Annotated in this window: 303 protein-coding genes, 8 tRNA genes, 1 other RNA gene, 3 pseudogenes and 1 riboswitch (1 of these 316 only partly in view); of the genes and pseudogenes, 173 read left to right on the top strand and 142 right to left on the bottom strand. The window is 52.3% G+C overall.

What is annotated here, in order from left to right; all coding sequences use genetic code 11:
- Positions 1–262: 262 nt before the first annotated feature.
- The 4 genes from ACZRKO_RS17600 to acs form a co-directional block, all read right to left on the bottom strand.
- Positions 263–1,246 (bottom strand): alcohol dehydrogenase catalytic domain-containing protein, encoded by a 984-nt coding sequence (locus ACZRKO_RS17600; RefSeq protein WP_463738511.1) that lies wholly within the window; start codon positions 1,244–1,246, stop codon positions 263–265.
- A 158-nt stretch (positions 1,247–1,404) separates the two neighbouring features.
- A complete protein-coding gene (gene actP, locus ACZRKO_RS17595; RefSeq protein ID WP_463738510.1) occupies positions 1,405–3,072 on the bottom strand; it encodes a cation/acetate symporter ActP in 1,668 nt (555 codons plus the stop codon).
- Positions 3,069–3,380, bottom strand: a complete 312-nt coding sequence (locus ACZRKO_RS17590; RefSeq protein WP_463738509.1) for a DUF485 domain-containing protein — start codon at positions 3,378–3,380, stop codon at positions 3,069–3,071. Before ACZRKO_RS17590 ends, actP begins: the two co-directional genes overlap by 4 nt.
- Positions 3,381–3,434: 54 nt before the next feature.
- Positions 3,435–5,396: an acetate--CoA ligase gene (acs, locus tag ACZRKO_RS17585; protein ID WP_463738508.1), complete on the bottom strand. Its 1,962-nt coding sequence runs from the start codon at positions 5,394–5,396 to the stop codon at positions 3,435–3,437.
- Between the two features lie 536 nt (positions 5,397–5,932).
- Here acs and ACZRKO_RS17580 point away from each other — a divergent pair.
- From ACZRKO_RS17580 to ACZRKO_RS17560, 5 genes are all read left to right on the top strand, one after another.
- A complete protein-coding gene (locus ACZRKO_RS17580; RefSeq protein ID WP_463738507.1) occupies positions 5,933–6,517 on the top strand; it encodes a fimbrial protein in 585 nt (194 codons plus the stop codon).
- A gap of 218 nt (positions 6,518–6,735) precedes the next feature.
- Positions 6,736–9,165 carry a fimbria/pilus outer membrane usher protein gene (locus ACZRKO_RS17575; protein WP_463738506.1) on the top strand — a complete coding sequence of 810 codons (2,430 nt, stop codon included), beginning with the start codon at positions 6,736–6,738 and terminating at the stop codon, positions 9,163–9,165.
- Between the two features lie 41 nt (positions 9,166–9,206).
- The gene (locus tag ACZRKO_RS17570) at positions 9,207–9,944 is read left to right on the top strand and encodes a fimbria/pilus periplasmic chaperone (RefSeq protein ID WP_463738505.1); all 738 of its coding nucleotides are present in this window, start codon (positions 9,207–9,209) and stop codon (positions 9,942–9,944) included.
- 79 nt (positions 9,945–10,023) lie between these two features.
- Positions 10,024–11,001 (top strand): fimbrial protein, encoded by a 978-nt coding sequence (locus ACZRKO_RS17565; RefSeq protein ID WP_463738504.1) that lies wholly within the window; start codon positions 10,024–10,026, stop codon positions 10,999–11,001.
- A gap of 98 nt (positions 11,002–11,099) precedes the next feature.
- Positions 11,100–11,303, top strand: coding sequence for a helix-turn-helix domain-containing protein (locus tag ACZRKO_RS17560; protein ID WP_463738503.1), 204 nt, complete (start codon positions 11,100–11,102; stop codon positions 11,301–11,303).
- Between the two features lie 21 nt (positions 11,304–11,324).
- On the opposite strand, the gene ACZRKO_RS17555 is transcribed toward ACZRKO_RS17560, so the two are convergent.
- From ACZRKO_RS17555 to aspA, 8 genes are all read right to left on the bottom strand, one after another.
- Positions 11,325–11,888: a hypothetical protein gene (locus ACZRKO_RS17555; RefSeq protein WP_463738502.1), complete on the bottom strand. Its 564-nt coding sequence runs from the start codon at positions 11,886–11,888 to the stop codon at positions 11,325–11,327.
- On the bottom strand, positions 11,875–12,762 hold the full coding sequence (locus ACZRKO_RS17550) for a winged helix-turn-helix domain-containing protein (protein WP_463738501.1): 888 nt from the start codon (positions 12,760–12,762) through the stop codon (positions 11,875–11,877). Before ACZRKO_RS17550 ends, ACZRKO_RS17555 begins: the two co-directional genes overlap by 14 nt.
- A gap of 353 nt (positions 12,763–13,115) precedes the next feature.
- Complete coding sequence (locus ACZRKO_RS17545; RefSeq protein WP_463738500.1) at positions 13,116–14,153, bottom strand: S66 family peptidase; 1,038 nt, start codon at positions 14,151–14,153, stop codon at positions 13,116–13,118.
- A 310-nt stretch (positions 14,154–14,463) separates the two neighbouring features.
- A tRNA-Phe gene (locus ACZRKO_RS17540) sits at positions 14,464–14,539 on the bottom strand.
- Between the two features lie 127 nt (positions 14,540–14,666).
- Positions 14,667–15,242 carry a division control transcriptional repressor DicD gene (gene dicD / locus ACZRKO_RS17535; protein ID WP_463738499.1) on the bottom strand — a complete coding sequence of 192 codons (576 nt, stop codon included), beginning with the start codon at positions 15,240–15,242 and terminating at the stop codon, positions 14,667–14,669.
- Between the two features lie 43 nt (positions 15,243–15,285).
- Positions 15,286–17,028, bottom strand: coding sequence for a protein-disulfide reductase DsbD (locus ACZRKO_RS17530; protein ID WP_463738538.1), 1,743 nt, complete (start codon positions 17,026–17,028; stop codon positions 15,286–15,288).
- Positions 17,029–17,232: 204 nt separating this feature from the next.
- Positions 17,233–18,534, bottom strand: coding sequence for an anaerobic C4-dicarboxylate transporter (locus tag ACZRKO_RS17525; protein WP_463738498.1), 1,302 nt, complete (start codon positions 18,532–18,534; stop codon positions 17,233–17,235).
- 139 nt (positions 18,535–18,673) lie between these two features.
- Positions 18,674–20,110 (bottom strand): aspartate ammonia-lyase, encoded by a 1,437-nt coding sequence (aspA, locus tag ACZRKO_RS17520; RefSeq protein WP_463738497.1) that lies wholly within the window; start codon positions 20,108–20,110, stop codon positions 18,674–18,676.
- A 373-nt stretch (positions 20,111–20,483) separates the two neighbouring features.
- On the opposite strand from aspA, the gene ACZRKO_RS17515 reads away from it, so the two are divergent.
- From ACZRKO_RS17515 to ACZRKO_RS17500, 4 genes are all read left to right on the top strand, one after another.
- Entirely contained in the window at positions 20,484–20,975 is a 492-nt protein-coding gene (locus tag ACZRKO_RS17515) for an FxsA family protein (RefSeq protein ID WP_463738496.1), read from the top strand.
- Positions 20,976–21,192: 217 nt separating this feature from the next.
- Complete coding sequence (locus tag ACZRKO_RS17510; protein ID WP_009636718.1) at positions 21,193–21,486, top strand: co-chaperone GroES; 294 nt, start codon at positions 21,193–21,195, stop codon at positions 21,484–21,486.
- Between the two features lie 50 nt (positions 21,487–21,536).
- Entirely contained in the window at positions 21,537–23,183 is a 1,647-nt protein-coding gene (gene groL, locus ACZRKO_RS17505; RefSeq protein WP_463738495.1) for a chaperonin GroEL, read from the top strand.
- A gap of 291 nt (positions 23,184–23,474) precedes the next feature.
- Complete coding sequence (locus tag ACZRKO_RS17500; RefSeq protein WP_463738494.1) at positions 23,475–23,819, top strand: DUF4156 domain-containing protein; 345 nt, start codon at positions 23,475–23,477, stop codon at positions 23,817–23,819.
- An 86-nt stretch (positions 23,820–23,905) separates the two neighbouring features.
- Here the strand turns inward: ACZRKO_RS17500 and epmB are convergent, their stop codons facing one another.
- Positions 23,906–24,934: an EF-P beta-lysylation protein EpmB gene (gene epmB / locus ACZRKO_RS17495; RefSeq protein ID WP_463738493.1), complete on the bottom strand. Its 1,029-nt coding sequence runs from the start codon at positions 24,932–24,934 to the stop codon at positions 23,906–23,908.
- Positions 24,935–24,971: 37 nt separating this feature from the next.
- Between epmB and efp the strand changes: the two genes are divergently transcribed.
- From efp to ACZRKO_RS17480, 3 genes are all read left to right on the top strand, one after another.
- A complete protein-coding gene (gene efp, locus ACZRKO_RS17490) occupies positions 24,972–25,538 on the top strand; it encodes an elongation factor P (protein WP_463738492.1) in 567 nt (188 codons plus the stop codon).
- Positions 25,539–25,656: 118 nt separating this feature from the next.
- A complete protein-coding gene (locus ACZRKO_RS17485; protein WP_431306771.1) occupies positions 25,657–25,752 on the top strand; it encodes an entericidin A/B family lipoprotein in 96 nt (31 codons plus the stop codon).
- Positions 25,753–25,869: 117 nt separating this feature from the next.
- Positions 25,870–26,004, top strand: a complete 135-nt coding sequence (locus ACZRKO_RS17480) for an entericidin A/B family lipoprotein (protein ID WP_014333643.1) — start codon at positions 25,870–25,872, stop codon at positions 26,002–26,004.
- A gap of 80 nt (positions 26,005–26,084) precedes the next feature.
- Here ACZRKO_RS17480 and blc read toward each other — a convergent pair whose 3' ends face one another.
- The 5 genes from blc to frdA form a co-directional block, all read right to left on the bottom strand.
- Positions 26,085–26,612, bottom strand: coding sequence for an outer membrane lipoprotein Blc (blc, locus tag ACZRKO_RS17475; RefSeq protein ID WP_463738491.1), 528 nt, complete (start codon positions 26,610–26,612; stop codon positions 26,085–26,087).
- Between the two features lie 103 nt (positions 26,613–26,715).
- Positions 26,716–27,075 (bottom strand): fumarate reductase subunit FrdD, encoded by a 360-nt coding sequence (gene frdD, locus ACZRKO_RS17470; protein ID WP_463738537.1) that lies wholly within the window; start codon positions 27,073–27,075, stop codon positions 26,716–26,718.
- Between the two features lie 12 nt (positions 27,076–27,087).
- Positions 27,088–27,489 carry a fumarate reductase subunit FrdC gene (gene frdC, locus ACZRKO_RS17465; protein ID WP_463738536.1) on the bottom strand — a complete coding sequence of 134 codons (402 nt, stop codon included), beginning with the start codon at positions 27,487–27,489 and terminating at the stop codon, positions 27,088–27,090.
- A gap of 14 nt (positions 27,490–27,503) precedes the next feature.
- Entirely contained in the window at positions 27,504–28,238 is a 735-nt protein-coding gene (locus tag ACZRKO_RS17460) for a succinate dehydrogenase/fumarate reductase iron-sulfur subunit (protein WP_463738490.1), read from the bottom strand.
- Complete coding sequence (gene frdA / locus ACZRKO_RS17455; RefSeq protein WP_463738489.1) at positions 28,231–30,030, bottom strand: fumarate reductase (quinol) flavoprotein subunit; 1,800 nt, start codon at positions 30,028–30,030, stop codon at positions 28,231–28,233. The genes ACZRKO_RS17460 and frdA overlap by 8 nt, the downstream gene beginning before the upstream one ends.
- A gap of 291 nt (positions 30,031–30,321) precedes the next feature.
- On the opposite strand from frdA, the gene epmA reads away from it, so the two are divergent.
- Complete coding sequence (epmA, locus tag ACZRKO_RS17450) at positions 30,322–31,299, top strand: elongation factor P--(R)-beta-lysine ligase (protein ID WP_463738488.1); 978 nt, start codon at positions 30,322–30,324, stop codon at positions 31,297–31,299.
- Positions 31,300–31,407: 108 nt separating this feature from the next.
- Here the strand turns inward: epmA and mscM are convergent, their stop codons facing one another.
- The 3 genes from mscM to rsgA form a co-directional block, all read right to left on the bottom strand.
- Positions 31,408–34,773, bottom strand: a complete 3,366-nt coding sequence (gene mscM / locus ACZRKO_RS17445) for a miniconductance mechanosensitive channel MscM (RefSeq protein ID WP_463738487.1) — start codon at positions 34,771–34,773, stop codon at positions 31,408–31,410.
- Positions 34,774–34,811: 38 nt separating this feature from the next.
- Positions 34,812–35,837 carry an archaetidylserine decarboxylase gene (gene asd / locus ACZRKO_RS17440; RefSeq protein ID WP_463738486.1) on the bottom strand — a complete coding sequence of 342 codons (1,026 nt, stop codon included), beginning with the start codon at positions 35,835–35,837 and terminating at the stop codon, positions 34,812–34,814.
- 234 nt (positions 35,838–36,071) lie between these two features.
- Positions 36,072–37,109 (bottom strand): small ribosomal subunit biogenesis GTPase RsgA, encoded by a 1,038-nt coding sequence (gene rsgA / locus ACZRKO_RS17435; protein ID WP_463738485.1) that lies wholly within the window; start codon positions 37,107–37,109, stop codon positions 36,072–36,074.
- A gap of 169 nt (positions 37,110–37,278) precedes the next feature.
- Here rsgA and orn point away from each other — a divergent pair, with 169 nt between their 5' ends.
- The 4 genes from orn (at position 37,279) to ACZRKO_RS17415 (ending at position 38,377) form a co-directional block, all read left to right on the top strand.
- Entirely contained in the window at positions 37,279–37,824 is a 546-nt protein-coding gene (gene orn, locus ACZRKO_RS17430) for an oligoribonuclease (protein WP_463738484.1), read from the top strand.
- Positions 37,825–38,029: 205 nt separating this feature from the next.
- Positions 38,030–38,105: transfer RNA gene (locus tag ACZRKO_RS17425), tRNA-Gly, on the top strand.
- Between the two features lie 45 nt (positions 38,106–38,150).
- Positions 38,151–38,226, top strand: a tRNA-Gly gene (locus tag ACZRKO_RS17420).
- A gap of 75 nt (positions 38,227–38,301) precedes the next feature.
- A tRNA-Gly gene (locus ACZRKO_RS17415) sits at positions 38,302–38,377 on the top strand.
- Between the two features lie 302 nt (positions 38,378–38,679).
- Here the strand turns inward: ACZRKO_RS17415 and queG are convergent.
- The gene (gene queG, locus ACZRKO_RS17410; protein ID WP_463738483.1) at positions 38,680–39,867 is read right to left on the bottom strand and encodes a tRNA epoxyqueuosine(34) reductase QueG; all 1,188 of its coding nucleotides are present in this window, start codon (positions 39,865–39,867) and stop codon (positions 38,680–38,682) included.
- Here queG and nnr point away from each other — a divergent pair.
- From nnr to ACZRKO_RS17335, 15 genes are all read left to right on the top strand, one after another.
- Complete coding sequence (gene nnr / locus ACZRKO_RS17405; protein WP_463738482.1) at positions 39,866–41,437, top strand: bifunctional ADP-dependent NAD(P)H-hydrate dehydratase/NAD(P)H-hydrate epimerase; 1,572 nt, start codon at positions 39,866–39,868, stop codon at positions 41,435–41,437. The two genes, queG and nnr, sit on opposite strands and share 2 nt — an antisense overlap.
- Positions 41,391–41,858 (top strand): tRNA (adenosine(37)-N6)-threonylcarbamoyltransferase complex ATPase subunit type 1 TsaE, encoded by a 468-nt coding sequence (tsaE, locus tag ACZRKO_RS17400; protein ID WP_463738481.1) that lies wholly within the window; start codon positions 41,391–41,393, stop codon positions 41,856–41,858. The genes nnr and tsaE overlap by 47 nt, the downstream gene beginning before the upstream one ends.
- Before the next feature lie 7 nt (positions 41,859–41,865).
- Positions 41,866–43,641, top strand: a complete 1,776-nt coding sequence (amiB, locus tag ACZRKO_RS17395) for an N-acetylmuramoyl-L-alanine amidase AmiB (protein ID WP_463738480.1) — start codon at positions 41,866–41,868, stop codon at positions 43,639–43,641.
- 47 nt (positions 43,642–43,688) lie between these two features.
- Positions 43,689–45,602: a DNA mismatch repair endonuclease MutL gene (gene mutL, locus ACZRKO_RS17390; protein WP_463738479.1), complete on the top strand. Its 1,914-nt coding sequence runs from the start codon at positions 43,689–43,691 to the stop codon at positions 45,600–45,602.
- A 37-nt stretch (positions 45,603–45,639) separates the two neighbouring features.
- Positions 45,640–46,536, top strand: a complete 897-nt coding sequence (gene miaA / locus ACZRKO_RS17385; RefSeq protein WP_463738535.1) for a tRNA (adenosine(37)-N6)-dimethylallyltransferase MiaA — start codon at positions 45,640–45,642, stop codon at positions 46,534–46,536.
- A 114-nt stretch (positions 46,537–46,650) separates the two neighbouring features.
- On the top strand, positions 46,651–46,956 hold the full coding sequence (hfq, locus tag ACZRKO_RS17380) for an RNA chaperone Hfq (RefSeq protein WP_140473324.1): 306 nt from the start codon (positions 46,651–46,653) through the stop codon (positions 46,954–46,956).
- Positions 46,957–47,054: 98 nt separating this feature from the next.
- Complete coding sequence (hflX, locus tag ACZRKO_RS17375) at positions 47,055–48,359, top strand: ribosome rescue GTPase HflX (RefSeq protein WP_463738478.1); 1,305 nt, start codon at positions 47,055–47,057, stop codon at positions 48,357–48,359.
- Positions 48,360–48,392: 33 nt separating this feature from the next.
- Positions 48,393–49,673, top strand: a complete 1,281-nt coding sequence (hflK, locus tag ACZRKO_RS17370) for an FtsH protease activity modulator HflK (protein ID WP_463738477.1) — start codon at positions 48,393–48,395, stop codon at positions 49,671–49,673.
- 2 nt (positions 49,674–49,675) lie between these two features.
- Entirely contained in the window at positions 49,676–50,674 is a 999-nt protein-coding gene (gene hflC, locus ACZRKO_RS17365; protein WP_463738476.1) for a protease modulator HflC, read from the top strand.
- Positions 50,675–50,755: 81 nt separating this feature from the next.
- Positions 50,756–50,956, top strand: a complete 201-nt coding sequence (locus ACZRKO_RS17360) for a DUF2065 domain-containing protein (protein WP_463738475.1) — start codon at positions 50,756–50,758, stop codon at positions 50,954–50,956.
- A 143-nt stretch (positions 50,957–51,099) separates the two neighbouring features.
- Positions 51,100–52,398: an adenylosuccinate synthase gene (locus ACZRKO_RS17355; RefSeq protein ID WP_463738534.1), complete on the top strand. Its 1,299-nt coding sequence runs from the start codon at positions 51,100–51,102 to the stop codon at positions 52,396–52,398.
- A 251-nt stretch (positions 52,399–52,649) separates the two neighbouring features.
- Positions 52,650–53,075: a nitric oxide-sensing transcriptional repressor NsrR gene (gene nsrR, locus ACZRKO_RS17350; protein ID WP_463738474.1), complete on the top strand. Its 426-nt coding sequence runs from the start codon at positions 52,650–52,652 to the stop codon at positions 53,073–53,075.
- A 41-nt stretch (positions 53,076–53,116) separates the two neighbouring features.
- Positions 53,117–55,633, top strand: coding sequence for a ribonuclease R (rnr, locus tag ACZRKO_RS17345; RefSeq protein ID WP_463738473.1), 2,517 nt, complete (start codon positions 53,117–53,119; stop codon positions 55,631–55,633).
- A 131-nt stretch (positions 55,634–55,764) separates the two neighbouring features.
- Entirely contained in the window at positions 55,765–56,505 is a 741-nt protein-coding gene (gene rlmB / locus ACZRKO_RS17340; protein WP_463738472.1) for a 23S rRNA (guanosine(2251)-2'-O)-methyltransferase RlmB, read from the top strand.
- Positions 56,506–56,659: 154 nt separating this feature from the next.
- Positions 56,660–58,291 (top strand): isovaleryl-CoA dehydrogenase, encoded by a 1,632-nt coding sequence (locus tag ACZRKO_RS17335; protein WP_463738471.1) that lies wholly within the window; start codon positions 56,660–56,662, stop codon positions 58,289–58,291.
- Positions 58,292–58,294: 3 nt separating this feature from the next.
- Here the strand turns inward: ACZRKO_RS17335 and bsmA are convergent, their stop codons facing one another.
- Positions 58,295–58,606, bottom strand: coding sequence for a biofilm peroxide resistance protein BsmA (bsmA, locus tag ACZRKO_RS17330; protein ID WP_463738470.1), 312 nt, complete (start codon positions 58,604–58,606; stop codon positions 58,295–58,297).
- Positions 58,607–58,802: 196 nt separating this feature from the next.
- Between bsmA and yjfP the strand changes: the two genes are divergently transcribed.
- The 5 genes from yjfP (at position 58,803) to rplI (ending at position 61,164) form a co-directional block, all read left to right on the top strand.
- Positions 58,803–59,552: an esterase gene (gene yjfP / locus ACZRKO_RS17325; protein ID WP_463738469.1), complete on the top strand. Its 750-nt coding sequence runs from the start codon at positions 58,803–58,805 to the stop codon at positions 59,550–59,552.
- Between the two features lie 172 nt (positions 59,553–59,724).
- On the top strand, positions 59,725–60,117 hold the full coding sequence (rpsF, locus tag ACZRKO_RS17320; RefSeq protein WP_013573776.1) for a 30S ribosomal protein S6: 393 nt from the start codon (positions 59,725–59,727) through the stop codon (positions 60,115–60,117).
- A gap of 5 nt (positions 60,118–60,122) precedes the next feature.
- Complete coding sequence (priB, locus tag ACZRKO_RS17315; protein WP_463738468.1) at positions 60,123–60,440, top strand: primosomal replication protein N; 318 nt, start codon at positions 60,123–60,125, stop codon at positions 60,438–60,440.
- Positions 60,441–60,444: 4 nt separating this feature from the next.
- A complete protein-coding gene (rpsR, locus tag ACZRKO_RS17310) occupies positions 60,445–60,672 on the top strand; it encodes a 30S ribosomal protein S18 (protein ID WP_004392491.1) in 228 nt (75 codons plus the stop codon).
- 39 nt (positions 60,673–60,711) lie between these two features.
- Positions 60,712–61,164 (top strand): 50S ribosomal protein L9, encoded by a 453-nt coding sequence (gene rplI / locus ACZRKO_RS17305; RefSeq protein ID WP_463738467.1) that lies wholly within the window; start codon positions 60,712–60,714, stop codon positions 61,162–61,164.
- A gap of 102 nt (positions 61,165–61,266) precedes the next feature.
- Here rplI and ACZRKO_RS17300 read toward each other — a convergent pair whose 3' ends face one another.
- The gene (locus tag ACZRKO_RS17300; RefSeq protein ID WP_463738466.1) at positions 61,267–61,995 is read right to left on the bottom strand and encodes a LysM-like peptidoglycan-binding domain-containing protein; all 729 of its coding nucleotides are present in this window, start codon (positions 61,993–61,995) and stop codon (positions 61,267–61,269) included.
- A 289-nt stretch (positions 61,996–62,284) separates the two neighbouring features.
- Here ACZRKO_RS17300 and fklB point away from each other — a divergent pair, with 289 nt between their 5' ends.
- Positions 62,285–62,905 carry an FKBP-type peptidyl-prolyl cis-trans isomerase gene (fklB, locus tag ACZRKO_RS17295; RefSeq protein ID WP_463738465.1) on the top strand — a complete coding sequence of 207 codons (621 nt, stop codon included), beginning with the start codon at positions 62,285–62,287 and terminating at the stop codon, positions 62,903–62,905.
- A gap of 69 nt (positions 62,906–62,974) precedes the next feature.
- Here fklB and ACZRKO_RS17290 read toward each other — a convergent pair whose 3' ends face one another.
- On the bottom strand, positions 62,975–64,939 hold the full coding sequence (locus ACZRKO_RS17290) for a bifunctional 2',3'-cyclic-nucleotide 2'-phosphodiesterase/3'-nucleotidase (RefSeq protein ID WP_463738464.1): 1,965 nt from the start codon (positions 64,937–64,939) through the stop codon (positions 62,975–62,977).
- Positions 64,940–65,158: 219 nt separating this feature from the next.
- Here ACZRKO_RS17290 and cysQ point away from each other — a divergent pair, with 219 nt between their 5' ends.
- Entirely contained in the window at positions 65,159–65,905 is a 747-nt protein-coding gene (cysQ, locus tag ACZRKO_RS17285) for a 3'(2'),5'-bisphosphate nucleotidase CysQ (protein WP_463738463.1), read from the top strand.
- Positions 65,906–65,961: 56 nt separating this feature from the next.
- Here cysQ and ACZRKO_RS17280 read toward each other — a convergent pair whose 3' ends face one another.
- A complete protein-coding gene (locus tag ACZRKO_RS17280) occupies positions 65,962–66,519 on the bottom strand; it encodes a YtfJ family protein (RefSeq protein WP_463738462.1) in 558 nt (185 codons plus the stop codon).
- 318 nt (positions 66,520–66,837) lie between these two features.
- Here ACZRKO_RS17280 and ACZRKO_RS17275 point away from each other — a divergent pair, with 318 nt between their 5' ends.
- Positions 66,838–67,044, top strand: coding sequence for a DUF1107 domain-containing protein (locus tag ACZRKO_RS17275; protein ID WP_459177164.1), 207 nt, complete (start codon positions 66,838–66,840; stop codon positions 67,042–67,044).
- Between the two features lie 106 nt (positions 67,045–67,150).
- Here the strand turns inward: ACZRKO_RS17275 and paeA are convergent, their stop codons facing one another.
- Entirely contained in the window at positions 67,151–68,524 is a 1,374-nt protein-coding gene (gene paeA, locus ACZRKO_RS17270) for a polyamine export protein PaeA (protein WP_463738461.1), read from the bottom strand.
- A 314-nt stretch (positions 68,525–68,838) separates the two neighbouring features.
- Entirely contained in the window at positions 68,839–69,492 is a 654-nt protein-coding gene (gene msrA, locus ACZRKO_RS17265) for a peptide-methionine (S)-S-oxide reductase MsrA (RefSeq protein WP_463738460.1), read from the bottom strand.
- 300 nt (positions 69,493–69,792) lie between these two features.
- Between msrA and tamA the strand changes: the two genes are divergently transcribed.
- Genes tamA through ACZRKO_RS17250 form a run of 3 tightly spaced genes read left to right on the top strand, consistent with a single transcriptional unit; the run spans position 69,793 to position 75,678 of the window.
- On the top strand, positions 69,793–71,472 hold the full coding sequence (gene tamA, locus ACZRKO_RS17260; RefSeq protein WP_463738533.1) for an autotransporter assembly complex protein TamA: 1,680 nt from the start codon (positions 69,793–69,795) through the stop codon (positions 71,470–71,472).
- Positions 71,469–75,296 carry an autotransporter assembly complex protein TamB gene (gene tamB, locus ACZRKO_RS17255; protein WP_463738459.1) on the top strand — a complete coding sequence of 1,276 codons (3,828 nt, stop codon included), beginning with the start codon at positions 71,469–71,471 and terminating at the stop codon, positions 75,294–75,296. Before tamA ends, tamB begins: the two co-directional genes overlap by 4 nt.
- Positions 75,297–75,327: 31 nt before the next feature.
- Complete coding sequence (locus tag ACZRKO_RS17250; RefSeq protein WP_463738458.1) at positions 75,328–75,678, top strand: gamma-glutamylcyclotransferase family protein; 351 nt, start codon at positions 75,328–75,330, stop codon at positions 75,676–75,678.
- A 118-nt stretch (positions 75,679–75,796) separates the two neighbouring features.
- Here ACZRKO_RS17250 and ppa read toward each other — a convergent pair whose 3' ends face one another.
- The gene (gene ppa / locus ACZRKO_RS17245; protein WP_463738457.1) at positions 75,797–76,327 is read right to left on the bottom strand and encodes an inorganic diphosphatase; all 531 of its coding nucleotides are present in this window, start codon (positions 76,325–76,327) and stop codon (positions 75,797–75,799) included.
- A 302-nt stretch (positions 76,328–76,629) separates the two neighbouring features.
- On the opposite strand from ppa, the gene ACZRKO_RS17240 reads away from it, so the two are divergent.
- Positions 76,630–78,201 carry a methyl-accepting chemotaxis protein gene (locus tag ACZRKO_RS17240; protein ID WP_463738456.1) on the top strand — a complete coding sequence of 524 codons (1,572 nt, stop codon included), beginning with the start codon at positions 76,630–76,632 and terminating at the stop codon, positions 78,199–78,201.
- A 73-nt stretch (positions 78,202–78,274) separates the two neighbouring features.
- Here the strand turns inward: ACZRKO_RS17240 and fbp are convergent, their stop codons facing one another.
- A complete protein-coding gene (fbp, locus tag ACZRKO_RS17235) occupies positions 78,275–79,291 on the bottom strand; it encodes a class 1 fructose-bisphosphatase (RefSeq protein WP_463738455.1) in 1,017 nt (338 codons plus the stop codon).
- Between the two features lie 167 nt (positions 79,292–79,458).
- Here fbp and mpl point away from each other — a divergent pair, with 167 nt between their 5' ends.
- Positions 79,459–80,844, top strand: a complete 1,386-nt coding sequence (gene mpl, locus ACZRKO_RS17230; protein ID WP_463738454.1) for a UDP-N-acetylmuramate:L-alanyl-gamma-D-glutamyl-meso-diaminopimelate ligase — start codon at positions 79,459–79,461, stop codon at positions 80,842–80,844.
- A gap of 292 nt (positions 80,845–81,136) precedes the next feature.
- Here mpl and yhcN (ACZRKO_RS17225) read toward each other — a convergent pair whose 3' ends face one another.
- The 3 genes from yhcN (ACZRKO_RS17225) to argR all read right to left on the bottom strand — a co-directional run bounded on the left by yhcN (ACZRKO_RS17225) (position 81,137) and on the right by argR (position 82,840).
- On the bottom strand, positions 81,137–81,400 hold the full coding sequence (yhcN, locus tag ACZRKO_RS17225; RefSeq protein ID WP_463738453.1) for a peroxide/acid stress response protein YhcN: 264 nt from the start codon (positions 81,398–81,400) through the stop codon (positions 81,137–81,139).
- Between the two features lie 213 nt (positions 81,401–81,613).
- Entirely contained in the window at positions 81,614–81,877 is a 264-nt protein-coding gene (yhcN, locus tag ACZRKO_RS17220) for a peroxide/acid stress response protein YhcN (RefSeq protein ID WP_463738452.1), read from the bottom strand.
- 492 nt (positions 81,878–82,369) lie between these two features.
- The gene (argR, locus tag ACZRKO_RS17215) at positions 82,370–82,840 is read right to left on the bottom strand and encodes a transcriptional regulator ArgR (protein ID WP_140473293.1); all 471 of its coding nucleotides are present in this window, start codon (positions 82,838–82,840) and stop codon (positions 82,370–82,372) included.
- Positions 82,841–83,301: 461 nt separating this feature from the next.
- On the opposite strand from argR, the gene mdh reads away from it, so the two are divergent.
- Positions 83,302–84,240: a malate dehydrogenase gene (gene mdh, locus ACZRKO_RS17210; protein ID WP_463738451.1), complete on the top strand. Its 939-nt coding sequence runs from the start codon at positions 83,302–83,304 to the stop codon at positions 84,238–84,240.
- 66 nt (positions 84,241–84,306) lie between these two features.
- On the opposite strand, the gene ACZRKO_RS17205 is transcribed toward mdh, so the two are convergent.
- Positions 84,307–84,573, bottom strand: coding sequence for a helix-turn-helix domain-containing protein (locus ACZRKO_RS17205; protein WP_463738450.1), 267 nt, complete (start codon positions 84,571–84,573; stop codon positions 84,307–84,309).
- 677 nt (positions 84,574–85,250) lie between these two features.
- Between ACZRKO_RS17205 and ACZRKO_RS17200 the strand changes: the two genes are divergently transcribed.
- The gene (locus tag ACZRKO_RS17200; RefSeq protein WP_463738449.1) at positions 85,251–85,610 is read left to right on the top strand and encodes a DNA-binding protein; all 360 of its coding nucleotides are present in this window, start codon (positions 85,251–85,253) and stop codon (positions 85,608–85,610) included.
- 59 nt (positions 85,611–85,669) lie between these two features.
- Here ACZRKO_RS17200 and ispB read toward each other — a convergent pair whose 3' ends face one another.
- A complete protein-coding gene (ispB, locus tag ACZRKO_RS17195; RefSeq protein ID WP_463738448.1) occupies positions 85,670–86,641 on the bottom strand; it encodes an octaprenyl diphosphate synthase in 972 nt (323 codons plus the stop codon).
- A 259-nt stretch (positions 86,642–86,900) separates the two neighbouring features.
- On the opposite strand from ispB, the gene rplU reads away from it, so the two are divergent.
- The 4 genes from rplU to cgtA all read left to right on the top strand — a co-directional run bounded on the left by rplU (position 86,901) and on the right by cgtA (position 89,738).
- Positions 86,901–87,212: a 50S ribosomal protein L21 gene (gene rplU, locus ACZRKO_RS17190; protein ID WP_140473288.1), complete on the top strand. Its 312-nt coding sequence runs from the start codon at positions 86,901–86,903 to the stop codon at positions 87,210–87,212.
- 18 nt (positions 87,213–87,230) lie between these two features.
- Complete coding sequence (gene rpmA, locus ACZRKO_RS17185; RefSeq protein ID WP_463738447.1) at positions 87,231–87,488, top strand: 50S ribosomal protein L27; 258 nt, start codon at positions 87,231–87,233, stop codon at positions 87,486–87,488.
- 87 nt (positions 87,489–87,575) lie between these two features.
- Positions 87,576–88,547 (top strand): DMT family transporter, encoded by a 972-nt coding sequence (locus tag ACZRKO_RS17180; protein ID WP_463738446.1) that lies wholly within the window; start codon positions 87,576–87,578, stop codon positions 88,545–88,547.
- Positions 88,548–88,565: 18 nt separating this feature from the next.
- On the top strand, positions 88,566–89,738 hold the full coding sequence (cgtA, locus tag ACZRKO_RS17175; protein ID WP_463738445.1) for an Obg family GTPase CgtA: 1,173 nt from the start codon (positions 88,566–88,568) through the stop codon (positions 89,736–89,738).
- Positions 89,739–89,800: 62 nt separating this feature from the next.
- Here cgtA and pmrB read toward each other — a convergent pair whose 3' ends face one another.
- Genes pmrB through dacB form a run of 3 tightly spaced genes read right to left on the bottom strand, consistent with a single transcriptional unit; the run spans position 89,801 to position 92,970 of the window.
- A complete protein-coding gene (pmrB, locus tag ACZRKO_RS17170; protein WP_463738444.1) occupies positions 89,801–90,868 on the bottom strand; it encodes a two-component system sensor histidine kinase PmrB in 1,068 nt (355 codons plus the stop codon).
- Positions 90,865–91,527, bottom strand: a complete 663-nt coding sequence (gene pmrA, locus ACZRKO_RS17165) for a two-component system response regulator PmrA (RefSeq protein ID WP_463738443.1) — start codon at positions 91,525–91,527, stop codon at positions 90,865–90,867. Before pmrA ends, pmrB begins: the two co-directional genes overlap by 4 nt.
- A gap of 9 nt (positions 91,528–91,536) precedes the next feature.
- Positions 91,537–92,970 carry a serine-type D-Ala-D-Ala carboxypeptidase gene (gene dacB, locus ACZRKO_RS17160; protein WP_463738442.1) on the bottom strand — a complete coding sequence of 478 codons (1,434 nt, stop codon included), beginning with the start codon at positions 92,968–92,970 and terminating at the stop codon, positions 91,537–91,539.
- Positions 92,971–93,250: 280 nt separating this feature from the next.
- Here dacB and greA point away from each other — a divergent pair, with 280 nt between their 5' ends.
- Positions 93,251–93,727 (top strand): transcription elongation factor GreA, encoded by a 477-nt coding sequence (gene greA / locus ACZRKO_RS17155; RefSeq protein ID WP_463738532.1) that lies wholly within the window; start codon positions 93,251–93,253, stop codon positions 93,725–93,727.
- 193 nt (positions 93,728–93,920) lie between these two features.
- Here greA and yhbY read toward each other — a convergent pair whose 3' ends face one another.
- Positions 93,921–94,217, bottom strand: a complete 297-nt coding sequence (yhbY, locus tag ACZRKO_RS17150; protein ID WP_463738441.1) for a ribosome assembly RNA-binding protein YhbY — start codon at positions 94,215–94,217, stop codon at positions 93,921–93,923.
- A gap of 182 nt (positions 94,218–94,399) precedes the next feature.
- On the opposite strand from yhbY, the gene rlmE reads away from it, so the two are divergent.
- From rlmE to ACZRKO_RS17065, 17 genes are all read left to right on the top strand, one after another.
- On the top strand, positions 94,400–95,029 hold the full coding sequence (gene rlmE, locus ACZRKO_RS17145; RefSeq protein WP_463738440.1) for a 23S rRNA (uridine(2552)-2'-O)-methyltransferase RlmE: 630 nt from the start codon (positions 94,400–94,402) through the stop codon (positions 95,027–95,029).
- A 56-nt stretch (positions 95,030–95,085) separates the two neighbouring features.
- On the top strand, positions 95,086–97,029 hold the full coding sequence (gene ftsH / locus ACZRKO_RS17140) for an ATP-dependent zinc metalloprotease FtsH (RefSeq protein ID WP_463738439.1): 1,944 nt from the start codon (positions 95,086–95,088) through the stop codon (positions 97,027–97,029).
- A gap of 117 nt (positions 97,030–97,146) precedes the next feature.
- The gene (gene folP / locus ACZRKO_RS17135) at positions 97,147–97,992 is read left to right on the top strand and encodes a dihydropteroate synthase (protein WP_463738438.1); all 846 of its coding nucleotides are present in this window, start codon (positions 97,147–97,149) and stop codon (positions 97,990–97,992) included.
- Positions 97,989–99,329 (top strand): phosphoglucosamine mutase, encoded by a 1,341-nt coding sequence (glmM, locus tag ACZRKO_RS17130; protein ID WP_463738437.1) that lies wholly within the window; start codon positions 97,989–97,991, stop codon positions 99,327–99,329. Before folP ends, glmM begins: the two co-directional genes overlap by 4 nt.
- A 272-nt stretch (positions 99,330–99,601) precedes the next feature.
- On the top strand, positions 99,602–99,940 hold the full coding sequence (gene secG, locus ACZRKO_RS17125) for a preprotein translocase subunit SecG (protein WP_463738436.1): 339 nt from the start codon (positions 99,602–99,604) through the stop codon (positions 99,938–99,940).
- A 102-nt stretch (positions 99,941–100,042) separates the two neighbouring features.
- Positions 100,043–100,129 (top strand) — tRNA-Leu (locus ACZRKO_RS17120).
- Between the two features lie 59 nt (positions 100,130–100,188).
- Positions 100,189–100,265: transfer RNA gene (locus ACZRKO_RS17115), tRNA-Met, on the top strand.
- 229 nt (positions 100,266–100,494) lie between these two features.
- A complete protein-coding gene (gene rimP, locus ACZRKO_RS17110) occupies positions 100,495–100,947 on the top strand; it encodes a ribosome maturation factor RimP (RefSeq protein ID WP_463738435.1) in 453 nt (150 codons plus the stop codon).
- Positions 100,948–100,968: 21 nt separating this feature from the next.
- Positions 100,969–102,456 (top strand): transcription termination factor NusA, encoded by a 1,488-nt coding sequence (gene nusA / locus ACZRKO_RS17105; RefSeq protein ID WP_463738434.1) that lies wholly within the window; start codon positions 100,969–100,971, stop codon positions 102,454–102,456.
- Between the two features lie 24 nt (positions 102,457–102,480).
- A complete protein-coding gene (gene infB / locus ACZRKO_RS17100; protein WP_463738433.1) occupies positions 102,481–105,174 on the top strand; it encodes a translation initiation factor IF-2 in 2,694 nt (897 codons plus the stop codon).
- A 79-nt stretch (positions 105,175–105,253) separates the two neighbouring features.
- Complete coding sequence (rbfA, locus tag ACZRKO_RS17095; RefSeq protein ID WP_014333704.1) at positions 105,254–105,667, top strand: 30S ribosome-binding factor RbfA; 414 nt, start codon at positions 105,254–105,256, stop codon at positions 105,665–105,667.
- Complete coding sequence (gene truB / locus ACZRKO_RS17090; RefSeq protein ID WP_463738432.1) at positions 105,667–106,611, top strand: tRNA pseudouridine(55) synthase TruB; 945 nt, start codon at positions 105,667–105,669, stop codon at positions 106,609–106,611. Before rbfA ends, truB begins: the two co-directional genes overlap by 1 nt.
- Positions 106,612–106,734: 123 nt before the next feature.
- Positions 106,735–107,004, top strand: a complete 270-nt coding sequence (gene rpsO / locus ACZRKO_RS17085) for a 30S ribosomal protein S15 (RefSeq protein ID WP_443006947.1) — start codon at positions 106,735–106,737, stop codon at positions 107,002–107,004.
- 267 nt (positions 107,005–107,271) lie between these two features.
- Positions 107,272–109,392 (top strand): polyribonucleotide nucleotidyltransferase, encoded by a 2,121-nt coding sequence (gene pnp / locus ACZRKO_RS17080; RefSeq protein WP_463738431.1) that lies wholly within the window; start codon positions 107,272–107,274, stop codon positions 109,390–109,392.
- A 132-nt stretch (positions 109,393–109,524) separates the two neighbouring features.
- Positions 109,525–110,409: a lipoprotein NlpI gene (gene nlpI, locus ACZRKO_RS17075; RefSeq protein ID WP_140473268.1), complete on the top strand. Its 885-nt coding sequence runs from the start codon at positions 109,525–109,527 to the stop codon at positions 110,407–110,409.
- Between the two features lie 114 nt (positions 110,410–110,523).
- Positions 110,524–110,604, top strand: coding sequence for a protein YrbN (gene yrbN, locus ACZRKO_RS17070; protein ID WP_096335046.1), 81 nt, complete (start codon positions 110,524–110,526; stop codon positions 110,602–110,604).
- Positions 110,594–112,516 carry a DEAD/DEAH family ATP-dependent RNA helicase gene (locus ACZRKO_RS17065; protein ID WP_463738430.1) on the top strand — a complete coding sequence of 641 codons (1,923 nt, stop codon included), beginning with the start codon at positions 110,594–110,596 and terminating at the stop codon, positions 112,514–112,516. Before yrbN ends, ACZRKO_RS17065 begins: the two co-directional genes overlap by 11 nt.
- 96 nt (positions 112,517–112,612) lie before the next feature.
- Here ACZRKO_RS17065 and ACZRKO_RS17060 read toward each other — a convergent pair whose 3' ends face one another.
- Positions 112,613–113,638: a luciferase-like monooxygenase gene (locus ACZRKO_RS17060; RefSeq protein WP_463738429.1), complete on the bottom strand. Its 1,026-nt coding sequence runs from the start codon at positions 113,636–113,638 to the stop codon at positions 112,613–112,615.
- A 344-nt stretch (positions 113,639–113,982) separates the two neighbouring features.
- Between ACZRKO_RS17060 and ACZRKO_RS17055 the strand changes: the two genes are divergently transcribed.
- From ACZRKO_RS17055 to ACZRKO_RS17045, 3 genes are read left to right on the top strand one after another with little or no spacing between them, the layout of a single operon-like run.
- The gene (locus ACZRKO_RS17055) at positions 113,983–114,954 is read left to right on the top strand and encodes an HlyD family secretion protein (RefSeq protein ID WP_463738428.1); all 972 of its coding nucleotides are present in this window, start codon (positions 113,983–113,985) and stop codon (positions 114,952–114,954) included.
- A gap of 5 nt (positions 114,955–114,959) precedes the next feature.
- Positions 114,960–116,108, top strand: a complete 1,149-nt coding sequence (locus ACZRKO_RS17050) for an ABC transporter permease (protein ID WP_463738531.1) — start codon at positions 114,960–114,962, stop codon at positions 116,106–116,108.
- 14 nt (positions 116,109–116,122) lie between these two features.
- Positions 116,123–117,274, top strand: a complete 1,152-nt coding sequence (locus ACZRKO_RS17045) for an ABC transporter permease (protein WP_463738530.1) — start codon at positions 116,123–116,125, stop codon at positions 117,272–117,274.
- Between the two features lie 47 nt (positions 117,275–117,321).
- On the opposite strand, the gene ACZRKO_RS17040 is transcribed toward ACZRKO_RS17045, so the two are convergent.
- Both ACZRKO_RS17040 and ubiU read right to left on the bottom strand, forming a co-directional pair.
- A complete protein-coding gene (locus ACZRKO_RS17040; RefSeq protein ID WP_463738427.1) occupies positions 117,322–118,200 on the bottom strand; it encodes a U32 family peptidase in 879 nt (292 codons plus the stop codon).
- 14 nt (positions 118,201–118,214) lie between these two features.
- The gene (gene ubiU, locus ACZRKO_RS17035) at positions 118,215–119,210 is read right to left on the bottom strand and encodes a ubiquinone anaerobic biosynthesis protein UbiU (protein ID WP_463738426.1); all 996 of its coding nucleotides are present in this window, start codon (positions 119,208–119,210) and stop codon (positions 118,215–118,217) included.
- A gap of 314 nt (positions 119,211–119,524) precedes the next feature.
- Here ubiU and ubiT point away from each other — a divergent pair, with 314 nt between their 5' ends.
- Together ubiT and ACZRKO_RS17025 are read left to right on the top strand one after the other, a co-directional pair.
- Positions 119,525–120,046: a ubiquinone anaerobic biosynthesis accessory factor UbiT gene (gene ubiT / locus ACZRKO_RS17030; protein WP_463738425.1), complete on the top strand. Its 522-nt coding sequence runs from the start codon at positions 119,525–119,527 to the stop codon at positions 120,044–120,046.
- Positions 120,040–120,543, top strand: a complete 504-nt coding sequence (locus ACZRKO_RS17025; protein WP_463738424.1) for a GNAT family N-acetyltransferase — start codon at positions 120,040–120,042, stop codon at positions 120,541–120,543. Before ubiT ends, ACZRKO_RS17025 begins: the two co-directional genes overlap by 7 nt.
- A gap of 252 nt (positions 120,544–120,795) precedes the next feature.
- Here ACZRKO_RS17025 and potE read toward each other — a convergent pair whose 3' ends face one another.
- The 4 genes from potE to ACZRKO_RS17005 all read right to left on the bottom strand — a co-directional run bounded on the left by potE (position 120,796) and on the right by ACZRKO_RS17005 (position 125,394).
- The gene (gene potE / locus ACZRKO_RS17020) at positions 120,796–122,112 is read right to left on the bottom strand and encodes a putrescine-ornithine antiporter (RefSeq protein WP_463738423.1); all 1,317 of its coding nucleotides are present in this window, start codon (positions 122,110–122,112) and stop codon (positions 120,796–120,798) included.
- A gap of 65 nt (positions 122,113–122,177) precedes the next feature.
- The gene (speF, locus tag ACZRKO_RS17015) at positions 122,178–124,340 is read right to left on the bottom strand and encodes an ornithine decarboxylase SpeF (RefSeq protein ID WP_463738422.1); all 2,163 of its coding nucleotides are present in this window, start codon (positions 124,338–124,340) and stop codon (positions 122,178–122,180) included.
- A gap of 284 nt (positions 124,341–124,624) precedes the next feature.
- Positions 124,625–124,708, bottom strand: a complete 84-nt coding sequence (speFL, locus tag ACZRKO_RS17010; RefSeq protein ID WP_463738529.1) for a leader peptide SpeFL — start codon at positions 124,706–124,708, stop codon at positions 124,625–124,627.
- 389 nt (positions 124,709–125,097) lie between these two features.
- Positions 125,098–125,394, bottom strand: coding sequence for a GIY-YIG nuclease family protein (locus ACZRKO_RS17005; RefSeq protein ID WP_463738421.1), 297 nt, complete (start codon positions 125,392–125,394; stop codon positions 125,098–125,100).
- 92 nt (positions 125,395–125,486) lie between these two features.
- On the opposite strand from ACZRKO_RS17005, the gene ACZRKO_RS17000 reads away from it, so the two are divergent.
- Together ACZRKO_RS17000 and ACZRKO_RS16995 are read left to right on the top strand one after the other, a co-directional pair.
- Positions 125,487–125,927: a YhbP family protein gene (locus ACZRKO_RS17000; RefSeq protein WP_463738420.1), complete on the top strand. Its 441-nt coding sequence runs from the start codon at positions 125,487–125,489 to the stop codon at positions 125,925–125,927.
- A gap of 99 nt (positions 125,928–126,026) precedes the next feature.
- Positions 126,027–126,665, top strand: coding sequence for a Rossmann-fold NAD(P)-binding domain-containing protein (locus ACZRKO_RS16995; protein WP_463738419.1), 639 nt, complete (start codon positions 126,027–126,029; stop codon positions 126,663–126,665).
- A 9-nt stretch (positions 126,666–126,674) separates the two neighbouring features.
- On the opposite strand, the gene phnP is transcribed toward ACZRKO_RS16995, so the two are convergent.
- The 13 genes from phnP to nrdD all read right to left on the bottom strand — a co-directional run bounded on the left by phnP (position 126,675) and on the right by nrdD (position 138,240).
- Positions 126,675–127,427, bottom strand: coding sequence for a phosphonate metabolism protein PhnP (gene phnP / locus ACZRKO_RS16990; protein WP_463738418.1), 753 nt, complete (start codon positions 127,425–127,427; stop codon positions 126,675–126,677).
- A gap of 20 nt (positions 127,428–127,447) precedes the next feature.
- Complete coding sequence (locus tag ACZRKO_RS16985) at positions 127,448–128,089, bottom strand: DapH/DapD/GlmU-related protein (protein WP_463738417.1); 642 nt, start codon at positions 128,087–128,089, stop codon at positions 127,448–127,450.
- Complete coding sequence (gene phnN / locus ACZRKO_RS16980; RefSeq protein ID WP_463738528.1) at positions 128,082–128,672, bottom strand: ribose 1,5-bisphosphokinase; 591 nt, start codon at positions 128,670–128,672, stop codon at positions 128,082–128,084. Before phnN ends, ACZRKO_RS16985 begins: the two co-directional genes overlap by 8 nt.
- A 150-nt stretch (positions 128,673–128,822) precedes the next feature.
- Positions 128,823–129,959 carry an alpha-D-ribose 1-methylphosphonate 5-triphosphate diphosphatase gene (gene phnM / locus ACZRKO_RS16975; protein WP_463738416.1) on the bottom strand — a complete coding sequence of 379 codons (1,137 nt, stop codon included), beginning with the start codon at positions 129,957–129,959 and terminating at the stop codon, positions 128,823–128,825.
- The gene (gene phnL, locus ACZRKO_RS16970) at positions 129,956–130,666 is read right to left on the bottom strand and encodes a phosphonate C-P lyase system protein PhnL (RefSeq protein ID WP_463738415.1); all 711 of its coding nucleotides are present in this window, start codon (positions 130,664–130,666) and stop codon (positions 129,956–129,958) included. The genes phnM and phnL overlap by 4 nt, the downstream gene beginning before the upstream one ends.
- Positions 130,667–130,694: 28 nt before the next feature.
- The gene (phnK, locus tag ACZRKO_RS16965) at positions 130,695–131,486 is read right to left on the bottom strand and encodes a phosphonate C-P lyase system protein PhnK (protein ID WP_463738414.1); all 792 of its coding nucleotides are present in this window, start codon (positions 131,484–131,486) and stop codon (positions 130,695–130,697) included.
- Positions 131,483–132,361: an alpha-D-ribose 1-methylphosphonate 5-phosphate C-P-lyase PhnJ gene (locus tag ACZRKO_RS16960; RefSeq protein ID WP_463738413.1), complete on the bottom strand. Its 879-nt coding sequence runs from the start codon at positions 132,359–132,361 to the stop codon at positions 131,483–131,485. The genes phnK and ACZRKO_RS16960 overlap by 4 nt, the downstream gene beginning before the upstream one ends.
- Complete coding sequence (locus ACZRKO_RS16955) at positions 132,348–133,445, bottom strand: carbon-phosphorus lyase complex subunit (RefSeq protein ID WP_463738412.1); 1,098 nt, start codon at positions 133,443–133,445, stop codon at positions 132,348–132,350. Before ACZRKO_RS16955 ends, ACZRKO_RS16960 begins: the two co-directional genes overlap by 14 nt.
- Positions 133,445–134,026 (bottom strand): phosphonate C-P lyase system protein PhnH, encoded by a 582-nt coding sequence (gene phnH, locus ACZRKO_RS16950; protein ID WP_463738411.1) that lies wholly within the window; start codon positions 134,024–134,026, stop codon positions 133,445–133,447. The genes ACZRKO_RS16955 and phnH overlap by 1 nt, the downstream gene beginning before the upstream one ends.
- Before the next feature lie 3 nt (positions 134,027–134,029).
- The gene (gene phnG / locus ACZRKO_RS16945) at positions 134,030–134,473 is read right to left on the bottom strand and encodes a phosphonate C-P lyase system protein PhnG (protein ID WP_463738410.1); all 444 of its coding nucleotides are present in this window, start codon (positions 134,471–134,473) and stop codon (positions 134,030–134,032) included.
- Positions 134,474–135,199, bottom strand: a complete 726-nt coding sequence (gene phnF / locus ACZRKO_RS16940; RefSeq protein WP_463738527.1) for a phosphonate metabolism transcriptional regulator PhnF — start codon at positions 135,197–135,199, stop codon at positions 134,474–134,476.
- Between the two features lie 281 nt (positions 135,200–135,480).
- Entirely contained in the window at positions 135,481–135,945 is a 465-nt protein-coding gene (gene nrdG / locus ACZRKO_RS16935) for an anaerobic ribonucleoside-triphosphate reductase-activating protein (protein WP_463738409.1), read from the bottom strand.
- Between the two features lie 165 nt (positions 135,946–136,110).
- Positions 136,111–138,240, bottom strand: coding sequence for an anaerobic ribonucleoside-triphosphate reductase (gene nrdD, locus ACZRKO_RS16930; RefSeq protein ID WP_463738526.1), 2,130 nt, complete (start codon positions 138,238–138,240; stop codon positions 136,111–136,113).
- Between the two features lie 490 nt (positions 138,241–138,730).
- Here nrdD and ACZRKO_RS16925 point away from each other — a divergent pair, with 490 nt between their 5' ends.
- On the top strand, positions 138,731–139,267 hold the full coding sequence (locus ACZRKO_RS16925) for an NAD(P)H-dependent oxidoreductase (RefSeq protein ID WP_463738408.1): 537 nt from the start codon (positions 138,731–138,733) through the stop codon (positions 139,265–139,267).
- On the opposite strand, the gene treC is transcribed toward ACZRKO_RS16925, so the two are convergent.
- From treC to treR, 3 genes are all read right to left on the bottom strand, one after another.
- Positions 139,260–140,915, bottom strand: a complete 1,656-nt coding sequence (gene treC / locus ACZRKO_RS16920) for an alpha,alpha-phosphotrehalase (RefSeq protein WP_463738407.1) — start codon at positions 140,913–140,915, stop codon at positions 139,260–139,262. The genes ACZRKO_RS16925 and treC overlap by 8 nt on opposite strands.
- Positions 140,916–140,929: 14 nt before the next feature.
- A complete protein-coding gene (treB, locus tag ACZRKO_RS16915; RefSeq protein ID WP_463738406.1) occupies positions 140,930–142,348 on the bottom strand; it encodes a PTS trehalose transporter subunit IIBC in 1,419 nt (472 codons plus the stop codon).
- A 141-nt stretch (positions 142,349–142,489) separates the two neighbouring features.
- Positions 142,490–143,440 (bottom strand): trehalose operon repressor TreR, encoded by a 951-nt coding sequence (treR, locus tag ACZRKO_RS16910; protein WP_463738405.1) that lies wholly within the window; start codon positions 143,438–143,440, stop codon positions 142,490–142,492.
- A gap of 378 nt (positions 143,441–143,818) precedes the next feature.
- Between treR and mgtA the strand changes: the two genes are divergently transcribed.
- Together mgtA and ACZRKO_RS16900 are read left to right on the top strand one after the other, a co-directional pair.
- Positions 143,819–146,533, top strand: coding sequence for a magnesium-translocating P-type ATPase (mgtA, locus tag ACZRKO_RS16905; RefSeq protein WP_463738404.1), 2,715 nt, complete (start codon positions 143,819–143,821; stop codon positions 146,531–146,533).
- A 141-nt stretch (positions 146,534–146,674) separates the two neighbouring features.
- Positions 146,675–149,077, top strand: coding sequence for a beta-N-acetylhexosaminidase (locus ACZRKO_RS16900; RefSeq protein ID WP_463738403.1), 2,403 nt, complete (start codon positions 146,675–146,677; stop codon positions 149,075–149,077).
- Positions 149,078–149,187: 110 nt separating this feature from the next.
- On the opposite strand, the gene ACZRKO_RS16895 is transcribed toward ACZRKO_RS16900, so the two are convergent.
- The 4 genes from ACZRKO_RS16895 to ACZRKO_RS16880 all read right to left on the bottom strand — a co-directional run bounded on the left by ACZRKO_RS16895 (position 149,188) and on the right by ACZRKO_RS16880 (position 152,753).
- Positions 149,188–150,159, bottom strand: a complete 972-nt coding sequence (locus ACZRKO_RS16895; protein ID WP_459175846.1) for a TerC family protein — start codon at positions 150,157–150,159, stop codon at positions 149,188–149,190.
- A 299-nt stretch (positions 150,160–150,458) separates the two neighbouring features.
- A complete protein-coding gene (locus ACZRKO_RS16890; protein WP_463738402.1) occupies positions 150,459–151,205 on the bottom strand; it encodes a glutamine amidotransferase in 747 nt (248 codons plus the stop codon).
- A 36-nt stretch (positions 151,206–151,241) separates the two neighbouring features.
- On the bottom strand, positions 151,242–152,228 hold the full coding sequence (locus ACZRKO_RS16885; RefSeq protein ID WP_463738525.1) for a Gfo/Idh/MocA family protein: 987 nt from the start codon (positions 152,226–152,228) through the stop codon (positions 151,242–151,244).
- Positions 152,229–152,246: 18 nt separating this feature from the next.
- Positions 152,247–152,753 carry a M48 metallopeptidase family protein gene (locus ACZRKO_RS16880; RefSeq protein ID WP_463738401.1) on the bottom strand — a complete coding sequence of 169 codons (507 nt, stop codon included), beginning with the start codon at positions 152,751–152,753 and terminating at the stop codon, positions 152,247–152,249.
- Positions 152,754–152,936: 183 nt separating this feature from the next.
- Here ACZRKO_RS16880 and rlmG point away from each other — a divergent pair, with 183 nt between their 5' ends.
- Positions 152,937–154,088, top strand: coding sequence for a 23S rRNA (guanine(1835)-N(2))-methyltransferase RlmG (gene rlmG / locus ACZRKO_RS16875; protein ID WP_463738400.1), 1,152 nt, complete (start codon positions 152,937–152,939; stop codon positions 154,086–154,088).
- Between the two features lie 50 nt (positions 154,089–154,138).
- On the opposite strand, the gene ACZRKO_RS16870 is transcribed toward rlmG, so the two are convergent.
- Positions 154,139–156,175, bottom strand: a complete 2,037-nt coding sequence (locus ACZRKO_RS16870; protein ID WP_463738399.1) for an oxidoreductase — start codon at positions 156,173–156,175, stop codon at positions 154,139–154,141.
- Between the two features lie 378 nt (positions 156,176–156,553).
- Here ACZRKO_RS16870 and ACZRKO_RS16865 point away from each other — a divergent pair, with 378 nt between their 5' ends.
- Complete coding sequence (locus ACZRKO_RS16865; protein ID WP_463738398.1) at positions 156,554–157,420, top strand: crotonase/enoyl-CoA hydratase family protein; 867 nt, start codon at positions 156,554–156,556, stop codon at positions 157,418–157,420.
- 46 nt (positions 157,421–157,466) lie between these two features.
- On the opposite strand, the gene pdeR is transcribed toward ACZRKO_RS16865, so the two are convergent.
- The 4 genes from pdeR to malT form a co-directional block, all read right to left on the bottom strand.
- Positions 157,467–159,476, bottom strand: coding sequence for a cyclic di-GMP phosphodiesterase (pdeR, locus tag ACZRKO_RS16860; RefSeq protein ID WP_463738397.1), 2,010 nt, complete (start codon positions 159,474–159,476; stop codon positions 157,467–157,469).
- A gap of 126 nt (positions 159,477–159,602) precedes the next feature.
- Positions 159,603–161,900 (bottom strand): beta-glucosidase BglX, encoded by a 2,298-nt coding sequence (bglX, locus tag ACZRKO_RS16855; protein ID WP_463738396.1) that lies wholly within the window; start codon positions 161,898–161,900, stop codon positions 159,603–159,605.
- A 271-nt stretch (positions 161,901–162,171) separates the two neighbouring features.
- Positions 162,172–162,456, bottom strand: a complete 285-nt coding sequence (locus tag ACZRKO_RS16850) for a YjcB family protein (RefSeq protein ID WP_463738395.1) — start codon at positions 162,454–162,456, stop codon at positions 162,172–162,174.
- A 257-nt stretch (positions 162,457–162,713) separates the two neighbouring features.
- Positions 162,714–165,437 carry an HTH-type transcriptional regulator MalT gene (malT, locus tag ACZRKO_RS16845; RefSeq protein ID WP_463738394.1) on the bottom strand — a complete coding sequence of 908 codons (2,724 nt, stop codon included), beginning with the start codon at positions 165,435–165,437 and terminating at the stop codon, positions 162,714–162,716.
- 296 nt (positions 165,438–165,733) lie between these two features.
- On the opposite strand from malT, the gene malP reads away from it, so the two are divergent.
- Both malP and malQ read left to right on the top strand, forming a co-directional pair.
- On the top strand, positions 165,734–168,139 hold the full coding sequence (gene malP / locus ACZRKO_RS16840; protein ID WP_463738393.1) for a maltodextrin phosphorylase: 2,406 nt from the start codon (positions 165,734–165,736) through the stop codon (positions 168,137–168,139).
- A gap of 10 nt (positions 168,140–168,149) precedes the next feature.
- Positions 168,150–170,240, top strand: a complete 2,091-nt coding sequence (malQ, locus tag ACZRKO_RS16835; protein ID WP_463738392.1) for a 4-alpha-glucanotransferase — start codon at positions 168,150–168,152, stop codon at positions 170,238–170,240.
- A gap of 305 nt (positions 170,241–170,545) precedes the next feature.
- Here the strand turns inward: malQ and malG are convergent, their stop codons facing one another.
- The 3 genes from malG to malE all read right to left on the bottom strand — a co-directional run bounded on the left by malG (position 170,546) and on the right by malE (position 174,311).
- The gene (malG, locus tag ACZRKO_RS16830) at positions 170,546–171,436 is read right to left on the bottom strand and encodes a maltose ABC transporter permease MalG (RefSeq protein WP_463738391.1); all 891 of its coding nucleotides are present in this window, start codon (positions 171,434–171,436) and stop codon (positions 170,546–170,548) included.
- Between the two features lie 21 nt (positions 171,437–171,457).
- Complete coding sequence (gene malF, locus ACZRKO_RS16825) at positions 171,458–173,026, bottom strand: maltose ABC transporter permease MalF (RefSeq protein ID WP_463738390.1); 1,569 nt, start codon at positions 173,024–173,026, stop codon at positions 171,458–171,460.
- 70 nt (positions 173,027–173,096) lie between these two features.
- On the bottom strand, positions 173,097–174,311 hold the full coding sequence (gene malE / locus ACZRKO_RS16820) for a maltose/maltodextrin ABC transporter substrate-binding protein MalE (RefSeq protein ID WP_463738389.1): 1,215 nt from the start codon (positions 174,309–174,311) through the stop codon (positions 173,097–173,099).
- Between the two features lie 438 nt (positions 174,312–174,749).
- On the opposite strand from malE, the gene malK reads away from it, so the two are divergent.
- The 17 genes and pseudogenes from malK to ACZRKO_RS16735 all read left to right on the top strand — a co-directional run bounded on the left by malK (position 174,750) and on the right by ACZRKO_RS16735 (position 190,613).
- Positions 174,750–175,859: a maltose/maltodextrin ABC transporter ATP-binding protein MalK gene (malK, locus tag ACZRKO_RS16815; protein ID WP_459175859.1), complete on the top strand. Its 1,110-nt coding sequence runs from the start codon at positions 174,750–174,752 to the stop codon at positions 175,857–175,859.
- Positions 175,860–175,888: 29 nt separating this feature from the next.
- Complete coding sequence (locus ACZRKO_RS16810) at positions 175,889–177,184, top strand: maltoporin (RefSeq protein ID WP_463738524.1); 1,296 nt, start codon at positions 175,889–175,891, stop codon at positions 177,182–177,184.
- Between the two features lie 221 nt (positions 177,185–177,405).
- Positions 177,406–178,317: a maltose operon protein MalM gene (malM, locus tag ACZRKO_RS16805; protein WP_463738388.1), complete on the top strand. Its 912-nt coding sequence runs from the start codon at positions 177,406–177,408 to the stop codon at positions 178,315–178,317.
- Between the two features lie 90 nt (positions 178,318–178,407).
- Positions 178,408–178,647, top strand: a pseudogene (locus ACZRKO_RS16800) (AraC family ligand binding domain-containing protein); the annotation flags it as partial.
- A gap of 162 nt (positions 178,648–178,809) precedes the next feature.
- Positions 178,810–179,541 (top strand): FadR/GntR family transcriptional regulator, encoded by a 732-nt coding sequence (locus ACZRKO_RS16795; protein ID WP_463738387.1) that lies wholly within the window; start codon positions 178,810–178,812, stop codon positions 179,539–179,541.
- Between the two features lie 97 nt (positions 179,542–179,638).
- A complete protein-coding gene (locus ACZRKO_RS16790) occupies positions 179,639–180,532 on the top strand; it encodes a 2-dehydro-3-deoxygalactonokinase (protein WP_463738386.1) in 894 nt (297 codons plus the stop codon).
- Complete coding sequence (locus tag ACZRKO_RS16785) at positions 180,529–181,179, top strand: 2-dehydro-3-deoxy-6-phosphogalactonate aldolase (RefSeq protein ID WP_463738385.1); 651 nt, start codon at positions 180,529–180,531, stop codon at positions 181,177–181,179. Before ACZRKO_RS16790 ends, ACZRKO_RS16785 begins: the two co-directional genes overlap by 4 nt.
- A gap of 6 nt (positions 181,180–181,185) precedes the next feature.
- Positions 181,186–182,055 carry an SMP-30/gluconolactonase/LRE family protein gene (locus tag ACZRKO_RS16780; protein WP_463738384.1) on the top strand — a complete coding sequence of 290 codons (870 nt, stop codon included), beginning with the start codon at positions 181,186–181,188 and terminating at the stop codon, positions 182,053–182,055.
- 31 nt (positions 182,056–182,086) lie between these two features.
- Positions 182,087–183,472 carry a sugar porter family MFS transporter gene (locus ACZRKO_RS16775; protein WP_463738383.1) on the top strand — a complete coding sequence of 462 codons (1,386 nt, stop codon included), beginning with the start codon at positions 182,087–182,089 and terminating at the stop codon, positions 183,470–183,472.
- 47 nt (positions 183,473–183,519) lie between these two features.
- A complete protein-coding gene (locus ACZRKO_RS16770; RefSeq protein ID WP_463738382.1) occupies positions 183,520–184,902 on the top strand; it encodes an MFS transporter in 1,383 nt (460 codons plus the stop codon).
- Positions 184,899–186,620 carry a dihydroxy-acid dehydratase gene (ilvD, locus tag ACZRKO_RS16765; RefSeq protein WP_463738381.1) on the top strand — a complete coding sequence of 574 codons (1,722 nt, stop codon included), beginning with the start codon at positions 184,899–184,901 and terminating at the stop codon, positions 186,618–186,620. Before ACZRKO_RS16770 ends, ilvD begins: the two co-directional genes overlap by 4 nt.
- Positions 186,621–186,632: 12 nt before the next feature.
- Positions 186,633–187,517 (top strand): dihydrodipicolinate synthase family protein, encoded by an 885-nt coding sequence (locus ACZRKO_RS16760; RefSeq protein ID WP_463738380.1) that lies wholly within the window; start codon positions 186,633–186,635, stop codon positions 187,515–187,517.
- A 71-nt stretch (positions 187,518–187,588) separates the two neighbouring features.
- The gene (locus ACZRKO_RS16755; RefSeq protein ID WP_463738379.1) at positions 187,589–188,356 is read left to right on the top strand and encodes an SDR family NAD(P)-dependent oxidoreductase; all 768 of its coding nucleotides are present in this window, start codon (positions 187,589–187,591) and stop codon (positions 188,354–188,356) included.
- Positions 188,357–188,457: 101 nt separating this feature from the next.
- The gene (locus ACZRKO_RS16750) at positions 188,458–189,096 is read left to right on the top strand and encodes an RpiB/LacA/LacB family sugar-phosphate isomerase (RefSeq protein WP_463738378.1); all 639 of its coding nucleotides are present in this window, start codon (positions 188,458–188,460) and stop codon (positions 189,094–189,096) included.
- A gap of 98 nt (positions 189,097–189,194) precedes the next feature.
- Complete coding sequence (locus ACZRKO_RS16745) at positions 189,195–189,896, top strand: acid phosphatase (RefSeq protein ID WP_463738377.1); 702 nt, start codon at positions 189,195–189,197, stop codon at positions 189,894–189,896.
- Positions 189,897–190,151: 255 nt separating this feature from the next.
- A complete protein-coding gene (locus tag ACZRKO_RS16740) occupies positions 190,152–190,292 on the top strand; it encodes an ash family protein (RefSeq protein ID WP_463738376.1) in 141 nt (46 codons plus the stop codon).
- Between the two features lie 70 nt (positions 190,293–190,362).
- A pseudogene (locus tag ACZRKO_RS16735) lies at positions 190,363–190,613 on the top strand (helix-turn-helix domain-containing protein).
- A 92-nt stretch (positions 190,614–190,705) separates the two neighbouring features.
- On the opposite strand, the gene ACZRKO_RS16730 reads toward ACZRKO_RS16735, so the two are convergent.
- Positions 190,706–190,782 (bottom strand) — tRNA-Ile (locus ACZRKO_RS16730).
- Positions 190,783–190,924: 142 nt separating this feature from the next.
- Between ACZRKO_RS16730 and mug the strand changes: the two genes are divergently transcribed.
- Positions 190,925–191,425, top strand: coding sequence for a G/U mismatch-specific DNA glycosylase (gene mug / locus ACZRKO_RS16725; RefSeq protein WP_463738375.1), 501 nt, complete (start codon positions 190,925–190,927; stop codon positions 191,423–191,425).
- Between the two features lie 83 nt (positions 191,426–191,508).
- On the opposite strand, the gene rpoD is transcribed toward mug, so the two are convergent.
- The 3 genes from rpoD to rpsU form a co-directional block, all read right to left on the bottom strand.
- Positions 191,509–193,347 carry an RNA polymerase sigma factor RpoD gene (gene rpoD, locus ACZRKO_RS16720; RefSeq protein ID WP_463738374.1) on the bottom strand — a complete coding sequence of 613 codons (1,839 nt, stop codon included), beginning with the start codon at positions 193,345–193,347 and terminating at the stop codon, positions 191,509–191,511.
- Positions 193,348–193,537: 190 nt separating this feature from the next.
- On the bottom strand, positions 193,538–195,286 hold the full coding sequence (gene dnaG / locus ACZRKO_RS16715; RefSeq protein WP_463738373.1) for a DNA primase: 1,749 nt from the start codon (positions 195,284–195,286) through the stop codon (positions 193,538–193,540).
- 137 nt (positions 195,287–195,423) lie between these two features.
- Positions 195,424–195,639, bottom strand: coding sequence for a 30S ribosomal protein S21 (gene rpsU, locus ACZRKO_RS16710; protein ID WP_001144069.1), 216 nt, complete (start codon positions 195,637–195,639; stop codon positions 195,424–195,426).
- 311 nt (positions 195,640–195,950) lie between these two features.
- On the opposite strand from rpsU, the gene tsaD reads away from it, so the two are divergent.
- Positions 195,951–196,964, top strand: coding sequence for a tRNA (adenosine(37)-N6)-threonylcarbamoyltransferase complex transferase subunit TsaD (gene tsaD / locus ACZRKO_RS16705; protein ID WP_463738372.1), 1,014 nt, complete (start codon positions 195,951–195,953; stop codon positions 196,962–196,964).
- Positions 196,965–197,131: 167 nt separating this feature from the next.
- On the opposite strand, the gene plsY is transcribed toward tsaD, so the two are convergent.
- Positions 197,132–197,785 carry a glycerol-3-phosphate 1-O-acyltransferase PlsY gene (plsY, locus tag ACZRKO_RS16700; RefSeq protein WP_463738371.1) on the bottom strand — a complete coding sequence of 218 codons (654 nt, stop codon included), beginning with the start codon at positions 197,783–197,785 and terminating at the stop codon, positions 197,132–197,134.
- A gap of 107 nt (positions 197,786–197,892) precedes the next feature.
- Here plsY and folB point away from each other — a divergent pair, with 107 nt between their 5' ends.
- Both folB and bacA read left to right on the top strand, forming a co-directional pair.
- The gene (gene folB / locus ACZRKO_RS16695) at positions 197,893–198,249 is read left to right on the top strand and encodes a bifunctional dihydroneopterin aldolase/7,8-dihydroneopterin epimerase (RefSeq protein ID WP_463738370.1); all 357 of its coding nucleotides are present in this window, start codon (positions 197,893–197,895) and stop codon (positions 198,247–198,249) included.
- 209 nt (positions 198,250–198,458) lie between these two features.
- Positions 198,459–199,286 (top strand): undecaprenyl-diphosphate phosphatase, encoded by an 828-nt coding sequence (gene bacA / locus ACZRKO_RS16690; RefSeq protein ID WP_463738369.1) that lies wholly within the window; start codon positions 198,459–198,461, stop codon positions 199,284–199,286.
- Positions 199,287–199,377: 91 nt separating this feature from the next.
- On the opposite strand, the gene ACZRKO_RS16685 is transcribed toward bacA, so the two are convergent.
- Positions 199,378–200,613 carry a multifunctional CCA addition/repair protein gene (locus ACZRKO_RS16685; protein ID WP_463738368.1) on the bottom strand — a complete coding sequence of 412 codons (1,236 nt, stop codon included), beginning with the start codon at positions 200,611–200,613 and terminating at the stop codon, positions 199,378–199,380.
- Positions 200,614–200,790: 177 nt separating this feature from the next.
- Complete coding sequence (locus tag ACZRKO_RS16680; protein ID WP_463738367.1) at positions 200,791–201,411, bottom strand: TIGR04211 family SH3 domain-containing protein; 621 nt, start codon at positions 201,409–201,411, stop codon at positions 200,791–200,793.
- Between the two features lie 236 nt (positions 201,412–201,647).
- Here ACZRKO_RS16680 and ACZRKO_RS16675 point away from each other — a divergent pair, with 236 nt between their 5' ends.
- The 4 genes from ACZRKO_RS16675 (at position 201,648) to yjeH (ending at position 208,775) form a co-directional block, all read left to right on the top strand.
- Complete coding sequence (locus ACZRKO_RS16675) at positions 201,648–202,958, top strand: CYTH domain-containing protein (RefSeq protein ID WP_463738366.1); 1,311 nt, start codon at positions 201,648–201,650, stop codon at positions 202,956–202,958.
- 102 nt (positions 202,959–203,060) lie between these two features.
- Positions 203,061–205,898: a bifunctional [glutamate--ammonia ligase]-adenylyl-L-tyrosine phosphorylase/[glutamate--ammonia-ligase] adenylyltransferase gene (glnE, locus tag ACZRKO_RS16670; RefSeq protein WP_463738365.1), complete on the top strand. Its 2,838-nt coding sequence runs from the start codon at positions 203,061–203,063 to the stop codon at positions 205,896–205,898.
- A gap of 104 nt (positions 205,899–206,002) precedes the next feature.
- Entirely contained in the window at positions 206,003–207,430 is a 1,428-nt protein-coding gene (hldE, locus tag ACZRKO_RS16665; RefSeq protein ID WP_463738364.1) for a bifunctional D-glycero-beta-D-manno-heptose-7-phosphate kinase/D-glycero-beta-D-manno-heptose 1-phosphate adenylyltransferase HldE, read from the top strand.
- Positions 207,431–207,524: 94 nt separating this feature from the next.
- The gene (gene yjeH, locus ACZRKO_RS16660) at positions 207,525–208,775 is read left to right on the top strand and encodes an L-methionine/branched-chain amino acid transporter (protein ID WP_463738363.1); all 1,251 of its coding nucleotides are present in this window, start codon (positions 207,525–207,527) and stop codon (positions 208,773–208,775) included.
- Between the two features lie 68 nt (positions 208,776–208,843).
- Here the strand turns inward: yjeH and ubiK are convergent, their stop codons facing one another.
- On the bottom strand, positions 208,844–209,116 hold the full coding sequence (ubiK, locus tag ACZRKO_RS16655; RefSeq protein WP_463738362.1) for a ubiquinone biosynthesis accessory factor UbiK: 273 nt from the start codon (positions 209,114–209,116) through the stop codon (positions 208,844–208,846).
- Positions 209,117–209,250: 134 nt separating this feature from the next.
- A riboswitch (FMN riboswitch) is annotated at positions 209,251–209,428 on the top strand.
- Positions 209,429–209,565: 137 nt separating this feature from the next.
- Here ubiK and ribB point away from each other — a divergent pair.
- Positions 209,566–210,219: a 3,4-dihydroxy-2-butanone-4-phosphate synthase gene (ribB, locus tag ACZRKO_RS16650; protein ID WP_463738361.1), complete on the top strand. Its 654-nt coding sequence runs from the start codon at positions 209,566–209,568 to the stop codon at positions 210,217–210,219.
- 193 nt (positions 210,220–210,412) lie between these two features.
- The gene (gene ygiD / locus ACZRKO_RS16645; RefSeq protein ID WP_463738360.1) at positions 210,413–211,201 is read left to right on the top strand and encodes a 4,5-DOPA-extradiol-dioxygenase; all 789 of its coding nucleotides are present in this window, start codon (positions 210,413–210,415) and stop codon (positions 211,199–211,201) included.
- A gap of 83 nt (positions 211,202–211,284) precedes the next feature.
- On the opposite strand, the gene ACZRKO_RS16640 is transcribed toward ygiD, so the two are convergent.
- The 3 genes from ACZRKO_RS16640 to tolC form a co-directional block, all read right to left on the bottom strand.
- Positions 211,285–212,445 (bottom strand): glutathionylspermidine synthase family protein, encoded by a 1,161-nt coding sequence (locus tag ACZRKO_RS16640; RefSeq protein ID WP_463738359.1) that lies wholly within the window; start codon positions 212,443–212,445, stop codon positions 211,285–211,287.
- A 9-nt stretch (positions 212,446–212,454) separates the two neighbouring features.
- Entirely contained in the window at positions 212,455–213,123 is a 669-nt protein-coding gene (locus ACZRKO_RS16635; RefSeq protein WP_463738358.1) for a DUF1190 family protein, read from the bottom strand.
- A gap of 180 nt (positions 213,124–213,303) precedes the next feature.
- Positions 213,304–214,836 (bottom strand): outer membrane channel protein TolC, encoded by a 1,533-nt coding sequence (gene tolC, locus ACZRKO_RS16630; RefSeq protein ID WP_463738357.1) that lies wholly within the window; start codon positions 214,834–214,836, stop codon positions 213,304–213,306.
- 227 nt (positions 214,837–215,063) lie between these two features.
- On the opposite strand from tolC, the gene nudF reads away from it, so the two are divergent.
- From nudF to parE, 5 genes are all read left to right on the top strand, one after another.
- Positions 215,064–215,696, top strand: coding sequence for an ADP-ribose diphosphatase (gene nudF, locus ACZRKO_RS16625; RefSeq protein WP_463738356.1), 633 nt, complete (start codon positions 215,064–215,066; stop codon positions 215,694–215,696).
- 2 nt (positions 215,697–215,698) lie between these two features.
- Entirely contained in the window at positions 215,699–216,121 is a 423-nt protein-coding gene (locus tag ACZRKO_RS16620; protein ID WP_463738523.1) for a DUF1249 family protein, read from the top strand.
- Between the two features lie 27 nt (positions 216,122–216,148).
- Entirely contained in the window at positions 216,149–216,979 is an 831-nt protein-coding gene (gene cpdA, locus ACZRKO_RS16615; protein ID WP_463738355.1) for a 3',5'-cyclic-AMP phosphodiesterase, read from the top strand.
- Entirely contained in the window at positions 216,976–217,557 is a 582-nt protein-coding gene (gene yqiA, locus ACZRKO_RS16610) for an esterase YqiA (RefSeq protein WP_463738354.1), read from the top strand. The genes cpdA and yqiA overlap by 4 nt, the downstream gene beginning before the upstream one ends.
- Positions 217,558–217,657: 100 nt before the next feature.
- A complete protein-coding gene (parE, locus tag ACZRKO_RS16605; RefSeq protein ID WP_463738353.1) occupies positions 217,658–219,553 on the top strand; it encodes a DNA topoisomerase IV subunit B in 1,896 nt (631 codons plus the stop codon).
- Between the two features lie 90 nt (positions 219,554–219,643).
- Here parE and ACZRKO_RS16600 read toward each other — a convergent pair whose 3' ends face one another.
- Both ACZRKO_RS16600 and ACZRKO_RS16595 read right to left on the bottom strand, forming a co-directional pair.
- Positions 219,644–219,949 (bottom strand): putative quinol monooxygenase, encoded by a 306-nt coding sequence (locus ACZRKO_RS16600; RefSeq protein ID WP_463738352.1) that lies wholly within the window; start codon positions 219,947–219,949, stop codon positions 219,644–219,646.
- Between the two features lie 48 nt (positions 219,950–219,997).
- Positions 219,998–220,585 (bottom strand): NAD(P)H-dependent oxidoreductase, encoded by a 588-nt coding sequence (locus ACZRKO_RS16595; RefSeq protein ID WP_463738351.1) that lies wholly within the window; start codon positions 220,583–220,585, stop codon positions 219,998–220,000.
- Positions 220,586–220,906: 321 nt separating this feature from the next.
- Here ACZRKO_RS16595 and parC point away from each other — a divergent pair, with 321 nt between their 5' ends.
- The 3 genes from parC to ftsP all read left to right on the top strand — a co-directional run bounded on the left by parC (position 220,907) and on the right by ftsP (position 225,642).
- Entirely contained in the window at positions 220,907–223,180 is a 2,274-nt protein-coding gene (parC, locus tag ACZRKO_RS16590; RefSeq protein WP_463738350.1) for a DNA topoisomerase IV subunit A, read from the top strand.
- 226 nt (positions 223,181–223,406) lie between these two features.
- Positions 223,407–224,150, top strand: a complete 744-nt coding sequence (locus ACZRKO_RS16585) for a 1-acylglycerol-3-phosphate O-acyltransferase (protein ID WP_463738349.1) — start codon at positions 223,407–223,409, stop codon at positions 224,148–224,150.
- Positions 224,151–224,226: 76 nt separating this feature from the next.
- Positions 224,227–225,642, top strand: coding sequence for a cell division protein FtsP (ftsP, locus tag ACZRKO_RS16580; protein ID WP_463738348.1), 1,416 nt, complete (start codon positions 224,227–224,229; stop codon positions 225,640–225,642).
- A gap of 68 nt (positions 225,643–225,710) precedes the next feature.
- Here ftsP and dkgA read toward each other — a convergent pair whose 3' ends face one another.
- Both dkgA and ahr read right to left on the bottom strand, forming a co-directional pair.
- A complete protein-coding gene (dkgA, locus tag ACZRKO_RS16575) occupies positions 225,711–226,532 on the bottom strand; it encodes a 2,5-didehydrogluconate reductase DkgA (RefSeq protein WP_463738347.1) in 822 nt (273 codons plus the stop codon).
- Between the two features lie 94 nt (positions 226,533–226,626).
- Positions 226,627–227,667 carry an NADPH-dependent aldehyde reductase Ahr gene (gene ahr / locus ACZRKO_RS16570; protein WP_463738346.1) on the bottom strand — a complete coding sequence of 347 codons (1,041 nt, stop codon included), beginning with the start codon at positions 227,665–227,667 and terminating at the stop codon, positions 226,627–226,629.
- Positions 227,668–227,898: 231 nt separating this feature from the next.
- On the opposite strand from ahr, the gene ACZRKO_RS16565 reads away from it, so the two are divergent.
- Entirely contained in the window at positions 227,899–228,825 is a 927-nt protein-coding gene (locus tag ACZRKO_RS16565; RefSeq protein WP_463738345.1) for an AraC family transcriptional regulator, read from the top strand.
- Between the two features lie 17 nt (positions 228,826–228,842).
- Here the strand turns inward: ACZRKO_RS16565 and ACZRKO_RS16560 are convergent, their stop codons facing one another.
- The 5 genes from ACZRKO_RS16560 to ACZRKO_RS16540 all read right to left on the bottom strand — a co-directional run bounded on the left by ACZRKO_RS16560 (position 228,843) and on the right by ACZRKO_RS16540 (position 233,991).
- Positions 228,843–229,541 carry a DedA family protein gene (locus ACZRKO_RS16560; RefSeq protein WP_463738344.1) on the bottom strand — a complete coding sequence of 233 codons (699 nt, stop codon included), beginning with the start codon at positions 229,539–229,541 and terminating at the stop codon, positions 228,843–228,845.
- Between the two features lie 227 nt (positions 229,542–229,768).
- The gene (gene metC, locus ACZRKO_RS16555) at positions 229,769–230,986 is read right to left on the bottom strand and encodes a cystathionine beta-lyase (RefSeq protein ID WP_463738343.1); all 1,218 of its coding nucleotides are present in this window, start codon (positions 230,984–230,986) and stop codon (positions 229,769–229,771) included.
- Positions 230,987–231,125: 139 nt separating this feature from the next.
- Entirely contained in the window at positions 231,126–232,418 is a 1,293-nt protein-coding gene (locus ACZRKO_RS16550; RefSeq protein WP_463738342.1) for a TRAP transporter large permease, read from the bottom strand.
- Positions 232,419–232,443: 25 nt separating this feature from the next.
- Entirely contained in the window at positions 232,444–232,956 is a 513-nt protein-coding gene (locus ACZRKO_RS16545) for a TRAP transporter small permease (protein WP_463738341.1), read from the bottom strand.
- 57 nt (positions 232,957–233,013) lie between these two features.
- Positions 233,014–233,991 carry a TRAP transporter substrate-binding protein gene (locus ACZRKO_RS16540; protein ID WP_463738340.1) on the bottom strand — a complete coding sequence of 326 codons (978 nt, stop codon included), beginning with the start codon at positions 233,989–233,991 and terminating at the stop codon, positions 233,014–233,016.
- 477 nt (positions 233,992–234,468) lie between these two features.
- Between ACZRKO_RS16540 and exbB the strand changes: the two genes are divergently transcribed.
- Positions 234,469–235,395: a tol-pal system-associated acyl-CoA thioesterase gene (gene exbB, locus ACZRKO_RS16535; RefSeq protein WP_463738522.1), complete on the top strand. Its 927-nt coding sequence runs from the start codon at positions 234,469–234,471 to the stop codon at positions 235,393–235,395.
- A 6-nt stretch (positions 235,396–235,401) separates the two neighbouring features.
- Positions 235,402–235,833, top strand: coding sequence for a TonB system transport protein ExbD (gene exbD / locus ACZRKO_RS16530; protein ID WP_463738339.1), 432 nt, complete (start codon positions 235,402–235,404; stop codon positions 235,831–235,833).
- A 197-nt stretch (positions 235,834–236,030) separates the two neighbouring features.
- Here exbD and ACZRKO_RS16525 read toward each other — a convergent pair whose 3' ends face one another.
- The gene (locus ACZRKO_RS16525; RefSeq protein ID WP_463738338.1) at positions 236,031–236,849 is read right to left on the bottom strand and encodes a shikimate 5-dehydrogenase; all 819 of its coding nucleotides are present in this window, start codon (positions 236,847–236,849) and stop codon (positions 236,031–236,033) included.
- Positions 236,850–236,970: 121 nt separating this feature from the next.
- On the opposite strand from ACZRKO_RS16525, the gene alkB reads away from it, so the two are divergent.
- Together alkB and ACZRKO_RS16515 are read left to right on the top strand one after the other, a co-directional pair.
- Entirely contained in the window at positions 236,971–237,633 is a 663-nt protein-coding gene (alkB, locus tag ACZRKO_RS16520; protein ID WP_463738337.1) for a DNA oxidative demethylase AlkB, read from the top strand.
- Between the two features lie 88 nt (positions 237,634–237,721).
- On the top strand, positions 237,722–238,210 hold the full coding sequence (locus ACZRKO_RS16515) for a cold-shock protein (protein WP_463738521.1): 489 nt from the start codon (positions 237,722–237,724) through the stop codon (positions 238,208–238,210).
- An 80-nt stretch (positions 238,211–238,290) separates the two neighbouring features.
- Here ACZRKO_RS16515 and ACZRKO_RS16510 read toward each other — a convergent pair whose 3' ends face one another.
- From ACZRKO_RS16510 to ACZRKO_RS16485, 6 genes are all read right to left on the bottom strand, one after another.
- A complete protein-coding gene (locus tag ACZRKO_RS16510) occupies positions 238,291–239,256 on the bottom strand; it encodes a Csu type fimbrial protein (RefSeq protein WP_463738336.1) in 966 nt (321 codons plus the stop codon).
- On the bottom strand, positions 239,253–241,832 hold the full coding sequence (locus tag ACZRKO_RS16505) for a fimbria/pilus outer membrane usher protein (protein WP_463738335.1): 2,580 nt from the start codon (positions 241,830–241,832) through the stop codon (positions 239,253–239,255). Before ACZRKO_RS16505 ends, ACZRKO_RS16510 begins: the two co-directional genes overlap by 4 nt.
- Before the next feature lie 18 nt (positions 241,833–241,850).
- Positions 241,851–242,648: a fimbrial biogenesis chaperone gene (locus ACZRKO_RS16500; protein WP_463738334.1), complete on the bottom strand. Its 798-nt coding sequence runs from the start codon at positions 242,646–242,648 to the stop codon at positions 241,851–241,853.
- Positions 242,649–242,666: 18 nt separating this feature from the next.
- Positions 242,667–243,200, bottom strand: coding sequence for a Csu type fimbrial protein (locus ACZRKO_RS16495; RefSeq protein WP_463738520.1), 534 nt, complete (start codon positions 243,198–243,200; stop codon positions 242,667–242,669).
- Between the two features lie 14 nt (positions 243,201–243,214).
- Positions 243,215–243,733 carry a Csu type fimbrial protein gene (locus ACZRKO_RS16490; RefSeq protein WP_463738333.1) on the bottom strand — a complete coding sequence of 173 codons (519 nt, stop codon included), beginning with the start codon at positions 243,731–243,733 and terminating at the stop codon, positions 243,215–243,217.
- 61 nt (positions 243,734–243,794) lie between these two features.
- Entirely contained in the window at positions 243,795–244,340 is a 546-nt protein-coding gene (locus ACZRKO_RS16485; RefSeq protein ID WP_463738332.1) for a Csu type fimbrial protein, read from the bottom strand.
- Between the two features lie 434 nt (positions 244,341–244,774).
- Here ACZRKO_RS16485 and ACZRKO_RS16480 point away from each other — a divergent pair, with 434 nt between their 5' ends.
- Both ACZRKO_RS16480 and ACZRKO_RS16475 read left to right on the top strand, forming a co-directional pair.
- Entirely contained in the window at positions 244,775–245,254 is a 480-nt protein-coding gene (locus ACZRKO_RS16480; protein WP_463738331.1) for a tetratricopeptide repeat protein, read from the top strand.
- On the top strand, positions 245,248–246,042 hold the full coding sequence (locus tag ACZRKO_RS16475) for a YdcF family protein (RefSeq protein ID WP_463738330.1): 795 nt from the start codon (positions 245,248–245,250) through the stop codon (positions 246,040–246,042). Before ACZRKO_RS16480 ends, ACZRKO_RS16475 begins: the two co-directional genes overlap by 7 nt.
- On the opposite strand, the gene ACZRKO_RS16470 is transcribed toward ACZRKO_RS16475, so the two are convergent.
- A complete protein-coding gene (locus tag ACZRKO_RS16470) occupies positions 246,021–247,562 on the bottom strand; it encodes an MFS transporter (RefSeq protein WP_463738329.1) in 1,542 nt (513 codons plus the stop codon). The genes ACZRKO_RS16475 and ACZRKO_RS16470 overlap by 22 nt on opposite strands.
- A 130-nt stretch (positions 247,563–247,692) precedes the next feature.
- Between ACZRKO_RS16470 and ACZRKO_RS16465 the strand changes: the two genes are divergently transcribed.
- Positions 247,693–248,577 (top strand): LysR family transcriptional regulator, encoded by an 885-nt coding sequence (locus tag ACZRKO_RS16465; protein WP_463738328.1) that lies wholly within the window; start codon positions 247,693–247,695, stop codon positions 248,575–248,577.
- Positions 248,578–248,634: 57 nt separating this feature from the next.
- Here the strand turns inward: ACZRKO_RS16465 and ACZRKO_RS16460 are convergent, their stop codons facing one another.
- Together ACZRKO_RS16460 and ACZRKO_RS16455 are read right to left on the bottom strand one after the other, a co-directional pair.
- The gene (locus ACZRKO_RS16460; RefSeq protein ID WP_463738519.1) at positions 248,635–250,101 is read right to left on the bottom strand and encodes a sensor histidine kinase; all 1,467 of its coding nucleotides are present in this window, start codon (positions 250,099–250,101) and stop codon (positions 248,635–248,637) included.
- Between the two features lie 3 nt (positions 250,102–250,104).
- Positions 250,105–250,827 (bottom strand): response regulator transcription factor, encoded by a 723-nt coding sequence (locus ACZRKO_RS16455; protein ID WP_463738327.1) that lies wholly within the window; start codon positions 250,825–250,827, stop codon positions 250,105–250,107.
- Positions 250,828–250,998: 171 nt separating this feature from the next.
- Between ACZRKO_RS16455 and ACZRKO_RS16450 the strand changes: the two genes are divergently transcribed.
- The 3 genes from ACZRKO_RS16450 (at position 250,999) to ACZRKO_RS16440 (ending at position 252,819) form a co-directional block, all read left to right on the top strand.
- On the top strand, positions 250,999–251,640 hold the full coding sequence (locus ACZRKO_RS16450; RefSeq protein ID WP_463738326.1) for a cytochrome b/b6 domain-containing protein: 642 nt from the start codon (positions 250,999–251,001) through the stop codon (positions 251,638–251,640).
- A 9-nt stretch (positions 251,641–251,649) separates the two neighbouring features.
- Entirely contained in the window at positions 251,650–252,453 is an 804-nt protein-coding gene (locus ACZRKO_RS16445) for a molybdopterin-dependent oxidoreductase (protein ID WP_463738325.1), read from the top strand.
- 87 nt (positions 252,454–252,540) lie between these two features.
- A complete protein-coding gene (locus tag ACZRKO_RS16440; protein WP_463738324.1) occupies positions 252,541–252,819 on the top strand; it encodes a pentapeptide MXKDX repeat protein in 279 nt (92 codons plus the stop codon).
- A gap of 76 nt (positions 252,820–252,895) precedes the next feature.
- Here ACZRKO_RS16440 and ACZRKO_RS16435 read toward each other — a convergent pair whose 3' ends face one another.
- The 7 genes from ACZRKO_RS16435 to ACZRKO_RS16405 form a co-directional block, all read right to left on the bottom strand.
- Complete coding sequence (locus ACZRKO_RS16435; protein WP_463738323.1) at positions 252,896–254,035, bottom strand: aminotransferase class I/II-fold pyridoxal phosphate-dependent enzyme; 1,140 nt, start codon at positions 254,033–254,035, stop codon at positions 252,896–252,898.
- A 39-nt stretch (positions 254,036–254,074) separates the two neighbouring features.
- Positions 254,075–254,923 carry an amino acid ABC transporter permease gene (locus tag ACZRKO_RS16430; RefSeq protein ID WP_463738322.1) on the bottom strand — a complete coding sequence of 283 codons (849 nt, stop codon included), beginning with the start codon at positions 254,921–254,923 and terminating at the stop codon, positions 254,075–254,077.
- 3 nt (positions 254,924–254,926) lie between these two features.
- The gene (locus ACZRKO_RS16425; RefSeq protein ID WP_463738321.1) at positions 254,927–255,745 is read right to left on the bottom strand and encodes a transporter substrate-binding domain-containing protein; all 819 of its coding nucleotides are present in this window, start codon (positions 255,743–255,745) and stop codon (positions 254,927–254,929) included.
- Positions 255,746–255,954: 209 nt separating this feature from the next.
- Positions 255,955–256,140, bottom strand: a complete 186-nt coding sequence (locus tag ACZRKO_RS16420) for a hypothetical protein (protein ID WP_463738320.1) — start codon at positions 256,138–256,140, stop codon at positions 255,955–255,957.
- 92 nt (positions 256,141–256,232) lie between these two features.
- Complete coding sequence (locus ACZRKO_RS16415; protein WP_463738319.1) at positions 256,233–256,754, bottom strand: RrF2 family transcriptional regulator; 522 nt, start codon at positions 256,752–256,754, stop codon at positions 256,233–256,235.
- Positions 256,755–256,834: 80 nt separating this feature from the next.
- Positions 256,835–257,500: an FMN-dependent NADH-azoreductase gene (locus tag ACZRKO_RS16410; protein ID WP_463738318.1), complete on the bottom strand. Its 666-nt coding sequence runs from the start codon at positions 257,498–257,500 to the stop codon at positions 256,835–256,837.
- A gap of 199 nt (positions 257,501–257,699) precedes the next feature.
- Complete coding sequence (locus ACZRKO_RS16405) at positions 257,700–258,068, bottom strand: surface-adhesin E family protein (protein WP_463738317.1); 369 nt, start codon at positions 258,066–258,068, stop codon at positions 257,700–257,702.
- Positions 258,069–258,248: 180 nt separating this feature from the next.
- On the opposite strand from ACZRKO_RS16405, the gene hha reads away from it, so the two are divergent.
- The gene (hha, locus tag ACZRKO_RS16400; RefSeq protein ID WP_463738316.1) at positions 258,249–258,467 is read left to right on the top strand and encodes a hemolysin expression modulator Hha; all 219 of its coding nucleotides are present in this window, start codon (positions 258,249–258,251) and stop codon (positions 258,465–258,467) included.
- An 86-nt stretch (positions 258,468–258,553) separates the two neighbouring features.
- Here the strand turns inward: hha and ACZRKO_RS16395 are convergent, their stop codons facing one another.
- The 3 genes from ACZRKO_RS16395 to ACZRKO_RS16385 all read right to left on the bottom strand — a co-directional run bounded on the left by ACZRKO_RS16395 (position 258,554) and on the right by ACZRKO_RS16385 (position 266,317).
- The gene (locus ACZRKO_RS16395; RefSeq protein ID WP_463738315.1) at positions 258,554–261,670 is read right to left on the bottom strand and encodes an efflux RND transporter permease subunit; all 3,117 of its coding nucleotides are present in this window, start codon (positions 261,668–261,670) and stop codon (positions 258,554–258,556) included.
- A 40-nt stretch (positions 261,671–261,710) separates the two neighbouring features.
- Positions 261,711–262,877, bottom strand: coding sequence for an efflux RND transporter periplasmic adaptor subunit (locus tag ACZRKO_RS16390; protein WP_463738314.1), 1,167 nt, complete (start codon positions 262,875–262,877; stop codon positions 261,711–261,713).
- A 323-nt stretch (positions 262,878–263,200) separates the two neighbouring features.
- Positions 263,201–266,317, bottom strand: a complete 3,117-nt coding sequence (locus tag ACZRKO_RS16385; RefSeq protein ID WP_463738313.1) for an efflux RND transporter permease subunit — start codon at positions 266,315–266,317, stop codon at positions 263,201–263,203.
- A gap of 271 nt (positions 266,318–266,588) precedes the next feature.
- Between ACZRKO_RS16385 and ACZRKO_RS16380 the strand changes: the two genes are divergently transcribed.
- Positions 266,589–267,254 carry a TetR family transcriptional regulator gene (locus ACZRKO_RS16380; protein ID WP_463738312.1) on the top strand — a complete coding sequence of 222 codons (666 nt, stop codon included), beginning with the start codon at positions 266,589–266,591 and terminating at the stop codon, positions 267,252–267,254.
- Between the two features lie 42 nt (positions 267,255–267,296).
- Here the strand turns inward: ACZRKO_RS16380 and ACZRKO_RS16375 are convergent, their stop codons facing one another.
- Together ACZRKO_RS16375 and ompC are read right to left on the bottom strand one after the other, a co-directional pair.
- On the bottom strand, positions 267,297–267,710 hold the full coding sequence (locus ACZRKO_RS16375; RefSeq protein ID WP_463738311.1) for a Spy/CpxP family protein refolding chaperone: 414 nt from the start codon (positions 267,708–267,710) through the stop codon (positions 267,297–267,299).
- 98 nt (positions 267,711–267,808) lie between these two features.
- Complete coding sequence (ompC, locus tag ACZRKO_RS16370; RefSeq protein ID WP_463738310.1) at positions 267,809–268,972, bottom strand: porin OmpC; 1,164 nt, start codon at positions 268,970–268,972, stop codon at positions 267,809–267,811.
- Positions 268,973–269,663: 691 nt separating this feature from the next.
- Between ompC and ACZRKO_RS16365 the strand changes: the two genes are divergently transcribed.
- Both ACZRKO_RS16365 and ACZRKO_RS16360 read left to right on the top strand, forming a co-directional pair.
- The gene (locus ACZRKO_RS16365) at positions 269,664–270,278 is read left to right on the top strand and encodes a helix-turn-helix domain-containing protein (protein ID WP_463738309.1); all 615 of its coding nucleotides are present in this window, start codon (positions 269,664–269,666) and stop codon (positions 270,276–270,278) included.
- 9 nt (positions 270,279–270,287) lie between these two features.
- Positions 270,288–270,950, top strand: a complete 663-nt coding sequence (locus ACZRKO_RS16360; protein ID WP_463738308.1) for a helix-turn-helix domain-containing protein — start codon at positions 270,288–270,290, stop codon at positions 270,948–270,950.
- A 501-nt stretch (positions 270,951–271,451) separates the two neighbouring features.
- Here the strand turns inward: ACZRKO_RS16360 and ACZRKO_RS16355 are convergent.
- Positions 271,452–271,527 (bottom strand) — tRNA-Phe (locus ACZRKO_RS16355).
- A 678-nt stretch (positions 271,528–272,205) separates the two neighbouring features.
- Here ACZRKO_RS16355 and speF (ACZRKO_RS16350) point away from each other — a divergent pair.
- From speF (ACZRKO_RS16350) to ACZRKO_RS16275, 16 genes are all read left to right on the top strand, one after another.
- Positions 272,206–274,368 carry an ornithine decarboxylase SpeF gene (gene speF / locus ACZRKO_RS16350; RefSeq protein WP_463738307.1) on the top strand — a complete coding sequence of 721 codons (2,163 nt, stop codon included), beginning with the start codon at positions 272,206–272,208 and terminating at the stop codon, positions 274,366–274,368.
- A 1,024-nt stretch (positions 274,369–275,392) separates the two neighbouring features.
- Entirely contained in the window at positions 275,393–276,529 is a 1,137-nt protein-coding gene (locus tag ACZRKO_RS16345) for a polysaccharide export protein (RefSeq protein WP_463738306.1), read from the top strand.
- A gap of 2 nt (positions 276,530–276,531) precedes the next feature.
- Entirely contained in the window at positions 276,532–276,966 is a 435-nt protein-coding gene (locus ACZRKO_RS16340; protein ID WP_463738305.1) for an arsenate reductase/protein-tyrosine-phosphatase family protein, read from the top strand.
- Positions 276,967–276,982: 16 nt separating this feature from the next.
- Positions 276,983–279,145, top strand: a complete 2,163-nt coding sequence (gene wzc / locus ACZRKO_RS16335; protein WP_463738304.1) for a tyrosine-protein kinase Wzc — start codon at positions 276,983–276,985, stop codon at positions 279,143–279,145.
- A gap of 42 nt (positions 279,146–279,187) precedes the next feature.
- Positions 279,188–280,111, top strand: coding sequence for a glycosyltransferase family 2 protein (locus ACZRKO_RS16330; RefSeq protein ID WP_463738303.1), 924 nt, complete (start codon positions 279,188–279,190; stop codon positions 280,109–280,111).
- Between the two features lie 27 nt (positions 280,112–280,138).
- Positions 280,139–281,578, top strand: coding sequence for an undecaprenyl-phosphate galactose phosphotransferase WbaP (gene wbaP, locus ACZRKO_RS16325; protein WP_463738302.1), 1,440 nt, complete (start codon positions 280,139–280,141; stop codon positions 281,576–281,578).
- An 18-nt stretch (positions 281,579–281,596) separates the two neighbouring features.
- Positions 281,597–282,661: a dTDP-glucose 4,6-dehydratase gene (gene rfbB, locus ACZRKO_RS16320; RefSeq protein ID WP_463738301.1), complete on the top strand. Its 1,065-nt coding sequence runs from the start codon at positions 281,597–281,599 to the stop codon at positions 282,659–282,661.
- Positions 282,662–282,682: 21 nt separating this feature from the next.
- On the top strand, positions 282,683–283,552 hold the full coding sequence (gene rfbA / locus ACZRKO_RS16315) for a glucose-1-phosphate thymidylyltransferase RfbA (RefSeq protein ID WP_463738300.1): 870 nt from the start codon (positions 282,683–282,685) through the stop codon (positions 283,550–283,552).
- A 1-nt stretch (position 283,553) separates the two neighbouring features.
- Positions 283,554–284,087 carry a dTDP-4-dehydrorhamnose 3,5-epimerase gene (gene rfbC, locus ACZRKO_RS16310; protein ID WP_463738299.1) on the top strand — a complete coding sequence of 178 codons (534 nt, stop codon included), beginning with the start codon at positions 283,554–283,556 and terminating at the stop codon, positions 284,085–284,087.
- Entirely contained in the window at positions 284,087–284,941 is an 855-nt protein-coding gene (gene rfbD, locus ACZRKO_RS16305) for a dTDP-4-dehydrorhamnose reductase (RefSeq protein ID WP_463738298.1), read from the top strand. The genes rfbC and rfbD overlap by 1 nt, the downstream gene beginning before the upstream one ends.
- 86 nt (positions 284,942–285,027) lie before the next feature.
- Positions 285,028–286,332, top strand: coding sequence for an oligosaccharide flippase family protein (locus ACZRKO_RS16300; protein ID WP_463738297.1), 1,305 nt, complete (start codon positions 285,028–285,030; stop codon positions 286,330–286,332).
- Positions 286,329–287,528 (top strand): polysaccharide pyruvyl transferase family protein, encoded by a 1,200-nt coding sequence (locus tag ACZRKO_RS16295; RefSeq protein WP_463738296.1) that lies wholly within the window; start codon positions 286,329–286,331, stop codon positions 287,526–287,528. The genes ACZRKO_RS16300 and ACZRKO_RS16295 overlap by 4 nt, the downstream gene beginning before the upstream one ends.
- Positions 287,529–287,764: 236 nt before the next feature.
- Positions 287,765–288,682: a glycosyltransferase family 2 protein gene (locus ACZRKO_RS16290; RefSeq protein ID WP_463738295.1), complete on the top strand. Its 918-nt coding sequence runs from the start codon at positions 287,765–287,767 to the stop codon at positions 288,680–288,682.
- Between the two features lie 52 nt (positions 288,683–288,734).
- Positions 288,735–289,679, top strand: coding sequence for a glycosyltransferase family 2 protein (locus ACZRKO_RS16285; protein ID WP_463738294.1), 945 nt, complete (start codon positions 288,735–288,737; stop codon positions 289,677–289,679).
- Positions 289,680–289,682: 3 nt separating this feature from the next.
- Positions 289,683–290,795 carry a glycosyltransferase gene (locus tag ACZRKO_RS16280; protein ID WP_463738293.1) on the top strand — a complete coding sequence of 371 codons (1,113 nt, stop codon included), beginning with the start codon at positions 289,683–289,685 and terminating at the stop codon, positions 290,793–290,795.
- A gap of 162 nt (positions 290,796–290,957) precedes the next feature.
- Positions 290,958–292,172, top strand: a complete 1,215-nt coding sequence (locus tag ACZRKO_RS16275) for an O-antigen ligase family protein (protein ID WP_463738292.1) — start codon at positions 290,958–290,960, stop codon at positions 292,170–292,172.
- Positions 292,173–292,290: 118 nt separating this feature from the next.
- On the opposite strand, the gene ACZRKO_RS16270 is transcribed toward ACZRKO_RS16275, so the two are convergent.
- The 4 genes from ACZRKO_RS16270 to mutY all read right to left on the bottom strand — a co-directional run bounded on the left by ACZRKO_RS16270 (position 292,291) and on the right by mutY (position 295,941).
- Positions 292,291–293,232 carry a hypothetical protein gene (locus ACZRKO_RS16270; RefSeq protein ID WP_463738291.1) on the bottom strand — a complete coding sequence of 314 codons (942 nt, stop codon included), beginning with the start codon at positions 293,230–293,232 and terminating at the stop codon, positions 292,291–292,293.
- 203 nt (positions 293,233–293,435) lie between these two features.
- Positions 293,436–294,515 (bottom strand): membrane-bound lytic murein transglycosylase MltC, encoded by a 1,080-nt coding sequence (mltC, locus tag ACZRKO_RS16265; RefSeq protein ID WP_463738290.1) that lies wholly within the window; start codon positions 294,513–294,515, stop codon positions 293,436–293,438.
- An 82-nt stretch (positions 294,516–294,597) separates the two neighbouring features.
- Positions 294,598–294,870, bottom strand: a complete 273-nt coding sequence (locus tag ACZRKO_RS16260) for an oxidative damage protection protein (RefSeq protein ID WP_463738289.1) — start codon at positions 294,868–294,870, stop codon at positions 294,598–294,600.
- 9 nt (positions 294,871–294,879) lie between these two features.
- Positions 294,880–295,941, bottom strand: coding sequence for an A/G-specific adenine glycosylase (gene mutY, locus ACZRKO_RS16255; protein WP_463738288.1), 1,062 nt, complete (start codon positions 295,939–295,941; stop codon positions 294,880–294,882).
- A gap of 217 nt (positions 295,942–296,158) precedes the next feature.
- Between mutY and trmB the strand changes: the two genes are divergently transcribed.
- The 4 genes from trmB (at position 296,159) to ACZRKO_RS16235 (ending at position 299,006) form a co-directional block, all read left to right on the top strand.
- Positions 296,159–296,878: a tRNA (guanosine(46)-N7)-methyltransferase TrmB gene (gene trmB, locus ACZRKO_RS16250; protein WP_463738287.1), complete on the top strand. Its 720-nt coding sequence runs from the start codon at positions 296,159–296,161 to the stop codon at positions 296,876–296,878.
- Positions 296,878–297,204: a YggL family protein gene (locus ACZRKO_RS16245; protein WP_463738286.1), complete on the top strand. Its 327-nt coding sequence runs from the start codon at positions 296,878–296,880 to the stop codon at positions 297,202–297,204. The genes trmB and ACZRKO_RS16245 overlap by 1 nt, the downstream gene beginning before the upstream one ends.
- Positions 297,205–297,321: 117 nt before the next feature.
- Positions 297,322–298,251: a glutaminase B gene (gene glsB, locus ACZRKO_RS16240; RefSeq protein ID WP_463738285.1), complete on the top strand. Its 930-nt coding sequence runs from the start codon at positions 297,322–297,324 to the stop codon at positions 298,249–298,251.
- 26 nt (positions 298,252–298,277) lie between these two features.
- Entirely contained in the window at positions 298,278–299,006 is a 729-nt protein-coding gene (locus ACZRKO_RS16235) for a YggN family protein (protein ID WP_463738284.1), read from the top strand.
- Positions 299,007–299,075: 69 nt separating this feature from the next.
- On the opposite strand, the gene hemW is transcribed toward ACZRKO_RS16235, so the two are convergent.
- From hemW to ACZRKO_RS16205, 6 genes are read right to left on the bottom strand one after another with little or no spacing between them, the layout of a single operon-like run.
- Complete coding sequence (hemW, locus tag ACZRKO_RS16230) at positions 299,076–300,212, bottom strand: radical SAM family heme chaperone HemW (RefSeq protein WP_463738283.1); 1,137 nt, start codon at positions 300,210–300,212, stop codon at positions 299,076–299,078.
- Entirely contained in the window at positions 300,205–300,813 is a 609-nt protein-coding gene (gene rdgB, locus ACZRKO_RS16225; RefSeq protein WP_463738282.1) for an RdgB/HAM1 family non-canonical purine NTP pyrophosphatase, read from the bottom strand. The genes hemW and rdgB overlap by 8 nt, the downstream gene beginning before the upstream one ends.
- Positions 300,814–300,846: 33 nt before the next feature.
- A complete protein-coding gene (gene yggU, locus ACZRKO_RS16220; protein WP_463738281.1) occupies positions 300,847–301,152 on the bottom strand; it encodes a DUF167 family protein YggU in 306 nt (101 codons plus the stop codon).
- Positions 301,149–301,733 carry a YggT family protein gene (locus ACZRKO_RS16215; RefSeq protein ID WP_463738280.1) on the bottom strand — a complete coding sequence of 195 codons (585 nt, stop codon included), beginning with the start codon at positions 301,731–301,733 and terminating at the stop codon, positions 301,149–301,151. Before ACZRKO_RS16215 ends, yggU begins: the two co-directional genes overlap by 4 nt.
- 21 nt (positions 301,734–301,754) lie before the next feature.
- Positions 301,755–302,576, bottom strand: a complete 822-nt coding sequence (proC, locus tag ACZRKO_RS16210) for a pyrroline-5-carboxylate reductase (RefSeq protein ID WP_463738279.1) — start codon at positions 302,574–302,576, stop codon at positions 301,755–301,757.
- A 52-nt stretch (positions 302,577–302,628) separates the two neighbouring features.
- Entirely contained in the window at positions 302,629–303,339 is a 711-nt protein-coding gene (locus ACZRKO_RS16205) for a YggS family pyridoxal phosphate-dependent enzyme (protein ID WP_463738278.1), read from the bottom strand.
- Between the two features lie 21 nt (positions 303,340–303,360).
- On the opposite strand from ACZRKO_RS16205, the gene ACZRKO_RS16200 reads away from it, so the two are divergent.
- A complete protein-coding gene (locus ACZRKO_RS16200; protein ID WP_463738277.1) occupies positions 303,361–304,410 on the top strand; it encodes a type IV pilus twitching motility protein PilT in 1,050 nt (349 codons plus the stop codon).
- Here the strand turns inward: ACZRKO_RS16200 and ruvX are convergent.
- The 8 genes from ruvX to metK all read right to left on the bottom strand — a co-directional run bounded on the left by ruvX (position 304,358) and on the right by metK (position 311,701).
- Positions 304,358–304,795: a Holliday junction resolvase RuvX gene (ruvX, locus tag ACZRKO_RS16195; protein WP_463738276.1), complete on the bottom strand. Its 438-nt coding sequence runs from the start codon at positions 304,793–304,795 to the stop codon at positions 304,358–304,360. The two genes, ACZRKO_RS16200 and ruvX, sit on opposite strands and share 53 nt — an antisense overlap.
- Positions 304,795–305,358 carry a YqgE/AlgH family protein gene (locus ACZRKO_RS16190; protein ID WP_463738275.1) on the bottom strand — a complete coding sequence of 188 codons (564 nt, stop codon included), beginning with the start codon at positions 305,356–305,358 and terminating at the stop codon, positions 304,795–304,797. Before ACZRKO_RS16190 ends, ruvX begins: the two co-directional genes overlap by 1 nt.
- A gap of 73 nt (positions 305,359–305,431) precedes the next feature.
- Entirely contained in the window at positions 305,432–306,382 is a 951-nt protein-coding gene (gshB, locus tag ACZRKO_RS16185; RefSeq protein ID WP_463738274.1) for a glutathione synthase, read from the bottom strand.
- 11 nt (positions 306,383–306,393) lie between these two features.
- Positions 306,394–307,125 (bottom strand): 16S rRNA (uracil(1498)-N(3))-methyltransferase, encoded by a 732-nt coding sequence (gene rsmE / locus ACZRKO_RS16180; protein ID WP_463738273.1) that lies wholly within the window; start codon positions 307,123–307,125, stop codon positions 306,394–306,396.
- A gap of 211 nt (positions 307,126–307,336) precedes the next feature.
- Positions 307,337–308,071, bottom strand: coding sequence for a deoxyribonuclease I (endA, locus tag ACZRKO_RS16175; protein ID WP_463738272.1), 735 nt, complete (start codon positions 308,069–308,071; stop codon positions 307,337–307,339).
- A gap of 93 nt (positions 308,072–308,164) precedes the next feature.
- Positions 308,165–308,686 carry a SprT family zinc-dependent metalloprotease gene (locus tag ACZRKO_RS16170; RefSeq protein WP_463738271.1) on the bottom strand — a complete coding sequence of 174 codons (522 nt, stop codon included), beginning with the start codon at positions 308,684–308,686 and terminating at the stop codon, positions 308,165–308,167.
- 87 nt (positions 308,687–308,773) lie between these two features.
- On the bottom strand, positions 308,774–310,168 hold the full coding sequence (locus tag ACZRKO_RS16165) for a sugar porter family MFS transporter (protein WP_463738270.1): 1,395 nt from the start codon (positions 310,166–310,168) through the stop codon (positions 308,774–308,776).
- Between the two features lie 381 nt (positions 310,169–310,549).
- Positions 310,550–311,701, bottom strand: a complete 1,152-nt coding sequence (metK, locus tag ACZRKO_RS16160; protein ID WP_463738269.1) for a methionine adenosyltransferase — start codon at positions 311,699–311,701, stop codon at positions 310,550–310,552.
- Between the two features lie 876 nt (positions 311,702–312,577).
- On the opposite strand from metK, the gene speA reads away from it, so the two are divergent.
- The 3 genes and pseudogenes from speA to ACZRKO_RS16145 form a co-directional block, all read left to right on the top strand.
- Positions 312,578–314,560, top strand: a complete 1,983-nt coding sequence (speA, locus tag ACZRKO_RS16155; RefSeq protein WP_463738268.1) for a biosynthetic arginine decarboxylase — start codon at positions 312,578–312,580, stop codon at positions 314,558–314,560.
- 313 nt (positions 314,561–314,873) lie between these two features.
- A complete protein-coding gene (speB, locus tag ACZRKO_RS16150; protein ID WP_463738267.1) occupies positions 314,874–315,797 on the top strand; it encodes an agmatinase in 924 nt (307 codons plus the stop codon).
- A gap of 324 nt (positions 315,798–316,121) precedes the next feature.
- Positions 316,122–317,514, top strand: a pseudogene (locus ACZRKO_RS16145) (efflux transporter outer membrane subunit); the annotation flags it as partial.
- 80 nt (positions 317,515–317,594) lie between these two features.
- Here the strand turns inward: ACZRKO_RS16145 and loiP are convergent.
- Entirely contained in the window at positions 317,595–318,347 is a 753-nt protein-coding gene (gene loiP / locus ACZRKO_RS16140; RefSeq protein ID WP_463738266.1) for a metalloprotease LoiP, read from the bottom strand.
- Positions 318,348–318,596: 249 nt separating this feature from the next.
- Between loiP and tkt the strand changes: the two genes are divergently transcribed.
- From tkt to ACZRKO_RS16090, 10 genes are all read left to right on the top strand, one after another.
- Positions 318,597–320,591, top strand: coding sequence for a transketolase (gene tkt, locus ACZRKO_RS16135; protein ID WP_463738265.1), 1,995 nt, complete (start codon positions 318,597–318,599; stop codon positions 320,589–320,591).
- Positions 320,592–321,090: 499 nt separating this feature from the next.
- Positions 321,091–322,107 (top strand): erythrose-4-phosphate dehydrogenase, encoded by a 1,017-nt coding sequence (gene epd / locus ACZRKO_RS16130; protein WP_463738264.1) that lies wholly within the window; start codon positions 321,091–321,093, stop codon positions 322,105–322,107.
- Between the two features lie 71 nt (positions 322,108–322,178).
- Entirely contained in the window at positions 322,179–323,342 is a 1,164-nt protein-coding gene (gene pgk / locus ACZRKO_RS16125) for a phosphoglycerate kinase (RefSeq protein ID WP_463738263.1), read from the top strand.
- A 128-nt stretch (positions 323,343–323,470) separates the two neighbouring features.
- On the top strand, positions 323,471–324,550 hold the full coding sequence (gene fbaA, locus ACZRKO_RS16120; RefSeq protein ID WP_463738262.1) for a class II fructose-bisphosphate aldolase: 1,080 nt from the start codon (positions 323,471–323,473) through the stop codon (positions 324,548–324,550).
- A gap of 113 nt (positions 324,551–324,663) precedes the next feature.
- Positions 324,664–325,050, top strand: coding sequence for a lysozyme inhibitor LprI family protein (locus tag ACZRKO_RS16115; RefSeq protein ID WP_463738261.1), 387 nt, complete (start codon positions 324,664–324,666; stop codon positions 325,048–325,050).
- 27 nt (positions 325,051–325,077) lie between these two features.
- Positions 325,078–326,097 (top strand): LacI family DNA-binding transcriptional regulator, encoded by a 1,020-nt coding sequence (locus ACZRKO_RS16110; protein WP_463738260.1) that lies wholly within the window; start codon positions 325,078–325,080, stop codon positions 326,095–326,097.
- Between the two features lie 125 nt (positions 326,098–326,222).
- Complete coding sequence (locus ACZRKO_RS16105) at positions 326,223–329,336, top strand: beta-galactosidase (RefSeq protein WP_463738259.1); 3,114 nt, start codon at positions 326,223–326,225, stop codon at positions 329,334–329,336.
- Between the two features lie 165 nt (positions 329,337–329,501).
- Complete coding sequence (gene mscS / locus ACZRKO_RS16100) at positions 329,502–330,407, top strand: small-conductance mechanosensitive channel MscS (protein ID WP_463738258.1); 906 nt, start codon at positions 329,502–329,504, stop codon at positions 330,405–330,407.
- A gap of 172 nt (positions 330,408–330,579) precedes the next feature.
- Complete coding sequence (gene argO / locus ACZRKO_RS16095; protein WP_463738257.1) at positions 330,580–331,197, top strand: arginine exporter ArgO; 618 nt, start codon at positions 330,580–330,582, stop codon at positions 331,195–331,197.
- Positions 331,198–331,296: 99 nt separating this feature from the next.
- Complete coding sequence (locus tag ACZRKO_RS16090) at positions 331,297–332,016, top strand: oxidative stress defense protein (RefSeq protein WP_463738256.1); 720 nt, start codon at positions 331,297–331,299, stop codon at positions 332,014–332,016.
- A gap of 104 nt (positions 332,017–332,120) precedes the next feature.
- Here the strand turns inward: ACZRKO_RS16090 and ACZRKO_RS16085 are convergent, their stop codons facing one another.
- Positions 332,121–332,948, bottom strand: a complete 828-nt coding sequence (locus tag ACZRKO_RS16085) for an SDR family oxidoreductase (protein ID WP_463738255.1) — start codon at positions 332,946–332,948, stop codon at positions 332,121–332,123.
- 113 nt (positions 332,949–333,061) lie between these two features.
- Here ACZRKO_RS16085 and ACZRKO_RS16080 point away from each other — a divergent pair, with 113 nt between their 5' ends.
- Positions 333,062–333,955 (top strand): LysR family transcriptional regulator, encoded by an 894-nt coding sequence (locus ACZRKO_RS16080; protein ID WP_463738254.1) that lies wholly within the window; start codon positions 333,062–333,064, stop codon positions 333,953–333,955.
- 42 nt (positions 333,956–333,997) lie between these two features.
- Here ACZRKO_RS16080 and ACZRKO_RS16075 read toward each other — a convergent pair whose 3' ends face one another.
- The gene (locus ACZRKO_RS16075; protein ID WP_463738253.1) at positions 333,998–334,900 is read right to left on the bottom strand and encodes a LysR family transcriptional regulator ArgP; all 903 of its coding nucleotides are present in this window, start codon (positions 334,898–334,900) and stop codon (positions 333,998–334,000) included.
- A gap of 213 nt (positions 334,901–335,113) precedes the next feature.
- Between ACZRKO_RS16075 and rpiA the strand changes: the two genes are divergently transcribed.
- Together rpiA and serA are read left to right on the top strand one after the other, a co-directional pair.
- The gene (gene rpiA / locus ACZRKO_RS16070) at positions 335,114–335,776 is read left to right on the top strand and encodes a ribose-5-phosphate isomerase RpiA (protein ID WP_463738518.1); all 663 of its coding nucleotides are present in this window, start codon (positions 335,114–335,116) and stop codon (positions 335,774–335,776) included.
- Between the two features lie 395 nt (positions 335,777–336,171).
- Positions 336,172–337,410, top strand: a complete 1,239-nt coding sequence (serA, locus tag ACZRKO_RS16065; protein WP_463738252.1) for a phosphoglycerate dehydrogenase — start codon at positions 336,172–336,174, stop codon at positions 337,408–337,410.
- Between the two features lie 336 nt (positions 337,411–337,746).
- On the opposite strand, the gene asr is transcribed toward serA, so the two are convergent.
- Entirely contained in the window at positions 337,747–338,172 is a 426-nt protein-coding gene (gene asr, locus ACZRKO_RS16060) for an acid resistance repetitive basic protein Asr (protein WP_463738251.1), read from the bottom strand.
- A gap of 393 nt (positions 338,173–338,565) precedes the next feature.
- Between asr and ACZRKO_RS16055 the strand changes: the two genes are divergently transcribed.
- The gene (locus tag ACZRKO_RS16055; RefSeq protein WP_463738250.1) at positions 338,566–339,999 is read left to right on the top strand and encodes a hypothetical protein; all 1,434 of its coding nucleotides are present in this window, start codon (positions 338,566–338,568) and stop codon (positions 339,997–339,999) included.
- A gap of 5 nt (positions 340,000–340,004) precedes the next feature.
- Here the strand turns inward: ACZRKO_RS16055 and ACZRKO_RS16050 are convergent, their stop codons facing one another.
- The 3 genes from ACZRKO_RS16050 to zapA all read right to left on the bottom strand — a co-directional run bounded on the left by ACZRKO_RS16050 (position 340,005) and on the right by zapA (position 341,202).
- Positions 340,005–340,601: a 5-formyltetrahydrofolate cyclo-ligase gene (locus tag ACZRKO_RS16050; protein ID WP_463738249.1), complete on the bottom strand. Its 597-nt coding sequence runs from the start codon at positions 340,599–340,601 to the stop codon at positions 340,005–340,007.
- A 39-nt stretch (positions 340,602–340,640) separates the two neighbouring features.
- A non-coding RNA gene (ssrS, locus tag ACZRKO_RS16045) (6S RNA) lies at positions 340,641–340,824 on the bottom strand.
- A 48-nt stretch (positions 340,825–340,872) separates the two neighbouring features.
- A complete protein-coding gene (gene zapA, locus ACZRKO_RS16040; RefSeq protein ID WP_463738248.1) occupies positions 340,873–341,202 on the bottom strand; it encodes a cell division protein ZapA in 330 nt (109 codons plus the stop codon).
- Between the two features lie 261 nt (positions 341,203–341,463).
- On the opposite strand from zapA, the gene ACZRKO_RS16035 reads away from it, so the two are divergent.
- Together ACZRKO_RS16035 and pepP are read left to right on the top strand one after the other, a co-directional pair.
- Positions 341,464–342,036 carry a YecA/YgfB family protein gene (locus ACZRKO_RS16035; protein WP_463738247.1) on the top strand — a complete coding sequence of 191 codons (573 nt, stop codon included), beginning with the start codon at positions 341,464–341,466 and terminating at the stop codon, positions 342,034–342,036.
- A gap of 72 nt (positions 342,037–342,108) precedes the next feature.
- Positions 342,109–343,193: the 5' portion of a Xaa-Pro aminopeptidase gene (pepP, locus tag ACZRKO_RS16030; protein WP_463738246.1), read on the top strand. 232 nt of this gene lie beyond the right edge of the window; 1,085 of the gene's 1,317 nt are visible here — the first part of the coding sequence; its start codon is at positions 342,109–342,111; its stop codon lies beyond the right edge, outside the window.

The raw sequence follows: 343,193 nt of genomic DNA, 5'->3' as shown, positions 1-343,193 counted from the left end.
AACGGCCCGAAGGGTGAGGCACGAAGTGGGTCATCAACTGCCAGGCATCAAATTAGTGGAAAACCTCAGTCGAAAGACTGGGGTTTTTTGCTATGGGGAGTTTGAAGAGAAAAGGCATGTGCGGAGGCTGTTGGTTCATTATTTTAACGGCAATGGTTGATCACAGCCGGCCAACTGATGAGAATTGAATGATTGTTCATACGTCATCAACATAAAAGGCCATCCACAGGATGGCCTTTTAACATTTTAAAGCCTGAAAATTCTACAGTTCAGCAACGTATTTGACTCCGTTATTGTTCTGTTTCATTGCATTTAGCGCCTCAGGCAGGGCGGCAAAGGCAACGGTTTTAATAGTCGGCATAAGTAATTCGCCGCGTGAAATCTGGTTAAGCATTTCTACGGCGGCTGCGACCAACTGTTGCCACTGAGCGGGCGAACCATGGGCATGAATGGCGGCAAGTGCAATCTCATGCAATGAAATACTGGTACTGAATGGTTCTACAGGAGACGTTTCAACCCGATCTTGTACCGACACAAGGTGACCATAATACCCGAGCAGATACCCCAGAGATTCTGCACTTTGTTGGTTTACCATGTCGAAAGCAGCATGTAACGAATGCCCCTTAAGCGCAGATTTCAGCTGTTCCTGCCAGTCGGAATGATGGTAATCAAATGTCCCCATTGCACCTTTCTGAGCCAGAAGCGAGTGGTGATGCTCACTGGCTGTGGTGTATACACGGGTATTTGCGTGAGAAAGTAACTGAGTCAATATTCCCCCGACAGCCCCGCCTGCACCATTCACAAGGACAGAACTACCAGCCAATTCCGGAACCCGTTTCATCGCCTGCCATGCCGTCATTGCCGGACAAGGAAAAGCCGCAGCGACAATATCCGTTAATGTCTCAGGGATTGGAATCAGTGCGTGGGCAGCGACGACGGCATGACGTGCAAAGCTTCCCGCAAACCGTAAGTCCGTATGGTAAGCCACTCTGGTGCCGACCCTCAGGTGTTGTACCGCGGAGCCGAGGGCAATGATCTCTCCCATACCATCCACGCCGGGAGTGTGCCCGTTTTGCCATGTTGCAGGCGGGCTCGCTAAGATTTTCCAATCCACGGGATTCAAACCCACGGCTTTATTTTTAATTAATACTTCGTCGGCTTTGAGTGCGGGTAGCGAGGTTTCTCTGAATTCCAGCGCGTCGGGTTCTGAACTTTCTTGCCATATCCAGGCTTCGGTCGTGAACATACTTGCCTCCTTGTATTACATTACGACTTAATAGCATTCACGAGTCTGAGCAAATGAGCAATGTATCCGAGGGTATTACAGAATTGTCTTGTCGAAAGAAATCGCCTTTAAACCAGTGAAAAGCCAGAGCCCGTGCAGGCTCTGGCTGTATTGAGGACTCAGTGATTGGAACTTTGTGAAATACCAATACCGGTCTGAGAACGGACAAATTGAGGATAAAAGCGCTCTCTTTCGAGCTGGCCTTCACGGGAATGATCGGTAATTGAGAACAGCCAGATACCCACAAATGCCACGATCATCGAGAACAACGCCGGATACTCATACGGATAGATAGGTTTTGCATGTCCCAGTATCTGCACCCAAATCGTCGGGCCAAGCACCATCAGGATAATCGCCGTCAGCAAACCTAACCAGCCTCCAATCATCGCGCCCCGGGTAGTGAGTTTTCCCCAGTACATTGAGAGCAAGATGATAGGGAAGTTACAGCTCGCGGCGATAGAGAAGGCAAGGCCAACCATGAAGGCGATATTTTGTTTCTCGAACAATATTCCTAAAAGAATGGCAACAATACCGAGCAGTACGACAGTGATCTTCGATACCCGCAGCTCATCTTTCTCCGTTGCTTTCCCATCTTTAATCACACTTGCATAAAGGTCATGGGATACCGCAGACGCGCCCGCTAAAGTAAGCCCTGCCACTACGGCGAGGATCGTTGCGAAAGCCACGGCGGAGATGAAGCCCAGGAAGAAGCTGCCACCCACGGCATCTGCAAGATGGACGGCAGACATGTTGGTCCCGCCGAGCAGTGCACCACTGGCATCTTTAAACGCCGGGTTAGCGCTGACCAGCACGATGGCGCCGAAACCGATGATAAAGGTGAGAATATAGAAATAGCCGATAAAACCAGTGGCATAGAAGACACTTTTTCGCGCCTCTTTAGCGTCGTTTACCGTGAAGAAGCGCATCAGAATGTGAGGTAAACCTGCGGTCCCGAACATCAGCGCTAATCCGAGGGAGAGTGCAGATATCGGGTCAGAAACCAGTCCACCAGGGCTCATGATCGAGATACCTTTCGGGTGGACCGCCACCGCCTGTTGGAAGAGGGTATTAAAGTTGAAGTTAACCGATTTCATGACCATAACAGCCATAAAGGTCGCGCCGGCAAGCAGTAAAACCGCCTTGATGATTTGCACCCAGGTGGTTGCCAACATACCGCCAAACAGGACATAGAGCACCATCAGAATGCCTACCAGGATCACTGCAACGTGGTAATTCAAACCGAAAAGCAGCTGAATCAATTTCCCAGCCCCCACCATCTGCGCAATCAGATACAGTGCGACAACCACCAGTGAGCCGCAGGCTGACAGCGTTCTGATCGGCTTTTGCTTCAGCCGGTATGAAGCTACATCAGCGAAGGTGTATTTACCCAGATTACGCAGTCTTTCAGCGATCAAAAACAGAATGATCGGCCAGCCAATCAAAAATCCTATCGAGTAGATAAGGCCATCGTAGCCTGAGGTATAAACCAGCGCAGATATCCCAAGGAATGAGGCGGCAGACATAAAGTCACCGGCAATGGCCATACCGTTTTGCAAACCGGTGATACGCCCGCCCGCTGTATAATAATCCTGACGTGAGCGCGTACGTTTCGACGCCCAGTAGGTGATATATAAGGTTGCGCCAACAAACAAAACGAACATTACAATCGCTTCAATATTTAGTGGCTGTTTTTTTACCTCACCGGCAATACCTTCCGCCGCTAAAGCGCTCAGCGGAAAAGCCAGTAAACTGGCGAGCGCCATGAGCCCTAAACGACGGGCGTTCATAGGTTCACCTCTCGGATAATATCGGCAGTCAGACGGTCAAACTCGCTATTAGCACGGAAAACATAAATACCGGTCAGCACAAAGGAGATGACAATTAGCCCAACACCAACGGGAATGCCGCGGGTAATTGTCGCACCTTGATACAACGGCGTACCCAGCCACTGAGGTTCGAAGGCAATCAGGAAAATAAAGGCAACGTACATTACCAAGGTGATAGCCGAAAGCAGCCACGCAAAGCGGCTGCGTTTTTCAACTAACTCCCTGAAGCGCGGATTATTTACAACTCTCTGATAAATGAGATCATTCATCTCAGTGACTCCTGTGAGGCATTGATAGAGTTCACCGCGCCAGGGCGGTGAAAATTACGACGGCACTTTCATTGATTGTTTTTCTTCCAACAGCTTATCGACAACACCCGGATCGGCGAGTGTCGAGGTATCTCCCAGATTACTGATATCACCGGCGGCAATTTTGCGCAGTATGCGGCGCATAATTTTCCCGGAGCGGGTTTTTGGCAATGAATCAGTCCAGTGAAGAATGTCCGGTGTGGCAATCGACCCTATTTCCTTGCGTACCCAGTTACGCACTTCGGTATAGAGCTCGGGGGAAGGTTCCTCCCCATGATTTAGGGTGATGTATGCATAAATGGCCTGGCCTTTGATGCTGTGAGGGATCCCCACGACGGCGGCTTCAGCAATTTTGGGGTGAGAGACCAGTGCCGATTCGATCTCAGCGGTACCCAACCGGTGGCCGGAAATATTCAGTACGTCATCCACCCGGCCAGTTATCCAGTAATAACCGTCTTCGTCACGGCGCGCGCCGTCGCCGCTGAAATACATATTTTTGAAGGTGGAAAAATACGTTTGCTCGAAGCGGTCGTGATCGCCAAACAAGGTACGAGCCTGGCCCGGCCATGAATCGGTTATGACCAGATTGCCTTCGCAGGTGCCTTCCTGCGGCACGCCTTCGTTATCCACCAGTGCAGGTTGTACGCCAAAGAATGGGCGCGTCGCTGAACCGGCTTTCAGTTCGGTCGCTCCCGGCAGCGGGGTTATCATGAATCCGCCGGTTTCGGTCTGCCACCAGGTATCGACAATCGGGCATTTGCTGTTGCCGATCTTTTTGTAATACCACTCCCAGGCTTCCGGGTTTATTGGCTCACCCACCGACCCCATAATGCGCAGCGTTTCGCGGCTTGTTCCTTCGATTGCTTTATCACCTTCAGCCATGAGCGCACGGATCGCAGTCGGTGCGGTGTATAAAATATTCACTTTATGTTTGTCGATCACCTGCGCCATGCGGTTCGGAGCGGGATAATTCGGCACACCTTCAAACATCAGTGAAATGGCACCACAGGCCAGCGGCCCATAAAGCAGATAGCTGTGACCCGTCACCCAACCGACGTCAGCAGTACACCAGTAAATATCGCCTTCGTGATAATCGAAGGTGTACTTAAAAGTCAGGGCAGCGTAAACCAGATACCCGCCGGTTGTATGCAGTACGCCTTTAGGTTTACCGGTCGAGCCGGAGGTATAAAGGATGAATAACGGATCTTCAGCCTTCATCTCTTCAGGCGGGCAATCGGCTGAAGCGTCTTTTACCGTATCATGCCACCAGATATCCCGGCCTTCATGCCATTCACCTTGTTTGCCGGTACGTTTGAATACCACGACGTTGGTTACGCTGGTCACTGCAGGGTTTTTCAGCGCATCATCGACATTCTGTTTGAGGGGGATCGTGCGGCCGGCACGCAGGCCTTCATCAGCGGTGATCACAAGTTTCGAGTGGGAATCAACAATACGTCCGGCTACGGCTTCTGGTGAGAAACCGGCAAAGATCACCGAATGGACCGCCCCGATGCGTGCGCAGGCCAGCATCGCGACGGCGGCTTCCGGAACCATGGGCATATAGATCGCCACGACGTCGCCCTTTTTAATTCCAAGTCCCTTCAGAACGTTGGAGAATTTGCAGACATCGTGATGCAGTTGTTTGTAGGTTACTTTCTTGCTTTCCGCTTTCGGATCATCCCCTTCCCAAATCAGGGCGGTGCGGTCACCTTTTTTTTCGAGATGGCGATCCAGGCAGTTTGCCGCCAGATTCAAGGTGCCGTCTTCGAACCAACGAATATCAATGTTTCCTGGCGCGAATGACGTGTTTTTCACTTTTGTATAAGGCTTAATCCAGTCGAGAATTTTGCCTTGTTCGCCCCAAAATTGGTCAGGATTCTCTACAGACTGTTGATAATAATGCTGATATTTCTCAGGTGTGATCAAGGTATGTTCTGCAATGGAAGCAGGAATAGAGTGCTTATAAACGTGGCTCATGGTTTTTCTCCTTTGATTTGTTAATAATATGTCAATCAAAAGTTAAGTGTAGATTGCCATGCGGCTTTGTTTGGTTTTTGGGGGGCAGATCACGCAACCAGAGTAATTTCAGCAAGATGACATCAATTACCGTGATCGCAGATGCGGTGAAATTAATGGAGTGAACGTTATTATCAGCGACATGAATATTTCAGGGCGATATTGTTTCAAGGATATTTATGGTGATGTGTAACTCATAAATCATAAAAATGTGTCAAATTTGTTAATTAAAGCTTAATTCATTCGCTACACCTGTATATCACGATCGATATGTAATGAAATTTAATGTTAATTAATTTCACCTGTAGGTTAATAAGCGTTCATAAAAAGGGACTTTTGAATTAACTTTAGAGTCATGTTCTTAATTGTTGAACTTCTTGAATTATTATTCCGTTAAAAATCAAATAACAGTATATTGATCTGGAAAGAGAGGGGTGCTCTCTTCGGTACAGCAAAAAATCGCTATTTTGCTGCCGTACAATTCTCAAGGACTCAACATGTTTAACACTAAAAAAAAGACTCTTATTATTGCCCTTTCAGCGGTAATTTCTGCTGCCGCCTTTGCTGATGATCCGGCACCTACCGCTCCATCAGGCGCCGACCAGGGTTCTGGTCGTATTCATTTTACCGGTACTGTAATTAATGCACCTTGTTCAATTGCCCCAGGTGATGAAGACATCAATGTGAATATGGGGCAAGTTGCCAATAAGGTATTGGAAAGCGGCAACAAATATTCCCAGAACGTGAATTACACCATTCACCTGCAGGACTGTGACCTGACTGCTCAAACGGCTGGTACGGTGGCTTATCCAGCCATGTCTAAAGTCGCTGTATCCTTTGCTGGCACGCCGGACAGCAGCCTGGCTGAGCTTCTGGCTAACACCGGTAGCGCTAAAGGTGCCGGTATTCGTCTGATCGATGCCAATGGTGATTTGTTAAAAGTGGGTGATACCTCTAAAGAGATTAACCTGGTTACTGGTAACAACGAACTGGTGTTTGCTGCCCGTGTTGAAGCCAATTCGCAGCCTGTGTCCACCGGCACGATCGTTTCCCAAGCGACCTATGCGCTGAACTACAAATAAAACCGCGTAATTAAACAGGGGGATCTCTTCCCCCTTTAACTCTGTCCATCCTGGCAGGGTATTCTGCTGGCTATATTCTGTGGGCTATATAACTAAGCCTATAACGCTATTATAAAAATAAAAGTGATTTTTATATGTTGTTTATATTGAATAGAACATCAGCCATTAAAAAACGTGCCGCCATTATTATCAGCTTTTTGACCGTATGTTTTATTTCAATGAAGACACTGGCAGTTGAATTTAATACCAACTTTATTGATGCCGGGGACCGTAATAATATCGACCTCTCCCGGTTTGAGGTAGCCAACTACATTGCCCCGGGTGAGTACCTGCTGGACGTCGTACTCAACGGCCGCACACTGCCGGAACAAAGTCTGATTAGGTATGTTCCTACGCCAGACAACAAAAATAGCCGCATATGCCTGACCCCGGAGTTGGTGGCTAAATTCGACCTGATCGACAGTACGCGTAAAGCCCTGGATACATGGAACGACGGGCGTTGTACTTCGCTGGATACCTTAAAAGAGGTGACGGTTAGCTACGATCAGGAAAAACAGACGCTCAATATCAGTATTCCTCAGGCCTGGCTGACCTACCACGATGAAAATTGGGTACCGCCTTCGCAATGGGATGAAGGTGTGTCTGGCACCATTCTCGATTACAACTTGCTGGGCAGTAAATATATGCCTCAGCAGGGCACTAGTTCGACCAATCTGAGCAGCTACGGCACCGCCGGTTTTAACCTCGGTGCGTGGCGTGCACGCGCAGATTATCAATATAACAACTCCCGCTCTTCGGGTGGAAAACATAACGACCAGTTTACCTGGACGCAGAAATATCTGTTTCGCGCCATCCCGTCGATGGGGGCACGGTTCAATGCCGGTGAAACCTATTTCAATTCCGATATTTTTGACTCGTTCCGCTTTCTCGGTGTTTCGCTTAATAGCGATCAGCGTATGTTGCCGCCATCACTTCGCGGCTATGCGCCTCAGGTGACCGGGATTGCGAAAACGAATGCCAAAGTCAGCATCAGCCAGAATGGCCGTGTGATTTATCAGACCAACGTCTCGCCTGGGCCGTTTGTCATTCAGGACCTGAGCGAAGCGGTGCAGGGCGCGCTGGATGTGCGCATTGAAGAAGAAAATGGCAGTGTCACGACCTATCAAGTCAGCACGGCAACCATCCCGTTTTTGACCCGAAAAGGCGAAGTACGCTTTAAAACTGCCATGGGGAAGCCGACGACGGGTAGCGATAACACCGTCATGCAACCTGGGTTCTATAGCGGGGAGATGTCGTGGGGAGCGCTGAATAACTTCTCCCTGTACGGAGGGCTGATCACCACAACCGGCAATTACCAGTCGCAGGCGCTGGGTGTCGGGCAAAATTTGCAAGATTTCGGCGCGGTCTCCTTGGATGTCACCCGCTCATCGGCGACGGTGCCGGTCGAGGGCCGGCAGAGCGGTTACAGCTACCGTGTGAACTACTCCAAGCGTTTCGACGCAACGGGCAGCCAGATAACCTTTGCGGGTTACCGCTTCTCTGAAAAAAGCTTCATGTCGCTGAACCAGTACCTCGACAAAGTCAATGGCGATCACTACTCGCGTGATGACAAACAGACTTATACGGTTACCGCTAACCAGTTTTTACCCTGGCCAGCCATTACGCTCTATTTGTCTGCCACTCACAAAGTGTACTGGAACGATAGCCCGAGCAATAACTACAGCGTTTCGGTGAGCAAAATTTTTGATATCGGAAGGTTTACGGGAATTTCCGCCACCTTGTCGGCAAGCAAATTGAAATACCAGTACACCGATGAAAACCAGATGTTCCTGTCGTTTAGCGTACCGCTCTCTTCGGGGCAGCAAATCAGTTACGACGCACAGCAGGATTCACAAAGTGGATTTTCGCAAACGGCCTCTTATTACAACAGTCAGGATCCTAAAAACAGCTGGCGCGTCGGTGCAGGTGGAAGTAGCCCGGATCTACAAAAAGGCGACGGTGTTTTTCGCGCTAACTACCAGCATATGTCGCCTTACGGCCAGTTTGGTGCGAACGGCAGTGTGAAAAATAACGATTACCGCTCGGTCAGTGCCAATTGGTATGGATCGCTGACGGCGACCCGCTATGGCGCGGCATTACACCAGAGCAGCGCCGGTAATGAGCCGCGCATGATGGTAGCCGCGGGCGTCAAAGGCATTCCGATCAGTGATGGTGCGTCCGTGACTAACGATTATGGCGTTGCTGTGGTGAACGGTGTTTCCAGCTACCAAACCTCGGATGTGCGGGTTGACGTCAACCATCTGCCAGACGACGTCGAAGTTTACAGTTCGGTGGTCAGTAAAACCCTGACCGAAGGCGCGATTGGCTTTCGCAAAATACGCGCTGTGAAGGGGGAAAGACTGATGGCGACGATTCGTCTGGCAGACGGCAGTTTCCCACCGCTCGGCGCCTCCGTCACTGATGACAGCTCGGGTTTCGAAGCCGGGTTAATCGGCGACGGCGGCCTGGCCTATCTGGCTGGCGTGTCCGGCGAGAAGAGCCTGACCGTGCACTGGGGCGAAGATAACCAGTGCCACATTCAGGTTCCTAATGACTCTGCCAGCCTGAGTGGTCAGTTACTCCTGCCATGTCAGACGTCCGGGAAATGACGTGTGAAGATTTTGTTTCGATTCAACCAGAGGGACCATTTATGAATAATTCCATACTGCGCGCTGCCACTCTCTTATTACTGACGTTGGGCTGCCTGCAAGGGGCTAATGCAGCGGTGAACATTGACCGGACCCGTATTATTTTCAACTCTACGGACAAGTCAGTCAGCGTGATGCTGGACAACCAAAGCAAAGACTTGCCCTATTTGGCGCAGGTTTGGCTGGAAAATGCCAAAGGGGGAAAAGTGGCCTCTCCGCTGGTAGCACTCCCTCCGATGCAGCGAATTGATGCCGGGCAAAAGAGCCAGATACGGATCCTGCAACTGCCGGAAACCGCCGCTCTACCGAAAGATCGCGAATCGCTGTTCTATTTTAACGTACGTGAGGTGCCGCCGAAGAGCGAGTTGCCGAACGTTATGCAGGTTGCCATTCAAAGCCGTATCAAACTGTTTTTTCGCCCGGCGGCTATTGCCCCTCTGACCCGCGGTGCCTGGCAGGAGCAGTTAACCGTGAAACCTTCTGACAGCGGCCTGACGCTCACCAATCCCTCGCCGTTTTACATCACGCTGGGATACCTCGGGAAAGATAATAGCGGCAGTTTTCGCGGATTCGACAGCCTGATGCTGCCGCCTTTTGGCAGTGAAACCCTGACGGGGCGCGACTATGTCAGCCCGAAATACAGCATCGGATATATGGATGACTATGGCGGTTTACAGGTGAATCAATACCTGTGCAGTGTAGCGGGCTGCAAGCTGGAAAGTAAGCCGGAAAAAAAATAACACCATCACCCTTATCAAACCCGTAGCGGGAAAATGAAGCGGCTACGGCAATCATCCCCCCGATCGCTAAGGAAATGTTATGTCTGCAATATACCCGGCACTCTTAGGTTCTCGCTGGAAGTGGGTGATCGCTGCTTTATTGCTGTTTTCGCGCAACGTATGGGCACTGGACTGTGTGGAAAAAGGCACTGGCCTGGTGAACATGCCGCCGATTGCGATTGGCCAACTGGCTATCCCATCAAACGTGGCTGCCGGGACGAAAGTCTGGGAGTCCAATGAAATCAATATGACGGCTTATTGCGACAACGTGCTGGGCAGCATCGTTGACGTGGTGCACTTCTATTTTAACCCCAAATCGCAGTCATTAGGCCAGGGGTTGTTACTGGGAGTGAGTTACAACGGACAGGATCTGGAACAAAACCAGCAACGTCTGAGCACCAACAGTTCGCCGATCCGCAAAGGGCAGAATGTGACGGTTAACGTCAGCTTCCGTTTGTATATCAAAGTGACGGCCAATCCACCTTCCAGCGGGCATTATGAAGGAACCGATCAGTTCACTGTCTTTCAGCTTGATGGAAGTCGTGGGATCAACCAGACGCCGGGAGCGAAAAACGTTAAATACAGCCTGTCTGGCCTACAGGGCATTCGTTTTCTTGCCTGTGGTTCTGATTTAAAAGTCTACCCGGAGTCCCAACTGATCGATTTTGGGGCTATCCAGAGTACGACGCTTTCGCGCTCATCTGGCATCACCATGCCTTTCGCGATCAAAGCGATCAAACAGGGCTGTCTTGATAACTTCTCGCTACAGGCTGAGTTCTCAACGGCCAGCCCGCTGGTGGGCAACAATGCTATTGACCTAGTGAACGGCGCCAAACTGACACTTCTGAATGATAAAGACGAAGCCATAACGTTTAATCGTTATGACAATTTTGCCGAGCTGAACAACGTCAATGAAGTGACTAAAAACTTTACCGCCAAAGTCAGTGCCATTCCCGGCAAACCGCTGACCTTGGGAAAATTCGACGCATCCGTGGTAGTGAAAATTAATTACTACTGACCCCGGGTTTAACTGGAAGAAACATGGAAATGCTAAGAAGGGCGAAATTGAGGGCGCGGGCTCTGGAAGAGCCCGCATATCGAGACGAGGAGCATGGTTTGTCCATTGAGAGTGAGGTCCATGAGCTGCTGCAAAATATGCGCGAACAGTCAGGGTTAAGCAGAACAGAGCTGGCAAGACGTCTTGAGATCACGCCGCCCGCCATCACCCGCCTGGAGAAAAGGCCCGCGCAGGCCAGTATTACAACCTTAACCCGTTATGCCGAGGCCTGTGGTTTCACCCTTTTTCTGTTCTATAAATAGAACGAACCCTAGCGCTGGCAGTCAGTGAATCGGTTTGAAAACACACATGACCAGTGGCGACTGACTCGTTTCAATCAGCATGGTATTATCATCATATTTCTTCAGGACCAGCGTATCGGTATGGCCGGTAATATAAAAACTATTCATCAATACCAGGCTGGACAGTGTTTCATCCATTGTGTCGATGCTATCCGTATTTATCTGACGACTGGTTAATGTGTAAGTTTGTAGCGTTTTATTCTCCAGAACATAGTCATAGTAAATATTACGCAATAGAATTCGCTTTTCAATCAGTTTGTTTTGTGCATCATATAAAAATGCGTTGCCACTCAATGAGACCAGAATTTTATTTGAATTCAAAAAACTAAAGTAAACGGTGGAATTTATTTTGGCTGTTTTGTCATCATATTGTGCCTCGCTGACAAAACCTCCGCGGCATGCCAGAGAATAAGGGAATAAGGAACGATTTTTTTGTACCTGGCTATTAATGTATAAGGCCAGTGTCAGGATGAAAATCGCGACAACGGGTAACCAATGGATTGCTTTAATTTTTCTGATGAAACAGAGGAGCTTATCTGTTGTCATTATTTTTCCTGTTATTTACATATACAGTCAGGCACGCCTCTGCATTGTTATCTGAATTAACCCGACATTGTGCAAGGAAATCACGGGATGCACCGGTTTTTTTCAGTGAAAAAATGGCTTCACTTTGAAATACATAAATTTCCCCCGGACTACACGTGATCTTATGTTTATCGATAAACTGGTAGGCGAGGCGAATAAAATTCGGTTTTTGGCCCGGTGGTATGACCGCGGTCGAGTAGAGCGCACATTCCCCGAAGGTGGTAATTTTCAGGCGATCTTTTGGGTCATAAAATTGCTCGCGTAATACAATAGCGAACGCGAGCACCATAAGTACCAAAGAAGTAATGATAATCAATAAATTGGTTTTATTTTTCTTTTGTATATCAGGTGCTTGTGGCAGTGTGAAAAGCTGCTGCTGTGTGTCTTTTTCATCATGATGTTGCAAAACAGTCGCTTGTTCTTGAAGCAGTGTGTCGATCATGCTGCCGGGAGGTTCTGGTACCACAGGGTGAACCGTTGGACCGGAGGCCCCAAGAGTTTCCAATGTTGAGATAATAATATCTTTCTTCAATAAAAAACCGACTTTAGGCACAGTAGTTATCACTTCATCGTTATGACCAAGCGTATTAATCACTTTGCGTAATTTACTGATGCAATGATTAAGGTTATTATTACTGGAAACAAGGCCGAAATCATCCCATACCTTTTGGAACAAAGTATCACGCTGAACAACGCTTCCATGACGTTCAATAAGAAGAAGTAAAATACGTCTTGCCGGGTTTGATATAGTCACCTGAGAGTCTGTATTATCCTGTAAAAAAAGAGTATTGTCTTCCGGGTTGAATACTATCTTATCTTCAATCACATAAATCATGGTCGTCCCTCGTTAACCCGCTTTACATATCCTGTATTCACTCAAGCTGGAAAGTAATGTTTTTAATTCCTATGCTAAAAACTTTCCCCAACATTTCTCTGCTATGAAGTATGTCGGCTTAGTATAAACTGAATAATTTTTAAAATAGTGTCCTATACAAAACAATATTGTTTTAAGGTGTAAGAAAAATCCTACTTAGTGTATTTTACATAAGATTGAGGGTGTTGTTTGATTTATAATTGTGGTCGGAAGATTTAGTAAAATATCCTGAGCAGGATGTTTTTCTTATGAACGCCTTACCGGCAGACGATAAGGCGTTATTGAGATGGGTATGAACCGCTGAGCACCTGAAATTAATTCCGGATGTCATACAAATATCGGCTGATGATATCGACCTGCTCAAGATTGAAATTGATACGCAGTTTTGCGCCCAACGGCAGGGTCAGCATCGGGTGGGTATGGCAGCAGTCGAAACCGTCAACTATTGGCATCGGTTGTCCGGCGAGAACTTCACGCAACACATCGTAGGGGGGGCGGCCTGTGCCAGCATCATTAAATAGCTCGTGTTTACCCAGCAGGATAGCGCTGACTTTTTCAAAAACACCGTTAAGTTTAAGCATCGAGAACGAGCGCTCAACGGTGGCAATATCTTTCAGGCTATCCTCAATGAACAGAATGTCGCCGGACTTAATTTCTGGCATCCAGTCGCTGCCCCAGATCCCTGAAAGGGTATTCAGATTTCCACCCATCACCCGCCCTTCAATGCTGCCCTCACCCTCGAACCGGCAGGTGTTTTTATAAAGCGTTTTTGGACGTACGGCCTGAAGGTCGTCCCAGTTCAGTCGTTCATCGCTCCATTTCTCCGGCAGGGTATAACGGTAATGACCCGCCTGCGGCCCCATCAGCACATCAATAAACGACTGATACGTTTGATGGACAAGAGGCGGAAATTCGCCGAAAGAAGCGACCAGGGCGGGGCCATAAAAAGTAATCAGCCCGGTTTTGGCATAAATGCCTGCCAGCAATGCCGTGGTATCGGAATAACCAATGATAATCTTTGGATCCGCCCGCAGTGCGTCATAATCCAGCCAAGGCAGCAGCGAGTTGCTGTTGTTGCCACCGATGGTCGACATAATACAGCGTACCTGAGGGTCGCGAATGAGCTGATTGAGTTCCTCCGCCCGCTCGGCAATGGAGCCCGAACGGTAAAAGTCGGACTTGCCGGTTAATGCTCCGGCTTTGAGCGTGAACCCCTTTTCTTCAAGAAACGTTTTCCCCCGGGAAAAACGATTTGGCGCAGTGACAGTAGCCGGCGCCGATGCGGAGAAAAATCCGATGGTGTCGCCAGGTTTTAATGATTTGGCTAAGAGTTCAGGGCGAGGTTCTGTCATCGTAAGTCCTTAACTTTTCATCACATAGGAATAAAGTCCCGGAAACCAATGTAGCAACATCAGGATTGTTTGAACAAGCGGAAGGGGAGTTTGAGATTTTTAAATAGCAGAAAGCAAAAAACCAGCACTTAGGCTGGTTTCTTTAAAGATGGCCCGGACTCGGACAAAGACGCGAGGCGTCTTTGAACAGCGCTTGCGCTGGCCCCGAAGGGGTGAGTCTCAGGATGAGACGAATAATCGAACAGGGTTCGATGTAGAGTCCGTATCACAGAAAGCAAAAAACCAGCCCTTAGGCTGGTTTCTTTAAATATGGTGCCCGGACTCGGAATCGAACCAAGGACACAGGGATTTTCAATCCCTTGCTCTACCGACTGAGCTATCCGGGCAACGGGGCGCATTAAACCGTATTGGCAGTAGGCCGTCAACGGATTTATGTAATAAACACTCTAAAAACGGTTCGTTTGCTGGCTTTTCAGGCAAATAAGTCACGAAAAGCGTGTTTTGGCCTTTTTATCAGGCCAGGGCACCGTGTTCCCGACAGCGGGCCACGTTCAGCACATCCTCTGCCAGACGTCTGGCAACAGCAACATCGTGCAACTGACGTTTGACCAGCAGCTTGCTCAGACACCCTTCGAGGATCAGTTCCATCTGCTCGGCGACCATCTGTGCGTCATCTGAACCCATCTCCTGCAATAATTCCAGTGTGTACTGATAAGAAGCCTGTTTCTGCTTTTCAGCCAGTTGATGGATAGGCGCTTCGCTGTCCGGGTAGAAACTGCATGCCGCAATAAACAAGCAGCCAGGGTAGCGGTTTAGCCGCACCTGTTCGTCGAGCACCTTATAGCGGGCCAACAATTTTTGCGGTGCAGTCAGGGTTTCATCCAGCAGTAACTGGCGACGCCAGATATCAATTTGTTCGCCGTGATGACGCAGACTGTCATACAGCAGTGCCTCGGCATCGGGCCAGAAACGGCGCAAATCGCTTAGCGGAACGCTCACCAGTTCAGCGATAGCGTCGAGTGACAGTGTGGCCAAACCGCGCTGTTCCAAAAGATTAAGAGTCTGGTCAAGGACCTGTTCACGTAGCACGTTTGCCTCCTCACAATTCGCGTACTTCAGAAAGTAGTGTCGTTTAAGGCTGGGTTTTCTGCAAATGCCCGGTGAATTGGGTCGCATCCATAAAACCGGTTACACGGGACTGTGGCAACTCTTTTCCATCCGCACCAAAGAATAAGAGGGTGGGCAGCCCCAATACTTGGAGACGCTTAAGCAGGGCCACCTGCTGCGGGCTATTTTGAGTTACATCAGCCTGCAGCAGTACGGTATCCCGCAGTTCATTCTGCACCTCTGGCGCAGTAAAGGTATATTTTTCGAACTCTTTACAGGCGACACACCAGTCGGCATAGAGGTCCAGCATCACCCGTTTCCCACTGGCGGCCTGAAGGGCCGCATTCAGTTCTTCAATATTATTGATGTGCTGAAACTTCAGCGCGTGCTGCGCAGTGGTAACTGTGCCCGCAGGGCTAAATGCCCAGTCCTGCAACGGGCGGCTTACGATCAGTGCGGCGGCGAGGAACAGCAGTTGCAGCGCGCGCAATAGGCCGCGCTGGCTTCTGAGACTCAGCAAGAATGCCCAGCCGAAGAACGCGATACCCAAGGCACTCCAGAGGCGTAATCCCCACATATCACCAATGATGCGCTCCAGCAGGAAGACCGGCAGAGCCAGGATCACAAAACCGAATCCTTCTTTGACGTATTGCATCCACGGGCCGCTGCGTGGCAGCAGCCGGTTGCCGAACAGAGTGACAATAATCAGCGGGATCCCCATCCCCAGCGCGTACAGATAAAGCGTTCCTGCACCGGCCCACAGATTTCCACTCTGGGCGATGTAGAGCAGAATGGCGCTCAAAGGCGCGGTCGTGCAGGGGGAACAAATCAGTCCGGCGAGGGCACCCATAACAAACACGCCCGCCAGCGAACCGCCTTTCTGGTCATTACTCCAGAGCGTTAGACGGGTTTGCAGCGATGACGGCAACTGCAGGCTGAACATACCGAACATTGATAGCGCCAGCGCCACAAACGCGACCGACAGAGCAATCAGTACCCACGGGCTTTGCAGGGCGGCCTGAAACTGTAAACCGGCCGCTGCGACCACCATCCCAAGCAGCGTGTAAGTCAGTGCCATTCCCTGTACGTAGAACATCGCCAGCAGGAAAATCCGCTTCATGCTGTGCGGACGCTGGCGGCCCAGAATAATGCCGGAAATCAGCGGATACATCGGCAGCACGCAAGGGGTGAACGCGATGCCGATACCGATGAGCAGAGCCCATAGCGGTGAGAAGGGCAGTGGCGCAGACTGAGGCGCCGGTGTGACATCGATGCTGGCCGCTGGCGCAATATCAGTAGGTGCAGCCGTGTTAGCCCCTGCTTGCTCCGTCACTTCATTAAGCGGGATTTCCCTGGTCTCTGGCGGGTAGCAGAACCCGGCCACGGCACAGCCCTGATAGGTCACCTTAAGCGATGCATGAGCACTGGCCTGACGCAGCGGGACACTCAGGTTGAGCTGTTTCTCGTAGACTTCGGTATTCCCAAAGAACTCATCATGATGTTCCAGACCCTTTGGCAAAATAAAAGCTGCCAGCTGCGCCTGTTCACCGACCAGTTCGATTTTATCGCGATAGAGATAATACCCCTCACGGATCTTCCAGTTCAGTTTGAGATTAGGCCCCTGTTGCTGAAAGTCGAAGTCGAAAGCCTGATCAACCGGCACAAACTGCGGATTGGCAGGTTTATCAAACAAAGACGCCTGCACGTGAAGCGGCAGGAAAAACAGACTGAAAAACAGCAATAAAAGACGGGGAAGACGGAAATCCATGCGGGTCATTATTCTCTTGCTCGCGGCGCATACGGGCCGCTGGTTGAATCGAAAGAGGCTGCGAATGGCATCATGCCAAAGCACGTTAACAGAATGTGATTATAACCCCTCTATTCCATGAGCAGAAAGCGCCGGAGTGTCAGGGTTTGTCAGAGAAGAGGGGAAAGGCGCCAATACAGGGGCCGGAGCCCCTGTAGAAAAAGGTTAAAGAATGATGCTGCCCATACCAAAACCGAAAAGTACCGACAGGAACACACCGATGGTGCCCGGGATAAAGAACGGATGGTTAAAGACAAAGCGGCCAATACGTGTGGTGCCGGTGTCATCCATTTGTACGGCGGCGACCAGCGTCGGGTAGGTCGGTAAGATAAACAGGCCGGAGACTGCGGCAAAAGAGGCGACAGCGGTCAGCGGTGTCACATTTAGCGCCAGCGCCAGTGGCATCAGCGCTTTGGCTGTCGCGGCCTGAGAGTAAAGCAGCGCCGAGCAGAAGAAGAATATCAGCGCCAGTAACCAAGGGTGCGCCTGAATCAGACCGCCTGCGGTCTCCTTGATCCAGCCCAGATTGGCTTGCACGAACGTATCACCCAGCCAGGCAACGCCCAGAATACAGATACAGGCGCTCATCCCGGCTTTGAATGTCCCTGAAGAGAGGATTGCGTCGGTTTTGATGTGGCACAACAGGGTGATAAGCGTCGCGACGCTCAGCATGATGATCAAAATCGCACTGGTGGTATTCATGATAGGGGTGGCCACCCAGCCAAGGCTTGGGCTGTTAACCACGGCATAACCCACTACGCTAAATACGCCGAGCAGGAACAGCAGTACGGAGAGTTTTGCGCCGGGTTTAATCTCGACGATTTTGTCACCACGCAGCTCAACCAGACCTTCCTCATAACGCGCCAGGTAGACCGGGTCATCGGACAATTTGGAGTTAAAGCACCAGGATACGATCAGTGACATCACAATCACCGCCGCGAGTGTCGAAGGGATCATCACCATCAGCAGATGCAAATAACTGACGCCGTGGCCTTCCATCACGGAGGACATATACACAACGGCCGCCGAAATTGGCGACGCAGTAATAGCTATTTGCGCCGCTACGACGGCGGTAGATAGCGGGCGGCAAGGCTTGATGCCTTGTTCTTTTGCCACTTCAGAAATGACCGGCAGAGCAGACAGCGAGATATTGCCGGTACCGGCGAGAATGGTCAGGAAGTAAGTCACGATAGGGGCAAGCAGCGTGATGTGCTTAGGGTTCTTGCGCAGCAGTTTTTCGGTCTGCTGGACCAGATAATCCATACCCCCGGCAACCTGCATGGTCGAGATCGCGGCGATCACCGCCATGATGATCGAGATAACGTCAAAGGGGATGCTTCCCGGTTTTACGCCACAGAGCGTCAGGGCCAAAACCCCCAGCCCGCCAGCAAAACCGATGCCGATGCCACCCAGGCGCGCGCCAAGGAATATTGCCGCCAGTACAATAATGAGTTCGATGATTAACATAATTGGCCGTCCATTGTTCCGGTACTCCGAAAAGAAACAAAATGAAAATGGGATGTTGTGTAATTGTTGTTATGTACAAAGTAAAAAGGCTCGTTGTTCGTGAGAACAACGAGCCTTCGGAGGCTAAAAGTGAATCCTGTTACTGTTCATTTTCATCCGTATACCGTTTCGCTTTGTAAGCCGGGTGCATCAGGTTCTCGATAGAGAAGATGTCATCCAGCTCAGCTTCCGTGAGCAGCCCGCGTTCCAGTACGACTTCCCGCACACTCTTACCGGTTTCCGCGCAAATCTTACCGACGATATCGCCATTGTGGTGGCCGATGAACGGATTCAGATAGGTCACGATACCGATGGAGTTGAAGACGTAGAACTCGCAGACTTCTTTATTTGCTGTAATACCGTTGATGCATTTTTCCAGCAGATTGTAGCAGGCGTTGGTCAGAATATGGATAGATTCAAACATCGCCTGACCAATCACTGGTTCCATCACGTTGAGCTGCAACTGACCGGCTTCCGCAGCCATGGTGACGCAGATGTCGTTACCGATGACTTTAAAGCACACCTGGTTCACCACTTCGGGGATAACCGGGTTCACTTTGGCTGGCATGATGGAGGAACCGGCCTGGAGTTCTGGCAGGTTAATCTCGTTAAGGCCGGCGCGCGGGCCGGAAGAGAGCAGGCGCAAGTCGTTACAAATCTTAGAGAGTTTAACCGCAAGGCGCTTCAGCGAGCTGTGAACCATGACGTAGGCGCCACAGTCGGAGGTGGCTTCAATCAGGTCTTCTGCCGGTACGCAGGCCAGATTGCTGACTTCCGCCAGTTTTTCCACCGCCAGTTGCTGATAGCCGTCTGGCGTATTGAGGCGAGTCCCGATGGCCGTTGCCCCAAGATTCACTTCCAGCAGCAGTTCGCCGTTGCGCAGTAAATTACGGGTCTCTTCTTTGAGCAGCACATTGAATGCGTGGAACTCCTGACCGAGGGTCATCGGTACGGCGTCCTGCAACTGAGTGCGGCCCATCTTAATGATATTTTCGAACTCTTTGGCTTTGTGTTCAAAACCGTCGCCCAGTTGGGCAATCGCGTCGATCAGTTTCAGTAAAGAGGCGTAGACCGCGATACGGAAACCGGTCGGATAGGCATCGTTGGTGGACTGGCATTTATTCAGATGGTCGTTCGGGTTCAGATACTGATAATCGCCTTTCTGGTGGCCCATCAGTTCGAGGCCAATGTTTGCCAGCACTTCGTTGGTGTTCATGTTAACCGAGGTACCTGCGCCGCCCTGGAAGACGTCAATCGGGAACTGGTCCATGCATTTGCCTTTATCGAGGACTTCGTCGCAGGCCTGAATAATGATGTCTGCGATATGACGCGGAATTGTTTGCAGCTCTTTATTCGCTAACGCGGCCGCTTTCTTAACCATCACCATGCCCCGGACAAATTCCGGCACATCGCTGATTTTGGTGTTGCTGATGTAGAAGTTTTCAATAGCCCGCAGGGTGTGAATTCCATAATAAGCCTCGGCCGGAACTTCACGAGTGCCCAGCAGATCTTCCTCGATACGAATCGTATTTGACATGAGAACCTTCTTTTTGGTGCTGAAACGCGTTATGCGATGTTAATAATTATGTTACTAACAGCGGGAAATTAAAAACGATCAACCGTTGTTCTTACTACGAAGGCGATCATATGCTGCTGTTAGCGAATTGCACGCACTAAGATCACTCTCTTGCACTGTTACGGAGCACGTATTTCTGTATCTGTGAGAACTCTCACAAATCATTCGTTCAATGAATTAAATCTTCACCACAGGTTGAAAACAGCGGGCCTCGCTACCATTACATTGTAGACAGCCTGGGGCATTGTGATTGCGTTGATCCCCACGGCCCTATTTTATGGTTCTGGAAAGGTGCCTTTTGGCCGAACCGGGACTTCATCACAAGGAGATTGCGGTGCGCTGGTTACCGTTACTGTTGTTATTTCTGTTGGCCTACATCGAAATAACCTTATTTATTAAAGTGGCCGCCTTTATCGGTGTCGCCATGACGTTATTGCTGGTGGTTTTTACCTCCTGCGTGGGCGTCTCCTTGGTGAAAAATCAGGGCATGAAAACCTTTATGCAACTGCAGCAGAAGCTGGCCGCAGGCGAAAGCCCGGCTGCCGAGATGGTCAAAAGCGTCTCACTGGTGATCGCTGGCTTCCTGCTGCTTGTGCCGGGGTTCTTCACCGACTTCCTTGGCCTGCTCCTGTTGCTGCCGCCGGTGCAGAAATCCTTGACCCTCAAATTGATGCCGCACCTTAATATTGTCCGCTCCGGTGGCAATTGGGGTACCAGCCAACCCACCGGGAATACTTTCGACGGCGAGTTTAAACGCACCGACGAACATACCGAGCGTCTGGTTTCGCCTGAAAAAGATGACGACATCGACCGCCGCGATCGTTAAGATTCGCGCCGTCGATTGTTAAAGTATTGTTGAAAAAAGGCATTTCGCTGGATCCTTTACGGGACATCGAAATGGAAAAGAAAAAGCGATTTTTTTTGCTTTCTCCCCTTGAAGGGTGGCGTAACGCCCCCATTAAACAAACCACGAGGCCGGGCAGATGACTGTCAGGCATTCAACCCTAAAATAGTTATGGACCCCGCTCACAGGAGAGTTATCAATGAAAATTCGTCCATTGCATGACCGCGTTATCGTCAAGCGTAAAGAAGTTGAATCTAAATCCGCTGGCGGCATCGTTCTGACTGGCTCCGCTGCTGGTAAATCTACCCGTGGTGAAATCCTGGCCGTCGGTCATGGTCGCATCCTGGAAAATGGTGAAGTGAAAGCGCTGGACGTTAAAGTTGGCGACATCGTTATTTTCAATGACGGTTACGGCGTTAAAGCAGAGAAGATCGACAATGAAGAAGTGTTGATCATGTCCGAAAGCGACATTCTGGCTATCGTAGAAGCGTAATCCGCTCCCGATCACTTTTTCTGAACTGAACGAATTTAAGGTAAATAACAATGGCAGCTAAAGACGTAAAATTTGGCAATGACGCTCGTGTAAAAATGTTGCGTGGCGTAAATATCCTTGCTGATGCAGTTAAAGTTACCCTGGGCCCGAAAGGCCGTAACGTTGTTCTGGATAAATCCTTCGGCGCACCAACCATCACTAAAGATGGTGTCTCTGTTGCACGTGAAATCGAACTGGAAGACAAGTTCGAAAACATGGGCGCACAGATGGTTAAAGAAGTTGCCTCTAAAGCTAACGATGCTGCGGGTGACGGTACAACTACTGCAACCGTACTGGCTCAATCCATCATCACCGAAGGCCTCAAAGCTGTTGCTGCTGGTATGAACCCGATGGACCTGAAACGCGGTATCGATAAAGCCGTTATCGCCGCTGTTGAAGAACTCAAAAAACTGTCTGTGCCTTGCTCTGATTCTAAAGCTATCGCACAGGTAGGTACTATCTCTGCTAACTCCGATGAAACCGTCGGTAAACTCATCGCTGAAGCGATGGAAAAAGTGGGCAAAGAAGGCGTTATCACCGTTGAAGAAGGCACCGGCCTGCAAGACGAGCTGGATGTGGTTGAAGGTATGCAGTTTGACCGCGGCTACCTGTCCCCGTACTTCATCAACAAGCCTGAAACTGGTTCGATCGAGCTGGAAAGCCCGTTCATCCTGTTAGCTGACAAGAAAATTTCTAACATTCGCGAAATGCTGCCAGTGCTGGAAGCCGTTGCTAAAGCCGGTAAACCACTGCTGATCATTGCTGAAGACGTTGAAGGCGAAGCCCTGGCGACTCTGGTTGTGAACACTATGCGCGGCATCGTGAAAGTGGCTGCAGTTAAAGCTCCTGGCTTCGGCGACCGTCGTAAAGCTATGCTGCAAGATATCGCAACACTGACTGGCGGTACCGTTATCTCTGAAGAGATCGGTCTGGAACTGGAAAAAGCTACCCTGGAAGATATGGGTCAGGCGAAACGCGTTGTTATCAACAAAGACACCACCATCATCATCGATGGCGTTGGCGAAGAAGCAACTATCCAGGGCCGTGTTACTCAGATCCGTCAGCAGATCGAAGAAGCGACATCTGATTACGACCGTGAAAAACTGCAAGAGCGTGTGGCTAAACTGGCAGGCGGCGTAGCTGTTCTGAAAGTTGGCGCAGCGACTGAAGTTGAAATGAAAGAGAAGAAAGCTCGCGTTGAAGATGCGCTGCACGCAACCCGTGCTGCTGTTGAAGAAGGCGTGGTTGCCGGTGGTGGTGTTGCGCTGATCCGCGTTGCTCACACTCTGGCTGGCCTGAAAGGCGACAACGAAGACCAGAACGTCGGTATCCGTGTTGCACTGCGCGCAATGGAGTCTCCACTGCGTCAGATCGTCGTTAATGCCGGTGAAGAAGCCTCTGTTATCGCGAACAAAGTGAAAGCAGGCGAAGGCAGCTTCGGTTACAACGCTTACACCGAGCAGTACGGCGACATGATCGCGATGGGTATCCTTGACCCAACTAAAGTTACCCGTTCTGCACTGCAGTTCGCGTCTTCTGTTGCTGGTCTGATGATCACCACCGAGTGCATGATCACTGACCTGCCAAAAGGCGACGCCGGTGACATGGGCGGCGCTGGCGGTATGGGTGGAATGGGCGGCATGGGCGGCATGATGTAATCATCCCCCCTGGCGTTTATCCGCTGGATGTATGAAGGGCGTAAGTCTTTTGTATGTTGAAGAAACCCGGTCATTTATGGCCGGGTTTTTTTATTTGACCCTTTTTCGTCCGGTTCAGTAAGATAACTCTCATTGTCTCTGGAGTTTAACGTGTAAACTGTAGCCTATCGCCATTGCCTGTTTATCTCAGGTAACGCGTTGAACCCTAGGTAAACGTGGCAACGGATGCCTAAGAGAACTGAACGTTCTCTGATAGGCTTTATGAGATTTCAATATCAAATGGGGAAAGTGATGCGGATTAAAATGTTACTGGGCCTGTCAGCTGCCATGCTGCTTGCCGGGTGCAGTACCACTCATCAACTTGATGCAGCGGGCCAGCAGGTGAAATTCACCGATACCAAACCAGGCAAAGAATGCCAGCTCATTGGTGATGTCACCGGCGCGCAAAGCAATTGGTTCTCAGGCAGTGGCGGTGACGGCAGCTCAATGCGCGGCGCGGCAAACGACCTGCGTAACAAAGCGGCAGCAATGGGGGGGAATACCATTTACGGCGCAAACAGCCCAACGCAGAATTTACTGTCCAGCTTCGTGCCGGTAGACAGCAAAATGGTTGGCCAGGTTTATAAGTGTCCTTAACAGGGCAGACTTTCTCCTGAGCAAGACGCTAAATAGCAAAAGGGATGCCATCGTGCATCCCTTTTTGATCCCAGTTTCTGCTGTATTCAGGACTGTTTAAGCCGCAAATCCAGAATCGTTTTACTCGGCTCACCGCCAATTTCACGCGTCAGCTTGGGCACCATATAGCCCGATACCTTGCTCATCAACCCTTTCATAATCACCCGTGCTTCATCGTCATCGACCATGAAATGGGCCGCGCCCTGAACTTTATCCAGCACGTGGATATAATACGGCAGGATCCCTGCATTAAACAGCGCATTACTCAGCTCGGCCAGCGTGTCGGCGCAGTCATTCACCCCGCGCAGCAGCACGCTTTGGTTTAGCAGCGTTACGCCAGCACTTTTGAGGCGGCTCATGCTGTTGCACAGGTTTACATCAATCTCGTTAGCATGATTGATGTGCGTCACCATCAACACCTGTAAGCGTGAATCGCTGAGGCGCTGGCAGAGCGTGGTGGTAATGCGCGCTGGTATCACTACCGGCAAACGGGTGTGGATCCGCAGGCGTTTAAGGTGCGCGATCGCTTCTAGTTCTGTGATCAGCCAGTCAAGTTCACTATCTTTTGCCATCAGGGGATCACCCCCAGAGAAAATAATTTCATCGAGTTCAGGGTGTGAGCGGATATAATCCAGGGCCTGAACCCAGTTGGCTTTATTTCCCTGGTTTTCCTGATACGGAAAATGACGACGGAAGCAGTAGCGGCAGTTCACCGCACAGCCACCTTTGACCAGCAATAGCGCGCGATTACTGTACTTGTGCAACAGTCCCGGAACGACACTACGTTGTTCGTCCAGTGGATCGGTCGTAAAGCCCGGTGCGGCGATAAACTCCTCGCGCGCGGTCAGGACTTGCAACAGTAAAGGGTCGTGCGGATTGCCCGGTTGCATGCGCGCCACAAAGGCACGCGGAACGCGTAACGGGAACAAACGACGGGCGTCACGCCCTGTTTGCAGCTCTGCATTATCGTTAAGTGCCAGAAGAGTAAGCAGTTCATCCGGGTCTGTAATAACATCGCCGAGTTGATACAACCAATCTTCTCTAAATGGCGTATTTAGGGTTACAATGTTTGCCATTTTTTGGCTAATACCAGTTTAAAATTAGAGGGCCATCATGGCGACTTATTCTAGCAACGATTTCCGTCCGGGTCTTAAAATCATGTTCGAAGGCGAACCTTTCGCAATCGAAGACAGTGTGTTTGTAAAACCAGGCAAAGGTCAGGCTTTCGCACGTGTGAAAATGCGTCGTCTGCTGACCGGTTCACGCGTAGAAAAAACCTTCAAATCTACTGACTCCTGCGAAGGTGCGGACGTTGTAGATACCAACATGACCTACCTGTACAACGACGGTGAGTTCTACCACTTCATGCACCCTGAGACTTTCGAGCAGCACGGTGTTGAAGCTAAAACCGTCACTGAAGCGTCAAAATGGCTGCAAGACAATGCAGAATGTATCGTGACGCTGTGGGATGGCCGTCCTATCGCTGTTCAGCCACCAAACTTCATCGAAGCTGAAGTGGTTGAAACTGACCCAGGTCTTAAAGGTGATACTGCGGGTACCGGTGGCAAGCCTGCGACCTTGAGCACCGGCGCTGTGGTTAAGGTTCCATTGTTCGTGCAGATCGGTGAAATCGTCCGTTGTGACACCCGTTCTGGCGAATACGTTTCCCGCGTTAAGTAACTTTAAACGCTGGCGAAAGCTGCGGCAGGTCAAACACTTGCCGCGACTTTCCTCCATCACACTTTGGAAATGGATCACGTTTACCATGTTGAAGAAGGTGCTGTTTTTTCTGGTTTCAATGATGGTGCTGGCTTCGTTATCCGGCTGTAATACCGTTCACGGCTTTGGTGAAGACATCCAGCATCTGGGGGGCGCTATCTCCAGAGCGGGCTGATCCCTTCAGCCACTATTTTCCATATTTCCTAAAATCCTCTGAAAAACCTCGCGTTGCTGTTTTTTTACTACACTTAGGTGGTCGTACTTACCATTCTCTTATAGGAAGGAAATTTATATGCTGAAGAAAAGTATTCTGGCCATTTTGTCTGTTTTGGTACTGTCCAGTGCGTTGACGGCGTGTAACACCACGCGCGGCGTGGGTGAAGATGTCTCTGCTGGCGGACAGGCTATCCAAAAAAGCGCGCAATAACCTTTTTCGCGTCTGAAATTCCCGCTTAATGCAGATTCTGCCTGCAGTAGCATGCAGGCAGTGCCTCTTCCCTCCACATCCTATTTTGACTGTTTAACCCAAACTAACTGATTGATATCAAATCCGTATTGCTGAGCGGTATCCAGCAATTTGTGTTTCACGTCGTCGCTGAGCGTCGGCGTGCGGGACAAAATCCACAGATAGCTTTTATTCGGGCCACATACCAGGGCGTACTGGTAATCCTTATCCAGTTCAATGACGTTATAGCCGCCATAGAACGGGCCGAAGAAGGAAACCTTAAGCGCCGCGCGTGAAGTCGGTCCGGTGAAATAGGCTTTACCTTCGCTCTCCTGCCACTTCTGTTTTTTCGGATTAAAACCCCGGTTAATCACTTTGACGCCATCGTCGTTGCGCAGGCTGTAATTCGCTGTTACCTGCTCGAGCCCGCTTTCAAAACTGTGATCCAGCCGGGCGACCTCATACCAGGTACCGAGATAACGGTTCAATTCAAAGTTATTGACGACCTTCACGTCAGAGGGGGGCGTGACACTACAGGCAACGGACATCACAGCCGATACCAGAACGCCGAGTTTTGACCAGATTTGCATAGCAGTTCCTTCCTTAGGGTGTGCTCTAAGTGTAGGTAAAAATGGGAGAAGAGGTAATATGATAGCGGAAAAAGCGGCCCGCAGAAGGGGCCGCCTGAGAGCGTTAAATCCTGATCAGAACAATCACAGTGACGATGGTAAGAATGCTTGCCAGACCGTAGAATACCCATTTCCCTGCCGGGACATGGATCTTCAGATCATGCATGGCGTGGTGCATGCGGTGTAAACCGCACCACAGCGGTAAAACGATCATCAGCAATAAGAACAGGCGACCAATCCAGCTTTGTGCAAACGCCAGGATCCGCGGATAGCTCAGTGCATCAGCCGGGAAAAACCCGAGTGGCAACAGGAAGCAAACCAGCAGGATCATCACCGGCGCGAAGATCGCACTCCACATCCCACCTGCGCCGAACAGTCCCCAGAAGACCGGTTCGTCAGAGCGCTTTGGAAGCGTTTTATTCATCATGTCCCCCCGTTAATAAAATAAGGCGATGGCCAGAATAGCCAGCGTGGCAACCACGGTGATCACCCAGAACGCGCCAATTACCGGTTCTGGACCCATTTTCTGGTTTTTCACGATAATGATGGAAGCCTTCGGAGCCAGCTCAAACCAGGTTTTGGTATGCAGCAATGCGGCAAGAAGGGCGATCAGGTTAATGATCATCACGATCGGGTTTTGCAGAAAACCGACAAAACCTGCCCAGCTCTCTGCGCCATGCTTGAGCGAGAAAAGCCCGGCCAGCAGCAGCAAGCTGAACCAGACGGCCGGAACGGCGGTGCCTTCGCGCAGCATATAGAAACGATAAAACCCGGATTTTTGCCACCAGTTGGCCTTCATCTCACGCACGTAGGGTTTACGTTTGCTCGGCGTATTCATCATATTTTGTTCCCTCATTGCGGTCTGAGCCTCGCTATCATGAAGTCTTTTGCGCTTTCCACTTTGCCTTGTTGAATTGCCGCAGCCGGATCGACATGCTTCGGACACACCTCAGAGCAATAGCCGACGAAGGTGCAGCTCCAGACGCCGTTCTGGCCGTTGAGCTGGGCCATACGCTGCTGTTTGCCGTGATCCCGGTTGTCGAGGTTATAACGGTGCGCCAACGTGATGGCTGCCGGACCGATGAACTCCGGATTTAAACCGAATTGCGGACAGGCGGCATAACACAAGCCACAGTTAATGCAGCCGGAGAACTGATGGTATTTCTCCATCTGTGCTGGGGTTTGGTTACCTGGACCTTGTGAGGCATCGCGCGGATTACCGATGATATAAGGCTTGATGGCTTCGAGGCTTTCGATGAAGTGAGTCATATCGACCACCAGATCGCGCTCAATCGGGAAATTACCCAGCGGTGCAACCTGCATTCCATGCGGATACTCGCGCAGGAAGGTTTTGCACGCCAGTTTAGGCACGTTATCGACCATCATGCCGCATGAGCCGCAAATTGCCATGCGGCACGACCAGCGATAAGACAAATCAGGGGCCAGATTATCCTTGATGTACCCTAAGGCATCGAGCAGTGATGTTGTCTCATCGAAAGGCACGTCATAAACGACCGGATGCGGCGCACTGTCGGTTTCCGGATTGTAACGCATGATCTCAACCTTCCGGCTCTTCAACTCAGCCATGAGATTGCTCCTTGTTTTTCTTGTCCTGAGCTTCTGACTCAGCGCCGTAGACGCGTTTTGCTGGCGGCAGAGTGGTGATTTTCACATCGCCATATTCTAGGCGTGGTGCGGTGTCGGGCTGATAAAAGGCCAGCGTATGCTTGAGGAAATTCACGTCATCGCGCTCGGTACAGCCTTCGTCAAGACGCTGGTGAGCACCGCGTGACTCCTTACGGTTAAATGCCGAGTGCGCCATACATTCAGCGACATCCAGCCCGTAGCCCAGCTCCAGTGTGTACAGCAAGTCGGTATTGAATACGCTGGAGGTGTCTTTGATTTTCACCCGTTTGAAGCGCTCTTTCAGTTCAGCCAGCTTATCGATGGTTTTTTGCATCAGTTCCGGCGTACGGTAAATGCCGCAGCCTTCTTCCATCGACATGCCCATTTCGTCACGAATAGTCGCCCAGCTTTCATTGCCTTCCTGCGCCATCAGTGCGGCTAAACGGTTTTCCACGTCAGCAACCTGTGCGTCCAGTACTACCGAGTTGGCAGGTTTGACCGATTCAGTCGCGCGAATGGCTGCTTGTTCACCCGCCATACGTCCAAACACCACCAGTTCTGCCAGCGAGTTTGAACCAAGACGGTTGGCACCATGCAGGCCGACCGAAGAGCATTCGCCGACGGCAAACAGCCCTTTAATTCGGGTTTCACACTGTGCGTTGGTTTCGATACCGCCCATGGTGTAGTGCGCAGTAGGGCGCACCGGGATAGGGTCTTTTACCGGATCGACGCCGACATAAGCTTTTGAAAGTTCGCAGATAAATGGCAGACGTTCGAGGAGCTTTTTCTCGCCCAGATGCCGCAAATCGAGATACACGACATCCCCGCGCGGGGTGGACTCGGTACGTCCGGCGCGCCATTCATGCCAGAAGGCCTGTGAGACTTTGTCACGCGGGCCGAGTTCCATATATTTGTTCTTCGGCTCCCCGAGCGGCGTTTCCGGGCCCATGCCGTAGTCTTGCAAATAACGATAGCCGTCTTTGTTGATCAGAATACCGCCTTCGCCGCGACAACCTTCGGTCATCAGGATGCCGGAACCCGGCAGACCGGTCGGGTGATATTGCACAAATTCCATATCACGCAGCGGTACACCGTGACGGAAGGCCATGCCCATGCCGTCACCGGTAACAATCCCGCCGTTGGTGTTGTAGCGGTACACACGGCCTGCGCCGCCGGTGGCCATGACCACGGCGTTGGCGCGAATCTGTATGCGCGTGCCTTCCATCATATTGATAGCAACCAGCCCGTGAACGCGGCCATCATCTACCAAAATATCGAGAACAAAATGCTCGTCGAATCGCTTGATTTGCGGGTACTTCAGCGAGGTCTGGAACAGAGTATGCAGCATGTGGAAGCCGGTTTTATCGGCCGCAAACCACGTACGCTCGATCTTCATTCCGCCAAAACGCCGCACGTTGACGGACCCGTCTTCTTTGCGGCTCCACGGGCAGCCCCAAATTTCGAGTTGTGCCATCTCTTTCGGGCATTGGTGAACAAAATGATCCACCACGTCCTGTTCGCACAACCAGTCACCGCCGGACACTGTGTCCTGGAAGTGGTAGTCGAAGCTGTCGTGATCCTGCGTGACGGCGGCTGAGCCACCTTCGGCAGCCACGGTATGGCTGCGCATCGGGTACACTTTTGATATCAGCGCAATGTTAAGGCTGGGGTTGGCTTCCGCTGCTGCTATGGCTGCGCGTAAACCAGCTCCACCTGCACCTATAATTACAATGTCGGCGTTAAAGGTTTGCACTGCATTCCTCCACTATCATCATGATGTCGGGTCTGAAACCCATTGAGAAGCCAGCATTATTGATGGCTCAGTTTACTCTGATGGCACGCAGGTACTGTCTCAGAGGTGAGTATTCTTATTATTTGTAAGGGATTAATTATACCTAAGGGGTAGAACGGGAAATTTGATGTGAACGCTGATTTCGGCTTTCTGTAACATCCGTTGCCGTCTTAGGGCGCAGAATGAGATATTTGTTTGCCTGTGTGGTTGCAGGTAGACTGCATGCCCTTTCTCACTTCGGAGTTAAGCACCATGAGCGAAACAGCAAGCTGGCAACCCAGTGCTCCTATCGCCAATTTGTTGAAGCGCGCGGCAATCGTCGCCGAGATTCGACGTTTTTTTGCCGATCGTGGCGTATTAGAAGTAGAAACGCCGGCTATGAGCCAGGCGACGGTCACCGACGTTCATCTGGTGCCTTTTGAAACCCGTTTTGTCGGGCCTGGCGCGGCGGATGGCATGACGTTGTATCTGATGACCAGCCCTGAATACCATATGAAAAGGCTGCTGGCGGCCGGAAGTGGTCCGATTTATCAGATGGGAAAAAGTTTCCGCAATGAAGAAGCAGGGCAGCATCACAACCCCGAATTCAGCATGCTGGAGTGGTATCGTCCGCGTTATGACATGTACCGTCTGATGAATGAAGTCGATGATTTGCTGCAACAGATACTGGACTGCGAAACGGCGGAAACCCTCTCTTATCAGCAAGCATTTACTCGCCACCTCGACGTTGACCCGCTCTCAGCCGATAAAGCCCAACTGCGTGAAGTGGCTGCAAAACTCGATCTGTCGAATATTGCCGACACTGAAGAGGATCGCGATACGCTGTTGCAGCTGCTGTTCACAATGGGTGTTGAGCCGCATATCGGTCGTGATAAACCGACATTTGTATATCACTTCCCCGCGACACAGGCTTCCCTGGCTGAGATCAGCACGGAAGATCACCGTGTGGCAGAGCGTTTTGAGGTCTATTACAAAGGTGTCGAACTGGCCAATGGCTTCCGCGAACTGACCGATAGCAGAGAGCAACGTCAGCGCTTTGCGCAGGACAACCAGAAGCGTGCTGCACGGGGCTTACCGGTACAGCCTGTGGATAACAATTTGCTCGATGCGTTGGAACACGGTATGCCGGAATGCTCCGGCGTGGCGCTGGGCGTTGATCGTCTGATTATGATTGCGCTGGGGGCCAATAGCCTCAGCGAAGTTCTGGCATTCCCGGTGATGCGCGCCTGACAGGGCGGCATTGCGCAGTGCTGAGGAAGAACGAACAAAAAGGCCGGCAAGTGAACTTGTCGGCCTTTTTGTTTTTAACGGCGAATACAGCCTGCTGGATCCACTGTGTTACAGATCACCCGGCGAGCGTGCGCTGCTGCTCGGTATATTTGAGCCGCTCGAGCTGGTGAACGTCGCGTTATTGCCATTTTGCGCCCGGCGCAGGGTCTCCATGCGAACCTGGAACGGTGGGAATGGCAGGATAATGCCGTGTTCATGGAAGCCCGCCAGAATCAGCTGGTGGATCTCATGTCTCAGTGGCATACGGTGGGCCATTTCAGCGGCGTGCATACGCAGTTCGAAAATCTGGATCCCCTGCTGCAAATCAACCAGATAGACCTCCGGCGCCGGGTTATCCAGCACCAGAGAGCAGCGGTGCGCCGCATTGAGCAGGATCTCAGTCACTTCTTCGCTGTTGGCCTCAGAAGGTGCCGGTACGGTTAATACCACGCGCGTTACGGAGTCAGACAGCGACCAGTTGATGAACTGCTCGGTGATAAATGCCTTGTTCGGAACAATGATCTCTTTGCGATCCCAGTCCGCGATGGTAGTTGCACGGGTATTGATCTTGGTGACACTGCCCGTCAGGTTGCGGATCGTCACGGTATCGCCGATGCGGATCGGTTTTTCAAATAAAATGATCAGGCCGGAGATAAAATTGGCGAAGATCTCTTGCAGACCAAAACCGAGACCAACACCCAATGCGGCGATCAGCCACTGCAATTTCGCCCATTCGATCCCTAACAACGAGAAGGCACTCACACCGCCGACGATCATCAGTACGTACTTGGTGATGGTCAGAATGGCGTAGCCGGTGCCGGGCGTCAGATCCAGGTGCTGCAACAGCGCCAGCTCCAGCAGGGCAGGCAGATTTCGTACCAATTGCGTGGTGATGATCAACACTAAAATGGCGATCAACACCGCGCCGAGGGTGATCGGCTGCATGCTCTCCACCCCCTGATTGACCGAAGAAACCTGCCAAAGATGGATGTTTTCAAGGAAAGAGAAAGCAGAATGGATCTCAGACCACAGGAAGATCACCGAGACGAAAGCCACCATCGTCAAAATTGATCTGACCAGCCGCAGGGACTGCGCGCTGATCGCATCCAGATCCACTTCCGGCTCTTCGATCTCAATCGTCCCTTCGTTACTGTTAGCGTGCTGAGGCTCTTCTTCACCACGGGCGCGCTGGCTGAGCATTTCGGCCCGTCGCTGTTTTGCACGCTCAAAGGCAATGCGGCGGCGCTGAATCAGCATCCACCGGCGGATAATATGGTAAATCACCAGCAGGACAAACCAGATAGCCACTGACGTTTCTAGCCTTGCCAAGAGCGCCTGCGCCGTCGCCAGATAACCCAGTAACGATGCCAATGCGGCCACCATTGGCGCGCTTAACAGCAACCACCAGAGGGCGTTGTTGAGCAGGTTCTCGCCATTGCCTTTCTTATCCAGATAGAGCGGTATCCCCGCCCGTTTCAGGCTATGGGTGACCAGACTCAGTGCCAAACAGAGCAGGATGAAACACAGCCGGCCAAGGGTATTCGAAAATTCACGGTCATTGAGATTATCGAAGGTGATCAGCGCCATAATCAGTGGCACGATAAGCCAGATCGACATCATGTAATAACGCATCGCGCGGGAAACCGCCCGCTGCGGCCAGCCGAAATGCACTACGAACAGCCCTTTCGGGTTAGCCAGCGCGGCACTGATCATAAACGCCCAGAGGATGGGCAGGGTGGCGGTCACGCCATCACCGATCGCGACTGCAATCGGATAAGGCCACGCACTTCGCAGGCCAAAACCGAGCGCCGCCCACAGTACCGGCAGCGGCAGGGCCACCAGAATCGACCAGAAGACGGTGCGCAGGGTCAACGAGAAGTGGTCCTGCGTGACTTTGCCGACACGGCTGCTGGAACGTTCTAGAAACGCATAGTAGTGACGGCGTGAACTGATACTGATAATCACCAGAATCAGGGCACCAAACAGCGGGATTAAGGTCTCCTTGCTGGTGACCATCATCAGCGAGGCGCTGCTGAGCTGGGACAACGTATCCAGCGACAACAGGCGAGTCAGGTCATGCGCCACCTGCAACGGATAAGAGAAGCTGATAGGGCTGACGTCAGCGACCCAGAACAGGTAGCGGTGAGCCGCTTCATGAATTTCATTCAGTGCTTCAACCAGCTGGCTGTTGGCGACTTTCAGCTTGGTGAGCTCCAGGATTTGCGAATCACACCCGGACAGCAGGGAATTGAGTAAGTCACGTTGCATGCGCAGCTGGGCATCGAGGATTTTTTGCTGCGCCGCGGTCAGCGGGGTGCCGTCGTCCTGACGCGCCTGCCGGAAGAGTGCCTGCTTATCGAGCAGGTCTTCATAATGCAGACGCTGAACGCGCAACTGGCCCATATCCCGGTCCAGCTGTTGCGGTTTGGGCACTTCCGGTAGTTTTGAAACCTGCGCCCGCAGCGTTTCACCTAAAAGATTTGATGCCCCTAACCACTGCGCCTGCTCGCGGATGGTGCTCAGGGCCTGACGAACCTGCAGGGTTTGGGCGGCAGCCTGACGCTGCTGGGAGGAGATCAAATCCATGCGCTGCGCCTGCTGATTCAGCGCTAAAGAGAGCTCACGGTTAGCTTGCAGCTGTTTGTTGACAGAGGCGGGGAGTTCTCCACTCTGTTCTGCCAGCAACTCGGTTTTTTCAATGGCCTGTTCGGCTTCGCGCTGGCGCTGACTGTTGAGATTATTGCGCAGTGTCTGAAGTTGTTGATCAAGACGATCGTGGCGTTTTTTATACAGATCGGCGCGCATTCTCGACAACTCTTGGCGATTGTTCGCCGAAAGCTGCGCGAGTTCAAGTTCGTCTACTTTTGCTTTTCGTGCCGCGGACTCGGCCTGTAAAGCGCTCATCTGCGCCTGAACCAGCTGTGAGGCATTGCCAGAAGTAGCGCCGGATTGCAGACGTTGTTCTATATCGCTGAGTGCGTTGCGGGCTTCCGACTGCTGTTGGGGGATCTGACCGAGGGAGTCGCTGATGTCGCGGGAGCGGTCCTGCTCCTGACGTAACTGGCGGGCTTCCTCCAGCAACTGGCTGCTGACCTGCAAAATTTGCTGATCCAGCTGGGCGGCGGTCAGGTTGTTATCGACCGGCAGCGGTGTATCACCCTGCGCCTGAAGTTCCTGACGCAAACCCTGCGTCAGTTTCGGAAAATCATCGATCACTTTCTGGTACTGCTCGGCGCGTACCGATGAGGCACGCGCTTCGCTTAGCCAGTTGAGTGCGCTTTGCAGTGCTTCAACCACCTGTGCCTGATTCGCCATTTCCTTATTGGCTTCGGCCTGTTTCAGCTCTTGTTTGAGCTGATCTTCCGACGGCGCCGCAGTGGCGATCATCGGCAGGGCCAGCAATAAACTCATCAGTAACGCAGGGATCAGGCGCACTCGGTATTTCCTTTTATTCTGTTAGATCCGGGAAGGTGTCAGACATCTTCCGGGGGTGCTGCAGGCTTGGTGACACCAGCCTGTGCCATGCCTGCCGGAGCGGGCACGGTTTCTGTCGGCGCAACGATTTCATCAGTCACGACAGGCTCATTTTTGGTGATATCAACGGTAGCCGTTTGTGTCTTAACTGCCGCACTTTGACGTACGGCTTCGGCAAAAGGAGCACCCATGCGGGTGATTGTGCCGTTACTCAGTTGGGGCATAAAGTTCACCTGGCCCGCGGCAAACAGGTTGATGACGGTTGAGCCCAGTTTAAAGCGGCCCATCTCGGCACCTTTCTCCAGAGCGATCGCGCCTTCAGCGCCAGCGGCCGGGTAAGTCCAGCGTTTGATAATGCCTTCACGTGGCGGCGTTACGCAGCCAGCCCATACGGTTTCGATGCTGCCGACGATGGTTGCGCCTACCAGAATCTGCACCATAGGGCCAAATTCTGTATCAAACAGGCAGATGACGCGTTCGTTGCGGGCAAACAAGTTCGGGACATTGGCCGCCGTCAGTGGGTTGACGGAGAACAGATCGCCGGGGACATAAATCATTTCACGCAGCACGCCGTCACAAGGCATGTGCACGCGGTGATAATCGCGCGGGGCAAGATAAATGGTGGCGAACTGGCCGTCTTTGAACTGCTCAGCCAGCTGATAATTTCCCGCCAGCAAGGCTTCCAGCGAGTAAAAATGACCTTTGGCCTGGAACAATTTTCCGTCGGTAATGGCACCTAACTGACTGACTGCGCCATCGGCGGGTAGACACAGCATATCCAAACCACTGACGACAGGGCGTGCGCCATCGCGTAGCGGGCGTACGAAGAATTCGTTAAACGTCGGGTAGGACTTGAGATCCGGATCCTTTGCTTCTTTCATGTCGACGTTGTAATAGCGTGCAAAGCCTTTAATAACCCAGTGCGTCAGCATCGCGGCACGCTTATCTGCACCCCAGCCAGCCAGACGGGTCAGTCCTTGTTTAGGAAGTAAGTATTGAAGTTTGATTTTAAGACTGTCCAGCACGGGGAACCTCTTGGGTGATGTCATCGCGCCGGGATTCACGGCGCGCAATAGTGGAGGTTACTCTGAATCAGAGCACCATTGAGCGTGGTGGCTGGGCCGTTTTAGGGCAGCGGCTCAGCATAAGGCTGCGGATTGTAACGAGGGTAAATCATCGCGACAATATCCGCTAATCAATCCCGTTAACCGAGGTAGCGAAAATGCAGTACATCGGTTAACAATTCAAGCGCTTAACGGTCAGAGCGCATCAAAGTTTTTACGTGTCTTTACGTCCGCCATGCTTTCGAGAATACGGTGATAGTTATCGAAGCGCTCTTCGGCAATATCCCCACGGTCTACGGCGTCACGAATGGCACAGCCCGGATCGCTGCCATGTTTGCAGTCGCGGAATTTACAGTAGCCAATGAAGGGGCGGAATTCGATAAAGCCCTGCGTAATCTGCTCCGGGGCCAGATGCCACAGACCGAATTCACGTACTCCCGGGGAGTCGATGACGTCGCCGCCATGCTGGAAGTGGTAAAGACGGGCCGCCGTGGTGGTGTGCTGGCCCAGACCTGAGTTGTCTGAGACGACATTGACCACGATCTGCTTCTCTTCCGGCGGCAACAATGCGTTCAGCAGGCTGGATTTACCCACGCCAGACTGACCGGCAAAGATACTGATACGGTCAATCAGGGCGCTCTCAAAGGCGGGCATCCCTTCGCCAGTTTGGCTTGAGACTTCAAGCACGCGGTAATTAATCTTGCGGTAGATATCCATCATACTTTCGACGAACTTGCGGCCTTCGTCGTCGAGCAGGTCGATTTTGTTGAGTACAATCAGCGGCTCAACTTCGACAGTTTCACAGGCCACCAGATAGCGGTCGATAATGTTGAGCGACAGCTCAGGTAAAATGGCCGAAACAATGACAATTTGGTCAATGTTGGCGGCAATAGGTTTTACGCCGTCATAGAAATCCGGGCGTGTCAGGACGGAGGTACGTTCATGTACTGCCTCGACGATCCCTTTGACGCTGGCGTTTTCACCCGCGCGCCAAACGACGCGGTCACCGGTGACCAGGGAACGGATGGTTCGGCGGATATTGCAACGGTGCTGGCTGCCGTCGGCAGCTTCAACGTCCGCATGCATTCCGAAACGGCTAATCACTCTGCCGTCTTGCGGTTCACCATGCAGGGAGTCGTCCAGCTCTTTACGTTTGTCGGTCTGGTTCAGACGACGCTGGTGGTTAGTCTGTACGCGACGTTGTTGCCCTTTGGACAGTTTTGACTTAGTCACTGCGCCTCACTTGACTGGCTTTAATCGCTCGTTGCGACCAAAACGTCTATGATACCAGCTATTTCGTATTTATTAACCGTTGCTGGCCGGCGGTTACTCGAGACGTCTCTCATAAACTTCTGATTGTTGATGCAACAGCATCGGCGACGGACTGTTAACAGGAAATATCATGGCAGGAAATGACAGCAACTTAATCTGGATCGATCTGGAAATGACTGGGCTTGACCCTGAACGCGACCGCATCATTGAGATTGCCACCCTGGTGACAGATGCGAATTTGAATATTCTGGCTGAAGGCCCGGTTATGGCGGTTCATCAGTCCGATGCGCAGTTGGCGCTGATGGATGACTGGAACGTGCGTACGCATACCGGCAGCGGTCTGGTGGAACGTGTGAAAGCCAGTACGTTTGACGACAATGCGGCTCAGCTGAAAACCATCGAGTTCCTGCAACAATGGGTTCCTGAAGGAAAATCACCAATTTGCGGCAACAGTGTCGGGCAGGACCGCCGCTTCCTGTTCAAATATATGCCGCTGCTGGAAGCTTACTTCCACTACCGTTATCTTGATGTCAGCACGCTGAAAGAACTGGCGCGCCGCTGGAAGCCGGAAGTGCTGAGTGGTTTTAAAAAGCAGAATACCCATCAGGCACTGGATGATATCCGTGAGTCTGTTGCCGAACTGGCGTATTACCGCGAACATTTTATTCAGCTTTAAATTTTTTTCAAAATAGCCTGAAATTTTTTCTATTGCGCCGCTGAACACGGAATTCGTGCTTTTCGCTGATTAAATCGCCGGTTTGTTGTTTTAATCGGCACTTGAACGAAAAACACGTTTTTTTGCTTTCAGGGGCTTGCTAGGGAAAGGATTTCTCGTATAATGCGCACCCCGTACCGATGAAGAATTTCGTTGAGTGCGCAGAGCGGGAATAGCTCAGTTGGTAGAGCACGACCTTGCCAAGGTCGGGGTCGCGAGTTCGAGTCTCGTTTCCCGCTCCAAATTTTAAGCAGTTGATTAGGTGTAGAAAAACAGTGCCATGCGACGCGGGAATAGCTCAGTTGGTAGAGCACGACCTTGCCAAGGTCGGGGTCGCGAGTTCGAGTCTCGTTTCCCGCTCCAAAATTTGTATCTTCAGAAGTCATGCTGTGGTTTTCCAACAAACCAGTTAACAGCCGATGCATCAAGCATCTCAATGCGGGAATAGCTCAGTTGGTAGAGCACGACCTTGCCAAGGTCGGGGTCGCGAGTTCGAGTCTCGTTTCCCGCTCCAATATTATCCATTCAATCTTCAAGCCAGACAGCACGCTACTTACAGGCGCGTTACGTCATCACTTTACATTCTTTGTAGTAACTTTTTGAACAGACTTATCCACAGTTTTTGTTTGAATTTTACACTGTGTGTTTTCTGGCCGACTTATATTGTCAAAAAATAACTTACTGAATTTAATAATAATTTATTTATGGCAAAACGTTATCACGATCACTTGCTCTTTTTTTTGCACTTGATTGCCAAAGCATTTTTATTTTTATGCACAGATAACAAAGTGGCATTGTAACGTTTGAAATCTCTCTTTATGCATCTCGTGGCAAACCCTTTTCCACCGCTCTTATCAGCCGTTTCGTCTGCGAAGATTGTACTTCTACCCGATTTTCTTCACGTCTTTTCAACTGTTCCGCTATAGCCCACTCAATATGTTCGTCCAACAAGCTATTTTCCCCTTGTCGCGTTTGCAGGGCTAAAAGCACATTTTCTGCATGGGGTGCATTGCCCAGAGCGACCGAAATATTACGCAGCCAGCGCAGATGACCAATGCGCCGGATCGGCGAGCCTTCTGTTATCCGTAGAAACTTCTCCTCACTCCAGGCGAACAGTTCAATCAGTTCTGGCGCGTGCAAGGCGGCGCGCGGGCTGAAATCTGCTTCGTTGGTGAGCTGGGAATATCGGTTCCACGGGCAAATCAGCTGACAATCATCACAGCCATAGATGCGGTTACCCATCAGCGGGCGGAACTCTTCCGGGATAGCCCCTTCTAGTTCAATTGTCAGATAAGAGATACAGCGGCGGGCATCCACGGTGTAAGGCGCCACAATGGCACCGGTCGGGCAGGTCGTTATACAGGCAACGCATTTGCCGCATTTCTCTTCCTGTGGCTGATCGATCGGCAGAGGTAAATCAATCAGCAATTCTCCAAGGAAGAACCATGAACCCGCCTCGCGGTTAAGAATAAGTGAGTGTTTACCAACCCAGCCAATTCCCGCTTTCGCCGCCAGCGGACGTTCCATAATGGGTGCTGAATCGACAAAAGGCCGGAAACTGATTTCTGTGCCATGCTTTTCCTGTTCATCAATTGTTTGTGAATCAGCATGTTCAGTACAGTAAGCCTGTATTTTATCGCCGAGTTTCTTCAGGCGCTGTCGCAGCAATTTATGATAATCGCGCCCGAGGGCATAACGGCTGACATATCCCAGATCGGGGTTATTCAATGTTTTGGCAAATGCGGCTTTGGCGGGCAGGTAATTCATCCGCACACTGATAACCCGTAATGTGCCGGGCAGCAGTTCGTGTGGGCGGGCGCGAAGCAAGCCGTGACGGGCCATCCATTCCATTTCGCCATGGTATTGTTTATCAAGCCATGCCTGCAATTTTGGCTCTTCAGCGGAGAGATCGGTATCGCAAATACCGACCTGCTGAAAGCCATAGGATAGGCCCCATTGCTTGATAAGCTGGGCCAGTTGAATGAGATCAAGAGGGAGTGTCATGACTAACCAAAGTGAAAAACGTAACGCGCTAAGTTTACCACATTCTGTCTTTTCTGCGGACTGGCTGCGTCAGGTTGAAAGCCTCGCTGCGCAGGAGACGGGTATCTCTTTGTTTACGCTGATGCAGCGTGCGGCGGCGGCCGCTTTTTATCTGGCTCGTACGGCGTTCCCTGGTGCACGGCACTGGCTGGTATTGTGCGGGCATGGCAATAACGGCGGCGACGGTTATGAAGTGGCGCGGCTGGCGAAATCGGCGGGCATCAACGTGACGTTGCTGGCGGTGAAAAGCGACAGGTCCTTACCCGAAGAGGCTCAGACAGCCAGAGACGCGTGGCTGAACGCCGGTGGAACTGTCGGTGAAGCCCATACGCAATGGTCGCCGGACGTTGACTTGATCATTGATGGGCTGCTCGGAACCGGTTTGGCCGCAGCCCCGCGCGCGCCTTATGACTCGCTGATTGCGGCCATTAATGCCTTTGATGCGCCGGTACTGTCACTGGATATCCCCTCCGGGCTGGATGCACAAACCGGAGCTGTGCCGGGGAAGGCCGTACAGGCGAGCGAGACGATGACCTTTATCGCCCTGAAACCGGGCCTGCTTACTGGTAAAGCGCGTGACCACGTGGGTAAATTACACTGTGACCCGCTGGGATTACACAGTTGGCTGGGAGGGCACCCTGCGGTGTTACAAAGGCTGGATGCCAGCCAGCTTGGCGACTGGCTACACCCGCGCCGCCCATGCTCACATAAAGGCGATCACGGGAATCTGCTGGTGGTCGGTGGTGATACCGGTTTCGCAGGGGCAATCAGCATGGCCTCAGAGGCGGCACTTCGGGCGGGTGCTGGTATGGTGCGAGTACTCACTCACAAAGAACACGCCGGACCGCTTTTGACCGCCAGACCCGAGCTGATGGTGCAGGAACTGACGGACAACTCTTTGGCAGATGGTCTTGAGTGGGCCGATGTGGTGGTCGCTGGCCCCGGTATGGGGCAGAAGGCCTGGGGGAAAGCCGCGTTTAAACTCGTGTCGGAGAGCACGAAACCGGCCCTGTTCGATGCTGATGCGTTGAACTTGCTGGCAATCACACCGCAGAAACGGCAAAATCGCGTGTTAACGCCACATCCCGGCGAAGCGGCGCGCTTGCTGGGATGTACAGTGAAAGATATTGAAAGTGACCGCTTACTTGCAGTGCGCAAGTTAACGGAACGCTTCGGCGGTGTCGTGGTGCTCAAAGGGGCTGGCTCGCTGGTTGCACAGGACAGTGGCCCGATGGCGCTCGCTGATGTCGGTAACGCGGGTATGGCGACCGGCGGCATGGGCGACGTACTTTCTGGTATCATCGGCGGATTGTTGGCTCAGCATCTTTCTCTATTTGACGCTGCTTGTGCAGGCGCAGTGGTACACGGCGCGGCCGCTGACCAGATAGCCCTTTTGCAAGGCAAGCGCGGCATGTTGGCGACTGATCTTTTAGCGGTAATTGCCCCGTTAGTTAATCCTGACCTGAAAAAAAAGATATCACCCAATGAATCAACTACAACTCTCTCTGCCGGACGAAGCGGCAACGCTTAAACTGGGTGCCATGCTTGCAAAAGCGTGCACTGGTGCGACAGTTATTCATCTTTTCGGCGATTTAGGTGCCGGAAAAACCACCTTCAGCCGTGGTTTCCTTCAGGCGCTGGGGCATCAGGGCAATGTAAAAAGCCCGACCTATACGCTGGTGGAGCCTTATCAGTTACATCCGATGGCGGTCTACCATTTTGACCTGTACCGTCTTGCGGATCCGGAAGAGCTGGAATTTATGGGCATTCGTGATTATTTTGCCCAGGACGCTATTTGTCTGGTTGAGTGGCCACAGCAGGGCGCCGGTGTTCTGCCTGAGCCTGATATTGAATTAACACTGGAATATCAGCCTGATGGGCGCATAGCAACGCTGAAAGCGGTTTCTGCCTGCGGAACAAGCCTATTGCATCTGGTACAACAGCAAGGATGATCGCGCGATGAGTGACTGCTTCAAAAAGATTTTCCTTACCACGACGCTGTTTATATCGTCGATTTTGCTGTTCACCGTTGTTACGCCATTGCCTGCGTCAGCGGCAGGTATGAAAAACATCAATGTTTCCAACGGTTCCACCCAATCAATTATCACTATTACGTTTGATGGGAAGCCTGATTACGCCTTTTTCCCGCTGCATAATCCTGAACGGGTGGTGATTGACGTTAAACAAAGCGGGGTCATGAAAGGCCTGCCGCTGAACTTTAATGGTCAGAATTTGGTGAAACGCGTGCGTTCCAGTAATGCGCAGGATGCCCAGAGCCAGCGGCTGGTCTTTGAGCTGACGCAAAAGGTGAAAACCAATGCGGTGACTCAGGATAACAGCGTTGTTTTCACCATGAACGCGGCCGCCGTTGCCCCTGCGCAGCGCTCTGCCCCGGTGAACACCGTGACGTCAACACCGTCACCTAATGCGGCCCTGATGGCTAAAAGCAGCCAGCCCAATCCGTTTGGTGGCAGTAAGCTGACGGCAGTCACCAGCGGTCCCGCTTCAGATAACACGCCAACCCCACGGACCAGCGGAAGCAGCAATGACAATCAGGTGATTGTGGCTATCGATGCCGGTCATGGTGGTCAGGATCCGGGTGCTATCGGTGGCAATGGCCTGAAAGAGAAGAACGTTACGATTGCCATTGCCCGTAAACTGGAAGCCAAACTGAATGCCGATCCGATGTTTAAACCGGCGATGACGCGTGATGGTGACTATTTTATCTCGGTCATGGGCCGTTCTGACGTGGCGCGTAAAAAAGGCGCGAACGTACTGGTTTCTATTCACGCCGATGCTGCCCCAAACCGCAGTGCGACCGGTGCCTCGGTATGGGTGCTCTCCAATCGCCGTGCTAACAGTGAAATGGGTAACTGGCTGGAGCAGCATGAGAAACAGTCCGAATTGCTCGGCGGTGCCGGCGACATGTTGGCTAACACTGCTTCCGACCCCTATTTAAGCCAGGCTGTACTGGATTTACAGTTCGGTCATTCGCAGCGTGTGGGATATGACGTGGCGTCGAAAGTGCTGATTCAGCTGCGTCGCGTCGGTGCGTTGCATAAAGCAAAACCAGAACATGCCAGTCTGGGCGTGCTGCGCTCGCCAGATATTCCTTCTTTGCTGGTGGAAACGGGCTTTATCAGTAATGCCAATGAGGAGCGGCTGCTTGGAAGCAGCGCGTATCAGGAGAAAATTGCTCAGGCTATTTATTCAGGCCTGCGCAGTTATTTCCTGTCGCATCCGTTGCAATCCGGCCCAAAGGTCGAAAACCGACCGTTGCTGGCCTCAGCAACGGCGGTTGATGACAGCGCTGCCAGCACCAGTTCAATGAGTCAGCCTGGCCCGGTAGAAGCCACGGCGGCATCGGGCGGTGCAACGCAGATCCACCAGGTAAAACGCGGTGAAACACTGACCGGTATTGCCGTTAAATATGGCACCACGACGGGCGCGTTGAGTGACCTGAATAAGCTGAAAAAAGACGGTGTGTGGGTCGGGCAGCGGTTGAAAGTACCCGCAGGGACAAAAGCGGTATCGGCCAACAGCCAGAAAACCGCGGCAGTCAGCAAAACGGCGGCAGCTAAAAAGAAAGCGGCGAAGCATAAGGTCACCCGTGGCGATACACTGTCGGCGATTGCCTCGAAATACGGTGTCAGCATGAATGACATCAAAACGGCCAACCATATGAAGTCTGGCGAGGTACAACTCGGACAGACCTTAACCATTCCTCAGTCATAATCCGGGCCATCAATGCCGGGTGATGACCGTTTAGCGCTGGAGCCACTATGCCGATTCAGGTTCTGCCGCCGCAATTAGCCAATCAAATCGCGGCGGGTGAAGTTGTGGAAAGACCGGCTTCGGTGGTGAAGGAGCTGGTGGAAAACAGTCTGGATGCGGGCGCAACGCGTATCGACATTGATATCGATCGCGGCGGCGCCAAGCTTATCCGTATTCGCGATAACGGATGCGGCATTAGTAAGGACGAACTGGCGCTGGCCCTTGCGCGCCACGCCACCAGTAAAATCAGCTGCCTCGATGATCTTGAGGCGATTGTCAGCCTCGGTTTTCGTGGGGAAGCGCTGGCCAGTATCAGTTCGGTTTCACGTCTGATGCTGACGTCGCGCACGGCTACGCAGCCAGAAGCCTGGCAGGCTTATGCCGAAGGCCGTGACATGGCAGTCACGGTAAAACCGGCGGCGCATCCGCAGGGTTCTACCGTCGAAGTGCTTGATCTCTTCTTTAATACTCCTGCTCGCCGCAAGTTTATGCGCACCGAGAAAACCGAATTTACTCACATCGACGAAGTGGTCCGGCGCATTGCGCTGGCGCGTTTTGATGTGGCCATCAACCTTACGCACAACGGCAAACTGATGCGACAATACCGCGCCGTGACCGATCCCGCGCAATCCTCACGGCGGCTGGCGGCTATCTGCAGCCCGACGTTTGTGCAACATGCGCTTGAGGTGAAGTGGGAGCATGGTGATCTGGGGATCCGCGGCTGGGTGGCCGATCCGACCGGATCGCGCAGCCTGACCGACATGCAATATTGTTATGTGAATAACCGCATGATGAAAGACCGGTTGATCAACCATGCGATCCGCCAGGCTTATCAGGATCAACTGAAAGACGACCAGCAACCCGCTTATGTGCTTTATCTGGATGTCGATCCGCATCAGGTGGATGTCAACGTTCACCCGGCCAAGCATGAAGTCCGTTTCCATCAGTCACGGTTAGTGCATGATTTTATCTATCAGGCCGTAATGACGGTATTACAGCAGGCTGCGAAACCTGACCTGATCGCCGGGAACCCGGTTGATGAAGACGGGGTAGAAATCGAAGCACCACGCTGGCAACCCGAAAACCGCCAGGCTGCGGGAAGGAATCACTTCTCACAACCCGCCGCGAAATGGGAAGTCGCACCACGAGCATCGCGCGAAAATGTTTTTCCTGCCACGGCGCGTGTCAGCCAGCCGCGTGAGCCCGTGTTTAAAGATGAGAAACCGTCTTACAGCTCGCCGCAGGGTGATGTGTATCAGCGTTTGCTGCAGACAACGGCCGAAGCACTGAAAGTACAGGAACCCGTACCGACGTTGTCAGCCAAAATTTCGCATAATCAGCTGCCGGAATCGGCGCTGGATGCGCATAGCCAGAGTTTCGGACGCGTTCTGACAGTTTGCGCACCGGAGTTCGCTCTGCTCGAACGGGGAAAACAGCTGGTGCTGTTGTCGTTGCCGGTTGCAGAACGCTGGCTTAAACGCGCGCAATTAACACCGCCGGAAGAGGGGCTGCGTCCGCAGCCTTTGCTTATCCCTCTTAAACTTCAGATAAACAAAGAAGAAGGCGCAGCGTTTACCAGGCATCAGGCGGTGTTGCAAAAATTTGGGCTTGAGATGGTGGTTGATCACCAGCGTGTGACATTACGCGCGGTACCTTTACCTTTACGCCAACAAAATTTACAAAAGTTGATACCCGACCTGTTAGGCTACCTTGCTGTTCAGCAGGAGGTGACTTCTGATGCGGTAGCCATGTGGTTTGCCCGCCACATCGGTAGCGATCACGAAGTCTGGACCATTTCGCAAGCGATACAACTACTCACGGACGTTGAGCGTCTTTGCCCGCAACTGGTGAAATCACCTCCGTCCGGTCTTTTGCAACCTGTTGATCTACAACCCGCCCTGGCGGCTTTTAAGCGTGACTGACTTGAATACACATTCTGCACCTCCGGCTATTTTTATTATGGGGCCGACAGCCTCCGGCAAAACGGCGCTGGCGATGTCTTTGCTTGAGCATTTTCCTGTCGAAATTATCAGCGTGGATTCTGCCCTGATTTATCGCGGCATGGATGTGGGGACTGCCAAGCCGACCAAAGAGGAGCTGCGTAAGGCGCCGCACCGATTAATCGACATTCTCGATCCGGGCGAAGCTTACTCTGCGGCTGATTTTCGCGCTGATGCCTTGCGGGAAATGGCCGAGATCACCGCACGGAATAAAATCCCGCTGTTAGTGGGGGGCACCATGATGTATTTCAAAGCGTTACTGGAAGGTCTTTCGCCGTTGCCCCCGGCGGATCCAGCCATTCGTGAGCGCATAGAAACTGAAGCCGCAGAGCACGGATGGGACAGCCTTCACCACCAATTACATGAGATAGATCCTGTTGCGGCCATGCGAATACATCCGAATGATCCGCAGAGACTGTCCAGAGCACTGGAAGTTTTTTATATTTCAGGTAAAACTTTAACGGAACTGACTAAGATTTCGGGTGAGTCGCTGCCGTATCACGTGCATCAGTTTGCAATTGCACCGAACCGGCGCGAGTTGTTACATGAACGTATTGAACAGCGTTTTAGTCAGATGTTGTTGCAAGGTTTTGAAGATGAAGTTAGAACGTTAATAGCTCGGGGCGACTTGCATACGGACTTGCCTTCCATTCGTTGTGTGGGTTATCGCCAGATGTGGTCATATCTTTCTGGTGAAACCGACTACGATGAAATGGTTTATCGTGGTGTTTGCGCGACACGACAGCTGGCCAAACGTCAGATGACTTGGTTACGTGGCTGGGAGGGGGTTGAATGGCTGGATAGTGAAAAGCCAGACGAAGCCTTACGCCGTGTAATTCAGGTTGTTAGTGCATAGGTTGGGTGATTGTGTACAATTGATTAGTACTCAACGCGCAAATTTTTGATGTGTTTTATTTTCGAGCCGATAGGCTCAGAGTTACAAACAACAAACTAATAAGGAAAAGATAGAATGGCTAAGGGGCAATCTTTGCAAGATCCGTTCCTGAACGCATTGCGTCGCGAACGTGTTCCGGTTTCTATTTATTTGGTGAATGGTATTAAGCTGCAAGGCCAGATTGAGTCTTTCGATCAGTTTGTCATTCTGTTAAAGAACACGGTAAGCCAGATGGTGTATAAACACGCGATCTCCACCGTTGTGCCTTCCCGCCCGGTTTCTCACCATAGTAATAATCCAAGCAGTGGTGGTACCAGCAATTATCATCAAGGTAGTACGCCTTCTGCGCAACCGCAGCAGGACAGCGATGACGCTGAATAAAGCGCATTGCAGGTCAACCACGACGGGGCCCATAAGTAGTCCAATTATGCTTATGAGCCCCTGGCTGGCGGTTTTTTCCCAAATGAGAGGTCACCAGCTTGTTTGACCGTTATGAAGCCGGTGAGCAGGCCGTACTGGTTCATATCTATTTCTCGCGAGACAAAGACACGGAAGACCTGAGCGAATTCGAATCGCTGGTTTCTTCTGCAGGTGTTGAGACGTTGCAAGTCGTCACAGGTAGCCGCAAGGCGCCGCACCCTAAATACTTTGTCGGTGAAGGAAAGGCCCAAGAAATTGCAGATGCCGTCAAAGCAACTGGCGCGTCTGTTATCCTGTTTGATCACGCATTGACACCTGGCCAGGAAAGAAACCTGGAAGCGCTGTGCGAATGTCGCGTGGTCGATCGTACCGGATTAATTTTAGATATCTTTGCTCAGCGTGCGCGAACTCACGAAGGTAAGTTACAAGTAGAACTGGCGCAATTACGCCACATTGCTACCCGACTGGTTCGCGGCTGGACACACCTTGAGCGTCAGGGTGGCGGTATTGGTGCCAGAGGCCCAGGGGAAACCCAGCTCGAAACCGACCGTCGCTTATTGCGCGACAGGATCACCTTGATCCTCAGCCGGCTTGAAAAAGTCGCCAAACAGCGTGAACAGGGTCGTCGCTCGCGAATGCGCGCTGATATTCCTACTGTTTCACTGGTCGGCTATACCAACGCCGGTAAATCTACGCTGTTTAACCGTATTACTGAGGCTGACGTTTACGTGGCCGATCAGTTATTTGCCACCCTCGATCCTACGCTGCGCCGCATTATGGTTGCAGATGTCGGTGAAACGGTGCTGGCGGATACCGTAGGGTTTATTCGTCACCTGCCCCACGATTTGGTTGCTGCTTTTAAAGCAACATTGCAGGAAACCCGACAGGCAACTCTGCTACTGCACGTCATTGATGCAGCGGATATTCGCGTTGAGGAAAATATCGACGCGGTGAATACGGTGCTGGCAGAGATTGAAGCAGATGACATCCCTGTGCTGTTAGTGATGAATAAAATAGATATGTTGGATGATTTTGTCCCGCGTATCGACCGCAACGAGGAGAATTTACCGATCAGGGTCTGGCTTTCAGCCGTGACCGGTGAAGGTATTTCGTTGTTATTCCAGGCATTGACGGAGCGTCTCTCCGGTGAAATAGCGCAGCATGAATTGCGTTTGCCACCAGAAGCAGGCCGTCTTCGTAGCCGTTTTTACCAGCTTCAGGCGATTGAAAAAGAATGGATTGAAGAGGATGGAAGTATCGGTCTTATGGTGCGAATGCCCATTGTTGACTGGCACCGTCTCTGCAAACAAGAGCAGGAACTGAGTGGTTATATCCGCAAACAGAACCTGTCTGATTTGGCCTGAAGAACACCAATCATAGAATAATGGAGCTATAACATGGCGTGGAATCAGCCCGGTAATAACGGACAGGACCGCGACCCCTGGGGCAGCAGCAATAATAGCGGCAACTCTGGTGGAAATAATTCTGGTGGTAATAACAACAAAGGCGGCCGAGAACAGGGTCCGCCGGATCTTGATGATATCTTCCGTAAACTCAGCAAAAAGCTGAGCAGTTTCGGCGGTAAAGGATCAGGTAATGGTAACGGAACCGGTAATACATCGGGTCCGCAAAATGGCATGAGTGGACGCATTGTCGGCATCGCTGCCGTCGCCGTCGTTGTCATCTGGGCCGCCAGTGGTTTCTATACGATCAAAGAAGCCGAGCGCGGTGTTGTTACCCGTTTTGGCAAATTCAGCCATCTGGTACAACCCGGTCTGAACTGGAAGCCAACGTTTGTTGATCAGGTTCGTGCGGTTAACGTCGAATCCGTGCGCGAACTGGCGGCCTCTGGCGTCATGCTGACCTCCGACGAAAACGTCGTGCGCGTTGAAATGAACGTGCAGTACCGCGTCACCGATCCTGAAGCTTATCTGTATAGCGTTGCTAACGCGGATGACAGTCTGAGCCAGGCGACAGACAGTGCGCTGCGTGGTGTCATTGGCAAATACACCATGGATAAAATTCTGACCGAAGGCCGTACTACGGTCCGTAGCGATACCCAACGTGTACTGGAAGAGACCATTCGTCCGTACAAAATGGGCATCACGGTGCAGGACGTCAACTTCCAGACGGCACGTCCGCCTGAAGAAGTGAAAGCCGCATTCGATAACGCGATTGCCGCCCGTGAGAAAGAACAACAATCTATCCGTGAAGCAGAAGCTTATGCCAACCAGATTCAGCCGCAGGCAAATGGTGAAGCACAACGTAAGCTGGAAGATGCTAAAGCGTATAAAGATCGTACCGTTCTGGAAGCTCAGGGTGAAGTGGCGCGTTTCGCCAAATTGTTACCTGAATATAAAGCCGCACCGGAAATTACCCGTGAGCGTCTGTATATCGAAACAATGCAAAATGTTCTTAGCCATACCCGTAAAATTCTGGTCAGCGACAAGAGCAACAATCTGATGATGTTGCCTCTGGACCAGATGTTGCGTGGCGGTAACGCTGCCGCAGGTAAGGGCAACGATCAAGGCGGTCTTCTGCCACCAAGATCGCCAACTTCACTGGGTAATTTGAACAGCAGTGCCAATAACAGCGGTTCCCGTTCGTCTGGCAGTGTCATGGACCAACGCCGTGCTGACGCACAGCGTGACGATACACTTCGCGTAGGGAGAGAATAACAATGCGTAAGTCATTTTTACTTATCGTCGTTGTGGTGCTGGTGGCGCTTTATGCTTCACTGTTTGTTGTTCAGGAAGGCGAGCGTGGCATCGTTCTGCGTTTCGGCAAAGTCCTCCGTGACAACGAAAACAAACCGCTGGTTTATGCGCCAGGTTTACACTTCAAGGTGCCTTTTGTTGAGTCAGTGAAAACTCTGGATGCACGTATTCAGACCATGGACAACCAGGCTGACCGCTTCGTGACCAGCGAGAAGAAAGACCTGATCGTTGACTCCTATCTGAAGTGGCGCATCAGCGATTTCAGCCGCTACTATCTGGCAACCGGCGGCGGTGACGTCTCCCAGGCCGAAGTTCTGCTGAAACGTAAACTGAGTGACCGTCTGCGTTCTGAAATCGGTCGTCTGGATGTGAAAGACATCGTAACCGACTCACGTGGTCGTTTGACGCTGGATGTCCGTGATGCACTGAACAACGGTTCTGCTGAAGAGGTCGAAGCGACAACAGAAGCCGATGATGCAATTGCCTCTGTGGCTAAACGTGTTGAGCAGGAAACCAATGGCAAACAGCCAGCGGTGAACCCAAACAGCATGGCAGCACTGGGTATTCAGGTTATCGACGTTCGTCTTAAGCAAATCAACCTGCCGCAGGAAGTGTCCAGCGCAATCTACGACCGTATGCGTGCTGAACGTAATGCGGTTGCTTTGCGCCACATCTCTCAGGGTCTGGAAGAAGCTGAGAAACTGCGTGCAACTGCCGACTACGAAAGAACCCGTACCGTGGCAGAAGCTGAACGTACCGCCCGTATTACCCGCGGTGAAGGTGATGCCGAAGCGGCCAAACTGTTTGCGGATGCATTCAGCCAGGATCCTGACTTCTATGCCTTCATCCGTAGTTTGCGTGCGTATGAAGAGAGCTTCAGCAGCGGCAATGACGTTATGGTCATGAGCCCGGACAACGACTTCTTCCGCTTTATGAAGTCGCCGGATAAAACCAAACCTTAATGGTTTGCCGTTAGCCAAAAGGCCCTTAACCGGGCCTTTTGTTTTATGTAGATTCGATAAGCACACTGAGAATTACGCAAAATGAACTCAAGTATTTGGTTAGCGTTGGGGTTGGTTTTGGTTCTGGAAGGCCTGGGGCCGATGCTTTATCCGAAAGGGTGGAGAAAAATGATCCAATCTATGACTCAGCTTCCCGACAGCATTTTACGCCGATTTGGCGGGGCACTTGTGGTTGCAGGCTTCGTAATTTACTACATGTTGCGTAATCATGGCGGTGGTTGAAGATCTGTTACATATTCCCTGTCACTTCTCACTCTGACGCGTAGCACGTATTCCGAGTTTTTCACGCAACCGTATGCTAAAAGTGCTGGAAACCCAGGATTGAGATGTTAGAATCCTTTTTTAAGCAACCTGGTGATTCTGAGATGGGTAAGAACGTCGTCGTACTAGGCACTCAATGGGGTGACGAAGGGAAGGGCAAGGTCGTTGACCTGCTGACTGAACGGGCTAAATATGTTGTGCGCTATCAGGGCGGTCACAACGCCGGTCATACTCTGGTTATTAACGGTGAAAAAACCGTTCTTCATTTAATTCCTTCTGGCATTTTGCGTGATAACGTCAAAAGCATCATCGGTAACGGTGTTGTTCTGGCGCCTGACGCTTTAATGAAAGAAATGGGCCAACTTGAAGCTCGTGGCATCCCTGTACGCGAACGTCTGTTACTGTCTGAAGCTTGCCCGCTTATCTTGCCTTACCATGTCGCTCTGGACATGGCGCGCGAAAAAGCGCGTGGCGATAAAGCCATCGGCACCACCGGTCGCGGTATTGGTCCTGCTTATGAAGATAAAGTTGCCCGTCGCGGTCTGCGCGTTGGTGACCTCTTCAACAAAGAAACTTTCGCTATCAAGCTGAAAGAAATCATCGATTACCATAACTTCCAGTTAGTGAACTACTACAAAGTGGAAGCGGTTGATTACCAGAAAACGCTGGATGATGTCATGGCTATCGCTGACATCCTGACAGCCATGGTGGTTGACGTCTCTGAACTGCTCGACGGCGCGCGTAAGCGTGGCGATCTGATCATGTTCGAAGGCGCGCAAGGCACCCTGCTCGATATCGACCACGGTACCTATCCGTACGTGACCTCTTCCAACACCACTGCTGGCGGCGTTGCAACGGGTTCAGGTATTGGTCCTCGTTACGTTGATTATGTTCTGGGTATCGTTAAGGCCTACTCCACCCGCGTGGGTGCCGGTCCGTTCCCGACTGAACTGTTTGACGAAACCGGCGAATTCCTGCGCAAGCAAGGTAACGAATTTGGTGCGACCACCGGTCGTAGCCGTCGTTGCGGCTGGCTGGATATCGTTGCTGTGCGTCGCGCTGTGCAGATCAACTCCCTGTCTGGTTTCTGTCTGACCAAACTGGACGTGCTGGACGGTCTGAAAGAAGTGAAGCTGTGTATCGGTTACCGCATGCCTGATGGCCGCGAAATGACGACTACACCGCTGGCAGCAGAGGGCTGGGAAGGTATCGAGCCAATCTACGAAATCATGCCAGGCTGGAGCGACACGACCTTTGGCGTTAAAGAAGTCAGTAAATTGCCACAAGCGGCACTTAACTACATCAAACGCATCGAAGAGCTGACCGAAGTGCCGATTGATATCATTTCTACTGGCCCGGATCGTAACGAAACGATGATCCTGCGTGACCCATTTGACGCATAACAGACCCGTCTGTTAGTGGCAAATGCTGCCATAGAATCCTAACCGGGCATCGCGCCCGGTTTTTGTTTTATACAGAAAATTTTTCTTCCCGCCTGCGCTTGTTTACTTTCTATAAAGCATCCACTATCTAAATGATTAGTCGCAAACTTCGTGGCTGGTTTATCATCTAATAGCAAACTTAAACAATCTTCTTCACCCTGTTGTCATAGTTGACGTAGAAAGACCGGGTAAACTACGACCCAGAGGTATGTGTGCAGTTAACGAGTTTTACTGATTATGGTTTAAGGGCACTGATTTATATGGCGTCGTTGCCAAGCGATCAGATGACCAACATTTCGCAGGTCACTGACGTTTATGGTGTATCGCGAAATCATATGGTGAAAATCATCAATCAGTTAAGCCGGGCTGGACTGGTCACTGCGGTACGGGGTAAGAACGGTGGCATTAAGCTGGGTAAACCCGCTGAAACCATCCGTATTGGTGACGTGGTGCGTGAACTTGAACCTCTGACGCTGGTGAATTGCGCAGGAGATTTCTGTCATATCACGCCCGCATGCCGACTTAAGCAGGTATTACACACTGCTGTTGAACATTTTCTTGATGAGCTCAATGAATACACTCTGGCTGACATGGTCAGGGACAATTCACCGCTCTACAAATTATTGCTTGTTGAATGAAAGAGTTTCAACAAACTGCTGATGACAACGGAGGAACCGCTATGTCACAAGATCCATTCCTGGAACGAGAAGCAGAAAAATACGAATCACCTATTCCCAGCCGTGAATTTATTCTTGAGCATCTGGCCAAACGTGAAGCGCCAGCCAGCCGTGAAGAGCTGGGCAATGAACTGAATTTATCTGGCGAAGAATCGCTGGAAGCCCTGCGTCGTCGCCTGCGGGCGATGGAACGTGACGGGCAATTAGTCTTTACCCGCCGCCAGTGCTACGCGCTGCCGGAGCGTCTGGACCTGCTGAAAGGGACCGTCATTGGTCACCGTGATGGCTACGGTTTCCTGCGCCTTGAAGGCGTGAAAAAAGACGATGTTTATCTGTCCGCTGAACAGATGAAAATGTGTATCCATGGTGACGTGGTTCTCGCACAGCCGATTGGCACTGACCGTAAAGGCCGCCGCGAAGCCCGTATCGTTCGGGTTGTGGTGCCTAAGGTCAGCCAGATTGTTGGCCGCTACTTTACCGACGCCGGTGCAGGTTTTGTTGTGCCTGATGACAGTCGCCTGAGCTTTGACATCCTGATCCCGGCCGACGCCATTAATGGCGCGCGCATGGGTTATATGGTGGTGGTCGAACTGACTCAGCGCCCGACGCGCCGTACCAAAGCGGTCGGTAAAATCGTTGAAGTGCTCGGCGATAAAATGGGTACCAGCATGGCGGTGGACATCGCACTGCGCACTCATGAAATCCCGCATGTCTGGCCGCCGCAGGTGCTTAAGCAGGTTGAAGGCCTGAGCGAACAGGTGCCGGAAGAGGCTAAAAAGGGCCGCGTCGATTTACGCAGCTTGCCGCTGGTGACCATTGATGGCGAAGATGCTCGTGACTTCGATGACGCCGTATTCTGTGAGAAAAAACGCGGTGGCGGCTGGCGCTTGTGGGTAGCCATTGCCGACGTCAGCTACTACGTTCGTCACGGTACGGCGCTGGACGACGAAGCCCGCAGCCGCGCGACGTCTGTTTACTTCCCGTCGCAGGTGGTACCGATGCTGCCGGAAGTGCTGTCCAACGGTCTTTGCTCGCTCAACCCACAGGTTGACCGTTTGTGTATGGTCTGTGAGATGACCATTTCTGCGCAAGGCAAACTGACCGGCTCGAAATTCTACGAAGCGGTGATGAGCTCTCACGCCCGCCTGACCTATAACAAAGTCTGGCGCATCATTGAAGGCGACGAAGAGCTGCGTGAGCATTACAACCCGCTGGTGCCGCACCTGCTTGAACTGCACACCCTGTATAAAGCACTGGATCAGGCGCGTGCAGAACGTGGCGGTATTGCTTTCGAAACCGAAGAAGCCAAATTTATCTTCAACGCTGAACGCCGTATCGAACGTGTCGAACCGACCGTGCGTAACGACGCTCACAAATTGATTGAAGAGTGCATGATTCTGGCGAACATCGCGGCCGCGCGTTTTGTTGAAAAACATAACGAACCTGCACTGTTCCGCGTCCATGACCGTCCGAGTGATGACCATATTTCTGCGCTGAAAAGCGTCTTGGGTGAGTTGGGTTTGGTGATGGGCGGCGGTATGAAGCCTGAACCAAAGGATTACGCCAAAATCATGGATGAACTGGCTGATCGCCCTGATCGCGAAATGCTGCAAACGATGCTGCTGCGTTCGATGAAACAGGCGATTTATGATCCGGAAAACCGGGGACACTTCGGTCTGGCCTTGCAGTCATACGGTCACTTTACGTCGCCAATCCGTCGTTATCCTGATCTTGCGTTGCACCGCGCCATTAAGTATTTACTGGCGAAAGAGCATGGCAATCTGAAAGAGCGCTGGACGCCAACTGGCGGCTGGCACAGTGATTACAACGACATGTTGCAACTGGGCGAGCATTGTTCCATGGCCGAACGCCGTGCGGACGAAGCCACCCGCAACGTGGCGGACTGGCTCAAATGTGACTTCATGCAGGATCACGTCGGCGAAGTCTTCAACGGTATCATCGCCAGCGTCACCGGCTTTGGTTTCTTTGTGCGCCTCAATGACCTGTTCATCGACGGTCTGGTTCACGTCTCCACGCTGGATAATGACTACTACCGTTATGACAACATTGGTCAGCGTCTGATCGGTGAGTCTTCCGGGATGGTATATCGCCTCGGCGATACCGTTGAAATCCGCGTAGAAGCCGTGCACATGGATGAGCGTAAAATCGACTTTGCCCTGGTTTCCAGCAGCCGTAAACCACGCGGTGAAGGCAAAACCGCCCGCGATCGCGCTAAAAATCCGGGTGAGCGCGCTATGCGTCCGAACGGTCCTGCCAACGCCGGGCGTCGCCGTACTGGTAAGAAAGGGGCTAATTTCGAGCCGGACAGCGCATTCCGTAAAGACGACGCGAAAGCGGCAAAACCCGCCAAGACCGCCAAGCCGAAAAAAGAGAAAGCTGTGAGTGCCGTTGGCAAAGATGGCAAACCGAAGAAGGCCAAAAAGCCTTCTGACCAAACGCAAAAAATCGCGTCAGCCACCAAAGCCAAACGTGCAAAGAAAAAGCCAGAACAGAGTTAACGGCCTTTGCCTCGCGGCTCCGGGCGATAATTAATTCACTGATGCTTTAATCAGTCGATGATAGAATCGCCCGTAATCCTTCGTTAAATTGCGGACAGCATGATGTCCGCAATTCTATTTTTAAGAGCATCATGAGCGAAATTATCTTCGGTATTCATTCCGTTAAAGCCTTACTCGACAACGATCCACAGCGCTTTCTGGAAGTCTTCATTCTTAAAGGCCGTGATGACAAACGTCTGAAACCGCTGATCGATGAGCTGGAAGCCAGCGGCATTGTGATTCAGGTGGCGAACCGCCAGTGGCTGGACGAGAAGTCCGAAGGCGCTGTGCATCAGGGCATTATTGCCCGTGTCCGCGAAGGGCGTCAGTATCAGGAAAACGACCTGCCAGCGCTGCTGGAAAGCGTAGACTGCCCGTTCCTGCTGGTACTGGATGGCGTGACGGACCCGCATAACCTCGGTGCCTGCCTGCGTACCGCCGATGCAGCCGGTGTGCACGCTGTGATTGTTCCGCGCGACCGCTCTGCCAAGCTCAATGCGACCGCTAAGAAAGTTGCCAGCGGTGCTGCCGAAAACGTGCCGGTAATTAACGTGACCAATCTGGCCCGAACTCTGCGCGTTTTACAGGAGCACAATGTCTGGATCGTCGGCACTGCCGGTGAAGCTGACCATACCTTGTTCCAGAGTAAAATGACCGGCCCGATGGCGCTGGTGATGGGCGCAGAGGGCGAAGGTATGCGTCGTCTTACCCGTGAACACTGCGATGAGCTGATCAGCATTCCAATGTCTGGCTCGGTCTCTTCCCTGAACGTCTCGGTAGCGACCGGCGTCTGCCTGTTCGAAGCCGTACGTCAGCGGGCGCTGAAAGCCTGATATCAGGCACACTTTGTCCGATACCAAAACGGGAGCCTCAGGGTTCCCGTTTTACATTCCCGCCTTTGTGATCCACCCGCCTGTAAATCTCCCAGTTTTTACCATACTTGATCCCATCGTCACTTCGCCTTAACCACCCGGCAAGGAGAACACTATGGATTGGCAAACACATCGGGTTTTTAATCAGCCTAAAGCGTTAAGCAACAGCAACTTATTCCTCTCAGACTCGCCCCTGCGTGACGCCGTGAGCCACCAGCAGGCCGGATGGGACGCCGACGTTTTGGCTTCCCTTGGTCAGCAGCTTGGTTCGGCTGAATCTCTCGAACTTGGCCGTCTGGCTAACGTTAACCCGCCAGAATTGCTGCGTTTTGATGCCACAGGTGAGCGTCTGGACGACGTGCGCTTTCATCCGGCCTGGCATCTGCTGATGCAGGGGCTGATCGCCAACCGGGTGCATAATCTGCCCTGGGAAGAGGAAGCCAGAATAGGTTCTTCGGTGGCGCGCGCGGCCCGTTTTATATTGCACGCGCAGGTCGAGGCGGGGACGTTATGCCCCATAACCATGACCTTCGGCGCCATTCCATTACTTAAGAAAACCCTTCCGCCTGAATTCAGCCACTGGCTGACGCCGCTGCTTTCGGACCGGTACGACCCGCATCTGCAGCCCGGAGCACAGAAGAAAGGCGTGCTGATCGGCATGGGTATGACCGAAAAACAGGGCGGTTCGGACGTACTGAGCAACACCACGCGGGCCACGGCACTGGAAGGGCACGGCCCAGGCAATGCTTACCGGCTAACCGGCCACAAATGGTTTTTCTCCGTTCCGCAAAGTGATGCTCATTTGGTGCTGGCACAAACCAACGGCGGTTTGTCGTGCTTCTTCCTGCCGCGTGTTTTGCCGGATGGCGAGCGCAATGCCATTCATATCGAACGGCTGAAGGACAAGCTGGGGAACCGCTCTAACGCCAGTAGCGAAGTGGAGTTCCGTAATGCCACCGGCTGGCTGCTGGGCGACGAAGGTGAGGGCATACGTCACATTCTGCGCATGGGCGCTCATACGCGGTTTGACTGTGCGCTGGGCAGCCACGCGATGATGCGCCGCGCGCTGTCGGTCGCGCTCTATCACGTCTTCCAGCGGCAGGCTTTCGGCAAGGCGCTGGTGGAACAGCCTATAATGCGTCAGGTCATGAGCAAAATGGCGCTGCGCCTCGAAGGTCAGACACAAATATTGATGCGGCTGGCAGCCGCGACCGGTGCACCTCACAACCCCGGCGAACAGGTGCTGAGTCGCTTACTGACACCGGCGGCTAAATTTGAAGTCTGTCGTCAGGGGATGCGGTTTGTTGCCGAGGCCATGGAGGCGCTGGGGGGGATCGGCTATTGCGAAGAGAGCGAGCTGCCGCGTCTGTACCGCGAAATGCCGGTGAACAGTATCTGGGAGGGTTCGGGGAATATTATGTGTCTGGACGTGCTGCGGACGCTGAAAAAACTGCCTGCCGCCACAGAACTGATACAACACGTTTTGCATCAGGTGCGCGGCCAGAACCGTTTATTCGACCGCGCGGCCCGCCAGCTTTTGCAACGTTTACGTGCGCCAGATGAGGCTCAGGCGCGCTGGCTGACGTCGCAAATCTTCAACTTATTGACCGCCGCGCAGATGCTGGAATTTTCCGCGCCGCCGCTGGCCGATGCTTGGTGCCGGATGGCGCTGGACGATCGTGGCGAAAGCCTGCTGCCTGAAAGGCTCTGCCAGCAGTTGTTAAACCGGGCCATCGGCGCGGAATAATATTTAACGGTACAGGATGGCCGAAGAGTACCAGCGGCCGGGAATAATTGTTTCGCTGTTAAACATGATCACGTAATAACGCGCCCCTGCAGCGTCAGCTTTGTGCTGGATTTCGGCTTCGACATCCATCGGGCTGCCGATCGCTTCGGCGGTAATATTGCCCAGTTTGGTTAGCGTTGATGTCTGCGCACGGGTGATCTGCTGTGCTTTGGCCGTCGGGGTCGGGGGAGCGACCGGCGTCGTTTGGGTCAGCGTGCTGCAGCCGCTCAGCGCGGCAATCAAGAGCAGGGACAAGGTCAGGTGATGGATTTTCATCAGGTTATCCGGCATGAGGGCAATAGGAACAGTGTAGCGCTTAATGCCCGCTGCTGGCGAGAGGGGCGATCACAACTGTTGCTGTGCGATGTGGTTATAAATCATGCCAAAAAGGGAGTGGTAGCTTTGACTGAGGGGGATAAAATAGCGCTCTTGCTGGGATTTTATCCTCATTGATTGAAACGGGAGTGGTCTGATGATTGAGATGTATCAGGAAGAAGTACAGGGTATACAGCTAATCCACGCGGTACCTGCAGGCCATTATCACCATTCACTGCCAACCATTTTCTTCCATCACGGTTTTACCTCCTCGAAAGAGATTTACTCCTACTTTGGTTACCTGCTGGCACAGGTGGGGTATCGGGTCATTTTACCGGATGCACCGCTGCACGGTGCGCGGGCTGATGGCGACGAAAGTCGCTTACTGGCTAACTTCTGGTCGATTTTGCAAAGCAATGTTGATGAGCTAGGAATACTGAAAGAGTCCTTTGTCGGCCGTGGTCTGGCGGACCCTGCCCGCCTGGGCGTGGGTGGTGTGTCGATGGGCGGTATGGTCACTATGGCTTCCCTGGTACGTTTCCCCTGGATAAAAGTCGCCGCCTGTCTGATGGGGTCGGGTTACTTTAATGCGTTATCCGAACATCTTTTTCCTGCCTATGAGGCTGGCGCCGCGACTCAGCGAGAGATTTTCCAGCGTGGCCATGCACCGCTGATGAGCTGGGATATCAGTGGAAAAACGGCGCTGCTTGCTAAACGTCCGCTGTTTGTCTGGCATGGCGAAGAAGATGATGTGGTCCCTTTTGGTGAAAGCCAGCGGCTGCGCGATGAAATGAAAGCAAGTGGAAATGACACTAGCCTGACTTTCCTCACCGAGCCGGGCGCTAAGCACAGAGTCAGCGTACATGCGTCGGCACAAGCCACCACATTCTTCCGCCAGCACCTGTAAAAACCGGGCTGACGGTGGGCGAATAATTAATCTGTCTTATTCCTTGAGTTTCCCGCTGGCTGTACATATAATTGCGCGTCATTTTTTCGACCGCACACATAACACGTTCCTTGCTTCCATGGGCCGCGGTTGACCCTGACAGGAGGCTGAATAATCCGTAAGGAGCAATTCTATGCGTCATTACGAAATCGTATTTATGGTACACCCTGACCAAAGCGAACAGGTTCCGGGCATGATCGAGCGTTACAGTGCAGTAATCACTAACGCTGCTGGTCAGATTCACCGTCTGGAAGACTGGGGCCGCCGTCAACTGGCTTACCCGATCAACAAACTGCACAAAGCTCACTACGTTCTGCTGAACGTTGAAGCCCCGCAGGAAGCGATCGATGAGCTGGAAACAAACTTCCGCTTCAACGACGCCGTTATCCGTAGCATGGTTATGCGTACTAAACACGCGGTAACTGAAGCATCTCCAATGGTTAAAGCGAAAGACGAACGTCGTGATCGTCGTGAAGATTTCGCCGAAGCTAATGATGATGCTGAAGCTGGGGATTCTGAAGAGTAATTGCCGTGACGGCGAATCGTCTGGTGTTGTCCGGCACAGTGTGCAAGACCCCCATGCGTAAAGTTAGTCCTTCGGGCATTCCTCACTGCCAGTTCGTGCTTGAGCACCGCTCGCAGCAGCAGGAGGCCGGATTTAACCGACAAACATGGTGCAGAATGCCTGTGGTTGTCAGTGGACAAGCGTCACAAGCATTAACTCACAGTATAACGGTCGGCACGCAACTCACTGTTTCCGGATTCATTAGTTGCCATCAAGGGCGCAATGGACTGAACAAAGTGGTGTTACATGCCGAGCAGATTGAATTGATAGATTCTGGAGACTAGCCTAATGGCACGTTATTTCCGTCGTCGCAAGTTCTGCCGTTTCACCGCGGAAGGCGTTGTAGAGATTGATTACAAAGATATCGCTACGCTGAAAAACTACGTTACCGAAAGCGGTAAAATTGTCCCGAGCCGTATTACCGGTACTCGTGCAAAATACCAGCGTCAGCTCGCTCGTTGTATCAAGCGTGCACGCTACCTTTCTCTGTTGCCATACACTGATCGTCATCAGTAATCGGCAACTGTCCATAAACGACTTTGAGAGGGTAAGGTAATGCAAGTTATTCTGCTTGATAAAGTAGCAAACCTGGGTAGCCTGGGTGATCAAGTTAACGTTAAAGCGGGCTATGCTCGTAACTTCCTGGTACCACAGGGCAAAGCTGTTCCTGCTACCAAGAAAAACGTTGAGTTCTTCGAAGCACGTCGTGCAGAACTGGAAGCCAAACTGGCAGAAGTTCTGGGCGCTGCAGAAGCTCGTGCAACTAAAATCAATGAACTGGGTTCAGTCACCATCTCGTCTAAATCAGGCGACGAAGGCAAACTGTTCGGCTCTATCGGTACTCGCGATATTGCTGATGCAGTGACTGCAGCTGGCGTTGAAGTTGCAAAAAGCGAAGTTCGTTTGCCGAATGGCGTTCTGCGTACCACTGGTGAACACGAAGTTGAGTTCCAGGTACACAGCGACGTATTCGCTAAACTGAATGTCGTTGTGGTTGCTGAAGCGTAATAACGCTGAGGTTAACCTGTGAGACGCCGGCCTTGTGCCGGCGTTTTGCTTTTTAGCGCAAGCCGTTATTTAGGCTACTCTGCAAAACTTCAGAAGTGCTCATTAGCGGCTGCGCTGATAAGTGCCGTCGGCCTGACGGGTAAAAAGCACTGTCGAATTCTGTTCATTAGTGATTTGCAGTGACGTCACTGCACCCTGCGCATTACGCTGTATTTTTACTTCCTGCCCGGCTTTCAGATTACTCAGCGGTTTTTGATCCCCTTCGACCTGTGCCATCGCAAAGACATCCCCTACTGCCAGATTATTGTCACGGAACAGCTGTGCCAGCGTCTGACCGGACTGAACCCGATAACTCTTCCAGTTTTCCTGAGCAATAGGCTGAGGCGGCTCAGAGGCCGCCTGTTGCTGTTGTGGCTGGACCGGCTGAGGCTGGGCAAGCTGCGTGGTGCGCCCTTGCTCATTTCTCAGGTCAGCCTGCATGGGAATCGATGCCGGTTGCTGCGGTTGCGATGGCGAATAGCTGTTGGGCGGCGAATAAGGCCACAGCAGCGCCAGCAAAACCACCAGTACACTGACGATAATCCAGCGGCGATGGACGCAGGGCAGTGGTGACATCCAGTTGAAATCATCGCTCATGTGCCAGACTTTACAGGCCCACGCTTTTGCCTGACTCATCTTTAATGGCCGCAAGGTTGGCTGCTCCGGGGATTCGTCGCTTTCAGACAGCGGCGTAGTGTCACGCATCGGCCTTTTCATAATGGCAATCCAGGATCTCAACATGGGTTGATAAATGCGGATGGCTTTCCTTCTCCTGGGCGGGATTCTGCCCATGACAACCTCTCTTTCTTACACACAACTTGCAGAGTTAACAGAAAAAAATCATGCCCGATTATTCTGTCGGATTTTCCCGCTAAGTATAGCTGGTTAACTGCTTGATGCGAAAAGGAACAACGCACAAATAGCACGCAAACGGTCTGTTGATGCGCAATAAATACCAAAAATCCGATCTGTTTCGTGCAGATCTGCGGTCAGTGTCTCCCTGCTTAAGAGAGAATTTTACCCAAAAGCCGCGCGCTGTTATGCTGCGCGTTCGACTTATTTAAAGACTAAAGGAAACTCCATGACAACCCCTTCATTTGACAGTGTAGAAGCGCAGGCAAGCTACGGTATCGGCTTGCAGGTCGGTCAACAATTGCAGGAATCAGGTTTACAGGGTTTAGAGCCTGACGCATTGCTGGCAGGCTTACGCGATGCGCTGGAAGGGAATACGCCAGCGGTTCCTGTTGACGTTGTTCACCGTGCTCTGCGTGAAGTTCACGAGCGTGCTGATGCGGTGCGTCTGCAACGCCAAGAAGCTCTGGCAGTGGAAGGCCAGGAGTTCCTGACCACCAACGCACAGCGTGATGGCGTCACCAGCACTGAATCGGGTCTGCAATTCTCTGTGATCACTCAGGGCGAAGGCCCGATCCCAGGCCGTCAGGACCGTGTGCGCGTTCACTACACAGGTAAACTGATTGACGGTACCGTGTTCGACAGCTCCGTACAGCGTGGTGAACCGGCTGAATTCCCGGTCAGCGGTGTTATTGCTGGTTGGATCGAAGCCCTGACCCTGATGCCAGTCGGTTCTAAGTGGGAGCTGTATATCCCTCATAACCTGGCTTATGGCGAACGTGGTGCTGGTGCGTCCATCCCACCTTTCAGCGCACTGACTTTTGAAGTTGAGCTGCTGGAAATTCTGTAATTATTCCTCATTGCAGATACGAGAAAGGGCGCTGATGCGCCCTTTTTTACGTCTGTACTTCAATAAAGATTACTGTGATTTCAGCGGGGTTTGCAGATCTACCTGATAAATCTCAAAGCCAATATCATCGGTGCCTTTAGCGGTCATTGGATATTGCGCATGGGTTTTAATAAACGCTGCGGCTTTTTCCGTCGGTGACGTTTCAAAGCGAATATCCAGCGGCTGACTGGCGACAATCTGTGCCAGTTTCCAGTTGTTGTCCGCCGTTGGCGTTACAGCGCCAGATTTTTGCGTTTCGGCACTGATATAAGCGGCCACGACCGAACGGTTTTCATCCGGTGACGCAAACGCAATGTGTTTATCACCCGTACCGGCAAATTTGCCGCCGTAGGCGCGGTAGTTATTGGTGGCGACCAGGAACGTTGCTTTCAGATCGATAGGCTTACCGTTGAAGGTCAGATTTTTAATGCGCTCGGCATTTTTGTTGAGCAGCGTACATTCACCGTCAAAACGCGCAGGTTGGGTTACATCAATCTGATAGTTCACCCCGTCGATCACATCAAAATTATAGGAGCGGAAGCCGTCCCAGTTGATCAAAGACTGCGGTTTGCTGCTGTGCACATCGATCTGATTGAACTGGCCGGCGGAACATTCGAGCCAGTCTTTCACTTCCTGTCCGCTGACTTTCATCACTACCAGGGTATTCGGGTAGAGGTAAAGGTCTGAGGCATTACGGAAGGTGAGATCGCCTTTTTCCACTTCCACAAAACTGGCCGGGTCATTTTTACGCCCACCGACTTTAAACGGCGCGGCAGCGGAAAGCACCGGCAGGTTGGCCAGATCCGGGTCGCCCTGAATAAAGTGCTCGGTATAGGCCTTTTGCGCATTGTTGACGATCTGAACCGTCGGGTCGTCCTGCACCAGCGACAGGTAGCTGTACATATTGTCGTTGGATTTGCCGACCGGCTTACTGACGAAGTCGCGCGTGGCTTTATGATCGTCGGCCAGCACTTTCACCAGATCCTGATCTTCTGCCGCCAGAGACTTTTTGGCGGCTTTGTCATAAATCGGACGGGCTTCAGCGCGGGCGGTTTCGATCCGCCATTTACCGTCGTTATTATTGAGCACCATGTCTACCACGCCCAGATGGTCGCCCCACATACCTGGCATGACCGCAGGAACGCCGTTCAGCGTACCCTGTTTGATATCTGCCCCTTTGATACTGGCAAACTCTTCACTCGGGAAGACGGCGTGGGCGTGGCCGAACATGATAGCGTCGATGCCTTTAACCTGGCTTAAGTAGTACACCGAGTTTTCAGCCATGGTTTTATAAGGATCACCTGACAGCCCGGAGTGCGGGATGGCGACGATGATATCTGCGCCCTGCTTGCGCATCTCAGGCACCCACTTTTTCGCGGTTTCGGTGATGTCAGCCACGGTGACTTTGCCCTGCAAATTGGCCTTGTCCCAAACCATAATTTGCGGCGGCACGAAACCGATATAGCCAATGCGCAGGTTGTGGGTGTTGCCGTCGCGATCTTTCACCGGGTTATCGGTGATGAGGAATGGCGTAAACAGCGGCTTACCGGTTTTATCGTCGATAATGTTAGCGTTTACGTACGGGAATTTTGCCCCGGCCAGCGCTTTCTTCAAATAATCCAGCCCATAGTTGAATTCGTGGTTACCCAGATTCCCCACCGCATAGTCCAGCGTATTCATAGCTTTATATATCGGGTGAACGTCGCCTTTCTTCAGGCCTTTGGCGGCCATGTAATCCCCCAGCGGACTGCCCTGAATCACATCGCCGTTATCGACCAGCACCGAGTTGGTGACTTCATCACGTGCGGCGTGGATCAGGCTGGCGGTACGCACCAGGCCAAATTTGTCCGTCGGCTTATCTTTGTAGTAGTCGAAGTCCATCATGTTGCTGTGCAAGTCAGTCGTTTCCATGATCCGCAGATCAACCTGCGAAGCGTGGGCCGAAACGGCAACCAGCGTGGCTAACAGGGATAACGTCAGATGACGCGTATTCATTGCAGTGCCTCCAGAAGGGGAATATCCATAAGAGAAAACCCGATATATATCTCAAAATCCGATGAGAATGTAATCAGTTGTCATAAATAATTGTGAGATGTAACCGGTAATACGTAGTGGAATTGTTAACAGGCGCAGATTACGGGATGGCTATTCCGACTAAAAAAAACTAGGCTTCATCTATGACATTGCGTTTGTGCATGAATACCGAGGTGAAAAATGTTAGATAAAATTTGCCAGCTGGCGCGTGATGCCGGTGACGCCATCATGGCTGTGTATGACGGTGAACAGCCCCTTGATGCCCGCCAGAAAAAAGACGATTCACCGGTGACGGCTGCCGATATGGCTGCGCACAACGTGATTAAGAAAGGCTTAGCACAGCTTGATCCGCAGACGCCGATGCTGTCAGAAGAGGATCCACAAACCTGGAGCGAACGTCAGGACTGGACCCGTTACTGGCTGGTGGATCCGCTCGACGGCACCAAAGAGTTTTTGAAGCGAAATGGCGAGTTCACCGTCAATATTGCCCTGATAGAAAACGGTAAGCCGGTGCTGGGTGTGGTGTATGTGCCAGTAACCAAAGTGATGTACAGCGCGGCTGAAGGGAAAGCCTGGAAAGAGGAAAACGGCGAGCGTAAACAGATTCAGGTGAAAGAGGCCTATCCGCCGCTGGTCGTCGTCAGCCGGTCGCACTATGACAATGACCAGGAGCTGAAGGATTATCTTGCCCAACTGGGCGAGCACCAGACGGTTTCGGTGGGTTCTTCACTGAAATTCTGTCTGGTCGCCGAAGGCGAAGCGCAGCTCTATCCGCGCTTCGGGCCGACCAATATCTGGGATACCGGTGCAGGCCACGCGGTGGCAATTGCCGCAGGGGCGATTGTGCATGACTGGACAGGGCAGACATTGCTGTATACCCCGAAAGAGTCGTTCCTCAATCCGGGGTTCCGGGTATCGCTGTTCTGATGCACTAAAGATTGAGAAAGGCGCAGTTTTGCGCTTTTCTCACGCCCTAATCCCGCTTATTCCTTCACTAACTGATGCAGCATCGCGATCACCTTCTGCACTTCTTCCGGCGTCAGCGCCCCTTCTTTGACGAACTTAATCACGCCATTTTTATCGAGCACCATCACGGCGGAGCTTTTCGGCTCCAGCTGCCAGGCCTTTTTCACCAGGCCCTGACTGTCGACAATGATCTGTGACCAAGGGAACTCTTTCTTGCCGCTTTCAATGCTGCTGCTCACAAACATGCCAGTGCCGATGATGGCATCGTCTGTATTGATGATTGTCGTCGTTTGGTAACGATCACGCGGTAGATTGGCTGCGCCGATGGCATCGTCCAGCGGAGTATTCAGCGCTTTTGCGCTGGTACGCCCGGCCATATGTTGTACCACGCGCACTTTTCCGGGCAGTTTGGCGCTATTCCAGCGGCTATAGCTGAAGTCTTTATTGACGTAGTTCAGCTCGCCTCTGTCATCCACACCGACGGCAGGCAGGCGTTCACCAGGGGTAAGATTGTGTGCTGAAACAAATAACGGAAAAATAACCAGAGACATAATTAGCAGGCTTTTAAAAATCATACATACTCCCAATAACGAGGCCGCAAAAATGGGCTGACCCGACAATCATAGAATCAGACAAGTGGTCTGTCCTGTTGAAATGTTAACAGTGTGTTATGGGTTACAGAAATGGTACGAATTGAAGGGTTATACTGTCGGAATGTGACATTTCTTAAAAGCACACTGTCAAGACAAGTAAAAGCAGTTAAATAAACTGGCAGATCCTGAACTCCCTGCTATGTTATATGTCTACTCACTGCGAAGACGATCCCATTCAGGCTTTCATCGCAGCTTTACCCGGCCTGAATACGCAGTGATTTATCGGAGGAAAGTAGAAAAATGAGAATCTTCCAGCGCTACAATCCGTTGAAAGTAGCCAAGTACGTTAAGACGCTGTTCCGTGGCCGTCTTTATATTAAAGACGTCGGCGCATTTGAGTTCGACCAAGGCAAAATTTTACTGCCGAAAGTACGTGATAAGCGCCACTTCAGTGTAATGTCAGAAGTTAACCGCCAGGTGACTCATCTGCAGACTGAAATGGGCTAAAACCCCGGAGCATGATGGCAACCACGGTCATCAGCACCAAAGAAAACGGCCCTTTTCAGGGCCGTTCGTGTTTCAGGCATTCACGCTTTCACGCGTAAATGAGCGGTTAATGATCGCCGTTTTTCTCAGCCAGCTTCAGCGCATTCTTCTCATCTTTGATTTCCTGCGGCGTCTTAGGTAACAGCGGCGCGACAGGTTTATCGGTGATGCGGGTGACCAGCAGCTGATCAATTTTATAACTGTCGATATCCACGACTTCGAATTTATAGCCGGAGAACTTCACAAAGTCGGTACGTTTCGGGATTTTACGCAGCATGAACATCATGAAACCACCGATGGTTTCATAATTCCCAGCCTGCGGGAACGCTTCGATATGCAGTACGCGCATCACGTCTTCGATTGGCGTACCGCCTTCAATAAGCCATGAATTCTCATCACGCGCGACAATCTGCTCTTCCATACCCTGACCGACCAAATCCCCCATCAGCGTGGTCATCACGTCATTGAGCGTAATAATCCCCACCACCAAGGCATATTCGTTAAGGATCACCGCAAAGTCTTCGCCCGCGGCTTTAAAGCTTTCCAGCGCCTCGGAGAGTGTCAGGGTGTCTGGCACAATCAACGCGTTACGGATCTGGACGCCGCTGCTCAGCATCAAACTCTGATTGCCCAGCACGCGGTTCAGCAAGTCTTTGGAGTCGACGTAACCCACGACCTGATCGATATGGCCGTCGCAGACCAGGAACTTGGAATGTGGGTGGGTGGCGATTTTCTCTTTGATGCTTTCTTCGCTTTCGCGCAGATCAAAATAAATCACACTTTCACGCGAGGTCATGGAGGACGGCACGGTGCGCGATTCCAGCTCAAACACGTTTTCGATCAGCTCATGCTCTTGCTTACGCAGCACGCCAGCCAGCGCACCGGCTTCAAACACCGCATAAATATCATCGGAGGTGATGTCGTCGTTACGCACCATTGGCAGCTTAAAGAGACGGAAAATCATATTTGCCATGCCGTTAAAGAACCAGACCATCGGGCGGCAAATCATCAGACAGAAACGCATCGGGTTGACTATACGAACGGCAACCGACTCAGGTGAAATCATACCGATGCGCTTCGGCGTGAGGTCAGCAAACAGAATAAACAGGCTGGTGACCAGGACGAAGGAACAGATAAAGCTGACTTGGTCCGCGAGTTCTGGTGACATGAAACGAATAAAGAAAGCCTGAAAAGCAGGGGAGAAAGCGGCATCGCCGACAATACCACCGAGGATGGCGACGGCATTCAGGCCGATTTGTACCACGGTGAAGAACAGGCCAGGGGTTTCCTGTAATTTCATAACACGGGAGGCGTTGACGTTTCCTTCGTCTGCCAGCTGTTTAAGTTTTATTTTGCGCGAAGCGGCCAGCGATATCTCCGACAGGGAGAAAAAGGCGCTGATCGCGATAAGTAAGAGAATCAGTAAGATACTGTTTAACATAATCTATCCGTTTAACACCGATACAAAGACCGGCAGGGAAGGGCACTTAATTGGGTTGTTGTATAAAAGAAAACATCATTTAGGGCGAAAAAATCAAAGATAACAGCCAGAAATACGTTTATCGGGCCACATTTGCGGCCCGCATAGTATAGCAGTAGCACTGAGATTGCCGCCAGCGCTTAAAAAAACCCCTGCATCCTTCAAATTGCGGGGGGGTTGGCTGCCCTCCCTCACCCGAATCACTTACCTGAGTAAACTCATCGGGTGCTTTTGGTTACCGCCTACCTGCAAATTGAATGATTTTGGAGGTTATTTTACTGAGGGGGGAGACACACGCCGATGCCACCCAGGCCGCAATAACCTTCCGGATTCTTGTACAGGTATTGCTGATGATCGTCTTCGGCATAGTAGAACGGCAACGCTTCGGTGATGTCAGTGGTGATGTGACGCTTGTCACCGGCACTGTCCATCGCCTGCTGGAAACGTTGCAGGCTGGCCTGTGCGGCACTCTGCTGTTCCGCACTCAACAGATAAATCGCTGAGCGGTATTGTGTGCCCAAATCGCCGCCCTGACGCATACCCTGCGCCGGGTCATGATTTTCCCAGAAGATCTGCAGCAGTTGATCATAGCTTATCACCGCCGGGTCAAAGACCACGCGAACGGCTTCTGCATGGCCAGTCTGGCCGCTGCACACTTCACGGTAGGTGGGGTTTGGCGTGAAACCGCCGCTGTAACCGGCTGCTGTGCTGTAAATCCCTTCCTGCTGCCAGAACAGCCGTTCCACACCCCAGAAGCAGCCCATCGCGAAAATCGCCACGTCCATATTGTCCGGAACGTGGGTCATCGAATGACCATTGACCACGTGCGTGGTGGCGACCGGCATCGGCGTAATGCGGCCAGACAAAGCATCTTCCTGCTTCACAATCTGGGTTTTATCAAAACTGGTTTTATCGGAATGTTGTACCACAGGGGACTCCGGCTGTTTATTTAATAACCTGTTACGGCCAATAGGCCACGGTTAGTTGTATCTGATTGCGACTTTGCACACAATACGGGTAACGTTGCCTTGTCGTTGATTAATTTTCGAGGATTAGCAGTAAAATGTGTTAATCAGACTTTAAAAAGGGGAATCTGCCGTGCTTCGGTGCTAATCCCCTTGACAGGCATCTGATATTTTAACAGGACAGTAAAATTAGCAGGAGTGCGCGTGCCACGATACCACCGAGAATTTTTATTATTAGGTCTGTTGCTGGCTCCCTCGCTCTCCATGGCTGCAAAAGTGCGCTTGCAGCTGGAAGGCCTCGATGGCGAACTTGAAAAGAATGTGCGGGTCCGGCTCTCCTCTATCCAGAGTGATGAAGTGGGCGCTGACGGGCGGTTTCGCGCCCGTGTCAGTGCGGCCATTGAGCAGGGGCTGCGCCCTTTAGGTTACTACCAGCCGACCATTGATTTCGATTTTCGTCAGACGCCTCCGCCGGGCCGCCCGGTGTTGATTGCGAAAGTGACGCCAGGAACGCCAGTGAAGATCGCAGGCACTCAGGTGGTGATCGAAGGAGAGGCCAGCAAGGATAGTGAGTTCGAAGCACTGAAGAAGGAGAAGGTGCCTGCCGTTGGCACCATTTTGAATCATGGCACCTACGATGGCTTTAAAAGCGCCCTGACCGGCATGGCCGTGCGTAAAGGGTACTTTGATGCAGACATGGTGAAAAGTCAGCTCGGCGTGATTGAAGACGAGCATAAAGCCTTCTGGGACATTCAGTTCGACAGCGGCCAACGCTACCATTTTGGCGCGGTTAAATTTCAGGGCTCGCAGATCCGCGAAGAGTATCTGCAAAACCTGGTGCCTTTTCACAAAGGGGATGACTACAGCTCGTCCGATCTGGCGGAGCTGAACCGCCGTCTGGCGGCGACGGGCTGGTTTAACTCGGTGGTGGTTTCCCCCGAGTTCACCGATGCGAAAACCACCAAAACGCTGCCGCTGGATGCCGTAGTAACGCCACGCACGCGTAACACCTTAGAAACCGGGGTTGGTTATTCCACGGACGTCGGCCCGCGCCTGAAAGCCAACTGGAAAAAGCCCTGGATTAACGATCGCGGCCAGAGTCTTGAGAGTTCGGTCAACCTTTCGGCCCCGGAACAATCCCTAGACCTGACGTATAAGATCCCGCTGCTGAAAGACCCGCTCCAGCAATACTATCTGGTACAGGGCGGCTTTAAGCGCGAAGACCTCAATGACACCAAATCAGACTCCAGCACCGTCAATCTGGCGCGTTACTGGGATCTGGATAGCGGCTGGCAGCGTGCGGTGAACCTGCGCTGGAGCCTCGACCACTTTACACAAGGCAGCGTGACCAACACCACGATGCTTATCTATCCGGGCGTGAACGTTAACCGCACCCGCCAGCGCGGCGGGCTGATGCCTACCTGGGGCGACTCTCAGCGCTACTCTCTTGATGTCTCCGATACCACTTGGGGCTCTGATGTCGACTTCGCCGTGATCCAGGCGCAGAACGTCTGGATCCGCACGCTGGCCGATAAGCATCGCTTTGTGGTGCGTGGCAATCTGGGCTGGATTGAAACCAATGACTTTGAACGCGTTCCGCCGTCCCTGCGCTTCTTTGCCGGTGGTGACCGAAGTATTCGCGGTTATAAATACAAATCGATTTCACCCAAAGATGATGACGGAAAACTGACCGGTGCATCCAAGCTGGCGACCGGATCGCTGGAATATCAGTACAACGTCACCGGGAAGTGGTGGGGGGCGGTGTTTGTTGATTCCGGTGAAGCTGTGGATGATATCGCCAAAAGCAATATCAAAACCGGTGCGGGTGTCGGGGTGCGCTGGGCTTCACCAGTAGGCCCGGTGAAGTTTGATATCGCGGCGCCGGTCAGCGACCAGGATGAGCATGGATTGCAGTTTTACATCGGTTTGGGTCCGGAATTATGAGTCTGTTTAAGAAGATCTGCCTTGGTTTCCTTATTGTCCTGCTGTTGCTGGTGGGCACAGTGGCGTTTCTCATCGGTACACAAACCGGTTTGCATCTGGTCATCAACGGGGCACAACGGTTTGTTCCCGGCCTGAATATCGCCAGCGTTGAGGGGGGATGGCGTAACCTGACGCTCAAAGGGCTGCATTACGAAATGCCCGGCGTGGACGTTAAGGCCGGTGAGTTCCACCTTTCGGTCGATCTCTCTTGTTTCAAAAACAGTGCGTTGTGCATTAATGCGCTGCGTCTGAGTGACGTTAACGTCGCGGTGAATACCAAAGAGATGACGCCAGCGGAGCCTGCCGCAGAACCTGACAACAGCGAGCCGCTGACCAATCTCAGTACGCCTTATCCGATAACCCTGCGCGTACTGACGCTAAATAACGTTAACGTGACTATCGATGACCGTGCCATCTCCCTTGGGGAGTTCCGCACCGGTGCGCAGTGGCAGGACCGTTCGTTGCACCTTTTGCCGACCCACATTGGTGGCCTGCTGATTGCGCTGCCCAAAACGCCGGTCAGCCCGCTGCCTGACGTCGTGCAGGCAGTACAGGATAAAGCCGTCGAGAAAGCGAAGGAGAAAGTGACCGGGAAACCGGCGGAAAAACCGGTCGTCGTGCCAGAGAAACCACTGGGCGAAACCTTGCAGGAACTCTTTGCCAAGCCGCTGTTGCCAGAGTTGCCTGACTTCCGCCTGCCGCTGGATCTTAATGTCGATCAGATCACCGCAGACAATTTGCGTCTGACTGGCGATACCGACGTGCTGATCACCCGTTTCCTGTTAAAGGCCAGCACACTTGATCAGGTCGTGAAACTCGACGCACTTCAGGTGCGTTCGCCGCAGGGGTCGTTAGATGGTATCGGTCAGGCCACGCTCAACGGCAACTGGCCGGTCGATATGACGATCAACACCGCGCTGAATGTGGATCCGCTGAAGGGCGAGAAGATCAAACTGAAAGTCGGCGGCGCCCTGCGCGAGAAGCTGGATGTTGGCCTGAATCTTTCTGGCCCGGTGCGGGCGCAGTTATCGCTGGAAACCCAACTGGCCGAGGCCGGTCTGCCGCTGAATCTGGCGCTGGAGAGTAATGCGCTGCAATGGCCGCTGGCCGGTACGCCGCAGTTTCAGGCGAAGGGCTTCAAGCTGAAATTCAGCGGGAAAGCGACCGATTATGCGCTCTCCCTGCATTCTGATTTCAGCGGCGAGCAGATCCCTCCGGCGACGCTCACCGTTGACGGTAAAGGTAACGTCGAACAGTTCAAACTGACCCTGCTGCGGCTCGTGGCATTGCAGGGCAATACCGACCTGACCGGCGTAGTGGACTGGAGTAAAGCCATCAGCTGGAATACGTTGCTGACGCTTAATAACATCAATACCGCCAAACAATATCCGGACTGGCCGGCGAAGTTGCAGGGCAAAATTGCCACGCGTGGCAGTCTGTATGGCGGTACCTGGCAGATGCAGGTGCCGACGCTGGAACTTGACGGTAATGTGAAAAATAATCTGGTTAAAGCCCGCGGTAACCTGCGCGGTAACAGCTACGGCCAGTGGGATATCCCTCAGCTGCATCTGGAACTGGGGCGTAACAATATTGATGTGAAGGGCAAGCTCAGCGACCAGTGGGCGTTGGATGCCAAGATTGATGCGCCACATCTGGACGGCGCGTTACCAGGACTGGGCGGCGTGGCGAAGGGGATGCTGCAATTACGGGGCGATCTTAAAGCGCCAAAACTGCTGGCCGATCTCACCGCGACAGGGCTGAAATGGCAAGCGCTGACCATTAGCCGGGTCGGCATCAAGGGTGACGTCAGCTCTTCCGACCAGATTCAGGGCACTCTGGCTGTCCGTGTGCAGCAACTAAAACAGGACGCACTGCAAATCAGTGACCTGACGCTGGATGCCAAAGGCAACGAGAAGCAGCATGAGCTGAAACTGAATGTCGAAGGCAAGCCGGTCTCCGGCCGTCTGGCACTGAGCGGCAGTTTTGACCGCGTCACCGAGCACTGGAAAGGCAATATCAACAATACTTTGTTTGATACGCCGGTCGGAGAGTGGCGTCTAAACCGCGCGATTGCGTTGGACTATTTCAACAAAGAACAACGGGTGACCGTCGGGCCGCACTGCTGGCAAAACCCGGATGCCGATCTGTGCGTGCCGAAAACCATTGAGGCCGGGGCTAGCGGGCAGGCCAGCCTGCTGCTCAACCGTTTTGATCTGGCAATGCTTAAGCCTTTCCTCGGCGACGACACGAAACTCAGCGGTGTCTTCAGCGGTAAAGCGAATGTGAGCTGGAAGGCCGATGGCGGTTTGCCGCAGGCAAGCCTGTCACTGGTGGGCAAGGGCGTGAAAGTGCAGCAACTGATTCAGGGCAACCCGCTGCCGGTCGCTTTTGATACGCTCAACCTTAATGCCGGACTTAATAACGGACGCGCGAATCTCGACTGGCTGATTAAAATTACCAATAACGGCCAGCTCGACGGCAATATTCAGATTACGGATCCGCAAGGGCGCCGTAATCTGAGCGGCAACGTCAATATCACCAAAATCTCCATGGCGCTGCTGCAACCGGCGCTGATGGACGGTGAGAAAGCCTCCGGTATTCTCAATGCGAATCTGCGCCTCGGTGGTGATGCGCAGAAACCTCAGGTGTTCGGCCGGCTTGCGCTGACAGATGTCGATTTCGATGGTCAGTTCATGCCGTTCGATATCACGAATGCCAATATCAACATCAATTTCAACGGCATGTCATCGTTGATGGATGGTGTGATCCGCACGGCGCACGGGCAACTCGCGCTGAACGGTAACGCTGACTGGAGTGAACTCAATGCCTGGCGTGCACGGATTGCGGCGAAAGGTGACCGCGTGCGGGTTTCGGTTCCGCCAATGGTGCGTCTGGACGTTTCGCCGGATCTGGTGTTTGAAGCCACGCCGCAGCTCTTCTCGCTCACTGGCCGGGTGGATATCCCATGGGCGCGTATCACGGTGCAGGAACTGCCTGAAAGCGCCGTCGGCGTCTCATCTGACGAAGTGATGCTTAACGATCAGCGTCAGCCGATTGCACCAGCCTCGACGTCTGTTCCGATCAACAGCAATCTGATTGTAAATATCGGCGATGATGTACGCCTCGATGCCTTCGGATTGAAAGCCCGCCTTAAAGGTGCGCTTAAAGTGGTGCAGGATAAACACGGGCTGGGTCTGAACGGCCAGATTGATATTCCTTCCGGGCGTTTCCATGCCTACGGTCAGGATCTGCTGGTGCGCAAAGGCCAGCTGTTATTCTCAGGTCCGGCCGATCAGCCGCTGCTGAATCTGGAAGCGATTCGTAATCCGGATTCTACAGAAAATGGCGTAACGGCCGGTCTTCGCGTCACCGGCGAGGCCGATGCCCCGAAACTTGAAATATTCTCAGATCCGACCATGTCGCAGCAGGAAGCCTTGTCCTACCTGCTTCGCGGGCAAGGTTTGGACAGTTCCGGAGCCGACAGCGGAGCCATGACTTCCATGCTTATCGGAATGGGGGTTGCGCAAAGTGGTAAACTTGTGGGTAAAATCGGCGAGGCATTCGGTGTCAGCAATCTGGCACTGGATACGCAAGGCGTGGGAGACAGCTCTCAGGTGGTGGTTAGCGGCTATGTTTTACCCGGATTACAGGTGAAATATGGCGTCGGGATTTTCGACTCGCTGGCAACCTTAACCCTGCGCTATCGTCTGATGCCAAGATTGTATCTGGAAGCCGTTTCCGGTATCGATCAGGCGTTAGATGTGCTTTATCAGTTTCAGTTTTAACCCATGTGACTTTTACTATACGAAACCAAACATGCGAATAATTGTTTATGGCAGTTTACGACGCAAGCAAGGCAACAGTCATTGGATGACTAACGCTCAGTGGTTGGGTGACCACGAGTTGGACGGGTATGCGCTCTATAATCTGGGGCACTACCCGGCAGCAGTTCCAGGGGACGGGAAAGTCTATTGTGAAGTTTACCGCATCACGTCGTCTATCATGGCTGAACTGGACGAATTGAAAAGTAATACAAAAGATTATAAACGTGAACTGATTTCCACACCGTACGGCAGTGCTTGGATTTACCTCTACATACGTTCACTCGAGGGAGTGCCACGTATTGAAGGGGGAGATTGGGTAAAGCGTGCGGGCGATGTGAAGTGAGAACTCTGAGCAAGGTCATTTAATACATTGCTGAATCTTCTCTTCTACCAGGGAGAGAGACATACAAAAACACCGTCCAGTGGACGGTGTTTTTCTTTTTACTCAACCGCAAAAACAATTACTTGTTTTTAGCGCGCTCGAAAGAGGTCACGATCTCAGCTTTAGCGGCTTCTGCGTTATCCCAACCTTCGACTTTCACCCATTTGCCTTTTTCCAGCGCTTTGTATTGCTCGAAGAAATGAGTGATCTGCGCACGCAGCAGTTCTGGCAGGTCGTTCACATCGTTGATGTGATCGTACTCTTTGCTCAGTTTGGTGTGCGGAACCGCAACCACTTTGGCATCTTCGCCAGATTCATCGGTCATTTTCAACACGCCAACCGGACGGCAGCGAATCACTGAACCGGGTTGCAGCGGGTACGGCGTTGGCACCAGAACGTCAACCGGGTCGCCATCGAGGGACAGGGTGTGGTTGATGTAGCCGTAGTTGCACGGGTAGAACATCGCAGTAGACATGAAGCGGTCAACGAACAGTGCGCCGGTATCTTTATCTACTTCGTATTTGATCGGATCGGCATTGGCCGGAATTTCGATAACAACATAAATATCTTCTGGCAGGTCTTTACCGGCCGGTACATTGAGTAAGCTCATTTGGGGTTCCTTCATTGGACCAGGAATGGAGTGCCGCACATTATAGCCAAGTCCGTCACGAATTCCCGTCATTTTCGCGGTCAGGACTCTTGGTCGATCCCTCTTTTTTTTCCCGCTAAATCTTCTGTGTCTGGCAGGAAAGTTTCCCGCCAGCAGGCTTTACCCGCTAACTGCCTGTTTTACGGTTTTTTATCAAGAAATTCACGAGATTGCCGATAACAGTTTACATAAAAACTCTGCATGGCCTACGAACTACCTCTCTCGCATTTTCCTCTGTTTCATAAACAACCGGGTATTACAGCATGTTGAATAAATTGAGCGTAAAGGCGGGACTGATCGCCTTGTTAGTCGTAATGACACTGATTCTATTATTAGTCAGCTTTTTGGGTACCAATGCGATCCGCCAGAGTGCTACTTCGCTCAAGCAAATTGACCGCCTTCAGGGGGAAGAGCTTGGGGCTTTAGCCAATAGCTACAGTTTTTCTCTGCGTGCCCGTGTTGCCAGCAGCGTAGCGGTTCGTCAGATGGAAATTGGCATGATGGATGACTCGAAAGAAACGGCGGAGCGGGTTGCTGATTATATTAAACAGGCGGATCAGCAGGTGGCCGTGTTTATGGCAATTGATGATGAAACCCAGCGCGGTGAAGATTTATCCACTGCCGTAAAAGTGGCCTATGAAGCCTATAAGCTGCACGGGCTGCAACCTGCGCTGGCGGCTATTCAGGCGCAAAGCACGGACGGATATTATGACGTGCTGGAAAATAAAATGACGCCCTACAGCAACGCTTACGACAAAGCGCTGGGGGATTTTCGTGTGTACGCCAATGAAACGGCTGACCGGCACATCTCTACCGCGCAGAAGCAGGCGAATGTCCAGCTGATGGTCATTGTGATTGCCTGCCTGATCGCGATTTCTATTGCCCTGTTGTCGTGGTTTGCCCTGCAGAAAATCATTATGCATCCGCTGAGTGCCTCTATCGCCCAGCTTGAATTTATTGCAGCGGGGGATTTAACCCATGAGATTGACGATTCGCGCAGCAATGAGATGGGACGTTTGCTGCGGGCTATGAAAAAGATGCAGGATGCACTGGCGGCTTCTGTGGGCCGCGTTCGTGATGCTGGTAATCAGATTGATGTCGGCACGCGTGAACTGGCGGCAGGCAACGTGCATCTGGCCCAGCGCACCGAGGAGTCCGCTGCATCGCTCGAAGAGACCGCGGCCAGCATGGAGCAGTTGACTTCCACCGTGCGCATGAACGCCACGAATTCAGAGCAGGCAAACCAACTGGCAAAAAGCGTGTCGGGTATTGCAGATAAAGGCAGCAAAGTTGTACATCAGGTGATGGACAAAATGCATGCCATCACCGACAGCTCCAAACGCATTGCAGACATTATCGCCGTTATTGACGGTATCGCATTCCAGACCAATATTCTGGCGCTGAATGCCGCAGTAGAAGCCGCACGCGCCGGTGAACAGGGCCGAGGTTTTGCCGTTGTAGCCGGTGAGGTGCGCAGTCTGGCCCAGCGCAGCGCGCAGTCAGCCAAAGAGATCAAAGCGCTGATTGATGATTCGGAGAGCCGGGTTTCTGAAGGGGAGGCGATGGTGAAATCTGCTGCGGCCACCATGACCGAGATCGCCAGCGAAGTGCGCCGTGTCACCAGCCTGATGAATGAAATTTCCATTGCGACCAGCGAACAAACGCATGGTATCGAGCAGGTGAACATCGCTATTACGCAGATGGATCAGGTCGCTCAGCAGAACGCCGCACTGGTGGAAGAAGCCACTGCCGCCACGCGTTCACTTGAGGAGCAGGCACAATTACTGGCGCAGAGCGTCTCGGTGTTTAAGCTCAATCAGCAGGATTTTGTCTGATTCAGTGATGTCATAAAAAAAGGGTTCAGCCTGAGCCGAACCCTTACATGTAAGTTACAGAGATAAAGCGTTTTTATTGTGGGTAAGCATCGTCCGGGAACTGAGCGATAAAGCGTTCAGCATCTTCAACCATCGAACGGTTGCCGACGAAGAAAGGGGCACGCTCGTGCAGTTTCTGCGGAATGATGTCCAGAATACGGTTTTTACCATCGCTGGCTTTGCCGCCTGCCTGTTCAGCGAGGAAGGCCATCGGGTTGCACTCGTACAGCAGACGCAGTTTGCCGGTAGGGTGGCTTGCGGTGCTTGGGTAAATGTAAATGCCGCCTTTAAGCAGATTGCGGTGGAAGTCAGCAACCAGCGAGCCAATGTAGCGCGAGGTATATGGGCGTTGCGTGGCTTCGTCCTGCTCCTGACAATACTTAATGTACTTTTTGACGCCGAGCGGGAATTTGATGTAGTTGCCTTCGTTGATCGAGTACATGCTGCCCTTTTCAGGGAAACGGACTTTCTCATGTGAAAGGCAGAATACGCCAAGCGACGGGTCATAAGTGAAGGCGTGAACACCAACGCCAGTGGTGTAAACCAGCATGGTGGACGAACCATAAACCACATAACCGGCGGCGACCTGGCGGTTGCCCGGTTGCAGGAAGTCGGCTTCGGTGACTGACTGGCCCAGCGGAGTAGTACGGCGGTAAATGGAGAAAATCGTCCCGACAGAGACGTTTACATCAATGTTTGATGAGCCGTCCAGCGGATCCATCAGGATGACGTATTTTGCATTTTCAGCACGTTCCCCTTCAAAGATGACGATCTCATCTTCTTCTTCAGACGCGATACCGGCAATTTCACCGCGCGCCTTCATGGCGGCTTTTAACTTCTCATTCGCGTACAAGTCGAGTTTCATCTGAACTTCGCCCTGCACGTTCTCCACACCACTAACACCGAGGATATCGACCAGCCCGGCTTTGTTGATGTCCCGGTGAATGATTTTTGCGCCGAGCTTTATTGCTGAAAGGAGGGCGGTGAGTTCACCAGTCGCATGTGGAAAATCCTGCTGCTTTTCAACAATAAATTCGCCTAACGTTTTCATGACGCATTCCCTGAATCTAGGATGGATAACGGTTTGTTAATAAACCTTTTACATTAGCGTGGGCAGTTTAGCCCAAATATATGGATGAATCCTAGGCAAATCCATTTCTTCTGGACGATTCTGAGCGGTAGAATAGCGGCTGACTTAAAGGCATTAATGGAAAACATATGCGCATTCATATTCTTGGGATTTGCGGCACCTTTATGGGCGGGCTGGCGATGCTGGCACGTGCACAAGGGCATCAGGTGACCGGTTCGGACAACAACGTTTATCCACCAATGAGTACGCTGCTGGAAAATCAGGGTATAGAATTGATCCAGGGCTACGACCCGTCTCAGCTTGATCCACAGCCAGATCTGGTCATTATCGGCAATGCCATGACCCGTGGTAATCCGTGCGTCGAAGCCGTGCTGGAACAGGGCATTCCTTATGTGTCTGGCCCGCAGTGGCTTCATGACCACGTTCTGCCTGGTCGCTGGGTGATTGCTGTCGCCGGTACCCATGGCAAAACGACGACCGCCGGTATGGTGGCCTGGATCCTCGAAGCTTGTGGCTACGAACCGGGCTATGTTATCGGGGGCGTGCCGGGCAATTTCGACGTTTCAGCCCGTCTGGGCAACAGTCCGTTTATGGTGATTGAAGCCGATGAGTACGACTGTGCGTTCTTCGATAAGCGTTCGAAGTTTGTTCACTACACCCCGCGTACGCTGGTCCTCAATAACCTCGAGTTCGATCACGCGGATATTTTCGACGACTTGAAAGCCATTCAGAAACAGTTCCATCATCTGGTTCGTCTGGTACCCGGTCAGGGCAAAATCATCCTGCCTGAGCATGACACGCCGCTCAAACAAGTTATGGCAATGGGCTGCTGGAGTGAGCAAGAGTTTGTGGGGGAAACGGAAGCTTGCGCATGGGATGCGAAAAAACTGACGCCAGACTCCAGCTCGTTTGCCGTCTCCCTGCACGGTGAAAAAGTCGGTGAAGTGCACTGGTCTCTGGTTGGCGAACACAATATGCACAATGGTCTGATGGCTATTGCCGCTGCCCGCCACGTGGGCGTGAAGCCAGAAGATGCCTGCAAGGCTCTGGATGATTTCATCAATGCCCGCCGCCGTCTTGAGCTGCGCGGTGAAGCCTTTGGGGTCAGTGTCTATGATGATTTTGCTCATCATCCGACGGCGATCCTCGCCACGCTTGCTGCGTTGCGCAGTAAAGTGGGCGGCACGGCGCGCATTCTCGCTGTTCTCGAACCCCGCTCAAACACCATGAAAATGGGGCTGAGTAAAAATGAGTTGGCGCCAGCGCTTGGCCGCGCGGATGAAGTGTTCCTGCTACAACCCCAACATATCCCGTGGCAGGTTGCTGAAGTGGCCGAGCACTGTATCCAGCCTGCGCACTGGAGTGCTGATGTGGATTCGCTGGTAGATCTGGTGGTGAAGGCCGCCCTGCCTGGCGACCATATTCTGGTGATGAGTAACGGCGGTTTCGGCGGTATTCATAGTAAGCTGCTGGATGCGCTGGCCGTGAAGGCTCAGGTAGTCGAAGAGTTTTAACATCCTGAGTTCACCCTCTCTTTACTGAAAAACACAGCTTCGGCTGTGTTTTTTTATGGCTAATCTGCGGCGCCGGAAAAAACATAAAAAAAAGCTCCCGCAATTTACGGGAGCCAAAAGGTGTCGTCGGACAGGACGACGAGGGTCTCGGAAGCACGAGAGCACGGCAGTGGCAGTGTCAGCTCTCTTTCCAGCCTCAACAGCGCAGATTTTTATCGCTGGTTTGTGGCTGTTGAACCCGGTAATGCTAAATGTGAAGGACTTCTGTAATGATGACGCTGAGGCAGAGATCTTATTGGTAGATTTCTGCGGTTGCGTGATAAGCACCGTCGTTATGGGCTTCAATCACACGGTAAGATTTTGCACCCATGCTGTCGGCTTTATCGGACAGTTTCTGGCGGATATCCATAGAGACGCCGTTAACACCGCTGACGTTAATCACGCCCATAGGCTGTAAATTCTGTACCTGATCGTTGGTGACCAGCTGTGCCGCTGAAGCGCCGAATGAAACGGCAGTAAACAGGCTAAGGGCAGCAAGGGTAGTAATGATTTTCATGACAATTTCCTGATATTTATGACGTTGATATCAACTTTTCATCGCAACGTCGATTCATGTTTGGGATTCATCAGGTCTGTATTATCAAGATTGAAGGGCGTTCTCACGCTCTGGAAACTTGGTGTGTTGCAGTGATAAATCCATTGGGTATTTCGTTTTGATTCCGCAAACCTGGTTGTGCTCAGGCCTCTTCGCTTTATCTACCTGACACGTTTATTGGTAAATTTCTGCGGTAGCGTGGAAGTTGCCTTCTTCACGAACTTCGATCACGCGAAAGGATTTAGCACCTTTTTCGTCAGCTTTTGCGGACAGTGCCTGGCGGATATCTGAAGGAGCGCCGGCGATGCCGCTTACGCTAATCATTCCAACAGATTGCAATTTTTGCGCCTGATCCTGTGTAACGGGTTGTGCTGCAAAAGCACCAAATGACAGGGCAGATAGAATGCTTAATGTTGCGATAGCAGTAGTAACTTTCATGATTAACCTCGTCTATTTTATTATGCGTCCGAACAAACAGTGATTCACATCACGAAAATGAGTATACATGTGGTAACTGAGAATATTAATAGTTTGCTAATAGTTTTTTTGGTGGTTATAAGTGTGCTTGTCGTGTTTTTAATAACTAAAAGATATTAAAAGAGATGTAAAAATGAACGAATTGAATGATTGGTTATTAAAATCAGAAGGTTGAGCTGCTTTGACTATTTGTGCGTAATTTTACAGTTGTTCGCACTAATGAAACGATGATGTAACGATGATGTGACCTGTAATGAGCTATTTGCCCGTAAAAAACGCTGTCATGGAGTAACAGAGGGAAAAATGAGAGGCATTTATAAGGTAGTTAAAATAAAAAGGATAACTATTACCGGTATGGTGGGGAGCTTGCAGGATACCTTCAGAGGAAAATTGCGGGTAACCTGCACATAAAGTGTAATGCGGAGAGTCCATTAAGCTGAACAGAGAACCGTTTTACAGTTCCTGTTCGAAAAGGCTAAGAATCGCTTCGTACAGCTGTTTAACGCTGAAACCGCGGGCAGGTGTGGTGAAAATGGTGTCATCACCGGCAATGGTGCCCAGAATTCCTTCTGATTTCCCCAATGAGTCCAGCAGTCGGGCTATTAACTGCGCTGCCCCCGGGCTGGTGCGGATAACGACGACGGCTTCATTGTAATCGATATCTAATACCAGATTCTTTAATGGACTGGTGGTGGTTGGGACACCGATTTCCGCAGGCAGACAGTAGACCATTTCCATTTTTGCATTGCGGGTCCGTACCGCGCCGAATTTGGTCAGCATGCGCGAAACTTTCGATTGATTGATGTTCTCGAAGCCATCTTCTTGTAAGGCGAGGACAATTTCGCCCTGAGAGCTGAACTTCTCTTCCTTCAATAACGATTTGAAGGCTTTGATCAGATCTTCCTGTTTAGCAGGATTACGCATTTTGCACCCTGAGGTCATAACGATAGTGTTGCAGATTATGCATATATTTGAATTTTTATTCAATAAGCGTTCTGCAATGAATCTTGGATTATCCGGAATATCAGGTGTGAAGCCAAGGTTGCAGACGATTAAATGTGATGAATATGCCAATTTCGTGCATTCTCAATCGGACTTTTGGTGAACAAATTGTTATGAAAATGATATTGTCCTGATGTTGACTTCGGGTGTAATGTAACCGCCAGTTAACCTGTCGTGTTTCGTGAGGCTATTTCAGGTCTGATTGTTTTATGCCACTGAAGCATAAGCAAAATAATCTTAAATTAAGCCGACAAACTACCTTAATGCTGCGTAACTTCTCACTATCGGGGTTCCAGGATTGTGTTTGGTCATCCAGTAGATTAAGGTCATAACTAGATGAATTCACGGCGATTTTTAAGTTTTTGTTAAAAAAGGAGTACAGGATGAAAGTTGCAGTTCTCGGTGCAGCCGGTGGTATCGGCCAGGCCCTCGCTCTTCTACTCAAGACGCAATTACCTTCAGGTTCAGAACTCTCGCTGTATGACATTGCACCGGTAACGCCGGGCGTTGCTGTCGACCTAAGCCATATCCCTACTGCTGTAAAAATCAAAGGCTTCAGCGGCGTCGATGCTACTCCGGCATTAGTGGGTGCTGACGTCGTGCTGATTTCAGCCGGCGTGGCGCGTAAGCCGGGTATGGATCGTTCTGACCTGTTCAACGTCAATGCGGGCATCGTTCGTAATCTGATTGAACAAGTTGCAAAAACCTGTCCAAAAGCATGCATTGGTATTATCACTAACCCTGTGAATACCACGGTAGCTATCGCGGCGGAAGTATTGAAAAAAGCCGGCGTTTACGACAAAAACAAATTGTTTGGCGTAACGACCCTGGATGCTATTCGCTCGAACACGTTTGTGGCCGAACTGAAAGGTAAACAGCCGCAGGATATCGAAGTACCGGTAATTGGTGGCCACTCTGGCGTCACTATTTTACCTCTGCTTTCACAGATCTCTGGTGTCACTTTCAGCGAAAGCGAAGCGGCTGACTTAACCAAACGTATTCAGAATGCGGGTACGGAAGTGGTTGAAGCCAAGGCCGGTGGTGGATCAGCAACACTCTCTATGGGCCAGGCTGCGGCACGATTTGGTTTGTCCTTAGTGCGTGCACTGCAAGGCGAAAGCAACATTGTTGAGTGTGCCTATGTTGAAGGCAATGGCGAATATACACGCTTCTTCGCGCAGCCAATTCTGCTGGGTAAAAATGGTGTTGCTGAACTGAAAAGCATCGGTAAGCTGAGTGCGTTTGAGCAAAGCTCTCTTGACGCGATGCTTGATGTCTTGCGTAAAGATATTGAACTGGGTGAGCAATTCATCAATAACTGATCGCAGCCGATTGATGCTCAATAAGCCGCCGGCATTCAAACCGGCGGTTTTTTTATGTGTAAATGCCTAGCCCTTATTAGGTGCCCGAATTTTGCGCTCAATGCGTTGTGAAGTGGTTGCATCAAAGTAGCGGTTTGGCCAAATCATTGAAGGATGCAGGCCGATGGCATCGGCAATGATACGTTCCCCTTTAGGCCATGGTCGTGACAGTGCATTTGCCAGTGTGGATGAGCTTAACCCAGCGCCACGAGAAACTGCCGCAAGCGTTGTTCCCTTTTTTCGCAGCGCTGCGATGATGTCTGCCTGATGCCAATTTTCTTTATGTCCTTTCATGTCTATTCCCTTTCATTACCGGCCAGATATTTAATGTTTTTTAATGAAATTGTGATTTTTGGAATCAAGATCTGAAATATTGAATTTCATGATTTATGTTTCCGTTTCTGAAAAGTATGTTGATTGTTTTCTGGAAAATATCTCTTTCTGATTATTAACGCAAATGCGTAATATGAATTTTTTATGGTAAGGCAGAAGACTTGTTTTTAAATATTTATTTATTAATAAGATAAAAGAGGTAAAATATTTTTCGTGTTAGTGGTTCCCGTTAAATGTTTTGTTATAAAGTGAGTTTCTCAAGTCGGATGTAGCTATTATTTAACATTTTCAGTCATTAATTTAGGGTGGGTGATGTTAATAACTTGATGTATTTTATGGACTTGTGGTTTTTTTATTGTTTTTTATTAAATGTTGAAATAAATCATTTTTCCAAAAAATGTAATTTGTACATTACCTGTTTCATAAAAAACATTCATGAGTGTCAATTGTGCGCATTTTATTCATTGGAATGACATCAATTCATGTTTCTCCATTCTGATAAGTAGTGCTATAAGTTAGTTGCAGTTATTAAATATGCATTTAAATGGAAAGGTGAATGGCTTCTGTAATGCTCTTCGTCATCTCAAGGATTTCTAACATGTTCTTATGTGCCAGAGTGCCATTGGAAAGGGAGAGTTATGAAAAAAGAGTGGTTTGCCGCAAGTGAACTCATTGGCTTTGATGGATTACCCTCTTCTACTCAGGGTATACACGGTATGGCGCGGCGTAATGCATGGGTAAAACGCCGTCGACATGGTGTTCAGGGGAAGGCTGTTGAATACCATATTGACAGTTTACCCACTAAGGCAATGGATTGTCTGGAGATGAAAGAACAGTCTGCGGAATATGTTTATTCCTCACATCAGGATCCTCTGGCAATTTGGATTGAAAGTTATAAACAACTCAAAGAACAGGAGCGTGACGCGATCATAAAATTTATTGTCAGGGAAGGGCTCTCGGAAGTCCTGCATCGCTTACGTACTGAGGCTGATGTTTGACAATAGTATTCGCTAGCAACAGGTACCGCCTTAGCGTGGTACCTGTTGCAGAAGGATAGTTAGAAATCTCGTCTTACAGCGATATGCGCAAGCGCTTCCAGCGCAGTTCGATAAACCGATTCAGGCAAAACCTGTAAGGCGCTGATGGCCTTATCTGCTTCTTCCTCGGCACGTGCGCGCGTATGTTCGAGTGAACCCCACTGATGCATCGCTGTCAGTACAGGTTCAAGAAGATGCCTTCCATTACCTTCCTCAATAGCTTTGCGGATCATGGCTGACTGTTCTACCGTTCCATGTTTCATTGCGTGCAGCAGCGGAAGCGTGGGTTTGCCTTCATTCAGGTCGTCTCCGGTATTTTTACCCAGAGTTTCCCCATTTGCTTCATAATCAAGCAAGTCATCGATTAATTGAAAAGCCGTACCCAGATAGCGACCGTAATCCTGTAGGCCCTGAATTTGCTTTTCACTCCCACCGGCTAACATGGCGGAAGCCTGCGCTGCGGCTTCGAACAAACGCGCCGTTTTGCTGTAAATGACTTGCATGTAACTTTCTTCGGTAATGTCCGGGTCGTTGCAATTCATTAACTGTAATACTTCACCTTCAGCAATGACGTTAACGGCTTTTGCCATGAGTGCCAGAACCGGCAACGACTCCAGATCAGTCATCATTTGGAAAGCACGGGTATAGATAAAATCACCCACTAAAACGCTTGCCGCATTACCAAACGCTGCGTTGGCCGTGGCTTTACCCCGACGCATATCAGATTCATCGACCACGTCGTCATGTAACAGCGTAGCGGTGTGGATAAACTCAATAAGGGCAGCAACGGTAACGTGTTTGTTACCCTGATAAGATAAGGCACGTGCAGCAAGAACGGCGATCATTGGGCGAATGCGTTTGCCCCCGCCGCTGATGATGTAATATCCCAGCTGATTGATGAGGGATACATCTGAATTCAACTGCTCAAGTATGGTTGCGTTTACCGCATCCATGTCCTGCCCGGTGAGATCGATTATCTGTTCTAGGTTCATTGTGTTTTTTCGGCTGTGTTTCTCTTCACCGCAATGAGGTCTGGCTCACATTGGCACATGGCACTTACTGTAAAGGGGATTGTACTTGAAAAACAGTGCAGATAAATGCCATCGCAAGAACTGCGCTTTTTTTCTTCTTTTGTAGTGAAAGTGCTCTTGTCTTATGCGGATTTTTTGCGTAGAATTCGCGCCCTATTGTGAATATTTATAGCGCCCTCTGGACTATACAAAGTTGAGTGCGCGGAAAGCGGAGTTTTATATGTACGCGGTTTTCCAAAGTGGTGGTAAACAACACCGTGTCAGCGAAGGGCAGACTATTCGCCTTGAAAAGCTGGACATCGCAACTGGTGAAGCGATCGAGTTTGATCAGGTTCTGATGATTGCGAACGGTGAAGAAATCAATATCGGTCTGCCATTAGTTGCTGGCGGTTTGGTCAAAGCTGAAGTTGTAGCTCACGGTCGTGGCGATAAAATTAAGATCGTTAAATTTCGTCGCCGTAAGCACTACCGTAAGCAACAGGGCCACCGTCAGTGGTTCACTGACGTTAAAATCACCGGCATCAGCGCTTAAGTTTAGGAGAGCGGAACAATGGCACACAAAAAGGCTGGCGGCTCCACACGCAACGGTCGCGATTCAGAAGCTAAACGTCTTGGCGTAAAACGCTTTGGCGGCGAAGCAGTACTGGCAGGCAGCATCATCGTTCGTCAGCGCGGCACCAAATTCCACGCTGGTACCAACGTGGGTTGCGGCAAGGACCACACTCTGTTTGCTTTGGCTGACGGTAAAGTCAAGTTCGAAGTTAAAGGCCCGAAAAACCGTAAGTTTATCAGCATCGAAGCTGAATAAATTTTTCGAGTCTTAAGTAAATAGATGTAAGCCCCGCAATTCGTTGTGGGGCTTTTTACATTCTGGTTCGCCCACTCTGGCAAGAATATGGACACAAAGTCGCAGGCGCCGATAGGGATCATGTTAGCGGTAACCACGGCGATGTGCTGGGGTTCTCTGCCAATTGCCATGAAACAGGTTTTAGTGGTGATGGATCCGTTTACCGTGGTTTGGTTTCGGTTCTCCTTAGCCGCTATCGTGCTGGGATGTATTCTCGCGTCGCGGCGCAGATTGCCGTCGATGCAGATGTTCAAAAGTCCGCGCTGGTTAGTTTTACTCCTCATCGCTACCTGCGGATTATTGGGCAATTTCGTTTTATTCGGGTCATCTCTGCAATACCTCAGCCCAACGGCGTCGCAGGTTATTGGGCAGTTATCACCCGTCGGTATGATGTTTGCCAGTGTCGTTATCCTGAAAGAAAGGATGCGTATTACCCAGGTCATCGGCGCCGGTATGCTTATTTTAGGGCTGGTTCTGTTTTTCAATACCAGCCTGATTGAAATTTTTACTCGACTCACTGACTACACGTTAGGTGTATTGCTTGGGATCGGAGCAGCAGCGGTTTGGGTGACCTACGGCGTGGCACAAAAGGTCTTATTGCGCCGGCTGGCTTCACCGCAGATCTTATTTTTGCTGTACACTTTATGTTCTATCGCATTGCTCCCGCTGGCCAGTCCGGCGATGCTATCTCAGCTCAGCAGTTGGCAATTTGCCTGCCTGTTGTTTTGCGGCGCGAATACTTTAGTAGGGTACGGCGCTTTAGCGGAAGCGATGGCGAGATGGCAGGCGGCGCAAGTGAGTGCTTTTGTCACACTGACGCCGTTATTTACCCTGCTATTTTCAGATTTATTGGCACTCGCCTGGCCTGGCATGTTTGCGGCACCCGTACTTAACGCAATTGGTTATCTTGGTGCATTCGTGGTGGTGGCGGGGGCGATGTTTTCCGCAATAGGCCATCGTTGGTGGCCTGGTCGGACAGAACAAAACCTGGTGGCTAAACTAAAGCAGCCCGGTGAATGATTTACGGAGACAGTACAAATGAAGTTTGTTGATGAAGCCACCATATTGATCGTGGCAGGTGACGGCGGTAACGGTTGTGTCAGTTTCCGTCGCGAGAAGTACATTCCACGCGGTGGCCCTGATGGCGGCGACGGCGGCGACGGCGGCGATGTTTATCTGGTTGGCGATGAAAACCTCAACACGCTGATCGATTTCCGCTTTGTGAAATCTTACCGTGCTGAACGTGGTACCAATGGTCAAAGCAGCGACTGTACCGGTAAGCGTGGCAAAGATATTACGATCAAGGTTCCGGTCGGTACGCGCGTTATCGATCAGGCAACGGGTGAAGTGCTGGGCGATATGACCCGCCACGGTCAGGTCCAGATGGTCGCTAAAGGCGGCTTCCACGGTCTGGGCAATACCCGTTTTAAATCTTCCATCAACCGTTCACCGCGTCAGAAAACCATGGGCACCAAAGGGGAAGAGCGCGATATCGCACTTGAACTGATGTTGTTGGCTGACGTGGGTATGCTAGGTCTGCCAAACGCCGGGAAATCGACGTTCATTCGCGCTGTTTCCGCAGCGAAACCGAAAGTAGCTGACTATCCGTTTACCACGTTGGTTCCAAGCCTAGGCGTGGTCCGTATGGACAGCGAACAAAGCTTTGTGGTTGCAGACATCCCTGGGCTGATTGAAGGCGCCTCTGAAGGGGCTGGTTTAGGGATTCGCTTCCTTAAGCACCTTGAGCGTTGCCGCGTACTTTTGCATCTCATCGACATCGCGCCAATTGATGAGTCAGATCCGATTGAGAACGCCAAAGTCATCATTAATGAGTTACAGCAATACAACGCCAAACTGGCAGAAAAGCCGCGCTGGCTGGTCTTCAACAAAGTTGACCTGATCGAAAAAGAAGAAGCTGAAACGCGTGCGAAAGCCATCGCCGAGGCTTTGGGCTGGGAAGGTAACTATTACCTGATCTCTGCGGCCAACCGTGAAGGCGTCAATGCTTTGTGCTGGGATGTGATGAAATTCATCAATGAAAATCCTAAACACATGGCTGTTGAAGCCGCTGTGCCAGAGAAAGTCGAGTTCATGTGGGACGACTACCATCGTGAGCAGCTGGCAGAAGTGGAAGTAGAAGATGATGATGAAGATTGGGATGACTGGGATGATGAAGACGACGAAGGTGTCGAAATCATTTACGAACGTTAATCTCCGCTTCTGAAAGCATATGACGTGATAAAAGGTCGCCTTAGGCGACCTTTTTTAATGCGTCAGAACCGGCTGAGCGCGGTTTCGGGTAACCGACACTGTGCGCAAAGGCCGGCAGTGCCCTGACGGTTGTGCAATGCCAGTTGACCGCCGTGCAGTGCAGCGATGCGCACAATGATATTCAGCCCCAGCCCGCTGCCGCCATAACGCTGGTCCATGCGTTTGAAAGCCTGCGTGAGTTCACTGGCCTGCTGTTCATCAATACCTGGGCCCTGATCTTCAACCTGCACCAGCACAACATCGGTCTCACGCTGCAGGGTGACAATGATCCCGCTCTTTTCGGGGCTATAGCGGTGGGCGTTTTCAACCAGATTACGCACCATCAGTCTCAGTAAAACGGCGTCACCTTGAACCACAAGCTGTTTCGGCATGTTGAAGAAAAGCGTCTGATCCCGCTGAGCGATCATTTCCTCCAGCTCTTCCTGCAGCGGAAGAATGACATGCTCAACTAAATCGACCTGATCGTAATGACCTTTGGCGAAATTCTGGCCAGCGCGTGAGAGCATCAATAACTGCTCGATAGTATGCATCAGCTGATCGATACGGGTGATCAGTGTACGGCTGCCCTCTACCCCCTTCTGCTCCATTAATTCAAGGTGCAAACGCACGCCCGCCAGCGGCGTTCGCAATTCATGAGCGGCGTCAGCGGTAAACAGGCGTTCTTGTTGGATAGTATGCGAGAGGCGCGCAAACAGTTGATTCAGGGCGTTGGTGACAGAAACGATTTCGCGGATTTCACTATTGAGTGGCAGAGGCGCGAGGTTATCTGCCGAGCGCGTATCCAGCCGGTTCTGCAATTGGTTCAGGGGGCGAATGATCCAGCTTATTGCCCAGAAGCACAGGAGTAACGTCACTGCCATCATCAGTAATGACGGTGCAACCAGCGACGCAATAGCCTCAGCGATCTCTTTCTCAACATGGGTATTACGCACTTTGGCCGACAGCGTATCGTTGACTAGTAAGTTGATCTGTTCCTGACTTTCGTGCCACAGCCAGAACACACTGGTCAGTTGAGTGACGAAAAGGATTAATGCCAGCATCACCAATAAGCGACGGCGCATACTGGTCATGGCGTTGTTTCCAGGCGATAGCCATTGCCACGAACGGTACGGATGAGTTCTTTGCCCAGCTTACGGCGTAGATTATGGACGTGGACCTCCAGCGTGTTGGAACCCAGATCGTCGTTCCAGGTATAAAGATCCTGCTGGAGTAATTCCCGGTTCACCGTCTGACCTGCTCGCATCATCAGGCGGGATAAAATGGCGAATTCTTTCGGCGTGATCTCCACCGGGGATTCGTTCTGATAAACCTGTTGAGTCGACAGGTTAATTTTGAGCGGCCCAACGCTAATCTGATTATCACTTTGTCCCTGATACCTGCGTATCAGAGCCCGTACCCTGGCGTGTAATTCAACCAGGGCGAAAGGTTTCACCAGATAATCATCGGCACCTGCATCAAGACCGTCAACGCGATCTTCGAGTGCGTCACGGGCCGTCAGGATTAATACCGGGAGCGCGATGCCTTCACGTCGCCACTGGCGAAGCAGTGAGGCACCGTCCCTGTCCGGCAGACCTAAATCAAGAATGATTAAGCTGTACTGACTGGTTTTAATCAGGCTATGCGCTTGCGCCGCGGTAGATGCACAGTCGCAGGCATAATTTTCACCTGTCAGGGCCAGTGAAAGGCCCTGTCGCAAAAGCTCATCATCTTCAACAATCAGTAATTTCATCGTGAAAACTCAGTTATTTTGATACACGTCCCGGTAGAGGCGACTCTCAAAACGAACCAGCGGTGCACGGCGTGTACGTTGATCTTCCGGCGGAACAGCATACCCTGACAGGAATTGTACAAAGGCCATGCGTTGACCGCTTGCCGTAGTAATGAAGCCCGCCAGATTATAGACGCCCGCCAGTGACCCGGTTTTAGCTGACACTTTACCGTCAACGCCTGCTTCATGCAGGCCACCGCGATACTGCAATGTCCCGTCGTGCCCCGCGAGAGGTAGCATAGAGATGAAATTTAACTCCTGATCGTGTTGGGCGATATATTGCAGAACCTGCATCATCGTGGCCGGAGACAATAAGTCGTGTCGGGACAGGCCAGAGCCATCAACCTGAATCGAGTTCCCCAAATCAATGCCCGCTTTTTGCCGAAGTATCTGGCGCACCGCATCAGATCCTGCACGCCATGTCCCCGGCACGCCGAACCGCTGATGGCCGATGGTACGGAATACGGTATCGGCGATCATGTTGTCGGATTTCTTCAGCATGATGCGCAGTAAATCATGCAACGGCGCAGATTGTGTTTGCGCTAATACGGTGCCTGCGGGCGTAGGCTGAGTCTGACGCTTTAATGTGCCATCAATTTGAATCTCGGCTTGCTGTAACTCATCTTTTAAAATCGCACCGGCATAACTGGCTCCATCCTGAATGGCAAAGGCCAGCGGCAATGGCTCGCTTCGCTGAGTCAGACAGCCAGTCAGCGTGTAGCGGTTAAGCTCGCCCGGAACCACATCCAGTTCACAATATTGTGCATCAGGCGAGCCCTTTGCCAGCGTTCTGACTTCACTGAACATATGCACCGGGTAATAAGAGGCTACGCGGATAAAAGCGTTATCGTTTGGTTTTGGCGCACTGTAGAGCGAAACGGAGAAGCAATTTCTATCGACAATGGCTGCCGCCGGTGGCGCGCTGAAGCATTGTGTAATGTCATTCCATGGCCATCCTGGCGCTTTGTCATGACTGGCAAAGACAGAGCTGTCGATCACCACATCGCCGGTGATTTCCTTGATGCCTTGCTTGCGTAATGCTGCCACCATGTTACGAATATTTTGACGCTTAAAGGTGGGATCTCCGGCGAAACGGGCCACAAGATCGCCTTTCAGGACGCCATCCGAAACCGTGCCTTTCGTTTCAAAGGTAGTGGTAAAGCGGAAATCCGGCCCCAGCTGAAGTAACGCTGCCAGAGCAGTCAGAATTTTCATAGTACTGGCGGGCAGTGCCATTTGCTGCCCGTGATAGTCGATTGCGGGAGACGTGGCTCCAATTTTCTGCACCAGCAACGCCAGGTTCGTGCCGTCGGGCAGATACTCTGTGTAGTTTTCGACCTGAGCTGCGTTAGCGTTAAGAGCCAACGCGCAAGCTAATCCACTGACAATTCGTAAAAAACGCATTATTTTGAGTAAGGGCCCTGGTAACCGCAGAAGAACGTGTCGCCATACTACGATGCAACGAACTGGGGTGCAACGAGGGCGAAAGTAAACGATGACCCTTAAGGAACTCTACGTTAAAATACGGTTCATAATGCAAAACCAATCCTGGCCTGGGTCCTGGACTCCGGGTGAGGTTTTTTTGTTTTTAGCAAGAGAGAGTCGGTCAAGAGAACTGACTTATTTCTACCTGATTTAATCAGGACGGTGTTTGCCGAAAGGACAAGTTAGAGGTAGTGAAAATATGAAACCGATTCCGATGACATTGCGTGGTGCTGAAAGATTACGTGAAGAGCTTGATCATCTTAAGAGCGTTCGCCGCCCGAGGATCATTGCTGATATTGCCACGGCGCGTGAGCATGGCGATTTGAAAGAGAATGCTGAATACCACGCCGCTCGTGAGCAGCAGGGTTTTTGTGAGGGACGTATTCAGGAGATCGAAGCTAAGCTATCAAATGCGCAGGTTATCGATGTGACTAAAATGCCGGCCACAGGCCGTGTGATTTTTGGCTCGACCGTCTCTTTGATGAATCTCGATACCGAAGAAGAACAAAAGTATCGCATCGTGGGTGATGACGAAGCTGATTTTAAGCAAAATCTGATTTCTGTGAATTCACCGATTGCCCGCGGTTTAATTGGTAAAGAGCAGGACGATATCGTTGTTATCCGTACACCGGGCGGCGATGTTGAATACGAAGTACTGAAAGTACAATACCTTTAATTCATCGGGTAAATACTGAACAAACAGCGCAGTTCGTTAGGTCCAATCCACTCATATAGCTTCACTTCTCTCGTGAAATACCTCACAGGGAAGTGAAAACTAACGTAAAAAGGCCGCGAGCGGCCTTTTATTGAAACTGATTACGTGTCACCGTTCTGGGTATCTACAGCGTTTTTCGTTAAACCTTAAAGAATTAACGCGGTAAGATAATTTTGCGGTCATCAGTAGAAGGGCGATAAAGTACCAGCATATTGCCGATGACTTGCACATTGCTCGCCTTGGTTTCGCGCACGATAGCGTCAACAATCAAGGTCTTCGTTTCACGCTCTTCAGCGGCTACCTTCACCTTGATGAGTTCATGGTGTTTCAGTGCCTGTTCGATTTCGGCAAGTACACCTTCGGTAAGGCCGTTATTACCCAGCATGACAACCGGTTTGAGTGGATGTGCCAGACCTTTCAGGTACTGTTTTTGCTTATTGTTAAGATTCATCGTCTTTTTTGCTTAAGTTGGGATTGAAAACGGGTCATTCTACCGCCATCTCATGGTTATCACCAAATCGGACTGCTCCGGCAAGGCGAGATACCTGACTTAGCCATAGACGTAATGACGCTAACAGCTTGTTCCCATTGCTCTATCTTAGGGTTAATGGAAAACTATATGGTTAATAAATAATGTCTAATAAAAAGCGTTCTGCAAGTTCCACCCGCTGGTTGCAGGAACACTTTAGCGATAAATATGTGATTCAGGCACAGAAAAAAGGTCTGCGCTCCCGCGCCTGGTTTAAACTGGATGAGATACAGCAAGGCGACAAACTGTTCAAACCCGGTATGACCGTAGTGGATTTAGGCGCGGCTCCTGGTGGTTGGTCACAGTTTGTGGCAACCCAAATTGGTAACAAAGGCCGCATTATCGCGTGTGACCTTTTACCTATGGATCCCATCGTTGGAGTCGACTTCCTTCAAGGCGACTTTCGTGATGAACTAGTCCTCAAAGCTCTTTTGGAAAGAGTAGGAGACAACAAAGTTCAGGTGGTCATGTCCGATATGGCCCCGAATATGAGCGGTACTCCGGCAGTCGATATTCCAAAGTCGATGTATCTGGTTGAGTTAGCGCTGGATATGTGTCGTGATGTATTGGCGCCAGGCGGCAGTTTCCTGGTGAAGGTGTTCCAGGGAGATGGCTTTGATGAATACCTACGGGAAATTCGCTCCCTTTTTACGAAGGTGAAGGTTCGTAAGCCAGACGCTTCCCGTGCACGATCACGTGAAGTGTACATCGTAGCGACAGGGCGGAAACTTTAGTACCCTAACGCTGTTTGTTAACACAGTTGTAATATGAGGTTAATCCCTTGAGTGACATGGCGAAGAACCTGATTCTCTGGTTAGTCATCGCGGTTGTATTGATGTCTGTATTTCAGAGCTTTGGGCCCAGCGAGTCTAATGGCCGTAGGGTAGATTATTCTACCTTCATGTCCGAATTGACCCAAGACCAGATTCGTGAAGCACGTATCAATGGACGTGAGATTGACGTTGTTAAAAAAGACAGCAACAAATACACGACCTACATACCAGTTGATGATCCTAAATTGCTGGATACATTGCTGAGCAAAAATGTGAAAGTTGTTGGCGAACCGCCAGAACAACCTAGCTTGCTGGCCTCTATCTTTATTTCATGGTTCCCGATGCTGCTGTTGATTGGCGTCTGGATATTCTTTATGCGGCAGATGCAGGGCGGCGGCGGCAAAGGGGCTATGTCCTTTGGTAAAAGCAAAGCCCGCATGTTGACCGAAGACCAAATCAAAACGACGTTTGCTGACGTTGCTGGCTGTGATGAAGCCAAGGAAGAGGTGAGCGAGCTGGTTGATTACCTGCGCGAACCAAGCCGTTTCCAAAAACTCGGCGGTAAAATTCCTAAAGGCGTTCTGATGGTTGGCCCTCCGGGGACCGGTAAAACGTTGCTGGCGAAAGCTATCGCTGGTGAAGCTAAGGTTCCGTTCTTTACCATTTCCGGTTCTGATTTCGTTGAAATGTTTGTCGGTGTTGGTGCATCACGTGTACGTGACATGTTCGAGCAGGCGAAAAAAGCGGCACCATGTATCATCTTTATCGATGAGATTGATGCCGTTGGCCGTCAGCGTGGCGCCGGTTTAGGTGGTGGTCACGATGAACGTGAGCAGACACTGAACCAAATGCTGGTTGAAATGGATGGCTTCGAAGGTAATGAAGGCATCATCGTGATTGCAGCGACTAACCGTCCAGACGTACTTGACCCGGCATTGCTGCGTCCAGGTCGTTTCGACCGTCAGGTTGTGGTTGGCTTACCCGACGTGCGCGGACGTGAACAGATTCTGAAAGTTCACTCCCGTCGCGTTCCGCTGGCGCCAGACGTTGATGCATCTGTGATTGCCCGTGGTACCCCAGGTTTCTCTGGTGCGGACTTGGCGAACTTAGTCAACGAAGCAGCATTGTTCTCTGCACGTGGTAACAAACGTGTGGTTTCAATGGTTGAGTTCGAGAAAGCGAAAGACAAAATTATGATGGGTGCTGAACGCCGCTCCATGGTAATGACGGAAGCGCAGAAAGAGTCAACGGCATACCACGAAGCAGGCCACGCCATTATCGGTCGTCTGGTTCCTGAGCATGACCCTGTACATAAAGTGACGATCATTCCTCGTGGCCGTGCGTTAGGTGTGACCTTCTTCCTGCCTGTCGGTGATGCTATCAGCGCCAGCCGTCAGAAACTGGAGAGCCAGATTTCGACCCTTTACGGCGGTCGTCTTGCTGAAGAGATCATCTACGGTGTAGAAAAAGTCTCTACCGGCGCCTCGAACGACATCAAGGTTGCTACATCAATTGCACGTAACATGGTGACTCAGTGGGGCTTCTCAGAGAAGTTAGGCCCGTTACTTTACGCTGAGGAAGAAGGTGAAGTCTTCTTGGGCCGTTCAGTTGCGAAAGCCAAACATATGTCTGATGAAACCGCGCGTATCATCGATCAGGAAGTTAAAGCACTGGTTGAGCACAATTACCAACGTGCCCGCAAGCTGTTAATGGAAAACATGGACATCCTGCATTCGATGAAAGATGCGCTGATGAAATATGAAACCATTGATGCACCACAAATTGATGACCTGATGAACCGTAAAGACGTTCGCCCTCCTGCAGGTTGGGATGACGTCAGCGGTAAAAATGGCAGCGACAATTCCAACGACGGCGGTACTCCTACCGCACCAACGCCGGTTGATGAACCTCGTACCCCTAATCCGGGTAATACGATGTGTGAACAATTCAGCGGTAAGTAAGTCGCGGATTAGAGTTGAGTATGCTGACATGAAACCCCGGGCTTGCCCGGGGTTTTTTAATGCGTAATGCTAATGGGATAGACAATGTGGTCCAGAACCGACAGATAGGAAACTAACATGCAACTCACCTCTCGGGGCGTTTCACTCGACCTCACCTACCCTCAGATCATGGGGATCCTGAACGTTACGCCTGACTCCTTTTCCGATGGCGGTCGCCATAACCGTATCGATCTGGCACTGCAACATGCGCAAGCAATGATAGCGGCGGGTGCTACGATTCTCGATATTGGTGGTGAATCTACCCGACCCGGTGCGGCTGAAGTCAGTGAAGAGGAAGAACTGGCAAGGGTTGTTCCCGTCGTAGAAGCGATTAGCCAGCGAATGGAGGTTTGGATCTCAGTAGACACCTCCAAAGCCGCCGTGATCCATGAAACCGCAACCGCCGGTGCACATCTGATCAATGACATACGCTCCTTGCAGGAGCCAGGGGCGTTGTCTGCTGCTGCGGCAACCGGACTGCCTGTCTGCCTGATGCATATACAGGGGCAACCGAAAAATATGCAGCATGCCCCGCATTATGAGAACCTGATCGGCGAGGTGAATACCTACTTTAGTGAGCAAATTGCACGCTGTGTGAGCGCTGGCATCCCCAAAGATAAATTGTTGCTCGACCCGGGCTTCGGTTTCGGTAAGAATTTGGCGCATAACTATCAGCTGCTTGCCCGTCTGGCGGAATTTCACCATTTTGGTCTGCCATTACTGGTAGGCATGTCGAGAAAGTCGATGGTTGGGCAGCTGCTGCGCGTGCCGCCTGAACAGCGAGTGACGGGCAGCGTAGCCTGTGCCGTCATTGCTGCGATGCAAGGCGCACAGATAATCAGAGTGCATGATGTAAAAGAAACCGTCGAGGCGATGCGCGTTGTCGAGGCAACACTTTCAGCAAGGGATGAAGATAAATTATGAGCAACCGTAAATACTTTGGTACAGATGGCATTCGCGGCAAAGTTGGCGACAGCCCTATCACGCCAGATTTTGTATTAAAACTCGGTTGGGCAGCTGGCAAGGTACTGGCGCGCCACGGTTCCCGCAAAGTGATCATCGGTAAAGACACGCGTATTTCCGGTTATATGCTCGAATCGGCCCTTGAGGCGGGTCTGGCTGCTGCCGGGCTTTCAGCGTCATTCACCGGCCCGATGCCAACCCCTGCGGTGGCTTACCTGACGCGAACTTTCCGCGCAGAAGCTGGCATTGTGATCTCCGCATCGCACAATCCCTTCTACGACAACGGTATTAAATTCTTCACTATTGATGGCACCAAATTGCCAGATGAAGTTGAAGAGGCGATTGAAGCCGAAATGGAAAAACCACTGACTTGCGTTGAGTCTGCAGAATTAGGCAAAGCCAGCCGTATCGTCGATGCCGCCGGGCGTTATATTGAATTTTGTAAAGGTTCTTTCCCAAGCGAACTGAACCTGAACAGCCTGAAAATTGTAGTCGACTGCGCTAACGGTGCCACCTACCACATTGCGCCAAGCGTATTACGTGAACTGGGTGCTAAAGTGATTGCGATTGGCTGCGAGCCAGATGGCATGAACATTAACGAAAAGTGCGGTGCGACAGATGTTCGTCAGTTGCAGCAGCGCGTGCTGGCCGAAAAGGCAGATGTCGGCCTGGCATTTGATGGCGATGGTGACCGTATCATCATGGTCGACCATGAAGGCAACAAAGTCGACGGCGATCAGATCCTCTATATCATTGCCCGCGAAGGTTTGCGTCAGGGGCAACTGAAAGGTGGCGCTGTCGGCACATTGATGAGTAACATGGGCCTTGAAATTGCGCTGAAACAGCTGGGTATTCCTTTTGCTCGCGCTAAGGTCGGCGACCGCTATGTGCTGGAGAAAATGCAGGAAAAGGGTTGGAGCATCGGTGCTGAAAATTCCGGCCATGTGATTCTGCTGGACAAAACCACCACTGGCGACGGCATCGTTGCAGGCCTGCAAGTGTTGACTGCGATGGTACGTAACCACATGAGCCTGCATGATTTGTGTAGTGGTATGAAACTGCTGCCGCAAATTCTGGTGAACGTAAGGTTCAGTGGTGAACATGATCCGCTCGAAACCGACGAGGTGAAACAGATCACCGCAGAAGTTGAAAAACAGCTGGCCGGTCGCGGACGGGTCCTGTTGCGTAAATCAGGCACTGAACCGCTCATCAGGGTCATGGTTGAAGGCGAAGATGGCGCGCTTGTTGAGATGCTGGCTAACCGTATTGCTGATGCCGTCAAAGTATCAAAACCGTAATCTGTGAATATTTAACTGATTAAAAGCGCGCAGGATACAAAATAGTGTGGGCCGTTTTCAGTACAAAAAATGGCCCATTGTTGATCCTGATAGGGTAGTTAAGTAGCATTTGGCGTTTTTTTCCGCAAACGAACAATCCTCTTCAAATTGCCCTTGCGTCACCATACGCCTTTGGTTAGTATTCACACCCGCTTCAGTGGGTCGTTGAAAACCCACTAAATTGGTGAGAAGCAATTTGCACGCGGTGATACCGCAAGGATACAGGTACTACTATGTACGAAGCTCTTCTGGTGATTTTCCTTATCGTAGCTATCGGGCTTGTCGCTCTGGTTATGCTGCAACAAGGTAAAGGTGCTGATATGGGAGCCTCTTTCGGAGCAGGTGCTTCTGGCACATTGTTCGGTTCGAGTGGTTCCGGTAACTTCATGACCCGTACGACAGCTATTTTGGCGGCGCTTTTCTTCGTCATTAGTTTGATCCTTGGGAACATGAGTACGCATAAGGGCCAACAAGGTAGTGAGTGGGAAAATTTAGGTCAGCCAGCTAAAACTGAGCAGACTACAACAGCACCAGCGGCACCTCCGGCGCCAAACAGTGATGTTCCTCACTAATCTGTAGCTTTAGATGTGATTTTTCTTACTAAGAAGTGGAAGTAAAGGTTTTCAAACAATGGCTTATACTTGGACAGTATGTGCGATTGTGAAAAAAAGAGTGCCGAGGTGGTGGAATTGGTAGACACGCTACCTTGAGGTGGTAGTGCCCGAATGGGCTTACGGGTTCAAGTCCCGTCCTCGGTACCAATCTTTGTGATAACTTGCTTTTAAGCGGTTATCGGCGTAGTATTTGCCACGTTTTCGGACGCGGGGTGGAGCAGCCTGGTAGCTCGTCGGGCTCATAACCCGAAGGTCGTCGGTTCAAATCCGGCCCCCGCAACCACTTTCCCTAAGTGTTTATTTCAAATAGACTTTCAGTATCTTCCTGTGATGTTCTGCAGCTCCAATTTGAAAGCTTCAATTTGAAAATAACACTTTCGAAAGTTGCACCGAAGCCGCTATGCGGCAAACAGGGTCCAGTTTCATAAAGCCCCGATTTATCGGGGTTTTTTGTTATTTGGCAGCAGAATCACTGGGCTATTAGGCCCTTTTTTTATGTCTTGGGGGTGGGCTTGTCCACATTAGAACAAAAATTAACAGAGATGATTTCAGCACCGGTTGAAGCTTTGGGCTTTGAGCTGGTAGGCATCGAGTTCGTAAGAGCTCGCCAATCGACGCTACGCATCTATATTGATAGTGAAGACGGGATCACAGTTGATAATTGTGCTGATGTCAGCCACCAGGTCAGCGCAGTATTGGAGGTCGAAGACCCAATTACTGTTGCCTATAACCTGGAAGTTTCCTCTCCCGGCCTCGATCGCCCAATGTTTACCGCTGAACATTACCAACGTTTTGTCGGTGACGAAGTGAGCGTGGTATTGCGAATGGCTATGCAGAACCGTCGTAAATGGCAGGGAATAATCAAAGCTGTCGAAGGCGAAATGATTACGGTTACTGTGGAAGGCAAAGATGAAGTGTTCGCGCTGAGCAACATCCAGAAAGCGAACCTGGTACCCCACTTTTAAAGTTTGGATGAGGCAACTAGGATGAACAAAGAAATTCTGGCTGTTGTAGAAGCGGTTTCTAATGAAAAATCCCTCCCGCGCGAGAAGATTTTTGAAGCGCTGGAAACTGCGTTATCGACAGCGACAAAGAAAAAGTACGAACAAGAAATTGAAGTCCGCGTCACCATCGATCGTAAAACCGGTGATTTTGACACCTTCCGTCGTTGGGTTGCTGTTGACGAAGTCACGCAACCGACCCGTGAAATCACGATCGAAGCTGCTCAATACGAAGACCCGTCTATCGAATTAGGCGGATACATCGAAGATCAGATCGAATCCGTGACCTTCGACCGTATTACAACTCAAACCGCCAAGCAGGTTATCGTACAGAAAGTACGCGAAGCTGAGCGTGCAATGGTTGTTGAGCAGTTCCGTGAGCAGCAAGGTGAAATCGTTACGGGTGTCGTTAAGAAAGTTAACCGTGACAGTATCGCTCTCGACTTGGGCAGCAATGCTGAAGCCGTTATCCTGCGCGAAGATATGCTTCCGCGCGAAAACTTCCGCTCCGGTGACCGTATTCGTGGTGTTCTGTATGATGTTCGTCCAGAAGCCCGCGGTGCACAACTGTTCGTCAGCCGTTCACGTAACGAAATGCTGATCGAACTGTTCCGCATTGAAGTGCCGGAAATTGGCGAAGAGTTGATCGAAATTAAAGCTGCTGCCCGCGATCCGGGTTCACGCGCCAAAATTGCGGTCAAAACCAACGACAAACGTATCGACCCGGTCGGTGCTTGTGTCGGTATGCGCGGTGCCCGAGTTCAGGCTGTTTCCAGCGAATTAGGTGGCGAGCGCATTGATATCGTATTATGGGACGATAATCCTGCCCAGTTTGTCATCAACGCTATGGCACCTGCCGATGTGGCCTCTATCGTAGTTGATGAAGACAAGCACACCATGGATGTCGCCGTTGAAGCCAGCAATCTGGCACAGGCGATTGGCCGTAATGGTCAGAACGTACGTTTAGCCTCTCAGTTAAGCGGCTGGGAATTAAACGTCATGACTGCGGACGACCTGCAGGCCAAACATCAGGCCGAGGCGCATGCCGCTATCGAGACCTTCACCAAGTACCTGGCGATCGATGAAGATTTCGCTACCGTATTGGTAGAAGAAGGTTTCTCAACGCTTGAAGAGTTGGCCTACGTGCCAATGAAAGAATTGCTCGAAATCGATGGCCTGGACGAAGAGACTGTAGATGCGTTGCGCGAACGTGCAAAAGAAGCATTGACTACTATCGCTTTGGCTCAGGAAGAAAGTCTCGGCGACAATAAGCCTGCTGACGACTTGCTGAACCTGGCGGGTCTGGAACGTAGCATGGCATTTAAACTGGCTGCACAAGGGGTTTGTACGCTGGAAGATCTTGCCGAGCAGGGTGTTGACGATCTGGCGGATATTGAAGGTCTTAGCGACGAACAGGCTGGTGAACTTATCATGGCCGCACGCAATATCTGCTGGTTTGGCGACAATGCGTAATAAACTGTAGCAGGAAGGAACAGCATGACAGATGTAACCGTAAAATCGCTGGCAGCAGAGATTCAAACTCCGGTTGATCGCCTGGTACAGCAATTTGCTGATGCAGGGATCGACAAGTCTGAAGCTGACTCTGTCACCCAGCAAGAAAAAGAGACATTGCTGGCGCACTTAAACCGTGAAAACGGAAGTGCTCCAAACAAGCTAACGTTACAACGCAAAACGCGTAGTACACTGAACATTCCGAGCACCGGCGGGAAGAGTAAATCGGTGCAAATCGAAGTCCGCAAGAAACGCACTTATGTTAAACGTGATATGACCGAAGCAGAAGTTGCTCAGGCCGAAGCGGAAGAGCAGGCGAAGCGTGAAGCGGAAGAACAGGCACAGCGTGCAGTAGCAGAGCAAGCCCAGCGCGAAGCTCAGGAAAAAGCGAAACGCGCCGCCGAAGAGCAAGCCAAACGTGAGGCCGCTGAAAAAGCTAAGCGCGAAGAAGCGGAAAAAGACAAAGTGACAAATCAACATACAGACGAAGCAACCAAACCAGCTCAGGCAGATAAAGCACGCCGTGAAGCTGAAGCCGCAGAGCTGAAACGCAAAACGGAAGAAGAAGCCCAACGCAAGATTGAAGAAAATGCCAAACGTATTGCAGAAGAAGCCCGTAAAATGGCCGACTCTGGCGTTTGGACTGAAGTTGTGGCGCCAAGCGAATCCGAATCTGCTGACTATCATGTAACCACCTCCACGCACGCCCGTGCAGCTGAAGACGAAAACGACGCCAAAGTTGAAGGCGAACGTCGCAGCCGTACCCGCGGTGGCAAAGCGACCAAGCAGAAGAAAGGCAATAAACTGTCTGAATCTAAAGCGGATCGCGAAGAAGCGCGTGCCGTTGGCCGTAATGGTAAAGGCAAGCGTAAGCCAAGCACGCTGCAACAGAGCTTCAACAAGCCCGTTGCCGCAGTGAACCGTGACGTTGTAGTGGGTGAAACCATTACTGTTGCTGAGCTGGCGAACAAAATGGCAGTTAAAGGCTCTCAGGTCATCAAAACCATGATGAAACTGGGCGCAATGGCCACCATCAACCAGGTGATTGATCAGGAAACTGCTCAGCTGGTTGCTGAAGAGATGGGTCATAAAGTTATCCTGCGTCGTGAAAACGAGCTGGAAGAAGCGCTGATGAGTGACCGTGATACCGGTGCGTCAGCTGCCGCTGAGCCACGTGCTCCGGTAGTGACCATCATGGGCCACGTTGACCACGGTAAAACCTCTCTGCTTGACTACATTCGTTCAACGAAAGTTGCAGCGGGCGAAGCGGGTGGTATTACCCAGCACATCGGTGCTTATCACGTTGAAACCGAAAACGGCATGATCACCTTCCTGGATACTCCAGGACACGCCGCGTTTACCTCAATGCGTGCACGTGGCGCCAAGGCAACTGACATCGTGGTTCTGGTTGTTTCCGCAGATGATGGCGTGATGCCACAAACCATCGAAGCCGTACAGCATGCGAAAGCTGCTGGCGTGCCAATCGTGGTTGCGGTGAACAAAATCGATAAGCCGGATGCTGATCCCGATCGCGTTCGTACGGAGCTTTCTCAGTATGGCGTTATGCCAGAAGAGTGGGGCGGTGAGTCTCAGTTCATCCACGTGTCTGCGAAAGCAGGTACCGGCATTGACGAACTGTTGAACGCTATCCTGCTGCAAGCCGAAGTTCTCGAACTGAAAGCAGTTCGTAGCGGCATGGCAAACGGCGTCGTAATCGAATCCTTCCTTGATAAAGGTCGTGGTCCGGTTGCTACCGTACTGGTTCAGGAAGGTACGCTGAACAAAGGCGATATCATTCTCTGTGGCTTCGAATACGGCCGCGTTCGTGCAATGCGTGACGAAATGGGCCGCGATATTATGTCTGCGGGTCCTTCTATCCCTGTCGAAGTGTTGGGTCTGTCCAGCGTTCCGGCTGCGGGTGATGAAGTTACCGTTGTACGTGATGAGAAAAAAGCTCGTGAAGTTGCGCTGTATCGTCAGGGTAAATTCCGCGAAGTTAAACTGGCTCGCCAGCAGAAATCTAAACTGGAAAACATGTTTGCGAACATGACCGAAGGTGAAGTTTCTGAACTGAACATCGTGTTGAAATCTGACGTGCAGGGTTCTTGTGAAGCGATTTCTGATGCGCTGCAGGCACTGTCAACTGACGAAGTTAAAGTCAAGATTGTCGGTATGGGCGTAGGTGGTATTACCGAAACCGACGCCACGCTGGCAGCGGCTTCACGCGCTATCATCCTCGGCTTCAACGTTCGTGCTGATGCTTCAGCCCGTCGCGTTGTCGAAAATGAAAGTCTGGATCTGCGTTACTATTCAGTTATCTACAACCTGATTGACGAAGTCAAACAGGCGATGAGCGGTATGTTGGCCCCAGAATACAAACAGCAAATCATTGGTCTGGCTGAAGTTCGTGACGTGTTCAAGTCACCTAAATTCGGTGCAATTGCAGGCTGTATGGTTACTGAAGGTATGATTAAGCGTAACAACCCAATCCGTGTACTGCGTGACAACGTGGTGATCTACGAAGGTGAGCTGGAATCTCTGCGCCGCTTCAAAGATGACGTTGCAGAAGTTCGTAACGGCATGGAATGTGGTATCGGCGTGAAGAACTACAACGATGTGCGTACTGGCGATGTGATCGAAGTCTTCGAAATCATCGAGATCAAACGCACCATCGCGTAATCTTAGCGACGTCGCTTATATCCAGTTGGGGGCCTTGAGCCCCCTTCTTTGTCTGGAGATTGTCTGAAGGAGTCCTATCATGGCAAAAGAATTTAGTCGTACCCAACGTGTCTCTCAGGAGATGCAAAAAGAGATCGCCATTATTTTACAACGTGAAGTGAAAGATCCCCGCGTTGGTATGGCCACCGTTTCTGGCGTGGAAGTTTCCCGTGACCTGGCTTATGCCAAAGTATTCGTGACTTTCCTTGATGTGTTGACCACCGATAATCACGATCCCGATCGTGTGAAAAATGGCATCAAAGCCCTGCAGGACGCATCAGGATTTATCCGTACGCTGATTGGTAAAGCAATGCGTCTGCGCGTTGTGCCTGAATTGACCTTTGCTTACGACAACTCACTGGTTGAAGGTATGCGTATGTCTAACCTGGTGACCAATGTCGTGAAGAACGATGCTGAACGTCGTTCTGCTGCAGGCGATGACGAGGAAGCATAATGAGCCGCCCACGTCGCCGCGGCCGTGATATCCACGGCGTACTATTATTGGACAAATCCTTAGGGTTGTCCTCTAACGATGCACTGCAAAAAGTAAAACGTCTTTATAACGCCAACCGCGCAGGACATACTGGTGCGCTTGATCCTTTAGCCACCGGTATGTTGCCGCTGTGTCTGGGCGAAGCCACCAAGTTTTCGCGTTTCCTTTTAGATTCAGACAAACGTTATCTGGTCGTCGCCCGTATGGGGCAGCGCACGGACACGTCTGATGCCGAAGGCCAGATAATCTCTGAGCGTGATGTCACCTTTACGCAGCAGCAACTTGATGATGCGTTAGAGGGCTTTCGTGGTGAGACTCAGCAGATCCCTTCAATGTATTCAGCATTGAAGTACGAAGGGAAAAAACTGTACGAGTACGCCCGTCAGGGAATCGAAGTTCCGCGCGTCTCCCGCCCGATCACCGTGTATGAGCTGAAGTTCATTCGCTGGGAAGGGGATGATGTTGAGCTTGAGGTCCACTGCTCAAAAGGCACCTATATCCGCACTATTGTGGATGATCTGGGTGAAAAACTCGGTTGTGGGGCACATGTAACTTATCTTCGTCGTGTTCAGGTGGCAACCTATCCATCCGAGCGTATGGTCACGATGGAAAAGCTGCATGAGTTGATCGCACAGGCCGAAGCGGAAGGTATTGAGCCGCGTCTGTTGCTGGATCCTCTGTTGTTACCGATGGACAGTGCCTGTGAGGACTTCCCTGAGGTGAATCTTTTACCTGTCGTTGCAGGCTATGTGAAGCAGGGCCAACCGGTTCAGGCTTCCGGCGCTCCAACGTCAGGCATGGTGCGCATCACCGAGGGCGAAGAGCGTAAGTTCATCGGCGTCGGTGAGATTGATGATGATGGCCGCATCGCGCCGCGTCGTCTGGTGGTGGAATACACCGAATAAGCCCCATTCTGCTCATGTTGCGATCGCATTATGCAAAGAGTAGAATAGCGCAGCTTATGCATTGGGTAGCTGAATTAGAGATCGGCGCCCGTTTAATTATCTATAATATTTTGGAGTAAGATTATGTCTCTAAGCGTTGAAGCTAAAGCTCAAATCGTTGCAGACTTTGGTCGTGGCACTAACGACAGTGGTTCTTCTGAAGTTCAGGTTGCTTTACTGACTGCTCAGATCAACCATCTGCAAGGTCACTTCTCAGAGCACAAAAAAGATCACCACAGCCGTCGTGGTCTGCTGCGTATGGTTTCTCAGCGTCGTAAACTGCTGGATTACCTGAAGCGTAAAGATGTAGCACGTTACACCAGCCTGATCGAGCGTCTGGGTCTGCGTCGCTAATCTGGCGAGTTTCAGTGTAAAGGGGCCAATTGGCCCCTTTATTCTAGGAAGCGACCGCAAATCAGGTTACTGTAGCGTGGTTGTTTTTATAGAAATTATTATCACGTGATCTTCCGTTACAGAGGTTCGCGCGGCTAATGAGAGGCTTTATTTCCGCTGAGAGAAATAAGGATTGTCATTAGTCGCGAGGATGTAGTGAGAAGCTCGGATATTTACTGGCGTGAACTGCTGTCATAACAGCTGCGCGCCAAATTAAAGGACATTACATTGCTTAATCCGACTATTCGTAAATTCCAATACGGTCAACATACTGTCACGCTGGAAACCGGCATGATGGCTCGCCAAGCAACCGCAGCTGTTATGGTTAGCATGGACGACACCGCAGTCTTCGTTACTGTTGTTGGCCAGAAAAAAGCCAAACCAGGCCAAAGCTTCTTCCCTCTGACGGTTAACTATCAGGAGCGTACATACGCTGCTGGTCGTATCCCGGGCAGTTTCTTCCGTCGTGAAGGCCGTCCAAGTGAAGGCGAAACCCTGACCTCGCGTCTGATTGACCGTCCAATCCGTCCTCTGTTCCCGGAAGGATTCCTGAATGAAGTTCAGGTGATTGCGACCGTGGTTTCTCTGAACCCACAAGTTAACCCTGACATCGTTGCGATGATCGGTGCCTCTGCTGCCCTGAGCCTGTCTGGTATTCCTTTCAGCGGCCCAATCGGTTCAGCACGCGTGGGTTACATCAACGATCAGTACGTTCTGAACCCAACCGCAGATGAATTGAAAACCAGTAGTCTTGACCTGGTCGTTGCCGGTACTAAAGGCGCGGTTCTGATGGTTGAGTCTGAAGCTGACGTTCTGAGCGAAGACCAGATGCTGGGCGCTGTGGTGTTCGGCCACGAGCAACAACAAATCGTTATCGATAACATCAACTCTCTGGTTGCTGAAGTCGGTAAAGCGAAATGGGATTGGCAGCCAGAAGTGGTTAACGCAGAGCTGCACGCTCGCGTTGCAGCGCTGGCAGAATCTCGTTTAGGTGATGCTTACCTGATCACTGATAAACAAGACCGTTACGCTCAGATCAACGTCATCAAAGCGGAAGTGGTTCAGACCCTGCAAGCAGAAGATGAAGCGCTGGACGCTGGCGAAATTTCTGACCTGCTGGGCAGCATTGAGAAGAACGTGGTGCGTAGCCGTGTTCTGCGTGGCGAGCCACGTATCGATGGTCGTGAAAAAGACATGATCCGCGGTCTGGACGTTCGTACTGGCGTTCTGCCACGTACTCACGGTTCAGCGCTGTTTACGCGTGGCGAAACTCAGGCACTGGTTACTGCAACTCTGGGTACTGCCCGTGACGCGCAAAACCTGGATGAACTGATGGGCGAGAAGTCTGACAGCTTCCTGTTCCACTACAACTTCCCTCCGTACTCCGTTGGTGAGACTGGGATGGTGGGTTCACCAAAACGTCGTGAGATTGGTCACGGTCGTCTGGCGAAACGCGGTGTGTTGGCGATGATGCCAAAACCAGAAGACTTCCCGTACACCGTACGTGTGGTTTCTGAAATCACCGAATCTAACGGTTCATCTTCAATGGCTTCTGTTTGTGGCGCATCTCTGGCCCTGATGGATGCAGGCGTGCCAATTAAAGCCGCTGTTGCGGGTATCGCAATGGGTCTGGTTAAAGAAGGCGAAAGCTTTGTTGTTCTGTCTGACATTCTGGGTGACGAAGATCACCTAGGCGACATGGACTTCAAAGTTGCCGGTAGCCGCGACGGTATCACCGCGCTGCAGATGGACATTAAAATTGAAGGTATCACCCGCGAAATTATGCAGGTTGCACTGAATCAGGCTAAGGGTGCGCGTCTGCACATTCTGGGCGTGATGGAACAGGCTATCAGCACCCCGCGTGGCGATATATCTCAGTTTGCACCACGTATTCATACTATTAAGATCAGCCCTGATAAAATCAAGGACGTGATCGGTAAAGGTGGTTCTGTCATCCGTGCGCTGACTGAAGAAACCGGCACCACCATTGAAATTGAAGATGATGGTACAGTGAAGATTGCTGCGACCGACGGTGAGAAAGCGAAATTCGCTATCCGTCGTATCGAAGAAATCACTGCTGAAGTGGAAGTTGGCCGTATCTATCAAGGTAAAGTGACCCGTATCGTAGACTTTGGCGCATTTGTTGCCATCGGCGGCGGTAAAGAAGGTCTGGTTCATATTTCTCAAATCGCTGACAAGCGCGTTGATAAAGTGACCGATTACCTGCAGATGGGTCAAGAAGTTCCAGTTAAAGTTGTTGAGGTTGATCGTCAGGGTCGCGTACGCTTAAGCATGAAAGATGCTGTTGCGCCGAGCCAGGATGGAGCAGCTGAGCCTTCAGCAGAATAAATTTCTGTAACAGAAGTTTTACAGTTCCCTGCCTTGAGGTAGGGAACTGTTCGTATCATGAGCGCAGGAAGCGTTCGTGTTAAGCAGGCGGATGACAGGACGTTAATCCAATGTTTGTCTTCGGGAGTAGAAATGAAGCCTTTCTTGCGCTGGTGTTATGTTGCGACAGCACTTATGTTGGCAGGATGCAGCAACCATGATTGGCGTAAAAACGAAGTTCTGGCTATCCCGTTGCAGCCCACGTTGCAGCAGGAAGTTATCTTGGCGCGTATGGAACAAATCCTTGCCAGCCGGGCACTGACTGACGATGAACGGGCACAGCTATTATATGAGCGCGGTGTGCTGTATGATAGTCTCGGACTTAGAGCATTAGCGCGGAACGATTTCTCGCAAGCGCTGTCTATACGTCCTGATATGCCAGAAGTTTTTAACTACCTGGGGATTTACTTAACGCAGGCAGGCAACTTTGATGCTGCCTATGAAGCGTTTGATTCTGTACTAGAGCTTGATCCAACTTACAACTACGCGCGTTTGAACCGAGGTATCGCCCTGTATTACGGTGGCCGATTCTCGTTAGCGCAGGATGATCTGCAGGCGTTTTATCGAGACGATCCAAATGATCCCTTCCGTTCTTTATGGCTTTATCTTGCGGAGCGAGAAATCAATCCGAAGAATGCCGATGTAGCGCTGCAACAGCGTTATGACAAAGCGGACAGAGGACAATGGGGATGGAATATCGTCGAATTCTACCTAGGTAAGATCAGCGAAGCTACGCTGATGGAACGCCTAAAGGCGGAAGCTACGGATAACACTTCGCTCGCTGAGCATCTCAGTGAAACTGACTTCTATTTAGGTAAACATTACCTAAGTCTGGGGGACAAGAACAGCGCCTTGGCACTGTTCAAACTGACGGTAGCTAACAACGTTCATAATTTTGTTGAGCACCGCTATGCATTGTTGGAATTGGCGCTATTAGGCCAAGAGCAAGACGACCTATCAGAATCGGACCAGCAATAGCTGACGACACCAATCAGCCTTCTTAACCATGGTTTTACCATTTTTAAGCGCCTTAACGGGCGAGGGTTGCTTTGTTCGTTTTATAATCTAATTTGAGCCGGTTCACACTTTTCAATGAAAATGACTGAAAATTTTCTCGACGAGTTATGTAGACTGGCTGCCATTATTAATGAGGCACGTGTACATGACTACTGAGCTTGAAACCTCTTTTGCTGACCTGGGGCTGTCTGCTCCTATCATTGCCGCCCTGACTGACCTGGGCTACGAAAAACCATCACCAATCCAAGCCGAATGTATCCCACACCTGTTAAATGGTCGTGATGTATTGGGTATGGCGCAGACGGGTTCTGGTAAAACTGCGGCCTTCGCGCTGCCACTGCTGCACAACATTAAGCCTGACTTAAAGGCTCCACAGATTCTGGTACTGGCACCAACCCGTGAACTGGCTGTTCAGGTTGCTGAAGCTTGTACTGATTTCGCTAAACATTTGCATGGCGTGAATGTGGTTGCCCTTTACGGCGGCCAACGCTATGACGTCCAACTGCGCGCACTGCGTCAGGGTCCACAAATTGTTGTGGGTACCCCAGGCCGTCTGCTGGACCACCTGAAACGCGGCACCCTGAACCTCTCTAACCTGAGCGGTTTGGTGCTGGATGAAGCCGATGAAATGCTGCGTATGGGCTTCATCGAAGACGTTGAAACCATCATGGCGCAGATCCCGGCTGATCATCAGACCGCACTGTTCTCTGCAACCATGCCGGAAGCGATTCGTCGCATTACCCGTCGTTTCATGAAAGATCCACAGGAAGTTCGCATTCAATCTAGCGTGACTACCCGTCCGGACATCAGCCAGAGCTACTGGTCTGTGCACGGCCTGCGTAAAAACGAAGCACTGGTGCGTTTCCTTGAAGCTGAAGACTTTGATGCGGCGATCATCTTCGTACGTACCAAAAATGCAACGCTTGAAGTGGCTGAAGCCCTTGAACGTAGCGGCTACAGCAGCGCTGCACTGAACGGTGATATGAACCAGTCCCTGCGTGAGCAGACTCTGGAACGTCTGAAAGATGGCCGTCTGGATATTCTGATCGCAACCGACGTGGCAGCACGTGGTCTCGATGTAGAACGTATCAGCCTGGTTGTTAACTATGACATCCCGATGGACTCAGAATCTTACGTTCACCGTATCGGCCGTACCGGTCGTGCGGGTCGTGCTGGCCGTGCGTTGCTGTTCGTTGAGAACCGCGAACGTCGCCTGCTGCGTAACATTGAACGCACCATGAAGCTGACCATTCCAGAAGTTGAAATTCCAACTGCAGATGTACTGGGTGAGCGTCGTCTTGCTAAGTTCGCTGCAAAAGTTCAGCAACAACTGGAAAGCAGCGATCTGGATCAGTACCGCGCTCTGCTGGCAAAACTGCAACCTGCAGAAGAGCTGGATATCGAAACGCTGGCTGCTGCACTGCTGAAAATGGCACAGGGCGAACGTCCTCTGATCGTTCCTGCTGATCAGGCATTCAAAAGCCGTCCGCCACGTCGTGATTTCGACGAGCGTAGCGATCGCGGTGACCGTAATGACCGTCGTCCGTCCCGTGATGGTGATCGTCCTTCCCGTGATGCAGCTCCACGTGATGGCGCTCCGCGTCGTGAACGTCGTGACGCTGGCGAGATGGAACTGTATCGCATCGAAGTGGGTCGCGATGATGGTGTTGAAGTTCGTCACATCGTTGGCGCGATTGCTAACGAAGGCGACATCAGCAGCCGTTACATCGGTAACATCAAGCTGTTCTCTTCACATTCAACGATCGAGCTGCCGAAAGGCATGCCGGGCGAAATTCTGTCTCATTTCACCCGTACCCGTATCCTGAATAAGCCGATGAACATGCAGTTGCTGGGTGATGCACAGCCACAAGCTCCACGTCGTGAACGTCCTGCAGGCGCCCCTGGTGCTGGCGGTGAGCGTCGCGGTAATGGTGCTCCACCACGTTCTTTCAGCGGTGAGCGTCGTGAGGGTGGCCGTGGTCGTCCTTCTGGCGACCGTGGTGCAGCAGCACCTGCTGGCGAACGTCGTCCACCAAGCCGTGCGCCACGTCGTACTACTGACGCATAATCTGACGTCTGCTCCGGCAAACAACAGATAAATAAAAACCAGCCTTCGGGCTGGTTTTTTTATGCCTGCAGAATCTGCAATAAGACGCTGGTGGGGTCAGCTGATACGGGCTTCTTTCACCAAATCACCTTGTAGCTGAGAGACAATCTCGAACGAGTGCAGCCGCGCCTGATGATCAAAAATCTGGCCGTTGATCATCAGTTCATTTGCTTCAGTCTCACGCAGTATGGCTTGCAGACCGGCACGGACCGTCTCTTTATTGCCCACGACCGACAGCCGCAGCGCCTGATCAACGCCAAAGCGTTCAGAAGCAGACCACAGGCTCTCAATATTATCGACCGGCACGGGGAGCTTTCCCGGATTTCCCCGGCGCAGGTTGATGAACTGCTGCTGGTTGGAGGTAAACATGCGGCGCGCTTCTTCGTCAGTATCGGCGGCAATCGCATTAATACACACCATGGCGTACGGTTTTTGCAGCTGTTCTGAAGGCTTGAACTGGCTGCGGTAAATCGCCAGCGCCTGATACAACATGTCCGGCGCAAAGTGTGACGCGAAGGCAAACGGCAGTCCTAGAGCGGCCGCAAGCTGTGCGCTGTAAAGGCTCGAACCCAACAGCCAAATCGGCACATGCAAACCCTGACCCGGCACGGCCTGTACCGCCTGACCTGTCTGGACATCAGCAAAATAGTGCTGCAACTCCTGCACATCCTGCGGGAAATTATCCACTTCGCCGGAGAGATGACGGCGCAGGGCGATCATGGTGCGCTGATCGGTGCCAGGCGCGCGGCCAAGGCCCAAATCCACGCGGTCCGGATAAAGCGTCGCCAGCGTGCCGAACTGTTCAGCAATTACCAGCGGGGAGTGGTTCGGTAACATCACACCACCGGAACCCACGCGAATCGTTTTAGTGCCTCCGGCAATAAACCCGAGCAGCACCGATGTTGCCGCACTGGCGATACCGATCATATTGTGATGCTCTGCCATCCAGTAACGCAGATAACCCAGTTTTTCAGCATGTTGGGCCAATGCCAGCGAAGATGTAAAAGCATCTTTCGGCGTGGAACCCTGCGGGACCGGTGCGAGATCCAGCACGGAAAGGGGAACAGTTGTTTTCTCAGACATGATCATCACTCACTCGTTGATGGGTGAGGGGCGAAGCTATTCGCCCGCTAATTATACAGGTGAGTATCACTGATTAAGCTTTCGCTGAATACCTGATTTGTGCTCTGTGCCGTTCAAGTAGGGTTTACGGGAATGTGTAGGGTTTGATTTATAATTTTAATCAATATGTTGTTTCGTGTTAAAAATGCTTCTGCACATCTCGCTATCATGCATGCTCTTCATTGATCGCCAATGAAGCAGGCGGCAGGGACTCAGCACGATGGAAAAGGAAACGCCAACGCTCCGGTACCGATCCCTAATTGGACTGAATTCAACCGCTGGCAGTCACAAAGGAAGCTAAGCCCATGAGTAAAAGAATATTATTGACGCTGCTGCTGGTCGCGGTGGCCATTTCACTGGCGGTGCTCTTTCGCGCTAATAACCAGGATCTCTTATTGCAGGGCGAAGTGGATGCCCCTGAAGTTATCGTTGCTTCCAAAGCCAAAGGCCGGGTGATTGAGCGTCATGTCGAACGCGGCGATGACGTCAAAGCCGGGCAGCTTCTGATCACTCTCGACAGCCCTGAACTGATGGCGCAATTGCGCTCACTGGAAGCGGCGCGTGACCAGGCCAAAGCACAGCTCGATTTGTCCGTGAACGGCACCCGTGAAGAGAGTATCCGTAACCTGAAAGCCACGCTGGCACAGGCGCAGGCTGAATATATCAATGCGCGAGACCTCTACAATCGCAATGCCAAAGTGGCGGCCAAAGGTTTTATTTCCGCCTCAGATTTAGAAGACTCCCGCCGGGCGCGTGACAGCGCCTATCAGCAGGTTTTAGTGGCGAAAGCCAATCTGGATGAGGGCATAAACGGCGATCGGGTTGAACAACGTGAAAGCTATGCCGCCCAGCTCCGTGCTGCTGAAGAAGATCTGCTACAGGTCAAAGCCCAGACGGATGACCTGCAAGTGAAAGCGCCGGTCGATGGCGAAGTCGGCCCGATCCCGGTTGAAGTCGGGGAGCTGCAAAGTGCCGGCAGCCCGCTGCTGACCTTAATCCGCCTGCCGGACGCCTATTTTGTTTTCAACCTGCGGGAAAATATTCTGGCTGGCGTTCATAAGGGCGACAAAATTCAGATCCGCGTTCCAGCACTGAATAACCAGATGATTGAGGCCGAAGTGCGTTATATCGCGCCTCTGGGTGACTACGCCACCAAGCGCGCCACCCGTGCCACCGGCGACTTTGACCTGAAAACCTTCGAAGTAAGGCTCTATCCGGCTCATCCGGTCCCTAACTTGCGCCAGGGAATGAGCGCCCTGTGGAACTGGAAAGAGTAGTGGCAATGTACCGGGTAAAAGCCGGCTGGCGTTGCTTCTCACGATCATTCACGCGGGAAACCCGTGATGCTTTTCGCAAGCCGGTGATCCACTGGCTGGGGTGGATATTTCCACTGATGCTGTTCATTCTCATCAGCAGCAATTTCTCGGAAGGGACACTGCTGGATCTCCCGGTATCAGTCGTAGACAACGACCACAGTACGCTATCGAAAACGTTGATCCGTAAACTCGACGCCGGGTCGCACGCTCACGTGCAGGCTTTTGATGGCGGCTTGCAGGAAGCCGAACACCGGCTGCGCACCGCGCAGGATTACGCGCTACTCTATATTCCGCCTGACTTTGAAGCTGATGCCCTCTCAGGCAAACAACCGAGCGTAGTGCTCTATTACAACGCGCTGTTTTATGGCGCCGGGCTTTACTCTACGCAGGACTTCAGCGGGCTGATCACCGAACTTAACACCCAATACAGCTCAATTATTGCCGGTGAAATCGGTAAAACCGTCCCCCCTCTGGCCAGCGTCGAGCTCTCTTATGGCAGTCTGTTCAACGCCAGCGGCAGTTACATTTACTATCAGCAATTCGCCGCGACTATCCACCTCATTCAGCTGTTTACCGTCACCTGTATGATCTACGTGATGGCCCGTAGCCAGTCGCTGCTGGGTGCGCCTTCTTTCACCTTCTCACTTTTGGGCAAGCTGGCACCTTATACGCTGTGCTTCACCACGTTGCTCATGGTGGAGATCGCCATGCTGGTTGGCTTCTTCGATGCGCGGGTAAGCGGGAATCCGCTGTTTATGGTGCTGATCAGTTTCTTTTATGTGATCGCCGCCCAAAGTATCGGTTTGCTGCTGTTTACCTTCACCAGCACGACCATCACCGCGTACACGATGATGGGGATATTCGTCAGTATCGCGCTGACCTTCTCGGGAATGGCGGTGCCTGAGCTCTCCATGCCGTGGCCAGCGCGTATCATTTCCAATATCGAACCCCTGACGCACGCCCTGTACGCCATGTTCGACATCTTCCTGCGGCAGGTTCCGGCCAGCGCGATATTCAGCGTTTGTGCCATTTTGTTGATTTACCCACTACTGACCGGTCTGCTGGTACATAAGCGTTTATACCTGCGCCTGAAAAAACAGGAGCCGGGAAAATGACCCTACGTCAATGGTTGCAAACCTACTGGAAAACCTTCACCAAAGTCCTGACCGGTATGCTCGACAAGCCGATGTGGATGATGCTTTTGCTCTCGCTTTGCGTGATGAGCACCGTCTACGCCAACCGCACAGTGTGGGACCTCCCGGTGGCGGTAGTTGATCAGGACCACAGCAGCGCCAGCCGTCTGCTGACCCGCCAGCTGGATGCCACGTCAAAGATAAAAATCAACAGCTACGACAGCGTTGAAGAGGCACAGCGTGATCTGGCATGGCGAAAACTGTTTGCCGTGATCATCATGCCGGTGGATCTGGAGAAGAAGATCCTCTCGGGTCAGGACATTGTGATCCCGGTGTACGGCGATGCGACTAACCGGCTGGCAAACGGCCAGATTGAGCAGGACGTTGTCGCGGCTTATCAGTCGATCCTCACGCAGTACAACACGGAATTGCTGATGCGCAGCGGCTTTACCGCGAAACAGGCTAGCGTGTTGCTGACGCCGATCGTCGGCCAGACACTGGATCTGTTTAACCCCGGCATCAGTTTTGCAGCAATTATCTTCCCCGGTTTGCTGGTGATGCTCTTACAGCACTCCCTGCTGATCGCCAGTGTGCGCGTCAACATTACGCTCAACAGCGCGCCTGACGGCAAACCGGCCATTCCAGTATTTCTCGGCGGGCTGTCGGCCCTGATCCCCATCTGGCTGTTTTTGTCGATTGTGCTGTTCGTTTTGTGGCCTTGGGTGCTTGGCTACCGGCAAACGGCAAGCATTCCCGAGATCATTATGCTGACGTTCCCCTTCCTGCTGGCGGTCCTTGGTCTCGGCAAACTAGTGACGGAGTGCCTGCGCAGCGTGGAGATGATCTACCTGACACTCTCTTTTATTACCATGCCGGTGTTTTATATCTCTGGGACCATCTGGCCGTTACAGGCCATGCCAGCCTGGGTGCGTGCCGTCTCGTCGATGCTGCCTTCGACCTGGGCGACCAAAGCCATTGCGGGGGTGAATCAGATGGGATTGCCGTTTAGCGAAGTGGGCAGCGACATGCTGATGCTGCTCTTGCTCGGGGCAATTTATACGGTGCTGGGGATCGGACTGGGAATATTGCGTGACAGCGGACGCCTGCGCAGTTGGCTGCATCGTAAAAAGCCGCTGAAGAATGATTGAGATCGCGCGAAGGAAATGACAGGCACATTGACTGTGCCTGTTGATATTTATCTCACCAGTTCCAGCCCGGCCACCCGCTGCCAGTAACCGTTACAGTCAGTTTTGTCGGTCAGGCTGAGCGGCGTCAGACCGCGCTCATTTTGCCGAAATTGCTCCAGAATCTTTAAGGTGTCGGGTGTTTCCGGCGACAACCGCACAATATCGACCAGCCCCTGCATCGACGTCAGCTCATTGCCGAGGTTATAGCAATAACCGCTCTGGGTCTGAATGCCGTTGAGCACGAACACCTGCTGGTTCTCCTGCGACAAGACTTTGCGGCCCTGCGGATAGTTAATGCAGCAGGTTTCGCAATCGTCTTTCGCTTTATCTTCTGAACGCGCGGTAAAACAGCGGGCAGAGTAGGCCAGCGGCAGATGACCGTATGAGAGCACTTCGACTTCGAACTTATCGCGGATGCCCTGCTCCTCGCACTGCTTCAGAAGATTCACCAGCCAGTCACGGGACAGCTCCACCGGCATACACCAGCGCGTCATTCCCTGTTTTTGCAGAATTTTCAGCGTCACGGCGTTATAACAGTTAAGCGCATGGCCGACGACAAACGGCAGCTTGCGTTCAGCCGCCATATTCACGGCACCAAAATCATTGGCCTCGATAAGAAACTCGCCGTTCTCGACGTAGCGCTTCAGCTCGTTGAGTTCTGACGGCGCCTGCAACAACGCCAGCGTGGAAAGCACCACCTGTTTGCCGCTGGCTGCAAGCTGACGGGCGATCTCCATCCAGTCATTGACCTTCATCTCACGCCGCTTAGTGCAGACGTTTTCCCCGAGATAAATCACGTCGGCGCTGCTGCTGGCCGCGGCCTGATAAAAGGCGTCAACCTCTGCTTTTGGCCAGTAATAGAGAATGGCCCCTAAAGAATATTTCATCATTTTTCCTGCGATCACTGCCATTTACGATGGTACGCGCCGAGCGTAGTTTGCGTACCTTCCGACATGGAACCCAACTGTTTCATCCACTCTGCGTCCGTGATAAAGCCCTGTGGATCGGCCTTACAGCGGTCGATAGCCGCACGCCAGACGCGCGTCACCTGGCTGACATACGCCGGGCTGCGCTGACGCCCTTCGATTTTCACCGAGGCAATATTGGCGGCGAACAGCTCTGGTAACAGCTCAAGCGTGTTCAGGCTGGTCGGCTCTTCCAGCGCATGATATTTCGTACCATCGACCAGATAACGGCCCTTGCACAACGTCGGATAACCGGCGTTTTCACCTTCGTCATAGCGATCAATCAGCACGTCATTAAGACGTGACTCCATTCCCTGCGGCGTTTGCTGCCAGCGCACAAACTTTGCCGGAGAACAGGCGCCGACGGTATTTGGCGACTCACCGGTCAGATAAGAGGAGAGATAGCAGCGCCCTTCGGCCATGATGCACAGGCTGCCGAACGCAAAGACTTCCAGCGGAACCACGCTGCTGCGCGACAACTGGCGGACCTGATGCATCGACAGTACGCGCGGCAGCACTACGCGTGCGACGTCAAAATTGCGCTGGTAAAAACGGATGGCCTCATCATTGGTGGCGGACGCCTGTACCGAGACATGGCGCTCGACGTGCGGGTAACGGGTGGCGGCGTAATCCAGCATCGCGATGTCCGCGAGGATCAGCGCATCGGCCCCGAGCTGTGCCGCCATATCCACGGCGCGCTCCCAGCGCTGATAACCGTCCGGGTGAGCAAAAGTATTGATGGCAATGTGCAGTTTGCGACGGCGGCTGTGGACATAATTTACCGCCTCCTGCAATTTCTTCTCAGTAAAGTTCAGACCGGCAAAGTGGCGGGCGTTGGTATCATCTTTCAAACCGATATAAACCGCATCGGCACCGTTATCAATCGCCGCTTTTAACGCAGGCAAATTGCCCGCCGGGCAAAGTAGCTCCATCGTCTGTTCCTGGCTTTAACCGGCAAAATTCGCACCGGCAAGAATGAAAAGGGAAGTATCCGCTGACGTAAATCATTCATCAGGGAGCGTTTTACTGGCCGACCATTTTAGTGAAGCTATGAATGCAATATTTTGATTTGAGGCAGTTTATGCCGAGTTGACCGGGGTTTGCCTGCGCGGGAGGTTGTATGCGCTTTCTTTCTGTTGCAGTATTTATTGATGCAGGCCGCTGAACTAAACGGACGATGTGGCAAAATAGGGCGCATATCTTGACCGAATCCATTTTCGAAAAGTTACCGAAAGGAGTAGTGCCAGTGTTGCAAAAACTACGAGCACGTATGGTGCGCCAGGGGCCTTCCCTGCTGAGTGTGCCATTAAAATTCACGCCTTTTGCGCTACAGCGTCAGGTTTTGCAGCAAGTGCTGAGCTGGCAGTTTCGTCAGGCGCTGGCTGAAGGTGAACTCGATTTCCTCGAAGATCGCTGGTTAAAAATCGAGGTCAGCGATCTCAACCTGAGCTGGCTGATGAGCGTCGAAGAGGGCAAGCTGCACATTCGCGAACACGGCGAAGCCGACGTCAGCTTCAGCGGCAGCGCCAATGATTTGGTGCTGATCGCCGCCCGTAAACAAGACCCGGATACCTTATTCTTCCAGCGCCGTTTGCGTATTGAAGGCGACACGGAGCTGGGCCTGTACGTGAAAAATCTCATGGATGCCGTTGATCTCGACAGCATGCCGGTTCTGCTGAAAAGTGGATTAATGCGTCTGGCGGACTTTATCGAAGCCGGTTTACAAGAGGACCGCGAGCCTGGTGCTGCGGAAGTGCAGACATGTTAATTCGTACCGAAATACCCATTGATGCCACAGGGATTGACCGCCTGCTGCGCGACGCCTTTCCCGGCAGTGGTGAAGCGGACTTGGTTAAAGCGTTACGTGAAGACGGCTTACTGACGCTGGGCGTGGTCGCCACCGACGATGAAGGCAAAGTGGTCGGTTACGTGGCATTTTGCCCGGTGGATATCAAAGGCGAAGACCGCAACTGGGTGGGGCTGGCACCGCTCGCCGTAGACGAATCTCTGCGCCGTCAGGGGCTGGGTGAAAAACTGATTTACGAAGGGCTGGATTCACTCAATGAATTTGGTTACGCCGCCGTCGTCGTGCTCGGTGATCCGGCATACTACGGCCGCTTTGGCTTCAAACCCGCCGCCGCCCATGACCTCCACTGCCGCTGGCCGGGTACCGAAACCGCTTTCCAGCTCTATCCTTTAGCTGAAGATGCATTGCACGATGCCCACGGTGAAGTTACCTTCCCAGCGGCATTCAACCGGTTCTGATTTTACGCTTCCACCAAACGACTTAAGCGGAGATTTCTCCGCTTTTTTGTCCTCAACGCCTCCAACTGTGAACCCTCTTTGTATTGCTTCATATAACCCATTGATTTTTAATGCATTAAAAACCTGTCCACCATAAAGGGCTGCGCACTCAAATCACCGCAGTCCTTTAATAATGCAGAGAATATGCGTATTTTTTAACGGTTCACTACCTGCTTGGTCGGTAAGGCGGACATTGCGCCCGCCTGCTGCTTATCAGACTTTCTTTTCCAGCATTTCAAATCGTGGTGAAACAATGCCGTACAGCGTCCAGCCGAGGAAGGTGGCGAGTGCGCCCCACATCATGGCTTCTTCACCGGAACTGTAGAGTGCGTAGAAGCTGTACAGCGCGCCAATACCCGCAATGACATTCGCAATGCGCGCTTTGTTGACGGGCACTTTGGCCACTTTTTGGATAATCACCAGCGCCGCCATCGACAGAATATACGGGATAATATTCGTGACAACCGCCAGATTGACTAGCACGTTGAACTGTTTGTTAAGCGATGGGCTGATGGTCATCAGCGTCATCGCACTCTGAATAACCACGATGGTCAGCATACCTTTCACTGGCGCGTCGGCTTTGCTCAGTTTGGAGAAAATTTTCGGGAAGAAACCGCTGTCGGCAGACGATTTAAACACCTGAGCAATCGTGAACTGCCAGCCCAGCAGTGAACCAACGCAGGACATAATCATCAGTGCCATGATGACTTTACCCACTGTCGGATTAAACATATGCGAGAACGCCAAACCGAAAGGAGCCGTCGAGTTGGCCAAATCCATATTTGGCACAATCCCGGCGATGACGTTGGTCGAAATGATGTAAATCACGGCGGCGCCAAGCGTTCCACCCAGCACGGCAATAGGGACGTTGCGCTCCGGGTTTTCCACCACCTCGGTATTCGCGCAGGCAGATTCCAGCCCCAGGAAGGCCCATAACGTCATAGAAATTGAGGATCCGATAGCTTCAAAAGTCGGTACGGCATGAGGGTTCCAGGCCGCCATATAAGCTTCCCCGCTGAACCAGTACCAGCCGATGACAGAGATGCCCAACACAGGGATGATGACGCCCCAGACCGTGATCGTACTGATTTGCCCGGTGATGCGCGCGCCACCGAAGTTGGCAACCGTCGCCACCCATAGCACGGCGATGGTAGCAATGCCGATACCCAGAGGCGTTAGCGCTACACCAAATAGCTCCGTGCCGTAACCGACGGCGGAAATGGCGATGGCGATATTGGCGATCAGCAAGGACACGCCATAGGTGTAGTTGGCCATAAAGTTGCCGGATTTACCGAATGCATATTCAGCGTAGCCCCCCATGCCCCCCGTTTTTCTATTAAACATGCCACATTTGGCAAACGCATAGGCCAGCGCCATCGACCCTAATGCGGTGACCAGCCACGAAACAATAGAAATAGTACCGACTTCTGCCAGTTTAGTGGGAAGCATAATTATGCCTGAACCCATCATATTTACTGCGGTGAGGACCGTTAATTGCACGACCCCCATTTTATTATTTGCTTTACTCATGATCATTCTCACTTTTTATAATGTGATCTTACTGGTGGGTAAATATCCACCAGTAACATGTCTAATTAAGCTTTGATGACATAACCGTAAGCGCGATTCCAGCCGTCTTCATCTTTCTGGATATAAACCCCCTGCAATTCCGGTGCAAAGCCAGGCAGTAAATTAATCCCTTCTTCCAGTGCCAGGAAATATCGCTGAGCCGCACCTCCCCAAATTTCACCCGGAACAACGCATAACACGCCAGGAGGATAAGGCAACGCACCTTCAGCGGCGATCCGGCCTTCTGCTTTAGCGAGAGAAATTAACTCAACATTCCCGCGAATAAACTGCGTATTGGCATCCTGTGGATTCATGGCAACGCGTGGGAAATATTTCTTGCGGAACATCTCTTTTTGTAATTCTTTAACGTCATAGCTGACATATAAGTCATGCATTTCCTGACAAAGTTGACGCAAAGTGTAATTTTCATAACGCTGTTGATTACTTTTATAAACCGCAGGCAGAACCTCACTAAGCAGTGAATTCTGTTCGATATGCTGTTCGAACCGGGCTATTAACGCCACCAGGTGTTGCATCTTGGCAATGTCTTCCGCCGGTGTGAGAAGGAAAAGAATTGAATTAAGATCGCATTTTTCAGGAACAATACCGTTTTCCCGCAGATAATTGGCAAGAATAGTCGCCGGGATACCAAATGCAGTATATTCACCATTCTCTGTATTAATTCCCGGTGTGGTAAGCAGTAATTTACAAGGGTCGACAAAATACTGTGACTCAGCATAACCGTCAAAAGCGTGCCATTTTTCACCCGGAATGAAATTAAAGAAACGCAGATCTTGAGCCATCAGTTCGGTGTCATACGATTGCCACGGCTTGCCATCAACCTGATCAGGAACGAAAGGTTTGATCAGTGAACAGGTTGCCATCAGCATCTTACGGGCTTCGATACCCACGCGGACGCACTCTTTCCAGAGGCGCTGACCACTTTTACCTTCGTGCATTTTGGCATTGACATCCAGCGCGGCAAATAGCGGGTAGAACGGGCTGGTGGAGGCGTGCATCATAAACGCATTATTGAAGCGCTTATGATTGCAATAGCGGTCCTGTCCCTTGATATGTTTATCTTTTTTATGAATTTGTGATGTCTGCGAAAAACCTGCCTGCTGTTTGTGGACTGACTGGGTAACAATAATGCCCGGATCGTTCTCGTTCAGTTCCAGCAGCAGCGGCGAACACTCTTTCATCATGGGAATAAACTGCTCGTAGCCGACCCAAGCGGAATCAAACAGAATGTAATCACAGAGATGGCCGATTTTATCCACCACCTGACGGGCGTTATAAATCGTGCCGTCATAGGTGCCGAGCTGAATAATCGCCAGACGGAAAGGGCGTTTTTCCTGAGCACGTTGCGGTGCTACTTCGCTGATTTGCTGGCGCAAATACTTCTCTTCAAAACAGTGGGCATCAATGCCACCGATAAAGCCGAACGGGTTGCGCGCTGTCTCCAGATAGACTGGCGTAGCCCCGGCCTGGATCAGCGCGCCGTGGTGGTTGGACTTGTGGTTATTACGGTCGAACAGGACCAAATCATCACGGCTCAGCAGTGCATTGCAGACGACTTTATTTGAGGCGGAAGTCCCGTTGAGCACGAAATAGGTTTTGTCCGCGTTAAACACTTTGGCTGCATGTTTTTGTGCATCGCAGGGCGCACCTTCGTGGATCAGCAGGTCCCCAAGTTTGACGTCGGCATTACACATATCTGAGCGGAAAATGTTCTCCCCGAAGAAGTCGAAGAACTGACGGCCAGCTGGATGTTTACGGAAGAATTCACCGCCCTGATGTCCCGGACAGGCGAACGTCGCGTTGCCCATTTCGACATAGCGGGTCAGGGTTTTAAAGAAAGGGGGTAATAATTCACTTTCATATTTCACCGCAGCGGCTTCCAGCTGCTTACCGTAAAATTGAGTGTTTTTGCCACAAAGTTCAAATACGCCATGCAAAGCAGGAAGAGTATTATTGTCTAAAGTTTCTTCACAACAAACGGCGACGAATAACGGAATGTTCAGACCCATCTCTTCTATTCGTTTTACCATTCCCTGTTCAACATCTGCGACGGACATCACCACGGCAGCAATATCATTAAAATCTGTGTGCTGTATATCGACGACTTCGCGGGATGTTTCAAAACACTCATGGGTATTGGTGTTGGCGGCAATTTTTAATTTTTTCATTTCTCTCACTCTTTGGACAAAACGATCCCCCGGCAATAATGTTATTTGCCGTGAAATATTTTATTTAAAATAAACCCGTGCGAATACGTAGCAATGCCCGATGAGCATGACCCGATTCTTTATTAGGTTTTAACGTTGTTGCGTAGCGTTATCCGGGATATCAAATATTATTAACGCAATGATCATTTTACAGACGAGAGGAAACCGTCATTAAATGACAAAAGCGAATATTTGATTGAGGAGGTAACGTTCGTTATACGCAATAAGAACGTAAGAGGAGAGGGTTACTTGAAGTTAAAGAAAGCGAAGCTAAAGCAACTGCGATGAGCCATCATCATCAGATGCGTCGTGCGGCGTATATGCGCCATTTTTCGATTGTTGTTTTCCATTACTGGTCCACCTTCGTCTTAAAAGATGGCGGTATAGTAGTCTTTAAAATGAATAATAACGTGACAAATATCAAAAATATTCATTTTCAGGCCCCTTTTTATTCATGGGTTATGCAAGATGGTGAATAAATTCTGACTATAGAGAGCATTGTGGTGTGAATGAAATGCTACAGGAAATAGGTTGGGATTATTATTATTTAGCTTAAGTTCAAAGGGCCGGAGAAAGTTAAAATAAAACCGGATAACCAGCGTCCGATAAAACCGCCGAATGTTACGAATATGTTATTTGTCGACGATGTTAAGATGAATAAAAACGCATTTATAACAGGTAAATATCCATTTTAAAGAATTATGCCGGTCAGCACGGGTTACTCATCAAAATAGTTCACCAGACAGGCGGGCTGCTGACTAACCAGCTTCTCTTTCTGTGCCTTACTCAGCTTTTTCACTTTGATCTCCAGTTTTGACGCCAGTGACCGGTCGCCCGCGGCGCAGTGAAAGGCCAGCTTCAGTTCACCTTTTCCCCGCAGTGCTTTAGCCCCTTTTCCTGCCTGATGCTCGGCCTGGCGGCGTTCAACGTCGGTCGTGATACCGGTATACAACATGCCCGACGGCGTGCGCAGCATATATAAATACCAAGAGGAGGGTTCAGGTGTGGCGGACATATTCACTCGCAGCAGACAAGGGGCGTGCGTCAGTTTACCTTACCGGCCTGTTGCGCGCTAAACTGACGGCAGAGAATGTTGAGGAGCAGGGCATGAATGACGCAGGTGATGTAAAACATATCAGCAAGTTTCTGGCGAAAAATCACGTCTTAGCGCTGTGCGCCGCCGCTGAAGGCGACATGTGGAGCGCCAACTGCTTTTATGTGGCGGATACCGCCACCATGACGCTCTACTTTATGACCGAACTGAAGACGCTGCATGGCACGCTGATGCACAAAAATCCGCGAATTGTCGGCACGATTGCCCCACAGCCAAAAACCATTGCGTTGATCAAAGGCATTCAGTATCGCGGTGAGGCGTTCATTCTTACCGGTGAAGAAGAGACTGAGGCCAGACACCGGTACTGCCAATATTTCCCTGTCGCGGTGGCGATGAAAGCCCCGGTCTGGGCGCTGAAACTCACTGAAATCAAAATGACCGACAATGCACTGGGCTTTGGTAAGAAGCTGATGTGGGCGCGGGAAAAGGGTTGAGATGATGCGTGGCAAGACGGGCAGCAACAGGACATGTCTCATGGCGCGGGGGAGCGGATAAAGCAACACTGGTGGGCTGGATCAACATAAGGAAATAACATGGCAAAGGTTCTTTTATTGGGTGCCAGCGGGCTGGTTGGCAGGGAGTTGTTGCGGCTCTTGCAGCAAGACTCGCGGGTCAGCCGCATTATCGCGCCAACCCGTCAGGCGCTGCCGCCGCTGAGTAAGCTGTTCAACCCGCAGGGCCGGGATTTAACGGCGCTGATTGCTGAGCTGGATGAACCTGTCGACCTGTTTTTCAGCTGTCTTGGCACTACGCGCAAACAGGCTGGCAGCGCCAAAGCGTTCCGCGCGGTAGATTTTGATCTGGTCGTGAGCAGCGCCAAAGCGGCACGCCGCCACGGAGCGAAACACTGTCTGGCAATCAGCGCTAACGGCGCGGACCCTCACTCCCGTTTTCTGTATAACCGCACCAAAGGCGAAGTGGAACAGGCGCTGATTGAGCAGAAGTGGCCGTTGCTCACGCTGGCACGGCCGTCGTTACTGGTGGGTAAACGTCAGCCACCACGCCTGCTCGAACAACTCTGCGCGCCGGTGTTCAAACTGCTGCCCGGTAAATGGAAAGCCATTGACGCGGCAGATGTCGCCAAAGCCCTGCAACAGCAGGCATTCAACGCCGGTTTAGGCGGTATTACCGTGCTCGAATCCGATCAGCTGGCCGCCATTGCCCGCGAGTAAGGTGGCCCTTTAAGCCCATTCAAGCCGGAGCCCGTCATACGCGGCGATCACGCCGGTGTCTAACGCATTATCCATCAGCCACAGATCAAGCTGGTGGCTGATGTGCGTCAGATAGGTTTTCTGCGGTTTCAGCTGGCGGTGGATCGCCAGCGCCTGAGGGAGATCGTTATGATTCTTATCCGGGATATCGCGCGGCGGATGGCTACAGTCGAGGATCAACGCGTCGAGTTTTACCTCGTCTAAAAACCGCGCCGTCGCCATCGGCAAACCGGCCGTATCCGTCAGGTAGGCAAGGGTCGCGCATTGGGTTTTGATCAAATAGCCGAAGGTGATTTTTGAGTGATTAAGCGGCAGCGGCGTCAGCTCGAGTTCACCGAACGGGTACACTGTAAACGGCTGAAACGGCAGTTGAAAATCCAGAATACCGGGATGTTTGAACAGATCGTCACACCCGTTTTCATCTGGCGGACCATAGACCGGGATCGCATTTCCGACGCCCCAGCGCAACGGAAATAACCCCTGAACGTGATCCATATGGTAATGTGTAAGCCAAAAACGCTGAATTTCTCCGTCCGCAAACTGTTGGGCTAACTCCGGCAATCCCGCATCAATTAACGTCACTTCCCCCGCAAAATCGAGCTTTGCGCTGCATGGCTGACGCCGGAAAACCGGGTCTTTACGTGCCCGTGTACAAGCCGCACATTCACAGCCAAAAACCGGCACCTGTTGGGCGCCACCGGTGCCAAGGAAGGTCAGTTGCATGATTTTTCCCTCAGGAAAGGTCAGAGATATTTTTCGACAAAAACATCCAGATCGCGGAAATCCGCCATACGGGCTTTCAGCGTAGCGTGATCCCAGTTCCACCACTGGCTGCGTTCGATCTTCTCGATCAGCGCATCATCAAAACGCATACCGATCTTCTTCGCTGCCACGCCTGCCACGATGGAATAAGGCTCAACGTCTTTAGTCACGACCGCTGAAGTGCCGATCACCGCACCGTTGCCCACGCTCACGCCGGGCATGATCACGGCGTTGTGACCAATCCATACGTCGTTGCCCACGGTGACATGATGCGCCCGCCGCCAGTTGAAAAACTCATTATCATCTTCCCCCAGCCCATAGGCCGAGGCGCGATAGGTAAAGTGATGCTGGGCGATACGGTTGTAAGTCGGATGGTTACCGGGATTGATACGGACATAGGTAGCGATAGAAACGAATTTACCGATGCTGGCGTAGTAAATCTGGTTATGACCGGCGGTGTAGGAGTAGTCGCCTAACTCGCTCTCCTCGAGAATCGCATCATCTGAAATATGCACGTACTGGCCCAGACGCGACTTGCTCATGATGACGTTGGCACCAATTTTTGGCTCAGCGTACATCTCTTCCTCGTTAAACCGCTGTGCTGCTTCAACCCTGTCACTCATAGCTCACCTTTTGCGATGTAATGTCGTAAATTTTGGCCGATACCGGTTGCTCCAGCAGGCGCAGGAACACAGCCAGTGTTTCATGCAGAAGACCGTCATTGTCCAGCCGCTGACAATGTGCGGGCAGCCCGCTGGCGTACTGCGCCGCCCGCAATAAACGGTGGCGGATCTGCTCTTTGTTTTCACGCCCGCGCTGCTGTAAACGCTGTTCTAAAACATTTTCCGAAACCTGTAAACAGACCGGTAACAGGCGTTGTCCGTAACGTTGCATGGCCTGGTCGAGATGCGCCCGCGAGCCGTTCACCACTACGTTGCAGCCCTGAGCCATCCAGTGGTCAATCTCAATGCCGACGCCATAACGGCAGCCGTGCGCCTGCCAGTCGAGGGCGAATAACCCCTGTTCAGTACGCTGATTGAATTCGTCATCGTGCAGCGCAATATGGTTTTCCGCACCCGCATTGGCTGGCCGGGTGATATAACGGTGAGCCACTACCAGCCCGGCGGGCAGGGCGTGGCGCAGCGCATCCAGCAGGCTGTCCTTGCCCGCTCCCGACGCGCCCATCAAATAAAGTAAACGACTCATCATGTCTCCACACCCTTCATCCTTGACACTATAGCGGCGTTGGCTGTCCTCACGGACCCGAATCACTTACTGATGTAAGCTCATCGGGATCCCCTCGTTTGCCGCCTTGCTACAGCGCCAATGTCATTGGGTGGCTAGGGTTTACGTCAATCAAAACACCTGTACACCCTGACGCCATACGTTCTGCACGTAATGATGGTCGCCGTGCGCCCGTGCCAGCACCAGATCGGCGCGTTTGCCTTCGGCAATGACCCCACGATCTTCTAGGCGCAGCGCTTTTGCCGGATTACGCGTCACCAGCCCGACAGCCTGCGGCAGGGTGAAAGCATTACCCTCGTCCTGCGCGATGCGAAACACCGCGTCCAGCAGACTGGCCGGATAATAGTCCGACGACAGAATGTCGAGAATACCCAGTGAGGCCAGATGATGCGCGGCGACATTGCCGGAATGCGAGCCGCCTCGAACGATATTTGGCGCACCCATCAGCACTTGCAACCCAAGTGCGTGCGAGGCCCGCGCAGCTTCCTCGGTAGTCGGGAATTCGGCGATCACGCTGCCGAGTGCCAGTGACTCTTCGACGTGGGCGGTGGTGGCATCATCATGGCTGGCGAGAGCGATCCCCAGACGGCGGCAATGCGCGGCAATGGCTTCGCGGTTGGGCTGCGCCCAGCGGCGGGAATTCTCCACCTGCTCGGCCTGAAACACTTCCATCTGGTCATCGTTCAGGTTGTATTTACCCTGATAATATTCGCGGTATTTCTGCGGTGTGGCGAACTGGCGCTGGCCCGGCGAGTGGTCCATCAGGGAAACCAGCGACAGCACTTCGGTATCCATCAGTTTTTCAAACAGCGGCAGCGTGCTTTCGTGCGGCAGTTCGCAGCGCAGGTGCAGGCGGTGCTCGGCGCGGTTCAGCCCTGCTTTCTGGCTGTTGACCACGGCGTCGATCATCTTTTGCAGATTCTCTAAACGGTGCCCGCCGTCGCGCACATCGCCGACGGCTACGGCGTCGAGCACCGTCGTGATGCCGCTGGCGACCATCAGCGCATCGTGGCTGCTCATGGCGGAGTGCGCAGGCCAGTCTACTTTCGGGCGCGGCGTGAAGAATTTGTCGAGGTTATCGGTGTGCAGCTCAATCAGACCGGGCAGCAACCAGCCGCCCTCGGCATTCAGCGCCTGCGGCAGCTGACTGGCGGTGTCGGCGAAGGCCGTGATCATGCCGTCCTGAACTTCCAGTGAGCCTTTTACCACCTGATCTTCCAGTACCAGATTGACGTTATTGATGATCATAAAGGCATCTCCGCCGGCGCTGTGGCCGGGTTCATTGCATATAAACGGTTGGCGACGCGTTCGCGCACATCTTCGTCATGGAAAATCCCGACAATCGCGGCGCCGCGCGCTTTGGCTTGCTCAATCAGCGTCACCACGGCGGCGCGGTTGGTGGCGTCCAGCGAGGCGGTCGGTTCGTCGAGCAGTAAAATCGGGTAGTCGACAATAAAGCCGCGCGCAATATTCACGCGCTGCTGTTCGCCGCCGGAGAAGGTCGAGGGCGCGAGGTGCCACAGGCGTTCCGGCACGTTGAGATGCGTCAGCAGACGGCTGGCGCGGGCTTCGCATTCGGCTTTATCGGTACCGAGTTCGAGCAGTGGCTGCATCACCAGATTCAGTGCGCTGATGCGCGGAATGACCCGCAAAAACTGGCTGACCCAGCCGACGCTGTGGCGGCGCACGGCGAGAATAGCCCGCGCTTCGGCGCCCACCATATCCACCCACTGGCCCTGATGTTCCACCCAGATATGGCCGCTGTCCGGCAGATAATTGCCGTATAAAGATCGCAACAGCGTCGATTTTCCACTGCCGGAGTGGCCGTGCAGTACCACGCACTCTCCGGCGTCAACCTGCAGGTTGGCATCACTGAATACTGGCAGGCGGGCGCTGTTCTGGTTATGCAAGACAAAGGTTTTACTGAGATTTTCGACCCTGAGCTTCGTCGTCATTTTGGTCACTCTTTCTCTGGATAAGGGGTTAAGAAAGCACGGAAGACACTAAAAGCTGTGTGTATGGATGATGCGGGTCGTCGAGTACGCGGTCGGTTAAACCACTTTCCACCACCTGACCCTGTTTCATCACCAGCAGACGGTGAGCCAGCAGGCGGGCGACGCCCAAATCATGGGTGACAATCACCACCGCCAGTTGCATCTCCACCACCAGCGTGCGCAGCAGATCCAGCAGGCGCGCCTGGACGGAGACGTCGAGGCCGCCGGTAGGTTCGTCCATAAACACTAGACGCGGGTGAGTCACCAGATTGCGGGCGATTTGCAGGCGCTGCTGCATACCGCCCGAGAAGGTGGTCGGCAGATCGTCGAGGCGCGAAACCGGAATTTCGACATCTTCCAGCCACTGCTTAGCCTGTTGGCGGATATTGCCGTAGTGACGTTCACCGACCGCCATCAGGCGTTCGCCGATATTGCCGCCTGCCGAAACTGAACGGCGCAGGCCGTCCATCGGATGCTGATGCACCACGCCCCAGTCGGTACGCAGCAGGCGGCGGCGGTCGCTTTCTTGCATGTCATACAGCGACTGCGCGGGTTGCTGGCCGTTGTTATAGATGACCTGTCCTTGCTGTGGCGCAAGGCGGGCGGAAATCGACTGCAACAGTGTGGTTTTTCCCGAGCCGGATTCGCCCACAATACCCAGCACTTCACCCGGATAGAGATTGAATGACACGTCGCTGAAGCCTTTGCCAGGCGCATAGAGATGGGTCAGATTATTGACCGACAGCAGCGGTTCGCCGCTAAGTGTAAGTGGAGTATTCATGACGGTTTGACCTCGTTCTGTAGTTCGACTTGTTGTGCACAGAAGTCGGTGTCGGAGCAGACGAACATACGGTTGCCAAGGTCGTCTAGCACCACTTCGTCCAGATAGCTGTGGTGTGAACCGCAGATGGCGCAGGGCTCGTCCCATTGCTGGACGGTGAACGGATGATCGTCGAAATCCAGACTTTCCACTTTGGTGAACGGTGGCAGGGCGTAAATGCGTTTTTCACGGCCGGCACCGAACAGTTGCAAGGCGGGCATCATGTTCATTTTCGGGTTATCGAATTTTGGGATCGGCGACGGATCCATCACGTAGCGGTCATTCACTTTTACCGGATAGGCGTAGGTGGTGGCGATATGGCCGAAGCGCGCGATGTCCTCGTAAAGTTTCACCTGCATCACGCCGTACTCTTCCAGCGCGTGCATTTTGCGGGTTTCTGTTTCGCGCGGTTCGATAAAGCGCAGCGGTTCCGGGATAGGCACCTGGAAAATCAGGATCTGATCTTCCTGTAACGGTGTTTCAGGAATGCGGTGACGGGTCTGGATCAGCGTCGCATCAACGGTTTTCTCGGTGGTTCTTACCCCGGCCACGCTCTGGAAAAATTTGCGGATCGACACTGCGTTGGTGGTGTCATCGGCGCCCTGGTCGATCACTTTTAATACATCTTGCTGGCCGATCACGCTGGCCGTCAGTTGGATCCCGCCGGTACCCCAACCGTAAGGCATCGGCATTTCACGCCCGGCAAACGGCACCTGATAACCAGGGATCGCCACGGCTTTCAAAATGCCACGGCGGATCATGCGTTTGGTCTGCTCGTCGAGATAGCCGTGGTTATAACCTGCGATGACCGGCGCGTTGGCTTCACTGTTTTTCATGGTCGGGATCCTGTGATGATAGGGCGTCATGCTGCTGGCGCAGGCGTTTGAGCAGCTCCAGTTCAGCCTGGAAATCGACGTAATGCGGCAATTTGAGATGAGAAACAAAACCGGCGGCTTCGACGTTATCGGCGTGCGACAGCACAAACTCTTCGTCCTGCGCCGGGCTGCTGACCTGCTCGTTGTACTCTTTGGTTTGCAGCGCACGATCCACCAGCGACATCGACATGGCTTTGCGTTCGGCGCGGCCAAACACCAGGCCGTACCCACGGGTGAAGTGCGGCGGTTTGTCTTCTGGCGTCACGAAGCCGTTCACCATCTCGCATTCAGTCAGCAGGATTTCGCCGATATCAATCGCAAAACCTAGCTCTTCCGGCACGATCTCCACCGTCAGCCAGCCGGTACGAATTTCACCGGCGAACGGATGGGTACGACCATAACCGCGCTGTGTCGAGTAGCTGAGCGACAGCAAAAATCCTTCGTCGCCACGCACCAGTTGTTGCAGACGGGCAGCGCGGGAAGCCGGGTAAACCGGTGGCGTACGGGTGATATCTTCCGGATCCGAGCCGTCATCCTCTTCCTGCACCGCCAGTTGCTGGCGGGTCAGCAAATCGAAAACGTGGCTGCAATTTTCCGGCAGGGTTTCATCGGCAAGTGGCGCAAAAGGCGCTTCCCCTTCTGCCAGCAGTGCGAAATCCAGCAGACGGTGGGTGTAGTCGTAGGTCGGTCCGAGTACCTGCCCGCCGGGCAGATCTTTATAGACGGCAGAAATACGCCGCTCAAGACGCATATTTTTGGTATCCAGAGGCTGGCTGGTGGCCAGCCGCGGCAGCGTGGTGCGGTAGGCGCGCAGCAGGAAAATCGCTTCGACCAGATCCCCGCCGGACTGCTTAATCGCCAGCGCGGCGAGTTCGCGGTCATAAATCCCGCCTTCGCTCATTACGCGGTCCACGGCCAGCCCGAGCTGTTGTTCAATCTGCTCACAGCCAAGTTCCTGTACATCAGTATTGCCACGACGCTCATGCGCCAGCAGCTGATGGGCGGCAGCAATGGCTTTTTCGCCCCCTTTCACGGCTACGTACATCAGCAAGCCTCCACGCGGGTGGTGCGCGGTAGCGCAATCAGTTCGTCACCGCAGGTGAACATAAAGTCCAGCCCCAGCGGGAAACGGTGCGGGCGGTTCTGCAAATAATTGCGTACCGCGTCAGGCAGTGTCGGGGTGATCACCCGTTCGGACTCAATTCCGGGGCCGGTCAGGCGCAGCGGCGTTCCGCCGGATAAACCGTCCAGTTGCACGATGACGCTGGTGGACAGCTCCGGTGACATTTCATCGCCACAGGCAAACGCCATCAGCGTCGCGTTGTCGAGTGCCGGGTCTGCCAGCGCAAAGCTGACCGTGGACGGGTCATCCGTCAGCAGTGCACCGGTATGAAAACGCAGGTTTTTACGCAGAATATCGTCGTTAAGTGAGCGGCTGATCCACAGCGGCGTGTCCTGGTCGATCAGGGTCAGCAGGACGCAGGCGCTGGCCGAACCGAGCGCACCAAATCCCGCCACCGCAGGTAATTTAACGCAGGTACCCGGCTCACTCAGGGCTTTTAAAATACGGCGGAAGCTGAACTGGGCGTCAGCCACCGGGTGTTGAAAACTGGCAACAAGTGACATGGATTATTCTCCGCGAACCAGGGTGAAGAAATCGACGCGGCTGGCAGCGACTTCACGGGCGCGCTGTTCGCGGCGGGCCTGTTGGGTTGCCGCCAGCGGGGCGATAATCATTTTGTGCAAAAGTTCGTGCATGCCCTTGACCTGCAGCAGCGCGTCGATCACTGCGCAAAGTTCTGCATGTTTTTTGTCGCGACCGGCGACGTAGCTGTAGCCATAGGTGCCGCAGTCGAGCTGCACCACGGCGCGGGTGACGGTCATGTCACCCATCACAAAGCGTTTTCCGGTGCCACCCATGCGGCCCTGCAGCTGCGTCAGTCCGCTTTCGGCGGGGCGCAATCGTTCGAACTGCGGGGATAAATTCAGCGGCTGCCAGTGGGTAAGAAGTTCAGCAGGGCGGCAGTGGGCCAGCACCGACATCCAGTGCTGGCGGTTTTTCCGGGTGTCCATTCAGTGCTCCATCGTCAGTTCAATCATGTCGGCGCGGGTCAGGCTGACGGAGTATTCCGCCACGCGGTCACTGCCGTCACAGGTGTTGAGGGTGCGCACGCAGAGCAGCGGGGCCTGCGGTACGATTTCGAGTAATTTGCTCTCTTTCGCCAGCGCGCGGCGGGCGTTAATGCGCGTGGTGCGGCGGCTGAGATGCTGTTTGATCTCATCGCGGATGAAATCATGCAGCGAACCGCTGTGAAAATTCTGCAACGACGGCCACCAGTCGAGATCCGGCAAGTAATGGTCGATAACGCACACCGGCACCCCGTTGACCCGGCGCAGGGTGCGCAGATGGATCACGGTGTCACCTTCCTGTAATGAAAGCGCGGTAGCCACGTGTTCGGTGCAGGGGCGCAGTATCGCCAGCAGACGTTCGCTGGTCGGGTGGCTGCCCTGATCGAGCAGGTTCTGGCTGAAGCGGGCTTGAGAATGCAGCGGATAATCGTAAGGGCGCATCAGCACCAGCGTGCCCACGCCCTGACGGCGTTGCAGCCAGCCGCGATCGACCAGTTCATCAACGGCGCGGCGCAGCGTGTGGCGGTTGACCTGAAAACGCTCGGCCAGTTGCTGCTCCGGCGGTAAATAATCGCCGCAGCGGTAGCCGTTGCGCAGCTCTTGTTCCAGTTCGGCGGCGATCTGCTGATAGACCGTTGGGTGACTGGTCGGAGGTCTAGATAAGTGCATCATAACGAAAACCTCGCACGGTTAAGACGGGCTAAGGAAGGAAGCATAGTGAGGCGTTGATAGGCGAGCATGATGTCAACCTCAGTTCGGTGTTGGCATCAGAATGGCGCAGCTAAATGACAGTTCGGTGAAGGTCGGGTTGCAGTGAGATGAAGAGTTGGAATATGTCTCGCAGGAATGAGAAACGATTTTTTACTGAATGGATTTTGAAAGCCTTGAGGGGAAGCGCTTCCCCTCTGAATAGCACAGACCTTTACTTCAAACTTTATACTGCAAACTTTTCACTTCAGATAATGGATCACCTGATTGGCGCTGCCACGCCAGATCAGTGACGGGTCTTTCAACTCCTGCACGAATTTGCCGTCGACCAGCACGTTGATCAACGCGATCACGCCCTGCTGTTCTGACGTCAGTTCATCAAGTTTATAACCCGTCCACATCCACACATCTTTGGCGGGACATTCCTGCTGCACGCGCAATAAAAGCTGGCGGATAGCCGACAGATTTTGCGGATGCAGCGGATCGCCACCGGAGAGCGTTAATCCCTGACGTGGGATCACCGTGCTTTGCAGATCGGCGATGATCCGGTCTTCATCCTGCTGCGTAAACGGCAGGCCTGAATCCAGCCGCCAGGTGCTCTTGTTATAGCACCCGCGGCATTCATGGACGCAGCCGGAAACGAACAGCACACAGCGTGTTCCCGGCCCGTTGACCACGTCGATAGGATAATACTGATGAAATCTCATTCGTTTGCCCAGCAGGCTATTTTACTTGCCATTTTGAATTCGGGCAGTGCTCAAAATCCTCACGTACTTTGTGTACGCTCCGGTTTCTCCGCGCTGGCCGCCTCCAAACTGACTGCGACAATAACGCCTGCTGACCAAATGTATTAGGGTTAGCAGACAAAAACATCAGCCCAGTTGCCCGTTACCCAGATGTTTCACGCGACGCTTCACCTCTTCCTGCTTACCGGCGTTAAACGGACGGGCGTCGGGGCTGCCGAGATAACCGCAAACGCGGCGGGTGACCGACACGCGTGACGGTTCGTGGTTACCGCATTTCGGGCAGGTGAAGCCTTTGCTGGTACAGTCGAATTCGCCGGTGAAGCCGCACTCGTAGCACTCATCAATCGGCGTATTGGTGCCGTAGTAAGGCACGCGGGAGTAGCTGTAATCCCATACGTCCTCCAGCGCTTTCAGGTTGTGTTGCAGGTTCGGGTATTCACCGTAGCAGATGAAACCGCCGTTGCTCAGCGGTGGATACGGCGCTTCGAAATCGAGTTTTTCATACGGATTCACTTTCTTCTCGACGTCGAGGTGGAAGCTGTTGGTGTAATAGCTTTTATCGGTCACGCCGGGGATCAGCCCGAACTCGGCGGCATCCAGGCGGCAGAAGCGGTCGCACAGGTTTTCGCTCGGTGTGCTGTAGAGGCTGAAACCGTAGCCGGTCTCCTCTTTCCACTGCTCGGTGGCCTCTTTCAGACGGCCAACAATGGCTTCGGCCTTTTCACGCAGCTGGCTGGCGTCGAAGACGTGAGTCTGATGGCCAAACAGTGCGTTAATGGTTTCATGCACGCCGATATAGCCCAGTGAAATCGAGGCGCGGCCATTTTTGAAAATACCGGAAATATCGTCGTCGGCTTTCAGACGTACGCCACAGGCGCCTTCCATATAGAGGATCGGGGCGACGCGCGCTTTGATGCCTTCGAGGCGTGCGATACGGGTCATCAGGGCTTTTTTCGCCAGCAGCAGGCGTTCGTCGAGCAGCGTCCAGAATGCGGCTTCGTTTTGCCCTGACTCCAGCGCAATGCGTGGCAGGTTGAGGCTGATCACGCCAATGTTATTGCGGCCTTCGTGGATCATCTCGCCATTTTCTTCATAAACGCCGAGGAAACTGCGGCAGCCCATTGGCGTTTTAAACGAACCGGTGACTTTCACCACCTGATCGTAATTCAGAATGTCCGGATACATGCGTTTGCTGGCACATTCGAGCGCCAGCTGTTTGATGTCGTAGTTGGCATCCCCGGTTTTATGGTTCAGCCCGTCGCGGATAGCAAATACCAGTTTCGGGAACACGGCAGTTTTGCGGTTTTTACCCAGACCGGCGATGCGGTTACGCAGAATCGATTGCTGAATTAAACGTGATTCCCACGTGGTACCGAGGCCAAAACCGAAGGTGACGAACGGCGTCTGGCCGTTGGCGGTGTGCAGCGTGTTGACTTCATACTCCAGCGACTGGAAAGCGTCGTAGCACTCTTTCTCGGTGCGGCTGTGGGCAAAGGCGTCGGCGTCAGAAATGTTCCACTCCTGCGCCACGGCTTTGTGTTTGTTAAAGCTTTCGGTCACAAACGGGGCCAGCACTTCATCGATGCGGTTAATGGTGGTGCCACCGTAAATATGGCTGGCAACCTGCGCAATGATTTGTGCCGTAACGGCCGTGGCGGTGGAAATGGACTTCGGCGTGTCGATTTCTGCATTACCCATTTTAAAACCGCGCGTCAGCATGCCTTTCAGGTCGATCAGCATACAGTTGAACATCGGGAAAAATGGCGAGTAATCGAGGTCATGATAGTGAATTTCGCCGCGTTCATGCGCCAGCACGACGTCACGCGGTAAAATATGCTGTTTGGCGTAATGTTTGGCGACGATACCTGCCAGCAGATCGCGCTGAGTTGGAATGACTTTGCTGTCTTTGTTGGCGTTTTCATTGAGCAGCGCCATGTTGCTCTGCTCAACCAGCCCGCGGATCTCCTGATTCAGGCGTCCGCGCAGTTCACGTTTTACGTCACGGTCGTGGCGGTATTCGATATACGCGCGCGCCAGTTTTTTATGCGGTCCGGCCATCAGCTGATTTTCAACGGCGTCCTGAATCTCGTTAATGTCCACACGCGGCTTACCTTGTAGGCCGGTCGTCACCACGCTTGCCACCTGCGCACAATATTCGGCGCTGTCGATACCGGCAGCAATAGCCGCACGCTGCACTGCCTGCATAATCAGAACCTCATCGAAAGGGACCTGGCATCCGTCCCGCTTGATAACAATCGGCTGCTGGTTCTGGTTTTTTGCGAGTTCGGATTTCAAGACGTCTGCCTTCACAATGTTGCTCCTTTTTGGGGTCATGCCGCGCCCCGCGCGGCCTGAGGCCTCATTCGGAGCTATTTGGATGAAACGCTACATATTGCGTTTCGACCGCTACTATACACACCATATATAGTTCTCGTGCTGGTTTCGTTGATGTGTAATCCGAGATTTATTGACCTAAAACAAAGATTTTTTGCTAAAGAATAGGGAATGAGCAAAAGCCTAAGAAAGCGCTGAAAATGGCGCGTTAATTGCTTTTAACTGACTTTGCGGAGGGGATCACACTGCGATGAAACGTGGCTGAAAACCGCGTTGTTTTTTGCTGTTTTTGCCTGATACCTGAGGTTGAAACTAAATTGACCGGGAGGGCACTACAGTGTGACGACAGGACGTGAAAAGATGGGGTTAACAGAGAGTTTCGACCATCTTTTTATTTCTTGAGGAAGCCCGTATGTCATCGATTTTAGTTTTGAGCGCGCACCGTACACCGGATAACTCCCGCATCAATAAAGCTCAGGTCAGCGCACTGCGTGAACTGCCGGGAGTAACCGTGCAAGAACTGATGCGCGAATATCCTGATTACCAGATCGACGTCGCCCGTGAGCAGGCATTGCTGAATGCACATCAGCAAATCGTCATGATGTTTCCGTTTTACTGGTACAGCTCACCGGCGATCCTCAACGAGTGGCTGGACGCGGTATTAACCTATGGTTTTGCGTACGGAAGTCACGGAACGGCGTTGCAGGGCAAAAGCCTGCAACTGATTGTATCAACGGGCGGGGATGAAAAAGCCTATACGGCGCAGGGCTACAACCGGTATCCGGCGGTAGATTTATTGCTGCCATTCCACGCCGTCGCTAACCGCACCGGCATGGATTTCCTGCCGCCGTTGCTGATTCAGGGCGCAAACAACATGACCGACGATCAGGTTCCTGATCATGTTGCCCGCACCGTGGCGCTGCTGAAAAGCCAGCAGGGGATTAGCTGACGCTTTCCTCTTCCAGCCAGTAAACGCATTCATAAGGACGCAGACAGTTGGCAATTTGCGCATCGGAATAGTTGCTGAAAAGAGGTTCCGGCACGCTAAATTGCATGTTCAGGATCTGCGTCTGATTGCCGAGATTAGCCATCACTGTCAGTTGCTGGCCCTGCCAGGTGCGGCGGTAGCACCATACCTGCGGGTTGGCAGGCGCCAGATCCTGATAGTTCCCGTGGGTCAGCACCGGCAACGTTTTACGCAGACGAATCAAATGCTGATAGGTGTAGAACACGGAATTCGTGTCCGCCAGCGCCTGTTCCGTATTGATTTGCGGGAAGTTAGCGCAGGGCGCGATCCACGGCGTACCGGCAGTGAAACCGGTATTCGGGGTGGCGTCCCATTGCATCGGTGTGCGGCTGTTGTCGCGGGATTTTGACGCCAGAATGTCCAGCAGTTCCGCTTCGCTGCGCCCGGCAACTTTCAGCTCGGCAAACATATTCAGGCTTTCGACATCGCGGTACTGCTCAAGATGTTTGAAGCCCGGATTGGTCATTCCCAGCTCTTCGCCCTGATAAATGTACGGCGTGCCCTGCATTCCGTGCAGCACCATCGCCAGCATTTTCGCAGCCGGAACACGCAGTTCGCCGTCCTCGCCAAAGCGGGTGACAATGCGCGGCTGGTCGTGGTTACACCAGAAAAGCGCATTCCAGGCGTGGCCGTGCATTCCCTGCTGCCATTCGTTGAAAATCTGCTTGAGCTGCACGAAATCCGGCGCGGCTTTGGTCCACTTCTCACCGTTCGGATAATCCACTTTCAGGTGATGGAAGTTAAAGGTCATGGAGATTTCACTGCCGTCATTGGCAGCGTAGCGGCGGCAGTGTTCCAGCTTGGTCGAAGACATCTCCCCGACCGTCATCAGCCCGAGCGGTTTAAACACATCGCGGCTGAATTCTTGCAAAAATTCATGGATACGCGGGCCATCGGTATAGAAACGGCGGCCATCGCCGCTGTCGTCGGAGGGGAAATCCTGCTGCTTGGAGACCAGATTTACCACGTCCAGACGCAGGCCATCGACGCCTTTCTCTGCCCAGAAGCGGCAGATTTCTTTGAGTGCTTCCCGCACCGGCGGGTGTTCCCAGTTGAGATCCGCCTGCTCGGTAGCGAACAGATGCAGGTAGTACTGACCGCTCTCTTCGTGCCACTGCCAGGCGCCGCCGCCAAATTTTGAACGCCAGTTATTCGGCGGGCCACCCGCGTTGTCGCCATCGCGCCAGATGTAGAAATCACGGTACGGACTGGCCGGATCCCGCGACTGTGTAAACCAGTCGTGATAGGTGGATGAGTGGTTGAACACCATATCCATCACGATGCGGATACCGCGCTGATGCGCCTGCGCCGTCAGATTTTCGAAATCGGCCAAGGTCCCGTACGCCGGGTCGATGGCGCAGTAATCGGCCACGTCGTAGCCGTTATCAATCTGTGGGGAGACGTACATCGGCGTTATCCAGATGGCGTCTACACCGAGGGTTTTCAGGTAATCCAGACGGCGGGTAATGCCGTTGATATCACCAAGGCCGTTGCCGGTAGTGTCCTGAAAACTCTTCGGGTAAATCTGGTAAATCACGCCGTCTTTCCACCACGGCAATTCGCTGTTCATTGTCATATCCTTTTCTAAACCACCGCCAGCTCGCCTTTGCGTGCTTTGCGTTTATAAACCAGTACCGTCAGCACGATAGGGATGACCGTCGCGACCAGCATCGCCAGCGCGAATACGCCCCAGAACTGCGGTTTAATCGACAGAATGCCCGGCAACCCGCCGACGCCAATCCCGTTGGCGGTCACGCCGCTCAGGCCGCAAATCAGTGAAGCGACAGCGGAGCCGACCATCGCGCACAGCATCGGGAAGCGATATTTCAGGTTGATCCCGTACATGGCCGGTTCGGTCACGCCGAGGAAGGCGGAAATGGCCGCCGGTACCGACACTTCGCGTTCGTTATGTTTTTTCGAGGCAATAATGATGCCCACCACCGCCGCCGCCTGTGCGATGTTTGAGATGGCAATCAGTGGCCAGACCGGCGTGCCGCCGGTGCTTTGCACCATCTGCATATCAATCGCCAGTGTGGTCTGGTGTACGCCGGTGATAACCAAAGGTGCATAAAGGAAACCGAACAGGGCAGCGCCAATCGGCGCGAAGCTGCCGGTCATCACCGCTTTAACTGCGAAGGCCACGCCGTCACCAATCATGCGGCCAAAAGGACCAATCAGGGTGTGGGCGAGGAATACTGCCACAATCAGCGACACCACCGGCACAATCACCAGATAGAGATAATTAGGAATGATTTTTTTCATGCCGTTTTCAATCAGCGCCAGCGCCATACCGGCCAGCATCGACGGAATCACCTGTGCCTGATAACCGACTTTCTCGATGGTGAACCAGCCGAAGTTCCACACTTCCGGGATCTGCTGACCGAGGTTGTAGGAGTTCATGAGCTGCGGGGAAACCAGCGTGATACCGAGCACGATACCGAGAATTTCGGTGCCGCCCATTTTCTTCACCGTTGACCAGCACACCGCCACCGGCAGGAACATGAAGATCGCTTCGCCCAGCAGCCAGAGGAAGTCATACACCGTTTTCCACATCGGGTGCATTTGCGCCAGCGTCTGGCCGTCGCTCATCGGAATATCGCCGATGACGTTGCGGAAACCGAGGATCAAACCGCCGCTAATAAGCGCCGGTAACAGCGGGAAGAAGATCTCCGCAAAGTGTGAAATACCGCGTTCGAACCAGCTCATATTCTGGCGCGCCGCCACTTTGGCCGCTTCCTTGCCGGTGTCATCCTTGCCGCTGGTGGCGATCAGCACTTTGTAGTAATCATCCACTTCCGGCCCAATCACCACCTGGAACTGACCGGCGTTGGTGAAGCAACCTTTGACCATCGGCAGCGCTTCAATCGCTTTCGGATCGGCTTTAGCCGGATCATTTAGCACGAAGCGCAGACGGGTAATACAGTGCGTGACCGTCGCAATATTTCCGCTGTCGCCGACGAGGGCTATCAGGCGGTCGACGTCGTGTTGTTTTACTTTGCTCATGTTTTAGCCTTCATTAATTTTATTGCAAAGAGTGGGTATAGAACGTCACAAGCATAGACAAAGGGAGGGAAGATTGTCCGGGAACGTTCCCGGTTTTCAGCGGTTGATCACAAAGTTTTTACTTTAGGGGAGATTCGTGGCTCAGTCGGCCAGCTGACCGGGAATGATAATTTGCTCTAATGGGGCCTGCTGGCCGAGCTGTGCCAGCAACTGGCGCGCCGCCGCTGCGCCACCTTCGCCATAACCCAGTTCGACCGAGAAAGTCTGCGGGAAGAGAAACTTCAGCAGCGGGTTATTACCAATGCCACATACCTGAATACCGGTAATATTCTGCTGTTGCAGGTATTTTTCTGCGCCGAGGGCAATGGTATCGGAGGCGCAAATCACCGCATCCGTGCCGGGAAGGAGTACCTGCGCAATCAGGTCAAATCCGCTCTGGTAGCTGAGTTCGCCCAGCGCCATCTGCGGCGTCAGCTGATGTGCGGCGCAATAGGCCTGATAGGCTTCGAAACGCAATTGGCCGGTGGTGGTGTCGTGGGGTGAAACACCGATAAAACTGATGCGCCGGTGCCCCTGCTGCACTAATTTGTCCATCAGCAGCCTGACTGCACCCGCATCGTCATAACAGACTGATGAGAATTGGGGCATGGCCCGCGCCATCATCACCAGCTTATTTTGCCAGCCGCTGAGCATTTCGGGCTCCAGCCCGGTAAAGCCAAACAGAATCACGCCGTCGATATTGCGCTGTTTCAGCACCTGCAAATGCTCTTCCACCCGCGCGGCACTGAACTGACTCTCCATCACAATCGGGTCATAGCCTTGCTGGTAGAGCAGGGGCAGCATGGCGCGCACCGCCTGATTCTCTGACGGCGAGTCCAGACGCGAGACGATAATCGCGACAATCTTATCGCTGAAACCCCGCATCGCACGCGCCGACTTTGACGGGCTGAAATTGTGCTTTGAAATTATGGCCAGCACGCGCTCACGCGTGTACGGGCTGACGTTGCCCTCATTGTTCAGCACGCGCGAAACGGTGGATTTCCCCACGCCACAAAGGCGGGCGATGTCATTAATAGTCAGGCGATTTTGCATGGTTATTTTATAATGAATGATTGATCAGGTTTAAGTTTGGTTGCAGTTGATAAGCGTACACTGCGTGCGCCGAATATCTGTAGGATAGTCGAGTCTTACCCTTACGTTACCCGAAGGCATTGTAATGCCTGACTGGTACGATTTCCTAAACGTTCCTTACCGGAGGTGAAAACCTGATGGAACCCGACCCCAATTCTGTAGGTCCGTTGTGATCCGGTAAGCACCCGCCTTTTTGCTACTGCTTGCCGTGATATTAACGCTTTAAAAAAGCAATAAATGGTAAGCGGTGGCGCACGATCCTTGTCTTGTTTCCCGCTGTGTAACAATCTTTGCCATGTCTGTGGCTTTAAAACCGTGGACGCAACAAAGGGTCGAATCATGTTCAAAAATTTTACTCAACGGCTGCTTGATGCACTTAGCCGTAATTTGCCGCGCCGTCTGGTTCGTCGTGACCCGATGCTGGGTGACTCCATCCAGGAAAGCCTTAACGGCAGTAAAATGCCGGAAGTGCCTGCCAGCATTGCCGCACACAGCATGCAGTGCGCGCGTGCCACGGAAGAGAGTCTGTATCTGCAATTTGGCAGCCACCCTGAAGGGCTGACCGGTCAGGAAGCCGATGCTATCCGCGAACGCGTCGGGCCGAACCAGACTGACGATCAGCAGCCCGCGCCGTGGTGGTTGCATCTGTGGTACTGCTACCGTAACCCGTTCAACCTGCTACTGACCGTGCTCGGTCTGGTCTCGTATGCCACCGACGACCTGACCGCCGCGCTGGTAATTGGCGCGATGGTGCTGATCTCCACCCTGATGCACTTCATTCAGGAAGCGCGCTCCAATCGCGCCGCCGATGCCCTGAAAGCCATGGTTAGCAACACTGCCACCGTCCTGCGCAGCGATACGCTGACCGGGCGCAGTGAAACCATGGAGCTGCCGATCAGCCAGCTGGTGCCGGGTGATCTGATTAAACTCTCCGCCGGTGACATGATCCCGGCCGATTTGCGTATTCTCTCCGCCAAAGACCTGTTTATCAGTCAGGCCGCGCTGACCGGTGAATCTCTGCCGGTCGAGAAACAGGCCAACAGCCGGATGCCGGTAGATTGCGATCCGCTGGAGCAAGATACCCTGTGCTTTATGGGCACCAACGTGGTCAGCGGCACGGCGATGGCGATTGTGATCGCCACCGGTGGCGAAACCTGGTTTGGTCAACTGGCTGAGCGCGTTACGCAGGAAGAGACGCAGCCGAACGCGTTCCAGGCCGGTATCAGCAAAGTCAGCTGGTTGCTGATCCGCTTTATGATGGTGATGACGCCAATCGTTTTGCTGATCAACGGTTATACCAAAGGCGACTGGTGGGAAGCTGCGCTGTTTGCGCTCTCCGTGGCAGTCGGTCTGACGCCTGAAATGCTGCCGATGATCGTCACTTCCACGCTGGCCAAAGGCGCAGTAAAGCTGTCGAAACAGAAAGTGATCGTCAAACGTCTTGATGCGATTCAGAACTTCGGCGCGATGGACATCCTTTGTACCGACAAGACCGGCACCCTGACGCAGGATAAAATTGTCCTCGAACGTCATACCGACGTGCTCGGGGAAACCAGTGATGAAGTGCTGCATCTGGCGTGGCTCAACAGCCATTATCAGACCGGCCTGAAAAACCTGCTCGACGTGGCGGTGCTGGAATCTACCGAAATGACCAACGCCGGAAATTGGCTGAAAGTGGACGAGATCCCGTTCGATTTCGACCGCCGCCGTATGTCCGTAGTTGTTTCTGAAAGTGCTGATAACCATCGCCTGATTTGCAAAGGCGCGCTGGAAGAGATGCTGTCAATTTCCACGCTGGTGCAGCTCAACGGTGAGATTGTACCGCTGACCGATGTGCTGCTGACGCGTATCCGCCGCATCACCGATGATCTCAACCAGCAGGGGCTGCGTGTCGTGGCGGTAGCGCATAAAGTCATGCCATCGCGCACCCAGGGCTATGGTGTGAATGACGAGTCCAGCCTGATTCTGGCCGGGTATATCGCATTCCTTGACCCACCGAAAGAGAGCACCGCACCGGCGCTGAAAGCGCTGAAAAACAAAGGTGTGACGGTTAAAATCCTCACCGGTGATAACCCGCTGGTGGCCCGCAAAGTGTGTAAAGACGTGGGTTTGCAGGTCGACCATATCTTGCTCGGTAGCGATATCGAAGCGATGGATGACGCCCGGTTGCTGGCTGCCGCCGAAACCACCACGGTATTTGCCAAACTGACACCGATGCACAAAGAGCGCATTGTGCGCGTGCTGCGCGGTGAAGGGCATGTGGTGGGCTTTATGGGCGACGGCATCAATGATGCTCCGGCGCTGCGCGCGGCGGACATCGGGATTTCAGTCGATTCCGCGGTGGATATCGCCAAAGAAGCTGCCGACATTATTCTGCTGGAAAAAAGTCTGATGGTGCTCGAGCAAGGTGTGACCGAAGGGCGCAGAACCTTCGCCAACATGCTGAAATACATCAAGATGACCGCCAGCTCCAACTTCGGTAACGTCTTTAGCGTACTGGTCGCCAGCGCCTTCCTGCCGTTCCTGCCAATGTTGCCGCTGCACTTGTTAATTCAGAACCTGATTTACGATGTGTCCCAGGTGGCGATCCCGTTTGATAACGTTGATGAAGAGCAGCTTGCCAAACCGCAACGCTGGAACGCCGGTGATATCGGCCGCTTTATGGTGTTCTTCGGGCCGATCAGCTCCGTATTCGACATTCTGACCTTCAGCCTGATGTGGTGGGTGTTCAAGGCCAATACGGTTGAGGCGCAGACGCTGTTCCAGTCCGGCTGGTTTATCGAAGGGCTGCTGTCGCAGACGCTGATTGTGCACATGATCCGCACCCGTAAAGTGCCATTTATCCAGAGCCGCGCCTCGTGGCCGCTGTGCGTAATGACCCTGATGGTGATCATTACTGGCATCGGCCTTATCTACTCGCCGGTCGCCGGATTCCTGCAATTGCAGGCGCTGCCGCTTAGCTATTTCCCTTGGCTTATCGCCATTCTGGCCGGTTACATGGTGCTGACCCAGTGCGTAAAAGGCTGGTTCGTACGGCGCTACGGCTGGCAGTAACTGACAGAGTATGAACAGTAATTGTTAAAAAAAGACGGTGATTGTTAACTCAATCACCGTCTTTTTTTGCTCAGAGGCTATAGTTATTCCTTACGTTTCAGCGAACTACGATTGTTTGCTTTTCTCTGAGGGATCTCATCAATGCTTTTGCCATTCCGTCGTTCCTTGTTTGCCTCGTCGTTACTCCTTGCTATCACCTCTTCGGCGTTTGCCGCCCCCGCAGGAAATCTGCCGCTGATGCCCTGGCCGCAGCAGGTCGAGATCGCACCGGATGCCGGAAAATGGGTAGTGGATAATTCCCTCTCCGTTGCCGTCAGCGGGGATGATTTAGGCCCGGCGGTCAGCCGCTGGCGTGACAGGATTGAGCAGCAGACCGGCTGGACCTTGCAGCCGCAACCGGTGGATGCCCATCAGAGTAAAATCCAGATTGTGATTAAACAGAAAGTCGCTGCCCAGCCGAAGCCGGACAGCGATGAAAGCTACGAATTGCAGGTCACGGCGCAGGGCGCCACCCTGACCGCCAATACCCGCTTTGGCGCGCTGCACGGCATGGAAACGCTGTTGCAGTTATTGCAAAATGACGGCCAGAACACCTTCCTGCCGCTGGTGACCATCCACGATCAGCCGCGCTTCGCATGGCGCGGTGTGCTGCTCGACTCCGCCCGGCATTTCCTGCCCATCAGCACCATCAAACGCCAGCTTGACGGCATGGCTGCGGCCAAGCTGAACGTTTTGCACTGGCACCTGACCGATGACCAGGGCTGGCGTTTTGCCTCGCAGCACTATCCGAAGCTCCAACAGCTGGCCAGCGACGGTGAGTTTTATACCGTTGAGCAGATGAAGGATGTGGTGGCGTATGCCACGTCGCTTGGTATCCGCGTGGTGCCGGAGATCGATATGCCAGGCCACGCCTCGGCGATTGCCGTGGCCTATCCGGAGCTTATCAGTGCGCCGGGCCCGTACAAGATGGAGCGTGAGTGGGGCGTGCATGAGCCGACCCTCGATCCGTCGAATGACGAGGTTTACAAATTTGCTGACACTATCATCGGCGAGCTGACCGCCATCTTCCCGGATCCGTACCTGCATATCGGCGGCGATGAAGTGAAAGAGTCGCAGTGGGTGAATTCGAAGACCATTCAGGCCTACATGCAGAAGAATAAGATTGCCGACAGCCATGCGTTGCAGGCCGCGTTCAATAAGCGTTTGCAGGTTATTTTGCACCAGCACCAGCGCAAAATGGTCGGCTGGGACGAGATTTTCCATCCGGATCTACCGCACGATATAGTCATCCAGTCATGGCAGGGGCCGGACTCGCTCGGCGCCAGTGCCCAGCAGGGTTATCAGGGGATTTTATCCACCGGTTTCTATCTCGATCAGCCGCAAAGTTCGGCTTTTCACTACCGCAATGAAATTCTGCCCCAGCCGCTGGGCGTAGACCAAAACGTAGCCGACGGCGAGAAAGCCCAAAGCTGGCAGTTCAGTATGCCGCGTCTGAAAGGCAAACCGGTGGACGGCAGCTTTACGCTGATTGAAGGCAAAGAGGGCTGGCGCGGATTTATCGATTTCGGCGGTAAAAGCCGCCGGGCGGTGCGAGATATTGTTTGGCAGGATGACGGCAACGTCAGCTTCGCCGTGGATACCTGGATGGGCGATACGCGGCCGGTACTGACAATCAAAGAGGGCAAATTTGACGGCTACTTCCTGATTGGTAATGCGCGCTATCCGGCGAGCGGCAGCCAGCTCAGCGCCGTTCCGGCCGGAATGCCGCCGGTGGTGCCTGACGCGCAGGGGATGAAAAATATTCTCGGTGGCGAAGCGGCGCTGTGGCAGGAGAACATCACCTCGCAAATTCTGGATCTGCGGCTCTGGCCGCGCGGCTTTGTGGTCGCGGAACGACTGTGGTCCGCGCAGGACGTCAAAGATACCGGCAATATGTATCAGCGGCTGGCGAAAATCGACAGCTGGTCGGTGGTGTCCGTCGGCCTGCAACAGCACGCGCAAACCGCCAGAATGATGACCCGTCTGGCGAACAGCACGGACGTTACGCCGCTGCTGACTCTCTCCACGGCGCTGGAACCGGCGCAGTATTACACCCGTCAGCACATCAAATTCCAGGCGGGTCACTACACCCAGTTCGAACCGCTGAACCGCCTGGCGGATGCCTTACCGGCCGAGAGCAACGCGGTGCGTGAGCTGGATAACCACATCAGTGCGCTGCTCGCCAACCCGAAAGACGCCGGTGCGGCAGCGGCTGCCCGATCGCAGCTGGAAATCTGGCAGCGCAATACCCCGCGGGTACAACCGCAACTGATGCAAAATTATGTGCTGAAACCGGTGCAGCCGGTGGCGGAGCAGGTGGGAAAACTGTCTGAGCTGGGTCTGCAATGGCTGGATAAAATACAGAAAGGCGAAAGCATGACGGCGCAGGAACGCCAGCAGGCGCAGGCCCAACTGGATGCGTCGGCACAGATTCAGGATGAGCTGGTGATCGCGGCGGTCTATCCGCTGGAGAGATTGCTGCAGGGCGTGAAGAGTATGAAATAGCCTGGTAAACCGGGCGGCAGATACCGCCCGGTGATCGTTATCTAGCGCAAAAAAATAACGGACGCTTTTCAGCGCCCGTTTTGGTGTCAGATATTGCGAGCTGTGCCCGATTATTTTTCTAATTTTGCGCGGTCAGCACGGCGATTAACCCAGACGTTGATAAGCAGCGTGCCCACCAAAATCGTGGCGATCACGCCAAGCGATATGCCAACCGGAATGTGGAACACGTCGAGCAGCAGCATCTTGATACCGATGAAAATCAGGATCACTGCCAGACCGTACTTCAGCATAGAGAAACGTTCTGCCACGCCCGCCAGCAGGAAGTACATCGCACGCAGGCCAAGGATAGCGAACAGGTTCGACGTCAGTACGATAAACGGATCGGTGGTCACGGCAAAAATCGCCGGAATGCTGTCCACGGCAAAAATCACGTCACTCAGTTCCACCATAATCAGCACCAGCAGCAGCGGTGTCGCAAACAGCAAGCCGTTGCGGCGCACAAAGAACTTCTCCCCCTGCAGCTCATCGGTCATACGCAGTTTGCTGCGCAGCCAGCGGATCATCGGCTTTTCGCCAATCTCGCCGTCATCCTCTTTCGCCAGTGCCATTTTGATACCAGTGAAGAGCAGGAACGCGCCGAACACGTACAGGATCCAGCTGAACTGACCCACCAGCCAGCTGCCCGCGAAGATCATGCCGGTACGCAGGACGATAGCACCCAACACGCCGTAGACCAGCACGCGACGTTGCAAATTGGCCGGAACGGAGAAGTAGCTGAAGAGGATCAACCAGACGAAGACGTTATCAACGGCCAGCGCTTTCTCCAGCAGGTAGCCGGTGAGGAACATGGTCGCCTGAGCGTCAGCCACTTCGCGGCCAAACTCCCCGTTGAGATACCACCAGAAGCCAAAGTTAAACAGCAGCGATAGGCCAATCCACACCAGTGACCACATCGCGGCACTTTTCATGGTCATCACCTGCGCGCCTTTGCGGCCTTGTAACAGCAGGTCGACGGCCAGCATGATCACCACGACAACAGCAAAACTGCCCCACAGCATCGGGTTTCCGACGGAATTCATCATTACGCAATCCTCGATAAAACATCAAAAAAAAACGGCCAGCGTCGGAAGACGTTAGCCGCTCTCTCTGAGCTATAAGCAAACCTCGCCTTCCGGCAAGGTCTCACTTACAACTCTGATTGATTCATTGAATGAATCTTTATCAGGGTTGCCCGGTAACCGGGTGGCTGAGACAGCGCTGCGTAAGCGCGGGTCCAGACACCGTAATGACGATTATCCGACGAAGAAGTTACTCCCCTTTGCGAGGCAAAAAATAATGCAAAATGTGTTTTTTGTCAAACATTCAGAAACACTTTGATGCATTAACCCGCCAAGACCTGACGCTTGCCGAGTGCGGCAACGAAAGAGAGTAACAGCCCCTGACTCAGCGGAGTGTCGCTAAGCTGCTGTAATTTATCAGCGTAGTTCACCTTGTCGTCCTGCGCTTGTCCACTCAGCCATTCGAGATAGGTTTTCATCACCGCACCGGAGAATTCCGGGTGGAACTGGGTACTGATGGCATTCGGGCCATAACGCAGGATCTGATGCGGGTCATGCAATGTTTTCGCAAGAACCGTTGCGGTGGCGGGCGGGGTGATAACGCTTTGCAGGTGGATCAGATTGGCAGTGAACTGCGCCGGAAGCTGCGACACCAGCGGGTCAAGATGACCGGCGGGAGTGAGCGTTAACTCCTCGGTCCCCACTTCGATACCCTGCGGGTGATAATCCACCTCGCCGCCAAGTGCATACGCCATCAGCTGGTGGCCGTAGCAGGCACCAAACAGAGGCAGTTCCTGCAACATCGCCAGACGCACCCAGTCGGCGGCTTCTTCGCTCCAGTCCAGATGCTCCGTCACCATGCTGCGCGAGCCGGTAATAATGGCACCGCAGTAATGTTCCGGTGGCAGCGGACGTTCACCGGCCTGCAAATCGACGACGGTCACCTGCCGTACATCGATGTCGCCCTGACGGATAAACATCTGCGGGAAGTTATCGTGAACGCGACGGATAGGCTCCGGCGCATGACCGGTTTGCAAAATCAGCAAAGGTTTTGGACTGGCTGCACTCATTTTGAACTCCCGCTACAGGTGATTTTCTTTTTACACTTAAACCGCGTTATCCGCAGGGAACACTACGCCGGTCTGACGACGGATTTCTGTCAGTAACTTGGCCGTGATACGTGACACTTCGAGCCCCGGATGACCGACGAACTTGTTCTCGACCAGCAGCGCAAACGTCTCAGCTTCATACAGCATGGTGTTGATATGCTGAGGCTGGGTCAGATCGAGTTTCTGGCCGCCGCGTGGGGTCAGGCTCAGCGTCTGGCATTCGGAGATCTTCTCCATCTGCAACGTGCCTTCTTCGCCCTGAATTTCGCTTGGCAGCAGGGAGTCGGCGATTTTTGAGTGATTAATCACCACTTCAACATCATCGGCATAATGCAGCACGACCGTGCCCTGACCGTCCACGCCGCTCTTGAGTAACGTGGCGAAAGCGGTGACCGACAGCGGTTCACCAAACAGCGACACGGTGCTGGCCAGACAGTAATAGCCAATATCCATGATAGAGCCGTTCGAGAACGCCGGATCAAAGGTATTCGGATTTTCACCCGCCAGATAGCGCGGATAACGCGAGGAATACTGGCAGTAGTTGAAGACGGCTTTACGCAGTTTACCTATGCGGTTCAGCGCGCCTTTCATATGCAGGAAATTCGGCAGATAGGCAGTTTTGAAAGCTTCAAACAACACCACGTTATTTTCCGTGGCGCAGGCGATCATGCTTTCCGCTTCGCGCAGGTTCGACGACAGGGGTTTTTCACAAATCACATGCTTTTTATGATTGAGGAACAACAGGGCTTGCTGGCAATGCAGCGAGTTCGGGCTGGCGATATACACCGCATCAATCTCGTCAGAAGCGGCCATCGCCTCGAGCGAGTCAAAATAGTGTTCGACCGGATAGTCGTGACCGAAGGCTTTTGCGCCGTCCAGCGTGCGGGAAAAAATCGCCGCCAGTTTCATCTTGCCGCTCTCGTGCGCGGCGTCAATGAAACGCTGGGTGATCCAATTAGTTCCAATAATGCCAAAGCGAATCATAGTCATCCTAGTGGTTTATTATGAGTACAACTTACCAAATATTTCCAGATGCGTCAGGTACATACGGGTATCGAATTCTAACTGGTGGTAGTCGGGCGCCATATGGCAGCACAAGCTGTAAAAAGCTTTGTTGTGGTCTTTTTCTTTCAGGTGCGCCAGCTCATGCACCACGATCATTTTCAGGAAGGCTTCCGGCGCGCTTTTAAATACCGTCGCCACGCGGATCTCCGCTTTGGCCTTGAGCTTTCCGCCCTGAATCCGCGAAATGGCGGTGTGCAGTCCGAGGGCGTGCTTCATCACGTGAATTTTATTGTCGTAGGCGACTTTGCTCAGGGGTGAGGAGCTGCGCAAATACTGATTTTTTAGATCAAGCGTAAACTGGTACAGCGATTTGTCAGTGGTGACATCGTGCGGTTGCGGATAACGCGACAGCAGAACCTGACCCAGACGTTGCTGGTCGATCAACTGGTGTACCTGGGTCTGTAGCGACTCAGGATAGCCTTGCAGATAGGTCAATTCAGGCATAACTGTTTGCTTTAGCTCTCATTGATCCAAAAAGGAGGGCCGCAGGGTAGCAGGGGGTTTTCTTCGAAAACCAGCCACTAACACCTAATGACGGCAGATAAAGCCCTTTTTAACTGAAAAAACATTTTACTGATAGCCCAATTTAAGGGATAAACAGCGCAAATTGAATAAAGAGGAGGGCCAATGAGCCAATTCGAACTCGAACTGGGTGAGCAGCGACTGCAACTGGAGCTGGAACGTTATCCGCAAGAAGAGACGTCAACACAGCTACAGGCATGGGAAGCTGCGGATGAATATCTGCTGCATACCCTCACGACCGACGCGCTCGATGGCCGTCCTGTCCTGATTTTTAACGACACCTTCGGCACGCTGGCCTGCGCCTTGCAGCAATTCGAACCGACCAGCATCAGCGACTCTTTCATGAGCCAGCTGGCGACGCGCCATAACCTGCGTCTGAACGGTTTCGATGAAGAGAGCGTATCGCAGCAGAGCAGCCTGGTGCCGTTGCCAATCAATCCGGGTCTGGTGGTCATTAAGATCCCTAAAACGCTGGCCCTGCTGGAACAACAGCTGATTGCCCTGCGCGACGTGGTGACGCCGGACACGCAGATCATCGCCGGTGCCAAAGCCCGCGATGTGCATACGTCCACGCTGCAACTGTTCGAAAAAATTCTTGGCCCGACCAAAACCACGCTGGCGTGGAAGAAAGCCCGCCTGATCCACTGTGAAGTGACGTTGCCTGAGCAGAACGTTGGCCCGGTCACCACCGAATGGTCGCTGGATGACAGCGAATTCCGCATTACCAACCATGCCAACGTCTTCTCACGTACCGGCCTGGATATTGGCGCACGCTTCTTTATGCAGCACCTGCCGGAAGGCATTGAAGGGCGCATGGTGGATTTGGGCTGTGGTAACGGCGTGATCGGCATGACTGCGCTGGCGCTAAACCCGGACGCAGAAATGCTGTTTGTGGACGAGTCGTACATGGCGGTGGAATCGAGCAAGGTGAACGTCGAGAACAACCTGCCACAAGATCTCAGCCGTTCTCATTTTGAAGTGAACAACATGCTGGCCGGTGTTGAGCGCGAAACCCTGCATGCAGTACTGTGTAACCCGCCGTTCCATCAGGGTACAGTCATCAGCGATGATACCGCGTGGCGCATGTTCTGCGACGCCAAGCGTTGCCTGCAAACCGGCGGTGAACTGCGTATCGTAGGTAACCGCCATCTGGACTACTACCAGAAGTTGCGCCGCCTGTTCGGTAACTGCACCACCATCGCGACCAACCAGAAGTTTGTGATATTGCGCGCAGTAAAAACCGCTGCATATCATTGATTCTCTCTGTGGAATATGAAAAAGCCGCCTGCGCGGCTTTTTTTTCGCCTTCAGATCGCCATCGCCAGCCGTGTTCCCTGATCGATAGCGCGCCTGGCATCCAGCTCCAGCGCGACATCCGCGCCGCCAATCAGATGCACTGTTTTTCCGGCCGCCTGCAGCGGATCATACAGCGCCCGCTGCGGTTCCTGCCCGGCGCAGATAATCACGTTATCTACCTCCAGACATTCACTCACGCCATCGCGGGTGATGTGCAATCCGTCGTTATCAATACGTTCATAGGCCACGCCACTCCACATTTTTACGCCGCGCTGTAGCAGGCTGGCGCGGTGGATCCAGCCCGTCGTTTTTCCCAGGTGTGCGCCGACTTTGCTGGTTTTTCGCTGCAACAGAATAACCTGACGTGCGGCAGGTTCGGCCTGCGGGCCGTCAGGGCTCAGGCCGCCGCGCTGGGTCAGGGTCTGATCGATCCCCCATTCGTGGCTAAACGCCGCGCTGTCGAGGCTGGCCGACGGGCCGCTCTGCACCAGATACTCCGCCGTATCAAAGCCAATACCGCCTGCACCGATAATGGCCACGCGTTGACCGACCGGTTTTTTATCTCGCAGGACATCGAGATAGGTCAGAACGCTCGGGTGATCAATACCGATGATATCCGGCAGGCGCGGGGAGATGCCACAGGCGAGGATCACCTCGTCATAGCCGTCGAGCTGGCTGGCGCTGACTTTTTCACCCAGACGCAGGGTGACCTGCAAAATCGCCAGCTGGCGCGAGTAGTAACGCAGCGTCTGGTAAAACTCCTCTTTGCCGGGAATCTGCTTGGCAATATTAAATTGACCGCCGATCTCAGAGTTGGCATCGAATAAGGTGACCTGATGCCCGCGGCTGGCGGCCGTTGTGGCGAAGGCCAGACCGGCGGGACCGGCGCCGACCACCGCCAGCCGTTTGGCGTACTGCGCCGGGATCAGCGTCATTTCGGTTTCGCGGCAGGCACGCGGATTGACCAGGCAGGAGGTGAGCTCCCCGGCGAAAATCTGATCGAGGCAAGCCTGATTACAGCCGATGCAAGTGTTGATCTCATCGGCGCGGCCTTGTGCGGCTTTCTGCACAAAGGCCGGGTCGGCGAGGAACGGACGCGCCATCGATACCATATCGGCGCAGCCGCTGGACAGCAGATCTTCGGCCACCTGCGGGTCATTGATGCGGTTGGTTGTGATGAGCGGAATGTTGACCTTGCCCATCAGTTTGCGTGTCACCCAGCTGAATCCGGCGCGCGGTACCATCGTAGCAATGGTTGGCACGCGGGCTTCATGCCACCCGATACCGGTATTGATGATGCTGGCACCGGCCTGCTCGATGCGCTGCGCCAGCGTTTCAATTTCACTCCAGCTCGACCCTTCTTCCACCAGATCCAGCATCGATAAGCGATAGATAATGATAAAGTTCGGGCCGCAAGCGGCACGCACTGCACGTACTATTTCCAGCGCAAAGCGCATGCGGTTATCAGCGCTACCGCCCCATTGGTCAGTGCGCTGATTGGTCCGGGCGGCGAGAAATTGGTTGATCAGGTAGCCTTCAGATCCCATGATTTCCACGCCGTCATAACCGGCCTGTTGCGCTAATTCGGCACAGCGGGCGAAATCAGCAATGGTTGTTTCAACCTGTTCATCGGTCAGTGCCAGCGGGGAAAAGCGGTTAATGGGCGCTTGCAGGGCCGAGGGCGCGACAGGGTTAGGCTGATAGCTGTAACGACCGGCGTGCAGAATTTGCAGCGCGATTTTCCCACCAGCCAGATGCACGGCGTCGGTCACTATCTTGTGATGTGCCGTTTGGTGCATGTGATTGAGCACCGAGCCGCCGTGATACACCACGCCCTGCGGGTTAGGCGCGATGCCGCCGGTCACGATAAGCCCGACGCCAGCGGCGGCGCGTTCTGCATAAAAGGCCGCCATGCGCTCTGCGCCGTTCTCAAGCTCTTCCAGCCCGGTATGCATTGACCCCATCAGTACGCGATTTTTAAGCTGGGTGAATCCCAAATCCAGCGGTGCCAGCAGGTGCGGGTAAAACGGCGTGTCGCGTTCGATCATAGGATAGACTCTTAAGTGGTCGGATGAGATAAAGTTCAATTTAGCTGTCAGGCAGGAGAATGAAAAGGGAAGCAGTGATGAATGTGATAGTGCTCATAAAAATTTAAAAAGGGGCCGGAAAGCGTAAGACAGTAAAAGTTAATTATTAGCGCACTTCTCTTTATTGCGAAAACAAGTTTCGAAGAAGGATTTCTTTGCGGAATAAAATTTCGCAGCCTGGCAGGTTATTTATTTTGTTGGCCATTTTTATATAAAGACATTATTTAAATCCTTTAGGATTATTTTTACCACACAACTCGAATCGATTCAGTTCGGGTTAGAGCTGGACTAGGCTGGACCTGCTTCACCCAAAACTCCATTCTAACCTGGATATTAACTATGAATCTTATTGACCATACAGCGTGTCGTCCCTTTACCGAAGCCGGGCATTTATCCCAAATAGCTGCCTATTATGAAGAAGGTCGTAACGTCATGTGGATGATGCTGAAAGCCTTCCCCCGCCCTTGTTTTAATCAGCCATTAATTGAAGACATTATGAACCTGACCTATGCGGCGAAAGCCTCCGGGTTACGATTTGATTTTTGGGTTACGGGTTCTTTGGTGCCTAATATTTATAACGTAGGAGGTGACCTGAGCTTTTTCGTCGATTCCATTCTCAATAATAAGCGTGAGGCATTGCGCGCTTATGCCCGCGCCTGTATCGATTGTGTTCATGCTGCGGCACGCGGTTTTGATGTCGGTGCGGTCAGCTTATCGATGATCGAAGGAACGGCGCTGGGCGGTGGTTTCGAAGCAGCGCTGGCGCACCACTATGTTCTGGCGCAGAACACCGCGCGGATGGGCTTTCCGGAAATCGCGTTTAACCTGTTTCCCGGTATGGGCGGTTACTCGCTGGTCTCACGTAAATCGGGTATGCGGCTGGCAGAGGAGCTTATTTCCACCGGCGAGTCGCATACGGCGGAATGGTTCGAAAGCCGGGGGCTGGTGGATGTGTTGTTCCAGCCGGGCGACGCGTTCATCGCTACCCGTACGTTTATCGACACGTTGCGGCCAAAGCTCAACGGTATCAGGGCCATGATCCGGGCGCGGCAGCGTGTGTTGCAGCTTTCACGTTCAGAGCTGATGGATATTACGGAAGATTGGGTGGATGCAGCTTTTACGCTGGAGGAGAAGGACGTCGCGTATATGGAACGGCTGGTGATGTTGCAAAATCGCCATACGGCTTCCCTGCGTAAAACCGGTTAGTCTGCCCATGCCTGTTGTCCCGGGATGTAACCGTCAATCCTGACGGCTATCGCGAGACTATGTTCAAACTACCGGGTGAAGCAATTGCTCTCTGTACAAGCCAGTGCTCCAGTTCGTCTGCGGGCATTGGCTTGGCATACAGAAACCCCTGTTTGCTGTCCACGCCGATTTCATCAATCAGCTGCTCTTCTTCGCGTGTCTCCACACCTTCTGCTACGACGGTCAATTGCAGCGTTCTTGCGACAGCCACTATCGCCCGTACCAGCGCCTGAGAAATCGTATTGTTGTTAATGCCGCGCACAAAACTCTGGTCCAGCTTGATACAGTCAAGTGGAATACGTGCCAGCTGTGACAGTGAAGAGTAGCCGGTACCAAAGTCATCAAGATGTACTTCCGCACCCAGTTTATGCAACTGGTTGATCATCATGACGGCGGCTTTCTCATCTTCCACCAGGCAGCTTTCCGTCAGCTCAAAATCGAGCAGACAGTTCTTCATGCCGGAATTTTGCATGGCTTCCGTAAAGTCGGTCACCAGTGAGCAGTTGCCTAACTGACGGCCAGAAAGATTCACGGCAATGCGTAAATTCAGCCCTTTGCGCTGCCAGTCAGCGGCCTGCTGCGTGGCAGTGTCGATCACCCATTTGCCGAGCGGCGCAATCAGACCGGACTCTTCGGCGTAGGGGATAAAGTCCTGTGGCTGAATGAGCCCGCGCTCCGGTGAGCGCCAGCGCAGCAGCGCTTCGACGCTCAGCACGTCCCCGTTAGCGGAGATTTTCGGCTGGTAATAGAGCATCAGTTGTTGCTCTTCCAGCGCTTTGCGCAGGTTGGTGTCGAGCCACATATACTCCGCCACTTTCTTATTCATCTCGGGTGAAAAAACGCAGTGGGCGCTTTTTCCGGTCTCTTTGGCGACGTACATGGCCGTATCGGCATTGCGGATCAGGCTTTCGGAATCAATACCGTGCTGAGGGCAAACGGCAATGCCGCTGGAGCAGCCGGTGTAAACTTCAATCAGACCAATGCGGAACGGGGCTTTGAGGCGGCCCAAAATCTGCTGACTGATGCCTTCCAGCGCTTCCACCGACGTGTTCGTGCTGAGGATGATGAATTCGTCACCTCCCAGCCGTGCCAGCGTCTCGGTCTCTTTCAGGCAGTCCTGAATGGCATGCGCCACCTCTTTGAGCAGACGGTCACCAAACATATGGCCGTAGGCGTCGTTTACTTTTTTGAAGTTATCCAGATCAAGGTAAATCAGTCCGACCTGATTGTCGCCGCGTTCTTCAAGCGCCGTGCGCAGTTTATCCTGCAAGGCATTGCGATTTGCCAGACCGGTGATCAGGTCAGTATTGGCAAGTACTCGTAACCGCTCCTGCGCCATGCGTTCGTCGGTGATATCCGAGCCGGAACAGATGAGGAATTTTTGCTGTTTTCCGCTGCCGCTGTGGACAAACTTATTACGGAATAGAAACAGCCGCTGGCCCTTGACGGTGTTGATCCAGCGTTCAACTTCATAGGACTGCTCTTTCTGAAAGAAGCCGGTAATGTTCTGACGCGAGGCGATGCCTTCTTCCATCGACATAAACAGCTCATAGGCACTGCGCCCGATGACGTCCTCTTCGCGCAGGCCGGTGTACTCTTCGCTCAGGCGGTTGAAACGATGAACTTTGCCCTCCTGATCGATGATAACGATCACTGAGTTGGCTTCTGAAACCACCTGCTCGGCGAAGCTCAGCCCGACTTCCAGGTCATGTGCTACCGAAGCGGTATCTTCAAAGTCAGAGGCGGTACCGGCCCAGACCTGATTCTCGACTTTTCTTCCGACCAGATAGAGGCAGACAGGGGTGCCAAACAAGGAGACGTCGAGCGTAAAGCAGGAGGTAATACCGGTCAGTTCGCGGATACGTCCGGCCTGATAGCCGGTCAGGGATACGGCGACGTTGGTGACACCTTTTTCAGCGGATAACTCAAGGGCATTACTGTCAGACCCCAGGCGCCAATAAGGGCGTGGTGTACCAAAATGCAGGTACAGAATGGAGTCATCTTGAGAGTCTGTCATGGAAGCATCTCCGCTTGTAAAGCTGCACGCTTAAGAAGGGGCGGGTTCTGAGAACAACGACCCGCCCCTGACTGATGACGACTTACGCAGGCAGTTTCCTGCCTCAACCAAAAATCAGTCCTAAAATTATTTTAGCAGGAAACTGGACTGCTTAACGTCCTGCGAATCCAATCCAATGAATACATTGAATTTACCCGGTTCTGACGCCCATTTCAGCTTATCATTGAAGAAGCGCAAATCCTTTTCACTGAGGGTAAAGGTCACCACTTTTTCTTCGCCAGGCGCGAGGTCGATTTTCTCAAAGTTCTTGAGCTCTTTGACCGGGCGGCTGATGGAGGCCGTGACGTCCTGCAGATAGAGCTGAACGACGGTGGCGCCGCTGCGTTTACCGGTGTTTTTCACCGTGACGCTGGCGGTCAGCGGTTTGCTGGCGCTCATGGTCGTGGCTGACACAGACACGTCAGACACACTGAACTGGGTATAGCTCAGGCCGTAACCAAAGGCGAACAACGGACCGTTGGTGATATCGAAATAGCGCGAGGTATATTTGTTCGGCTTTTGCGGATTAAACGGACGGCCGGTATTGAGCACGCTGTTGTAGAGCGGAATTTGCCCCACTGAGCGCGGGAAGGTCATCGGCAATTTACCTGACGGGTTGTAATCCCCAAACAGGACATCGGCAATGGCGTGGCCCCCTTCGGTGCCGCTGAACCAGGTTTCCAGCATCGCGTCAGAGATCTCGTTTTCCCACGTCAGCGTCAGCGGGCGGCCGTTCATCAGCACAATCACCAGCGGCTTACCGGTGGCTTTAAGGGCTTTCAGCAGGTCGCGCTGGCTTTGCGGAATATTAAGCTCGGTGCGGCTCGAAGCCTCATGGGCCATGCCTTGCGCTTCACCGACCACGGCCACAACAACGTCGGCTTTCTCGGCGGTTTTCACCGCTTCATCAATCATTTCTTGTGCCGGACGCGGATCGTTGATCACCTGTTTTTCATACTGGTTCAGGAAATCGACAATCGCCGGGTCATTGGTGATGTTGGCCCCGCGGGCATACAGCAGCGTGGCTTTATCACCAATGGCCTCTTTCATCCCCTGCAATACGGTGACAGCCTGATTGGCTTTACCGGCGGCCGACCAGCTGCCCATGACGTCACGCTGGCTGTCAGCCAGGGTACCGACGAGAGCGATGGTGCCTTTTTTCTGCAGCGGCAGGGTTTCATGCTCGTTTTTCAGCAGCACCAGCGAGGTACGCGCCACTTCACGCGCTTCTTTACGGTGTAAGCGGCTTTCGGCATTGGTATCCACCGGGTCGCTTGATACCGGGCCTAAATGGCGGTACGGGTCAGCGAACAGGCCCATGTCCCACTTAGCGGTCAGCACGTCACGGACGGCGCGGTCGACTTCTTTTTCCGTCACCAGACCATCAGCCACCAGGCCTTTGAGATATTTTCCGTACATGTTGTCGGCCATGTCCATATCAACACCGGATTTCAGCGCCATGGCGGCTGCCTGACGGTCATCCTGCGCCACGCCGTGCATCACCAGACCGCCAATCGCGCCGTGGTCACTGACGGTCAGACCTTTGAATTTCCACTGGTCGCGTAACACTTCCTGCAACAGCCATGGGTTAGACGTGGCCGGAATACCGTTGACCGAGTTCAGGGCGACCATCACCCCCCCGGCACCCGCATCCAGCGCGGCTTTGTACGGCGGCAGGTAGTCATTGAACATGCGGGTCAGGCTCATGTCGACGGTGTTGTATTCACGCCCGCCTTCAACTGCGCCATACAGCGCAAAGTGTTTGACGTTCGCCATCACGGCATCGGGCGCCGACGGGTCATTGCCCTGATAGGCCGAGACCATTTCATGTGCGAGGCGTGACGTGAGGTAGGTATCTTCACCGAAGCCTTCAGATACGCGGCCCCAACGCGGGTCGCGGGTGATATCGACCATCGGTGAGAAGGTCATGTTCAGGCCATCAGCCGCCGTTTCTTTCGCGGAAATACGCGCGCTGGTGGCGACGGCGTTCATGTCCCAGCTGGCCGCGAGGCCAAGGCTTATCGGGAAGATGGTGCGCTGGCCGTGAACGACATCATAGGCATAAAACAGAGGGATTTTCAGGCGGCTGTGCTGTACTTGATCCTGCATGCGGCGGATGTCGGGTTTGGTCACCGTGTTAAACATGCCGCCGACTTTATCGGCGCGGATATCCGCCATGATGGCTTCTTTCGGGTAGTCGGGCCCCACGCTGACGAGATTGAGCTGGCCAATTTTCTCATCCAGCGTCATTTGTTTCATCAGGTGTGAGACGAACGCATCGCGCTCTTTCACCTGATCTTGTGGAATACCCGCCGTTTGCTCCGCAAACAACGAGGTGGAACCTGCCATTAACACTAACGCGCCAATCAGGTGATGCGTATTCATCGAGTATCCTTCAGACAAAAATCGAACCGCTGTAGGGCGGAAATCAGCAGCAATAAAGTGAACAAGGTAATGATCATTCTAAGAAAACTATAGCGTGAGAATCTAATACGGCACTTCGACTATTAGCAATGAATACTTTTATAAGAAAACAGTTTGTACAGCGCGAAGCGGCGCATCCCGCAATTTACGCTGAATTGAAAGTCGATGTACAAAAACTCTTTCGAGGAAGCGCGCAATTTCCGATCTTTAGGAATGCGTGAAACGGGCCGAATTAATAATAGAAGGGCATGTCGGTCGGGGTTTTACTCATGGTATCCATGAAAACGTCTTTGGTGACGGACCAGAAATGGGCGATGGCGGCAGCGTTGAAGGTCATACCCATCAGGCTCATGACAAAAAAGCAGGTCACCGTCAGGCCGACACCGCTGAAAACAAAGGCCATTGAATTGCGGCTGGACCGGCGGCAAACGATATTCAGCTGACTGGTGCAGAACATCAGAAAAGCGCTCAGTAATTCCCAGCGCATCATCATTAAACTGGCCGTTAAGGTACCCATCGAACGTATTCCTATGCAGATTTGTTGCCCGCATCCTGTAAACCCTAATGGCCATCGCGGCGTATTATCGGGAACAAGGCGGGCGGAAGAGAATTAAAAGTGTGACTTGAGTCACATTGTAGCGGGCATTATTTCGAAGCGCAAAATTTCATTGCGCAGAAATTCATCGGTAGCGGGGAGGGAGGGTATTCATCAGGAATGAAACCGCCAAAAGCTGGCGGTTTCATTGATGGCGACATCTAAACAGCGAGGGTATTTCAGGCGCCGTAGCCCATGACCTGCAATAGATGTTGCGCCTGTTGCACGGCGTCCTGCCGGTGGGTGACGCCGAGCTTCTGATACAAATTGCGGATGTGCGTTTTGATGGTGGTCGAGGCCACCGTCAGCTCGCCGGCGATCTGATCATTGCTGTAACCGGAGTAAATCAGCCCCAGCACCTGCCATTCGCGCTGGGTCAACGGGCTGGTGCGGATAAGCTCCGGCACCTGCGGGTGAGTCAGCAGTTTATTCACAAAGCCTTCGTCGAAATGGGCGAATTTATGCCGGTGATGCTGGTTAATATCACGGAGGATTTTTTGCGCCCGGCGCTGCTCCATTTCCGGCAGCAGATTGAGTTGAATCAGCTGGCGCAGTTGCTGCGCCATCATCTCGCCTTCAATCACAAAGTGGCTGACAAATCCGGTGCGGTTGGAGAGTTCCAGCGCCTCAATCAGTACGCGCTGGGCCTCATTTTTCCGACCAGTGTGCCAGTAGAGCAGATTGCAGAGGATCAGGTTACGGTTGAGGTCGCTGACCAGTTTCAGCTGGCGGGCGTTGGTATTGAGTTCGTCAATCACCACTTCGGCTTCGTCAAACTGCTCGAGCAAAATTTGCATGCGGGCGATGTTACGCCACTGCCCTTGCAGGAAGTGGTTGTCGGCCATGCCCGGTTTGGAGGTCTGATTCAGCCAGCTGAGCGCCGACGTTTTGTCGCCAACCATCTGCCAGTAAATCACCCGCGGTTTGTCGGCATTGGTCAGCCAGTCGGTGTGGTACTGCCCGCTTTGCAGCAGGGTTTCGCAGCGCTGTAAATAGCGGTGCGCGTTGTCGAGATGGCCCCGCGCCAGCGAGCATTTGGCCAGCATTGCCAGACACTGTAACTGCTGCTGTGGCTGGAAGTTAGCCAGTACTTCCAGCCCTTCGCGGGCGGCGCTTTCAGCATCGTCCAGACGCGCCCACGACCATAATAATTGCGAGCGCAGACGCAGCAGAAATTCATGCATCGGCAACTGTTCCAGATGCTGTTCGCGCACCAGTTCAAACGCCTTGTCCTGCGTTTCATAAGCGGCCTGTAAAAAGCCCTGCGCAATCAGGATTTCGCTCTGTTGCAGCAGCGCCCATAAGGCGTAGTGATAAGCTTCGTGGCGGCGGGCGATCTGTTCGGTTTGCTGCATCAGCGGCAGGGCGCGGCTTAAGTCGCCTTTGCAGTGCTGAATTTCGCCGGTGACCGAAGTGGCAACAATACGGCTGTAGTAGCTGGAATAGGGCAGAAAGCGCAGCGCCTGCGCGGCCAGTTTTTCCGCTTCATCCTGTTTGCCGTCGTTAATCGCCACCTGTGCCCGCAGCGCGTCGAACTCGGCGCTGAGGGTTTTATCCATCTCAATTTTTTCGCGCAGCATCTCGTTTTCCGCGCGTTCCAGCAGCATTTCTACTTCGCTGTAACGGTGCTGGCTTTGGGCCAGCCAGGCTTGCAGTAATGCCAGTTTTGGGTTTTGAATCAGCCGCTCGTACGGCAGCGCGTTCAGGCACTCTTCGAGCAGTGCCAGTTCGCTCTGATTAAACAGCGCCCAGGCGTGTTGCAGCAGAATATCGCGCAGCAGGTCGGTGTCTTCGGCCCCGAGGGCGTGATGAATAGCTTCGGCCGGGAAACCCAGCGCCTGCCAGCCTTCTGCGGCTAAACGGTGAATGGCCGGCAGTTCAGCGGCCAGTTCCCACTGGCAGCGCTGGCGCAGGAAGGTGGCGAACAGCGGATGGAAGTTAAACCATTCACCGCTGTCATCCATGCGGTGAATAAACAGCCCCTGACGCTCCAGCTCTTCCAGCCGCTGTTGCCCGTTATCTTCGCCGGTCAGTTTGACGATCAGCGAATCATTCATTGAACGCAGCAGCGAGCAACGCAGCAGGAAGTCGCGGGTGGGCGAATCGACGCGATCCAACACTTCGTCCACCAGATACTCCGACAGATGGCTGGCATTCAGCCCGGCCAGCTTTTTGGCAGACTGCTGCGCCGAGGCGGTCGATGCGCTGGACTGCCGTGCCGACAGTGCAATCAGCTGCAACGCCGTGGCCCAACCGGCAACGTCGTCGCACAAGCGGCCGCTATCTGCCTGCTCAATCGGATCTGCCAGACGGCAATCAAAGAATTGCTGGGCTTCGACATGGTTGAAAGCCAATTGCGCGGCATTCAGCTCCAGCAGTTGATCCCTCACGCGCAGGTTGGCGATGCCGAGCTGCGGCAGGGTGCGCGAAAGCACCATTAAGGTGATGTTTTCCGGCTGGTGGCGGAGGAAGAAACGCATCCCTTCGTGAATTGCGTCGTTGGAAATCAGATGATAATCATCGATCACCAGCAGCAGCGGCCGGTGCCAGTCAGACAGTTCGACAAACAGCTGCGCGAACAGCGCCGACAGGCTGGCATACTGATGTTTCTGGCTGAGGGCTTCGCTTTTAACGCAGTGTCCGCCGGTGGCCTGTTGTATGGCGGCCACCAGATAGCTGGCAAAACGCTCCGGCTGATTATCGCTTTCATCCAGCGAGTACCAGCCCAGATCGCTTTTGCCCGCCGCCCAGTGGGCAACCAGCGTGGTTTTACCGTAGCCAGCAGGACAGGCGACCAGCACCAGACGGTAATTCTGCGCAGAAGCCAGCTTCGCTAACAGGCGTTCGCGTACCACCGTATTTTGCAGCCGCACTGGGCGGCTGAGTTTCGAAGGGATCAGCATAGTTATCCATTCTTATGACTGTAAACGAATGAGAGGAGGAATTATTTTACAGCGCGTAATTAATAATATTCCTAAGGTCTGCCAATGCAGTAAGTATTGCAAGATTGTTACACTTTTACGTGTCGGTAAGTTGCTCTGCGTCACAGTTTTAGTAGTTGTTTTTACGCGAATAAATTCCGTTTGTACTACGCCCTTTATCTCCTCCCTCTCTAATCCCCGGCGGGATGATGCTGCCCAACAGGCTTCCCGTCAGCATACCGTTATCGTCTGCAAAATTACCTGCTCAGAGAGGGCTTATGTCGCAATTCACATTACAAAAAACGCAGTTTCAGGATGCTCTGACCCGCCAGTGGCAAGGCTTTGGTCTGCAAAGCGCACAGGATATGACGCCGCACCAGTGGTGGCAGGCCGTCAGCGGTGCGCTGTCCGAACAACTGGCTGCAAGGCCTGTTGCGGCACAACAGAAACAAGATCAGCGTCACGTAAATTACATTTCGATGGAATTTTTAATAGGTCGCCTGACCGCCAACAACTTAATTAACCTCGGCTGGTATGACACGGTGCGTGACGTGCTGTCTGAGCAGGGCGCAGAACTGGCCGATGTGCTGGAGCAGGAGACCGACCCAGCGCTAGGCAACGGCGGTCTGGGGCGTCTGGCAGCTTGTTTCCTTGACTCAATGGCGACGGTTGGCCAGCCTGCAACCGGTTACGGTCTTAACTATCAGTACGGTCTGTTCCGTCAGTCCTTTAACGATGGTAAACAACAGGAAGCGCCAGATGACTGGCACCGTGAAAGCTATCCGTGGTTCAGCCACAACAGCCGCCTGGCGGTCGACGTTTCCTTCGGCGGCAAACTGGCGAAAAACAGTGACGGTTCTGAGCACTGGCAGCCGGCATTCAGCCTGCGCGGTGAAGCCTGGGATCTGCCGGTGGTCGGCTATCGCAACGGCGTGACGCAGCCGCTGCGCCTGTGGCAGGCGACGGATATCCACCCGTTTGACCTGACACTATTCAACGATGGCCAGTTCCTGAAAGCCGAGCAAAAGGGCATTGATGCCGCCAAGCTCACCAAAGTGCTCTACCCGAATGACAACCATCAGGAAGGTAAACGCCTGCGTCTGATGCAGCAATATTTCCAGTGCGCCTGTTCGGTGCGCGACATTCTGCGCCGTCACCATTTCCTTGGTCGCAAGCTTGAAAAGCTGCCTGACTTTGAAGTGATCCAGCTAAACGACACCCACCCGACCATCGCCATTCCTGAGCTGCTGCGCATTCTGCTCGACGAACATCAGCTGGAATGGGATGCCGCCTGGGCTATTGTCAGCAAAACCTTCGCCTACACCAACCACACGCTGATGCCGGAAGCACTGGAATGCTGGGACGAGAAACTGGTCCGCAGCCTGTTGCCACGTCACTTCTCGCTGATTAAACAGATCAACGCCCGCTTTAAAAAGTTGGTGGAAAAACAGTGGCCGGGCGACAAAGCGGTGTGGGAAAAGCTCTCTGTTCACCAGAACAAACAGGTGCGCATGGCCAATCTCTGTGTAGTCAGCGGGTTTGCGGTCAACGGCGTCGCCGCGCTGCATTCGGATCTGGTGGTGAAGGATCTCTTCCCTGAATATCACCAGCTTTGGCCGAACAAATTCCACAACGTCACCAACGGTATTACGCCGCGCCGTTGGCTTAAACAGTGTAATCCGGCGCTGTCTGCGCTGATTGATGAGAGCCTGAAAACCGAATGGGTCACGCATCTGGATGCGCTCATAGGGCTGGAGAAATTCGCTGATGATGCCGCTTTCTGTGCGCGTTATCAGCAGATCAAATATGACAACAAAGTGCGTTTGGCCGCCTACGTTAAGCAGCGCATGGGCATTACGCTGAACCCGGAGGCGATTTTCGACGTACAGATTAAACGCCTGCACGAATACAAACGTCAGCATCTCAACCTGCTGCACATTGTGTCGCTCTACCGCCAACTGCGCGATAACCCGCAGATGGACATTGTGCCGCGCGTCTTCCTGTTCGGGGCCAAAGCTGCGCCGGGCTATTATCTGGCGAAAAATATTATTCATGCGATCAACAAGGTGGCAGAAAAAGTTAATAACGATCCGATCGTCGCCGATCGTCTGAAAGTGGTATTTATTCCTGACTACCGTGTTTCGGTGGCGGAGCTGATGATCCCGGCGGCGGACGTCTCCGAGCAGATCTCCACGGCGGGAACCGAAGCGTCCGGCACCGGCAATATGAAACTGGCTCTGAATGGCGCCATGACCGTCGGCACGCTCGACGGCGCGAACGTCGAAATCGCCGAACAAGTGGGCGAAGAGAACATCTTTATCTTCGGCAATACCGTCGATCAGGTTAAAGCCCTTAAAGCTGGCGGCTATGACCCGCTGAAATGGCGCAAAAAAGATAAACATCTCAATGCGGCGCTCAACGATCTGGAAAGCGGCCTGTTCAGCGACGGCGACAAAAACGCCTTTAGCCTGATGCTCGACAGCCTTCTGACCGGCGGCGACCCTTATCTGGTGCTGGCTGATTTTACCGCTTACTGTCAGGCACAGCAGCAGGTGGACGCGCTGTACCGTGATAAGGCGCAATGGATACAACGTACTATTCTCAATACTGCCCGTGTCGGCATGTTCAGTTCAGATCGCTCGATCCGCGATTATCAGCAGCGGATCTGGCAGGCGAAGCGCTAAAGGAGCGGGAATGGAGAGTAAGCAACTCGAACAGGCGGCCATCGAAGCTGGGATTTCCGCCGGATACATCAACGCACACGGCAAGCAGCAGGCTATTGCTGCGGCGACCAAGCGGGAATTGCTGGACGCGATGGGCTGGAAGCCAGGCCAGCAGGTGGACATCGAAGCGCCAGTGCCGCTGGTCAAGGTGTTCGTTAAGGGCAGCCGTCTGGCGCTGCCGGTTGGCGGTGAAGGTGAATTCCAGTGGCAGTTAGCGCTGGAAGGCGGCGCGGTCCAGCAGGGCCGCACCAGTGGCAAAATGACACTGGCGCTGCCGGGCCGGATCCCCACCGGTTATCACCAGCTGACACTCACGCAGGAGAGCCGCAACTGGACGTGCCGCATTATCGTTGCGCCGAAGCGCTGCTATGAACCCGATGCGCTGCTGGCGGGCAAAAAACTCTGGGGCGCCTGTGTGCAGCTTTATACTCTGCGCTCGGCAAACAACTGGGGCATTGGTGATTTCGGCGATCTTCGTCAGCTGGTTAATGAGATGGGCCAACGCGGCGGGGCTTTCGTCGGCCTCAACCCGATTCATTCGCTCTATCCGGGAAATCCGGTGGCGGCCAGCCCTTACAGCCCGTCATCACGCCGCTGGCTGAACGTGATTTATATCGACGTCAGCGCGGTGGAAGATTTCCAACTGAGCAAAGAGGCTCAGCGCTGGTGGCACGAGCCGATGACGCAGAAAACCCTGAAAACCGTGCGCGACAGTGCCTGGGTGGATTACGCCCGCGTGATGCCGCTCAAACTGGCGGGGCTACATCTGGCGCATCAGCATTTTGTCACGCGCAGCGCCAGCGATCCGATGCAAAAGGCCTATCAGAAATTTGCCCGTGAAGGCGGGGAAAGCCTCTATCAGCAGGCGGCATTTGACGCGCTGTACGCGCATCTGACGAAGCAGGGCGATGAACCTAACGGCTGGACGCACTGGCCGGAGAAATACCGCAGCGCGCAAAGTGCCGCGGTGAAAGCCTATTGTGAACAGTACGAAAGCGACGTTGATTTCTACCTCTGGTTGCAGTGGCTGGCCGAATGGCAGTTTGCCCGCTGTTACCACGACAGCCAGCAGGCTGACATGCCGATTGGCCTGTACCGCGATTTGGCGGTCGGCGTGGTGGAAGGCGGCGCGGAAACCTGGGGCGACCGTGATGTTTACTGTCTGAAAGCCTCGGTGGGCGCACCGCCGGATATCCTCGGCCCGCTTGGTCAGAACTGGGATCTACGTCCGATGGATCCGCACGTCATGGTGAAGCGCGCCTATCAGCCGTTTATCGATTTGCTGCGTTCCAACATGACCAGCTGCGGCGCATTGCGTATCGATCATGTGATGACGCTGCTGCGGCTGTGGTGGATCCCTCAGGGTGAAACGGCGGACAACGGTGCCTACGTGCAGTATCCGGTGGACGATCTGCTGGCGATCCTCGCGCTGGAGAGCCAGCGTCACCGCTGCATGGTGATCGGCGAAGATCTGGGGACGGTGCCGGTGGAGATCGTCAGCAAGCTGCGCGAAGGGGGGGTTTACTCTTACAAAGTGCTCTACTTTGAGCGCGACGCCGAGAACAACTTCCGCGCACCGCAGTCCTATCCGGTGCAGGCGATGGCGACCATCACTACCCATGACCTGCCGACGCTGCGCGGCTACTGGCAAAGTGACGATCTGGCGCTGGGTAAAAAGCTCGGTTTGTACCGTGATGAAGAGGTACTGACTGAACTCTACGCTGACCGCGCACGCGCACGACAGGGGCTTCTCGACGGTCTGCATCACTATGGCTGTGTGCCGAAATCCACCGGGCATAAGGCCGGTGCGATGAGCATGACACCGACGCTCAACCGGGGTTTGCAACGTTATGTCGCCGACAGCGCCTGTGCCCTGCTGGGGCTTCAGCCCGAAGACTGGCTGGACATGCAGGAGCCGGTCAACATTCCCGGCACCAGCGACGAATATCCTAACTGGCGCCGCAAATTGACTCGTACTCTGGAGGATATGTTTGCCGACGAGGACGTAAATAAACTGATCAAAGACCTGGATAAACGTCGCAGGAAAGTGTCAGTGAGTTAATTAGCGTTGAAGTAAAAAAGGGTTTCCGGCAGTGTGCGGAAACCCTTTTTGTTGTTGAAATGGTATCTATTTACTAAGGGTATTGGTCAGAGGGTATTGTGTAAGTACAGGGCAATAGACCGGATACGATACCTGTATTCGGTAAAGGATCTCTATACGCACCCTTAGTCAGGTATAAGGATTTGTCTGGCGCATAAAAAAAACGGCCCTTTCAGGCCGCTTAAAAACTTCAGACACAGAGGTACTTCCACGAACCAAACAAACAACAACAAGGGCATTGCAGTAAATTTGAAATCAAGGGCTATCTAGCCTTTCACACCACCGGCGGTTAAGCCGCCGACCAGCCAGCGCTGGGCGACCAGAAACACGGCGGTGATCGGTATCGCCGAGAGGATCGCGGCGGCAGCGAAATCGCCCCACAGATAGTTTTGCGGGTTGAGGTATTGCTGCATCCCGACTGCCAGCGTGTAGCTGTTGACGTCGCGCAGCAGCAGTGAGGCTACCGGCACTTCGGTAATAGCCGCGATAAATGACAGAATAAAGACCACCGCCAGAATCGGCACTGACAGCGGCAGCAGCACCAGCCTGAACGCCTGCCACGGCGTGGCACCATCGAGCGACGCGGCTTCTTCCAGCGAATTATCGATGGTTTCGAAATAGCCTTTGATGGTCCAGACGTGCAGTGCAATGCCGCCCATGTAGGCAAAAATCACCCCGCCGTGGGTGTTCAGGCCGAGGAACGGCACGTACTGGCCGAGACGGTCGAACAAAGCATAGAGCGCCACCAGCGACAATACCGCCGGGAACATCTGGAAAATCAGCATACTTTTCAGCAGGGTGCTTTTGCCGCGAAAACGCATTCGGGCAAAGGCATACGCGCAGGTGGTGGAGAGCGCCACGATGCCAATCGCGGTGATCACCGCAATTTTGATGGAGTTCCACAACCACAGCATCACCGGAAACGGCGGCGGGGTGACGCTGCCGTCGGCGTTGGTTACTGCCATGCCGAGCGCCAGTTTCCAGTGATCCCACGACACCTGATCCGGGATCAGGCTGCCGGTGGCGAAGTTACCCGGCCGCAGCGAGATGGCGAACACCATCAGTAGCGGGAAGAGGATCAGCGCCACAAAGCACAGCAACAGCAGATGTGTCACGAACAGCCTGACTTTTTGCGACTTCGGTTTAACCATAGGCATGTCTGTTTCTCCTTAGCCGGGTTAGTCGAACTTCATGCGTGAAGCTTTCAGATTGATGATGGCGAGTGCGCCGACCAAAATGAAAATCAGCGTGGCGATGGCCGCAGCCAGCCCGAAGTCCTGCCCGCCGCCGCCTTCGAAGGCAATGCGGTAGGTGTAGCTGACCAGCAGGTCGGTATGACCGGCCGGTGTGGTGGTGCCGAGCATATCCGGGCCGCCGTTGGTCAGCAGTTGGATCAGCACGAAGTTATTAAAGTTAAAGGCGAAACTGGCGATCATCAGCGGCGTCAGGGGTTTTATCAGCAGCGGCAGGGTGATGCGGAAGAAGTTCTGCATTGGCGTCGCGCCGTCCATCGCGGACGCTTCGTAGAGATCGTCCGGTACGGCTTTCAGCAGGCCCATGCACAGGATCATCATGTACGGATAACCCAGCCAGGTATTGACGATAATGATCATGGTTTTGGCGGTCATCGGGTCGCTGAACCACGCCGGTTTGATGCCAAACAGGCTGCTGAGCATCAGGTTAATTTCCCCGAAGCTCTGGTTGAATAATCCTTTGAAAATCAGAATCGAAATAAATGCCGGTACGGCGTAGGGCAGGATCAGCAGGACGCGGTAAACCGCTTTGCCTTTCAGCTCCTCCCACTGCACCACGCAGGCCAGCACCATGCCGACGGCAACGGTCAGCACGACGGTCAGCAGCGAGAAAATAATGGTCCAGACGAAGATCGACAGGAATGGCTTCTGAATGCCGTCATCATGCAGCACGCGCAGGAAGTTCGCCCAACCGATATTCACGGTAAAGCCGGGACTGAGCTTCTCAGCCTGCCATTCACCGCTGGCATTCACAGCCTGATAAAACCCGCTCTCCATGTTGGGGCGGTAGACCACGCCGGTTTGCACGTTGGTCAGCTGTTTTCCGTCATCGGCTTTTTTGTACAACGGCTGGCTGCCGGAGAACTGGCGCAGTGAACTCATACGCAGCGTTTCGCCATCGGGCAGTTTAGCGGTCAGTTGTCCCAGCGCCTGACGGTTTTGGGTGATCACCCGCAGCCCGGCCTTTTCGCCCTGAGGCATCCCGTCAGGCAAGAGGGTCAGGGTTTGTGGCGCGATGGCGTTGAGCTCAAAAGGGGAGGAGACGAGGGTATCGCCGCTGTCCGGTACGCTCAGCGCAAGGCGCCACTGGTTGGCGTCGGCAGGATAAAGACCAAAGGTGTAGGCTTTGTCGGCCTGAAACTGGCGGTCCATCAGCACCGACTGCGCACGTTCGAAAGTCAGCTGGTTGGTGCTGCTGTAGTTAGTGAAAGCGATAAAAATGGTGCACACCAGCGGGAACAGCACGAATAACGACATACCGGCGAGGCCGGGATAGACGTAGCGCCATGAATACGCGCGGCGGTTGGCGTAAATATAGAGGCCGACGGAAGAGAGCAGCAGCGTCAGCATGGCAAACAAATATTCCCCCTGAGCATACATCAGTACGATCAGGTAACCGGTGAACAGTGCGAACAGACCCACAATCAGCCACTTAAGGACATTGCTTATCTGTCGTTTTTTTCGAAGAGGCAGTCCGGTTTGAGCTGCTTGCATAGACTCGTCATCCTTCAGGTTGAAGCTGTGGCGTGAAGGCATTAATGCGCATCACGCCAGTTTTTACGTGTTATTTGGTGACGCGGGTCTCGGCTTCTTTCAGTGCTTGCTGCACGGTCTGACGGCCGTTAATGGCGTTGATAATGGCGCTGCGTTCGGCATACCAGAAAGCACTCATCTGCGGGATATTCGGCATGATTTCACCCGTTTGTGAGTTCGCCATGGTGGCGGCGATGCGTGGATCTTTTTCCAGTTGTTCCTGATAAGACTTCAGCGCTACGGCACCCAGCGGTTTGTCTTTATTGACAGCGGCCAGGCCTTCATCGGTCATCAGGTAGTTTTCGAGGAACTCTTTGGCCAGCTCTTTGTTCGGGCTGGCGGCGTTAATCCCCGCGGTCAGTACACCGACAAACGGTTTGGACGGCTTGCCGTGGAAGGTGGGCAGCAGGGTGACGCCGTAGTTGATTTTACTCTTATCGATGTTTGACCATGCCCACGGGCCATCGATGGTCATCGCGGTCTGGCCTTTGTTGAAGGCTGCTTCGGCGATGGAGTAGTCGGTGTCGGCGTTGATGTGCTTATTCTTCACCAGATCGATGATGAATTGCAGGCCAGCCTGTGAACCCGCGTTGTTTACGCCGGTGTCTTTAATGTTGTATTTGCCGTTCTCATATTTGTACGCATAGCCGCCGTCAGCGGCGATGATTGGCCAGGTGAAGTAGGGTTCTTGCAGGTTCCACATGATGGCGCTTTTGCCTTTGGCGCGCAGCTCTTTGTCCAGCGCGGGGATCTCTTCCCAGGTCTTCGGCGCTGCTTTAATGATGTCTTTATTATAAATCAGCGACAGCGCTTCGACCGAAACCGGATAGCCGATCAGCTTGCCGTTGTAGGTGACGGCATCCCAGGTGAACGGGAAGAGTTTGTCTTTGAACGCCTGATCCGGGCTGATCTCAGCCAGCAGGCCAGACTGCGCGTAGCCGCCAAAACGGTCATGCGCCCAGAAGATGATATCCGGGCCGTCGCCGGTGGCAGCGACCTGCGGGTACTTCTCTTCCAGTTTGTCAGGGTGTTCGATCGTGACTTTGATACCGGTATCTTTTTCGAATTTTTTGCCGACTTCCGCCAGGCCGTTATAGCCTTTGTCGCCGTTAATCCAGATAACCAGTTTGCCTTCTTCTATCTTGGCAAACGCGGAAGAGGACAACACCAGCGTGGCCAACGCCGAAACGGCCAGAGTGTGTTTGACCAATTTCTTAATACTAAGAGTTTTAATGCTGAGCGTCATAATCCAATCCTTTTAGGTCCGGTAGGGAGTCGGGTTCTTATTCGATGTTCGTGTTCTTAGAGGAAATAAGAAAAGCTTGCTGGACCAGTGTCGGCGATAAGGCAATGCGGCTTCATCATCCCCCTCTCTACGCCCCCGGCTCTGGTTGTGTGATCCAGTTAACACTGCTGGGCTTTCTGTGGGGTATCACTCAAAAATATGGGTCGCATTTTGCCATTCAGATCACGAATTTGATCTTTGGTATGAACTTTCAGCCGGTTACGCAAAATGCTCATCCTCCTTCCTCCTCCCCCATGAAAAACTTTGTTACGGATGATTACCAAATCTGCCTGTTCCCTCACTCTTGCTGACATTCAGTTCCCTTGCTGACAAGGCACATCACCTCGCAGTTCGCCTTGCCTCACAGGACACTTTGACCAGTCAGTTCAGGAGTCGGGTATGGCGGGCGTATCACTTCGTAATCTCTATAAAGCCTTTGGCGACACCGTTATCTCAAAAGACGTGAACATTGAGATAGAAGAGGGCGAGTTTGTGGTGTTTGTCGGGCCATCCGGTTGCGGGAAATCCACCCTGTTACGCATGATTGCCGGCCTTGAAGACATCACCTCCGGCGAACTGCTGATTGGCGGACAGCGCATGAATGAAGTGCCTCCGGCCGAACGCGGCATCGGTATGGTGTTTCAGTCCTACGCTCTTTATCCGCACCTGTCGGTGGCGGAGAACATGTCGTTTGGCCTGAAGCTGGCCGGGACCAAAAAAGCCGAAATTACTCAGCGGGTCAATCAGGTGGCTGAGATCCTGCAACTGGCGCACCTGCTGGACCGCCGTCCGAAAGCACTCTCCGGCGGACAACGTCAGCGTGTGGCGATTGGCCGTACGCTGGTGGCAGAGCCGAACGTATTTTTGCTCGATGAACCCCTTTCTAACCTCGATGCGGCGCTGCGTGTGCAGATGCGCATTGAGATCTCCCGTCTGCATAAGCGCCTCAAACGCACCATGATTTACGTCACCCACGATCAGGTCGAAGCCATGACATTGGCCGATAAAATCGTGGTGCTGGACGCCGGTCGCGTGGCGCAAATCGGTAAGCCTCTCGCGCTTTACCACTACCCAGCCAACCGCTTTGTGGCCGGTTTTATCGGCTCACCAAAAATGAATTTCCTGCCGGTGAAAGTCACCGGTGCTGAACCCGAACGTGTGCAAATCGAACTGCCTGACCGTCAGCGCATCTGGCTGCCGGTGGAAGGCCACGAGGTCACGGTCGGTTCAAACCTGTCTCTGGGGATCCGTCCTGAACACTTATTACCGAGCGATATTGCCGAAGTGACGCTGTCCGGTGTGGTGCAGGTGGTCGAACAGCTCGGCAACGAAACCCAGATTCATATCGAGATCCCGGCTATCCGTCAAAACCTGGTGTACCGCCAGAACGACGTGGTGCTGGTAGAAGAAGGTGCAACATTCGCTATTGGCTTGCCGCCACATCGCTGTCACTTGTTCCGCGAGGACGGGACTGCGTGCCGACGGCTACACCCGGAGCCGGGCGTTTAAAGCACGCATCCCCCTACAGGAGAACAATGATGATAACTCTGCGTAAATACTCTCTGCCGCTGGCTGTTGCGGCGGGCATTCTTTCTACACCGGCAATGGCAGTGGATTTCACCGGTTATGCGCGTTCCGGTATCGGCTGGACCGGCAGCGGCGGCGAGCAACAATGTTTCAAGGCAACGGGTGCTGACAGCAAATACCGTCTGGGTAACGAATGTGAAACCTATGCTGAATTAAAGCTTGGGCAAGAAGTGTGGAAAGAAGGGGATAAGAGCTTCTACTTCGACACCAACGTAGCGTACTCCGTGTCACAACAGAACGATTGGGAGTCAACCGATCCGGCTTTCCGTGAAGCAAACGTCAAAGGCAAGAACCTGATCGAATGGCTGCCAGGATCCACCATCTGGGCCGGTAAGCGTTTCTACCAACGCCATGACGTCCACATGATCGACTTCTACTACTGGGATATCTCCGGTCCGGGTGCGGGTCTGGAAGATGTGGATCTGGGCTTTGGTAAACTGTCTTTAGCGGCCACGCGGAACACCGAAAGCGGTGGCTCTTACGGCTACATCGCCGACCAGCGTAACGAAATGCCAACCTCCAACGACGTCTTCGACGTGCGTCTGGCCGGTATGAATGTGAACCCAGGCGGCGTGCTGGAACTGGGTGTGGATTACGGTCGTGCCAATGCGCGTGATGGTTATTCACTGGCTGATAACGCCACCAAAGACGGCGTGTTGCTGACGGCAGAACACACACAAAGCATCTACAACGGCTATAACAAATTTGTGCTGCAGTATGCGACGGATTCCATGAATGATCCGAACAGCGGCGCAGCCACCGGTCACTCCAATGGTGGCAGTATCAATAATAATGGCCATATGGTGCGTGTGATTGACCACGGGGCTATCGACTTCAATGACACCTGGAGCCTGATGTACGTGGCGATGTATCAGGACGTTGATCGCGATAACAACAACGGCACAACCTGGTACACCGCGGGTATCCGCCCGATGTACAAATGGACGCCAATCATGAGCACCTTGCTGGAAGTCGGTTACGACAACGTGAAATCTCAGCGTACCAGCGATACCAATGGACAATACAAAGTCACCCTGGCGCAACAGTGGCAGGCAGGCGACAGCATCTGGTCACGTCCGGCCATCCGTGTCTTCGCGACCTACGCCAACTGGGATGAAAAATGGGGCTACGACACTGACAGCGGCGTAAACAACGGTCTGGCCATGAACGACACCAGCACCCGTACTTTCAGCCGCGGCAATGACAGTGAAGTGACCTTTGGGGCACAGATGGAAATCTGGTGGTAAAACCTTCGTCATCCTTCTAGCCACAGGTGCGTTGGCTGCCTGTGCTCACCCGAGTCACGTAGCGGTCTACGCTCCTCGGGATTCACACAGTTGCCGCCTTCCTGTGACTCGAATGATTTAGAAGGTTATGTGCTCCAATATTAGAAATAGAAAAGATGTGCTGGCTGGCGGGATGTTTCGGCTGACCGCCAGCCTTCATGGTGATTCAAAAGGAAATAACGATGAAAAAAAATCTGCTGTCACTGTGTCTGTCGCTGAGCCTGATGGCTGCCACACCTGCAATGGTGAATGCGGCGCAAAATGATGCGTCCGTTGCGCCGGTGATTTCGGCCCAGACCTTACATAATTTATCGTGGACGCCGCTGGTTCCGCCGGTGACGCAGGATGTCACGCTCAGTACCTCTGGCGTGCAAATTAATCAGGGCGATATTCAGGGCGCGGTGGGTGCATTTGCGCTGCCAGCGGACCGGGGATCGCTGGAAATAACCCTGACCAGCATCGCGACCGGTAAAACCGTGTATGCGCCGAACGTGCTGGTGCTGGATGAACAGATGCGCCCGGCGGCTTATTATCCGTCGAGCTACTTCCCGTATGAAAAACCGGGCATTGTCTCCAGCGACCGTCTGGAAGGCACCCTGAAACTGACGCCAGCGCTGGGTCAGAAACAAATTTACCTGCTGGTGTACACCACGAAGCAGGATCTGGCTGAAACCACGCAGATGACCAACCCGGCCAAGGCTTATGCCGCCGGTGTGGGTAATGCCGTGCCGGATATCCCGGATCCGGTGGCCCGCCATACGCCATCCGGAATGCTCAGCATTAAAGTCCGCGCCGAGCAGAAAGCGGGCAACATTATGATTGGTCAGGCACTGAGCTTTAACAGCGCTGAAGATGCCCCTGCTGCTGCGCCGGTTGTCGTCGGCCAATCACCGGCTGCGCGCGCCGCTGCTCCAGCCGCACCGGCTAAACCGGCCGAGCCGCTGCTGTCGGATTCTGAAACCTATTACAACGACGCGATTAAGAAAGCCGTGAAAGCCGGTGATGTCGATAAAGCCCTAAAACTGCTGGATGAAGCCGAACGTCTTGGATCGAAAACGGCCCGCAAGACCTTTATTGAAAGCGTTAAGCATTAAAAGTCCCCGTTTGCTCCTCCCCGGCTAAGGGGAGGAGCAAAGCCGCATTCTCTGTTACCCTGCTGTTAATACACTCCGCGCAGCAGGGCGATGGCGTCAAAGAACGGGATCGATTTATCGAAAGATAAAGACAGCGGTATTGAGACGATTCAGGCCCATTTTGAAGGCCACGCGTATGATCCCCACTGACACGACAGCTATCTGGTCGGTGTCACCCGTCAGGGCGTTCAGCAATTCAGCTGCCGCCGTCAGAAACATCAAAGCCTGCCCGGTAAAGTCTTCATGCCCGAACCCGGAGAGATCCACGACGGCATCGTTGCAACGGCCGGGCATCGCACTGGTGGGTAAAAAGAAAATCGCCAGAAAGCTGACCGGCAAGCTTGGGCCGTTGGGCTGAAGAAGATTACACCGAAGGATTAACCTGCCGGATGCGTACTTTTTGCTGCGTTCTGCGGTTACAATCATCGCTTTACGACAATCAAAGGGGCATCCATGAAAACGACCGGTCCTTCGGTGTCCGAAGCGATCACCCGCGATCTGGCTATGCGCGTGATCCGCGGGGAGTTACCCGCCGGGCTCGCCATCGCCGGAGAGAATGAATTGGCGCAGCACTACTCAGCTTCACGCACCTCGGTGCGCAATGCCTTACAGGTGCTGGCGGCCAAAGGCATGTTGTCGATTCAACCCAAACGTCGTACTACCGTCAATCCGCGCGAGATGTGGAGTTTCCTCGACGCCGATGTGCTGAGCTGGCTGGAAGATGTCGGCATTGAGCCGGGCATCGTTGAGCATCTGATGGTGACGCGCCTGATTTTCGAGCCCAATGCCGCCGCGATGGCAGCCAGTAACGCCAATGGCCACGATCTGGCCGCGATGGAAGATGCCTGGAACCTGATGTTGCAGGGCCAGCAGCAAAACTCGGCCCGCCTGTTCGAAGAGGGGGATTTGGCGTTTCATCTGGCGATCCTCAAAGCCTGTCATAACCCTTTTCTGATCTCTATCGGCAGCGCGCTGTCGGCGGCGATGATGCTGTCGTTTAAGCAAACGCTGGAAGAAGATTTGCAACTGACCAAAGAAGCGGTGGAACAACACCGGATCCTGATGGAAGCCATCCGTATGAAGCAGGTGGACAACTCCCGCGAGATCATGCGCAGCATCCTGCTCGAAGCCGCCAATAAAAAGCTCTGGCGCGACACCCCGCAAAAATACTCGCATCTGATGTAAGGACTATTTAACCGGCCCGCGATCTGATTCACAGAATGTGGGCTGTTTTATTTATATGCTACTTGTAATACAAGATACTTAAATAGGTATTACAAGAATGAGCAAGAAATGGATAGCCGTTGATTGGGGAACCACTAACTTCCGTGCGTTTCTGATCAATCACCACGACATCGAAGACCGCCTGAGCGCCCCTCTGGGCCTCCTTCAGGTCGCCAGTCGCCAGTTTGCTTCCTCCCTGCACTCGCTGCTCAACGGCTGGCTGACACAGCACGGCAGTTTGCCCATCCTGATGGCGGGCATGGTGGGTTCTCAGCAGGGTTGGGCGGATGTGTCTTACGTGACGCTGCCCGCGAGTGCAGGTGATTTCGCGGCACACACCGCTGAAGTCGTGACGCCGTGGGGCAGCCGCTGCCATATTGTGGCCGGTGCTACCTGCGAAAGTGAGTGGGGCTTCCCGGACGTCATGCGCGGCGAGGAAGTACAGCTTTTAGGGCTGGCGGAATTGCATCCGGCGGCGTCTCACCGGGTGATCCTGCCCGGCACTCACAGTAAACACGCCAGACTGCAGGCTGGAAAACTCATCGATTTCAGCACCTTCATGACGGGCGAACTCTACGCCACGCTGATTAACCATTCGCTGCTCGGTAAAGATTTACCCTCCTGCGAACAGGATGGCGCGGCGTTTGATCTCGGCGTCGTCAGCAGCAAGAAATCTCCTTTCCTCAGCCATGCGATTTTCTCCGCCCGTACCCTGCGGTTGCGCGGGGTTATCACCCCTGCGCAGGTCAGCAGTTATCTCTCCGGCCTGCTGATCGGCAGCGAAATGGCGGCGCTGGCGGCAGAAGAGGCCTGGGTCGTTGGCTCTCCGTCGCTGACCCTGAGTTATCAGCGCGCGGCCCGCCAGTTTGGCACCACCCTGCACGCGGCGGATGGCGCAGCCTGTTTTGTTCAGGGTTTATCACAGATTTATCACAGTGGAGTCTTCGCATGAATTATCAGAAATTTTCCGAACAGTGGCAGCAGTGTTCTCTGCCCCTGGTGGCGATTTTACGCGGTGTCACTCCGGCCGAAGCAGAGGGCGTAGCCCTGACGCTGGTGAAGTGCGGTTTTACCTATCTCGAAGTGCCGATGAACAGCCCGTCACCGCTGGAATCGATCCGCATTATGACGGATGTACTGGGTTCCCGCGCCTATGTGGGGGCGGGCACGGTGCTGACGCCACAACAGGTCGCCGACGTTGCGCAGGCGGGCGGTCAGTTGATTATTTCCCCCAATGCGGACGTAGCCGTCATTGAAGCGAGCTGCGCGTTGAGCCTGATTAGTCTGCCGGGTGTCACGACGCCGACCGAGGCATTTCGCGCCCTGCAGGCCGGTGCGCACGGGCTGAAACTCTTCCCGGCGGAGCTCGTCACACCTGTCGTCACCAAAGCAATGCGCGCGGTGCTGCCGCGTGAAGCTGTTTGCCTGCCGGTCGGTGGCATTGCGGCGGATGCGGCGCAAATGCGTACCTATGTGCAGGCCGGAGCGCAGGGGTTTGGCCTCGGCGGAGGATTGTATCAGCCCGGAATGTCACTCGCGGCGCTGCATGAAAAGGCAGATGCCTATCGGCATGCGTGGCAACAAAGTCTGGCCGGGTAACCGCAGATGAACGGCTCTCTCCTCAGCCTCGCGCAGCCCGTTGGTGATTACCGTGCCACCCTTGGCGAAACGCCGGTGTGGTGCTGCGCCACGCAGTCACTGATTTGGGTCGATATCGTGCAGCAACGTCTTTTGCGTCTGTGGCCAGAACACAGTAATGAGGTGGATATCCATCCGTTGCCGTTTATCTGTAGCGCCGCGTTACTGACCGACCAGCCGGGCCAGTGGCTGCTGGTGACCAGCGCCGGGGTGAAGTTGTATGACAGCGCGTTGCGCCGCTTTACTTCGCTCTGCCCGTGGGTGGAAGACGCGCAAACCCGGCCGAACGAAGCCGCCATCGCGCCGGACGGTTCACTGTGGTTTAGCACGATGGACGTCACCGCGCAGCAGGCCAAAGGCAGCTGGTACCGCTTCACCTCTGGCGACAAACAGCCGGTGCAGATGCTCGGCGGTCAGCATGTGCCGAATACCCTGCTGTGGTTCGGCGGCTATGCGTGGTTTGGCGATACCTTCGCCCACCGTTTTTACCGTTCACCGGCCGATGTGATGTCGCCTGAAACCTTGATGAGTTGGCCGACCGGTGACTTTTTTGCCGACGGCTCGGCGCAGGACGAGCACGGCGTGATGTTCAACGCCCGCTGGGGGGCGAGTTGCCTGGCGCGTTATCAACTGACTGACGCCGCGCCTGAGTTTATTGACACTTTGCCTCTGCCGGTTCAGCAGCCCTCCAGTTGTGCTTTTGGCGGGCCTGCTCTTTCTGATCTTTACGTAACCTCTGCCCGCGATGGCCTGTTAACACCAACGCCGCAGGACGGTGCATTGCTTCGAATTCATACCTCATTCAACGGACAGCGAGCTTCGCTATTCCAACTATAACAATGGTCTGTTTTTACACGGAAGGTACTTTATGAGCACTCGAAATTTACCCCATACCAACGGGCAAACGTACTTGATTTGCCTGCTTGCGGCACTGGCCGGGCTGTTGTTTGGTCTGGATATGGGCGTTATCGCAGGCGCGCTACCTTTTCTGGCGCAAGAGTTTGGTTTAAGCAGCCATCAACAGGAGATGGTTGTCAGCATCATGATGCTCGGTGCGACTTTTGGTGCGCTGTGCAGCGGCCCGATGTCCGGTCGTATCGGGCGCAAGAAAACCCTGTTGATCGGCGCGGTGCTGTTTGTGGTCGGTTCGCTTGGCTGTGCTTTTGCACCGGACCTGATCATGCTGGAAGTGTCACGCTTCCTGCTGGGTGTGGCAGTCGGCGTGGCGTCTTTCGTCGCCCCTCTTTATCTGTCAGAAATCGCGCCGGAGCATATCCGCGGCAGCATGATTTCGCTCTATCAACTGATGATCACCATCGGCATTTTAGCGGCCTTCCTGTCTGACGTGGGTTTCAGCGCCAGCGGTAACTGGCGCTGGATGCTGGGCATTATTACTTTTCCGGCGCTGATTCTGTTTTTCGGGGTGCTGACGCTGCCGGAAAGCCCACGCTGGCTGTCGATGAAAGGCAAAAACGATCTGGCGATGAAAGTGCTGACGCTGCTGCGCTCTTCCACCGAAGACGCCCGCAAAGAGCTGGATGCTATCCGTGAAAACGTGCAGCAAAAACAGCGCGGCTGGCAGCTCTTTCGTTCCAACAGCCACTTCCGCCGTTCGACCTATCTTGGCGTGTTATTGCAATTCATGCAGCAGTTCACCGGCATGACCGTCATCATGTATTACGCGCCGAAAATCTTCGCGATTGCCGGTTTCGCCACCACGAAAGAGCAGATGTGGGGCACGGTGATCGCCGGTCTGGTCAATGTGCTGGCGACCTTTATTGCTATCGGTCTCGTGGACCGCTGGGGACGTAAACCGATTTTGAAACTTGGCTTCAGCGTCATGGGTATCTGCATGGGGCTGATGGGCTATATGTTCTTTGTCGGCATCACGTCGGCGGCGCAGCAATACACCGCCGTGCTGTTGTTGCTCATCTTCATTACCGGTTTTGCCATGAGCGCCGGCCCGCTGATCTGGGTGCTGTGCTCGGAGATCCAACCGCTGGCAGGCCGCGACTTTGGCGTCACCTGTTCCACCATGGCTAACTGGATCGCCAACATGATCATCGGCGCGACTTTCCTGACGCTGATCGACTTTATGGGCAGCGCCGCCACCTTCTGGCTGTATGGCGTGCTGAACGTGCTGTGCATCATCCTGACCATTATTTTCGTTCCTGAAACCAAAAATATATCCCTCGAAAATATCGAGAAAAACCTGATGTCCGGCAAACGCCTGAGTCAAGTCGGTCGCGCGTAGTTCATCGTTGTACTGGCGTAGTTCAGCAATCAATAAGAGAGATGACCATGAATAAAAAGATCACCTCCCCCTCAGCTAGCAGTGACGGGGTGTATCGCAAAATTACCCGACGGCTGATCCCGTTTTTAATTTTGTGCTATTTCTTCGCCTATTTGGATCGGGTGAATATTGGCTTCGCCAAGCTGCATATGCAGGATGCGCTGAACTTCAGCGATACGGTGTATGGCCTGGGAGCCGGAATATTTTTCATCGGTTATTTCCTGTTTGAGTTGCCGAGCAACCTGATGATGCAGCGCTTCGGTGCCCGTGTGTGGATAGCACGCATCATGATCAGCTGGGCGGTGTTGTCTGCGGCGATGGTCTTTGTGACGTCATCGACCCAGTTCTATGTGCTGCGTTTTCTGCTCGGCGTGGCCGAAGCCGGCTTTTTTCCGGGCATCGTGTTTTACCTCACGCTGTGGTTCCCGTCCTGGCGTTCGGCCCGCACCCTCGGACTGTTTATTCTGGTGACGCCGCTGTCGACCATCATCGGCAGCCCGCTCTCAGGTGCCATTCTGAAGTTTTTTGAGAATGTGGAAGGCCTGCACAACTGGCAGTGGCTGTTTGTGGTTGAAGCGGTGCCGTCATTCCTGCTGGCGTTTGTGGTGCTGCGTTTTATGGACAACAGCGTGGCAGAAGCCAAATGGCTGACCGACGCCGAAAAACAGGTGGTGATCGACGATCTGGCCACCGATGCGAAGAGGCAGCTCGTCGCCAACGCCGGAAAACCGCAGCAGAACCTGCGGGCGATGCTCTCAAACCGCTATGTATGGCTGCTGGCGCTGATCTTCTTCAGTTTCAACATTGGCTACTACGGCATCAACTTCTGGCTGCCGTCGATCATTAAATCTTCCGGCGTCACTGATGACCTGAAAATCGGTTTTCTGGCGGCGTTGCCCTACGTCTTCGGTGCAGTGTTTATGGTGTGGAACAGCCGCCATTCTGACCTCAAGCGCGAACGCCGCTGGCATATCGCCATTCCGGCGATTATCGGCGCGGTCGGGCTGTCACTCAGTGCGTATTGCAGCGGGTCGACGGTGTGGATGATGGCGTGGATTTGCCTCGCGATGTCAGGAACTCTCGCATTAATTCCTACCTATATCAGCCTGCCCGGTACCTTGCTTTCGGGTACAGCGGCGGCGGCGGGTATCGCCCTGGTGAACTCCGTGGGCAATCTGGCCGGTTTCTTCGGGCCGGTGGTACTTGGCTGGCTGAAAGATAACACCGGTACGACCAGCACGGGCTTGTACATTCTGGCGGGTTTCCTGCTGCTGTGCGCGCCGTTGATATTTCTTCTGCCCGCCAGGCTGATTAATCCCAGCTTACAGGCGGCAGCTATTACGCCGGTTGAACCCGGTAATGAACCGATTTCGAGGAGAAACAGTATATGAGTGGATGTGGTGGTGGTGGTTGCGGCACCTGTGGTGAAGATCATTTCAACCCGATTTTACAAGGTGACGACGGTGCGCTGAAACGCGCCCTCTACAAGTCGATGGGCCATACCGACGAGCAACTGCGCAAGCCGGTGATTGCGGTAGTAAACAGCTATACCAATGCGACGGCGGGACATGCCAATCTGAACGAATTGACACAGCATGTACTGAAAGGCATCGACGAAGCCGGTGGCGTCGGCATGGTGTTTGGCACCATTGCGCCGTGTGACGGTATTGCCGAAGGGCACCTCGGGATGCGCTACATTCTGGCCGCCCGCGAAGTGATCACCAGCTCCATTGAAGTGATGATGCGCGCGCACCGTTTCGACGGCATGGTGCTGCTTGGTTCATGCGACAAAATAGTGCCCGCCATGCTGATGGCCGCTGCGCGGCTGGATATTCCTGCCATTATGGTCAACGGCGGCCCGATGTACCCGGCGAGATATAAGGGCAAAGACTGGGACGGCAATATTGTCACGGAAGCCATTGGCTGGAAACGTCGTGGCGAAATTGATGAAGCTGAATTCCGTCATATCGAAGATATCGCTGAGCCGGGCCCAGGTTCCTGCACCATGTATGGCACTGCCAATACCATGTGCTGTATTGCCGAAGTGCTGGGCATGAGTTTACCGGGCAGCAGCACCTTGCCTGCTATATCGTCAGAGCGCCGTGAGTGCGCGCACGAAACCGGCCGTGCGGCGGTGGATCTGGTGATGCGCGGTGTGAACGCGCGGCAGATCATCACGCCAGCCTCCCTGCGTAACGCCATGATCTATCTGCTGGCAACCGGTGGCTCGACCAACGCCATCCTGCATTTACAGGCGATTCACTACGAAGCGGAATATGGTCATCTGCCGCTGCACGCTTTCGATGTCCTGAGTCATCAGGTCCCGCTGGTGGCGTCACTGTATCCGGCCTCCGAATACGACATGATTGATTTCTGGGAAGCGGGCGGGGTGCCCGCAGTGGAAAACGAATTACAGTCGCTGATGGATCTCGACGCACTGACCGTCAGCGGGCAGACCAAGCGTGAATGGCTGGCTAACGGGCGCAAGAAAACCGCGCGTCCCGAAGTGGTCCACACGTTGGCGATCCCGGTGCGTAATGAGTCAGGTGTTGCGGTGCTGACCGGTAATATTTCACCGCTTGGTTGCGTGGTGAAACCGGCGGCTGTACCCGAAAATCTGATGACCTTCACCGGACCTGCGGTAGTGTTCAACAGTGAGCAGGAGTCGGTGGATGCGATCCTTTCAGGTGAAATTCCACCGGGTAGCGTACTGGTTCTGCGTTACGAGGGGCCAAAAGGCGGGCCGGGCATGCCTGAGATGTACAAACCGATGAAATGCCTCGAAGGGATGAACCTGTCCGACAGCTGCGCGCTGATCACCGACGGCCGTTTCTCCGGTTCTAACCGCGGGCTGTTTGTCGGCCATATTTCACCGGAAGCCAGCGACGGCGGTGATCTTGCGCTAGTCGAAGCGGGTGACTCTATCACCATCGATATTCCGGCCCGCAGCCTGACGCTCAATGTCTCACCGGAGATTCTGGCAGTGCGGCGTGCGCACTGGGTGCCGGTTGAAAAACAGGTGCCGCGGGGCTTCCTGCGTTTATACCGCCGCTGGGCCTCATCCGCCGCAGAGGGTGCCGTTCTGGCCGATCAGAGTGAGGACAACTAATTGACTATATCGATGAAAATTAAGGGCGTTAACCCGATTGCGGCGTTGCCGTTTACGCCGGGCGGCGACGTTGATTACGCCAGTTTTGGGCGCCTGCTGGAACATCTGGCCGGAACTGGTGCAGACGGCCTGACGCTGTTTGGTATCGCCAGCGAGTTTCCTAAACTGGAGGACGGTGAGCGTGCGCGGCTGGCAACGCAGTTTCTCTCTGAGCTCAGCGGCAGCGGCATGTACCGCGCGTTATCTGTTACCGATCACAGCACCGAAGTGGCGGTAAAACGTGCACAAAGTTACCAGAAACAAGGCGCTGATGCGCTGATGTTATTGCCGCCGTTCTTCCTGCAACCGGGGCCTGAGGCCATTCGCCACCATATTTTCTCAGTGCTGGAGGCGGTGGATATCCCGGTGATGGTGCAGTACGCGCCGGGCGAGACGGGGCTTTCGATCACACCTGAACAACTCAGTGACGTGGCTGCACGCTACCCGCACGCGGTCTTTAAAATTGAGTGCAATCCGCCAGTTGATTATACCCGTGAGTTTCTGCAACTCGCCCCGCAGGCAAGCGTGATGAACGGCTACGCCGGGCTTTACATGTTGCCGATGCTTGAGGCAGGCGGTAAAGGCGTGATGCCGGGCTGCTCCTTCACAGAGATTTATGTGCAGATTTACCGCCTGTGGCAACAGGGGCTCGGGGCTGAAGCCACAGAACTGCATGCTAAATTGCTGCCATGGATCACGCGTTGGATGACGCATTGCGAGTACATCATTCAGGCTGAAAAAACCGTTCTGTACCGCCGTGGGATCATCGCCAGTGATTACTGCCGTCATCCGGGCTGGTCGCTAACCGGGGATGACAACGCGCTCATCAACGATTTCATCACTACATTTAATTTATAAACTAACCGCTGGCGCGACGGCCTGTGACTTCAGGAAACTGTCGCGCCAGCCTGCCACTTCAGGGAATGGATATGTCAGATAAAACACCACGCGTCGTGATTGTAACCGGCGCCAGTCAGGGAATTGGCCTGGCGATTGCAAAATCGTTTTTACAGCAGGGCGACATTGTTATTGGTGGCGCCTTCTCTGCGCTCGATAAAGCCCCACTGGCCCATGAGCTTATGGCGCAGTATCCAGAACGTTTTCACTATTTCTCCGTGGACGTGACTCGAACAGAAGCCATTGCCGAATTCGCTGAAAAGGCCGAAGCGCTGTATGGACGTGTGGATGTGCTGGTCTCGAATGCGGGTAAAAACGTGTTCAAAGGCATCGACTGTAACGAGGAGGACTGGCATCACAATCTGGATCTCAATCTGCGTTCGCACTGGTTTATGGCTAAGTGCTTCCGCTATGCGCTGGAACGCTCCCGCGGCGTGATTCTGGTGATGACGTCGAACCATGCCTTCTCTACCATGCCGGGTTGCGCGCCTTACAACATCACCAAACGTGCATTGTTATCATTGGTGCAAAGTCTGACGATTGAGTGGGGGCCTGCGATACGCGCCGTCGGCATTGCACCGGGGTTTATCGACACCGCAGGTAATCAGGTGTGGTTTGACTCACACCCGGACGGCACTCTGGCCCGTGAACAAACCATCCAGAAACATCCGGTTGGCCGCTTGGGCCTGCCTGAGGAAGTCGGTGAACTGTGTCTTTTTCTCGCCAGTGCTCATGCCGGTTTCATCGCCGGCACGACAATTGTCATGGATGGCGGACGCAGTGCGCTGATGCAGGACTGAAGCCCGCTTTTGCGAGCGTGGTCACGCAATAATTCTGCTCTGCCTGTCATAAAACGCTATCATCATGAAAATGAAATGGCGTTTTATTATTTGGAGCGAAGATGAAAATTGCATTGATGATGGAAAACAGCCAGGCCGCTAAAAATGCGTCAGTGCTGAAAGAGCTGAAAACCGTGGCGGATGAAAAGTCCTATCCGGTTTACAACGTCGGCATGAGTGATGAGCAGGATCACCATCTGACTTACATTCATTTAGGCATCATGGCCAGTATTTTGCTCAACGCCAAAGCGGTGGATTTTGTGGTGACCGGTTGCGGAACCGGGCAGGGCGCGCTGATGTCGCTGAATATTCATCCGGGCGTGATTTGCGGTTACTGTATTGATCCGGCCGATGCCTACCTGTTCGCCCAGATCAACAACGGTAACGCGCTGTCACTGCCGTTCGCTAAGGGCTACGGCTGGGGCGCAGAGCTGAATGTGCGCTTTATTTTTGAGAAAGCTTTCACGGGCGTGAAAGGCGAGGGCTATCCGGCGGACCGTAAGGATCCGCAGGTACGCAATGCCGGGATCCTCAATCAGGTCAAAGCCGCCGTGGTCAAAGAGAACTATCTCGACACCCTGCGCGCTATCGATCCTGAGCTGGTGAAAACCGCCGTCAGCGGCCCGCGCTTCCAGCAATGCCTCTTTGAAAACGGTCAGAACAGAGAGATTGAAGACTTTGTCCGGTCACTTTTAGCCTGAACCTCCCTGGCCCCGCTCTCATTGCGGGGTCATGTCATAAAGCTGTCACACTGACTCATTACTCTCCTGTTATTGAAAAAAATATCAGGAGCACTCCCTTGCGTAAGTCCCTCGTCGCATTACTGTTTTTAACCGTTACCTCCAGCGCCTTTGCCGTTCACGCTGCCGAAGAGGCTAAGCCTTTCGTCACCAGCAAAGAGGTTGATCTGAGTAAATATCTGCCTGCTCCACCGGCGGATGATTCAGCCCAGACCAAAGCCGAGCTGAAAGAGCTGCTGGCGATTCAGGCCAGCCGCACGCCGGAGCAGGAAAAAGCGGCAATTGCGGATGCTGAGGAAAATGTTTGGCGCTTTGCCGACGTAATGGGACCTGATTTCAACGCTGAAAAATTACCGAAAGTGGCGGCGCTGTTTGAGCGCGTGGTTGCGACCGAAGACGTGGTGGATGATTCCGCCAAGAAGTTCTTCAACCGCCCGCGCCCGTATATGCTGGATGAACAAATTCACCCACTGCTGAAAAAATCTAAATCGGGCTCATGGCCGTCCGGTCACTCGACTATCGGCTACCTTATGGCAACCTTGCTGGGCGATATGGTGCCGGAAAAGCGCAATGAACTGTTCACCCGTGCCGCAGGTTACGCCGAGAACCGCTTGGTAGCGGGTTTCCATTACCGTTCAGATACTGTTATGAGTCGCACTGGTGCTGCACTCATCGCCCAGAAGATGGCCGAACAGCCTGAATTCCAGACTGAATTCGACGCCGCAAAAGCCGAACTGCGCGGGCAGATGGGGCTGAAGTAGGTTTTAGCTGCCGTATGCCAGAAGGCTGCCAAAGGGTGGCCTTTTTTATTTTGCCTTTTCATTGGAATACGTCTCGCAAAAGCGATGTCGGTTATTTGGTTCCCTATCCTCAGTTCTGTATAGTTGCCTCGCTGCGGCAAAATCTGCAGCCGGGCGTGAGAACTCGTTGAATCTACTGGTGACAACACAACTTTGTGTGTCATCGCTTTTGCCTACCTGTTAGAAATACTTTCTATACTGTATTTGTAACTCTCAATGGTGGCTCAGGCGGGGCTGACTTCGGTCAGGCCGGTAGCCAGTAGAGCCGGTATTCTCACCCCCGTCTGGGCTACCACCCAAGAGCGTGAGAACTCCAGTGGTAGCTTTACACCTCATCTACTGGAACCTGCATCATGACGAAAACATCCCATAGCCCGACTTTTCTGCCGTTCCTCAATCTTGCTTTGAAGAATAGAGGCGGTGCGCAATGAAAATCAAACCCGACTGGCACCCCGCGGACATCATCGCCGGATTACGTTAAAAGGTCACCACGCTCGCCGCACTTCGCGTGATTCTGGTTTGGCATCATCAACACTCGCCAACGCGCTAAGCCACCCTAGGCCGAAAGGGGAAAAGCAGATCGCCGATGCATTAAAAGTTCAACCGAAAGATATTTGGCCGAGCCGGTATTATGATATGGGAATGGACAAGAAGATTGAGCGGAAGATTCGGAGTTAGATTTCTCGTTGTATATATTTCGGACCGTTATCGCTATAAAAAAAGCCACTCCGTTTGAAGTGGCTTAATTATTTGAATTTAAAGCTAAAATTTGGTGGCCCCTACTGGACTTGAACCAGTGACCAAGCGATTATGAGTCGCGTGCTCTAACCAACTGAGCTAAGGGGCCGTGGGGCGGGATTATACGGTAAGTTCCGGTTACAGGTCTACAGGTGATCGGTTTGTATGCGTGTTTTGTGTGCGATTCTAGCCTGTTGTCATTGCTGCCTTTTTTTGCGATAACTGCGGTAAATACGTCACAGGGTTACATCATGATCACCGACATTATTGCTGACGATCTTACCGTGCTGTTTTGCGGGATCAATCCGGGTCTTTCTACTGCCCATCATGGCTACCATTTTGCTAATGCCAACAACCGTTTCTGGAAAGTGATCCACCAGGCGGGCTTTACCGACGGTTTGCTCAAGCCGGAAGAGGAACACCATCTGCTGGATACCGCGTGTGGTATCACCATGCTGGTTGAGCGCCCGACGGTGGAAGCGACCGAGTTGGTGCGTGACGAGTTGCGCGAAGGCGGCGCAGCACTGACGGCGAAGATTGAACGCTATCAGCCACGTGTTCTGGCAGTACTGGGCAAGCAGGCATTCAGTAAGGCATTTGGTATCAGTAAGGTGAACTGGGGGCGTCAGGCGCTGCAAATCGGTAAGACGCAAGTCTGGGTGCTGCCTAACCCCAGCGGGCTGAATCGGGCGACGCTCGACGAACTGGTGGCGTCTTATCGTGAGTTGTATGAGTCGCTCAACGCGCAGTGACAGCGATGTGAGATTGCAAAAAGCAAAAGCCCGCGAAGGCATTCACCATCGCGGGCTTTTTAATGACAATTAATCGTTAACGACTAGTCGTCAAGGAAGCTGCGCAGGACTTCAGAACGGCTTGGGTGGCGCAGTTTGCGCAATGCCTTCGCTTCGATCTGACGGATACGTTCGCGGGTAACGTCGAACTGTTTACCCACTTCTTCCAGCGTGTGGTCGGTATTCATGTCGATACCGAAACGCATACGCAGTACTTTCGCTTCACGCGCAGTCAGACCCGCCAGAACGTCGTGTGTTGCAGAACGCAGGCTTTCTGAAGTAGCAGAATCCAGTGGCAACTCAAGGGTAGTATCCTCGATGAAATCACCCAGATGCGAATCTTCATCGTCGCCGATTGGCGTTTCCATGGAGATAGGCTCTTTAGCAATTTTCAGCACTTTACGGATTTTGTCTTCCGGCATCAGCATACGTTCAGCCAGCTCTTCCGGCGTCGGTTCGCGGCCCATCTCTTGCAGCATCTGGCGCGAAATACGGTTGAGTTTGTTGATAGTCTCAATCATATGCACCGGAATACGGATGGTACGCGCCTGGTCGGCGATGGAACGGGTGATAGCCTGACGGATCCACCAGGTCGCATAAGTTGAGAACTTATAACCACGGCGATATTCAAACTTATCAACGGCTTTCATCAGGCCGATGTTACCTTCCTGGATCAGGTCGAGGAACTGCAAGCCACGGTTGGTGTATTTCTTCGCGATAGAAATAACCAGACGTAAGTTTGCTTCAACCATCTCTTTCTTGGCGCGACGAGCCTTAGCTTCACCGATCGACATGCGACGGTTAATATCTTTGACCTGTTCGATGGTCAGGCCGGTCTCTTCTTCGATCTGACGCAGTTTCATCAGGCCGCGTTGTACGTCGTCAGTGACTTCTTTCAGCTTCTCAGACCATGGTTTACCCATTGCCAGAGCCGCATCAAACCAGGTTTGGCTGGTTTCATTACTGGAGAACAGAGTGACGAAGTTTTTCTTCGGCATTTTGCACTGTTCAACGCACAGCTTCATGATCAAACGTTCCTGAGTGCGGACGCGATCCATCATGGAACGCATGCTGTTAACCAGGAAGTCGAACTGTTTTGGTACCAAACGGAACTGCTTGAAGACGTCGGACAGTTTCAGAATTTCTTCTGCGGCGCTCTTATGGCTGCGGCCGTTTTTCTTGATGACGGCACGGGTCGCTTCATGCTGTTCACGCAGATCGGTGAACTTCTGGCGCGCCAGTTCCGGGTCGATGCTGTTGTCGTCTTCAGCGTCGTCGTCTTCATCTTCGTCGTCGTCGTTGTCATTCTGCTCTTCGGTGGTCAGTTCAGAACCCACGTGAGTAGCCGTTGGTGCGATCTCTTCTTCTGCATTCGGATCAACGAAACCGGTGATCAGATCAGAAAGACGTGCTTCGCCTGCTTCAACGCGATCGTACTGCTCGAGCAGATAAGTAATCGCTTCAGGGTATTCGGCAACGGAGCACTGAACCTGGTTGATACCATCTTCGATACGTTTGGCGATGTCGATTTCGCCTTCACGGGTCAGAAGTTCAACGGTACCCATTTCACGCATGTACATGCGAACCGGGTCAGTGGTGCGTCCGATTTCAGATTCAACGCTGGACAGTACCTGCGCGGCAGCTTCTGCTGCATCTTCGTCGGTATCAGGGCGGTTTTCGGCCAGCATTAAGTCATCGGCGTCAGGAGCTTCTTCAAGAACCTGGATGCCCATGTCATTAATCATCTGGATGATGTCTTCGATCTGGTCGGAGTCGACGATATCTTCCGGCAGATGGTCATTGACCTCAGCAAAGGTCAGATAGCCTTGCTCCTTACCACGGGTGACAAGTAGCTTAAGCTGTGACTGCGGGTTTTGCTCCATAAGACGGTATCCACACTTCAGAGTATTTGGGTTGGTGTTGGTCAGCGAAACCGCCAACAATAACGTTTACCCGTTAGGGTATAGGGGCGTTTGCTTGTTGCCGCGGCCCACAAAGGCGGCATAGCGCGGGACGGTGTCCCACTTTTTATCGGCACTTAAGCCGTTTGTTCAGTAGCCCATGCATTCAGGCTTAATTCTTTTTAGCTAAAACCTGATTCAATGAACTGACCTCGGTACGTTCTTCCGGGCTGAGTCCATGCGTTCGGGCTTTAGCGATTAATATTTCGAGCCGTTGCTCTAGGATCGAGTCATACAGGCTTGCGAGCGTGGCACGAAACTCTTCTTCGACCATATCCTCAACGATCATATGGTTCCATGTCGCCAGAGTTTCAAGCTGCTGGTAGAACTTATTGTCGCGGTATAACTCAAGCAATTGGCCCGTGGTCAGCCCCGGCTGGGCTAAGCAAGTGGTTACCAACTCGCTAAACAGATCCAGTCCCGGTTGCTTCGCTTGTTCCAATCCTTGCAGCGAGGGTATAAGTGTAGCCAGTTGTGGGTTTTGTACCAGTAACCCTATAAGTATACGCATGGTTGTGCGTTTTAGCTGGGGTGCCTGGTAGGTATTCCCGCTGTCTGCTTGCTTTGGCATCAGTTTTTCGAGCTGGTTGTCATCAAGAATGCCTAGCTTATTGCCCAACTGCTGCCGCAGGTACATCCGCAGCGTCTCTCCCGGTACCTGGCGAATCAAAGGCAGTGCCAGCATGCTCAATTTAGTGCGCCCATCGGGGCTGCTTAAATCGACCTGCGGCATCAGCGAATCGAACAGGAAAGTTGAAAGCGGCTGCGCCTGCTCCATCCGTTGTTCGAACGCCGCTTTACCTTCTTTACGCACCAGCGTGTCAGGATCTTCGCCATCGGGTAAAAACATAAAACGTAGCTGACGGCCATCGTTCAGATACGGCAAGGCCGTTTCCAGTGCGCGCCAGGCTGCTTCGCGCCCGGCTCTGTCGCCGTCATAGCAACACACCACGTTATCGGTGGCGCGGAACATCAGCTGAATGTGGTCGGCGGTGGTCGAGGTTCCCAGTGAGGCAACGGCATAATCGATGCCAAATTGCGCCAGTGCGACGACGTCCATATACCCTTCGACAACTAATAATCGCAAAGGTGTCGGCTGTTTCAGCTGAGCTTCATAAAGGCCGTATAACTGGCGACCTTTATGGAAAATCTCGGTTTCCGGCGAGTTCAGGTATTTCGGCGTACCGTCGCCTAACACCCTGCCACCAAAGGCTATCACGCGGCCACGTTTGTCGCGGATCGGGAACATAACCCGCTCGCGGAAACGATCATAGCTGCGTCCGTTGTCATTGGTGACCAACATACCAGCGTCAATTAATGAGGCTTTGTCATCTGCATTTTTGCCAAAACGCTTGAGTGCGTTGTCCCAGCCCGGTGGGGCGAAACCGATGGCAAAATGGGCGATCACATCTTCACTTAAGCCACGCTGAGAAAGATATTCTCTGGCAGGTGCACCGGCGGGTTGTTTAAGTGATTGCTGATAGAAGGCGGCAAGCGGCTCCATCAACTGGTAAAGGCTTTGACGCTGATGGCGCTCCATCTGGCTTGGACCTGTGCCTGCTTCGTACGGCACTTCCAGACCCTGCATTGTCGCCAGTTCCTCGATACTTTCGACAAACTCCAGTCTGTCGTAGTTCATCAGGAAGTCGACGGCATTGCCGTGCGCTCCACAGCCGAAACAATGATAAAATTGCTTATCGCTGTTTACGGTAAATGAGGGTGTTTTCTCATGGTGGAAAGGGCAACACGCGTGGTAATTCTTGCCTTGTTTCTTCAGCTTTACGCGAGCATCGATAAGATCCACGATGTCGACACGAGCCAGCAAGTCATTGATAAATACGCGCGGAATTCTCCCAGCCATAAGCCCCTTACTCACTAGCCTATAAACGAGAACAAGCCGCGCATTCCTTTCGGAAAGCACGGCATGCGTATGCAACTACTCATCGATTTGTGTGTTTCTGCGTGAGCAAAAACACACTGTGGGGTTGCCCCCGGAGATTAATACAGACGAGTGCGGCGTGCGTTTTCGCGAGCCAGTTTCTTGGCGTGGCGTTTTACTGCAGATGCTTTGGCGCGTTTACGTTCGGTAGTCGGTTTTTCATAGAACTCACGACGACGAACTTCTGCCAGAACACCCGCTTTTTCGCAGGAACGTTTGAAGCGACGCAGAGCTACGTCGAACGGCTCGTTTTCACGTACTTTAATTACAGGCATGTGCCTCTCACCTCGATAAAATCGGTTTGTTTGCTGGTTTGTACCAGCACATTTCAAAATGGTGCGGAATTTTACTCCAACTTGCTCTGCGTTGTAAAGCATAACGGCAAATTGAAGCTGCGCATTCCAACCCATCTGTTTCAAAAGTGCGCTCGCTTTTGCGTCGGCCGGCGATTATATACCAATCAACTTAAATTGCTCGACATTAATTGGCGAAGTTGCAGGATTTACTTAGCAGAAGCAGCGCCGTGCGGGCGTTGTATGGTAAACTGCGCGCCGCAAGTTAGCGTGAAAACAAGATGGGAAAGGTGATGCGAGTACTGGGTATAGAAACGTCCTGCGATGAAACCGGAATTGCAGTCTATGACAGCGAGGCCGGTTTGTTAGCCAACCAACTGTATAGTCAGGTAAAACTGCATGCGGATTATGGCGGTGTCGTGCCTGAGTTGGCATCACGCGACCACGTGCGCAAAACTATTCCCCTGATTCAGGCGGCATTGAAAGAGGCCGGTCTGACCGCGCAGGACATCGACGGTGTGGCTTACACCGCAGGCCCAGGTTTAGTCGGCGCGTTGCTGGTTGGGGCTACCATCGGGCGCTCACTGGCGTTTGCATGGGGTGTGCCTGCGGTACCGGTCCATCACATGGAAGGTCACTTGCTGGCGCCCATGCTGGAAGACAATCCGCCTGATTTTCCTTTCGTTGCGCTGCTGGTTTCTGGCGGACATACGCAGTTAATCAGCGTAACCGGCATCGGCCAGTATGAACTGCTGGGGGAATCCGTGGATGACGCCGCAGGCGAAGCCTTCGACAAGACCGCAAAATTGCTGGGTCTGGACTATCCCGGCGGCCCGATGCTGTCGAAAATGGCGCAGCAGGGCACGGCGGGGCGCTTTACGTTCCCGCGGCCAATGACTGACCGTCCTGGTCTGGATTTTAGTTTTTCCGGCCTGAAAACGTTCGCAGCAAATACCGTTCGTGCCAATGACAGCGACCCGCAAACTCACGCGGATATCGCCCGTGCATTTGAAGATGCAGTGGTGGATACGCTGGCGATCAAATGTAAACGCGCGCTGGACCACACCGGTTTTAAGCGTCTGGTGATGGCCGGTGGCGTCAGTGCAAACCTTACCCTGCGGGCAAAACTCGCTGAAATGATGCAAAAACGCGGTGGCGCTGTATTTTATGCACGTCCTGAGTTCTGCACCGATAACGGCGCGATGATTGCCTATGCGGGAATGGTCCGGTTGAGCAGTAGTCAGAATACGGACTTGAGTATCTCTGTGCGGCCTCGCTGGCCGTTGGCCGAGCTTCCGCCGGTCTGAGACGTGCGTTGCTGCGGCGGCTAAAATGCTCACATACTGATGTGTGCTGCGCTTTTCACCTTCTTGTGCCTTGCCTCGCTCCCGCTCATACCGGCTTAGATTGAGTGAGTTTGAGCCAAAAAAAACGACCTTCAATGAGGTCGTTTTTTTATGTCTGTTATCCGGCGTTATTTTTCGTTTCCACTGCGTTTTTCGGCTGCTAACGCGGCTTTTTTCGCGGCACGTTTCTCTTTCCACTTATCCCAGATTTTAGTTTCCTGCCGGCGCCATAAGCGCTGAATGTTGTCGTGATGACGCAGTAAAATCAGGCATGAAAGCATGGCCACCGGGAAAGTAAATTGCGGTTTGAACCACCAGACATAGAAGGGAGCAATCAGCGCACTGACAATCGCCCCCAGGGACGAGTAGCCGCTCAGCAGCACCGTCAGCAGCCATGTTCCGGTCATCAGACCGGTCAGGTCCCAGCCGATGGGCGCGATAGCACCAAACGCCGTGGCGACCCCTTTCCCGCCTTTAAAGCGGAAAAACACCGGGTAGATATGTCCGACGCAGGCCGCGATGGCGGTCAGGCCGAGATACATCGGCGGAATGTTCAGGCTGTACGCCAGCCAGACAGGCAGCATACCTTTGAGGACATCGAAAATCAGTACCGTTGCGGCCGCAGTACGACCGCCAATCCGCAGAACGTTGGTCGCACCGGGGTTGCCGGAGCCTTGCGTTCGGGGATCGGGTAATCCGGCTACCCGGCAGACCAGAATTGCACTGGAAATCGAGCCGCAAAGGTAGGCGAAAATAATCATGCCAAGCGCGGTAGCACTCATAACGCAGTTCCGTCTAATAAGGGTCGTTTTAATCGCAACATCTATGGATAATACGCATTTTCCGCCGGAAGTGGTATCCGGCTGACCCAAAAACAGAGAAACGCGTGATGGATATCGTATTTATTGAGCAACTAAATGTAATCACAACCATTGGCGCTTATGAGTGGGAACAGACGATTCAGCAGAAGCTGGTGTTCGATATCGAAATGGCGTGGGATAACCGTCAGGCGGCCGCCAGCGACGATGTGAATGACTGTCTGAGCTATGCCGACGTCAGTGAAGCGGTGAGCCAGCATGTGTCATCGCAGAATTTTGCGCTGGTCGAGCGGGTAGCCGAAGAGGTTGCGACCCTCTTACTGGCGCGGTTTAACTCCCCGTGGGTGCGCATCAAACTGAGTAAACCGGGTGCGGTTGCGCAGGCATCCAACGTTGGCGTGATCATTGAGCGCGGCGTACGCGGCTGATTATGGTCTCTGAAAATGCAGATTTAAATGTAAATTTCAGAAACTGATTGTGCGAATGTTTGTCATAAAAAAGCGTTATAAAGGGCGTGTTCGTCTTGAACGACGCCGTTTTAGCGGCAGCTGCGTGATGCCGCTTTTTATTGCCTGAATTTCGTCCTGTTATAAGGCCAAACAGGCAGTTTTCATTTCTTATGCATTGAGGCATTTAAATGGTAGTTGAAAGCCATTCTTTACTGGTTGCCGTCATTCTGGGTGTGGTCGAAGGGTTGACCGAGTTTTTACCGGTGTCATCCACCGGACACATGATCATCGTCGGTAATTTACTGGGCTTTACCGGTGATACCGCCAAATCTTTTGAAGTCATTATTCAGCTGGGTTCGATCATGGCCGTAGTCGTGATGTTCTGGCGCAGGCTGTTTGGCATGATCGGGCTGCATTTTGGTAAGCCGCCGGTGCACGAAGGAACGGGCACCCGCCGTCTGAATCTTATCCACATTTTGCTCGGAATGCTGCCCGCCACGGTGCTGGGGCTGCTTTTCCATTCGCAAATCAAAATTCTGTTTGAGCCGAAAAACGTTATGTATGCGCTGATCGTCGGCGGTATCTGGCTTATCGCCGCCGAATGGCTGAAGCCGAAAAAGCCTCGCGCCGAAGGTCTTGATGATATGACGTATCTTCAGGCTCTGATGATTGGCGTGTGCCAGTGTCTGGCGCTGTGGCCTGGTTTCTCCCGCTCAGGGGCGACAATCGGTGGGGGGATGTTACTGGGTGTCAGCCGTTTTGCTGCGTCTGAGTTCTCTTTCCTGTTGGCGGTGCCAATGATGCTGGGGGCGACCGTACTGGATTTATATAAGAGCTACAGCTTCCTTTCTCTGGCCGATTTACCGATGTTTGCCACCGGTTTTGTGACAGCGTTTATCGTGGCACTGTTCGCGATCAAAGCGTTTCTGTCCGTGATTAAGCGCATCTCCTTTGTGCCGTTCGCCATCTATCGTTTTATTGTCGCGATAGCTGTTTACGCCGTATTTATTGCGTAACGTTGTCCCGCTGAAATGCTGTTCGTAGAAATAAAAAAGAAAAGCGCCAATCTTTGCAGAAAGGCGCTTTTTTAATGACTGTAAGAGCAGCTTAGAATGCAACGTCCTGCGTTTTTTTCCATTCGCTAATCGCCTGTATCCGCCGTTTTTTCAATTCATCGCGGATAGCTGTGCCCTGCAAACCGGACTCCACCACTTCCTTGATAGAAATAGTCTGCGCCACGGCATAAGCCTCGCGCAGATAGTCGCCCTGCGGGTACGGGTTTTGCTCAAAACCGGTGCGGCCTCGGGCATCGGCTTCACTGGTCAAAATCATCTGCTCAAGACGCTGCGGTTTGCGCCAGACGTCGATGGTGTCGAACAGTTTCAGAATCGTTTCCGGACGCAGCTTATTTACTGTGTGGATCAGGTCATGGAACTCGGCCACCAGTTTCGCCAGCTCGCGGATATGTGTCGGCACTTTTAAGCGCTGGCACACGTTTTCAACCAGTTTCACCCCAGCCGGACCATGGCCGTGATGATGTGGCCAATATTCGGGTTTCGTCAGCCCTTTGCCGAGATCGTGGCACAGGGCAGAGAAGCGGATATCCACATCTGGCGTCAGCTCAGCGGCAATTTTCAGCGTCATTAATGTATGGATGCCGGTATCGATTTCCGGATGCCATTTTTCCGGTGCAGGTACGCCAAACAGCGCATCAAGTTCAGGGAACAGCACCTTCAGCGCGCCGCAGTCGCGCAGCACCTGAAAATAAACCTGCGGATCCTGGGTCTGTAAGGCTTTTTCCGTCTCTTTCCACACGCGTTCCGGCGTCAGCGCTTCCAGCTCACCGCTGTCGGCCATCTGCTGCATGAGTTGCTGTGTTTCCGGCGCGACGTGAAAACCGAGATGCGCAAAGCGTGCGGCGAAGCGCGCAACGCGCAAGACGCGCAGCGGATCTTCACCAAATGCATCAGAGACGTGGCGCAGTACGCGTTGTTCGATATCCCGCTGGCCGTGGTAGGGGTCAAACAGTTCCCCTTCGGCACTTTTGGCGATGGCGTTGATGGTCAGGTCGCGGCGCATCAGATCCTGTTCGAGGGTGACATCTGGCGCGGCATAGCAGGTAAAACCGTTGTAACCGGCGCCGGATTTACGCTCGGTGCGGGCCAGCGCGTATTCATCGCGGCTGACCGGGTGCAGAAACACCGGAAAATCTTTGCCAACCTGCTGATAGCCCTGTGCCAGCATGTATTCAGGGGTTGCGCCCACGACGACCCAGTCATGTTCGGTCACCGGCAGATTTAATAAACTGTCTCGGACTGCGCCGCCGACCAGGTAGTTCTTCATGGTATGGCTCCCGGGTAATGAAGAAAATCAAAGCAATATTGCCTGAAAGCGGCACGAAAATGCCGTCAATCCGTTCATCATAGCAAAATGCGGGGGCAATCTGCGGTTAACAGCAACGCAAAAAGGCACCGGAGTGCCTTTTAAACTGCGTACTGCCTGAAGCGATAGCGGTAGGGATTAGCTCATCCAGCGGTCATTTTTCTTACGACGCGGAACCAGGTGCGGCAGGATAAGGCCGAGCAGAAGACCCACACCCGCGACGCCACCACCGTACATAAACCATTGTAAGATAATGGTGCGTTGCTTATCGTCCAGCTGTACGTTGACCGCGCTGACTTTCTTCTGCGCGACAATCAGCTGATTTTTCAGATCCTGATTCTCTTTCTTCAGACCATTAATAATACCGTCGCTGGAGGCCACTTTTTGCTGCATTTCGGCAGTACGCTGGTTCCAGCTGGAGTCGATATTGGTTAATTTATCTGTCAGCGTTTTGACCTGCTGTTCCAGATCGGGAACGCGGGTACGGATGCTGGGAATATTGCTCAACTGGTCTAGCGGGATCCAGGCCGTTTTGCCTTTTGAATCCACGATTTCACCGTATTTGGTGCTGTCGTTGACGCTGCGCAGGGTTACCTGTTCACCGGCGTTCAGCGTCCCTACGATACGATATTGATTACCCGGACCGCTGTGGATATAGGTGATCAGATCGTCGGAAATGTAGCGCTTTTCATCAGCGTGAGCGCCCCAAGTGATGCTTAAGGTAAGCAAAGCGAGACCAATTAGGCGTAATTTCTGCATTTTTTCATCGTTTCTTAGTGAATTTATGGAACGCGATGTGTGAACCGACGTCATGAGCGGTTGATACTAAGGGCAACAGTTTGACGACGCAATGCATAAACAGGAATGGGAACTATCTTACTATCCCTTGATATGCGGCTTGCGCCCGGACCCTGTGATAGAATTCTCTCTATCGATAACTCCTTTTGTCGGCTTTATAACAGCCTTTTGACATCCAGAACCGGTGTGAAACCACTATGACCGTAGAAATAGAATTAAAATTTATCGCGACCGCAGCGGCTATCGCCGAATTGCCGGATCAGCTGGCGAAATTTGACAGCGAACATTCTGCACCGCAAAAACTGACCAACATTTATTACGAAACTGCTGATAACTGGATGCGTAGCCACGACATGGGCCTGCGCATTCGTGGTTTCGATGAGCAGTACGAAATGACCATCAAGACCGCCGGCAGTGTGGTGGGGGGGCTGCATCAGCGCCCTGAATATAATGTTGAGCTGAAAAAGCCGACTTTAAAACTCAGCGCTTTCCCGAAAGATATCTGGCCGGAAGGCTGCAAAGTCGCTGCGCTGCAAAAAGCTTTGCTGCCGCTGTTCAGCACCACCTTCACGCGTGAGAAGTGGGTGATTACTTACCAGCAAAGCGAGATCGAGCTTGGTCTTGATCAGGGTGAAGTGGTGGCCGGTGAGCTTTCTGAGCCACTGTCTGAAATTGAGCTGGAGCTGAAAAAAGGCAACACTGCCGATTTACTGGCGCTGGCGGCACTGATTGGCCAGAACGGCGGATTACGCCAGGGTGGCCTGAGTAAAGCTGCACGCGGCTACCATCTGGCAAAAGGTAATCCAGCCCGTGAACCTCGCCCGTTGCCAATCTTTAAGGCTGCACCGAAGGCAACGGTTGAGCAGGCGATGGCCGACACCCTGGCGCTGGCGATGGATCACTGGCAATACCACGAAGAACTCTGGGTGCGCGGTGATAAAACCGTTCGTCTGACTGTCCTGCAGGCGGTTGAAACCGTGCGCCAGATCCTGGTGATTTTCGGCGGGTTGATCCCGCGCAAAGCTTCCACCGAACTGCGTGCCTTGCTGACTGATTTAGTCCCGTTGCTGGAGAAGAAAGGTGCCGATGCTGAAGCCGTTTGCTACAGCACACCGTATCTGCAATGTAAGTTGGCGCTTACATCATGGCTTGCGACTCAGGCGTGGAAACCTTTCATTGATGATAAAGCGCAGAAGAAACTCGACGGTTCTTTCAAGCGTTTTGCTGACATCATGCTGGGCCGTACCGCTGCTGAACTGAAAGAAGTCTTCGGTCAGTCACTGGATGAAGACGGTTTCCGTGACCAGTTAGCACGTCTGAAACGCCATATTATCTCCTTCCATATGTTAGCAGGCGCTTACCCGGAAGAAGCCAGTACGCCGTACATCAATGGCTGGTTGGAGCTGCAACAGGCCATCGTAAAGCAGCAACATGCCTGGGAAGATTCTGCCCGTCAGCACGCCGTCATGATGGACGCGTTCTGGCTCAACGGCAAAATCGCCCGATAAGGCCTGTTAAAAAGCCTCGCTGTTTTTGGTTTATGGTTGAAGTTTAATTGAACAAGTAGCCTGAGTCTGACTCAGGCTTTTTTGCGAAAGGAACCCGATCTCATGTTGCCACTCTCCCCACCGCTGCAAAGTCAGGCCGACAGCTTTATTTTTCGCTGTCAGGAACATCCGCAAGCACTGCCTGACGTGAATGAAGATACTCTGTCCGTGGTTGCTGCCAGTGATTTTATCAGTGAAAATTTACTGGCTTTCCCGCAGTGGTGGCATGAGATCGTGCAGCATCCTCCGCAGGCGCAGGAGTGGCAGCACTATGGTCGTTGGCTGGGCGAAGCGCTGGCGGAAGTGAGTGATGAAGCCGGTTTGATGAAAGCGCTGCGCCTGTTTCGCAAGCGTATTTTGACGCGCATTGCCTGGTCGCAGGCGCTGATGACCAGTGAATGCGAAGAGACATTGCACCAGCTTAGCGAGCTGGCCGAAACGCTGATTGTGAGCGCGCGGGAATGGTTGTACGACGCCTGTTGCCGAGAGTTCGGTACGCCAGTCAATGCCGAAGGCGTGCCGCAAAAGCTGCTGATTCTGGGCATGGGGAAACTCGGCGGCGGTGAGCTTAATTTCTCGTCCGATATCGACCTGATTTTTGCCTATCCCGAAAACGGCCAGACGCAGGGCGGACGGCGTCAGCTGGATAACGCGCAGTTCTTTACCCGTCTCGGCCAGCGGCTGATAAAGGCATTGGATCAACCGACCATCGACGGCTTTGTCTATCGTGTGGATATGCGCCTGCGGCCGTTTGGCGACAGCGGCCCGCTGGTGATGAGCTTCCCCGCGCTGGAAGATTATTATCAGGAGCAGGGGCGCGACTGGGAACGTTACGCAATGGTCAAGGCGCGGCTGATGGGGGGAGCCGAAGACAGCAGCAGCCAGGAATTGCGTAAGTTGCTGATGCCGTTTGTCTTCCGTCGCTATATCGACTTCAGCGTCATACAGTCGCTGCGTAACATGAAAGGCATGATTGCCCGCGAAGTTCGCCGCCGGGGTCTGAAAGACAATATTAAACTCGGGGCGGGCGGCATCCGTGAAATTGAATTTATCGCTCAGGTATTCCAGCTGATCCGCGGCGGCCGTGAGCCGTCATTGCAGCAGCGTTCATTACTGCCGACTTTGCAGGCCGTGGACGAACTGGGATTGCTGCCATCTGTGCAGGTACAACAACTGCGCGACAGCTATCTGTTCCTGCGTCGTCTGGAAAACTTGTTACAGGCCATTGCCGACGAACAGACGCAAACCCTGCCGTCGGATGAACTTAATCAGGCGCGGCTGGCGTGGGGAATGCAGTTCGCCAACTGGCCAACCCTGCTTGACGGGCTGAATGCCCACATGCACTCAGTGCGCGCCGTGTTTGACGATCTGATTGGCGACGACACGCCGGACGCAGATGAAGATCCCCAACATGCGCAGTTCAGCAGTTTGTGGAGTGACGCGCTGGACGATGCTGACATCGCCGGTTTGGTACCACAGATGGCGCCCGAAGCGCAGAGCCGCTTATTGCGTCTGATTGCAGAGTTTCGCCGCGATGTGGACAAGCGCACCATCGGACCGCGCGGCCGCGACCAGCTTGACCTGCTGATGCCAAGCTTACTGGCGCAGGTCTGTGCCTATAAAAATGCGGATATTACGCTGCAACGCCTGACGTTATTACTGCTCAACATTGTTACCCGCACGACCTATATCGAACTGCTGGTGGAGTATCCGGGCGCACTGAAACAGCTGGTACGGCTCTGTGCGGCGTCGCCGATGGTGGCAAACCAGCTGGCACGCCACCCGCTGTTACTCGACGAACTGCTCGATTCCCGCACCCTTTACCAGCCGACGGCGCCTGACGCCTACCGCGATGAACTCCGCCAGTTTTTACTGCGGGTTCCGGCCGATGACGAAGAGCAACAACTGGAGGCGCTGCGTCAGTTTAAACAGGCACAACATCTGCGTATCGCCGCCGGGGATATTTCAGGCGCACTGCCGGTGATGAAAGTCAGCGATCATCTGACGTATCTGGCCGAAGCGATCCTCGAAGCGGTTATCCAGCAGGCGTGGGAGCAGATGATCACCCGTTACGGCCAGCCAACGCACTTGCAGCATCGGGAAGGGCGTGGTTTTGCGGTGGTCGGTTACGGTAAATTGGGCGGTTGGGAATTGGGCTACAGTTCAGACTTGGATCTGGTCTTCCTGCTTGACTGCGCGCCGGAAGTGATGACTGACGGTGAGCGCAGCATCGATGGCCGCCAGTTCTACCTGCGCCTCGCCCAGCGGATCATGCATCTGTTCAGCACCCGCACCTCGTCGGGGATTCTGTACGAAGTGGACGCTCGCCTGCGTCCTTCCGGCGCAGCGGGAATGCTGGTCAGCACCATCGAGGCCTTTGCGCATTATCAGCAAAATGAAGCCTGGACCTGGGAGCATCAGGCGCTGGTGCGCGCCCGCGTGGTCTACGGTGACCCGCAGCTGACGCAGCAGTTCAATGCCACAAGGCGCGAGATTTTATGCCGCCAGCGTGACGCCGATGCGCTGCGCAAAGAAGTGCGTGAAATGCGCGAGAAGATGTATGCCCATCTGGGTAGTAAAAAACGTGATGCCTTTGATTTGAAAGCCGATCCGGGCGGCATCACCGACATTGAATTCATTGCACAATATCTGGTTCTGCGCTTTGCCCACGATGAGCCCGGCCTGACGCGTTGGTCGGACAATGTGCGTATTTTCGAACTGATGTCGCAGTACGACATCATGCCGGAGGAGGAAGCGCAGCGATTGAAACATGCGTATGTCACGCTTCGTGATGAAATACACCATCTGGCGTTGCAGGAACACAGCGGCAAAGTGGACGTCGGTGCATTTATGACGGAACGGGAGCAAATCACCGCGAGTTGGAATTCCTGGCTCGGCTGATAGGATAAATCTCCGTTGTGACGGTTTTTTCGGGGAGGATAGTGGCTTGTGATATTATCCCCGCACTATTTTTATGTCAGGTTTTACCTGTTTTGGAGTATGGGATGAAAGTGACTCTGCCTGATTTTCACCGTGCCGGTGTACTGGTAGTGGGCGACGTAATGTTAGACCGCTACTGGTATGGCCCGACTAACCGTATTTCGCCGGAAGCGCCGGTGCCGGTGGTGAAAGTCAACACCATTGAGGAGCGCCCTGGCGGTGCGGCCAACGTGGCGATGAACATCGCGTCCCTCGGTGCCGGATCGCGCCTGATCGGCCTGACCGGTATCGACGATGCCGCCCGCGCGCTGAGCCTGCGTCTGGATGAAGTAAACGTTCAGTGTGATTTCGTGGCGATACCCACTCACCCGACCATCACCAAACTGCGCGTACTGTCACGCAACCAGCAGTTGATCCGCCTCGACTTTGAAGAAGGTTTTGAAGGTGTTGATCTCAAGCCAATGCTGCAAAAAATTGAACAGGCCCTGCCACTAAGCGGTGCACTGGTGCTGTCTGACTACGCCAAGGGTGCGCTGACTGATGTTCAGCCAATGATCCAACTGGCGAAAAAGGCCGGTGTGCCGGTGCTTATCGATCCTAAAGGTTCTGATTTTGAGCGCTATCGCGGTGCCACGCTGCTGACGCCTAATCTGTCAGAATTTGAAGCGGTCGTCGGGCATTGTAAAAACGAAGCAGAATTGGTCGAGCGCGGCATGAAGCTGGTGGCGGATTTCGAACTTTCCGCCCTGTTGGTGACCCGTTCCGAGCACGGTATGACGTTACTGCAACCGGGCAAAGAGCCGCTGCATCTGCCTACGCAGGCACAGGAAGTTTATGATGTTACCGGTGCCGGTGATACGGTCATTGGCGTGCTGGCGGCAGCGCTGGCAGCAGGTAATTCACTGGAAGAGTCGTGTTTCCTCGCCAATGCTGCTGCGGGTGTCGTGGTCGGTAAACTGGGTACCTCGACGGTTTCTCCGGTTGAACTGGAAAATGCCATCGGTGGGCGTTCTGACGTTGGTTTCGGCATCATGACCGAAAGCGAATTGAAAGCGGCGGTGGCTATGGCCCGTCAGCGCGGCGAGAAAGTCGTGATGACCAACGGCATTTTCGACATTCTGCATGCCGGGCACGTCTCCTATCTGGCGAATGCCCGCAAACTGGGTGACCGGTTGATCGTCGCGGTCAACAGCGATGCGTCCACTAAACGTCTGAAGGGCGAAACCCGTCCAGTTAATCAGTTGCAAAATCGCATGATTGTGCTGGGTGCGCTCGGCGCAGTGGATTGGGTGGTCGCATTTGAAGAAGATACGCCACAGCGCCTGATCGCCGGGATCCTTCCTGATCTGCTGGTCAAAGGCGGGGATTACAAACCAGAGCAAATCGCCGGTTGCGAAGAGGTCTGGGCCAACGGCGGAGAAGTGCGGGTGCTCAACTTCGAAGATGGTTTATCCACGACCAAACTGATCAATCAGATCAAAGCGCAGGATTAATCTTTTGCAGCGGTGACTGACGTTGAAACAGCGAAGGCCTGGCATGATGCTGGGCCTTTATTTTATAGGCCTTACGCAGGCGGAAGAGGCATTTGTGAGTGGACTTAAACAGGAGTTAGGACTGGCGCAGGGCGTCGGGCTGCTTTCGACCTCGTTACTGGGAACGGGCGTCTTCGCGGTGCCCGCACTGGCGGCCCAGCTGGCACAATACGACAGTCTGTGGGCGTGGCCGGTGTTAATCCTGCTGGTCTTCCCAATTGCCATTGGCTTTGCTGCTTTAGGACGGCATTTTCCGAGCGCGGGCGGTGCGGCGCATTTTGTTGGCACGGCGTTCGGGCCACATATGGCGCGGGTCACCGGCTGGCTGTTTCTCTCGGTGATTCCGGTCGGTCTTCCCGCCGCCTTGCACATTGCGGCAGGCTTCTGGCAGGCGGCCTTTGGCTGGAGCAGCGGCAATCTGTTGATGGTCCAGCTCGGGACGCTGTTTGCCATCTGGTTTCTCGGCACCCGCAGCGCGGGTTCAAGCGCGAATATTCAGACACTCATCGCTTTTCTGGTCGTCGGGCTGGTGGTGGCTATTTGGTGGAAGGGCGGGATCACGCTTAGCCAGATCCCGTTGCCGAAAGTCGCGGATGTGTCGCCAGGTTCGATGTTTAATGCGCTGGCGGTGATGTTCTGGTGCTTTGTCGGTCTGGAAGCTTTTGCGCATCTGGCGACCGAGTTTCGCCATCCCGAGCGTGATTTTCCCCGCGCGCTGTTGATTGGCATGCTGGTGGCGGGCGCCGTGTATTGGGGCTGTACCGTGGCGGTGCTGAAATTCCATGCCTGGGGCGAAGGACGTGAGGCCGCGGCATCGCTGCCCGGCATCGTCGTGCAACTGTTCGGTCAGCACGCATTGTGGGTGGCTTGCATTATTGGTTATCTGGCCTGTTTCGCCAGCGTGAATATCTACACGCAAAGCTTTGCGAGATTGGTGTGGTCGCAGGCGCAGCTGAAGCCAAAAAGTCGTCTGGCGCAGCTTTCGGCCCAGCGTGTGCCGGTCGCGGCGCTCAATGCCGTTGTCGGCAGCTGTGTGCTATTTACGTTGCTGATTTACTGGCTGAATCTGCCGCTTGATGCGCTGATTGTTTATGCCAACGGCATCTTCATTTTGATCTATCTACTGTGCATGTTGGCCGGATGGCGGTTACTGAAAGGGCGTTCGAAAGTGATGGCGCTGGTGGGCAGCGTGCTGTGTTGCCTGTTACTGGTGATGGTCGGCTGGAAGTCGTTCTATGCGTTGTTGATGCTGGCTATGTTATGGCGTTTTCTGCCAACGCCGCGCTCGTTTAAACCGGCGGAATAGTTTTCGCAGCGACATTAAAAAAGGCCTGTGGAAACAGGCCTTTTACGTTTGTAAACCACCCTAGGGTGTTAAGCAGGATCTTGCGGTTTTTGCGCCGCAGTCAGTTTGGCTTCGAGCTCCGTCAGACGCTGTTCCAGCGCCACCAGCTTCTCGCGGGTGCGCAGCAATACCTGCGTCTGCACATCAAACTCTTCACGATTGACCAGATCCATGCGGCTGAACTGCGCCTGCAAAACCTGACGGATTTTCTTTTCAGCATCCTCACCAAATTCACGGATACCTTTCGGCATAGACTCATGAACCTGACGGGCAATTTGTTCAATTTTTTTCGGGTCAATCATGTTGGTTACCTTGTTTCGAAGTAGGCGCTTATCCCTAGTGTAATCGCAGACGCAGTTTCTATAAACCTTCCCGATGGCATTAATCGGTCATTCAACGCATTGCCCCGACCTTTTAATGGCGTTATAGTTGACCTGCTTATTCTCAGGGCGGGGTGAAAGTCCCCACCGGCGGTAAACCACAGTCAGTACTGATGAAACGCATTTTCATCTTTGGTGGAAGCCCGCGAGCGCTCAATCCTTCGGGGTTAGAGGTCAGCAGATCCGGTGTAATTCCGGGGCCGACGGTTAAAGTCCGGATGGGAGAGAGTAACGGTTCAAGCCGGGCATATAATATTGCCCGCTGCGTTATTTTTTTACACTGTCGTACGATTTCGTCGCGCCACAGTGATACTCCTCAAGACGCCCTGATTCTGGTAATCCACATAAATTTTAATGAGGTTATTTTTACCATGAATCAGACCCTACTTTCCGAATTCGGTACGCCAGTTCAACGCGTTGAACGTGCACTTGATGCATTGCGCAATGGCCGCGGTGTGATGGTACTGGATGACGAAGATCGTGAAAACGAAGGCGATTTAATCTTTGCCGCCGAAAATATGTCCGTTGAGCAGATGGCGCTGACGATCCGCCACGGCAGCGGCATTGTTTGCCTCACCATGAACGAAGATAGCCGTAAAAAGCTCGAATTGCCGATGATGGTTGAGAACAATTCCAGCCAGTTCCAGACGCCTTTCACCGTGACTATCGAAGCGGCCGAAGGGGTGACGACCGGCGTATCCGCTGCTGACCGTATCACCACCATCCGCGCCGCCATTAAAGATGGCGCCAAGCCTTCTGACTTGCACCGTCCGGGGCATATTTTCCCGCTACGCGCACAGGCAGGCGGCGTACTGACCCGTGGTGGTCATACCGAAGCCTCCATTGATTTAGTGACGCTGGCGGGCCTTAAGCCTTTCGGTGTGCTGTGTGAACTGACCAACGACGACGGCAGCATGGCGCATGCGCCAGAAGCTATCGTGTTTGCCAAAAAACACGATATGCCCGTGCTGACCATTGAAGATCTGGTGGCATACCGTCAGGCGCAGACACAACAAGCCAGCTGAGTTTCCTGCCTTCGTTTCTTAAAGGCCGCCTTGCGCGGTCTTTTTTGTGTCTGAAACAGTCAAATTTACTGAATAACTTCATCATCGTTATCCGGCTGTGTCATGCCGTGAAAAAGAGTAACGTATTTTCATCGCGCAGAGTCTCCCGCTAGGAGCTCTGCCACTCTTTTCACTATGCGGTAAGGAAAACGTTATGACTTCCCCTCGTATGCCCGCTCTGTTTTTAGGCCACGGCAGCCCGATGAACGTGCTTGAAGATAATACCTATACCCGTGCATGGCAGGCGTTGGGCGAAACCCTGCCGCGTCCGAAAGCTATTGTTGCCGTTTCTGCCCACTGGTTTACCCGTGGCACGGCGGTAACGGCCATGGAAAACCCGCGTACTATCCATGATTTCGGCGGTTTCCCGCAGGCGCTGTTCGACAAACGCTATCCGGCACCGGGTTCACCGGCGCTGGCAAAACAGCTGCAGGAACTGCTCAAACCGATCGATGTTACTGCGGATACTAGCGAGTGGGGTTTTGACCATGGCACCTGGGGCGTGCTGATCAAGATGTACCCGGACGCCGATATTCCTGTTGTGCAGCTCAGTATCGACGGTACCAAGCCGGCGGAATATCACTATCAGATTGGTAAGAAACTGGCGACCTTGCGCGATGAAGGCGTGATGATCGTTGCCAGTGGCAACGTGGTACACAACCTGCGCATGGTCAAGTGGGAAGGGAATTCAGAGCCTTACCCTTGGGCGGCTTCGTTTAATCAGTACGTGCTGGATAACCTGGCATGGAAAGGTGAGGCCAAAGACCATCCGCTGGTGAACTTCATGCAGCACGACGGTGCGGCGCTCTCTAACCCGTCCGTCGAGCACTACCTGCCGCTGCTGTATGTTTTAGGCGCGTGGGATGGTGAAGAAGCGATCACCACGCCAACCGATGGCATTGTGATGAGTTCGTTGAGTATGCTCTCAGTGCAGTTGGGTTAGCGTTATTCGTGATAAAAAGCAGGGATAAAAAAACGGAGAGTGACGTGATTCGCTCTCCGTTTTTTATGGGGCGATCCGAAAGATCAACCGACGATCACATGCGGGTAGAAACGTGACAGATCCTGCGTGATCAGCGCTTTGTCTTCACGCAGGCCAATACCGCAAGGTTGATCGTTGACCAGCCAGCTGCCGATCAGCGTATAGCTGTCGCCGAATTTTGGCAGGTGGTGGAACTGCTGGACGATCATGCCCTCTTCGCCATAGGGGCCGTCAACGCTCGCCACTTCCTGTCCTTTCTCGATGATGCGGATATTGGCACCTTCGCGTGAAAACAGCGGTTTAATCACATAGTGGTCCATCTCTGGATGAGCATCTTCTGCGAAATAGGACGGCAGCAGATTCGGGTGATCCGGGAACATTTTCCACAGCAGTGGCAGCAACGCCTTATTCGACAAAATCGCTTTCCAGGCGGGCTCCAGCCAGCGAACGCCCGCATCTTCCAGCTTGGTGGAGAAGATTTCGCGGAACATAAACTCCCATGGATAGAGCTTAAACAGGTTGCTGATCACCTGATCCTGCGGATCGGTAAACTGACCACGTTCACCAAGGCCGATCTCTTCGATAAACAGAAACTCGCTGGCAAGTTCCGCTTCCAGTGCGCAATCTTGCAGATATTGCACCGTACCGCGATCTTCTTCGGTGTCTTCGCAGCAGGCGAAATGCAGCAATGAGAAGCCGTGCTGGCTTTTCAGCTCGCTGAAACGCTCGATCAACTTCTCCTGCATACTGTTGAACTGGTCAGCATCCGGCGGCAGTTTGCCTGCGGCGATTTGCTCTTCCAGCCACAGCCATTGGAAAAAAGCAGCTTCATACAGCGACGTCGGAGTGTCGGCGTTGTTTTCCAGCAACTTCGGCGGGTTAACGCCGTCGTAGGCCAGATCCAGACGGGAATAGAGCGAAGGCTGCTGAGTTTTCCATGACGTGCGGACAAACTCCCAGACGTGTTTTGGGATCTGGAATTTCGCCATCAGCGTATCGTCACTAATGACTTTTTCCACCACTTTCAAACACATCTGGTGAATGTCAGCGGTGGCGTCCTCGATCTCTTCAATCTGGGCCAGCGTGAACTGGTAGTAAGCATCTTCACACCAGTAGGGTTCGCCATACATGGTGTGAAAATTGAAGCCAAACTCGGTAGCTTTTTCGCGCCAGTCCGGGCGCTCTGCGATCGCTAAACGTTTCATGGCGGCCTCTTAGCCACCCATGCTGCGTGAAGGTGAACGCGTCGTAGAGGCTGAGCTGCGCTGCATGGCGTTCTGTTTTGCCACGCTCTCACCAAAGCCACCACGGGTCACTGTGTTGGTAGTTGCAGGTTTTGGCGCCATCGCGGTTTTCGGCACGGTCATGGTGCGTCCGCCTGCAGTCGCCGGGCCATAGCTTTTACCGGTGGCATCTACAAATTTGCCGTTGGCCGGGCTGGCGGCATTTTTAGAGGTGAACAGCGGCTGCTGAGCAAAGCCCGCGCCGCCGCCCATCATGCGGCCCATCATATAACCGGCCATCAGAGGCATCCAGAAGCTGCCGCTCTGCTGCGGTTGTGCTGCCATGCCCGCCTGAGCCGGAGCTTGCGTACACTGGCCTTCGCCGAATTCAGCCACACACTCTTCGCGGCTGGCATATTTTGGCGCGGTTTTTTCTGCTTCTTTTTTGGCTGCGTCGTAAGCCACGGTACATTGCGCGCTGTTAGACGGATTGGCTTTTGAGCAATCGTCTACGTTTTGGTACAGCGAGACGGTCTCATCGGTTTTTTCACAGCCTGAAAGCATAAATACGGCACTGACGGCGATAGCGACAGGGGTAATGCGGTAGCTACGCCAGGATTTCCGGAAGGTAGCCAGATTGATGTGTTGTGTCCGTTTCATCGTATATATCCCATGTGTAGGGCTTTTTTGCCCTTTCCCAGTAGAGCGTAAGAATAGGGTAAAGACGGTTAATGTTAAAGCAGTCAGGGTCAATTGTTACGAGACTTTACGAAAGGCTGTGATGCGGGCAAAAAAAAGCAGCCCGGAAGGCTGCTTATATCGAAAAAGGCTATAACCCGATCAGTTCTGGAATGGATTACCGCTTTTCTTCGCGCTGCTGGTGTTGCTGCTACTGGTGGTGGCCGGAGTACGGTTGACCACCGGTGAGCTCACTTTCTCAGCCTGCACGTTTTTCCGGGCCGGAGCCGCAGTCGGGTTGTTACCGTAACCGTCTGCAGACGCGTCCTGCTGTGGATTTTCAGGTGCTACAGCGTCCGGCGTAGTCGGGATCGCTTTGCCTAACGCACCGTTCAGCGCCATCAGATCATTTTCGTTCAACGTACCTAACGCAGATTTAATATTTAACTGGTTAATCAGGTAGTTATAACGTGCTGCTGACAGCTGTTGTTTGGCATTGTACAGCGTTGTCGTCGCATCCAGCACGTCAACGATGGTACGGGTACCGACCTGGTAACCGGCTTCCATCGCGTCTAATGAACTCTGTGCAGAAACAACGGCTTGTTTATAGGCGTTGATGCTGCTGATAGACGCAGAAATGTTGTTGAAGGAAGAACGCACGGTCTGCACAACAGAACGATGTGCGCTTTCCAGCTGCTCGCTGGCACCCACAAAGTTGTACTGCGCTTGTTGGACCTGAGAGTTCACCGAGCCGCCGGTATACAGGGGCAGGGAGAAGTTGATGCCGACTTTATTCTGCCCTGCATCGCTGTCCTGATAGCTACCAGAACCGGTGTTAGAACCGTTGTACTTGGTGTTGCTAAGACCAGTAGACGCCGTCAGATTAACTGTCGGCATGTGGCCAGTTTGGTAGTACCGGATCTGCTCACGGGCCAAATCCTGGGACAGGCGGGCAGAGAGCAAGTTCAGGTTGCGGCTTTCTGCTTCTTTCAACAGGCTGGCGACCGGTTGCGGGTTCTGCGTGTTGAAGCTGTCGATATTCAGTGAAGAGAGCTGCGGGTAGTAAACCCCGGTAACCTGACGCAAAGATTCCAGTGCGTTGTCGAGGTTATTACGGGCAGTTACTTCGTTAGCTAATACGGTGTCGTATTGTGAACGGGCGTTCTGCACGTCAGTAATAGCAACCAGACCCACGTTAAAACGTTGGGTGGTCTGGTCTAACTGACGGTAGATAGCCTGTTTCTGTGCTTCGGTGTAGGACAGGGAATCAATCGCGCTTAACACGTTGAAGTAAGCTGTCGCCGAATTCAGAATCAACGCCTGTTGAGCGGTCTGGAAAGTGACGTCCTGAATACCGGCCGTTTTTTCCTGCAGGGTCAGTGCACGCCATTTCGACATATCAAAAATGGTTTGGGTCAATTGCAGGGACGCACTGGTCACATTGCTGTTAACACCATTCGCATCACGGTAGCCGTTGGTATAATCATAATCCGCACCCAATCCGAGTTGCGGTAATAATGGGCTGCGCGATTCGTTAATTTTTTCGAATGCAGCATCACGGTCGGCGGCAGATTTGCGCAGATCCGGGTTACTTTCCCTGGCTTGCTGATAGACCTGCATCAGGTTTTCAGCCTGGCTCATCGCACTAAAGCCGCCCAGGCTCAGTCCGATTAGAAGGGGGAGCAGTTTCTTCATTTGCATTCCTTGTTGTGCAGCAATGTTGTTATGGTGACGCTGTCAAAATACCAATAGACGCGGATTCTATCAGAGACTGGCGGAAGGACTGAGTGGCTTTACGTGCCTTACCGCCCAAATTAGTTTCAATCTACCACAAACGTGCCTGATTATTATTAGCGCATTTTCATCAAATTGACCTCAAATGACGATAATCTGTCTGTGTGAGGAAATAAGGGAGAAGCGAGATGTCTTCGATAAAAGGTTCACCAGTGACTTTCGGTCAGGATGATGTAGAAATTATTGCACGTGAGACGCGCTATAAAGGTTTTTTTTCAATTATCGCCTATCGGTTTCGCCATCGTCTGTTTAGCGGTGAAATGAGCGCAGAAGTGGTGCGTGAGGTTTTCGAGCGCGGCCACGCCGCCGTGTTATTACCCTATGATCCGCAGCGTGATGAAGTGGTTTTAATCGAACAAATCCGTATTCCATCCATTGATTCCAGTGATACCCCATGGCTTCTGGAAATGGTCGCCGGTATCATTGAGGAAGGCGAAACGGTAGAAGACGTCGCACGGCGCGAAGCGCTGGAAGAAGCTAATATCGTTGTTGGACGCTGTAAACCCGTACTGAGCTACCTCGCCAGCCCGGGCGGCACCAGTGAGCGCCTGTCAATTATGGTGGGTGAAGTCGACGCAACAACGGCACAGGGAATTCACGGCCTGGCGGCTGAAAATGAGGACATCCGCGTGCATGTGGTGAGCCGTGAACAAGCTTACTGCTGGGTGGAGGAAGGAGTAATTGATAATGCTGCGTCAGTGATTGCTTTGCAGTGGCTGGCTCTGCACCATGAATCCCTGAGAAAAGAGTGGTCCCACTAATGATTAAGCGCTATACCCCTGATTTTCCTGAAATGATGAGATTGTGTGAAACCAATTTCGCACAACTGCGCCGTTTAATGCCGCGTAATGATGAAGTCGGCGAAACGGCAACTTATCAGGTGAGTAGCGCAACGTACCGTCTGACGATTGTAGAATCTACGCGTTACACCACTCTGGTTGAGATAAAGCAGACCGCACCTGCGGTCAGCTACTGGAGCCTCCCGTCACTGACCGTGCGCCTGTATCACGACGCTATGGTTGCTGAAGTGTGTGCGAGTCAGCAGATCTTTCGCTTCAAAGCGCGCTATGATTATCCTAATAAAAAGTTGCATCAGCGCGATGAAAAGCATCAAATTAACCAGTTCCTTGCTGACTGGTTGCGTTATTGCCTTGCGCATGGAGCGATGGCCGTTCCGGTTTGTTAGACAGACTTCAACGACAAAGGACACAACTTGGAAAGCCTGTTTAAACTGTCTTTGGTGAATGGGGCCAACGTCAGAATTCTGCAAATCACAGATACTCATCTTTTCGCCGGTGAGAACGAAACGCTGCTGGGGGTGAACACTTTCCGCAGCTATCGCGCTGTGCTGGACGCAATAAAAGCACAGAACTGCGAGGTCGATATCATCGCAGCGACCGGCGATTTGGCGCAGGATCAATCGCTTGAAGCCTACCGCCATTTTGCCTGCGGCATTAATGAACTGCCCGCGCCTTGTGTCTGGCTGCCCGGAAATCACGATTTCCAGCCTGCAATGGTTGATGCGCTGCAAGAGGCCGGTATTCATCCGTCCAAGCAGGTATTACTCGGCGATAACTGGCAGGTGCTGCTGCTCGACACTCAGGTGTTTGGTGTGCCGCATGGTCATGTCAGTGAATATCAGCTCGAATGGATGGAGCGCTGTCTGGATGAATATCCCGAGCGTTTCACCCTGATCATGTTGCATCACCATCCGTTGCCGTCAGGCTGTACCTGGCTGGATCAGCACAGTTTGCGCAATGCGCACATGCTGGCCAACGTGCTGACGCGTTATCCAAAGGTGAACACCTTGCTGTGCGGTCACATTCATCAGGAGCTGGATCTCGACTGGTACGGCAAACGCCTGTATGCCACACCCTCGACCTGCGTTCAGTTCAAACCGCACTGTACCAATTTTACCATCGATACGGCCGCACCCGGCTGGCGATATCTCGATCTCTGCCCAGATGGCAGCGTGGAGACGCAGGTGTTCAGGCTGGACACCGATGAGTTCAGCCCGGATACCGATTCGGACGGTTACGAATGAGTACCTTACTTTATCTCCACGGTTTCAATAGTTCACCGCAGTCGGCGAAGGCCACGTTGTTAAAAAACTGGCTGGCGGAACACCATCCGCACATTGAAATGGTGGTACCGCAGTTGCCGCCTTTTCCCTCCGATGCTGCGGAGCAACTTGAATCACTGGTGATGCAAAAATCCGGCCGCAAACTGGGTATTGTGGGGTCTTCGCTGGGGGGGTATTACGCCACCTGGCTGTCCCAATGTTTCATGGTGCCTGCCGTGGTCGTCAACCCTGCGGTGCGGCCTTTTGAGCTGCTGATCGACTACCTAGGGCAGAACGAGAACCCCTACACCGGGCAGCAATATGTGTTAGAGTCACGCCACGTTTACGATCTGAAAGTCATGCAGGTCGAACCGCTGGAGTCACCGGATTTACTGTGGTTACTTCAGCAAACGGGCGATGAAATCCTCGATTACCGTCAGGCCGTGGCGTATTACACCACCTGCCGACAGACGGTCGAACCTGAGGGAAATCATACTTTTGTCGGCTTCGAACGTCATTTTTCGTCGATTATTGATTTCCTGGGTCTGGCATCGGACTGAATCGTCAGGGTGAGTTTCCCCCGGATGACAATCCGCCCCAAGACAGCGCATCGCCCGCCCAACGAATGTTTCCCAACCTATGAGCCACGAATATTCAACGATGAGCCAATCAACTTATAACGCGGATTCCATAGAGGTCCTCAGCGGTCTGGAACCGGTGCGTCGTCGCCCCGGCATGTACACCGACACCACGCGACCGAACCATCTCGGTCAGGAAGTGATCGACAACAGCGTCGATGAAGCATTAGCGGGTCATGCAAAACGCATTGAAGTGATCCTGCACGCTGACCAGTCTCTGGAAGTGATCGATGACGGTCGCGGTATGCCTGTGGATATTCACCCGGAAGAGGGCGTGCCCGCCGTTGAACTGATTTTTTGTCGCCTCCATGCAGGCGGCAAATTCTCCAACAAGAACTACCAGTTTTCCGGCGGCCTTCATGGCGTGGGGATCTCCGTGGTCAACGCCCTTTCAACACGGGTTGAAGTCGCGGTGAAACGCGGCGGTGAAGTGTATGAAATGGCGTTTGAGAACGGCGATAAAGTGCAGGATTTGCACGTTACCGGCACCTGCGGTAAGCGCAATACCGGCACCAGCGTCCACTTCTGGCCAGACGTCAGTTTCTTCGACAGCCCGCGTTTCTCGGTCAGCCGTCTCAGCCATCTGCTGAAAGCCAAAGCGGTTCTGTGTCCGGGCGTTGAGATTATTTTTAAAGACAAGGTGAACAACACCGAGCAGCGCTGGTGCTACGAAGATGGCCTGACTGACTACCTGATGGAAGCGGTAAACGGTCTGATCACCCTGCCGGAAAAAGCTTTTGTCGGCGCCTTTGCCGGTGATACTGAAGCGGTTGACTGGGCACTGCTGTGGCTGCCGGAAGGCGGCGAACTGCTGACTGAAAGCTACGTTAACCTGATCCCAACCATGCAAGGCGGTACGCACGTCAACGGCCTGCGTCAGGGGCTGCTTGATGCGATGCGCGAGTTCTGTGAATTCCGCAATATTCTGCCGCGCGGCGTGAAACTATCGGCAGAAGATATCTGGGAGCGCTGTGCCTATGTGCTCTCGGTGAAAATGCAGGACCCACAGTTTGCCGGGCAGACCAAAGAGCGTCTCTCTTCGCGTCAGTGCGCCGCATTTGTCTCCGGCGTCGTGAAAGATGCCTTCAGCCTGTGGCTGAACCAGAACGTGCAGGCTGCCGAGCAGCTGGCCGAACTGTGTATTTCCAGTGCGCAGCGTCGTTTACGCGCTGCCAAGAAAGTGGTGCGTAAAAAGCTGACCAGCGGCCCGGCGTTGCCCGGCAAACTGGCCGACTGTACCTCACAAGATCTGAACATGACAGAACTCTTCCTGGTGGAAGGGGACTCTGCAGGCGGCTCCGCCAAACAGGCGCGCGATCGTGAATATCAGGCAATTATGCCGCTCAAGGGTAAGATCTTAAACACCTGGGAAGTCTCTTCGGACGAAGTTCTGGCCTCGCAGGAAGTGCACGACATCTCTGTGGCGATCGGCATCGATCCTGACAGCGAAGATCTGACCCAGCTGCGTTACGGCAAGGTCTGTATTCTTGCGGATGCGGACTCCGACGGTTTACACATCGCTACTTTGCTGTGTGCGCTGTTTGTCCGTCACTTCCGTTCTCTGGTGCGCGGTGGACACGTTTACGTCGCTATGCCGCCGTTGTACCGCATCGATCTGGGCAAAGAGGTGTTTTATGCTCTGGACGAGCAGGAAAAAGAGGGCGTACTGGATCAGTTGAAACGCAAAAAGGGCAAACCAAATGTCCAGCGCTTCAAAGGTCTGGGTGAAATGAACCCGCTGCAACTGCGTGAAACTACGCTGGATCCGAATACCCGTCGTCTGGTGCAGCTAACCATTGACGAAGAGAACATCGATCAGACCCTGCGCATGATGGATATGCTGCTGGCGAAGAAACGTTCTGAAGACCGCCGTAACTGGTTACAGGAAAAAGGCGACACTGCCGAACTGGACGTCTGATCCTTTATCTTGTTCCATAAAAAAGCCGGACGCTTTGCAGCTCCGGCTTTTTGCTTTATGAAATCTCAAATTGTAGATCTCACATCAAAATTATGCTTTCTCGATAATATGGATCACCACATCCAGAACGTCGGCTTTGATGTTTTCGCGGTGCTTGTTCATATGCGTCGCCTGCTGGTGCGCTTCAAGGTGCGCCAGGCTTTCCCAGTCTTCCAGCATGAAGATGGAGTCAGGGACGGTTTTGCGCCACGGGATCTGACCGTTGAAATCAACGTAGGGCTCATAGCGGTGGCAGCCTTTCTCTTCGAGAACGCTTGGCAACAGCGCGATGATTTTTTCCAGAACCGCGTCGCGGCGGCCCGGTTTTACTTTGATTTCGGCAATAACAGTGATCATAAAATTCCCTTAGTGCCTGTCAGAAAAACATGAATGCGAAGTGTAAACTTAAGCCTGACCAAACACATATTCAAGGTGTGCACGGTAACGGGCAAAATCGCGCTCAACGTTCGGTTGCTTCATTACGTCGTTACACATGAAGGTCGGCAGGGTCTCAAGACCGATAAACTGGTTGGCTTTATGCTGCGGCAGATATACCCCGTCAACGCCCACGCCGTGGAAGAATTGCTCTTTATCTTCGAAAGCTTCAAGCGGAGCATTCCAGGTCACCGAGAGCATGTAGCTCTTGCCCTGCAACAGGCCGCCTGAACCATATTTATGTGACGCGTCTGAACGGGTACGGCCATCGCTGGCGTACAGTTTGCCGTGGCCTTCGGTGAAGACTTCATCGATATATTTTTTCAGGGTCCACGGCATACCCATCCACCAGCCCGGTTGCTGATAAATAATGGCGTCTGCCCAGAGATAACTTTCGATTTCGGCCTGAAGGTCGTAACCCTCTTCAAGCACGGTGACACGTACGTCGTGGCCGGCGTCGCGCAGGAAGCTGGAGCCGACGTCAGTCAGGCTGTTGTTCAGCTCGCCTTTTGAGTGGGCGAAGGTTTTACCGGCGTTAATAATCAGGATATTGCTCATGCTGTAGGGCCTCGTTGATAAACTGTTGTCCAACAGTTTACTTAAAATGGCGAGGCAGAAAAATGTGACTTTGCGCACAAGACTATGGACAAAAATGCAATAAAGGGCCGATACAATACGCATCCTGAACATTTTTGAGCCACTTTTTAAACAACTGACCCTGATGGCCGCGGGCAGGATCACAGCAACTGTGACAGGAATGCGGCAGATGATGTACTATCGCGGGCATCATCGCCTCGTTGCGGGCATTGTTGCGCCCCCTGCAAGTGTGAGCCTCCTTATTTTCCAGAACGATAACGCCACGGGTCTGAGGATTAATCAATGAGCGAAATAACTCATGACGGTACAGAGCGTTTAGCGCTGCACACGTTTACTGAGAACGCCTATCTCAACTATTCCATGTATGTGATCATGGACCGCGCGCTGCCGTTTATCGGCGACGGCCTCAAGCCTGTGCAACGCCGCATTATTTATGCGATGTCGGAACTCGGCCTGAGCAATAACGCCAAATTTAAGAAATCTGCCCGTACCGTCGGTGACGTACTGGGTAAATACCATCCGCACGGCGACAGCGCGTGTTATGAAGCCATGGTACTGATGGCGCAGCCGTTCTCTTACCGCTACCCGCTGGTGGATGGTCAGGGGAACTGGGGTGCGCCGGATGACCCGAAATCCTTCGCCGCCATGCGTTATACCGAATCCCGTCTGTCTAAATATGCAGACGTGCTGCTACGCGAACTGGGTCAGGGTACGGTCAATTACGTGCCGAACTTCGACGGCACCATGCAGGAACCCAAAACCCTGCCTGCGCGCCTGCCGAATATCTTGCTGAACGGCACCACCGGGATTGCCGTGGGTATGGCGACGGATATTCCGCCGCACAATATCCGCGAAGTGGCCAACGCGGCGATTGCGCTGCTGGAAAAACCGGGCAGTACGCTGGAAGATTTACTGGAATTCGTGCAGGGGCCAGACTTCCCGACCGAAGCCGAAATCATTACTCCACGTAACGAAATTCGTAAGATTTATGAATCGGGCAAAGGCTCGGTACGTATGCGCGCCGTGTGGCACAAAGAGGATGGCAGCGCGGTGATCACCGCTTTGCCGCATCAGGTGTCCGGAGCCAAAGTGCTGGAGCAGATCGCCAGCCAGATGCGCAATAAAAAGCTGCCGATGGTGGAAGATTTGCGTGATGAATCCGATCACGAAAATCCAACCCGCCTGGTGGTGGTACCGCGATCCAACCGTGTCGATCTCGATCAGGTAATGAACCACCTGTTTGTGACCACCGATCTGGAACGCAGCTACCGCATCAACATGAATATGATTGGCCTGGATAACCGTCCGTCGGTGAAAGGGCTGGTGGAAATCCTGACAGAATGGCTGGCCTACCGTCGTGATACCGTGCGCCGCCGCCTGAATTTCCGCCTCGATAAAGTGCTCAAACGCCTGCACATCCTCGAAGGTTTACTGATTGCCTTCCTGAGTATCGATGAAGTTATTCATATCATCCGTACTGAAGACGAACCGAAACCGGTACTGATGGCACGCTTTGATCTGAGTGAAACCCAGGCAGAAGCCATCCTTGAGTTGAAATTGCGTCATTTAGCAAAACTCGAAGAGGTGAAAATCCGCGGTGAGCAGGCTGAACTGGCTAAAGAGCGCGATCAGCTGCAGGCGCTGTTGGGTTCAGAACGTAAACTGAGCACGCTTATCCGTAAAGAGATTCAGGCTGACGTTGAAGCCTATGGCGACGACCGCCGCTCACCAATCACCGAGCGCGAAGAAGCCAAAGCCATGAGCGAACACGACTTTGTGCCGTCTGAACCGGTGACCATCGTACTGTCTGAAATGGGCTGGGTACGCAGCGCCAAAGGCCACGATATTGACGCCACCGGCCTGAGCTATAAAGCCGGTGACAGCTTCCGCGCCGCCGCTAAAGGCAAGAGCAATCAACCGGTAGTCTTCATTGACTCCACTGGACGCAGCTACGCGCTGGATCCGATGACGCTGCCTTCCGCGCGCGGGCAGGGCGAGCCGCTGACGGGTAAACTGACGCCACCGCCGGGCGCGACGATTGAACAGGTACTGATGGCACCAGACGATCAAAAATTGCTGATGGCATCGGATGCCGGTTACGGTTTCGTCTGTACCTTCAACGATTTAGTGGCGCGCAACCGTGCCGGTAAAGCGATGATCACCTTGCCGGATAACGCCAAAGTTCTGCCGCCAATCGAACTGCACGGGGAGGACAACATGCTGCTGTCGATCACCGCCGCTGGCCGTATGCTGCTGTTCCCGGTTGCCGACCTGCCACAGCTGTCGAAAGGGAAAGGTAACAAAATTGTTTCAATTCCTTCCGCACAGGCGGCATCGGGTGAAGACAAACTGGTCTGGCTGCTGGTGTTGCCACCGCAGACGTCACTGACCCTGTACGTTGGCAAACGTAAACTGACGCTGCGTCCGGAAGAGTTACAGAAATTCCGCGCAGAACGTGGACGCAAAGGAACGCTGTTACCACGCGGCCTGCAGCGTATCGATCGCGTTGAAGCCGAGTCTCCGCTGCGTAAGTCAGCGGGTGACAGCGAAGAGTAACGCCATCGAGTCACCGGTCCCGGCCGGGTAATTCAGGGCACATTTGTGCCCTGAATACTTTGTGAAAATCAGGCGTTTCTGAAGTTGCAGCAGAGCGCAAAGATTTTACAAATGTATAAACAAAACCGTTGTGTAGCGCTGGCTGAGGCCTGAGAATAGCCCTGCGCGGAGGGAAGGAGACGGCGAGGTTTCCTGCTGGCTCCGGCGGTATGCTTAAGAGGATGTTATGTTATTTATTTTGCGTCTGATCATCGTCGTTATCTATTCGATTCTGTTGTCCTTTTTGGGCTGCATTTACTGCCTGTTCAGCCCGCGAAACCCGAAACACGTGGCGACATTCGGCCATATGTTCGGACGTCTGGCACCGGTTCTGGGAATTACCGTCGAAAAGCGTATCCCGCCTGAAGCGGCGCACTACGGCAACTGTATCTACATTGCCAACCACCAGAACAACTATGACATGGTGACCGTGTCATCCGTGGTTCAGCCAAGAACCGTGACCGTCGGCAAAAAAAGCCTGGCGTGGATCCCGTTCTTTGGCCAGCTCTACTGGCTGACCGGTAACCTGCTGATTGACCGTGAGAACCGCGCAAAAGCGCACACCACCATTTCTCAGGTGGTAGACCACATTAATAAGAAGAACATCTCCATCTGGATGTTCCCCGAAGGGACGCGCAGCCGTGGCCGTGGCCTGATGCCGTTTAAAACGGGTGCCTTCCATGCGGCAATTTCTGCCGGAGTGCCTATCGTGCCAATTTGTGTGTCCAACACCAATGATAAAATCAAGCTGAACCGCTGGTCTAACGGGCTGGTGATCGTTGAAATGCTGCCGCCGATTGATACGTCGCAGTATGGCAAAGAGCGTCTGCGTGAACTGTCCAATCATTGCCACCAAATCATGGCCGACAAGATTGCCGAACTGGACGCTGAAGTCGCCGCGCGCGAAGCCGCTGCGAAGGCCAAAAAGTAATCTTCCTTTTTCGCCCGCCGCCAATGATGGCCAGGGGCAATTTACACAGCTTTGATTTTGTTTTCATGGAGAAAATATGTCACTCAGTCGTCGCTCGTTTCTGCAAGCATCCGGACTGGCTCTGGCCGCGGGTGCATTGCCACTGAGGGCACAAGCGAGTGGATCGCAACCAGCATTGCCTGTTCCTCCATTGATTGAATCACGCCGCGGACAACCGTTATTTCTGACCATGCAGTCGGCCCACTGGTCGTTCCTCGGTGGCAATAAAGCGCCGGTCTGGGGATTCAACGGCATGTATCTCGGGCCGACGGTGCGTGTCTACAGTGGTGATGACGTCAAACTGATTTACAGCAACCGTCTCTCTGAACCGGTCTCGATGACCGTCAGCGGCCTGCAGGTTCCGGGAACGCTGGCCGGTGGCGGTGCGCGTATGATATCTCCGGGCGTTGACTGGTCGCCGGTGCTGCCTATCCGTCAGCCCGCGGCCACCTGTTGGTATCACGCCAATACGCCAAACCGCATGGGACCGCACGTCTATAACGGTCTGGCGGGAATGTGGCTGATTGAAGACCCGATCAGCAAGAATCTACCGCTGCCAAACCATTACGGCGTGGATGATTTCCCGGTGATCATTCAGGACAAGCGTCTCGACAACTTCGGTGTACCGCAGTACGACACCCCGGCGTCCGGCGGCTTCTTTGGCGACACGATGCTGGTCAATGGCGTACAGGGGCCGTTTGTCGAGGTTTCCCGTGGCTGGGTGCGTCTGCGCCTGCTCAATGCCTCTAACGCCCGCCGCTATCAGCTCAGCCTCACCGACGGCCGTGCTTTCCACGTCGTGAGTTCCGATCTCGGCTTCCTGCCTGCGCCTCTGACCGTACAGCGTTTATCGCTGGCGCCGGGCGAACGCCGCGAAGTGCTGATTGATATGTCGCAGGGCGACGAAGTATCGATCACCGCCGGTGAAGCGGCCAGCGTAATGGATCGTATTCGTGGCCTGTTCGAACCTTCGAGTATTCTGGTCTCCACGCTGGTGCTGACGTTGAAACCCACCGGCCTGTTGCCGCTGGTGACCGACAATCTTCCGATGCGCCTGCTGGCCGACCAAATCCTCGGCGGCAGCGTCTCCCGTACCCGTGAATTCCGCCTTGGCGACAGCCAGCCGGGCATCAACGGCGCTATCTGGGACATCAGCCGCATCGACTTCACGGCTCAGCAGGGCTCATGGGAGCGCTGGACTGTGCGTGCCGACATGCCGCAGCCGTTCCATGTTCAGGGCGTCTCTTTCCTGGTGAAAAGCGTCAACGGCGCCGCGCCGCTGGTGGAAGATGCCGGTTTCAAAGATACCGTGTGGGTCGACGGTGACGTCGAACTGCTGGTCTACCTGAACCAGCCATCCTACGACCATTTCCCGTTCCTCTATTACAGCGGAGCACTGGAGATGGCCGACCGCGGCTCCACCGGACAGATGGTTATCACGCCGTCGGCTTAAATCCGGCGCATAAAAAAACCCGCCTCGGCGGGTTTTTGGTTTTCAGATGGAACAGAAAACAGAGCAGATCAAAACGTTTCCGGATTCGGCCCTAAGCGTTTACCGGCATCCAGTTTAGCGATTTCCGCCAGTTCTTCCTTCTCGAGTTTGAAATCAAACACTTCGAAGTTTTCGCGGATGCGTTTTGGCGTCACGGATTTAGGGATCACGATCAGCCCGCTGTCCAGATGCCAGCGGATCACTACCTGCGCCGGGGTTTTGCCATATTTCTCCGCCAGTTTTTGGATCAGCGGCTGGTCGAAGACTCCTTCGCCGCCTTGTGCCAGTGGACTCCAGGCTTCGGTGGCAATGTTGTGCGTGGCGTTCCAGGCATGAAGCTGGCGCTGTTGCAGTAACGGGTGCAGCTCAATCTGGTTCACTACCGGGAAGATCCCGGTTTCATCTTTCAGTTTTTGCAGATGCGGAATATGGAAATTACAGACACCTACGCTTTTCGCCAGCCCCTGTTCTTTCAGTTTTTGCAGCTGCTTCCAGGCTTCGACAAAATTGCCCTGATCGGCTTTCGGCCAGTGAATCAGGTAGAGATCAACGTAGTCGAGACGTAACTTCTTCAGGCTGGTTTCCAGCGCGTCGTGCGCATTCAGTTGATCGTCATTCCACAGCTTGGTGGTAATGAACAACTCTTCGCGTGGCGTGCTGATACCACTTAGCGCCTCGCCCACGCCTTCCTCATTTTTATAAATGGCGGCAGTATCAATGTGGCGATAACCGGTGTTGATCGCCGTCGTAACGGCGTTACTCGCCTCTTCGTTGCTGGCCTTCCATACGCCGAGTCCTAACTGAGGCATCTTGTTGCCATCGTGAAGTTTGATGATGGGTTGCGTTGCCATGAGTTTCTCCTTCAATCAATTGCGCTTACGTTCTACGTCTGGTTAACGAAACCGGGTTCCGTGGAGGGACAGGATCCCGATCTTTCGTCTCATATCAGGCATGCATATCCAGGATCACGCGATAACGCGCGTTACCATCATGCAAATGTTTTACTGCGTCGTTGATTTTGCTGAGCGGGAAGTGCTCGACTTGTGGCGTGATTTTGTGGCGCGCACAGAAGGCCAGCATATCGGCCAGCCGCGACGGTGAACCGGTCGGTGAGCCGGAAATTTCGGCCTGTTTGCTGATTAGCGCCATTACGTGTACCGGCACGGCTTCGGGCACCACGCCCACAAAGTGCAGACGGCCTTTCGGGGCCAGTGCACCGATAATGGCATCCCAGTCCAGCGAGGCGTTGGCGGTCACCATAATGAAATCGAGCTGCCCGGCGATTTTCTTCAAATCTTTGCTGTCGCGGGTGGCGACGACGCGGTGAGCCCCGAGCGACAACGCTTCGTCACGCTTGGCTTCTGATGAGGTAAACGCAGTGACTTCACAGCCCCACGCATTCAGAAAACGCACGGCCATATGACCCAGACCGCCGATGCCCACAACGCCTACGCGATGGGTCGGCAGGACGCCAAACTGCAGCAGCGGGTTAAACACCGTGATGCCGCCGCAGAACAGCGGGCCAGCGCTGGTGCTGTCGACGCCTTCCGGGAGTGGAATAGCCCAGGCCCAGTGGCTGCGGATTTTATCGGCGAAGCCACCGTGGCGGCCTACAATCGTGGCCTCAACCTCATGGCAGAGATGCTGATCGCCCGAAATACAGGGATGGCAATGCATACAGCTGCCACGGTTCCAGCCTACGCCCACGGTCTGGCCGACTTTCAGTCCTTTGTTGCGTGCGTGGTCACCGATTTTTACAATTTTACCCACCACTTCATGGCCGGGAACGAAAGGATACTGGGTGATGCCCCAGTCATTATTAAGCATTGATAAGTCAGAATGGCAGACGCCGCAGTAATCAATCGCGACTTCAATTTCTTCATCCCCTATCGGGCCAGCGTCGAAAGGAAAGGACTCCAGAGGCTGATGCGGACCGGCAGCGGCCCAGGCTTTAAAGGTATTTTCTGCAGCGGTTGGTGTAGACATGCAATCTCTCCAATGGCGTAAATAGTGTAATGATTCTTTAAAGCCTAGCAGCTAACAGCATTACTGCCGATTTCTGCCACGACCCTCAATACTCACCACACTAACAATATCCGCGCGTCATAATCATGCTCATTCCTGCCTAAGACTTGCCTGTTTCTGCCGGAGACTGTAGAAAATGGCGTGCTCATGGCAGAATCAATGCCGGATCATTGAGAGTGAAGGAAGTGCTGAATGGAACATGTTGAGAGTCTTTGCGCCAATCTGGCGGCGCAGGTTGCGCGGTTGAGCGGTGATAAGTTGCTCAGCCATTCCATCGTGCCTCAGGTATCATTGATGTACACCAAACGCCACCATCCGCGCACGCCGGTACTGTATAACCCCGGTCTGGTGATCCTGTTTCAGGGCAGCAAGATGGGTTATCTAGGTAAGCGCACTTTCTCTTATGATCCGAAAAACTATCTGATGCTCACGGTGCCGCTGCCGTTTGAGTGTGAAACCTTTGCCAGCGCCGAGCAGCCTCTGGCCGGTATCCAGATAAGCATTAATACCGTCATGTTGCAGGATCTGCTGCTGGATATGGAAGAGGCCGGGTTTGCCGGGCAGAAAGACCAATCCTCCGGAATCAGCTCCGGCGTGCTGGATGAAGACATCCTGTGCGCTGCCGAACGCCTGCTGGATGTGATGGAGAGGCCGCTGCGCGCGAAAGTCCTCGGCCCGCAAATCATCCGAGAGATCTTGTTTCTGGTGCTCACCAGTGACAACGGCGGTGCGCTACAGGCGCTCGTCAACCGCCACACGCACTTCAGCCAGATTGCCAAAGCGCTGCGCCGCATTGAGAGCCAGTATGCCGATAACCTCAGCGTGGAGCTGCTGGCCAGTGAAGTGAACATGAGCGTGTCTGCGTTCCACCACAATTTCAAAGCGGTGACCAGCACCTCGCCGCTGCAATACCTGAAAACCTACCGGTTGCATAAAGCGCGCATGATGATGATGTACGACGGGCTGAAAGCCAGCTCTGCGGCGTTGCGGGTCGGGTATGAGAGTGCTTCGCAGTTCAGCCGCGAATTTAAGCGCTACTTTGGTGTGACGCCAAGTGATGAAATGGCGCGGGCGCGGGAAGGCCATTCGCTGACGCTGGCGGATACGCTGATTCGCTAACAGCCATAAAAAACCCGCTATTCAGCGGGTTTTGTTTTTATCTCGCCGGCGCAGGCCGGTAGGCGGCATTTTCGTTTCTTCCAGACCACCAACAGTGCGCCAACCAACCCGACCACCAGCAGCAATACTGGCAGGATCATCAGCCCGGCCATCACCTGATCTTCATGGCGTTTGACGATCGGAATATGGCTGAGAGCAAAGCCCAGTGAAATCACCACGCCTACCCACAACAGCGCGCTAAGCCAGTTAAACAGCTGGAAGCGGGCATTATTCAGGCCTGAAATACCGGCCATGGTCGGCAGCAAGGTGCGCACGAAGGCCAGAAAACGGCCAATCAGCAGCGCCATCAAGCCGTGCTGGATAAACATCTGGTGGGCGCGTTGGTGGTAGTGCGCAGGAAGCTGCAATAGCCAGCCTTTCACCAGTTTGGTATGCCCTAACCAGCGGCCCTGAATGTAGCTCAGCCAGCAGCCAAGGCTGGCGGCGACCACCAGAATGATCAGTGTCGGGATGAAACTCATCACACCTTTGGCGATCAAGGCTCCCGTCAGTAATAACAGGCTGTCACCCGGCAGGAAAGAGGCTGGGAGCAGGCCATTTTCGAGGAACAACGTAATAAACAATACGGCATACACCACCCAGAGAACTTTTGGGTCGGCGAGGACGCTGAAGTCGTGCTGCCAAAGTGCATGAAGAATATCGGTAAGTACCGCCATAAACTGTCCTGTCAGGGTGCTGTGAAAAACTGTCACGTGTTCAGTGTAACGCAGATCCTCCCTTTAGGGGTTGATCTGAGGCCAGTGAACCTGGGCAGAAATATTCGGTTTTGTTATAAGAACCCGGTTGTCTATGCAACAAGGCTATATTTTATACTGACCGATTATGGACACTCTTCTGACGAAATATCGACAGAGACTGCGCCGATCTGCGCCGTCCGTCGCAATCATTGCGGGTTTGCTGCAATTCTGCCGAAAGCCGCGTCCAGATCCGCAATCAGATCCTCACAATGCTCCAGCCCGATATGCAGCCGCACCAGCGTCCCCGTAAAATCGACGGTCTCGGCCGGGCGGATAGCCTGGATCTCCTCCGGCTGGTTTGCCAGCACCAATGACTCAAAGCCACCCCACGAATATGCCATGCTGAAATGTTCGAAATGGTCGAGATATTCCGCCATCTGCGCGGAAGTCAGCCGCTGTTTGAGCACGAAAGAGAACAGCCCGCAGCTGCCGGTGAAATCACGTTTCCAGAATTCATGGCCTTTGCTGCCGGGTAACGCCGGGTGATTGACCACGGCGACTTCCGGACGAGCTTCGAGCCACTGTGCAACGCGGACGCTGCTCTCCTCATGCTGGCGCAGGCGGATACCCAACGTACGCAGGCCGCGGCTGGCGACGTAGGCGGTATCGGCATCGACCATCTGGCCCATCAGATAAGAGTGTTCGCGCAACTGCTCCCAGCAGCGTTCGTTACTGACGGCGGTGCCGATCATCGCGTCGGAATGGCCGATGATATATTTGGTGCCAGCCTGAATCGAAATATCGATATCGAAATCCAGCGCTTTAAACAGGATCCCTGCCGCCCAGGTGTTGTCGATCATGATAACGACATCAGGAGCAACGGCTCGCACCGAATGCACCATAGCGGGCAGGTCCGGCATCTCCATGGTGATGGAGCCCGGCGCTTCGAGGAACACCACCTTGGTGTTGGGTTGCATCAGTGAACCGAGATCTTCGCCAATGGAAGCCGGGAAATAGGTGGTGCTGACCCCAAGCTTGCGCAGCACTTTTTCGGCGAAATCCTGCGTCGGCTCATAGGCTGAACCGGCCACCAGAATGTGATCGCCTGCTGAGACAAATGACAGGATCGCATTGCTGACTGCCGCCGCTCCGCACGGATAAAGGGCACACCCTGCGCCGCCCTCCAGTTCGACCATCGCCTCCTGGAAAGAGAAATGCGTCAGCGTGCCGCGACGGCCATAAAACAGTTCGCCATTGGCGCGGTTTTTAGTGGCGTGTTTTTTCTCTGCGACGCTGTTAAATACCAGCGACGAAGCCCGCTGGATCACGGCGTTTACCGAGCCCAGGGTGAATTTCTTGTCACGTCCGGCGCTGACAAGCCGGGTTTCAATATGCGTTGAGGCGTGTGTTTTTTTTGCAGCCATGATGTCCGTTTCACCCTGTTAATGATTTTTGCACCCGCGCCTTGCGGCACGGGTTTTTTCTTTAACTTAACATGATGATTCGGGCCGAAGCAGGTTTTGGCGCGTGGATGAGAAAATTTCAGGCTCTTTCCCCTGCGGTCTACCCCGTATACACCCCAAACAGTTTGGGCAGGGTGAGGGAAATCGCCGGGATATAGGTAACCAGCATCAACACGGCAAACAGGACGCAGTAGAAGGGCAACATGGCTTTCACCACTTTCTCAATGCTCTGTTTGCTGACTGCGCTGGCGACAAACAGTACGGATCCGACCGGCGGCGTGATTAATCCGATCCCCAGATTCACCAGCATGATCATGCCGAAATGCACGGGATCAATGCCGAGGGATAGGATGACCGGCAGCAGCACCGGCGTAAGGATCAAAATGATCGGTGCCATGTCCATCAGCGTACCGATGATCAGCAGCATGATATTGATCCACATAAGAATGACGTATTTGTTATCGGAGATGCTGGTGAAAAACTCGGTGATGCGCATCGGCAGCTGCATATAGGTCATTACCGCGCCAAAGCTCGCAGCGAAGCCAATCAGGATCATTACGATGCTGACGGTTTTCACCGTGCGGAACATCAGTTTTGGCAGCTCTGACCATTTGTAGTCGCGGTAGATAAACATGGTGACGAAGAATGACCACAGGCAGGCGATAGCCGCCGATTCGGTGGCGGTGAAGATACCGCTGAGAATGCCACCCATGATGATCACAACCGTCATCAGCCCCCACAGGGTATCGACGAAGATTTTCAGCGCCTGCTTAAACGGTACGCGCTCGCCTTTCGGATAGCCGCGCTTATGGGCGAACACCACGCACATCACCATTAATGTCAGGCTGAGCAGCAGGCCGGGCAGGATCCCGGCGATAAACAGCGCCGCGATGGATACGGTACCGCCGGTCGCCAGCGAGTAGATCACCGAGTTGTGGCTGGGCGGCGTCAAAATGGCCTGCACCGAACCGCTGGCGGTCACGGCGGCGGCGAAGTCGCGCGGATAACCCTTTTTCTCCATCTCAGGGATCATCACGGAGCCGATAGACGCGGTATCCGCGACCGACGAGCCGGAAATAGCACCGAAAAAGGTAGAGGCTACGATGTTCACCAGCGACAAACCGCCGCGGATAAAACCGACGAAGATATAAGCAAAACTCACCAGCCGCCGGGCGATCCCTCCTTCAGCCATAATGGCACCGGCCAGAATAAAGAACGGGATCGCCAGCAGTGAAAACTTGTTTACGCCATTGGTCAGTTGGATCATCAGCGCTTCCAGCGGCAGATCGATCCACAGTGCGCCAGCCACGGCGCTCAGGCCAACGGCGTACGCCACCGGCACGCCGATAGCAAGCATCACTCCCAGCGTTAACAGCAAAATTAAGGCATCCATTACGTATGCTCCAGAAAAGGGGCCGTCAGGCGTCTGAATTACCCAGCCGGACCACCGGGCGGTGGGCCTGCGGGCCTGCAAGGATTTGCTCGAGGATAAACAGCACGGTCAGCGCCGAACCCAGAGGCAGCGGCAGATAGGTTTGCCCGGCAGTCAGCAGCGGGAATTCCGCCACCGGTTGTTGCCACAGTTCGCTACACAACAACAGGCTGTACCAGAAGATAAACAGGCTGATGGCCAGCATCATCAGGTCGGCGAGCAGGGCGGAGAATTTTTTCAGCGCAGGTGGCAGGCGGTCTGTGACCATCGCGACCATGATGTGTGAACCTGAACGGTAGGCCACGGCGGCGCCAATAAAGGTAAAAGCCACCATGCACATGATAGCCACCGGCTCCGGCCAGGAGAGGGCACTGTTCATGACGTAACGGGCGAAGATCCCGACAGGGATCACCGCCACCATCAGCAGTAGGGCGATCCCCGCCAGCCACATGGCGAAAAGATAAAGTATGTCCATCAGACGTTGATAAACGTGCAGCATGAAACCCCCGAAAGTGCGCGAAAAGTCAGGCAGCCGTAAAGGCCGCCTGACATCAGGTTATTGAACGTCGGCAATTTGCTGCATCAGGTCTTCATGACCTTTACCGAACTCATCGCGTACCGGTTGGGTGGCTTTGAAATAGACTTCGCGGTCAATCTCGTAAAACTTCACGCCGCCCGCTTTCATGGTGGCAAGAGAGGTATCGTTGTAGGTTTTCCACAGCTCACGCTGCTCGTCCTGTGCCTCTTTCGCCAGTTTCAGCATCAGTTGCTGATCGTCTTTTGACAGCTTGTCCCATTTCACTTTTGAATAGAGGAACAGCTCAGGGATGATGAAGTGGCGGCTGTAGGTGTAGTTTTTCACCACCGGCAGGTAGTTATGGGCGACGAAGGTTGGCGGGTTGTTTTCCGTGCCATCAATGACGCCGGTTTGCATTCCGCTGAACACTTCACTGACGCCCATTGCCACCGGATTGGCTCCCATGGCTTTAAGCGTCGCCAGCGCAATCGGGCTGCCCTGTACGCGGATTTTCATTCCTTTTAAATCGTCCGGTTTCACCACGGGCTGTTTGGTGATCAGGTTGCGGGTACCGCCGTCCATCCAGCCGAGGAAGACCAGACGGGATTTCGGATCATGGGTGATCTTGTCGCCAATCTCCTTGCCAATACTGCCGTCGAGCACCTTATGCATATGGTCTTCGTCACGAAAGACGTAGGGCAGGGTGAAGACGTTGATCTCTGGCAGAATTGACGCTACCGGCGTCATCGACACGCGGATGATATCCAGCGCACCGATCTGCGCCTGCTCTATCTCCTGCTTTTCATCCCCCAGTACGCCGCCGGGGAAGGTTTTTATCTCCAGCCTGCCGTCAGTTTGTTGTTTCAGTTTTTCACCCATGTGCTGCACGGCCACCACGTTCGGGTAACCCTGCGGATGAACATCGGCGGCTTTTATGGTCTGCGCCAGCAGGCTGTGGCTGAACAGAAGGGTCGCGGAACTCAGGCAAAGGCTGAGAAGTGCTTGCTGCATTTTCATCAGTTTGTCTCCAGGGTACGTCGTTGTTAAGGAAAACAGTCATTAAAGAAAATAGAAAAACAGGGGAAATGAGTGACATGGTCAAAGGCTGCCGGTGTCCGGTCTGTGCCTTCCTCAGCAACATACCCGATCAGGAGTGCGGGTTATTTGCGCATTATCACAAACTGTAAACAGTTTTGAAATGATATTACTTAATATTTAAAACATTGTTTTAATGTTACTAATGGCTGTCAGATGATTGATTTGCGTGTCATTTTTTTCTAAAAATGTGAACTGTGTAGGGTTGTGGGATTTGCATGTAAAACGGAAAAAGCTTGTTTCCGGTCAATGACAGGGGCGATGGCAGCAGGGATAATGTAAATAATAATGAGAACCACTATCAATTCGAGCTTTTTGTTTGATATGATTTGGCGCTATTAAACCCCCGTACACATTGATTCTGGCTGGAGGCGACGCGTGAAAACGGCTCGCAATAAGATGAAAGAGATGGCGTCAATTTTGATGTCATTAGTTTTGGTGGCAGGTCTCGGCGGCAACGCAATCGCGGCTCCGTCTTCGCCAGCAGCTGAAGCTGTTACGCAAACCGCTCAACCCGCAGCCAGCACCAACGACACTCCAGCGGCAGTGACGCCGGTCAGTACTTCTGCTGCGCCTGTTGAAGAAACCGCAGCCTTACCGGTGATCCCTAAAGATCTCTCCGTCCTCGGTATGTACCACCACGCTGACGTGGTGGTGAAAACCGTAATGATTGGCCTGCTGCTGGCCTCCGTCGTTACCTGGACATTGCTGTTTAGCAAAGGGGCCGAAGTGTGGAGCGGCAAACGTCGCCTGCGCCGTGAGTTCGCCGCGCTGGAAACTGTCCGCACGCTTGACGAAGCCACCGAGCAGGCCGAAAGCTTTGACGCCAACAGCATCAGCAGTCAGATGCTGCGTGATGCACGCAATGAACTCGAATTGTCAGCCGGTTCTACCGACAACGGTGGTATCAAAGATCGTACCGGTTTCCGCCTGGAGCGCCGCGTCAGTGCCGCCGGTCGCCATATGGGCCGTGGCAATGGTATTCTCGCCACCATCGGTGCTATCTCTCCGTTCGTCGGTTTGTTCGGCACGGTCTGGGGCATCATGAACAGCTTCATCGGTATTGCGCAGACACAAACGACTAACCTGGCCGTTGTCGCACCGGGTATCGCCGAAGCGTTGCTGGCGACCGCCGTGGGCCTGGTTGCTGCGATCCCGGCGGTTGTTATTTACAACATCTTCGCCCGTACCATCGCCTCTTACCGCCATCAGGTGGGTGATGTGGCAGCGCAAATTTTACTGTTACAGGGGCGTGATCTGGATTTAGCTGCCAGCGCAGGTGAAACGCCGCGTCCGCAGGCAGACCGCCAGCTGCGTGTAGGGTAATCAATCATGGCCATACGTTTAAACGACGATCTCGACGAAAGCGGTGAAATGCATGACATCAACGTCACCCCTTTTATCGACGTGATGCTGGTGTTGCTGATCATCTTCATGGTGGCCGCGCCGCTGGCGACCGTTGATGTGCGGGTAGACTTACCCGCTTCGACCGCCAAACCGCAGCCGCGCCCGGAGAAACCAGTGTTCCTGACGGTGAAAGCCGACAAGCAACTCTATCTGGGCGACAGCGTCGTTAACCGCGATGACCTGACCTCACAGCTTGACCAGCGCACGCAGGGCAACAAGCAGAGCACCATTTTCTTCCAGGCAGACAAGTCGGTCGATTATGAAACGCTGATGAGTGTGATGGATACCCTGCGTAAAGCGGGTTATCTGAAAGTCGGATTAGTCGGTGCAGAACAAACCGGCGCGGCTTCTCAGTAAATACTCGTCATACTTCAAGCTGCAGATACGTTGGTGCGCTTGTTCGCCCTGGTCACATAGTTATCTATGCTCTGGTGGACTCACAAACTTGCCGTCTTCCTGCAACTCGAATTATTGGGGGTATTGTTTCATCGGATTCTAATAAAAACGGCCCGCGATGAAAATCCGGGCCGTTTTTATTGGCGTCACGTTGCGTATCAGGCGCTCGCGTGGGCGGCCGCTTGCGTGATCAGTTCATCCGAAGGGCGCTGGCCCGTATACAACACGAACTGTTCAACCGCCTGCAGTGCTGCCACTTCATAGCCGGTGATCACTTGTTTGTTCTGTTTGATGCCATAGCGAATCAGCGGGGTTTCTCCCGCAGATGCCACAACGTCAAACACGACGGAGGCACGGTCAATGACCGCCGGTTCGAAAGCCAGTGTCTCCGCTTCCGCGCCACCGGCCATACCGATAGGGGTAACGTTCACCAGCATATCCACGGCTAAATCGCCCACTTCACTTCTCCACTCGTAGCCGTATTCCGCGGCCAGCGCACGCCCTGTTTGCTCATTACGGGCAATGATATAACCCTTTTTGAAGCCAGCATCACGAATGGCAGCGACCACGGCTTTACCCATACCGCCGCTGCCGCGAAGGGCGAATACAGACTCACGCGGCACCTGATACTGGTCCAGCAGTTTTGCCACGGCTATGTAGTCGGTGTTATAGGCCCGCAGTACGCCATCGTCGTTCACGATGGTGTTGACCGACTGGATGGCGGTGGCGGAAGGGTCGAGCTCATCGAGGAACGGAATGCAGACCTCTTTGAACGGCATCGAGACCGCGCAGCCGCGGATACCCAACGCGCGCACACCTTTCACGGCCGCTTCGATATCTTTGGTGGAGAAGGCTTTGTAGATGAAATTCAGATCCAACGCCTGATACAAATAGTTGTGGAAACGGGTGCCGAAGTTGCCGGGACGCCCCGACAGTGACATACACAGTTGGGTGTCTTTGTTGATTTCGCGGCTCATGATGCCTCCTTGATAAAAACTCAGTTGAATGCGCTGAGCAAACCTTAGCTGAAAGGCTTGTCACGCCGCTACCCTTAATTGTGCTGTTATACTTAAAGGATAACGCCTTCAGGAGGTGGACATGAATTTGGATCTTTTCGATCACCCTGACTTTCATCCTCACTGGCGTGAGGAGCTGGCTCCCGGTGCGGTGGTGCTGCGCGGCGGGGCGCTGAAAGATGACTCGGCGCTGCTGGCGGAGATTGACCGTATCGCCGGTCTGGTGCCGTTCCAGTACCGCGCTACGCCGGGCGGTTATGCAATGTCGGTTGCCATGACCAACTGCGGGGATGTCGGCTGGGTGACGGACCGTCAGGGGTATCGCTATCAGGCCACCTCGCCTGAAAATCAACAGCCGTGGCCCGCAATGCCTGCGCTGTTTTACGCCCTCGCGACAGACGCTGCCGAACAGGCCGGTTTTGCCGGTTTTCAGCCGGATGCGTGCCTGATTAACCGCTACCAACCGGGGGCAAAAATGTCGCTGCATCAGGACAAAGACGAGCACGATTTCGGCGCGCCGATTGTCTCGGTTTCGCTCGGGCTTGCGGCGGTATTCCAGTTTGGCGGCATGGAACGCAGTGATGCTACCCAGCGGGTCACGCTTACCCATGGCGATATCGTGGTGTGGGGCGGCCCGTCGCGGCTGCGCTATCACGGTATTTTGCCACTCAAAGCGGGCGAACATCCGCTGACGGGACAGTACCGTTTCAATCTGACGTTCAGAAAGGCGGGCAGTCTGACCTGATCTGCGGTAAAGCACAGGACTTTGGGCGCGAACTGCTTTAAACTGCGCGCTGCAAAATTTGACATGTTGAACGATTAATTAGGTGGTAATAGCGATGAACGGGACAATCACAACCTGGTTTGAAGATAAAGGTTTCGGTTTTATCAAAGATGAAAACGGCGATAACCGTTATTTCCACGTGATTAAAGTCGCCAACCCAGAGCTTATCAAGAAAGACGCCGTGGTGACTTTCGAGCCGACCACCAACAATAAAGGCCTGTCGGCGTTTGCCGTAAAAGTCGAGCCAGAGAGCCGCTACATTTTCATTGCCGGTGAGCGCATCAAAATCACCAGCATCAAGTCTTTCCTCGCTTACAGCGAAGAAGTGCCTGCGGAATCTCAGATCAACAAAGAGAATGCCGTGCTGTCGGTTGGCTTGCTGATGAACCGCATCCGTCCGAAGGAAGAAGAAGAGAAGCAAGCGGAGACGCGCACGCTGAAAAAGCTGGCGGTCACGACCTTCCAAAACACCACGTTCATCTTCTCCGAAGATGAGATTGATGTTGATGACACGATGAAGATCCTCAAAGCGCTGTAATTTGCGCGTCTACCCCGGTGCGACAGTTTTCGCTGACTGCGCCGCACCGGTCGGTTTTCCCTCCTGACTTAGCCTCCTGATCAATACGTCACAGTCACCAGCACCGTATCGCTGTAGATTCCGGCTGGTGGATTGGCCTGACTGGCGTTGACCGTCGCGGTGTAACCAATCAATTGTGATGCGCCGCTCCCCGTCATCGATGTGTCGTTCGACACCGTCCACAGCGACGCATCTCCCTTAAAAATCTGATATTGCAAATAACTGGTCACACTATTATTGGTGGAAGACATCTGCCGGAACTGCCCGCTGCTGTCATTACTACTCTTCAGGTTAACGCCGTAAGTGGCGCCGAGAGTGCAGCGAATGCTTAGCGAGTTTGAGGTCACGGACGCAAAACCGCTCGGAAAGGCGGCTGAGCCAAAATTGACGTCTGGCGCGCTGTCGATATAACAAAAGTTGCTTACCGTCAGGCTGACGGCAATCACGGTCGTTGCTGTTCCGTCGGTGTACACACACAGACCCAGCGCACCGACAAAGCAAATATGGTAGGTCCAGTTAATCGTAATGTTATCGGTATAAAGACCGGCCTTCAGGTTGGCTCCCGCTGTCGTTTTCAGGTACAGCGGCAAACTGCCGTCGCTGGAGTTGAACAGGCCGAGCAGGCCGAGCAATGTGGTCGAAGTCCAGGTGGTGGTGGCCCCGACGTTGACCGGCGTGCCGCAGCCGCTGTCTTTACAGATGATATAAGGCAGATATTCACTGTTGGTGGCATTAAACATCTGCGCCGTCGTGCCGGAGGCGTTAGACGTAGAGGCAATCTTTGCGGTGATAGTGTTGGTAGCAGCTAAGGTCAGTAAGCCGCCGGTGCAGGTAAAGCCACTGGTGGCAGTGACCTGCTGGGGCGTACTGGCGACGACAAACGACGTCACCGACCCAAAACTTCCGGTCCCTGAAGTACTGGTACAGGCCGCCTGTGCGCCCTGTATCCCCGCCCAAAACAGCCACAGAGCGATCAATCCGCGTAATACCATGTTTAACAGTCTCATTTCCTCTCTCCTGACGCCGCGTGCGGCTGACAAACCAGCGGACCGACCTGCTCAATGCTGTGATGAGTGCTGTTCAGGTCAAAGCCAATCCGGCATACCGAATTGTCCTCCTGACGGATACTCAACATGTTGTGAGGTTGCAGATTGGTGAAGTACACCAGCCCGTCGTAGCCCGCGACCGTGGTTTGCTGGCTGTTCTGTTCAGTGACCAGCGTGCCGAGTTTCAGCGGCTGGCCGTGGATATCGTTGAGCCGGATGCTGGCGGAGAGCACTTTTTTGACCGGGAAATCCACCACTATGCCGCTCCCTTCGCGTACGGACACGCTCTCCGACACCCGGTTTGCCACAACGTCGGCGGGCAGCGGCAGGGTGTCGATGTCCACTTTGGCCGGATAATAAGAGCTGACGTTGGCGATCAGCAGATGGCCGTTTTTATCGGTTTTGCCGAGTTTCTGATTCTCATACATGACAGGCACCCCGGCGTAGTTGCCGGTATCGACCACGATGAAGGCATCGTTAATCTTGTCCGACAGGAAAAAGTCATTCGCCATGAACACCACTGATCCGCTGAGATCGGCCCAGTTGGTGTACTCGCCGGTCTGCCCGTAAACCCCGCCCTGAATCGTGGTGTAACGCGATTTCCAGGTGGCATCGGCCTGCTGATATGGGTCACTGCCGCCGGTGTAAGCCAGATTCCAGCCCAGCCCGCCGTCGGTTGGCGTGGTTTTGCTGGCACTAATCTGCTCCTGATAATTTCCGGCGCTGTTGCGTTGTACGCCGGCGTTGACGCTGACGCCTCCGTCCAGCGGAATGATGAATTGCAGCTGCGCGCTATAGCCATTTTCGCTGAGCGTCTTATTGAGCGATAAAAACATACTGCTCTGGCCCCACAACGAACGGCTGTAAGAGAGATTCACCAGCCGGGTATGGCTCTGGTCATAGGCTTCGACATCGTAATAGCCGATGCCGACGGTGCCGTTTGAGGTACCAAAAGGCGAGGTGCTGAAGGTCACCTGATCGGCTCGCCGGCTGAGGCGGGTGTCGCTGGTATAGGAGGTTAAATCCTGATAGCCCGGCGTGCGTGACGAACGCAGCGCCGAAAGGCTGAAACGGTTGGAATAATAGGAGTAACCCACCGTGTACTGGCTGCCATTTTTGTCCTGAGTATCGCTGTCGTTGTCCGGTTGATGGCCATTCTGATTGTTGTTATCAGGCAGACCGCTGGTCGGGTTATTGGGGAAATTATTGATGTTGTTATTATTGTTGCCATTGGTATCAAACTCGCCGCTGGTCATCGGCGCATGGTTGGCCTGGCTCTGGCTGCCCGACACGCTGAAAGTGCCCCAGTGACCGACGGCGATATCCGCGCCGATACCGCCGAGCGCCATCCCCTGCGTCGCCTCGCCGTGGCTGGAAAGCGTCAGGTAATGGGTGATGCCGTAGCGGTAAATGCCGCTGAACGCTGCGTCAGAGTAGTCGGCACTGTTGACGCCATAATTTTGCCGCACCGCGCCGAGCGACAGGTCAAAGTCGGTCAGGCCTTGTCGCAGCAGGGTGTTGGAGACGTAAAACGGCACGCTGGTGGAAACCTGCCGCCCGAGGGCGTCGGTAGTGACCACCGTTGCCTCACCGGCACCGTTGATGTAAGGCACATTGGTGAGAGTGAACGGCCCGGAATTCAGGTTATTGCTGCTGGCCTTATAGCCGTTGAGGAACAGATCCACTGTGGTCGGCACTGCCGCCGTGCCGCTGTATTGCAGCAACGGGTAGGTCACCAGATCAGGGCGCACGCCGAAATTACGGCTGATGCGTAAACCGCCCATGCGCGCCGAATTGCTCCAGGTCAGGGAGTTACTGACAAAATCCCCCATCTGATAGCTGACCAGATTTTTTTCATCGGTGTAGCGCCAGAAAGTGTCATAGCGGATATAGCCGTCCTGCGAGGTACTGTCGCCATCACCCGGTGTACTCTCCATATTGTATCGCCAGGTGCCGGTGTTGGTCAGAATCCCAACGCTGCTGAACAGGCGTTGTTCCATCCAGGTCGCGAGTGAACGCTGCCCGTCGTGCGGGTCAGAATAGTAAGAGTCATAGTTGAACAACAGGCCGGTGCTGCTCTGCGCCGGGGTATACCCCAGCAGATTATCACTGCTGACATTCTGTTTTGGCAGCCAGTCATCCGGCACCTGTAAGATCAACTGCTGGGTGGCGGCGACATAGTCAGCCTTGACCTGCGGCAAGGTGGCGATGTTAACCAGCCCTTGCTGCTGGCCGTTGAGGTGCACATGATTTTTCGCCAGCACCCCGGCTTCGACCCAGTAGGCATTATTGCGATACACCACTGGCACGACCTGATTATCACTCTGGCCGTTCACGACAATCGACAAATACAAGGTCGCGTCGGTCACCACCGGTGCGGCACGTGGTGCATCCGGCAGTGCGCCATACTCCGCGCCCTGCGTAAGCCACGGCACCGCCAGCAGGCTCAGACTTCCCGCATAAATCAGCCCCTGATATCCCCTGGCGCGGGTTCGAAGAAGAATGCGCCTCCTCGGGGTACAACGTCGGGTTTGCATGCGCTGCGGCTCCTGCCTTTATTCGCCGCGGGGGATCACAATCGGTTGAGTGTTATCAGCAATTTGCGCATTGAGCTGGCTGCCCGGCAGCACACCAGCCGGAACCGGCCAACGCATCTCCTGTCCCGGCAGGACATAACCCATAAAGCCCGTAATCATTGTCTTCACGCCTTTTTTGGTATCACCGGTATTGGACCAGAACACGTTGCTCAGGCGGGCGTGCACCACGCCGGAATTACGCACTCTCAGGAAGGACTTACCGCCCGCGCTGTCGATGCTCCAGTGCAGGACTGGTTTGGTGGCCGTTGTGCTATCGCGTTTAATGTCGGTGCGATCGCTGGTCCAGACTCCCTCGCCATCGAGAAACAGCGGCAGCAGATAACGCATCTGCAACTGCAGGCCGACCACGGCTTTATCCTGCCCTTGAGGCGGCGCAGTCAGCGGTGAAGGGATCTCATCGATGATGATGCGGAAGGCTTTTTCCGTGTGAGCGGGCACCGGCGTATTGCGGATCAGGCGGATTAACTGACGCTGGCCGGGGAGTACGGTGGCGAACGGCGGGCTGGCGACCACGTCGTTCTGGTCAGCATAGCGTTCGTTAAAATCCTGTTGCTTCCAGGCCAGTACCCGCACCTGCAAGGACACCGGCGCAGCCCCGCGGTTTTCCAGCCAGAGGGCCGAACCGTTCTGGTCTGACTCGATAATCTGGTACACCGGCCAGACCAGCACCGAACTGGCGGCCCAGCCCGGCACAGCGCTGAATAACAGACCGAGGAAAAGCAGACGTAAAACCGTGCGCATAAAAGTCTGATACATAGTTCATATCCTGATGATTCAATAAGTTAATGTGACAGTGACCGTGTCGGTATAGGTTCCCGCTGACGGTAAAGAGGTCACTGCAAATAAGCGTGCATAAACCGGATAGGTCTGTGTGGTGGCCGGAAAACTGCTGACCATCATCGCCAGCGCGCCGTTTCCCCATACTTTGCTGCGCGCTGAATCCTGATAAAGCTGATAGGCCAGCGTCTGCGTAGCCGCCGTGGTGTTAACCATGTAGCGCTGCGTGGCGCTGCCGCCGTGTGTGCCGTAATCCATAGAGATCGTCGGCGTTGCGCCGGGGGTGCAGGTCACCACAACGCTGCCCGCGCCGGTAGTGCTGACCATGTCGAGATTGCTCGGGACAGAGGCTATCGAGCCAAAATTGATCGTGCCGAGATTGGTGGTCGGGCTGGTGACTGAGCTGCCAAAAGCGCAGCCGTTGACGATGGTGGCGCTGACGGTGAAATTCGCGGTGGTAGTCCCCGCGTTAACTGCGGAGCAGAACAGCAGCGGCAGGGTAAGAAGAGTTATCAGGCACCGCTCAGGCATCATGTCTCTCCCCACTACCAGCTGACGGTAACGTTCACCGTATCCTGATAAACACCGGCTGCCGGCGTGGTTTGTGACGGAACACGGGCATACACCGTATGCCATTGATCGGCACCGTTACCGACGTCGCTCAAGCCGGTGGTGTTATCCCAGACCGTGGTGCGAGTCGCGTTGGTATAGAGGTTATAAAGGACTTTCAGCGTGGCATTGGTGGTATTGGCCATACTGCGTGCGGTTACGCTGCCGCTGCTGCCGCCATCCATCAGAATTTTATAGCTCAGGCCGTTGACGCAGTTGACGCGAATTGATCCCGCCAGCTGGGCGCTGGTGGTATTAATCACGCTGGTGGTGGAGGCGTAATTACCGAAATTGATCGTACCGAAGGTGGTACTGCCGGAGGTCGTCGTGCCTGCGGTACAGGCAGGCAGCAGGGTTGCGGTCACCCCCAGCGTGGCGGCCTGACTGATGGGAACCGCAGTCAGAACAAACAGCATACTGAGGGCTGAAAAAAGCAGCAGCACCTTGGCGTCCATGGTCTTTCCTCCTGAATAATCGTGAATCCAGGGCCGTAACCGGCCCTGACATATTCAGGTGCTACCAGGCAAGCGTGGCGACAACGGTATCGTTATAAGTGCCGGCTGCGGGACTGGTATTGGTCTGATCGGCAGGCAATACGCGGCCATAAATCGGGAAGTTTTGCGGCGTCGTGCTTGCCGTTAAAGACACCGGGGTATTGATGGCGATTTCCGAGGTGCGTGCGGCGTTAGAATAGAGACGGTAAAGGATGCTGTTGCCGCTGGAGGTCATGGCGCGGGTAGCACCGCTGGGCGCCAGGCCGCCGTTAAGGGAGAGCGTTGGGCTAAGGCCGGTGCTGCACGCGATGGTGACCGCATTGGTACCATCGGCGCCAAATACTGTCCCGTTGATCACGCTGGTTAAGTCGGCATAGTTACCGAAGTTCAGCGTACCCCACTGGTTGGTGCCGCCGGTGGCCGTGCCGTTACCGACAGTACAACCGGTGCTGATAGTTAACTGCACGGCGACCTGACCGGTCAGGGTGCCTGCTGCGTGAGCGCCTGCTGAAAGTGTCAGCAGAGCCGCGGAAAATAAGGTGAGAAAGGATTGTTTTTTTGCGTCCATGATGACTCCCAATGACAACGTATAAGGCTGTTTATTCATGCAACCAACGGTGCATGTGGAAATCCTCTGGTGGTCATACTCTAAAAAAGGCTAAATGATAAAAAGGGTCGTAGGCCATGCAGTGATGACGTTGTCTGTTTCCCGTTTTTGGGGGGAATTATCACGGACATTGCCAGTCTCAGTCTTTTAGGTATGCCGTTTTCTTTTCAGTAACAGCATCATGCGACTTTGAGACATAGTTAAATATAAGTTAATAAATTTAACTTAAGGAGAAGTATTTAGCACTTTTGGCAAAAGGCTCAATAACTCCAATAAATGCAAACTGACGGTTTTTAAACCTTAAAAATAGAATTTTGCAGCATTTAAATCCTAAACAGAGTGGGCATTTGAGTTAAGTTTCTAATCATTTAGCCCGCGTTCACAAGGAGTGAAAGATGGATCTGAACACCGTTTTACAACAATTACGTCAGGCAGGGAAAACCGAGCAGGCCCGTGAGGAGTGGATCTCCCTTGCCGCGCAGCATCCGCAACAGGCGCAGGTGCAATATGAAACGGCCTGCATTCATGACTCGATGGGCCTTGAGTCTCAGGCGGTTCCCTATTATCTGGCAGCGATTAATCTTGGTTTAGCTCCGGATGATCTGCGTGGGGCTTATCTGGGGCTGGGCAGTACGTACCGCACGCTGGGGCAGTTTGAAGAGTCGAAACAGATTTTCGAACGCGGAATGGAAGCCTTTCCCGACGCCCTTGAGCTACGCGTTTTTCTGGCGATGACGCTCTACAATCTGGCCGATCACCACGCCGCCATGTCCTTACTGCTGGACGTGATTGCCGATACCAGCGCCGATAAAGAGATCCAAAGTTATCAGCGGGCGATAAGACTTTATGCACAAGATCTGGAGCGCCAATGGTGATGTTAACGGACAGCCAGCTGGCAGATGTCAACCAATTGGCGGAGTTTTTGGCGCTTGACCAGACCGGTGGCGCGACGCCCAATCAGATGGCGCGCAGTGAGCCGCAGTTGCTGATCCTGCTCGGTAACGCTATTTTGCCGGTGGCCGAACGGGCCTTTACCGCGCTTTCACGCGGCGCGGTGGAGAAAATCCTGATTGCCGGTGGCATCGGCCACTCTACCGATCTGCTGTATCAGGCCGTGAAAGGTCATGCGGATTATCACGTGATCGCCACCGCCGGGCGCAGCGAAGCGGCTATCCTGCATGATATCGCCGTGCAGTTTTTTGCTATCGTGCCGGAACAGCTGCTGCTTGAAACACAATCCACCAACTGTGGCGACAATGCAACGCAGGCCCGGCGGATGCTGGAACAGACCGGCGCACCGGCGGCGCGCATCGTCCTGACGCAAGATCCGCTGATGCAGCGGCGCAGCGACGCCAGTTTTCGTAAAGTGTGGGAGGACCGCCCGGAGGTGCAGTTTATCAACTGGCCGACGTTTATCCCTCAGCTGGCGCAGCGCGACGGCGGGCTGGTTTATCAGCGGGAAACGGATGCCAGTTTGTGGTCGTGGCCCCGTTTTGCCTCGCTGTTACTGGGGGAAATTCCCCGCCTGCGCAACGCTGCGCAAGGTTACGGACCGCGCGGGAAAGGCTTTATCGCTGCGGTGGAGATCCCGCCGCAGATTGAAGCAGCCTATGCCCGTATTCTGCCGTTACTGAGTGCCGATCACGGCGACAGATCTTTCTGAACGGCCGCCGTGCCCGGCACCGTTTCTTTGCCTGCCATCGCGAACAGCACGACGACCGCCGACGCCAGCGTGATCGCCACCAGACACAGCAGCAGATGATGCAGCGAGGCGGCGTAAATTTGCTGCAATTGGCTCACACTGGCGTCGGGCAGCAGGTGCCGTGTCTGAAGTAAATCGCCGGTGGCCAGACGCTGGCTGGCCTGTGCGACGTTCGCACCGGAAAAATGTGCTGCCAGTCCGCCATGCATAAAGGCCGCCAGCAGCGCCCCCACCGTTGCCAGTGAAATCCCTTCTCCCGCCACGCGCGTGGTACTGAAAATACCGGTCGCCATGCCCGCCCGCTCTTTAGGCACTACGCTGACCGACAGCCCGTCCATCAAACCCCACGGCAGACCCGTACCCAGGCCAATCAACAGCATTGGCAAAATCATCTGGTTAAGGTTTTGCATCTCCACCGCGACGCTCAGCCACCACAAACCCAGCGCCGCCAGCACTAAACCCGAGGTACAGAGCAGACCTGCGCTTGCCCAGCGGGTCAGCCAGGCGGCCATCAGCGGCACGGCCAGCATCGGAAGTGATAACGCCATCATCATCAGCCCGGCCTGTTGCTCACTCAGCCCGGCAATGCCGATAAACTGCATTGGTAAAATCACCAACAGCACCACAAAACAGAAACCGGTCGCCAGCGGTAAAGCCTGCACGCCAATAAAACGCGGGAAGCGAAACAGCGACAAATCCAGCATCGGGTGCTTCACGCGCAGTTCCACACCGATAAACAGCGCCAGCAGCAGCGCCGCACTGCTGAGCATGGCCAGAACCTGCGTGCTTTGCAGGCCATACTGCGGAATATCCATCAGCGCCCAAGTCAGCAGCGCCAGCATGGCGGTGAAGCTCAGCGTTCCCGGCCAGTCGATGCCCGCCGCGTCAGGATTACGTGACTCCTGCATACGCCAGACACCGGCCAGCAAAGAGAGCAGGGCAATCACGGTGGAGGAGAGAAACACCGAACGCCAGCCGAAATGCGCGATCAGTAAGCCCGCCACAAACGGGCCGAACGCCAGCCCGACGCCAAAACTGGTGCCGAGCAGGCTGAACGCGCGGGTGCGTGCCGGGCCGTCAAACTCCTGTGCCAGCGCCGCCGAGCCGCCTGCCAGCGCGGCGGCGGCCAGAATGCCCTGCGCCCCGCGCAGTAAATCGATCGCCAGCAGGCTGGTGCTGAAACTTTGCAGCAGCGAAAGCAGACCAAAACCCGCTACGCCGCAGATGAAGACTTTTTTACGGCCAAACTCGTCGGCCAGCGCCCCGGCGGCCATCAGGAAACAGCCGAACGTGAGCATAAAGGCGTTGGTTATCCAGCTCAGTGCCTGCGCACTGCCGCCGAGTTCACGGGCGATAGCCGGAGTGGCAACAGCGCCGCTGACAAAATTCAGCGGCATAATCATTCCCGCGAGGCAGATGGTGAACAGCACGCTGAGCTGGCCTGTCGCATGAGACGCAGAGTGAAGTTTTGGTTGAGTCATGATCGTGTCCATAAAACAGGAAAGTGACTGAGATGATAAAATGTCTGCAATTTGGCCGAAACAGGCTTACAGTCCAGACATTGCGGACAAAATGGCTCGTATGGCAGATGAAAACAGGACGGGGCGCATCATGGAAAATCTGAACGGTATGCTGGCGTTTGTGCGGGCAGCCCAGCATCACAGCTTTGCGGCCGCGGGCGAACGCATGGGGATCTCCGCCTCGGCAGTGGGTAAAAGCGTGGCCCGGCTCGAGGAGAGACTCGGCGTGCGGCTGTTTAACCGCAGTACGCGGCGCATCAGTCTGACGGATGAAGGCCAGCTGTTTTTCGAACGTTGCCAACAAATCGTGGCGCAGATGGAAGAGGCCGAGCAGGAGTTGTCGCGAGTCTCGGCCGAACCGCGCGGCAAGTTACGGGTCAGTATGCCGGCCATTGGTTACCGCATGTTGTTACCGCATCTGGCCGAGTTTATGCGCAGTTATCCGCAGGTCGAACTGGAGTTGGATTTCAGCGACCGTATGGTTGACCTGATTGCCGAAGGTATCGATGTGGCGGTGCGCAGCGGTGACCTGCCGACGTCGCAACTGATGTCGCGACGGCTCGGGCCTTTTCATTTTGCCATTGTCGGCAGCCCGGCCTATTTTTCCGGCAATCCGCCACCGCAAACGCCCACCGATCTGGAGCGTCACGCCTGCCTGCGTTATCGTTTTCCGGGCAGCGGGCAGTTTCAGCCCTGGGCGGTCAGCAGCGAACAGCCGCTGGATTTACCGGTGGCGCTGAGCAGTAATAATCTCGAAGCGCTGTTGCAGGCGGTACATCAAGGAGTCGGGCTGGCGTACGTCCCGGAGTTTCTGGTGCGCGGGGCGTTGAAAACGGGAGAGCTGGTGGCCGTGCTGGTGGACCATCTTGATGATGCCGGGAAATTCTCCGTCGTCTGGCCGAGCAGCCGTCATATGCTGCCCAAGGTGCGGGTATTTATTGATTTTCTGACGGAAAAACGGGTTCTGGGCCGGTGAGGGGAAACCGCGGCAGATCAGTGATTTTCTGAGCTGCCACGGCATTATGGCCCGAGTTTACATCGGGACGGAAAACTGGAAACGAGCCCCTTTGCCAGGCTGATCCAGCAGCTGAATATCCCCGCCGTGCAGTTGCAGAATGCGCCGAACTATCATCAAGCCCAGCCCGCCCGCGCGGTGTTTATTGGTGTTGAGGATAGACGGGCGGACAAACAGATTGGCACGCAACTCCGGCGCCACGCCTGGACCGCTGTCGTTGAGTTCCACCATCACCTGCTGCTTCTCTTTCCACAGACGGATGCTGATGTTTCCTCCCTCCGGCGTGTGGCGGATGGCGTTATCCAGCAGATTGGTCAGCACCCGTTCAATCATACCGAGATCAGCATTGATCAGTGGGATCCCCGGTGTGATTTCGGCAGTCAGTTTCTGATGACGTGCTTCGGCGGCCAGCTCAAATTTCTGAAAGACATCATTGACCAGTTCGCACAGGGAGAATGGCTCTTTCTGCGGTTTGACCACGCCATACTCCAGCCGCGCCAGTTCGAACAGCTCCTGCGCCAGACGGCCGACCTTGCGGCTCTGGGCTAGCGCAATGCTGAGATAACGCTGGCGGTCTTCGGCGCTAAGGTGGTCGGCTTTCATCGACAACGTTTCCAGATAACCGTGCAGCGACGTCAGCGGAGTACGCAGGTCGTGGGAAATATTGGCGATAAATTCGCGGCGCTGCTGGTCCTGCGCCATCAGGCTTTGCCACTGCTGATCGATACGCTTGGCCATACCAACAAACGCCTGTTGCAACTGGGCCACTTCATCGCGCGGCTGACCGTCAGGCACCGGGCTTTTCGCCAGCGCCTGGATTGCTTCCATGCCGCCGCTGTCGAGGTTGGCGATTTGCGCCGTCAGCTTACGCACCGGGCGCGTCACCCAGCGGAATGCCAGTGCCCCGGCCAGCAGGCCAAACAGCACCACCATACCCATTGAGCGCAGCGCCATATAAATCGCCGACTGGTATTGCGCCTTACTGGCGAGTGCCGTGTAGTCATCACCCAGCAGCACGATGTACACGTAGCCTTTGACCACGCCATCGGCTTTCAGCGGCGCTGCGCTGAACACCTGCCGGGCATCCGGTACACGCGGGTTGTCGCCGTAGACCGGCATTCTGGCCCCGCTAAGCAGCGCCTGCACAGGGGCTAAATCCACCCGCCCCCGCTGTAATTTTCCAGCGGGTGCGGCGTTGCCAACAATATTGCCGTCCTTGTCGAGCAGGTAAACTTCAACGCTCGGATTCACCGCCATCAGCTGATTGAACAGGGTTTTCACGGCGTCCGGGTTCAGCCCGTTCTGGCTCAGCAGCGGGTTATTGGCCGCGATTTGTGTCGCCAGATTGGCCGACAGCCGTTGGATCACCGCCTGGCTATACTGGTTGCTGGAGCGCACCTGCATATAGCCGGAAAGCAGGCTACAGGCGACCAGCAGCAGAATAAACACCAGCGTCAGCCGTTGGGAAAGCGTCAGTTTTTTCATCATTTACCCCTGAGCGTCTTCCGCTGACGACATAAATTTATAGCCCATTCCCCATACGGTCAGAATACGTTCCGGTTCGGCCGGATTGGTTTCAATTTTGATGCGCAGCCGGTTGATGTGGGTGTTCACCGTATGTTCATAGCCTTCGTGCTGATAGCCCCACACCTGATTGAGCAGGCTGAGGCGCGAAAAGACTTTGCCGGGATTTTTAGCGAAGAAATAGAGCAGGTCGAATTCACGCGGGGTGAGATCAACCGGCTGCTGATTCAGCACCACTTCGCGGGCGATAGGATCAATCACCAGCCCGGCGGAACTCAGGATACCGGCATCCATTTTCATGTTGCGGCTCATGGCTTCCTGACGGCGAAACAGCGCTTTAACGCGCGCCACCAGTTCCAGCATTGAGAACGGTTTCGCCAGATAGTCATCGGCCCCCAGTTCCAGCCCAAGTACGCGGTGCACTTCACTGGAACGTGCGCTGATGATGATGATCGGTGTGTAGCGCGTCATGTTGCGCGCCCGACGGCAAATCTCCAGACCATCAATGCCCGGCAGCATGAGGTCAAGGATCAGTGCGTCCCAGCCGCCTTTCTCCAGCTGCGCCACGCCCAGATTACCGTCTCCGGCATGGGTTATTTCAAACCCTTCGTCGCGCAGATGCAGGCTCAGCAGCTCGGCGATATTGCTGTCATCTTCTACGATCAAAATCTTTTTAGGCTTATCCATTCGGTTTTTCCATCGCGTCCTGCCTCTGATTGAGAGGCAGCGGTCTTGCCTGCAGTCTACACAAGCGCCTTCGCCAGAGTTATCACATTTTATTTAACTTTGCGTGAGGTCTTGGGGAACAAATCCGCTCAATACTCGCTTCATCGACAGGGCAGAGGAGGGAACATCACCATGACGTTACACACAGACTTCTCAACGCAGAGTGAACCGCAAAAAAGTAAAGCCAAACCGGAGATTGTCCATCCGCTGTGGCTGCGATTGACCCACTGGCTGAATGCGCTGGCCGTGCTGATCATGGTGACCAGCGGCTGGCAGATTTATAACGCATCACCGCTGTTTGATTTTAGCTTCTCCCGCAGCCTGACCCTTGGCGGCTGGCTGGGTGGCGGCATCCAGTGGCACTTCGCAGGAATGTGGCTGTTTGGTTTCAACGGCCTGTTTTATTTGCTGATGAATATCGTCACCGGGCGGATGAAACGTAAATTCTGGCCGCTGACGCCGCGCGGCATTTTACGTGATTTAGGCGCTGCCCTGCGCGGCAAACTGGCTCATGCCGATCTGCGCCACTACAACATGGTGCAGCGTGCGGCCTACGTCTTCGTCATGTTCGACGGCATCATTCTGGTGCTCTCCGGGCTGGTGGTGTGGAAATCGGTGCAGTTCCCGCTGCTGCGTGAACTGCTGGGGGGATTTGATACCGCCCGCTATGTGCACTTTTTAGCCATGGCCTCGCTGGTCGGGTTTGTTGCCCTGCATCTGGTGATGGTGGCGCTGGTGCCGAAAACCCTGCTGGCCATGCTGCGCGGACGCTAAGGAACAGCCATGAAGAACATTATCAAAAAGAGCATCAGTCAGATTTTCAGTTCATCAGACAGTGAAGCCATCGTGCAAGAGGCGCAGAAGCAGATTATCCGCCATCTCGACGCACCATCACGCCGCCGCTTTTTGCAACAGGGGCTGACACTTGGCGGCATGGCGATGCTCACCGGCTGCGATATCAGCGACAACGACAGTGTCGAAAAAGCGCTGGTGAAAGTCTCCGGCTTTAACGACCGCGTACAGGGCTGGCTTTTTGGCTCCACCCGGCTGGCGCCGGTGTATGCCGAGTCGATGATCACCCGGCCATTTCCGTTTAACGCGTTTTACGCCGAAGACGAGGCGCCTGAGGTCAATGGCAACGATTACCGCCTGAAGATCGCCGGGCTGGCGCTGGATAAGCGCGAGTGGTCGCTGGCGACGCTCTATCAGATGGCGCAGGTCAGTCAGGTCACCCGTCATATTTGTGTCGAAGGCTGGAGCGCGATTGGTAAGTGGGGTGGGGTGCCGTTCGGTGATTTCCTGCGGCTAATTGGTGCGGATCTCACGGCAGAATACGTCAGCTTTAAATGCGCTGACGAGTACTACACCAGCATCGACATGGCGACGGCGTTACATCCGCAAACCCTGTTGGCGCTGACCTACGACGGGCAAATCCTGCCGCGTAAATACGGTTTCCCGATGAAACTGCGTATGCCGACCAAGCTCGGCTACAAGAATCCAAAGCATATCGAAGTGATTGAAATTACCAATAAGTACACCGGGGGGTATTGGGAGGATCAAGGTTACAACTGGTTCGGCGGCAGCTGATATCGGGCTGCAACAATAACGCCCCATAAGCTCAATGCAATTTTTACCAGCACACCTGTGCAACCTACTTTAAATAAAGGAAATACCATGAAAAAACTGATGGCCGTAATGATGTTCTCTACCGCAATGATGGGTTTCGCTGGCGTGACTCAGGCGGCTGATTCCATGTCTAAAGACACGATGGGCAAAATGTCCCATGACTGCATGAAAAAAGACAGCATGGGTAAAGATCAGATGGGCAAAGATGCGATGGGTAAAGACTGTATGTCGAAAGATAAAATGTCGAAAGACCACATGAAGAAAGACAGCATGAGCAAAGACGCGATGTCAAAAGATGCCATGAAAAAAGACGCGATGAGCCAGTAACCGCTCTCGGGTGACGTTCTCCTGTGTCTGAACGCTTCATCACGGCCCGCCATTTCTGGCGGGCTTTTGCATTGTGTTATTTGAATGAATGCTCGTTCAGCCAGCGCCCGAATACGTCCAGCGCTTCTTCGAGATTGGCCCGCCCGAATCCGATGCGCAGAAACGCTTCTGAAACCGGCGTTAGCTCCGAAGCGTAGGCCACGGACGGGATCACCATGACGCCCGTGTCTTCGACCAACCGCGTGGCAAAAGCTTCAGCCCCTTCCGCACCTTTATAGCGGACAAAGGCCAGCACCCCGGCTTTCGGCAAGGTCAGTTCGAAGGTTTGCGGGAAGCGCGCCAGAAAATCGGTGAGCAGTTGCAGATTGCGGCGTGAGCGCCGCATTACCCGTTCGAGGATCGGTGCGCGGGCATTCAGGGCCAGCGTGGTCAGCATCTCGCCGGGAATGGAGCTGCAGATCGACAGATACTGCTTCATACGTTCGAGCTTCAGCAGCCATGCGCTGTCCTGACAGGCAATCCAACCGATGCGCAGACCCGGCAAACCGTAGGCTTTCGACGTGACATTCAGCGAGATACCGCGTTCGTAAATATCAGCCAGCTGCGGCAGGCGGTCGGCAGGGGTGAATTCGGTCAGCCGGTAAACTTCGTCAGAGAAGATCCACACGCCGCGTTCGCGGCATAACGTGACCAGCTCATCCAGCTGCTGATGGCTTAGCAGTGCGCCGGTCGGGTTGTGCGGAAAATTAATCACCAGCACTTTGGTGTTGGGGCGCAGCGCCGCACGGATTTTCCCGACATCCAGCGCCCAGCCGTTTTCAGCCTCCAGCGCCACGCCGGTGACGTCGCAGCGCGACATCGGTACGCTTTCCAGCGACTGATAATTTGGCGTGATAACTACGGCGTGATCGCCGGCGTCCAGCAGTGCGTGAAAACTGGCATAAATCGCTTCGTCGGCACCGGCGAAACTGATGATTTGCCCGCTGCTGATAGTATCGTAAGTCCCCGCAATCGCCTCCAGCAGCTCCGGCGTTCCGCGCAGCGGCGGATAGTCGAGCATCGCCTGCATAAACGGCTGGCGGTGTTCAACGCCGGCCAGTTCAAACAGCGTATCGATGTTCATCGATTCCGGATAGGAAGACGACAGCGGAAAGCGCACCGCGTGTTCCAGTTTCGATAAATATGAAATTAATCGGAAATCTTGTGGAAAGGACATGGCATACCTGCGACTTATTTTGAAAGTTTCAGAAAGCGGTTAACGGCGATAGCCCTGACCAAAGCGGCGTTCGAGGCGGCTTTGGAACAGCTCCAGCACAATGGACATAATCCAGTATATCGCCGCGGCGGTGGCCAGCATTTCCATATAACGGTAGGTGCTGCGCCCGTAAGATTGTGCCAGAAAATTCAGTTCCCACAGGCCCATCAGCGACACCAGCGACGAATCCTTCAGCATGGAAATAAACATAGAACCGGCGGGAGGAATGATGATGCGCAGCGCCTGCGGGGCGGTAACGTGCACCGCGACCGTCCATGAGGAGAGACCCAGCGCCATCGCCGCCTCTTTCTGCCCACGGGGAACAGACAGCACGCCGCTGCGGATGGTTTCTGCCAGATAAGCGCCGTAATTGAGCGACAGTGCAATAATCCCCGAGCTCAGCGCACCCAGCACAATGCCCGCCTGCGGTAGCGCCAGATAGATAATCAGCACCTGTACCAGCAGCGGCGTACCGCGAAACAGCGAGGCATAAAACGTGGCGCAGCCGAATGCCAGCGCGTTGTCTGACATGCGGCCTAATGCGGTGATAAGCCCGAGTAACAGGCAGAAAAACATTGAACAGGCGGTGATCAGGAGGGTCAGCGCCGCGCCCTGAATAAAACCGTCCGGCGACAGACGCAGACCCAGCAGGAACGGCAGTTTCTGCTCAATAAGATCCCATTGCAGCCCCATCTTGCTGAACAGACTCAGCACGATACTGAGCAAAATCAGCCAGGTCAGCGCGGTTTTTATTTTAAACGCCCGCGGGCTGGTAAATACGCCCGTCTCAGCAGGCGGCGGGGTGCGGGTTCCCGGCGTAATGGTTTTGCCTTCAGGAAGCTGCGCCATCCGTTACGGCGCCTCTTTGGTGACGTCTTCGCCTAACCAGTGTTGAGATATTTTCGCTAACGTGCCGTCATCGCGCAGAGATTTGATGGTATCTGCGACTTTCTTATCCCACTCAGGATCACCCTTATCGGTGGCGACCCAGTTCGGTTCTGCGTACAGCTCGGTGACAATTTTAAACACCGGATTGCGCTTGATGCGCGCATTGGCGGTGGCTAAGTCAGAGACGATGGCATCAAGACGCACGCCGGGGCCGAGGGCCAGATTCTGGAACGCGACTTCTTCGTCGCTCGGAATGGCCTGCACGTTGTCAAACGGGAAGTCGATGGGTTTGGTACCCGGTATCACCAACGTCTTTTGCAGATAGGTTTCATAACTTGAGCCAATACCAATGCCGACTTTTTTGTTGCTGAGATCGGCGGCCGATTTGATGCGATCATCGTTCTTGTTCACGACCAGCACCGCCGGAGAGCTGTAGTACGGCGTCACGAAGTCGAGCACTTTGGCGCGTTCAACGTTCGGGGTCATCGAGCAGATACAGGTGTCCCAGCGACCGCGCCAGTTGCCGCCGATAATGGTTTCCCAGCCCGGCGCGGTGACCTCCAGCTTAACGCCCATCCGCTGTGCTACGGCTTTCGCCACGTCAACGTCAAAACCGGCCAGCTGGTTGTTGTCATCGATAAAGCCAAACGGCGGGTAGTCATTAACAATGACGTTATGCAGCACACCGGTTTTGGTCACACGATCCAGCGTGGCACCGGCATGGGAAACGGCTGAAAACAAGGTGGTCGCAAGCAGGGTAAAAGCAAGAACGGGTGTGCGCATGGGGGGGGCTTTCCTTTCATAACCTGAGTGAATGAATTCGCAATAGAAATTCAGATTACGTTTTGGACGTATAGATGTCCAGTGCTGGAAATGACTATGCTTATAGCGGAAACAGGCGGGAAGGAACGGCAGGCTTCTGTGTGATGCCCCGGCACCTGCCAGACAGGCCTGCACCGGGATAATTAAGACGGTTTACTCACGGGGTATGGCTATTTCGCCTGATCTTTACTGCCCTGAATCAGTTTGCGGGCCGCGGCCATGGCGTCGTTATCCGGCGTTTTAGGTTTGGCTTTGTTGAGGGCTGTGCTGAGGCCAGAACGGCCCCACAGGTCAAAACTGTCATCATCTTTCAGATGATCAAATACGGAAAGTGCAGCGTCAGGTTTCTTAGCCATGGTGTCAGTTATCTCGGTGTTGTAAATATTCCTAAGCTTAGCCGTTTCTACTTTTCAGACCAAGAAAGAAAGCCTTTAGCCAAAATTCATACTTATTCAGACAAAAAACGCTGATTTGACGGCCGGGCATCGAACCACTGCAATATTTGACGGTTGAAGTCATCGGGGGCTTTGCTGGCAGAGGTTGCCGCCAGCGTGGCCAGCGAATATTGTGCAAAAACTTGGCGCATCGCCTGTTCGGCTTCGAGCATCACTTTATGGATCCCGCAGGTCCCTTCGGTGGCCCATTTCGGTGCCTGATGATTGAACACGGCGCAGCGCTCGCGGATCTCTTTGCATTCAAACAGGCCTTTTGGCCCGTCGATGGCATCAATCACATCCTTCACTGAGATAGATTCAGCAGGGCGCGCCAGACTGAAGCCACCGCGCGCGCCCTCGGTCGAATGCACCAGACCTGACTTTTTCAGCTTAGTGAAGATCTTTGCCAGAAAGTCCACCGGCACGCCTTGAAGATCGGCCATATCGCGTACGTTAGCGTCTTTGATGCCTTCCGGGTGGCTGATAAACAGCAGACAATGCAATGCATATTCCACCCCAGAACTTACGAACGCCATACTTCCTTCCTCTGCAAGGATAACTGAAGACCCCAGATTCTATAGCAGATCGGAAGAAGTGTCCCATAGGATGGCCGGTTTCAGGCGTATTGAATTTGTTGGTTGAGGCCATATTCGACGGCCCACTGCGCGGCAAGGTGTGACAGGTCAGCATGGGCACGAACAAGCGCCGCATCACGCTCTTCGGCAGCCGTAAACTGGAGCGGCTGGGCATCTACAAACTGCGGCGCATCAATGCCAATAAAGGCGAACGAGGCTTTGAGCACCGGCGTCATTGCATCCATCCAGCTGTACTGTGTGCCTTCGCGTAAATCAGCGCCGCGGGTGGTAATAAAGATCACTTTTTTATCGCCAAGTTTGCCCGCTGTGGTGCCGTCAGGCAGCAGATCGTAAGTAATACCGGTGCGGGTAATGGTGTCGATAAAGGTTTTGAAGGTGGAAGGGATAGTCCAGTTGTACATCGGCATCGCGCAGACCAGGGCATCGGCTTGCAGCACGCGCTGACACATGGCGTCGGACGGTGCTAATACGTCACGCATCTGCGCAGTGCGCTGATCGACAGGCGTATAGGTGGCCTGAGCGAACTCAGCCGAAACGTGTGGCTGGATATCGGCGGTGACGTCCAGATAATCCACCTCGATGTCTACGCCGCCTTTCTGTAACTGCTCCAGAAAGAAACGGCCCAGCGCGCGGGAATTGGACCACTGGTGGAATTTAGAGCTCGCATCGATATGTAAAATCTTCATGGTGTACTTGTCCGTTTTGAGTAGTTCGTCATAATATCTTAACTGCGACTATTTTTATCGCAGTTAAGATATCCGTTAAAGCGAGCTTGTTCAAGCGGATTTTTTGAGAGGGACCCGGAAGGTTGGCCGTGAGAAAGCAAAAAAATGTCGCAGGCAGAGTTATCGCACTTTTCCCCGCAGACCTTTTACAAATTAATAATTACAAAGTGAGAGGATGATGGCAGGCAAACTTATATTCATATTCAGCTAAAGAGTCTGGTGTTATCTCTTTCCAGACATTAAATATATAGCTGTGATTACTCTGTACGCTACCATCCTGATTATAACGCGTGATCTCTTTAATAGAATATTTGTTTTTACTACAGTCAATGACGTCTTTAGAAAGGCTCAGAGTGCTGCCTTTAGCGGTAGTTGTTTTATACCAAAGAACAGGGAACAATTCTGAGCCCGTTGTCGGCAACACATAAGATTTATCACCAGAGGGAGATTTGGCAAGATAGGTCCATGTGGAAGCGTGACTGCATGTGCTTGCAAGCAATGCAATGAATAATATTGGTTTTAATGTCATGTTTGGCTTCCGGAATTTGAGTTTTTGAATGTAATTATCAGCCTATTTTATCACTCTCTCTTGACGTCAGTGGGGCTTTTTAGGGTGTTATTTAGGTATGAATAATAAGTGGATTTGTTTTTTTTGTTGTGTAGTTTCTTTTCTTCTTCCTGATTTGACAGACTGGTAAAAATATTTCATATGAAAACTGCATTAACCAAGCATGAAATTCTATTGAAACTCCGTCGATGCTCTACTTTAGCAACCCTGGATAAGGTGATTGAGCATAATAAATACGCCTCGCACTCTGAAGAAGAACGTGAGAATTTTAACTCGGCTGCGGACCATCGATTAGCTGAAATTACTCTGGGGAAGTATTACGACAAGATCCCTGCGAAAGCATGGGAATTAGTGAAATAAGCAAGATGTCGCATTGAGTTTAAAGCAGGTACCCCGTGAAGAGTACCTGCTGACATTATTGAGAACTTTTATTATAGAACTTCCTATTATTGGTTTTTGTCTTTGGTAAACCGTTTTCTCACCACGACGAAGAAGAGAGGGACCAGGAAAATAGCCAGTAATGTCGCTGAAAGCATACCGCCCATCACGCCGGTACCCACAGCATTCTGCGCACCCGATCCTGCGCCTGAGCTGATAACCAATGGCAAGACACCCAGAATAAAGGCCAATGACGTCATCAGTATGGGGCGCAAACGCATCCTGACGGCTTCCAGTGTGGATTCGATCAACCCTTTCCCTTCTTTGTCCATCAGGTCTTTAGCAAACTCTACAATGAGGATGGCATTTTTAGCCGACAGCCCAATGGTGGTGAGTAACCCAACCTGGAAATAAACATCGTTATTCATGCCCCGAAATGTGGCCGCTAACAACGCCCCGATGACACCCAGCGGGACAACCAGCATGACCGAGAAGGGTATTGACCAGCTCTCATACAGTGCAGCCAGACACAGGAATACGATGATCAGTGAAATTGCATAAAGGGCTGGAGCCTGATTCCCCGACAAACGTTCCTGATACGACATACCCGTCCAGTCGTAGCCAATGCCCGCAGGCAGTTTGGCAGCCATATTTTCGAGCATGGTCATCGCCTCGCCGGTGCTTTTCCCCGCGGAGGCTTCTCCCAGGATTTCCATCGAAGGCAAGCCGTTGTAGCGTTCCAGACGGGGAGAACCATAAATCCAGTGCGCACTGGAGAACGCAGAAAAGGGAACCATTTTCCCATCACTGCTGCGGACAAACCAGTTATCGATGTCTTTAGGCAACATGCGATAAGGGGCATCCGCCTGAACATAGACTTTCTTCACACGCCCGTGATCGATGAAGTCATTCACATAAGAACCCCCTAAGGCAGTCCCTATGGTGTCATTAATATCGGACAAAGAGATCCCGAGAGCCTGTGCTTTTTCCTCATCGACATCGAGTTTGAACTGCGGTGTATCCTCCAGTCCGTTCGGACGAACGCGCGTCAGCAATTCGGGGTGCTCAGCCACCATGCCCAGCAACTGATTTCGGGCCTTGGTCAGCTTGTCATGCCCAAGGTTAGCCTGATCAATTAATTCGAAGTCAAACCCTGTGGCCGTTCCCAATTCAATAATGGCCGGAAGGTTAAACGGGAACACCAGACCGTCTTTAATCTGCGTAAAGGCTTTTGTCGCACGCCCGACGATGGCCGCGACGCCGTTTTCTTTACCCGGGCGCTCTGACCAGGGTTTGAGACTGATAAATGCGAGGCCTGAGTTTTGCCCGGATCCGCTATAGCTGAATCCGTTAACGGTAAAGACAGAATCGACATTGGCGTGTTCTTTGGTCAGGTAATATTGCGTGACCTTATCCAAAACCTGCTGAGTACGGGCCTGCGTCGCACCCGCCGGGAGTTGCACCATGGTCATGAAGACGCCCTGATCTTCTTCCGGAAGAAATGACGTGGGCAACCGCAGGAACAGTACAGCCATGCCCACGACAATTAATCCGTAGATCAATAAGTAGCGGCCCGTGTTGTCGAGAATGTTGGCAACGCTGTTGGTGTAATGGTGGCTGCTTTCATCGAACTTACGGTTAAACCAGCCGAAGAAGCCTTTGTTCTTCCCATGTTCTCCTGCCGCGACAGGTTTTAAAATCGTGGCGCAGAGGGCGGGGGTCAGGATTAATGCGACCAATACAGAAAGGGCCATGGCCGAAACAATGGTGATAGAGAACTGGCGGTAAATAGCCCCGGTCGAACCGCCAAAGAAGGCCATCGGAATGAACACGGCGGAGAGCACCATTGCGATCCCAACCAGGGCTCCCTGGATTTGTTCCATGGATTTTTTGGTCGCTTCTTTTGGCGCTAAACCTTCTTCCGCCATGACACGTTCAACGTTCTCCACGACCACGATGGCATCGTCAACCAATAGTCCGATGGCAAGCACCATCCCGAACATCGTCAGAGTATTGATCGAGTAACCAAAGGCCGAAAGAACGGCAAAAGTTCCCAGCAACACGACAGGAACGGCAATCGTCGGGATGAGGGTGGCGCGGATGTTTTGCAGGAAAAGATACATCACCAAAAATACGAGCACGATGGCTTCAAACAGGGTTTTAACCACTTCGTGAATCGAAATTTTAACGAAAGGCGTCGTGTCATACGGATAGACGACTTTCATGCCCTGTGGGAAATAGGGCTGAAGATCGGTCAGTCTCTTTTTAATCGCAGCGGCAGTGTCGAGGGCATTCGCGCCCGTAGCCAGTTTAATACCTAAACCTGCGGCAGCCTGACCGTTGATTTTAGAAACAATATTGTAGTTTTCCCCCCCGAGTTCAATGCGTGCCACATCCTTCAGGCGCACTTGTGAACCGTCCTGATTGACCTTGAGGAGGATGTTGGCAAACTCAACCGGATCTTTTAGCCGCGTTTGCGCAATGATAGAAGCATTAAGCTGCTGATTGGGCACCGACGGGGTTCCCCCCAGTTGTCCTGCGGCCACCTGATTATTCTGAATCTTTAGCTGGTTAACGATATCAACCGGCGTCAGCTGATATTTATTCATGGCATCGGCATTCAGCCAAATACGCATCGAATATTGCGCACCAAATAACTGTACGTCGCCTACGCCATTTGTCCGGCTGATCGGGTCTTTAATATCTGACGCGACATAGTCAGAAATATCATCCTGAGTAAGTTTTGGATTATCGGAAATAAAACCGGCGACCAGTAAGAAGCTACTGCTTGATTTTTCTACACTGATCCCTTGTTGCTGAACTTCCGACGGTAATAAGGGCATCGCCAGCTGCAATTTATTCTGGACTTGTACCTGCGCAATATCCGGATTAGTCCCCGAATTAAACGTCATGGTAATGGTAACGCCACCCGCAGAATCACTCGTAGAGGACATATACATTAAATTATCGATGCCGTTCATATTCTGTTCGATAATCTGCGTTACGGTGTCCTGTACGGTTTGTGCATCTGCTCCCGGATAGGTAGCCGTGATCGCAACCGCTGGTGGTGCGATAGTAGGGTACTGCGCAACAGGGAGTTTCAAAATCGCCAGCCCCCCGGCGAGCATTAAAATAATTGCCAGTACCCAAGCAAATATTGGGCGCTCAATGAAAAACTTGACCATTTTAGAGGATTACCTTGTTCGCTGATGTTATGCAGTGGGTTTATTGCGCGCCAGCCATCAGTTGTCCGGGGGGGACTTCTTGCGTCTCAACGACGGTGCCGGGTTTAGCGGTCTGTAATCCACTGACGATGACCTTGTCACCTTCTTTCAGCCCCTCAGTGATCAACCACTTATCACCAATGGCTTTCGCTGCCACGACATTACGAACGTCGACTTTATGTTCTGCATTCACCAGCATCACGGTGGCATCGCCGCGCGGATTACGCGTAACCCCTTGCTGAGGAACTAACATTGCAGCATTTTGTACGCCTTCATCGATGCGTGCGCGAACGAACATTCCGGGTAACAGATCATGATGCGGGTTAGGGAACAGGGCTCGCAGGGTGATGGATCCGGTGCTTTCATCAACGGTGATATCAGAGAACTCCAGATGTCCTTGCAGTGGGTACATTTGTCCGTTTTCTAAAATGAGATTCACCTGGGTCGTTTGTTGATTTTTCTGCAAACTGCCCTGAGATATGGCCTGCTTCATGTTCAGAAAATCGTTACTTGATTGCGTCACATCGACATAAATCGGATCAATTTGTTGAACCGTTGCCAGATCGGATGCTTGCTCTGTTGTCACCAGCGCTCCTTCAGTGACCGATGATTTACCAATACGGCCACTGATGGCTGAGCTGACTTTGGTATAGGCAAGATTAATACGCGCCGTTTCAACCGCCGCTTTTTCGGCCATGAACGTGGCATCCGCCTGCTGCGCGTTAGCGACGGCAGTATCGTAATCTTGTTGACTGACATAATGGGTCGCTAACAGGGGTTTGTAGCGCTGAACGGTAAGGTGGGCAATAACAGCGGCGGCTTTAGCTTTTGCCTGATCGCCCAATGCACTGTCATAGCTGGCCTGATAAGGGGCAGGGTCAATCTGATATAACGACTGGCCCGACAGCACGTCACTCCCTTCGATGAAGTTACGCTTCAAAATGATGCCGCTGACCTGAGGCCTCACTTCCGATATGCGAAATGCTGACGTGCGACCCGGCAAATCAGTGGTCACCGCGAGAGGGGCTGTTTTTACTGTGATCACACTTACTTGTGGTGTGGGCTTACCGGGCTTCTGGTTGCCGTTTCCATCACAGCCGGTCATTGTCAGACTCAGGGACAAGGCAATCATTGATGGAATGAACGCTAGCGCTAAATGTTTCTTCATTATTATTCCTTAACAACCCACATCTGACCAAACCAGCAGAGAGGTCCAGTAAAAATAGTTTTCCATTCTTTCCGGGAGGAATGGCAATAGCTATTCTGCAGAGTCAATCTGCAGGGAAATAAAGCAGCGCCGGAAAGAATGTTGAAATGTGATTATCACGTCGATACGTTGTGCATTAATTATCATATTTTCTTTATATCGGGAACGCCCATTAAAAGACCAAAATAATGCTTCCAATAAAGGATGTTCAATATATTGAAGTATTGATATTGAGAATAATAATTATCCCGGCATTTTATTATCCATATCTCATCGAAAGGTTATTATCCTGCTCCTTTCTTCTGACGCGGTTTACGTACCGCGACAAAAAAGACAGGCACTAAAAAGATAGCCAGAAGGGTAGCGGAAACCATTCCTCCCATAACGCCGGTTCCGACGGCATTTTGCGCACCGGAGCCAGCACCTGTACTGATAACCAAAGGCAGCACGCCCAAAATAAAGGCTAATGACGTCATCAGAATAGGCCGCAAACGCATACGGACGGCTTCGAGTGTGGCCTCAATCAAATCTTTGCCCTCTTTATCCATCAGATCTTTGGCGAACTCGACAATCAGAATGGCGTTTTTGGCAGACAGGCCAATGGTGGTTAACAAACCTACCTGGAAGTAAACGTCGTTATTGAGTCCTCTCATTGTCGCCGCCAACAACGCGCCGACTACCCCAAGAGGAACGACCAGCATGACGGAGAATGGAATAGACCAGCTCTCATAGAGCGCAGCCAAAGATAAAAAGACGACCAGCAGCGAGATGGCGTACAGAGCGGGGGCCTGATTACCGGACAACCGTTCCTGATAAGACATGCCAGTCCAGTCATAGCCTATACCCGCAGGAAGTTTTGACGCGAAACTTTCAAGCATGTTCATCGCTTCACCGGTGCTTCTTCCCGGTGTCGCTTCCCCCAGGATTTCCATGGAAGGCAGGCCGTTATAGCGTTCCAAACGAGGTGAACCGTAAATCCAATGTGCGCTGGAAAATGCCGAGAAAGGCACCATTTGCCCCTGTTTTCCCCGGATATACCACGAGTTAATGTCATCAGGTAACATGCGGTAAGGCGTATCCGCCTGTACGTAGACTTTTTTCACCCGCCCATGGTCGAGAAAATCATTCACATAGGTGCTGCCCAGCGCGGTTGCGATGGTTTGGTTGATATCAGACACGTCAACACCCAGCGCCAGCGCCTTTTCCTGATCGATATCCAATTTAAATTGCGGCATATCTTCCAGCCCGTTAGGACGAACCCTCACCAGAACATCGGGGTGTTTGGCCACCATACTCAGTAGCTCGTTTCTTGCCTGGGTTAACTTCACATGCCCTAAATTAGCCTGATCGATCAATTCAAAATCGAACCCCGTTGCCGTTCCAAGTTCAGTGATTGCCGGCAGGTTGAAGGCAAATACCCGCCCATCACGGATATGTGAAAACGCCTGAGTGGCACGGTTAACAATGGCCGTCACTTCATTTTTCTTGCCAGGTCGTTGATCCCAGGGTTTGAGGCGAACAAAGGCCAGGCCATTATTTTGCCCTTTACCGCTGAAACTAAAGCCGTTAACGGTAAAGACAGACTCGACATTGGCACTTTCCTGAGTCAGATAGTAGTGAGTTAACTCATCCATCACTTTTTCTGTCCGAGCCTGTGTGGCGCCAGCCGGAAGTGTCACCATGGTCAGGAAAACCCCTTGATCTTCTTCGGGCAAGAATGAGGTTGGAAGCTGAATAAACAGAACACACATGCCGATGACTATGAGGCCATAGATGAGTAAATAGCGTCCGGTATGACTGATGATCCCGGCAATGCTGGCCGTATAATGCTGCGTACTTTGGCTGAATTTTTTATTAAACCAGCCAAAGAATCCCTTCGTTGTCCCGTGATCGTCTTTGGGAATCGCTTTGAGCAGGGTTGCGCAGAGCGCCGGCGTCAGGATCAACGCGACGAGCACCGATAACGCCATCGCGGAAACAATCGTAATGGAAAACTGCCGGTAGATGACGCCGGTTGAGCCACCAAAAAACGCCATCGGGATAAACACGGCGGACAGCACCATGGCGATGCCCACCAGTGCGCCTTGTATCTGCTCCATCGATTTTTTAGTGGCTTCTTTCGGCGATAGCCCATCTTCAGACATCACGCGTTCGACGTTTTCTACGACAACGATGGCGTCATCAACCAATAAACCGATGGCCAACACCATCCCAAACATCGTCAGGGTATTTATCGAGTAACCGAAGGCAGAAAGAACGGCAAACGTACCCAACAACACAACCGGAACCGCGATCGTCGGGATAAGCGTGGCGCGAAAATTTTGCAAAAACAGATACATCACCATGAAGACTAAAATGATGGCTTCGAAAAGCGTTTGTACGACCTGCTGAATGGAGATCTTTATGAAAGGCGTCGTATCGTAGGTATAAACAATCGCTAACCCTTTTGGAAAATAGGGTTTGAGTTTTTCCATTTCGGTTTGCACGGCTTTGGCCGTATCCAGCGCGTTCGCACCGGTTGCCAGTTTGATCCCCAACCCTGCTGCGGGGTTGCCGTTATAGCGGGCGATAATGTTGTAGTTCTCACCACCCAGTTCGATTCTTGCTACGTCCTTAAGCAGAACTCTGGCTCCGTCGGGCATGACTTTAAGTTGAATTCGGGAAAACTCCGCCGGATCTTTAAGCCGCGTCTGGGCGATGATCGACACGTTGAGTTGTTGATTTGGAATAGCCGGAACGCCACCAAGTTGTCCTGCGGCAATTTGATTGTTCTGGATTTTCAACTGATTCACGACATCCAGTGTCGTCAGTTGGTATTTATTCAGCTGGTTGGGATCCAGCCAGATACGCATGGAATATTGTGCGCCAAATAACTGCGTATCGCCCACGCCCTCGGTACGGCTGATCGGATCTTTGATATTTGAGGAAATATAATCCGCAATATCATCCTGTGACATGCTGTTATCGGTAGAGATAAAACCTGCCACCATCAGGAAGCTGCTGCTGGATTTCTTAACACTGATTCCTTGCTGTTGCACTTCCTGAGGCAATAAGGGCATCGCAAGTTGTAACTTATTCTGAACCTGCACTTGTGCAATATCAGGATCTGTTCCTGAATCAAAAGTCAGTGTCACAGTAACACTGCCTGAAGAGTCACTGGTGGACGACATATACATCAGGCTATCCAGGCCGTTCATATTTTGTTCTATAACTTGCGTTACCGTATCTTGAACTGTCTGCGCATCAGCCCCTGGATAACTGGCTGAGATAGCGATGGCTGGCGGCGCAATAGTAGGATATTGCGCGACGGGGAGCTTTATTATCGCCAGCGCTCCTGCAAGCATTAAAATAATGGCAAGCACCCAAGCAAAAATTGGGCGCTCTATAAAAAACTTAACCATTTTTACGCGTTACCTTATTTGGAATGGTAATCTAGGTGGCACCTGACGAAAGGGAACCATTACCGGTTACAGCGAGTAAATCACAACTGTACAGCGTGAAGAAATTATTAAAATGGTCTTTTAAAGGACTTTTAACCTAACTCATTGTAAGCTTGTGATTAATTTGAGAGTTGATAATGTGACGTTAGTTCTGTTCTGAATAAATATATGTGAATCCTTCATTAGGCATTATAGTAATACGTTGATTATCCATAAAAACAGATGTGTCATTATGTCAAAAAACACAAAATTTGAAGCATTTAAAACGAGGATGCATCTGCTAGATGTTGCAATTAATGAATTTTCATCACGAGGTTATACGTCAACCACACTGATGGATATTGCAGCCTCGGCGGGAGTGACTCGAGGCGCAATTTATTGGCACTTTGAAAGCAAAATAGAATTATTCAATGAAATATGGCTTCGTGAACAACCGATATATCAACAAGTAAGTAGAGATGTTCTGGTCACGGATGTCGATAATCCTCTGTTTACGCTAAAAGAATTGTTCGTCAATGCGCTGAAATTCGTCGCATCCGACACGAAGCAAAGAAACCTGATGAACATAATCTTTCACAAATGTGAATTCAGCCATTTGATGTTAAGTAGTCAGGACATTCGGCACCGAATCTACATTAACCCCAAACGACTGGAAGGTATGCTTGATGAGTGTAAGAGCAGACACCAATTACCTGCCAGTCTTAATGTTGAGCAAGCAGTGAGTATGATACGTGCTTACTTCACAGGTATCATTGGAAACTGGTTAGTTTATCCTGACGTTTTTAATTTATATAAAGATGCAGAGCGTATTGTTTCGCAGCTCATATTTATGTTGAGTTATAAAGGTAATGACAGGGAGGGGGTTGAATTAACGGGTGAAAGTGAGTGGGTCGGTTGAACCAAATACCCTGCTAATGTAGCAGGGTATTCTGGCAAGGCATCAATACATTGATTGTTGTTTCATCATTGTTTGCAACTGCTGTTTTTGTTCTTTCGTCAAAACCTGACTCACGTTGAATATGTATTCGGCACGGTCATAACGTGCCTGCGCCTGGATATTGCTGATATCGGCCATCTGTTTTTTCGCAGCCTGTGCATCCCATTTCCCAGATTTAATCATATCCAGAATGAGATCCTTTTTAACGCCATCCACTTTAATGCTTTCAAGATTTTTCTGGGTATTCTGTTGCAGAACCTGAATTTGTTGCTTTTGCGCATCCGTTAAATGTAATTTTTGCGCCAAAAACTCGCCTTGCGAAGAGGGTTCAGGTGTTGCTACAGACGTTGCCGCAAATGAAGCACCGGCAAATATCAGGCATGTGGTTGCAAGGATAGTTTTAGTGAATTTATTCATGGTCTTCTCTTTGTTTAATAATGTGAGGGTTATTAATATATTGGGATACGGAACTGTATTAGCGTTCCGTATCCTGAATAACCTAAATTGATAAGATCTTAAAACTGATAAACCATACCCACAGCGACGATATTATCGGTAGAAATCCCGTTGTCCTCGTAGAAGCTGTCATCACCATCAAGCAGGTTGATTTTGTAATCAATATAGGTGGACATATTTTTGTTGAAGTAATAGGTCGTACCCAGAGAAACATATTTAACCAGGTCTTTATCGCCACCCGCACTTACCGTGCCATGATCGTTACTTTGAGTCGCATTCAGATCTTTACCCTTCGATTGCAGATAAGAAATTTCCGGACGCAGACCAAAGTCAAATTGGTACTGTGCTGTAGCTTCAAAGTTCTGAGTTTTATTCGCTACACCATCGCCGTCACCATAAGCGGTCATGTTACGTGTTTCAGAATACATGGTAGCCAGATAGACATTGTTGGCATCATATTTCAGACCGGCAGTCCAGGCATCGGCTTTTTCGGCATTGTTGTTGGTGCCATCATTACCGGTTGATTGTTGCTCATTAGTGCGGTCAGAAGAAGAATAGGCGGCCCCTGCGCTCACGCCCCAGCCAATATCATAGGTGCTGGATAAACCCCAGCCGTCGCCATTCTGGCTGCGGGCATCACGGCCATTGTTGGTGCCTTCAAAACCACTACCTTCTTTATTATTGTCGCCATCATTCGCTCCCTGATATTGGGCGGCCACATTTAGTCCATCGACCAAACCAAAGAAACCGTTATTACGATAAGTGGCAACGCCATTAGCACGGCCAGTCATAAAGTTGTCAGCGGTGGTATAACTGTCGCCACCAAATTCTGGCAATACGTCGGTCCAGGCTTCTACGTCATATAGCACGCCATAGTTACGGCCGTAATCAATGGAACCATATTGCCCCATACCAAGGCCGGCAAAACCTAAACGAGTGAAATTGTTGTCGGCACCACTGGATTCTGTATTATTTGCCTGGACGTTGTATTCCCATTGGCCATAACCCGTCATCACATCGTTAATCTGTGTTTCGCCTTTGAAGCCAACACGGACATAAGTCTGGTCGCCATCTTTATTGCTGTCATCAGAGAAATAATGAAGTGCATCGACTTTGCCATACAGATCAAGTTTGTTGCCGTCTTTGTTATAGACTTCCGCAGCATGAGCAGTAACAGAGAGGAGTAATGCTGGAATAAGCAGCGATAGGGCTGTTCTTTTCATGATTGATACCTTTACCGTAAGTTAAATGTAGGTTCATTTGGTGAGATGGATTAGCTTTACGGCGATTATTATTAAGGAATAAGTTCAAATAAAATATTTTTTGTAGGGTGTTTTAGTGGACGTTTTCTGGTTTTCTAAAAAGTGTTAATGTTCTCTAGCATGAATCAATTTTACACATGCAACTACCGCCGTACATTAACTTACCCTGTGGGATTCTCAGCATTTTTATCTCTGCCGTAATTCATATGAATGACATGTGAAGTGATCATTGTAAGTGTTGTTATTCGTCATGGACAGGCGTGCTTTTATGGGTTTATGACATCTCATAAATGATGCTTATTGTAAGTAATAATATGATTCTGTTTCATTATATTTTTGTCAATGCATTTAAGTTTGTGGCAGAAAGGGGAAGGGGTAGTTTCTTTGTTTTTCATATAATTACACAAAAGTCCATTATAGGAATTTAAAATGCACGCGACATCAATGATACTGGTCTTGGTAACAGAGTATTATGAGTTATTGGTTATGCACAGGTGTGAATTCTTGTAAGCTTACGGGTATTTTGAGCGTCTTTCATGCTGTGCTATGTTTGTGAATCTATTTTGTAATGGTACTTATTCGATGAGTGCGTATTTTATATTTACATTTTCGAGTTGAAAGTTGCAGTTTCTTAAAAATAAGTGATATCGAAATGAAAATACAATTAGCAGATAGTCTTTTTGTTAGCATAAGTAACGATTTAAGTATCCGACCCTACAACAAAGATGAAGTTTTACCCTTTACCAATCAATCAGGGCAACCTGTATGCTATTGGCTCCATTGCGGATGCGCATCACTTATAAGAGTGGATGATGGAGTAAGAACGCTTCCTGTTGCCAATAAAACATGCTTTGGAATATTGGGTGGGTCAATATTTCGTGAGCGTTATGCTCTGGTTGTTGATGTGGATTCTGTTATCTCCTGTCAGTCTGTCAAGACGGCGATTGAATCAGTATCAAGCAATAATATGTGGGACGCACTTGTTGACTTGCAAATCGATAAAATTGATGAGTACAGTCATTATTATGACGCATTATCTAAACGAGGTGCTTATCAGGAAGTTTGTTTCCACATTAATCTAATGATGGATTTACCTGACCATGTCCGCAATCAGATAAAGTTAACGGATTTTATTTGGGAGCGAACGTCGATGAGTCGAAGCAATATGATGCAAGTCTTAGGTCAATTGAAAAATAAAAAATATATTATGGTAGAGAAGGGTTTTCTGCGCTCCATTTGCTATTTGCCGGGTACCAAATTTTGGTGAGATAATATTATGAGAAATATATTTAATGATGATGAATTTAGTGAGGTTATTAACCATCCGGACAAGCCAGTTCTCATGCTTGAAGCCATTTATAATAAGTTGGCATCTTGCGGTGAAGAGTTTTCGGTAAATAAAGATGAAATAATTGATGCTTTTGGCAGTGATGGTAATCCGTGTTTTACGTTCATAACGGGTGGCCGATTTTCTATTTATAGAAAACACGATGATTTATTGATGCACTCTTCATCATCTCCTTCTTTATTTGGTATTGTTGAATATTTTCAACCAAGGAATGCACACTTTATTTTAGCCGATATACGGTGTACGGGTATCAAGGTGAATGCTAAGCTGGCGAGTGAGGTTTTTACTAAATATGAACTATGGGATGCGGTTTGTAAGATTCAAAGCTATTTCATTCAGGTGTTACAAACACGTGATTTTCAGTTGGTGGGTGTAAATGCTTATTTGATCATAAAGAATAAACTTTTTGAGCTATTACAAGAGCCAGAAGAATTTCGTCTTAGGCAAAGTGTGCTTCTGTATATACAACTACGGTCCAAGCTATCGAAAAGTGTGGTGTCAAAGATTTTGGCGGCATTGAGAGAAGGGGACTATATTCGTATGAATAGAGGGAAGTTGGTTTCTATTAAATATTTACCTAAAGACTATTGATGCTCGGTTGTATCTAATTTATAGATCGGGCTTTTTAATGGGTTTTGGAGTGAAGTTGTTTTCTTAAATATGAATGGTATGTGCGGGCGTGACCCGCAAAGAATAAATTACTTAACGAAATCTGATGTGAAGACATCGGGGATGGTTTTCGGCATACATTAAAAAAACTCTGTATTTCAGCATACTGCAAGGCCCCTTCAGGGGCACGATACGCTTTACCCTGCTTGAACTTGCTTTTTTTTCGCAAGAAAGTTTGGCCGTTTTCTTGCCGGCTTGATGCTTCGCCCCACGCTGCAAATTCGCGTATTCCCTTCAAAGATAGTTATATCCCTGAGTAACACAGAACAACAGTTTCAAATGACGCGAAATATCGTTGAACAGCGCTTGGGCTGGCCCCGGAGGGGTGAGTCTCAGGATGAGACGAATAATCGAACGAGGTTCAATGTAGAGTCTGTACCGTAGAAAGCAAAAAACCAGCCCTTAGGCTGGTTTCTTTAAATATGGTGCCCGGACTCGGAATCGAACCAAGGACACAGGGATTTTCAATCCCTTGCTCTACCGACTGAGCTATCCGGGCAACGGGGCGCATTAAACCGTATTGGCTGTGCGTCGTCAATGGCTTTTTTCTGTAAGCACGGGGCAGGTCGCCTGAATGGTGATTTTTAACGCAATGGCAGAGTAATGATTCTTCGAAGACAAGGATTCGTCAGCAAAGGGCAGAATAACAGTGTCAAATTAGCGGGTTAAAAATGTCGCATTTCGACAGAAAAATGGCGATTTCACAGGCTTGTACGCTGGGGAGAATGATGCCATTATTGCGGCGATTTATTGACTGAGATGTTTCCTTTTTCTCGCGACAGCTCAAGAGGGTTGCGGCATGACTGGTTTGTCACATCGCGCATTTTGTAAGCGCAAAATATGGCTGATGATCTTCTCCGGGTGCTGTGAACTCCGCATTTCCTGTTTTTCTCCCTTTGTACTTCCCTCCATGCGGTAAGGCTACCTTGCTCGCTGTTAGGCATGATTAAAAACAGAGCCTTCTCTGATTTTACTGATGTCTATCAGACGTGGCTGGGCCTGATCATCGACTCGTTTGCCCTTTGCCTGCGGGCATTGTGCCTTCGCGCCTGATATCTCGCTCACGCCAGCGTCACTTTGCCGGGCCGGATCTGCGCGCTTTTACTTCACGACGTACGAACCTGCTCATTGCCGTGCTAACTGGCACACCCTCTTACTTAACCGTTTGAGAGTCTTAATGAAACTTTTAAAAATTGCAGCAAGCGCCTCCGTGGCCCCTTACCTTGAATCACACCGCATCGTGGTGGATCTGCGTCGCGCCGACTATGCCGACGTAGCCGCCATTATTATCTCCGTGGGCGATTTAAACAGTGGCCGGCTGGCAGAGATAGACGCGCTGGGGTTTGGTATTCCGGCGTTTGTTGCAGTGCAGGGGGCCGAGCAGATTTCCCCGGACTACCTGTCAGTGCTGAAAGGCGTGGTCACGCTGTCTGATGCCAATCAGGCCTTTTATGCCGCGCAGATTGAGTCAGCCGCACAAACCTATGAGGAAGCGTTGTTCCCGCCCTTTTTTGACACGCTGAAAAAATATGTCGAGATGGAAAATTCGACCTTTGCCTGCCCCGGACATCAGGGCGGTGAGTTTTTCCGTCGCCATCCGGCGGGGCGTCAGTTTTATGATTTCTTCGGCCCAAATATTTTTCGCGCTGACATGTGTAATGCGGACGTCAAACTGGGCGATTTGCTTATCCATGAGGGTTCGGCGAAAGATGCGCAGAAATACGCTGCTAAAGTCTTCAGCGCGGATAAAACCTATTTCGTACTGAACGGCACGTCGGCCGCCAATAAAGTGGTAACCAATGCGTTGCTGACTCGCGATGATCTGGTGCTGTTTGACCGTAATAACCATAAATCTAACCACCACGGTGCGCTGTTGCAGGCCGGTGCAACTCCGGTTTATCTGGAAACCGCCCGCAATCCGTTTGGCTTTATTGGCGGTATCGACGCCGGCTGCTTTGACGAAGAATATCTGCGTCAGCAGATCAAACGGGTCGCGCCGGAACGTGCCGGAGAAAAACGTCCGTTCCGGCTGGCGATTATTCAGCTCGGCACGTATGACGGCACGATTTATAACGCCCGCCAGGTGGTGGATAAAATTGGCCATCTGTGTGATTACATTTTGTTTGATTCCGCGTGGGTCGGCTATGAGCAGTTCATTCCGATGATGCAGCAGTGCTCACCGCTGTTACTGGATCTGAACGAAAACGATCCGGGCATTATTGTCACTCAGTCGGTTCACAAGCAGCAGGCAGGGTTCTCACAGACTTCGCAGATCCACAAAAAAGATAACCATATCAAAGGTCAGAAGCGTCATTGCAGCCATAAAAAACTGAATAATGCCTTTATGATGCACGCCTCGACCAGCCCGTTCTACCCGCTGTTTGCCGCTCTGGACGTCAATGCGCGCATTCATGCAGGCGGCAGCGGCAGGCATATGTGGATGGAGTGCGTGAAGCTCGGCATTGAAGCGCGCAAAATGTTGCTCGACCAGTGTTCGATGATCCTGCCATTTGTGCCGCCGGTGGTGGATGGAATACCGTGGCAGAATTACGATACGGAAAAAATGGCCAACGATGTGCGCTTTTTCGACTTTGTGCCAGGCCAGCGCTGGCATGCCTTTGAAGGTTATGCCGAGAAGCAGTATTTCGTCGATCCCTGTAAATTGCTGCTGACCACTCCGGGTATTGATGCAGGTAGCGGAAAATATACTGAGTTTGGTATTCCGGCGACGATCCTTGCCAACTTCCTGCGTGAAAATGGTATCGTGCCGGAAAAATGCGACCTCAACTCGATTCTATTCCTGCTGACGCCAGCAGAGACACCGGCCAAGATGCAGCTGCTGATTGAAGAGATCACCCGCTTTGAGCGTTACATCGAAGAAGATGCGCCGCTCAGCGAAGTCTTGCCGACGGTGTATCGTAAAAACGAGGACCGGTACCGCAATTACACCATCCGTCAGCTGTGCCAGGAGATGCACAATCTGTACGTCAGTTTTGACGTCAAAGAGTTGCAAAAAGAGATGTTCCGCGAGAAGAGCTTCCCGCAGGTGGCAATGAACGCGCAGGACGCCCACAGCGAGTTTATTCGCGATAACGTCGAGCTGGTCGCTATTGGCGAAGCCGAAGGGCGCATTGCCGCTGAAGGCGCACTGCCTTACCCGCCGGGGGTGCTGTGCGTAGTTCCCGGTGAAATATGGGGCGGGGCAGTTCAGCGCTACTTTATGGCGCTGGAAGAGGGCATTAACCTGTTGCCGGGCTTCTCACCAGAGCTACAGGGCGTCTACGTTGAGAAAAAAGCCGTCGGGTGGAAGCGTATTATGGGTTATGTGATTAATAAATAAATTCAAATTGTTAGGTAGAGCAGCGCAGCATTGATGGCTGCGCTTTTTATTTATATTGACCAAGTTATTGAATTTCAGAACACTCCGCATGAACTGATTATAGGCCAAGGCGCTATGCTTATCGGATCAAACAGAAGGGAGATTGGCATGGTGTCGCTTTGCTGTTCTGGAAAGAGGATCCAGTGCCCCAGCTTTTGGGCTGAAACAGAGCAGGAAGCCAAAGCTCATCATCTGGCCCAGAAAAGGCGAGATATTTCCTAAGAATATGTTTGCTAACAAAGTGAATGATATTAGATTTTGAATTTATTAAGACTAATCTCGTAAAAATCCATCCTAAATCTTATACTTGAGCTATTAGCTTGTAATTAACGGGTTTTATTTTTCCTCTGGCTGGGAATTTTCGTAGTGGCGATATTTCAGTAATTGATCTATATCATAATCCAATCCTTTATAGGATGTTTCTCGTATTGCTTTATAATAACCATTAATATAATTTGAGCGCCTGACGAAAATTTAGGTAATCAAAGGGCACTGCAATACATTAACATTCACTGAAATATAAACAATAATAAAATATAAAGTGTTTTTTAAGAAAAATGTTTTGATTACAACGACTTGTTAAGTGAGTGGGTGTTTGTCTGTCTGAGATGTAACGTGATTAATTAAGTGACTTTATACAGTCATTGGCGGTAGCCTGCCTGAGGTATTTTTGTTTCCTGAGTCCAAAATTATATTATATGTCTATTTGTGCATATAACATTATCTCGCTTGATGATATTTAATCGAAAATAAACTTGAAGCTCTGCGGGCATAACTTAAACAATAAAAAAAGGGTAAGGTACTCTGTATGCTTTGCTTGGTCTCATATTGAACCGCTATGTCTATCGCTTATTTCAGTGACACTATGCTGAAGATATAAATTATCTTCATAAAGAAGCTTTTTTGACTGAACCCCAGAACATGAAGCCTTTTTCACCAGGCCCTTCGTAGCAGATTTATTTACTTTGAAAGTGATTCTATTTAGATGAAAAAAAAACCAGGGAAGCTGATATTTCTACTCTTATCCATCAGTATGATCAGTGGCTGTACCGTCGTTCCGGGCTCCAATCTGCCGACTCGCGGGAAGAAAGTTGTAAAGCAAGAAGATAGCAACTTTGATATTGATAAATTAGTCAATGTCTATCCGATGACCCCCAGTTTGGTCGACAAAATGCGGCCTAAATCTGTCATTGCGCAGAACAATGCAGACTTAGAACATGCACTACAGAATTACGAGTACCGCATTGGCGTTGGTGACGTGCTGATGGTTACCGTATGGGATCATCCTGAATTGACCACTCCAGCCGGTCAGTACCGTAGCGCCAGCGATACTGGAAACTGGGTCAATGCCGACGGCACGATTTTCTATCCGTATATCGGCAAGGTACAAGTTGCCGGCAAGACGATGAGTGAAGTCCGTGTGAGTATTGCCAGTCGGCTGGCTCAATTTATTGAAAGCCCGCAGGTTGATGTCAGTATCGCTGCTTTCCGCTCACAGAAGGTGTACGTGACCGGTGAAGTCAACAAATCTGGCCAGCAGCCAATCACCAACGTGCCGTTAACTATTCTGGATGCAATTAATGCAGCAGGCGGCCTCGCTGAAAATGCGGATTGGGGCAATGTGGTATTAACCCATAATGGTAATAAGCAACGTATTTCTTTGCAGGCCCTGATGCAAAAAGGCGATCTGACACAGAATCATCTGTTATATCCCGGCGACATTCTGTATGTCCCGCGTAATGATGATTTGAAAGTGTTCGTGATGGGCGAAGTAAAGAAACAATCTACTTTGAAAATGGACCGCAGCGGTATGACTCTAACCGAAGCATTAGGTAATGCAGAGGGGATGGATCAGGCAATGTCGGATGCAACGGGTGTCTTTGTTATTCGGCCTCTGCGTGGCGCTGAAGGCAATAAACTGGCCAATATTTACCAACTTAATGCTGCGGATGCTGCAGCACTGGTGATGGGAGCTGAGTTTCAACTGAATCCGTACGATATTGTTTATGTAACCACGGCACCTGTTGCCCGCTGGAACCGGGTCATTAGCCAGTTGGTGCCAACGATTGCTGGCGTCCACGATATGACAGAAACCGTTCGCTTTATCAAACAGTGGAAGTAGAGATGTTTGATTCCATTTTAGTGGTCTGCGTTGGCAATATTTGCCGTTCCCCAACCGGGGAGCGGCTACTAAAAAAATATTTGCTCAATAAAGAGATCAGCTCAGCAGGGTTGAGAGCCTTAGTCGACCAGCCTGCTGAAGCCTCTTCTGTTGATGTCGCGAATCAGCATGGAATCTCACTTGCAGGACATCAAGGCAAACAGCTGACAGCTGCTATGTGTCGTGAATACGATCTCATCCTGGTTATGGAGAAAGGGCATATTAACGCAGTGTGTCGTTTAGTGCCGGAAGCCAGGGGGAAAACCATGCTGTTTGGCCATTGGCATGAACGGCGTGAAATCACTGACCCTTATCACCAAAGTCGTGAAGCCTTTGAATTTGTATTTCGCCTCCTCAATGAATCAGCTCAAAAATGGGCTAATGCGTTAAGTCGATAGCTAGTCAGGATTTCCAATGTTAGAAAAAAACCGAGTGAATAATCCAGGAAACGACAAATCAGATCAGATCGATCTTGGTCGTTTGATCGGTGAGTTAATTGATGGTCGTTGGTTGATTATCATTACGACATCCATATTTTTGGTGTTAGCAATAATATACTGCTTATTTGCCACGCCTGTTTATCGTGCCGACGCCATGGTTCAGGTTGAGCAAAATGTTGGCAACTCGCTGCTTAATAATATCAGTCAAATGATACCCAATAGTCAGCCTGCTTCTGCCCCTGAGATAGAGTTACTCAAATCAAGGATGATACTGAGTAAGACAGTAGAAGATCTCAATCTTAGGACCATCATTGAACAGAAATATTTCCCCATATTCGGGAAGGGCTTTGCCAGGTTAACGAAGCAGCGCCCCGGTAAGTTAGTGATATCAAAATTTGAAGTTCCAGACTCTTGGGATAGTAACTCATCAATTTCTTTCACTGTAAATGACAATAATCATTTTAGTATTGAAGATGGCGATGAGATGACTCATGGGGAAACAGGAAGGTTATACCAAAATAAAGGGATATCTATCCTGGTAGATGTTATTGATGCTAAACCTGGAAGCGTGTTTGAAATTTCGAAACTCAGCGAACTTACTGCTATCGACAAATTATTAAACAGGTTCGACGTGGCTGATAAAGGTAAGGATACAGGTGTTCTGGGGCTGACGTTAATTGGCGAGGATCGGGTGATGATCACAAATACGCTCAATGCTATTGCCAGAAATTATCTGCAACAGAACGTAGAAAGAAAATCAAAACAAGATGCCAATAGCCTGGGTTTTTTGGATATACAGCTTCCTAAAGTACGCAGCGCGCTTGATTCATCAGAGAGTAAATTGAACCAGTTTCGTCAGCAGAATGACTCTGTTGATCTATCACTTGAAGCTAAGGCGGTGTTGGATTCTATCGTCTCTGTCGATAATCAACTGAATGAACTGACGTTTAAAGAAGCTGAAATCTCTAAGCTGTATACTAAGGAGCATCCTGCTTACCGTGCATTACTTGAAAAAAGACAAACGCTGCAAAACGAGAGAGAAAAACTTAATAAGCGTGTCGGTTCAATGCCCAAAACGCAGCAGGAAATATTACGTCTTAGCCGCGATGTTCAATCGGGTCAGGAAGTTTACATGCAATTGCTGAATAAAGAGCAAGAGCTGAGTATTTCAAAAGCAAGTACAGTCGGTAATGTCAGGGTAGTAGATCAGGCTGTAACCCAGATTAAAGCCGTCCAACCCAAGAAAATAATTGTTATTTTCTTAAGTGTTATCCTTGGTGCAATATTCTCTTCGGGATACATATTAATCAAGTCAATTTTTCATAAAGGAATTGAACGGCCTGAGCAGTTAGAAGAGTTAGGTATAAATGTTTATGCCAGCGTGCCTTTATCTGAATGGCAAAGGAAAAAAGATTTAGCTTATTCTCTGAGGCATAAAGGGAAGAAAGTTAATGCAGATACTGATTTTCTCCTGGCATTTGGCAACACCGCCGATGTCGCTATCGAAGCTATCAGGGGACTGCGTACCAGTCTGCATTTTGCCATGATGGAGGCCAAAAATAATGTTTTGATGATATCTGGTGCCAGTCCTGGAATCGGTAAAACCTACATTAGTGCTAACCTGGCTGCCGTGGTTGCTCAGTCAGGCCAAAAAGTACTGTTTATTGACAGTGACTTAAGGAAAGGCTATGCCCATGAGTTGTTGGGGGTAGAGGGCGATAATGGATTGTCAGAAATTCTTTCAGGCAAGATAACGAAGGATGTAGCTATCAGGTCCACGAGTCACGACAACCTGGACTTTTTACCGCGCGGGCAAATACCGCCTAATCCGTCAGAGCTTTTGATGCACCACCGGTTTAATGATTTGGTTGTGGAAGTCAGTAAGGGTTACGATCTGGTTCTAATAGATACACCTCCGATATTAGCAGTGACAGATGCAGCCATAATAGGTAAAAGTGCCGGAACTTCGTTGATGGTAGCAAGATTTGCATTAAATACACCGCGAGAAGTTGAAGCCAGTATTAAACGATTTACACAAAGTGGAGTTGATATAAAAGGCGTTATTCTTAATGCCGTGGTCAGACGTGCTGCAAATTTCTATAGCTATGGATACGAACTCTATAATTATAAATATTAGAGTGACAAGGAAGTTTAAATTAGTACTCAAACAGGTGTGGCCATGAAAGTTGCAGTTATTATTCCCACCAGAAATGGTGGCGAATTATGGAAGAAGACTTTATCAAGTATTGCTAGTCAGTCTAAATATATTGACAACGTTATAATTATAGACAGTAATTCATCTGATGATACTGTTTCTAGTGCATCTGCCATCGCTTCGAATTGTATCCCTATCAGCGAAAATGACTTTGATCATGGAGGTACAAGGAATTTGGCTTGCCAATCTATTCATGAAGATGTAGATGTCGTGGTCTTCATGACTCAGGATGCAATTTTGGCCTCGCCAAGCTCATTGTATAATTTAATCTCAGCATTTGATGATCCTGAGGTCGCTGCAGCTTATGGGCGTCAATTGCCTCATGAAGATGCGACGGCAATATCTTGTCATGCCAGGGAATTCAATTACCCCCCTCAGGGCTATAGATCTTCGTTAAAAAGCAAACAGTCAATGGGCCTTAAAACGGTATTTATGTCTAATTCGTTTTCAGCCTATAGGTTGTCAGTTTTTAGAGAACTGGGTGGTTTTCCTGAGAAGACAATTCTTTGTGAAGATATGCATTTTACGGCGCGAGCTGTTTTGGCGGGTTATAGCATAGCCTATGTACCAAACGCGACGGTTTACCACTCCCATAATTATACTGCTGTTGATGAATTCAAACGGTATTTCGATATCGGAGTTTTTCATCGTAATGAGCCTTGGATTAGGGAAACGTTTGGGGGAGCTGGTCGTGTAGGGCAGAGATTTATAAACTCGGAGCTTAGTTATTTAATTAGAGTAGCTCCAGGATGGATACCCCCCGCATGTGTAAATAATTTAATGAAGTTTTTGGGTTACAAGCTTGGGGCTCATTATGAAAGGATTCCAATGAAGTTAAGGAAAATATTTAGTATGCATGAGCATTATTGGGATGCTTTTGAAAAGTAATAATTTGTCCATTGGAAGGATTTTTCTATGAGTGCATTAAGTTACTCAAGTCATACTTTTATTGTTAAGTTGTTTTTAGCGCTATCTGATTTTTTGTTTTTTATAATGTCATTGTTTGTGGCTATTTTTCTTGTTTTTTTGTTTGGCCGAGATCTTAACGAGTTTATCCCTGAGTCGGAAATGCTAGCACGTTTTCTGACACATATTATGCTCGCATTTTGTTGTGTCGGTTGGTTTTGGATTAAGTTGGGGCATTACACTAATCGTCGTTCTTTCTGGCTGGAGTTAAAGGAAGTATTTAGAACAATCATTATTTTCTCGATATTAGACCTGGCATTGATTGCATTCTCGAAGTGGCACTTTTCCCGTTATGTATGGGGTCTCACCTGGTTCTCAATGCTGGTGTTAATCCCGCTGGCTAGGGTTACCCTTAAGCGAGTGCTGAATAAATTTGGCTTATGGCAAAAACATACAGTCATTATTGGTTCTGGAAAGAATGCTTGTGAGGCCTTTGCTGCTTTGCAAAGTGAAAAAGTATTAGGTTTAGCCATTTGCGCTTTTTTTTCCAGTGGCAAAGGCAGCGATTGCGGACCGGTTCTGCTGGGAAAGCCTGTTATTTATAATGAACAAGAACTTTGGCAACGATGTTCTCCCGAGACTACGCAGTTCATCGTTGCGCTCGAATTTGAAGAACACATTTTTCTTGATGAATGGCTTAAGAAATTAGCTAACCATCGCTGTTCGTCAGTTTCCGTCATACCCACTTTACGAGGTGTTCCTTTATATGGAACAGATATGTCTTTCATATTTAGCCATGAAGTGATGATCCTACGTGTGAAAAATAATTTATTGAAGGTAACATCTCAATTTATAAAACGTGCTTTTGATATTATTGGTTCTTTGGCCATTATTTTTTTGTTATCTCCTGTTTTAGTGACATTAACCTATATGGTTTCAAAACACGGTGGTAAAGCTATTTATGGACATGAACGTATTGGGCGTAATGGTACTAAATTCAAATGTCTCAAGTTCCGCTCGATGGTTACTAATTCTCAAGAGGTGTTGCAGGAATTATTATCGACGGATGAACAAGCTCGGGCAGAATGGGATAAGGATTTCAAGCTGAAAGATGACCCGCGCATTACCCGAATAGGAAAATTTATCAGGCGTACCAGTCTGGATGAGCTTCCACAACTTTTCAATGTACTAAAAGGTGAAATGAGCCTGGTCGGCCCGCGTCCAATCATTGAGAAGGAGTTAGAACGTTATGCGGGTAATGTTGACTATTACCTGATGGCGAAGCCCGGTATGACAGGTTTGTGGCAGGTTAGCGGCAGGAATGATGTCGATTACGATACCCGAGTTTATTTCGACGCATGGTATGTGAAAAATTGGTCATTATGGAATGATATCGCAATTCTTTTTAAAACTATCAACGTGGTCTTGAAAAAAGATGGTGCGTACTAATATAGAGTTGGAGTTAATGTGAGAATTATTATAACTGGCGCAGCGGGTTTTATTGGCTCTGCTGTTGCACGCCATATTATTAGTGACACTACGGATGAAATATTAGTCGTAGATAACCTGACCTATGCAGGCAATCTTGAGTCATTGAATAATATTTCTGGCAATTTACGCTTTAATTTCGAACACGTGGATATCCGTAATCGAGTTGAGCTAGACCGTATTTTCAATAAATTCAAACCAGATGCTGTCATGCATCTGGCTGCAGAAAGTCATGTGGATCGCTCTATTGATGGCCCTGCTGCATTTATTGAAACCAATATTGTGGGTACCTACACGTTGCTGGAGGCGACCAGGCAATATTGGAACGGTCTTGATGTTGCAGCCAAAGAAGCCTTCCGTTTGCACCATATCTCTACCGATGAAGTTTATGGCGACTTGCACGGTACGGATGACCTGTTCACTGAAACAACGTCATACGCACCGAGCAGCCCCTATTCAGCGTCAAAGGCCGCCAGTGATCACCTGGTTCGCGCCTGGCTGCGGACTTATGGTTTGCCGACCATCGTGACTAACTGTTCTAACAACTACGGCCCCTACCATTTTCCAGAAAAACTCATCCCGCTGATTATTCTCAACGCACTGGAGGGCAAACCACTACCTGTCTATGGCAACGGTGCCCAAATTCGTGACTGGTTGTATGTAGAAGACCATGCCCGCGCACTTTATAAAGTGCTTACCGAAGGTGTCGTCGGTGAAACCTACAATATCGGTGGTCACAATGAACGGAAAAATATTGAGGTTGTACAAACCATCTGCCGTTTGCTGGATGAACTCGTACCCAATAAGCCCTCCGGCATTTATCAATACGAAGAGCTGATCACTTATGTCACAGATCGCCCTGGGCATGACATGCGTTATGCCATTGACGCTTCAAAAATTGAGGCTGAATTGGGTTGGAAACCACAGGAAACTTTCGAAAGCGGTATTCGTAAAACCGTTGAATGGTACCTGGCAAATGAAGCGTGGTGGAGCCGTATTAAAGACGGTTCTTATGCTAATGAGCGTCTGGGTCTGAACCGCTAATTTGATAATAAGGAATTTAAGATGAAAGGAATCGTATTAGCCGGTGGCTCGGGTACACGTTTATACCCGATCACACGTGGTATATCTAAACAGCTGCTGCCAATTTATGACAAGCCGATGGTCTATTATCCGATCTCTGTGCTGATGCTGGCAGGAATCCGCGATATTTTGATTATTTCAACGCCAGACGATATGCCATCTTTCAAGCGCCTGCTGGGTGATGGTAGCCGCTTTGGTATTAATCTGAGCTATGAAATTCAGCCTAGCCCGGACGGATTGGCGCAAGCCTTCCTGATAGGTGAAGAGTTCATTAATGGTGATCGCTGTGCGCTGGTATTGGGTGACAATATTTACTTTGGGCAAAGCTTTGGAACCAAACTGGTAAACGTTGTTGAGCGAAACGAAGGTGCCACCGTATTTGGCTATCAGGTCATGGATCCAGAACGTTTTGGTGTAGTTGAATTTGATAAAAATTATCGTGCGCTGTCATTAGAAGAGAAGCCTGACAGGCCTAAATCTAACTGGGCTGTCACCGGTTTGTATTTCTACGACCAAGACGTCGTCGACATGGCAAAGTTGGTAAAACCTTCCCATCGCGGTGAACTGGAAATTACCACGCTTAATCAAATGTACCTGGATGCCGGCAAACTCAATGTTGAGCTTTTAGGCCGTGGCTTTGCCTGGTTAGATACCGGAACGCATGAGAGCCTGATTGAAGCGTCACAGTTTGTCCACACGATTGAAAAACGCCAGGGATTCAAGGTTGCTTGTCTGGAAGAAATCGCATTCCGCAAAGGTTGGCTAACCCATGAGCAAGTTGCTGAAGAAGCTCGGGTGTTGAGTAAAACACTTTATGGTCAGTATTTAACGCAATTGATTGGGGAGAAATGACATGCAAGTCATAGATACCAAAATTGATGGCGTAAAGATCATTCTGCCGAGAGTGTTCGGAGATACCAGAGGTTTCTTCCTCGAAACCTTTGAGGAGAAGCGCTATCAGGAAATGCTGAACATTGACCTCAACTTTGTTCAGGATAACCATTCCCGTTCGGCAAAAGACGTATTACGTGGCTTGCATTTCCAGAAGATAAATCCACAAGGGAAGCTGGTTCGTGTTGTTCGAGGCGAAGTGTTCGACGTGGTCGTTGATATCCGCCAAAATTCATCAACCTATGGGGCGTGGGAAGGCGTGATTCTTTCAGAAGAGAATAAAACGCAGTTCTGGGTTCCGCCGGGTTTGGCCCACGGTTTTGTGGTGCTTTCTGATATCGCAGATTTTGAATACAAATGTACCGATTATTATAATCCGGTGCATGAGGGCTGCTTATTGTGGAATGACCCGGAGGTGGGTATTGAATGGCCGCTGGTGAACCCGCTACTTTCGGAAAAAGATAAAGTAGGTAAGTTGCTGAAGGAGTTAGCATAATGAAAGTATTATTAACAGGCTCGAAAGGACAATTAGGGCGCTGTTTTCAGGACCGCTTGCCTGCTGGATGGGAAATATTGGCGACTGATACAGACGAGCTCGATATTACTGATTTAAATGTGGTAAAAGCAGTCGTGGAGAAATATCAGCCAAACATTATCGTTAATGCCGCCGCCTATACTGCCGTCGACAAAGCAGAGACGGAGCCAGAACTGGCTGCGTTAATTAATGTGACTGGCCCCAAAAACCTGGCTTTGGCAGCCAACGATGTCGGTGCACGCCTGGTGCATGTTTCTACTGACTATGTTTTTGACGGTACATCAACGACTCCCTACATTGAAACCGATGTGACTAATCCACTGGGTGTCTACGGCCAGACTAAATTGGATGGTGAAATTGCAGTGTCGGCAGTTCAGCCTGAAGCCATTATCATCCGCACGGCCTGGGTATTCAGTGAATATGGCAATAACTTCGTGAAAACTATGCTTCGTTTGGCAAAAGAGCGTGACACTTTGAGCATTGTTTCTGACCAGCGTGGTTGCCCCACCTATGCTGGCGATATTGCGCAGGCGATTATTGATTTAGTTGAGAAAAATGCTGAAGGAGGTGTTTATCACTTTTGTGGTGATAAACAAGTGTCATGGAATGAGTTTGCAGATGATATTTTTTCAAAAGCAATCTTGCTAAAAAAAATCGCAAATTTACCAATAGTCAATCCAATCCCATCACAGCAATATCCCACACCTGCGAAAAGGCCAGCCTTTTCGACTTTAAATACTCATAAAATTGAGATGATTAAAATTAAAGCATCTGATTGGCAGCATGCGCTGCTGGACGTTTTAGTGAAAATTTAGATCAAAGGGCTATTCCTAGTTCTTAAAATTTCGTTGAATTCCTTTCGGATTTTTTGGTCTACAACCTGGCTCTGATGTGAATAAATATGTTCGAATTAAAGAAAGATAAGTTTATCAGAAATATATCTTGGAATTTGGTGGGTTTCGCCGTTCCAATATTAGCCGCCATTATTATAATTCCACTGCTAATGAAGCACATTGGTATGGAACGCTTTGGGGTTCTGACCCTCATATTCGCGATGATCGGCTTTATGAATATATTTGATTTTGGGTTGACACGTTCGATAACAAACTGTGTAATCAAATATAAAAATAATGAAGCGCTGATGTTAGTTTCAATTAAAACCGGTTGGTTTATTATCGTCTCGATACTAACCGTCGTGGCAGTGCTGATATTAATATTTAACCAATCGATCACCGAACATATTTTCAATGTATCAAATGCCACGCTAAGCCACGAGGTGAGTAATAGCTTAGTGGTCGTTGCACTCAGTTTACCATTTGTGATATCGCAAGCAACCTTTGTAGGTGTTCTTGAGGCATTTTCATGCTTTAAAAAAATTTCGTTAGGAAAAATACCCTTCTCAATTTTGATGTATCTGGTACCTGCAATCATTTCTTTTTATAGCAACAGTCTTTTATATATAACATCAGCTTTGTGCGTTTTAAGAATCATAATGGCAATCTACTTCTTTATTATGATGAGGAGTGAACTGAGTAAGATTACGAGTAAAACGCTGTCGAGAGTTAAAATTCAGAAAAATATCGCTATTGAATTATTTAAGTATGGTGGTTGGGTTTCAATTAGTAACATCATTGCTCCTGTAATGTTATATATTGATAGGTTCTTTGTCGCCTCTATTGTTGGGGCCAGTTTAGTCGCCTATTACACAACGCCTTATGAAGTTGTTTCTAAGATGTCTATCGTGGCTGTCAGCGTAAGTGGTGTGCTATTTCCGCTTTTTGCCTCGAAGATATCTACAGATGCAAGGATGGCTAACAAATATTTCAATAAGTCATTACTGGGAATATTCCTTGCTCTGTTGCTTCCCGTAATGGTCGGAATCACGTTTTCTAATTTTATTCTAACGCTTTGGATTGGAAAAATATTTGCGCAGAACGCAAGCATAATATTCAGTATGTTCTTAATTGGATTCCTAATACATGGTTTAATCCAACCTGCTTTCACTTGGATACAGGCATCTGGTAAACCATATATCACTGCATTGGCTCATGTGTTTGACCTTTCGCTTTATGTTTTATATTTTCCGACTTTAACAAAGCATTACGGTCTTACCGGGGCAGCAACTGCATGGGTGATTAGGGTGTCTCTGAGTTTGATTGTTTTACATTCAATTAGATTATTTTTGTACAGGCGTAGTATTAAATGAAAAAATTCAATATAGTTGGTGCATTTGATCGCCATAATTACGGTGATATTTTATTTCCATTAATACACTCTCGATTCATTAAAGAAAATAATAAAAATGACTCTGATATTGAGATAAACTTCTTTTCATTAACTAAGTCAGATCTAACAGATGTTGGCGGAGTAATGACTCAACCTCTAAAGGCGTTGTTATCTTCGAATGCTTCCAAAGATGATAAGGTTATTATGTGTGGGGGAGATATCCTTACTGTTGACTGGGTTAGCATGATTGGTCATCTTTCAAATAGACAAGTTTATTTTATTTTGAGACAACTGAAAAAAGTTCTTGGTAGTGTGTTTTCTAATTATCTTGTAAGGTCATTGTATGGTCAAAAAAACAAATACCCCTATGTTCTATCTAATAAAGATATAATTTCAAAAATATTTTACACTGGAGTTGGCGGGTCTGGGTTTGAGCTGAATCAAAATAGTTATACTGATGCAATACCTGCTAAATTGGCAGGAGTGGATTCACTTTCTGTCCGAGAAAACCTGACCAGGAAATATCTGGAAAGACATGGTATAATATGTGACTTGGTGCCGGACACTGCTTTAATTATGTCAGATATGTACCCACTTGTTGAGCTTGCAGCTCTGGATTGGCAAGAGGGAATCGAGCAGACTCAGCCGTTTGATATCAGTAGTTATATTGTGTTCCAAGCTGCGCGAAATAACATTGAGCACAGACTTGACGAAGTTGAAGGAGAAATTAGGAAAGTATTGCAAGCGACGGGTAAATCTATTCTTCTATTACCTATTGGCAGGGCGACCGGTCATGAAGACCATATTGTTTTAGAAAAACTTTACCAGAAAATATCTGCAGATAATTTACCTATAGCAATACAAAATAGTGAGCATGTTCTTCATATTATGTCATCGTTAGCACATGCTAAGGCATATATAGGGACAAGTTTACATGGAGCTATTACCGCTTATTCTTTTGGCCATAAAGTATGCGCGTTTTCTACCAATGAAGTGAAAAAACTCCAAGGGTATTTAGATGCGTGGTTGATTGAATCAGACTACTTTGCTGCTAAGGATGCCAGTTTCTCGAGAGATTTTATCTCTCTCTGCGATGCCTCATATAATATTGAAGATGTGGCATCACTGAAGGAACAGAAGGCAATAGTGGTTGCTGAAATGAGTAAATATTTATAGGTGATAACTGAGTAAAGTGACCATTCTACAAACATCTGGTTCATAAAAATGTGAGTATTATGTTTTTCTGGATAAAATGGATGGCACACTTATATATTAATGAGTCTTAGATCAGCCAGTCTTAATTATATTGGCGGCAATCAGGATTTAAAATAAAAACATAGACACTTACCGCCCGTTTTCGCGAGATCTCGTGATTAATAACTGTGGGGATCTTTCATGGGGATATTCTATAAATGAAAAAAATAAGCATAATATTAGCAACTTACAATGGTCGGGAATATATAGCGGAACAATTGAATTCATTATTAGAAAGCGATGGTTTTTTTGAGTTAGTCGATGAGGTGATTATTTCTGATGATAACTCTACCGATCGAATCATAGAAGTTATTAATGATTACTGTTCAAATTATCCGATGATAAAATGCATTAGTAACACCAGTTCTCCAGGTGTTGTAAATAACTTCATGAATGGCGTCAGGGCTGCGAAGAATGATTTTATTATGTTTTGTGATCAGGATGATGTGTGGCTTCCAAATAAGATAAAAACCATGCATAAATCCATGATGGCTATGGATGCTGAATACAGCCAGAATATTCCATTGCTGGCGTTTTCTGATCTTTATATTGTTGACGAAAAATTAAATATTATTTGCTCTTCATTTATGGATTTTCATAATATCAATATGAAAGAGGCCTTGGCAACGGAACGGCTTATCTTAAATAATGTGTCACCGGGATGTGTGACTATAGTTAATAGAAAGCTTATAGAGCTTGCTCAGATTGATACCGCGCGTAATTGGGTCATGCATGATTGGTGGTTTATGCTACTGGCTTCATCCCTTGGTAAAATAGCTTATGTTGATAAGCCACTGATGCTTTACAGGCAGCATGAGAATAATGTTGTAGGTTCGAACAGAAAAAGCATCCTGCAGAAATTACTGAGGCTACCAGCTGTCATTGTGGAATATAACAAGTGTCTCAGTAATAGACGCAAGCAAGCTGCTCAGCTACTTTTTGTTTTAAAATCAATGAATTGTAAAAGCGGTAAGATTAAAAATATTGAGAGAATCATAGAGCATAATGTTTATACTGCAAAATATGAGTGCTCTAAAAAAAGAATGCTCCTGGCTTTACTAAGCTATAATCGTTAAACGAACACTGATAAATGTTATTTTTTGTAAGGCTCAAGGCTCAAGGTTTAAAATGAATAGTGAAAGAGTTGATGTCATATTGGCGACCTATAATGGCATGTGTTATCTGGAAGAATTGCTTGATTCAATTCTTAATCAGACCCACAAGAATATAACAATATTTGTCAGTGATGATGGTTCAACCGATGGTACATGGGACATAGTATTAAATTATTCTGCCAGAGATCCTCGAGTCATTCCAATTAGTAATGTTAGGCAGGGGGGGGTTATTAATAATTTCAATAATGCTCTAAGGAACTCAACCAGTCAATATATTATGTTTGCTGATCAAGATGATGTATGGTTAGATGATAAAGTACAATCTATGTTGAGTGCCATTAAACTCGAAGAGTTATCTGTTGGTAACCTTAAGCCTGCGCTTGTTTTCTCTGATTTGACTGTTGTTGATTCAAAACTTGGAGTAATAGGTAGTAGTTTTTATAGGTCAAATAAACTCGATCCTTCTAATAATAAAAAGCTTAGATATATTTTATGGCGTTCAACTGTATATGGATGTACTGTAATATTTAATCGGAGACTATTCGTAAAGTCAGGTTTGGTTCCTGACTGCTCACCTATGCATGATCAATGGTTTGCGTTACAAGCGATATTACATGGGAAAATAGCTTATCTTGAGCAGCAAACTATTTTGTACCGGCAGCATGAAAATAATGTCGTAGGATCACATAATAAGAATTTTATTTCTAAACTATTGAATGCAAAAAAAAATATTCTATCGATAAAAAAGATGACAAAAAAATGCATAGCACAATTTAATAAGCTAAATCGTGAAGGCGATGTAGATAAAATATTAAATTCAAGCTATGGCTCTCTTTCTTTTACAAAAAGAGTGTTGTTTGCATATGATAATATATTTCCTTTCTTCATGGAAAGAAAAGTTTATGCTGCTATTTTTATATTTTACTTTTTATTTACAACGAATGATTCTGAGGAGTAAGCTATGAAAGTTGTTCTTTCTGGTGTCAGCATGAAGGAAGGCGGTATTCTTACCATTTTTAGAGAAATAATCTCTGCATTTTCTAAATTGGATAATATTGAACTTATATGCCTCGTACATGATAAACGTTTATTTCCTGGTTTCGAGAGTAATGATATTCAATGGCTGGAATTTCCAGAAATAAAACAAAGCTGGTTTTCCAGGATAAATTTTGAATATTTTTACAGCAAGAAATTAAACAATAAATTACAAGCAGATATCTGGTTTTCTCTTCACGACATGTCAGCTAATGTCTTTAATTGTAAACAGTTCGTATATTGCCATAATCCATCTCCTTTTTTTAAGGGAAGATATGTAGATTATAAGTACGATAAAAAATTCTGGTTGTTTACTTTATTCTATAAATATCTTTATAAAATAAATGTTAAGAGAAATACAGCAGTGGTTGTTCAGCAGTCCTGGATTGCAGATAAATTTTATTCGTGGTTTACACCGAAAAACATCATTATTGCAAGGCCAGTATGCGAGGGGAAGAGCGCTATTGTTGATGTGCCAAAGCTATTTGTAGAGTATGAGGATAAAGTTAAACTTTTCTATCCGGCCTTCCCCAGGACATTTAAAAATTTTGACGTTATTATTGATGCTTTCAATATTTTAAAAATAAAGGGATTTCAGCATCAAGTCACACTGACTCTTACCTTTGATGCCCAAACGAGCCGTTATGCAGAATATGTTGTTCATAAATGCAAATCTCTTGGCCTGGAAAATATTCATTTCTCTGGAGTGCTGACCAGGGACGAGATGGTACAATATTACAACAAATGTGACGTGGTAGTTTTTTCATCAAAATTAGAAACCTGGGGATTACCAATAAGCGAAGCAAAAGAATATAGAAAACCTATTCTATTGGCGGATCTTCCTTATGCGCATGAGACTTTGGGTGACTATAGTCAGGCGAGATTTTTTGATTGTGATAATTCTACTGAATTATCTGAAGTTTTGTTGAGTATTATAAATAAAAAATATGGGGTCTTTGAAAACATACATTACATTGATGATTGTGATTTCGAAAAATGCAATAATTGGGATGAGTTGGTCAGAGTTGTTTTAGCTTAACTTCACATGCTGAAAGGTAATGTTTAAATTGGAATTGCTGTCTATAATAAAAGATTTTTTCTAATTTAATTACTGTTAGGACTTGTTTTTATCTATATATTTAATGCTGCGACCGAACTGTGTTAATTATTTAAATGGCAGTTAAATCAATATGGGATAGATATGAATATTAAATTGCGTGTTGATTTTTTCATAAAAGCATTTCTGTTTGTTAGCATTATTTTGCCTGCGGGCACTGTTTTTGATATCAATGTAAAGATGCTTTCGCTAGCATTATTGCTTGGCGTCTTTATTGTGCAATCAGATGGTGCAAGTATCGTCAGGCTTATAAGGTTTTTACTTCCCACGGTAATATTTATTTGTTTCTTTTCGTTGTATGCATTTCTTAGTGCCGCCAGTAACGGATATGTGTTGTTCCAGGCTAAGGACATATTTGTTTTTATCTTGATGGCATCAATAGCTTATGCCTTTGTTAAACCAGCACGGGTAGAGTCCGTAATAGTAAATAGCATAATAGACATTATGTGTATTGTGGCAATAATTAAGATAATTCTAACAACTGTGGCATTCTCTACAGGAGTACCTGTATCAACAATAGTTAAATATATTGCGGATTTGTTTAAAATTCAAATAATGACCTTAGATATTGAAAGTGTTGCCTTGGGGAGAATAAACTTTCCTTCTGACTCAGTCCTTCCTATTGCCGTATTCTTCACAGCGTGTAAAGTTTTCAACTCTGGATCCCAAAAATCTGATTATATTAAATTCGGACTGATTTGTTTTTCACTTTTGATTAGTATGTCCCGTTATCAATGGGCTGCATCAGCCATATCGTTGATTTTAGCAATGAGTTGTTATATAACAAAAAAGAAATCAGTAATATCAATCGTCATTATGTTTGTTGCCGTCATTTCAGTAGTTAGCATCCCCTCTGTTAACTCAATGATTTCGGAAAGGTTCAATGACAAGCAAACGTCCTCTTCAGATAGAACTAGGAACATTCAATCTAATTATCTAAATGAGAAAATAGAACAAAAGCCTTTAATGGGGTATGGGTTAGGTTATTATATTCCCGGGAAAACTCGAAGTGAAGTTACTCCTTATGCATATGAGTTGCAAATTCCGGCACTTGTTATGCAAATAGGTATAGTGGGAACAACTATTATATTTTTCCTCATAACTATTCCTATTGCGATGACTATGCGAGGAACTAAATTTAAATTCAAAGTCAGTATGGCGGTAATAACTATGCTCTGGCTTGCTTCTGGCTTCTTTAATCCGGCACTGTTCTCATCAAGTGGTGGTGCTGCTTTTCTCCTACTTTATGCCCTCGGAAACACACGGTCATTGAATTGGGAAAAAATTGAGACGGATTAAATAACTTCGCACGAGGTTAGGTATCGAGATTAGATGGTGATATTGCATTTGAGTTAATCATCTTTCAGATGATTTCTGAGTGTCTGCATGAAGTATGGGTTAATAAAATAATGTACAATCAGCGTTCATATTTATATATCTTTCGCTCTTCCAGAAAGTACGGTATCAGGCTTGCATGTGAGTGTTGATTACCATCATAGCTAATGCTTTCGGGATGTTTATTCCAACTCTGGAATATCACATCATCGGGTATTTCAATACCAGCATTCATATAGCTATCTATATTTTTCCTGGCACTTATCATCCAAAAATTATCTGGCCCGGTACTTTTTGTTGCATTAAATATGACCCCGAACCTCACTCCCTCTTTTCGCGCTGTCTCCATTACAGATGGAAGTGTCTGCCTCCAGTTTTCCTCCCAAACAACGTCTGCATGCAGAAAATCAAGAGGTCTTCCCGTCGTTTTTTTATATTCAGATAGCCACGTGTTCATCTCTGTAAGATAGTCTTTTCCATACTGTTCAAGGGGTTCTATATCACCAACTTTAGCATTTGGAAACACCTGCCAGATATATTGAAGATTGTTATTTATCTCATTGGCAACCTGACTGATGGGATAATTAGGGGAGAATTGATTAACTTTCTTTTGGTGTCCAAAGAATATAACTTCATCCATTGCCACGTATTCGAGCGTTCCGCCGGCAGATTTAATCTTATCCACTATTTTTTTTGAAAAGCCGGGCGCAGAAAAACCTTCAATTTCGTATCCAGTCCCATTTTCTTGCCATGTCATCGCTGGCCACTCGACAGCAATGGAGATATTATTCTCTCTGAGGAATCTGAATTTCTCTTTAAGCTCGGGCAACGGGGTGCCCATTATCCCCTGATAGTAGAATTTATAGACATTGATATTGCTGCGCGCTTTTTTCCATCCTTCATCCTGGGCTCTATCGGAAAGAAAGTCCGATTTGTTTGGACTAAACCAGATTTGGGTATTAGCTTTAGCTACGGTAACAAATAACGAAATATAGAGGATGGAAATAGATATAGCTTTATTCATGAAAACCTCGTAGCTAATATGGCTATCAGGTAATGCAGCGTCACCGACGGTCATCATTTCATTAATGAAATGATGACCGTCGGTGATAATGCTAATTACTAATAACGGGCCAGGCAAAAATTGAGTTGCACCGCCAGGAATTTGTTAGAGATCCGACTGAGAGACCATTCAATCCTTCGGACTCATTTTATTTCCCAAACCCTTCAATCAATCCTTCGGTAACTCTTCTGCGTATTATTCACTTTATACAAATAACGGCGTGACTCACCAGACGGGTGTTTGGTGGTAAGAGTGGTGTAAACGTCGCCTGGCGCCATATTGTTGATAATATTAAACGCCTGAGTTTTATTGCTGTTGAACACGCGTAATACGCTGCCCGCGCCGCCGTTGTAGGCGGTGATCACCGCATAACGTTTAGACGTCGGGTTGTTGATATTCCCGAGGTAAACGTTCTGCAACATCGCTAGATACGCGGTACCTGTGTTGATATTATTTTGTGGATCAAACAGATAGCTTCGGCTTGGTTTGCCCCATTTGCCTTCTGATTTAAACACGTCAACGCCAGCAGTATGCTGCACTACCTGCATCAGACCCAGCGCATCGGCATTACTCACCGCATACGGGTTAAAGGCGGACTCAGTCTGCATGATCGCCAGTATCAATGACTGATCGACGCCATATTTTGCGGAGGCTTCGCGCACCATTGGCAGGTATTTATGCGCACGTTTATTCAGGTGATTTGGCACCATCTGAATCGTAACGGAATAAATGATGTGCAGCCCCGACTGGCGGCGCTGCAACTTATTCTGTACCAGATAATCAGCGAAACTGGCAGCGCGGCCCTGCCAGCGGATAGGCTGCCCGGTGTTGTCCAGCACCTGACCATACAGCATCGGTTCTTTACTGATCTGGATGTCATTGGCGTCCGAATAAAGGTCAACGTTGCCCGGATCTTCACCGACCAGCAACGTGCTGATGATGGCCTGACGCAGGTTTGCCGCCGGATCGGTACCGGCAATGGTTTCGATGGTGATGGTACCAGCATCAAAGTTGATATGGCTGCGGGTATAGTATTGATCGCTGTATTTTACGTAGTCTTTCGGTCCGGCGATCAGGACTTCATTCAGCCCCCAGATGTTCTCGATATTGTGGGCAAACTGGCCCATCAGAATATCGAAGCCGTTGGTATCCTTGACGTAAGCTTCATTAAACGAGTCTTTCTTGCTGCCGGAGCAGGAGATCAACATCGGCGCGATAACCAGCAAAGCTAAAATTTTCTTCATCTTTGAACCATTTCTGGTGAAAGAAGCAGGCCCCCGAAAGCGCCTGCCTTATATGTTTATTCTGAGGAATGCTTAGAGATAATTAGCTGGAAGGCGGCGTATAGCCTTCGATGTGCACGTCCTGACCTTCAAACAGGAAATTCACCATCTCCTGCTCCAGCAATTTACGGTCTTCCGGGTTCATCATGCTGAGTTTTTTCTCGTTGATCAGCATGGTTTGCTTGCTCATCCACTGCGACCAGGCTTCTTTTGAAATCTCATTAAAAATACGTTTGCCAATCTCGCCCGGATAAAGCTGGAAGTCCTGACCTTCCGCATCACGCTTTAAAAAAGTGCAAAAAATCGTTCTGCTCATACTGATTCCTTATTTAGCTAGCTGGCTGGAGTGCGCTTTTGCCAGTTGAGAAAGTAAACGTTCAACCGGCGCGGCCAGCCCGACGGATTGTGGTTGCGCTAAGTTATACCAGAGACCCGCACCTTCATCCATGCAACCTGGTATTGAGCGCAGATTTAGCCACATCGGGACGATATCCAGATGGAAATGGCTGAAAGTGTGACGAAAAGAAGTCTGCTGTTGCAACTGATCAAGGGTAACGCCATATTTTTTGACGCCGCTTTCCAGTTCATCCGTACTCGCAAACTGTGGGAAGCAGAACAAGCCGCCCCACAGCCCGACCGGCGGACGTTGCTCAAGCCAGACGCCGCCATCTTGCTGCATCATCAGCATATATGCGGTTCGTTCCGGCAAGGTTTTCTTGGGTTTTTTACCCGGATATTTTGCCCAACTGTTGTGTGCGTAAGCTTCACAGCGCGTCTTCAGCGGACAAAGCTCACACTTGGGTTTGGAACGGGTACAGACCATCGCCCCCAGATCCATCATCGCCTGATTAAACTGTTCGACGCCTTTAGCCGGCGTGACCTCTTCGGCGATCTGCCACAGGCGGTTTTCAACCTTTTTCTCACCCGGCCAGCCATCTACGGCGTAGCAGCGCGAGAGTACGCGTTTCACGTTGCCGTCGAGAATCGGGTGATGCTGGCCCAGGGAGAGCGACAGTACCGCACCTGCGGTGGAACGGCCAATGCCGGGGAGGGCGTTAACGGCTTCGAAGTCGGTCGGAAATACGCCGCCATGCTCAGCGGCAATGGTCTGCGCCGCTTTATGCAGATTGCGCGCGCGGGCGTAATAACCGAGCCCGGTCCACAGATGCAGGACTTCATCCTGCGGGGCGGCCGCCAGATCGTTGACCGTTGGAAAACGGGCCATAAAGCGTTCAAAATAGGGAATGACGGTCGCAACCTGCGTTTGTTGCAACATCACCTCTGAGAGCCATACTTTGTAAGGCGTTTTTTCGAGCTGCCACGGCAGCGTTTTACGGCCATAGCGTTGGTACCAGTCCAGCACCAGAGGCGCGAAGTTCTGTATCATAGGTGAGTGGCAAATCCGGCAGGATGAAAAGTCAGGGCGGGATCACATCACAGACGCCGGAGGGTGTAAACCGGAAGTTTCCGACCTGTTTATACCCGCAAGGCTTGCTTATCGGGCAGAGGTTTGGATAATGCGCCATTCGCTGTTTTGTTGCCTAACCGCTACTGCCCAACCGCGCACTGCTGAGAACAGCATTGCCCTATAGAGTGAAAGCCCTATGAAAAACGACGTCGTTTCCCCGGAGTTCGATGAGAGCGGTCGCGTTATGCGCCGTATCCGCAGTTTTGTTCGCCGTCAGGGCCGCCTGACCAAAGGTCAGCAACATGCGCTCGACACTCTCTGGCCGGTGATGGGCGTTGAATATGAGGCACAGCCGCTAGACATCGACGCGCTGTTTGGCCGTGCTGGTCCCGTTGTGCTGGAGATCGGTTTCGGCATGGGGACCTCGCTTGTAACCATGGCTGCGCAAAAGCCCGAACAAAATTTCATCGGTATTGAAGTGCACTCGCCTGGCGTCGGTGCCTGTCTGGCAACGGCGCAGGAAGAGGGCGTCAGCAACCTGCGCGTGATGTGTCACGATGCGGTCGAAGTGCTGGAAAAAATGATTCCCGATGGCTCGCTGGACATGGTGCAGCTATTCTTTCCTGACCCGTGGCATAAAGCGCGTCATAATAAGCGCCGCATCGTTCAAACGACCTTCGTTGAACTGCTGCGCAGTAAATTGAAAGTGGGCGGCGTATTCCATATGGCAACCGACTGGGAGCCTTACGCCGAACATATGCTTGAGGTGATGACCAGCCTTGAAAACTGGACTAACCTGTCGCAAGAAAATAACTATGTACCGCGCCCTGAATCGCGCCCGGTCACTAAGTTCGAAATGCGTGGACAGCGTTTAGGCCACGGCGTATGGGATCTGATGTTTGAGAGGAAGCAATAATGGCCAAGAATCGTAGTCGTCGTTTACGTAAGAAGTTACACATTGCCGAGTTCCAGGAACTGGGCTTCTCGGTAAAATGGCGTTTCGCGGAAGGCACCCCGGTTGAAACCATCGACGAGCAACTGGACGCGTTCATCGAAGGCGCGATCGAGCCGAACAAACTGGCCTTTGACGGCAGCGGCTACCTGCAATGGGAAGGTTTGATTTGCCTGCAGGACATCGGTCATTGCACCGACGAGCATCGCGCTCTGGTTAAAAAATGGTTGGAAGACCATAAGATGGAAGATGTTGAAGTCAGCGAGTTATTCGATATCTGGTGGGACTGAATCTGCCGTCATCCTTTGAACTGCCTTGATGCGACTCGAAGGATTTAGGCAGATCCTGCGGGATGGCTAAAAAATAAAAGGTGCCTTCTTGGCACCTTTGTTACATCTGGAGTTGCGATGTTGGCTACTGAATTAGATAACCGCTTACTCGAAGAGATCCTTGCGCAGGTGCGCCCGCTGATTGGCCGTGGCAAAGTCGCGAGCTATATTCCGGCGCTGGCCGATGTCAGCCCTGACAATTTGGGCATTGCGGTGCACACCACCTCCGGGGAGACCTTCAGCGCCGGCGATGCCGACACCCGTTTTTCCATTCAGTCCATTTCCAAAGTGCTCAGCCTGACGCTGGCCTTGACCCGTTATCAGGAGAGTGAAATCTGGCAGCGCGTCGGCAAAGAGCCGTCGGGTCAGCCTTTTAACTCACTGGTACAGCTTGAGCTGGAGCAGGGTAAACCGCGTAACCCGTTTATCAACCCCGGCGCGCTGGTGGTATGTGATTTACTGCAAACCCGCCTGACGGCACCCAAGCAAAGAATGCTGGAAGTGGTGCGTCAACTGGCCGGACAGCCAGATATCAACTACGATCGGCACGTAGCGCGTTCAGAGTTCGAACATTCTGACCGTAATGCGGCCATCGCGTATTTAATGAAATCTTTCGGTAATTTTGACAACGACGTCATCACCGTTCTCCATACCTATTTTCATTATTGTGCGCTGCGTATGAGCTGTGCAGAACTCGCGCGCACCTTCGTCTATCTGGCGAATAAGGGCCAGCCGCTGGGCGCTGAAGATGCACTGATTCAGCCGCGCCAGGCGCGCCAGATCAACGCGCTGATGGTCACCAGCGGCATGTATGACGGCGCCGGCGAGTTCGCCTACCGCGTGGGAATGCCGGGGAAATCCGGCGTGGGAGGGGGCATTATTGCCATCGTACCGGGCGAGATGTGCATTGCCGTCTGGTCACCCGAACTTGACCCCGCAGGGAACTCTTTGGCCGGAACCGCTGCCTTAGAGAAACTGGCGCAACGAATTGGCCGTTCAATATTTTAATTGTTTGCTGTCTGAAGGGAGAGAACATGGAATTCAAAACGGGATCGAAACTGGGCCTCGCGGCACTGCTGGCAATGACCGCGTGGAGTGCACAGGCGGATTACCAGTGCAATGTGAACCCGCAGGAAGACGTGGTGATCACGCCGCAGAATGTCCAGGTGATAGGGGCTAACAGTAGCTTGCAGATCACCCCGAACGGTGATGTATCACAGAACGGCAAAGAGCTTACCCTGAGCGCCAAACAGCGTCAGGAAGCTATTGATTATCAAGCCTCGCTACGCCGTGACCTGCCGTGGATTGACCAGGGTGCCACCGCGCATCTGGAGAAAGGCCGTGTGGCGATGGACAAAGTGATCGTCCAGCAGCTCGGCAGTGAAAGCAACGTGCGTAACCGCCTGACGACGCTGGACACTCAGCTGAAACAGCAGATGAACCGCATTATCGAACATCGCCCTGACGGCCTGACGTTCCATCACAAAGCCGTCGAGCAGGTAAAACAGGATGGTCAGCATATTCTGGAGCAAAGCATGGGGGGCGTGATGCAAGACAGCCTGAATGAAATGGGCGTCAAGCAAGCGACCAGCGGCGGCAACCCGCTACAGGCGGTGATGGGCAATCTTGGCGGGCTGCAACAGGCCGTACAGAACGAGTGGAGTAAGCAGGAGCAAGACTTCAAAAAATTCGGTGATGATGTCTGTAACCGAGTGAAAGCACTTGATAAACAACACAAGACGTTGCTGGCCGATCTTAAATAAATCTGTCCTGCGTAACGCATAAAAAAGAGGCCTGTACGCAGGGCCCCTTTTTTCGTTGTCTTCTTTCGTCTACTCGTCGAGAAACAATTCCAGCAGCGAATTCAGGAACAGTTTCCCATGCTGCGTGATCTGCCAGTGTGAATCTGTTTCCAGCAGATAATTTTTCGCAATGGCTTCATCAAGCTGAGCGCGGATCACGCTTTCGTCCAGACCAGTATAAACCGCAAACTCTTCACGTGGCGCTGCTTCCAGCAATCGAAAACGGTTCATAAAGAATTCGAACGGCAGTTCGCTGGTAGCCACGTCATGCTGTTTATCCATGTAGCGACCCTGCATATAGCCGCGCGGATGTTTGGTTTTCACCGTCCGCAGGATCTGCCCGTCGGGCTGAGTCAGTTTGCCGTGGGCACCGCAGCCAATACCCAGATAATCGCCAAAACGCCAGTAGTTTAGATTGTGCTGGCACTGATATCCCGGTTTTGCATAAGCCGAGGTTTCATATTGCTGATAACCGGCCGCAGTCAGTAACTGGTCGCCCTGTTCGAAAATATCCCACAGCGCATCGTCATCCGGTAGCTTTGGCGGGCGGGAGGCATACAGGGTGTTGGGCTCAATCGTCAGCTGATACCACGACAGATGCGGCGGATTAAGCGCAATGGCCTGACGTAAATCATCCAGCGCCTCTTCCAGCGTCTGATCCGGTAATCCGTGCATCAAATCAAGATTAAAACTGCGAAGATTCAGGTCGGTCGCCAGATATGCGGCACGCTTGGCTTCATCCGGGCCGTGAATGCGTCCCAGACGCTCCAATTTCTGCGCACTGAAACTTTGCACGCCAATAGAGATGCGGTTCACACCGGCGCGCTGGTAAGCGCTGAAGCGGTCTGCTTCGACCGTACCTGGATTGGCTTCCATCGTGATTTCAGCGTCTGCCGCCAGCGGCAAACGGGCACGCACGCCGTCGAGCAGATTTTGCATCGCCGTTGCGCTCAGTAAACTGGGGGTTCCGCCGCCAATGAAAATCGTCTTCACGTCACGGCCAGCAGCCAGATGCAAATCAGCATCTAGATCGGCCAGCAGATGTGCCACATAGTCGTCGTGCGGTACTTCGCCTTTCAGCGCGTGTGAATTGAAGTCGCAGTACGGGCATTTCTGCACGCACCACGGAATGTGGATGTAAAGACTCAGCGGCGGTAACTTACGCATTATTCTGTGATTTCTCTTTCATAGCGTCTAACAGTAATTTCAGTGCCTGGCCGCGGTGAGACACGGCGCTTTTCTCTTCGCGCGTCAGTTCAGCAGCGGATTTTCCCAGTGTCGGAACGTGGAATATCGGATCATAACCGAAGCCGCCTTTACCCGCTTCTGTAAACAGGATTTCGCCATCCCAGCTGCCGTGGCAGACCACCGGCGTTGGATCTTCAGCATGACGCATATAGACCAGTACACAATGGAATTGCGCACTGCGCTGGCCTTGTGGAACGTCTTTTAACGTCACCAGCAGCTTGTCGAGGTTCTGCTGGTCGCTGGCGTCAGCGCCAGCGTAGCGGGCGGAGTAGATACCCGGTGCACCGCCGAGAACGTCAACGGCCAGACCGGAGTCATCGGCAATCGCAGGCAGGCCGGTGATGGCGGCGGCATGGCGCGCTTTCAGAATGGCGTTTTCGATAAACGTCAAGCCGGTCTCTTCTGCGGAGTCCACGCCCAGTTCCGTTTGTGCGACCACGTCGAGGCCGAAATCAGCTAGCAGATGGGCGAGTTCGCGCACTTTACCGGGATTACCGGTAGCTAAAACGACTTTTTGCATAAAATAACGTCCTGAAGACCATCTGGAATGAATTTATTCAGCGAGCAGTACCGCGACCTCAGCCGGGATATTTTGCGGATTCGTAATGCGGACTTGTTTATGGCGGCCCAGCTCGCCCTTTTCAATGCAGACCTGACTTTTGGCGACTTTAAACTGTTTGGCGAGATATTTCACCAGGTGCGTATTCGCCTGACCGTCAACCGGCGGTGCGGTGATGGCGACTTTAAGTTCGTCGCCATGCAAACCGACCAGGCTGTCACGGCTGGCTTTGGGCTGGATAACCAGCCGCAAAACCAGGTCGTCAGACTGCCAGTAAACCGGGGAGGGTCCTGATGTCATTGAGCGAGCAGGGCATTCGAGGTGAAGAAATCCTGCGTCCAAAGCCCGCCGAGCAGATCCATACCGAGATAATTCAGCATGTAGAGAATCAAAATCACAATCATCGCTGAGAAATCAATCCCGCCCATGGCCGGCAAAACGCGGCGGATGGGTGACATAAGGGGTTCAGTAAGCTGCATCAGCAGAAAATCCATTGGCCCGCGCCCCTGGCTTACCCAACTCATCAGTGAACGGATAATAATTAACCAGAAGACCAATAACCCGGCAGCCTTCACCAGGCTAATCAGACCCACAAGTAACATGATGGGTTCTAACGGGAAAACCCCGTACTTGATCAGGAAAAATAACGGCAATTTCAGCGTGGTGATGATGAAAGCCAGCAACAAGCTCGCGCTGTCAATCGGCCCAAGCGGTGGAAGAATCCGACGCAATGGCCGGATGACCGGTTGAGTAATCTTCACCACAAACTGAGAAAACGGATTATAAAAATCAGTACGAGCCCACTGCATCCAGATGCGCAGCAGTAAAACCATGACGTAGAGGTCAATCAATGTGTTGACCAGGAAAGTCAGCGTTAACATGCGTTACCTTTGATATGTAAATTAAAACAGTTTTTCCATTTCCTGCGCGCGGGTAATGGCGGCCTGCATGGCCACGGAGACTATCTCCGGTAATTTGCGGTCGGTGAAAACTTTAAGCGCTTCAAACGTCGTGCCACCTTTGGAGGTTACGTTCTCACGCAGTTGTGACAATGGCGTGTCCGGGCTGGCGGCAACCAGTGCAGTAGCACCACTTGCGGCTTGTTCAACCAGCATACGCGCCGTTTCGGCATTGAATCCTAAACGTTCGGCTTCGGCTTGCATAGCTTCCATAAACAGGAAGAAATAGGCTGGCGCACTGCCTGCGGCAGCAATAATATGGTTGATGCCCTCTTCGGTATCAACCCAGCACACTTTGCCGACGGCCGTCATTAACTCACTGCTGTACTCTCTGTCCTGCGGGCCCACCTCTTCTGGCGCAAACAGGCCGCTCATGCCTTTACCCACCAGTGACGGAGTATTGGGCATGATACGCACGATATTGAGCTTTTCGCCCAGCAGCGAACGGAAACGCGCCACGCTAATGCCTGCGGCAATCGACAGTACCAGTTTGCCGCTGAAATCCACTTCTTTTTGCAGTGATTTACATACGTCGGCCATCAGTTGCGGTTTCACCGCCATAACAACGACGTCGGCTTCCTGCGCACTGGCCACATTGTCATCACTGCTTATCACGCCATATTTTGACGCCAGCGGATCACGGTTCTTGCCGGAAGGGGCGCAGACGCTGATCAATTTTGCCGGATAGCCGCTTTCAACCAGACCAGAAATAATGGCCCCTGCCATGTTACCGGCGCCGATAAAACATAATTTGCGATGTTGCATGGTGCTCCTTGGTGAAAATTTGAGGTCTGTCTGGATATGGGAATGAATTCGCTTAAGCGTAGTCACGCGCACCAAATATGGCGGTGCCAATACGCACCATCGTACTGCCTGCGGCGATGGCGGCGGGCATATCGTCGGTCATGCCCATCGACAGGGTGTCGAGCTGCGGATATCGCGCCCTGAGCGCGTCGAAGGCGCTGCGCATCTGGATGAAAACGGCTAACTGACGCGCATAATCGTGCTCGACGGCCGGGATAGCCATCAGGCCGCGCAGGGTAAGACGCGGCATTTGGCTTATCTGAGCGGCCAGCGCATCAACATCACTCAGCGCAATGCCGGATTTACTGGCTTCATCGCTGATATTGACCTGAATCAGCACCTGCAAGGACGGCAAGTTTTCCGGGCGCTGCTCGTTCAGGCGCTGGGCGATTTTCAGACGATCTACCGTGTGGCACCAGTCAAAATTCTCTGCCACCAGACGGCTCTTATTCGATTGCAGCGGGCCGATAAAGTGCCAGGTCAGTGCGGGCTGATGTCCGGCAAAGTGCGCAATCTTCTCCACGCCTTCCTGCACATAGTTTTCACCGAACGCCAGCTGACCGGCTGCGATCGCTTCTTCGACAGCGCTCGCAGGTTTAGTTTTACTGACTGCAAGCAGCGTAATTTCTTCCAGAGGCCGCTCGCAGCGCTGTGCAGCGGCTGCGATTTGCTCGCGAACATCCTGTAAGTTCTTACCAATCGTGTGTGGCTGACTAAGGCTCATAGGGACTCAGGAGATTTTAAAATGGATATCGATGAATTTGTGGAGCTTAGTGTAAAGCAAAATGCCTCAGATCTGCACCTTTGTGCCGGGCATCAGCCGATGTTGCGAAGCCAGGGAGAATTAAGGCCGATGGAAAATATGGCAAAAATCACGCCGGAAAATATGCAGTGGCTGAGTGACACCTGGCTGGAACCCACGCAGCACGCCGAATTGCAGCGTAAAGGCCAGACTGACGGTGCTATTACGCTGGAGAACGGTTTGCGCCTGCGGGTGAACTTCTTCCGACAACTGCATGGGCTTTCCGCCGCGCTGCGCCGTGTACCGCAAAGCTGCCCGAGGCTCGAACAGCTTCATGCGCCGCCGATCGTGGCAGACCTGACGGAATATGAAGACGGGCTGATTTTGGTCACGGGAGCGACCGGCAGTGGCAAATCCACCACGCTGGCGGCCATGATTGACCATCTGAACCGCATCTGCGCCCGGCATATTATTACGCTGGAGGATCCGATTGAATTTATTCACAGCAGCCAGCGCTGCCTGATTCAGCAACGGGAACTGGGTAAACATACGCAATCCTTCAGCGATGCCGTTCGCGGCGCGCTGCGCGAAGATCCGGACGTTTTACTGCTCGGCGAACTGCGCGACGCCGACAGTATCCGGCTGGCACTGACGGCGGCGGAAACCGGGCATCTGGTGCTGGCGACGCTGCATACCCGTAACGCCACGCAGGCGGTTGACCGGCTGGTGGACGTATTTCCGGCAGAGGAAAAAGGTTTTGTTCGTGCACAGTTGGCGGGCAGCCTGCGGGGTATCGTTGCACAGAAATTGATATCGGGAAGAGAAGGGGAGCGGGTAGCGCTGTTTGAGGTACTGACTTCAACGCCAGCGGTGGGGAATTTGATCCGCGAAGGCAAGACGTATCAGCTGGCGGATATTTTGCAAACCGGCTCGCAGGCCGGTATGCAAACCTTTGAGCAGAGCCGGTTACAGCGCATTGCCTGCGGGCTTATCCCTGCCGTCACGGCGGTGCTGGCTGACTCCACTGCTTCTCAAACCAGCTTTCCAGAATGATCACCGCAGAAGCGGCATCCACGCTGCCTTTATCCAGCGCGCGGAATCCGCCGCGATCAAACAAGTCAGCGCGGGCTTCCACGGTGCTCAGGCGTTCATCATGCAGTTCAACCTGCACGCCAAAACGGCCATGCAGGCGGTTGGCAAATTTGCGCGCGCGGGCAGTCAGGGGTTGTTCTGTGCCGTCCATGTTCAGCGGCAGGCCAACGACCACTACATCGGGCAACCACTCTTTGAGCAGTTTTTCGATCTTCTGCCAGTCCGGCGTGCCGTCCTGCGCTTTGAATGACGTCAGTGGACGGGCGGTGCCGGTGACTTCCTGGCCGATAGCCAACCCGATGCTTTTAGTGCCGAAGTCAAAGGCGAATACGGTGCGGTTTGCCATTATGCGTGACCTGCGTGCGTGGCGAGCTGGCCGACATCAATACCGATCATTTTTGCGGCCTCGCGCCAGCGGTCAGCGACCGGCGTGCTGAACAGAATATCGCTGCTGGCTTCGATGGTCAGCCAAGCGTTATCCAGTAACTCTTTTTCCAGCTGGCCTTGTTCCCAGGCAGCATAACCGAGTGCAACCAGCACATTTTTAGGCTGTTCGGCAGTGCCGAGTGTTTCGAGCACGTCTTTAGAGGTGGTGATCATGGTGGTGTCTGAAATCTGAATACTTGAACCAAAGCCGCTGCGTGGCGTATGCAAAATAAAACCGCGATCATCTGCCAGCGGGCCGCCGGAAAAGACCGGGCGATCAAGACGGATAGCCGGGTCGCGTGGCGTCGGCGAGATCTCCAGCTTATCGAGCACGTTTTCAACGGTGAAGTCTTCGACCAGTTTATTAATCACCAGGCCCATTGCGCCGTCTTCATTATGTTCACAGACATAAATGACCGAACGCTTGAACATGGGTTCATCCAGTCCGGGCATAGCAATAAGAAAGTGATGTTGTAAGTTCATGGTATGTAGAATGTTTAGCCTCAGTGAATAAAGACAGCGTAATGAAATTACGCTGTCTTGCTGCGTGTTCGGCTTAGCGTGCGGCTAAGCGTTTTTCGATGGCATCCATCAGCATACCGGTGACGGAAATTGGGAATGCGGCTTCAATTTCACGAGCACAGGTCGGACTGGTGACGTTAATTTCAGTCAGGCGGTCGCCAATGATATCCAGACCAACAAAAATCAGTCCTTTTTCTTTTAAAACTGGCGCGACTTTACGGGCAATAGCCCAGTCACTTTCGGTCAGCGGGCGTGCTTCACCACGCCCACCTGCGGCCAAATTACCACGGGTTTCGCCTTGCGCCGGAATACGAGCCAGACAGTATGGAACCGGCTCACCGTCGACCACCAGAACGCGTTTGTCGCCGTCTTTAATCGCCGGCAGATAATTCTGCGCCATACAGAAACGGCTACCGTGCTCGGTCAGCGTTTCAATGACCACAGATACGTTTGCGTCTTCCGGTTTCAGGCGGAAGATGGATGCGCCACCCATGCCGTCCAGCGGCTTGAGGATCACATCGGTGTGCTCTTTATGGAACGCTTTTAGCTGCGCGGCATTGCGGGTCACCAGCGTATCAGGCGTCAGTTCCGGGAACCAGGCAGTGAACAGCTTTTCGTTACAGTCGCGCAGACTTTGCGGTTTGTTGACGATCAGGGTGCCTTTCTCTTCCGCGCGCTCAAGAATGTAAGTGGCGTAAATGAATTCGGTATCAAACGGCGGATCTTTACGCATCAGGATCACGTCCAGTTCCTGCAGCGCAATGTCCTGCTCGGTGCCAAATTCGTACCAGCCGTCGTAATCCTGTTTAACACTCAGTTTACGGGTGGTTGCACGGCCTTCACCGCCGCGCAGATACAGAGAATTCATCTCCATATAATGCAGTTCATAACCACGGCTTTGCGCTTCCAGTAGCATAGCGAAACTGGTGTCTTTTTTGATGTTAATGGACGAGATAGGGTCCATTACGATGCCAAGCTTGATCATTTGGTCTCCTCTTAACCCAGATCGCCGAAACGAACCTGTAAGGCTGTTATCGCGGTGAGTGCTGTGGTTTCTGTACGCAGAACACGGGGTCCCAGCAGGATATCAGTAAATCCATAGCCGGAGGTCATTGCAATTTCATCGGCGGACAAACCGCCTTCCGGGCCGATGAGCAGGCGAACGTGGTTCACTGGCAGCGGCAGGGTATTAATGCTGTGGCTGGCGCGTGGATGCAGGTTCAGCTTCAGGCTGTCATCCTGCTCGGCACACCAGGCTTCGAGCTGCATCGCGGGGCGGATTTCCGGAATACGGTTACGGCCACACTGCTCGCAGGCGGCAATGGCAATTTTCTGCCACTGCTGCAATTTCTTCTCCAGACGTTCGCCGTCAAGCTTGACGCCGCAACGCTCAGAAAACAGCGGGGTGATGGTATTCGCGCCCAGCTCGATGGATTTCTGAATGGTGAACTCCATCTTCTCACCGCGTGAAATCACCTGACCCAGATGCAGATTCAGCGGGGATTCGTTGTCGGCCAACACGCCTTCGCTCAGGCTGACGCGCACACTTTTCTTATCAACCTGCGTAATGCTGGCTTCGAAGACCTGATTACTGCCGTCAAATAATTGAATCATCTGGCCGGTCTGCATCCGCAAAACGCGTCCGACGTGGTTGGCGGCATCTTCGCTGAGCGCAATGTCGCTCTGGGCGCTCAGGGGTTCCGGATGATAAATGCGGGGTATGCGCATGTGAGGCTGCTGTCCTTGAAATTTGAGAGAAAGTATTTTGGCGATATTGCTTCACAATGTCGCGAGCAAATGTGCCCAATACCCTAAATAATTCGAGTTGCAGGAAGGCGGCAAAGGAAGGCATCCCGATAATCTGACACTTGTCAGTGATTCGGGGGACCGAGTGCAGCCAACGCACCCGCAGCTTGAAGTATGACGGGTATATAGTAGGTTAGCCTTTTCGTTGCTGGCAAGCCTGTAAAACGTAAGGATTGTGATTTCCCTGTACGTTGGCGATGCGGCTGTCGCGCTCACATTCCCAACCTGTCACCGGATACTGGCGGTCCCACGCGGTGAAAAGCTGTGTCTGCTGGCGGGATAAATTCAGCTTATAGCGGTCACGCATATAAAAGTAGGTGCGGGCAATCGCGCCGCGTGCACGGGCCGGTGGCTCGGCGGATTTGGCTTTAAAATCGACTTTCATCTCGCAGCGTCCGTACTGGCCTTCGCCACCGTTCCACTGGCCTTCGCCACCGTTCCACTGGCTGTACATGAAGTTATTGCGGTCGCCATTTACTTCACCAATCGCTGGTTGAAGGTTATGCAGGTCGGTTTCCAACTGACGATAATCGGCGTTTTTCGCACAATTTTTTCGCCCGCCATCCTGCCAGCACTGCATCTGGTGGCCAAACTGCCACGCGGGAACCACATGTTCCCATTCGATCCGGCTGGCGCGCTGTTCACTTTTACGCACCGTGTAGCCACAAGATTTTAAATCCGGCGTGCCTTTTTTGCCCTGCCAGCTGATGTCACAACCGCAATAAAACGTCTGTGCACCTTGATTAATTTTGACCGCGGCGGCTTTGGCCTGACTGAAATTATTGATGTCTTTGCCGGACTGGCTGAATGCACTGACCGGGACGAGTGCCGCGATAAACAGAAAGGCTGAAAGCGTTTTACGAAACATGTTTCTGAATGACCTGATGTGAAAAGGTCGGAAGGGTAACGGATGCGACGCGGTGTGACAATGAGACATTGCTGCTATTTAGTGATTGAAAAATCAGCAGTTAGTGGTGCCTTTGACATTGAAGCGTAACAGTTCGCCGCAATGGCGGCAGCGATATTCTGCCTCTTTTCGCATCACACGGTTGTGACGGCGCACGGTGAGCTGATGGTCCTGGCAGCCACACAAATAGGGATAGGTTTTGCTTTGCACTGAGGCGGTTCCGAATTTGTGGGTGCGGCTGGCACTGACGCCCAGCACATGTTCCATCACCCAGCGCCACTCTTTGCCATGCGGTGCGGCGTTGCGGCCAAAACGGCGGTAGACCAGCAGATGCGCCAGTTCGTGCGGGACAACTTCATCCACAAAAGGCTGCTGATTCTCGACCAGCAAGATGGGATTGAGCCGGATTTGCCAGTGTTGCAGGTAGGCGCTGCCCGCGCTGGTGCCGCGTTGCTGATAGCTGATTTCCGGTTCGGGATAATCCGTACCGAAATGCGCATTGGCCAGCTGGAGTTTTTCCCGCAGACAGCGCATAACGGCTTGTTGCAGGGCGATGGGGAGTCGGGGGCTTTTCATCAGGCGAAGAATAAATCGGGGCGGGGGGAGATGCAATAACCGGGGGCGTATTATCGCCCCCGGTGGGTACTGGCACACTGGCTAAATTTACTTACCGATATCGCGCAGCGGTTCGCCTTTCATCAGGTTACGTTCGATGTGTTCCAGAGAAACGTTTTTCGTTTCAGGGATCAACGCAATAGTGATGAAGATGAACACCACGTTCAGCGCGGCGTAGACCCAGAAGGTATTGGCGTTGCCGAGGGTATCGAGCATGGTTAGGAAGGTTGCGCCGACAATCATGTTGGCGATCCAGTTAGTCGTTGTAGATACGGTAATACCAAAGTCACGTCCGCGCAGTGGCTGAATTTCAGAACACAGCACCCAAATCAGCGGACCGGCACTCATGGCAAAACCAACGATGAACATCAGCAACATGGCGATGGAGAAGTATTTCGCCGCGTCAGATTCCACACCGATGTGCAACATAGTTCCCAGAATGCCCATACCGACCGCCATCACCAGGAAGCCCAGTTTCAGCGTAGGTTTGCGGCCCCAGCGGTCAACCAGACCGATGGCAATGAAGGTCGCCAGTACGTTAACGACCCCGACGATCACCGTGCCCCACATCTGCTGAGAGGTGCTGGCAAACCCGGCGATACCGAAGATTTTCGGTGCGTAATACATGATGACGTTCATACCGGTGAACTGCTGCATCACCTGTAACAGGATGCCGAGGTACACCGCACGGCGGAAGTTTTTGTTGCTGGTAAATAGACCCCAGCCGCTCTGTTTAATTTTCAGGCTTTCGCGGATTTCATCCAGCTCGCTTTTTGCCTGCGCAGTGGAATCACGCAGTTTTTCCAGCACGCGGCGGGCTTTATCATCGTTGCCCCGTGCGGCCAGCCAGCGCGGGCTGTCGGGCAGGAAGAATACGCCAATCAGCAGCAGCAGCGCAGGCAGGGTGATCACGCCGAGCATCCAGCGCCATGCGCCGGTGTAACTGAAGCCGGTATCCGACAGATAGGCAGCCAGAATACCGATAGTGATCATTAGTTGGTACATGGAAATCATGCTGCCACGGATTTTCTCCGGCGCGATTTCCGACAGATAAACCGGTGCGGTATACGACGCGATACCGACGGCCAGACCCAGTAATACGCGGGCGACAATCAGCACTTCGGTGTTAGGGGCAAAGGCTGAACAGAGTGAGCCCACCACAAACAGTACCGCGCCAATCATCAGGCTGTATTTACGCCCGAGACGGAAGTTGAGCCAGCCACTGCCGATAGCACCGACGGCGGCACCAAACATCATCGAGCTGACCACCCACTCTTGCTGATGGCTGGTTATCTGGAATTCATGACTGATGAAAGGAAGGGCACCAGCAATAACACCGATATCCAGCCCGAACAGAAGGCCTGCCAGTGCGGCGAGAAAACAGACAAAGAAAGTGACGCTTTTATTCGAGCGTTTCTTTTTGCCATACGTTGAGTTACTCATCCTGCCTCCAAAAGATAGCAATAATGCTTAGCTTGTTATGTTATTTGCCCTTGCCCTGTCTGAAAGTGCGCCAGATCACAGAGTTGTAATCGCTTACACTTATTGATTCAGCGGCGGGTCAGCGGTGAGAAGCTTTTACGAAGTTAAGTGATGGGGGAAGGGATTGCGGGTCAGAGTAATACTGATTTTTTTGACTTAGATCAATCAAATGTTGAGTTGGCGCATAAAATATTGATTTAATCTATTCATTATTAAAGAGTTATAATTTGTAACCGCTTTCACTTCTTTCCATTCACTTGCATAAGTGTAGTCGTTAAAACGTAGGCAATAAAAAACCCTGCCAAAATGGCAGGGTTCTTTTAAACACTGGCTGCGCTGAAATTACAGGCTGGCAGCGTCACGCAGCTGTTCGGCACGGTCGGTTTTTTCCCAAGGGAAATGTTCGCGACCAAAGTGACCGTAAGCAGCGGTTTCTTTGTAGATTGGGTGCAGCAGATCCATCATCTGAATCAGACCGTAAGGACGCAGGTCGAAGAACTCGCGTACCAGCAGGGTCAGTTGCTCGTTGGAGATTTTACCGGTCCCGAAGGTTTCTACCATGATAGAGGTCGGTTCTGCCACGCCGATAGCGTAAGAAACCTGGATCTCACATCGGTCAGCCAGCCCGGCTGCCACGATGTTTTTTGCCACGTAACGCGCCGCGTAGGCCGCAGAGCGGTCAACTTTAGACGGATCTTTACCGGAGAACGCACCGCCACCGTGACGGGCCATACCGCCGTAGGTATCCACGATGATTTTACGGCCAGTCAGACCACAGTCACCCATTGGTCCGCCGATAACAAAACGGCCAGTCGGGTTGATGTGGTATTTGGTCCCGGCGTTCAGCCATTCTGCTGGTAATACAGGTTTGATGATCTCTTCCATCACCGCTTCCTGCAAATCTTTCAGCGCGATGTCTTCGGAGTGCTGAGTAGACAGTACAACGGCGTCGATACCGACGATTTTGCCTTCGTCATACTGGAAAGTGACCTGGCTTTTCGCATCAGGACGCAACCACGGCAGGGTGCCCGCTTTACGGACTTCGGCCTGACGCTGTACCAGACGGTGTGCGTAAGTGATCGGCGCTGGCATCAGCACGTCGGTTTCGTTGGTGGCATAACCAAACATCAGACCCTGATCGCCCGCGCCTTGTTCCAGCGGGTCAGAGCGGTCAACGCCCTGATTGATGTCAGGAGACTGCTTACCGATGGCGCTCAGTACGGCGCAGGAATTGGCGTCGAAGCCCATTTGGGAATTAACGTAGCCAATCTCACGGATGGTCTGACGGGTGATTTCTTCTACGTCGACCCAGGCGCTGGTGGTGATTTCACCCCCGACGAGGACCATGCCGGTTTTAACATAAGTTTCACATGCAACACGTGCTTTCGGGTCTTGTTCTAAAATTGCGTCCAGGACGGCATCGGAAATCTGGTCAGCAATTTTATCTGGATGTCCTTCTGAAACGGATTCGGACGTGAAGAGGTGTTTAGCCATTATGTTCTCTACCTTCATACAACGGGTTAGATATCACTGCATAGCACTGGGGAGGCTGGCAGATGAAGAGCGGAGCTCGCCATTGTCGCAATGCGTCCTGCATGTCCCCATAAGGCAAAGCCTTGAAGCAGTTTGACAGTTAATCCACATAGACGGATTAACATCTGGACGGCTATTTTAGGATAGCAGACGTGGCGAAAGCCAGTCATTTTTGTGATGAACATGGCGTTATTGTGCGGCTGTACAGTGATATTCACGCATGGAAACAATCTGCGGCACATTTTCATTTTGCAATTACAGCGGGTTGCCGGTATAAACGCCGCGCGCTCTGTTATTTCATTCTGCGGCGTATTCCAGTGATTACTGTTCTCTCAGCTCGAATGCCCGCGGGTGATGCGTGGCACGTGTGGAGGTGGTTAGGTTAATGACCCACTTTTTACCGCTTGTTACATTTCAACAGCCACCCCGGCAGACATTGTCTATCGATGCTGCACGCCTTTCTGAAAAATTTCTGTCATCAATCCGATGTTATAAACACTCTGTCCGCCGGACAGCCGCGTTTATGCAGCCTGACTATAGACAGCTCAGTTTGCGACATCCGGACGCTACTCAGCCAAATCGGGCCGGTTAACAGCCGCTTCCCCCATAAAAACTGACGTAGCCTGCAACCTTAGGGGCATTATCCCTATTGGTTTCTTCTGACCCGTTCCACGGAGTCTAATGATGAATTCTATAATCACATGAGTGAAAAACAATTTGCGAACCCTGGCGCGCAGGTTTTTATCCTGTCTGAAAGCCAGCCTTGCGGGTTGTTCTCACCTGTTGTTACTGCGATAGTGGCTGGCCATGTTGTCAGTGTAGAAAGAGGATTTACCTATGTCTGATGACATCCAGTCCCACCGTCCGTCACATGCGGGCGATACCGTTTCTTTGCGCTCCATGCAGGAGGTTGCCGTGAACGATCGTGATGCCAGCAAAATGCTGCGCACTTACAACGTTGCCTATTGGGGTAACAATTATTATGACGTCAACGAACTGGGCCACATCAGTGTTTGCCCGGATCCTGATGTCCCGTCGGCCCGCGTGGATCTGGCGCAGCTGGTGAAAGACATGCGCGAGCAGGACGGTCAGCGTCTGCCGGCACTGTTCTGCTTCCCACAAATTTTGCAGCATCGCCTGCGTTCGATTAATGCCGCCTTTAAGCGTGCGCGTGATTCGTTCGGTTACGAAGGCGATTACTTCCTGGTGTATCCGATTAAGGTCAACCAGCATCGCCGCGTGATTGAATCGCTGGTCGAATCCGGCGAACCGCTGGGTCTGGAGGCCGGTTCTAAAGCAGAACTGATGGCCGTACTGGCACATGCCGGTATGACCCGCTCGGTGATTGTTTGTAACGGCTATAAAGACCGTGAATACATTCGCCTGGCACTGATCGGCGAGAAGCTTGGTCACAAAGTTTATCTGGTTATCGAGAAGATGACGGAGATTAAACTGGTGCTGGAAGAGGCAGAACGTCTTAACGTGACTCCGCGCCTCGGCGTGCGTGCGCGTCTGTCGTCTCAAGGCTCAGGTAAGTGGCAGTCAAGCGGTGGCGAAAAATCCAAGTTTGGTCTGGCGGCCTCGCAGGTTCTGCAACTGGTGGAAATGTTGCGTGAAGCCAACCGTCTGGAAAGCCTGCAACTGCTGCATTTCCATCTCGGTTCCCAGCTCTCCAACATCCGTGATATCTCAACCGGCGTGCGTGAGTCTGCGCGTTTCTACGTTGAGCTGCACAAGCTGGGCGTCAATATTCAGTGCTTCGACGTCGGCGGCGGCTTAGGTGTGGATTATGAAGGCACCCGTTCGCAGTCTGACTGCTCGGTCAATTATGGCCTGAACGAATACGCTAACAACGTGATCTGGGGGATCGGCGATGCCTGTAATGAGCATGGCCTGCCGCATCCGACGGTGATCACCGAGTCCGGCCGCGCCGTGACTGCTCACCACACCGTGCTGGTGTCGAACATCATCGGTGTTGAACGCAACGAATTCCGTGATCCTATTGCCCCGGAAGATGATGCGCCGCGTGCGCTTGGCAGCATGTGGGACACCTGGAATGAGATGCATGACCCGCAAAGTCGTCGTTCGCTGCGCGAATGGCTGCACGACAGCCAGATGGATCTGCACGACGTTCATAGCCAGTACGCACACGGTATTCTGGATCTGACCCAGCGCGCCTGGGCGGAAGATATCTATCTGAACATCTGCAATATGATTCAGGGTCAGCTGGATCCAAGCAACCGCGCACACCGTCCGATCATCGATGAATTGCAGGAGCGCATGGCGGACAAACTGTACGTCAACTTCTCGCTGTTCCAGTCAATGCCGGATGCATGGGGTATCGATCAGTTATTCCCGGTTCTGCCGCTGGAAGGGCTGGATAAACCGCCGGTTGGCCGCGCCGTCTTGCTGGACATTACCTGCGACTCCGACGGCACTATCGATCACTACATCGATGGTGACGGCGTGGCGACGACGATGCCGATGCCTCCGTATGATCCGGAAGATCCGCCAGTACTGGGCTTCTTCATGGTCGGTGCGTATCAGGAAATTCTCGGTAACATGCACAACTTGTTTGGTGATACCGCCGCGGTCGACGTATTCGTCTTCCCTGACGGCAGCATCGAAGTGCAGCAATCCGACGAAGGTGATACCGTCGCCGATATGCTGGAGTACGTACAGTTGGATCCGAATGTTCTGCTGGCCCGTTTCCGCGATCAGGTGAAAGAAACCGATCTGGATGCAGAACTACAGGCGCAGTTCGTCGAAGAGTTTGAATCGGGTCTGTACGGTTATACGTATCTGGAAGAAGACGAGTAACAGCGCGCAATAATCCGGCTTGAAGCTGAGCCGGATTAGGGTAAAATTCGCGGCAATTGCTGTATAAAATAGTTATTGATATACCCGAATAATTCAAGTTGCAGGAAGGCGGCAAATGAAGGGATCCCGATGAGCTGGCATGAGTCAGTGATTCGGGTGACAGAATGCAGCTAACGCATCAGCGGCTTGAAGTATGAAGGGTAGAAATCCCTCTTCCGTCGGGCTAACGACGGGAAGGGATTTTTTTTCATCTATACTTCACCACTGCGTAACGGCTTCGCCCTTACGGTGACGTCAAAAGAGGATCGTTTTTATGAGCACTTTGGGCCATCAACCTGATAACTCCTTAGTTTCTAACGCATTTGGTTTCCTGCGTTTTCCGCTGAACTTCCAACCATACGACTCAGATGCTGACTGGGTGATCACCGGTATTCCTTTCGATATGGCAACCTCCGGCCGTTCCGGCGCTCGTCTGGGCCCGGCGGCGATTCGTCAGGTATCTGTCAATCTTGCATGGGAAGGGCAGCGTTGGCCGTGGGATTTCGATCTGCGTGACCGCCTGAAAGTGATCGACTGCGGCGACGTCGTCTTCAACTTTGGCGATGCACAGGATCTGACTGACAAACTGCAGCAGCATGCTGAAAAAGTATTGGCGTCCGGCAAGCGTATGCTCTCTTTCGGCGGCGACCACTTTGTGACGTTGCCCCTGCTGCGCGCCCATGCCAAACATTTCGGTAAGATGGCGTTGGTGCATTTCGATGCGCACACCGACACTTATTCCAACGGCAGCAAATTCGACCACGGCACCATGTTCTTCCATGCGCCGAACGAAGGCCTGATCGATCCGAACCACTCTGTGCAGATTGGTATCCGTACTGAATTCGACAAAAATCTGGGCTTCACCGTTCTGGATGCCGCGCAGGTCAATGACCGCACCGTGGATGATATTTTGGCGCAGGTTAAGCAGATCGTCGGCGATCTTCCGGTTTACCTGAGCTTCGACATCGACTGTCTGGATCCGGCACATGCACCGGGTACCGGCACGCCAGTGATTGGCGGCCTGACATCAGATCGTGCCCTTAAACTGGTGCGCGGCCTGAAAGATCTGGATCTGGATATCGTCGGCATGGACATCGTTGAGATTGCTCCGGCTTACGACCAGTCTGAAATCACTGCACTGGCGGCGGCTACACTGGCGTTGGAAATGCTGCACGTTCAGGCTTATAAAAAAGGCTGATAGTCAGTTTTCTGCATCATTTAATAAAGGCACCTGCACGGTGCCTTTATTATTTGTCTTATGAATGCATATTGATTTAAACATGACAAATATAAATTTATTTTCAGATAAATGCTAAGCGGAAAAATCCCCCCCCCGGAAAATAACCTCCGGCCGCACAGTTTCATAATTAAAATATGCCTGACATCCTTTATTCCCCCGCCTTTCCCTTTTCTGGGGATTTTCATAATATTTTCTGAGTGAATAATTAAATTGATATCAATTCATGGTATTTATAAAAATAAAATAACCACTGCGGTTATTTTCCTGCCTTTATTTCTATGACTTAATGGCTGTGCGTGGGTACATGACGAAAACCCCGCGTTACCTCAGACAGATATTACGCAATTGCGCGCACCGGAAATCTCACAGGCCGCTATGCAGGCGTGGCCCGGCTCCAACTGGTGGATGGACTATCATAATCCGCAACTCAACGTGCTGGTGGCACAGGCACTGAAGGATTCACCTTCCGTTGCGGTTGTGCAGCAGCGTATCGTGCTGGCAAAGGCGCAGACCGAGATGGCGAAAGCACAGGGTGGTGCGCAAATTGATTTTGGCGCAGACGTCGAGCGGCAGAAAATGTCCGGAGAAGGGGGCATGGGGCCTTTCGCCGTGGATGATTCGGCTGCGGGGACCATGGGTCCCTGGTACACCAACGGGACCTTTGGCTTACAGGGCAGCTATGAACTGGATTTATGGGGTAAAAATCATGATCAGATTCAGGCCTCATTAGGGATTTATCAGGCTGAGCTTGTCCAGACACAACTGATGGTCTCTTCGGCAGTGGCCGAACTGTATTGGGATATCCAGACGGTGATGGCGTTGCAACAAGTTTTGCAACAGGTGCAGGAGCAGCAGCAGCGTATTGTTGATACCGACGAAATGCTGTTCAGACAAGGGATCCTCTCCTCACTGGATGATGCCTCGACGAAAATTACGCTGGCCAAACTTGCGCAGAATACTGCTGCCAATAATGGCGAGTTACGCACGGTGCAGGCCACATTGGGCGCGATGATGGGACTGAAGCAACCGTTGCCATCGATACAGCCAGTCACACTGCCAGAAGCCGCCGAAGCATTGCCGCCGACGCTTAACTATGAACTGCTGGCACGTCGCCCCGACTTACAAGCCGCCCAATGGTACATTGAAGCTTCACTCAGTCAGGTGGATGCACAAGGGCTGCTTTTTATCCCAGCATCAACCTGATGGGTTTCCTGCAATATGACGCACTGCATCTGAGTGATTTGTTCCGCAGTTCGGCGCAACAGATGGGCGCTATTGCGGGTCTGACTCTGCCGATTTTCGACAGCGGCCGGTTAAACGCCAATCTGGATATCGTACAGGCAAACAGCAGTCTGACTATCGCTTCGTATAATAAAGCCATCGTGGGTGCCGTGACTGACGTTGTGAAAAGCGCCAGTCAGATTCAGACGCTGGCGCAAGAAGAATTGCATCAGCAAGAGGTTGTCGGGGGGAACGGCATATATTGGATCTGACGCTGCAACGTTTCGCCGCCGGGCTTATTAGTGCGAATCAGGTATCAAAGGCCAGACTTCCTCTCTTATAAGAACAGGCTAATTTATTGATTCTGAAAAATAAGATCATTAATGCCGATATCAGTCTTATTACTTCTTTGGGGGGAGGTTATCATGCCACGAAAAAACAATATATCCGGTAATGTTAATATAAAGTCTTAAGTTATAACAAGGGCGCAATATATTTGCACCCTTGTTCATTTCACTTCCATTAATGTCTAAATTATTTTCCGGCGGCGATACGTTCACGAATATGTTTAGCGCGGGCCTCGGAAGACGGATGATCGTCAAACCAGCCGATGCTGCTCCCTTTGTCGAGCGTGGCAAGTTTCTCGAAGCTGGTCGCCAGACCGGTCGGGTCGATGCCGCGTTTTTTTAGCAAATCGAACGAATAGTCATCCGCCTCTGATTCCTGTTTTTGCGAGAACTGGGCGTTAACATATTTCTCACCAAGATCTGCCAGTTGTGACTGAGAAAGGGTGGCGCTGATGCCCCCTAATGAAGAGGCTGCTGAACGTGCGGCTGTCGCGCCATAGGCGACTTGCATGGCTTTACGGGTATGCCCCAGCGCCACGTGGCCCATTTCATGACCCAGTACGCCTTCGACCTCGTTGTCATTCATCATGTCCATCAGCCCGCTGTAAACACGGATACAGCCGTTCGCCATCGCCCAGGCGTTGACGTCTTTGGTGATGTACACCTTATAGTTCGCCGGTTGGCCATTAATGTTATCGCCAAGGGCTGCGGAGATTTTTTTCAGACGTTGAGCATATTCGCTGCTATCCGGGGCGATTTGTGCTTTTTTGTCCATCTCTTCGCAGGACTGTACGCTAAGCGTTTTTACATCGGCATCTGACAGCGTGGCTGCCTGATAGGCTTGTGCGCCGGATTGCATCAGGGTATCGGTATTGAGATTAGCGCAACCGGATAGCAAAGCGACAACGCTCAGACTCAACAGCGCAGGAGTAAATTTCATCAGTTTTCGTTCCCAAAAGTAAAAAGCAAAAGCAGAGAAAAATGCCGTAAAAAGGCGATAAAGGTAAGGCTAGCGTTAAAGTAGGTTTTTTTCGTCCGCCGATCTATAGTTGATATCCTAAAAACCGCACTGTTTTAAAAGCGAATTTTGTGAACTTCATCACGCGCACTAATAGAGTTTGCCGTTTTAATGCCTAGTCTGAGAAAATGATTTTCTTGACTGCTTTTTTAATCCGACCTGGAGTAGAACATGTCCTCTCGTAAAGAGCTTGCGAACGCTATCCGTGCACTGAGTATGGACGCCGTGCAGAAAGCGAAATCCGGCCACCCTGGCGCCCCTATGGGCATGGCAGATATTGCCGAAGTCCTGTGGCGTGACTACCTGAACCATAACCCGACGAACCCACACTGGGCTGACCGCGATCGCTTCGTGCTGTCCAATGGTCATGGTTCAATGCTGATCTACAGCCTGTTACACCTCACGGGTTATGATCTGCCGATGAGCGAACTGGCTAACTTCCGTCAGTTGCACTCTAAAACCCCAGGCCATCCGGAATACGGCTACACCCCTGGCGTTGAAACTACCACCGGTCCGCTGGGTCAGGGCATCGCTAACGCCGTCGGTTTTGCTATCGCGGAACGCACGCTGGCCGCGCAGTTCAACCAGCCAGGTCATGACGTGGTCAACCACCACACCTACGCCTTCATGGGCGACGGTTGTATGATGGAAGGCATCTCCCACGAAGTCTGCTCACTGGCAGGTACCATGAAACTCGGCAAACTGACCGCGTTTTATGATGACAACGGGATCTCCATCGACGGCCACGTAGAAGGCTGGTTCACCGATGACACCGCAGCACGCTTCGAAGCTTACGGCTGGCACGTTGTGCGCGGCGTGGACGGCCACGATGCCGATTCAATCAAAGCGGCTATCGAAGAATCTCATAAAGTTACCGACAAACCTTCCCTTTTGATGTGCAAAACCGTGATCGGTTTTGGCTCACCAAATAAAGCGGGTTCTCACGACGCGCACGGCGCACCGCTGGGTGACGCGGAAGTTGCAGCAACCCGTAAGCAACTGGGCTGGAACTACCCTCCGTTTGAAATCCCACAGGACATTTATGCCCAGTGGGATGCTAAAGAAGCCGGTAAAGCTAAAGAAGCGGCCTGGGATCAGAAATTCGCTGCTTATGAAAAAGCGCACCCTGCGCTTGCAAAAGAGTTCAAACGCCGCGTAAACGGCGAGCTGCCTGCTAACTGGCAAGCGGATGCACAGAAATTCATCGAAGAGTTGCAGGCAAATCCTGCCAACATCGCCAGCCGTAAAGCGTCACAAAACGCGCTGGAAGCTTTCGGTAAAGTGTTGCCAGAATTCCTCGGCGGCTCTGCTGACCTCGCGCCAAGCAACCTGACCATGTGGTCTGGTTCGAAGTCACTGGGCGATGATTTAGCCGGTAACTACATTCATTACGGCGTTCGCGAATTCGGTATGACCGCGATCACCAACGGTATCGCACTGCACGGCGGTTTCCTGCCGTACTCTGCGACCTTCCTGATGTTCGTGGAATATGCCCGTAATGCCGTGCGTATGGCAGCGCTGATGAAAATCCGCAACGTCTTCGTGTATACCCATGACTCTATCGGTCTGGGTGAAGACGGCCCGACGCACCAGCCGGTTGAGCAAATGGCCAGTCTGCGCGTCACGCCAAACATGAGCACCTGGCGCCCGGGTGATCAGGTTGAATCTGCTGTGGCATGGAAATACGCTATCGAGCGTAATGACGGCCCGGTTACCCTGATCTTCTCCCGTCAGAACCTGACCCAACAACCGCGTACTGCCGAGCAACTGGCAAATATCGCGCGCGGTGGCTATGTGTTGAAAGATTGCGTAGGTACGCCGGAAGTGATCCTGATCGCCACCGGTTCTGAAGTGGGTATCACCGTGGAAGCGGCAGACAAACTGGCTGCAGCGGGTACGAAAGTACGCGTGGTGTCCATGCCATCTACCGATGCGTTCGACAAACAAGACGCGGCATACCGTGAATCTGTACTGCCGAAAGCGGTGTCTGCGCGTGTTGCCGTTGAAGCGGGTATTGCTGACTACTGGTACAAATACGTGGGCCTGAATGGCGCTGTTGTGGGTATGACCAGCTTCGGCGAATCAGCTCCTGCGGAAGAGCTGTTCAAAGAGTTCGGCTTCACCGTTGAAAACGTCGTGGCGCAAGCTCAGGCATTGTTGAAGTAAGTCTGAAACGTTAACTGCAAAAGGCATCCTTCTGGATGCCTTTTTTACATCCCACTTTTATGATCTGTCTCCCAGTTTCACGCTAAATGATGCAGGTCAAACTGCAAAATCGCCACCTCAGCTACACTCGACTTTCTAAATACGTGCTTACTTGTCGCCAGCCGGGCGATAAAAAAGCGGGTATAAACGTGATATGGAAGTGAAAGGGCGGTAATTGCGAAGAATCTCTGGCGATTATTTCAGCGTTTGATCGCAGAATTGCTTTCCAAACCGGCGAATTATTCCTTTTGCGCACACTTTGGTTTATGCTCGGCTGAACCGTTTCAGTAGCAACATAAGTGCTTAACATCGCCGCTGGGTTGTTAACGTGACGATGTGGAAAGAGCAAATTACGTCTCAGGGTGTCAGAAACGTTGTTGAGAACGATTCACCGTTACTGCGCACTGCATTACTATAGGGGTTACTGCCAAAAGATAACCACCGTGTAACAGGGAGAAGTATGCCAATACGTATAGCAATTAATGGCTTTGGTCGCATAGGCCGTAGCGTATTGCGCGCGTTATACGAATCCGGACGTCGGGCGGAGATCAGCGTCGTTGCTATCAACGAACTGGCCAGCCCTGAAGGTATGGCACACCTGTTAAAGTATGACTCCAGCCACGGGCGCTTCCCGTGGGACGTTCGTCAGGAAGGGGATGTGTTGTACGTCGGTGATGACAGCATCCGTTTACTGCATCAGCCAGACGCTTCACAGCTGCCCTGGGGCGAACTCAGTGTGGATGTGGTTCTCGACTGCACCGGTGTTTATGGCAGCCGTGAGGATGGTGAAACGCAGCTTGCAGCAGGGGCCAAAAAAATCCTCTTCGCGCATCCCGGAGGTCATGACCTCGACGCCACCGTCGTTTACGGCGTGAACCACGACCTGCTTGAACGTCAGCACCGCATCGTTTCCAACGCTTCCTGCACCACCAATTGCATCATCCCTATTATTAAGCTGCTGGACGACGCCTATGGCATCGAATCCGGCACGGTAACGACCATCCATGCGTCGATGAACGACCAGCCGGTGATTGACTCCTACCATGCAGATTTACGCCGAACGCGCGCCGCGAGTCAGTCGATTATTCCGGTCGACACCAAACTTGCCGCGGGTATCACGCGCATCATGCCAAAATTCTGCGATCGCTTTGAAGCCATCTCAGTGCGCGTGCCAACCATCAACGTCACGGCGATAGATTTAAGCGTTTTTGTCGGGGGATGTGTGACGGTCGAAGAGGTCAACCAGTTGCTGCAAAAGGCCGCAAATGGCGCTTTTCGTGGTATTGTTGACTATACCGAACTACCATTAGTCTCGACAGATTTTAACCATGATCCCCACAGCGCCATCGTTGATGGCACGCAAACGCGGGTGAGTGGACAGCACCTGATTAAGACGCTGGTCTGGTGCGATAACGAGTGGGGTTTTGCCAACAGAATGTTGGATACAACATTGGCAATGTCCGCTAGCGGTTTCTAGTACGGCACTTCCGGCTAACAGCGGGAATGGCCCTCAAGCAACTTTAAAGAGAATCAACGAGAGGATTCACCATGTCTGTAATTAAGATGAGCGATCTGGATTTAGCGGGTAAACGCGTACTGATCCGTGCGGACCTTAATGTGCCGGTTAAAGATGGCAAAGTGACATCTGATGCACGTATTCGTGCGTCATTGCCAACCATCGAAATTGCCCTGAAACAAGGCGCACGCGTGATGGTTACCTCGCATCTGGGTCGTCCGACTGAAGGCGAGTACAACGAAGAGTTTTCTCTGCTGCCAGTTGTTAACTACCTGAAAGAGCATCTGAAATCCCCTGTACGTCTGGCTAAAGATTACCTGGACGGCGTTGATGTTGCTGAAGGCGAACTGGTTGTTCTGGAAAACGTTCGCTTTAACAAAGGCGAAAAGAAAGACGACGAATCCCTGTCTAAGAAATATGCTGCACTGTGTGACATCTATGTAATGGATGCATTCGGTACCGCGCACCGTGCGCAGGCTTCTACTCACGGCGTAGGTAAATTTGCTCCTATCGCGTGTGCGGGTCCGCTGCTGTCTGCAGAACTGGAAGCACTGGGTAAAGCGCTGAACAACCCGGCTCGTCCGATGGTGGCTATCGTTGGCGGTTCTAAAGTTTCGACTAAACTGACCGTGCTGGATTCCCTGTCCAAAATCGCTGACCAACTGATCGTTGGTGGTGGTATCGCGAACACCTTCGTTGCTGCACAAGGTAACAACGTCGGTAAATCCCTGTACGAAGCAAGCCTGGTTGATGAAGCCAAACGCCTGCTGACTATTTGCGATATCCCGGTTCCGACAGACGTTCGCGTAGCGACTGAGTTCTCTGAAACTGCAACGGCGACCGTGAAGTCCGTTAAAGACATCAAAGACGAAGAACAAATTCTCGACATGGGCGACGAGTCTGCTCACCGCCTGGCTGAGATCATCAAAAACGCTAAAACCATTCTTTGGAATGGTCCTGTTGGCGTGTTCGAGTTCCCTAACTTCCGTAAAGGAACCGAAATTGTGGCGCAAGCCATTGCTGACAGCGAAGGTTTCTCTATCGCAGGCGGCGGCGACACTCTGGCAGCAATCGACCTGTTCGGTATTGCTGACAAAATCAACTACATCTCTACTGGCGGCGGCGCATTCCTTGAGTTCGTTGAAGGTAAAGCACTGCCAGCTGTTGTGATGCTGGAAGAGCGTGCTAAGAAGTAATGAACCTGACAGGGCAGCATAACGCTGCCCTGTTTTCTATCTCGCGCGAGGGGCTGCTCAGTGGAACTCAGGCGAGATAGCAAACCGATTCAAATCCATCTACGGCCGACGATACAGGACAAAGAACTATGTCTAAAATTTTTGATTTCGTAAAACCAGGCGTCATCACTGGTGATGATGTTCAGAAAGTTTTCGCTATTGCTAAAGAAAACAACTTTGCACTGCCAGCAGTTAACTGCGTAGGTACTGACTCAATCAACGCCGTTCTTGAAGCCGCTGCGAAAGTCCGTTCACCGGTTATCGTTCAGTTCTCCAACGGTGGCGCTGCGTTCATCGCGGGTAAAGCTCTGAAAACTGACGTGCCACAAGGCGCAGCAATCCTGGGTGCAATCTCTGGCGCACATCACGTGCATCAGATGGCTGAACATTACGGCGTGCCAGTTATTCTGCATACCGACCATTGCGCTAAGAAATTGCTGCCATGGATCGACGGTCTGTTGGACGCGGGCGAAAAACATTTCGCTAAAACTGGCAAACCACTGTTCTCTTCACACATGATCGACCTGTCTGAAGAATCTCTGGAAGAAAACATTGAAATTTGCAGCAAGTATTTAACTCGCATGGCAAAACTCGATATGACTCTGGAAATCGAACTGGGTTGCACCGGCGGTGAAGAAGATGGCGTAGACAACAGCCATATGGACGCATCAGCACTGTACACTCAGCCACAAGATGTTGATTACGCTTACGAAAAACTGAACGCAATCAGCCCGCGTTTCACTATCGCTGCGTCATTCGGTAACGTGCACGGCGTGTACAAGCCAGGCAACGTTAAACTGACTCCAACGATTCTGCGTGATTCTCAGGAATACGTTTGCAAGAAACACAACCTGCCACACAACGCGCTGAACTTCGTGTTCCACGGCGGTTCTGGTTCTACTGCGGCTGAAATCAAAGAAGCAGTGAGCTACGGCGTTATCAAAATGAACATCGATACCGATACCCAATGGGCAAACTGGGACGGTATCCTGCAGTTCTACAAGAAAAACGAAGCTTACCTGCAAGCTCAGCTGGGTAACCCAGAAGGCGCAGACAAGCCAAACAAAAAATTCTACGATCCACGCGTATGGTTGCGTGCTGCTCAGTCTTCCATGGTGACTCGCCTGGAACTGGCATTCAAAGAATTGAACGCAGTAGACGTTCTGTAATTTCACTCTTCTGGCTTCAGGGCCAGATGACAGAAATTACCATCAAGGGGCTTCGGCCCCTTTTTTAATGCCTATAATGCAGAAATAATAAAACGCACAATACGGAGAATACTATGCGCATTGCCCTGATCGCTCTGTTAGCCTTGTCGCCGTTCGTTCATGCCGCTGACGCCGTTGTGGATTGCAAAAACGCCAATACCCAGACGGACATGAATATTTGTGCCAGCCAGGATTTTAAACGTAGCGATACGTTGCTTAATCAGGCTTATAAACAAAAGATGGCGCAGCTTTCGCCTAAGCAGCAAACCCAATTCAAAACCGCGCAGCGTAACTGGATTGCTTTCCGGGACAGCGACTGCGAATTCCAGTCCTCCGGCGTCAAAGGCGGTTCGGTCTGGCCAATGATTTACTCGGGCTGTTTGCAGCAAAAAACCGAACAGCGTACCAAAGAAATCAACGCCTTTATGCATTGTGAAGAGGGTGATCTGAGCTGCCCGTGATCACACCACCCCGCCTGAGAGAGCCTAATGAAGCCTAAATCCGTCACCCTTGATGACGTTGCACGCCACGCTGGTGTCTCTTACCAGACCGTTTCCCGCGTGCTGAATCAGGCTGCACATGTGTCACAGAAAACCCGCGATAAGGTTGAACAGGCCATGTTGGCGCTCAACTATGTGCCGAACCGTGTCGCGCAGCAGTTGGCGGGTAAGCGCAGCTATACGCTGGGGCTTGCGACCACGGAACTGGCGCTTCATGCGCCGTCACAAATTGCCTCCTCGGTAAAAACCCGCGCCAGCCAGCTGGGCTTTAACGTAGTTATCTCGATGATTGATACCCTGAGCCTGACCGCCTGCCGCGCCGCCGTGAGTGAGCTTATCGCCCAGCGCGTGGATGGCGTGTTAATCAATGTCCCGCTGGAAGCAGAAGAAGCGCAGTCAATCGTGGAATTCTGCGGGCAACTGCCGGTGATGTTTCTCGACGTGGCGCCCGATGCGCCGGTATTCAAAACGTTGTTTGATCCCCACTGCGGAGCAAAGCAGGGGGTTGAGCATCTGCTGCAACTGGGCCACCGGCAGATTGCGCTGATCGCCGGTCCGCTGACCTCGGTATCAGCCCGGCTGCGTTATCAGGGCTGGCTGGAGGCATTGTCATTGCATCAAATTACGCCCTGCGCGACTCACCATGGCGACTGGAGCGCCGCGTCGGGGTATGCGCTGGCGTTATTCCTGCTAAATCACTCGTCGCGTCCTACGGCGGTTTTGGTGGCCAATGACCAGATGGCACTCGGCGTGCTGCGGGCGGTACATGAGCATGGCCTGCGGGTGCCGGAGCAGATATCCGTAGTGGGTTACGATGACACTGAAGACAGCGCCTATTTCCAGCCGCCGCTGACCACCATCAAACAGGATTTCCGCCAGTTGGGTGTCAGGAGTGTGAGCCGGCTGGTCGAAGGGCTGGAGCCACACGCTGGCCCGCAACAAGATTCTCTGCTTTTGCCCACGTTGCTGGTGGTGCGTAATACCACCGCACCGGTGGGATCCTCTTAAGCCATTCCCCGCGCGAAATGTGATCCGCCCCTCTTTCCCTGCCTCTCTGGCTTTACTTCAGATGAATATCGCCGCATGTTGAGTATAATTGTGAGCGCATAACATTTTTTGAATGAGACAGCATAATGAACCCTGAAACCGCTAACGGATCTTCTTCACTGGCTACGGTGCTGGCGCGCCGTGACTGGGAAAATGTCGCATCCACTCAGCATAATCGCTTACCAGCACACCCGTCGTTTCAGAGCTGGCGCTGTCAGGATGCAGCTCGTGCCGGGCGGGATCCGGTGAGCATTGTGAGCCTTAATGGTGACTGGACGTTCAGCTATTTCAGCCAGCCAGAGAAAGTCCCGGAAGCCTGGCTGCAAAACGATCTGCCGCAGGCTGGGCGCTTAGCCGTCCCCTCAAACTGGCAGCTGGCAGGCTTTGATGCACCGATTTATACCAATGTGCAGTATCCCATTGCGGTCAATCCCCCGTTTGTCCCCACAGAAAACCCGACCGGTTGTTATTCGCTCACCTTTTCTGTGGATAGCGACTGGCTGGCCAGCGGGCAGACGCGCGTTATTTTCGACGGTGTTAACTCGGCCTTCTATTTGTGGTGTAACGGTCAGTGGATCGGCTATTCGCAGGACAGCCGTCTGCCGGCCGAGTTTGACCTCAGCGGCATCCTGCAACCGGGCGAAAACCGTTTGGCGGTGATGGTGCTGCGCTGGTGCGACGGCAGCTATCTGGAAGATCAGGACATGTGGCGCATGAGCGGGATTTTCCGTGACGTCAGCTTGCTGCATAAACCGGCCAGTCAGCTGACTGACGTTCAAGTACGCACCCATTTGCGTCATGATTTTACTCAGGCAGAGCTGGAGGTGCAGATCTCCGCGCTGCTTCCAACCGATGACGCCAGCCTGCATCAGGTACAGGCACAACTTTGGCAGGGCGAGCGCCCGATCGCTGAGCTGACCCACCGTGTAGGCAGCGATATTATTGACGAGCGGGGCAACTATGCTGACCGCACCACGCTGCGTCTGGCCGTCAACCATCCCGATTTATGGAGCGCCGAGCAGCCCTCGCTCTACCGGTTGGTGGTGTCGTTGCTGACACCGCAGGATGAATTGATTGAGGCCGAGGCTTACGATGTCGGCTTCAGGGAAGTCACGATCAGCGACGGCCTGCTGAAAGTAAACGGTAAACCGGTACTGATTCGGGGGACTAACCGTCATGAGCATCACCCGGAAAACGGGCAGGTGATGGATGAAGCCACTATGCGCCGGGACATTATGCTGATGAAGCAGCATAACTTTAATGCCGTGCGTTGTTCGCATTACCCGAATCATCCTCTGTGGTATCGCTTGTGCGACCAGTACGGCCTGTACGTGGTGGACGAAGCCAATATTGAAACCCACGGTATGCAGCCGATGAGCCGCCTGTCGGATGACCCGCGCTGGTTCAACGCTTACAGTGAACGCGTGACCCGTATGGTGCAGCGCGACCGCAACCACCCGTGCATTATTATCTGGTCTTTGGGGAATGAATCCGGCCACGGTGCCACGCATGACGCCCTCTACCGCTGGGTAAAAACCAACGATCCCACCCGTCCGGTGCAGTACGAAGGGGGCGGTGCGAATACCGCAGCGACCGACATTATTTGCCCGATGTATGCCCGCGTTGAGCAGGATCAGCCGTTCCCCGCCGTGCCTAAATGGTCGATTAAAAAATGGATCAGTATGCCGGGCGAGCAGCGCCCGCTGATCTTGTGCGAATACGCCCATACGATGGGCAACAGCTTCGGCGGCTTTGACCAATACTGGAAAGCCTTCCGTCAGTTTCCGCGCTTACAGGGCGGGTTCGTCTGGGATTGGGTTGATCAAAGCCTGACCCGAACTGACGAAACTGGCGTCAGCTACCAGGCCTACGGCGGTGACTTCGGTGATACCCCCAACGACCGTCAATTCTGCATGAACGGGCTGGTTTTCGCTGACCGCACGCCGCATCCGTCACTGTTTGAAGCACAGCGCGCACAGCAGTTTTTCCAGTTTGAAATGATCAGCACCGATCCGTTGCGCGTTGAGATCCACAGCGAATTTCTATTCCGCCACAGTGACAACGAACAACTGCACTGGCGTATTGAGCAGGACGGTAAAGCGATCGTCGAAGGCGATATCGCGCTGAATATCGCACCGGGCGGCAAGCAGATTCTGGAGCTGGGATCTCTCCCTGTCACCACCACGCCCGGTGAACTCTGGCTGAACGTGGCGGTCCATCAGCCGCAGGCGACCAGTTGGTCAGCCGCGGATCACCGCAGTGCCTGGGATCAATGGCAGTTGCCGTGCGGGTTAAATTTATCATCGAGCCGGTCTGAGCCCGGCGAAACACCGGTACTCTCGGAGCAGGGCGATCGGATCGAAATTCGTCACGGCGTTCAGCGCTGGCACTTCAGCCGTCAGAGCGGGTTACTGGAGCAGTGGTTTGATGATGACCAGCCCCAGCTACTGACAGCGCTGCGGGATCAGTTTATTCGCGCGCCGCTGGACAACGACATCGGCGTCAGCGAAGTGACGCGCATCGACCCGAATGCGTGGGTTGAGCGCTGGAAAGCGGCTGGCATGTATCAGCTGGAAACGCAGACGCTAGATGTGCAAGCCGATGCACTGCGTCATGGCGTATTAATCACCACGCGTCATGCCTTTATTCATCAGGGCGAGGTGCTGCTGACCAGCCGCAAAACCTACCTGTTCAACAGTCAGGGGGAAATGCAGCTGGACGTCGTGGTGACGGTAGCCACTTGTCTTCCCGCACCGGCGCGCATCGGCCTGACCTGTCAACTGGTGGAAAATGCTCCGCAGGTTAACTGGCTCGGTCTGGGGCCGCATGAGAACTACCCGGATCGCTGTCTGGCGGCGCAGTTTGGCCGCTGGGATCTTCCGCTTGAGCAGATGTACACTCCCTACGTCTTCCCGACGGAAAACGGCCTGCGCGGCGGCACCCGCGAGCTGAATTACGGCGCGTGGCAGCTTAACGGACATTTCCATTTCGGCCTGAGCCGTTTCAGCTTGCAACAGCTGATGGAAACCTCTCACCGTCATCTGCTGAGCGAAGAACCGGGTACCTGGCTGAACATCGACGGTTTCCATATGGGCGTTGGTGGGGATGATTCCTGGAGCCCCAGCGTCAGCCCGGATTTCCTGCTCAGCGCGGGCCATTACGCCTATTCAGTCAGCTGGAAGCGGGGGGTAATGGAGTGAGAATGTTCTCGTAAACGCCTAATTTGGCGGCACTCTTCCACGTCAAAGTGGCATGAAGCGGGATTGTTAGTTACCCTTAAAGACTTAAAGAAAGCCGCATGAGGCGGGTTTTCGTGGCGGCTTTTTCTGACTGCCCGGGTGGGTGAATTTTTAGGGGTGTTTCGAATGGAAGATTTGAACGTTGTAGGCAGTATCAATAATGCCGGTAACTGGCTGGTGCGAAATCAGGAATTACTGCTGCATTATGCCGTTAACGTAGTCGCTGCCATTTTCATTTTGATTGTTGGTCTGATTGTTGCCCGCATCTTGTCAGGTGCGGTAAGCCGCGTGATGAAACTGCGTGGTATTGACCTGACGGTTTCCGATTTTCTGGCGGCTATGGTGCGTTACGCGGTTATCGCGTTCACGCTGATTGCCGTGCTGGGCCGTATTGGCGTGCAGACCACGTCTGTGATTGCTGTTATCGGTGCCGCCGGTTTGGCCGTCGGTTTAGCGTTGCAGGGGTCACTGTCAAACTTTGCCGCAGGCGTACTGCTGGTGATTTTCCGCCCGTTTCGTGCCGGTGAATATGTCGATTTAGGCGGCGTGGCCGGGACCGTCACGCAGGTGCAGATCTTCTCCACCACGCTGCGTACTGTTGACGATAAAGTGATTGTGGTGCCGAACGGTAAAATCATCGCCGGTAACATCATCAATACCTCGCGTGAACCCAACCGCCGTACTGAAATCATGGTGGGTGTAGGTTATGACTCTGATATCGATCTGGTGAAAAAGGTGTTGGGTGACATTATTGCGGCCGACAAACGTATTCAGCATGACAAAGGTGTCACCGTACGTCTGAATGAAATGGCGGCATCGACACTTAATTTCGTGGTACGTGTCTGGACCACCAATGGCGATGCGCAGGAAGTGAACTGGGATCTGCTGGAAGCGTTCAAACGCGCGCTGGATAAAAACAATATCAATATTGCTTATCCGCAGCTGGATGTTCACCTGTATCGCGTTGCTGATGCGGCGACCAGCCAGCAGGAAGAGCGGCGCTCTATCGAGCAAAAAGGCGTGGCGGAATAACGCGCCATTGCTGAAAAATAACAGGCGCCTGCGGGCGCCTTTTTCATGTCTGAAGCCAGCGGCGCCGGTAATTAGCAATGCTTATGTGGGATTAGAATTATCAATTTCCGCTAATGCAAAAGCTCACATACACTGCGCGTGATTAACCTTTCGAACCCATTAAGGAAACGACGTGCTGGCAATATTTCTGCAAGGACTGGCGATGAGCGCCGCAATGATTTTACCCATTGGCCCCCAAAATGCATTCGTGATGAATCAGGGGATCCGCAAACAGTATCACCTGATGATCGCCACCCTTTGCGCCGTCAGCGATGCCGCACTGATTTGTGCCGGTATTTTTGGCGGTAGTGCGCTCCTCAGCCAGTCGCCGATGTTACTGGCTATCGTCAGCTGGGGCGGGGTGGCCTTCCTGTTATGGTATGGTTGGGGCGCGTTTCGTACCGCTTTCAGTAAAAACCCTGAGCTGGCACAGGCGGAAGTGGCGAAGCAGAGCCGCTGGAAAATCGTGGTCAGTATGCTGGCGGTCACCTGGCTCAACCCTCATGTCTATCTCGATACCTTCGTGGTGCTCGGGAGTTTAGGGGGAAGTCTGAGCAGCGACGAACGCTCTTGGTTTGCGCTCGGTGCGGTGTCGGCGTCGGCGTTGTGGTTCTTTGGTCTGGCTATCCTGGCTGCAATGCTCTCGCCGTGGCTCAATACCGGCAGAGTGCAGCGCGCCATCAACTTCGTGGTCGGCGCCATCATGTGGGGTATCGCCGTACAGCTTGCTCGGCAAACCGGCCTTTTTTAAGATTTTGTCACTAATCTTAGTTTCTGCTGCCATCGGATATGCTACGGTTTTGCGGTTAATGAATGTAATGCCATATCTGGAATGATTAAAGGAGGCACTGTGAAATTGAAAGCATTGGCTATGGCCGCGATGTTGGGATTAGGGACGTTACCTGCTGCACTTCAGGCTGCTGAAGTTCCCGCGGGTCCGCATGTGGTCACTTCCGGGACAGCCAGCGTTGATGCAACGCCGGACATTGCGACGCTGGCGATTGAAGTCAATGTCTCTGCCAAAGATGCCGCGTCAGCCAAACAACAAGCTGACCAGCGCGTGGCTGAGTACTTCGCCTTCCTGCAAAAAAACGGCATTGAGAAGAAAGACATCAATGCCGCGAACCTCAGCACTCAGCCGGAATACAATTATCTGAAAGACGGGACATCACAGCTGAAAGGCTACCGTGCTGTACGTCAGGTTCAGGTGACGTTGCGTCAGTTAGACAAACTGAACGATTTGCTGGATGGTGCGTTGAAATCAGGCCTGAATGAAATCCGCTCTATTGAACTGGGCGTGGCGAATCCGGACCGTTTCCGTGACGAAGCGCGCCAGAAAGCCATCGACAATGCTACGCAACAGGCGAAAGCATTGGCAGAAGGCTTCCACGCTAAACTCGGTCCTGTTTACAGCATCCGTTATCATGTGGCGAATTATCAACCAATGCCGGTCGCTCGGATGTTTAAAGCCGCCGCCGCACCGACGCAAAATGATGCCGCTGAAACCTACGAACAGCAGAGCATTCACTTTGATGATCAGGTGGATGTCGTGTTCGAAATTCAGCGCTGATAACCGCCATACTTCAAGGCCCTCCAGGGTGACGTGAATTATTGTGGCTATCTGTCTGAAAATAAAAAACCCGCCGAAGCGGGTTTTTTATTTTCAGCTTTGGGTCAGCCCTGATAGGCGGAAAGTGACACCGTTTTTTGTGCCTCCAGTACGCGTAATCTTTCCGTGAGCGCCTGACGGATTGACGCGTAAGCCGTACTGCCGAGCGCAAGACGCAAAGGGGGCTGCGCGGCATCGGCTGCGGTAATCATCGCATCGACCGTTTTTACTGCGTCGCCCTTAATGGCGAAATCGCCGGAAGCAACGCCGCGGCGCACTTCACCGGCCGGGGTCTCTTCGTAGCATGGCATCGGTGTTGCGTGGTCCAGCCCGCCTGCAAAATTCGTTCCGGTCGGGCCTGGCTCGATGAGCAGGAAATCAATGCCGAAAGGCGCCACTTCCTGAGCCACCGATTCCACAAAGCCTTCGATCCCCCACTTGCTGGCATGATAGAGGCTGAAATTCGGGTAGGCGATCTGCCCGCCCTCGGATGAAACCTGCACAATTCGCCCGCCGCCCTGGGCTCGCAGATGCGGTAAAGCGGCGCGGATAAGCTGAATCGACCCCACCAGATTCGTAGCGATCTGCCGCTCTATTTGTTCGTCACTGACTTCTTCGCCTGCGCCGAACAGGCCGTAGCCTGCATTGCTGACCACAATATCAATCCGCCCCATGCGGGTGAACGCGTCCGTTAAGGCTGTTCTAATGGCCCGAGTATCGGTCACGTCGAGTGTGATGACATGCAAACGCTCGCCGTGCTTAACGAGCAATTCGTCCAGTGCGCCTTGTTTGCGCAGCGTTGCCACTACCCGGTCGCCGCGTTCCAGCAGTCGTTGCGTAAGAAGGCGGCCAAGGCCGGTGGAGGTGCCGGTGATAAACCATGTTTTTGTCATGTTGCCTGTCCTCATAAGAGTGAGACGTTGAACGTCAGGCATCAAGCATAGGTCAGTGCTATTGTTGTGTTAATACCCAATAAACTGCATAAACAGGTGAAAATAAAACACCAATGAATAAACCTACCCTGGCCGAATTAAGAACTTTTATGGCAGTGGCCGAGCATCGCAGTTTCCGCCGGGCAGCAGATCTGCTGGGCGTTACGCGATCCTCTCTCAGTCATACCGTACGCGGGCTGGAGGATCGTCTCAGCACACGTCTGCTTCACCGGACGACGCGAAGCGTATCGCTCACCGAGGCAGGTGACCGTCTGCTAAAACGACTCTCCCCTCTGATGACTGACCTTGATGCTGTGCTCGGTGATATGGCCGGGGAACAAGGGCGTCCGATGGGGGAACTGCGCATCAACGGTAGCGAGGGCGCTATCCGTCTGTTGCTGCGCAATATCGTGCCGAAGTTCATGGCGCGTTACCCTGATGTGTCGCTGGATCTGGTGGCTGAAGGGCGGCTGGTGGATATTGTCGAGCAGGGATTTGATGCGGGGATAAGGCTCGGCGAGGCGGTGCCGCAAGATATGATAGCCATCCGCGTGAGCGCAGATATACGCTTTCTGGCCGTGGCTTCCCCTGATTATCTGGCGGCTCACCCGGCCCCTGAAACGCCGGACGAACTGGTCAGACACCAGTGTTTACGCCAAAGGCTGCCCAGTGGAAAACGCTATCGGTGGGAATTTTGCCAGCACGGTCAGGAAGTGGCTATCGACGTGCCGGGAACGCTGACGCTGGATAATTCGCAACTGATGCTTGAAGCAGCCTCAGATGGGCTGGGTATTGCTTATCTGCCAGAAACGTATGTTCATACGGCACTGAATGAAGGGCGTTTGGTGGCGGTGCTGGAGGCATGGTGCCCGCTGATCCCAGGGCTGTTCCTTTACTTCTCAGGAAACCGCCATGTACCCGCGAGCCTGAGGGCATTTATCGATATCGTCCGAGAGAAGAGTGGATGAAATTTCCTCCATTCATACCCGCCGGACGAAAAGAGAAATCAATCAGTCCTGACGCAGCACCTGACGGCCATGTGCCAGCAGCGCATCCGTCACTTTGCGCATCATGCGGCTTTCCGGCGCGAAACGGTGCCAGAACAGCATCCGGCGCTGGAACAGGCCCGGCGTGAGGTCGATCAGTTCGCCGCTTTCCAGCTCTTTCTCGATTTGCAGATGTGGGATCATGCAGCACGTGGTGCCCTGACGGGCCAGCTGTACAAAGGCTTCCGACGAGTTAACGATATGGCACGGTACGCTGCCCGGCGACAGATCGAAGTTCTGCTGCAGGAAAGCCTGATGCATATCATCAAGATGGTCGAAGGCCACCGCAGGCGCTTTCAGCAGCGCCGAGCGGGTGACGCCATTCGGGAAATAGCGGTCAGCAAAAGGTTTCGAGCCGACAAACAGATAGTCCAGCGCGCCTAGTTGGTCCACCAGACAGCTTGGCAACGGTTGTGGCTGAATACTCACCGCGCCGACCACTTCGCCGCGACGCAGACGCTCCTGCGTACGGGTTTCGTCTTCTACCTGTAAATTAAGGCGGATAGGGGAGTCAACCAGCACGGATTTCAGCGCGGGCAGCAGCCAGGTTGCCAGGCTGTCGGCGTTGACTGCCAGCGACAGCAGCAGCGGCGTGTCATTGCTGTCAGTACCGCTGTCGTTGCCCAGCCACTCCTCTTCCAGCAATTCCACCTGATGCAACAGCGCCAGCAATTTCTGCCCCTGTTCCGTCGGGCGTGGCGGTACGGTACGGACCAGCAAAGGCTGGCCGAATAAATTTTCGAGCTGCTTAATTCGTTGAGATACCGCCGATTGAGTGATGCAAAGTTTCTGCGCAGCACGCTCAAAACCGCGCTCGCGGATCACTGCGTCCAGGGCTTGTAGCGTTCTATAGTCTGGGCGTTTCATCGGAGTTCTGTCCCCTGAATTTAATTTATCCAAATACTATGCCATAGATTGAACACTTTAGTGGCGGACAAAATCTTCCCCGTCATCAGGCGGGCGAGATGATAAGTGTGAACTCAGACATATCCAAAAGACCCAATTTCCGGGGACATGCTTTATAATCACTGGCATTGTTATCTTCACGAAACCACCCGGTTACCAAACAGAGAAGCTATGATGACTCAGGAAGAATTAAAGAAAGCTGTCGGTTGGGCCGCCTTGGACTACGTTACCCCCGGTACCATTGTGGGTGTTGGCACCGGCTCCACCGCTGCCCATTTCATTGATGCATTAGGCTCGATCAAACATCAGATTGAGGGGGCAGTTTCGAGTTCTGATGCCTCTACCGCCAAACTGAAAAGCCTCGGCATTCATGTTTTTGACAGCAACGAAGTGGATCAGCTCGACGTTTATGTGGATGGCGCCGATGAAATCAACGGCCAGATGCAGATGATCAAAGGTGGCGGCGCGGCGCTGACCCGTGAAAAAATCATCGCGGCCATCAGTAAAAAATTCGTCTGTATCGTTGATGCTTCCAAACAGGTCGACGTGTTGGGTAAATTCCCGCTGCCGGTGGAAGTGATCCCGATGGCGCGTTCTTATGTGGCGCGTGAGCTGGTGAAGCTCGGCGGCCTGCCGGAATACCGCCAAAACGTGCTGACCGACAACGGCAACATCATTCTGGATGTGCACAATCTGTCGATCCTCGATGCCATCGCGCTGGAAAATAAGATCAACGGTATCGCAGGTGTGGTGACGGTCGGTTTATTCGCTAACCGTGGTGCGGATGTCGCGCTGGTGGGCACGGCCGACGGCGTGAAAACCGTCACCCTGAAATAATCCCGACTCAGGCGGTTTCAGCCTGACAGGCGATAAGCAGAAGATCTGGCTGCGTAGATTCTGACGCAGCCAGTCTGTACGCGGTCATAACGTAATGTTATGAAGATGATAATTTTCCCGCTGAAACATCTTTTCTTCATAAGCCTGAATTTGGTGACTTATGTCACATTTCCTTCCCATACCTCGGTAACATCCGGCCCGAATTTTCTTACCCAGCATTAAATTCTAAAAAGCCATGTAGTGGCTGAGCCTTCTGCTGTCCGGTAGGCAATCGTTTGTATTGATGATGGCGAATTTTTTGTTATGTTGGCTGTGTCGTTGCTGAAAAGTAGCCACGTCAGCCGTAAGAAATCGTCGGTCGCAGACATCGTCAGTCAGAAAAATAGGGTCGGGAAATGGCAAAAGTATCACTTGAGAAAGACAAGATTAAGTTTTTGTTAGTGGAAGGCGTCCACCAAAGTGCGGTTGATTCACTCCGCGCAGCGGGTTACACCAATATTGAATTTCACAAAGGTGCTTTAGACACAGAATCGCTGAAAGAATCGATTCGTGATGCGCACTTTGTTGGACTCCGATCGCGTACCCAATTGACGAAAGATGTGTTTGACGTGGCTGAAAAGCTGATTGCCGTCGGTTGCTTCTGTATCGGCACCAATCAGGTTGATCTGGATGCTGCTACCCGCCGCGGGATCCCGGTATTTAATGCGCCGTTCTCCAATACCCGTTCTGTGGCCGAAATGGTGCTCGGCGAAATGTTGCTGATGATGCGTGGCATTCCGTCCGCCAATGCCAAAGCCCACCGTGGCGTGTGGCATAAATTGGCCGTCGGCTCGTTCGAAGCACGCGGAAAACGTCTGGGCATCATCGGTTACGGCCACATCGGCACGCAGCTCGGTATTCTGGCGGAAGGTCTGGGAATGCAGGTGTTCTATTACGACATCGAGAGCAAATTGCCGCTGGGTAACGCACAACCGATTGGCAGCCTGAATGAATTGCTGAAAACCAGCGACGTGGTCACGCTGCACGTTCCTGAAACGGCCAATACTAAAGACATGATCGGTGCTGATCAGTTAGCGCAGATGAAACCTGGCTCGTTGCTAATTAACGCCTCACGTGGCACGGTCATTGATATTCCTGCCCTGTGCGATGCGCTGCGCAGCAAGCATATTTCCGGCGCGGCCATCGATGTATTCCCGGAAGAACCCGCCACCAACAGCGACCCGTTCCTGTCACCGTTGTGCGAGTTTGATAACGTGATCCTGACGCCACACATCGGGGGGTCCACGATGGAAGCTCAGGAAGGTATCGGTCTGGAAGTGGCAGGTAAACTGGCGAAATACTCTGACAACGGTTCAACCCTGTCAGCGGTTAACTTCCCGGAAGCCTCGCTGCCAGCGCATGGTACCAATGCCAGCCGCCTGCTGCATATTCACGAAAATCGTCCGGGCGTGCTGACCAGCATCAACCAGATTTTCGCCGAGAAGGGCATCAACATCTCTGCACAGTATTTGCAGACCAGCCCGCAAATCGGCTATGTCGTGATCGACGCCGAAACTGATGTTGCTACGCTAAACAATGCATTGCAACTGATGAAGGCCATACCGGGAACTATCCGCGCGCGTCTGCTTTACTAAAAAGCCTGTACAAATAATTAAGGCGCCTGCGGGCACCATGAAATGAACCCCGAAAGTTGGTTATCCAACAAGTAGGGGTTTTTCGTTTCTATGGGGATTAAGGAAGAACAGGGCAGAAGTTGAAGGTCAGGTAACGCTTCAAATATTCAGAAGTAAGGACATGGTGATAACGCCGCAGAGGAGCAGGGCGCTCATGGTGAGTTCGAACAGGTATCGGCGCAGCATCATTCATCAATACCTCATGACAAAAACTGGAGAAAAAAACACCCGGCAAGCCGGGTGTTCAATAATCAGTCTTGATATCGGTGAGGAGATACCCTCACTAAGACGACTTACTTATGCTGCTGGCGTTGCTTTTGCAGCTGGTGCAGCTTTTTTAGCATGTTTCACGTGTTTTTTAGCAGCCTGTGCTTTCTGAGCTACCGGAGCAGCTTTTTTAGCGTGTTTCACGTGTTTTTTAGCAGCCTGCGCTTTCTGAGCGACCGGAGCAGCTTTCTTAGCATGTTTCACGTGTTTTTTAGCGGCTTGTGCTTTCTGAGCAGGGGCTGCTTTCTTAGCGTGTTTTTTGTGTTTTTTGGCAGCCTGAGCTTTCTGAGCTGGTTTCTTGTGTGCTTTCTTAACTACGTGCTTAGCAGGTGCTTTTGCAGCTGGGGCAGCAGTCGTTGATGTAGCAGGTGCTGGAGCAGCGGTAGTTTCAGCAGCGAAAGCAACAGAAGACAGACCCATTGCAGCGGCAACAACCAGAGCTAATACTTTTTTCATGTTTAATTCCTCAAAATTCTTGGTTTGTATGTGTACCCCACTGCGGGGCCGTTGAGAGAATAATAGGCGCGTCGAACACGGTTGTCCGTGAGTGATTGGTGTCGGCGTGTAACGGTACGTACAAAATTAAAAATCGTTAAATATCAGTGTGTTGATTGGTTTTCATGATGTCGTCGAGTGATAATTTACTGAGTTAGTTACAACATACTTAACGTTCTGCCTACATAAGGTTCAAACAGATAGCCGCCGCGTAAGCGCCGCATCGCTATCAATAAACCGATTTCTGAGGAGATCTGAGGAGAGTTGTGCTCGTTTTTATCACCAACTCTCCTGCCTCTTTCCTTTGGTTTTTCCTCTCTGCTATGCTCATTCCTTTTTATAAAAGAACATAAGATGAAGCACTTAAGTTTTCTTATCGTTGGGGGAATACTTTCCGCCCCGGCGATGGCGATACCCGCACCTGTACCCCCTCAAGTGAAAAGTATTCAATGGATCCCTGAAAATTACGTGCAAGTTGGGGATTCAATCAATGCGCTTTTCCGTATTTCCATGGCCGCTGGTGAGACGAGCGAGATGTGGCTGAATGTCGATTGCCGCACGCAGAAAAAATCGCTCTTAATGATGGATGTCCATCTCAATACGGGCACGGTTTTACGGGCGTATAGCACCAATTCCATTTCACGCTACGCACCTGCGGTTCCCTTTGAGCCGGACGCGAGCAGCCCGCTTGGTCAGGATCCTAAACTGGATGTTTGCCAGCAACATCTCACCGCCCCTCGCTGGGCTGAAATATCAGCCGCCAATGAACAGGGTGACCGCCAATTTGTGGATGTAAACAACAGCGTGAAAGAGGGAAAAATGCTGAAAGTTCGTCTGGCGACGGACTACGCGAAAACCTACATAAAAGAGCAGTATGGTGCCCCTTATTCAGTGAAGATTAAGGACGTGGTGATGAATTGCGAAAATGGTCAGGGTATGACGAAGGCCAGTTATTCGCTCGATAATCAGGGGCTGCTAACCGATGCCAATGTCGTGGCTGACCCCGTGTTTTCTACGCTGCCGCCAGAGCTAGGGGACGTTATAAAGCCATTATGTGAGGTTAAAGACCTCACGCAATATCAAGGGAAGGGGCCATGGGTGGCACGTGAAAAGCCTCTCGCTGATAACCAGCCATCACTGCCTGACTACGAACATAACGACCCGACTCAATTACAACGTTTCTCCCTGCCCGATGCCGTTATGGCGGTGGTGAAAAAAGCCGTCGGCAGTGCGGATCAGCATCCTGCATTCAGTCGCCTTACTTATACGCAGCAATGGGTGGGAGAGGGGGGCAACAGTTCGGACATCGTTATCGATAGACAACCTGACGGCACGACGCTCAGCCTGGATAAAATCCTCATCGGTAATGCGCCGCTTTATATGCAACATCAGCGGCTGTTTAACATGGTCGATCTGCGAGGCTGGGATTCCTTCTCTCCGGCACCGGATATCAGCCGGTCTCTGGACAATTCGTTTGAGGTACCGGTAAAAGCGGCAACGCAATACCAGTGGCATGGCGTGTTGACCAATGGCAGAAAAGCCGGTGAAGAGCAGGCAAAAAGTGAAGTATGCCGTACGGACGATCACTGGCATGACGCGGCGCAATTGAATAAAGCCTTTTCTGGTCGTTACATCGAGCTAACCTGCACGGACGATCGTGGCGACAAGCGACCGATGAGCAGCGATTATGCTTACCTCGAAAATCTGCGCATATTCCTGCGCATTGGTTTTCACGAGAACGGTGAGAAAAAGCGGTTTACCTTGACTGATGTGGTCGTGACGCCTTAATTCTGTCACCAGCTCCAGACCCTGCCCGGGGTAATGATCTCTGGCAGGGGAATATCCCACTCTTCAACCGGTAAACCATCAACCTGCTGGCAATCGTGCGCCAATCCGATGGGATAAGGGCCGCTATGGCGCCAGTTTTTCAGCGTGCGATCGTAGAAACCGCCGCCCATGCCTAAGCGCTGACCTTGATCATCGAATGCCACCATCGGTGTCAGGATGATATCCAGCTGTGACAGCGGGATGAGTTGTGTGACGTCGAGTACCGGCTCGAGGATTTTTAGCCGGTTTCGAATCAGCGGGGTGTCCGGCGTGTAGTGCAGAAACAATAAATGGCCGGCGCTGAACGGGTGGAGTACCGGCAGGCAAAGCTGTTTACCCCTGGCCCAGAGTTGCTCAATCAAGGGCGCGGTATCGAGTTCACCATCAAAAGAAAGAAACACTGAGATTGTTGAAGCGGACTGAATACGCGGATGGGCGGCAACACGTTCTGCGGCCTGTTGGGCAAAAAGCTGTTGTTGTTCAGGGCTAAGGTTTTTTCTGCGCTGGCGGACTTCGTTTCGAAGGGTTTGTCTGAGTGGGGCGTATTGAGGAGTGTGTGGCATAGATACAGAACCAAAAGGGATTGTACCGGGAAAGGAAGGGGAATCTCCGAGATGCCGTCGCAGGCTGTAACCCTTGAACCCATGGTTCAAGGTGAACGTGCTGTCGCAGTCTTTAGGCTTCTCGGACGGACCGAGCATGCGCACCGATTACGGATCATCACATTCTGTTGGTACTAATTATCGGCTCAGGGGACGGGCCCGCTGGCGAACATCTCAGAGAAATTTTTTACTCGTTGCTGACTGCCTGTGACAAGCAAATCAACCCCTTAAGTTATTCAAAAGGTGTCCCTTCACGTTCAGAGATCTTACCTTGTTCGAGCAATGCCTGCTCGATGGTTTGTTGCAGCATCCGAATACGTTGTTCCATATTCGACGCATAGTCACGGGTTTTCAACCGTTCCTGAGCAAGTTCGTGACACACATTCAATGCCGCGATAAAAACTAACTGCTCTGTATTGGTGACTCTAGTGCGAACTTTCAGATCTTGCAACCGCTGATTAAGATCTTCAGCAGCCATGTTTAATGCTTCTTGTTGTTCTGGCGGACAATTCACTCGTAACGAGCGGCCAAAAATTTGAATATCTACCGGTTGTGCAGACATGCCACCTTCCTGCCTTCTTTGAACGCCGCCCCAACCTGATCACTGCATCTCGACACAGGACGTTGGAAGCGACCTCACTATAACTATCTCAATACCAGGTTACAACCCCATGACGAACTGATTGCTGGATGTTTGTCCAGTGCATTTGCCGGCCAAAGTAAGGCTCAACAACTGCCGTTCGCTGGTCTGCTAATCTGGTACTACGACTGACCTTGGTGGTAGCATAACACGAACTTAACCGACCAACGATGGCGAATACGCATGTCTATTGATAATACTTATCCTACTTATGATTCGTTGGATCACGCGCTGAAACAACAATCGGTCGCCCTGACGGCGGCAGAAATGCATGGGCTTATCAGCGGCCTGCTGTGTGGGGGGAACCGCGACGGCAGTTGGCTGACGCTGGTTCATGACCTGACCAATGAAGGCATGGCATTCCCACATACGCTGGCTGATCTCTTGCAGCAGTTGCGCAAAATTACCGCTGATACGCTGGAAGATGACAGCTTTGAATTCAAAATGCTGATGCCTGATGACGAAAAGCCGGTCTTCGAACGTGCCGATGCGCTGGCCGGATGGGTCAACCATTTCCTGCTCGGGCTGGGCATGATGCAGCCAAAGCTCGCCAAAGTGAAAGGCGAAGTGGGCGAAGCGATTGATGACCTGCGCAGCATCGCACAGCTTGGCTATGAAGAAGACGAAGATCAGGAACAGCTGGCGGCATCTCTGGAAGAAGTGGTCGAATACGTCCGTGTGGCGGCGATCCTGTGCTTTGGCGAATTCAGCCACAGTCACCCGCTGGCGCCGGAAAATCCCCAAACGCTGCACTAAATTTTGCATGAATAACGGTTTTCATGAATGACGTTATAACAATGAATTAAAGCGATTTCAGGAGAAGGTGAGATGACTTTGCACGAATACCAGAATCGTCGTCAGGCGCTGTTAGCCAAGATGGCACCCGGCAGCGCCGCGATTATTTTCGCTGCACCCGAAGCAACACGTAATGCCGACAGTGAATATCCTTACCGTCAAAGCAGCGACTTCTGGTATCTGACCGGTTTTAATGAGCCGGAAGCCGTGCTGATTCTGGTAAAAAGTGATGAAAATCATAATCACAGCGTGCTCTTCAACCGCGTACGCGACCTCACGGCGGAGATCTGGTTTGGACGCCGCCTGGGTCAGGATGCGGCACCGACAAAATTAGGTATCGACAAAGCTCTCCCGTTTGACGACATCAACGACCAGCTACACCTTCTGCTGAACGGCCTTGACGTGGTGTATCACGCGCAGGGTTATTACGCCTATGCCGACGAGATCGTTAACCGCGCGATGGACACCCTGCGCAACGGTTTCAAAAAGAACCTGGCGGCACCGGCCACGATGACTGACTGGCGGCCGATTGTGCATGAGATGCGTCTGTTCAAGTCACCGGAAGAAATTGCCGTAATGCGCCGCGCGGGTGAGATCACCGCGAAAGCCCATACGCGTGCGATGGAAAAGTGCCGCGCCGGTCTGTTCGAATACCATCTCGAAGGCGAAATTCATCATGAATTCAATCGTCATGGCGCGCGTTACCCTTCCTATAACACCATTGTGGGCAGCGGTGAAAACGGCTGCATTTTGCATTACACCGAAAATGAATCCGAACTGCGCGACGGCGACTTAGTGCTGATTGACGCGGGCTGTGAATATCAAGGCTACGCCGGTGATATCACCCGCACCTTCCCGGTCAGTGGCAAATTCAGTAAAGCGCAGCGCGAAATTTACGACATCGTGCTGGCGTCGGAATATAAAGCGCTGGAAATTCTCGGCCCCGGCAGCAGTATGCAAGCGGCGACCGAAGGTGCCGTGCGCGTGATGATCGCCGGGCTGGTGAAGCTTGGCATTCTCCATGGCGACGTTGAGACACTCTTTAGCGAGCAGGCGCACCGTCCGTACTTCATGCATGGTCTGTCGCACTGGTTGGGGATGGATGTGCATGACGTCGG

Source organism: Ewingella sp. C233, from assembly GCF_055407225.1.
Note: the sequence above shows the minus strand (reverse complement) of the source record. Positions and strands in the feature narration are given on the sequence as shown.

Coding starts and splice junctions, on each gene's coding strand:
- malF (WP_463738390.1), bottom strand. CDS start 173,026: ATGCAAGCAGCTCAAACCGGACTGCCTCTTCGAAAAAAACGACAGATA.
- nlpI (WP_140473268.1), top strand. CDS start 109,525: ATGAAGCCTTTCTTGCGCTGGTGTTATGTTGCGACAGCACTTATGTTG.
- queG (WP_463738483.1), bottom strand. CDS start 39,867: ATGACACTCCCTCTTGATCTCATTCAACTGGCCCAGCTTATCAAGCAA.
- ACZRKO_RS16795 (WP_463738387.1), top strand. CDS start 178,810: ATGAAAACGACCGGTCCTTCGGTGTCCGAAGCGATCACCCGCGATCTG.
- ACZRKO_RS16075 (WP_463738253.1), bottom strand. CDS start 334,900: ATGAAACGCCCAGACTATAGAACGCTACAAGCCCTGGACGCAGTGATC.
- rlmB (WP_463738472.1), top strand. CDS start 55,765: ATGAGCGAAATTATCTTCGGTATTCATTCCGTTAAAGCCTTACTCGAC.
- ACZRKO_RS16585 (WP_463738349.1), top strand. CDS start 223,407: ATGTTATTTATTTTGCGTCTGATCATCGTCGTTATCTATTCGATTCTG.
- ACZRKO_RS16985 (WP_463738417.1), bottom strand. CDS start 128,089: ATGAGTGACAGGGTTGAAGCAGCACAGCGGTTTAACGAGGAAGAGATG.
- mscS (WP_463738258.1), top strand. CDS start 329,502: ATGGAAGATTTGAACGTTGTAGGCAGTATCAATAATGCCGGTAACTGG.
- ACZRKO_RS16170 (WP_463738271.1), bottom strand. CDS start 308,686: ATGAAAAGCCCCCGACTCCCCATCGCCCTGCAACAAGCCGTTATGCGC.
- potE (WP_463738423.1), bottom strand. CDS start 122,112: ATGAGTAAAGCAAATAATAAAATGGGGGTCGTGCAATTAACGGTCCTC.
- ACZRKO_RS16425 (WP_463738321.1), bottom strand. CDS start 255,745: ATGCGCACACCCGTTCTTGCTTTTACCCTGCTTGCGACCACCTTGTTT.
- ACZRKO_RS16285 (WP_463738294.1), top strand. CDS start 288,735: ATGAATAGTGAAAGAGTTGATGTCATATTGGCGACCTATAATGGCATG.
- malE (WP_463738389.1), bottom strand. CDS start 174,311: ATGACGCTCAGCATTAAAACTCTTAGTATTAAGAAATTGGTCAAACAC.
- ACZRKO_RS16340 (WP_463738305.1), top strand. CDS start 276,532: ATGTTTGATTCCATTTTAGTGGTCTGCGTTGGCAATATTTGCCGTTCC.
- ACZRKO_RS16885 (WP_463738525.1), bottom strand. CDS start 152,228: ATGATTCGCTTTGGCATTATTGGAACTAATTGGATCACCCAGCGTTTC.
- ACZRKO_RS16420 (WP_463738320.1), bottom strand. CDS start 256,140: ATGGCTAAGAAACCTGACGCTGCACTTTCCGTATTTGATCATCTGAAA.
- ubiU (WP_463738426.1), bottom strand. CDS start 119,210: ATGGAGCTACTTTGCCCGGCGGGCAATTTGCCTGCGTTAAAAGCGGCG.
- ACZRKO_RS16375 (WP_463738311.1), bottom strand. CDS start 267,710: ATGAATAAATTCACTAAAACTATCCTTGCAACCACATGCCTGATATTT.
- frdD (WP_463738537.1), bottom strand. CDS start 27,075: ATGAATAAAACGCTTCCAAAGCGCTCTGACGAACCGGTCTTCTGGGGA.
- folP (WP_463738438.1), top strand. CDS start 97,147: ATGCAACTCACCTCTCGGGGCGTTTCACTCGACCTCACCTACCCTCAG.
- ACZRKO_RS16675 (WP_463738366.1), top strand. CDS start 201,648: ATGACCGTAGAAATAGAATTAAAATTTATCGCGACCGCAGCGGCTATC.
- ACZRKO_RS16435 (WP_463738323.1), bottom strand. CDS start 254,035: ATGTCCTTTCCACAAGATTTCCGATTAATTTCATATTTATCGAAACTG.
- ACZRKO_RS16215 (WP_463738280.1), bottom strand. CDS start 301,733: ATGTTAACGCTGACTTTCCTGGTCAACACATTGATTGACCTCTACGTC.
- ACZRKO_RS16380 (WP_463738312.1), top strand. CDS start 266,589: ATGTCAAAAAACACAAAATTTGAAGCATTTAAAACGAGGATGCATCTG.
- rplU (WP_140473288.1), top strand. CDS start 86,901: ATGTACGCGGTTTTCCAAAGTGGTGGTAAACAACACCGTGTCAGCGAA.
- ACZRKO_RS17040 (WP_463738427.1), bottom strand. CDS start 118,200: ATGAAATATTCTTTAGGGGCCATTCTCTATTACTGGCCAAAAGCAGAG.
- trmB (WP_463738287.1), top strand. CDS start 296,159: ATGAAAAACGACGTCGTTTCCCCGGAGTTCGATGAGAGCGGTCGCGTT.
- ribB (WP_463738361.1), top strand. CDS start 209,566: ATGAATCAGACCCTACTTTCCGAATTCGGTACGCCAGTTCAACGCGTT.
- mutL (WP_463738479.1), top strand. CDS start 43,689: ATGCCGATTCAGGTTCTGCCGCCGCAATTAGCCAATCAAATCGCGGCG.
- epmB (WP_463738493.1), bottom strand. CDS start 24,934: ATGGCAAACATTGTAACCCTAAATACGCCATTTAGAGAAGATTGGTTG.
- ACZRKO_RS17565 (WP_463738504.1), top strand. CDS start 10,024: ATGTCTGCAATATACCCGGCACTCTTAGGTTCTCGCTGGAAGTGGGTG.
- nudF (WP_463738356.1), top strand. CDS start 215,064: ATGTCTTCGATAAAAGGTTCACCAGTGACTTTCGGTCAGGATGATGTA.
- ACZRKO_RS16395 (WP_463738315.1), bottom strand. CDS start 261,670: ATGGTCAAGTTTTTCATTGAGCGCCCAATATTTGCTTGGGTACTGGCA.
- ACZRKO_RS17290 (WP_463738464.1), bottom strand. CDS start 64,939: ATGAATACGCGTCATCTGACGTTATCCCTGTTAGCCACGCTGGTTGCC.
- pmrA (WP_463738443.1), bottom strand. CDS start 91,527: ATGAAATTACTGATTGTTGAAGATGATGAGCTTTTGCGACAGGGCCTT.
- gshB (WP_463738274.1), bottom strand. CDS start 306,382: ATGATCAAGCTTGGCATCGTAATGGACCCTATCTCGTCCATTAACATC.
- parE (WP_463738353.1), top strand. CDS start 217,658: ATGAGCCAATCAACTTATAACGCGGATTCCATAGAGGTCCTCAGCGGT.
- malG (WP_463738391.1), bottom strand. CDS start 171,436: ATGCCTATGGTTAAACCGAAGTCGCAAAAAGTCAGGCTGTTCGTGACA.
- ACZRKO_RS16850 (WP_463738395.1), bottom strand. CDS start 162,456: ATGGGTACCTTAACGGCCAGTTTAATGATGATGCGCTGGGAATTACTG.
- rdgB (WP_463738282.1), bottom strand. CDS start 300,813: ATGCAAAAAGTCGTTTTAGCTACCGGTAATCCCGGTAAAGTGCGCGAA.
- ACZRKO_RS16440 (WP_463738324.1), top strand. CDS start 252,541: ATGAAAAAACTGATGGCCGTAATGATGTTCTCTACCGCAATGATGGGT.
- greA (WP_463738532.1), top strand. CDS start 93,251: ATGAAACCGATTCCGATGACATTGCGTGGTGCTGAAAGATTACGTGAA.
- ACZRKO_RS16775 (WP_463738383.1), top strand. CDS start 182,087: ATGAGCACTCGAAATTTACCCCATACCAACGGGCAAACGTACTTGATT.
- ACZRKO_RS16055 (WP_463738250.1), top strand. CDS start 338,566: ATGAAGCACTTAAGTTTTCTTATCGTTGGGGGAATACTTTCCGCCCCG.
- ACZRKO_RS16635 (WP_463738358.1), bottom strand. CDS start 213,123: ATGAAACGGACACAACACATCAATCTGGCTACCTTCCGGAAATCCTGG.
- serA (WP_463738252.1), top strand. CDS start 336,172: ATGGCAAAAGTATCACTTGAGAAAGACAAGATTAAGTTTTTGTTAGTG.
- ubiK (WP_463738362.1), bottom strand. CDS start 209,116: ATGATTGACCCGAAAAAAATTGAACAAATTGCCCGTCAGGTTCATGAG.
- ACZRKO_RS17050 (WP_463738531.1), top strand. CDS start 114,960: ATGTACCGGGTAAAAGCCGGCTGGCGTTGCTTCTCACGATCATTCACG.
- rlmG (WP_463738400.1), top strand. CDS start 152,937: ATGAGCCAATTCGAACTCGAACTGGGTGAGCAGCGACTGCAACTGGAG.
- ACZRKO_RS17545 (WP_463738500.1), bottom strand. CDS start 14,153: ATGACAGAACCTCGCCCTGAACTCTTAGCCAAATCATTAAAACCTGGC.
- yhcN (WP_463738453.1), bottom strand. CDS start 81,400: ATGAAAATCATTACTACCCTTGCTGCCCTTAGCCTGTTTACTGCCGTT.
- ACZRKO_RS16640 (WP_463738359.1), bottom strand. CDS start 212,445: ATGAAACGTTTAGCGATCGCAGAGCGCCCGGACTGGCGCGAAAAAGCT.
- cysQ (WP_463738463.1), top strand. CDS start 65,159: ATGTTAGATAAAATTTGCCAGCTGGCGCGTGATGCCGGTGACGCCATC.
- yhbY (WP_463738441.1), bottom strand. CDS start 94,217: ATGAATCTTAACAATAAGCAAAAACAGTACCTGAAAGGTCTGGCACAT.
- mpl (WP_463738454.1), top strand. CDS start 79,459: ATGCGCATTCATATTCTTGGGATTTGCGGCACCTTTATGGGCGGGCTG.
- rfbA (WP_463738300.1), top strand. CDS start 282,683: ATGAAAGGAATCGTATTAGCCGGTGGCTCGGGTACACGTTTATACCCG.
- ACZRKO_RS17055 (WP_463738428.1), top strand. CDS start 113,983: ATGAGTAAAAGAATATTATTGACGCTGCTGCTGGTCGCGGTGGCCATT.
- ruvX (WP_463738276.1), bottom strand. CDS start 304,795: ATGGCAAACCGCACCGTATTCGCCTTTGACTTCGGCACTAAAAGCATC.
- acs (WP_463738508.1), bottom strand. CDS start 5,396: ATGAGCCACGTTTATAAGCACTCTATTCCTGCTTCCATTGCAGAACAT.
- miaA (WP_463738535.1), top strand. CDS start 45,640: ATGGGGCCGACAGCCTCCGGCAAAACGGCGCTGGCGATGTCTTTGCTT.
- phnG (WP_463738410.1), bottom strand. CDS start 134,473: ATGGACACCCGGAAAAACCGCCAGCACTGGATGTCGGTGCTGGCCCAC.
- ACZRKO_RS16245 (WP_463738286.1), top strand. CDS start 296,878: ATGGCCAAGAATCGTAGTCGTCGTTTACGTAAGAAGTTACACATTGCC.
- ACZRKO_RS17005 (WP_463738421.1), bottom strand. CDS start 125,394: ATGTCCGCCACACCTGAACCCTCCTCTTGGTATTTATATATGCTGCGC.
- ACZRKO_RS17355 (WP_463738534.1), top strand. CDS start 51,100: ATGGGTAAGAACGTCGTCGTACTAGGCACTCAATGGGGTGACGAAGGG.
- ACZRKO_RS17555 (WP_463738502.1), bottom strand. CDS start 11,888: ATGACAACAGATAAGCTCCTCTGTTTCATCAGAAAAATTAAAGCAATC.
- tamA (WP_463738533.1), top strand. CDS start 69,793: ATGGCTGCAAAAGTGCGCTTGCAGCTGGAAGGCCTCGATGGCGAACTT.
- ACZRKO_RS16900 (WP_463738403.1), top strand. CDS start 146,675: ATGCTTTTGCCATTCCGTCGTTCCTTGTTTGCCTCGTCGTTACTCCTT.
- loiP (WP_463738266.1), bottom strand. CDS start 318,347: ATGAAATTTACTCCTGCGCTGTTGAGTCTGAGCGTTGTCGCTTTGCTA.
- rnr (WP_463738473.1), top strand. CDS start 53,117: ATGTCACAAGATCCATTCCTGGAACGAGAAGCAGAAAAATACGAATCA.
- ilvD (WP_463738381.1), top strand. CDS start 184,899: ATGAGTGGATGTGGTGGTGGTGGTTGCGGCACCTGTGGTGAAGATCAT.
- ACZRKO_RS16770 (WP_463738382.1), top strand. CDS start 183,520: ATGAATAAAAAGATCACCTCCCCCTCAGCTAGCAGTGACGGGGTGTAT.
- aspA (WP_463738497.1), bottom strand. CDS start 20,110: ATGTCAAATACGATTCGTATCGAGGAAGATCTGCTGGGCACTCGTGAA.
- folB (WP_463738370.1), top strand. CDS start 197,893: ATGGATATCGTATTTATTGAGCAACTAAATGTAATCACAACCATTGGC.
- ACZRKO_RS17250 (WP_463738458.1), top strand. CDS start 75,328: ATGCGAATAATTGTTTATGGCAGTTTACGACGCAAGCAAGGCAACAGT.
- rlmE (WP_463738440.1), top strand. CDS start 94,400: ATGTCTAATAAAAAGCGTTCTGCAAGTTCCACCCGCTGGTTGCAGGAA.
- ACZRKO_RS17460 (WP_463738490.1), bottom strand. CDS start 28,238: ATGGCTGAGTTGAAGAGCCGGAAGGTTGAGATCATGCGTTACAATCCG.
- ispB (WP_463738448.1), bottom strand. CDS start 86,641: ATGAACCTAGAACAGATAATCGATCTCACCGGGCAGGACATGGATGCG.
- ftsP (WP_463738348.1), top strand. CDS start 224,227: ATGTCACTCAGTCGTCGCTCGTTTCTGCAAGCATCCGGACTGGCTCTG.
- ACZRKO_RS16050 (WP_463738249.1), bottom strand. CDS start 340,601: ATGCCACACACTCCTCAATACGCCCCACTCAGACAAACCCTTCGAAAC.
- ACZRKO_RS17580 (WP_463738507.1), top strand. CDS start 5,933: ATGTTTAACACTAAAAAAAAGACTCTTATTATTGCCCTTTCAGCGGTA.
- rpsO (WP_443006947.1), top strand. CDS start 106,735: ATGTCTCTAAGCGTTGAAGCTAAAGCTCAAATCGTTGCAGACTTTGGT.
- phnP (WP_463738418.1), bottom strand. CDS start 127,427: ATGCAACTGACCTTCCTTGGCACCGGTGGCGCCCAACAGGTGCCGGTT.
- ACZRKO_RS17200 (WP_463738449.1), top strand. CDS start 85,251: ATGAAAAAAGAGTGGTTTGCCGCAAGTGAACTCATTGGCTTTGATGGA.
- ygiD (WP_463738360.1), top strand. CDS start 210,413: ATGACTTCCCCTCGTATGCCCGCTCTGTTTTTAGGCCACGGCAGCCCG.
- frdC (WP_463738536.1), bottom strand. CDS start 27,489: ATGAATACGCCGAGCAAACGTAAACCCTACGTGCGTGAGATGAAGGCC.
- blc (WP_463738491.1), bottom strand. CDS start 26,612: ATGCAAATCTGGTCAAAACTCGGCGTTCTGGTATCGGCTGTGATGTCC.
- yqiA (WP_463738354.1), top strand. CDS start 216,976: ATGAGTACCTTACTTTATCTCCACGGTTTCAATAGTTCACCGCAGTCG.
- efp (WP_463738492.1), top strand. CDS start 24,972: ATGGCGACTTATTCTAGCAACGATTTCCGTCCGGGTCTTAAAATCATG.
- endA (WP_463738272.1), bottom strand. CDS start 308,071: ATGTTTCGTAAAACGCTTTCAGCCTTTCTGTTTATCGCGGCACTCGTC.
- ACZRKO_RS16560 (WP_463738344.1), bottom strand. CDS start 229,541: ATGGCGGTACTTACCGATATTCTTCATGCACTTTGGCAGCACGACTTC.
- phnM (WP_463738416.1), bottom strand. CDS start 129,959: ATGATCATCAATAACGTCAATCTGGTACTGGAAGATCAGGTGGTAAAA.
- ACZRKO_RS16995 (WP_463738419.1), top strand. CDS start 126,027: ATGGCAAAGGTTCTTTTATTGGGTGCCAGCGGGCTGGTTGGCAGGGAG.
- ACZRKO_RS16330 (WP_463738303.1), top strand. CDS start 279,188: ATGAAAGTTGCAGTTATTATTCCCACCAGAAATGGTGGCGAATTATGG.
- ACZRKO_RS16035 (WP_463738247.1), top strand. CDS start 341,464: ATGTCTATTGATAATACTTATCCTACTTATGATTCGTTGGATCACGCG.
- dacB (WP_463738442.1), bottom strand. CDS start 92,970: ATGCGTTTTTTACGAATTGTCAGTGGATTAGCTTGCGCGTTGGCTCTT.
- ACZRKO_RS16345 (WP_463738306.1), top strand. CDS start 275,393: ATGAAAAAAAAACCAGGGAAGCTGATATTTCTACTCTTATCCATCAGT.
- ACZRKO_RS17360 (WP_463738475.1), top strand. CDS start 50,756: ATGAACTCAAGTATTTGGTTAGCGTTGGGGTTGGTTTTGGTTCTGGAA.
- ACZRKO_RS16755 (WP_463738379.1), top strand. CDS start 187,589: ATGTCAGATAAAACACCACGCGTCGTGATTGTAACCGGCGCCAGTCAG.
- ACZRKO_RS16475 (WP_463738330.1), top strand. CDS start 245,248: ATGGTGATGTTAACGGACAGCCAGCTGGCAGATGTCAACCAATTGGCG.
- truB (WP_463738432.1), top strand. CDS start 105,667: ATGAGCCGCCCACGTCGCCGCGGCCGTGATATCCACGGCGTACTATTA.
- ACZRKO_RS17500 (WP_463738494.1), top strand. CDS start 23,475: ATGCGGATTAAAATGTTACTGGGCCTGTCAGCTGCCATGCTGCTTGCC.
- amiB (WP_463738480.1), top strand. CDS start 41,866: ATGAGTGACTGCTTCAAAAAGATTTTCCTTACCACGACGCTGTTTATA.
- tolC (WP_463738357.1), bottom strand. CDS start 214,836: ATGAAGAAACTGCTCCCCCTTCTAATCGGACTGAGCCTGGGCGGCTTT.
- phnN (WP_463738528.1), bottom strand. CDS start 128,672: ATGAGTCGTTTACTTTATTTGATGGGCGCGTCGGGAGCGGGCAAGGAC.
- phnK (WP_463738414.1), bottom strand. CDS start 131,486: ATGAATACTCCACTTACACTTAGCGGCGAACCGCTGCTGTCGGTCAAT.
- ppa (WP_463738457.1), bottom strand. CDS start 76,327: ATGAGCTTACTCAATGTACCGGCCGGTAAAGACCTGCCAGAAGATATT.
- ACZRKO_RS17205 (WP_463738450.1), bottom strand. CDS start 84,573: ATGAAAGGACATAAAGAAAATTGGCATCAGGCAGACATCATCGCAGCG.
- ACZRKO_RS16390 (WP_463738314.1), bottom strand. CDS start 262,877: ATGAAGAAACATTTAGCGCTAGCGTTCATTCCATCAATGATTGCCTTG.
- yhcN (WP_463738452.1), bottom strand. CDS start 81,877: ATGAAAGTTACTACTGCTATCGCAACATTAAGCATTCTATCTGCCCTG.
- secG (WP_463738436.1), top strand. CDS start 99,602: ATGTACGAAGCTCTTCTGGTGATTTTCCTTATCGTAGCTATCGGGCTT.
- mutY (WP_463738288.1), bottom strand. CDS start 295,941: ATGATACAGAACTTCGCGCCTCTGGTGCTGGACTGGTACCAACGCTAT.
- rpoD (WP_463738374.1), bottom strand. CDS start 193,347: ATGGAGCAAAACCCGCAGTCACAGCTTAAGCTACTTGTCACCCGTGGT.
- ACZRKO_RS16165 (WP_463738270.1), bottom strand. CDS start 310,168: ATGAGTAACTCAACGTATGGCAAAAAGAAACGCTCGAATAAAAGCGTC.
- ACZRKO_RS17570 (WP_463738505.1), top strand. CDS start 9,207: ATGAATAATTCCATACTGCGCGCTGCCACTCTCTTATTACTGACGTTG.
- ACZRKO_RS16540 (WP_463738340.1), bottom strand. CDS start 233,991: ATGAAAATGCAGCAAGCACTTCTCAGCCTTTGCCTGAGTTCCGCGACC.
- treB (WP_463738406.1), bottom strand. CDS start 142,348: ATGAGCAAAGTAAAACAACACGACGTCGACCGCCTGATAGCCCTCGTC.
- ACZRKO_RS16485 (WP_463738332.1), bottom strand. CDS start 244,340: ATGGACGCAAAAAAACAATCCTTTCTCACCTTATTTTCCGCGGCTCTG.
- exbD (WP_463738339.1), top strand. CDS start 235,402: ATGGCCATACGTTTAAACGACGATCTCGACGAAAGCGGTGAAATGCAT.
- ACZRKO_RS16525 (WP_463738338.1), bottom strand. CDS start 236,849: ATGAGCCGCGAAATCAACAAAGACACCCAACTGTGTATGTCACTGTCG.
- ACZRKO_RS16235 (WP_463738284.1), top strand. CDS start 298,278: ATGGAATTCAAAACGGGATCGAAACTGGGCCTCGCGGCACTGCTGGCA.
- rpiA (WP_463738518.1), top strand. CDS start 335,114: ATGACTCAGGAAGAATTAAAGAAAGCTGTCGGTTGGGCCGCCTTGGAC.
- ACZRKO_RS16565 (WP_463738345.1), top strand. CDS start 227,899: ATGGAACATGTTGAGAGTCTTTGCGCCAATCTGGCGGCGCAGGTTGCG.
- glnE (WP_463738365.1), top strand. CDS start 203,061: ATGTTGCCACTCTCCCCACCGCTGCAAAGTCAGGCCGACAGCTTTATT.
- yrbN (WP_096335046.1), top strand. CDS start 110,524: ATGAAAATGACTGAAAATTTTCTCGACGAGTTATGTAGACTGGCTGCC.
- ACZRKO_RS17550 (WP_463738501.1), bottom strand. CDS start 12,762: ATGATTTATGTGATTGAAGATAAGATAGTATTCAACCCGGAAGACAAT.
- ACZRKO_RS16495 (WP_463738520.1), bottom strand. CDS start 243,200: ATGCCTGAGCGGTGCCTGATAACTCTTCTTACCCTGCCGCTGCTGTTC.
- ACZRKO_RS16595 (WP_463738351.1), bottom strand. CDS start 220,585: ATGAGCAATATCCTGATTATTAACGCCGGTAAAACCTTCGCCCACTCA.
- rpsR (WP_004392491.1), top strand. CDS start 60,445: ATGGCACGTTATTTCCGTCGTCGCAAGTTCTGCCGTTTCACCGCGGAA.
- epmA (WP_463738488.1), top strand. CDS start 30,322: ATGAGCGAAACAGCAAGCTGGCAACCCAGTGCTCCTATCGCCAATTTG.
- ACZRKO_RS17525 (WP_463738498.1), bottom strand. CDS start 18,534: ATGTTAATCATCGAACTCATTATTGTACTGGCGGCAATATTCCTTGGC.
- ACZRKO_RS16810 (WP_463738524.1), top strand. CDS start 175,889: ATGATAACTCTGCGTAAATACTCTCTGCCGCTGGCTGTTGCGGCGGGC.
- pgk (WP_463738263.1), top strand. CDS start 322,179: ATGTCTGTAATTAAGATGAGCGATCTGGATTTAGCGGGTAAACGCGTA.
- treR (WP_463738405.1), bottom strand. CDS start 143,440: ATGCAAAATCGCCTGACTATTAATGACATCGCCCGCCTTTGTGGCGTG.
- ACZRKO_RS16260 (WP_463738289.1), bottom strand. CDS start 294,870: ATGAGCAGAACGATTTTTTGCACTTTTTTAAAGCGTGATGCGGAAGGT.
- pdeR (WP_463738397.1), bottom strand. CDS start 159,476: ATGACAGACTCTCAAGATGACTCCATTCTGTACCTGCATTTTGGTACA.
- orn (WP_463738484.1), top strand. CDS start 37,279: ATGGCAGGAAATGACAGCAACTTAATCTGGATCGATCTGGAAATGACT.
- parC (WP_463738350.1), top strand. CDS start 220,907: ATGAGCGAAATAACTCATGACGGTACAGAGCGTTTAGCGCTGCACACG.
- ACZRKO_RS16685 (WP_463738368.1), bottom strand. CDS start 200,613: ATGAAGAACTACCTGGTCGGCGGCGCAGTCCGAGACAGTTTATTAAAT.
- metC (WP_463738343.1), bottom strand. CDS start 230,986: ATGGCTGCAAAAAAAACACACGCCTCAACGCATATTGAAACCCGGCTT.
- ACZRKO_RS16450 (WP_463738326.1), top strand. CDS start 250,999: ATGACGTTACACACAGACTTCTCAACGCAGAGTGAACCGCAAAAAAGT.
- ACZRKO_RS16505 (WP_463738335.1), bottom strand. CDS start 241,832: ATGCAAACCCGACGTTGTACCCCGAGGAGGCGCATTCTTCTTCGAACC.
- hflK (WP_463738477.1), top strand. CDS start 48,393: ATGGCGTGGAATCAGCCCGGTAATAACGGACAGGACCGCGACCCCTGG.
- malM (WP_463738388.1), top strand. CDS start 177,406: ATGAAAAAAAATCTGCTGTCACTGTGTCTGTCGCTGAGCCTGATGGCT.
- treC (WP_463738407.1), bottom strand. CDS start 140,915: ATGAACAGCGAATTGCCGTGGTGGAAAGACGGCGTGATTTACCAGATT.
- ACZRKO_RS16110 (WP_463738260.1), top strand. CDS start 325,078: ATGAAGCCTAAATCCGTCACCCTTGATGACGTTGCACGCCACGCTGGT.
- metK (WP_463738269.1), bottom strand. CDS start 311,701: ATGGCTAAACACCTCTTCACGTCCGAATCCGTTTCAGAAGGACATCCA.
- mltC (WP_463738290.1), bottom strand. CDS start 294,515: ATGAAGAAAATTTTAGCTTTGCTGGTTATCGCGCCGATGTTGATCTCC.
- exbB (WP_463738522.1), top strand. CDS start 234,469: ATGAAAGAGATGGCGTCAATTTTGATGTCATTAGTTTTGGTGGCAGGT.
- ACZRKO_RS16205 (WP_463738278.1), bottom strand. CDS start 303,339: ATGAGCCTTAGTCAGCCACACACGATTGGTAAGAACTTACAGGATGTT.
- ACZRKO_RS16895 (WP_459175846.1), bottom strand. CDS start 150,159: ATGATGAATTCCGTCGGAAACCCGATGCTGTGGGGCAGTTTTGCTGTT.
- hha (WP_463738316.1), top strand. CDS start 258,249: ATGAAAACTGCATTAACCAAGCATGAAATTCTATTGAAACTCCGTCGA.
- nusA (WP_463738434.1), top strand. CDS start 100,969: ATGAACAAAGAAATTCTGGCTGTTGTAGAAGCGGTTTCTAATGAAAAA.
- rpmA (WP_463738447.1), top strand. CDS start 87,231: ATGGCACACAAAAAGGCTGGCGGCTCCACACGCAACGGTCGCGATTCA.
- ACZRKO_RS16270 (WP_463738291.1), bottom strand. CDS start 293,232: ATGAATAAAGCTATATCTATTTCCATCCTCTATATTTCGTTATTTGTT.
- ACZRKO_RS16680 (WP_463738367.1), bottom strand. CDS start 201,411: ATGCAGAAATTACGCCTAATTGGTCTCGCTTTGCTTACCTTAAGCATC.
- pmrB (WP_463738444.1), bottom strand. CDS start 90,868: ATGACCAGTATGCGCCGTCGCTTATTGGTGATGCTGGCATTAATCCTT.
- tsaD (WP_463738372.1), top strand. CDS start 195,951: ATGCGAGTACTGGGTATAGAAACGTCCTGCGATGAAACCGGAATTGCA.
- malK (WP_459175859.1), top strand. CDS start 174,750: ATGGCGGGCGTATCACTTCGTAATCTCTATAAAGCCTTTGGCGACACC.
- ACZRKO_RS16445 (WP_463738325.1), top strand. CDS start 251,650: ATGAAGAACATTATCAAAAAGAGCATCAGTCAGATTTTCAGTTCATCA.
- ACZRKO_RS16785 (WP_463738385.1), top strand. CDS start 180,529: ATGAATTATCAGAAATTTTCCGAACAGTGGCAGCAGTGTTCTCTGCCC.
- ACZRKO_RS17300 (WP_463738466.1), bottom strand. CDS start 61,995: ATGGGCAGAATCCCGCCCAGGAGAAGGAAAGCCATCCGCATTTATCAA.
- ACZRKO_RS16415 (WP_463738319.1), bottom strand. CDS start 256,754: ATGGCGTTCGTAAGTTCTGGGGTGGAATATGCATTGCATTGTCTGCTG.
- ACZRKO_RS17180 (WP_463738446.1), top strand. CDS start 87,576: ATGGACACAAAGTCGCAGGCGCCGATAGGGATCATGTTAGCGGTAACC.
- rpsU (WP_001144069.1), bottom strand. CDS start 195,639: ATGCCTGTAATTAAAGTACGTGAAAACGAGCCGTTCGACGTAGCTCTG.
- ahr (WP_463738346.1), bottom strand. CDS start 227,667: ATGTCTACACCAACCGCTGCAGAAAATACCTTTAAAGCCTGGGCCGCT.
- tamB (WP_463738459.1), top strand. CDS start 71,469: ATGAGTCTGTTTAAGAAGATCTGCCTTGGTTTCCTTATTGTCCTGCTG.
- ACZRKO_RS16865 (WP_463738398.1), top strand. CDS start 156,554: ATGAATCTTATTGACCATACAGCGTGTCGTCCCTTTACCGAAGCCGGG.
- malP (WP_463738393.1), top strand. CDS start 165,734: ATGTCGCAATTCACATTACAAAAAACGCAGTTTCAGGATGCTCTGACC.
- ACZRKO_RS16760 (WP_463738380.1), top strand. CDS start 186,633: ATGAAAATTAAGGGCGTTAACCCGATTGCGGCGTTGCCGTTTACGCCG.
- speA (WP_463738268.1), top strand. CDS start 312,578: ATGTCTGATGACATCCAGTCCCACCGTCCGTCACATGCGGGCGATACC.
- argR (WP_140473293.1), bottom strand. CDS start 82,840: ATGCGTAATCCTGCTAAACAGGAAGATCTGATCAAAGCCTTCAAATCG.
- ACZRKO_RS16295 (WP_463738296.1), top strand. CDS start 286,329: ATGAAAAAATTCAATATAGTTGGTGCATTTGATCGCCATAATTACGGT.
- ACZRKO_RS16460 (WP_463738519.1), bottom strand. CDS start 250,101: ATGAAAAAACTGACGCTTTCCCAACGGCTGACGCTGGTGTTTATTCTG.
- mgtA (WP_463738404.1), top strand. CDS start 143,819: ATGTTCAAAAATTTTACTCAACGGCTGCTTGATGCACTTAGCCGTAAT.
- ACZRKO_RS17060 (WP_463738429.1), bottom strand. CDS start 113,638: ATGTCTGAGAAAACAACTGTTCCCCTTTCCGTGCTGGATCTCGCACCG.
- ACZRKO_RS16510 (WP_463738336.1), bottom strand. CDS start 239,256: ATGAGACTGTTAAACATGGTATTACGCGGATTGATCGCTCTGTGGCTG.
- ACZRKO_RS16470 (WP_463738329.1), bottom strand. CDS start 247,562: ATGACTCAACCAAAACTTCACTCTGCGTCTCATGCGACAGGCCAGCTC.
- dnaG (WP_463738373.1), bottom strand. CDS start 195,286: ATGGCTGGGAGAATTCCGCGCGTATTTATCAATGACTTGCTGGCTCGT.
- infB (WP_463738433.1), top strand. CDS start 102,481: ATGACAGATGTAACCGTAAAATCGCTGGCAGCAGAGATTCAAACTCCG.
- ACZRKO_RS16955 (WP_463738412.1), bottom strand. CDS start 133,445: ATGTACGTAGCCGTGAAAGGGGGCGAAAAAGCCATTGCTGCCGCCCAT.
- ACZRKO_RS16385 (WP_463738313.1), bottom strand. CDS start 266,317: ATGGTTAAGTTTTTTATAGAGCGCCCAATTTTTGCTTGGGTGCTTGCC.
- tsaE (WP_463738481.1), top strand. CDS start 41,391: ATGAATCAACTACAACTCTCTCTGCCGGACGAAGCGGCAACGCTTAAA.
- ACZRKO_RS16480 (WP_463738331.1), top strand. CDS start 244,775: ATGGATCTGAACACCGTTTTACAACAATTACGTCAGGCAGGGAAAACC.
- ACZRKO_RS16290 (WP_463738295.1), top strand. CDS start 287,765: ATGAAAAAAATAAGCATAATATTAGCAACTTACAATGGTCGGGAATAT.
- hldE (WP_463738364.1), top strand. CDS start 206,003: ATGAAAGTGACTCTGCCTGATTTTCACCGTGCCGGTGTACTGGTAGTG.
- ACZRKO_RS17280 (WP_463738462.1), bottom strand. CDS start 66,519: ATGATTTTTAAAAGCCTGCTAATTATGTCTCTGGTTATTTTTCCGTTA.
- ACZRKO_RS17510 (WP_009636718.1), top strand. CDS start 21,193: ATGAAAATTCGTCCATTGCATGACCGCGTTATCGTCAAGCGTAAAGAA.
- ACZRKO_RS17065 (WP_463738430.1), top strand. CDS start 110,594: ATGACTACTGAGCTTGAAACCTCTTTTGCTGACCTGGGGCTGTCTGCT.
- ACZRKO_RS16360 (WP_463738308.1), top strand. CDS start 270,288: ATGAGAAATATATTTAATGATGATGAATTTAGTGAGGTTATTAACCAT.
- hemW (WP_463738283.1), bottom strand. CDS start 300,212: ATGCGTAAGTTACCGCCGCTGAGTCTTTACATCCACATTCCGTGGTGC.
- malT (WP_463738394.1), bottom strand. CDS start 165,437: ATGCTGATCCCTTCGAAACTCAGCCGCCCAGTGCGGCTGCAAAATACG.
- ACZRKO_RS17480 (WP_014333643.1), top strand. CDS start 25,870: ATGCTGAAGAAAAGTATTCTGGCCATTTTGTCTGTTTTGGTACTGTCC.
- nrdG (WP_463738409.1), bottom strand. CDS start 135,945: ATGAGATTTCATCAGTATTATCCTATCGACGTGGTCAACGGGCCGGGA.
- ACZRKO_RS16750 (WP_463738378.1), top strand. CDS start 188,458: ATGAAAATTGCATTGATGATGGAAAACAGCCAGGCCGCTAAAAATGCG.
- bacA (WP_463738369.1), top strand. CDS start 198,459: ATGGTAGTTGAAAGCCATTCTTTACTGGTTGCCGTCATTCTGGGTGTG.
- speFL (WP_463738529.1), bottom strand. CDS start 124,708: ATGGCGCATATACGCCGCACGACGCATCTGATGATGATGGCTCATCGC.
- ACZRKO_RS16300 (WP_463738297.1), top strand. CDS start 285,028: ATGTTCGAATTAAAGAAAGATAAGTTTATCAGAAATATATCTTGGAAT.
- ACZRKO_RS17590 (WP_463738509.1), bottom strand. CDS start 3,380: ATGAATGATCTCATTTATCAGAGAGTTGTAAATAATCCGCGCTTCAGG.
- ACZRKO_RS16880 (WP_463738401.1), bottom strand. CDS start 152,753: ATGCCTGAATTGACCTATCTGCAAGGCTATCCTGAGTCGCTACAGACC.
- ACZRKO_RS17335 (WP_463738471.1), top strand. CDS start 56,660: ATGGATTGGCAAACACATCGGGTTTTTAATCAGCCTAAAGCGTTAAGC.
- ACZRKO_RS17240 (WP_463738456.1), top strand. CDS start 76,630: ATGTTGAATAAATTGAGCGTAAAGGCGGGACTGATCGCCTTGTTAGTC.
- ACZRKO_RS16490 (WP_463738333.1), bottom strand. CDS start 243,733: ATGGACGCCAAGGTGCTGCTGCTTTTTTCAGCCCTCAGTATGCTGTTT.
- ACZRKO_RS17000 (WP_463738420.1), top strand. CDS start 125,487: ATGAATGACGCAGGTGATGTAAAACATATCAGCAAGTTTCTGGCGAAA.
- phnH (WP_463738411.1), bottom strand. CDS start 134,026: ATGTCACTTGTTGCCAGTTTTCAACACCCGGTGGCTGACGCCCAGTTC.
- paeA (WP_463738461.1), bottom strand. CDS start 68,524: ATGTTAAACAGTATCTTACTGATTCTCTTACTTATCGCGATCAGCGCC.
- ACZRKO_RS17275 (WP_459177164.1), top strand. CDS start 66,838: ATGAGAATCTTCCAGCGCTACAATCCGTTGAAAGTAGCCAAGTACGTT.
- phnL (WP_463738415.1), bottom strand. CDS start 130,666: ATGACGACGAAGCTCAGGGTCGAAAATCTCAGTAAAACCTTTGTCTTG.
- alkB (WP_463738337.1), top strand. CDS start 236,971: ATGAATTTGGATCTTTTCGATCACCCTGACTTTCATCCTCACTGGCGT.
- ACZRKO_RS17485 (WP_431306771.1), top strand. CDS start 25,657: ATGATGGTGCTGGCTTCGTTATCCGGCTGTAATACCGTTCACGGCTTT.
- ACZRKO_RS16550 (WP_463738342.1), bottom strand. CDS start 232,418: ATGGATGCCTTAATTTTGCTGTTAACGCTGGGAGTGATGCTTGCTATC.
- epd (WP_463738264.1), top strand. CDS start 321,091: ATGCCAATACGTATAGCAATTAATGGCTTTGGTCGCATAGGCCGTAGC.
- dkgA (WP_463738347.1), bottom strand. CDS start 226,532: ATGGCAACGCAACCCATCATCAAACTTCACGATGGCAACAAGATGCCT.
- ACZRKO_RS17530 (WP_463738538.1), bottom strand. CDS start 17,028: ATGGATTTCCGTCTTCCCCGTCTTTTATTGCTGTTTTTCAGTCTGTTT.
- bglX (WP_463738396.1), bottom strand. CDS start 161,900: ATGAATACGCATCACCTGATTGGCGCGTTAGTGTTAATGGCAGGTTCC.
- ACZRKO_RS16200 (WP_463738277.1), top strand. CDS start 303,361: ATGGATATCGATGAATTTGTGGAGCTTAGTGTAAAGCAAAATGCCTCA.
- ACZRKO_RS16455 (WP_463738327.1), bottom strand. CDS start 250,827: ATGGATAAGCCTAAAAAGATTTTGATCGTAGAAGATGACAGCAATATC.
- yggU (WP_463738281.1), bottom strand. CDS start 301,152: ATGACATCAGGACCCTCCCCGGTTTACTGGCAGTCTGACGACCTGGTT.
- proC (WP_463738279.1), bottom strand. CDS start 302,576: ATGCAACATCGCAAATTATGTTTTATCGGCGCCGGTAACATGGCAGGG.
- ACZRKO_RS17025 (WP_463738424.1), top strand. CDS start 120,040: ATGTTAATTCGTACCGAAATACCCATTGATGCCACAGGGATTGACCGC.
- mug (WP_463738375.1), top strand. CDS start 190,925: ATGATCACCGACATTATTGCTGACGATCTTACCGTGCTGTTTTGCGGG.
- ACZRKO_RS16410 (WP_463738318.1), bottom strand. CDS start 257,500: ATGAAGATTTTACATATCGATGCGAGCTCTAAATTCCACCAGTGGTCC.
- speF (WP_463738307.1), top strand. CDS start 272,206: ATGAAACTTTTAAAAATTGCAGCAAGCGCCTCCGTGGCCCCTTACCTT.
- asr (WP_463738251.1), bottom strand. CDS start 338,172: ATGAAAAAAGTATTAGCTCTGGTTGTTGCCGCTGCAATGGGTCTGTCT.
- rfbD (WP_463738298.1), top strand. CDS start 284,087: ATGAAAGTATTATTAACAGGCTCGAAAGGACAATTAGGGCGCTGTTTT.
- wbaP (WP_463738302.1), top strand. CDS start 280,139: ATGAGTGCATTAAGTTACTCAAGTCATACTTTTATTGTTAAGTTGTTT.
- ACZRKO_RS16275 (WP_463738292.1), top strand. CDS start 290,958: ATGAATATTAAATTGCGTGTTGATTTTTTCATAAAAGCATTTCTGTTT.
- hfq (WP_140473324.1), top strand. CDS start 46,651: ATGGCTAAGGGGCAATCTTTGCAAGATCCGTTCCTGAACGCATTGCGT.
- ACZRKO_RS16085 (WP_463738255.1), bottom strand. CDS start 332,948: ATGACAAAAACATGGTTTATCACCGGCACCTCCACCGGCCTTGGCCGC.
- rplI (WP_463738467.1), top strand. CDS start 60,712: ATGCAAGTTATTCTGCTTGATAAAGTAGCAAACCTGGGTAGCCTGGGT.
- ACZRKO_RS16790 (WP_463738386.1), top strand. CDS start 179,639: ATGAGCAAGAAATGGATAGCCGTTGATTGGGGAACCACTAACTTCCGT.
- phnF (WP_463738527.1), bottom strand. CDS start 135,199: ATGCACTTATCTAGACCTCCGACCAGTCACCCAACGGTCTATCAGCAG.
- rpsF (WP_013573776.1), top strand. CDS start 59,725: ATGCGTCATTACGAAATCGTATTTATGGTACACCCTGACCAAAGCGAA.
- fklB (WP_463738465.1), top strand. CDS start 62,285: ATGACAACCCCTTCATTTGACAGTGTAGAAGCGCAGGCAAGCTACGGT.
- speF (WP_463738422.1), bottom strand. CDS start 124,340: ATGAAAAAATTAAAAATTGCCGCCAACACCAATACCCATGAGTGTTTT.
- ACZRKO_RS16280 (WP_463738293.1), top strand. CDS start 289,683: ATGAAAGTTGTTCTTTCTGGTGTCAGCATGAAGGAAGGCGGTATTCTT.
- ACZRKO_RS16780 (WP_463738384.1), top strand. CDS start 181,186: ATGAACGGCTCTCTCCTCAGCCTCGCGCAGCCCGTTGGTGATTACCGT.
- glmM (WP_463738437.1), top strand. CDS start 97,989: ATGAGCAACCGTAAATACTTTGGTACAGATGGCATTCGCGGCAAAGTT.
- ompC (WP_463738310.1), bottom strand. CDS start 268,972: ATGAAAAGAACAGCCCTATCGCTGCTTATTCCAGCATTACTCCTCTCT.
- plsY (WP_463738371.1), bottom strand. CDS start 197,785: ATGAGTGCTACCGCGCTTGGCATGATTATTTTCGCCTACCTTTGCGGC.
- ACZRKO_RS16740 (WP_463738376.1), top strand. CDS start 190,152: ATGGTGGCTCAGGCGGGGCTGACTTCGGTCAGGCCGGTAGCCAGTAGA.
- ACZRKO_RS16365 (WP_463738309.1), top strand. CDS start 269,664: ATGAAAATACAATTAGCAGATAGTCTTTTTGTTAGCATAAGTAACGAT.
- ACZRKO_RS17600 (WP_463738511.1), bottom strand. CDS start 1,246: ATGTTCACGACCGAAGCCTGGATATGGCAAGAAAGTTCAGAACCCGAC.
- nnr (WP_463738482.1), top strand. CDS start 39,866: ATGACTAACCAAAGTGAAAAACGTAACGCGCTAAGTTTACCACATTCT.
- ACZRKO_RS16080 (WP_463738254.1), top strand. CDS start 333,062: ATGAATAAACCTACCCTGGCCGAATTAAGAACTTTTATGGCAGTGGCC.
- ACZRKO_RS16105 (WP_463738259.1), top strand. CDS start 326,223: ATGAACCCTGAAACCGCTAACGGATCTTCTTCACTGGCTACGGTGCTG.
- hflC (WP_463738476.1), top strand. CDS start 49,676: ATGCGTAAGTCATTTTTACTTATCGTCGTTGTGGTGCTGGTGGCGCTT.
- ftsH (WP_463738439.1), top strand. CDS start 95,086: ATGGCGAAGAACCTGATTCTCTGGTTAGTCATCGCGGTTGTATTGATG.
- ACZRKO_RS16960 (WP_463738413.1), bottom strand. CDS start 132,361: ATGAAAAACAGTGAAGCCAACGCGCCGGTCATCGCAGGTTATAACCAC.
- rbfA (WP_014333704.1), top strand. CDS start 105,254: ATGGCAAAAGAATTTAGTCGTACCCAACGTGTCTCTCAGGAGATGCAA.
- rsmE (WP_463738273.1), bottom strand. CDS start 307,125: ATGCGCATACCCCGCATTTATCATCCGGAACCCCTGAGCGCCCAGAGC.
- ACZRKO_RS16600 (WP_463738352.1), bottom strand. CDS start 219,949: ATGATCACTGTTATTGCCGAAATCAAAGTAAAACCGGGCCGCCGCGAC.
- glsB (WP_463738285.1), top strand. CDS start 297,322: ATGTTGGCTACTGAATTAGATAACCGCTTACTCGAAGAGATCCTTGCG.
- fbaA (WP_463738262.1), top strand. CDS start 323,471: ATGTCTAAAATTTTTGATTTCGTAAAACCAGGCGTCATCACTGGTGAT.
- ACZRKO_RS17575 (WP_463738506.1), top strand. CDS start 6,736: ATGAAGACACTGGCAGTTGAATTTAATACCAACTTTATTGATGCCGGG.
- rfbC (WP_463738299.1), top strand. CDS start 283,554: ATGCAAGTCATAGATACCAAAATTGATGGCGTAAAGATCATTCTGCCG.
- mdh (WP_463738451.1), top strand. CDS start 83,302: ATGAAAGTTGCAGTTCTCGGTGCAGCCGGTGGTATCGGCCAGGCCCTC.
- ACZRKO_RS16890 (WP_463738402.1), bottom strand. CDS start 151,205: ATGAGTGCAGCCAGTCCAAAACCTTTGCTGATTTTGCAAACCGGTCAT.
- tkt (WP_463738265.1), top strand. CDS start 318,597: ATGTCCTCTCGTAAAGAGCTTGCGAACGCTATCCGTGCACTGAGTATG.
- speB (WP_463738267.1), top strand. CDS start 314,874: ATGAGCACTTTGGGCCATCAACCTGATAACTCCTTAGTTTCTAACGCA.
- cgtA (WP_463738445.1), top strand. CDS start 88,566: ATGAAGTTTGTTGATGAAGCCACCATATTGATCGTGGCAGGTGACGGC.
- groL (WP_463738495.1), top strand. CDS start 21,537: ATGGCAGCTAAAGACGTAAAATTTGGCAATGACGCTCGTGTAAAAATG.
- wzc (WP_463738304.1), top strand. CDS start 276,983: ATGTTAGAAAAAAACCGAGTGAATAATCCAGGAAACGACAAATCAGAT.
- zapA (WP_463738248.1), bottom strand. CDS start 341,202: ATGTCTGCACAACCGGTAGATATTCAAATTTTTGGCCGCTCGTTACGA.
- actP (WP_463738510.1), bottom strand. CDS start 3,072: ATGAACGCCCGTCGTTTAGGGCTCATGGCGCTCGCCAGTTTACTGGCT.
- bsmA (WP_463738470.1), bottom strand. CDS start 58,606: ATGAAAATCCATCACCTGACCTTGTCCCTGCTCTTGATTGCCGCGCTG.
- malQ (WP_463738392.1), top strand. CDS start 168,150: ATGGAGAGTAAGCAACTCGAACAGGCGGCCATCGAAGCTGGGATTTCC.
- ACZRKO_RS16465 (WP_463738328.1), top strand. CDS start 247,693: ATGGAAAATCTGAACGGTATGCTGGCGTTTGTGCGGGCAGCCCAGCAT.
- ACZRKO_RS16925 (WP_463738408.1), top strand. CDS start 138,731: ATGTCATCGATTTTAGTTTTGAGCGCGCACCGTACACCGGATAACTCC.
- ACZRKO_RS16115 (WP_463738261.1), top strand. CDS start 324,664: ATGCGCATTGCCCTGATCGCTCTGTTAGCCTTGTCGCCGTTCGTTCAT.
- ACZRKO_RS16500 (WP_463738334.1), bottom strand. CDS start 242,648: ATGTATCAGACTTTTATGCGCACGGTTTTACGTCTGCTTTTCCTCGGT.
- ACZRKO_RS16430 (WP_463738322.1), bottom strand. CDS start 254,923: ATGGCGCAGCTTCCTGAAGGCAAAACCATTACGCCGGGAACCCGCACC.
- yjfP (WP_463738469.1), top strand. CDS start 58,803: ATGATTGAGATGTATCAGGAAGAAGTACAGGGTATACAGCTAATCCAC.
- ACZRKO_RS16405 (WP_463738317.1), bottom strand. CDS start 258,068: ATGACATTAAAACCAATATTATTCATTGCATTGCTTGCAAGCACATGC.
- fbp (WP_463738455.1), bottom strand. CDS start 79,291: ATGAAAACGTTAGGCGAATTTATTGTTGAAAAGCAGCAGGATTTTCCA.
- ACZRKO_RS16545 (WP_463738341.1), bottom strand. CDS start 232,956: ATGCTGCACGTTTATCAACGTCTGATGGACATACTTTATCTTTTCGCC.
- ACZRKO_RS16190 (WP_463738275.1), bottom strand. CDS start 305,358: ATGAACTTACAACATCACTTTCTTATTGCTATGCCCGGACTGGATGAA.
- ACZRKO_RS16870 (WP_463738399.1), bottom strand. CDS start 156,175: ATGATCGAACGCGACACGCCGTTTTACCCGCACCTGCTGGCACCGCTG.